General features: G+C 44.3%; 410 protein-coding genes, 17 tRNA genes, 1 other RNA gene and 4 pseudogenes (2 of these 432 cut by a window edge). 280 read left to right on the top strand and 152 right to left on the bottom strand.

Features of this window, described 5'->3' with window-relative positions:
• A protein-coding gene (dapD, locus tag QF117_RS17775) for a 2,3,4,5-tetrahydropyridine-2,6-dicarboxylate N-succinyltransferase (protein ID WP_282387295.1) crosses the window boundary here: on the bottom strand, nucleotides 1-28 show its beginning. The gene continues 1,004 nt to the left of window position 1, outside the view; the window shows 28 of its 1,032 coding nt (coding positions 1-28); its start codon is at nucleotides 26-28; its stop codon lies beyond the left edge, outside the window.
• 371 nt (nucleotides 29-399) lie between these two features.
• Nucleotides 400-1,008: a peroxiredoxin C gene (locus tag QF117_RS17770; protein ID WP_282387293.1), complete on the bottom strand. Its 609-nt coding sequence runs from the start codon at nucleotides 1,006-1,008 to the stop codon at nucleotides 400-402.
• Between the two features lie 185 nt (nucleotides 1,009-1,193).
• On the opposite strand from QF117_RS17770, the gene QF117_RS17765 reads away from it, so the two are divergent.
• The gene (locus tag QF117_RS17765; protein ID WP_282387291.1) at nucleotides 1,194-2,099 is read left to right on the top strand and encodes a hydrogen peroxide-inducible genes activator; all 906 of its coding nucleotides are present in this window, start codon (nucleotides 1,194-1,196) and stop codon (nucleotides 2,097-2,099) included.
• A gap of 187 nt (nucleotides 2,100-2,286) precedes the next feature.
• Nucleotides 2,287-2,528: pseudogene (locus QF117_RS17760) on the top strand (hypothetical protein); the annotation flags it as partial.
• A 47-nt stretch (nucleotides 2,529-2,575) separates the two neighbouring features.
• Here the strand turns inward: QF117_RS17760 and QF117_RS17755 are convergent.
• Nucleotides 2,576-3,019 (bottom strand): CBS domain-containing protein, encoded by a 444-nt coding sequence (locus QF117_RS17755; RefSeq protein ID WP_282387289.1) that lies wholly within the window; start codon nucleotides 3,017-3,019, stop codon nucleotides 2,576-2,578.
• 174 nt (nucleotides 3,020-3,193) lie between these two features.
• Nucleotides 3,194-5,134, bottom strand: coding sequence for a methyl-accepting chemotaxis protein (locus tag QF117_RS17750; RefSeq protein ID WP_282387288.1), 1,941 nt, complete (start codon nucleotides 5,132-5,134; stop codon nucleotides 3,194-3,196).
• A 293-nt stretch (nucleotides 5,135-5,427) separates the two neighbouring features.
• On the opposite strand from QF117_RS17750, the gene queA reads away from it, so the two are divergent.
• The 8 genes from queA to QF117_RS17710 all read left to right on the top strand — a co-directional run bounded on the left by queA (nucleotide 5,428) and on the right by QF117_RS17710 (nucleotide 14,874).
• A complete protein-coding gene (queA, locus tag QF117_RS17745; RefSeq protein WP_282389517.1) occupies nucleotides 5,428-6,480 on the top strand; it encodes a tRNA preQ1(34) S-adenosylmethionine ribosyltransferase-isomerase QueA in 1,053 nt (350 codons plus the stop codon).
• Between the two features lie 193 nt (nucleotides 6,481-6,673).
• A complete protein-coding gene (tgt, locus tag QF117_RS17740) occupies nucleotides 6,674-7,846 on the top strand; it encodes a tRNA guanosine(34) transglycosylase Tgt (RefSeq protein ID WP_017038532.1) in 1,173 nt (390 codons plus the stop codon).
• A 124-nt stretch (nucleotides 7,847-7,970) separates the two neighbouring features.
• Nucleotides 7,971-8,300, top strand: a complete 330-nt coding sequence (gene yajC, locus QF117_RS17735) for a preprotein translocase subunit YajC (protein ID WP_017035744.1) — start codon at nucleotides 7,971-7,973, stop codon at nucleotides 8,298-8,300.
• A 20-nt stretch (nucleotides 8,301-8,320) separates the two neighbouring features.
• The gene (gene secD / locus QF117_RS17730; protein WP_282387283.1) at nucleotides 8,321-10,177 is read left to right on the top strand and encodes a protein translocase subunit SecD; all 1,857 of its coding nucleotides are present in this window, start codon (nucleotides 8,321-8,323) and stop codon (nucleotides 10,175-10,177) included.
• 14 nt (nucleotides 10,178-10,191) lie between these two features.
• The gene (gene secF / locus QF117_RS17725) at nucleotides 10,192-11,139 is read left to right on the top strand and encodes a protein translocase subunit SecF (protein ID WP_282387282.1); all 948 of its coding nucleotides are present in this window, start codon (nucleotides 10,192-10,194) and stop codon (nucleotides 11,137-11,139) included.
• 195 nt (nucleotides 11,140-11,334) lie between these two features.
• A complete protein-coding gene (gene mepA, locus QF117_RS17720) occupies nucleotides 11,335-12,240 on the top strand; it encodes a penicillin-insensitive murein endopeptidase (RefSeq protein ID WP_282387280.1) in 906 nt (301 codons plus the stop codon).
• A 307-nt stretch (nucleotides 12,241-12,547) separates the two neighbouring features.
• Entirely contained in the window at nucleotides 12,548-13,885 is a 1,338-nt protein-coding gene (locus tag QF117_RS17715) for a cytochrome ubiquinol oxidase subunit I (protein ID WP_282387278.1), read from the top strand.
• Nucleotides 13,882-14,874 (top strand): cytochrome d ubiquinol oxidase subunit II, encoded by a 993-nt coding sequence (locus QF117_RS17710; RefSeq protein ID WP_282387277.1) that lies wholly within the window; start codon nucleotides 13,882-13,884, stop codon nucleotides 14,872-14,874. The genes QF117_RS17715 and QF117_RS17710 overlap by 4 nt, the downstream gene beginning before the upstream one ends.
• A gap of 105 nt (nucleotides 14,875-14,979) precedes the next feature.
• Here the strand turns inward: QF117_RS17710 and QF117_RS17705 are convergent, their stop codons facing one another.
• The 3 genes from QF117_RS17705 to rdgC all read right to left on the bottom strand — a co-directional run bounded on the left by QF117_RS17705 (nucleotide 14,980) and on the right by rdgC (nucleotide 17,714).
• Nucleotides 14,980-15,234, bottom strand: a complete 255-nt coding sequence (locus QF117_RS17705; RefSeq protein WP_282387276.1) for a YfhL family 4Fe-4S dicluster ferredoxin — start codon at nucleotides 15,232-15,234, stop codon at nucleotides 14,980-14,982.
• 1 nt (nucleotide 15,235) lies between these two features.
• Nucleotides 15,236-16,654 (bottom strand): tRNA 5-hydroxyuridine modification protein YegQ, encoded by a 1,419-nt coding sequence (gene yegQ / locus QF117_RS17700; RefSeq protein WP_282387274.1) that lies wholly within the window; start codon nucleotides 16,652-16,654, stop codon nucleotides 15,236-15,238.
• 145 nt (nucleotides 16,655-16,799) lie between these two features.
• Nucleotides 16,800-17,714 carry a recombination-associated protein RdgC gene (gene rdgC / locus QF117_RS17695; RefSeq protein ID WP_282387273.1) on the bottom strand — a complete coding sequence of 305 codons (915 nt, stop codon included), beginning with the start codon at nucleotides 17,712-17,714 and terminating at the stop codon, nucleotides 16,800-16,802.
• A gap of 323 nt (nucleotides 17,715-18,037) precedes the next feature.
• Here rdgC and phoB point away from each other — a divergent pair, with 323 nt between their 5' ends.
• The 7 genes from phoB (at nucleotide 18,038) to phoU (ending at nucleotide 26,844) form a co-directional block, all read left to right on the top strand.
• Nucleotides 18,038-18,727: a phosphate regulon transcriptional regulator PhoB gene (gene phoB / locus QF117_RS17690; protein ID WP_017034993.1), complete on the top strand. Its 690-nt coding sequence runs from the start codon at nucleotides 18,038-18,040 to the stop codon at nucleotides 18,725-18,727.
• A gap of 84 nt (nucleotides 18,728-18,811) precedes the next feature.
• The gene (gene phoR, locus QF117_RS17685; RefSeq protein ID WP_282387270.1) at nucleotides 18,812-20,113 is read left to right on the top strand and encodes a phosphate regulon sensor histidine kinase PhoR; all 1,302 of its coding nucleotides are present in this window, start codon (nucleotides 18,812-18,814) and stop codon (nucleotides 20,111-20,113) included.
• Nucleotides 20,114-20,228: 115 nt separating this feature from the next.
• Complete coding sequence (locus QF117_RS17680; RefSeq protein ID WP_282389516.1) at nucleotides 20,229-21,152, top strand: phosphate ABC transporter substrate-binding protein; 924 nt, start codon at nucleotides 20,229-20,231, stop codon at nucleotides 21,150-21,152.
• Nucleotides 21,153-21,318: 166 nt separating this feature from the next.
• Nucleotides 21,319-23,508: an ABC transporter permease subunit gene (locus tag QF117_RS17675; RefSeq protein WP_282387268.1), complete on the top strand. Its 2,190-nt coding sequence runs from the start codon at nucleotides 21,319-21,321 to the stop codon at nucleotides 23,506-23,508.
• A gap of 105 nt (nucleotides 23,509-23,613) precedes the next feature.
• Nucleotides 23,614-25,260, top strand: coding sequence for a phosphate ABC transporter permease PstA (gene pstA, locus QF117_RS17670; protein WP_282387267.1), 1,647 nt, complete (start codon nucleotides 23,614-23,616; stop codon nucleotides 25,258-25,260).
• A gap of 2 nt (nucleotides 25,261-25,262) precedes the next feature.
• Entirely contained in the window at nucleotides 25,263-26,081 is an 819-nt protein-coding gene (gene pstB, locus QF117_RS17665; RefSeq protein WP_282387266.1) for a phosphate ABC transporter ATP-binding protein PstB, read from the top strand.
• A gap of 64 nt (nucleotides 26,082-26,145) precedes the next feature.
• Nucleotides 26,146-26,844 carry a phosphate signaling complex protein PhoU gene (phoU, locus tag QF117_RS17660; RefSeq protein ID WP_282387265.1) on the top strand — a complete coding sequence of 233 codons (699 nt, stop codon included), beginning with the start codon at nucleotides 26,146-26,148 and terminating at the stop codon, nucleotides 26,842-26,844.
• Between the two features lie 80 nt (nucleotides 26,845-26,924).
• Here the strand turns inward: phoU and QF117_RS17655 are convergent, their stop codons facing one another.
• The 7 genes from QF117_RS17655 to QF117_RS17625 form a co-directional block, all read right to left on the bottom strand.
• The gene (locus QF117_RS17655) at nucleotides 26,925-27,437 is read right to left on the bottom strand and encodes a hypothetical protein (protein WP_282387263.1); all 513 of its coding nucleotides are present in this window, start codon (nucleotides 27,435-27,437) and stop codon (nucleotides 26,925-26,927) included.
• Between the two features lie 171 nt (nucleotides 27,438-27,608).
• Nucleotides 27,609-28,172 carry a porin family protein gene (locus tag QF117_RS17650; protein WP_282387261.1) on the bottom strand — a complete coding sequence of 188 codons (564 nt, stop codon included), beginning with the start codon at nucleotides 28,170-28,172 and terminating at the stop codon, nucleotides 27,609-27,611.
• Nucleotides 28,173-28,290: 118 nt separating this feature from the next.
• The gene (locus tag QF117_RS17645; protein ID WP_282387259.1) at nucleotides 28,291-29,223 is read right to left on the bottom strand and encodes a LysR family transcriptional regulator; all 933 of its coding nucleotides are present in this window, start codon (nucleotides 29,221-29,223) and stop codon (nucleotides 28,291-28,293) included.
• Nucleotides 29,224-29,274: 51 nt separating this feature from the next.
• The gene (locus tag QF117_RS17640) at nucleotides 29,275-30,012 is read right to left on the bottom strand and encodes a copper homeostasis protein CutC (RefSeq protein WP_282387258.1); all 738 of its coding nucleotides are present in this window, start codon (nucleotides 30,010-30,012) and stop codon (nucleotides 29,275-29,277) included.
• A 178-nt stretch (nucleotides 30,013-30,190) separates the two neighbouring features.
• Nucleotides 30,191-30,490, bottom strand: a complete 300-nt coding sequence (locus tag QF117_RS17635; protein WP_282387256.1) for a YebG family protein — start codon at nucleotides 30,488-30,490, stop codon at nucleotides 30,191-30,193.
• A 63-nt stretch (nucleotides 30,491-30,553) separates the two neighbouring features.
• On the bottom strand, nucleotides 30,554-31,480 hold the full coding sequence (locus QF117_RS17630; RefSeq protein WP_282387255.1) for a LysR family transcriptional regulator: 927 nt from the start codon (nucleotides 31,478-31,480) through the stop codon (nucleotides 30,554-30,556).
• 149 nt (nucleotides 31,481-31,629) lie between these two features.
• The gene (locus tag QF117_RS17625) at nucleotides 31,630-33,654 is read right to left on the bottom strand and encodes a sigma-54-dependent Fis family transcriptional regulator (RefSeq protein ID WP_282387254.1); all 2,025 of its coding nucleotides are present in this window, start codon (nucleotides 33,652-33,654) and stop codon (nucleotides 31,630-31,632) included.
• Nucleotides 33,655-33,991: 337 nt separating this feature from the next.
• Here QF117_RS17625 and QF117_RS17620 point away from each other — a divergent pair, with 337 nt between their 5' ends.
• The 9 genes from QF117_RS17620 to recD all read left to right on the top strand — a co-directional run bounded on the left by QF117_RS17620 (nucleotide 33,992) and on the right by recD (nucleotide 50,144).
• Nucleotides 33,992-35,080 carry an ABC transporter ATP-binding protein gene (locus tag QF117_RS17620; RefSeq protein ID WP_282387252.1) on the top strand — a complete coding sequence of 363 codons (1,089 nt, stop codon included), beginning with the start codon at nucleotides 33,992-33,994 and terminating at the stop codon, nucleotides 35,078-35,080.
• A gap of 5 nt (nucleotides 35,081-35,085) precedes the next feature.
• A complete protein-coding gene (locus QF117_RS17615) occupies nucleotides 35,086-36,189 on the top strand; it encodes an ABC transporter ATP-binding protein (protein ID WP_282387250.1) in 1,104 nt (367 codons plus the stop codon).
• A complete protein-coding gene (locus tag QF117_RS17610) occupies nucleotides 36,186-37,049 on the top strand; it encodes a sugar ABC transporter permease (protein ID WP_017035010.1) in 864 nt (287 codons plus the stop codon). Before QF117_RS17615 ends, QF117_RS17610 begins: the two co-directional genes overlap by 4 nt.
• A gap of 16 nt (nucleotides 37,050-37,065) precedes the next feature.
• Nucleotides 37,066-37,884, top strand: a complete 819-nt coding sequence (locus QF117_RS17605) for a carbohydrate ABC transporter permease (RefSeq protein WP_282389515.1) — start codon at nucleotides 37,066-37,068, stop codon at nucleotides 37,882-37,884.
• A 12-nt stretch (nucleotides 37,885-37,896) separates the two neighbouring features.
• On the top strand, nucleotides 37,897-38,169 hold the full coding sequence (locus tag QF117_RS17600; RefSeq protein ID WP_017035012.1) for a DUF2160 domain-containing protein: 273 nt from the start codon (nucleotides 37,897-37,899) through the stop codon (nucleotides 38,167-38,169).
• A gap of 142 nt (nucleotides 38,170-38,311) precedes the next feature.
• Entirely contained in the window at nucleotides 38,312-40,033 is a 1,722-nt protein-coding gene (locus QF117_RS17595) for an ABC transporter substrate-binding protein (protein WP_282387247.1), read from the top strand.
• A gap of 308 nt (nucleotides 40,034-40,341) precedes the next feature.
• Nucleotides 40,342-43,809: an exodeoxyribonuclease V subunit gamma gene (recC, locus tag QF117_RS17590; RefSeq protein WP_282387246.1), complete on the top strand. Its 3,468-nt coding sequence runs from the start codon at nucleotides 40,342-40,344 to the stop codon at nucleotides 43,807-43,809.
• Between the two features lie 516 nt (nucleotides 43,810-44,325).
• A complete protein-coding gene (gene recB, locus QF117_RS17585; RefSeq protein WP_282387245.1) occupies nucleotides 44,326-47,958 on the top strand; it encodes an exodeoxyribonuclease V subunit beta in 3,633 nt (1,210 codons plus the stop codon).
• Nucleotides 47,958-50,144, top strand: a complete 2,187-nt coding sequence (recD, locus tag QF117_RS17580) for an exodeoxyribonuclease V subunit alpha (RefSeq protein ID WP_282387243.1) — start codon at nucleotides 47,958-47,960, stop codon at nucleotides 50,142-50,144. The genes recB and recD overlap by 1 nt, the downstream gene beginning before the upstream one ends.
• Before the next feature lie 141 nt (nucleotides 50,145-50,285).
• Here the strand turns inward: recD and QF117_RS17575 are convergent, their stop codons facing one another.
• Both QF117_RS17575 and argA read right to left on the bottom strand, forming a co-directional pair.
• Nucleotides 50,286-50,468 carry a hypothetical protein gene (locus QF117_RS17575; RefSeq protein ID WP_017035017.1) on the bottom strand — a complete coding sequence of 61 codons (183 nt, stop codon included), beginning with the start codon at nucleotides 50,466-50,468 and terminating at the stop codon, nucleotides 50,286-50,288.
• Between the two features lie 220 nt (nucleotides 50,469-50,688).
• Nucleotides 50,689-52,074, bottom strand: a complete 1,386-nt coding sequence (gene argA / locus QF117_RS17570; protein ID WP_282387241.1) for an amino-acid N-acetyltransferase — start codon at nucleotides 52,072-52,074, stop codon at nucleotides 50,689-50,691.
• A gap of 213 nt (nucleotides 52,075-52,287) precedes the next feature.
• Between argA and QF117_RS17565 the strand changes: the two genes are divergently transcribed.
• From QF117_RS17565 to csdE, 4 genes are all read left to right on the top strand, one after another.
• A complete protein-coding gene (locus tag QF117_RS17565; RefSeq protein WP_017038015.1) occupies nucleotides 52,288-52,698 on the top strand; it encodes a DUF2850 domain-containing protein in 411 nt (136 codons plus the stop codon).
• Nucleotides 52,699-52,849: 151 nt separating this feature from the next.
• On the top strand, nucleotides 52,850-53,962 hold the full coding sequence (mltA, locus tag QF117_RS17560; protein WP_282389514.1) for a murein transglycosylase A: 1,113 nt from the start codon (nucleotides 52,850-52,852) through the stop codon (nucleotides 53,960-53,962).
• A 92-nt stretch (nucleotides 53,963-54,054) separates the two neighbouring features.
• Nucleotides 54,055-54,864, top strand: coding sequence for a tRNA cyclic N6-threonylcarbamoyladenosine(37) synthase TcdA (gene tcdA / locus QF117_RS17555; protein WP_282387238.1), 810 nt, complete (start codon nucleotides 54,055-54,057; stop codon nucleotides 54,862-54,864).
• A gap of 49 nt (nucleotides 54,865-54,913) precedes the next feature.
• Entirely contained in the window at nucleotides 54,914-55,339 is a 426-nt protein-coding gene (csdE, locus tag QF117_RS17550; protein WP_282387236.1) for a cysteine desulfurase sulfur acceptor subunit CsdE, read from the top strand.
• Between the two features lie 146 nt (nucleotides 55,340-55,485).
• Here the strand turns inward: csdE and csdA are convergent, their stop codons facing one another.
• From csdA to QF117_RS17510, 8 genes are all read right to left on the bottom strand, one after another.
• The gene (gene csdA, locus QF117_RS17545; protein ID WP_282387234.1) at nucleotides 55,486-56,697 is read right to left on the bottom strand and encodes a cysteine desulfurase CsdA; all 1,212 of its coding nucleotides are present in this window, start codon (nucleotides 56,695-56,697) and stop codon (nucleotides 55,486-55,488) included.
• Complete coding sequence (locus QF117_RS17540; RefSeq protein WP_282387233.1) at nucleotides 56,690-57,295, bottom strand: DJ-1 family glyoxalase III; 606 nt, start codon at nucleotides 57,293-57,295, stop codon at nucleotides 56,690-56,692. Before QF117_RS17540 ends, csdA begins: the two co-directional genes overlap by 8 nt.
• Nucleotides 57,288-58,181, bottom strand: a complete 894-nt coding sequence (panE, locus tag QF117_RS17535) for a 2-dehydropantoate 2-reductase (RefSeq protein WP_282387232.1) — start codon at nucleotides 58,179-58,181, stop codon at nucleotides 57,288-57,290. The genes QF117_RS17540 and panE overlap by 8 nt, the downstream gene beginning before the upstream one ends.
• A 125-nt stretch (nucleotides 58,182-58,306) precedes the next feature.
• Entirely contained in the window at nucleotides 58,307-59,116 is an 810-nt protein-coding gene (locus tag QF117_RS17530; RefSeq protein ID WP_282387230.1) for an outer membrane protein OmpK, read from the bottom strand.
• Nucleotides 59,117-59,521: 405 nt separating this feature from the next.
• On the bottom strand, nucleotides 59,522-60,877 hold the full coding sequence (locus tag QF117_RS17525) for an MFS transporter (RefSeq protein ID WP_282387228.1): 1,356 nt from the start codon (nucleotides 60,875-60,877) through the stop codon (nucleotides 59,522-59,524).
• 47 nt (nucleotides 60,878-60,924) lie between these two features.
• Nucleotides 60,925-61,470, bottom strand: a complete 546-nt coding sequence (locus QF117_RS17520) for a peptidylprolyl isomerase (RefSeq protein WP_282387227.1) — start codon at nucleotides 61,468-61,470, stop codon at nucleotides 60,925-60,927.
• A complete protein-coding gene (locus QF117_RS17515; protein WP_282387225.1) occupies nucleotides 61,470-62,039 on the bottom strand; it encodes a YajG family lipoprotein in 570 nt (189 codons plus the stop codon). Before QF117_RS17515 ends, QF117_RS17520 begins: the two co-directional genes overlap by 1 nt.
• Before the next feature lie 60 nt (nucleotides 62,040-62,099).
• Nucleotides 62,100-63,230, bottom strand: a complete 1,131-nt coding sequence (locus tag QF117_RS17510) for a methyltransferase (protein ID WP_282387224.1) — start codon at nucleotides 63,228-63,230, stop codon at nucleotides 62,100-62,102.
• Between the two features lie 176 nt (nucleotides 63,231-63,406).
• On the opposite strand from QF117_RS17510, the gene QF117_RS17505 reads away from it, so the two are divergent.
• From QF117_RS17505 to nqrM, 9 genes are all read left to right on the top strand, one after another.
• The gene (locus QF117_RS17505) at nucleotides 63,407-63,718 is read left to right on the top strand and encodes a BolA/IbaG family iron-sulfur metabolism protein (RefSeq protein WP_017035031.1); all 312 of its coding nucleotides are present in this window, start codon (nucleotides 63,407-63,409) and stop codon (nucleotides 63,716-63,718) included.
• Between the two features lie 442 nt (nucleotides 63,719-64,160).
• Entirely contained in the window at nucleotides 64,161-65,501 is a 1,341-nt protein-coding gene (locus QF117_RS17500) for a Na(+)-translocating NADH-quinone reductase subunit A (protein ID WP_282387223.1), read from the top strand.
• A gap of 4 nt (nucleotides 65,502-65,505) precedes the next feature.
• On the top strand, nucleotides 65,506-66,747 hold the full coding sequence (locus tag QF117_RS17495; RefSeq protein WP_017035033.1) for an NADH:ubiquinone reductase (Na(+)-transporting) subunit B: 1,242 nt from the start codon (nucleotides 65,506-65,508) through the stop codon (nucleotides 66,745-66,747).
• Entirely contained in the window at nucleotides 66,737-67,504 is a 768-nt protein-coding gene (locus QF117_RS17490) for a Na(+)-translocating NADH-quinone reductase subunit C (RefSeq protein WP_282387222.1), read from the top strand. Before QF117_RS17495 ends, QF117_RS17490 begins: the two co-directional genes overlap by 11 nt.
• Complete coding sequence (locus QF117_RS17485; RefSeq protein ID WP_017035035.1) at nucleotides 67,504-68,136, top strand: NADH:ubiquinone reductase (Na(+)-transporting) subunit D; 633 nt, start codon at nucleotides 67,504-67,506, stop codon at nucleotides 68,134-68,136. Before QF117_RS17490 ends, QF117_RS17485 begins: the two co-directional genes overlap by 1 nt.
• Before the next feature lie 7 nt (nucleotides 68,137-68,143).
• Complete coding sequence (gene nqrE / locus QF117_RS17480; protein ID WP_017035036.1) at nucleotides 68,144-68,740, top strand: NADH:ubiquinone reductase (Na(+)-transporting) subunit E; 597 nt, start codon at nucleotides 68,144-68,146, stop codon at nucleotides 68,738-68,740.
• Between the two features lie 34 nt (nucleotides 68,741-68,774).
• A complete protein-coding gene (gene nqrF / locus QF117_RS17475) occupies nucleotides 68,775-70,001 on the top strand; it encodes an NADH:ubiquinone reductase (Na(+)-transporting) subunit F (protein WP_282387219.1) in 1,227 nt (408 codons plus the stop codon).
• Between the two features lie 168 nt (nucleotides 70,002-70,169).
• Nucleotides 70,170-71,177, top strand: a complete 1,008-nt coding sequence (locus QF117_RS17470; protein WP_282387218.1) for an FAD:protein FMN transferase — start codon at nucleotides 70,170-70,172, stop codon at nucleotides 71,175-71,177.
• Nucleotides 71,178-71,223: 46 nt separating this feature from the next.
• Nucleotides 71,224-71,457, top strand: a complete 234-nt coding sequence (gene nqrM / locus QF117_RS17465; RefSeq protein WP_282387217.1) for a (Na+)-NQR maturation NqrM — start codon at nucleotides 71,224-71,226, stop codon at nucleotides 71,455-71,457.
• A 123-nt stretch (nucleotides 71,458-71,580) separates the two neighbouring features.
• On the opposite strand, the gene QF117_RS17460 is transcribed toward nqrM, so the two are convergent.
• Nucleotides 71,581-72,798, bottom strand: a complete 1,218-nt coding sequence (locus QF117_RS17460) for a diguanylate cyclase (RefSeq protein WP_282387216.1) — start codon at nucleotides 72,796-72,798, stop codon at nucleotides 71,581-71,583.
• 245 nt (nucleotides 72,799-73,043) lie between these two features.
• Here QF117_RS17460 and dinB point away from each other — a divergent pair, with 245 nt between their 5' ends.
• On the top strand, nucleotides 73,044-74,108 hold the full coding sequence (dinB, locus tag QF117_RS17455; protein ID WP_282387214.1) for a DNA polymerase IV: 1,065 nt from the start codon (nucleotides 73,044-73,046) through the stop codon (nucleotides 74,106-74,108).
• Here the strand turns inward: dinB and QF117_RS17450 are convergent.
• A complete protein-coding gene (locus tag QF117_RS17450) occupies nucleotides 74,095-76,011 on the bottom strand; it encodes a RecQ family ATP-dependent DNA helicase (protein WP_282387212.1) in 1,917 nt (638 codons plus the stop codon). The genes dinB and QF117_RS17450 overlap by 14 nt on opposite strands.
• An 84-nt stretch (nucleotides 76,012-76,095) precedes the next feature.
• Here QF117_RS17450 and QF117_RS17445 point away from each other — a divergent pair, with 84 nt between their 5' ends.
• From QF117_RS17445 to QF117_RS17435, 3 genes are all read left to right on the top strand, one after another.
• The gene (locus QF117_RS17445; RefSeq protein WP_282387210.1) at nucleotides 76,096-76,575 is read left to right on the top strand and encodes a GreA/GreB family elongation factor; all 480 of its coding nucleotides are present in this window, start codon (nucleotides 76,096-76,098) and stop codon (nucleotides 76,573-76,575) included.
• Nucleotides 76,576-76,662: 87 nt separating this feature from the next.
• Entirely contained in the window at nucleotides 76,663-77,433 is a 771-nt protein-coding gene (locus QF117_RS17440; RefSeq protein ID WP_282387209.1) for a YggN family protein, read from the top strand.
• Nucleotides 77,434-77,916: 483 nt separating this feature from the next.
• Nucleotides 77,917-79,278: a sodium-dependent transporter gene (locus QF117_RS17435; RefSeq protein WP_282387208.1), complete on the top strand. Its 1,362-nt coding sequence runs from the start codon at nucleotides 77,917-77,919 to the stop codon at nucleotides 79,276-79,278.
• 111 nt (nucleotides 79,279-79,389) lie between these two features.
• Here the strand turns inward: QF117_RS17435 and QF117_RS17430 are convergent, their stop codons facing one another.
• Nucleotides 79,390-80,862, bottom strand: a complete 1,473-nt coding sequence (locus tag QF117_RS17430) for an aminoacyl-histidine dipeptidase (protein WP_282387207.1) — start codon at nucleotides 80,860-80,862, stop codon at nucleotides 79,390-79,392.
• Nucleotides 80,863-81,884: 1,022 nt separating this feature from the next.
• Here QF117_RS17430 and QF117_RS17425 point away from each other — a divergent pair.
• From QF117_RS17425 to pgpA, 14 genes are all read left to right on the top strand, one after another.
• Nucleotides 81,885-83,174 carry an NCS2 family permease gene (locus QF117_RS17425; RefSeq protein WP_282387206.1) on the top strand — a complete coding sequence of 430 codons (1,290 nt, stop codon included), beginning with the start codon at nucleotides 81,885-81,887 and terminating at the stop codon, nucleotides 83,172-83,174.
• Nucleotides 83,175-83,209: 35 nt separating this feature from the next.
• Nucleotides 83,210-83,674, top strand: coding sequence for an oxytetracycline resistance phosphoribosyltransferase domain-containing protein Tet(34) (tet(34), locus tag QF117_RS17420; RefSeq protein WP_017035048.1), 465 nt, complete (start codon nucleotides 83,210-83,212; stop codon nucleotides 83,672-83,674).
• Between the two features lie 88 nt (nucleotides 83,675-83,762).
• Nucleotides 83,763-85,004 (top strand): esterase FrsA, encoded by a 1,242-nt coding sequence (gene frsA, locus QF117_RS17415; protein ID WP_282387204.1) that lies wholly within the window; start codon nucleotides 83,763-83,765, stop codon nucleotides 85,002-85,004.
• 97 nt (nucleotides 85,005-85,101) lie between these two features.
• Complete coding sequence (gene crl, locus QF117_RS17410) at nucleotides 85,102-85,491, top strand: sigma factor-binding protein Crl (RefSeq protein ID WP_282387203.1); 390 nt, start codon at nucleotides 85,102-85,104, stop codon at nucleotides 85,489-85,491.
• A gap of 119 nt (nucleotides 85,492-85,610) precedes the next feature.
• Nucleotides 85,611-86,750 (top strand): glutamate 5-kinase, encoded by a 1,140-nt coding sequence (gene proB / locus QF117_RS17405; RefSeq protein WP_282387201.1) that lies wholly within the window; start codon nucleotides 85,611-85,613, stop codon nucleotides 86,748-86,750.
• Between the two features lie 15 nt (nucleotides 86,751-86,765).
• Nucleotides 86,766-88,016, top strand: a complete 1,251-nt coding sequence (locus tag QF117_RS17400; RefSeq protein ID WP_282387200.1) for a glutamate-5-semialdehyde dehydrogenase — start codon at nucleotides 86,766-86,768, stop codon at nucleotides 88,014-88,016.
• Between the two features lie 183 nt (nucleotides 88,017-88,199).
• Nucleotides 88,200-88,649, top strand: coding sequence for a transcriptional regulator NrdR (gene nrdR, locus QF117_RS17395; protein WP_017035053.1), 450 nt, complete (start codon nucleotides 88,200-88,202; stop codon nucleotides 88,647-88,649).
• An 11-nt stretch (nucleotides 88,650-88,660) separates the two neighbouring features.
• Nucleotides 88,661-89,767: a bifunctional diaminohydroxyphosphoribosylaminopyrimidine deaminase/5-amino-6-(5-phosphoribosylamino)uracil reductase RibD gene (gene ribD, locus QF117_RS17390; protein ID WP_282387199.1), complete on the top strand. Its 1,107-nt coding sequence runs from the start codon at nucleotides 88,661-88,663 to the stop codon at nucleotides 89,765-89,767.
• A 1-nt stretch (nucleotide 89,768) separates the two neighbouring features.
• Complete coding sequence (locus QF117_RS17385; protein ID WP_282387198.1) at nucleotides 89,769-90,425, top strand: riboflavin synthase; 657 nt, start codon at nucleotides 89,769-89,771, stop codon at nucleotides 90,423-90,425.
• 88 nt (nucleotides 90,426-90,513) lie between these two features.
• On the top strand, nucleotides 90,514-91,665 hold the full coding sequence (gene ribBA, locus QF117_RS17380; protein ID WP_282387197.1) for a bifunctional 3,4-dihydroxy-2-butanone-4-phosphate synthase/GTP cyclohydrolase II: 1,152 nt from the start codon (nucleotides 90,514-90,516) through the stop codon (nucleotides 91,663-91,665).
• A 229-nt stretch (nucleotides 91,666-91,894) separates the two neighbouring features.
• Nucleotides 91,895-92,365 (top strand): 6,7-dimethyl-8-ribityllumazine synthase, encoded by a 471-nt coding sequence (gene ribE, locus QF117_RS17375; RefSeq protein ID WP_248007687.1) that lies wholly within the window; start codon nucleotides 91,895-91,897, stop codon nucleotides 92,363-92,365.
• Nucleotides 92,365-92,835, top strand: a complete 471-nt coding sequence (gene nusB, locus QF117_RS17370) for a transcription antitermination factor NusB (RefSeq protein WP_017035058.1) — start codon at nucleotides 92,365-92,367, stop codon at nucleotides 92,833-92,835. Before ribE ends, nusB begins: the two co-directional genes overlap by 1 nt.
• A 127-nt stretch (nucleotides 92,836-92,962) precedes the next feature.
• The gene (gene thiL / locus QF117_RS17365; protein WP_282387193.1) at nucleotides 92,963-93,937 is read left to right on the top strand and encodes a thiamine-phosphate kinase; all 975 of its coding nucleotides are present in this window, start codon (nucleotides 92,963-92,965) and stop codon (nucleotides 93,935-93,937) included.
• Entirely contained in the window at nucleotides 93,934-94,434 is a 501-nt protein-coding gene (gene pgpA, locus QF117_RS17360) for a phosphatidylglycerophosphatase A (protein WP_282387192.1), read from the top strand. The genes thiL and pgpA overlap by 4 nt, the downstream gene beginning before the upstream one ends.
• Nucleotides 94,435-94,524: 90 nt before the next feature.
• On the opposite strand, the gene QF117_RS17355 is transcribed toward pgpA, so the two are convergent.
• From QF117_RS17355 to map, 3 genes are all read right to left on the bottom strand, one after another.
• Nucleotides 94,525-94,908, bottom strand: a complete 384-nt coding sequence (locus QF117_RS17355; protein WP_282387191.1) for a DUF3461 family protein — start codon at nucleotides 94,906-94,908, stop codon at nucleotides 94,525-94,527.
• 117 nt (nucleotides 94,909-95,025) lie between these two features.
• Nucleotides 95,026-97,650, bottom strand: a complete 2,625-nt coding sequence (gene glnD, locus QF117_RS17350; RefSeq protein WP_282387190.1) for a bifunctional uridylyltransferase/uridylyl-removing protein GlnD — start codon at nucleotides 97,648-97,650, stop codon at nucleotides 95,026-95,028.
• A 100-nt stretch (nucleotides 97,651-97,750) separates the two neighbouring features.
• Nucleotides 97,751-98,626: a type I methionyl aminopeptidase gene (gene map, locus QF117_RS17345; RefSeq protein ID WP_282387189.1), complete on the bottom strand. Its 876-nt coding sequence runs from the start codon at nucleotides 98,624-98,626 to the stop codon at nucleotides 97,751-97,753.
• A gap of 395 nt (nucleotides 98,627-99,021) precedes the next feature.
• Between map and rpsB the strand changes: the two genes are divergently transcribed.
• The 21 genes from rpsB (at nucleotide 99,022) to QF117_RS17240 (ending at nucleotide 121,870) form a co-directional block, all read left to right on the top strand.
• Entirely contained in the window at nucleotides 99,022-99,753 is a 732-nt protein-coding gene (gene rpsB, locus QF117_RS17340; RefSeq protein WP_026026736.1) for a 30S ribosomal protein S2, read from the top strand.
• 129 nt (nucleotides 99,754-99,882) lie between these two features.
• Nucleotides 99,883-100,728: a translation elongation factor Ts gene (gene tsf, locus QF117_RS17335; protein WP_282387181.1), complete on the top strand. Its 846-nt coding sequence runs from the start codon at nucleotides 99,883-99,885 to the stop codon at nucleotides 100,726-100,728.
• Between the two features lie 162 nt (nucleotides 100,729-100,890).
• The gene (gene pyrH / locus QF117_RS17330; protein WP_282387180.1) at nucleotides 100,891-101,622 is read left to right on the top strand and encodes a UMP kinase; all 732 of its coding nucleotides are present in this window, start codon (nucleotides 100,891-100,893) and stop codon (nucleotides 101,620-101,622) included.
• Nucleotides 101,623-101,719: 97 nt separating this feature from the next.
• The gene (frr, locus tag QF117_RS17325) at nucleotides 101,720-102,277 is read left to right on the top strand and encodes a ribosome recycling factor (protein ID WP_282387179.1); all 558 of its coding nucleotides are present in this window, start codon (nucleotides 101,720-101,722) and stop codon (nucleotides 102,275-102,277) included.
• A gap of 89 nt (nucleotides 102,278-102,366) precedes the next feature.
• Nucleotides 102,367-103,119 carry an isoprenyl transferase gene (locus tag QF117_RS17320; RefSeq protein ID WP_282387178.1) on the top strand — a complete coding sequence of 251 codons (753 nt, stop codon included), beginning with the start codon at nucleotides 102,367-102,369 and terminating at the stop codon, nucleotides 103,117-103,119.
• A gap of 16 nt (nucleotides 103,120-103,135) precedes the next feature.
• Nucleotides 103,136-103,978: a phosphatidate cytidylyltransferase gene (locus QF117_RS17315; RefSeq protein ID WP_282387177.1), complete on the top strand. Its 843-nt coding sequence runs from the start codon at nucleotides 103,136-103,138 to the stop codon at nucleotides 103,976-103,978.
• Between the two features lie 46 nt (nucleotides 103,979-104,024).
• Complete coding sequence (gene ispC, locus QF117_RS17310; protein WP_282387176.1) at nucleotides 104,025-105,233, top strand: 1-deoxy-D-xylulose-5-phosphate reductoisomerase; 1,209 nt, start codon at nucleotides 104,025-104,027, stop codon at nucleotides 105,231-105,233.
• A complete protein-coding gene (gene rseP / locus QF117_RS17305) occupies nucleotides 105,230-106,588 on the top strand; it encodes a sigma E protease regulator RseP (RefSeq protein WP_282387174.1) in 1,359 nt (452 codons plus the stop codon). Before ispC ends, rseP begins: the two co-directional genes overlap by 4 nt.
• A gap of 45 nt (nucleotides 106,589-106,633) precedes the next feature.
• On the top strand, nucleotides 106,634-109,048 hold the full coding sequence (gene bamA / locus QF117_RS17300; protein ID WP_282387173.1) for an outer membrane protein assembly factor BamA: 2,415 nt from the start codon (nucleotides 106,634-106,636) through the stop codon (nucleotides 109,046-109,048).
• Nucleotides 109,049-109,062: 14 nt separating this feature from the next.
• Nucleotides 109,063-109,572, top strand: coding sequence for an OmpH family outer membrane protein (locus QF117_RS17295; RefSeq protein WP_282387171.1), 510 nt, complete (start codon nucleotides 109,063-109,065; stop codon nucleotides 109,570-109,572).
• Nucleotide 109,573: 1 nt separating this feature from the next.
• On the top strand, nucleotides 109,574-110,605 hold the full coding sequence (gene lpxD / locus QF117_RS17290; protein WP_282387169.1) for a UDP-3-O-(3-hydroxymyristoyl)glucosamine N-acyltransferase: 1,032 nt from the start codon (nucleotides 109,574-109,576) through the stop codon (nucleotides 110,603-110,605).
• A gap of 97 nt (nucleotides 110,606-110,702) precedes the next feature.
• Nucleotides 110,703-111,155: a 3-hydroxyacyl-ACP dehydratase FabZ gene (fabZ, locus tag QF117_RS17285; RefSeq protein WP_026026737.1), complete on the top strand. Its 453-nt coding sequence runs from the start codon at nucleotides 110,703-110,705 to the stop codon at nucleotides 111,153-111,155.
• 1 nt (nucleotide 111,156) lies between these two features.
• A complete protein-coding gene (gene lpxA, locus QF117_RS17280; protein ID WP_017035076.1) occupies nucleotides 111,157-111,945 on the top strand; it encodes an acyl-ACP--UDP-N-acetylglucosamine O-acyltransferase in 789 nt (262 codons plus the stop codon).
• A gap of 147 nt (nucleotides 111,946-112,092) precedes the next feature.
• Nucleotides 112,093-113,247 (top strand): lipid-A-disaccharide synthase, encoded by a 1,155-nt coding sequence (gene lpxB, locus QF117_RS17275; protein WP_282387165.1) that lies wholly within the window; start codon nucleotides 112,093-112,095, stop codon nucleotides 113,245-113,247.
• A 129-nt stretch (nucleotides 113,248-113,376) separates the two neighbouring features.
• Complete coding sequence (rnhB, locus tag QF117_RS17270) at nucleotides 113,377-114,009, top strand: ribonuclease HII (RefSeq protein ID WP_282387163.1); 633 nt, start codon at nucleotides 113,377-113,379, stop codon at nucleotides 114,007-114,009.
• A 105-nt stretch (nucleotides 114,010-114,114) separates the two neighbouring features.
• A complete protein-coding gene (gene dnaE / locus QF117_RS17265; RefSeq protein ID WP_282387161.1) occupies nucleotides 114,115-117,594 on the top strand; it encodes a DNA polymerase III subunit alpha in 3,480 nt (1,159 codons plus the stop codon).
• A gap of 44 nt (nucleotides 117,595-117,638) precedes the next feature.
• On the top strand, nucleotides 117,639-118,598 hold the full coding sequence (gene accA, locus QF117_RS17260) for an acetyl-CoA carboxylase carboxyl transferase subunit alpha (RefSeq protein WP_282387160.1): 960 nt from the start codon (nucleotides 117,639-117,641) through the stop codon (nucleotides 118,596-118,598).
• A gap of 118 nt (nucleotides 118,599-118,716) precedes the next feature.
• A complete protein-coding gene (gene tilS / locus QF117_RS17255) occupies nucleotides 118,717-120,087 on the top strand; it encodes a tRNA lysidine(34) synthetase TilS (RefSeq protein ID WP_282387159.1) in 1,371 nt (456 codons plus the stop codon).
• Between the two features lie 41 nt (nucleotides 120,088-120,128).
• Nucleotides 120,129-120,440, top strand: a complete 312-nt coding sequence (locus QF117_RS17250; RefSeq protein WP_282387158.1) for a cytochrome c — start codon at nucleotides 120,129-120,131, stop codon at nucleotides 120,438-120,440.
• A gap of 140 nt (nucleotides 120,441-120,580) precedes the next feature.
• Nucleotides 120,581-120,919 (top strand): nitrogen regulatory protein P-II, encoded by a 339-nt coding sequence (gene glnB, locus QF117_RS17245; protein WP_017035083.1) that lies wholly within the window; start codon nucleotides 120,581-120,583, stop codon nucleotides 120,917-120,919.
• 111 nt (nucleotides 120,920-121,030) lie between these two features.
• A complete protein-coding gene (locus QF117_RS17240; RefSeq protein WP_282387154.1) occupies nucleotides 121,031-121,870 on the top strand; it encodes an endonuclease/exonuclease/phosphatase family protein in 840 nt (279 codons plus the stop codon).
• 23 nt (nucleotides 121,871-121,893) lie between these two features.
• Here the strand turns inward: QF117_RS17240 and QF117_RS17235 are convergent, their stop codons facing one another.
• The 3 genes from QF117_RS17235 to gloB all read right to left on the bottom strand — a co-directional run bounded on the left by QF117_RS17235 (nucleotide 121,894) and on the right by gloB (nucleotide 124,998).
• A complete protein-coding gene (locus QF117_RS17235) occupies nucleotides 121,894-122,580 on the bottom strand; it encodes a YIP1 family protein (RefSeq protein WP_282387152.1) in 687 nt (228 codons plus the stop codon).
• A complete protein-coding gene (locus tag QF117_RS17230; protein WP_282387151.1) occupies nucleotides 122,577-124,169 on the bottom strand; it encodes a LysM peptidoglycan-binding domain-containing protein in 1,593 nt (530 codons plus the stop codon). The genes QF117_RS17235 and QF117_RS17230 overlap by 4 nt, the downstream gene beginning before the upstream one ends.
• 70 nt (nucleotides 124,170-124,239) lie before the next feature.
• Nucleotides 124,240-124,998, bottom strand: coding sequence for a hydroxyacylglutathione hydrolase (gene gloB, locus QF117_RS17225; protein ID WP_282387150.1), 759 nt, complete (start codon nucleotides 124,996-124,998; stop codon nucleotides 124,240-124,242).
• A 39-nt stretch (nucleotides 124,999-125,037) separates the two neighbouring features.
• Between gloB and QF117_RS17220 the strand changes: the two genes are divergently transcribed.
• Entirely contained in the window at nucleotides 125,038-125,793 is a 756-nt protein-coding gene (locus QF117_RS17220) for a class I SAM-dependent methyltransferase (RefSeq protein WP_282387148.1), read from the top strand.
• 83 nt (nucleotides 125,794-125,876) lie between these two features.
• Here QF117_RS17220 and rnhA read toward each other — a convergent pair whose 3' ends face one another.
• Nucleotides 125,877-126,341: a ribonuclease HI gene (gene rnhA / locus QF117_RS17215; RefSeq protein WP_282387146.1), complete on the bottom strand. Its 465-nt coding sequence runs from the start codon at nucleotides 126,339-126,341 to the stop codon at nucleotides 125,877-125,879.
• Nucleotides 126,342-126,397: 56 nt separating this feature from the next.
• On the opposite strand from rnhA, the gene dnaQ reads away from it, so the two are divergent.
• Together dnaQ and QF117_RS17205 are read left to right on the top strand one after the other, a co-directional pair.
• A complete protein-coding gene (gene dnaQ, locus QF117_RS17210) occupies nucleotides 126,398-127,150 on the top strand; it encodes a DNA polymerase III subunit epsilon (protein WP_282387145.1) in 753 nt (250 codons plus the stop codon).
• A gap of 49 nt (nucleotides 127,151-127,199) precedes the next feature.
• Nucleotides 127,200-128,429 carry a TIGR03503 family protein gene (locus QF117_RS17205; RefSeq protein ID WP_282389513.1) on the top strand — a complete coding sequence of 410 codons (1,230 nt, stop codon included), beginning with the start codon at nucleotides 127,200-127,202 and terminating at the stop codon, nucleotides 128,427-128,429.
• A 191-nt stretch (nucleotides 128,430-128,620) separates the two neighbouring features.
• Here the strand turns inward: QF117_RS17205 and fadE are convergent, their stop codons facing one another.
• Nucleotides 128,621-131,065: an acyl-CoA dehydrogenase FadE gene (gene fadE / locus QF117_RS17200; protein ID WP_282387143.1), complete on the bottom strand. Its 2,445-nt coding sequence runs from the start codon at nucleotides 131,063-131,065 to the stop codon at nucleotides 128,621-128,623.
• 291 nt (nucleotides 131,066-131,356) lie between these two features.
• Here fadE and lpcA point away from each other — a divergent pair, with 291 nt between their 5' ends.
• Together lpcA and QF117_RS17190 are read left to right on the top strand one after the other, a co-directional pair.
• A complete protein-coding gene (gene lpcA, locus QF117_RS17195) occupies nucleotides 131,357-131,932 on the top strand; it encodes a D-sedoheptulose 7-phosphate isomerase (RefSeq protein WP_282389512.1) in 576 nt (191 codons plus the stop codon).
• Between the two features lie 36 nt (nucleotides 131,933-131,968).
• On the top strand, nucleotides 131,969-132,814 hold the full coding sequence (locus QF117_RS17190; protein ID WP_282389511.1) for a class II glutamine amidotransferase: 846 nt from the start codon (nucleotides 131,969-131,971) through the stop codon (nucleotides 132,812-132,814).
• A 93-nt stretch (nucleotides 132,815-132,907) separates the two neighbouring features.
• On the opposite strand, the gene purN is transcribed toward QF117_RS17190, so the two are convergent.
• Nucleotides 132,908-133,546 carry a phosphoribosylglycinamide formyltransferase gene (purN, locus tag QF117_RS17185; RefSeq protein WP_017035095.1) on the bottom strand — a complete coding sequence of 213 codons (639 nt, stop codon included), beginning with the start codon at nucleotides 133,544-133,546 and terminating at the stop codon, nucleotides 132,908-132,910.
• A 2-nt stretch (nucleotides 133,547-133,548) separates the two neighbouring features.
• Nucleotides 133,549-134,589: a phosphoribosylformylglycinamidine cyclo-ligase gene (gene purM / locus QF117_RS17180; protein WP_017035096.1), complete on the bottom strand. Its 1,041-nt coding sequence runs from the start codon at nucleotides 134,587-134,589 to the stop codon at nucleotides 133,549-133,551.
• A 177-nt stretch (nucleotides 134,590-134,766) separates the two neighbouring features.
• Here purM and upp point away from each other — a divergent pair, with 177 nt between their 5' ends.
• Complete coding sequence (gene upp / locus QF117_RS17175) at nucleotides 134,767-135,393, top strand: uracil phosphoribosyltransferase (RefSeq protein WP_017035097.1); 627 nt, start codon at nucleotides 134,767-134,769, stop codon at nucleotides 135,391-135,393.
• Between the two features lie 62 nt (nucleotides 135,394-135,455).
• On the opposite strand, the gene rluF is transcribed toward upp, so the two are convergent.
• The 3 genes from rluF to QF117_RS17160 all read right to left on the bottom strand — a co-directional run bounded on the left by rluF (nucleotide 135,456) and on the right by QF117_RS17160 (nucleotide 137,538).
• Nucleotides 135,456-136,502 (bottom strand): 23S rRNA pseudouridine(2604) synthase RluF, encoded by a 1,047-nt coding sequence (gene rluF / locus QF117_RS17170; protein ID WP_282389510.1) that lies wholly within the window; start codon nucleotides 136,500-136,502, stop codon nucleotides 135,456-135,458.
• Nucleotides 136,503-136,637: 135 nt separating this feature from the next.
• Nucleotides 136,638-137,219: a DNA endonuclease SmrA gene (gene smrA, locus QF117_RS17165; RefSeq protein WP_282387141.1), complete on the bottom strand. Its 582-nt coding sequence runs from the start codon at nucleotides 137,217-137,219 to the stop codon at nucleotides 136,638-136,640.
• 178 nt (nucleotides 137,220-137,397) lie between these two features.
• Entirely contained in the window at nucleotides 137,398-137,538 is a 141-nt protein-coding gene (locus QF117_RS17160) for a DUF3149 domain-containing protein (protein WP_017035100.1), read from the bottom strand.
• 254 nt (nucleotides 137,539-137,792) lie between these two features.
• Here QF117_RS17160 and QF117_RS17155 point away from each other — a divergent pair.
• Nucleotides 137,793-137,869: transfer RNA gene (locus QF117_RS17155), tRNA-Pro, on the top strand.
• A gap of 369 nt (nucleotides 137,870-138,238) precedes the next feature.
• Here QF117_RS17155 and QF117_RS17150 read toward each other — a convergent pair.
• A complete protein-coding gene (locus tag QF117_RS17150) occupies nucleotides 138,239-139,120 on the bottom strand; it encodes a TraB/GumN family protein (RefSeq protein ID WP_282387139.1) in 882 nt (293 codons plus the stop codon).
• Nucleotides 139,121-139,664: 544 nt separating this feature from the next.
• On the opposite strand from QF117_RS17150, the gene QF117_RS17145 reads away from it, so the two are divergent.
• Nucleotides 139,665-140,360, top strand: coding sequence for an oligogalacturonate-specific porin KdgM family protein (locus tag QF117_RS17145; RefSeq protein ID WP_017040449.1), 696 nt, complete (start codon nucleotides 139,665-139,667; stop codon nucleotides 140,358-140,360).
• Between the two features lie 112 nt (nucleotides 140,361-140,472).
• Here the strand turns inward: QF117_RS17145 and QF117_RS17140 are convergent, their stop codons facing one another.
• Together QF117_RS17140 and QF117_RS17135 are read right to left on the bottom strand one after the other, a co-directional pair.
• Nucleotides 140,473-140,913: a DUF411 domain-containing protein gene (locus QF117_RS17140; protein ID WP_282387135.1), complete on the bottom strand. Its 441-nt coding sequence runs from the start codon at nucleotides 140,911-140,913 to the stop codon at nucleotides 140,473-140,475.
• Nucleotides 140,914-140,921: 8 nt separating this feature from the next.
• Nucleotides 140,922-143,651 (bottom strand): heavy metal translocating P-type ATPase, encoded by a 2,730-nt coding sequence (locus QF117_RS17135; RefSeq protein WP_282387134.1) that lies wholly within the window; start codon nucleotides 143,649-143,651, stop codon nucleotides 140,922-140,924.
• A 534-nt stretch (nucleotides 143,652-144,185) separates the two neighbouring features.
• On the opposite strand from QF117_RS17135, the gene QF117_RS17130 reads away from it, so the two are divergent.
• From QF117_RS17130 to gltX, 3 genes are all read left to right on the top strand, one after another.
• Complete coding sequence (locus tag QF117_RS17130) at nucleotides 144,186-145,295, top strand: porin (protein WP_282387132.1); 1,110 nt, start codon at nucleotides 144,186-144,188, stop codon at nucleotides 145,293-145,295.
• 70 nt (nucleotides 145,296-145,365) lie between these two features.
• A complete protein-coding gene (locus QF117_RS17125; RefSeq protein ID WP_282387128.1) occupies nucleotides 145,366-146,016 on the top strand; it encodes a DUF2057 domain-containing protein in 651 nt (216 codons plus the stop codon).
• A 137-nt stretch (nucleotides 146,017-146,153) separates the two neighbouring features.
• On the top strand, nucleotides 146,154-147,581 hold the full coding sequence (gene gltX / locus QF117_RS17120; RefSeq protein WP_282387127.1) for a glutamate--tRNA ligase: 1,428 nt from the start codon (nucleotides 146,154-146,156) through the stop codon (nucleotides 147,579-147,581).
• 135 nt (nucleotides 147,582-147,716) lie between these two features.
• Here gltX and QF117_RS17115 read toward each other — a convergent pair whose 3' ends face one another.
• The 18 genes from QF117_RS17115 to QF117_RS17030 all read right to left on the bottom strand — a co-directional run bounded on the left by QF117_RS17115 (nucleotide 147,717) and on the right by QF117_RS17030 (nucleotide 163,879).
• Nucleotides 147,717-148,181, bottom strand: coding sequence for an Sbal_3080 family lipoprotein (locus tag QF117_RS17115; protein ID WP_282387126.1), 465 nt, complete (start codon nucleotides 148,179-148,181; stop codon nucleotides 147,717-147,719).
• 8 nt (nucleotides 148,182-148,189) lie between these two features.
• On the bottom strand, nucleotides 148,190-149,413 hold the full coding sequence (locus tag QF117_RS17110; protein WP_282387124.1) for a beta-ketoacyl-ACP synthase: 1,224 nt from the start codon (nucleotides 149,411-149,413) through the stop codon (nucleotides 148,190-148,192).
• The gene (locus QF117_RS17105; protein WP_282387123.1) at nucleotides 149,410-150,135 is read right to left on the bottom strand and encodes a 3-ketoacyl-ACP reductase FabG2; all 726 of its coding nucleotides are present in this window, start codon (nucleotides 150,133-150,135) and stop codon (nucleotides 149,410-149,412) included. The genes QF117_RS17110 and QF117_RS17105 overlap by 4 nt, the downstream gene beginning before the upstream one ends.
• Nucleotides 150,132-150,596 carry a hotdog family protein gene (locus QF117_RS17100; RefSeq protein WP_282387122.1) on the bottom strand — a complete coding sequence of 155 codons (465 nt, stop codon included), beginning with the start codon at nucleotides 150,594-150,596 and terminating at the stop codon, nucleotides 150,132-150,134. The genes QF117_RS17105 and QF117_RS17100 overlap by 4 nt, the downstream gene beginning before the upstream one ends.
• Complete coding sequence (locus tag QF117_RS17095) at nucleotides 150,589-151,773, bottom strand: beta-ketoacyl-[acyl-carrier-protein] synthase family protein (RefSeq protein WP_282387120.1); 1,185 nt, start codon at nucleotides 151,771-151,773, stop codon at nucleotides 150,589-150,591. The genes QF117_RS17100 and QF117_RS17095 overlap by 8 nt, the downstream gene beginning before the upstream one ends.
• Nucleotides 151,774-151,778: 5 nt before the next feature.
• Nucleotides 151,779-152,402, bottom strand: a complete 624-nt coding sequence (locus QF117_RS17090; RefSeq protein ID WP_282387118.1) for a DUF3261 domain-containing protein — start codon at nucleotides 152,400-152,402, stop codon at nucleotides 151,779-151,781.
• Nucleotides 152,399-154,771, bottom strand: coding sequence for an MMPL family transporter (locus QF117_RS17085; protein WP_282387117.1), 2,373 nt, complete (start codon nucleotides 154,769-154,771; stop codon nucleotides 152,399-152,401). Before QF117_RS17085 ends, QF117_RS17090 begins: the two co-directional genes overlap by 4 nt.
• Complete coding sequence (locus QF117_RS17080) at nucleotides 154,743-155,429, bottom strand: outer membrane lipoprotein carrier protein LolA (RefSeq protein ID WP_282387116.1); 687 nt, start codon at nucleotides 155,427-155,429, stop codon at nucleotides 154,743-154,745. Before QF117_RS17080 ends, QF117_RS17085 begins: the two co-directional genes overlap by 29 nt.
• Nucleotides 155,416-155,946: an acyl-CoA thioesterase gene (locus tag QF117_RS17075; protein WP_282387115.1), complete on the bottom strand. Its 531-nt coding sequence runs from the start codon at nucleotides 155,944-155,946 to the stop codon at nucleotides 155,416-155,418. The genes QF117_RS17080 and QF117_RS17075 overlap by 14 nt, the downstream gene beginning before the upstream one ends.
• Nucleotides 155,947-156,002: 56 nt before the next feature.
• Complete coding sequence (locus QF117_RS17070; RefSeq protein ID WP_282387114.1) at nucleotides 156,003-157,547, bottom strand: aromatic amino acid ammonia-lyase; 1,545 nt, start codon at nucleotides 157,545-157,547, stop codon at nucleotides 156,003-156,005.
• The gene (locus tag QF117_RS17065; RefSeq protein ID WP_282387113.1) at nucleotides 157,525-159,351 is read right to left on the bottom strand and encodes a glycosyltransferase family 2 protein; all 1,827 of its coding nucleotides are present in this window, start codon (nucleotides 159,349-159,351) and stop codon (nucleotides 157,525-157,527) included. Before QF117_RS17065 ends, QF117_RS17070 begins: the two co-directional genes overlap by 23 nt.
• On the bottom strand, nucleotides 159,344-159,706 hold the full coding sequence (locus tag QF117_RS17060; RefSeq protein WP_282387112.1) for a 3-hydroxyacyl-ACP dehydratase: 363 nt from the start codon (nucleotides 159,704-159,706) through the stop codon (nucleotides 159,344-159,346). Before QF117_RS17060 ends, QF117_RS17065 begins: the two co-directional genes overlap by 8 nt.
• An 89-nt stretch (nucleotides 159,707-159,795) precedes the next feature.
• Entirely contained in the window at nucleotides 159,796-161,184 is a 1,389-nt protein-coding gene (locus QF117_RS17055; RefSeq protein WP_282387111.1) for an AMP-binding protein, read from the bottom strand.
• Between the two features lie 6 nt (nucleotides 161,185-161,190).
• Complete coding sequence (locus tag QF117_RS17050; RefSeq protein ID WP_282387110.1) at nucleotides 161,191-161,748, bottom strand: septation protein IspZ; 558 nt, start codon at nucleotides 161,746-161,748, stop codon at nucleotides 161,191-161,193.
• Nucleotides 161,748-162,005, bottom strand: coding sequence for an acyl carrier protein (locus tag QF117_RS17045; protein ID WP_102445121.1), 258 nt, complete (start codon nucleotides 162,003-162,005; stop codon nucleotides 161,748-161,750). Before QF117_RS17045 ends, QF117_RS17050 begins: the two co-directional genes overlap by 1 nt.
• 10 nt (nucleotides 162,006-162,015) lie before the next feature.
• Complete coding sequence (locus QF117_RS17040; protein ID WP_004736154.1) at nucleotides 162,016-162,276, bottom strand: phosphopantetheine-binding protein; 261 nt, start codon at nucleotides 162,274-162,276, stop codon at nucleotides 162,016-162,018.
• 116 nt (nucleotides 162,277-162,392) lie between these two features.
• Nucleotides 162,393-163,154 carry a lysophospholipid acyltransferase family protein gene (locus QF117_RS17035; RefSeq protein ID WP_282387004.1) on the bottom strand — a complete coding sequence of 254 codons (762 nt, stop codon included), beginning with the start codon at nucleotides 163,152-163,154 and terminating at the stop codon, nucleotides 162,393-162,395.
• Nucleotides 163,151-163,879: a beta-ketoacyl synthase chain length factor gene (locus QF117_RS17030; protein WP_282389509.1), complete on the bottom strand. Its 729-nt coding sequence runs from the start codon at nucleotides 163,877-163,879 to the stop codon at nucleotides 163,151-163,153. Before QF117_RS17030 ends, QF117_RS17035 begins: the two co-directional genes overlap by 4 nt.
• A 93-nt stretch (nucleotides 163,880-163,972) precedes the next feature.
• Between QF117_RS17030 and QF117_RS17025 the strand changes: the two genes are divergently transcribed.
• From QF117_RS17025 to QF117_RS17015, 3 genes are read left to right on the top strand one after another with little or no spacing between them, the layout of a single operon-like run.
• Nucleotides 163,973-164,362, top strand: coding sequence for a hypothetical protein (locus QF117_RS17025; RefSeq protein WP_282387002.1), 390 nt, complete (start codon nucleotides 163,973-163,975; stop codon nucleotides 164,360-164,362).
• Nucleotides 164,363-164,390: 28 nt separating this feature from the next.
• Entirely contained in the window at nucleotides 164,391-165,464 is a 1,074-nt protein-coding gene (locus QF117_RS17020; RefSeq protein WP_282387000.1) for a methyltransferase, read from the top strand.
• A gap of 24 nt (nucleotides 165,465-165,488) precedes the next feature.
• Entirely contained in the window at nucleotides 165,489-166,730 is a 1,242-nt protein-coding gene (locus tag QF117_RS17015) for an NAD(P)/FAD-dependent oxidoreductase (protein WP_282386998.1), read from the top strand.
• Nucleotides 166,731-166,891: 161 nt separating this feature from the next.
• Here QF117_RS17015 and QF117_RS17010 read toward each other — a convergent pair whose 3' ends face one another.
• The 3 genes from QF117_RS17010 to QF117_RS17000 all read right to left on the bottom strand — a co-directional run bounded on the left by QF117_RS17010 (nucleotide 166,892) and on the right by QF117_RS17000 (nucleotide 168,804).
• Complete coding sequence (locus QF117_RS17010) at nucleotides 166,892-167,398, bottom strand: hypothetical protein (protein WP_017035109.1); 507 nt, start codon at nucleotides 167,396-167,398, stop codon at nucleotides 166,892-166,894.
• Between the two features lie 165 nt (nucleotides 167,399-167,563).
• Nucleotides 167,564-167,640: transfer RNA gene (locus QF117_RS17005), tRNA-Arg, on the bottom strand.
• Between the two features lie 30 nt (nucleotides 167,641-167,670).
• Nucleotides 167,671-168,804: a flagellar assembly protein FlgT gene (locus QF117_RS17000; RefSeq protein ID WP_282386997.1), complete on the bottom strand. Its 1,134-nt coding sequence runs from the start codon at nucleotides 168,802-168,804 to the stop codon at nucleotides 167,671-167,673.
• A gap of 183 nt (nucleotides 168,805-168,987) precedes the next feature.
• On the opposite strand from QF117_RS17000, the gene QF117_RS16995 reads away from it, so the two are divergent.
• Nucleotides 168,988-169,623, top strand: coding sequence for a FlgO family outer membrane protein (locus QF117_RS16995; protein ID WP_282386996.1), 636 nt, complete (start codon nucleotides 168,988-168,990; stop codon nucleotides 169,621-169,623).
• Nucleotides 169,624-169,632: 9 nt separating this feature from the next.
• Nucleotides 169,633-170,064 carry a flagellar assembly lipoprotein FlgP gene (gene flgP, locus QF117_RS16990; protein WP_282389508.1) on the top strand — a complete coding sequence of 144 codons (432 nt, stop codon included), beginning with the start codon at nucleotides 169,633-169,635 and terminating at the stop codon, nucleotides 170,062-170,064.
• 223 nt (nucleotides 170,065-170,287) lie between these two features.
• Here the strand turns inward: flgP and flgN are convergent, their stop codons facing one another.
• From flgN to flgA, 3 genes are all read right to left on the bottom strand, one after another.
• On the bottom strand, nucleotides 170,288-170,716 hold the full coding sequence (gene flgN, locus QF117_RS16985) for a flagellar export chaperone FlgN (protein ID WP_282386995.1): 429 nt from the start codon (nucleotides 170,714-170,716) through the stop codon (nucleotides 170,288-170,290).
• Between the two features lie 54 nt (nucleotides 170,717-170,770).
• Complete coding sequence (gene flgM, locus QF117_RS16980) at nucleotides 170,771-171,088, bottom strand: flagellar biosynthesis anti-sigma factor FlgM (RefSeq protein ID WP_282386994.1); 318 nt, start codon at nucleotides 171,086-171,088, stop codon at nucleotides 170,771-170,773.
• A gap of 105 nt (nucleotides 171,089-171,193) precedes the next feature.
• Entirely contained in the window at nucleotides 171,194-171,940 is a 747-nt protein-coding gene (gene flgA, locus QF117_RS16975) for a flagellar basal body P-ring formation chaperone FlgA (protein WP_282386993.1), read from the bottom strand.
• A 76-nt stretch (nucleotides 171,941-172,016) separates the two neighbouring features.
• Here flgA and QF117_RS16970 point away from each other — a divergent pair, with 76 nt between their 5' ends.
• From QF117_RS16970 to QF117_RS16900, 15 genes are all read left to right on the top strand, one after another.
• Complete coding sequence (locus QF117_RS16970) at nucleotides 172,017-172,943, top strand: chemotaxis protein CheV (RefSeq protein ID WP_017038049.1); 927 nt, start codon at nucleotides 172,017-172,019, stop codon at nucleotides 172,941-172,943.
• An 11-nt stretch (nucleotides 172,944-172,954) separates the two neighbouring features.
• The gene (locus QF117_RS16965) at nucleotides 172,955-173,782 is read left to right on the top strand and encodes a protein-glutamate O-methyltransferase (protein ID WP_282386991.1); all 828 of its coding nucleotides are present in this window, start codon (nucleotides 172,955-172,957) and stop codon (nucleotides 173,780-173,782) included.
• Nucleotides 173,783-174,176: 394 nt separating this feature from the next.
• Nucleotides 174,177-174,575 carry a flagellar basal body rod protein FlgB gene (flgB, locus tag QF117_RS16960; protein WP_017035118.1) on the top strand — a complete coding sequence of 133 codons (399 nt, stop codon included), beginning with the start codon at nucleotides 174,177-174,179 and terminating at the stop codon, nucleotides 174,573-174,575.
• The gene (flgC, locus tag QF117_RS16955) at nucleotides 174,576-174,992 is read left to right on the top strand and encodes a flagellar basal body rod protein FlgC (protein WP_282386988.1); all 417 of its coding nucleotides are present in this window, start codon (nucleotides 174,576-174,578) and stop codon (nucleotides 174,990-174,992) included.
• 17 nt (nucleotides 174,993-175,009) lie between these two features.
• Nucleotides 175,010-175,717, top strand: a complete 708-nt coding sequence (gene flgD / locus QF117_RS16950; protein ID WP_017035120.1) for a flagellar hook assembly protein FlgD — start codon at nucleotides 175,010-175,012, stop codon at nucleotides 175,715-175,717.
• Between the two features lie 43 nt (nucleotides 175,718-175,760).
• The gene (flgE, locus tag QF117_RS16945) at nucleotides 175,761-177,059 is read left to right on the top strand and encodes a flagellar hook protein FlgE (protein WP_017035121.1); all 1,299 of its coding nucleotides are present in this window, start codon (nucleotides 175,761-175,763) and stop codon (nucleotides 177,057-177,059) included.
• Nucleotides 177,060-177,268: 209 nt separating this feature from the next.
• Nucleotides 177,269-178,018, top strand: a complete 750-nt coding sequence (locus QF117_RS16940; RefSeq protein WP_017035122.1) for a flagellar basal body rod protein FlgF — start codon at nucleotides 177,269-177,271, stop codon at nucleotides 178,016-178,018.
• Between the two features lie 21 nt (nucleotides 178,019-178,039).
• The gene (flgG, locus tag QF117_RS16935) at nucleotides 178,040-178,828 is read left to right on the top strand and encodes a flagellar basal-body rod protein FlgG (protein WP_017035123.1); all 789 of its coding nucleotides are present in this window, start codon (nucleotides 178,040-178,042) and stop codon (nucleotides 178,826-178,828) included.
• A gap of 63 nt (nucleotides 178,829-178,891) precedes the next feature.
• Nucleotides 178,892-179,671, top strand: a complete 780-nt coding sequence (gene flgH / locus QF117_RS16930; protein WP_282386983.1) for a flagellar basal body L-ring protein FlgH — start codon at nucleotides 178,892-178,894, stop codon at nucleotides 179,669-179,671.
• 76 nt (nucleotides 179,672-179,747) lie between these two features.
• Complete coding sequence (locus QF117_RS16925; protein WP_017035125.1) at nucleotides 179,748-180,839, top strand: flagellar basal body P-ring protein FlgI; 1,092 nt, start codon at nucleotides 179,748-179,750, stop codon at nucleotides 180,837-180,839.
• Between the two features lie 9 nt (nucleotides 180,840-180,848).
• Entirely contained in the window at nucleotides 180,849-181,763 is a 915-nt protein-coding gene (flgJ, locus tag QF117_RS16920; protein WP_282386982.1) for a flagellar assembly peptidoglycan hydrolase FlgJ, read from the top strand.
• A gap of 154 nt (nucleotides 181,764-181,917) precedes the next feature.
• Nucleotides 181,918-183,792 carry a flagellar hook-associated protein FlgK gene (flgK, locus tag QF117_RS16915; protein WP_282386981.1) on the top strand — a complete coding sequence of 625 codons (1,875 nt, stop codon included), beginning with the start codon at nucleotides 181,918-181,920 and terminating at the stop codon, nucleotides 183,790-183,792.
• 11 nt (nucleotides 183,793-183,803) lie between these two features.
• On the top strand, nucleotides 183,804-184,997 hold the full coding sequence (gene flgL, locus QF117_RS16910; protein WP_282386980.1) for a flagellar hook-associated protein FlgL: 1,194 nt from the start codon (nucleotides 183,804-183,806) through the stop codon (nucleotides 184,995-184,997).
• A 365-nt stretch (nucleotides 184,998-185,362) separates the two neighbouring features.
• On the top strand, nucleotides 185,363-186,502 hold the full coding sequence (locus tag QF117_RS16905; RefSeq protein WP_282386979.1) for a flagellin: 1,140 nt from the start codon (nucleotides 185,363-185,365) through the stop codon (nucleotides 186,500-186,502).
• Nucleotides 186,503-187,030: 528 nt separating this feature from the next.
• Nucleotides 187,031-188,164, top strand: a complete 1,134-nt coding sequence (locus tag QF117_RS16900; protein WP_282386977.1) for a flagellin — start codon at nucleotides 187,031-187,033, stop codon at nucleotides 188,162-188,164.
• A gap of 502 nt (nucleotides 188,165-188,666) precedes the next feature.
• Here QF117_RS16900 and QF117_RS16895 read toward each other — a convergent pair.
• The 20 genes from QF117_RS16895 to lolB all read right to left on the bottom strand — a co-directional run bounded on the left by QF117_RS16895 (nucleotide 188,667) and on the right by lolB (nucleotide 195,511).
• Nucleotides 188,667-188,751: transfer RNA gene (locus QF117_RS16895), tRNA-Leu, on the bottom strand.
• 97 nt (nucleotides 188,752-188,848) lie between these two features.
• Nucleotides 188,849-188,923, bottom strand: a tRNA-Gln gene (locus QF117_RS16890).
• A gap of 65 nt (nucleotides 188,924-188,988) precedes the next feature.
• A tRNA-Leu gene (locus QF117_RS16885) sits at nucleotides 188,989-189,073 on the bottom strand.
• Nucleotides 189,074-189,170: 97 nt separating this feature from the next.
• Nucleotides 189,171-189,245: transfer RNA gene (locus tag QF117_RS16880), tRNA-Gln, on the bottom strand.
• 65 nt (nucleotides 189,246-189,310) lie between these two features.
• Nucleotides 189,311-189,395: transfer RNA gene (locus QF117_RS16875), tRNA-Leu, on the bottom strand.
• Between the two features lie 97 nt (nucleotides 189,396-189,492).
• A tRNA-Gln gene (locus tag QF117_RS16870) sits at nucleotides 189,493-189,567 on the bottom strand.
• Between the two features lie 65 nt (nucleotides 189,568-189,632).
• Nucleotides 189,633-189,717: transfer RNA gene (locus QF117_RS16865), tRNA-Leu, on the bottom strand.
• Between the two features lie 97 nt (nucleotides 189,718-189,814).
• Nucleotides 189,815-189,889: transfer RNA gene (locus tag QF117_RS16860), tRNA-Gln, on the bottom strand.
• Between the two features lie 65 nt (nucleotides 189,890-189,954).
• Nucleotides 189,955-190,039, bottom strand: a tRNA-Leu gene (locus QF117_RS16855).
• A 94-nt stretch (nucleotides 190,040-190,133) separates the two neighbouring features.
• Nucleotides 190,134-190,210: transfer RNA gene (locus QF117_RS16850), tRNA-Met, on the bottom strand.
• A 26-nt stretch (nucleotides 190,211-190,236) separates the two neighbouring features.
• A tRNA-Leu gene (locus QF117_RS16845) sits at nucleotides 190,237-190,321 on the bottom strand.
• A gap of 80 nt (nucleotides 190,322-190,401) precedes the next feature.
• Nucleotides 190,402-190,478: transfer RNA gene (locus QF117_RS16840), tRNA-Met, on the bottom strand.
• Nucleotides 190,479-190,558: 80 nt separating this feature from the next.
• Nucleotides 190,559-190,633: transfer RNA gene (locus QF117_RS16835), tRNA-Gln, on the bottom strand.
• Nucleotides 190,634-190,694: 61 nt separating this feature from the next.
• A tRNA-Leu gene (locus QF117_RS16830) sits at nucleotides 190,695-190,779 on the bottom strand.
• A gap of 54 nt (nucleotides 190,780-190,833) precedes the next feature.
• A tRNA-Met gene (locus QF117_RS16825) sits at nucleotides 190,834-190,910 on the bottom strand.
• A 289-nt stretch (nucleotides 190,911-191,199) separates the two neighbouring features.
• Complete coding sequence (gene ychF, locus QF117_RS16820) at nucleotides 191,200-192,291, bottom strand: redox-regulated ATPase YchF (RefSeq protein ID WP_282386976.1); 1,092 nt, start codon at nucleotides 192,289-192,291, stop codon at nucleotides 191,200-191,202.
• A gap of 10 nt (nucleotides 192,292-192,301) precedes the next feature.
• Nucleotides 192,302-192,892 carry an aminoacyl-tRNA hydrolase gene (gene pth, locus QF117_RS16815; RefSeq protein WP_282386975.1) on the bottom strand — a complete coding sequence of 197 codons (591 nt, stop codon included), beginning with the start codon at nucleotides 192,890-192,892 and terminating at the stop codon, nucleotides 192,302-192,304.
• A gap of 162 nt (nucleotides 192,893-193,054) precedes the next feature.
• Entirely contained in the window at nucleotides 193,055-193,999 is a 945-nt protein-coding gene (locus QF117_RS16810; RefSeq protein ID WP_017040933.1) for a ribose-phosphate pyrophosphokinase, read from the bottom strand.
• 29 nt (nucleotides 194,000-194,028) lie between these two features.
• Nucleotides 194,029-194,901: a 4-(cytidine 5'-diphospho)-2-C-methyl-D-erythritol kinase gene (gene ispE, locus QF117_RS16805; protein WP_282386972.1), complete on the bottom strand. Its 873-nt coding sequence runs from the start codon at nucleotides 194,899-194,901 to the stop codon at nucleotides 194,029-194,031.
• Nucleotide 194,902: 1 nt separating this feature from the next.
• Nucleotides 194,903-195,511 carry a lipoprotein insertase outer membrane protein LolB gene (lolB, locus tag QF117_RS16800; protein WP_282386969.1) on the bottom strand — a complete coding sequence of 203 codons (609 nt, stop codon included), beginning with the start codon at nucleotides 195,509-195,511 and terminating at the stop codon, nucleotides 194,903-194,905.
• Nucleotides 195,512-195,675: 164 nt separating this feature from the next.
• Here lolB and hemA point away from each other — a divergent pair, with 164 nt between their 5' ends.
• The 8 genes from hemA (at nucleotide 195,676) to ybaK (ending at nucleotide 204,019) form a co-directional block, all read left to right on the top strand.
• Nucleotides 195,676-196,935: a glutamyl-tRNA reductase gene (gene hemA, locus QF117_RS16795; protein ID WP_282386967.1), complete on the top strand. Its 1,260-nt coding sequence runs from the start codon at nucleotides 195,676-195,678 to the stop codon at nucleotides 196,933-196,935.
• A gap of 77 nt (nucleotides 196,936-197,012) precedes the next feature.
• A complete protein-coding gene (gene prfA, locus QF117_RS16790) occupies nucleotides 197,013-198,101 on the top strand; it encodes a peptide chain release factor 1 (RefSeq protein ID WP_282386966.1) in 1,089 nt (362 codons plus the stop codon).
• Nucleotides 198,102-198,112: 11 nt separating this feature from the next.
• Nucleotides 198,113-198,964, top strand: coding sequence for a peptide chain release factor N(5)-glutamine methyltransferase (gene prmC, locus QF117_RS16785; protein WP_282386965.1), 852 nt, complete (start codon nucleotides 198,113-198,115; stop codon nucleotides 198,962-198,964).
• Nucleotides 198,965-198,975: 11 nt separating this feature from the next.
• Nucleotides 198,976-199,356, top strand: a complete 381-nt coding sequence (locus QF117_RS16780) for a SirB2 family protein (protein ID WP_017034460.1) — start codon at nucleotides 198,976-198,978, stop codon at nucleotides 199,354-199,356.
• A gap of 127 nt (nucleotides 199,357-199,483) precedes the next feature.
• Nucleotides 199,484-200,293, top strand: a complete 810-nt coding sequence (locus QF117_RS16775; RefSeq protein ID WP_282386962.1) for a SirB1 family protein — start codon at nucleotides 199,484-199,486, stop codon at nucleotides 200,291-200,293.
• 168 nt (nucleotides 200,294-200,461) lie between these two features.
• Nucleotides 200,462-201,313, top strand: coding sequence for a 3-deoxy-8-phosphooctulonate synthase (kdsA, locus tag QF117_RS16770; RefSeq protein ID WP_282386961.1), 852 nt, complete (start codon nucleotides 200,462-200,464; stop codon nucleotides 201,311-201,313).
• A gap of 418 nt (nucleotides 201,314-201,731) precedes the next feature.
• Nucleotides 201,732-203,393, top strand: coding sequence for a bifunctional UDP-sugar hydrolase/5'-nucleotidase UshA (gene ushA, locus QF117_RS16765; RefSeq protein ID WP_282386960.1), 1,662 nt, complete (start codon nucleotides 201,732-201,734; stop codon nucleotides 203,391-203,393).
• Between the two features lie 152 nt (nucleotides 203,394-203,545).
• Complete coding sequence (gene ybaK / locus QF117_RS16760; protein WP_282386959.1) at nucleotides 203,546-204,019, top strand: Cys-tRNA(Pro) deacylase; 474 nt, start codon at nucleotides 203,546-203,548, stop codon at nucleotides 204,017-204,019.
• A gap of 228 nt (nucleotides 204,020-204,247) precedes the next feature.
• On the opposite strand, the gene QF117_RS16755 is transcribed toward ybaK, so the two are convergent.
• Nucleotides 204,248-205,498 carry a uracil-xanthine permease family protein gene (locus QF117_RS16755; protein ID WP_282386957.1) on the bottom strand — a complete coding sequence of 417 codons (1,251 nt, stop codon included), beginning with the start codon at nucleotides 205,496-205,498 and terminating at the stop codon, nucleotides 204,248-204,250.
• Between the two features lie 251 nt (nucleotides 205,499-205,749).
• Between QF117_RS16755 and QF117_RS16750 the strand changes: the two genes are divergently transcribed.
• Nucleotides 205,750-206,997, top strand: coding sequence for a DUF2066 domain-containing protein (locus QF117_RS16750; protein ID WP_282386955.1), 1,248 nt, complete (start codon nucleotides 205,750-205,752; stop codon nucleotides 206,995-206,997).
• Between the two features lie 112 nt (nucleotides 206,998-207,109).
• On the opposite strand, the gene QF117_RS16745 is transcribed toward QF117_RS16750, so the two are convergent.
• From QF117_RS16745 to QF117_RS16735, 3 genes are all read right to left on the bottom strand, one after another.
• Nucleotides 207,110-207,538 carry a DUF2069 domain-containing protein gene (locus QF117_RS16745; RefSeq protein WP_282386954.1) on the bottom strand — a complete coding sequence of 143 codons (429 nt, stop codon included), beginning with the start codon at nucleotides 207,536-207,538 and terminating at the stop codon, nucleotides 207,110-207,112.
• Nucleotides 207,539-207,609: 71 nt separating this feature from the next.
• Nucleotides 207,610-207,954 (bottom strand): arsenate reductase (glutaredoxin), encoded by a 345-nt coding sequence (gene arsC / locus QF117_RS16740; RefSeq protein WP_282386952.1) that lies wholly within the window; start codon nucleotides 207,952-207,954, stop codon nucleotides 207,610-207,612.
• A gap of 22 nt (nucleotides 207,955-207,976) precedes the next feature.
• Complete coding sequence (locus tag QF117_RS16735) at nucleotides 207,977-209,431, bottom strand: M48 family metallopeptidase (RefSeq protein ID WP_282389507.1); 1,455 nt, start codon at nucleotides 209,429-209,431, stop codon at nucleotides 207,977-207,979.
• A 243-nt stretch (nucleotides 209,432-209,674) separates the two neighbouring features.
• Here QF117_RS16735 and QF117_RS16730 point away from each other — a divergent pair, with 243 nt between their 5' ends.
• The 3 genes from QF117_RS16730 to QF117_RS16720 all read left to right on the top strand — a co-directional run bounded on the left by QF117_RS16730 (nucleotide 209,675) and on the right by QF117_RS16720 (nucleotide 213,075).
• Nucleotides 209,675-209,896, top strand: coding sequence for a sulfurtransferase TusA family protein (locus tag QF117_RS16730; protein WP_282386949.1), 222 nt, complete (start codon nucleotides 209,675-209,677; stop codon nucleotides 209,894-209,896).
• A gap of 15 nt (nucleotides 209,897-209,911) precedes the next feature.
• Nucleotides 209,912-210,985, top strand: a complete 1,074-nt coding sequence (locus QF117_RS16725) for an AI-2E family transporter (RefSeq protein ID WP_282386947.1) — start codon at nucleotides 209,912-209,914, stop codon at nucleotides 210,983-210,985.
• A gap of 218 nt (nucleotides 210,986-211,203) precedes the next feature.
• Nucleotides 211,204-213,075, top strand: coding sequence for a methyl-accepting chemotaxis protein (locus tag QF117_RS16720; protein WP_282386946.1), 1,872 nt, complete (start codon nucleotides 211,204-211,206; stop codon nucleotides 213,073-213,075).
• A gap of 191 nt (nucleotides 213,076-213,266) precedes the next feature.
• Here QF117_RS16720 and bcp read toward each other — a convergent pair whose 3' ends face one another.
• Nucleotides 213,267-213,737 carry a thioredoxin-dependent thiol peroxidase gene (gene bcp / locus QF117_RS16715; protein WP_282386945.1) on the bottom strand — a complete coding sequence of 157 codons (471 nt, stop codon included), beginning with the start codon at nucleotides 213,735-213,737 and terminating at the stop codon, nucleotides 213,267-213,269.
• Nucleotides 213,738-213,749: 12 nt separating this feature from the next.
• A complete protein-coding gene (locus QF117_RS16710; RefSeq protein WP_282386944.1) occupies nucleotides 213,750-214,292 on the bottom strand; it encodes a glycine cleavage system protein R in 543 nt (180 codons plus the stop codon).
• A gap of 300 nt (nucleotides 214,293-214,592) precedes the next feature.
• On the opposite strand from QF117_RS16710, the gene dapA reads away from it, so the two are divergent.
• Nucleotides 214,593-215,471, top strand: coding sequence for a 4-hydroxy-tetrahydrodipicolinate synthase (gene dapA, locus QF117_RS16705; protein WP_017033284.1), 879 nt, complete (start codon nucleotides 214,593-214,595; stop codon nucleotides 215,469-215,471).
• A 52-nt stretch (nucleotides 215,472-215,523) separates the two neighbouring features.
• Nucleotides 215,524-216,543: an outer membrane protein assembly factor BamC gene (gene bamC, locus QF117_RS16700; protein ID WP_282386942.1), complete on the top strand. Its 1,020-nt coding sequence runs from the start codon at nucleotides 215,524-215,526 to the stop codon at nucleotides 216,541-216,543.
• A gap of 66 nt (nucleotides 216,544-216,609) precedes the next feature.
• On the opposite strand, the gene QF117_RS16695 is transcribed toward bamC, so the two are convergent.
• From QF117_RS16695 to QF117_RS16680, 4 genes are read right to left on the bottom strand one after another with little or no spacing between them, the layout of a single operon-like run.
• Nucleotides 216,610-216,885: a DUF2897 family protein gene (locus QF117_RS16695; RefSeq protein ID WP_282386941.1), complete on the bottom strand. Its 276-nt coding sequence runs from the start codon at nucleotides 216,883-216,885 to the stop codon at nucleotides 216,610-216,612.
• On the bottom strand, nucleotides 216,885-217,568 hold the full coding sequence (locus QF117_RS16690) for a M15 family metallopeptidase (RefSeq protein WP_282386940.1): 684 nt from the start codon (nucleotides 217,566-217,568) through the stop codon (nucleotides 216,885-216,887). The genes QF117_RS16695 and QF117_RS16690 overlap by 1 nt, the downstream gene beginning before the upstream one ends.
• Nucleotides 217,569-217,570: 2 nt before the next feature.
• Nucleotides 217,571-218,704 (bottom strand): succinyl-diaminopimelate desuccinylase, encoded by a 1,134-nt coding sequence (gene dapE / locus QF117_RS16685; RefSeq protein WP_282386939.1) that lies wholly within the window; start codon nucleotides 218,702-218,704, stop codon nucleotides 217,571-217,573.
• A 21-nt stretch (nucleotides 218,705-218,725) separates the two neighbouring features.
• Complete coding sequence (locus QF117_RS16680; RefSeq protein WP_282386938.1) at nucleotides 218,726-219,073, bottom strand: ArsC family reductase; 348 nt, start codon at nucleotides 219,071-219,073, stop codon at nucleotides 218,726-218,728.
• Between the two features lie 201 nt (nucleotides 219,074-219,274).
• On the opposite strand from QF117_RS16680, the gene QF117_RS16675 reads away from it, so the two are divergent.
• A complete protein-coding gene (locus QF117_RS16675; protein ID WP_017033278.1) occupies nucleotides 219,275-219,562 on the top strand; it encodes a helix-turn-helix domain-containing protein in 288 nt (95 codons plus the stop codon).
• Nucleotides 219,563-219,638: 76 nt separating this feature from the next.
• Here the strand turns inward: QF117_RS16675 and QF117_RS16670 are convergent, their stop codons facing one another.
• The gene (locus QF117_RS16670; protein WP_282389506.1) at nucleotides 219,639-219,983 is read right to left on the bottom strand and encodes a DUF4156 domain-containing protein; all 345 of its coding nucleotides are present in this window, start codon (nucleotides 219,981-219,983) and stop codon (nucleotides 219,639-219,641) included.
• A gap of 58 nt (nucleotides 219,984-220,041) precedes the next feature.
• Nucleotides 220,042-220,386 (bottom strand): DUF2956 domain-containing protein, encoded by a 345-nt coding sequence (locus tag QF117_RS16665; RefSeq protein ID WP_282386936.1) that lies wholly within the window; start codon nucleotides 220,384-220,386, stop codon nucleotides 220,042-220,044.
• A gap of 274 nt (nucleotides 220,387-220,660) precedes the next feature.
• Between QF117_RS16665 and QF117_RS16660 the strand changes: the two genes are divergently transcribed.
• The 28 genes from QF117_RS16660 (at nucleotide 220,661) to flhB (ending at nucleotide 248,827) form a co-directional block, all read left to right on the top strand.
• Nucleotides 220,661-221,431, top strand: a complete 771-nt coding sequence (locus tag QF117_RS16660) for a hypothetical protein (protein ID WP_282386935.1) — start codon at nucleotides 220,661-220,663, stop codon at nucleotides 221,429-221,431.
• An 88-nt stretch (nucleotides 221,432-221,519) separates the two neighbouring features.
• Nucleotides 221,520-222,044: a DUF2919 domain-containing protein gene (locus QF117_RS16655; RefSeq protein ID WP_282386934.1), complete on the top strand. Its 525-nt coding sequence runs from the start codon at nucleotides 221,520-221,522 to the stop codon at nucleotides 222,042-222,044.
• 128 nt (nucleotides 222,045-222,172) lie between these two features.
• Nucleotides 222,173-223,075: a Dyp-type peroxidase gene (locus tag QF117_RS16650; protein ID WP_282386933.1), complete on the top strand. Its 903-nt coding sequence runs from the start codon at nucleotides 222,173-222,175 to the stop codon at nucleotides 223,073-223,075.
• 180 nt (nucleotides 223,076-223,255) lie between these two features.
• The gene (locus QF117_RS16645; protein WP_282386932.1) at nucleotides 223,256-224,389 is read left to right on the top strand and encodes a flagellin; all 1,134 of its coding nucleotides are present in this window, start codon (nucleotides 223,256-223,258) and stop codon (nucleotides 224,387-224,389) included.
• A 421-nt stretch (nucleotides 224,390-224,810) separates the two neighbouring features.
• Nucleotides 224,811-225,944, top strand: coding sequence for a flagellin (locus QF117_RS16640; protein ID WP_017033271.1), 1,134 nt, complete (start codon nucleotides 224,811-224,813; stop codon nucleotides 225,942-225,944).
• 391 nt (nucleotides 225,945-226,335) lie between these two features.
• Nucleotides 226,336-227,466, top strand: coding sequence for a flagellin (locus QF117_RS16635; protein ID WP_282386931.1), 1,131 nt, complete (start codon nucleotides 226,336-226,338; stop codon nucleotides 227,464-227,466).
• Nucleotides 227,467-227,544: 78 nt separating this feature from the next.
• Complete coding sequence (flaG, locus tag QF117_RS16630; RefSeq protein WP_282386929.1) at nucleotides 227,545-227,973, top strand: flagellar protein FlaG; 429 nt, start codon at nucleotides 227,545-227,547, stop codon at nucleotides 227,971-227,973.
• A 22-nt stretch (nucleotides 227,974-227,995) separates the two neighbouring features.
• Nucleotides 227,996-229,987, top strand: a complete 1,992-nt coding sequence (gene fliD, locus QF117_RS16625; RefSeq protein WP_282386928.1) for a flagellar filament capping protein FliD — start codon at nucleotides 227,996-227,998, stop codon at nucleotides 229,985-229,987.
• 4 nt (nucleotides 229,988-229,991) lie between these two features.
• Entirely contained in the window at nucleotides 229,992-230,312 is a 321-nt protein-coding gene (locus QF117_RS16620) for a flagellar protein FliT (RefSeq protein ID WP_282386926.1), read from the top strand.
• A 12-nt stretch (nucleotides 230,313-230,324) separates the two neighbouring features.
• A complete protein-coding gene (fliS, locus tag QF117_RS16615) occupies nucleotides 230,325-230,735 on the top strand; it encodes a flagellar export chaperone FliS (protein WP_017033266.1) in 411 nt (136 codons plus the stop codon).
• A gap of 227 nt (nucleotides 230,736-230,962) precedes the next feature.
• Nucleotides 230,963-232,432: a sigma-54 dependent transcriptional regulator gene (locus QF117_RS16610; RefSeq protein ID WP_282386925.1), complete on the top strand. Its 1,470-nt coding sequence runs from the start codon at nucleotides 230,963-230,965 to the stop codon at nucleotides 232,430-232,432.
• 136 nt (nucleotides 232,433-232,568) lie between these two features.
• Nucleotides 232,569-233,669, top strand: coding sequence for an ATP-binding protein (locus tag QF117_RS16605; RefSeq protein WP_282386924.1), 1,101 nt, complete (start codon nucleotides 232,569-232,571; stop codon nucleotides 233,667-233,669).
• A 2-nt stretch (nucleotides 233,670-233,671) separates the two neighbouring features.
• Entirely contained in the window at nucleotides 233,672-235,078 is a 1,407-nt protein-coding gene (locus QF117_RS16600; protein WP_282386923.1) for a sigma-54 dependent transcriptional regulator, read from the top strand.
• 97 nt (nucleotides 235,079-235,175) lie between these two features.
• Nucleotides 235,176-235,487: a flagellar hook-basal body complex protein FliE gene (gene fliE, locus QF117_RS16595; protein ID WP_017033262.1), complete on the top strand. Its 312-nt coding sequence runs from the start codon at nucleotides 235,176-235,178 to the stop codon at nucleotides 235,485-235,487.
• A 14-nt stretch (nucleotides 235,488-235,501) separates the two neighbouring features.
• Entirely contained in the window at nucleotides 235,502-237,247 is a 1,746-nt protein-coding gene (gene fliF / locus QF117_RS16590) for a flagellar basal-body MS-ring/collar protein FliF (protein WP_282386922.1), read from the top strand.
• The gene (gene fliG / locus QF117_RS16585; protein WP_282386920.1) at nucleotides 237,240-238,295 is read left to right on the top strand and encodes a flagellar motor switch protein FliG; all 1,056 of its coding nucleotides are present in this window, start codon (nucleotides 237,240-237,242) and stop codon (nucleotides 238,293-238,295) included. The genes fliF and fliG overlap by 8 nt, the downstream gene beginning before the upstream one ends.
• A 116-nt stretch (nucleotides 238,296-238,411) precedes the next feature.
• Nucleotides 238,412-239,209: a flagellar assembly protein FliH gene (gene fliH, locus QF117_RS16580; protein WP_017033259.1), complete on the top strand. Its 798-nt coding sequence runs from the start codon at nucleotides 238,412-238,414 to the stop codon at nucleotides 239,207-239,209.
• Nucleotides 239,209-240,534, top strand: coding sequence for a flagellar protein export ATPase FliI (gene fliI, locus QF117_RS16575; RefSeq protein ID WP_017039323.1), 1,326 nt, complete (start codon nucleotides 239,209-239,211; stop codon nucleotides 240,532-240,534). Before fliH ends, fliI begins: the two co-directional genes overlap by 1 nt.
• A 4-nt stretch (nucleotides 240,535-240,538) precedes the next feature.
• Nucleotides 240,539-240,991: a flagellar export protein FliJ gene (fliJ, locus tag QF117_RS16570; RefSeq protein ID WP_282386915.1), complete on the top strand. Its 453-nt coding sequence runs from the start codon at nucleotides 240,539-240,541 to the stop codon at nucleotides 240,989-240,991.
• 123 nt (nucleotides 240,992-241,114) lie between these two features.
• The gene (locus QF117_RS16565) at nucleotides 241,115-243,184 is read left to right on the top strand and encodes a flagellar hook-length control protein FliK (protein ID WP_282386914.1); all 2,070 of its coding nucleotides are present in this window, start codon (nucleotides 241,115-241,117) and stop codon (nucleotides 243,182-243,184) included.
• Nucleotides 243,185-243,229: 45 nt separating this feature from the next.
• Nucleotides 243,230-243,727, top strand: a complete 498-nt coding sequence (gene fliL, locus QF117_RS16560) for a flagellar basal body-associated protein FliL (protein WP_282386913.1) — start codon at nucleotides 243,230-243,232, stop codon at nucleotides 243,725-243,727.
• Nucleotides 243,728-243,734: 7 nt separating this feature from the next.
• The gene (gene fliM / locus QF117_RS16555) at nucleotides 243,735-244,790 is read left to right on the top strand and encodes a flagellar motor switch protein FliM (protein ID WP_017033254.1); all 1,056 of its coding nucleotides are present in this window, start codon (nucleotides 243,735-243,737) and stop codon (nucleotides 244,788-244,790) included.
• Nucleotides 244,791-244,806: 16 nt separating this feature from the next.
• The gene (gene fliN, locus QF117_RS16550; RefSeq protein WP_282386912.1) at nucleotides 244,807-245,220 is read left to right on the top strand and encodes a flagellar motor switch protein FliN; all 414 of its coding nucleotides are present in this window, start codon (nucleotides 244,807-244,809) and stop codon (nucleotides 245,218-245,220) included.
• Nucleotides 245,221-245,308: 88 nt separating this feature from the next.
• The gene (gene fliO / locus QF117_RS16545; RefSeq protein WP_282386910.1) at nucleotides 245,309-245,692 is read left to right on the top strand and encodes a flagellar biosynthetic protein FliO; all 384 of its coding nucleotides are present in this window, start codon (nucleotides 245,309-245,311) and stop codon (nucleotides 245,690-245,692) included.
• Nucleotides 245,679-246,566, top strand: coding sequence for a flagellar type III secretion system pore protein FliP (gene fliP, locus QF117_RS16540; RefSeq protein ID WP_282386908.1), 888 nt, complete (start codon nucleotides 245,679-245,681; stop codon nucleotides 246,564-246,566). Before fliO ends, fliP begins: the two co-directional genes overlap by 14 nt.
• Before the next feature lie 12 nt (nucleotides 246,567-246,578).
• Nucleotides 246,579-246,848: a flagellar biosynthesis protein FliQ gene (gene fliQ, locus QF117_RS16535; protein ID WP_282386906.1), complete on the top strand. Its 270-nt coding sequence runs from the start codon at nucleotides 246,579-246,581 to the stop codon at nucleotides 246,846-246,848.
• A 9-nt stretch (nucleotides 246,849-246,857) separates the two neighbouring features.
• Complete coding sequence (fliR, locus tag QF117_RS16530; RefSeq protein WP_282386904.1) at nucleotides 246,858-247,640, top strand: flagellar biosynthetic protein FliR; 783 nt, start codon at nucleotides 246,858-246,860, stop codon at nucleotides 247,638-247,640.
• 56 nt (nucleotides 247,641-247,696) lie between these two features.
• Nucleotides 247,697-248,827 (top strand): flagellar biosynthesis protein FlhB, encoded by a 1,131-nt coding sequence (flhB, locus tag QF117_RS16525; RefSeq protein WP_282386903.1) that lies wholly within the window; start codon nucleotides 247,697-247,699, stop codon nucleotides 248,825-248,827.
• Between the two features lie 74 nt (nucleotides 248,828-248,901).
• On the opposite strand, the gene smrB is transcribed toward flhB, so the two are convergent.
• Complete coding sequence (gene smrB / locus QF117_RS16520; protein WP_282386902.1) at nucleotides 248,902-249,432, bottom strand: endonuclease SmrB; 531 nt, start codon at nucleotides 249,430-249,432, stop codon at nucleotides 248,902-248,904.
• 86 nt (nucleotides 249,433-249,518) lie between these two features.
• Between smrB and prmB the strand changes: the two genes are divergently transcribed.
• Both prmB and aroC read left to right on the top strand, forming a co-directional pair.
• On the top strand, nucleotides 249,519-250,451 hold the full coding sequence (prmB, locus tag QF117_RS16515) for a 50S ribosomal protein L3 N(5)-glutamine methyltransferase (RefSeq protein WP_282386901.1): 933 nt from the start codon (nucleotides 249,519-249,521) through the stop codon (nucleotides 250,449-250,451).
• A gap of 358 nt (nucleotides 250,452-250,809) precedes the next feature.
• Nucleotides 250,810-251,895, top strand: a complete 1,086-nt coding sequence (gene aroC / locus QF117_RS16510) for a chorismate synthase (protein WP_282386900.1) — start codon at nucleotides 250,810-250,812, stop codon at nucleotides 251,893-251,895.
• Nucleotides 251,896-251,984: 89 nt separating this feature from the next.
• Here aroC and QF117_RS16505 read toward each other — a convergent pair whose 3' ends face one another.
• Nucleotides 251,985-252,608: a trimeric intracellular cation channel family protein gene (locus tag QF117_RS16505; protein ID WP_282386899.1), complete on the bottom strand. Its 624-nt coding sequence runs from the start codon at nucleotides 252,606-252,608 to the stop codon at nucleotides 251,985-251,987.
• 226 nt (nucleotides 252,609-252,834) lie between these two features.
• Here QF117_RS16505 and QF117_RS16500 point away from each other — a divergent pair, with 226 nt between their 5' ends.
• From QF117_RS16500 to QF117_RS16490, 3 genes are all read left to right on the top strand, one after another.
• Entirely contained in the window at nucleotides 252,835-253,374 is a 540-nt protein-coding gene (locus tag QF117_RS16500) for an elongation factor P hydroxylase (protein WP_282386898.1), read from the top strand.
• A 9-nt stretch (nucleotides 253,375-253,383) separates the two neighbouring features.
• A complete protein-coding gene (locus tag QF117_RS16495) occupies nucleotides 253,384-253,647 on the top strand; it encodes a YfcL family protein (RefSeq protein WP_282386896.1) in 264 nt (87 codons plus the stop codon).
• A gap of 169 nt (nucleotides 253,648-253,816) precedes the next feature.
• Nucleotides 253,817-254,341 (top strand): NADPH-dependent FMN reductase, encoded by a 525-nt coding sequence (locus QF117_RS16490; protein ID WP_282386894.1) that lies wholly within the window; start codon nucleotides 253,817-253,819, stop codon nucleotides 254,339-254,341.
• Nucleotides 254,342-254,419: 78 nt separating this feature from the next.
• Here QF117_RS16490 and mnmC read toward each other — a convergent pair whose 3' ends face one another.
• Nucleotides 254,420-256,486: a bifunctional tRNA (5-methylaminomethyl-2-thiouridine)(34)-methyltransferase MnmD/FAD-dependent 5-carboxymethylaminomethyl-2-thiouridine(34) oxidoreductase MnmC gene (mnmC, locus tag QF117_RS16485; RefSeq protein ID WP_282386893.1), complete on the bottom strand. Its 2,067-nt coding sequence runs from the start codon at nucleotides 256,484-256,486 to the stop codon at nucleotides 254,420-254,422.
• Nucleotides 256,487-256,613: 127 nt separating this feature from the next.
• Between mnmC and fabB the strand changes: the two genes are divergently transcribed.
• From fabB to purF, 10 genes are all read left to right on the top strand, one after another.
• Nucleotides 256,614-257,825, top strand: coding sequence for a beta-ketoacyl-ACP synthase I (fabB, locus tag QF117_RS16480; protein WP_017036027.1), 1,212 nt, complete (start codon nucleotides 256,614-256,616; stop codon nucleotides 257,823-257,825).
• 257 nt (nucleotides 257,826-258,082) lie between these two features.
• Nucleotides 258,083-259,228, top strand: a complete 1,146-nt coding sequence (locus tag QF117_RS16475) for a 4-phosphoerythronate dehydrogenase (protein WP_282386887.1) — start codon at nucleotides 258,083-258,085, stop codon at nucleotides 259,226-259,228.
• On the top strand, nucleotides 259,212-260,225 hold the full coding sequence (locus tag QF117_RS16470) for an aspartate-semialdehyde dehydrogenase (RefSeq protein ID WP_282386885.1): 1,014 nt from the start codon (nucleotides 259,212-259,214) through the stop codon (nucleotides 260,223-260,225). Before QF117_RS16475 ends, QF117_RS16470 begins: the two co-directional genes overlap by 17 nt.
• A 448-nt stretch (nucleotides 260,226-260,673) precedes the next feature.
• Complete coding sequence (locus tag QF117_RS16465) at nucleotides 260,674-265,293, top strand: FimV/HubP family polar landmark protein (protein ID WP_348984839.1); 4,620 nt, start codon at nucleotides 260,674-260,676, stop codon at nucleotides 265,291-265,293.
• Between the two features lie 107 nt (nucleotides 265,294-265,400).
• Nucleotides 265,401-266,195 (top strand): tRNA pseudouridine(38-40) synthase TruA, encoded by a 795-nt coding sequence (gene truA / locus QF117_RS16460; protein WP_282386882.1) that lies wholly within the window; start codon nucleotides 265,401-265,403, stop codon nucleotides 266,193-266,195.
• Nucleotides 266,196-266,368: 173 nt separating this feature from the next.
• Nucleotides 266,369-267,295: an acetyl-CoA carboxylase, carboxyltransferase subunit beta gene (gene accD / locus QF117_RS16455; protein WP_282386880.1), complete on the top strand. Its 927-nt coding sequence runs from the start codon at nucleotides 266,369-266,371 to the stop codon at nucleotides 267,293-267,295.
• Nucleotides 267,296-267,338: 43 nt separating this feature from the next.
• A complete protein-coding gene (gene folC / locus QF117_RS16450) occupies nucleotides 267,339-268,604 on the top strand; it encodes a bifunctional tetrahydrofolate synthase/dihydrofolate synthase (protein WP_282386879.1) in 1,266 nt (421 codons plus the stop codon).
• Complete coding sequence (locus tag QF117_RS16445) at nucleotides 268,605-269,156, top strand: SPOR domain-containing protein (protein ID WP_282386877.1); 552 nt, start codon at nucleotides 268,605-268,607, stop codon at nucleotides 269,154-269,156. It begins immediately after the preceding gene.
• A gap of 61 nt (nucleotides 269,157-269,217) precedes the next feature.
• Nucleotides 269,218-269,709 carry a CvpA family protein gene (locus QF117_RS16440; RefSeq protein ID WP_017038057.1) on the top strand — a complete coding sequence of 164 codons (492 nt, stop codon included), beginning with the start codon at nucleotides 269,218-269,220 and terminating at the stop codon, nucleotides 269,707-269,709.
• Nucleotides 269,710-269,742: 33 nt separating this feature from the next.
• Nucleotides 269,743-271,251, top strand: coding sequence for an amidophosphoribosyltransferase (gene purF / locus QF117_RS16435; RefSeq protein ID WP_282386873.1), 1,509 nt, complete (start codon nucleotides 269,743-269,745; stop codon nucleotides 271,249-271,251).
• A gap of 128 nt (nucleotides 271,252-271,379) precedes the next feature.
• Here purF and znuB read toward each other — a convergent pair whose 3' ends face one another.
• Together znuB and znuC are read right to left on the bottom strand one after the other, a co-directional pair.
• Nucleotides 271,380-272,168 carry a zinc ABC transporter permease subunit ZnuB gene (gene znuB / locus QF117_RS16430; RefSeq protein WP_282386871.1) on the bottom strand — a complete coding sequence of 263 codons (789 nt, stop codon included), beginning with the start codon at nucleotides 272,166-272,168 and terminating at the stop codon, nucleotides 271,380-271,382.
• Nucleotides 272,161-272,946 carry a zinc ABC transporter ATP-binding protein ZnuC gene (gene znuC, locus QF117_RS16425; protein ID WP_282386869.1) on the bottom strand — a complete coding sequence of 262 codons (786 nt, stop codon included), beginning with the start codon at nucleotides 272,944-272,946 and terminating at the stop codon, nucleotides 272,161-272,163. The genes znuB and znuC overlap by 8 nt, the downstream gene beginning before the upstream one ends.
• A gap of 69 nt (nucleotides 272,947-273,015) precedes the next feature.
• Between znuC and znuA the strand changes: the two genes are divergently transcribed.
• From znuA to QF117_RS16400, 5 genes are all read left to right on the top strand, one after another.
• Entirely contained in the window at nucleotides 273,016-273,912 is an 897-nt protein-coding gene (gene znuA / locus QF117_RS16420; RefSeq protein ID WP_282386868.1) for a zinc ABC transporter substrate-binding protein ZnuA, read from the top strand.
• Nucleotides 273,913-274,200: 288 nt separating this feature from the next.
• Nucleotides 274,201-277,509, top strand: coding sequence for an AraC family transcriptional regulator (locus tag QF117_RS16415; protein ID WP_282386867.1), 3,309 nt, complete (start codon nucleotides 274,201-274,203; stop codon nucleotides 277,507-277,509).
• A gap of 793 nt (nucleotides 277,510-278,302) precedes the next feature.
• On the top strand, nucleotides 278,303-278,533 hold the full coding sequence (locus tag QF117_RS16410) for a FeoA family protein (RefSeq protein WP_017035354.1): 231 nt from the start codon (nucleotides 278,303-278,305) through the stop codon (nucleotides 278,531-278,533).
• Nucleotides 278,530-280,803: a Fe(2+) transporter permease subunit FeoB gene (feoB, locus tag QF117_RS16405; protein WP_282386863.1), complete on the top strand. Its 2,274-nt coding sequence runs from the start codon at nucleotides 278,530-278,532 to the stop codon at nucleotides 280,801-280,803. The genes QF117_RS16410 and feoB overlap by 4 nt, the downstream gene beginning before the upstream one ends.
• Nucleotides 280,800-281,030, top strand: a complete 231-nt coding sequence (locus QF117_RS16400) for a FeoC-like transcriptional regulator (RefSeq protein ID WP_282386861.1) — start codon at nucleotides 280,800-280,802, stop codon at nucleotides 281,028-281,030. Before feoB ends, QF117_RS16400 begins: the two co-directional genes overlap by 4 nt.
• A gap of 139 nt (nucleotides 281,031-281,169) precedes the next feature.
• On the opposite strand, the gene QF117_RS16395 is transcribed toward QF117_RS16400, so the two are convergent.
• Together QF117_RS16395 and argS are read right to left on the bottom strand one after the other, a co-directional pair.
• Complete coding sequence (locus QF117_RS16395) at nucleotides 281,170-281,598, bottom strand: HIT domain-containing protein (RefSeq protein WP_282386860.1); 429 nt, start codon at nucleotides 281,596-281,598, stop codon at nucleotides 281,170-281,172.
• A 106-nt stretch (nucleotides 281,599-281,704) separates the two neighbouring features.
• Entirely contained in the window at nucleotides 281,705-283,438 is a 1,734-nt protein-coding gene (gene argS, locus QF117_RS16390; RefSeq protein WP_282386858.1) for an arginine--tRNA ligase, read from the bottom strand.
• 234 nt (nucleotides 283,439-283,672) lie between these two features.
• On the opposite strand from argS, the gene QF117_RS16385 reads away from it, so the two are divergent.
• Nucleotides 283,673-284,269 (top strand): VOC family protein, encoded by a 597-nt coding sequence (locus QF117_RS16385; RefSeq protein WP_282386857.1) that lies wholly within the window; start codon nucleotides 283,673-283,675, stop codon nucleotides 284,267-284,269.
• Here QF117_RS16385 and QF117_RS16380 read toward each other — a convergent pair.
• Complete coding sequence (locus QF117_RS16380) at nucleotides 284,266-287,043, bottom strand: insulinase family protein (RefSeq protein ID WP_282386855.1); 2,778 nt, start codon at nucleotides 287,041-287,043, stop codon at nucleotides 284,266-284,268. The genes QF117_RS16385 and QF117_RS16380 overlap by 4 nt on opposite strands.
• 279 nt (nucleotides 287,044-287,322) lie before the next feature.
• On the opposite strand from QF117_RS16380, the gene sixA reads away from it, so the two are divergent.
• The 23 genes from sixA to QF117_RS16265 all read left to right on the top strand — a co-directional run bounded on the left by sixA (nucleotide 287,323) and on the right by QF117_RS16265 (nucleotide 308,845).
• Entirely contained in the window at nucleotides 287,323-287,787 is a 465-nt protein-coding gene (gene sixA / locus QF117_RS16375) for a phosphohistidine phosphatase SixA (protein WP_282386854.1), read from the top strand.
• 177 nt (nucleotides 287,788-287,964) lie between these two features.
• Complete coding sequence (flhA, locus tag QF117_RS16370; RefSeq protein ID WP_282386851.1) at nucleotides 287,965-290,058, top strand: flagellar biosynthesis protein FlhA; 2,094 nt, start codon at nucleotides 287,965-287,967, stop codon at nucleotides 290,056-290,058.
• Nucleotides 290,059-290,096: 38 nt separating this feature from the next.
• On the top strand, nucleotides 290,097-291,623 hold the full coding sequence (flhF, locus tag QF117_RS16365) for a flagellar biosynthesis protein FlhF (protein ID WP_282386848.1): 1,527 nt from the start codon (nucleotides 290,097-290,099) through the stop codon (nucleotides 291,621-291,623).
• 13 nt (nucleotides 291,624-291,636) lie between these two features.
• Nucleotides 291,637-292,524, top strand: coding sequence for a MinD/ParA family protein (locus tag QF117_RS16360; RefSeq protein ID WP_017038067.1), 888 nt, complete (start codon nucleotides 291,637-291,639; stop codon nucleotides 292,522-292,524).
• Nucleotides 292,517-293,248, top strand: a complete 732-nt coding sequence (locus tag QF117_RS16355; protein ID WP_017036164.1) for an RNA polymerase sigma factor FliA — start codon at nucleotides 292,517-292,519, stop codon at nucleotides 293,246-293,248. Before QF117_RS16360 ends, QF117_RS16355 begins: the two co-directional genes overlap by 8 nt.
• A gap of 45 nt (nucleotides 293,249-293,293) precedes the next feature.
• The gene (gene cheY, locus QF117_RS16350; RefSeq protein ID WP_017036163.1) at nucleotides 293,294-293,662 is read left to right on the top strand and encodes a chemotaxis response regulator CheY; all 369 of its coding nucleotides are present in this window, start codon (nucleotides 293,294-293,296) and stop codon (nucleotides 293,660-293,662) included.
• Between the two features lie 46 nt (nucleotides 293,663-293,708).
• The gene (locus QF117_RS16345) at nucleotides 293,709-294,434 is read left to right on the top strand and encodes a protein phosphatase CheZ (RefSeq protein ID WP_017036162.1); all 726 of its coding nucleotides are present in this window, start codon (nucleotides 293,709-293,711) and stop codon (nucleotides 294,432-294,434) included.
• Between the two features lie 9 nt (nucleotides 294,435-294,443).
• Complete coding sequence (locus QF117_RS16340) at nucleotides 294,444-296,657, top strand: chemotaxis protein CheA (protein WP_282386842.1); 2,214 nt, start codon at nucleotides 294,444-294,446, stop codon at nucleotides 296,655-296,657.
• A gap of 27 nt (nucleotides 296,658-296,684) precedes the next feature.
• Nucleotides 296,685-297,797 carry a chemotaxis response regulator protein-glutamate methylesterase gene (locus QF117_RS16335; RefSeq protein ID WP_282386840.1) on the top strand — a complete coding sequence of 371 codons (1,113 nt, stop codon included), beginning with the start codon at nucleotides 296,685-296,687 and terminating at the stop codon, nucleotides 297,795-297,797.
• Nucleotides 297,798-297,806: 9 nt separating this feature from the next.
• A complete protein-coding gene (locus QF117_RS16330; protein ID WP_017035202.1) occupies nucleotides 297,807-298,583 on the top strand; it encodes a ParA family protein in 777 nt (258 codons plus the stop codon).
• Nucleotides 298,576-299,619 (top strand): chemotaxis protein CheW, encoded by a 1,044-nt coding sequence (locus tag QF117_RS16325; RefSeq protein ID WP_282386838.1) that lies wholly within the window; start codon nucleotides 298,576-298,578, stop codon nucleotides 299,617-299,619. Before QF117_RS16330 ends, QF117_RS16325 begins: the two co-directional genes overlap by 8 nt.
• Before the next feature lie 37 nt (nucleotides 299,620-299,656).
• Nucleotides 299,657-300,151, top strand: a complete 495-nt coding sequence (locus tag QF117_RS16320) for a chemotaxis protein CheW (RefSeq protein ID WP_017035204.1) — start codon at nucleotides 299,657-299,659, stop codon at nucleotides 300,149-300,151.
• Nucleotides 300,151-300,648 carry a DUF2802 domain-containing protein gene (locus tag QF117_RS16315; RefSeq protein ID WP_282386837.1) on the top strand — a complete coding sequence of 166 codons (498 nt, stop codon included), beginning with the start codon at nucleotides 300,151-300,153 and terminating at the stop codon, nucleotides 300,646-300,648. Before QF117_RS16320 ends, QF117_RS16315 begins: the two co-directional genes overlap by 1 nt.
• A 181-nt stretch (nucleotides 300,649-300,829) precedes the next feature.
• Nucleotides 300,830-301,450 carry a cytochrome c biogenesis heme-transporting ATPase CcmA gene (gene ccmA, locus QF117_RS16310; protein WP_282386836.1) on the top strand — a complete coding sequence of 207 codons (621 nt, stop codon included), beginning with the start codon at nucleotides 300,830-300,832 and terminating at the stop codon, nucleotides 301,448-301,450.
• A gap of 2 nt (nucleotides 301,451-301,452) precedes the next feature.
• Nucleotides 301,453-302,121 carry a heme exporter protein CcmB gene (gene ccmB / locus QF117_RS16305; RefSeq protein ID WP_282386835.1) on the top strand — a complete coding sequence of 223 codons (669 nt, stop codon included), beginning with the start codon at nucleotides 301,453-301,455 and terminating at the stop codon, nucleotides 302,119-302,121.
• Nucleotides 302,122-302,190: 69 nt separating this feature from the next.
• The gene (locus tag QF117_RS16300) at nucleotides 302,191-302,943 is read left to right on the top strand and encodes a heme ABC transporter permease (RefSeq protein WP_282389505.1); all 753 of its coding nucleotides are present in this window, start codon (nucleotides 302,191-302,193) and stop codon (nucleotides 302,941-302,943) included.
• Nucleotides 302,944-302,945: 2 nt separating this feature from the next.
• Entirely contained in the window at nucleotides 302,946-303,152 is a 207-nt protein-coding gene (gene ccmD, locus QF117_RS16295) for a heme exporter protein CcmD (protein ID WP_282386834.1), read from the top strand.
• The gene (gene ccmE, locus QF117_RS16290) at nucleotides 303,149-303,634 is read left to right on the top strand and encodes a cytochrome c maturation protein CcmE (RefSeq protein ID WP_282386833.1); all 486 of its coding nucleotides are present in this window, start codon (nucleotides 303,149-303,151) and stop codon (nucleotides 303,632-303,634) included. Before ccmD ends, ccmE begins: the two co-directional genes overlap by 4 nt.
• Nucleotides 303,631-305,610, top strand: coding sequence for a heme lyase CcmF/NrfE family subunit (locus QF117_RS16285; RefSeq protein WP_282386831.1), 1,980 nt, complete (start codon nucleotides 303,631-303,633; stop codon nucleotides 305,608-305,610). Before ccmE ends, QF117_RS16285 begins: the two co-directional genes overlap by 4 nt.
• Complete coding sequence (locus QF117_RS16280) at nucleotides 305,611-306,165, top strand: DsbE family thiol:disulfide interchange protein (protein WP_282386829.1); 555 nt, start codon at nucleotides 305,611-305,613, stop codon at nucleotides 306,163-306,165.
• Nucleotides 306,162-306,644: a cytochrome c-type biogenesis protein gene (locus QF117_RS16275; protein WP_282386828.1), complete on the top strand. Its 483-nt coding sequence runs from the start codon at nucleotides 306,162-306,164 to the stop codon at nucleotides 306,642-306,644. The genes QF117_RS16280 and QF117_RS16275 overlap by 4 nt, the downstream gene beginning before the upstream one ends.
• A complete protein-coding gene (ccmI, locus tag QF117_RS16270) occupies nucleotides 306,644-307,864 on the top strand; it encodes a c-type cytochrome biogenesis protein CcmI (protein ID WP_282386827.1) in 1,221 nt (406 codons plus the stop codon). The genes QF117_RS16275 and ccmI overlap by 1 nt, the downstream gene beginning before the upstream one ends.
• Nucleotides 307,865-307,978: 114 nt before the next feature.
• Complete coding sequence (locus QF117_RS16265) at nucleotides 307,979-308,845, top strand: MlaA family lipoprotein (RefSeq protein WP_282386826.1); 867 nt, start codon at nucleotides 307,979-307,981, stop codon at nucleotides 308,843-308,845.
• A 137-nt stretch (nucleotides 308,846-308,982) separates the two neighbouring features.
• Here the strand turns inward: QF117_RS16265 and QF117_RS16260 are convergent, their stop codons facing one another.
• The 4 genes from QF117_RS16260 to QF117_RS16245 form a co-directional block, all read right to left on the bottom strand.
• The gene (locus QF117_RS16260) at nucleotides 308,983-310,269 is read right to left on the bottom strand and encodes an outer membrane protein transport protein (RefSeq protein WP_282386825.1); all 1,287 of its coding nucleotides are present in this window, start codon (nucleotides 310,267-310,269) and stop codon (nucleotides 308,983-308,985) included.
• 305 nt (nucleotides 310,270-310,574) lie between these two features.
• A complete protein-coding gene (locus QF117_RS16255; RefSeq protein WP_282386824.1) occupies nucleotides 310,575-311,882 on the bottom strand; it encodes an outer membrane protein transport protein in 1,308 nt (435 codons plus the stop codon).
• Nucleotides 311,883-312,142: 260 nt separating this feature from the next.
• Complete coding sequence (locus QF117_RS16250) at nucleotides 312,143-312,856, bottom strand: DUF3379 family protein (RefSeq protein ID WP_282386823.1); 714 nt, start codon at nucleotides 312,854-312,856, stop codon at nucleotides 312,143-312,145.
• A complete protein-coding gene (locus tag QF117_RS16245; RefSeq protein WP_282386822.1) occupies nucleotides 312,849-313,424 on the bottom strand; it encodes a sigma-70 family RNA polymerase sigma factor in 576 nt (191 codons plus the stop codon). The genes QF117_RS16250 and QF117_RS16245 overlap by 8 nt, the downstream gene beginning before the upstream one ends.
• A gap of 644 nt (nucleotides 313,425-314,068) precedes the next feature.
• Here QF117_RS16245 and fadI point away from each other — a divergent pair.
• The 3 genes from fadI (at nucleotide 314,069) to QF117_RS16230 (ending at nucleotide 318,264) form a co-directional block, all read left to right on the top strand.
• Entirely contained in the window at nucleotides 314,069-315,376 is a 1,308-nt protein-coding gene (gene fadI, locus QF117_RS16240) for an acetyl-CoA C-acyltransferase FadI (RefSeq protein ID WP_026026633.1), read from the top strand.
• On the top strand, nucleotides 315,376-317,544 hold the full coding sequence (gene fadJ / locus QF117_RS16235) for a fatty acid oxidation complex subunit alpha FadJ (RefSeq protein ID WP_282386820.1): 2,169 nt from the start codon (nucleotides 315,376-315,378) through the stop codon (nucleotides 317,542-317,544). The genes fadI and fadJ overlap by 1 nt, the downstream gene beginning before the upstream one ends.
• A 171-nt stretch (nucleotides 317,545-317,715) precedes the next feature.
• Entirely contained in the window at nucleotides 317,716-318,264 is a 549-nt protein-coding gene (locus QF117_RS16230) for an NAD(P)H nitroreductase (protein ID WP_282386819.1), read from the top strand.
• Nucleotides 318,265-318,444: 180 nt separating this feature from the next.
• On the opposite strand, the gene QF117_RS16225 is transcribed toward QF117_RS16230, so the two are convergent.
• Nucleotides 318,445-319,323, bottom strand: a complete 879-nt coding sequence (locus QF117_RS16225; RefSeq protein ID WP_282386818.1) for a LysR family transcriptional regulator — start codon at nucleotides 319,321-319,323, stop codon at nucleotides 318,445-318,447.
• A 246-nt stretch (nucleotides 319,324-319,569) separates the two neighbouring features.
• Between QF117_RS16225 and QF117_RS16220 the strand changes: the two genes are divergently transcribed.
• The 6 genes from QF117_RS16220 to recR all read left to right on the top strand — a co-directional run bounded on the left by QF117_RS16220 (nucleotide 319,570) and on the right by recR (nucleotide 325,676).
• Nucleotides 319,570-320,673, top strand: a complete 1,104-nt coding sequence (locus QF117_RS16220) for a response regulator (protein WP_282386817.1) — start codon at nucleotides 319,570-319,572, stop codon at nucleotides 320,671-320,673.
• A 459-nt stretch (nucleotides 320,674-321,132) separates the two neighbouring features.
• The gene (locus QF117_RS16215) at nucleotides 321,133-321,540 is read left to right on the top strand and encodes a YbaN family protein (protein ID WP_282386815.1); all 408 of its coding nucleotides are present in this window, start codon (nucleotides 321,133-321,135) and stop codon (nucleotides 321,538-321,540) included.
• A 141-nt stretch (nucleotides 321,541-321,681) separates the two neighbouring features.
• Nucleotides 321,682-322,227 (top strand): adenine phosphoribosyltransferase, encoded by a 546-nt coding sequence (apt, locus tag QF117_RS16210; protein ID WP_017035227.1) that lies wholly within the window; start codon nucleotides 321,682-321,684, stop codon nucleotides 322,225-322,227.
• A 21-nt stretch (nucleotides 322,228-322,248) separates the two neighbouring features.
• The gene (gene dnaX, locus QF117_RS16205; RefSeq protein ID WP_282386813.1) at nucleotides 322,249-324,573 is read left to right on the top strand and encodes a DNA polymerase III subunit gamma/tau; all 2,325 of its coding nucleotides are present in this window, start codon (nucleotides 322,249-322,251) and stop codon (nucleotides 324,571-324,573) included.
• Nucleotides 324,574-324,696: 123 nt separating this feature from the next.
• Nucleotides 324,697-325,026, top strand: a complete 330-nt coding sequence (locus tag QF117_RS16200; RefSeq protein ID WP_017035229.1) for a YbaB/EbfC family nucleoid-associated protein — start codon at nucleotides 324,697-324,699, stop codon at nucleotides 325,024-325,026.
• Between the two features lie 50 nt (nucleotides 325,027-325,076).
• Nucleotides 325,077-325,676 (top strand): recombination mediator RecR, encoded by a 600-nt coding sequence (recR, locus tag QF117_RS16195; RefSeq protein WP_038131343.1) that lies wholly within the window; start codon nucleotides 325,077-325,079, stop codon nucleotides 325,674-325,676.
• 156 nt (nucleotides 325,677-325,832) lie between these two features.
• Here the strand turns inward: recR and QF117_RS16190 are convergent, their stop codons facing one another.
• Nucleotides 325,833-326,900 (bottom strand): PLP-dependent cysteine synthase family protein, encoded by a 1,068-nt coding sequence (locus QF117_RS16190; protein WP_282386810.1) that lies wholly within the window; start codon nucleotides 326,898-326,900, stop codon nucleotides 325,833-325,835.
• Between the two features lie 124 nt (nucleotides 326,901-327,024).
• Between QF117_RS16190 and QF117_RS16185 the strand changes: the two genes are divergently transcribed.
• Nucleotides 327,025-327,483, top strand: a complete 459-nt coding sequence (locus QF117_RS16185) for an Lrp/AsnC family transcriptional regulator (protein WP_017035232.1) — start codon at nucleotides 327,025-327,027, stop codon at nucleotides 327,481-327,483.
• A gap of 146 nt (nucleotides 327,484-327,629) precedes the next feature.
• On the opposite strand, the gene tesB is transcribed toward QF117_RS16185, so the two are convergent.
• Nucleotides 327,630-328,490, bottom strand: a complete 861-nt coding sequence (tesB, locus tag QF117_RS16180) for an acyl-CoA thioesterase II (RefSeq protein ID WP_282386808.1) — start codon at nucleotides 328,488-328,490, stop codon at nucleotides 327,630-327,632.
• A gap of 159 nt (nucleotides 328,491-328,649) precedes the next feature.
• Here tesB and QF117_RS16175 point away from each other — a divergent pair, with 159 nt between their 5' ends.
• Entirely contained in the window at nucleotides 328,650-329,081 is a 432-nt protein-coding gene (locus tag QF117_RS16175) for a YbaY family lipoprotein (RefSeq protein WP_282386807.1), read from the top strand.
• Between the two features lie 165 nt (nucleotides 329,082-329,246).
• Here QF117_RS16175 and QF117_RS16170 read toward each other — a convergent pair whose 3' ends face one another.
• Complete coding sequence (locus QF117_RS16170; protein ID WP_282386806.1) at nucleotides 329,247-329,549, bottom strand: MGMT family protein; 303 nt, start codon at nucleotides 329,547-329,549, stop codon at nucleotides 329,247-329,249.
• Nucleotides 329,550-329,600: 51 nt separating this feature from the next.
• Here QF117_RS16170 and QF117_RS16165 point away from each other — a divergent pair, with 51 nt between their 5' ends.
• The 3 genes from QF117_RS16165 to ffs all read left to right on the top strand — a co-directional run bounded on the left by QF117_RS16165 (nucleotide 329,601) and on the right by ffs (nucleotide 332,723).
• Complete coding sequence (locus QF117_RS16165; protein WP_282386805.1) at nucleotides 329,601-330,341, top strand: hypothetical protein; 741 nt, start codon at nucleotides 329,601-329,603, stop codon at nucleotides 330,339-330,341.
• A gap of 88 nt (nucleotides 330,342-330,429) precedes the next feature.
• Nucleotides 330,430-332,493 (top strand): GGDEF domain-containing protein, encoded by a 2,064-nt coding sequence (locus QF117_RS16160; protein WP_282386804.1) that lies wholly within the window; start codon nucleotides 330,430-330,432, stop codon nucleotides 332,491-332,493.
• A gap of 133 nt (nucleotides 332,494-332,626) precedes the next feature.
• Nucleotides 332,627-332,723, top strand: an RNA gene (gene ffs / locus QF117_RS16155) — signal recognition particle sRNA small type.
• 307 nt (nucleotides 332,724-333,030) lie between these two features.
• Here the strand turns inward: ffs and QF117_RS16150 are convergent.
• Together QF117_RS16150 and QF117_RS16145 are read right to left on the bottom strand one after the other, a co-directional pair.
• Nucleotides 333,031-333,271 (bottom strand): annotated as a pseudogene (locus QF117_RS16150) (ABC transporter ATP-binding protein); the annotation flags it as partial.
• Nucleotides 333,267-333,511: pseudogene (locus tag QF117_RS16145) on the bottom strand (siderophore ferric iron reductase); the annotation flags it as partial. The pseudogenes QF117_RS16145 and QF117_RS16150, both read right to left, overlap by 5 nt.
• A gap of 220 nt (nucleotides 333,512-333,731) precedes the next feature.
• Between QF117_RS16145 and QF117_RS16140 the strand changes: the two are divergent.
• From QF117_RS16140 to QF117_RS16120, 5 genes are all read left to right on the top strand, one after another.
• A complete protein-coding gene (locus tag QF117_RS16140) occupies nucleotides 333,732-334,640 on the top strand; it encodes an AraC family transcriptional regulator (RefSeq protein WP_282386802.1) in 909 nt (302 codons plus the stop codon).
• Between the two features lie 206 nt (nucleotides 334,641-334,846).
• Nucleotides 334,847-336,970: a TonB-dependent siderophore receptor gene (locus QF117_RS16135; RefSeq protein WP_282386800.1), complete on the top strand. Its 2,124-nt coding sequence runs from the start codon at nucleotides 334,847-334,849 to the stop codon at nucleotides 336,968-336,970.
• A gap of 924 nt (nucleotides 336,971-337,894) precedes the next feature.
• On the top strand, nucleotides 337,895-338,608 hold the full coding sequence (locus QF117_RS16130) for an AraC family transcriptional regulator (protein ID WP_103194986.1): 714 nt from the start codon (nucleotides 337,895-337,897) through the stop codon (nucleotides 338,606-338,608).
• 102 nt (nucleotides 338,609-338,710) lie between these two features.
• Nucleotides 338,711-339,607, top strand: a complete 897-nt coding sequence (locus tag QF117_RS16125) for an EamA family transporter (RefSeq protein ID WP_006071386.1) — start codon at nucleotides 338,711-338,713, stop codon at nucleotides 339,605-339,607.
• 705 nt (nucleotides 339,608-340,312) lie between these two features.
• Complete coding sequence (locus tag QF117_RS16120; protein WP_282386798.1) at nucleotides 340,313-341,047, top strand: transporter substrate-binding domain-containing protein; 735 nt, start codon at nucleotides 340,313-340,315, stop codon at nucleotides 341,045-341,047.
• A 192-nt stretch (nucleotides 341,048-341,239) separates the two neighbouring features.
• Here QF117_RS16120 and QF117_RS16115 read toward each other — a convergent pair whose 3' ends face one another.
• Nucleotides 341,240-342,028, bottom strand: a complete 789-nt coding sequence (locus QF117_RS16115) for a phytanoyl-CoA dioxygenase family protein (protein ID WP_282386796.1) — start codon at nucleotides 342,026-342,028, stop codon at nucleotides 341,240-341,242.
• Between the two features lie 305 nt (nucleotides 342,029-342,333).
• On the opposite strand from QF117_RS16115, the gene QF117_RS16110 reads away from it, so the two are divergent.
• Complete coding sequence (locus tag QF117_RS16110) at nucleotides 342,334-342,828, top strand: YcxB family protein (protein WP_282386794.1); 495 nt, start codon at nucleotides 342,334-342,336, stop codon at nucleotides 342,826-342,828.
• Nucleotides 342,829-343,208: 380 nt separating this feature from the next.
• Here the strand turns inward: QF117_RS16110 and QF117_RS16105 are convergent, their stop codons facing one another.
• Entirely contained in the window at nucleotides 343,209-343,817 is a 609-nt protein-coding gene (locus tag QF117_RS16105; RefSeq protein ID WP_282386793.1) for a DUF3299 domain-containing protein, read from the bottom strand.
• Nucleotides 343,818-343,911: 94 nt separating this feature from the next.
• Nucleotides 343,912-345,432, bottom strand: coding sequence for a M20 family peptidase (locus QF117_RS16100; RefSeq protein WP_282386792.1), 1,521 nt, complete (start codon nucleotides 345,430-345,432; stop codon nucleotides 343,912-343,914).
• A 436-nt stretch (nucleotides 345,433-345,868) separates the two neighbouring features.
• Here QF117_RS16100 and QF117_RS16095 point away from each other — a divergent pair, with 436 nt between their 5' ends.
• From QF117_RS16095 to QF117_RS16085, 3 genes are all read left to right on the top strand, one after another.
• Nucleotides 345,869-346,573, top strand: coding sequence for a response regulator (locus tag QF117_RS16095; RefSeq protein WP_282386791.1), 705 nt, complete (start codon nucleotides 345,869-345,871; stop codon nucleotides 346,571-346,573).
• 35 nt (nucleotides 346,574-346,608) lie between these two features.
• Entirely contained in the window at nucleotides 346,609-347,928 is a 1,320-nt protein-coding gene (locus QF117_RS16090; protein ID WP_282386790.1) for an ATP-binding protein, read from the top strand.
• Between the two features lie 89 nt (nucleotides 347,929-348,017).
• Entirely contained in the window at nucleotides 348,018-348,293 is a 276-nt protein-coding gene (locus tag QF117_RS16085; protein WP_017035253.1) for a hypothetical protein, read from the top strand.
• Nucleotides 348,294-348,430: 137 nt separating this feature from the next.
• Here QF117_RS16085 and QF117_RS16080 read toward each other — a convergent pair.
• A pseudogene (locus QF117_RS16080) lies at nucleotides 348,431-348,618 on the bottom strand (transporter substrate-binding domain-containing protein); the annotation flags it as partial.
• A gap of 455 nt (nucleotides 348,619-349,073) precedes the next feature.
• Here QF117_RS16080 and QF117_RS16075 point away from each other — a divergent pair.
• The 7 genes from QF117_RS16075 (at nucleotide 349,074) to phnE (QF117_RS16045) (ending at nucleotide 357,894) form a co-directional block, all read left to right on the top strand.
• Nucleotides 349,074-351,017 (top strand): ATP-binding protein, encoded by a 1,944-nt coding sequence (locus tag QF117_RS16075; RefSeq protein WP_282389504.1) that lies wholly within the window; start codon nucleotides 349,074-349,076, stop codon nucleotides 351,015-351,017.
• Nucleotides 351,014-352,369, top strand: coding sequence for a sigma-54 dependent transcriptional regulator (locus QF117_RS16070; protein WP_282386787.1), 1,356 nt, complete (start codon nucleotides 351,014-351,016; stop codon nucleotides 352,367-352,369). Before QF117_RS16075 ends, QF117_RS16070 begins: the two co-directional genes overlap by 4 nt.
• Nucleotides 352,370-352,782: 413 nt before the next feature.
• On the top strand, nucleotides 352,783-354,003 hold the full coding sequence (locus QF117_RS16065; RefSeq protein WP_017035257.1) for a glycerophosphodiester phosphodiesterase family protein: 1,221 nt from the start codon (nucleotides 352,783-352,785) through the stop codon (nucleotides 354,001-354,003).
• A gap of 370 nt (nucleotides 354,004-354,373) precedes the next feature.
• Nucleotides 354,374-355,414 carry a phosphate/phosphite/phosphonate ABC transporter substrate-binding protein gene (gene phnD / locus QF117_RS16060; protein WP_282386785.1) on the top strand — a complete coding sequence of 347 codons (1,041 nt, stop codon included), beginning with the start codon at nucleotides 354,374-354,376 and terminating at the stop codon, nucleotides 355,412-355,414.
• Nucleotides 355,415-355,505: 91 nt separating this feature from the next.
• Nucleotides 355,506-356,276, top strand: coding sequence for a phosphonate ABC transporter ATP-binding protein (gene phnC, locus QF117_RS16055; RefSeq protein ID WP_282386783.1), 771 nt, complete (start codon nucleotides 355,506-355,508; stop codon nucleotides 356,274-356,276).
• Nucleotides 356,264-357,091: a phosphonate ABC transporter, permease protein PhnE gene (gene phnE / locus QF117_RS16050; RefSeq protein ID WP_282386782.1), complete on the top strand. Its 828-nt coding sequence runs from the start codon at nucleotides 356,264-356,266 to the stop codon at nucleotides 357,089-357,091. The genes phnC and phnE (QF117_RS16050) overlap by 13 nt, the downstream gene beginning before the upstream one ends.
• Nucleotides 357,091-357,894 (top strand): phosphonate ABC transporter, permease protein PhnE, encoded by an 804-nt coding sequence (gene phnE / locus QF117_RS16045; RefSeq protein WP_282386781.1) that lies wholly within the window; start codon nucleotides 357,091-357,093, stop codon nucleotides 357,892-357,894. The genes phnE (QF117_RS16050) and phnE (QF117_RS16045) overlap by 1 nt, the downstream gene beginning before the upstream one ends.
• 190 nt (nucleotides 357,895-358,084) lie before the next feature.
• On the opposite strand, the gene QF117_RS16040 is transcribed toward phnE (QF117_RS16045), so the two are convergent.
• Both QF117_RS16040 and QF117_RS16035 read right to left on the bottom strand, forming a co-directional pair.
• Nucleotides 358,085-358,705: a DsbA family protein gene (locus QF117_RS16040; RefSeq protein WP_282386780.1), complete on the bottom strand. Its 621-nt coding sequence runs from the start codon at nucleotides 358,703-358,705 to the stop codon at nucleotides 358,085-358,087.
• Nucleotides 358,699-359,562, bottom strand: a complete 864-nt coding sequence (locus QF117_RS16035; protein ID WP_282386779.1) for an MBL fold metallo-hydrolase — start codon at nucleotides 359,560-359,562, stop codon at nucleotides 358,699-358,701. Before QF117_RS16035 ends, QF117_RS16040 begins: the two co-directional genes overlap by 7 nt.
• A gap of 147 nt (nucleotides 359,563-359,709) precedes the next feature.
• On the opposite strand from QF117_RS16035, the gene QF117_RS16030 reads away from it, so the two are divergent.
• Nucleotides 359,710-360,597 (top strand): LysR family transcriptional regulator, encoded by an 888-nt coding sequence (locus QF117_RS16030; RefSeq protein ID WP_282386778.1) that lies wholly within the window; start codon nucleotides 359,710-359,712, stop codon nucleotides 360,595-360,597.
• A gap of 7 nt (nucleotides 360,598-360,604) precedes the next feature.
• On the opposite strand, the gene QF117_RS16025 is transcribed toward QF117_RS16030, so the two are convergent.
• The 3 genes from QF117_RS16025 to QF117_RS16015 form a co-directional block, all read right to left on the bottom strand.
• Nucleotides 360,605-361,441, bottom strand: coding sequence for an ion transporter (locus tag QF117_RS16025; protein WP_282386777.1), 837 nt, complete (start codon nucleotides 361,439-361,441; stop codon nucleotides 360,605-360,607).
• 235 nt (nucleotides 361,442-361,676) lie between these two features.
• Nucleotides 361,677-362,801, bottom strand: coding sequence for a M14-type cytosolic carboxypeptidase (locus tag QF117_RS16020; RefSeq protein WP_282386774.1), 1,125 nt, complete (start codon nucleotides 362,799-362,801; stop codon nucleotides 361,677-361,679).
• Between the two features lie 63 nt (nucleotides 362,802-362,864).
• The gene (locus tag QF117_RS16015; protein WP_282386773.1) at nucleotides 362,865-363,719 is read right to left on the bottom strand and encodes a hypothetical protein; all 855 of its coding nucleotides are present in this window, start codon (nucleotides 363,717-363,719) and stop codon (nucleotides 362,865-362,867) included.
• A gap of 269 nt (nucleotides 363,720-363,988) precedes the next feature.
• Between QF117_RS16015 and ectA the strand changes: the two genes are divergently transcribed.
• The 7 genes from ectA to QF117_RS15980 all read left to right on the top strand — a co-directional run bounded on the left by ectA (nucleotide 363,989) and on the right by QF117_RS15980 (nucleotide 373,067).
• Nucleotides 363,989-364,531 carry a diaminobutyrate acetyltransferase gene (ectA, locus tag QF117_RS16010; RefSeq protein WP_282386772.1) on the top strand — a complete coding sequence of 181 codons (543 nt, stop codon included), beginning with the start codon at nucleotides 363,989-363,991 and terminating at the stop codon, nucleotides 364,529-364,531.
• A gap of 26 nt (nucleotides 364,532-364,557) precedes the next feature.
• Nucleotides 364,558-365,823: a diaminobutyrate--2-oxoglutarate transaminase gene (ectB, locus tag QF117_RS16005; protein ID WP_282389503.1), complete on the top strand. Its 1,266-nt coding sequence runs from the start codon at nucleotides 364,558-364,560 to the stop codon at nucleotides 365,821-365,823.
• Nucleotides 365,824-365,837: 14 nt separating this feature from the next.
• Entirely contained in the window at nucleotides 365,838-366,224 is a 387-nt protein-coding gene (locus QF117_RS16000; protein ID WP_282386771.1) for an ectoine synthase, read from the top strand.
• Nucleotides 366,225-366,326: 102 nt separating this feature from the next.
• The gene (locus tag QF117_RS15995; protein ID WP_282386769.1) at nucleotides 366,327-367,760 is read left to right on the top strand and encodes an aspartate kinase; all 1,434 of its coding nucleotides are present in this window, start codon (nucleotides 366,327-366,329) and stop codon (nucleotides 367,758-367,760) included.
• 179 nt (nucleotides 367,761-367,939) lie between these two features.
• Nucleotides 367,940-368,902, top strand: coding sequence for a diguanylate cyclase (locus QF117_RS15990; protein WP_282386768.1), 963 nt, complete (start codon nucleotides 367,940-367,942; stop codon nucleotides 368,900-368,902).
• Nucleotides 368,903-369,120: 218 nt separating this feature from the next.
• Nucleotides 369,121-369,885: a class II glutamine amidotransferase gene (locus tag QF117_RS15985; protein WP_282386766.1), complete on the top strand. Its 765-nt coding sequence runs from the start codon at nucleotides 369,121-369,123 to the stop codon at nucleotides 369,883-369,885.
• 374 nt (nucleotides 369,886-370,259) lie between these two features.
• The gene (locus QF117_RS15980) at nucleotides 370,260-373,067 is read left to right on the top strand and encodes a methyl-accepting chemotaxis protein (RefSeq protein WP_282386765.1); all 2,808 of its coding nucleotides are present in this window, start codon (nucleotides 370,260-370,262) and stop codon (nucleotides 373,065-373,067) included.
• Nucleotides 373,068-373,583: 516 nt separating this feature from the next.
• Here QF117_RS15980 and QF117_RS15975 read toward each other — a convergent pair.
• The gene (locus QF117_RS15975) at nucleotides 373,584-374,492 is read right to left on the bottom strand and encodes a LysR substrate-binding domain-containing protein (RefSeq protein WP_282386764.1); all 909 of its coding nucleotides are present in this window, start codon (nucleotides 374,490-374,492) and stop codon (nucleotides 373,584-373,586) included.
• A gap of 370 nt (nucleotides 374,493-374,862) precedes the next feature.
• On the opposite strand from QF117_RS15975, the gene QF117_RS15970 reads away from it, so the two are divergent.
• The 6 genes from QF117_RS15970 to QF117_RS15945 all read left to right on the top strand — a co-directional run bounded on the left by QF117_RS15970 (nucleotide 374,863) and on the right by QF117_RS15945 (nucleotide 381,854).
• Complete coding sequence (locus QF117_RS15970; protein WP_282386762.1) at nucleotides 374,863-375,402, top strand: CBS domain-containing protein; 540 nt, start codon at nucleotides 374,863-374,865, stop codon at nucleotides 375,400-375,402.
• A 140-nt stretch (nucleotides 375,403-375,542) separates the two neighbouring features.
• A complete protein-coding gene (locus tag QF117_RS15965; protein ID WP_282386761.1) occupies nucleotides 375,543-377,075 on the top strand; it encodes a hypothetical protein in 1,533 nt (510 codons plus the stop codon).
• A gap of 230 nt (nucleotides 377,076-377,305) precedes the next feature.
• A complete protein-coding gene (locus QF117_RS15960; protein ID WP_282386759.1) occupies nucleotides 377,306-378,025 on the top strand; it encodes a winged helix-turn-helix domain-containing protein in 720 nt (239 codons plus the stop codon).
• Nucleotides 378,022-379,659 carry an ATP-binding protein gene (locus tag QF117_RS15955; RefSeq protein ID WP_282386758.1) on the top strand — a complete coding sequence of 546 codons (1,638 nt, stop codon included), beginning with the start codon at nucleotides 378,022-378,024 and terminating at the stop codon, nucleotides 379,657-379,659. The genes QF117_RS15960 and QF117_RS15955 overlap by 4 nt, the downstream gene beginning before the upstream one ends.
• Nucleotides 379,660-379,734: 75 nt before the next feature.
• Nucleotides 379,735-380,736, top strand: coding sequence for a DUF2860 family protein (locus QF117_RS15950; RefSeq protein WP_282386756.1), 1,002 nt, complete (start codon nucleotides 379,735-379,737; stop codon nucleotides 380,734-380,736).
• A 17-nt stretch (nucleotides 380,737-380,753) separates the two neighbouring features.
• Nucleotides 380,754-381,854 carry a hypothetical protein gene (locus QF117_RS15945; RefSeq protein ID WP_282386754.1) on the top strand — a complete coding sequence of 367 codons (1,101 nt, stop codon included), beginning with the start codon at nucleotides 380,754-380,756 and terminating at the stop codon, nucleotides 381,852-381,854.
• A gap of 93 nt (nucleotides 381,855-381,947) precedes the next feature.
• Here the strand turns inward: QF117_RS15945 and QF117_RS15940 are convergent, their stop codons facing one another.
• Entirely contained in the window at nucleotides 381,948-383,114 is a 1,167-nt protein-coding gene (locus tag QF117_RS15940) for a twin-arginine translocation pathway signal protein (protein WP_282386752.1), read from the bottom strand.
• Between the two features lie 152 nt (nucleotides 383,115-383,266).
• Between QF117_RS15940 and QF117_RS15935 the strand changes: the two genes are divergently transcribed.
• Nucleotides 383,267-383,725 (top strand): MarR family winged helix-turn-helix transcriptional regulator, encoded by a 459-nt coding sequence (locus QF117_RS15935; RefSeq protein WP_282386750.1) that lies wholly within the window; start codon nucleotides 383,267-383,269, stop codon nucleotides 383,723-383,725.
• Nucleotides 383,726-383,965: 240 nt separating this feature from the next.
• Here QF117_RS15935 and QF117_RS15930 read toward each other — a convergent pair whose 3' ends face one another.
• Nucleotides 383,966-385,516 (bottom strand): alanine/glycine:cation symporter family protein, encoded by a 1,551-nt coding sequence (locus QF117_RS15930; RefSeq protein ID WP_017033898.1) that lies wholly within the window; start codon nucleotides 385,514-385,516, stop codon nucleotides 383,966-383,968.
• 492 nt (nucleotides 385,517-386,008) lie between these two features.
• Here QF117_RS15930 and QF117_RS15925 point away from each other — a divergent pair, with 492 nt between their 5' ends.
• The 6 genes from QF117_RS15925 (at nucleotide 386,009) to QF117_RS15900 (ending at nucleotide 391,194) form a co-directional block, all read left to right on the top strand.
• Nucleotides 386,009-387,223 (top strand): iron-containing alcohol dehydrogenase, encoded by a 1,215-nt coding sequence (locus tag QF117_RS15925; RefSeq protein WP_282386748.1) that lies wholly within the window; start codon nucleotides 386,009-386,011, stop codon nucleotides 387,221-387,223.
• Between the two features lie 335 nt (nucleotides 387,224-387,558).
• Nucleotides 387,559-387,867, top strand: a complete 309-nt coding sequence (locus QF117_RS15920; protein WP_017033896.1) for a PTS sugar transporter subunit IIB — start codon at nucleotides 387,559-387,561, stop codon at nucleotides 387,865-387,867.
• A 14-nt stretch (nucleotides 387,868-387,881) separates the two neighbouring features.
• Entirely contained in the window at nucleotides 387,882-389,216 is a 1,335-nt protein-coding gene (locus QF117_RS15915) for a PTS transporter subunit EIIC (protein WP_282386746.1), read from the top strand.
• Between the two features lie 8 nt (nucleotides 389,217-389,224).
• Nucleotides 389,225-389,569, top strand: coding sequence for a PTS lactose/cellobiose transporter subunit IIA (locus tag QF117_RS15910; RefSeq protein ID WP_282386745.1), 345 nt, complete (start codon nucleotides 389,225-389,227; stop codon nucleotides 389,567-389,569).
• Nucleotides 389,566-390,456 carry a dihydrodipicolinate synthase gene (locus QF117_RS15905; RefSeq protein ID WP_282386744.1) on the top strand — a complete coding sequence of 297 codons (891 nt, stop codon included), beginning with the start codon at nucleotides 389,566-389,568 and terminating at the stop codon, nucleotides 390,454-390,456. Before QF117_RS15910 ends, QF117_RS15905 begins: the two co-directional genes overlap by 4 nt.
• Before the next feature lie 231 nt (nucleotides 390,457-390,687).
• Nucleotides 390,688-391,194: a DUF3087 domain-containing protein gene (locus tag QF117_RS15900; RefSeq protein WP_282386743.1), complete on the top strand. Its 507-nt coding sequence runs from the start codon at nucleotides 390,688-390,690 to the stop codon at nucleotides 391,192-391,194.
• A gap of 101 nt (nucleotides 391,195-391,295) precedes the next feature.
• Here the strand turns inward: QF117_RS15900 and QF117_RS15895 are convergent, their stop codons facing one another.
• From QF117_RS15895 to QF117_RS15865, 7 genes are all read right to left on the bottom strand, one after another.
• Entirely contained in the window at nucleotides 391,296-392,432 is a 1,137-nt protein-coding gene (locus QF117_RS15895) for an ABC transporter permease (protein WP_282386742.1), read from the bottom strand.
• Nucleotides 392,429-393,586: an ABC transporter permease gene (locus QF117_RS15890; RefSeq protein ID WP_282386741.1), complete on the bottom strand. Its 1,158-nt coding sequence runs from the start codon at nucleotides 393,584-393,586 to the stop codon at nucleotides 392,429-392,431. Before QF117_RS15890 ends, QF117_RS15895 begins: the two co-directional genes overlap by 4 nt.
• Before the next feature lie 22 nt (nucleotides 393,587-393,608).
• A complete protein-coding gene (locus QF117_RS15885; RefSeq protein ID WP_282386740.1) occupies nucleotides 393,609-394,583 on the bottom strand; it encodes a biotin/lipoyl-binding protein in 975 nt (324 codons plus the stop codon).
• A complete protein-coding gene (locus QF117_RS15880; protein ID WP_282386739.1) occupies nucleotides 394,580-395,998 on the bottom strand; it encodes a TolC family protein in 1,419 nt (472 codons plus the stop codon). Before QF117_RS15880 ends, QF117_RS15885 begins: the two co-directional genes overlap by 4 nt.
• 219 nt (nucleotides 395,999-396,217) lie before the next feature.
• Nucleotides 396,218-396,688 (bottom strand): DUF3429 domain-containing protein, encoded by a 471-nt coding sequence (locus QF117_RS15875; protein ID WP_282386738.1) that lies wholly within the window; start codon nucleotides 396,686-396,688, stop codon nucleotides 396,218-396,220.
• 10 nt (nucleotides 396,689-396,698) lie between these two features.
• Entirely contained in the window at nucleotides 396,699-397,238 is a 540-nt protein-coding gene (locus tag QF117_RS15870; RefSeq protein ID WP_282386736.1) for a glutathione peroxidase, read from the bottom strand.
• Between the two features lie 187 nt (nucleotides 397,239-397,425).
• On the bottom strand, nucleotides 397,426-398,991 hold the full coding sequence (locus QF117_RS15865) for an arylsulfatase (protein ID WP_282386734.1): 1,566 nt from the start codon (nucleotides 398,989-398,991) through the stop codon (nucleotides 397,426-397,428).
• Nucleotides 398,992-399,275: 284 nt separating this feature from the next.
• Between QF117_RS15865 and QF117_RS15860 the strand changes: the two genes are divergently transcribed.
• The 7 genes from QF117_RS15860 to QF117_RS15830 all read left to right on the top strand — a co-directional run bounded on the left by QF117_RS15860 (nucleotide 399,276) and on the right by QF117_RS15830 (nucleotide 406,983).
• The gene (locus QF117_RS15860) at nucleotides 399,276-400,259 is read left to right on the top strand and encodes a MoxR family ATPase (protein WP_282386732.1); all 984 of its coding nucleotides are present in this window, start codon (nucleotides 399,276-399,278) and stop codon (nucleotides 400,257-400,259) included.
• Between the two features lie 12 nt (nucleotides 400,260-400,271).
• A complete protein-coding gene (locus tag QF117_RS15855) occupies nucleotides 400,272-401,234 on the top strand; it encodes a DUF58 domain-containing protein (protein ID WP_282386730.1) in 963 nt (320 codons plus the stop codon).
• The gene (locus QF117_RS15850; protein WP_282386728.1) at nucleotides 401,235-401,765 is read left to right on the top strand and encodes a DUF4381 domain-containing protein; all 531 of its coding nucleotides are present in this window, start codon (nucleotides 401,235-401,237) and stop codon (nucleotides 401,763-401,765) included.
• Nucleotides 401,758-402,843 (top strand): VWA domain-containing protein, encoded by a 1,086-nt coding sequence (locus QF117_RS15845; protein ID WP_282386726.1) that lies wholly within the window; start codon nucleotides 401,758-401,760, stop codon nucleotides 402,841-402,843. The genes QF117_RS15850 and QF117_RS15845 overlap by 8 nt, the downstream gene beginning before the upstream one ends.
• Complete coding sequence (locus QF117_RS15840; protein ID WP_282386725.1) at nucleotides 402,836-404,542, top strand: VWA domain-containing protein; 1,707 nt, start codon at nucleotides 402,836-402,838, stop codon at nucleotides 404,540-404,542. The genes QF117_RS15845 and QF117_RS15840 overlap by 8 nt, the downstream gene beginning before the upstream one ends.
• Nucleotides 404,543-404,577: 35 nt before the next feature.
• Nucleotides 404,578-405,945, top strand: coding sequence for a hypothetical protein (locus QF117_RS15835; protein ID WP_282389502.1), 1,368 nt, complete (start codon nucleotides 404,578-404,580; stop codon nucleotides 405,943-405,945).
• 132 nt (nucleotides 405,946-406,077) lie between these two features.
• Nucleotides 406,078-406,983, top strand: coding sequence for a LysR family transcriptional regulator (locus QF117_RS15830; protein WP_282386724.1), 906 nt, complete (start codon nucleotides 406,078-406,080; stop codon nucleotides 406,981-406,983).
• 152 nt (nucleotides 406,984-407,135) lie between these two features.
• Here the strand turns inward: QF117_RS15830 and QF117_RS15825 are convergent, their stop codons facing one another.
• Nucleotides 407,136-408,863, bottom strand: coding sequence for an alkaline phosphatase family protein (locus QF117_RS15825; RefSeq protein WP_282386723.1), 1,728 nt, complete (start codon nucleotides 408,861-408,863; stop codon nucleotides 407,136-407,138).
• Nucleotides 408,864-408,872: 9 nt separating this feature from the next.
• The gene (locus QF117_RS15820; RefSeq protein WP_282386722.1) at nucleotides 408,873-409,661 is read right to left on the bottom strand and encodes an SUMF1/EgtB/PvdO family nonheme iron enzyme; all 789 of its coding nucleotides are present in this window, start codon (nucleotides 409,659-409,661) and stop codon (nucleotides 408,873-408,875) included.
• Between the two features lie 138 nt (nucleotides 409,662-409,799).
• On the opposite strand from QF117_RS15820, the gene QF117_RS15815 reads away from it, so the two are divergent.
• The 7 genes from QF117_RS15815 to oppF all read left to right on the top strand — a co-directional run bounded on the left by QF117_RS15815 (nucleotide 409,800) and on the right by oppF (nucleotide 418,472).
• Nucleotides 409,800-411,122, top strand: a complete 1,323-nt coding sequence (locus tag QF117_RS15815) for an anaerobic sulfatase maturase (RefSeq protein ID WP_282386721.1) — start codon at nucleotides 409,800-409,802, stop codon at nucleotides 411,120-411,122.
• A gap of 11 nt (nucleotides 411,123-411,133) precedes the next feature.
• The gene (locus tag QF117_RS15810; RefSeq protein WP_282386720.1) at nucleotides 411,134-412,195 is read left to right on the top strand and encodes a hypothetical protein; all 1,062 of its coding nucleotides are present in this window, start codon (nucleotides 411,134-411,136) and stop codon (nucleotides 412,193-412,195) included.
• 658 nt (nucleotides 412,196-412,853) lie between these two features.
• Nucleotides 412,854-414,524, top strand: coding sequence for an ABC transporter substrate-binding protein (locus QF117_RS15805; RefSeq protein WP_282386719.1), 1,671 nt, complete (start codon nucleotides 412,854-412,856; stop codon nucleotides 414,522-414,524).
• A gap of 127 nt (nucleotides 414,525-414,651) precedes the next feature.
• The gene (gene oppB / locus QF117_RS15800; RefSeq protein ID WP_282386718.1) at nucleotides 414,652-415,572 is read left to right on the top strand and encodes an oligopeptide ABC transporter permease OppB; all 921 of its coding nucleotides are present in this window, start codon (nucleotides 414,652-414,654) and stop codon (nucleotides 415,570-415,572) included.
• A 14-nt stretch (nucleotides 415,573-415,586) separates the two neighbouring features.
• Nucleotides 415,587-416,489 (top strand): oligopeptide ABC transporter permease OppC, encoded by a 903-nt coding sequence (gene oppC / locus QF117_RS15795; RefSeq protein ID WP_282386717.1) that lies wholly within the window; start codon nucleotides 415,587-415,589, stop codon nucleotides 416,487-416,489.
• A 22-nt stretch (nucleotides 416,490-416,511) separates the two neighbouring features.
• Nucleotides 416,512-417,483, top strand: coding sequence for an ABC transporter ATP-binding protein (locus QF117_RS15790; protein ID WP_017033870.1), 972 nt, complete (start codon nucleotides 416,512-416,514; stop codon nucleotides 417,481-417,483).
• Nucleotides 417,480-418,472, top strand: coding sequence for a murein tripeptide/oligopeptide ABC transporter ATP binding protein OppF (gene oppF / locus QF117_RS15785; RefSeq protein WP_017037855.1), 993 nt, complete (start codon nucleotides 417,480-417,482; stop codon nucleotides 418,470-418,472). Before QF117_RS15790 ends, oppF begins: the two co-directional genes overlap by 4 nt.
• A gap of 204 nt (nucleotides 418,473-418,676) precedes the next feature.
• Here oppF and QF117_RS15780 read toward each other — a convergent pair whose 3' ends face one another.
• From QF117_RS15780 to QF117_RS15770, 3 genes are all read right to left on the bottom strand, one after another.
• Nucleotides 418,677-421,457 (bottom strand): M16 family metallopeptidase, encoded by a 2,781-nt coding sequence (locus QF117_RS15780; protein ID WP_282386716.1) that lies wholly within the window; start codon nucleotides 421,455-421,457, stop codon nucleotides 418,677-418,679.
• 271 nt (nucleotides 421,458-421,728) lie between these two features.
• Nucleotides 421,729-423,867 carry a phosphate acetyltransferase gene (gene pta, locus QF117_RS15775; protein ID WP_282386715.1) on the bottom strand — a complete coding sequence of 713 codons (2,139 nt, stop codon included), beginning with the start codon at nucleotides 423,865-423,867 and terminating at the stop codon, nucleotides 421,729-421,731.
• Between the two features lie 160 nt (nucleotides 423,868-424,027).
• Nucleotides 424,028-425,224 (bottom strand): acetate kinase, encoded by a 1,197-nt coding sequence (locus QF117_RS15770; protein WP_282386713.1) that lies wholly within the window; start codon nucleotides 425,222-425,224, stop codon nucleotides 424,028-424,030.
• Nucleotides 425,225-425,583: 359 nt separating this feature from the next.
• Between QF117_RS15770 and yfbV the strand changes: the two genes are divergently transcribed.
• On the top strand, nucleotides 425,584-426,036 hold the full coding sequence (yfbV, locus tag QF117_RS15765; protein WP_282386712.1) for a terminus macrodomain insulation protein YfbV: 453 nt from the start codon (nucleotides 425,584-425,586) through the stop codon (nucleotides 426,034-426,036).
• A 289-nt stretch (nucleotides 426,037-426,325) separates the two neighbouring features.
• On the opposite strand, the gene ald is transcribed toward yfbV, so the two are convergent.
• On the bottom strand, nucleotides 426,326-427,450 hold the full coding sequence (ald, locus tag QF117_RS15760; RefSeq protein WP_282386711.1) for an alanine dehydrogenase: 1,125 nt from the start codon (nucleotides 427,448-427,450) through the stop codon (nucleotides 426,326-426,328).
• A gap of 156 nt (nucleotides 427,451-427,606) precedes the next feature.
• On the opposite strand from ald, the gene lrp reads away from it, so the two are divergent.
• Nucleotides 427,607-428,101, top strand: a complete 495-nt coding sequence (gene lrp, locus QF117_RS15755) for a leucine-responsive transcriptional regulator Lrp (RefSeq protein ID WP_017033863.1) — start codon at nucleotides 427,607-427,609, stop codon at nucleotides 428,099-428,101.
• Nucleotides 428,102-428,286: 185 nt separating this feature from the next.
• Nucleotides 428,287-431,280 carry a DNA translocase FtsK 4TM domain-containing protein gene (locus tag QF117_RS15750; RefSeq protein ID WP_282386710.1) on the top strand — a complete coding sequence of 998 codons (2,994 nt, stop codon included), beginning with the start codon at nucleotides 428,287-428,289 and terminating at the stop codon, nucleotides 431,278-431,280.
• Between the two features lie 130 nt (nucleotides 431,281-431,410).
• On the opposite strand, the gene dsbB is transcribed toward QF117_RS15750, so the two are convergent.
• Both dsbB and nhaB read right to left on the bottom strand, forming a co-directional pair.
• Entirely contained in the window at nucleotides 431,411-431,932 is a 522-nt protein-coding gene (dsbB, locus tag QF117_RS15745; RefSeq protein WP_282386709.1) for a disulfide bond formation protein DsbB, read from the bottom strand.
• Between the two features lie 81 nt (nucleotides 431,933-432,013).
• A complete protein-coding gene (nhaB, locus tag QF117_RS15740; protein ID WP_282386708.1) occupies nucleotides 432,014-433,606 on the bottom strand; it encodes a Na(+)/H(+) antiporter NhaB in 1,593 nt (530 codons plus the stop codon).
• 624 nt (nucleotides 433,607-434,230) lie between these two features.
• Here nhaB and fadR point away from each other — a divergent pair.
• On the top strand, nucleotides 434,231-435,070 hold the full coding sequence (gene fadR, locus QF117_RS15735) for a fatty acid metabolism transcriptional regulator FadR (RefSeq protein ID WP_282386707.1): 840 nt from the start codon (nucleotides 434,231-434,233) through the stop codon (nucleotides 435,068-435,070).
• 163 nt (nucleotides 435,071-435,233) lie between these two features.
• Here the strand turns inward: fadR and QF117_RS15730 are convergent, their stop codons facing one another.
• Together QF117_RS15730 and QF117_RS15725 are read right to left on the bottom strand one after the other, a co-directional pair.
• Nucleotides 435,234-436,394, bottom strand: a complete 1,161-nt coding sequence (locus QF117_RS15730; protein ID WP_282386706.1) for a DUF1887 family protein — start codon at nucleotides 436,392-436,394, stop codon at nucleotides 435,234-435,236.
• Nucleotides 436,395-436,555: 161 nt separating this feature from the next.
• A complete protein-coding gene (locus QF117_RS15725; RefSeq protein WP_282386704.1) occupies nucleotides 436,556-438,547 on the bottom strand; it encodes a methyl-accepting chemotaxis protein in 1,992 nt (663 codons plus the stop codon).
• A 265-nt stretch (nucleotides 438,548-438,812) separates the two neighbouring features.
• Here QF117_RS15725 and QF117_RS15720 point away from each other — a divergent pair, with 265 nt between their 5' ends.
• From QF117_RS15720 to QF117_RS15690, 7 genes are all read left to right on the top strand, one after another.
• Nucleotides 438,813-439,163 (top strand): HIT domain-containing protein, encoded by a 351-nt coding sequence (locus tag QF117_RS15720; RefSeq protein WP_017033856.1) that lies wholly within the window; start codon nucleotides 438,813-438,815, stop codon nucleotides 439,161-439,163.
• A 160-nt stretch (nucleotides 439,164-439,323) separates the two neighbouring features.
• Nucleotides 439,324-440,754, top strand: a complete 1,431-nt coding sequence (locus QF117_RS15715; RefSeq protein WP_282386702.1) for a hypothetical protein — start codon at nucleotides 439,324-439,326, stop codon at nucleotides 440,752-440,754.
• 14 nt (nucleotides 440,755-440,768) lie between these two features.
• Nucleotides 440,769-441,158 (top strand): YcfL family protein, encoded by a 390-nt coding sequence (locus QF117_RS15710; protein ID WP_282389501.1) that lies wholly within the window; start codon nucleotides 440,769-440,771, stop codon nucleotides 441,156-441,158.
• A gap of 108 nt (nucleotides 441,159-441,266) precedes the next feature.
• Complete coding sequence (gene lpoB / locus QF117_RS15705; protein ID WP_282386701.1) at nucleotides 441,267-441,857, top strand: penicillin-binding protein activator LpoB; 591 nt, start codon at nucleotides 441,267-441,269, stop codon at nucleotides 441,855-441,857.
• A 24-nt stretch (nucleotides 441,858-441,881) separates the two neighbouring features.
• Complete coding sequence (locus QF117_RS15700; protein ID WP_282386700.1) at nucleotides 441,882-442,772, top strand: phosphotransferase; 891 nt, start codon at nucleotides 441,882-441,884, stop codon at nucleotides 442,770-442,772.
• Between the two features lie 169 nt (nucleotides 442,773-442,941).
• Entirely contained in the window at nucleotides 442,942-443,481 is a 540-nt protein-coding gene (gene ycfP / locus QF117_RS15695; RefSeq protein ID WP_282386699.1) for an alpha/beta hydrolase YcfP, read from the top strand.
• Nucleotides 443,482-443,807: 326 nt separating this feature from the next.
• A complete protein-coding gene (locus QF117_RS15690; RefSeq protein ID WP_282386698.1) occupies nucleotides 443,808-445,097 on the top strand; it encodes an NAD(P)/FAD-dependent oxidoreductase in 1,290 nt (429 codons plus the stop codon).
• A gap of 166 nt (nucleotides 445,098-445,263) precedes the next feature.
• Here QF117_RS15690 and QF117_RS15685 read toward each other — a convergent pair whose 3' ends face one another.
• The 4 genes from QF117_RS15685 to QF117_RS15670 all read right to left on the bottom strand — a co-directional run bounded on the left by QF117_RS15685 (nucleotide 445,264) and on the right by QF117_RS15670 (nucleotide 450,801).
• Nucleotides 445,264-445,815: a GNAT family protein gene (locus tag QF117_RS15685; RefSeq protein WP_282386697.1), complete on the bottom strand. Its 552-nt coding sequence runs from the start codon at nucleotides 445,813-445,815 to the stop codon at nucleotides 445,264-445,266.
• Nucleotides 445,816-445,891: 76 nt separating this feature from the next.
• Nucleotides 445,892-446,710, bottom strand: coding sequence for a peptidoglycan binding protein CsiV (locus tag QF117_RS15680; RefSeq protein ID WP_282386696.1), 819 nt, complete (start codon nucleotides 446,708-446,710; stop codon nucleotides 445,892-445,894).
• A 52-nt stretch (nucleotides 446,711-446,762) separates the two neighbouring features.
• Nucleotides 446,763-450,224: a transcription-repair coupling factor gene (mfd, locus tag QF117_RS15675; protein WP_282386695.1), complete on the bottom strand. Its 3,462-nt coding sequence runs from the start codon at nucleotides 450,222-450,224 to the stop codon at nucleotides 446,763-446,765.
• Nucleotides 450,225-450,234: 10 nt separating this feature from the next.
• Nucleotides 450,235-450,801, bottom strand: a complete 567-nt coding sequence (locus tag QF117_RS15670; RefSeq protein ID WP_282386694.1) for a PilZ domain-containing protein — start codon at nucleotides 450,799-450,801, stop codon at nucleotides 450,235-450,237.
• A gap of 214 nt (nucleotides 450,802-451,015) precedes the next feature.
• On the opposite strand from QF117_RS15670, the gene lolC reads away from it, so the two are divergent.
• The 3 genes from lolC to lolE are packed head-to-tail and all read left to right on the top strand — an operon-like array spanning nucleotide 451,016 to nucleotide 454,165.
• On the top strand, nucleotides 451,016-452,224 hold the full coding sequence (gene lolC, locus QF117_RS15665) for a lipoprotein-releasing ABC transporter permease subunit LolC (RefSeq protein ID WP_282386693.1): 1,209 nt from the start codon (nucleotides 451,016-451,018) through the stop codon (nucleotides 452,222-452,224).
• The gene (gene lolD / locus QF117_RS15660; RefSeq protein WP_282386692.1) at nucleotides 452,217-452,921 is read left to right on the top strand and encodes a lipoprotein-releasing ABC transporter ATP-binding protein LolD; all 705 of its coding nucleotides are present in this window, start codon (nucleotides 452,217-452,219) and stop codon (nucleotides 452,919-452,921) included. Before lolC ends, lolD begins: the two co-directional genes overlap by 8 nt.
• Nucleotides 452,921-454,165 carry a lipoprotein-releasing ABC transporter permease subunit LolE gene (gene lolE, locus QF117_RS15655; RefSeq protein WP_282386691.1) on the top strand — a complete coding sequence of 415 codons (1,245 nt, stop codon included), beginning with the start codon at nucleotides 452,921-452,923 and terminating at the stop codon, nucleotides 454,163-454,165. Before lolD ends, lolE begins: the two co-directional genes overlap by 1 nt.
• Nucleotides 454,166-454,372: 207 nt before the next feature.
• Here the strand turns inward: lolE and QF117_RS15650 are convergent, their stop codons facing one another.
• Nucleotides 454,373-454,882 (bottom strand): DUF2062 domain-containing protein, encoded by a 510-nt coding sequence (locus tag QF117_RS15650; protein WP_282386690.1) that lies wholly within the window; start codon nucleotides 454,880-454,882, stop codon nucleotides 454,373-454,375.
• An 8-nt stretch (nucleotides 454,883-454,890) separates the two neighbouring features.
• On the opposite strand from QF117_RS15650, the gene QF117_RS15645 reads away from it, so the two are divergent.
• Genes QF117_RS15645 through kdsB form a run of 5 tightly spaced genes read left to right on the top strand, consistent with a single transcriptional unit; the run spans nucleotide 454,891 to nucleotide 460,844 of the window.
• The gene (locus QF117_RS15645) at nucleotides 454,891-457,146 is read left to right on the top strand and encodes a DNA internalization-related competence protein ComEC/Rec2 (protein WP_282386688.1); all 2,256 of its coding nucleotides are present in this window, start codon (nucleotides 454,891-454,893) and stop codon (nucleotides 457,144-457,146) included.
• A 32-nt stretch (nucleotides 457,147-457,178) separates the two neighbouring features.
• Nucleotides 457,179-458,927: a lipid A ABC transporter ATP-binding protein/permease MsbA gene (gene msbA, locus QF117_RS15640; protein WP_282386686.1), complete on the top strand. Its 1,749-nt coding sequence runs from the start codon at nucleotides 457,179-457,181 to the stop codon at nucleotides 458,925-458,927.
• Between the two features lie 3 nt (nucleotides 458,928-458,930).
• Nucleotides 458,931-459,938, top strand: a complete 1,008-nt coding sequence (gene lpxK / locus QF117_RS15635; RefSeq protein ID WP_282386685.1) for a tetraacyldisaccharide 4'-kinase — start codon at nucleotides 458,931-458,933, stop codon at nucleotides 459,936-459,938.
• Nucleotides 459,919-460,098, top strand: coding sequence for a Trm112 family protein (locus QF117_RS15630; protein WP_017033838.1), 180 nt, complete (start codon nucleotides 459,919-459,921; stop codon nucleotides 460,096-460,098). The genes lpxK and QF117_RS15630 overlap by 20 nt, the downstream gene beginning before the upstream one ends.
• The gene (kdsB, locus tag QF117_RS15625; RefSeq protein WP_282386683.1) at nucleotides 460,098-460,844 is read left to right on the top strand and encodes a 3-deoxy-manno-octulosonate cytidylyltransferase; all 747 of its coding nucleotides are present in this window, start codon (nucleotides 460,098-460,100) and stop codon (nucleotides 460,842-460,844) included. Before QF117_RS15630 ends, kdsB begins: the two co-directional genes overlap by 1 nt.
• 246 nt (nucleotides 460,845-461,090) lie before the next feature.
• On the opposite strand, the gene QF117_RS15620 is transcribed toward kdsB, so the two are convergent.
• A protein-coding gene (locus QF117_RS15620) for a SpoVR family protein (RefSeq protein ID WP_282386682.1) crosses the window boundary here: on the bottom strand, nucleotides 461,091-461,373 show its end. Its footprint extends 1,274 nt past the window's final position; the window shows 283 of its 1,557 coding nt (coding positions 1,275-1,557); the start codon falls outside the window, past its right edge; it ends in the stop codon at nucleotides 461,091-461,093.

The raw sequence follows: 461,373 nt of genomic DNA, 5'->3' as shown, positions 1-461,373 counted from the left end.
TACCAAAGGCAAGTGCAAAGTTAGCCATAGTTATCTCCATGCGTATATTCGGTTATGCGGTGAGAAGTTTCACTGCTTTATATTTGATGCTGTCCATCATAGTGAGAGGCTTACAGACTTTAAAGCCCTAAAGAAGAGAAAGTCTGTAAACCGATATGTCTTGTCTTATTAGAGATATGTTTGCCCATTAAGAAAATAATGTTTATCAGACAGTGCGCGGCAGACAAAAGAAAACCCGAAGCAATGCTTCGGGTTTTGATTAAGACTTTACTTATTACTGATTGGCGTGCGCTTTGCGCTATAGCTTTTCGCTTTATATGTTCTCTTTAAAGAGAGTCCAACCATATCACCCGTTTGAGCTCGGGTGTTGCCTCTACTTAAGTAGAGAGACCGAATCAATTACTTGCTAAGGTCGCCAGCGTGCTCAGATAAGAACGCTGCAACACCTGTAGGTGATGCGTCCATACCTGCTTTGCCTTCTTCCCATTGTGCAGGACAAACTTCACCGTTCTTCTCGTGGAAGTTTAGTGCGTCTACCATGCGTAGCATTTCGTCGATGTTACGACCTAGTGGAAGATCGTTCACTACTTGGTGACGAACAAGACCGTCAGCATCGATTAGGAAAGAACCGCGGAAAGCAACACCAGCTTCTGGGTGCTCAACGTCGTATGCTTTACAGATTTCGTGTTTAACATCAGCAACTAGAGGGTATTTAACTTGACCGATACCGCCATCTTCGATAGCAGTGTTACGCCATGCGTTGTGAGAGAATTGAGAATCGATTGAAACACCGATTACTTCAACGCCTTTCGCTTGGAAATCAGCAAGACGGTTATCAAAAGCAATCAGCTCAGAAGGACAAACGAATGTGAAGTCTAGTGGGTAAAAGAAAACAACGGCTTTTTTACCTTTAGTAAACTCAGCAAAGTTGAAGTTATCTACGATTTCACCGTTACCTAGAACTGCTGCTGCTGTAAAGTCAGGGGCTTGACGTCCTACTAGTACCATTTTGAATCTCCTAAAAAGTGGTTGTCCAAACATCTTTGTTTGGGCTTTCGTTTCTACGCGACAAACTATAGTACAAAAGTTACTATAGAAAAAAGCGAATTAAATAGATTAAGTTAATCGATAAAAGCGATGAGTCTTTATCGATTGTTGCTATTACAGAAACTTCTAAAACTATTGATTATATTATGAATAAATGGCCTAGCCTTAAGCAACTGCATTATTTGATCACCTTGCATGAAACTCGTCACTTTAGTGATGCTGCCAATAAGTGTTTTGTCAGCCAATCCACCTTGAGTAAAGGTATCCAAAATTTAGAGGAGTTAATTGGCTGCCCTTTGTATGAGAAAAAAGACAAAAAAAGTCCTCTTGTTTTTACTCAAGCAGGCGAGATGGTCGTGACTCAAGGGAGAGAGCTGTTAGCAAAAGGACAAGACTTAGTTGAACTGGGGCAGCTATGCCAAGGGGATACCCTGCAAGGGCAGTTGAAAGTTGGTTGTATTCCGACTATTGCTCCGTTTCTTTTATGTGATTTGGTCCAGGAAGCAAATAGACGTTTTCCTCATCTCAATTTGCTATTACGAGAAGATACCACCACCAATCTGTTGGCTGCCCTGCGTCATGGTGAACTTGATGTTCTTATCTTAGCGTTACCTGTCGATATCGATGGTATGCACAGTAAAATTGTGGGGAAAGATCCATTTAGGATGGTGATCAGTCGTCATCAGGCGGAAGCCATTCGAGTGCCAATTAAATATGACGACTTACCCGATGAGTCTGTTTTTTTATTAGAGAAAGAACACTGCTTAACGGAACACGCTGTGTCGGCATGCAAATTAACCGATAAAGAAAAAATCAATCCGTTCAGTGCAACCAGCTTACATACGTTAGTGCAAATGGTGGCGAATGGGTTGGGAACAACGTTTATCCCTCAAATGGCCATTGATCATGGCTTACTTGAAAACCAAAATTTGGTTGTTGTTGACCCGCCTGGTCAGCAAGCTTATCGAAACATCGGCCTTGTTTGGAGGCCGAGTACTTCTCGAACATCAACATTTAACCAATTAGCTGATGTTGTCTCTGAGCTATTATAGAGTTTGGTCGTAGCCCCTATTTTCTTGTTAACTCGCTAGAAATTATGCTGTATTTGATCTGATATCTAGCGATTTACTCTGCTGTCATTACGCCAGCCGATGAAGGGGGGCTTGATTCCTTCCTACCCATCGTTGCCGATGCAGAAGCGGTTTTCGGTGGTCTACTTAATGCTTATGAACTGATGAAAACATGTTTGAATTAGCTCATGCTTACGCTCAAGGTGAGGTATGCGTCATTATGTTGAGAAAGTTCAACGTCCTGAATTTGAAGCGGCAGAAAAAGGTTACACTTTCGTAGCGCATCAGCAAGAAGTAGGGGCAGGTTACTTCGATAGAATGACTAATACTATTCAAGGTGGAAATTCTTCAGTAACACCGTTTGAGCAGCCTAGGCTGCTCTTTTTTTCACGACTCAAACCCATATTTTAATCGTAGCTGCGACACGCTCTTTACGTAACAGCTATTAATATTCTAGGCTAGACTTCTGCTTCTTCAGGGTCGCTGTCTTCTTGCAACTCAAGTAAGGTGATTGCGATCGAAACGAAGTCACTGTCGGTAATAATCCCCACCAGCTCGTCACCATCCACAATGGGTAAGCACCCCACCTTATGTTTTTGCATGTACTTGGCACTTTCCTTTAAACCAGCATGCGGTGATACCGTCATAATCTTAGTGTGCATGACATCATTGAGCGGTGTGGATAGGGTATAAGATTGATCACTGGGCAATTTCTGTAAGCTTGATTCTTGCGCGGCTAACACACCGCGCTGGGTGATTATGCCCAGTACTTTTCTTTCTGCATCAACAACTGGAATATGGCGAATATCAAGCGCCTCCATCATGTTCTTTGCATCAGACAGGGTATGAGAGCGCAACAGTGTATGGGGATTGCGTGTCATCATGTCTTCGACTTTAATCATATTCGCCTCCTGCTATTGTCTTTAACCTTACTATAAAAACAAACCATCAGAATATCTGAGATCTTCCCCCGCTTTCCCATGTTATTCGTCATGTCCTTGATCTGTTTCAAATAACAAAGTACCCACAGAGAAGTGGGCACTAAAAAAGCGTGATTCAAATGAAACTGTGCTGAATTACAGTTTGAAAAAACGCAGTAGAGATTTTTGTTCTTCAACGAGAGCAGAAAGCGCCTCACTGGCTTGCTTGCTGATTCCAACCTGTTCAACATTCTGGTTCACGATATCAAAGGTTATGGAGACATTTTGTGAAATATCCTGAGTCACACCAGATTGTTCTTCTGATGCCGTGGCGACTTGTGTGTTCATATCTGAAATCAAGGTCACTGAGTTGGCAATTTCAACAAATGACGACCGCAGCTGTTCACTGATAGACCGAGAGTCATTGACCAAAGACATATTCGATTCCATGTATTGATTCGCTTCCTCAGCCTGTTTTTGTAATCGTGAAATGATTTCCTGGATATCCACCGTTGACTGCTGAGTTTTAGCCGCCAACGATCGTACTTCATCGGCAACGACAGCAAATCCGCGTCCTTGCTCCCCTGCTCGTGCCGCTTCGATAGCAGCATTCAAGGCAAGTAGATTGGTTTGCTCAGATATGGTATTGATCACCTCGACAACCGTACCGATTTCAATAGAGTATTCTCGGAGCTGATTGACGATCTTGGTCGTTTCCTCAATGGAATGTTCAATATTTCGTGACACATTATCAGAAGAGTCCAGAGCTTCTTGGCCTGATGCAACGTTGGAAGTGGCACCGCTGGCGGCGCTTTCAGCACCAGAGGCGTTCTGGCTTACTTCACTGGCGGTGCTTGATAGCTCGGTAATGGCCGTCGCAATTTGTTCGACCTGGCTTAACTCTTTCAGCGCGTTATCTTGGGTTTGTGACATCACATCGCCCAGTTGCAGAGAGCTTGAAGAGATGTTGTCTGAAATAGAGTGGAAGCTTTCGATAATGCGGCGTAATTCTTTGCGCATTTGAACAATATTGTAATAAATACCGGTTTCACTGCCGTCGGTGTTCAGTTCTTTAGATAGATCCCCTTCAGACACCTCTCGAACCAGTTTCTCAATGTCACTAGGCTCCCCACCGACGACCCTTAAAATACCTCGGTATATAAAGAAAGCGATACCCAACGCAATCAATGTCGCAGCGGTCGACAGCATCAGTAAAATGCTTTGAGCACTGTTGAATTGCTCAACCATGCTAGGACCCACTTTATCTTGCTGTTCCTTGGTTTTTAATTTGATCGTTTCAATCGTTGCTGCCGCAGACCCACCGATGACGTCTAATTTATCTCTAATAATGGCATTACGTTGTTGGATGGTTTTAACAATCGACGAAAATGCCTCTTGGTAGGTAGAAAAGGCGGATTGATAATTTTCTAGTAACTTGCGCTCAGAGGGGGTAGTGATGGCTTGTTTTAATGTATCAGCACGTATTACCATTTGTTTGAATTCAGCGCTCACACGGTCAGCGTCAACTTGCTCATTGCTGACCAGGTATTTCACTGCATAGAGACGCCCGAGTAAGATACTTTCTTGCAACTGCCCGGAATATAACCCAACAGCAACGGATTCTGTGTCATAGGCTTCTTGCATTATTGCTGAAAGTGATTGTCGCATGGCTAAACCTGCAGGGTCTAACTGTGAAGAGACTAAGATATTGCGTTGGTCGATCAATTGCACCACTTGATTGAAGCTGTTTTCATATTCCTTCATTTGTGCGCTGATGTTATCAAATTCTGCCGCGTGATCTGAGTCGAGCTTTAGTTTTTTGGCATCAGCCAGCAATGATATGCTGGTATCTAGCCGAGATTTGACCTGTTCTCGAGTTGCATTATTTTGATGTTTCAAATATTTATTAGCGGCTAAACGAGCTTCCAAAATATTAGCTTGAATGCGGCCTGTAAAAACACTGCCTAATGCCAAGCCTCGATATTGGTTGAACCCTGTGTTTGTCGCACTAAAACGAAAATATGAGATGGCCGAAGTGATGAGAAGTAAACAAATAATCAGCCCAAACCCGTAAGTGAGTTGTTTCTTTAAACGCATTCTGTATCACCCAAATATAATGTTAATAGGCCCAGCGACGTTGTTTTTATTATGCTTTTCGTTTCAGTTTAGAAGAGATAATTAGATTAGACGAATTGATTGTGGATTTAATTTTTAAGTGATTGTTTTGTCATTTAAAAAAGTAACAATTTATTTTGAACGCAGGAACAGCTCTTGCTATTGAGTTGCAGCGGCATATACTAGTCGGCTGCGTAAAAACCATCGCTGATGGTTCTCTTACGGCTAACGGCTCTATGGACTAGGGCAAGTTTCCACTAGACAAGACGATGACCATGCAAGTTTCTGATTTTCACTTTGAACTCCCTGATGAGCTGATTGCTCGCTACCCAACAGCAGAGCGTACAGCAAGCCGCCTTCTGCATTTAGATGGCATGAATGGTGATCTGAATGATCGTGCGTTTACCGATGTTCTTGATTTGGTTGAGCCCGGCGATTTGATGGTTTTCAATAACACGCGAGTTATCCCAGCGCGTCTTTTTGGTCGCAAGGAATCCGGTGGAAAACTGGAAGTACTTGTCGAACGAATGCTCGATGAAAAAAGCATTCTGGCTCATGTCCGTTGCTCTAAGTCGCCAAAGCCTGGCACACGTTTGTTTTTAGGTGAACAAGACGAATATAAAGCCACTATGGTAGAGAGGCACGATGCCTTGTTCGAGATTCATTTTGATTCAGATCAGTCAGTGCTTGAGATATTAAACCGTGTTGGTCACATGCCACTGCCGCCTTACATTGACAGGCCCGATGAAGATGCTGATAAAGAGCGTTACCAAACTGTTTATAACGCAAAGCCGGGTGCGGTCGCCGCTCCGACAGCGGGTTTGCACTTTGATGAAGAGATTCTAGCTAAAATCCAAGAAAAGGGTGTCGAATTTGCTTATGTTACCTTGCATGTCGGTGCAGGAACGTTTCAACCCGTAAAAGTCGACAATATTAACGACCATCATATGCACGCCGAATATGTCGAAGTCCCGCAAGAGGTTGTGGACGCGATTGCAGCGACGAAAGCTCGTGGCGGTCGTATTATCGCTGTCGGTACGACGTCTGTTCGCTCATTAGAAAGTGCCGCTCAAGATGCGGTTAAAAATGGCACTGAGCTGGTTCCATTTTTTGGCGATACTGAAATCTTTATCTTCCCTGGGTATGAATACCAACTGATTGATTGCTTGGTGACCAATTTCCACCTGCCTGAGTCAACGCTGATCATGCTTGTCAGTGCGTTTGCAGGTTATGACAATACCATGACGGCGTATAAACACGCGGTCGAAGGTGAGTATCGCTTCTTTAGTTATGGCGATGCGATGTTTATCAACAAAAAAAACAAGTAACGCGACGATAGACTGGCCGTCTCTGCAGTGCTCATTTATACTTTTTCAGCTATGAATAGAGCACTTTTTTATTGTCATGTGCTGAGTTTTTGTAAAACAGGTAATAACGAGTGCTAGCAGTAGGCTAGAGAAAGAGCTTATCTCTTACTTCGCATGGAATCCGCGACCGCTCTCGTAGGGTGAAAGCCCATTAATGAAAGTCAGATTGTTTCTCTGGCAAAGTGGAGTTCTCGTGAAATTAAAATACGAACTGAAAAAAACAAACGGTAACGCACGTCGTGGCCAACTGCAATTTGAACGTGGCACGGTAGAAACGCCAGCGTTCATGCCAGTGGGTACTTACGGTACGGTTAAAGGCATGACACCGGAAGAAGTAAAAGGCACAGGGGCTGAAATTCTTCTCGGCAACACCTTCCACTTATGGTTACGTCCGGGTCAAGAGATCATGAAGCTGCACGGCGACTTGCACGACTTTATGAACTGGAAAGGCCCTATTTTAACCGATTCAGGTGGCTTCCAGGTATTTAGTTTGGGTAAAACACGTAAGATCACCGAAGAGGGGGTTCACTTTCGTAGCCCTGTAAACGGTGACAAAATCTTTATGGATGCCGAAAAGTCAATGCAGATTCAGTACGATCTGGGTTCTGATGTTGTGATGATTTTTGACGAGTGTACGCCATACCCTGCAACACACGATGAAGCTCGTATTTCAATGGAACGTTCAATTCGTTGGGCTGACCGTAGCCGTAACGAATTTGATCGCCAAGAGAACCAAAATTCATTGTTTGGCATCGTACAAGGCGGTGTTTACGAAGATCTGCGTGATGTTTCTGTAAAAGCACTAACAGACATTGGGTTTGATGGCTATGCAGTTGGTGGTTTGGCGGTTGGCGAACCTAAAGAAGACATGCACCGCGTTCTTGAACACACGTGTCCACAACTTCCAGAAGATAAGCCTCGTTACCTCATGGGTGTCGGCAAACCCGAAGACCTAGTTGAAGGGGTTCGTCGTGGAATTGACATGTTTGATTGCGTGATGCCGACTCGAAATGCACGTAATGGCCACCTATTTGTTACAGGAGGTGTGATCAAGATCCGTAATGCGAAACATAAAATCGATACAACACCACTGGATCCGCACTGTGACTGTTACACTTGCCAGAATTATTCAAAGTCATATTTACATCACCTAGATCGTTGTAATGAGATTTTAGGTGCGCGATTAAATACGATTCATAACCTGCGTTATTACCAACGCTTGATGGAAAGCATCCGCACTGCCATCGATGAAGATCGATTTGAGAGCTTTGTGGAAGAGTTTTACGCTCGTCGTGATCGCTCTGTGCCGCCGCTCGGTAAAGAATAATTGTAAAACCCTTTTGTTTTCACGACCAATTCGCTTGGAGTTATGAGCGGGGTACTTGAAAATGAAAGGGAAATCCCCAACTTAATTGAATTATCAATAAAAAATACTATAGAGGACGTCTTTAATGTTTATTTCTCAAGCTCACGCAGCAGCAGAAGGTGCACCAGCAGGTGGTGGTTTCGAAATGATTATCATGCTTGGTATGTTCGCAGTAATCTTCTACTTCATGATTTACCGCCCTCAAGCTAAGCGTGTAAAAGAGCATAAAAATCTTATGGCAGCGATGGGCAAAGGTGATGAAGTTATCACTAGCGGTGGCCTTGTGGGTAAAATCACTAAAATCGCAGAAGACAACGATTACATTTCAATTGAACTAAACGTAAACAATGAAGTTGTAATCAAGAAAGATTTCGTCACTGCTGTGTTACCAAAGGGTACACTGAAGTCTCTATAAACGGCTAAAGGATTCTTGCTGTGCTAAACCGTTATCCGTTATGGAAGTACCTGTTGGTGATATTTGCTATCGCTACAGCCGCGTTATACGCACTTCCGAACCTATACGGTGAAGATCCAGCTATTCAAGTTACAGGGGCGCGCGGCGCCTCTGTTGATCTGTCAACGCTGGATTCCGTCACCAATGCCCTTGAAAAACAGGGTCTTTCTCATAAATCTATTGCCCTAGAAGATGGACAAATTCTTGTTCGCTTTAACGATACTGATACACAGCTTACCGCTCGTGACATTGTCAATGAAGCCCTTGGCAAAGATAAAATCGTTGCTCTAAACTTAGCGCCTTCTACCCCTACTTGGCTTGAATCTATTGGCGCTGCGCCAATGAAATTGGGTCTTGATTTACGTGGTGGTGTTCACTTCTTAATGGAAGTGGATATGGACGCGGCAATGAAGACACTGGTCGGTCAACAAGAAGAAGCCTTCCGTAGTGAACTGCGCGAAGACCGTATTCGTTACCGTTCTATCCGTCCATCCGGCAGTGATTCGGTTGAAGTTCTATTGCGTGATGCTGAGCAATTAGCAGAAGCGAAAAAACTACTGGCAGAAAAACACCGTGATATGACGTTTGTCGATTCAGACAGTAATGGCCGATTTGCCCTGGTCGCGACGTTTAATGAAGCTCGTTTGACTGAAATCCGTAACTACGCGGTTGAACAGAATATTACGATTTTACGTAACCGTGTTAATGAACTGGGTGTGGCAGAGCCACTCGTTCAACGTCAAGGTGCAAACCGTATCGTTGTTGAACTTCCTGGTGTTCAAGATACTGCTCGTGCGAAGGAGATCCTTGGTGCGACAGCAACGCTAGAGTTTCGTGAAGTTGATGACCAAGCTGATCTTTCTGCCGCGGCAAGTGGCCGAGCACCAGCGGGGAGCGAAATCAAAACGGATCGTGATGGACGCCCTGTCGTGGTGAAAAAACGCGTCATCTTAGGCGGTGCTCATATCACTGATGCCAGTTCAAGTGTTGACGAGTATGGTCGCCCGCAAGTGAACATCTCACTCGATAGTGAAGGTGGTAGCAAGATGTCGACGTTCTCTCGTCAAAATGTCGGTAAGCTTATGGCAACCGTATTTGCAGAGTACAAAGACAGCGGTCGTAAGACACCTGAAGGCAGTGTGATTCTGTCTAAGCATGAAGAAGTGATTAACCAAGCAACGATTCAAACCGCACTTGGCCGTAACTTCCGTATAACGGGTATCGACTCTGTTGCTGAAGCGCACAACCTAGCACTTCTACTTCGTGCTGGTGCCCTGATTGCGCCTATTTCAATCGTTGAAGAACGTACTATCGGTCCATCGATGGGACAACAGAACATTGATATGGGTATCCAAGCGATGATCTGGGGTATGGTCGCGGTTATGCTATTTACGCTGGTTTACTACCGTAAGTTTGGCTTTATCGCAAACATGGCTCTGATGGCGAACTTGGTGCTTATTATTGGCGTTATGTCGATGATTCCGGGCGCGACAATGACGCTGCCTGGTATTGCCGGTATTGTTTTGACCGTTGGTATGGCGGTGGATGCAAACGTACTGATCTTTGAGCGTATCCGTGAAGAGCTTCGTGATGGGAAGAGCCCTCAACAAGCGATTCATCAGGGTTACTCAAATGCATTCAGTACCATTGCCGATGCGAACATCACCACCTTAATCACCGCGATCATTCTGTTTGCAGTGGGTACGGGTGCGATTAAAGGTTTCGCAGTCACGCTATCTATTGGTATTTTGACTTCTATGTTTACCGCTATTGTAGGAACCCGTTGTGTGGTTAACCTGCTATATGGTGGTAAACGTATTGATAAACTGTCGATCTAAGGCTAGGAATTATTATGTTTCAAATTCTAAAAGCAGAGAAAACGATCGACTTTATGCGTTGGTCAAAAGTGGCGTTTGCTTTCTCTTTGGTGATGATCGCGGCTGCTATCTTTACTCTTTCAACCAAGTGGCTGAACTGGGGCTTAGACTTCACGGGCGGTACACTGATTGAAGTGGGTTTTGAGCAACCGGCTAATCTGGAAGATATTCGAGGGGCGCTAGAAGCGGAAGGCTTTGGCGATGCAACGGTACAGAACTTCGGTTCAGCACGTGAAGTGATGGTTCGTCTTCGTCCACGTGACGGTATTGCAAACGAAACGTTAGGTAACCAAATCCTTGATGCTATTAAAGATGGCACAGGGGAAAGCGTTGAAATGCGTCGTATCGAGTTCGTTGGTCCGAATGTGGGTGACGAACTAACAGAAGCGGGGGGGCTTGCTATTCTTGCTTCTTTGATCTGTATTTTGATCTACGTTTCTATCCGTTTTGAATGGCGTTTGGCAGCGGGTGCCGTTATGGCTCTTGCACACGATGTTATCATTACACTTGGTATCTTCTCGTTATTGCAAATTGAAGTGGACTTAACCATCGTCGCAGCATTGCTGACGGTCGTCGGGTACTCACTCAATGATACTATCGTTGTATTTGACCGTATCCGTGAAAACTTCCGTAAGATGCGTAACGGTGAACCGCCTGAGGTTATGAATAACTCTATTACTCAGACCTTGAGTCGTACCTTGATCACTTCAGGTACTACATTATTTGTGGTTATTGCGCTGTTTACTCAAGGCGGAGCGATGATTCATGGTTTTGCGTTAGCGTTGCTATTAGGTATTACTGTAGGTACTTACTCTTCAATCTACGTTGCTTCAGCATTAGCATTGAAACTGGGTATCCAGAAAGAGCATCTAATGCCACCGCAAGTTGAGAAAGAAGGTGAAGACTTGGATGAAATGCCATAAGGCGTTTGAGCTAAGTTTCACAACGAATAAAAGTCAAAGCTGCTAGGAAACTGGCAGCTTTTTTTGTGGTTAAAAGTGATAATCTTAGCCCTAAGGCGTTATGTTTTTGGAGAGTAGTGTATTCTTTTAGTGTCCAGTTTTTAGGCTGACTTTATTCTATGGTTTTTATCGTACGGTGGATTTAAGAGAGGGAACATGGGTGAATGGCAAAGAGTATTTCTTGGGCTGCTACTGGCCACACTGACAGGTTTCGCTTATGCCACCGAAGTAACTAATACCTTCAAAGCAACTAATACATTCAAAACGACCCAATGGGAATTAAAGCGTTTACCATCCTCTCATCCAACGGAATCCATAGGTAGTTACTCTAATGGTTGTCTAGCAGGAGCCAAAGCACTTCCTCTGGAAGGCGAGGGTTATCAAGTTTTACGTCGTGACAGAGCTCGTTATTACGGACACCCTAATGCAATTCACTTTATTCAAACCCTCGCTGAGCAGACAAAGCGAGATCTCAATAGTGGCATTTTAATTGGCGACATATCCTTGCCACAAGGTGGTCGTTTTTCGAGTGGACATTCTAGCCATCAAACGGGGTTGGATATCGATATATGGTTGCGCCTTGCCGATGCCCCTTTGTCAGCGCCGCAGTTAGCCGAACCGACACCGTTAAGTGTGGTGGATATCAAACATTACCAATTGACTCAATCGAATTGGGAGCCTCGTCATTTTGAGCTGATAAAAATGGCAGCCAGTGATGATCAGGTAGCGCGGATCTTTGTGCACCCTGTGATTAAACAGACCTTGTGTGACAGCGAACAGAGTCTCGAACGTGCTTGGCTGCGGAAAGTTCGCCCATGGTGGGGCCACCACTACCATATGCATGTTCGCCTGAAATGTCCGAAAGGGAATCCCGCTTGCCTACCTCAAAAAGAACCGCCACAAGGCGATGGTTGCGGTGCGGAACTGGCGAGTTGGAAGCCGAAACCGCAAGCTTCACAGCAGAAGGTTTCCATGAGCCAACCGAAAGAAAAATTGAAACCGAATAAAAAACGCCTTAAACCGATGCCGGAACAATGCTTAACTCTTCTACAAAATCAGTAATTTTCTATTTTTAAATAGATGGAAATGTTAATTTTGTGTAACTTAATTTCAGTATTGCCGATGCTTCTTTAAGGTTAAACCGAGTTGGTGTTTTATTTGCTATTTTTCTTACAAAATACAGGTATTTAGTAAATTTTAGATACATATCGTTGTGTTTTGAGACGATTATTTTAGTCCTTTTCTTTTCTAAAGTTGATATAAATCAATTTTACAGTGTGCTCGATTGATCTAATTCGCTCCTTTGGACGTAATTAAATTACATCAGCAACGCGCTCATCCGAGCGAGAAGAATGTTTGAGGACAAAAGATGTTAGATACCCTCATGTTGTCGCGGATCCAATTCGCCACCAATATTAGCTTCCATATACTCTTTCCAACCATCACCATTGCATTAGCATGGATGCTGGTTTTCTTTAAGTGGCGTTATAACCGCAGCCAGGCGCCAGTTTGGCTTGATGTGTACTACTTCTGGGTCAAGATTTTTGCACTGACTTTCGCGCTTGGCGTGGTATCAGGCATTACCATGAGCTTCCAATTTGGCACCAATTGGCCAGGATTTATGGAGCGCGTCGGCAATGTTGCGGGTCCTCTGCTTGGCTATGAAGTGATGACCGCCTTTTTTATGGAAGCGACCTTTCTTGGGGTGATGCTGTTTGGTCGTGGTCGAGTGCCGGATTGGTTTCACACCTTAGCGACCGTTTTGGTTGCTATCGGAACCAGTATGTCGGCTTTTTGGATATTGGTGCTCAACAGTTGGATGCACACGCCGAGTGGTTATGAAGTGATCGATGGCATCGTTCATGTCACCAGCTGGAAAGAAGTGATTCTAAACCCCTCACTGCCTTACCGATTAGCGCATACCTTGTTGGCATCGGCACTCACGGCGAGCTTCTTAATCGCGGGCATCTCAGCTTACCAAGCGATCAAACAACCGGGTCATCGGGCTGCGAAGTTAGGTTTAAAGGTCGCGCTATTTTCAGCAGCGGGGTTTATTCCATTGCAAATCTTCATTGGCGATCTACATGGTTTAAACACATTAGAGCATCAACCTGCCAAAATTGCGGCGATGGAAGGCGTTTGGGAAACCGAGCAAGGTGCACCACTTCTGTTGTTCGCATGGCCAGATGAAGAGACTCGCAGCAACGACTTTGAGGTCGGTATTCCTAATCTAGCCAGTCTCATTTTAACCCATGACATGAATGGTGAAATCGTCGGGCTCAACCAGTTTGCTCCTGACCATCCACCGGTCAAACCACTTTTCTTTGGTTTTCGAGTCATGGTCGGAATGGGAGTCTTGATGTTACTGGTGAGTTGGTATGGTGCGCTGCGCCTTTCTCGCGGTAAAACATTACCCAAGCCTTATTTGTATACCGTGGTGGCAATGACTTTCTCTGGGTGGGTGGCGACATTAGCTGGTTGGTACGTTACCGAAATAGGGCGTCAACCTTGGTTAGTGAGTGGCGTGTTGCGGACATCAGAGGCGGTGACGACAGTACCAAGCAGTAGTGTCATGATATCGCTGTTTATGTACTTAACGATCTATGCGGTCCTGCTAGTGGCATACATTCACACGTTATTCTATTTAGCGCGTAAAGACATCGCCGCACACGAGGCGCCATCAAAAGAGCAAGAGGTCGTATCATGATCAACCATTTACCAGAAATTTACTTACTGTTGCTCGGTTTTTCCGTGTTTATGTACGCCGTGCTGGATGGCTATGATTTGGGTGTCGGTATTCTGTTGCCAAGTAATAATGAACAACATCGTGACCGAATGATCGCGTCCATTGGCCCCTTTTGGGACGCGAATGAAACCTGGTTAGTTTTGGCTGTTGGGATTTTGTTAATTGCTTTTCCTAGTGCCCATAGCTTGATATTGACCGAGCTTTACCTTCCAACCGCGGTCATGCTGATCGCATTGATCATGCGTGGAGTTGCGTTCGATTTTCGTGCCAAAGCCCTTTCGGATCATAAAGAACGATGGGATTGGTGTTTTAGAGTCGGTTCACTGGTTGCGTCTCTGACGCAGGGTTATATGGTTGGTCGTTACATTATGGGATTTGAAGATTCGACCGAGGCGATAGGCTTTGCGCTATTGAGTAGCTTATGTGTGACAGCGGCTTACGTTTATATCGGCGGCGCGTGGCTAGTACTGAAAACGGAAGGTGTGTTGCAAATACGAGCGGCACATTGGTCGAGACGGGCTGGTTGGGTAGCCGCATTGGGCATTTTGGTGGTCAGTGTGGTTAATCCTATCGTCAACGAACAAGTTGCGCTGCGTTGGTTTAGTTTCCCTGAAATGCTGTTATTGGCACCGATTCCCATGATCGTATTAGTGACTATATTCTTAGTCGATCGCTATCTTCGTCAGGTACCGATGACCGATGATCTCGGTGTCCGCTGGCCATTCTTCGGTGTTACGGTGATTTTCGCATTAAGCTTTTTGGGGCTGGCGTATAGCTTTTTTCCGGAAGTTGTACCGGGTCTGATGACGGCACAGGAATCCGCTTCTTCCCCTGCGACCCTGCTGATTGTTGGCTATGGCGCTATGTTCGTGATGCCGATGATTTTGCTCTATACCTTTGCGGTTTATCGCATTTTTAAAGGTAAAGCGACCGAACTAAGCTATAAATAGTGTCGGAAATAAATAGTGCCGGAAATAACGAGCGCGAGAAATAAGTAACGACAGAAAGGATGAGTTAAGAAACAAAAACGCCGCTTTAATATAAGCGGCGTTTCGTTAGGCTAAACCTTGAATGAGGACAAACTTCTCTAACAGTTCACCCTCGGTTTCAATATGGTTAGGGTCAGTGATGATGCATTTGGTTATTGGGCAAACCGACTGACATGTCGGCTTGTCGTAGTGACCTTTACACTCTGTACACAACAAAGGATCAATCTCAAAGATAGAGTCGCCCATGGTGATTGCCCCGTTAGGGCACTCCGGGTCACACATATCGCAGTTGATGCATTTGTCGGTGATCAGTAATGCCATTTTATTTACCTGTTGGGTTACGGGTATCCTGACCTGAGTTTAGGTTACGCATTAACAAACCAAAGGATAAATCCAACTCTTTTGGTACAGGAATAAAGACAAAGTGACCATTGCCTTTCGCATCGTCAATCGTTTGTGACTTGCGGTTTTCCATCGCTTCAAGGGTGAAAACAACGTTACCGTTTGGCGTCATAAGCTCAAGGCTATCGCCCACTAGAAATTTGTTTTTCACTTCGACTTCGGCCAAATCACCGCGACGTTGACCTGTGAATTCGCCAACAAACTGTTGAGCATCAGAAACAGAGTAACCGTAGTCATAGTTCTGGTAAGTATCGTGCGTATGACGACGTAGAAAGCCTTCGGTATAGCCACGATGCGCCAGGCTCTCTAGCGTGCCCATTAGGCTCTCATCAAAGGGTTTGCCAGCAACGGCATCGTCAATCGCTTTACGATAAACCTGGGCAGTACGAGCACAGTAGTAGAACGATTTAGTACGACCTTCAATCTTCAATGAGTGAACACCCATTTTAGTGAGGCGTTCTACGTGTTGAATCGCACGAAGATCTTTTGAGTTCATGATGTAGGTACCATGTTCATCTTCGTAGGCGGCCATTTTCTCTTCAGGGCGGTGCGCTTCAGAAAGTAGAACCACCTCATCGGTTGGTTTGCCAAGACCGAGAGTATTGTCTGGGCGTTCTTCTTGAACTTCGATGGCTTGGCCTTCTGTATTTTGAGATTCAACAGCTGGGTCAAACTTCTCAACAATATCACCTGTGTCGTTCTCTTTACCTTCTTCGACTTTGTATTCCCAACGGCAAGCATTAGTGCAAGTCCCTTGGTTAGGATCGCGTTTGTTGATGTAACCAGATAATAGACAACGACCCGAGTAAGCCATGCAAAGTGCACCGTGAACGAAGATTTCCAGTTCAGTCTCTGGGCAGTGCTCACGAATCTCTTCGATTTCCTCTAGAGAAAGCTCACGAGACAAAATAACACGCTCAACACCTTGAGTTGACCAAAACTTAACGGTAGCCCAGTTCACTGCGTTTGCTTGAACTGAAAGGTGAATGGCCATGTCAGGAAACGCTTCACGAACCATCATGATGAGGCCTGGATCTGACATGATCAGAGCGTCAGGGCCCATTTCAACCACAGGTTTCAGGTCGCGAATAAAGGTTTTTAGCTTGGAGTTATGCGGTTGGATATTACACACCACATAAAGCTTTTTACCTTGAGCATGCGCTTCGTCGATGCCAATTTTCAGGTTTTCATGGTTGAATTCGTTGTTACGTACACGAAGGCTGTAGCGAGGTTGGCCTGCGTAAACCGCATCAGCGCCATAAGCGAATGCATAGCGCATGTTTTTAAGGCTGCCTGCTGGTGATAATAACTCGGGTACAAAGGGGGTGTTCGTTGTCATTGCTTCTTTCTCTAGTCTGATCTCAAGTCAGGTTACTCCCACCGAATGGAAGTAAAGGGGCGCGAATTTTACGCTAAAATGAGTCAAATGACTAGAAAAAACCCTTCTCAAGGAAGGGTTTTCAGTTTACTCGTTAGAGGCGCTATTAGGCATCTGAATGAGGTAATCCACCCAAGGATTCGTACAGGTTAGGTAGGAACGCACTTAGCTCACCACACATCAGAGAGAAATCGGCATCGAAACGAGCCGCTTGATCTTCGCGAGGAATGTCTTCGTTCTGATCTTTTAAGTCATCCGAGAACTTCAGGCGTTTGATACTGCCGTCTTCTGCCAACAAAAATTCAATACGTTCTTGCCAATTAAGTGCCAGTTTTGTCACGACTTTATCAGCTTCGATATGATGTTGAATCTCGTCTGCACTGAGCTCTTGTTTCTTACAGCGAATGATTCCACCATCTTCTAAAACGGATTTTAGTTCGGCTTCATCCAATAAAGTGATGCCTTGCGGGGTATTCCCCGTTTTTACCCATTCCGTTAACGTTGTTTCAACGGCTTGTTCTGGAATGGCAGGGATGACAGGTAAGCTGCCCATCGTTTTACGCAGCAATGCCAATACATCTTCGGCTTTTTTGTAGCTGCTCGCATCCACCAGGATAAAGCCTTCTTTTGGCAGAATAAGCACGAACGTGTGGTTGCTGCGGCTAAATGCTCTCGGAAGAAGATCAATGATGATGTCTTCTTTAAGGTTGTCTTTTTCTGATTTTTTCAGAGGGCGACCTTCAGCGGTTTCCATTGTTTCTATTTTTGCATTCAGTGACTCTTTGATCACCGAAGCGGGAAGCATTTTTTCTTCTCTTTTCGCGCAGATCAGAATACGGTTTTCAGACACATGGGTCATCATATCGCCATGTCTCCCCATTGCCGTCACCCAGCCAAATTTTTGCTTATCCTGACTGCCGCACGGCGTAAAACGGAATTCTTCAAGTTGCTTCTCTAGCTGGTCAGCATTGAATTCAATATCGCGATTGAAGCGATAAACCAGACAGTTTTTAAACCACATATTTTTTCTCTAGGCAGGAATTGAGTCGGTCATAATAGGCAATTTTTTATAGGTTGTCTTAGTCTGTGTGCAAAAAACTTTACCTAACAGGTACTAATTTTTTCTTAGCCGGCACCAAACTTCCCTCAAGAGACAGCGAGAGAATGATTACGTGTAAATGGAGGCCAATGTTTGAATGCACTCTACATATATGAACATCGGGCGAAAGTTATATGAAAATTTGTTTTCAAAGGTCACAAAAGTGTCATAATTACTGGTAATAATGCCTACAGTTGCAAAGGGGTAGACCCTCTCGTTAATTTCATACACAAGGTTATTAAATTATGTCTAGAAGGATTCTAGTTGTTGAAGATGAAGCACCGATTCGTGAAATGCTGTGCTTTGTTCTTGAGCAAAAAGGTTACCAAGCGGTAGAAGCGGAAGATTATGATACTGCTGTGGTTAAGCTCGCAGAACCCTTTCCCGATCTTGTTCTTTTAGATTGGATGCTACCCGGTGGTAGCGGTATCAATTTTATTAAACATATGAAGCGCGAAGAACTGACCCGTAATATTCCTGTTGTGATGCTCACGGCTCGTGGTGAGGAAGAGGATAAAGTTCGCGGTCTTGAAGTCGGTGCTGATGATTACATTACTAAACCGTTTTCACCCAAAGAGTTGGTCGCGAGACTCAAGGCTGTGATTCGTCGTGTTACACCAACGGCACTTGAAGACGTTATAGACGTTCAAGGGTTGCGACTTGATCCGGTTTCCCACCGCGTAATGGCGGGTGATTCGCCGCTGGATATGGGGCCTACCGAATTTAAGATGTTGCATTTCTTTATGACTCACCAAGAGCGCGTTTATAGCCGAGAGCAGCTGCTTAACAACGTTTGGGGCACCAATGTTTACGTTGAAGATCGCACGGTAGATGTTCATATTCGTCGATTGCGAAAAGCATTAGAGAATGCTGGACATGATAAATTAATTCAAACGGTTCGAGGAGCAGGCTACCGCTTCTCAACCAAAGCTTAGTATTTATAAGCTTTGTATTTAAATGATTGAGGCTTTAGGCCAACGATGAGCTTGGAGCCAAAGGACGGTTGTCCGAGGATATAAATGGTTGAAAAATTAACCTGGAAAAGGCTAGCTTGGGAGCTGGCTTTTTTTTACACCCCGTGGGTTTTGGTCGGGTGGATATTTGGATATATGCCGTGGTTGCTATTAGCTGCCACGGTTTTGCAGCTTTTGTGGCACCTTCATAATCAGATGAGGCTGTCTGCATGGTTGTGGGATGAAAAACGACTGACGCCACCGTCTGGCAGTGGTAACTGGGAATCGCTGTTTAATGGCATTTATCGCTTGCAACAGCGTCAACGGAAAAAACGCAAAGAACTGACGAATTTGATTCGACGTTTCCGTAATGGTGCAGAGTCACTGCCCGATGCGGTGGTGGTGTTTCGTGGTGAAGGCAATATCGTTTGGTGTAATAAACTTGCTCAACATCTTTTAGGTTTCAAGTGGCCAGATGATTCTGGGCAACCCATCTCTAATCTTATTCGTACTCCTGATTTCATTAAATACCTGAATAAACAAGACTTCTCGGAACCATTAGAGATGTGCTCGCCATTGAATGTGGAGCGCATGCTTGAACTTCGTATTGTGCCTTATACAGAAGGTGAGCATTTGATGGTGGTACGTGATGTCACCCAACTGAAACAGCTTGAAGGAATGCGCCGCAACTTCTTTGCCAATGTTTCCCATGAATTACGCACACCTATGACGGTACTGCGTGGCTACCTCGAGATGACGGAAGACCCTGAAATGCTGGTAGGGCCAATGTGGGGCAAGGCGCATGGTGTCATGACTGAGCAGCTTAATCGTATGAACAGTCTCGTCAGCCAGCTACTGACATTATCGAAGATAGAAGCTGCGCCGATGGATGATTTCGAAGAGGTCGTAGATGTTCCTGCGATGCTGGAAGTGCTCGAAAAAGAAGCCGCCAGTTTAAGTGGCGACGACGCTCATCAACTCGATTTTAAAGTGGATACGAAGCTGCGGATCTATGCTGATGAAGACCAAATTCGAAGTGCTATTTCTAATCTTGTTTACAACGCGGTGAAATACACAGAGCCTGGCGCTCAGATTAAAGTACGCTGGTTTAAAACCGCTCAAGGGGCTTGTCTTGAAGTGGAAGACAGTGGTGATGGCATCGAACCGCAACATCTTCATCGTTTAACCGAGCGTTTTTATCGAGTCGATAAAGCCCGTTCGAGAGATACAGGAGGCAGCGGTTTAGGGCTTGCTATCGTGAAGCATGCGCTCACCCACCATGATGCGCATTTAGAAATTCAAAGCGTCGTTGGTGTAGGCAGTAAGTTCTCGTTCACGCTGCCAAGTCGCTTGATAAAAGTTGATTGATGTTGGCCGTGAGAAGTGAGCAGGAAAACAAAAAGTTGATGGAGTATTCATGAAGCACCTAGCGTCTATCATGCTGATATTGAGCTTGTTTGGTGTCGTTGTAAAAGCGCAGGCAATGGAGTCTAAACCTCTTTTTCTAAAGCCTCTTGAGTTAAAGCCTTACCAAAAAGTCCCCAGTCTCTCTGGCAACATCTTTTCAGTGGGGTCGGATACTTTGGCTGGAATGACGACGTTATGGGTGGAAGAGTTCGAGCGGCACTATCCTAGTATTAACGCGCAAGTTCAGGCGTCAGGATCATCAACAGCGCCACCGGCACTAACTGAAGGCACGGCGCAGTTTGGTCCAATGAGCCGCCCGATGCGCAACCGTGAAATCGAGGCTTTTGAGCGTGAGCATGGGTACAAGCCAACGGAATTGAGAGTGGCCATCGATGCGATCGGTGTTTTTGTTCATCAAGATAACCCGATTACGGGGCTTAATTTTTCTCAGTTAGACAGTATTTTCTCAATCACTCAGCGCTGCGGAGGAAATGAGCCTATCTCGAATTGGGCGCAATTGGGCATTGATTCTGATTGGGGACAACGTCGAATGCAGTTGTTTGGACGAAACTCAGTATCAGGCACGTATGGGTATTTCAAACAAAACGCATTATGTGGCGGGGACTTTAAAAATAACGTCAACGAACAGCCAGGTTCTGCTTCGGTTGTGCAATCGGTCGCTTCCTCGATCAATACGATAGGGTATTCTGGCGTCGGATACCAAATGTCAGGTGTTAAGCTGATTCCAATTTCGAAAGTAGGCCAAGATTATATTTTTCCAAGCCATGATAATATTCTCTCAGGTAAGTACCCACTATCACGCTACTTGTACGTATACATAAATAAACATCCGAATCGCCCTCTGACACCCATCGAGCGAGAATTCATCCGTTTTGTTTTTTCAGCCCAAGGACAAGAACTGGTGAGAAAGGATGGCTATATTTCCATAGGCACTGATATTGCTAAGCAAGAGTTACAAAAAGTTGGAATAGAGTACTAGAGTAGAGTGTGAAAATTTGCTTTTGGCGGTTTAATTATATTTAAAGCCTTAAAATGAGAATTTTGTTTATTCAGCTGTTGTGTTTTCAGCGGCTTATGGGTTTTTGTAATATAATTGTCATTAAAATGAAATATTATAAAAACGTTTAATTTAGATTGAGAATCCAATGCCTAGTGCCGACTTTTCCTTAAAAGAACCAGACCGAAAACGATTTATCAAAGATCGTATTTTCCGTTTGTTGGTTTCTTTTGGTGGTGTTGGTGTGCTAATGGCACTGGTACTGATATTTGTCTATCTTGCGCTGGTGGTCTTACCCCTTTTCTCTGATGCAGATATTGAAACTGGCTATGCTTCTAATCGCATCACCACTGCTTCTCCGATTTCAATTGGCGTTGATGAGTATGGAGAGCATGCATTTGTCCTCTCTCAATCGGGGCAATTGGACTTTTGGTCATTAGACGATTCTCCATCCGCTCATTCTTCTTTTTCTGTTTCTGACGATATTTTGTTGACCGCATCGGATCGAAAACCAGGCGGTTGGCAGGCTGTGATGGATAATGCTGAGCAGCTCGTTATCTTCAAGCCTAGGTTTTCAAATAATCAAAGTAGAAAAGGGGGGACTTTTATCCCTAACCTAGAATTCTTTGAAAATAGCGCAAACCTAACTCTTCATCGTTCTTCACAGCAGTTGACTCAGTTTGATTTTTCACTGGTTGAAAACCAACTGACACTCGTTGGCCTTTATAACGATGATCGTGTCATGGTTCGCTGGAATGATGACAACGGAATCCAAGAGTACATCTTTAATCAACCTCTCCCTAATCTTGACCAACTCATTGTAACGCCTAACGGCAATACGCTTTACATGCGCACGGGTTCGGAGCTCATTGTTGCATTAAAACGCGAGAGTGACTTTGTTGTACGTGAGGTGGTGGATTTAAGTTTGGGGAATCAAAAACACGCAGTCTCTGATGTGAGTTTGCTCTCTGGTGCGTATTCATTGTTGGTGACTCATCAAGATGGCCTTGTGTCCCAATGGTTTGATGTATTAACAGACAAAGAACGAACACTCACTCATATTCGCGAATTCGAGTTAGCCTCAGAACTTGAAATGTTATTGCCTGATTCGTATCGAAAAGGGTTTTACAGCTTTTACACCAATGGCACCTTGCAAAGTCACCATACGACCAGTGAAAAACTGGTGATGTTTACTCGCGCCTTTAGCAAAGCCCCCTCGTTGGTTGCCATGTCGAACAATGAAAAATATCTGTTAACGCTCAGTGATGCTCGCTTAGATGTGGCTCTGGTGAACAACGAGCATCCTGAAATATCTTTTTCATCGTTGTGGAATAAAGTCTGGTACGAAAGTTACCCCGAGCCTGAATTTACCTGGCAAACGACCTCCGCCAATGATGATTTTGAAGCGAAATTCAGCTTAGTTCCCATTGCTTTTGGTACCCTAAAAGCTGCGGCTTTTGCTATGCTTTTTGCTGTGCCGATCGCGGTATTAGGGGCTATTTATACGGCGTACTTTATGTCAGAGAGTATGCGCCGTGTGGTTAAACCATCGATAGAGTTAATGGAAGCCTTCCCGACGGTGATCATAGGTTTCTTGGCTGGACTTTGGTTTGCTCCCATTGTTGAAAGTTACCTATCGGCCGTGGTTGCTTTGTTGATCTTACTGCCGCTTTCTACCCTAGTGGTGGGGGTGGTGTGGCATGTATTACCCAGTCGATTTGTTTCGTTATTTCCTAATGGTTGGCATAGTTTGATTTTAATGCCTGTTTTGGTGTGCCTCGTAGTGGTCATTATGTCCCAAAGTGCCGCATTAGAATTATGGCTGTTTAATGGTGATGTACGCATATATTTGGCCAATCATGGGATAGGGTTTGATCAACGTAACGCATTAGTGGTTGGGTTTGCGATGGGTTTTGCCGTTATTCCAACCATATTTACGATTGCTGAAGATGCAGTTTTCTCAGTACCTAAACATCTTTCTGATGGTTCTTTAGCGCTGGGAGCTACCCCATGGCAAACTTTACTTTATGTCGTATTGTTAACCGCGAGTCCCGGTATTTTTTCGGCCATTATGATGGGTTTAGGTCGAGCGGTAGGTGAGACGATGATCGTATTAATGGCCACGGGTAATACGCCGATATTAGATTGGAATATTTTAGAGGGAATGCGAACCTTGTCGGCCACCATCGCGGTTGAAATGCCAGAATCTGAAGTCGCCAGTACTCATTATCGCTTGCTCTTTCTTGCAGCACTGCTGCTACTTATTTTTACTTTTGCTGTTAACTCTATTGCAGAATGGGTGAGACAACGGCTAAGAGAGCGTTACCGTGCTCTTTAACCAACGAATAGGCCCTTTTATTTTCCTTAATCGACGTTATCTAAGTAAAAGAAGCAATAAAAGTAACCAAAGTAAGACAACCGTCGACCGTAGGGGGCAGGGTTCATGTTGAAATGGATAAAGTCCGGAGCGCCTTGGGTTTGGTTAACGGGAGGGGCGGTCAGCATAAGCTTACTGTCGGTGATGGGGTTGATGCTGCTTATCGGTTGGAAAGGTCTGTCTTATTTCTGGCCTGCACCGCTTTATCAGTGGGAAACTCAAGATGGAGAAACGTTAGTCGGCCAACTGTACGCTCAAGAGTTTATTCCAATCACGCGTTTGCAAGGTATGAACTTGCCTGAGGATGCGATGAAAAACGGTGACGAACTGATTGGCCGGTACAGCATTAAAGTGGCCAATCGGGATCTCTATCCGGCGGATTTTGTTTCTATACTGGATATTAATATTGAGAAGCGATCACTCCCGAGTGGCTGGGCGGTGATTGAGCGAACACGTAACGGGAATTTTTTTGGGTTACCTGTTGGGTATCAAAATGAGTTCGGTGTGGTTTCTAGCGAAGTGTCAGAGGCATTTGCGCTCGGATTTTCTAAGGTAGGTCTGTTAAGAAAACAAATTGCCGCCTTGATAGAAAATGAGTTTAAGGTCACAAGCAGAACCTTAGAGCAGCTTAGGCTAAATAAACGCAAGCGAGAGCTTAACAACACCCTTGATGACGCGTTTCTGATTGAATATCGAGCTCAAAAACAGCTTTTGGATAAAAAGTTAGAGAGAGCCGATCTGAATTTATCCAAACTTCGCGCCCAATTAAATCAAGACCGCTTAATTGTCGAGGATATGACAGGGCAGCAGACCGCCATTCCTTTAAGTGAAATCTTGGATGTGTGGTACCCCAACGAAATGAGCAGCGTTGACAAAGCGGTGCAATGGTTCAAACAAGTTTGGAAGTTCTTATCGCAAAGCCCAAGAGAATCGAACTCTGAAGGTGGTGTTTTTCCTGCGATATTTGGCACTGTGCTGTTGGTGATCATCATGTCCATCGTGGTGATGCCGCTAGGGGTGATTGCTGCTGTTTATCTGCATGAATACGCGGCGAATAATGCACTCACTCGTATTATCAGAGTAGCGGTAATTAACCTTGCTGGGGTTCCTTCGATTGTTTATGGTGTGTTCGGTCTGGGGTTCTTTGTCTATACGTTAGGCGGATCTATTGACGCTTTGTTGTATGCTGAACGCTTACCTGCGCCCACTTTTGGCACACCCGGATTGTTATGGTCAGCGTTGACATTGTCGGTGTTGACGTTGCCGGTAGTGATTGTCTCAACGGAAGAGGGGTTAACCCGAATCCCCAGTTCAGTCAGGCATGGCTCATTAGCGCTTGGTGCGACACAATTCGAAACTTTGTGGCGAATCGTATTGCCTATGGCGAGCCCCGCTATCATTACTGGGTTGATACTTGCGGTCGCAAGGGCGGCAGGAGAAGTGGCTCCATTGATGTTGGTGGGAGTGGTGAAGATCGCCTCTAGTTTGCCCGTTGATGGTGAATTTCCCTTTTTGCATTTAGAAAAAAAATTCATGCACTTAGGGTTCCATATTTACGATGTGGGTTTTCAAACATCGAATATTGAAGCGGCTCGCCCATTGGTTTACGCGACCTCGTTTTTACTGGTGACGGTTATTATTAGTTTGAATTTAACTGCGATCAGTATCCGTAACAATTTGCGCGAAAAATATCGTAATTTAGGACAAGATTAATCATGTTTTCAGTTAATCAAGCATTGGGGTATCAAGCCCCGTTAGATGTACATAATCTGACCGAAGATCAAACCGCCATTACGATTGAAGGGTTGAACCTTTTTTATAAAGAGACCCAAGCGCTCAATGATATTTCAATGAAGATCCCGAAAGGGCAAGTGACCGCGTTCATTGGCCCATCGGGTTGTGGGAAATCAACCTTACTTCGCTGTATTAATCGAATGAATGACTTGGTTGAAGGGTGCCGCGTTCAAGGAAAGGTCAAGCTGCACAATAAGAATGTCTACCATCCTAATGTCGATGTTGCCACATTACGTCGTCGTGTCGGCATGGTATTTCAGCGACCGAATCCATTTCCGAAATCGATCTATGAGAATGTCGTTTATGGCTTGCGTCTTCAAGGAATTAGCAACAGTCGCTCGTTGGATGACGCCGTTGAACATGCACTGCGTTCGGCCGCATTGTGGGACGAAGTGAAGCATCGTTTGCATGAGAATGCGTTTGGTCTTTCAGGAGGTCAGCAACAACGCCTTGTTATTGCTAGAGCAATAGCGATTGAACCGGAAGTTCTTTTGTTGGATGAACCGACGTCGGCTCTTGATCCTATTTCTACGTTAACCATTGAAGAGTTAATCAATGATCTCAAGGATAAGTACACCGTCGTCATTGTGACACATAATATGCAGCAAGCTGCTCGTGTTAGTGATCACACCGCCTTTATTCATATGGGGAAACTGATAGAGTATTCCGATACCGATTCGATTTTTACCTCACCAACGAAAACTCAGACAGAAGATTACATAACGGGTCGATACGGATAAAGATACCTCTCTGTTAATACCGGTAATCAATACAAGCAGTACATACAAGGAGCAGTTAGAAAGAATGAATTTTGGTCGTCATATTTCAGGTCAGTTTAATGTTGAATTAGAATCGATTCGTACTCATGTCTTAACGATGGGGGGCTTGGTTGAGCAGCAACTTGCGTTTGCCATGCAAGCTTTGCACAAAGATGATATTGAACTCGCTAAGAAAGTGGTAAAAGACGATCACAAAGTGAATTCAATGGAAGTGTCTATTGATGAAGCGTGTACTCGAATTATTGCCAAAAGGCAGCCTACGGCAAAAGATTTGCGCTTAATCATGGCGATCATTAAAACCATTACTGACTTAGAGCGCATTGGTGATGTCGCGACAAGCATTGCCAAGGTGGCCATTGAAAGCCCATCGTCAAAACAGCAGCCTTATCATGTGTCCCTCGAGCCTTTAAGCCGCCAAGCGATAGCGATGCTTCATCAGGTGCTCGACGCGTTTGCTCGCATGGATGTGGATTCAGCAGCCGATGTGTACAAATTAGATGATAAGATTGATGCTGAATATAAAGCGGTCATTCATCAGCTAGTCACTTATATGATGGACGATCCCAAGAATATTCCTAGCATTTTACAAGTCATGTGGTCAGCGCGCGCCATTGAGCGTGTTGGCGATCGCTGCCAAAATATTTGTGAATACATCATTTATTTCGTCAAAGGAAAAGATGTTCGCCACCTGGGCGAACAAAGTATTGATGATGCGTTGAAATAAATATCTTATTGAGAGTTCAACCGTCAGTTTTTCTATTCATTCGTTCATCGGAATAGATGTACTTATCTATGTATCTATCATTAAAACTGAATAACGACACCTGTCGAAAACGTTGCAAAAAAGGTGTTGGACCCAACGGTCTTATTCTTGTCAATGAAATTAAAATCACCACCCGCTCTAAAACCTAAGTGATGATTAATGAACATGACCCAAGATGCGGAAAGGCTGACACCTTGTCCTTCTGCATATCGAGGTTCATTCCATAACATCTGTCGACGTCCCTCATAGTCAAATATCCCCGCTTCTAGCTGAAGTGACATCTTTTGCGCTGGTACTAATTGATATTGCCCGCCAATGCGGTAGGTTTTAAGACGTTCTTTATCGGTTTTTAGAAACTCATAAGAACTATGGCTATATGAGAGATAAAGTGCGTCGAACCCAAGAGTATCTGCGAGCCCAAGCTGAAGCCCCCCACCTGAAATACCGGAACCCCAGTAAGGTCCAATTTTTATATCAGGAGAGATATGTAAGGTGTTAGCAAAGGCACTAAAAGTGAATAGGCATGTGGCTAGAAGGCCGATGATTTTTTTCATACTATGCTCGTGAATAGAGAATACAACGCTGTTTTACTGAGCTATTTTATCTTGTAGATATATTGCCCAAACTGAATGATGCTATGGATTCATAGAGACCTAAAAGAAAGAAGGTGGCGCTCTATGGGTAAAGCAACAGAGAGAAAATGCCATCCTTGGCATCTTTACGAGTTAAAATTTGTAGCCGATAGTCCAAGAAAATTGGTTGTAATCGATGTCGATGAGCTCATTATCAAAATAGGTGAAGTCAAAACGAAGATCGCTGTACACATTGTTGCCAAATTCGGCACGTACACCCGTCCCGATAAAGACATTCGTATCGTTCCACTTTGTCGATGCACCGTTATCACCTACCGACAATGTGATTTCTTCAGAGTAACGAATTAAGCCAAGTGAGCCATACGGTTTGATGGTAAAGCCATCAAAAAAGAATTTGTAACCAATGTCAGTATCGAGTTTAAACGTTGAGCCATCAATTTTAGTGTGTAAACCATAACCGCTATCAGACTCATTGTTTTTACCATATGAAACGTTGATACCGACGATACGGTTGAATTCGTAGCCATATTCTAATTTGATGCCATTTCCCCATTCGACAGAAGAGTCGTATTCAGGGCTGCTGATCTCTGTTGAGGTGTAGCCAAGGCCGACGCGGTGTTGGCTTTCAAATGTATTTGCTAATACGCTGGTTGAAAGAAGTGTTGATGCAATGATTGTCGTTAAAGCTGCTTTCATAATATTACTCTTAGTAAGGGTTATAAAACTCTTTCCGTGAGTCAGTAATTCCTGATGGGAGTCATATTATGGTAGTGAATGTATTAGCTCTAATTATTAGATTTTATATCTGTGATAATTAAAGCTTATCACTCTGTTTTTGTTTTATTGATTGGCGGATCAAATCGTGTAACCAGATCACTAAAGCACTTTTTCTATTTCGTTTATGAAAATGGCTTAAGATATCTATGGTAAAAGGTTTTCCATTGATGGTGGGGAGTATTTGTCTTAATCCCGGGTGGTTTTCGATAGAAAATAGGCTCGAGTTGGGCATGATCATATCGGTGTGTTGGGTGATATCGATGACAGCCATAATCAGTTCTGAACGAAATCCTATTTTTGGGGTGACTCCGTGCTCTTTCATTAGATTCGCTGCATACCCGAAATGATCGTTCCAGCCTGGGCTGATAATTGAAGCGTGTTCATATCGACTGAATTCCATAAAGTCAGCTGTTTTCGTTTTTATAGGGTGGGCATTTCTAACTATCACGTTTCCTTGAATCGTCGCAATGTGTTCAGAATAGATATCTTTGGAAGTCTCAATATCATAATGTACACCAAGCAGCGTATGCCCATTTTTAATGTCATCAGGTGTTGTACTCGACCATGCTAATAGTTCGATCTCAGCATTCGGCGCTTGCTTTTTCATGTTTAAAAATAAAGAAGCAGAAATATTGGACAGTATGATAGGGGGGATGGCGATAGTGATTTTCTGGTTGATTTTTTCAGGGTCAAATTCATTTATCTGATTAAGGCTTGTAGAAAGCCCGTCTAAATGGGGGGTGACAGCGTTTGCTAGGTCTTCAGAAAAAGCAGTGGGCTTAAGACCTCCATGGACTTTCACAAACAGTTCATCATCAAAGTGGTTACGAAGCTTTTGTAGTGCTTGGCTAATGGCAGGCTGTGAAACAAATAGGCGTTCAGAGGCCTTTCTCATGTTGAGCTCTTGAGAAAGTACTAAGAAAGTTCGGAGTAAATTAAGGTCCAATTGATAAAAAAGATCTTTAGCCATAGGGTTTGTTTCACGCTGGTATTTTTAGTATTAAGTTGATGAATCATCTCATTAGATTAATTGACTCACCACTTGTGAGATCGCTTGAGCATCCGTTATCGGAATAAGGCGATCATCTTGATTGCCCATCTTAACGTGTTCTGCGGTATAGGTCATTTTGCTTTCGCGGCTGGATTTTCCAGATAGATGCACTTCAGTGACATGGGATGCATCGATAATGTCTAAAACATTAGTGGCATTCAATCCAGCTCCGGCCATAATACTCACTCGACCATCGGCTAATCTCACCATTTCAGCAAGAGTGTTTGATCCCAAAGCCGCGGTTTGAGCCAGTCCAGAGGTGAGAATGCGTTCACAGCCAAGTTCCACGATGTCTTCGATCGCTCGGCGATAATCTCGGCATTGATCGATGGCTCTATGAAACGTGACACCAAGCCCATACTGGTTGGCTTTGTTCATTAACTGGGTAGCCGTTGGCATGTCGATTTCACCGCTCTCATTCAAAACACCAAACACGACCCCTTGTAAGCCTGCTAGGGCCGCCGCCTCTATATCCAGTAACATGGACTCAATATCATCGCTGTCGTAAAAAAAATCTCCCTGCCTAGGGCGGATCATGGCATAAACAGGAATCGTTGAAAGCTGCGCCGCTTTTTTCATAAAACCGAAGCTGGGGGTTAATCCACCTAGGGCAAGAGAAGAACACAATTCAATGCGAGTGGCTCCGCCTGTCATGGCGTTATGAAGAGATTCAATGTTATCAATACAAACTTCAACGTGGTAGGTCATCGTGGTGCTCGTAACTTAAAGGGACATCGGTATTTTAACGGGAATAAAAGAGAACTATCAGGGAAAACTTTACCCGTTTGAATTTCCGCTTTGCGCGATATTTACGCTATAAAAAATTCACGCTATAAAAGAAAAACCCAGAGACAAGGCTCTGGGTTTCGGTATTCATAAGAAAAGGTTAAGCCGCGTCTTCTTCTTTTGGCGCGTCAATTACCGCTTCAATCTTTTTGGCTTTTTTAGGCGCGGGTTTGCGCTTAGCGCCAAGCGCATAAAGAACTTCTTCTTTGTTCTTTGCAAGGTACATAGCAAGCTCTTCTTGCTTACCTTCATCTTCTATCACATCACTCTTGCTGAGTAGTTCAAACAGCTCATCTGCCATATCCAGCATTTTATCATAAGCGTCAGCTTCGGCTTTAGAGGTAAAAGTCATTTTCTCTTCTCCGTTGCGTTCCACCACGTACTTAACGATTACAGCCATGGTCAATCCTCGATTCAAATAAATACATCACTGTCTTTTTATACAGCTTGCGTTCGTTTAAGTCTAGTGAGATGGGTATTTCTGGGAGCTATGTGGTGACTCTTTATCCACTTGATGACAAAAGTCAATAAATCGCTTGAGAAGTGGACTTTGGTATTTCTCTTTATGCACAAGTAGCCAAAACTGACGTGTCATATCGAGAGGAACCTTGAGCATTTTGACTCGTCCATCGTTCAGTGCGGCTTGCGCAGCCAAGCGTGATAAGCAAGCGAGGCCTAACCCCGCTGAAACGCTGTTAATTAATGCCTCAGTGGTGTTCAGTTCAAATGCTTCTTGCCAGTGTTCAATACGTGGAGCAATCGCCTGTAAGAAAAATTCTCGCGATCCAGAGCCCGCTTCTCGTAGCAGCCATTGGCTGTTTTCTAAGGCACTCACCGGGACTGACGGATCATCTGCATTTGGAAAATCGCAAGGGCAAATAATACACATCTCATCTTGACTGAACTGACTGGAAATGAGTTCTGGGTGCTGGGTCTTACCTTCAATTAAAGCAATATCAAGTTCGTAATCGACCAACTTTTGGCAAATTAGACTGGAATTAGAGATGAACAAGCTCTGTGAATTATGCTGGGTTTTATGGCGAAACTCACTGAGTAAAATAGGTGCGACATGGTTACCAATCGTGTCACTAGCACCGATTCTAAGTTGACCGGTAAGGGATTGTCTGTGGCTAAATAATTCATCGATATCACTGACTCGGTGCAAGAGCTCGTCGGCAAGCGGAAGAAGTTTTATCCCTTCTTGATTGATGATTAGACGGTTATTGACTCTATCAAACAGAGCGTGACCAATCTGTTTCTCTAGCTCAGAAAGTGCCATGCTAACCGCGGCTTTAGACAGATAAAGCGCTTCTGAAGCAGAGGTGAGTGTTTTGTGCTGAGTCACGGTAGTAAATACTTTCAGCTGTTTTAGTGAAATATTAGAAGCCATACGCCTATACGTTTAACTGTTCTGAACGAGTATTAAAGATAGTTAGGCATAGTCGAACATATTGCAAGTGAAATACGACAAGCGAGATACGACAAGCGAGATACGACAAGCGAAATAGTGATTTGACTATATTTCAATCATGAGCGAACTTACCGCAGCCCTTGTTCCCTTAAGCGCTTATAGAGTGTGTTGCGGCTGATGTTCAGTTGCTTTGCTGTTGCTGATACATTGCGGCCATGTTGTTCGTAGACATTTAACCATTGCGCGTTATCAATCATCGTCGAAGCGCCTGTTACTAACTCATTTCTTGTTCCTAGTGCATCTATTACTCGATCATCGGTTATTACAGCGTCTGTTACTGAATTTTTAGCGACTGAACTTTTAGCAACTGAATTTTTAGCAACTGAAGTGTTAGCCTCAGTTGGGTGGGTGTTTGATGATCGAATACACTGATAAGTTTCATTTGAATCGACCGCGAGTATTGAAGGAGGCCTTGACTGGTATTCGGCATCCAAAAGAAAATCGTCAGGTAGGTGGTCGGCCGTTACGGTTTCATTGCCAGCCATCGCGAGTGCTATTTGGATGACGCTGACCATTTGACGAATGTTTCCAGGCCACGGGTGAGAAGTAAACATCTCCAGAACTTCTTGATTCAGTTTAGGCTGTTCATCGTCGAGAGAGAACGTGCTCAAAAGGTGCTCGATAAGCACCACTTTATCTGTCCGTTCACGTAGGGGAGGAAGGGTAATATTCAATCCCGTCACTCGATAGTACAAATCTTGGCGGAAAGTGCCTTGTTCTACATTGTTTTTTAAATGACAGTGCGTGGCGGAGACCAACTTGAAATTGACAGGGTAAGAGGTGGTTGAGCCTAGTGGTGTCACTTGTCTTTCTTGTAAAACTCGCAAGAGTCGAGCTTGTACATTCATCGGCATATCACCGAGTTCATCTAAAAACAAAGTCCCTTTATCCGCCTTTCTAATCAATCCAATGTAGCCTTTTTGGTTCGCGCCAGTGAATGCCCCTTTTTCATAACCAAACAACTCAGACTCAACCAAATCAGCTGGAATCGCAGCGCAATTAACAGCGATCATCGGGGCATGTTTACGATCGCTTGCGAGGTGCAGTGCATTCACGAACACTTCTTTTCCTACACCGGTTTCACCATGAATCAGAATCGGGATATCCGTATTTAAAAGCCGGCTCGCTTGGGAAATCGCTTTGGCAAGTCGAGGATCTCCCATGTTGAGTTTCTCCAGTTCGATAGGAACTTTTGGAGGGGTATTCGATGGCTTTTTTGTCGGGATTCGGTAATCAATCTTACGACCTACGGGCATTTTAGGCGGCGTCACAATCGCAAAGAAATTGTGTTTTGAGTGGCTGACTAACGACATTGGATTGTAATGGGGATGAGAGAGGACTTGCGTCAACTTAATATCAAAGAGTTGATCAAGGCGTTGCAGTGCTAACCCTTGGCCCAATGTGATTTCCGCTCGGCGATTGGCGGAAATAATGACGCCATCTTCATTAAACACCAGTAACGATGACCACTGACTGTCAATATTTTCTGGGGAGGTATTGAACCAGAGCAGGTACTGATCATCTTGAAATTGTGAAGCAATAAGTTGATTTTCGATAGCTTGAGACATCAACTTGACCATACCAAGTGTGTGAGAGGTGGGCATGTAAGCGTCGCTTGATATGGATAAGACGCCGGCCATTTTTCTCTCTGAATCAAATAATGGGGCAGCGGATCCCATCATGAATCTGTTCGACGTTAAAAAGTGTTCATCACGAAAGACTTGAACAATTGACCCGGTTTCTAGAGCCGTTCCAATGGCGTTGGTTCCGATCAAACTCTCGCGCCAATGTGCACCATTTTGAAACACATCTGGTTGATGCTTCGAGAAAAACCGTTGCTCTCCCCAATTTTTTAAAACCAATCCGTTAGTGTCCGTTAAGGTAATCAAGCAATTGCTGTTAGCCAGCAAACTGTCATAGAAAGGCAGAACTTTATGATGTGTGGTTTTAATGAGCCCTGAATGTTCATCTAACGCTTGGTTGAATAGATAGCCGGTTTCTAACTCAACGGTGGGCGTGCTGCTGTGTGATAGTCCGGATTGACGGCAGCGCTGCCAAGACTGTTCAATGATTGATTGATGTTTATCGTCCATCTTAAAATTAGCTCAGCTCTGATTCTATGTTTAAAGAAAAATTAAGTATTTATTCTAATTGTTCGTATTGGAACACAAACGTTCATAAAGTGTTCAGTCAACATATCACCAATCATTTCCACCTGAACACATTTTGTTAACAAATGTTACTTAGATCTCACATGCCCAATTAGAATTAAAGCGCTTTCTTATCAATCATTTTTAATGAACTCTATATAAATAAAGGGCTGTGAGCTTGGTGTGTAAATAAATTGTTAATAGAATGATATTTTGGCATGACTCTAGCAATATCGAACAATATCGAAAGTGATTTTGTTCAGAGCTCAAGGAGTGTTAAGTGTCATTAAGATTGGATCAAGTGAACAAACTGGTGGATGGAGAGGCGCATATTTCAGATGTGAGCCTGACCTTCGAACCGGGCTCATTTAATGTATTGCTCGGGCGAACACTGGCAGGGAAGACCTCATTAATGAGGCTTATCGCCGGGTTGGATCGCCCAACATCAGGGAGTATTTGGGTAAACGGTGTTGATGTCACTGGCGTGTCTGTCCGTGAACGAAACATCTCAATGGTGTATCAGCAATTCATTAATTACCCGAACTTGACGGTGTTTGAAAATGTCGCATCCCCGTTACGTCTGGCCAAAATGGCCGAAAGTGATATTAAAGAGCGCGTTCATGCCACCGCAGCCATGTTGCAAATCACAGAGCATCTCCATAAGCATCCCTTAGAGTTATCAGGCGGTCAGCAACAGCGAACGGCAATGGCGAGAGCCTTAGTAAAAGACGCTGAAATCATTCTATTTGATGAGCCATTAGTTAACCTTGACTACAAATTGAGGGAAGAGCTACGACAAGAGATGCGTGAGTTATTTCAAGCAAGACACACCATTGCCATTTACGCGACGACGGAACCCAATGAGGCGCTAGCACTTGGAGGAACGACCACAATATTGCACGAAGGGCGAGTGATTCAATCCGGTTTAACGCCTTCGGTGTACCACAAACCAGACAACGTAGACTCGGCAATTTTGTTCAGCGAACCACCGATCAACCTGATCAATGGTGAGATCACCGACAACGAAGTGACCTTTGATAAAACCTCTCATTTTCCACTTAACCAGTCCTTGAGCAAGTTAGATAAAGGCGAGCACCTTTTTGGGATTCGTCCTAGCCATCTCAGTTTGCTGCCAAAGAACGATGATGATGTTGAATTAACGGTTCAGGTGGAAGTGGCGGAGATCAGCGGCTCAGAAACCTTTTTGCATGTTCGAAACGATCTTCTTGATTTGGTTCTGCACTTACCGGGTGTTCACAGTTATGACGTCGATGAAAGCATCAAAATCTATATACCCATCCATAAATTCTATGTGTTTGGGATGGATGAGCAGCTCATCCACTCCCCAACTCATGATGTAAGAGGATAATCGAGATGGTTCAAATTACACTCAATTCATTGGCTCATACCTACGATAAAAAACCGACAGATTCCTCGATTTACGCCATTAAAGAGATGAATCATGTTTGGAAACAAGGTGGAGCCTACGCTCTGCTTGGCCCGTCAGGTTGCGGAAAATCAACACTGTTAAACATCATTTCTGGGCTCATGAGTCCGTCACAAGGCGAAGTCTTGTTTGATGAGTTGAAAGTGAATGATCTGCGCCCACAGGATCGCAACATCGCTCAGGTTTTCCAGTTCCCAGTTATCTACGACACCATGACGGTGTATGACAATTTGGCTTTTCCACTTCGTAATATGAACATTCATAAGACCAAAGTGCACTCAAAGGTGACGGAAATAGCAGAGATTTTAGAGCTCACCAATGTGCTCGCTAAAAAGGCGCAACACCTCACCGCTGATGAAAAACAAAAAGTCTCTATGGGGCGTGGTTTAGTGCGAGATGACGTATCGGCGATATTGTTTGATGAGCCGTTGACGGTTATCGATCCACAACTGAAATGGAAACTGCGCAGAAAGCTCAAGCAGATACATCAACAGTTCAATATCACCATGATTTATGTCACCCATGATCAGCTTGAAGCATCCACTTTTGCGGATGAAATTGCGGTCATGTACAACGGCCAAATTGTTCAATTTGGTACACCAAGAGAACTGTTTGAACGCCCGAATCATACTTTCGTTGGTTACTTTATTGGCAGCCCCGGCATGAACCTAATGGAGGTCACCCCAACAGAAACAGGCGTTCGTTTTGATGATGTTGAGATCCCGTTATCTGAGGCCTATCGACACGCTATCGCTCAAACGAGCAGTAGCAACATCAAGATAGGCATTCGCCCAGAATTTGTTCACATCTGGGAAAAAGCCAACGACACGGCACTGCGGTGCAAAGTACTGCATGTGGAAGATTTGGGTACCTACAAGATTGTTACGCTGAAATTGGGGCAGCATGAAATTAAAGCGCGCCTACAAGAAGATCAGGTTGTTCCCAAAGACGAAGCCTTTATTAGCATTCCAGAGCAATGGACGATGCTGTATGTCGATGAGTTTCTGGTCAATGTGGGGGATGTGGCATGAACAAAGTCACGAATAATAAAGCGTGGTTTTTAGTTTTACCGGTTTTCGCTCTAGTGGCATTCAGTGCCATTGTGCCGCTGATGACGGTAGTGAATTACTCTCTACAAGATATTTTTGATGCTAATTCGGCCTACTTTGTTGGCACCGAGTGGTATCGAGATACGCTCAACGACGAGCGTCTGCACAGTGCGCTTTTACGACAGTTTGGGTTCACTTTTACGATATTAATGATTGAGGTGCCCCTTGGCATTATCGTCGCCCTGACTATGCCGACAAAAGGAAGGTGGTCGGTGTTCTGCTTGATTATTCTGGCGGTTCCCTTGCTGATTCCTCTGAACGTGGTCGGGACTATCTGGCAGATCTTTGGTCGCGAAGATATTGGGCTATTTGGTTGGGCGCTCAACAGCATAGGGATCGACTATAACTACGCAGGCGATCCTTTGGATGCATGGCTCACCGTGATTCTCATGGATGTGTGGCACTGGACGTCGCTCATTGCGCTGTTGTCTTATTCAGGTCTTCGCGCTATCCCTGATGCGTACTACCAAGCAGCGAATATCGACCGCGCTTCAACCTGGTCCATTATCCGTTACATTCAGTTGCCAAAGCTGAAAAGCGTCCTGCTGATAGGCGTGCTGATTCGCTTTATGGACAGCTTCATGATCTATACCGAACCGTTTGTATTAACCGGTGGTGGGCCGGGTAACTCAACCACATTTTTAAGCCAAACCCTAACTCAGATGGCGATCGGTCAGTTTGATATTGGCCCAGCTGCTGCATTCTCGATCATCTACTTCCTCATTATTTTGTTGGTGAGCTGGGTGTTCTATACCGCAATGACACACGGCGAGAATAAATAAGGAAATTATCATGTCGATGACGAAATCTAAATACACCCGTTACACACAAATAGTCGGTTTGGCGCTCTATATTATTTGCCTGATGTTGCCTATCTACTGGCTATTGAACATGTCATTTAAGGAGAACCAAGAGATCCTGGGAGGGCTGAGTTTTTTCCCTGAAAATTGGACGTTCCAGAACTACGCCACCATTTTTTCAGATTCCAGTTGGTATATGGGTTATGTGAACTCCATTACCTACGTAGTCATGAACATGGTGATCACGCTAACGGTTTCATTGCCTGCTGCGTATGCCTTTTCTCGCTATAAGTTTGTGGGTGATAAGCACTTGTTCTTTTGGTTACTCACCAATCGAATGGCGCCGCCTGCCGTGTTCCTATTGCCTTTCTTTCAGCTCTACTCTTCGGTTGGTCTGTTTGATACCCACATTGCCGTTGCCCTTGCGCACTGTCTTTTCAACGTGCCACTTGCGGTGTGGATTTTGGAGGGCTTTATGTCGGGTGTGCCTCGTGAAATTGACGAGACGGCTTACATCGATGGCTACAGCTTCCCTAAATTTTTCTTGAAGATTTTCTTACCAATGATCCGCTCTGGTATCGGCGTGTCGGCTTTCTTCTGTTTCATGTTCAGCTGGGTCGAACTGCTGCTTGCTCGGACGCTAACTTCCGTGGATGCAAAACCCATATCCGCGGTGATGACCCGAACCGTCAGTGCGTCGGGGATTGATTGGGGCGTATTGGCAGCAGCAGGCGTATTAACGATTCTACCGGGCATATTGGTGGTTTGGTTTGTTAGGAATCATGTCGCGAAAGGTTTCGCATTGGGTCGAGTATAAGGAGTAAGCAAAATGGCTTGGATGGCGTGGACCACACCTTCAGCACTGTTCTTTCTTGGAATTGGTTTGATTTTATTAACGATGACGATTTATGAAATCACAACACCTTGCATAGAACGAAAAGGATTTTTACCGATTACGACCACTCGTGGTGATCGATTATTTATTGGGTTACTGAGCTCTGCATTTGTCCATCTTGGATTTATTGGACTCTCGGAACTCTCTATCTGGGTGCCTTTTACTCTTAGCGTAATTTGGCTTGGTACCGTTTTGAAATGGGGATAAATACAACGAACTGAGGGTGCGTTTTTGCCGGTACTTTTTCACGAAGACCAAACAGTCAGTCGATGTGAAAAAGACCGTCAGTGATGTAACAGCGCAACAAATAACGTGAAACACGAATACTCATAATTGGAGTTATATAATAATGAAAATGGATATCAAAAAGTCTTATCTCTCTCGCTGCATGGCGCTTTCTATCGCTTTTGCTGCACTTGTTCCAAATGCTTACGCTGATATGGCGGCAGCCAGTAAGTGGTTGAACGAAGAGTTTACACCTTCAACGATGACCACCAGTGAACAAGAGAAAGAGATGCAGTGGTTCATTGATGCAGCGAAACCGTTTAAAGGCATGGAAATTAACGTGGCGTCTGAGACCCTCACGACCCACGAATATGAAGCCAAAGTGCTCGCGAAGGCTTTCTATGAAATTACTGGGATCAAAGTCAATCATGACTTGATTCAAGAAGGGGATGTGGTCGAAAAACTGCAAACGCAAATGCAGACTGGGCGTAATATCTATGATGGTTATGTTAACGATTCCGACCTGATTGGTACGCATGTCCGTTACGGAAAAGTTGTGCCTATTTCAGACTTTATCGCCGGTGAAGGAAAAAGCGTCACCAACCCGTACTTAGATTTACCTGATTTTATTGGGTTAGACTTTACGACTGGCCCTGACGGTAAGATCTACCAGCTTCCAGATCAACAGTTTGCCAACTTATACTGGTTCCGTGCGGATTGGTTTGAGCGTGATGATCTCAAGGCACAATTTAAAGAAATGTACGGCTATGAGTTGGGTGTGCCACTAAACTGGTCTGCTTATGAAGACATTGCTGAGTTCTTTACTGACAAAGTGAAAATGATCGATGGTGAGCGTATCTATGGTCACATGGATTACGGTAAGAAAGATCCATCACTGGGCTGGCGTTTTACCGATTCATGGTTCTCAATGGCTGGCGCGGGCGATAAAGGCATTCCAAACGGGCTTCCTGTCGATGAATGGGGCATTCGTATTGAAGGGTGTAGCCCTGTCGGTTCCGATGTGGCTCGTGGCGGTGCAACCAATGGCCCAGCTGCGGTTTACGCAACAACCAAGTATGTCGATTGGCTGAAAAAATACGCGCCACCTGAAGCACAAGGTATGACGTTTGGTGAAGCAGGGCCAGTACCTGCACAAGGTTCTATTGCGCAGCAAATCTTTTGGTATACCGCCTTTACTGCTGATATGACCAAACCTGGATTGCCTGTTGTGAATGAAGACGGTTCGCCAAAATGGCGCATGGCACCTTCTCCACGCGGACCTTACTGGGAAGAGGGCATGAAACTCGGCTATCAAGATGCGGGTGCATGGACATTCCTAAACAGTACGCCTTTGGATAGACGCCAAGCGGCGTGGTTATACGCACAATTTGTGGTCTCAAAATCCGTCAGTCTTAAGAAAACACTGGTTGGTCTAACGCCGATTCGTGAGTCGGATATCAACTCTCAAGCAATGACCGATGCCGCGCTTCAACTGGGTGGTTTGGTTGAATTCTACCGCAGTGATGCACGTAAGCAGTGGACACCAACAGGAACGAACGTCCCTGATTATCCGAAGCTTGCTCAGCTGTGGTGGCAACACGTTTCTGAAGCGGCGAGTGGCGAAAAAACACCACAAGAGGCATTGGATGGATTAGCACAAGCGCAGGACAAAGTGATGCAGCGTCTTGAGCGCAGTGGTGTTCAAGGTGAATGTGGGCCGAAACTGAATCCGAAGAAAGATCCTGATTACTGGTTGTCTCAACCGGGTTCTCCGAAAATGAAGCTGAAAAATGAGAAACCGCAGGGCAAAACGATTGCTTATAAAGATCTAATTGCTAAAAGCTAAAAGCTAAAAGCTAAAAGCTAGCGAGCATTCGCTATGATTTCTAGTTCTTGCGGGTTAGCTGCAGTCTTTGTAGGGAGTTGCAACTGCTCGTGAGATCTAAAAATCTCTTCATTAAAATCGACACCCACCTTGCTGCATCATTCAGTGCGGTGGGTGTTTTTTATTGCTTTTGTCCATTTTCGGGATCTCTTGTGAACAGTTTGAACACCTCGTCATGTTTATTGTAATCATGTGCTTATAACACTCTCGAATTATGTGTCCCTATGCTAATCTCATTCTATCTGCGGCAAGAATAGTATGAGCGTATTTTGTTTACCGTCTATCACTCCAATCAAATCGATATTCTCAAGTCTCTTTTAGTCGAGCTTGTTCGTCAAAACCCATTAGAAAACCCGTTTGAAAAAGAACAGATTCTGGTTCAAAGCCCCGGCATGTCTCAATGGTTGAGAATGGAGCTGGCTAACGAGTTTGGAATTGCCGCAAACCTCGAATTTCCATTACCTGCGAGTTTTATCTGGGAACTGTTTACTCAGATTTTGCCCGATGTTCCCAAACGCAGCGCTTTCAATAAAGAGGGCATGACGTGGAAATTAATGCACTTGCTTCCTTCGATGTTAGAGCATGAGCATTTTGAACCCCTTGCTCGCTATCTGAACGATGATGAAGACAATTCAAAGCTCTATCAGTTGGTGGAGAAAATCGCCGATATTTTTGATGGTTACCTCGTATATCGGCCAGAGTGGATAGCCGCTTGGGAAGCTGGGCAAACGGTCGCTGAACTTGAAGGGGATCACCCATGGCAGCCGATCTTATGGCAAGCGCTTTATGACTATACGATCGAACTTGAACAGTCGCCGTATCATCGAGCCAATCTCTACGCAGAATTTATCGAGACTCTGGCGCATTTCCAGGGCTCATTAAACCACTTACCCAAGCGGCTTTTTGTTTTCGGCATTTCTTCACTGCCGCCACGTTACATGGATGCATTAAAAGCGATTGGTGAGCACATTGATGTCCACCTCATGTTTACCAACCCTTGTCGGTACTACTGGGGAGATGTGCGAGACAAAAAATATCTGTCGAAATTGGCCGCAAAGCATCGCCAGCATCTTGAGTGGCAAAATGATCACTCCGAGATTGGTGGGCAAACGGACCAGTTAAAAGGGTCACTTGAAGATAACCTTGTCGATGAACTCCATACCGAGGTCGCCGGGAATAATTTGTTGGCTTCTTTGGGTAAGCTAGGGCGAGACAATCTGTTTTTGCTCTCTCAGCTAGAGTCGAATGAAATCGAAGCGTTTGTTGATATCCCTAGAGATTCGTTGCTTCATCAGCTTCAGGCCGATATTCTAAACCTTGAAGAGCATCAAAATGATGAACAACTCGATTCCAGTGCCCATAAACAAGTCGTCATGCTGGGTGATGGTTCCGTGTCTTTGCATGCTTGCCACAGCGCCATGCGTGAAGTTGAAGTCTTGCATGATCAATTACTTGGTATGTTTGACCACCATTCTGGCTTAAAGCCGCGCGATATCATTGTTATGGTGCCTGATATCAATGCCTATAGCCCTGCTATTCAAGCCGTGTTCGGTAACGCGCCCGGTGAACGCTACATTCCTTTTTCCATTTCTGACCGCACCGCTACCCAAGAAAGCCCTATTCTAGCGGCCTTTATGCAGCTGGTGGATTTGCCGAATACGCGATGTTTGGCGTCTGAACTTCTTGAGCTGCTTGAGACCCCAGCCATGATGGCCAAGTTTGGCTTAAGTGATGAGGAGTTCACACAGGCAAAACGCTGGATTGAAGAATCGGGCATTCGTTGGGGGCTTGATGCGTCCACGGCAAAAGAGTTTGAATTACCAGAGGCGACCCAAAATACTTGGCAGTTCGGCATTCAGCGGATGATGCTTGGCTACGCCATGACCGAGGATTCAGGGTTGTTCCAAATGGGTGACAACCAAAACGGTGAGTTACTGGCTCCTTATAATGAAGTGCAAGGCATTCAGGCTGAACTCGCAGGAAAACTGGCACACTTCATTGAACTGATTGGCGATTACCGAAAAAGGTTAGCGCAAACTCAATCCATTGAACGTTGGCGAGAAACACTCAACCAGTTATTGGATGATTTCTTTGCGGTTGAATTAGAAGGTGAAGTGGCTCTGGTTGCGATTCGAGATACGCTCTCTACGTTAAAAGAGCAGTTGTTCGATGCGGGATACCATCAAGAGTTAGCCCCGAGTGTCGTTAGCTTATATCTGAACAATAAGCTCTCAGGTACTCGAATCAGCCAGCGTTTCTTAGCAGGGCAGGTCAACTTTTGTACCCTCATGCCTATGCGTTCAATACCGTTCAATGTGGTGTGTTTACTGGGTATGAATGATGGTGTTTACCCACCGAATGATATGACTGAAGGTTTTGACTATTTACAGCGGAGTTTCAGAGCCGGTGATCGTTCAAGACGAGAAGACAGCCGCTACATGTTTTTAGAAGCGATCTTGTCGGCCACTCAAAAGCTTTACATCAGTTATGTTGGCCGCTCTATTCAAGACAATACCGATAAAGTCCCTTCCGTACTGGTGTCGGAGCTTTTGGAGTATTGCCACCAAAATTACTGTCTTTCGGATGATCAGGAGCTTCCCTGTGATGCATCGGGTGATCGCTTGGTCGCATCACTCATTACGCAACACGCGATGGTGCCATTTAGCCCAAATGAGTTCTCTAGTTTGTCTGGCAGCTACGCTAAAGAGTGGATGCCTGCTGTGAATCGGCAAGGTCAAAAAAGCGGTGAGTTTGAACGCCAGTTGAGTGATTTTTTACTTGGAGCCACTTTTCCCATTGAGCTCGATTTAGTGGAGCTGCAACGTTTTTGGCGCTTACCGGTTCAGTACTTCTTTAACCGCCGCTTAAAAGTCTCTTTTGAACCTCCGTTACCCATCATGGAAAACGAAGAACCTTTTGTGCTTAACGGGCTGGAAAGTTATCAGCTACGGGATCAATTGCTTGATAGCTTGTTGGACGAACGCCTAAAAGGTAACCCTGATAGCCAAAGTATTGTTGAGCGATTTGTTTGTGAACAGAGAGCGCAAGGTAAATTGCCCGTCGGCGCTTTTGGTGAGATAGAGTTTGAAACCAATCGAGCACAAGCCGAAGAACTGGTGGAAACACTGACATTTCTATGCGGTCAGCCACAAGATGATGTGGATGTAAGCCTGACGATCGATGTGTTGGGGGAAGGAAAAAACGTCCAGTTACATGGCTGGTTGACCCATTATTATCAATCCGGCCTTGTGCGTTACCGCAGTGGTAAGATTCGCTCTCAAGACTATTTGTCTGCTTGGATTGACCACCTCTTGCTTTCCATTTCTGGCATCTCGAAACCGACTCACATCATTGGTTACGATCGAAAAGAAGGTGTTGTACACGAACTGTATCCCGCCATCGATGATGTCAAATACGCACGAGAGTTACTCAATGAATGTGTTCGCCTCTATTATCAGGGAATGACGAAACCGCTGTGCTACTTCCCTAAAACCGCGCTGGCTAACGTCGATGCAGGCTTTAGTCGAGGTAAGTGGGTGGATGATGAAGAGAAGTCGTTCAAAAAAATGTCCGCGACTTTTAACGATGGATTCAATGTGACTGGAGAAGGTGCGAGTGCGTACATTTCCCGAATTTGGCCCGAATGGAACGATGAACTCGCTGCACAAGTGAGATTATTGTCGTCGCTGATCATTCAAGCGCCACGATTGGCTCTAGTCAATGCGGCCGATGCGTAATGAGTGGATGCTAAGAACGCATTTGAGAGTCTATCACGCAGTAATACCCGTTATTTAGTCATGCCAGTCATGCCAGTCATGTGGTAATAACCGTCATGGGGTAATGGAAAGTGATAAGTAACAAGAAATAAAGTGGCCGCCAGTCAATCATTATAGTGTAGGGCGTTTTCTGTACGGCCACAGGTCAGAGGGACCATTATTAGGTTGGTATTTGGGTCGGTATCGTTGAATGATATAGCAGGCTAACGTATTGATTTGACCTGCAGGTGAACCAGTGAGCGGCATACTATCGGCTCATAAGCGCCTCTGCCGTGAGTAAGATCGCACTCCCTTAGAATGAATACCGACTCAGGACGGATTTGTAATATTTTTCATAACTGGATCACGTTATTTCGCAACAGACGTTATTTCGAAACAGACGTTATTTTGAAATAGAGTAAGCATTTGATTCTAGAATCGTGACCGCCTAACTCTAGGTCATGAAGATGCAATAGGTAATTAATAGGTTTGAGTACAATGACAGCGAAAATTGTGGCAACAACACTAAATACAATGACTTTTCCCCTGCATGGTGCGCGACTCATTGAAGCCTCGGCAGGGACAGGAAAAACCTTTACGATTGCCGGTTTGTATCTTCGCTTGCTGCTCGGGCATGGTGACGGAGAGACACGCCATTCGACACCGCTGACCGTTGATCAAATATTGGTGGTGACGTTCACCGAAGCGGCAACGGCTGAATTGAGGGATCGTATTCGGGCAAGAATTCATGATGCTCGCATTGCTTTTTCCCGAAGCCAGAGTGATGATCCGGTGATTGCACCGCTACTTGATGCGGTAAGCAACCATAAAGAAGCGGCAAAAATACTGTTGCAGGCTGAGCGTCAAATGGATGAAGCGGCGGTGTACACCATTCACGGTTTTTGTCAGCGCATGTTGACTCAAAATGCCTTTGAGTCCGGCAGTCGTTTTGATAACGAATTTGTTACCGATGAAAGCCAGCTTAAAGCGCAAGTGATTGCCGATTATTGGCGTCGAAACTTTTACCCTTTGCCTATCAACTTAGCGGGCGAAGTGAGACGTATCTGGGGATCGCCAGCATCGCTATTGGCTGATATTGGTCGGTACTTAAGTGGATCGCCGCTGACGTTATCAGTTGAAGCGATGAGCGGTGACCTTTCTGCATTACATCAGGACAATCTTGCCAAAATTGATGTCCTAAAGCGTCATTGGATGGATCATCAAGCTGACTTTCTGGCTCTCATCTCTGGCTCAGATATTAACAAACGCAGTTACACTAAAAAATCATTACCGCAATGGCTAGAGAGCATCACCGCATGGGCTTCACTGCCAACGGATAACTATGATTTCCCCGATAAGTTGGAGCGATTCTCCCAAGATGTACTGCGAGAGAAAACCCCAAAAGGCGAAGCCCCCCAGCACGAAGTGTTTGAAGCGATTCAAGCTTTTTTATCGGCCCCTGTAAATCTTAAAGCGCCTCTGATGGCCCATGCGATTAAAGAGTGTCGTGAGAAGCTGGCGAGCGCCAAAAAGCATAAACAGTGGCTCTCTTTTGATGATCTTCTTACTCAACTTTCTGCTGCGATAGACTTGGATGAAGCGGGTCAGTTAACTGAGAGAATTCGCACTTTATATCCGGTCGCGATGATCGATGAATTCCAAGACACGGATCCACTTCAGTACAATATTTTTAGCCGTATCTATCTCAATAACCCACAATGCGGTCTGTTTATGATTGGCGATCCTAAACAGGCGATTTACGGTTTCCGTGGGGCGGATATTTTCACGTACATCAAAGCAAGAAATCAGGTCAGTGCCCATTACACATTGGGAACAAACTGGCGCTCCAGTGCCAACATGGTATTGGCGGTGAATCAGCTGTTTCAATCGTCCAGTAGCCCATTTGTTTATGATGAAGACATTCCCTTCTTGCCGGTGAACTATAGCCCTGTGGCTGAGCAAAAACATTGGTACTTAAAGGGTAAAGAACAGCCAGCGATGACCTATTGGCTGCAAGACGCGGAAGATAAACCGCGCTCGAAAGGGGAATACCTTGATGAAATGGCGCTGGCGACGGCGAGTCAGATCCAAACGATATTAACCGCAGCTCAAAGTGATAATGCCTACTTTTCAAGTGGATCAGCAAGTAGCTTGAAAAGAACAACCGTTGAAGCGGGAGATATGGCTGTTCTGGTGAGAACAGGTAATGAAGGGCGAATGATCAAACAGGCTTTGGCCGATAAAGGGATTGCCAGTGTTTACCTTTCTAACCGAGATAGCGTGTTCACCAGTGGGGTGGCTCAAGATCTACAAAGACTATTGCAAGCCACACTAACTCCGGATAATGATCGAGCACTGCGTTCGTGCCTTGCCTCTGAATTGTTTGCTTTGAACGCAACCCAGCTTGATGCGTTAAATAACGATGAAATCATCTGGGATAACGCGGTTAACGAATTCAAAGAGTATCGAAAACTCTGGTTACAACGAGGTGTGCTTCCGATGCTTCGTTCCGTAATCAGTAAGCGTCATATCGCTGAACGGTTACTGGAAGAAGATAATGGCGAACGCACGCTCACCGATTTGATGCATATTGGAGAACTGCTGCAACAAGCGAGGCAAGAGTTAGACAGCGACCATGGTTTGTTGCGTTGGCTTGCGGAAACCATTAGCCAAGCCGAACAAGGGCTAGGTGGCAGTGATGATCAAATTCAACGTTTAGAGTCTGAGCGAAACTTGGTTCAAATCATCACCATTCATAAATCGAAAGGTCTGGAATATGATTTGGTGTTTCTTCCATTTCTAGTCAGTTATCGTGAAGCAAGCGAAGGGAAGTATTACGACGAATCCAGTGATCAGACGATACTCGATATTACCAACAGTGGTGCCGCATTAGAGCAGGCCGATAAAGAGCGCTTAGCTGAAGATTTAAGACTCGCTTACGTCGCACTCACTCGGGCAGTGTATGGCTGTTTCATTGGGGTGTCACCGATAAGACGAGGACGCTCAACCAAAGAACCGACCGGAGTTGATAAAAGTGCACTGGGTTATTTATTGCAAAATGCACAACAAGGCGGTATTTCCGAACTCAACAATGCGTTAACGGTTCAAGCTAACGCATTGAGCGCTATTGTGGTGACGGATCCCCCGTTGCCTCACGATGAGTCTTATTCTATTTTGCAAGAACATGCTGTCGATCTTCATGCTCATGTACTCCAGAGTGAGATTGACCGATCTTGGCGTGTTACTAGCTATTCTGGGCTGGTTAAACAAGGTGGACATCAATCTCATTATGATGCCAGTGTTGAGATTCAGGGCTTTGATATTGATTCTGTTGAAGAGCAAGATGAAACGGAACTTATTGAGCCAGAGCGGTCAATTTTCACCTTCCCACGGGGCGCTCGTCCGGGTACGTTTTTGCACACGCTATTTGAAGAGGTGGAATTTACCCTTCCTGCTGGTGAAGAAAGCAACCTCGACATTATTCGCCACTTAATGGAGAAAGAGCAGCTAGATGAACATTGGCTGCCCATTTTACAAACGTTGGTGGACACGGTGTTAAGCACCCCTCTTGATGGGCGAGATCTCCGACTGAATCAAAAGTCCGCAGAGCAAAGGTTGGTCGAGATGGAGTTTTTATTGCCCATTGAAGTGCTCACGGCCAATGGGCTAAATCAGACCATCCGTCAACATGATGAACTATCAGCAAAGGCCGGCTCTCTCGGTTTTCAAACCGTGAAAGGCATGCTGAAAGGGTTTATTGATTTAGTTTTTGAACATCAAGGTAAATACTACATTTTGGATTGGAAATCGAATCATCTTGGTGATGACGTTTCGTGCTATCACGGCGAAGCTTTACGTGCGGCGATGGTGGATCATCGCTATGATTTGCAGTACCAAATTTATGCGTTAGCGCTGCATCGTTTCTTGCGCAGCCGATTAGCAAACTACGATTATGACGCCCATTTCGGTGGGGTATATTATCTTTTTCTTCGTGGTATGGATGGCCAATCGGAACATGGCATTTTTTCCGCGAAGCCAAGTTTGGACCTTCTCAATGATATGGATAACCTCATAGCTGGCGGTATTCCTAATGGCCTTCGTACCGCTGATCAAATGGAGCTGGATTTTTAATGACAATGTCTCTTCTTAGTAATTTAAACACATTGGCGAAGAAAGGCGTCATTAGGCAGCTGGACTATCAATTTGCTCGATTCATTGCAGCCCAAGAACAGAATGCTCCAGAACAGATCGGCTTTCTTGCGGGGTTAATCAGCCATGAGTTGAGTAAGGGAAACATCTGTTTGATGCTGCCAACACCTTCGATGGTGGGCGAGACTGCAAATAATTCGGTGAATTCTAATGATCATGCTCATCATCCGTGGGCGTTAAAACTCGGACTGTATGGTGATTCCGCCACGGCGTTAAGCTTGCAATTACAAAGCATTGATTGGGCATCGCTGATTCAACAGTCGACTTTGATTGGTGAAAATAGCGAGGCCGTGCCGATGATGTTTGATGGCGAACGCTTGTATCTGCATCGCTACTGGCAGTACGAAATCGGCTTAGCGGAATGTTTAACTCGCTTTGGGTCACCGATGATCTTAAAGCCTACTGAGGTACAAAACCTCTCTGCGTTACTTGATCGTCTCTTTCAGCGAAGTTATCACTACCTATTTAATGGGCTGAAAAGTCTTTCTTCATCAAAAAATACTCAAGTGGTCCGTCAACAACTGGTTTGTGATCATCTTGATATTGTCGATAACACATCCCTGGATTGGATGGCGATTGATAACTTATTACTGGCTGCTAATAAAAGTGAAGATTTACAAATGCTGGACCAATGGGTGCCGTTATCTGTTTGTGTGAATTGGCAAAAAGTCGCGGCCTCCATTGCATTAACTCGTCGCTTTGCGGTCATTTCTGGAGGGCCAGGCACGGGTAAAACCACCACGGTCACCAAGCTTCTTGCTGCATTAATTACTCAAGCAGAGCAAACAGGAAAAGAGCCTACTATTCGCCTGGTAGCACCAACCGGGAAAGCAGCCGCAAGACTAACCGAATCGATTGGTCAGGCGATCACTGAGCTGCCTGTGTCACCGCAACTCAAAGAGAAAATTCCTACCCAAGCGAGTACGATTCACCGTTTACTTGGGGCATTGCCCAATAGTGCCGAGTTCAGACACAACCGAGCGAACCCGCTGCATTTGGATATTCTTGTGATTGACGAAGCATCGATGGTTGATCTGCCTATGATGTATAAAGTGGTGGAGGCGCTGCCAGACAATGCTCGCTTGATACTGCTCGGAGACAAAGATCAGTTAGCGTCTGTGGAAGCCGGCTCTGTACTTGGTGATATCTGCTCATTCCAGAAATTAGGCTATAGCAGTGCTCAGGAAAAAGTGCTCAAAGAACTGACGCAGTATCAACACATCAATGTTAATGAAGGCTCAGTGAACCCAGACGACACCATCAAACAGGATGGCAACGTCATCAGTGATAGCTTGTGTATGCTGCAAAAGAGCTTTCGATTTGATGCACGCTCTGGCATTGGTCAGCTAGCAAAGGCTATAAAATCAGGTCAACCCAAACGTGTCGAGCAGGTCTTTGAACAAGGATTTGGAGATATTGAATCTCACACGTTAAGTGGTGAAAGCTACAGTCACATGCTGCAAACATTGGTACAGGAATATGCGCTGTATTTACAGCAAATACGGCCGAAAGACACGAGTACCATTGAGCTTGTTGAGGATCAATTGCAACGAGCGAAAATGGCCTTGAAGCAGTTTTCTCAGTGCCGATTATTGTGCGCGATACGAGAAGGAGATTTTGGTGTGTCAGGATTAAACCTGCGCATTGAAAAAGCGTTGTCTCGTCAGCGACTTATTAATCCACAGGATGAACTTTGGTATCACGGCCGCCCTGTCATGGTGACGCAAAATGACCACGGATTAGGGTTGTATAATGGTGATATTGGCATCTGCATGATTGATTTTTCTGATGACAATAAACGCCTCAAGGTCTTTTTTGAACTACCCGATGGCAGTGTGAAATCCGTATTACCAAGCCGAGTTCCAAGCCATGAAACCGCGTTTGCCATGACGGTTCATAAATCTCAAGGTAGCGAGTTTGCTTTAACCTTAATGATCTTACCGCCGGATTTTACCCCCGTACTGACCCGAGAGCTGATCTACACCGGGATAACACGAGCGAAAAGCCGATTGGTTCTATTTTGTAATATGAGTGTGCTTAAGCGCGGGATAAGAGTAAAAACAGAGCGCGCGAGTGGTTTAGTGGAACGGTTAAAGATGACTTGTTAGCGATGTGGACGGATAGTGTCGTGGTATTATTTTTGTCATTAAGGCCTGGAGAGTATTGAAGCGTGGAAAGCAAAGATTGAATCAGAAGTGTGTTATCAATGATAAGTCACCATCCCTGGAAACTTACGGTCATTTCAAGCATTACACTAGAATTGCGCTTGTAAAGGAAATGCTATTGATTTTATAACGTCTCTGGTAATTCAAAATGAACGCTTTCATACCTTCATTGACAGGAAATACGCAGTGTACATCTAAGCCTTCTAAAAATTGGTTGTCAGCCATGTCCCAAAAGCTCTGGACAGAGTTACATATGACGGTTTTCATCGGCAATTTGCTCTTAGTTACTTGTTTTAATTTTTAAGGCAATCCATGCGGGCCCAACTGAGTTAGGCAAAGAGTCCAATGACCCCGAAAGGCAGTTCCTCAATTGAGGAGGTCGAATTTTAACCACTTTATCTCAATAAATAAAGTGGTTTTTATCACTATCTGCTATGAAATTGATTTGTTATTGTCTCGATTTTGAGAATACGTTGTGCTGGTTAGACTAAACACGAAGCGCTAAGATTTTTGAACGCCGCTGATAGTTATAGAGGTTTTGTTTCGCGACAGGCAAAGAGTCGACCCCTACCTCATAGAACCCTTGTTCTCTGAACCAGTGCAAGCTGTGGGTGGTCAGAACAAAAATCCGATGGATACCTTGTGATTTTGATTGCAACCTCATGTGGTCAAGTAACAGCAAGCCTCGATTTCCATCGCGATATTCTGGGTGAATGGCGACACACGCCATTTCTGCCATGTGCTCATCCTTATAGGGATACAAAGCCGCGCAGCCGATGATCAGCCCATCTTTTTCGATGATCGTGAACTGGTGTATTTCCTGTTCAAGTTGCTCTCTTGATCGTCGAACCAAAACGCCTTTCTCTTCGTGAGGGCGAATCAGATCTAGGATGCCACCAATGTCATCAATTTGTGCGGTACGGACTTGCTCTGCACTGGCCATGACTACCTGAGTGCCTATTCCGTCTAGCGAGAACAATTCTTGAATGAGCGCACCATCATCTTTATAGCTGATTAAATGACTTCGTGGTACGCCAGCTCGACAAGCGACAGTGGCAGCCCGCAAGAAACGACTGGTACCGGAAGAATCATCTTGCGTCAGGTCTGTTGGTGTCGTGTTGTTTTCTACGGTGTCATTATCTTTCTGTGAATCATTGATTTGCTCATGAGCGCGTAAAAGCTTATCAACGTCCTGGGGAAATAGTTCGGCAATGGCATTGCCATTTTCATCAATGACACCTTGCTCAGAGCAGAAGCCTATCAGCTTGTCTGCCCCCAATTTTATCGCAACTTGGGTAGCCACTTCTTCTGAGAGCAAGTTAAAGGAATCCCCGGTGACCGAGCTAGCAATAGGGCCGAGCAACACGATTGAGTTTTGCGCCAGCGCTCGGTTTATCCCTTCACTATCAATACGGCGTATTCTTCCACTGTGGCAGTAATCTACCCCATCATCTATACCTAATGGTTGAGAGACAATAAAATTACCACTCACTACGTTGAGTTGAGTCCCCGCCATAGGGGTGTTATTCAGACTCATTGAGAGCCTTGCGGTTATGGCCAGTTGAAGCTGTCCTGCCGCTTGCATGACAAAGCTGAGTGCTTTTTCATCGGTCACTCTAATTCCCTTGTGATAAGGGGTTTCTATATTATTTGAAGTGAGAATTTGGTTGATTTGTGGGCGGGCACCGTGAACTAACACAATTCTAACACCCAGACTATGAAGTAATGATAAATCACTAATAATATTAGTGAAATTTTTGTCAGCGACAGCTTCCCCTCCCAGCATAATCACCATGGTTTTACCACGGTGAGCGTTGACGTAAGGGGCTGATTGTCTAAATCCTTTAACTAAGGCTGTGCTACGAATTTTCAATTCATTAGTCTCTATTGAATTAATATGTGATTATACTGCCTTTTTATTCACTGGTTAACAAGGTTTTTGTAGTTGTATTGTAAACAAACAATAGAGGGTTTGTAGATGGCTTCAGCTGCGAGGGGCTTTATTGCCATAAGGTGAAGTTAGATGTGGTACGAGCAGTATATAATGGTTAAAGTTAAGATAAGTGAATAGGTAAAGTTTAAAAAGATGGCTCCACAAAAAATAACAAAAACAGTCAAAAAAAAGAAAGAGCTCATTGTTTTTTCAGTATTACTTCTTGTGTCTATGGTGGCAGTGCTTACTTATTCCAGTTTATTTAAGCAGGTGCGTCTTTCTTTAGTTGATCAACAATCCATACACGGAGTGTGGGTTGAGCAACATGTCGCGGACTACGCTACAAACAATGTCCACATCGGTCCTGATGGTGTTTCGGTGGCAGGAAGAATTGTGGCGACACGGTATGAGTTTGATGGCTCCACACTCGAATATCTAGTCGGAGAGACTTTGTATCAATATCGGATGCTCGATGAACTTAATACGAAGATGATTCAAATATCTGACAATCACTACAATCCCACTTATTACTTGGTTGAGAAATACAGCGACCGAGTTCGCTGATAGCCCAAGCTGAAAATTGACGTTAATCTCATTCTTAAATGCGCTACTGACGAGAATCATTGCGATCTTAGTCAGTATTTATTTTCTATTACGATTAGGTAATTGAGTTCTTATTAAGAGTTTGTCATTCTCTTGATACTGAAATTAAGGAATTATCCCTGTGTTCAAAAAAATGCTCCCTTTAACAGCCATGACACTACTTTTTGGCTGTGTGCAAAACACCGATCTTGCTCAGCAGTATTCTGGTACCGAATTTTCTTCCACATTAAACCAAGTGGACTTTATTGAATCCAATACGCCACGTGATTTCACAAAATTTGCCAAGCAGGCGCAAGCGGTGATCGATAATTCACCCTCAATGGCACAGACCTATGAACCTCTCTATGAAAAACTCAACGAATGGGCCTTACAAAGTGGCGACCCTACCGAATTAGCCAGTTTTGGTGTTGAGTTGGCTCAACTCGGTGGCGGTGATGATAAAGGCAATGTCTTATTTACAGGGTACTTTTCACCGGTTATGGAGTTAAGGCATGAAGCCGATGACCGGTTCAAGTATCCGGTTTACGCGTTACCAGAGTGTGAGAGTGAGTGCCCAACACGAGCACAAATATATAATGGAGCACTTGAAGGGCTAGGGCTTGAGCTGGGTTATGCATCAAATCGTATCGATCCATTTATTATGGAAGTTCAAGGCAGTGGCTTTGTGCATTTTGAGGATGACGATACGCTGGAGTACTTTGCTTATGCTGGAAAAAACAATCGTGCTTATGTCAGTATTGGTCGGATTTTAATCGAGCAAGGCGAAGTTCCGCGCGAAAAAATGTCGTTAAAAGCGATTAAAGATTGGGTATTTGCCAATGACGACCAACGTGTTCAAGAATTACTGGAGCAAAACCCATCGTTCGTGTTTTTTGAGCCAAGAGACGCAGCCCCTGTAACGGGGTCGGCCGGTATTCCTTTGCAAGCCATGGCCTCTGTCGCGGGGGATCGTTCTATTCTTCCTATGGGAACGCCGATTCTAGCTGAGGTCCCTTTGCTCAATGCCGATGGTACCTGGAGCGGTGCGCACCAGCTAAGACTTCTGTTAGTGCTTGATACTGGTGGAGCGGTAAAAGAAAATCATCTTGATCTGTATCACGGCATGGGCCCTCGCGCAGGGACGGAAGCTGGGCATTACAAGCACTTTGGTCGCGTTTGGAAATTGGGCTTAGAAGGCACGGCAACACAAGCTCCTTGGGCGATGCCACCAGAAAAAATTGAATAGCGACACTGTCGAAAACCGCTAGACATTTTAAAATAGAGTGCGTATAAATCGCACTCTTTCTTTTTGTCACCTCGTTAATGTGGATGTTTGATATGCGTGAACTCAACACACCAGCTTCTGAAAATTACGATCAGCGTTTTGGCGGGACTCGCCGCTTGTACGGTCATAGTGAGGTTGAGATTCTTCGTGCTTCTCATGTGTGTGTCATTGGCATTGGTGGTGTGGGTTCATGGGCCGTGGAAGCGCTTGTTCGTACAGGGATTGGAGAGTTAACCCTCATTGATATGGATGATGTTTGCGTAACCAATATCAATCGTCAAATACATGCGTTAAATGGCACCGTGGGACAAAGCAAGATTGAAGTCATGGCAGAACGAATCAAACTGATTAATCCTGAATGTAAGGTTAATCTTATTGACGATTTTATTGGCCCTGACAACCAGCATGAATACTTAACGAAAGACTACGATTATGTCCTGGATGCCATTGACAGTTTAAAAGCGAAGGCGTCTTTATTGTCGTATTGCCGAAGTAATAAAATTAAAGTGATTACGATAGGTGGTGCGGGTGGTCAAATGGATCCCACTCAAATCAAAGTTGCGGATCTCACGAAAACCATTCAAGATCCGTTGGCGAAGAAATTAAAAGACACCCTGCGACGTTTGCATAACTTTCCTAAGAATCCTCAACGTAAGTTTGGTATTGAGTGTGTCTTTTCCACGGAACAATTGAAGTACCCGCAAGCGGACGGTTCAGTCTGTGCCGCTAAATCGACAGCGGAAGGGCCAAAACGTATGGACTGTGCGACCGGTTTCGGCGCAGCGACCGTGGTAACGGCGACGTTTGGTTTTGTTGCCGTCTCGAAAATTGTTGAGAAGATCATCGCTAAGCACAGTAAGTAACTAAGCACAGTAAGTAACGTTCGCCATTACCTAATGAGATGAGTTGAGTATGACAGACTTTCCGATCACACCATTTGGCCGCGATATCACGACGGACGATATCGTTTCTACCATGCAATCATTTAAAGGTTGGGAAGACAAATACCGCCAAGTGATTCAATGGGGAAAAAAACTCCCCCAAATGGCGGAAGAGTTTAAAACTGAGCAGGTCATGGTTTCTGGCTGTGAAAGCCAAGTTTGGTTAGTGAGTCACTCTGTTGCCGGTGTTTGGTCTTTTCATGCAGATTCAGATGCACGTATTGTTCGTGGTTTGATAGCATTAGTTCTAGCCGCTTTTGATGGTAAAACTTCAGAGCAAATTCAGCAATTTGACGTCGACGGCTATTTTGAATCGTTAGGGTTAATTTCTCACTTGAGTGCTTCGCGTGGCAATGGCCTAAAAGCGATAGTAGAGCAGATAAAATTGCTCAAGTGATTGGCTTCAAAGATTGTGCTTAAAAAGATTGATATAGAAAAGGTTCGCGTTAGCGAACCTTTTTCATTTAGGGTTTCATTCGGTCTGGACTATAGAACTGGGTTTGAAGAATAGAATTGGGTTTGGACTACAAAATTCGCCTTGAACTACAGCATATCGATGGCTTTCTCGATCGCAGAAATTAAGCGTTTTACGTCATTATCGTCATTATAGATACCAAACGAAATTCGGACACTTCCCTTAATTCCAAGAGCATCCATCAAAGGGTGAGCGCAGTGGTGCCCGGCTCGAACGGCGATACCTTGTTGGTCGAGTAACGTGGCGATATCTTGATGGTGAACCCCCGCAATACCAAAACTAATGACGCTTGCCCCATTTTGATAGCCATGAATGTCAATATCTTCAAAAGCAAGCAAAGCCAGATAGGTTTGTTTTTGCAGTTCGTGGATGTGAGCGTCGACTTTCTTTGCATCAAAACCTTGGTACCATTCGATGGCTTTAGCCAAAGCAATGGCGCCAGCGACATTAGGGGTTCCTGCTTCAAACTTCCCTGGTAATCCGGAAAAGGTTGTTTTCTCAAAAGAAACGCTTTCGACCATTTTTCCACCACCATGCCAGGGCGGCATGACATCGAGCAGTTCAAGCTTTCCATACAGAACACCGATACCAGCAGGCGCATAAAGTTTGTGCCCCGAGAAAACATAGAAGTCGGCGTTAAGCGCTGCGACATCGATTCGTTCATGGACAATGCCTTGTGCACCATCAACCACGACAACGGCACCAATCTGGTGTGATTTCTCTATGACTTTTTCAATAGGTTGCCTTGTGCCGGTGACATTGGTGATATGAGCCAGAGCGACAATCTTAGTTCGGCAGGACAATCGTTCCTCAAACGCTTCATAATCCAATCGGCAGTCGGGCGTCATTGGTATTTTGACGATATTAGCGCCTGTTTGTTCGGCGACGATCTGCCAAGGGACGATATTTGCGTGATGTTCCATTTCACCGATGAGGATTTCATCACCCGATTGCAACGTATTACGAGCGTAAGTTTGTGCAATCAAATTGATCGCTTCGGTAGCACCTCGAGTCCAGATGATCTCTTTAGTGCTTTGAGCCCCCATGAACTCAGCCACGATTTCACGTGCGTGTTCAAATTGATTGGTGGCGTTGGCGGTTAAGCTATGACTTCCTCGGTGAACATTCGCATTTTGAGCACAGTAATAGTCACTGATGGCATCGATCACGGTTTGAGGTTTTTGTGTGGTTGCTGCGCTGTCGAGATAGACCAGTGGCTCACCATTGACCTTTTGATTGAGTGCAGGGAATTGCTGTCTAATTGACGCTACATCAAGCATGTTCATTACCCATTTTAAAGTAATGCAGGGTAGGCAGTGTCACCATCGGTTCTGCGACGCTCCAAGCATGGGGCTTACCAGACAAGTGAATGATGATTTCAATCGCAAACTCGAGTGCCGTTCCCGGGCCCTGACTGGTGATCAAGTTATGGGTGACATCGATAGTGACTCGCTTTTGTCGCCAGTACGGCTCTTCAATATAATCTTGAAAGCTAGGGTGGCAGGTCATCAGTGCTGCTGGGTATAGATCGTGATGTTGTAAAACCAGAGCGGGTGCTGCGCAAATAGCCGCGACTAACTTACCATCGTATTTATGTTGCTTAACAATTTCCATTAAGATTGGACTGTCTCGAAAAACCTCTGCGCCAGATACGCCACCTGAAAGAATGACTGCATCAAATTCATCATCGGCAATATCCACCAAGCGACAATCTGCGGTCAAGGTAACCCCTCTTGAAGCCTTCATGGTTAGCTGGCCATCAAAGTCTGCACTCGCAACCGTAACCTCGTAACCTGCGCGTACCATAATATCAATGATAGTGACCGCTTCCATTTCTTCAGTACCTGGTGCGATAGGAACAAGTATTTTTTTAGTCATGATTTGTCCAACTTAATTCTATGTGTTTGATGGCCTTGTAGAGTTTATCATTCTCTGGTGTCGTGATGCGGTGTTGTGCCGCTTTATCGATTAAGTAGCCAGTAATAAAGTCTATCTCGGTTTTTCTTTGGTAGAAAACATCTTGCCTCATCGAAGAATAATTGTCTGCGGTGGCTTGAATGACCGTTGTTACGGTTGAGCTCAATGTCTCGCTGTAAAGGCTAATGCCCTCAGCCTGAATGACCTGCGCGACTTCTTCTATTATGGCGTTGAGTCTTTGTTGGTGGTGTTCGCCAGCTAATTGTCCATTTTTACACTGCTCTATGGCGGTCAGGGGGTTGATGGCACAGTTAATCGCTAATTTCTGCCACAAGGCTGCGGTTATATTGTCATTCCAAGTTACGTTGGGCAGAGAATGGTTGAGCACGTCAGTCATAAATTGGCATTGTTGCCCTCGATGGTTGTAAGGGCCAATTTGTGTTGCCCCTTGACCGGTGTGACTGACTTTCGTGTCACTTAGTTTAAGTGCACCGTGCGTCGTTGTTGCTAGAAGAACGGGGTGGGCGTCCAGTTGAGCTCTAAGAGGATCGACCGCGCCCATGCCATTGTGCATAAATAAAATAATACAATCACGATGAATGGATCCTAGAAGCGGTTCGAGTGCCTCTTGCACTTGCCATGACTTGACTGTGACCAGCAATAAATCCGCATTGTTAAGTGCATGGCTGTGTTGATTGAGATACGTTTGACTGTGGTTGTCATCAAGTTGAATAGACATATTAGGGCACGAGCGTCTGCTCCAGAGCGATACGTTATGCCCAGACTTATTAAGATGAGAAGCCCACAGAGCGCCAATTGCGCCGGGGCCAAGTACCACAATATTCACGTTAAAATCTCTATTACAAAGTGTGAAGCAAGGATAATAGGCTAGAGTAGGAAATCAACAGAAATAAAATAGCAGGCACAAAAAATGGCGCTCAAGAGCGCCATTTTAGTACTAACTATACAAACTTAGAATTTGTAAGTTGCAGCAATGTAGTGGCTAAAGCCTGAAGATTTTAGACCAGCAGAATCTTCGATACCGTAGATATCGTTGTACGCTTTAAGGCCGTAACCTAGAGCGTAACGGTCTGAGTGCCAGTAGATGCCATTGAACATTGCACCGCCGTGGCTTGCTGTTGAACCAAACTTGTTACCAGCGCCATCTTCCATACCGAATTGGTAGTCGATGTAGCCTTGGTAAGAGATGAAAGAACCGTTCTCGAAGAAGTAGAAAGGTTTAAACCAGTTAGTAGAGATCTGGTAACCGTTCCAATCTTTTTCGTTGTTGTCGTAGTAACCGTAAAGGTTTAGGCCAATTTTACCTAACCAAGGAACCATTACGTCTGAACCCAGACCAACTTTAGAGTTGTTTACGCCGAAAGCACTTTCAGCATCACCAGACCACTCAAAAACAGACGCTACATAAAGCTCTTCTACAGGACCGAATGAAAGGTCTTTACCTGTCAATCCATCTAGAGACATACGAGGGGCAAATTTCATGAATGATTTAGCTGCGCCAGCTTTGTCGCTGTTGCTGTCGGTTGTTAGGTTAAAGATATCAACGTAACCGTATAGATCGAAAATTCCAGAGCGACCACCAAATTCCATCTCTAGGTAGTCATGAGAAGACTCACCTGGAAGCTCGTCGAATGCACCCATAAGGTTGAATTGCATCCACTTGTAATCGTTTTTATGTGTATCGCCGTCAGTGTAGTCTGCTGCTAAAACTGGCGCTGAAGTTGCTGCTAACAAGCTAAGAGCTAAAAGTGATTTGCGCATGAAAAGTACTCTCTATTTATTGATATGTCACATGGTGCTTATTTTAGTGTTAAGCACATCCGAATGCAGCGCATAATAACGACTTAATTCAAAAATAAAAGAGAGACAAACGATTGCATTGCAAATTTATTGTGACCTTCATCACGATTATGACGTGTGAAAATGAACTTAATACTTATTTCATTCTGTTGCATTGATGGTGTGATCAGTGTCTTGTTTGGTGGGTTATCAAAAGTCGCAATTGTTTATCGATTAACCAACTTATTTCGTTAACGTTAGTTAGGTAGGGCTCGTAAATACGATGTTGGAACATTTATGTGATTTTGATCTTTGAGGTTACATCTTGGTTGTCATATAAGAGGGGGAGCTTAATCGCTCCCCCTTAGTTATAGGTTTTATCAATGATTAAGATTCGTTTTTGGCTTTATCAAGTAGCCGATTAAAGTAATGTCGAAGCGAATAAAGCATGATCAAGCTTGGAATTACCATGACCGCGGTAACGATAAAGAAGGTGGACCAGTCATTGAGGAAGTCAGCGAGTTCGCCACTAAACGAAGCCAACGTGGTTCGCCCAAAGTTTCCGAGTGAAGCCAGTAGGGCGTATTGTGTTGCTGAAAAAGCTTCACCTGTCAGAATGGTCAAGAAAGAGACAAATGCTACCGTTGAAAAAGCGGTCGTGAAGTTATCCACCAGAATGGTCGCTAGGAACAAATGTTCATTCGGGCCAACTTTGGCAATCCATGCAAACATTAAGTTACTTGCCGCCATCGCAATACCACCAATCATCAAGCCACGCACAATGCCGAATTTCACATTAAACATACTTCCAACTAGGGTAAAGAAAATGGTCGCCCCCCACCCGATCAGTTTTGAGTAATGACCAATTTGCTCGTTACTAAATCCGACTTCTTTATAGAAGGTGATCGACATTCGTCCTAGGAACGCTTCACCAATCTTAAAGAGGAACACAAACAGCAATAAAGTAATCGCTACTTGAACGCCATTCCGCTTGAAGAAATCTAAAAATGGTTCAACGACAGTAACCGTAAACCAAGCCGCCACTTTTGAACCAACCACCTCGTTATGGCGTTGTTCCGCCTGTTTCTGCAGAGCTTCTCGTTGAGTGTTGGGCTCTCCCACGAGCAAGGTAAACAGCATTAATACAGCGACAAATCCCGCCATTCCGTAATAAACCCCATTCCATCCCATGCTATCTGCGTTGATAAAAGCAACATAGCCGGGCAAGGAGTAGCCGGTCCACCAGCCAATAACCGCCATAGCAGACGCCTGAGGCAGCTTATTGGATTCAGATTTTGGAAAGGTATCGATACGAAACGCATCAATGGCAATGTCTTGTGTCGCTGACGCCGTTGCAATCCCTAACGCGAGCATTGAAGTGAACATCAGATCATCGGCTGGGTTGACTCCTGCGATAAAAAGCGTGAGCACTAAAACGATCGACTGACAAAGAAAGATCCAACTGCGCCGCTGCCCCAGTACAGCGTGAAGAACAGGCAGTTTGACGCGATCCACTAAAGGAGCCCAAAGAAAGTTAATGGCGTAGACTGCGAAAACACTGCCGAAGTAACCAATAGCAGCACGAGTTAAACCTGCGTCTTTTAACCAGCCTGACATGTTTGAGCCAATCAAAACCCACGGAAAGCCGCTTGAACAACCGAGCATGAATACCCACATGAGTCGTCTGTCGAAATAACTGCGTAAGGTTTCTTGCCAGGTTAGTGACTGGTTATCAAGTGGCATAAACAAATCCTTGTAGAAAAGGCTCTAATGACTAGAGCCTTCTATGATTATTTTAAAAGGGTAACGTTAGTTATTACGATAGGCTCAACGGGAATATCTTGCATGCGACCCATTGTTTTAGTGGGTTTAGTGGCCATAGTTTCGACCACTTCAAATCCTTGAGTAACTTTGCCAAAAACAGCGTAACCAGCTTGTGTTGCACTCATATTTAGGAAGTGATTATCCGTTAGGTTAATGAAGAACTGTCGAGTGGCAGAGTGCGGATCAGACGTTCGCGCCATGGCAATAGTCGCGGTTTTATTTTCAAGACCGTTTGCGGCTTCGTTGCGAATTTGAGCATAGGTATCAAGGCGACCCATATTTTGATCAAAGCCACCACCTTGTGCCATGAAACCAGGAATCACTCGATGGAAAATCGTACCGACATAACTGCCATCTTCAACATACTTCAAAAAGTTGTCGACTGAGATCGGAGCTTGCTCTTGATTTAATTCAACAGTGAATGGACCAAGGTTGGTTTCTATCAGCACTTTTGGTGCAGCAAATACGCTACAGCTAAAAATGACAAGAGAAGCGAATAGAGCGCGAATCATTAAAATCTCTCCTGCATGTAGGTTTTCAGCTCCGCATCATTAGCGACTTCTTTTAATACTAAGTTCATGATGTCATTAAGAACCACTTCAATTTCTTCATTTGAAGCACTTAACATACCAGAGCGAGAGCCATTACCTTTGTAAGTTTTGACCAGTTTTCCTTTGGGTGTTTCAGCCGTGACTTCAATGGTGACGTTACCGTCTATTTCGTTTTCCATGACAGAATGCTTAATCGTCACAAGTGCTTCTTGAATTTCTACTTCAACACGGTTTTCGCTATTTACGGTGTTCTGAAAACCTTGTGATGCAAACTGCTCAGCAAACACATTTTCTAGAGCGATACGGACATTTTGACGAGCGTGAATCGGTTCAATATTAGAGCGTCCACTGTCCACCAGTGCCACATATTGTGCAGAGCGAATATCTTTACTTGTTAAGGTATACGTTGCCCCCTGTACAAAATCGCTGCTACTTAGTGCGGCTTTAGGCGTAAAGTTAATCTGTTCTTGCTGAGGAGCAGAACATGCTGCGAGTAAAGCCACTGAAGCTGCTAGAACCAGTTTTCTCATGGTGTATTCCTTTATTATTTCTCAATTCGAGTTGAATTAACTTTTAATGATAATAGTGAACTATTTAGTTGCTTGTAAAATAACAAATTTTTTATTTGAAGCGATAACCTTTACTTGGGGCTTACTAAACAATCGAGATAACTTACCATCGTAGCCGAGGTGTCGGTTTCCGATAACTATTAATTGACCACCTTTAGCAAGAACATGCTTTGCATCACAGAACATCTGCCAGGCGATATGATCTGTTATCGCTTGTTGTTGGTGAAACGGTGGGTTACATAAGATCAATGATGCTTCTTCCCCTTGATAGTTATCCAGACAATTGTCCGCAATACACTGAATATTGTCGTCGTTATCAAGGTTGTACTTAAGGTTATGGCGTGCAGATTCAACCGCCATATAACTCTCATCGATACTGGTGATTTTAGCTTGAGGATTCAGTCTTGCCGCTGCCACAGAAAGAACCCCATTCCCACAACCTAAATCGATAATGTGTTGATAATTGGGGTCGCTTGGTATGTGTTGCAACATGAATCGGGCACCGAGATCAAGAGCTTCGCCAGAATACACATTCGGCAGGTTCCCGAGAGTCATGCTGTGCCCCTCAACATCCCAGGTAGTCAAAGGCTCTACGTTCTGAATCGGTAAGCAATTAGCGTGAGAATAAACAAGCCGATGCTTCTTCCATGCCAGGGATGTGCTCGTCGAGCCAAGGTGCTTTTCAAAAATCTTTAATGTCGAAGAGTGGATTTCTTTGGCTTTATTCACCGAGATAACGGGAACATCGCTTGAAATGTGTTCCCTTAGTTTAGTCAGTTGCCATGTTAAATAGCGATTATTACGAGGTATTTGAATCAGCACCAAATCAATGTTGCTAGGAAGTGGTTCGGTACTTTTTAATCGCGTTATTTCGGGGCAATGATTGATCTTAAGGTTGTGAGCAATGCCTTGATGAGCAACCCATGAATCACTCATCACAGTTACGTGATGGTCTTGACTAAACCAACATGACAGCGCACCGAAATGATCATTAAGTATGAGTATGTTTTTGCCTTTCGCTAGTGTCATCTCTTCAATGTGGTTGATGAGGTATTCGTCGCCCGCATCCCAAGCCTGAAGTGTTTCATTACTGTGTATAGGAAAGCGAGAAAGCGTTAAAGAGCGTTCATGCAGCGTCAATTCTGTTTTCATAATCAGCATTTTAGTCGTGATATTTCTGGGGCCTATTGTCGCAAATAGGACGCAAACAGGAAACTAAAACCTTTTCCCTACGAGTCTAGAGCGTTACCATATGGCACCGAGTCATTCGACTTATATTATAGTCTCTATCTTCATAGGGTTAAGTCATACCGATGTAAGGAATACCGATGCTTAAAGAATCATTAGAGAAAAAGCTCGCTGAAACATTCAGCCCAGTATTTGCAGAAGTTGTGAATGAAAGCTACATGCACAATGTGCCTAAAGGATCTGAAAGTCATTTCAAAGTGACTATTGTAAGTGAAGATTTTGAAGGTCAGCGTCTGATTACTCGCCATAGAGCAGTAAACGCCCTGTTTGCCGAAGAGCTAAACACTCAAATTCATGCTCTGGCTATTCATACATACAGCCCAAGTGAGTGGGATAAAGAGCATCAATCAAGCCCTGACAGCCCGATGTGCATGGGTGGAAACAAGAAATAGAGCGAAACTCACAATAACCGAGTGATCGAACATCGTTCTTTTTATGTATAAAAAAGAAGGCGAGGTTTAACACTGTGACAACAAATTAACGGGTTTGAAAGGGAGTAACTAAATGTTAACGAATATGAATGGTAAAGCACCTAAAAGGGGGTAGATAGCGTAATTTTTGCTCTTCTATCGCAAGATTAGGAGACATAGATCCCTTTACCATTCAAAACCCGCGAAATAAAATCACTAATCAAGTTATTGGTCATGGAATCGAGTTTCGAAAAAATGTTACACTAATGTACTTAGTAAAGCTCAGCGCAGTTCTGTGATGAGTGTATTAATAGGATGTTGCGATTCTGGTCTTTGGAATGTAGCCAGAACCGGACACATATGTCGTGTCTAAAAGTTACGCAATTATAAGAATCTTTTTCCCGATAAAGTAGTGCAAGTGCGTATGATTACAATAAAAAAGGGTTTGGACCTGCCGATCGCAGGAGCTCCATCCCAGGTGATTAATGATGGTAAAACCATCAGTAAAGTCGCCTTGCTTGGCGAAGAGTATGTTGGCATGCGTCCTACGATGCATGTTCGCGTAGGCGATGAAGTAAAGAAAGCTCAAATTCTTTTTGAAGATAAAAAGAACCCAGGCGTTAAATTTACTTCACCAGCAAGCGGTAAAGTCATCGAAGTTAACCGTGGTGCAAAACGTGTCCTACAATCCGTTGTGATTGAAGTGGCAGGTGATGAACAGGTTACTTTTGATAAGTTTGAAGCCAATCAACTAGCTGGTTTAGGTCGTGAAGCGATCAAAACTCAGTTGGTAGATTCCGGTCTTTGGACAGCTTTACGTACTCGACCGTTTAGCAAGGTTCCAGCAATCAAGTCTACAACTCAGGCTATTTTTGTAACGGCAATGGACACCAACCCATTGGCGGCAAATCCTGAAATTATTATCAATGAGCAGCCAGAAGCGTTCATTGCAGGGCTTGATATTCTTTCAAATCTGACAGATGGCAGCGTGTATGTTTGTAAGGCAGGAACAAGTCTTCCTCGCTCTTCTCAATCAAACGTCGCTGAGCATGTTTTTGATGGACCTCACCCTTCTGGGTTAGTGGGAACTCACATGCATCATCTATTTCCAGTGAATTCTGAAAATGTTGCGTGGAGTATTAACTACCAAGACGTAATTGCGTTTGGTCAGTTATTCCTAACTGGTGAGCTATACACAGATCGTGTTGTTTCTCTCGCTGGTCCAGTGGTGAATAACCCACGCCTTATTCGCACCACTCTTGGTGCTAACGTTCAAGAATTGGCGGATAATGAGCTAATCCCAGGAGAAGTCAGAGTTATTTCTGGCTCTGTACTTTCTGGTACACATGCGACAGGTCCGCACGGGTATTTAGGACGTTACCACGTTCAAGTATCTGCATTGCGTGAAGGTCGAGAAAAGGATCTGTTTGGTTGGGCTATGCCTGGCAAAAATAAATTCTCTGTGACTCGTGCTTTCTTAGGACACCTATTCAAGGGTCAGTTGTTTAATATGACAACAACGACCAATGGTAGTGACCGTTCAATGGTACCTATCGGTAATTATGAAAAAGTATTACCACTTGATATGGAACCGACATTGCTGCTTCGTGACCTTTGTGCAGGCGACATCGATAGCGCTCAGCGCCTTGGTGCACTTGAGCTTGATGAAGAAGATTTAGCATTGTGTAGCTTTGTATGTCCAGGTAAGTACGAGTACGGTCAACTGCTCCGAGAATGCCTAGACAAGATTGAGAAGGAAGGCTAATCCCATGCTTAAGAAGTTTCTTGAAGACATCGAGCATCATTTTGAGCCTGGTGGTAAACATGAGAAATGGTTTGCCTTGTATGAAGCAGCGGCAACTCTGTTCTACACCCCAGGTTTAGTAACAAAGCGTAGCTCGCATGTTCGTGATAGCGTTGATTTAAAACGTATCATGATTATGGTGTGGTTCGCAGTATTCCCAGCAATGTTCTGGGGTATGTATAACGCTGGTGGTCAAGCGATCGCAGCCCTTAACCATATGTATTCTGGCGCAGAGCTTGCGGCAGTCATCAGTGGTAACTGGCACTACTGGCTGACAGAGATGGTTGGCGGCACTATAAGTGCGGAAGCCGGGTGGGGCAGCAAAATGCTCCTTGGTGCAACCTACTTCTTACCAATCTACGCTACGGTCTTCATCGTAGGTGGGTTTTGGGAAGTTCTCTTCTGTATGGTGCGTAAGCATGAAGTTAACGAAGGTTTCTTTGTTACCTCTATTTTATTCGCACTCATCGTTCCACCAACTCTGCCTCTATGGCAAGCAGCACTAGGTATTACTTTTGGTGTTGTTGTCGCTAAAGAGATCTTTGGTGGTACGGGTCGTAACTTCCTTAACCCTGCTTTGGCTGGTCGTGCATTCTTGTTTTTTGCATACCCTGCTCAAATTTCGGGTGATGTTGTTTGGACTGCTGCTGATGGTTTCTCTGGTGCGACGGCTCTTAGCCAATGGGCTCAAGGTGGCGAAGGCGCACTAGTGAACATGGTGACTGGCGACACAATCACTTGGATGGATGCTTTCATTGGTAACATTCCAGGATCGATTGGTGAAGTGTCTACCCTTGCTCTGATGATTGGTGCAGCCATGATCGTTTACATGGGGATTGCCTCATGGAGAATCATTGGCGGTGTTATGATTGGCATGGTCGCTGTGTCAACGTTGTTCAATGTCATCGGTTCTGATACTAACGTCTTATTTAGCATGCCTTGGCACTGGCACCTTGTTTTAGGTGGCTTCGCCTTCGGTATGTTCTTCATGGCAACCGATCCCGTTTCTGCGTCATTTACCGACAACGGTAAGTGGGCATACGGTATTTTGATTGGTGCAATGTGTGTAATGATTAGGGTTGTGAATCCAGCCTACCCAGAGGGTATGATGCTAGCGATTCTATTCGCAAACCTATTTGCACCGTTGTTCGATCATGTTGTTGTTGAGAAGAACATTAAGCGGAGGTTAGCGCGTTATGGCAAGTAATAACGATAGTATTAAAAAGACGCTGTTTGTTGTTATCGCATTAAGCTTAGTATGTTCAATCATTGTATCTGTTGCAGCGGTTGGTTTACGCGACAAGCAACAAGCTAACGCAGTTCTTGATAAGCAGACTAAAATCGTTGAAGTTGCAGGTATTTCTGGTGATGCATCTATCCCTGAACTGTTTGCACAAAACATCGAACCACGATTGGTCGATTTTGCCACTGGCGAATACGTTGATGGTGACGCAGGAGCGTACGACCAACGTAAAGCGGCTAAAGATCCAGAAGTATCAGTTCGACTGACAGCAGAAGATGACAAAGCGAAAATCATTCGTCGTGCTAATACGGGTGTTGTTTACCTAGTAAAAGATGGCAATGACTTTTCTAAAGTTATCATTCCTGTTCACGGTAATGGCCTGTGGTCGATGATGTACGCGTTTGTTGCAATTGAAACCGATGGCAACACGATAGCGGGTGTGACGTACTACGAGCAAGGTGAAACTCCTGGGCTTGGTGGTGAAGTTGAAAACCCAAACTGGCGTGCTCAGTTTACGGGTAAGAAACTTTTCGATGAAAACGATCAGCCAGCTATTCAAGTTGTTAAAGGTGGCGCACCTGCTGGATCTGAACACGGTGTTGATGGTCTTTCTGGTGCAACGTTAACGAGCGTTGGCGTACAAAACACATTTGACTTTTGGTTAGGTGAGAAGGGCTTTGGCCCATTCCTCGCTAAAGTCCGTGATGGAGGCCTAAACTAATGTCTACAGTAAAAGATGTTAAAAAGAGTGTTTTAGCGCCGGTATTGAATAACAACCCAATTGCTCTTCAAGTGCTTGGTGTGTGTTCCGCTCTGGCTGTAACCACTAAACTAGAAACTGCGTTCGTTATGACAATTGCTGTAATGTTTGTTACTGCATTTTCTAACTTCTTTGTTTCTGTTATCCGTAATCATATTCCGAATAGTGTACGTATCATCGTACAAATGGCGATCATCGCTTCTTTAGTTATTGTTGTAGATCAAGTATTAAAAGCTTACCTCTACGATATTTCTAAGCAGCTTTCGGTATTTGTTGGCTTGATCATTACTAACTGTATCGTAATGGGCCGTGCTGAAGCGTTTGCGATGAAATCAGAGCCAATTCCATCATTCATCGATGGTATTGGTAATGGTCTAGGCTACGGTTTTGTCCTACTGACCGTTGCTTTCTTCCGAGAGCTTCTAGGTTCGGGCAAACTATTTGGTATGGAAGTGCTTCCTCTTGTAAGCAACGGTGGTTGGTATCAGCCAAATGGCATGATGCTATTGGCACCTTCTGCATTCTTCCTGATTGGTTTTATGATTTGGGCTATTCGTATCATTCGACCTGATCAAATAGAAGCGAAGGAGTAAGGTAGCTATGGAACATTATATTAGTCTTCTCGTTAAATCGATTTTTGTCGAGAATATGGCGCTTTCTTTTTTCCTAGGGATGTGTACTTTCTTAGCGGTCTCAAAGAAAGTTAAAACCTCTTTTGGTCTTGGTGTCGCAGTTGTTGTCGTACTGACTATCGCCGTTCCTGTAAACAACCTTGTTTACACGAATATTCTTAAAGAGAATGCGTTAGTTGAAGGTGTCGACCTTAGTTTTCTTAACTACATTGCATTCATCGGCGTTATCGCAGCACTTGTACAAATTCTAGAGATGGTTCTGGACCGTTTCTTCCCGCCTTTGTACAACGCGCTTGGTATTTTCCTTCCATTGATTACGGTTAACTGTGCAATCTTTGGTGGTGTATCTTTCATGGTAACTCGTGATTACAACTTTGCTGAATCTGTCGTCTATGGCTTTGGGTCTGGTGTTGGTTGGATGTTGGCAATTGTCGCATTAGCGGGTATTCGTGAGAAGATGAAGTACTCTGATGTGCCTCCAGGCTTACGTGGTTTAGGTATTACCTTTATCAGTGTAGGTTTGATGGCTCTAGGCTTTATGTCTTTCTCTGGTGTTCAACTGTAGGTCGGGTAAACGACACAATTTTTAAGGAATAGTCATGCAAGTTATTATCCTTGGTGTGGTGATGTTTACCCTGATTGTACTAGCTTTGGTTTTAATTATTTTATTTGCCAAATCGAAGCTTGTACCAACAGGTGACGTTACTATCTCCGTAAATGGTGATCCTGAGAAGAGCTTTATTACTTCTCCTGGTGACAAATTACTAAGTGCAATGGCAGGCAGTGGTATCTTTGTATCTTCTGCTTGTGGTGGTGGTGGCTCTTGTGGCCAGTGTCGCGTTAAAGTGAAATCTGGTGGTGGTGACATTCTGCCAACGGAACTTGATCACATCTCTAAAGGTGAAGCCCGTGAAGGCGAGCGTTTAGCGTGTCAGGTTGCTGTTAAAGCAGACATGGACATCGAGCTACCAGAAGAAATCTTCGGTGTTAAAAAGTGGGAATGTGAAGTTCTTTCTAATGATAACGAAGCAACCTTCATCAAAGAGCTAGTACTGAAAATCCCAGAAGGGGAAGAAGTACCGTTCCGTGCTGGTGGTTATATTCAGATTGAAGCTGAGCCGCACCATATTAAGTACGCAGATTTCGATATTCCAGAAGAGTATCGTGGTGACTGGGATAAGTTTAACCTTTTCCGTTACGAGTCTATCGTTAATGAGCATTCAATCCGTGCATACTCAATGGCTTCATACCCAGAAGAGAAAGGCTTGATTAAGCTAAACGTACGTATTGCGACGCCGCCACCGAATAACCCAGACGTAAAACCAGGTGTGATGTCATCATACATTTGGTCACTTAAAGCGGGTGATAAGTGTACTATTTCAGGTCCATTTGGTGAGTTCTTCGCTAAAGATACCGACAATGAAATGGTCTTTATTGGTGGTGGTGCTGGTATGGCGCCAATGCGTTCACATATCTTCGATCAATTGCTGCGTTTAAACTCTAAACGTAAGATGAGCTACTGGTATGGTGCTCGTTCTAAGCGTGAAATGTTCTACATAGAAGATTTCGATAAGCTGCAAGAAGAGAACGATAACTTCGTATGGCACTGTGCTCTTTCTGATCCACTTCCAGAAGATAATTGGGATGGGTACACGGGCTTTATTCATAACGTAATTTATGAAAATTACCTGAAAGATCACGAAGCTCCAGAAGACTGTGAGTACTACATGTGTGGTCCGCCAATGATGAACGCTGCTGTTATCGGTATGCTTAAAGATCTTGGTGTAGAGGATGAAAACATCCTTCTTGATGACTTTGGTGGTTAATCTACCGTAAGTTATTCAATAATGGCTGACTCTTTGAGTCGGCCATTATTTTTAGACCTAAAGAGTTTTATTTTGAGTTTTTAGAGAAAAGCACATGAAAGCATCGAGAGTAACGTTTGCTTTTTTCTATTCACTTTTCGCACTATTTTTATAAACAGGAGTAAACAGGTGAAATATTGGCTTGTTGCGTTAACTTCTTTACTGGTTCTGTCTGGTTGTGACAAACCGGCTGAACAGATCCACATCAGTGGCCCAACAATGGGGACCACATACAACATAAAATACATCAGCTCAGATGAGATACTGAGCTCCTCTGAAATCCAGGTTGAGGTTGATCGCTTACTCGAAGAGGTTAATGATCAAATGTCGACGTACCGAAAGGATTCAGAATTAAGCCGATTCAATCAGTATCAAGGCAATGCACCTTTTGAAGTCTCGTCTGAAACAGCGACAGTGGTACGAGAAGCTATACGCCTTAATCATTTCACTCAAGGTGCGCTTGACGTCACCGTGGGCCCGTTGGTCAACTTATGGGGCTTTGGTCCAGAGGGGCGTCGTGAAGTTGTACCAACCGATGAAGAACTGACTGCTCGTAAATCAATGACAGGAATTGAACATCTCAGCGCGGCTGAAACGTCATTAACTAAAACACTGCCATCTCTTTATGTTGATCTCTCAACGATAGCAAAAGGTTGGGGGGTAGATGTGGTCGCCAATTACATTGAATCCATTGGTGTTAATAACTATATGGTGGAAGTTGGCGGTGAAATGCGTTTGAAAGGCCACAATAGAGAAGGTGTGCGCTGGCGTATTGCGATTGAAAAACCAAGCGTAGAAGAGCGTGCTGTGCAGCTGGTTGTTGAACCAGGAGACATGGCGATCGCGACTTCCGGTGATTACCGAAACTACTTTGAACGTGATGGGGTTCGATATTCACACATTATTAATCCTAAAACGGGTAAACCAATCGATAATAAAGTGGTGTCCGTGACGGTTATCGATGCTTCCTCAATGACTGCAGATGGCCTTGCAACTGGCTTAATGGTGCTAGGAGAGACCATTGGTATGTCGATCGCTGAGGAGAATGATATTCCGGTTTATATGATTGTTAAAACACCATCGGGTTTTGAAGAGTTTACTTCATCGGCATTTCAGTCATACTTAAAGCACAACTAAGCGTAAGTAAACCCATAATTAAATTAACTACAGTGAGCAAGTGACAATGAGTACATTTCTAGTGACCTTTGCCGTATTTTTAGCTGTTATCACAGCAATGGCTGTTGGGTACATTTTTCAACGCAAAGTCGTCAAGGGAAGCTGTGGCGGCCTTGATGCGATGGGTATCGATAAAGTCTGTAACTGCCCAGAGCCGTGTGATGCGAGAAAGAGACGAGAGGAAAAAGCGGCGATTAGAGCTGAGAAGTTGGCTGCTTGGGAAAAAAACCGCATCGCTTAATTCATCTACGCAGGTTCAAAGACAAAGATAAAAACAAAGCCCACGTAAGTGGGCTTAATTTATTGGGTAGTACCTAGCGTCAATCCAAGCTCTATATCAACTCGCGACCTATATCACTAGCGACTAGCTCTGCGAAACGATCTGGTTTCGACCTGCATTCTTGGCCAGATACAATCTGTCGTCTGCGAGCTTTATCTGCTCATTTAGGCTCCCTTTGATGTTAGAAACGCCAATACTCACTGTGATGGAAATATCATGATCCTCGTGGGAAATGGCCGTCGTTTCGATTCGTTGTCGCATATGTTCTAAACGCGATAAGAATTCATCACTAGGCGCATTGGATTGAATGCAGAATTCTTCACCACCGAACCTCACGACAATATCATTTGAGAAGTAGATCTTTAATATGTGAGCGAGTGTCACTAGCGCAGCATCTCCACCATCGTGACCGTAATTGTCGTTCACCTTTTTAAAAAAATCGATGTCGAGCATTGCAATATTTTGATGGACAACTTTCTTATCCAAATGATGGAACAGATAGCGTCGATTCCAAAGCCCTGTTAGAGAATCTTGATTGGCCATTCTATACAGTTTGCTGTTGGCTTCTTTCATATCAAGAACCTGATGAACCCGGCAGAAAAACTCTTCTTGATTGAAAGGTTTGGTAAGGAAATCATTGGCACCCGCTTTGAGATAGCGAGCGGTCATCGTTCTATCATCGCTGCCAGATATACCTAGAATAGCAAGCTGGTTTTTATCATAGTTAATTCGAATATCACGGATCATGGTAATACCGTCTTTGACAGGCATATCATGATCGGTAATGATCAACGTGATTTCAGGGTCCGTTTCCAACATCTCTATGGCTTGCTGGCCATCTTCCGCTTGAATAACGTGAATGTATTGGTGTTCCAGTAACTGACAAATATGTTTGCGTACGACTTTAGAATCATCAACAACCAATGCCTTATGCATTTTATTGTTGGTCAATCGGTTGACCAGTGGCAGCAAGTAAGAAACTGAGGCCATGCTGTCTTTTAAAATGTAGTCCAGCACCCCTTTAGCGAGAACACTTTCACGAATTTCTTCTTGAAACATGGCGGTCAAAACAATGACTTTGTAGTTCTGCTCTAGGACGATATCAATGATTTCTCCGTCTTCCCCATCAGGGAGACAATAATCGAGCACCGCGCAGAGAAAATCATGCCCTTCAGCCAATAACTTTTGAGCGTCCGCAATAGATTCCGCTGAATAAACGTCGTAGCCAGCTTCACTAAGAAGAGAATGCAGATAGTTACGAAAAGCGCGGCTGTCCTCGACCACTAATATTTTGCTGCCCAATGATAACTCCATTTTTTTAACGTCTATTTAATAATAAACGAACAATTGAGAGTCGTTTGAAAATTTTTATCGTGAATGGCTATTTTTAGCGTTAATGACTGTTTTTGAACCTAGCGACTAACCGGCAAATAAATTATACTGTTTTTATGAACAGTGTTTATGATTGTGCATAGAGCCGACTGTTTTGGCCGATTGTTCGTGAGAATAAGAGGGCGTAGATAAGGTGCTATCGATAAGGAGGCGGTGTGGACAAAGAAAACAGGAAAATCATTCACGTCGACATGGACTGTTTTTACGCTGCTGTCGAGATGCGAGACAATCCTCATTATCGGGGGCGCCCTTTAGCCGTTGGCGGCAAAGAGAAGCAACGCGGCGTACTAAGCACCTGTAATTATGAAGCCAGAGCATTTGGTATCCACAGCGCCATGCCGACGGGAAGAGCATTAAAACTGTGTCCGGAATTACTTGTTGTCCCAGGGCGAATGAAGGTCTATAAAGAAGTGTCCGATCAAATCCGGCATATTTTCTCTCGATATACTGAGTTGATTGAACCGTTATCACTCGACGAAGCCTATTTGGATGTTTCGAGCAGCGTTCATTGTCATGGTTCAGCGACGCTCATTGCAGAAGCGATAAGACGAGATATTTGGAACGAGCTACATCTTACCGCTTCCGCAGGTGTGGCGCCCATTAAGTTTTTAGCAAAAGTCGCCTCTGATATAAATAAGCCTAATGGGCAGTACGTGATCCCTCCGGAAAAAGTGCAAGAAGTGGTGGATGGTTTGCCACTTGGTAAGCTCCCTGGTGTAGGGAAGGTGAGTTTGGAAAAACTGAATAAGGCTGGGTTATTCTACTGTCGAGACATAAGGGAATGTGATTATCGTTCGCTGCTTTCTCAATTTGGTCGTTTAGGAGCATCATTGTGGAAGCGAAGCCAAGGCATTGATAATCGAGAGATCATTGTAGAGCGAGAAAGAAAAAGCGTCGGGGTCGAGAGGACATTCAGTCGTAACATCCACTCTTATGAAGAGTGCTGGGCAGTCATCGAAAACCGATTGTTTCCAGAGCTAGAGTTGCGCCTTGAAAAAGCACTCCCAAGTAAACTGATTATTAAGCAAGGGATCAAATTGAAGTTTGCTGACTTTCAACAGACGACTATTGAGCACACTCAACATCAACTTGATCTTAATGACTTCAAGGGTTTACTCAGAGACATTATGAAACGTCAACGTGGTCGTGAAATTCGTCTTCTCGGCTTAAGTGTTCTCCTTAAGCCACAAATAGAGACGAAACAACTCAGCTTTTTCTAGCCGCTTGAACATGGATTAATACCTGGCTAAATGATGAATCCTCTAACTTGCCAAAGCCGGCCATTTTCTTGGCTTTCAATTTGGTAGACAGTGGCGTAGTAATGCCGCACAGCATTCGAGTTAAGGCTTCATCACTTAACGTTTTTTGACTTGCCTGAGTGAATTCGTTTAGCCACTCTGATAACAAATTAGGATCGATTTCATCCGGTTGTTTGTGTGGCAACGTTGCAATGTTACCTTGGCATACAGAGCAATGCCCACAGGTTTCTGGTGCATTGTGATCTGAAAAATACAGCGCTAAACGTTGGCTCAAGCAGGTGTCAGACTCGAAAAAATCAATCATTTCAGCTAATCGATTCGTTTCCGCATTTTCTTTATTTTTGAATAGGTGATTCAGTTTGTCGACGAGTTGCTCTTGCGGACATGAGGTGTCGTTAACCTGATACACATCGGTAATTTGTTTACTTTCGAGTTCAATCCAACCCTGTTCATGGAAGTAGTCAATTGCGCTGATCACTCTTTGACGATCCGCCTGATAGCCTAACCATAAAGCCTCAAAGTCGACTTGGCACCAAGTTCTTGCCTTTGGTGAACAGGCGAAGATCGCAGTAACAAACTGGTATCGCTCTCCTTGAAAGCGTTGCAAAATATCGGTTTTTGTCGAGATAAACTTAAATCGGTACTCAGAAAAATAACTGTACTTAGGGGCAAGCACTCCCTCTAGTTCCAAATAAACGAGCAGTGTTTTTAAAGGCAATTGTCGTATATTCGAATCACGTGAAAAGCGAGTCAGTTGCGTTTCCCACTGTGGTGAGTTTTGATAGATTTCATCAACGACGTATTCAATCGAAGCTCGATCGGGGGTATCGCCATAAACGAAGTTTTGCAGTGTGTTGAGCCCATCTTTATTGCCAAGCAGCAAACACTCAGACGGATGACCATCTCGGCCTGCACGACCTATTTCCTGCGCATAGTTCTCTATGGATTTGGGAAGGTCAAAGTGAATGACTCGGCGAATGTCTGATTTATCCACCCCCATACCAAAAGCAATGGTTGCGACAATGCAATGGACTTCACCAGACATAAACTGCTGCTGAATATACTCACGTTTTTCACTCTCTAGCCCTGCATGGTAAGCCAAAGCTGAAATACCCGTTTGCTGCAATTGCTGAGCAAGGTACTCGGCACTGTATTGAAGCGTGACATAAACAATGGTCGGAGAAACCGGCGCAGCTTGAATGATCGTATTGAGCTGAGTGAGTTTGTCGTGTTGTTCACAGGGTAGAATATTCAAATTGAGATTATTTCGGTAAAACCCTGTAATGACGGTATTGTCTTGAGAAATCTCAAATTTACGTTGCATGTCTTTCACAACATCCGTGGTGGCGGTTGCGGTTAGCAGCAGGGTTTGTGGGATATTGAGCACTTTCTGGTAATGAGGGATCTTTAGATAGTCAGGTCGAAAATTATGCCCCCATTCGGAAATACAGTGGGCTTCATCAATGACGAGCAAAGAGATAGGAACTTGAGAGATAAACTGACGAAAACGTTCGTTCTTGAGTCGCTCTACAGAAATCATCAGTATCTTCAGTTTCCCGCTACGTGCATCCGTCATCACTTGCTGAGTCTGCTGCTTGTCTTGGCTGGAATCAATGGAAGCCGCTGCAATGCCATGGCGGTGAAGAAAGCTGAGCTGATCTTTCATCAAGGCGAGGAGCGGAGATATCACCAGAGTTAGATGGGGCAGGTGCAGTGCGGGTAGTTGGTAACATAAAGATTTTCCTGCGCCCGTGGGGAAAATAGCGGCACATGATTGTCCTGAAAGCACGGCATCAATCACCAACTTCTGACCGCTTCTTAACGTATCAAACCCAAATGTTTGTTTTAATGACTGCTCAATCATGTCTGACCCTAATTCCTATAAAAGCTTGCGCTCGATTCTACCTGATTCTATTCTGTTGCTCCTTGCTAAATTGATTGTTTCGGTATGAACAAATTAGAGCTAAAACAAATAATCCTCATTTCACTCAATGAAAAGTGGGAAATCGCTAAATCAGCGACTCAGCGTGCGATTGATGCCGCGACGGACGAAGAAACAGTCCCAGAGCATAAATATGACACACTCGCGTTAGAGGCTTCTTATTTGGCTCATGGTCAGGCGCTACGGGTTCAAGAGTGTGAAAAAGAGATACAACAGTTCGAATCCATGATCATTCATGATTCAAAAGATGAGAAGGTCGCTTTAGGTTCGTGTGTCACCTTGTTATGCGATGATGAGAAGACCAAGCATTTATTTATGGGGCCGTGTTCTGGTGGTGTGACGGTAAAATGGCAAGAGCATATCGTGTCGGTCATTACGCCTCTCGCTCCATTAGGCAAAGCGATGTTGGGGAAAGAGCTGGGTGATGAAGTGGAACTCAAGGTCGGCGATTCAGTCTATGATTATGAGATTATTGATATTCACTAGAGATTACTGCTAATTAGAGATTGGCATTAATTAGTGATTGGTATTAAGAGCTTCAACGTTGAAGAAGAGATATAAATGGATAACAGGATGAATAATAAAATGAAAAAAGGTCTACTGTTTCTTTCCTTATTGATGAGTCAAGCAGTGATGAGCCAAGCTGCGTGGGCTGGGCAATGTAAGGTGAATTTGAACAATGAAATCCATTTAAACGATGCTCAGTTTGAAGTTGTGAAAGAGAATGGTGATAGCGCTGTTGTTGATGAAAACAATGATTTATTCATTCTAGGAGATAAGGTCCCTCTTAACCCAGAACAGCAGGCCGCCCTGAAAAAGTACCGTGAAGAGATCAGCAGTTACCTACCTAAAGCAAAACAAGTCGCCAGTGATAGCGTGGCACTAGTGAATGATATTGTTGATGATATTGCCGAAAGCATGGATTCCCCTGAAGCCTTCGAAGAGGTAAAAGCCTCGGTCAGTGCGTTTTTAGCCGACGTTGAAGCTCGTTACTATAAAGATGGAGATTTAGTGCTACCGGCGGATAGCTTTGACTCGATGACGCAGTCGTGGAGTGACGATTTTGAAAAGGCAAAAGAGATCTTCAATCAAGAATTTATCTCAAGCGCGTTTAATGCCATGAGTGAAAAAATGCAAAATGATGGTGGGCTGAACTTAACTGAGCTTGCAGATAGTCTTGCTGAAATTAAAATCAAAGTAGAGCAGCGATTAAAAGAGCACAATCAAGAGGTGCAAAAACAGGCGGAAGAGCTTTGTGAATCGTTAGATGATATGGCAGGGCAAGAACAACAATTGCACCTGAAGATTCCTGAACTAAAAGATTATCAAGTCTTCACTATTTAAATGAGAGACTCTGTTGAGTTGAGTTGAGTTGAGTTGAGTAGTGAGTTTCAATGATTGAATGACTACGGAAAGCGCCTATCGAATAGGCGTTTTTTTATTTAACAAGCAGACCTATTTAAAGGGCAGAGTACTTAAAGAACGGATTACTTAAAGAACGGATTACTTAAAGAACGAATTGCTTAAAGAACGGATTGCTTAACGGACTGAGTGTTTTCTACAAAAGGAAACAGTTCATGTTTAGCCGTACCGGCACTAGTTTCAGCGCCACCACTACTTTCAGTACCAGTATTAGAATCAACATCAGATTATCGGTTGTTTTGGCCTTTTAATGGAACCTCTCACTAATGTACGCCTATTTTTACAGTTTGAACTACTGCAAATGGGCGTACATTTGTATAATTATTGCTCTTCGGCATTGTTTTGTTATTCATTTATCAATATCGTACTAGCACACTAGTTTAATGATGCGTTGGTAGAAGTTTTATGTCTGGGCAAAGTTCGTCACAACGAGAGCATTTTAGTTCTCGAATTGGATTCATTCTCGCGGCCGCAGGTGCCGCTGTTGGGCTTGGTAACATTTGGGGCTTCCCAACTCAAGTGGCGAGTAATGGTGGCGGAGCCTTCTTACTGGTTTATTTATTGATGATTTTGGTTGTTGCTTTTCCAATGCTAGTAGTAGAACTGGCGATTGGTCGAGCGGGACAAGCTAACCCTGTTGACAGTATGCGTTCACTGACGGATAACTCATTGGCCAAGAAGCTTGGCAGCAGTATTGGTTGGTTGGGATTAACCGTTCCCTGTGCGGTACTTGCTTTCTACAGTGTAGTCGGTGGCTGGTTAATCAGTTTTCTTATTGGCGCTATCACTGATCTATTGGGAATGGAAGCAACGACGGCTTGGTTCAAAGGGTTTAGCGTTGAACGAAATCTCTTTGGCACCCTTGTTTTTTATGTGTTAACGATTTTAATTGTTCAAGGCGGTGTAAAGCAGGGGATTGAAAAGTGGTCTCGACGCTTAATGCCTGCATTGCTGGTTCTTTTTGCACTTTTGTTTGTCTATATCATGATGCAATCAGGAGCAATTGAAGGCTTGAAGCACTACCTGGTTCCTGATTTTGAAAAAGTCTTAGATAGAAAACTGATTCTAGCGGCAATGGGGCAGGGCTTCTTTTCTTTAACCATTGGTGGTTGTTCAATGCTGATTTATGGCTCGTATTTAAGTAAGAAAGAGAATTTACCTAAAATGGCCATGAATGTAACTTTGGTTGATACTGGAGTCGCCTTTATTGCTGGGTTAGTGGTGATGCCAGCGATGTTTGTCGCTATGCAGAAAGGAGTGCAGATTTACGCTGAAGATGGTTCATTGCTTAACTCCGACACCCTTGTTTTTACCGTACTCCCACTGATGTTTGATAGCTTAGGTTTATTGGGCCAGTTATTTGCTGTTGTCTTCTTCTTACTACTCACTATTGCCGCGCTCACATCTTCTATCTCTATGCTGGAATGTCCAGTTGCTTTGGTGGGAGAGCGTTTCAAAACATCTCGTGCGCCAACGAGCTGGGTACTTGGTGGACTTATTGCTCTCGTGAGTGTGGTTATTGTCTATAATTTCGCTGAACTGTTTGGGCTGGTGGCAATGGTCGCAACGCAATATCTACAACCATTTGCTGCTTTATTGTTCTGTCTATTTGGTGGTTGGGTATGGAGTAGAAATGGCAAAATCAAAGAGATTGAGCAAGGCTGCCCTGAATTTACACAAGGTTGGTTTGGAAAACTGTGGCCCGCTTATATCAAGTTTGTTTGCCCAGTATTAGTGGCTACCGTTATTTGGGCTTCTTTTGGCTAATGTGTTGAAGGATTCGAGTGCATCGACGATGTAAGGTCACCGAGCCTGAACATAAAAAGCCGAGTCATCATCTGACTCGGCTTTTTATTTCAGGTAAGGCAGTGGAACTGATTACGATTTTTCTGGGATAGCTTCCAATAGCGCGACCATTTGCTGCCAATATAGAGCAACCGTATCGATTTTTACTTTCTCATCGGGAGAGTGAGGGAATTTGATCGTTGGACCAAAAGAGACCATATCCATCTCTGGGTAAGGTTCTTTAAATAACCCACATTCTAAACCGGCGTGAATAACCATAATATTGGGCTTATGGCCGTAGATACCTTCGTACATATCTCTGAAAATGACCATGATTTCTGAGTCAGCGTCTGGCTTCCAGCCCGGGTATGCGCCAGAGAATGCCATGCTTGCACCTGCCAACTCCGCAACAGACGCCAGCATTCCTTCAACTTGAGTTCGACCAGAATCAATCAAAGAACGAACCAAACATAACACCGTGATAGTGCTCTCTTCGGTGGTGACTACGCCAACGTTGAGTGAGGTTTCAACCACTCCGTCAATGTCATCACTCATACGGATCACGCCGTTAGGGCAAGCATTGAGCGCAGCAATGAAACGTTGTTGATCAGCCGTCGCGATAACTTGCTCAGTCGAAGAGTAAGCTTCGTTGATTGAAGTGATGTCCGTTTCAACGTTGCCAAGTTCGTCTTTTAGCATGGAAGTGTAGAAACTGAATAGCTCGTCTAGCTTTGTTTGGTTATCCGCTGGGATCGCGACGGTGATCGTGGCTTCGCGAGGAATAGCATTGCGAAGGCTACCGCCAGTGAAACCAATTAATCGTAGGTCCAGTTCTTGAGCATGCCCGGCAAGAAAACGAGCAATGAGTTTATTGGCATTGCCACGGCCAGTATGAATATCGCAGCCGGAGTGACCACCCTTTAGACCTTTTAACGCCAATTTATGAGTAACATATCCGGTTGGGATCGCTTCGCGCTGAATATTAAACGTCATTGAACCATCAATACCTCCAGCACATCCCATATAGACTTCGCCTTCCTGTTCTGAATCAGTGTTGAGAAGAATGTCACCTTCTAACCAACCCGCTTCTAAACCAAAAGCACCCGTCATTCCTGCTTCTTCATCGACAGTCAGTAAGACCTCTAGTGGGCCGTGTTTAAGCTCGCTTGAAGCTAGAACCGCCAGACACGATGCCATACCAATGCCATTATCGGCACCTAATGTCGTCCCTTTTGCTGTGACCCACTCGCCATCAATGTATGGCTGAATAGGATCCTTGGCGAAGTCGTGCACGGTATCTTCATTTTTTTGTGGCACCATATCAATATGAGCCTGGAGAACAACACCTTTTCTGTTTTCCATTCCTGGTGTGGCTGGTTTTTTGATAAAGACATTCCCCGTCGGATCTCTGCGAACATCAAGACCTTCTGCTTTTGCCCAGCTAATGATGTATTGAGCCAGCTCTTCTTCATGCTTAGAAGGGTGGGGAATAGAACAGATTTTATCGAAAAACTGCCAAATTGAAGCGGGTGATAAACGACTAATTTCAGAATGAAACTCAGGCATGGTTAACTCCTTTATGTTGTTTTGTTGAGATTTATATAGGGTTTAATGCAAGGAAGTAGACTGTTTGACTATCTATTGCCCTGCTTAAAATCTCGTGTACTCAGCATACCATTACCTTAGGTCAGCGAGTAGCCTAAGTGACCAACAGCCTTAATGGATTATGGAATTGGCGGGTGCTATTGGGTTGTTAAGTGAAACAACATCCCTATCTTTCAGCTGTCATTCAGTTTGAATAGTGTTTTTTTTGTAATTTAATTACACAATTTGAGTCTGTTATGGGTTTTTTTGTGATTTGCATCACTTTGTTGTTGTAATTAAATTTCTTGGTGGTATATTAATACTCAACTTCAGAAAGAAGAAAAAATGCTCAAAGGATGAGTCCGTTAATCGCCTCCATGGAACTGAGAATCAAATGGTATTTAATTGATTTTAAGGTGATAGTTATGAAAAGTTTACCAACTACAACGTTCTGGACTAACAGCAATGTTTACACTAGCGACTTTGTATACCCAATCAGTTTTGGTTATTAATCACCAAAACTATGAGTAGCCACTAACGGGATACTCGACACGTTTTACCCCTATATATTGGAATTTTTTTACAGCTTAATGGCTGAGATGATTCAACCGCCACTCAATTTGAGTGGCGTTTTTTTATCTGAGCAATAGTCACGGGCTTAGGTTTAATCGATAACGCTGGGTTTTAATATTTAGAACATTTCTTTAACCTCTATGCCATCATAATCAATCCCTTCCTTTTGTTTTTTCCTCAAAATACTTTGAAAGTTTAGAACATGGTCTAAAAAATCACCATTGCCAATATTTTACTCTATTTACTTAAGTGTTTTATTTTTAAGGTTTTTACTCTTGTTCTATTGGCGTTGGTTGTTGCTCAATGACCATGCCGATACGTAAATATTCATTAGAGTCATAATTCTATCTGGAATTTGTTATTTGATAACTCTATAATTTACGCCAATCGATTACGCAACCGTTTACTTTTTACCCTTATAGGACCCGATCATGCTCGAAAGGCTATTTAAACTCAGTGAACACGGTACGAACGTGAAGACTGAGATCATTGCAGGTGTTACGACATTCCTAACGATGGCTTACATTATTTTTGTTAACCCAGCAATGCTCGCTGATGCAGGGATGGATCATGGCGCCGTATTTGTCGCGACATGTCTTGCCGCAGCTATTGGCTGTTTCATTATGGGCTTTGTAGCGAATTACCCAATTGCCCAAGCGCCTGGCATGGGACTAAATGCCTTCTTTACCTACGCGGTTGTTCTAGGTATGGGCTACACATGGCAAGTCGCTCTTGCTGCGGTTTTTGTGTCAGGTGTTTTATTTATTCTTTTAAGCATCTTCAAGATCCGTGAATGGATTATCAATTCCATTCCTATGTCATTACGAACCGGTATTTCTGCTGGTATCGGTCTGTTTCTAGCGTTAATTGGTTTGAAAAACGCAGGCATCGTCGTTGATAACCCAGCGACACTTGTTTCAATGGGTGATATCACATCTCTATCAGCGGTGTTAGCCGCCATCGGCTTCTTCCTAACGATTTCATTGGTTCACCGCGGTCTTAAAGGCGCGGTAATGATAGCGATTCTAGTGGTTACAGCGCTAGGTTTAGTGTTTGGTGATGTTCAATGGGGAGGCATTATGTCTGCACCACCGAGCATTGCTCCAACCTTTATGCAGCTTGATTTCTCAGCGGTATTTGAAGTGGGTATGATTTCAGTTGTATTTGCGTTCCTATTTGTTGATCTGTTTGATACCGCAGGTACGCTGGTTGGCGTTGCTCAAAAGGCTGACTTAATCGATAAAGAGGGGAAAATCCCTCGTTTGAATCGTGCTCTTCTAGCGGATTCAACAGCAACCTCTGTCGGTGCTTTGCTTGGTACCTCAAATACCACTTCTTATATTGAAAGTGTGGCTGGCGTTTCAGCCGGTGGCCGTACCGGATTAACTGCGGTTGTAGTTGGCATTTTATTCATTCTTGCATTATTCTTCTCGCCACTTGCTGGTATGATCCCGGCGTATGCAACAACTGGTGCGTTATTTTATGTTGCGATATTAATGCTTTCAGGTTTAGTGAGCATTGATTGGCGTGACTTGACAGAAGCGGCACCCGTAGTTGTGACTTGCTTGTTGATGCCACTCACCTTCTCTATTGCTGAAGGAATCGCGCTAGGTTTTATTAGCTATGCAGCGATTAAAGCATTGAGTGGTAAGGGTCGCGACGTTTCTCTAAGTGTTTGGGTAATGTCGGCCATTTTTATCATTAAGTACATCGTAGAATAACAACATTCATATTTTAAAATTATTAGGTTTATACAATGAGCAATAAATTCGTTATCACTTGGGACAACATGCAAACTTACTGCCGTCAATTAGCTGAAAAGCAAATGCCAGCAGAACAATGGAAAGGTATCCTAGGTGTTAGCCGCGGCGGGCTTGTTCCTGCTGCTATCTTAGCTCGTGAACTTGGTATTCGATATGTAGATACTATCTGTATCTCTAGCTACGATCATGACCATCAACATGATATGACCGTAGTAAAAGCACCCGAAGGTGACGGCGAAGGTTTTCTTATAGTAGAAGACTTAGTCGATAGCGGTGACACGGCACGTAAGCTGCGTGAAATGTATCCAAAAGCGAAGCTTATTGCGGTATGTGCTAAGCCTTCAGGTTCAGACCTACTTGATGACTACATCGTTGATATTCCACAAGATACGTGGATTGAACAGCCATGGGATACAGCTATTCAATATGCTGAACCTATTAACCGCAAGCAAAAATAATTGCTTATTAGCGGAAATCATGAAAAATGACCCTGTTGTGGGTCATTTTTTTTTGCCCTTCTTGTAAAGCGGCGTACTAGGGAATTCTATGTCAGACAAAAGTGATAAGAACTTATCTGAAACTCTTTTTGTTAAACACAAACAAGCAAAAGAAACGTCAGCGTTGACTCAATATATGCCAAGTAGTCAGCCTTTCCTTGAGGAAAAAATCAATAATGGCGCATGGTATCGCAATCTACGCCGCATGCAGTGGGCGTGGCAGGGGATTGACCCGATTGAGCAAGAGGCGGTATTCGCTCGCATCGCTTCATCGACGCACTCGCGTACCCATGAGCACTGGCTGGATACTGTTATCGGTTTTCGCAGTGGTAACTGGGCGTATGAGTGGGGAAAGCTTGGCGCTGAGCACCAAAAAAAGGGCAGAGAGCTTGACGGTGAAAAAGGGGCTGATGAGCTATTTACTGCATCATTATGCTATAGCATTGCAGGTTATCCACACCTAAAAAATGACAACTTATCACTTCAAGCCCAAGTGCAAGCAAATGCTGCTTACAGTGAGGCGGCGAAAAAAAGTAAATTTGTCGTCAAGCGCATAGAAGTGCCTTACGGGAAAAGAAAAATAATAGCTAATTTACACGCCACCAACACTCTTCAGCCACAACCGGTGATTATCGTCAGTGCAGGTCTCGACTCACTACAAAGTGATATGTGGCGTTTGTTTCGAGATCATCTCGCTCCGAAAAACATTGCTATGTTGACGGTTGATATGCCTTCTATTGGCCATAGCAGTCATTGGCCTCTAACTGAAGATACGTCTTGCCTTCATCAGGCAGTACTAGACGAACTTCCAAATATTCCTTGGGTTGATCACTACAAAGTGGGTCTAATGGGGTTCCGCTTTGGCGGGAATGCCATGGTACGTTTGTCTTTCTTAGAGCAGAGCAAGATCAAGGCATGCGTGTCGATGGGGGCTCCCATTCACGATCTTTTAGCTTCTCCGAAGAAATTGAAAAAAATGTCTAAAATGTATTTGGATTTGCTGGCTTCGCGTATTGGAAAGCAAGTGGTGGACATTGAAAGCTTATCAGGGTTACTCATGGCGTGGTCACTGAAAGTGCAGGGTGTTGTTTCTAACCGAAAAACTAAAGTGCCTATTTTGGCGATGAGCCTAGACGGCGATCCCATTTCCCCTCATAGCGATAATCAGCTGGTAGCACTATATAGCCAATATGGAAAGGCGACGAAAATAAATAACAAAACAATTTCAGAAGGATATGAGCAATCCCTCGCTTTAGCAATAAAATGGATGGAAGACGAATTATATAGATGACATTTCTCCGCTATTGGTTAAGCATGATATAGATGGTTGATAAATAACCACATAATTATAAAAATTATCATCGCTAATCACTAATGGAGTAATTTATATGGCAGAAGCTACAAAGTTGCCGACTCACTATCGCATATTAAGTACTTTAAAAGCTGTTGGGCCTTACTTAAGAGAGAATCAATGCAGTGAAGGCAATTATCTATTCGATTGCCTATCTGTTTGTGTTAACGATAAAAAGTCCCCCGAAGAACGCGAATTCTGGGGGTGGTGGCTCGAGTTAGAGCAGTTTGAGCAAACCTTTAAAGCCAAATACTTTACTGGGCGCTATAACTTAGCCGGTAACTGGGACGTGGTAGCAATACCGAAAAAGGCCATTGCAGAGGTGAATCGCACTCAAGATGACTTCCATGCCAAGCTAATCAAAACACTTGAAGACAAGTTTGATATGAAGGTCGAATTGCACAAAGAGTCTGTTGAATTCGTCTAAAATTAGCAAAAACCGATCGACTTTAAATAAAAAGGTGCTTCGAGCACCTTTTCTACTTGTTAAATCCAGCATTGATTGTTAAAACATCAGGTCTTATCGTATTTCTTATCAAAAATATCATGACAACAAAGCAGCAAAGCGGAAGCACAATCCAGTCTAAAACAGTGGTTGTGAAATTAGGTACTAGCGTACTCACAGGTGGTACTCGGGCTCTTGATCGAGCTCATATGGTGGAACTTGTGCGTCAATGTGCAGAGTTAAAGAAACTCGGCCACTCTATCGTCATCGTCTCTTCTGGCGCTATCGCAGCAGGACGTGAGCACCTAGGCTACCCCGCACTCCCCAACGCAATGTCCAGTAAGCAGCTACTCGCCGCAGTAGGACAGAGCCAATTGATCCAAGTTTGGGAGTCTTTGTTTGCCATTTACGGCATGAAAATCGGCCAAATGTTGTTAACTCGGGCCGATTTAGATGATCGAGAACGATTTTTAAATGCTCGCGATACCATCAATGCGTTAGTCGATAATGACATCATTCCTGTTGTAAATGAGAACGATGCTGTTGCAACTAGTGAAATAAAAGTCGGCGATAATGATAACCTATCGGCTTTGGTCGGGATATTGTGCGGTGCTGATAAATTACTGTTGCTGACGGATCAAAAAGGTCTGTTTACTGCGGATCCGCGCAAAGACCCAAATGCAGAACTGATCAAAGAAGTGCGTACGATTGACGACACTTTACGCAAAATCGCCGGTGACAGCGGAACCACTCTAGGGACTGGCGGAATGGCCACAAAACTCCAGGCCGCTGATATTGCCAGACGTGCAGGAATTGAAGTGATCATCGCTGCGGGAAGTGCTGAGAACGTTATCTTTGATGCTTTAAGTGATGCGCCTCAAGGAACGAGGTTTCTTCCATTGGCTGAGGCGCTAGAAAACCGAAAGCGTTGGATCTTGGCTGGCCCTTCTGCATCGGGTGACATTGTGATTGATGATGGAGCGATGCGAGCGGTGTTAACGAAAGGAAGCAGTTTGCTTGCCAAAGGGGTGATTAAAGTCCGTGGTGAGTTTGCCCGAGGAGAGGTCTCTCGCCTTGTTGATACCAATGGTGCTTTGATTGCCCGAGGAATCACCAGTTATTCCAGCGACGACTTGGCAAAAATTGCAGGAAAACACAGCAAAGACATTATTACTATTCTTGGCCATGACTATGGTTCTGAAGTTATCCACCGTGATGATCTGGTTATAATTCAAGAATAAAAAGAGGATTTTAAAGTGGACTTACTTAATATGGGTCAGGCGGCAAAAAATGCGGCCTTTGAATTAGCAACAGCTTCAACCAAACAAAAAAATCACGCGCTAGCGATTATTGCTGATGAGCTAGAAGCGAACACCGATACTATTCTAACGGCCAATGAAAAGGATATTCAACTTGGGCGTGAAGCGGGCTTAACCGATGCGTTGTTGGATCGCTTGCTGCTTAATAAAGAACGTTTAGCAGGCATCGCTAATGATGTTCGTAATGTGATCAGTTTGAATGATCCCGTTGGTAGCGAGATCGACAGTAAAATGCTGGAAAATGGCATGTCATTGTCACGCCGTCGTGTCCCTTTGGGCGTGGTAGGGGTGATCTATGAAGCTCGCCCGAATGTCACGATAGATATCGCTGCCCTGTGTTTGAAAACGGGTAATGCCAGTATTCTTCGTGGTGGCAAAGAAACCTTCTTTTCCAATATGGAACTGGTCAAAGTGATTCAATCTGCGTTAGAGAAAGCAAAGCTTCCTGCTGCCTCTGTGCAATACATCGAAAAACCGGATCGTGAGCTTGTTTCACAACTGCTTAAACTTGATGAATATGTTGATATGATCATTCCGAGAGGCGGTGCTGGCTTACATAAAATGTGTAAAGAGAACAGTACGATTCCGGTCATCATCGGCGGTTTTGGTATTAGCCATATCTTTGTCGATGAGAGTGCAGATTTGGAACGTTCTCTGAATGTTGTGGAAAACTCAAAAGTTCAGCGCCCATCAGCTTGTAACTCACTTGATACATTACTTGTCCACCAAAAGGTAGCGGCCGAGTTTTTATCAAAAATCGCACAGCGCATGAGTGACAAAGTCAGCTTTGTGGCAGAGCCTAAGGCAAAATCATTGCTGGGCGATGCAGGCAATGTCCGCGAGGCAGAGCAAGGCGATTTTGATACAGAATGGCTTGCTTACACGCTTGGGGTTAAAGTGGTCGCCGATGTTAAAGAAGCCATCGACCATATGCGAATCCATAACGCCAGTCATTCTGATGCGATCATGACCAACAGCTTACAGAATTCAGAAATATTTATAAACTCAGTGGGTTCCGCGGCCGTTTACGTGAATGCGTCTACCCGTTTTACTGATGGTGCACAGTTTGGTTTGGGTGCTGAAGTGGCGGTTTCCACGCAAAAACTTCATGCTCGTGGCCCGATGGGACTTGAAGAATTAACAAGCTATAAGTGGGTAGGAAAAGCCGATTATTTGACTCGTCCATAATATCAGTCGAAAAAATGATGACGGGCTCATAATCGAGGCTACTTTTTGCGAGAGTGGGAGGTTCAGACTTTCATAGCTTGAAGTATCTCAGGATTCTATGATTTTAAAGGGGCGTGTTGCCCCTTTTGCTTTTCTTAGTAAGAGTAATTCCGTTACACTGGCATTCAATCACTTGGAGGTAATATGCACTGTCCATTCTGTTCTGAGAACGACACAAAAGTAATTGATTCTAGACTCGTTGCTGATGGCCATCAGGTTCGTCGCCGTCGACAATGCCTAGCGTGTAGTGAGCGATTCACCACATTTGAAACGGCTGAACTGGTGATGCCTAAAGTGATCAAAACAAACGGCAATCGTGAACCATTTAATGAAGACAAAATGGTTGGTGGTGTTCAGAGAGCTTTAGAAAAACGCCCAGTCAGTGCCGATTCGATTGAGCTTGCTATCAGCATGATAAAATCTCAGCTTCGAGCAACAGGTGAACGTGAAGTGCCGAGTGACATGATTGGGAACCTGGTTATGGATCAACTCAAAGAACTCGATAAAGTCGCCTATATCCGTTTTGCTTCCGTATATCGTAGTTTTGAAGATATTCGTGAGTTCGGTGAAGAAATAGCAAAACTAGAAGATTAAGCCCACAAATCATGCCCCAGTTTTCAACATTCGATTCTAAAATGATGTCCCATGCTATTACGTTAGCAAAAAAAGGGATGTACACCACGGCACCTAATCCTAATGTTGGGTGCGTTATTGTGTCTGAAGGCCAAGTCGTCGGAGAAGGCTTCCATAAGCGAGCTGGTGAACCTCACGCTGAAGTGCATGCTCTTCGTATGGCGGGTAGTCAATCTGTCGGAGCAACGGCTTACGTTACGTTAGAGCCTTGTTCTCACTATGGCCGAACGCCACCATGTGCAGAAGGCCTCATTAATGCAGGTGTCAGCCGTGTGGTGTGTGCCATGCAAGACCCAAATCCGCAAGTGGCTGGCCGAGGTATCGACATGCTTCGACAGGCAGGCATCTTGGTCGACGTGGGTTTACTTGAATCGGATGCAGAAGCATTGAACCCGGCTTTTATCAAACGCATGAAAACGGGTCGCCCATTCGTTCAGCTCAAAATGGCCGCGAGCTTAGATGGACAAACGGCACTCAGTAATGGGGTCAGCCAATGGATTACGTCTCCTCAGTCTCGTCAAAACGTTCAAGCGTATCGAGCAAAGTCATGCGCAATATTATCAACCAGTAAGACAGTCATCGAAGATAATGCCTCACTAAATGTACGCTGGGACGACTTGCCGGCCAGTATTCAATCTGAATACCTTGCTAATGAGGTTCGTCAACCCGCTCGTGTGATTCTAGATCGTCAACGACAACTTTCGGCGTCACTGAATTTATATCAGTCGCCTGGGGCGGTTATTACGGTGTCTGAAACGGGAGATATCGTTGCCAGGTTAAATCAAAGCGGACAGATTGATTTAGACAAAACATTTCAAGACTTAGTAGAATGCCACAATATCAACAGCATCTGGGTTGAAGCGGGGGCGACACTGGCGAAATCATTGATTAACGCTGACCTTGTTGATGAGCTTATACTGTATTTGGCGCCCAAAATTATGGGCAGTGATGGCCGTGGCCTCTTTGGTGCCCTTGGGCTTGAATCGATGAGCGATACTCATGAATTATCCATCAAAGACCTGCGTCAAGTGGGGCCAGATATTCGAATCGTAGCAACACTAAAACAAAAAGATAAATAGCATGTTTACAGGAATAGTAGAAACAGTGGGCAGTATCGCCTCTATCGTACCGAAAGGTGAAGATATTAGCGTTACGGTCAATGTCGGTAAACTTGATATGTCCGACGTGAAATTGGGTGATAGTATTGCAACCAATGGTGTATGTTTGACCGTTGTCGACTTCAATTCGTCGAGTTATACCGCAGACCTTTCTTTAGAAACATTGAATAAAACAGGTTTTACCGATTATAAAACGGGCGATAAGGTCAACTTAGAAAAAGCGATGTTACCAACCACTCGATTTGGTGGGCATATCGTCTCGGGGCATGTTGATGGAGTCGGTGAAATTATCGAGCGTCATCAAGTTGGCCGAGCGATTGAGTTTTGGGTAGCAATGCCGTCCGAACTATCAAAGTATGTTGCAGAAAAAGGTTCAATTACCGTCGATGGTATTAGCTTAACCGTAAATGACTTACGTAAGAATGCCTTTAAACTCACCATCGTGCCTCACACGGGTGAAGAAACCACGATTAACGATTTCCAAGTGGGCCGCAAGATCAACCTTGAAGTAGATCTGCTTGCGCGTTACATGGAAAGGTTACTTCAAGGTCAGCAAGAGCAATCCGAGCCCCAATCTCGTTTGAGCATGGAGTTTTTACAACAAAACGGCTTTGCCTAAGAGGCCGTCTCTATTGGTAATTGAGTGTTCATGTTTGCTGTCATTGAAGAAGCAAGAGAACTTAGACATTGGAATATAGGAATTAAGCATGTCAATTAGCACGCCAGAAGAAATTATTGAAGATATTCGCCTTGGTAAAATGGTTATTCTTATGGATGACGAAGACCGAGAAAATGAAGGCGATTTGATCATGGCCGCAGAGCACATAACGCCAGAAGCGATTAACTTTATGGCGACTCATGGGCGTGGATTAATCTGCTTAACAATGACAAAAGAGCGTTGTGAACGATTGGGGTTACCTCCGATGGTGCAAGATAACAACGCCCAGTTTACGACCAACTTTACAGTATCGATTGAAGCGGCTGAGGGAGTCACTACCGGCATTTCAGCATCTGATAGAGCGGTGACAGTTCAAGCGGCGGTTGCAAAAGACGCCAAAGCCGCGGATCTTGTTCAACCAGGGCATATTTTCCCTCTGACCGCTCAAGACGGTGGAGTATTGACGCGAGCAGGTCACACTGAAGCGGGCTGCGATTTAGGTCGATTAGCAGGTTTAGAGCCTGCTTCCGTTATTGTTGAAATTCTAAATGATGACGGCACTATGGCGCGTCGTCCAGATTTAGAAGTCTTTTCTAAAAAGCATGATGTCAAGTTAGGCACCATCGCGGATCTGATTGAGTATCGAAACAACACAGAAACAACGATAGAGCGTGTTGGTCAATGCAAATTGCCGACAGAATTTGGCGATTTTGAGTTGGTCACGTTCAGAGACACAATCGATAACCAAATTCATCACGCCATGATTAAAGGAAAAGTGGTTAAAGGAGAAGCAGTTAAGGGCGACCTGGTTCAAGATGAAGCCGCTCAAGCACCGCTAGTCCGTGTGCATCTGCACGATACTTTCACCGACTTATTACACTCCGATCGCGGAACCGAGCGCAGTTGGACATTAGAATCAGCCATGAATCGCATTGGCTCAGAAGGTGGAGTGTTGGTGATTTTAGGCAATGAAGAAACGCCTGATTCCCTCATTCATAAAGTGAAAGTCTTCGAAGCTCAAGATAAAGGCGAAGCGCCGACGATGGCTAAAAAGCAAGGAACGTCACGCCGCGTTGGTGTTGGTTCTCAAATTTTAGCGGATCTCGGTGTGACCGATATGCGTTTATTGTCTTCTAGCTCAAAACGTTACCATGCACTTGGTGGTTTTGGTCTAAATGTGGTTGAATACGTATGTGAATAGTCATTGGGGTGTGCAATGCTGCGTACCCAGTGGTTTTACTTTACTGACAAATATAAAGGAAGCGTTTGCTTCCTTTTTTATCGATAACAGCGATTTCTTATCGCTGTCAGACATTTAAAATAGACAAGCCGAAGGTTCGTATAAACTTTAATATCTATTAGATATTGCTCACAGTTTTATGCTAGAATCCGGCGATTCTCACTTGATGAACATAGTTAAAGGAAGGCTTATGAAAGTGATCGAGGGTGGCTTCCCAGCGCCAAATGCAAAAATTGCTATCGTTATTGCTCGTTTCAACAGTTTTATTAACGAAAGCCTGCTTTCTGGTGCAATCGATACTTTAAAGCGTCATGGGCAAGTAAGTGAAGACAACATTACTGTTGTTCGTTGTCCTGGTGCCGTTGAACTGCCGTTGGTAGCTCAGCGCGTAGCGAAGACTGGTCAATTCGATGCGATTGTATCTTTAGGCACAGTAATTCGTGGCGGTACGCCTCATTTCGACTATGTTTGTAGTGAATGTAATAAAGGTTTGGCACAAGTGTCTATGGAATTTAGTCTTCCAGTAGCATTCGGTGTCCTTACTGTTGATACCATCGATCAAGCTATTGAACGCGCAGGAACCAAGGCTGGTAACAAAGGTGCAGAAGCTGCACTAAGCGCACTTGAGATGATCAACGTTCTTTCTGAAATCGATTCCTAATGGGGGCCAGTGTGAAACCAGCCGCACGTCGTAATGCACGTCAATTTGCTCTACAAGCAATTTATTCTTGGCAAATTAGTAAAGAAAATGTTGCTGTAGTTGAAGAACAGTTTATATCTGGTGGAAAGTATGATGAAGAAGAGCATCATGCCGCAGAGCCTGCTCTGATTGCACCAGAAACCGATGTAGCATACTTTCGCGACCTATTAACTGGTGTTGCTCTAAGTCACATGGAATTAGATAGTAAACTTCGTCCATTCGTTTCTCGTCCTATGCAGGATTTGGATCTGATGGAACTGGCTTTACTTCGTCTTGCTATGTACGAGATGACTCGTCGTGAAGATGTACCTTACAAAGTGGTCATTAATGAAGCGATTGAACTTGCAAAAGTATTCGCAGCTGAAGATAGCCACAAGTTCGTGAATGGTGTCCTTGATAAGGCTGCACCGCACGTTCGTAAGAAGAAATAAAAAGTAATAATCAAAATAGGTCAGCTTATGCTGGCCTTTTTTATGACTAATACTGGGCGATTAAAGGGGTTGTTTACCTTAAGTTGCGTCCTTCTCTTGTTTGTCTTAAAGGGTATGAGCATTTATTATGTCTGGTGAGTTTAATCTAATTGATAAGTATTTTGTTGGTCGTCAATCGCAGCGTAAAGATGTCTTACTTGCCGCGGGTGATGACTGTGCATTAGTGAAAAGCCCCAGTAATGTTGCCATCGCAATTAGCACTGATACGCTTGTCGCGGGGACTCACTTCTTCGCGGATGCTAACCCTAGTTGGGTTGCTCATAAAGCGTTGGCCTCAAATATCAGTGATTTATCTGCAATGGGAGCAACGCCAGCATGGGTCTCTTTCGCATTAACGATGCCAGAACCTAATGAAGAATGGCTCGCTCCGTTTTGTGATTCGTTTTTTCGTTTAGCAGACTACTTCGGCCTGCAATTGATCGGTGGTGACACAACCAAAGGCCCACTTAGTCTCACTTTAACTGTGCAGGGTTTTGTACCAGAAGAAAAAGCGCTACGCCGCAGTGGAGCAAAAGTAGGGGACTGGATATATGTCACTGGTGATCTGGGCGACAGCAAAGCAGGTTTGGATGTCATCTTAGATAACGTGAAGGCGCATAAACAGTACGCAAGGGTTTTGGAAGAACGCCATTATCTCTCTTCACCTCGGGTGCTCGTAGGGCAAGCTCTGCTTAATTTGGCTTCTTCCGCGATTGATATTTCCGATGGGCTTGTTTCCGACCTCGGTCATATTATGACTCGCTCAGGGGTCGGTGCGTCCATTGATGTCGATGCGCTACCACTCTCTAAAGAGTTGATGGGTTTTACCCAAGATCAATCCGTTGCACAGCAATATGCGTTAACCAGTGGGGAAGAGTATGAGCTGTGCTTTACTGTGCCAGAATACAATAAAGGGTCCATCGAAAGCGCCCTAAGTCATACGGGCACAAAAATCACGTGTATTGGTCAAATTCGTCCTATTGGCACGTTTGAGTTAAGAAAGGGTGATAAAGTACTGGACTGGCAACTGAATGGATACGATCATTTTAAGGGAAAACAATGACAAACCCTCTTTCTAGAATTTCTTTGCAAAACCCTTGGCACCTTTTAGCGACGGGATTTGGGAGTGGACTTTCGCCCATTATTCCAGGAACAATGGGTACGTTAGCGTCGATTCCATTTTATCTGTTATTGGTTCAGCTTCCTCTGTGGTTATTCATTGTCGTTATTCTTGCGTCAGCCGTTGTTGGTGTGAAAATCTGTCAAATCACGTCTGATGATATGAAAGTCCATGATCATGGCTCTATCGTTTGGGATGAATTTGTTGGTTTCTGGATAACGATGCTGATTGTACCCATGTTAGGTATCTCCATTTTTGATTGGAAATGGGTAGCGGCTGGTTTTGTACTCTTCCGTTTCTTCGATATGGTAAAACCTTGGCCTATTGGTTGGCTTGATAAACGGGTACATGGCGGTTTAGGGATTATGATTGATGACGTTGTTGCGGGTATTATGGCGGCAATATCGCTCTACTTTGTTGGCGGGTATGCTGGCTGGTAGTGCATACAACGCATTATTTTTCTATTAAATAAAAAGAGACTCCTATAAGGCGCCTCTTTTTATTGGCATACTGTCGATCATTGGTCGTAACTATTTGAGTTTTTCTAAGTCAGATTCAATTTCTGTTATCTTACTCGATACGACTTTTTCAAGGTGACGTAAGTCTTTCAATATTTTAGCTTTTATATCCATTTCTGCCAGTTTTTCAGGCTTAGTGACTTTATTTAACTCATCGATCACCAATGTCAGGTTGCGATTTATTTCCGTCACTTCTTTGTATTGATGACTTCCGCTATCTACCAGTACATTCTTTATTTGACGTGGATATTTAAACTTGACGCTTTTGGCGAATAACTCGCCCTTTTGCTTATGATAATAGATCTTTAACACATCCTTGTGCGCTTCTTGTCGTAACGAATAACGCTCAATTTGCTTAGGGTTTTGAACTCCTAGGCCTGTGAGGTTTGGAAACATAGGCTACCTCTAACTCGTGATGTTAAATGAATAAAACTCTCATTAATGTAGCAGCCTATATTCGTGGTAGATAGCTGACAATCAAAACAACTGCGCAACTTGTGGGCAAGATCGCGATTAATTGGGTGCTAGCTCTGCGATATTCTCGATGAGCTTATTGCGCAGTTGAATTTGTGCTTCCTCATCTAATCTGGCGCCATGGCCATTGGTTAAAATAAACAAATCTTCTGCACGCTCTCCGATGGTTGTGATTTTTGCAGCGTGTAAACTGATGCCTAGATCAGAGAAGGTCGCGCCCACTGTGGCGAGTAATCCCGGCGTATCCAGTGCGACAAATTCCATCAACGTTCGTTTATTGCTCTTCGTCGGTAGGAAGTCAACTTTAGTCTTCACCGTGAAGTGTTGCAGATTTCTTGGGATACGGCGGGTTTTTATTTTCGTTGGTCTACCATCTTCGATCACATGAATCAGATGTTTGATGACCGCTTTGTGGCGAGTTTCGTCAATGGACTCGCCGTTCTGATCGAGCACCATAAAGGTATCGAGCACGAAGCCATCTTTGCTGGTCATAACCTGAGCGTCGTGAACGTTGAGGTTGCGCCTATCCAGCTCCGCAACCACGGTAGCGAATAATGCGTTCTGATCTTTACAATAGACGAACACTTCAGTGCCGCCTCGCGTTGCTTTTTTACTGATCAAAATGACGGGTTTATTCTTATCCTCTTGATTCAGTAAATGAGTGCAATGCCACGCAATTTGGGTGTGGGTGTGGCGTAGGAAGTAATCGGCTTTAAATCGTTGCCAGAGAACCTCTATTTCACGGGCAGAGAAGCCTTCTTTACGCAGTAGCGCAGAGGCAAGCTGTTGATTATGGCGAATTCGATCACGCACATCGACGGGGTTTTCTAACCCTCGTCTCAGTGCTCGTTGAGTGGAATAGAAAAGTTCGGCCAACAAGGTTCGTTTCCAGCTGTTCCAAAGTTCTGGGTTGGTCGCGCAGATATCCGCAACGGTCAAACAGACTAAATATTCAAGATGCTCTTCATCTCGAACTTTCTTTGCAAATTCTGTGATGACTTCGGGATCATAAATATCACGGCGTTGAGCGGTGACAGACATCAACAGGTGGTTTTGAACGAGCCAGGAAACCAGTTTGGCTTCTGGTTTTGATAATCCATGCTCGATACAAAAATCGTAAGATTCAACCGCGCCTATTTCTGAATGATCACCATTTCGACCTTTTCCGATGTCGTGGAATATGGCGGCGAGCAATAACAGCTCTTTTTTATGTATGCGTGGAAACACTTCACAGCAAATCGGATGCTTATCGTGGTTTGCCGGGTCATTGAAACGGTTAATGTGTTTTAGAAGGCGAATACTGTGCTCGTCCACAGTATAAACATGGAAGAGGTCAAATTGCATTTGGCCAACGATTTGGCTCCATTGGGGGAGGTAACTTGCCAGTACCCCAAGCTTATGCATCAGGCTAAATGCTTTGTGTAGGCTGTTAGGGTGGCGAACCAGCGCTATAAACTTCTCTCTGGCGGCCGGGATAACATGAAGAAACTTATTCAAGCGTCGTCTTGCTGTGCGCAGCTGCCGCATCGTTGAAGGGGCGACACCTTCGATAGAAGAATCGTTAGCAATATGAATAAACATATCGAGGATGGTTTCGGGTCTGGCTTGAAAAAGAGCCGGCTTACGTGCTTCAATCAACTTACCTTTACGCTGAAAATCACTGCTCAGCACAACGGCGTCATATTCCACACCATTTTCAAGTATCGCCTGATCAAACAACTTGAGCAGCATTTTGTTTAATTCAGCAACGCGACGCAGAGTCCGATAGAACTCTTTCATCATCATCTCGACACCTCGATTACCGTCACCACTAAAGCCAAGACTTTCTGCGACTTGTGCTTGATGCCCAAAGGTGAGTCGGTTGTCGTAACGTTTTAGCTCAATATGCAGGGCAAAGCGAACTCGCCAAAGAAAGTCCTGACACTCAACCAGCTCTCTGTACTCAGCATCGGTCAAAAAACCGTATTTACTCATTTCCAATAGAGAAGTTGCACCGAAATGTCGTCTCGCAACCCAACTCAAAGTATGGATGTCTCGCAAGCCACCAGGAGTCGATTTGATGTCCGGCTCGAGGTTATAAGTCGTATCGTGATAGCGAGCATGACGCTGCTTTTGTTCCTGAATTTTCGCTTTGTAAAAGTCGTCACTGGGCCAAAAAGAGGGAGAGTTGATATGTGTACTTAATTGGCTGAAAGTATCTTCACAGCCACACAGTAATCGCGCTTCTTGTAAGTTAGTCGCCACGGTTAAATCTGCTTTACCAATGGTGACGCATTCTTCAATAGACCGAACAGCGTGCCCGACTTCTAGTTTCAAATCCCACAGTAAGGTGATAAAAGCACTGACTTTAGCGCCCAAAGACTCAGGGAGGGTTTTCTTGGATACGATGAGAATGTCGATATCAGAAAGAGGGTGAAGCTCACCTCGCCCATAACCGCCCACGGCAACGAGACTGATATTAGGCAGTTTGTCGAAGCCGTACTCGACCCAGATTCGATTGAGCAACTGGTCCATGTAATCCGAGCGGCCTAAGACTAAATCTGAAATAGGGTGGTGAGATAAAAATTCGTTTTTTTGGTAAAGAGAAAAAAGATCCAATTGCTCTTTGAGTAACGAAATTGATAGTTGGTCAGTTGAGAAGGTTTGTGGCGATTGATACGGCATATTCAGCGATCCATGCAATGTGAATATCGATATTAAGACGTTTAATCTATCAGATTGATGCAGATAAAAAAATATCCCTGCGAGGCAGGGATATTAATCATTAGTTTTTCATGATTCTTGGTATGCTTTCTTCGCTACGAAGGGTTAATACCTCACAACCATTAGCGGTAACAAGCAATGTATGCTCCCACTGGGCGGAGTTTTTACCGTCTCCGGTATAAACGGTCCAATCATCTTCGGCATCGACACTACAGCCAAATTTGCCTGCATTGATCATAGGTTCAATAGTAAAGCAGTGGCCTTCTTTTAAGACTCGACGATCGGAGTTTTTGTAGTGAACAATTTGTGGCTCCTCATGAAATTCATTTCCAATGCCGTGACCACAAAAGTCTTTAACGATTGAAAACTTATTACGAGGGTTCTTCTTGTTGTTTTCTTTGATGTACTTTTCAATTGCCGTACCGATATCACCAACAGTCGCACCTGGCTTCACTTTGCGCATTCCGACATACAGGGCTTCCTGAGCAACCATACATAAGCGTTTGTCTGCAGGGGAGACATCACCCACTAAGAACATCTTGGAAGTATCACCGTGATAGCCTTGAGGTCGAGTGCTTAAGTCCGCGCCTTCCTCATCAGGAATGATAACCGTGATATCAACATTAAGAATGTCACCATTTTTCAATACAGCGGGTTTCAGTTGACCATTGCTGCCTTTCTCATCCTGGGAAGCAGGAATGCCATGACAAACGATATGGTTGATCGAAGTACAAATCGACTTAGGAAAACCATGGTAGTTAAGAGGGGCAGAGTAAGCACCTTTATCTGTGGCGAAATCATGACAGATGGCATTTAACTCATCGGTTGTTACCCCTTCTTTTATATAAGGTTCAATCATTTCTAGAATTTCGGATGCCAGTTTGCCAGCGATACGCATTCTTTCGATTTCTTTCTGGGTTTTGATTTTTATAGACATTAGCGCTAATTCTCGGCCAGTTTAAGGTGCTCTCGACAATAATGATTCGTATTCTATCAGGAAGTGCTGAAAAAGTGTATGCGTCTCAGTGGGCGGTTCTCACTGATATTCGGATGAAGTAGGGAAATAGACTCAGCGGTAACTCAATTGGTTAGGTTTTTTTACTAGCCATATAGTGTGAAAATATGGTATAAAGCGCGCCGGAATATCGGTCAATTATCTCTATCACTGGCGATAGTGGCTGCTATATTCCACTCACTTTAATTTAATTCACACACATTCCGACACATGTTCCGGGGTGCCTCAACTATCAAACTATTTGTGCTTAAACAAATAGATGTTAGGGGTCGGAGTCATGGGGAGTGTGGAGGCCTAACCCCATAGAGGATTTTAAAATGGCAACTGTATCAATGCGCGATATGCTTAAAGCTGGTGTTCACTTCGGTCACCAAACTCGTTACTGGAACCCAAAAATGAAGCCATTCATCTTTGGTGCTCGTAACAAAGTTCATATCATCAACCTAGAAAAAACCGTACCAATGTTCAACGAAGCTCTAGCTGAACTAGCTAAAGTTGGCGAGAAAAAAGGTAAAGTTCTTTTTGTTGGTACTAAGCGCGCTGCATCTGAAGCTGTAAAAGAAGCTGCTGTAGCTAGCAACCAGTTTTACGTTAACCACCGTTGGTTAGGTGGTATGCTAACAAACTACAAAACTGTTCGTCAGTCTATCAAACGTCTTAAAGAGCTAGAAGTTCAAATTCAAGACGGTACTTTTGATAAACTTACTAAGAAAGAAGCTCTAATGCGTACTCGTGAAATGGAGAAGCTAGAGAAATCACTTGGTGGTATCAAAGATATGGGCGGCCTACCAGACGCTCTATTCGTAATCGATGCTGATCACGAGCACATTGCAGTTAAAGAAGCTAACAACCTAGGTATCCCAGTTTACGCTATCGTTGATACTAACTCTAACCCAGACGGCGTTGACTACATCATTCCTGGTAATGATGATGCAATCCGTGCAATACAACTTTACCTAAACGCTGTTGCACAAACAGTTGTTGAAGGTCGTAACAAAGATGTAGCTGCTCTTGCTGGTGAAAAAGACGGTTTCGTAGAAGCTGAATAATAGCGGCTCTGAGCCATGCTAAATGGGTACATCTTGTAAAGCATGTATCGATTAAGTATTAGTTAGCATCGGGGGCCCAATATAGGCCCCTGATTTTTACCTTATTTCGAATTAACTGAGGAATAGAGAATGGCAACTGTAACTGCTGCTCTAGTAAAAGAACTTCGTGAACGCACAGCTGCGGGCATGATGGAATGTAAAAAAGCACTTGTTGCTGCTGAAGGCGACATTGAGCTAGCGATTGAAAATATGCGTAAATCTGGCGCAGCGAAAGCAGCTAAGAAAGCTGGTAACGTTGCTGCAGAAGGCACAATCATTATTAAAGAAGCTGACGGTGTTGCTGCGCTTCTTGAAGTAAACTGCCAAACTGACTTCGTAGCAAAAGATGCAGGCTTCCTAGCCTTTGCTAACGAAGTTGCTGAAGTTGCTCTAGCTGAACGTCTAGACATTGAAGCACTTCAAGCTAAGTTTGAAGACGCACGTATTGCTCTAGTAACCAAAATTGGTGAAAATATCGGCATCCGTCGCGTACAGTTCGTTGAAGGTGCAGCTATCGCTTCTTACCGTCACGGTGAGAAAATCGGTGTAGTTGTTGCTGGTGAAGGCGATGCTGAAACACTTAAGCACGTGGCTATGCACGTTGCTGCTTCTAAGCCTGAATTCTTGAACCCATCTGACGTACCTGCTGATGTAGTTGCTAAAGAGAAAGCGGTTCAAGTTGAGATCGCGATGAATGAAGGTAAACCTCAAGAAATCGCTGAGAAAATGGTTATCGGCCGCATGAAGAAATTCACAGGCGAAATCTCTCTAACAGGTCAAGCTTTCATCATGGAACCTAAGAAAACAGTTGGCGACATTCTTAAAGAAAGAAGCGCAACGGTTACTGACTTTGTTCGTCTAGAAGTTGGTGAAGGTATCGAGAAAGCAGCTGAAATGAGCTTTGCTGAAGAAGTAGCAGCGGTTCAAAAAGGTTAATCCTTTTGTATGCTTAATTATTAGACCGTAGCCAAGGCTGCGGTCTTTTTGCGAAAAGCATTTGACGATTTCAGTGATCAATGAATATTGGCAGCGCACACAACACTCAGTATTTATTCATGACCGTTAATCAAAACTATCACTTTTTGGAAGGTAAACTCCATGACTACGAACCCTAAACCTGCGTATCAACGTATCCTGTTAAAACTGAGTGGCGAAGCGCTGCAAGGCGAAGAAGGTTTTGGTATTGATCCTGCAATCCTTGATCGCATGGCTCAAGAAGTAAAAGAATTGGTTGAACTTGGTGTTCAAGTTGGCGTAGTAATCGGTGGTGGTAACCTCTTTAGAGGTGCGGGTCTTGCAGAAGCTGGCATGAACCGTGTCGTGGGTGATCACATGGGAATGTTGGCAACAGTAATGAATGGCTTGGCAATGCGTGATGCGCTTCACCGTGCTTATGTTAATGCACGTGTTATGTCTGCTATCCCACTTAAAGGTGTCTGCGACGACTATAACTGGGCCGATGCAATCAGCCAGTTACGTCATGGTCGTGTTGTAATTTTTTCAGCTGGAACAGGCAACCCGTTTTTCACAACAGATTCTGCTGCATGTTTGCGCGGAATTGAGATTGAAGCTGACGTGGTTCTCAAAGCGACAAAAGTAGACGGTGTATTTACTGCTGACCCAGTAGCTAACCCTGATGCAGAGTTGTATGATACGCTGTCTTACAACACTATTCTTGAAAAAGAACTTAAAGTCATGGATTTGGCGGCGTTTACGCTAGCACGTGACCACAAAATGCCAATTCGAGTGTTCAATATGAACAAACCAGGCGCATTGCGTCGCGTGGTTATGGGCGAAACGGAAGGTACATTAATCAGCGACGTCGATTAATGTACGTATTACTATCACAAGTGTATGGTGGTAGTAGACCTTAGCTTAGAGCCCTAAATGGCTTTCCTATACTAAGAATGAAAATCAAGGTGAAATTGTGATCAACGAGATTAAAACAGACGCGCAAGAGCGCATGGAAAAAAGCGTCGAAGCGCTAAAAAATAACCTGACAAAAATTCGTACCGGTCGTGCACACCCAAGCTTACTTGCTGGCCTTTCAGTCGAGTACTACGGAGCACCAACGCCATTAAATCAGGTAGCGAACGTTGTAGCGGAAGATGCACGTACTTTGTCTATCACTGTATTTGATAGAGAGCTTGCACCTAAAGTTGAGAAAGCGATTCTCGCTTCTGATCTAGGTTTGAACCCAATGTCAGCGGGTACAGTGATTCGTGTTCCATTACCACCGTTAACTGAAGAGCGTCGTAAAGACTTAGTTAAAATTGTTCGTGGTGAAGCTGAAGGCGGTCGTGTTGCTATTCGTAATATCCGTCGCGACGCCAACGGTGATTTAAAAGGTCTTCTAAAAGATAAAGACATCTCTGAAGATGAAGAACGTAAAGCACAAGACGACATTCAAAAGTTGACTGACTCTGCGATTAAAAAAGTAGACGAAACGTTAGCTGTTAAAGAAAAAGAACTAATGGAAGTGTAAGTAAGCACTTTGATTGTCTCTAGAAGCGCTGTGTAAATGGCACAGCGCTTTTTTATTCTATATTCACTTCAACCCATCGAACAGCCTCTATGTTAAATACTCAGTTATCAACCGAAGCGCTACCTAAACACATTGCCGTTATAATGGATGGTAATGGTCGCTGGGCTGAAGCCCAAGGTAAGCCGAGAGTTTTTGGCCATAAGAATGGTGTTACCGCAGTTCGTAAGACCATCAGCACCGCAGCCAGACTAGGTATTGAAGCCGTCACGTTATTCGCCTTTAGCAGTGAAAACTGGCGACGACCGGAGGAAGAAGTCGGTGTATTGATGGAGTTGTTTATCACTGTATTATCAACAGAGATAAAAAAGCTGCATAAAAATAATCTTCGTTTACGTATTATTGGTGACAAAAGTCGCTTCAGTGAACGTTTACAGAAAAAGATCAGCCAAGCCGAAGAAAAAACGGCAGACAATACGGGCATGGTCATTAATATTGCCGCAAATTATGGTGGCCAGTGGGACATTACGCAGGCAATGAAAAAGCTTGCGAAAGAAGTTGAACAGGGGAAGCTCAGTTCAGACCTGATCAATGAAGATCTTATTTCATCTCATTTAACCATGTGCGATATTCCGGATGTTGATTTGCTGATCCGAACGGGTGGAGAGTGTCGAATCAGTAACTTTATGTTATGGCAATTAGCTTATGCAGAGCTTTACTTCACACCCATTTATTGGCCAGAATTTAGTGAAGATAACCTAATTGAAGCAGTGACTTGGTTTGTTAATCGTGAGCGCCGTTTTGGGTGTACAGGAAACCAAATCAAAGCATTGATGGAAAATTAATAAAGGATCCATTAGTTTGAAGCAACGAATTATTACCGCACTTATCTTAGCTCCCCTGGTGATCTTAGGGATTTTTGAGCTTCCGCTGTTTTTATTTGTCATCGCGATCGCGGCAGTTACTGGGATAGGCTTCTGGGAATGGACGCAATTTGTCGAGCACAAATCTCGTCTCCGTGCATTAGTTCCTTCATTACTCATCACCGCATTCAGCTTTGTTGTCATTGCCTTTGATGCAAAAAGCTTGAATGCGTTACTGCCTACGCATTATTTTGTGTTGGCGTTAGGCAGCGCTTGGTGGCTTTATGCCAGTGCGCTCGCGATTACTTACCCACGCTCTCGCCAATCTTGGCAAGCTTCTAACTTTTTAAGACACGCTTTTGGCTTGCTAACACTTCTTCCTTTCTTATGGAGCATTTTGATATTACGAGCTCAAGGTATTGAAACAGATGCCTATTATGGCGCAAAGCTTGTTCTATTTGTGTGCTTGATTGTCTGGGCGGCGGATAGTGGAGCATACTTTGCTGGAAGAGCGTTTGGAAAAAGAAAAATGGCGCCATCCGTCAGCCCAAACAAAACGATAGAGGGGCTCATCGGTGGAATTATTACGGCTATCATCGTTGGCTGGTTTACCGCGCAATGGTTTGGAATCGAATTTACGAGTTCCGCTTCTATGATAGTGATTACACTAATAACCGTGATTATTTCAGTGCTGGGTGACTTGGTCGAAAGTATGTTTAAGCGTGTTTCTGGCATCAAAGACAGCAGCAATATTATCCCAGGTCACGGTGGGGTTTTAGACAGAATAGATAGTTTAACGGCAGCGTTCCCTGTTTTTGCTTTTCTTTACTTCATCTTTTAATGAATAGGTAAGTGTTGACTTACCTCTCTAATTTACGGTTATAGCGATGCGTAAGCTGACGATTTTAGGCGCCACAGGCTCAATTGGTGCAAGCACATTAAAAGTGGTAGAGCAGAACCCCGAGCAATTCTCTGTGGTGGCTTTAGCCGCAAGCAGCAATGTGGATAAAATGCTGGAGTTGTGCCTTAGGTGGCAACCGAAATACGCGGTCATGGCGGATCTAAAAGCCGCCTCTTTATTGAAAGCTAAGCTATCATCTACCGCCCCTGGTATAGAGGTTTTAGCTGGGCCTGAAGCAACGTGTCACGTTGCTGAATTTAATGAAGTTGATACGGTTATGGCCGCTATTGTTGGGGCCGCTGGATTGCTGCCAACGATGGCAGCGATTAAAGCGGGCAAGCGAGTGTTACTGGCGAACAAAGAAGCCTTGGTCATGTCTGGTCAGCTTTTTATTGATGCGGTGAAACAGCATGGCGCAGAACTGCTTCCTGTGGATAGCGAGCACAATGCCATTTTTCAATGCTTGCCAAGTGAGATTCAAACAACCTTAGGCCATTGCGATCTCACACAGCACGGTGTTCAACATATCTTATTAACGGGCTCGGGCGGTCCATTTCGTTATACCGATGTCTCATCGCTGGTTAATGTCACACCTGAGCAGGCGATTGCTCACCCCAACTGGTCGATGGGGCCCAAAATTTCAGTCGATTCAGCAACAATGATGAATAAAGGGCTGGAGTATATCGAGGCGAAGTGGTTGTTTAATGCCAATCAGTCTGAACTGAAAGTGATCATCCATCCCCAATCGGTTATTCATTCTATGGTTCAATTTCGCGATGGGTCCGTGATCGCCCAGATGGGAGAGCCTGATATGGCTACTCCAATAGCATCGGCAATGGCTTACCCACAACGCGTGAGCTCCGGCGTTTCTGCTCTAGATTTTACCCGCCTTAGTGAGCTGACTTTCTTAGAGCCTGATTATTCTCGCTACCCGTGTTTGAAGCTGGCGATAGACGCTTGTTATGAAGGCCAGCACCTGACCACTGCGCTAAATGCAGCCAATGAAGTAACGGTTGAGGCTTTCTTACAACGACAATTAGGGTTTACCGATATCGCTCGAGTTAATGAAGCCGTCATGTCTAAAGTCTGTGCAACTGACTCTTATTCCGCGCCATTGGACTTGGAAAGCTTGCTTGAGGTAGATAAGATGGCTCGGGAAATGACGAATCAAATATTACGAGAGCATACAGCATGACAGGAATACTGTGGAATTTTGCCTCCTTTGTGATTGCGCTAGGCATTCTAGTCGCCGTGCATGAATTTGGTCATTTTTGGGTTGCTCGCCGCTGCGGAGTCAAAGTCGAAAAGTTTTCGATTGGCTTTGGCAAGTCTCTATGGCGTAAGGTCGGGAAGGATGGAACAGAATACAGCCTTTCAATGATCCCTCTTGGCGGCTATGTCAAAATGGTAGACAGCCGTGTTGATGAGATTCCCCCTGAGCAATACCATGTGGCTTTCGATAAAAAGCCGTTATTACAAAGAACAGCCATTGTCGCTGCTGGACCAATATTTAATTTCCTATTCGCTATTTTCGCCTATTGGGCGGTTTTTTTAATGGGTGTTCCCGCGGTTAAACCGGTGATTGGTGAAGTGACACCTTATTCTATTGCAGCGAAAGCAGGCCTAAAGCCGGGTATGGAACTTACCGCTGTCTCTGGCGTCAAAACTCGTGATTGGGAATCGGTGAATATGGGTATCATTGCTCATATTGGCGATGATAACTTAACGTTCACGGTATCGTCAGAAGAAGCTGTGGGCGTATCACAAATTAAGACACTTGATTTGTCTGAGTGGAACTTTGACCCAGAAAAGCAGTCTGCTATGGGGACATTAGGGTTTATGCCCTATCGACCAGAAGTTTCCATGACGTTGGCTAATGTTTCAGAGGGCAGTGCTGGTGCTCGTGCAGGACTGCAAGTGGGGGATACACTGCTTGCAGCAGACCAGGTTGAATTGAACAATTGGCAGCAGCTGGTTGAGGTCATTCAAAGTAACCCAGAACAACCGATTGAATTATTGATTGAACGAGACAATGAAAATCGTACTATCACATTAACTCCCGGTCGTCGCGATGATCACCAGGGCAAGTCGATAGGTTTTGCGGGAATCGCTTCGGAAGTCTCAGAATGGCCTGAAAAATATCGATTTGAACTGCAATATGGTGTATTTGAATCTATCAGTAAGTCGATTGAGAAAACCGGTCAGGTTATTAATTTAACGGCGACCATGTTGAAAAAATTGGTGGTCGGTGATGTCGGTCTCAATAATTTGAGTGGCCCAATTTCTATCGCAAAAGGGGCTGGTACAACCGCTGATTACGGGCTCGTGTACTTTTTAGGCTTTTTAGCGCTCATCAGCATCAATTTAGGCATTATTAATTTAGTACCATTGCCAATGTTAGACGGTGGTCATTTGCTGTTTTTTGCTATTGAAGCAATCATTCGTCGCCCAGTACCAGAAAAGGTACAAGAAATGGGTTTTCGAATCGGTGGTGCTGTTATTTTGTCATTTATGGCAATCGCAATTTTTAATGATTTTTCTCGCCTGTAAGCAAGGCTCAGGTTGTAGTGTAGTAAAGGAATAGCTAAGACAAATATGGCGATTAAAAAGATTCTGTTTGCAACGTTGTTAGCAACAAGCGTATCGGCAAATAGCGCAGAGAACTTTGTTGTTCAAGATATCAAGATCGACGGATTACAACGTGTGGCACTTGGTGCAGCGTTACTGCAGATGCCCGTCCGAATTGGCGATGAGATCGACAGTCAAAATGTTGCTGAGATTATTCAATCTCTCTATGCATCGGGTAATTTCGAAGATGTTCAAGTTTTACGTGATAACGATGTGCTCGTTATTCAAGTGAAAGAGCGCCCTACCATTGCCAGTATCTCTTTTTCAGGTAACAAAGCGATCAAAGAAGAGCAGCTTCAGCAAAACTTAGATGCTTCAGGTATTCGACAAGGTGAAGCACTTGATCGGACAACTCTCGCTAATATCGAGAAAGGTCTCGAAGATTTCTATTACAGCGTGGGTAAATACAACGCGACGGTTCAGGCTGTTGTCACGCCTTTACCGCGAAATCGTTCTGATTTGAAGTTTGTTTTTACCGAAGGTGTTTCCGCTAAAATCAAGCAAATTAACTTTATTGGTAATACAGTCTTTAACGATAAAGAGCTGGTCGGGCGTTTTAACTTGAATGTTGACGTTGCATGGTGGAACTTCCTCGCGGATGACAAATACCAGAAGCAAGTCTTGGCTGCTGATATCGAATCACTTCGCTCGTTCTATTTGGATCGTGGTTACTTGAAGTTTCAAGTAGACTCTACGCAGGTGGCAATCTCTCCTGACAAAAAAGGCGTATACATTACTTTAGGTATTAACGAAGGTGACGCTTATACGATTAAAGATGTTAGCTTCCGTGGTGAACTGATCGGTAAGAGATCTGAATTTGAAGAGATGATTCCGTTCGATTTAGGTTCGGTTTACAACGGTTCATCGGTTACCCAGCTAGAAGAAGAGATCAAGCGTGTTCTAGGTGAAGCCGGTTATGCGTATCCGCAAGTCAGAACCTTGCCCGATTTTAATGATGAAACGAACGAAGTTTCGCTAGTGATTGACGTCGAAGCGGGTAATCGTATCTATGTCCGTGATATTCGATTTGTCGGTAACAACTCAACGCGTGATGAAGTTTTGCGTCGTGAAATGCGTCAGATGGAAGGAAGCTGGTTAAACTCAAAATCAATAGAAACAGGTAAGACTCGATTAAATCGATTAGGTTTCTTTGAAACGGTAAACGTACAAACCGTGCGTGTTCCTGGAAGTGAAGACCAGGTTGATCTTGTTTATGATGTGAAAGAAGCGAACTCAGGCAGCATTAACTTTGGTGTCGGCTACGGTACTGAATCGGGTGTGAGCTTCCAAGTCGGTTTGCAGCAAGATAACTTTATTGGTTCAGGTAATCGTGTGGGCATAAACGCGATGATGAATGATTACCAAAAGAACGTCAGTTTAGATTACCGTGACCCGTATTGGACGCTCGATGGTGTCAGTCTGGGTGGTAAAATCTTCTACAACGAATTTGAAGCTTCTGAAGCGGGTATCGTTGATTATACCAATGAAAGCTACGGGGTCAGCATGACACTGGGTAGCTGGGCGAATGAGGTGAACTTTTTTGAACTGGGTGTAGGCTATACCCATAACAAGATCGGTAACTTATCGCCTTACTTGCAAGTTGAGCAATTCTTAGCGTCGCAAGCCAGTAATATTGATGATTCAGGCTCATTGAATACCAATGACTTCGATATTAATATTTCCTGGACTCGTAACCAATTAAACCGTGGTTACTTCCCGACTGCGGGTAATCACCAACGAGCATTTTATAAAATGACCGTACCTGGCTCTGACGTACAGTACTTCAAAGTTCAGTATGATATTCGCCAGTACTTCCCGTTGACGCAAAAGCATGACTTCGCCTTGTTGATGCGCGGTCGCTTAGGCTACGGCAATGGCTACGGACAAACCGATGGGCAAGACAATTTGTTCCCATTCTATGAGAACTACTACGCGGGTGGCTTTACTTCGCTGCGTGGTTTTGGGTCCAATTCAGCTGGGCCGAAAGCGGTTTATCGTGATTACTCTGGCTCAAATAATGGTACAGATACCGCGACAGATGACTCAGTAGGTGGTAACGCTGTTGCTTTAGCCAGCCTGGAATTGATTTTCCCAACACCGTTTGCGTCAGATGAAGTACGCAGCCAAATTCGCACGAGCTTATTTATTGATGCGGCAAGTGTGTGGGATACCGAGTTTGACTATCGTGATTCAGGTGCCGAATATGGCAGTGACTACTATTACGATTACTCAGATCCAACGAATTATCGTGCGTCTTACGGCGCAGCATTACAGTGGATGTCGCCGATGGGCCCTCTGGTCTTCTCGTTGGCATCACCTATTAAGAGTTTTGAGGGTGATGACGAAGAGGTATTCACTTTCACTATTGGCAGAACCTTCTAATAAAGGAAAATACTTTGAAAAATATCATGAAAGCGGCTGGTGTTAGCCTTGTTGTTTTAAGCACATCCATGTTTGCACACGCAGCAGAAGCAGCACAAAAAATAGGTTATGTTAATTCTGCTCAAATTTTTCAAGCACTTCCGCAACGAGAAGTGGTATTGCAAAAAATGCAAGAAGAGTTCAAAGATCGTGCAGCGGAGCTTCAAACGATTCAAGCTCAAGCTAAGACTAAAATAGAAAAGCTACAGCGTGATGGTGAATTGCTTGGCCAAGAGGAAGTTGAAAAACTTCGTATTGAGATTAGCCAACTAGAAAGCAACTTCCAAATCAAAGGTAAGTCGTTAGAGCAAGCGTCAGCACGCCGTGAAGCCGAAGAGAAACAGAAATTGTTTAAACTGATTCAAGACGCGGTTAATAAAGTGGCTGAAAAAGAAGGTTACGACCTTATTATTGAAGCGCAGGCTTTACAGTACGCGAAGCCTGAATACAATATTTCTGAAAAAGTTATCGACTCACTAAAATAATATGCTGAAACTAACACTTGCCGAATTGGCTACGATAACGGGTGGAGAACTGTATGGAGACGCAAGCGCTACTGTGTCTACCGTCGCTCCGATGGACAAAGCCGTTGAAGGTACCGTCACTTTTTTATCTAATGTTAAGTATGCCAAGCACTTAAATGATTGTCGTGCGACGGTTGTGATGGTGAAAGAAGCGCAGCGCGAACATTTTAAGGGCAATGTTTTGGTCGTTGACGATCCTTATATTGCCTTTGCAAAAGTGGCTCAAGCTCTCGATACCACGCCATCTGCTGCAAAAGGTATTGCACCTTCTGCGGTCATCGCTTCTGATTCCATCATCGGGCAGAACGTTTCTGTCGGTGCTAATGCCACGATTGAATCAGGGGTAACGCTGAGTGATAACGTGGTTATCGGTGCTGGCTGTTTTGTGGGTAAGAATGCATCCATTGGCTCTAACACTCAACTGTGGGCGAATGTTTCTATTTACCATAGTGTCTCTATTGGCAGTGATTGCTTAATTCAATCTAATACTGTTATTGGTGCTGATGGTTTTGGTTATGCCAATGAAAAAGGTGAGTGGGTCAAAATTCCTCAGCTAGGTACGGTCCGAATTGGTCATCGTGTGGAAATTGGCGCATGTACAACCATAGATCGCGGTGCGTTAGATGACACGGTGATTGAAGATAACGTTATTATTGATAATCAGATCCAAATCGCGCACAACGTGCACATCGGATATGGTACAGCAATGGCGGGTGGTACGATTGTCGCGGGCAGTACAACCATAGGTAAATATTGCATCATTGGTGGCGGAACGGTTATCAACGGGCATATTGAGATCGTTGATGGGGTCACTATCACCGGTATGGGCATGGTGATGAGAGGCATTTCTGAAAAAGGCATGTACTCTTCAGGTATTCCATTGCAGCCTAATCGTGAGTGGCGAAAAACGGCCACGCGTGTTCACCGCATTGATGAAATGAACAAACGTTTGAAGGCTGTCGAGAAACAATTGGAACCGAAAGCGGAATCCTAATTCCATCTTTCTAGGAAAAGGCTCGCGAAAAGCGAGTCTTTTTCGTCTATTATATTGAGCAAATAATTTTAAAGTTTTACGAAATAGGAATATGACTTTGACTACTGAAAATAAAACGATGAACATTACTGAAATTCAGGAGTTACTTCCTCATCGCTACCCATTCTTACTCATTGACCGCGTGACGGATTATGAAGAAGCAAAACACTTAACGGCGATTAAAAATGTATCAGTAAACGAGCCACAGTTCACCGGTCATTTTCCACAGCTGCCTGTATTTCCAGGTGTGCTGATTCTAGAAGCCATGGCACAAGCAACGGGCCTATTGGGTTTCAAATCGTTTGGTGCGCCAGCTGACAACGAGCTTTACTATTTTGCGAGTGTTGATAAAGCGAAATTCCGTAAACCCGTTGTTCCTGGTGACCAAATGGTGATTAAAGTTGAATTTATTAAAGAGCGTCGCGGTATTGCTGCCTTTAATGGTGTAGCGACTGTCGATGGTGTCGTGGTCTGTTCTGCTGAGCTAAAATGTGCTCGCCGAGAGTTCTAATATGATTCATGAAACTGCAAAAATTCATCCATCAGCGGTTATTGAGGGTGAAGTAACAATCGAAGCCAATGTGACCGTGGGGCCGTTTACCTATATTTCAGGAAACGTTGTCATCGGTGAGAACACCGAAATCATGTCGCACATCGTGATCAAAGGTAATACGACAATCGGTAAAGATAATCGTATTTTCCCTTACGCCATTATTGGTGAAGAGAATCAAGATAAAAAGTACGGTGGTGAGGCGACAACGGTGGTTGTTGGTGACCGAAATGTGATTCGTGAAAGTGTTCAGATTCATCGTGGTACAACGCAAGATAAAGCGACCACAGTGATTGGTGACGATAACTTACTTTGTGTTAATGCACACATCGCTCATGATGTCATTGTGGGTAACCACACTCACATCGGCAACAACGCCATTTTAGGTGGTCATGTTACCGTTGGTGATCATGCCGGCGTGATGGCTTTATCGGCTATCCATCCTTTTTGTTCTGTCGGTGCGTACTCTTACGTGGGTGGGTGTTCCGCTGTCGTGCAAGATGTGCTTCCGTATGTGCTTGCGCAAGGAAACCACGCAACACCATTTGGCTTAAACCTGGTCGGTTTGAAGCGTAATGGTTTTGAAAGAACAGAGATCAGAGCACTGCAGAAGGCGTATAAGGAAATCTACCGTGCCGGTAAAACGCTAGAAGAAGCGAAACCAGTATTGCTTGAAATGGCGGCAGAGTTCCCATCAATTAAGCCGATGATCGATATGCTTGAGAGTTCGGAACGCGGTATCATTCGATAATTGCGTTAAGAACATTAAGAAAAGATCGCTAAATTCAGCGATCTTTTTTATTTTAAGTATCAACAGAAAGGCCGTTGCTAAATCCAGTAACAATGACACAAGCCAACCCATTCCGAAAAATGTCTCCAAACAAAAGGTGCCACATAAATGACGACACACACTAACAAGCCCTTAAGAATCGGTATCGTTGCTGGCGAACTGTCGGGTGACACCTTAGGCGAAGGGTTTATTCGATCTATCAAAGCCCAATATCCTGACGCAGAATTTGTCGGTATTGGCGGTCCAAAAATGATGGCTCAAGGTTGTGAATCTTTGTTTGAAATGGAAGAGCTTGCCGTCATGGGGTTGGTTGAAGTGCTTGGCCGCCTGCCTCGATTACTGAATGTAAAAAAGGAGCTGGTTCAGTATTTTATCCAAAATCCAGTGGATGTTTTTGTTGGAATAGACGCCCCTGATTTCAATCTGAGATTAGAAAAAACACTGAAAGACGCGGGAATAAAAACGGTTCACTATGTCAGCCCTTCCGTGTGGGCCTGGCGACCTAAGCGTATCTTCAAAATTGATGCGGCAACGGATCTGGTGTTGGCATTTTTGCCTTTTGAAAAAGCGTTTTATGATCAATACAATGTGGCTTGTGAATTCATTGGGCACACACTGGCAGACGCTATCCCGCTTGAGAGTGATAAAGCTCAAGCAAGATCGTTGTTACATTTGGATCAAGACAGAAAGTGGCTTGCGGTTCTGCCAGGAAGCCGTGGCGGAGAAGTAGCCCTAATTGCCAAACCATTTATTGAAACTTGCCAGCGAATCCACAAAAAGCACCCTGATATGGGGTTTGTGGTCGCCGCGGTCAATAAAAAGCGCCGTGAGCAGTTTGAACGTATTTGGCAGGCTACGGCGCCTGAACTCGAATTTGTCATTATTGAAGATACGGCGCGTCATGTTATGACCGCTGCTGATGCGGTATTGCTCGCTTCAGGGACGGTTGCGCTGGAATGCATGTTGGTAAAACGCCCGATGGTGGTGGGTTACCAAGTGAACAAATTAACGGGCTGGATTGCTCAAAAGCTATCGATTACCGAATTTGTCTCGCTGCCTAATGTGTTGGCGGGGAAAGAGTTGGTTAAAGAGTTCATCCAAGAAGAGTGTCACCCTGACTTCCTATTTCCTGCTTTGGAAAGTGTGCTCGACAGTGATAACTCTGCGTTGATTGAAAAATTTACTGAAATGCATCAATGGATCAAAAAAGACGCCGATCAACAGGCTGCTAAAGCGGTACTCGCTTTGATTGGTAGAGTCTAACTAGCCGCTAACTTGCTATTTGTTATCGTTATTGAATACGGCTATTCATGAACCTGTGATAACTGGCGTTGAGCAATCAAAAAAACGTTTTAAAAGCAGCAAATCAAGACAGACGAATTGAGAACAAACATGGTCATTGCAAAGAAGAAAGCCGATAAAAAAGAACTGCCACCCTTTGAATACCCGCTGGGCTATCAATGCATTGCAGGTGTTGATGAAGTGGGACGTGGGCCGCTAGTGGGTGATGTGGTCACTGCCGCTGTGATTCTTGATCCCAACAATCCTATTGAGGGTCTGAACGATTCAAAAAAATTGTCTGAGAAAAAACGCTTAGCACTGTTACCAGAAATTAAAGAAAAAGCGTTAGCGTGGTCGGTCGGTCGCTGTTCACCACAAGAAATCGATGAACTGAATATCTTACAGGCGACCATGGTCGCGATGCAAAGAGCGGTAGCAGGACTCGCCATCAAGCCTGATCTCACCCTGATTGATGGGAATAAAGTGCCTAAACTCGATATGGATGCGCAAGCTGTGGTAAAAGGCGATTTACGCGTGGCCGAAATCAGTGCCGCCTCGATTATTGCCAAGGTTGTACGTGACCAAGAAATGGAAGCCTTAGATAAAATACATCCGCAGTTTGGCTTTGCGAAACACAAAGGATACCCGACAAAAGCGCACTTTTCGGCGATTGAAGAGTTTGGGGTGATTGAAGAACACCGTAAAAGCTTTAAACCTGTAAAAAGAGTTTTGGGATTAAAGTAGTCAGCCCCTTTATTCCTCTCGTCAATGACGTAAAATAGCGAAAGCTTCTACTCAATATGATATTAGCGGCATGAAAACAGAGCGATGCCGCTTAGGAAACCATCCATGTCAGATCCCAAGTTTATTCATCTTCGTGTTCACAGTGATTTTTCCATGGTCGATGGCTTATCCAAAGTCCCGCCGTTGGTAAAAAAAGTCGCTGAAATGGGCATGCCTGCTATGGCACTGACAGATTTTACCAACTTGTGTGGTTTGGTTAAGTTTTATGGAACCGCCCATAGCTGCGGGATTAAACCGATCATTGGCGCAGATTTTTCGGTTCGATCTAAAGAATTTGGTGATGAATTTTCTAAGCTGACCATTCTTGCGTCCAACAACATCGGCTACAAAAACCTCACACTGCTTATTTCAAAAGCTTATCTCCGTGGGCAAGTGCTTCACCAAACCGTTATTGATAAAGAGTGGCTCATAGAGCTGTCTGAAGGGCTAATTGTTCTCTCTGGTGGCAAGCATGGTGACATTGGTAAAGCCTTGTTGAAAGGCAATAACGAACTTGTCGAAGAGTGTGTTGCCTTTTATAAAACGCATTTTTCTGACCGCTTTTATCTAGAGTTGATTCGCACAGGCCGTGTGGATGAAGAAACCTACTTGCATTTTGCAGTAGAGCTAGCGGAACAGCGAGATCTTCCCGTTGTTGCGACCAATGAAGTGGTTTTTTTAACCGAAGACCTGTTTGATGCGCATGAAATACGCGTTGCGATTCACGATGGCTTTACCTTGGAAGATCCAAGGCGTCCGAAACATTACAGTGCTCAACAATATCTGCGTACTGAAGCGGAAATGTGCGAATTATTTGCAGATATTCCAGAAGCGTTGCAAAACAGCGTAGAAATCGCCAAACGCTGTAATGTTACCGTTCGTTTAGGGGAGTATTTTCTACCTAATTTCCCAACCGAAGGATTAAAAATCGAAGACTTCTTGATCAAAAAATCTCAGGAAGGATTAGAAAGACGTTTAGCGTTCTTATTTCCCGATGAGCAAGTCCGCGCTCAACGACGTCCTGAATACGATGAGCGTTTAGCCATAGAGCTTGAAGTGATCAACAACATGGGTTTCCCGGGTTACTTCCTTATCGTGATGGAGTTCATTCAGTGGTCCAAAGATAACGATGTTCCGGTTGGTCCTGGGCGAGGCTCCGGTGCGGGTTCTTTAGTGGCATACGCGCTTGATATCACTGACCTCGATCCACTTGAATACGATTTACTTTTCGAACGTTTTCTTAACCCAGAGCGTGTTTCCATGCCCGATTTCGATATCGATTTCTGTATGGATAAACGTGACCAAGTGATTGATCACGTTGCTGAAATGTATGGCCGTGATGCGGTATCTCAGATCATCACCTTCGGCACCATGGCGGCAAAAGCCGTTATTCGAGATGTTGGGCGAGTATTAGGGCACCCATTTGGTTTTGTTGACCGCCTATCAAAGCTCATTCCACCCGATCCAGGAATGACACTGACAAAGGCTTTTGATGCCGAACCTGCGTTGCCCGAGCTTTACAATAATGATGATGAAGTTAAAGAGCTGATTGATAAATGTCGTATCTTAGAAGGGTGTACCCGAAATGCAGGTAAGCACGCTGGTGGGGTTGTTATTTCACCAACGACGATTACAGACTTTGCTCCTCTTTATTGTGATTCGGAAGGGAACTTCCCGGTTACCCAGTTTGATAAGAATGATGTCGAAACGGCGGGCTTAGTTAAGTTCGATTTCCTGGGGCTACGAACGTTAACGATCATTGACTGGGCGCTAGGGCTCGTGAATCCACGTTTAGCCAAAGAAGGGAAAGATCCGATTCGGATTGACTCTATTCCCCTGGATGATCAAGCCTCATTTAACCTGTTACAAAACTCTGAAACGACGGCGGTATTCCAGCTGGAATCGCGTGGTATGAAAGACTTGATCAAACGACTTCAACCAGACTGTTTTGAAGATATTATCGCATTGGTTGCTTTGTTCCGCCCGGGGCCTTTGCAATCGGGCATGGTGGATAACTTTATCGACCGTAAGCATGGTCGGGAGGCAGTGTCGTACCCAGATGAAACGTGGCAGCACGAATCGCTTAAAGAGACGCTAGAGCCGACTTACGGCATTATCCTGTATCAAGAACAGGTCATGCAGATTGCACAGATCCTCGCTGGCTATACGCTTGGCGGAGCGGATATGCTGCGTCGTGCAATGGGTAAGAAAAAGCCAGAAGAGATGGCGAAGCAGCGTAGCATCTTTAAAGAAGGGGCTATCGCAAACGGTGTCGATGGTGAACTATCGATGAAGATTTTTGACCTAGTAGAAAAATTTGCAGGCTACGGGTTTAACAAATCTCACTCTGCTGCTTATGCTCTGGTCTCTTATCAAACATTGTGGCTTAAAACGCATTATCCAGCCGAGTTCATGGCTGCGGTAATGACGGCAGATATGGACAACACCGAGAAAGTGATCGGCTTGGTTGACGAATGTATCCGAATGAAACTCAGGTTACTGCCACCAGACATTAACGCGGGGCTATACCGTTTTAATGTGGATGAAACCGGCGCGATTGTGTATGGAATCGGCGCAATCAAAGGAGTAGGTGAAGGACCGATTGAAGCGATTTTAGAAGCAAGAAACAACGGTGGCCACTTTAAAGACCTGTTTGATTTCTGTGCGCGTATTGATTTAAAACGCGTTAATAAGCGAGTGATAGAAAAGCTCATTTACGCGGGGGCACTGGATCGATTAGGGCCGCATCGAGCCGCTTTAATGGCGTCACTCAAAGACGCAGTAAAAGGGGCTAGCCAGCATCACCAAGCAGAAGCATTTGGTCAAGGTGATATGTTTGGTGTGTTGACAGAAGAAGCGGATGTCATCGAGCATAAGTACACAAAAGTGGAACCCTGGCCGGAAAAAGTGTGGCTAGAAGGCGAAAGAGACACGCTAGGCTTGTATTTAACCGGACATCCGATCAATGCTTATTTGAAAGAGCTAACAAAATACACCAGCTGCCGATTAAAAGATGCAACACCGACAAGACGAGACCAATCCGTTACCATTGCAGGCCTTGTGATTGCGGCAAGAGTGATGACGACTAAACGAGGTGCTCGCATTGGTTTGATGACAATCGATGACCGATCTGGCCGAATGGAAGTGATGTTGTACTCAGATGCGCTTGATCGGTATGCAGAATTGTTAGAAAAAGATAAAATATTGGTCATTTCTGGACAGGTCAGCTTTGATGATTTCAATGGTGGTCTTAAAATGTCAGCGCGCGAACTGTTGGATCTAGGAACCGCCCGAGAGAAATATGCTCGAGGTCTATCGGTTTCCATTAATGAATCACAAATAAACAATCAATTTTTTGAGCGCTTTAGCCAAATTCTAGAGCCTCATCGAGCAGGGACCATCCCTGTCAATATATATTATCAGCGACTTGATGCCAGAGCTCGACTCACGCTTGGTACTGAATGGCGAGTGACGCCCAGTGATGTATTGTTAGACGAATTGAAACTGCTACTTGGTCGTAACCAGGTAGAACTCGAATTTAACTAAAAATTTAGCCTCATATAGGGCGCTAAGTAGAAAAGGATCAATAGATGAGCCTCAACTTTCTTGAATTTGAAAAGCCAATTGCTGAACTAGAAGCAAAAATTGAAGCTTTACGTGATGTATCTCGTCATGGCGGTGATACAGCCGTTGATTTAGATAAAGAAATTCAGCAGCTTGAAAAGAAAAGTTTAGAACTGAAAAAGAAAATATTCAGTGATCTTGGCGCATGGGAAACGGCTCAATTAGCGCGCCATCCACAACGTCCTTACACACTGAACTACGTGGAAAGTGTCTTTACTGAATTTGAAGAGTTGGCAGGCGATCGTGCTTTTGCTGATGACAAGGCGATTGTCGGGGGGGTTGCCCGCCTAGAAGGTCGTCCTGTTATGATCATCGGTCACCAGAAAGGCCGTGAAACTAAAGAAAAAGTCATACGTAATTTTGGTATGCCTAAGCCAGAAGGTTACCGTAAGGCGTTACGTCTTATGCAAATGGCTGAACGCTTTAAAATGCCAATTATTACCTTTATTGATACCGCCGGTGCTTACCCTGGGGTTGGCGCAGAAGAGCGTGGGCAATCTGAAGCCATTGCGAAAAACTTGAAAGTCATGGCGGGCTTAAAAGTGCCTGTTATTTGTAATGTTGTGGGTGAAGGCGGTTCTGGTGGTGCTCTTGCTATTGGTGTGGGTGACTACGTTAACATGCTCCAGTATTCGACATACTCGGTTATTTCTCCTGAAGGTTGTGCTTCCATCTTATGGCGTGATTCAGATAAAGCGCCACAAGCGGCAGAAGCGATGGGCTTAATCGCACCACGTTTGAAAGAGCTTGAGTTGATCGATGAAATTATCGAAGAGCCTCTGGGTGGTGCGCATCGAAATTATGCAGAAGTGTCAGAAAACATCAAAGCAACATTGATTAAGCAATTAGAAGAACTCGAGCAGTTTGATAATGACTCATTGTTAGAGCGCCGTTACCAGCGCTTAATGAGTTACGGCTACTGCTAATCCTTGCTTAGTAACGAACAAAAGAGCTAACTCGGTTAGCTCTTTTTTGTATCTGACGTTTGGTCACTGTGATGGCTTGACGTAAGATATTTAAGCCAAAGGTCATCAGAGTATTGTAATGAACCCTCTATATACACTTTTCACCCAAGTGATTACCCTGCATAGAAAGCCAGATTCTCGACTCGTACTGGCCTTGAGTGGTGGTGTCGATTCTCGAGTACTACTCGACTTATTGATGCGGTATAAAAGTGATCACCCTGACGTAGTCTGTTTGGCAGTGCATGTTCATCATGGTTTGAGTGAGAATGCCGATGAATGGGTGAGTCAATGTGACCGTTGGTGTCGAGACTCAGAAATTCCACTTGCCGTTGAAAAAGTGGTATTAAAAAAAGACTCTGGTGAAAGCATTGAAAAATTAGCGCGTGATGCTCGCTATGCCGCTCTAGCTAAACACATACACCGTGACGATTTACTGTTGACAGGTCAGCATCGAGATGATCAAGTTGAAACCTTTTTACTGGCTCTCAAGCGTGGCAGTGGCCCTAAAGGGTTATCTTCTATGGCGGAATGTTTACCATTTGAACTAGGTTACCAATTACGTCCATTGTTGACGGCCAGTAGAAAAGAGATTGAACAGTTTGCTCATCAGCAGTCACTAGACTGGGTTGAAGATGAAAGCAATCTAGATACTCGATTCGATAGAAACTTTATCCGTCACAGTATTACGCCCCCTTTGCTAGACCGGTGGCCTTCTTTTTCTCAATCGGTACAAAGAAGTGCGGCCTTATGTGCTGAACAAGAAACCTTGCTTGATGAGCTCTTACAACCAGCGTTGATGAACATGGTTGGCGATGATAATCAGGTTGTCTTATCGACACTGTCCACCTATTCGGTGCTGGCCCAAAAGCGATTATTGAGGATGTGGCTTGAGCGTTGTGGCTCCTTGATGCCAAGTCGTCAGCATTTAGAGGCGATTCTTGAGCAAGTGATTGGCGCTAAGAGCGACGCAAATCCTCAGCTTAACCTATTGAATGGCCAGATAAGACGATTTAACGGTGGGTTGTATTTTATCACTGACCACCAGGACGTCAGTCAATGGACAGCGCCGTTAAGCCTTAATCACTCTCTGTTGCTGCCTGATGGGTTAGGGGAGATTAATCTTAGGCCACGTGACGCTGTGCAAGGGAAGGTCACGTCGGTCGATGCATGCCCGCAGACGGTCTCTATTCGAGGTGACTATACTGGCTCGTTGAGTGTCATTTTTGACCCGCAGGGGTTAGCGGCGCATCCTTCGTCTCGGGGGCATAGCCGGAAATTGAAAAAGCTGTTTCAAGAGTATCAGGTGCCAAGTTGGTTAAGGCGTCGAACTCCCATTATTATGAATGACAGCCATGTCGTCGCGGTGATGGGGCTTTTTGTAACCAAACCCTACCAAGGGCACGATTGTGAAGTTTATTGGGACAAAAAGTTGGAATTTGTGCAAAAATAACTATAAAGAAAGAAGTATTAAAATAAGAAAAGGGAAAAGCAATGAGAAATGTAGCAATTGGATTGATTCTAGGTATGGGCTTGTTAAGTGGTCATGCACTGGCTGGTGACGTAGCCGCCGGAAAAGCTAAAGCTGCTATTTGTGCCGCTTGTCATGGTGCAGATGGTATGGCAATGATTCCTGGTTACCCACACCTAAAAGGCCAAAATGAGCAGTACTTAGTGAGCTCGATGAAAGCGTATAAAGATAAGCAGCGTAATGGTGGTTTAGCAACCGTGATGCAAGCGCAGGCCAGTCTATTGAGCGATGAAGATATCGCCAATCTCGCTGCGTATTATTCAAGCTTAAAGTAATACGGCAGAACATTTGAGCCCAAGCTATTCGCTTGGGCTTTTTATTTGTGACTATTCAGTCAGTTGATTATTGACCGTCAGTTGATTGTTGATTTTAGCTAGTCAATAATAGGCAGATTATTGACTTTTAAGGGATGAAAATGAAAAAGATTGAAGCCATTATTAAGCCGTTTAAATTAGACGATGTACGAGAAGCATTAGCGGAAGTGGGAATTACAGGCATGACGGTTTCTGAAGTGAAAGGCTTCGGACGTCAGAAAGGTCACACTGAACTGTACCGCGGTGCAGAATACATGGTGGATTTCCTACCTAAGGTCAAACTTGAGATTGTCGTGACGGATGACGTTGCAGAGCAATGTGTTGATTCTATTATTGAAACAGCGCAAACAGGCAAGATAGGCGATGGTAAGATCTTTATTACCGATGTTGAACGTGTCGTACGTATTCGTACGGGCGAAGAAGACGAAGAGGCAATCTAAGGAGCCTTTGGGCTCCTTTTCCCTTTTTACTCTCCTAATTCTTATTGCCTAACTCCTAGCACCTACCTCCTAGCACCTAACTAAGGCAATCAATATGCTTGATGGATCGATATGAACAGAACTCACCTCTTTTTCCTAGCTTTAGTATTGAGTGTATTGGGTTTTTCTTCTGTCTATTTCATCTTCAGTGTATCAACAGAGGCCAGTGTCACGGTACTTAATACCAATGCACCGCCTAAGCTTCAGTGCCATCAAGAACTCAACACTCTATCAATTGATAATGAGGGACAATTAGATGTTCTGGTCTGGAATATATACAAGCAAAATCGCCCCAACTGGCATGAAGTACTGACGTCACTGTCCCAATCCCGTCAATTGATTTTATTGCAAGAAGCCAGCATGACCGATTCTTTTAAAGGGTGGTTAATCGAAAAAGGGTGGCAAGGAAATCAAGTGGAAGCGTTTAAGGCGCTTGATGTTTCATCGGGTGTTCTAACTATTGCTACCGAGTCGCCCTCTTTAGCCTGTGCTTACTTAGTTGTTGAACCCTGGCTTAGGTTGCCTAAATCGGCGTTGTTTTCTTTATATTCATTGTCTGATGGTCAGCAGTTAGCGGTCGTGAATATTCATGCGGTTAATTTTACCTATGGGGTCGTTGAATATCAGCAGCAATTGGATGTCCTAGCGAAAGCTTTGTTACAACATGAAGGGCCGATTATTTTTGCCGGAGACTTTAACAGTTGGAGCCATGAGCGAATGGATGAACTGGCTGAATACTTGCAACCATTGGGCTTGGTAGCGGCGTCTTTTAGGCCAGATAACCGTAAGCAGTTTGTGAATGGTCTAGCACTCGATCATATTTTCTATCGAGGTTTGACCCTAAAAAAAGCAGAAGCACCACACAGTGATGCTTCTGACCATAACCCATTATTAGTGAGTTTTTCTCTATAGTACGCTCGTTAACGGCTCTCGCTTTAGCTGACGATGATATAAATAGCCCAAACTAAGAAGTATCCAACCCATGGAAGGGCAGAAATAACGATAGCCTGCCCACGTTCAAATTCTGTCCAAGTCAGCACGGCCGCATAACCAAGAACGATATACCAGGGTAATAGCAAAGGAACCGAACTGGCAAACTGAGACCAGTCATTGGTGAGCGGTAGCTTGATAAGACCATTGAGACTGTTGAGATCGGCAGCGTATGTCATCACCTGCCCATGTTTTAACAGCACACTCACATAGCTGGCGAAGTCACCAATAATAGCAGGGAACATAATCACTGAGCTGGCGGCAAACCAGCGCCAAAAACTTTGAGGTTGCTGGCTGGCTTTTGTTGCTAGGTTAAACCAAAGCGCGAGCATGACTATGGACATTGTCCGGCCAAGAACATCCGAAATGATTTCACCTGCCATTAAGGTATTGGCGTCCAGAAGCTCAAGTTGCGCAGGGTTTGTCTGTGCTAGTTGGGTCGATAGCTCTGCGTATAACCAGTCAAAATTAACGAGGTCAAAGTAAGCGCCCCAAAATAGAAAAGGGCTCAATACGAGAAATAGATAAGGCTGCCAACCCCATACCGCATGCTTGTGCAGTGTGACAAAAGCAGAAGAAGGCGATCGGAAAATATCCACTAACATCATGAGTGGGTTACTAGACGACATCATACACTCACCTTGGTTACATCAACGTACAATTTTAGTTTTTGTCCAGGTTGCAGGTATTTACCTTTATTCAATTCATTCCATTTCACAATATCATTACTCTTTACTTTGAATTTATTGGCGATACCACTGATGGTATCCCCTGAGCGTACTTGGTAGAAAACCGTCCGAATCACCGAACCGTCCGACCCCTTTTTCCAGATAACCAATTCTTGACCGATACGAAGTGTGTCACGTGGGCCCATACCGTTCCATTTTGCTAATGATTGATGAGAGACTTTATTTGCTCTTGCTATCGTCCACAAGCTATCGCCACTTTGCACCTTATGCGTCAATTTATACTGGCCTCTGGAGCGTGATTGGGTTTTTGCTAATCGGTTTGTCGCGCTCAGAGCGTAGGCTTTTTCGTCTTGTGTCGATGTTGGAATCATTAAGTGTTGCCCAACTCGAATATTGTGACCGGGTAGGTTGTTCGCGGTTTGTATGACACGAGTCGTGGTGTTGTATTTGCTCGCTAGAACGCTGAGGGTGTCGCCAGATTGTACTTGGTAGCGGACCAAACGCATACCTTTACCTCTGTTTTCGTCTACTTTTTGCTTGAATTGTGCCACGGATCTAACCGGTAACAACAATTGTTGATGTTTATCCGGTGCGGTTGCCCATTGGTTGTACGCTGGGTTTAAGCTTTGAAGTTCTTTCACGGAAATGTTGGCATAATTGGCCGCAATCGCGAGATCGAGCTGATCGTTAGGATTGACGAGTTCAACCACCGGGGTGTTCGGAATTGCGGGTATTTCGATACCGTACTTTTCTTGATTGGCTATGATATCAGCAAGGGCGAGAAGCTTAGGCACATAACCGCTGGTTTCTTTTGGCAGATCCAATGCGAAGAAATCAGTAGATTTGCCCAAATTTCGATTCTTACGGATAGCACTGTTGAGTCGTCCGCCACCACTATTGTAAGCTGCGATTGCGTGATTCCAGTCGCCATCAAAACGAGTGTTTAATCGTGTTAAGTAGGTTAGCGCTGCATCGGTTGCGGCAACCACATCACGACGGCCATCGTACCAAAAATTCTGTTCTAGACCGAAATACTCCCCAGTGGCCGGAACAAACTGCCAAAGCCCAGCAGCACTGCCATGTGAATAAGCGAAAGCGTCAAAAGAACTTTCTACAATAGGAAGTAAAGCCAGCTCAAGTGGAAGACCTCTTTGCTCAATTTCATCAACAATCAGATATAAAAAAGGTTCAGCACGTTTGGAGACCGTTCTTAAATGCCCAGGGTGCTTGAGATACCATGTGCGGTAATAGTCAATGCTCTTGTGCTCTGGGATCTCCATTTGCAACTGCATTCCAATACGGTGCCAGACATCTTGTTGAGTTTGTGGCGTCACTTCAGCAATAGGTTCTAATTTAGGTGCTGTTGCTTTTAACTCATCTTGATTATCACCAGTGGATGTTGGCAGGTGAGCGACATCTTGTGTTGGTTGTGAGGTTTCAGACTCCCCAGTAGTAGACGATGATTCCGGTGGCTGAGTAAGTTGGCAGCCTGTCAGTAACAGTGCCAAAACCCAGCTGTATTGTACTCGCATGTAACAGCCCTTTTTTAAAACAGCTGCTGATAATACTGGTCCGGCCCCACAAGTGACAAGCTAGAAAATGCTAAAATTCGTTCTTCCACTCACGTAACGCGGAAAAAACGGAAAGTGGGTCAATGTTTTCTGTTCGATTTGTCACCGATTTGATGACCGATTCCTCTTTGCAACGAAGAAATGGGTTGATCAGCTTTTCAAGTTTGATAGAGCTCGGAAGAGTCGAGTGCTTCTGTGGACGAAGTCGATTGACATCATCTCGGTACTGGTGAAGTCGCTCATTCTCTGGCTCAACCGCCAGTGCAAAAGAAACATTACTTGCCGTGTATTCGTGGGCGCAGTAGATTTTTGTCTCTTCAGGCAGTGCGGCTAGTTGCTCCAAAGCCGTATGCATCTGCGCGTAAGTCCCTTCAAAAACTCGACCACAACCCGCCGAGAAAAGCGTATCTCCACAAAATAGATGCCCTGCACCGACATAGCCAATATGCCCGAGTGTATGACCCGCTAAGTCGAGCACATCGAAAGACTCTCCGAATAACTCGATTTTATCCCCACCATTTACGGCGTGTGTGAGTGTGGGAATCGGCTCTTTTTCCGGGCCGACAACATCAATGCCCGGATACTGACGAACGAGCTCAGGAACACCGCCTATATGGTCATGATGATGATGGGTAATTAGGATGGCGTCTAACGTCAGTTGGTGCGCTTCTAAGTAAGACAGGACGGGGTTTGCATCACCAGGATCGACCACAACGCAACGGCCTTCTCTATTTTCTATCACCCAGATGTAATTATCATTAAATGCAGGTATGCTTTTGATACGTATCATGGTTGAGTCTCCCGTCACCTAGGTTGAAGCAGGTTATTAATGAATCCAGCACGCAATGAAAAGAAGCTTGAAAAGCCACACTCATGGTCTCAGCTTAAAAATGGCGAGTGGGTGAACAACGCTATTCAAACACGCCTTGATGAGTGGTGTCCAAAGTTATTTGGGTATCATATGTTGAAGTTGGGCGGTTTAAGCTGTGAGTTGGCAACTCAACACTGCAATATCCAACACCAAGTCAATTTAGATGTTCATAACCCACTGCACAATGTGATCGCTGACGGTTATGATTTGCCTTTTTTGGAGAAAAGCTTTGATACGGTGATTATGGCGCATCAGCTGGATTACTGTAACGACCCTCACAGAATGTTAAGAGAAGTCGATAGAGTGATGATTGATGATGGTTACCTCATTCTCACAGGGTTCAACCCGATCAGCATCACCGGTTGTGCTCGATTCCTCCCGTGGCGTAAAAATAATTTGCCTTGGAGTGGGCGAATGTTCACACCGAATCGAATTAAAGATTGGTTAGGGCTATTGAACTATCAGGTGATTGAAAGTGATACATTTGCGTTGTTCCCGATGCAAAAGTATCAACCGATGTGGACCTGGTGTGAGAACAGTTTAGGTGATTGGGCCAGCCCACTAGGAAGCCTCTATTTCGTGGTGGCGCGCAAGCGGACTTATCCTTTAAAACCGATCAAACCTCACTGGCGATTAAAGCGAAGATTATCGCCAGTCAGTATTAACTATCGAGTGAATCGCATCGTACAGAAGAACTGGGCAGACAAGAGGTGATTTAAATTTGGAGATAAGAAAACAGAGAATCGCTGCTTCTCGTTTTTTGGTTCTCTACTCTAGGTTCTAAGCGAGCTAAAATGTTAACCCGCTTCGTAACCTGTGTCTTCTTCTGTCGGGTTTTCTGCCGCGGTACGTGCCAGTTCATCGCACATCTCGTTTTCTCTGTGCCCCGCGTGTCCCTTAACCCAACGCCAATCGACCGTGTGACGCGCGGTTTCTTTGTCTAGCGCCTGCCATAAATCGGCATTTTTTACAGGTTTCTTCGCTGACGTCTTCCAGCCACGTTTTTTCCAGTTGTGAATCCATTGAGTAATGCCTTGGCGAACATACTGACTATCGGTGGTGAGGACAACCTCACAGGGTTCCTTCAGTGTTTGTAAAGCAACAACGGCGGCAAGCATCTCCATGCGATTGTTGGTGGTCAGGTTATAGCCTTTGGCGAGTGTTTTTTCAGTTTCTTTATAACGTAATACGACACCATAACCACCAGGGCCTGGATTACCTAAACAAGAACCATCTGTGAAAATTTCCACTTGTTTCGTCATGATTTGATACTATTGGGTTAAGCACATTATTCGCATAGTCTGACACATAATTAAATATGAATACCAGTAGCAATTTAGAGCAAAATGTAGAGCAAAAACGAATCATCGTTCTCGATACCGAAACCACCGGTATGAATAGAGAAGGTGGGCCTACCTATCAAGGGCATCGTATTATAGAAATTGGTGCTGTCGAGATCATCGGTCGAAAGCTCACTGGTCGGCATTTTCATGTCTATATCAAACCAGACCGTGAGATTCAGCCTGATGCGATAGAAGTTCACGGTATTACTGATGAATTTTTATCAGACAAACCGTCTTATAGTGAAGTGCATCACGAATTTATTGAGTTTATTAAAGGCGCCGAATTAGTTGCCCACAATGCCCCCTTTGATGTGGGCTTTATGGATCATGAATTCAGAATGTTTGATAGCTCTGCGGGTCAAACCACGGATTATTGTGACGTGACCGATACCCTAGCCATGGCGAAACGCATGCCAAACATGCCGGCTAGGAAGAACCTGGATTCATTGGCGAAACACTACACGATTGACACCTCAGCGCGTATTCTTCACGGCGCTTTGCTCGATGCGGAAATCCTAGCTGACGTCTACTTGGCGATGACGGGGGGGCAAACGTCGCTTCAATTCAGCTCTGAAGCGGGGGGAATTAGTGGTGTAACGATAAAACGTCTCAACGCAGACCGAAAAGCGCTAAAGGTTTTACTGGCAACGGCCGATGAAGTAAAAGCACATCAAGAAAGGCTTGATATCGTACAAGAAAATGGCAGCTGCCTCTGGCTAAAGTCATAAGCCCTTGCCAAAAACAGGAGAAATACCATTGAGGATTTTAATCACGTTCATGAGCTTGATGCTGTGCTTTAGTGCGAGTGTCGCCAGTGAAGAATCTTCTATGTCGCTGCTCGATAATCGTTTTCGAGTGGATCCTACGATAAAGCAAATCACCTTTGTCATTTATCGTGAACAATCTTCTAAACCCGTTGTGTTAGTTAGGCCTGATGGCAAAAAATACTATGCATGGCGAAGCCCTGACAACGTTCAATGGTATCAAGAATCATCGCTGGACATTATTTCTATTGATGATCCCATGCCGGGTCCTTGGCAAGCGGTGGGCAAAGTCACGCCCAAAAATAGAATCTTACTCATCTCTCATTTAGCGTTAGAAAGCGATACATTCCCAACCCGTTTATACCAAGGTGAAGAGATCAAATTCACCGCGAAACTGACCTCAGATGGTGAACCTTTGATTCTGAGAGATTTTCTTGATCGAATCAGCCTTAAAGTGACTTTTACGAAGTTTGTGGAAAATGAGCAGGACTTGATCAGCGAAGCCAGGCCAGTTCCTGAGGTTTTGGGTGTCTTTTCTGATGATGGCACAGGACTTGATGAATTCCCTGGCGACGGAATATTTACCGTGGCTTTACCAATATCCTCGCAGCCAGGTAAGTATCGGGTAAGAATTACATCAGGAAATGGCATCTTTTTAAGGGCTCAAGAGCAAGAGGTGTTGGTTTATCCTACACCGATTCAGCATACCTTTATTCAATCTCGAGATACTGAAACGGCTCACCAAATTATTCTTTCCGGAGAGCAGGGGATGGTCAAACCTGGGTCTTTGGCAGCACAAATTGATCACACCAATAGTGACGGTGAACTCACCTCCGTGTCTGGCAGTGCCATTGAAGAATCAGAAAAACTGGAACTTTGGGTTCCCAATAGTGAAAAAGTGGGTAACTATCAATGGCAAGGAAAGGTGTTTGCAACGGATATGGCCACAGGTAGACCGCTGACGTTTATGGTGACCGATCAAAGTTATAATATTCTAGAGGAAATCGATTTTGAGAAAACACGGTTGATTCAAGAAGAGCAACAGAGAAAACAGCAGCAACTTCTTGAAGAACTGCGAATCAAAGAAGAGAAGGAAGCGGCTCGGACACGCAGCATGATTATCATTGGTGTCGGCAATATTGTGGCCATTTTAGTGGGTCTGGCGGTGTGGTTCATACGACGAAAACTCAATGCGGCTAAAAAGGCGTTACCAGAAATGCAGTTGGATATGCCCAAGAAATAAAGCGTTAAGTAACGTTGTGATTTAAAAAAATAGCCAGTCTCAAAGCAAAATTAAACAGATAAACAGATAAACAGATAAACAGATAAACAGATAAACAGATAAGCAATAACAGTTGAAAATGGGTAGAGAAAAGGCCGATTAACTCAGTGGTTAATCGGCCTTTTTGTACTTGCTAGTTGAGAGAACGATTTTTAGGCTACGTTACCGACCTCAGGATATTGAGGCTTTGCAGCAAGGTCCTCAGGGCTAAAGTCGTCAACATTGATCACGTACAGACGCTCCACTTCTGCTTTTCTCAGTATCGCCGCTTCTGCGTCATCGATAAGGTTGTTTTCTAATCCAATTTCAGCGACCTTATCGAGTGCTAAGAACGCTCTACGCTGCTCTAGCCCCTTGCACACTTTATCGAAGATTGGCTCAGCTTGAAGAATGATCTCCAGTGCTTTCTCTATACGGCCAACTGGATTAAACGGCGTATCTTCAAGGTACTGGTTTCGACCAATTCGAGAACGAGTCTCACTTGGAGTTTGAATGATTTTTGCCACTTTACTGTCCAGCTTATCGCTTGGTGCTCGGCGTACTCGACCAAAAGGAAGAATAAGGATACGAAGTGCTGAAGCGATAACTCGGTTCGGGAAGTTCGCTAAAAATTCATCAATGGCCACTTCCGTTTGTTGCAAACTATCTTGTAGGCCCCAGTCAACCATGGCTTTATCTTCTTGAGGGCGTCCATCTTCATCAAAGCGTTTCAGCGTCGCTGAGCTTAGGTAAAGTTGGCTTAGAATATCACCCAGTCGAGCCGACATTCGCTCTTTGCGCTTTAACGAACCGCCCAGCACAACCATTGAAATATCCGATAGTAATGCCATGTTGGCGCTGTAACGATTCAACTGCTGATAGTAACGCTTGGTGAAATCTTTGGTCGGAGCCTCAGAGCCAAAACCATCAGTGAAACCAAACCAAAGGCTGCGAACCAGATTACTCATGGTAAACGTAACATGGCCGGCTAGCGCTTTATCGAAATCTTCCAGCGCACGTTCGCCTTCTGAATGGGCCGCGTTCATTTCATCCAGAACATATGGATGACAACGAATCGCCCCTTGACCATAGATGATTAATGATCGAGTGAGAATATTGGCACCTTCAACGGTGATAGCGATTGGTGACCCTTGGTAACCGCGTGCTAAAAAGTTCGAAGGCCCCAAACAAATGCCTTTTCCGCCAACAATGTCCATTGCATCAATGATGCTGCGTTGTCCACGGTGAGTACAGTGATACTTAACGATTGCAGAAATAACAGACGGCTTTTGGCCTAAATCGATACCAGCCACTGTTAGGCTACTCGCAGCATCCATGACATAAGCGTTACCAGCAAGGCGTGCTAGGGGTTCTTCTACCCCTTCCATGTGACCAATGGGTTGCTTGAACTGGCGGCGAATACGAGCATAGGCTCCGGTTGCTAACGCGGCTGATTTAAGACCTCCAGTTGAATTTGAAGGCAGTGTGATACCACGCCCTACGGATAAGCACTCAACGAGCATTCTCCAGCCTTGCCCTGCCATTTTTTCGCCGCCGATGATGAAGTCAATCGGAACAAAGATGTCTTTACCCTGGGTTGGGCCATTTTGAAACGGAACATTAAGAGGAAAGTGACGGTTGCCGATCTCAATGCCTTTAAGATCGGTAGGGATCAACGCACAGGTGATACCTAGATCTGGCTTGTCACCCAGTAATCCATCGGGATCTCGCAGTTTAAACGCTAAACCGAGGACCGTTGCTACCGGTGCAAGTGTAATGTAGCGCTTGTTCCAGGTTAGGCGCATGCCCAACACCTGTTTGCCTTGCCACTTACCTTTACAAACAACCCCAAAATCTGGAATTGAACCGGCATCTGAGCCTGCTTCTGGGCTGGTTAAAGCAAAACAAGGTATTTCGATGCCATTCGCTAGACGAGGTAGGTAGTGATTTTTTTGCTCTTCCGTACCGTAATGTTGGAGGAGTTCCCCAGGGCCGAGTGAATTTGGAACGCCGACGGTTGATGATAGAACGCTCGACACACCAGTGAGTTTTTGAAGGACCAAAGATTGCGCATAGGCAGAAAACTCAAGCCCGCCATATTTTTTCTTAATGATCATGGCAAAGAACTTATGGTCCTTTAGATATTGCCATACCTCTGGAGGCAGATCGGCAAGTTCATGAGTGACTTGGTGGTCATTAACCATGGCGCACACTTCATTCACCGGGCCGTTAAGGAAAGCCTTTTCTTCTTTGGATAACTTAGGCGCTGCGATGCTGTGCAGGTTTTTCCAATCCGGTTTGCCTTTAAACAGTTCGGCTTCCCACCAAACGGTACCTGCGTCGAGGGCTTCTTTTTCTGTTTGCGACATCGCGGGCAAGACTTTTTTAAACAGCGTGAGCGCTTTTTGGCTGAAAACACCTTGTCGTACGGACGGCACGGTAAACAGCACAACCGCCGCAAAATAGAGTGCCCAACTCAAAAATCCTGCATTCCCCCATATTGATAGGGCAAACATGGTGGCTGTGAGCGCCACTAATGACATGACCAGCGAGCTTCGATGGTACAAACAAAGGGTAAAAATAGCGGTGAAGCTAAGTATAGAGAGCAAGGTTTCCATGGCGTTTTCCTTTTCTAGCCGTTTATTGCACTGTAATCTAATAAGAGGTCTAACCAGTAGAGTGTAAACAATATATTAATAAAATGTAAAATACCAATGTGGTTAAAAAGTGATCCAAGTAGAGTGAAAGTTCTAATAGTGAGCGGTGAGTGGTGATTTATATTCATTAATGCGTGCCTAAATTCGATTTCTTACTGGCTAACTATCGACACTGGAATTTGTTTTAGTAAACTCAGGGGTAAAGTGGTAACAAAGATTACGCTTAATCCAATTCAACAAGAGATCACAGATATGTATCAGGAATTAATTAAAAGCGAACTGACAGAAGCTGCCGAAGTATTGAATGCGTTTTTAAGTGATGAACAAAATTTGGCACAAATTGAAGCCGCCGCTAAGTTGATTGCCGATTCGTTTAAGCAAGGTGGTAAAGTACTCTCTTGTGGCAATGGCGGTTCTCACTGTGATGCTATGCATTTTGCAGAAGAGCTGACAGGGCGTTATCGAGAAAACCGACCGGGGTACCCAGGCATCGCTATCTCAGATCCGAGCCATATTTCATGCGTAAGTAACGATTTTGGCTATGATTCTGTGTTCTCTCGTTATGTCGAAGCCGTTGGCTCAAAAGGTGATGTGCTGTTTGGGTTATCTACGTCAGGCAATTCAGGGAATATCTTGAAAGCGATAGATGCTGCAAAAGCAAAAGGCATGAAAACAATCGCATTAACCGGAAAAGATGGCGGAAAAATGGCCGGGCTAGCGGATGTTGAAATTCGCGTTCCTCACTTTGGTTATGCCGACCGTATCCAAGAGATCCATATCAAAATTATTCATATTGTTATTCAGCTTATTGAAAAAGAGATGGCGTAACAACGTTCGTATTTGCTTAAAGGATTAGATGAAGCCATGTGTGAATTGCTCGGAATGAGCGCTAATGTACCAACCGATATCTGTTTTAGTTTTACCGGGCTAATTCAGCGTGGTGGCAATACAGGGCCACACCGAGATGGTTGGGGAATTACGTTTTATGAAGGAAAAGGGTTTCGAACGTTTAAAGACCCGAAGCCGAGCTGTGATTCTAAAATAGCGGAATTAGTGCAGCATTACCCAATAAAAAGCCGTGCTGTCGTGAGCCATATCAGACAAGCCAATCGAGGCTCTGTTAATTTGGAGAATACTCACCCGTTCACTCGTGAATTATGGGGACGCTACTGGACTTTTGCTCATAACGGACAGTTGTCCGATTACGATGACTTAAATACCGGTCGGTTTAGGCCCGTTGGAGAAACCGACAGTGAATTGTCTTTTTGTTGGTTATTGAAGCAGTTAGAAGAACGTTACCCAGAGCCGCCTCAAGACATGGTCGGGGCATTTCGATTCATTGCTCAGTGTTGTGATCAATTGAAGGAGAAAGGTGTATTCAATATGCTTTTATCCGATGGCGAATACGTAATGACGTATTGTACTAATCACCTTTATTGGATAACAAGGCGAGCCCCTTTCGGTAAGGCGAGCTTGATTGATGAAGAAGTCACCATTAACTTTTTAGAAGAAACCACGCCTAATGATGTTGTCACCGTTGTTGCCACTCAGCCTTTGACAGACAACGAAATTTGGCATCGCATGAAGCCGAGCGAATTTGGTATTTTTCACTTTGGAGAGTTGATTGATGGCAATGCGCACAAGTTAGAAGATGTTGCGTTTGCAGAAGCCAAACCACGTTGCCAAGCGCCTTCTCAGCCATTAGCTTAAATCGACAATGACGCTATGCAAGAAGGGCGATACAAAAAGGGTTGATGCTTCCACATCAACCCTTTTGTTTATCTGTTTGCTCTATCAATAGAACTACTCTTGAGCGTATCCATGGATGCCCAGTTTTTCACCGTCTAAGAATGCTTTACCGTCTTCCATTTTTAAGCGCCCATCAACAAACCATTGAGCCACTAATGGGTAGATTTTATGCTCTTGTGTTTGAACACGTTCGGTCAGCACTTCAACAGTATCCTCATCAAAAATAGGCACTTTTGCTTGTAGGATAACGGGGCCACCATCGAGTTGCTCGGTAACAAAATGCACGCTTGTACCGTGCTCTTCATCACCGGCGTGGATGGCTCGTTGATAGGTGTTTAAACCTGGATATTTCGGCAGTAGTGAAGGGTGAATATTGATCATTCGGCCTAAGAAGTGACGAACGAACTCGCCACTTAAAATACGCATGTAACCCGCCAAAATGATTAAATCAGGCTGATACCCATCCATCTGACGCATTAATTCCCTGTCAAATGCATCACGAGTATCAAAGGCTTCTGGATCGATAAAGATACCATCTGCGCCCGCTTTTTTTGCTCGCTCAAGAGCAAAAGCCGTTGCCTTGTTCGAAAAAACAGCCGTCACTTTACCGCTATCAATACTGGTTTCACAAGCATCGATAATCGCTTGTAAGTTAGAACCATTCCCTGAAACTAAAACAACTATGCTCTTCATATTTAGTTGATCTCAACCTGTTCTTCGCCCGCTTTTGCTTGAGCGATTTCACCGATAACCCAAGCGTTTTCACCTTCTTGCTGAAGCAGTTTCACCGCTGCGTCTGCTTGGTCTTTAGGTAGGGCAACAACGAGTCCAACACCACAGTTAAAGGTGCGGTACATTTCGTGAGTGGTCACGTTGCCTTTTTCTTGCAGCCAATTGAAGATTGCAGGCCATTCCCAGCTTGAACCATCAACAACCGCTTTGGTACCTTCAGGAAGTACGCGTGGGATATTTTCCCAGAAACCACCACCAGTGATATGAGAGATCGCGTGGATATCGTGCTCTGCAATCATCTTAAGTGCTGATTTAATGTAAATTTTAGTCGGCTCTAGAAGGTGCTCACCGATAGTGCGTCCGTCTAGTTCTTCCGTCTTATCAGCGCCAGACACTTCAAGAATCTTACGAATAAGAGAGTAGCCATTAGAGTGTGGTCCACTTGAACCAACCGCGATAAGCGCATCACCAGCCGCGACTTTGGTGCCATCAATAATGTCTTCTTTTTCAACAACACCTACACAGAAACCAGCAACATCGTAGTCTTCGCCTTCGTACATACCTGGCATTTCAGCGGTTTCACCACCAATAAGTGAACAGCCAGCTTGAATACAACCTTCCGCAATACCGGTGACAACGTCTGCAGCGGTATCGACATCAAGCTTGCCGGTTGCGTAGTAGTCTAGGAAGAATAGTGGCTCGCCACCTTGAACAATCAGGTCGTTTACACACATAGCGACTAAATCGATACCAATTGTGTCGTGCTTGTTCATATCCAAAGCAAGGCGGAGTTTAGTGCCTACGCCATCAGTGCCAGATACTAAAACAGGTTGCTTGTAGTTAGTTGGCAATTCACACAGTGCGCCAAACCCACCAATGCCACCCATCACTTCAGGGCGACGAGTACGTTTTACCGCACCTTTAATTCGGTCAACAAGCGCATTGCCTGCATCAATATCAACACCAGCGTCTTTGTAGCTTAGAGAAGAGTTATTTGCGCTCACAGGGAAGTCCTCGGATTTAAGTTGGATATGAAAACGGCGCTATTCTACCAGTGCTTAAACATAAAGAGCAAACGTTTGCGCGAGTTTTTTTATTGATCTATCCATCCTGAAATAGAGTTTGTTATCGTGTATAATCTGAGGGTTTGTTCAAAAATACTAAAAATGCCGGAGATGAAAATGAAAGTGGTTGAAGTTAAGCACCCTCTTGTAAAACACAAAATTGGTCTAATGAGAGAAGGTGATATCAGCACGAAACGTTTTCGTGAGTTAGCAACCGAAGTCGGAAGTCTACTTACTTATGAAGCAACAGCTGATTTTGAAACAGAAACAGTGACTATTGAAGGCTGGAATGGCCCTGTAGAGGTTGATCAACTGAAAGGCAAAAAGGTAACGGTAGTGCCTATTTTGCGTGCAGGTCTGGGTATGATGGATGGTGTTCTTGAGCATATGCCAAGTGCACGCATTAGCGTTGTGGGTATTTACCGAGATGAAGAGACACTAGAACCGGTCCCTTATTTCAATAAACTGGCTTCTAACATCGATGAGCGTATCGCGCTTGTTGTTGATCCAATGCTAGCGACTGGCGGGTCAATGATCGCGACCATTGATCTTCTAAAAGAGCAGGGTTGTACTCAGTTTAAGGTGTTGGTACTGGTTGCTGCGCCGGAAGGTATTGAAGCATTAGAGAAAGCGCACCCGGACGTTGAGCTGTACACGGCTGCCATTGATCAAAAGTTGAACGACAAAGGTTATATTGTCCCTGGCTTAGGTGATGCTGGCGATAAGATTTTTGGTACGAAGTAATTGTTAAATAGAACATAATGCGAAAAGGGAGTGATGATCGCTCCCTTTTTATTTTTGATGCACTATTTTTTTAAGCTTAATGTGCCTGGCTTTCGTGTTCTTGAAGAAGAACTGTGAGCGTCGCTGTGCTTATTCGAGGCATTCCCCCCAGTGCGGTCAGGACGAACCGGTGCTTTGCCATGAAAGTTCTTTTTGCCCTTGTTTGAGTTTGGTGCGTGACGAAACTCATCCGCATTTTGTCCTCTAAAGGTACGGTTTTTCTGGTTTCGTCTTGCGGTGCTCGATTGATTTTCTTCACGGCTATCAAACAGCTTCGCATCCGTAGCTCGACGAATTCGTACACCTTTCGCATCATTTTTTGAGGCGTCTTCGGTTCCGCTTGAGTCTTCACACATCGCGAGAATCTCATTCACTTCTTCTTCGCTTAGGTAGCGCCATTCTCCATTTGGAATACCATCAATAGAGATATTCATGATGCGAACTCGGCGAAGTTTAAACACTTCATAGCCTAACGCTTCACACATGCGACGAATTTGGCGGTTTAGGCCTTGAGTCAGTACGATGCGAAAAGAGAACTTGGTTTCTTTGGTTACTTTGCACGGTAGCGTCACGGTATCGAGAATATGAACCCCCGCAGCCATGTGTTTTAAAAAGTCATCGGTGATCGGTTTGTCGACACGAACCACATACTCTTTTTCGTGGTTATTTCCTGCTCGCAATATTTTATTGACGATATCGCCATCATTGGTCAGAAAAATCAAACCATCGGACGGTTTATCAAGGCGGCCAATAGGGAAGATACGTTTGTGGTGACCAATAAAATCAACGATATTGCCAGGAATATCTCGTTCCGTTGTACAGGTTATCCCTGTTGGCTTATTAAGAGCGATATAGATAGGTTTTTCTTTAGACCGAACCGGATTATCATCAATGCAGACCTCATCACCTGAAACCACTTTAGTGCCCATTTCAGGAATCTTACCATTAATGGTTACACGTCCCTGTTCGATAAGTCTATCGGCTTCTCGGCGTGAACAAAATCCGGTTTCACTGATGAACTTATTGAGACGTTTAGCGCCTTCTTGAGACTGAGTATTATCTTGTGACATGGTGGTGGAGTGGTTCTGAGATGTCGTCTGTTTTTTCTGTGGCATAGTGACCTCGTTACGTTTCACAACGGATTAATGTTCAGCAAAGCAGTATGTCGCTTATTAATTGGGCGGAGTGTAGCATTTCACTCAAGGTTATCCCATTCGTTTTTGGTGACGCTCTCTATTCTCGGCTTTTTTATCATCACTTTTTCGTAGCATGAGGTAAATCGCGCCAGTTCCTCCATGAAACTGAAGGGCGCTATGGGCGCATTGGACATCCCGAATTTGAGTCACCCAACTGGCTAGGTGACTTTTCATCAACGCTGGGGGATTAGAGTGGGCGCCCTTGCCATGCACAATAAGTACGGTCCGTATATCCCATAGCAAACACTGCTTTAGAAATTTTACGACTTCTTCACGCGCTTCTTTGAGTGTCTTTTTATGCAGGTCTAATTTTGCTTGAATAGGGTATTTCCCAAGGCGGAGTTTTTTGTACACACCGTGCTGAACACCGTCTCGTTTAAATTGAATTAAATCTTCGGGCTTTAACAGAGGGGCGTAATCAATAGAGAGGTATTCTGGGTCGTCTTCCGTTAACCAAATAGCCGCTTGTTGCTTAGCTTGCTGGGCAATAGAAACGCTGTGCTTGTGCTTTAATTCAGCAGTGTCGTGCGTGAGGGGTTTTACATCCCCCATCATCTCTTGAAAAAGAGAAAAATCGTCATCATGAGACATCAGTGACCCCCAATTAATTGTCTTTTATAAGGAGATTAATTGGGATAACGCGAGGAGTCTAGAAAATTTCAACAACAGAAACCAGAAAGCAGAGCAAGCACTCGGGCTACTCTGCTATTACGGTATGACATCGTTAGGCACTCAGTTAAGTGCCTATTTAAGTCGGGCGTTTTAAGCGTTAGTTTGAAGGGTCATCTTTAAAGATTTTGTAGATGAAAAAACCACTAAAAAAGAGCATGAGACTAAGAGTGGTAAAAATGACGATCATTGAAGAGAGACCCACTGCGTTGCCAAATAGGAGTTGAAGCCATAATTCCATAATTTTCTTCCGACGATTAGTGATGGCTTTGATGTTACGTGTTGGTTAAATGGTCGTTACTGATCCAGATCAAGCCTCATAAGGCTGGTGAATGTTTGATGGGCATGGTGTGTTTTCCATCACAATTATGGGCAATTGGATGGTAATTAATCGAACGATGCTGTTTTGGGTAAAAAAGCCTTCAAAGGACTTGCGTTAACGTAATTAATAAGTAATATACCCATCCGTTGACAGCGAATAGCTGATTAGCATCTCGGTGAATAGCGCAGCTTGGTAGCGCATCTGGTTTGGGACCAGAGGGTCGGGGGTTCGAATCCCTCTTCACCGACCACATTAAAAAAACCGCAGCAGACATGTTGCGGTTTTTTGCGTTATGGCTTCCGTTCAAGTTCGCTACGCCCAAATCTAAACAAGCTAGCCTAGCGTCTTTGGTTTAGGACCAGAGGGTCGGGGGTTCCCCGTGGTTTTAGAAACAGCCTCTTCACCGACCACATTAAAAAAACCGCAGCAGACATGTTGCGGTTTTTTGCGTTATGGCTTCCGTTCAAGTTCGCTACGCCCAAATCTAAACAAGCTAGCCTAGTGTCTTTGGTTTAGGACCAGAGGGTCGGGGGTTCCCCGTGGTTTTAGAAACAGCCTCTTCACCGACCACATTAAAAAAACCGCAGCAGACATGTTGCGGTTTTTTTGTTATGTCGATCTATACAAATTTGCATTGCGCTTTTTGTGTTTTCGAGAGCTTTTTAACTTCAAACCCTCTCTCTTTCAGCGACTCGATTAGGTTGTTTTTACCGAGCAAGTGAAGCGTACCAACCACAACCAAATATCGACCGCCTTCTAGAGCGACGTTTTTTTCTCCTGGAATATTTCTAGAATCGAGTTTTTCTGCCCAATCAAGATTTCTGTCGGTCATCATGCGACGCTCTAATTCTTCGGATAGCTGGCGAGCTTCTGCAAATTGCGCCATGTTATTGGCATCACCCAGTGCCCAGCTCTCTATTAAGCAATTTACGTCTTGTTGCGCGGATTGATATTCATCCAAGGCGGCAACGAGTAATTCTTTACCGTCATTGGGCAATGTCGCTAATAGATCGATTTGAAACTGCAGTGACTCTAAACCAATGATGTCTATGTCTTGAAAGATAGCGTCATAAAGTAAGACATGATCAACACCGAGCGCTGTTTTCAAACCCATTTGGTTTAGGCTACCCATTTGAATGGCGAGGGCGGCTGTCCAGGGAGGCATGCTTAAAAGCGTTTCAGACGCCAGATTAAGTTCTTTAGCAATAAGGCTTAATTGCTTTTTTTGAGGTTCTGAGAGAACGGTTTCTGCCGTATGAGTGGCGATGGGATACACAATATTGGCTGTTTTACGAGTATCGGCTTCCAATATCAAACCATCACTCGTGCGTAAAAACTCGGTAATAGAAGAAGGTAGTGGATACATCTTCTCGTTACCGACATGAATGGACCCAAGAATCATCAATTCGTATGGTCCTTTTTTAGCGGACCAGTAAAGCGGCTCACTGGATGTTACCGAGCTGAATAATAGTAATGAAAGGCTGAATAATAGGATACGCATAATCAAGCTCCGAATTGGAATGAACAGAAATGATAGTCGCACACAAAAGCAATTGAAACAGCGTGATGAATCTGTTTACGTTTCATTAGGGCTGATGCGAGTCAGTACGGCCTTTCGATTGATATGACTTATGGGTTAGCCCTTAATGCGGGGTTCTGATAAATATTAAGTCAGTGCCCAGTGGAAATGTGAGATAGGTCAAGTTATGTAGGTTCCCGAACTTTGATTTACTAAAGCTAGATAAAGAGAGCGTGATCAAAGTCATCATTTGCTTTCTATAAAAAATAAAACGGACGATACACATCACATTATGTTTTTTTATATTTTATTTTATTTTTATAACTGAATGATTTATATATTATTTTTATATGTCTCAGTTCGATAGTGTTAACTGGATCACTCTATCTGCCAATTTATTTTTCGGAGTGAATTAAATGGTGCAGTATTCATCTCAAGCCAGGAAGGCAATCCCTTATTGACGACTACTGATGGTGATTGAAATACCAAGTTTACAGTCGTACTAAATTTTTAAAGGCAGTTAATTATGAAAAAAATTATCGCTCTAAGCGCTCTTTCTCTTGCTTTCGCTTCAAGCGCATTCGCTGGTTCTTCTTACGTTACTGGTAACGTGCAATTCCACAGCGAGAACAAAAACCCTAATGCAACTTCTACTTTAGAAGCGGGCCACACTTTCGATAACAGCATTGGTGGTTTAACGCTACTGACTGAGTTTGACGGTATTTCTCTTGGTAGCTACGAAGGCGAATTCAATGAAGGTGTAGGCGCTACTCCTTACATCACTTTAGGTGCTGAGCAAAGCTACGCATTTAATGACAACCTTTGGATTGCTGTTGGTTACCACCACCTACTTAACAATGGCGAAACAGTTCAAAATCGTCCTCTAGTTAAAATTGGTTACAACTTCGACAACGGTATTGCTATTAGCAACCGTACTCGTTACCACAACATTAAAGACAGTGATAACGATCAATTGCGTTTTGATAACCGTATCGGTTACACACTAGAAGATGCGCCAGTAGTATTAGCGTACAACAACGTATTCGTATCGGTTGATAACAGCGACAACACTATGGATCACGAGTTCCGCGCTACTTGGACTCGATCTGGCGTTCAACCATACTTCGAGCTACGTAGCCAAGGTCACGGTGCTAAAAACCTAGATGGTTCTGATAAGAAAGAGAATACAGCATTCGTATTCGGTGCTTCTTACGGCTTCTAATTAAGCTGTAATGGTTTAGTTTGTCCAAACTAAAGTCCCAATGAAAGAGCCTAGCGATTTGCTAGGCTCTTTCTATTTATACGGCAACTTTATTTATGCAGATCAGGACGTTTTATTTCGCTTCGTAATGGCGGTACTCAAACGCTTGGCCTTCATCATTAAAAGCGTAGACGGAATAGGCATCGCGATTCTTTCCATACTCCATTCCAGGCGATCCCATCGGCATACCCGGAACCGCCAGACCTTTAGCATTTTTAGGCGGGTTTTCTAAAAAAGATTGAATGTCTTTGGCGGGAATGTGACCTTCAAAGACATACCCATCAATTTCAGCCGTATGGCAAGAAGCTAGTTTTGGGGTAATGCCAAACTTCTTTTTGATTGGGTTCATGTTCTCGTGCAGTTCTTCTTTGACGGTGAACCCAGCCTCTTCCATATGGGTTGTCCAGTCACCACAGCAGCCGCAATACGGCGATTTGTGGTTAATCACATCTGCAGCAAGGACATTGGCAGAGAAACTACTGATCAGGGCGAGAGTAAGGATTTTGAATTTCATAATAGCCTCTATGAGTTGAATTTAGGTTTAAATAGACGTAAACGGTTAGCGTTACTGACCACAGTAATTGAAGACAGAGCCATTGCGGCTCCTGCAACCACTGGGCTTAATAAAAAACCGAAAGCGGGAAACAAAACGCCTGCAGCGATGGGAATACCCAGCGAGTTATAAACAAATGCGCCGAATAGATTCTGTTTAATGTTGGTGACCGTTGCTCTAGACAAAGCGATGGCATTAACCACCGCCAGTGGTGAGGAATTCAATAGTGTCATTTGCGCACTTTCAATGGCGACATCACTGCCACTCCCCATGGCGATACCCATATCGGATTGGGCTAGGGCGGGAGCATCATTGACACCATCACCGACCATCGCTACTTTTTCGCCTTGTTGTTGCAATTGTAAAATGTGGTGCGATTTTTCGTCAGGAAGCACTTGGGCAATAACACGATCAATCCCCAGTTGTTGTGCGATTGCATTGGCTACCGATGGGTTATCGCCTGTTAACATGACGGTTTTAATGTGTTGTTGTCTTAGGGCATCAATCGCTGTTTTGGAGTCTTCTTTAATCGAATCAGACAAAGCAATGATGCCAATAAGCGTGTTATCAACAGCAATAGCGATGGATGTCCAGGCTTGAACTTCACTTTGCTGAAGGGCCGCTTGTGCGTTTTTCATATCAATATTTAGGGATTGGAAGTAGCTAGGGGAAGCGATAAGCAGTGTTTCTCCGTTCACTTTGGCACTAATTCCTCTGCCTTTAAGGTTTTGAAAATCCTCTATGGCTTGTGGAGCGATCTGATGCTGTTTTGCATACTGGCAAATGGATTTTGCAAGGGGATGCTCTGAGTGTTGTTCTGCACTGTAGGCATATTGCAACACTGTTTGCTCAGAGACGCCAAACGAAACGACTTTTTGAACCGTCGGGCTACCTTGGGTCAGGGTTCCCGTCTTATCGAATACCACGGTGGTAATCTTGCTCGCAGTTTGTAGGACATCGGCATCTTTAATTAAAATGCCCATTTCAGCGGCTTTACCAATTCCAACCGTAACTGACAGGGGAGTCGCGAGTCCAAGTGCGCAGGGACAAGCGATAATAAGCACCGTGGTGGCTGCAATTAACATATAGCTCAGTTTTGGTTCAGGGCCATAAAGGTACCAGACCGCCATCGAAATCATGGCGATAACCATAACCACCGGAACAAACACTGCGGAAATTTGATCCGCAAGTTTTGCAATGGCTGGCTTGCTACTTTGCGCTAAACGGACAAGCTGTATTATTCGTGCAAGCATGGTTTCAGCACCCACCCCTGTGGCTTCGATCGTCAAGCTGCCATCCTGATTTAACGTTCCTGCCGATACACGGTCAGATTGTTGCTTGAGTGTTGGGATGGGTTCGCCAGTGAGCATTGCTTCATCAATATAGGATTCACCACTTTTCACAATGCCATCCACTGGGATTTTCTCACCAGGCCGAATTCTAAGCAGCATCCCTTTTTTTATCTCATCCACCGCAATGGTTTGGGTAACGGTGCCATCGCTATCTGATGTGATTAATGTCGCCGATTGTGGTTGCAAGTTAATCAGTGCTTGCAGGGATTGCGTTGTTTTGGCTTTGGCTTTGGCCTCTATATAGTGGCCTAACGAAATGAGACCAATGATCATGGCGGTTGCTTCAAAATACACATGCCGAGCATTTTCTGGGAACCAAAACGGAAAAGCGACCATGAGCATCGAGTAGAACCATGCCGCCCCAGTACCGAGAGCAATCAATGTATCCATCGTGGCTCGACGATGTTTTACTGCTTTTAAGGCATTGACATAGAAAAGCCGACCTGATGTCATCATCAAGAATAAGCATATGATCCCCACCGCGCCCCAAGCGACCTGATCGGAATTGGTGCGGATCATCATATTTCCACCAAGCATCCCCCATAGCATTAATGGGCCACCTACCAATAATGCGCTGATGGCGTTTTGCTTATGGCGATTTAGCTCGAGCAATCTTTGAGTTTTTTGCTTTTGTTGGGAAACCATCGGATCGTTAAGCACTTCAGCTTGGTAGCCCGCTTTATCAATGTCGATAAGAAGGGCTTGTTCGATATCTAAGCCGATGTTTTCTTGTCTGATTTCAACCATTGCACTTTGTTCTGCTAGGTTAATTTGCACAGCAGTAACACCTTCAACCCCATTTAACGCTTTTTCGACCGATGAGACGCAACTGGCGCATGTCATTCCATCAATGGATAGGTGCAAACGGTGGTGCTCTGCTGGTAAAACTTCATCTGAAGTCATGACTTTCGACTGGCTGATAGCTTGCTGGTCTTCTTCTGATTGAATTGCTGATGAGTTCTCTGCAACAAGCTGAGCGTTATACCCCAGTGAAGTGACTAATGCTTGAACGTAAGTGTGATCGTTAATGGTATAGACGGTCAGTAATGCTTTGGTCGCAGAGAAAAGACCAATAGAGTCATCCTGTTCGATCAACTGGCTAAGTTTTTCTACACAGCGAGAGCAAGTCAGGCCTGAAAGCGTAAACTCAAAATAGTGCCCAGCGTTATAGCCTAAATTTTCGATGATCACTGCAAGTTGATGAAAAGAGGCGTCACTGCGCAGCTCGATTTTGTCTTTTGAAAGAAAATCAATATTCACGGGGTACTGCTCGTTTAACGCTTTGTCTACTTTTTTTGCACAGCCCATGCAATTGAGCCCAATTAAAGGTATGGAATATTGATTCATGGTTATCTTCCTAAGTTCCTTGCATGGTAAAGAGCATAAACCTTACCTTATGGGTAAGGTCAAGGTGCGAATCAATGAACTTCTATTTAGGCATTGATGATTAAAATGCGATTGAACTGTCAGGTGAGTGTCAGATGAGCTGAAAAAAATGTGAGATCTTAATCAAGATTTCAGCCTGATTAATATAAAAAGGAAAATAAATACAAAAAACGCATGTGATTGAGATCTGTATTTTACCGTTACTTACCGTGTTTATGTGACCTTGATGAAGGTTTGGATGCAGTGGGCCTAAAATACATTATTTTATGTTTATTTAAGACTCTGTTTTCATTGGTTTTATTTCTTTTATCTTTATTTTTATTTGAAGTGTGTCGAATAAATATTGGCTTTATTTTTTATTGGAAAAAAAGTTTGCAATATTTGCCTCGTCCATGAAAAGCAGTGCAACGTTAGTCAGCTATTTAGTCCAGTAGTTCCCTGCGTTGCTAATAAAAATATAAATAAATTCCTAACAAATGGGAAAGGGTTAAAACAATGAAAAATGTATTTAAGAAGTCTCTAGTAGGCGCAGCAGTCATGATGGCCGCAGGTACTGCAAACGCATATATGATTGGTGATGCTAACGATGCAAACGTTGAAGTTTACGGTGTAGTTTCAATCTCTGCTGTAGATTACGGCGCTTCTAATGCTGCTGGTCCTGATGATGGTTGGGCATTAGAGAATGAAACTCGTGTAGGTTTTCGCGCTGCTAAAGTGATGACAGACAGTGTGACAGCGTTTGCACAGGTAGAGTCGGGTTGGGTTTTAGATGACGGCGCCAAACTGGGTAATCGTGATACGTTTGTAGGTATGCGTGGTGATGACTGGGGGCAAGTTCGTTTTGGTCGTATGCTGACACCACTATATGAACTGGTTGACTGGCCTTATTCTGCATCAAACTTAGGTCGTACATTCGACCGCTCATGGCGCAGCGGTGAACGTTACCACTTTGATCGTAAGAGCCAAATGGCGCGTTACGACTCTCCAATGTTTGGTGACATGGTTAAATTCAGCTTATCTGGCGGTAATGGTAGCGAAAATCATGAAGATTCAAACTTCTTCAGTGGGTCTATTTCTGTAACACCTGTCGACATGTTAACACTGCACGCGGCGTACGAGACTGCTAAAGGTACGATTTTTGAAGGCGGTGAAGATGCCTACTGGGATACAAATAACCCTGTACCACCGGGCGAAACTCCAGATTGGAAGCCAGGTAAAGCGGCTTCTGTCGGTGATACTGACTCGGCATTTGTAGGTTTTGAACTTCGCCCTATGGATAGCTTTAATATTCTTGGCGCGTACAAAACAGGGTCTTATGATTCAACAAATAGCGGTGGCGGTTACGGATACACGGAGCGTGAAATCGATGCTTACTCTATTCAAGCAAACTACTACCATGGCGCGATGAACTTCCGTGTCGGTTACGCCGATCAAACAGGTAAGACAGATAACCAAAAAGATAAAGATCTAGATGTTACCTCTATCTCTGGTGAGGCGGGGTACTCGTTCAATTCTGTTTACACATTTGTTCGTCTAACTCAGCAAGATGATACTGTTTATGATAAAGATCTAATGATCCGAATCGGTACAGAGTGGGTATTCTAATCCATTCCTAAACGGTATATTCTGGCGGGCTTAATGTCCGCCTTTGTTGTTTCTGCAAGTTGGTAATCTTATGAAAAAATTAGCTATATTATCTCTCGCGCTCTGTAGTGCTTTCTCCTACGCTAAAACCACGATCCAAACGGATTCTCGTGTGGAAATATTAGCGGTTAATCAAGAAATTAATCAAATAGCCAATTCAGGTAAGGGTGACCTACAGATTGAAAACGGTCAAAATCAACTGTTGGTTCGTGTTACTGCCATGATTGATACCAACGGTGGTAAAGAGAAGTTTAACTCGTCGCCTATGGTGGTTACGTTTGATGTCAGTGATGAGACCTTATTGTTAGAAACCCCATTTGTTATCCGTGATCAGAGAGCCGTTAATAAATATAACCGTGACCCAAGAGTAAAAGTAACCAGCTCTGGCGAAGCGGTGTCTATTACCACCGATGTTATAAGCAATGAAACGTTTGCACTCATTAAAGATTACGAGGCCATGCTCAGTAGCTATAACCAAGCGGGTGGTCAAGCTGCGATCGTTTCGAGTAGCGTAGCGGCGGCATCTATCGCGAAGCCTGTCACTCTGCCTGAAATCGAATCCTCTAAGAAGCAAACGAAACCTGCAAGCAAGCCTAGTTCTCTGCAAGCTGATTTTCTTGAAATGACACCTGAACAGCGCCAAGAGTTTGTATCTTGGGCGGTGAAAAACCTAAATAACTAGTGTTTGAGGTTAGAGGCGGACTAATTAGCGATCATTCCGATTGTAGTATTACTGATCGGTGCTAAAATAATGCGCAAATTTTAGCATCGTTTTTGTATCCAAAATCAGGTGCGTTCTAAAATCATTAAGGTAATTTCATGACGGTTAAAACTCGCTTTGCTCCAAGCCCTACAGGCTATCTTCACGTTGGTGGTGCACGTACAGCCCTCTATTCTTGGCTTTTCGCTAAAAACCAAGGCGGTGAGTTTGTTCTACGTATTGAAGACACGGACCTTGAGCGTAACTCTCAAGAAGCGGTTGATGCAATCTTAGAAGGCATGCAATGGATGGGTATGGAATGGGATGAAGGCCCTTACTACCAATCTAAGCGTTTTGACCGTTACAACGAAATGGTTGATAAGCTACTTGCTGAAGACAAAGCATTCAAATGCTACGCGTCTAAAGAACTGCTTGATGAGATTCGTGCAGAGCAAGAAGAAAACAAGGAAATGGCTCGTTACGATGCGAACCACCCTAAAATTGTTGCAGCAAACGAAGCAGCAAAAGAAGGTGATGCATGCGTTATCCGTTTCCGTAACCCGAAAGAAGGCAGTGTAGTATTTGATGACCAAATCCGTGGTCGCATTGAAATCGCGAACAGCCAACTTGATGACCTCATCATTCGTCGTACAGACGGTGCACCCACATACAACTTCGTAGTTGTAGTGGATGACTGGGACATGGGTATTACACACGTTGTTCGTGGTGAAGACCACATCAACAACACACCTCGTCAAATCAACATCTATGAAGCACTAGGCGCGCCAGTTCCAACTTTCGCTCACTGTGCAATGATTCTTGGTGATGACGGTGCGAAACTTTCTAAGCGTCACGGTGCTGTTTCTGTCATGCAATATCGCGACGAAGGTTACCTACCCAATGCACTAAACAACTACCTAGTTCGTTTAGGTTGGTCTCACGGTGACCAAGAGATCTTCTCTCAAGAAGAGATGATTGAATTCTTCAGCTTGAACGCAATCAGCAAGTCTGCATCTGCATTCAACACTGAAAAACTACTTTGGTTGAACAACCACTACATCAAGACTTCTGAACCTGAATACGTTGCAAAATACCTGCAATGGCACCTAGACGCGCAGAAGATCGATACAACCAACGGCCCAGCTATCACTGAAGTGATCACGCTAGTTGGCGAGCGTTGCAACACGCTTATCGAACTTGCTGAGCAGTCTCGTTACTTCTACGAAGATTTCTCGGAGTTTGAAGCTGGCGCAGCTAAGAAGCACCTACGTGGTGTTGCTAAAGGCCCACTAGAGCTTGCTCTTGCTAAGGTTGAAGCACTTGAAGAATTCACAACAGCAAACATCAAAGATGGTGTGATTGCAGCCGTGTGTGAAGAGCTAGAGATCGGCATGGGTAAAATCGGCATGCCACTTCGCGTAGCAGTAACCGGTGGCGGTCAGTCTCCTTCTGTTGATGCAGTGATGGAGCTTGTTGGTAAAGAGCGCGTAATTACTCGCATCAAGATGGCTCTTGAGTTCATTGCTGAGCGTGAAGCTAACGCTTAATTGAGCTTTTGCTAGATTCAAAAAAGGGTCAGTAACTTGGTTACTGACCCTTTTTATTTGTCTAAACTTCGTTGCTTAGAACTTTAGCGATTGGAGTTTTGTCGATCAGAATTCTGCTGATCAGGACTGGATTCGTTATAGCTTGTCGTCGGCAATCATTTGAGTCGCTTGCGCGGCTGTTTTCTTATCGAACAAGATATCCATCATCGCTTTGATGCGTTCCATATCGTCACCAAACTTAGAAAAGTTTCCGCTGTTTGGCGCTTTAAACTCAACGTTGCCTACGCGTTGTTGATCTTGATAGGCCGAGATCTTAGCGTCTGCCACAAAGGTTCTGAAATCCCAACTCCAACGAGAGACATAATCAAGCGTGATGCCCTCTGGATTATGTTCTGAACCGTCTGCAACGACTTTACATTTGACTTGATTATTCAGACACCAATCAAGCATGGAATCGAGGAAAATGCTGCGTGTTTTTACATCTTCCACGATCGTGATATTTTCGACGTTGTTTGCTTCAGGAAGTGCATTGCCCGAATACTTCGGAGCACTACAACCTGCGAGTAAAAAGAGCACAACAAGAGCTAGCCAGTTTTTCATTATCTATCCTAAGTTTTTTTGAAGATGATGGAAGTGTTGATGCCGCCAAAGGCAAAGTTATTGCTCATTAGGTATTCAACATTTAATTTACGGCCAGAGCCGGTGATGTAATCAAGCTTGCCGCAGCGCTCGTCGATGTTCTCAAGGTTCAATGTTGGGCTGAACCAACCTGAATGCATCATCTCGAGGCTTAACCAAGCCTCAATCGCACCACATGCGCCAAGCGTATGGCCAAAGTAGCTTTTTAGTGAACTGATTGGCACTTCGCCGAAAATATTCGCGGTCGCATTACTTTCTGCAATATCGCCTTTTTCTGTCGCGGTACCGTGCGCTGAAACATAACCAATTTTCTCAGCAGGAAGCTGTGCGTCTTTCAGTGCTTTCTCCATACAAATCTGCATGGTTTCCATTTGAGGTTGAGTCACATGAGCGGCGTCACAATTGCTGGCAAAGCCGACAATCTCAGCGTAGATTTTTGCGCCGCGAGCAACGGCATGCTCGTATTCTTCAAGAACCAGCGTACCCGCGCCTTCACCGATAACTAAGCCATCGCGTTCGCTGTCGTAAGGGCTAGGCGATTTTTTAGGTGAGTCGTTTTTTAAACTGGTAGCAAAAAGGGTATCGAAAACGGCAGACTCAGTTGGGCATAGCTCTTCACCGCCACCGGCAACCATCACGGTTTGGTAGCCGTGTTTGATCACTTCATAGGCGTAACCAATCGCTTGGCTTCCTGAAGTACAGGCACTGCTGGTGGGAATCACGCGGCCGCGTAGGCCAAAGAACAGACCTACGTTGACCGCAGCGGTGTGTGGCATCATCTGCACATAAGTGGTTGCGGTAATCGCACGTGTCGACTTCTCATTGAGCATTACACCGAATGCGCCAACCGCATCGGTACTGCCCGTTGAAGAACCGTAGGCAATGCCTGTTTCGCCATTGGTTAATACATCGTGACCAATTAAGCCCGCTTGATCTAAAGCATTTTCTGTCGCAACGGTTGCTAGGCGAGACACACGTCCCATGCCTCGAACCTGTTTGCGTTTGTAGTGTTTTGGCAACTGGAAGTCATCAATAGGCGCAGCTAGCTTAGTGTTGAGACCATCATATTGCTCAAAGCTTGGCATGTATTGGGTCGCGTTTTCGCAGGCTTTTAGTTTTGGCTCGATGTGCTGCCAGTCATTACCAAAGGCAGTAACACCAGACATGCCAGTTACAACAACGCGGCGGGTCATACTAAGCCTCCATTAACAGAAATTACTTGACGAGTTACGTAGCCTGCAATATCAGACATTAGGTAACTGACTAGGCCTGCCACTTCTTCTGGTTCGCCCATGCGGCGCAGTGGCACTTGGGGAAGTGCATGGTCTTTTACGTGCTCATCAACCATGCCTGTATCGATTAAGCCTGGAGCCACACAGTTCACAGTGATCTTGCGCTTTGCGAGCTCAAGAGCAAGAGACTTGGTTGCGCCAATCACACCGGCTTTGGCTGCCGCATAGTTAGTTTGACCGCGGTTGCCCATGATGCCCGATACGGAAGCCAGAGTAACAATTCTACCGCCTTTGCGTTTTTGAACCATAGGCATCACGCACGGGTGAAGAACGTTGTAGAAGCTGTCGAGGTTGGTATGGATAACGCCGTCCCACTCTTCTTCCGTCATGGCAGGGAAGGCCGTATCACGAGTAATTCCCGCGTTGTTTACCACACCATAGTAGGCGCCATGTTCAGCAATATCAGACTCAAGCTTTTCACGGCACTCACTGCGGTTACTTATATCAAATTGGATCAGACGTCCTGCGCCACCCAATTCAGTGATCGACGTTAGGGTCTCTTCGGCACCTTGCTTGTCACCCATGTAATGAACGGCGATTTCAAATCCGTCTTTCGCGAGTTGAATAGCGATCGCTTTACCAATGCCTTTGCTGGCACCAGTGACTAAAACCTGACGGGTCATGATGGGCTCCTAGTTTTCATTTCTTGTAATTTTTGTTCGGTCGGTACGTAGACATTGAGTTGGCATTGAGCCACTAGCTCGCCTTGGTCCTCGACTCTTGCGGTAAACACGGCCATGCCACTGTCTTCCATCAGTTGCTCTGCGTATATATCAAGGGTCTGACCTTGAGTAAATTCATCACAGAGTGATTTATAACGACGAGAACCCAGTAAGAAACCGATGGGGGGAGTGGTGCCGTTTTTTAGTGCGTGGTATCCAGACCATGCCGCCACAGACTGCGCCATAAACTCGATGCCGACATAAGCTGGGACAGTTTGAGATTCGGCACCAAAAAACAGATTATGGGCACCAATATCGACCTGACAGTGGATCGACAACGCCTCTACGTTGATAGCACGATCGATTAATATCATCGGAGCATCGTGTGGTAGGAGTTGGTCTATGGAAGGAATATCAGTCATTTACTACACCAAAAATCAGGCTAATGTTGTTGCCACCAAAAGCAAATGAATTGCTTAAGATGTTCTTTACTTTAAGTTTCTGTGCACAGTTTACCAAATCAATCTCAATATCCTCAGCTTTATCCTGACATTTTTGTAAGGGAAGCGGTAAGTCATATTTTAAAATATGCCATGCAATTGCAGCCTCTATCGCACTTGCGGCTCCAAGAGTATGCCCGGTGAGCGGCTTGGTTGAGCTAACGGGAACCTTGTTTGCAAAAATACGGTGTATGGCTTTGCTTTCCATTGAATCATTGAGTGGTGTTGCGGTGCCATGGGCATTGATATAACCGATGTCTTCTGCTTGTAAGTTGGCAGAATTTAGCGCTTTTCTCATCGCTTGCTCTGCGCCATTGCCTTCAGGGTGAGGGGCTGATATATGGTGCGCGTCAGAACTATCACCACACCCTAACAGTGCAATATTGGGTAGGTTGTTCGATGGTTTTATTTTGCTAAGCAGCATAAATGCGGCGGCTTCTCCAATATTAATACCATCTCGAGAAGCACTAAAAGGCTGACAATGTGTCGTTGAAAGCGCTTCCAGACCATGAAAACCATTGAGCGTCAGTTTACATAAAGTGTCTACACCTCCAACCAACACAGCATCAGCCATTCCAGAATCCAACAAGCGTTGAGCGGTCAAAAATACACGGCCACTGGACGAGCAAGCGGTCGAGATTGCGTAGCTTGGCCCTGTCAATGAGCAATATTGACTAACAAACTCAGAGGTATTGCCTAGTTCTTGTTTTGAATAATGGTAATGCTCAGGAAACTCACCGTGTGCCAGTTTATGTTTGAATGCCGCTTCGCCGTCTGAGATGCCCGAAGTGCTAGTGCCGATAACCACAGCAATTCTGTCTGCGCCAAATTGTGATTTTGCTTGTTCAATAGAGTCTTTGATTTGATTAAGAGCTGATAGCGCCAGTTGATTGTTTCGAGTGGCGTAATGCGCTTGCTCTGGCGGGATCTCTGGCAGTTCGCCAGTCACCTTACCGATGACAGTCGACTTGCCATCATTCAGCATATCGTAGACTTCAACCATGTTGGATTCGCGCATATCTTTGAGGCAGCCGTGAATGTCAGCAACGCTTGAGCCTAGCGCCGAGTGGAAACCACAATCTTGGATGTAAATAGGCATAATGTTCAGCTCTTACTTGGGTTATCAGTAATCGTTGAGTTCAACGTTTGTATGGTGATGGTGTAGCCTTGAATCAAATGCTTGAAAACAATGTCTCCAGAGAGCTTCGGTTCATTAGCTTTTGCTTGATACTCGATACGAATAATGGCTTGTTGGTTGTCGTCAAACACGGTTCTTGTATTGTCAGTATCGACTAGATGCCAACCTATGGTTTGCAAAGGCTGAGTCCAGGCTTCAGTCGGCCATAAGGTCAGCATTAAATTAAATAACACCTGCTCAGGTTGCGGCAGGGTTGCGCCAAGACCGGATAGAACTTGAGTCTCAATGGCTTGGTTCTGGTATTGCAGCGATAAGATGCGCGTTCCCCAAGAGGAAAAGCCCGCCAACACGACTTTATCTGGTGTGACTTCGACTTGAACAGGCAGTTGTTGCGTATCGTCTTGCCATGTTGCGCTGATCAGCTGGCTCGCCGTAAATGAGTACCCCAGTTCAGCAGGCAGCGGCAAGGCTAGCTCGGTGTCTTTGTTGATTGCGACACTTGCGCCTGTAGGCTGTTGAGACACCATCGAACAAGCGCTGAGTAGTAAGCCCAATCCAACGGCGAGCGCTATCTTGATTGTTTTGTTCATCTAAAAGCCTCTCGAGAGTTTGATTTTTCCGCTGCTTGTTCGTTGTTGATTGCAAGTGGCGAAAGCAACCACGCGACGAAAATACCAGTCAGGACGGTAACACCGAAGCTATGAATGGCATGAGTTTGACTCAATGATAATAAGCCAAACGAGAGTAGCGTCGTGAGGCCTGACAAAGTAATTGCTAATAAGGTGCTAAGCGATTTCTTCTGCTCAGCAAAGAACAGGGTGTAGTCGATGCCAATTCCTAGAATCAGAATCAGACCCAGTAAGTTAAACAGGTTTAAGGTCGAACCTAAAACGCCAGTGACCGCTAGCCCTGCGATTCCCGCAATCAATGACGGCAGTAACATCAACAGGCTCTGTTTTACGCCATAGCGCCAACCTAAAACCATTCCAATGGCTGCCAATGCTATCAATAGTAGTTCGGTGATCTTGACTCTGTACTCAGCAAAAAGCGACGAGATTTCATCGGCCTTATTGAGGAACTTAATATCTTGTTGCTGAGCAAAACTTGAATCAAGCCATTGAGAGAACAGCTCTGAGTCAGTGACATTTTTGATCAAAATAATAGACGCCGCTTGTCCATCAATTGGCTTTAACCAAAGAGGACGAATGGGTTCTGATATTGGTGATGCTAAAAACCCATCAACGGTTATAGGTTCATAGTTAGGAAGCTCAGGGAAACTCGACCAACCGAGTGTGGTTTGTAAGGTCGCACTTTGGTTAGCGTAGAGCTGTTTAACCAACTGATAGCTGTCGTGTTGCTCTTGCTCACTTGGCAGATGCTGATTGACGCTGCGATAGCCAGAGACGCCTTGCTGATTGACCAACGAATCTAATTCCGAGCTGATCAACGCTAATTTATTCAGTAACGCCTGATTGCTGTTCGCCGTCACCAATAGCATATCCTGAGCACTACCTAGGCCAGAGATTTCTGAGATGGCTTGCTCTTGCTGTTTGAGTTGCTCTGGCATCGCCTGAAGTTGGCGAATATCGTCGTCGTAACGAACTTGGCTGATTGACGCCACGCTAATAACAGTGACAACGATCGGCAAGCCGATTCTGAACTTAGGTTTTCTCCATAAGTTTAGCCATGCATGCCATAGGTTCGCTAACGGAAGTTCGCGCTCTTGGCTTGGTTTCGCCGCTAAAACGGGGTACCAACACACTACACTGGCGTAAGCTGCAATGAGTCCAATTGACGAGAACAAAGCAAGCTGTTGTAAGCCAGGAAAAGGCGCGACCAACAGACCTAGATAGCCAATCAAGCTGGTGATCAGACCCAATGTGATCGCAACAAGAATATGTTTCAAGCCTTTGTCGCTTTGCCATTTACTTCCTGCTGCTAAGCGGTCAGTGAGGTAATGAAAGGAGTAATCGATGGATACGCCAATCAAACTGGCGCCAAACACTAAGCTGAACAAGTGAATTTTTCCGAAGATAGCGACGGTGCTAGCGAGTGCAACCAGTAATCCAGTGCTTATCGAAAGCAGAGACAAGGCAAGTGGCAGGGCGCTACGAAACGTCAGCCACACCAATAAAATAACACCTGCCAGTGAGCCCAAACCAATGGTACTGATTTCTGATTTCGCGCTTTCGGTTCCGTAACTGGCGTAGAACACCACACCGGTATGTTGCACTTTGACGCCAAACTGCTTTTCGACCTCGCGCTCAATTGAATCAAGATAATGAAGCTGCTCTTGAATTGCCAAACTATAAGGCGAACCCGCCAGAGTAGCTGTCACCAAAACATGAGTTTGCTCATTAGATTGAGTGGTGAGGTATCCCTCTTTCAATACAAAGTTACTTGATTGAACGCCAACTGCACTGATGTAGTCGCGAAATAACAGGAAAGGGTCGAGAGATAGCTCTGCTGCAGTGACGCCTGAAAATGGGTTGTACAACGACTGAATGACATGTTGAGCGCGAGATTCGGGCGAGTGTGTCAGTGTTTCTTTTTGTTGACTGGTTAACAGTTGAGCGCGGTGACGAAAATAGAAATCACTCCACTGGCTTTGAGTGCTGGCGTTGATTTTTCCTTGAACTTGCTTAAACAGAGTTGGCTGACTTGAAAAAGCTCTTTGGTTGAGAGCTTTTTCAAAAGCGTCGGTCGCAATCATGGCTTGGTCTATGTCGGGGGCGCTGATGATAAACACCACTTGCTCGCTCATCGAGCTGGATATCTGCTGAAAGGCTTGTTCGACCATGGGGTCTTGCTGGTTTTCTGGTAGTAACTTTAGAATGTTGCTTTCAATCGGTACCGACGAAGAAAAAGCGAACTGTTTTATTAACAATCCGCTAAATAGCACTACGATAACAAGCCAAACAAGGGCCAGGCTAGAGTTGGAATTGTTGCTCTTCAGCATCTGATAATACTTCCGGTAGATGGCTCAATTGGCTAAATTCGATCACCGTGCTGTCTCCACGGATCTCTCTCAGTTCGATGCGTTCAATATCATTTTGACCTTGCAGAGTAATGGCTTCAAATACCGCGTTCATCGGCGCACTTTTAGGCTTTAGAGTGAGCGTCCATGACTTATTCTTTGCATTTTCACCAGAGCTTGTAGCAGTTGCTGGCTCAAAATCGAGTGCGAACTGTTCCTGAAGTTTTTGCGTATCGCCGTGGAATACCGACAAGAAGATATGGCTGAAATAAAACGCCATTGGATTTTCTTTGTCGGTGATGATTTTTGCGGGTTGATCAGCAAACCTTTGGCTCAGTTTGTTATCGGTGAGCACCAGGCTCACAGGAAACGGGGTTGCTTGCGTCCAAAGTAAACCACTCGACTTATCTAATAAAAACGTGCCTTGTGACGTCAAAGGTTGGGTGAACATTTCCATGTTGCGCGTTTGGGTGAACTCACCACGCACTATGTTGTTTGCGCTTAATACGGTTTGCAAATCTAAAATAGAGCCGACGGTTGCTGAATTTTCGTTAGCAATAACAAAGCTATTCGCCATCACACAGGAAAGCCCTAGTAGTGCGATGCTGATTTGCTTACGTCCGCGCTTAAATAGACTCATGTTTCACCTGCTGCCGTGTGTTAGATACTTGAGATTGTTCTGATTGTTGGCCGCACGGTTGCTGATCAGTTGATTGAGGTAAGCAGCCAAACTGGTGCCAGTGCTCGACTTTATCGGTAAATATTTTCGGTGAAGCGAAGCACATTTCTTGTTCTTCGATAGTCACCGCAACCTGCATTGTGTGGGCGCGTGTCATACGAGCACCGGTGTTGGCATCATGAATTTCATAATCGACGCGCAGGCGGTTTTCCCACTCGGTGAGCTTCGCCGTTACCTTAATCTTGTGATTAAACGGTATCGCCTTTATGTATTTCACGCGGGTATCGATGATAGGCCACATGTAGCCTGAATCCTTCATCTCATGATAGTTGTACTCAATCTTATCCATCATGATGCGTCTTACTTCTTCAAAAAATCGGAAGTAGTTGCCGTGATAGATCACGCCCATTGGGTCGGCATCTTGGAATGAGGTGACAAGTGTCACCTCAGATTGTAATGGATGAAGGATTTCAGACATAAATCGCTCTCAACAATATTGCGTAAAGGGTTGGCTACTCTATGAGTAAGGTTCTTTTAGTAAAGTGACCAATACTGATTTTGAATACGAGAAATAAAGTGGCGTAGATCGCCTTCAAGCGGGCGGTCCTCGACTATAAACTCAAACTCTTTCAGGACTTCGTCGCGAATATGCTTGAGGTTCTCACTCATGTGGTGCTCATCAAGTTCATTGTGGCGCTTACGAAGTTCAAGTGCTTGTGTACCAGCAAGTAGTGACGCAGCCGCAACTTGTTCTGTCAGTTCAAGAACACGTAAGCAGTCGCGAGCCGCAATGGTACCCATGCTGACCTTGTCTTGGTTGTGACACTCTGTTGAACGAGAGAACACGCTTGCTGGCATCGTGTGTTTCAATGCTTCTGCTGTCCAAGCTGACACGCCAATCTGTACTGCTTTAAAGCCGTGGTTGATAGGCTTACGTTCGCCTTCAGCACCCGTTAGGTTGAATGGCAAGCCGTTGTTGAACTTGTAATCCATCAGCTGGGCCATTTGGCGATCAAGTAGGTCTGCAAGATTCGCTACTGCTGTTTTTAGCGTATCCATTGCCATTGCGATATGACCACCGTAGAAGTGTCCACCGTGCAAAACGCGTTCGTTGTCGCCATCGATAATTGGGTTATCGTTAGCGCTGTTGAGCTCGTTCTCGATCATTTGGCGTAGCCAAGGTAGAGAGTCTTGAACGACACCAATCACATGCGGAGCACAGCGTAGCGAGTAACGATCTTGTAGGCGATCACTGTTACGTGGCGGGCGATCCGCTTGTAAGTCATCACGTAGCCATGCAGCGACTTGCTGCTGGCCAGGGTGCGGTTTCACTGCGAACAAGGCTTCATCGAAGTGGAAGTCGTTGCCGTGCATACCCACAGACACCATTGCTGTAATTTTTGTTGATAGCTGAGCTAGGTATTCCGCACGTTTGTATGCAATACAAGCCAAAGCCGTCATTACTGACGTGCCATTCATCAATGCCAAGCCTTCTTTTGGCTTAAGCTTGATTGGTCTAATGCCTAACTCTTTGTAGACGTCGCTAGTAGGGCGAACTTCGCCTTTATAGATAACATCGCGCTCACCAATCAGTGCTGCTGCTAAGTAAGAGAGAGGCGTTAAATCGCCACTGGCACCCACCGATCCTTCTTGAGGAATTCGCGGTGAGATTTCTTGATTAATTAGGGTAACGATCTGGTTGAGCAAATCATGAGTCACACCAGAGACACCTTGTGACAACGAACAAAGGCGCGTTGCTAATACTGCGCGAGCTTGTTCGTGAGACAGTATTTCACCTAAGCCACAGCCGTGAAAACGCGTTAGATGCAGTGGTAATTCATCAACAAGGTTTGGTGGGATCGCAACGGTACACGAGTCACCGTAGCCGGTTGTCACGCCATAAATCACGCCTTCTTCTTTCAATAGGCGCTCTAAGAAAGCAACACCGCGGTCGATTTTTGAGGTGAACTCGTGACTTGAGTTCATCGAGGCTTTTGCGCCTTGGGAGATAGCGACAACGTCTTCAATCGTGAGGCGTTCGGCACCAAAAGTGATGCTATTTGGATTCTTTTTCGTCATGGTGCTGGTTGCTCAATGTCCAAAAATTAAAAAAGTTATACCACTGAAGCGGTGCTTTCAGTGTGTAGTGCTGAAGTCGGTCTGCGTATTGTTGAACGACTTGCTGTAAAGATTGTTCGCGTGTTTTTCTAGGTAGCTCGATTCTGTCGCTAAAATGCTCGAAATAGACATTAAAATGCGGTTTTGCTTGTGAATCGTCGCGTAACCCAAACAGCAAAAATACAGGTGCTTTGAGTACAGAGGCTAACATGAATGGTCCTTGGGGGAACGGCGCTTCCTTACCCAAGAACTCAGCCCATACTGAACGGCTCTCTTTGCTGGTGGAGGTTCTATCGCCAACAATCACAATCCACTCGCCTTGTTCCAGCTTCTGCTGCAACAAGATAGCAGTATCAGGCCCCATTGAAGTCACCTGAATCAGATTTAAATCAGACTGCGGGTTGACCGCTTTCATGACAGAATTAAAACGCTCAGCGTGCTCGGTGAAAACCAGCGCATTGATTTTGATGTTCGAGTGTCTGCGACCCAAAGCTCGGCACAGTTCGATGTTGCCAAGATGAGAACCCAGAATCAGCACACCTTGTTGGTTTGCCACCATGCTCTCAAATTGTTCTTGACCATGAATGCTCAGGTTATCGACCGAAAAATCCCCTTTCCATGCAGCCAACTTGTCTAGCATGGTATGGCCAAACGAGAGCAGATGGTTATAACTGGTTAATTCCGCTGGTAACTCAATATTCTGTTGTTCAGCGTATGCCTTAAGCTGAAATAGGTACTGTTCTGAGGCGTTTCGTGCACGTTTGCCCGTTAGATGGTAGTAACGCATCACACCGCGCAAAATCAGATTAAATACACCGCGACCTAGTAGAGTATACACCGTTAGTAACAGTTTGATTCCCAGCACAGTGCCGCGCTCTTGAGTGCGCGACCAGTGTGGTTGTTCTGGACCTATTTGTTCGGAATTTGCCTGTCTTGAATCTGCCGAGTAACCTTGGCTATTTTCAGCCGATAAATTCTGCACTGAGTCCGATTTGAAATGGCGAGCGATCAATTTTGGTACTCTTGGTAGCATGCCGAAGAACAATCGCGTGTGCATCCAGCTGATTTTTATGTTGTCCCACAGCGCATCGAAATGAGAGGTGCCGTTTTCAGGATAGATGACTCGTGTTTCAACGAAGTCGATGTCGCAGCCTTCCCAATACAGTCGAACCAGAATCTCGATATCGAAGTCCATTCGAGACCCTACATCGTATTTGCTGAGCACAGCTTGTGTTTGGTTGATCGGATACGCTCGAAAGCCACACATGCTGTCTTTAATTGATAGAGATAGGGTTTCTATCCATACCCAGATATGCGTCGCGTAGCGTCCGTAGAGCCTTGCCTTGGGTACGCTCTCGTCATAAACAGGCTGACCTGATATCAAGCGCTGAGGTTTGTCTTGCGAAGTTTGGATTAATGCGGGTAGTGCTTCAAGGTCGTGTTGCCCATCAGCATCAATCTGAATGGCATGGCTAAAGCCGAGATCTTGCGCTCGCTTGATACCCGCTTTTACTGCGCCGCCTTTACCTCGGTTCTGTTCAAGCGTCACCAAGGTTACGTTTGAATTCTCTTCTAGGGGAGTCAAAAACTGTTTGGTTGCGAGTTCACTGCCATCATCAACAATAATGATCGGAAGTTTGAAATTAAGAAGTGATGAGACCACCGAGGGCATCGTTGTGCCGTGGTTAAAGCACGGAATTAGGAAGCAAGCTTTGTAGTTGCTTTCTTCAATTGCGTGTTGAGAAACAGCCTCAGCGCTATTCACTTTTCTCTCCCAGCTTCATTTTGCCTGAAGAGTGAGTCTGTTCGCCATTGTTCGAGGTGTAACTGAAGATCAATTTATCTTTATCTGCTTCCCATTTAAGTGACAGTACAATGGTAGAGTCAGGCAGGATCGGCTCTTGGAACTTGATGACTTCCATGCCTTTAAAGAAACCAGGGACGTTTAGCTCTTGGACTGCGTAGTGAAGTGCCCAATCAATTTGCGTAACACCAGGAAGAATAGGGAAGCTCTTGAAGTGCCCCTTAAAATCGGTGATGTCTCCAGTAATATGAAGTGTCAGAGTTGATTCTTTCTCTACGGTGTTAACTGCAATGACGTTCGGTTTTCTCTTATCCATAGCGCGTGCTTAGAATCCTTGGGCTGAAAATGGGTGTTCTGACAAAAATACAAAAAGATAATCTCAGTATAAAATACGATCAGCGACTTTTATGATTTTACGATCTGCTCTATGTGAGAGGTCAACCGCTTACCTTGGCTGTTGAGGGGAATCTCGTCAACAATACGATATTTTCTTGGGATGGCGATCGGTTCTAACCATTTTCTCAACTCTGAACGCAGCATCAACCAGAATTTACCTTTACTCATGATGGCGAATTTCGCTTGGCCTTGATCTGATAATACCAAAACCGACGCTAAGATTAAGCGCTCAGGTTCTTCAAATGGAATCACCACGCACTCACTGATCCAAGGAAGTTGCTCTAGTCGTTTTTCGACTTCAACCAGTGATACTCGTTTTTCTTCTATCTTGATCACTCGATCGGTTCGGCCTTTCAATATGAATTGATTGCTCGAGACCATCTCGCACTCGTCGGCGGTTTGATACCAGTTGTTTTTATCGATGTACGGCGACAATAACTTAATGCAATTCTCACTGTTGAGACTAGCCTCAATGCAGTCAAAAAGCTGCCATGGTGTTTTCTCGCTCTCTTGCTGACGAAATGCGATCCCCCCGGTTTCAGTGCTACCAAAAATTTCGATAGGCAAATGTCCTAACAAGTCCAGAGCTTGGTGAGCCGATTCGGTTGGTAAAGGGCCTCCAGAAGAGAATATTGCAGCAAGCTGTGCGCTCTTGGTTTCGTGCTTTAATCGCTTGAGTAATGCTGGGCTGCTGATCAGCACGCTATTTTTATTGGCGTGAGACAGAATCTGTTCTGGGTACTCAAAGTTGTTTCGAGCAAATGGCACACCAGAGCATAGCGGCCATAAGATTCTAAACAGTAAACCATAGATGTGTTGATGCGAAACGGTGCTTTGGATTCGGTTTCCCTTGAGCAACTCGCCCCAGTTTTTGTGTAACTGAGCCGTTTCAATATCTAGGTGTTCTAACGTTTTATCTATCGCTTTTGGCGTGCCACTTGAGCCTGACGTAAACAGAGTTAATGGGACTGTTGCCAAATCAATGGTCGTAAGATTATCGGTTAGAGGCTTTTGTGCTTCGGTGTTCGATTCCAATAATGTTTGGATATTACGAACGTCATTCAGAGCAACTTCACCAATTGAGTCATCAACTAGCAGGCAATCAAACTGCTCACTTAACTCAGCAAGCGCACATGGCTGGTAGTTGCCCGGTAAGAGGATGTGTCTGTTGCTGACTGAACATGCCAAAAACGCCGCCGCAAATAGGTAGCTGTCTTGGGTGCAAATCGCGACTCGTTGAACAGGGGATGAAGATAAAAGGTCTACAATTTGCAATAAGTCGTCGTTAAATGTTTGCCACGTAATCTCGCTATTGCCGTCAAAGCAGACAATAGATTCAGGGGCTCTGTTCTGGCTAAGAAGCTCAGACAACGAGGTGTAAGATACGGTTTGGGTCATAACAATTTAACTCTGACGAATGCGCTGTCTTACTACCCACTCTCCTGCAAAAAGTAACCCGGCGAATAAATAGCTGAGTAAGCCATTGTATAGGGTCCAGATTTCAAGAGGTTGAAAGCAGGTGTAAAGCGCGATTGAGCCATTGATAACAAAGAACAGGCACCAAACTTTGGTGACTTTTCGTGTGTAATCAACGCCACTTTGCGGAAGTTCAGGCTCTTGGAGACGAGCAAGGCGCTCGACAATGGTTTGAGGTTGCCATAGGCTTGAAGCAAATACAGCCAACATACAAACGTTAACGATAACGGGATAATAGGTTAACCAACCATGTTGCTTGAACGTTAACCCTAATGCCAATAGAACAATTCCGGCACTTCCACTGATCCAAGCTAAGTGTTTTAACTCTTTGATTTTAGCCTGTCCGCCAGAAAAAATACGCACAGCAAAGATAGCGACCAGAACAATGCCAACGGTTTGTAGACCAAACTTGTTGAGCCCAAAGTAAACCGCTATTGGATAAGTGAAAAGTATGATTGCCGACAATAAAGTCAGCAGAGGACGCATTATGCGTCCTTCAATAGTTCAACCACAGATTCTACAACGTCATTAACGGTGCGTACTGCTTTGAACTCTTCAGGTTTGATCTTTTTACCCGTTACGTTTTGTAGATGAACGACTAAATCAACGGCATCGATGCTGTCTAGGTCAAGATCGAGATAAAGGTGTGCTTCAGGCGTGATATCTTCAGCATCAAGCTCAAACAGCTCAATCAGCGCATCTTTAACCTGGTTGTATACTTCTTGTTGGTTAACTTGTGTCATAAAGATCTGTCTAGTTGTTCGTTTGAGATGAGATGTAGTTAGCTAGGTTTTCAACCGAAGCAAAGTGCTGGCGAGTGTTTGAATCGTCGGCATCGATAACAATGTTGTATTTTTTCTTGATAGCAAGACCAAGCTCAAGGGCGTCAATAGAATCCAGTCCAAGTCCATCGCCAAAGAGTGGAGCTTCTGTTTCAATCTCATCAATGCTCATATCTTCAAGGTTAAGTGCGTCGATGATCAGTTGTTTTAATTCGTTGTGTAATGTTTCCAATTTGGCCTACTTAGTGCTTTATCTGAAAATGCTGCTGCAAGGGGGCGATTCTACATTATGCGCTGTATTTTCGAAATACCGATATCACCAGTTGCTTTATTGAAGAGCTAAATTCTTTATTCGGGAGGGAAAATATTTTGTGCAAGGTGATGATTAAGGCGCCTTGCTGCCGAAGTTAAGTTATTTGAATTTTCAATAAAGGGTGCGACGTCTATTTTACCTTTCACTGCGATATGAAAAAAGGGTTTCGTAGCAGGAACTTGATACCATTTTTTCTCTTTCGTTAAGAATGTCGGAGAAACCGTAATATGAATCACGCGTAAATCGGTTTGTGTTCGAGTGGCAATTTGTGCCGCACCACGTTGTAAGGATGGTTCAATTCCTGGGGTTGTACGAGTTCCTTCGGGAAAAACAAGCAGTACATTGCCACGTGAAAAACGTTCTTCACAGCGCTCTAAAAGATCATCAGGGGTTTGGTTCGGTATATAACCTGCCGCTTTAACGATCCTCTTCATAAAAGGGTTTTCCCATATTGCGGCCTTAACGAGGCAGTCACATTGAGGAAGTTGAGAGGCGATCAGCACGTAGTCAATCAAGCTTGGGTGATTGGCGACGATGATGCAGTTACGATCTTCACGGAGCAGTTCGGCGCCATCAATTCTGTAGTCAATTGCACCCGTGAACTTCATGATCTGGCAAAAGGCATTGAATGAGAAACGAATCAATCGCTGTGCTTTAAGCTCTCTTTCAATGGTATTGGGCGTTGTTATCGTAAAATAAGGCAAGATCAAGAAACTTAAGATTAAGCCCCCCAAACCAAAGATGGTAAAGCAAAGCCCTGTCGCGAATACTCGCCAATATTGATCGACCTTACTCATTCTTGAGTTCCAGTTTTCACGTTGTTGACCCACGACCAAGCTTGGTGCTTGCCTGCAATCGTCCAACGCTGTGTATCCAAAAGGATATGTTGTAGCGATTGTAGCCCTTGTGGTAACACGGAAGGTGCTTGGTTGGGTTCTATTGTTCTAGTAATAGAGTACTCATCGCCCGCAGTGAGAATTAAGCCTAACGCGTAATCTGCGTAGTTTTGTGTCTCATATTCCTGGTAGAGTTCTGGCAGAGGTTGGTCGAAATCGATGACTAAAACACGGTGCGATGGATGCTGGTGGAGGTAAAGGTACGCCTCAATCAATGCATTATGGAAGGTGTCTTGTCCGGCCGCTATTGAGGTCAGTGGAATTGGTGCTTTCACGGCAATCGTTGTGAGGCCAGCAGCCGTGTTGTGTACTGACTGCGAGAATGCCATTGGCGAGGCGTCATCACCTTCTAATATAGATTGAATTAAGATGGCGGTTCGGTGCAGTTCACCATGCCGACTGGCAAACACTAGGTAATCAATCGAGGTGTCTTTTAACAGAACCAATGCGGTTTGGACGGCAAGCTTGCTTTGTACACTCATTCGGCGGCGCATCATTGGCGGGATGGCTTTGAATTCAGTTGAGCCATTTTGTGGCCAATCTAAATTCGTGCTCCACGCTTGCCATTCGGCAACGGAATTGAGGCCAGTCGAATTTGCAGACCATTTCTCAATATTAAACGACATTAATTGGGATTGATTTGACATAGAGTATTGATTTGCTTTGGGTCTAACTAAATACTATGCGTGCTTATAAATAAACACAGGTAAGGAATATAAATGAAATTACTAAAAATAGCGGTTTCAATGTTATTCATATTCGTTCTTGCAGGGTGTGGACGTGTCCAACCTGTAATGAATGTTGAGGATACTCCAGTTGCACTGAATCTTCAAAGTAAACAGGTGAAATCCGCTATCTATGAATCGGCTGAAAACAGAGGTTGGTTGATTTCAGAAATAAAGCCTGGTTTGATTCGTGCGGAACTGTATGTTCGTTCACACCATGCTGTGATTGAAATTCCTTATACTGACAAGTTTTACTCTATTCTTTACGTTGAATCAGAGAATTTGAAGTACGACGATGGTGAAATACACCGAAATTACAACCGTTGGGTTAATAACTTAAACGTTGATATTAAACGCAAGCTTGCACAAATGGCAGCTGAGTAATCCTCTATTTATTAAAGTTAGGTTTTTCGTGTCGGAATATAAATTAGATCCATTCAATGCATTAGAAGCGAAAACAGAAGCGCAAAAATTGTCTTTCGCTCCCATTGTTTTTCATACCGCTCGCACACTTCGTGATTTAGGTATCTTGAAAGCGTTAGATGACGCTGGTACCGATGGGTTACCAGCAGAATCAATTTCTGAATTAACCTGTGTCTCTGAGTACGGTGTAAAAGTTCTGCTCGATATGGCGTTAAGTGCCCATATTGTTACTTGGGACAAACCTAACTATAAAATGGCTAACCTCGGTTTCTACCTGCTGCACGACGGCATGACCAACGCAAACATGGATTTCACAGCCGATGTTTGTTACGCCGCGATGATGCATCTAACTGAAGCGATTGAAGAAGGCACACCTGCGGGTTTGAAAGAGCTGGGTGACTGGGAAACCATTTACCAAGGCTTATCTCAATTGCCAGAAAAAGCAAAAGAGAGCTGGTTCAAGTTTGATCACTTCTATTCAGATCGTTCTTTCCCTGTTTTGCTTGAGAAAGTTTTCAGTAAGAAACCTAAATCGCTGGTGGATATCGGTGGCAACACGGGGAAGTGGGCAATGCAGTGCTGTAACCACGACGCAGATGTTGAGGTGACGATTGTCGATTTGCCACAGCAATTAGAAATGGCGATGGCAAATGCTACCCAACATGGCCATCAAAACAGAGTCACTCCGTTTCCAGCTAACATGCTCGACAAACAGCAAGTGCTGCCGACGGGGGCGGATGTGTGGTGGATGAGCCAGTTCCTTGATTGCTTCTCGCCAATGGAAATTCTAAGCATATTAAAGCGAGTTCGCTCTCATATGTCAGAAGAGGCGACGGTCTATATCCTTGAACTGTTTTGGGATGCACAGAAATACGATGCGGCTTCTTATAGCTTAAACGCGACTTCTCTTTATTTTACTTGCTTAGCCAACGGCAACAGCCGTTTTTACCGCAGTGAAGATTTCTTAGAGATCGTTGAAGAAGCTGGCTTTGAAGTGGTGACCCGTACCGATGATATCGGCCTCGGTCACACACTGCTTGAATTGAAAGCTGGCACGCAATAAAAATAACAAACATGGCTTAAATTAATGAAAAAACTGTCAACTCAAGTAGTGATCATCGGAGCTGGGCCATCAGGGTCAATTGCCGCGTCTTTGCTTCATAAAAAAGGCATCGATGTTCGAGTGATTGAAAAGAGCGTATTCCCGCGCTTTTCTATTGGTGAAAGCCTATTACCCGCTTGCATGGAAGTGATTGAACAGGCTGGGATGACTGATGCAGTAATCAACGCCAACTTCCAATACAAAGATGGCGCAGCCTTTCGTAAAAATGGCGTGTACACCGCGTTTAATTTTGAAGATAAGTTCTCGGCTGGGCCGGGAACCACGTTTCAGGTTCAGCGAGGTGCCTTTGATAAGGTGTTAACAGACACGGCTGAAGCGCAAGGTGTCGCTATTGATTACCAACATGAGTTGATGGGCATTAATTTCACCGACAACAGCACCATTTTAGAGGTTCAAGTAGTTGATGGAGAGCGCTATCAATTAGAAGCTCAATACGTGCTGGATGGCAGTGGCTTTGGCCGAGTACTACCGAAAATGCTTGATTTGGAAGAGCCGTCCTCGCTTCCACCTCGTAAAGCTATTTTCACGCACATTAACGATCATATTGCAGAGGCGGATACCGCTCTTGAATATGACCGAAATAAAATTTTGATCTCGGTGCACCCAACCAACCCTGACGTTTGGTATTGGTTGATCCCGTTTAGCAACGGAGTGTCTTCATTTGGTGTGGTAGGGGAGCCGAAGTTCTTTGAATCTTACCCAGAAGACAAGATTGCCGCGATTAAGCAGTTAGCAATGGAAGAGCCGGGTTTGGCTGAGATACTGGAAAATGCAGAGTATCCAAACCCTGCGGGCGAAATCGGTGGTTATTCTGCCAACGTAAAACACCTGGCGACGGATAAGTACGCGTTGCTTGGCAATGCTGGTGAGTTCCTTGATCCTGTATTTTCATCAGGCGTGACGATTGCGATGAAGTCGGCTCAGTTTGCGGTTGAGTGCGTGGAAAAGCAGCTCAATGGTGAGAAGGTTGATTGGGACCGTGATTATGCGGATCCGCTGATGGTTGGCGTAAACACCTTTAGAACGTATGTTGAAGGGTGGTACTCAGGTACCTTGCAGGATGTGATTTTCTATCAAGACCCCAACCCGAAGATTAAGCAAATGGTGTGTTCTATTTTGGCTGGTTACGCATGGGATCAAAGTAACCCCTATGTGAAAGAATCAAAACGCCGACTGACGACACTGTCGGAGATATGCCGAAGCTAGGTGGTCGATTTAGTGTGTGTCAGCATACTAAAGCGCCATGATGTGTAGCTATAAATAAAAACAGCCGCAATACGGCTGTTTTTATATCAAGGGTGTATTGAAAAAGTTGAACTCTAACCTTTCTCGTTATATCGACTTATCTCCCTGCATTGAGGTCAATTCTACTTTAAATCGATACTGTTAAGGCGCCCCATAAACTCGAGAATTTCCAAATTTTCTTTGTTCGCTTCTAGTAAGGCTTTTTTGGTCTTAGTGTAAGCGCCTAATCGACCGTGTTTACTGATCGAACACACAACACTCTTGTAAACGAGTTTTCCTTTTTGATCATACGTTCTCCAAGCCGCAATGTAGCACTCATCTTTTTTGTTTGGTTCATCTCGAGTTGGGCGAGGTTTGAAAATGATCTTTGGCTCAAGAGAGTGGGGGAGCCGAGTCATTAAATAAGGATCTTTGAGTAACCGACGCCAAAATTTCCCCCACATTGCGCTGCCGAGTTCGTTGCGAAGCTTAATGGCTTTTTTTAGGCCTTTTTTATCACCAATACGTATGTATCCAACCGAACGATGAAGCACGCTATCATCGGGCGTGTGTATATGGATCTTATACGCCGTTTTGGCTTTTGAGATAAAGCGGTGGCCAGTATTCGTAATGAGATTGCTTTTTTTCATAATTGTTTTTGCAATGGACTTATTATGCGTTGTTGTGCAGTAAATACTTTACCGAATGAAGCTGAAGTCTACTTCAATCATAGTTGCAAAAATCAGAGTAGTGTGAAGATTTTATAAGGAATAAAAATGCCTTAGCAGCATAACCTACTAAGGCATTGTTTTATATGGCGCTCTCTACAGGATTCGAACCTGTGACCTGCCCCTTAGGAGGGGGCTGCGCTATCCAGCTGTGCCAAGAGAGCATGTTCTATTGTGTGCAGTTCGTTAATTACCTACAGCATTTTATGCATGACGTCGCCAATTTGAATGCTGCCTGCCAAATCCGGTTGATCGATTTTTAACTCAGCTTCGTTTTCATACACGCGTGAAACGGTCAGTGTTATGTCACTTTGAGAGACTTTATTTCTCGGTAAGCCGTTTTGATCGATAAAGGATCCAGTGTGCCATAACTGCAGCTTATCGCCTTCTTGAACACCGTGAATTCGACCTAAATCGATGGTGACTTGATTACCAAAGCGAGCAACGACTTCGGGTAAGCTAATTTTACATGAAACTTCAGACTCAAGGTCTAGCATGATATTTCGACTCACACGAAGCATCATTTCACCGTAAGTAGATGCCCAGAAGCGAGCGCTTTTCGTGTCGATTTGGCTTGTCTTTGCAAATGGCCACTTAGCGACTTCTCGATAGTTGCGACTGTAGACTTCATGGCCTGTTTTACCATCAAATATTTGCATTTCTAAGGCGAATTGTCGATTAATCACATCGTCTCGAATCAGATTTTGTTCAATGGTAGCAGTCAGGTCAGTAATGACCCCACCAAGAATGTATTGAGCCCCCGTATCTTGAGCGATCATTTTTAAACGTTCTGGGTAGCGCTTGCTGATTTCATAGTCGGTGGTGCCTACAGAGACAAAACTCGACGATTCTTGATCGAGCTGGCGGTTGATGACGTGTGCGAAATCATCCCCAAGGCTGTAGATCTTCCCCATGACGGCTTGTTGAGGGGCGGCAAGATCAATGTTTCCGACTAAAAATGTCTTTTTATACTGGCTAACATGGCAACCTGTTGCCGATGGGTAGATATCAATACGTGCTCGAACAGACATTACGCCTTTGCGTACACGTTGTTGCTCTACGAGGACATAGCGCACTTCATGGTTGGTAAATTGATACTCTTTTTTATCACTCTCTAGGAATGGACGCAGGTTGCTGATACTACCTATATCTGCGCCTGAAAAGCTAACCGCCTTAAAAATGGCGTCTTCTAATGCATGGACTCTTGCCACCTCTTCAGAGGAGACAACGGTTGATACACCAGTCACTTCATACCAAGCAGCTTGAAGTGTTGATGCATAAGCTAATGAGTAAAGCATTGAAAATAAGAGTAAAATGTTTTTTTTCATTGTGATTCGCCATTTGGGTACAAATATTGCTTTTCATTTACTAGCTGATTTAGGTGTTGCCTTTCTTTTTCGTAGCAGAGTTAGAAAAGCAAGGAATGTTCCACATTGTGTTAATGATAAAATTCATTGAATAAAAAAGAGCAGTGGCATTCCAAAGCCTTATTATATCTGGAGATTAAGAAAATGAAAAAATGGTTAACGTTAGTGCCTGTGCTGTTTTTAACCGCCTGTGCCTTCGCCCCGATTTATAACGGTAAAGAACCGTATGCCGGGTCTCAGTTTATGCTGATGGAAAGCCCTCGCCATACGATGGATTTTTTCGTTGAAAGCTTGACTGAAGATTTGATTGTCTCAAATACCAGTGTATCAGCACGAACGCCAATCGCGGTGACCTCGTTTGTTGATTTGCAAAACATGGATGCCACTAACTGGCTCGGCAATTCAGTGTCTGAAGGGTTCATCCATCAGTTTCAGCGCAGAGGTTTTAAGGTTGTCGACTTTAAAACGACGGGAACTATTCAGGTGACTCAGCAAGGCGACTTCGCTTTTAGCCGAGATTGGAAAGATTTGGCGCAAGAGCAAGAAATTCAGTACATTTTGACGGGAACGATGTTACGTCAAGAAGGTGGCGTTTTAGTGAATGCTCGAGTAGTCGGCATGCAATCGAGAGTCGTTGTTGCGACTGCCCAAGGGTTTTTACCTGCGGATCGTATTGGTCGTGATTTGGATACGCTAAACTCTATGCGTACGGAAGATGGCGTATTGATTCGCTCTGATCCAACAATGACACAGCCTTATACTGTGATTTTACGTCCATAGGAGCTAATGATGAGTAAATGGATAGTACTATTGACGACGTTGATCATGGTGGGGTGTCAGCCTTTGGCAACAATGCGTGATAATCCATGGTTAACCGCTGTGGGCTACGCGAGTATTAGTGAGCAAAAAGGCATCAATGATGAAGAGAAGCAAGTTAGAGCGATGCGAGCATCAAAGATTGACGCTTATCGAGAACTTGCTGAGCAGGTATATGGGATGCGTGTGAGCGGTCGAGCGGATCTTAAAGATCAACGCTTAGGAACCGAGCGAACATCAGGAGCGGTCGATGGCGTTATTCGCGGTGCTGAAGTCGTAAGAAGCTATAAAGTCGGCGATAGCTATGTGACGGAACTAAGGCTTGATGTCGAAAAAATGGATCGCTTAAGAACGTACGGTGAAGTTCAGCAAGTGCCAGAAAAAAGGCAGCAAACATTGTTTTAGGTAGACTCAGTTTTAGGTAGACTCAGTTTTAGAGATCCTGAGCTTTAGAGAGACCGAGTTTTAGCTCCGCTGAATTGAACAAGCGTAACATCGAATCGATTTCATTTTCTCCAGAAATGAAGGTCACCGCTGAATGCGCTCTAGGTAATTAAGAACGGCAATATCTATTGTCGTTTTTTTGTATTTGATAGGTCGGTTTTTGGTGAGTGTTTCGATGGGAAAATTAGGCTTTTATATTCGTCCCTAAAGTAGACAGGGTATGAGTTTGCCCGCCAGCATTGTAGGTCATGCCGATTTTTCCATGGCTTTGCTGCATCATATTGTTCAGTTTGTTATAGCTAAGCTGGGCACGTTGTAGCGCTTCGCCATTCACCAGGTTTGCTTGTTGGCAGTCGTGTATTACGGAATTAATTTGGCTAACCATTTGTTTTAATGGCCCATCTTCTTCTGTAAGGCTAGAAACATCAGGATGGGTACCAATACGTTGATCGGTTTGTTGAAGTTGATTAATGAGCGTCACTTTTTCTTTGGCGAGGCGTTCGATATCACTAGAGACGCGTTGAGTTATCGCCACTTTCTCTTGCGAAAGTAACGCTGACAGTTCATGTGCATTTTTCAGTTGGAATTCTACCAAGCTTGCCAGTGCTGCCATATTCTACAATCTCTTACTGAATAATGATTATTGATGACTCATAGAGAGTGACGATTAAAAGCCTCCAAGTTCTTTTTCAAACTTGATCATATTATCGGCCAGTTTTTCTGAATCAACGGTATAAGAACCATTAGCGATGGCTTCTTTAATCGCAGAGACTTTTGCTGCGTCAAAACTTGTTTGAGTCGCCATTTGATTGTGCATTTCACCGATTTCTTTGCCTTGCTGGCTTAAAGAAACCGCATCTTGCTTCGATCCACCTGACTTTTCAGCCGATTGCGTCCTGCTTGATGCGTTAGATTCAGTACGATTAGCGCTGCGTGTTGATGAAGTCATCGTCTGCCCGCTTCGTATATTATCTATACCTGCCATATGTTAGCCTTTTTTAAAATTGAGAACCTGTACAGTCACTATCGACTATTGTCAGTATTACTTTAATCTTTTGCACGCTAAAAAGTGAAAAAATTTAACAGATAATCAAAATTGAACCGTGACTTGATTAATCCCAGTTACCCTTCCTTCAATTATACGGTTGGATTTACTATTTTTCACCCTAATCTGTTCACCAGCGACGCCATCGGATAAAGCGATCCCCTTGGTTGTGATCGCCATCCCTTCTTTGACCGCTCGGATTACGACGGTTTCATTTCTACAAACGACACAAATATCTTTGTCTTGAATAACACTGCCGACATTCAGGTTTCGTTTTACTTTTGCCCCTATCACCATATTTAGTGAGGAAAAACCTTGCCGACGAAAACGGTGTAGGTCTACCATACTAATAGTAACATCATTAGCGGAAATGATTTCTCCTCGGTTAAGAGGGGAGGATAGTGTCACTTGAGGGCCCAAAGTAGTGATTCTCACTGGTACATAGAGCCTCCAGTTGTCTTCTGAACACTCAATTAAGACAGTGATATTACTGGATTGATTGCTAAGTGAAGAAGATGACGCTAATAATGGGGCAGGGCAATCGGTGGCAAAAACCCGTGAATCAATATTAGCGGCCCTAGCTTGAAGCTGACCGCCAACAGGGTGCTCAACGTGATTTAATATATAGTTCTCAGCGCTTTGCTGAATGGCTTCAATCTGCTCGTTGGTGGCTGAATAGCTAAAAAAACTAAATAAAATTAATAAAAAGCCGATAGACTTGCAATAAAACTTATAGAAAGCTCTACACTTAGTTATGGTAACGAAATACCAATGTGATTTAGAATATATCATTCTGTTACTCTGGTTTTACATAGCCTACGGTAGACTAACACTTTTTGGATTAAAAGTTTGATATGGAGATGAGCTTATGACCGGTGTTCTTGATTCAGTGAATCAGCGTACTCAACTTGTCGGTCAAAACCGATTGGAACTACTGACGTTCAGATTAATGGGGCGTCAACGTTATGGTATTAACGTATTTAAAGTAAAAGAAGTACTTCAATGTCCTAAACTTACTTCAATGCCAAATCTAAACCCCTTAGTGAAGGGTGTTGCTCATATCCGTGGTCAAACCATTTCTGTCATCGATTTGAGCCTTGCGATTGGTGGTAGGCCAACAACCGATATTGATAAATGCTTTGTCGTTATTTCGGAGTTTAACCGAACGATTCAAGGATTCCTGGTGAGCTCTGTAGAGCGCATTATTAATATGCACTGGGAGTCAATTTTGCCCCCACCAGACGGTGCTGGTAAAGCCAACTACTTGACGGCTGTTACCAATATTGACAATGAACTGGTCGAGATCCTTGATGTAGAAAAAATCCTTGCAGAAATTGCGCCAGTTGACGAAAAAATGGATGAATCTATCGGGGCTGAAATAGCGCAAGCGGAAACCGAGAAAGAAATTGTTCGCCGGATCTTAATTGCTGATGACTCAACGGTTGCGCGTAAGCAGGTAGAAAGAGCAATTGTTTCTATAGGATTCGAAGCCATTGCCGTGAAAGACGGTAAAGAAGCGTACGATAAACTGGTTGAAATGGCAGCAGAGGGCAGTATTTACGATCAAATTTCTCTGGTCATTTCCGATATAGAAATGCCCGAAATGGATGGCTACACGCTCACGGCTGAAATTAGGCGTAATTCTGATTTGAAAGATCTGTACGTGATTTTACACTCGTCGTTAAGTGGTGTCTTTAATCAGGCGATGGTTGAACGAGTGGGTGCGAATGCATTTATCGCCAAATTTAACCCTGATGAACTGGGTAATGCGGTTAAAACTGCACTAACAAAATAAAAGAGATATAAATGACAGCGATAACAATAAGCGATCAAGAGTATCGTGATTTCAGCCGCTTCTTAGAATCCCAGTGTGGCATCGTATTAGGTGATAGCAAGCAGTACCTGGTAAGAAGCCGTCTTAGCCCTTTAGTCACTAAATTTAACGTTGGCTCATTATCCGATTTATTGCGTGATGTCGTCACAGGGCGAAATCGAGACTTACGGGTTGCCGCTGTCGATGCTATGACAACTAATGAAACATTATGGTTTCGAGACACCTACCCATTTGCGGTGCTAGCCGAAAAACTCTTACCAGAAGTCGCTGCCAATAAAAGGCCCATTAAAATTTGGTCTGCAGCCAGCTCATCAGGCCAAGAGCCGTATTCCATGGCGATGACTATTTTAGAAACTCAGCAACGTAAGCCAGGTATGTTGCCGAATGTTTCGATAACAGCAACGGATATTTCGGCAACCATGCTCGATATGTGCCGCGCTGGTGTTTACGATAATTTAGCACTCGGTCGAGGCTTGTCACCAGAACGACGTCGTACATTTTTTGAAGACGCTGGTGATGGACGCATGAAAGTGAAGGATAACGTGAAACGATTGGTTAACTTTCGCCCGCAAAATTTAATGGAAAGCTACGCGCTCATAGGCAAGTTCGATATTATATTTTGTCGTAACGTGCTGATTTATTTCTCTCCTGATATGAAGTCGCAGGTGCTCAACCAGATGGCAAACAGCTTAAACCCAGGAGGGTATCTGTTGCTGGGGGCTTCTGAATCATTAACTGGATTAACCGATCGTTTTGAAATGGTCCGTTGTAATCCTGGTATTATTTACAAGCTGAAGTAGCCAACAAAAAGATTGTTCTATCCTATCTAACTTCAGAAAGCTCAGTCATTGACTGGGCTTTTTCTCTTTCTGGTCAAGCGTTTTAGCTAAGCTTGCGGCACTGTTAGTCGTCGATTATAAGCCTAATGGTTGGGTACAAGCTTTGTGGTGAGTATAAGTCTAGTGGTGAGCATAAGTTTAGTCGCCTGGTGTGATGGTGCGCTATATTGTAACAGTGACAATTGAAATCTTTATTTGGCTAATTGATGCTGATACATATTAAACGGTCTATTAATTGCAATTATTAATTTCAGAAAAAGTACAGGTCTAAGTAAATTTTGTAGGTAGCTTAAAGTTGGTATGCAAATTGCTTTTATCTAGGTAGTAACAGTCAGTTCTTTGAGTTGAGGCAATTATGGCTATTTCTTTTGATAATGCTTTAGGTATTCACCAACACACCGTTGGCGTACGCGAGCGCAATGCTGAGGTGATTTCGACCAACATTGCACAGGCGAACACACCTGGATTTAAAGCAAAAGGAATGGATTTCAATAAAGCATTGCAGGCGGCAACGTCGGGGGCAAGTATTGGTCTTAGCCGTACAGATAGTCGGCATATCTCTGCCTCAACGAAGGTGACAGGGGAAAGCTTATACCGCATTCCAACCCAACCTGATACCGGTGATGGCAACACGGTAGATGTGGATTTAGAGCGTAATCTATTTATGCAAAATCAGATCAGACACCAAGCATCACTTGACTTCTTAGGAAGTAAATTCAAGAACTTAACCAAAGCCATTAAGGGGAGTAACTAGATGAGCTTATTTAATGTATTCAATGTGACTGGTTCTGCTATGAGCGCTGAATCTGTTCGTCTAAATACCACCTCTAGTAACCTAGCGAATGCGGACAGTATCTCTAGCTCAGCAAAAGATACGTATAAAGCACGTCACGCAGTGTTTGGGGCGGAGTTGAGTAAGGCACGTTATAACCGTGATCATAACGTACCCGTGAAAGTATTGGGCATCGTTGAAAGCGATAAACCGCTTAATGCGGAATATAACCCAGACCACCCATTAGCAAATGATGAAGGGTATATCTACAAACCTAACGTCAATGTTATGGAAGAAATGGCAAACATGATTTCTGCTTCTCGTGCGTACCAAACGAATGTTCAAGTTGCAGATTCAAGTAAACAAATGCTGCTGCGTACGCTGCAGATGGGTCAATAAGGATAAGGAGGTAGCGAATGGCTGGAATAAATAACGTTGGTCAAAGCGGCTTGTCCTATGTTGATCAGCTTAAATCTCTTCAAGAGCAGAAGAAGACTGAGGACACAACGGGTAAGCAGGATCTTAAACAAGAAGACTTCTTATCACTCCTCACGAAGCAGCTTGCTCAGCAAGACCCTTTTAAGCCGGTCAGTAACGACCAGATGATCGCGCAAATGGCATCATTTGCAACCGTTGATGGCATTGGGAAAATGAATTCTCAGTTCGAGAACTTAAACACTTCAATGACCTCTAACCAAGCCCTACAGGCATCGACATTAGTCGGTCGAGATGTACTCGTACCAGGAGCTGCAGGGGTGAAACAAGACGGTGCTGCTATGTCAGCAATGGTTAAGCTTCCTCAGTCTTTGGACAATCTATTTGTCCGTATTGAAGATGAAGCCGGACAATTGCTGCGTACGTTCGAAGTGGGTGCGAAACCTGCTGGAGACAGCAAAGTTGTATGGGACGGTAAAGACGAAAACGGTAATCCATTGCCGGCTGGCAAATACAAGGTGAAAGCCTCTGGGTTGTTGGATGGAGAAAGCAAAGAGTTTGAAGTATCGACTTATGCGAACGTGAATAGCGTACTTCTCGGTAAAGGTGATGGTAACGTACTGCTCAATCTAGCTGGCTTTGAATCGCCAGTTCGACTTGCTGAAGTACTAGAAGTTGGCAAAGCATAGCTCTTTATTGAGTAAATAGGCTAGCTAGATAGGAGATTTTAGAATGTCATATGTATCTTTAAGTGGGTTATCCGCTTCTCAATTAGATTTGAACACAACCAGTAATAACATTGCCAACGCAAACACGTTTGGTTTTAAAGAATCTCGTGCAGAGTTCGGTGATGTATATTCAACCTCGATATTTACGAACGCTAAAACCACACCTGGTAAAGGTGTTCAAGCGAATAAGGTTGCTCAGCAGTTCCATGAAGGGTCGAGTATTTATACCAATAACCCACTGGATTTACGTGTTTCTGGAACAGGTTTCTTTGCGGTTTCTAAAGACCGAATGATTCCGCAACAAAACGAGTTAACTCGTAATGGTGCGTTTCATTTAAATAAAGACAACTACATCGTTAATGCCAATGATCAGTACTTACTTGGCTATCAAGTGAATAAAGACACCGGTGATGTGCTTTCTTATGAGCCTGAGCCTCTTAATATTCCAGCTGAATTTGGTAAACCGAAACAAACCAGTGCCATTGAAGTGGGTGCTAACTTACCAGCAAATGGCGACCTTAAAGACCCTGCTTTATTTGATCACACCGATCCAGATACCTACAACCGAGCAACGTCAACAACGATTTATGACTCGATGGGGCAATCTTACAAGTTATCAACCTATTACTTGAAAGATATGACGCAGGCCAACACGTGGAATCAATACTACAGTGTGACGGATTCAGCAGGCGAGAAGATGATCAATGTTGCGGGTGGTGATGCAGCGTCGCCTACGGGGCATGTTGGACACACGATGAAGTTCAATAATGACGGTACACTGGCAAGCATGAACAGCGGAAACCCAATCTTGACAGACAGTTTTGAAACCGCAGGCCTTGACCTTAACGGTGCAGACGGTACTCAGGTGTTAGCTTTTGATTTGGATGCTGCGACACAGTTTGCAGCCCCATTCGAAATTACCAAAAGTAATCAAGATGGTGCGACTACTGGTTTCTTAACCAAAATTGACTTTGACGAATACGGTAGCGTTTTAGGGACTTATTCAAATGGTCAGAACGTGACTTTGGGTCGTGTTGGTATGGTTCGAGTTCCCAATGAACAGGGGCTGGATAAAAAAGGCGGCACTCAGTGGGATTCGACTCAGTTCTCTGGTGACAAAATCTGGGGTGAGTCAGGGAAAGGTTCATTTGGTTCTATCAATAATGGCTCTCTTGAGCAGTCGAATATTGATATGACTCAAGAACTGGTTGACTTGATTTCCGCGCAACGTAATTTCCAAGCTAACTCCCGTGCACTAGAAGTACATAGCCAATTGCAACAAAATATCCTACAGATTCGTTAATGATTGTATTTCTCTAATCATCTGTTATACCAAACCAGCGGCAAAGCTGGTTTGGTTTTGTTGCCAGTGTTAGGCAGCAATGATCCTACATCCCACTCAAAAACTTCCCCCAAAAAACCAATAAAACATAACTTGTTGATAAATAACGACTAAAGAATTGGCACGCCTATTGCTTAATACTAATGGAACATTGGTTATCGGAGCACATTATGGACCGCACTCTTTATCTCGCTATGAGCGGCGCTAAGCAAAATATGCAAGCGTTGCAGTTACGAGCAAACAACTTAGCAAACGTGAGTACGACAGGCTTTCGTGCTGATCTAGCACAAGCTCGTTCGATGCAAGCGTATGGTGAAGGGCTACCGACTCGTGTATTCAGTATGACCGAAAGACCAGGGCAAAACTTTGCCCAAGGCAGTGTTATTACCACTGGCCGTGATTTGGATGTGACCATTCAAGGTAATGGTTGGATCTCGGTGATGGATAGCACGGGTAAAGAAGGCTTAACCCGTAACGGTAATTTGAAAGTTGACCAAAATGGATTGCTAACTAATGCTTCCGGTCACCTTGTTCTTGGAGAAACGGGAGCACCGATAACGCTACCTATTCCTATCAGTAAAGTTGAGATCGGCAACGACGGTACCATCTCTGTGGTTCCTCAAGGGGCTCCGGCGGATGCGATGGAAATTGTGGATCGAATTAAACTCACTCAAACCGATAACCGTTCTCTATTTAAAGATATTAATGGTCTTTTTCGATCGAAAGAGCCTAATGCGGCATACGAAGCGGATGCCAATGTGAAACTGCTCACAGGCGCTGTTGAAGGCAGTAACGTCAATGCTGTCGGTGAAATGACAAGCCTAATTGACTTACAAAGACAGTTTGAAATGCAAGTTAAAATGATGAGCACAGCGGAAGAAATGGACAAAGCGTCCGATTCACTGCTTCGTATGAGCTAATAAGAATTTAAGGAGACGATTATGCATCCGGCATTGTGGGTAAGTAAAACGGGTTTAGATGCCCAGCAGACGAACATTTCGACGATTTCGAACAACCTTGCCAACGCATCGACCGTTGGTTACAAGAAAAGTCGCGCGGTGTTTGAAGACCTGTTCTATCAAAACATCAACCAGCCAGGCGGTCAGTCTTCGCAAAATACCGAGCTACCGAGTGGTTTAATGCTGGGTGCAGGTTCAAAAGTTGTCGCGACACAAAAAGTTCATACACAGGGCAATACGCAAACGACCACCAATAGCTTAGATATGATGGTTGAAGGCGATGGCTTTTTCCAAATATTGATGCCAGACGGCAATATCGGCTATACCCGAAATGGCCAGTTTACCGTGAACGACGAAGGGGCCATTGTTACCTCAGGCGCAGGATATTCACTGGAGCCCGAAATCATTATTCCTGATGACGCTATCAGCATCACGGTCGGTACCGATGGCGAAGTGTCGGTCAATATCCGTGGACAGCAGGACAATCAAGTTCTAGGGCAAATTACCACGGTCGATTTTATTAACCCAGGTGGTCTTGAGCCTATCGGTCAGAACCTTTACCTCCCAACCGGTGCAAGCGGTGATCCTCAAGAGGGTGTCCCTGGTCTAGATGGCTTTGGTTCAGTAAGACAATCCATGCTTGAAACATCAAACGTGAATGTTACTGAGGAGCTTGTGAATATGATCGAAGCCCAACGTGTCTATGAGATGAACTCAAAAGTTATCTCTGCCGTCGACAAAATGATGAGCTTTGTTAACCAACAGCTCTAAGTTGAGATTATAAGTTCATGAACATCGTTTCATGATGACTAGTTTAATAACGAGGTTATTCGTATGAACCGCATTCTATTTGTTCTTACTATTTTGATGATGAGTGGCTGTACAATGCTAGAGTCACCGATTGAAACAACGGACGTTGTTCAAGGGACAACGACCATTGATGCGGTTGAAGGTGACCAGGCAGCTGAAGAAAGCTCGGGGTTGGTGGATACGCTACGTGGCAGAAATGATCCTCTAGCGGGCGATCCTGCTTGGGCGCCTATTCACCCAAAACAACCGCCAGAGCATTATGCGGCAGAAACGGGTTCCCTGTTTAATCTGAATACGGTGAGCAGTTTGTATGACGATTCAAAACCTCGTGGTATTGGTGACATTATTACGGTCAACCTAGACGAAAGCACCAAAGCGGCGAAAAGTGCTGATGCGGATTTAGCTAAGAACAATGACGCCAGCATGGACCCGCTTGAAGTCGGTGGGCAACCGCTCAACATTGGCGACTACGATTTCTCATATAGCCTCAGTAATGACAATAAATTCAGTGGCAGCGCAGCCGCGAATCAAAGTAACAGCATCTCAGGATCCATTACAGTCGAAGTCATTGAAGTACTAGCCAATGGTAACCTCATTATCCGCGGTGAAAAGTGGTTAACACTCAACACGGGTGACGAGTATATTCGACTCAGTGGCACGATACGTCCAGACGATATTGACTTCGATAACACCATAGCTTCCAATCGAATTTCGAATGCCCGTATTCAGTATTCTGGTACTGGAACCAATCAAGATATGCAAGAACCTGGATTCTTGGCACGATTCTTTAATGTCTCTTTGTAGCTTTAACCAAAAAGTCTCATTATTGACGAAGTATTTAATCGTTGATTAAGTATCTATGAAGTTTAAGGGTTACCAAATGAAGAATTTTTTTCTATTACTTATCGGCATGATGTTCGTTGTGACGAGCGTGCAGGCAGCGCGAATCAAAGATGTATCACAAATTGCGGGAGTACGTAGCAACCAATTAGTGGGCTACGGTTTGGTGACAGGTCTTCCTGGTACAGGTGAATCAACGCCTTTTACCGATCAAAGCTTTAATGCGATGTTGCAAAACTTTGGCATTCAATTGCCGCCTGGCACAAAGCCAAAGACTAAAAATGTTGCCGCAGTTATTGTCACAGCTGAGATGCCTGCTTTTACAAAACAAGGGCAAACTGTCGATGTCACGGTCTCTTCCATTGGATCGGCAAAGAGTTTACGTGGTGGCACTTTGATGCAGACTTTTTTGAAAGGTCTTGATGGTCAAGTTTATGCCGTTGCTCAAGGTAATTTAGTGGTGAGTGGTTTTAGTGCAAGCGGCGCTGACGGCTCAAAAATTGTCGGTAACAACCCAACTGCAGGTATGATTTCTAGCGGTGCGATCGTTGAACGTGAAGTCCCGACGCCGTTTAGTCGTGGCGATTTCATTACATTTAACCTTCTAGAATCAGACTTTACTACGGCACAACGTATGGCTGATGCGGTGAATAATTTTCTTGGGCCTCAAATGGCTTCAGCCATCGATGCTACATCTGTTCGAGTGAGAGCGCCAAGAGACGTGAGCCAGCGTGTTGCATTCCTATCTGCTGTCGAAAACATCGAGTTTAACCCGGCAGATGGCTCCGCAAAAATTATCGTTAACTCTCGTACCGGTACTATCGTTGTGGGTAAACATGTCAGGCTAAAACCCGCTGCGGTGACCCATGGCGGTATGACCGTCGCGATCAAAGAGAACCTAAATGTCAGCCAACCGAATGCGTTCGGCGGTGGCGAGACGGTTGTTGTTCCGGATACTGATATTGAGGTGACGGAAGAACAGGGCAAAATGTTCAAGTTTGAACCAGGATTAACATTGGATGATTTGGTTCGAGCGGTGAATGAAGTTGGTGCTGCGCCTTCCGATTTGATGGCTATTTTGCAAGCACTCAAGCAAGCTGGTGCGATTGAAGGTCAATTGATCATTATTTAAGGACTGAGCATGATAAATAATGGAAACGACATTGGATTCATTCATGATATTGCTGGCCTAGATAAGCTACGTCAAAAAGCGGTAGGTGGCGATGAAGCCGATGATAAAGCCGCGCTAGCCGCAGCAGCCAAACAGTTTGAAGCGATTTTTACGTCTATGCTGTTTAAGTCGATGAGAGATGCTAATGCGAACTTTGAATCTGGAATGATGGATAGCCAGAATCAACAATTTTATCGCCAGATGCTGGATGACCAGATGTCGAGCGAGCTGAGTTCATCCGGCTCGCTAGGATTGGCCGATATGATTGTCGCACAGTTGAGTACCGGCTCCATAGAAAACCAAAACGCTGCCGCTCAAAGTGATAACTTTGAAGAAATAATGGATAAAGTGCAGCGAAATCGTGAATGGCAAGAAGCGGTACCACTTGCCGACGTAGCAGCAACTCAAAAAGCTCAACCGACCTCGTTTGATTCACCGGAAAGTTTCATTAAGTCCATGCAGCCTTATGCTAACCAAGCGGCTAAAGCGTTGGGTGTTGATTCTTCTCTATTGCTTGCTCAGGCGGCATTAGAAACCGGTTGGGGGCAAAAAGTCGTACAAAACTCTCGTGGCAGCAGTAATAATTTGTTCAATATTAAAGCAGATAGAAGCTGGCAAGGCGATAAAGTGGCTACCCAAACGTTGGAATACCACGACAATGTTCCAGTGAAAGAGCAAGCCGCTTTCCGTTCTTATGATAGCTACCAAGACAGTTTTAACGACTACGTACGCTTTTTAAATCAAAATCCTCGTTACAGTACGGCACTGCAACAAACGGGCAGTTCGGAAGAATTTATCCACGGCATTCATAAAGCTGGTTATGCCACCGATCCTGAATACGCGAACAAAATCTTGCGAGTAAAACAGCGCATCGATCAGATGTAATCATCGATTGATTACAATTAAAACAAAGGCTTGCATTCAGTAAGCCTTTTTCTTTTCTACTTTATATCTTCTTTTATTTACTGGCATACATATTGCAATAATCTAAGTAACGGATCGGTGATAGCCGGTCTTTCTTAAGATTTTTGGGGGTCGTATGTCGTCGGATCTTCTGAATGTGGGTACACAAAGTGTTCTTACTGCTCAGAGACAACTCAATACCACTGGGCATAATATTTCAAATGCCAATACAGACGGTTATAGCCGACAGTCTATTATCCAGGGAACCAACGCGCCTAGACAATATGGCGGTCAAACTTACGGAATGGGCGTCCATGTGGAAAATGTTCGCCGCTCTTGGGATAAGTTTGCCGTTAATGAGCTGAATATTGCGACAACCAGTCAGGCTTTTAAAGCGGATGCTGAAGAAAACCTAGATATGCTTTCAAGCATGCTTTCTTCCATCGCATCGAAAAAAATACCCGAGAATTTGAACGAATGGTTTGATGCCGTGAAAACGATGGCTGATAGCCCCAATGATACGGGGTCGCGCAAAGTAGTGTTAGAAAAAGCCGGGCTCATCAGCAATAACCTCAACGATTTTCATGAGACGATCCGTTTGCAATCGGATGTGACCAACAAAAAACTCGATCTCGGTATCGAACGCATTAACCAACTGGCATTAGAGATTCGTGATACTCAACGTTTGATGATGCGCACGCCCGCTCCACATAATGATTTGATGGACCAACACGAACGATTGGTTTCAGAGTTATCGGAATACACCAAGGTGACCGTGACAGAACGCAAAGGTGGGGAAGGCTTTAATGTCCATATAGGCAATGGGCATACCCTTGTTTCTGGCACGGAAGCAAGTCAATTAAAAATGATCGATGGCTATCCAGATGTTCATCAGCGTCGACTGGCTATCGTTGAAGGTAAAGGCGTTAAAGCGATTACGACGAAAGACATTGATGGAAAAATTGGTGCGTTGCTGGAAAATAGAGATAAGCATATACCTTATCTGATGGACGAACTTGGCCGTATGTCGGCATCGTTTTCTTTTGAAGTGAATAAACTTCAATCTCAAGGTTTGGATCTACGAGGCAACGTGGGTGGGTTGATCTTTTCCGATGTTAATGAAGAGCGAATCGCAAAATCTAGGGTGGTTCAACCCTCTGACTCCAATGCAGATTTAGCGGTCTTCATTGAAGATACCAGCAAGCTAAAAGGGGGAGAGTACTCTCTCCAGTATAATGGTAGTGATTACACCATGACGTCTACGTCTGGTGATCGGCAGAAAGTCGATCTCGTTGGAAACGCTATTCAAATTGACGGGTTGAGAATCGAAGTCCGCCAAGGTTTAGCGGTAGGAGAGAGAATACTCATTCGGCCAACACGTAATGCGGCAGCAGAGATTCAGATGGCAACCAATGACCCATCGGTTATTGCCGCTCAGAGTTTTAAAGCGTCAACCTCATTCGCTCAAGGCAATGCGCAGTTTAAGATCTTGCAAGCTGGCGATGTTAAAGAATTCGAAGTCGTCATTTCACCGACGGGTGACCAGTTTGCAGTGACTGACCCTAAAGGCAATATCCTTTTAGATCCACAGGATTACCCACCATTAGGTCCAGTCAATGTTTTAGGCACTATGTTCAGCTTAAGCCCAGGCGCGTTTGCGAACGATAAGTTCACGGCAAACCTTAACCCCTCTGAAGGTGCAAACGGCAATCTGCTTAAAATGCAGAATATTCAAACTAACAAAAGCCTGAATGATGGCGAGTCAACAGTGTTGGATATCTATCACAACTTGAATACCGATGTTGGCTTGAAAATGTCTACAGCATCGAGACTTGCTGAAGTTGCGCAGTTAGAAAAGCAAGCAGCACAAGAGCGCATTGCTTCTATTTCAGGGGTGAACCTAGATGAAGAAGCGGCCAACATGATGAAGTTCCAACAAGCTTATATGGCATCTTCACGAATCATGCAAGCTGCGAACGACACATTCAATACCATTTTGGCACTGAGATAGGAGGCGGCTAAATGTTAAATCGAATTTCAAGTTTCCATAACTATCAGTCGGTACAAAATGATCTGCGCCGTCAAGAAACAAAAATTCACCATAACCAAGCCCAGCTAGCCTCGGGAAAGAAGTTATTAAATGCAAGCGATAACCCGCTTGCCACTCACTATATCCAAAACGTGAGTCAACAGTCGGAACAATTAAGGCAGTATGTCGATGCAATTGTTCTTTCTCGTAATCGCCTAGAACATCACGAAGTGATCATTTCCAATACGGAAAGTTTTGCAGATGAAGCTAAACGAACGGTAATGGAAATGATCAATGGATCGCTGTCGGCAGAAGATCGCGTCGCTAAAAAGCGAGAACTTCAGGAAATCGCAAATAACTTCTTGAACCTAGCCAATGTTCAGGATGAATCGGGTAACTACATTTTTGCAGGGACCAAGCCGAAAAATCAGCCGTTCTATCGAGATAATGATGGATCCGTGACGTATGCCGGTGATGACTACCAACGAAAAATGAAAGTGTCTAACACGTTAGAGATGCCGATTAATGATCCTGGCAGCAAATTGTTTATGGAAATAGACAATCCGTTTGGTGACTACGAGCCTGAATATCAACTGAACGATGCCTCTGAGTTGTTGCTTGAAAGAGCGGTCAATACTGACCCTAGCGATACATCGAGCTACAAAGTGACCTTTGTTGACATGAGCAATGGCAAATTTGGGTATCAGCTAGAAAAAGATGGCAGTGTAGTAAAAGCCGATGAGTTTGATCCGCGAACGGGGATCGAATACGAAGGACTGACGGTTCAGGTAAAAGGTCAAATTAGCAAAAGTGATGTTATTACACTTGAGCCAAGAAAAACCTATTCAATATTTGAGACATTCCAAAAAGCGATGGATCTCTCTGATAATTCGGTTTCAGACACCAACAGTACCGCGAAATTGCACCAGGTTACGGAAGAGTTTCACACTGCTTTTATTCATTTAACTAAAGCACGTACAGATGTTGGTGCACGGTTGGGTACGCTCGATATTCAAGAGCAACAACATGAAGACTTTAAACTGACTCTGGCTAAATCCAAGAGCAACTTTGAAGACCTTGATTACGCAGAAGCGGTGATTGAGTTCAATGAGAACTCTCGCGCACTGCAAGCTTCTCAGCAAGCATTTGGGAAAACGAAAGACTTAACTTTATTCAATTACATCTAATTATTGAATGCCTTACGTGCTATGCCGTATGTGCAATTAGGTGGATTGAGCGCTGCTTTAAAGTACCAATTAATAAGCGGCAAAATGAGCGGCAATAATCGCTCAAATTAGCATCGTTATGATTTTTGACCGGGTAGGGAAAGACCGAAATAAATTTGTAACTAATTAATAATGAATGCTTTTTATTTAAAACTTCAACTGATTAAAAAGTTGGCACATTACTTGTATTAATGTAGTGAGAGCGAAAACAATAGATAAATAAACCTGTGTTACATAGGTTTAGCAAGTCAATTACGGTCAGTGCTTCCAAATGAGATTAAGCTGGCCGCTTCGCAAGCACTTGCGAACTCACTAGGAGAGCAAATATGACCATTACAGTAAACACGAACGTAGCAGCGTTAACCGCGCAGCGTTACTTAAATAAGGCCACCGGTGAACTCAATACGTCAATGGAACGTTTGTCTTCTGGTAATCGTATCAACAGTGCAAAAGATGATGCGGCAGGCCTACAAATTTCTAACCGATTGACGGCACAGTCTCGCGGCCTTGATGTGGCAATGCGAAATGCAAATGATGGCATTTCGATTGCTCAGACGGCAGAAGGTGCAATGAATGAGTCAACGAGTATCTTACAGCGTATTCGTGACCTATCACTACAATCGGCAAACGGCACCAACTCATCATCAGAGCGTCAGGCTTTGAATGAAGAAGTGGTGGCACTTCAAAATGAATTGAACCGAATCGCGGAAACCACATCATTTGGTGGTCGACGACTATTGAACGGGTCGTTTGGTGAAGCTTCTTTCCAAATCGGTGCCAGCTCTGGTGAAGCGATCATCATGGGGCTAACCAGTATCCGTGCGGATGATTTTAGAATGGGTGGTCAGTCATACTTTGCTGAGAACGGCAAAGACGCCAACTGGGATGTTGCCGCAGGTTCGAATGATATTAAATTTGAGTTTACCAATAAAAACGGTGAGTTAGTCACGGTCGATATACTAGGTAAAGTTGGTGATGATGTTGAAGAACTCGCAACGTACATCAATGGTCAGACCGATGCACTGCAAGCTTCTGTGGGTGATGAAGGTAAACTGCAAGTCTTTATTGCTCAGCCGGATATCGAAGGCGATCTCGCGATCTCTGGCGGGCTCGCTACTGAACTTGGCTTAAATGGCGGACCAGGCGTATACACCACGGTTAAAGATATTGATGTTACCACGGTAACGGGTTCACAAAATGCCATTGGTATTGTTGATGCGGCCTTAAAATACGTAGATTCACAACGAGCTGACTTGGGTGCGAAACAAAACCGTCTCAGCCACAGTATTAGTAACTTGGCGAACATCCAAGAGAACGTAGAGTCATCAAACAGTCGAATTAAAGATACAGATTTCGCCAAAGAAACCACACAGTTGACGAAAACTCAAATATTGCAACAAGCCGGAACGTCGATTCTTGCTCAAGCAAAACAGTTGCCAAACTCTGCAATAACTTTATTGCAGTAGTATTTGGACTTTTTACCATAGTTACCCAGACGTGAGTAATAGGTGAAAATCCAAGGCAAAGTATGATTATTATTGGATAGTTAAGCTCTCTCAGCTTTACCCTGCTTAGTTATCTTTACGATAAACATACGCCCCGGTCAGTCGGTAATGTGATCATTTCTCTTGATCTCCACATTGGCTCCGGCTTACCAACTAGCCCCGGTTCTCTCAAAGGAAAAGGGGCTTTTTCTTGCCTGAAATTCAATACTTCTTCGTTATAAAGCCAATAAACCAGCGCGTTTTGATCATTTTTGCCTCTCGGCAGGCTGAGCATTTTCTTTAATTAAATTTTCTTCTTCTGTAGGTAACCTCTTGTTATTTAGGTCTTTCGCGAAATAAATAATTTAATCTCTTCTTTTTTCTAAAGGAATTCTTTTTAAGGTCGCTAAGAGTTTACTTTGAGAGAACTAATTGGTTTTTCGAGACGTCGGAAACCGCTCGGATAAGATAAGTTTCCGCTTCGCCGGAAAATCAATAGGAGAGACCACTATGGCGGTTAATGTAAATACAAACGTATCAGCGATGACAGCTCAACGTTATTTGAACAGTGCAAGCAGCGCTCAGCAAACATCAATGGAACGTCTATCATCAGGCTTTAAAATTAACAGCGCTAAGGACGATGCGGCAGGTCTTCAGATCTCTAACCGCTTGAACGTTCAAAGTCGTGGCCTTGATGTCGCGGTTCGCAATGCGAACGATGGTATTTCAATTGCACAAACAGCAGAAGGTGCAATGAATGAAACAACCAATATCTTACAACGTATGCGTGATTTATCACTTCAATCTGCCAATGGCTCAAACTCAAAATCTGAGCGTGTTGCTATTCAAGAAGAAGTGAGTGCTCTTAACAACGAGCTAAACCGTATCGCAGAAACTACATCATTTGGTGGTAATAAACTGCTGAATGGGACGTTTGATACCAAATCATTCCAAATTGGTTCTGATAATGGTGAAGCGGTAATGCTAACGCTGAACAATATGCGTAGTGATAACGTAATGATGGGTGGTAACAGTTATGTTGCGGCAAACGGCCAAGACAAAGACTGGTCAGTTCAAGCTGGCGGGAATGATCTCACTATAGCTCTTACAGACAAGTTCGGTAATGCACAAAACCTAGCTATTGATGCAAAAGTGGGTGACGATATCGAGCAACTTGCCACTTACATTAATGGTCAGCAAGATATGATTAAAGCCTCTGTCGATGAAGACGGAAAGCTTCAAATGTACGCTGACAATAATAAGATTGAAGGTGCAGTAACCTTTGGTGGTAGCCTAGCGGGAGAGTTATCAATTGGTGCAGGCAAAGCGGTGACTGTTGATACTATCGATGTTAGATCTGTTGGTGGCGCTCAAGAGTCTGTTGCTATTGTTGATTCAGCCTTGAAGTTTGTGGATAGCCACCGTGCACAATTGGGTGCTTTCCAAAATCGATTTGACCATGCGATTAGCAACTTAGACAATATTAACGAAAATGTTAATGCGTCTCAGAGCCGAATCAAAGACACTGACTTTGCTAAAGAAACAACGGCATTGACTAAGTCTCAAATCCTTTCTCAAGCATCGAGCTCAGTACTTGCTCAAGCAAAACAAGCGCCAAACGCTGCACTTGGTTTATTGGGATAAGAAACGCTTAAGATAGAAAATCCAGCCTCGGCTGGATTTTTTTTGATCAAAAAATCTAACGCAGCCATCGTGTATTTTAAACACGTTAGGGCGCCCCTTCACGGACTACGATTGGTGTTGTCTCATGCGCGATTGAATGGTCACGATTGAATGGTGGTAGATCCACACCAGTAAGCCTGTATGACCAATGTTTAGGGTTCTAAGCTCTCTTGCCTAACTTACCGAAATCCATTGAGAAAAGCGCTTAGAGGACCGGTGACGACAGCTGAAAATGTGCTTGGAAGAAAAGGCTAAGACGCATTTTTTTGTATACGCTTTTTGTTGTTCAAAACTTTGTGTTCAAAACGTTGTTGTTCAAAAAGGGTTAATCGGAAAAGTAATAACAACAAATGAGAGAATAGGAAACGATGGATAAAATAAAACCCAGCCAAAGCTGGGTTTTATTTGTATTTCTATATTGATTTCTAAGTCATGTCACGAATGATTAATAACTAAGAAATAATGGTGCGGTCGGAGAGACTTGAACTCTCACACCTTACGGCGCCAGAACCTAAATCTGGTGCGTCTACCAATTCCGCCACGACCGCAGCAAGCTGTCTCTTGTAAAAATGGACGATAACGTTCAGTTTTCAGTGAAGAGTGTAGTTATACCGAACATTGGTGAATCAATATAACGTTGTAATGTGGCTGGGCTACCTGGATTCGAACCAGGGAATGCTGGCATCAAAAGCCAGTGCCTTACCGCTTGGCGATAGCCCAACAAATGAATACATTTAAGTATTCTGCTCTATACGAGTACAGAGCTCTTTCAATAGAAAGAATAATGGTGCGGTCGGAGAGACTTGAACTCTCACACCTTACGGCGCCAGAACCTAAATCTGGTGCGTCTACCAATTCCGCCACGACCGCAGCAAGCTGTCTCTTGTAAAAATGGACGATAACGTTCAGTTTTCAGTGAAGAGTGTAGTTATACCGAACATTGGTGAATCAATATAACGTTGTAATGTGGCTGGGCTACCTGGATTCGAACCAGGGAATGCTGGCATCAAAAGCCAGTGCCTTACCGCTTGGCGATAGCCCAACAAATGAATACATTTAAGTATTCTGCTCTATACGAGTACAGAGCTCTTTCAATAGAAAGAATAATGGTGCGGTCGGAGAGACTTGAACTCTCACACCTTACGGCGCCAGAACCTAAATCTGGTGCGTCTACCAATTCCGCCACGACCGCAGCAAGCTGTCTCTTGTAAAAATGGACGATAACGTTCAGTTTTCAGTGAAGAGTGTAGTTATACCGAACATTGGTGAATCAATATAACGTTGTAATGTGGCTGGGCTACCTGGATTCGAACCAGGGAATGCTGGCATCAAAAGCCAGTGCCTTACCGCTTGGCGATAGCCCAACAAATGAATACATTTAAGTATTCTGCTCTATACGAGTACAGAGCTCTTTCAATAGAAAGAATAATGGTGCGGTCGGAGAGACTTGAACTCTCACACCTTACGGCGCCAGAACCTAAATCTGGTGCGTCTACCAATTCCGCCACGACCGCAGCAAGCTGTCTCTTGTAAAAATGGACGATAACGTTCAGTTTTCAGTGAAGAGTGTAGTTATACCGAACATTGGTGAATCAATATAACGTTGTAATGTGGCTGGGCTACCTGGATTCGAACCAGGGAATGCTGGCATCAAAAGCCAGTGCCTTACCGCTTGGCGATAGCCCAACAAATGAATACATTTAAGTATTCTGCTCTATACGAGTACAGAGCTCTTTCAATAGAAAGAATAATGGTGCGGTCGGAGAGACTTGAACTCTCACACCTTACGGCGCCAGAACCTAAATCTGGTGCGTCTACCAATTCCGCCACGACCGCAGCAAGCTGTCTCTTATAAAAACGGACGATAACGTTCAGTTTTCAGTGAAGAGTGTAGTTATATCGAACATTGGTGAATCAATATAACGTTGTATGGTGGCTACTGCGGGATTTGAACCTGCGACCCCATCATTATGAGTGATGTGCTCTAACCAGCTGAGCTAAGTAGCCAAATAGTGTGTAACACCATTTAAATATGGTGCGGTCGGAGAGACTTGAACTCTCACACCTTACGGCGCCAGAACCTAAATCTGGTGCGTCTACCAATTCCGCCACGACCGCGTTGCTGTACAATTCAGTTAAGAACTAGCTTAGCAAATTTATAGTCACTGCTGACAATTGGAAATCAACAAGACGTTGTATGGTGGCTACTGCGGGATTTGAACCTGCGACCCCATCATTATGAGTGATGTGCTCTAACCAACTGAGCTAAGTAGCCATCTTTTCGAGCGAGACAATATAATCAATCTCACTGCGAGTGTCATCCTCTTTTTCAGATAAATGCCACTTTAAATAGGTTGGCTGGGCTACCTGGATTCGAACCAGGGAATGCTGGCATCAAAAGCCAGTGCCTTACCGCTTGGCGATAGCCCAACAATGATATCAATTCTTATCAATGTAAGAACGACATCCTTCTTTGTTGCCAAAGAAATCATGGTGCGGACGGAGAGACTTGAACTCTCACACCTTACGGCGCCAGAACCTAAATCTGGTGCGTCTACCAATTCCGCCACGTCCGCATTTTATTTCCTAAAAGCTCTCAATGCAACCAGCACAAATAAGCGTTTAGGAAATGGTGGCTACTGCGGGATTTGAACCTGCGACCCCATCATTATGAGTGATGTGCTCTAACCAACTGAGCTAAGTAGCCATTCCAAATTGTTGCTCACCAAAAAGCACATGTCTTGTTGGGAACGGGGCGCATTATGCGGAGTTGAGCCAAAACCGTCAATACTTTTTTGTAATAAATCCAGATAAAGCTATCGTTCGGTTTCTTTTTGAACAAAGCGCCGTATTTGTGATCGAAATACACCACCAATCACTTATAAAATCTAGGTTAATAACTCATGTATAAAGCGTTAATCACAGTGAATAAAAAAGAGCCAGTGCGATAACTGACTCTTAATCTTAAAGGAACTAGGGGAGTCTAACGTATTGAATTATACATTGAATCTGAAGTGTACAACATCGCCGTCTTTCACGATGTAGTCTTTGCCTTCTAGACGCCATTTTCCTGCTTCTTTTGCCCCACTTTCACCTGAATATTGAATGAAATCGTCATAACCAACAACTTCAGCTCGGATAAAGCCTTTTTCAAAATCAGTGTGGATTTTCCCCGCTGATTGAGGTGCCGTTGCTCCTACTGGAATTGTCCAAGCACGAACCTCTTTTACACCGGCGGTAAAGTAAGTTTGTAACGTTAACAGATCGTAGCCAGAGCGGATTACGCGGTTAAGGCCTGGCTCTTCAATGCCCATATCAGATAAGAATTCTTCGCGGTCTTCGTCATCAAGTTCAGACAGTTCAGACTCAATGGCTGCACATACAGCCACTACCACGTTGTTTTCTTGCTCTGCGTACTCACGAACGGCATCTAAATAAGGATTATTCTCGAATCCATCTTCGCTGACATTAGCAATGTACATCGTAGGTTTTAGGGTTAGGAAGTTAAGATAGCCAATGGCATTCAGCTCTTCTTTGCTTAATTCAACCGTACGAGCCATGCCACCTTCGGTGAAAACAGGAAGCAGTTTCTCTAGGACCGTTATTTCAAACTTAGCGTCTTTGTCACCGCCTTTGGCTTTCTTCGCGTTACGTTGAAGAGCACGCTCACAAGAATCCAAGTCAGCAAGAGCAAGCTCTAGGTTGATCACCTCGATATCGTCAATCGGTGAAACTTTACCAGAAACGTGAATAATGTTGTCATTCTCAAAACAACGAACGACGTGACCGATAGCGTCAGTTTCGCGGATGTTAGCAAGGAACTTGTTGCCAAGGCCTTCCCCTTTTGATGCGCCCGCAACAAGGCCTGCGATATCAACAAACTCCATGGTTGTTGGCAGTATTTTCTGAGGGTTTACAATCTTTGCAAGTGCGTCAAGACGAAGATCGGGCACAGGTACGATGCCTGTATTGGGCTCGATCGTACAGAAAGGGAAGTTTGCTGCTTCGATGCCTGCTTTAGTTAGTGCATTAAATAGTGTTGATTTGCCGACGTTTGGCAATCCAACTATGCCACATTTAAAACCCATGATAGTAACCTTATTCTGCTTTGAACGTATGTAAGCGGTTTTGTGCCTTGGTCAGACCATCTTTTAATAAGATGTCTAAGCATCGAACAGATTCGTCGACTGCTGCGTCTAAACATTCCTGCTCTTTTGCAGGAGCTTTACCAAGCACATAACCTGAAACTTTGTCTTTATGTCCAGGGTGGCCGATACCAATCCTTAAACGATAAAATTCTTTATTATTAGCCAATTTGCTAATGGTATCTCGTAGTCCGTTATGTCCACCGTGACCGCCCCCTTTTTTGAACTTCGCGACTCCGGGCGGGAGGTCAAGTTCATCATGGGCAATCATGATTTCTTCCGGCTTGATTTGATAAAACTTTGCCAACGCACCAACGGCTTTACCTGATAGGTTCATAAAGGTCGTTGGGATCAGCAAGCGGAGATCGTCACCGTTAACAAGAATGCGTCCGGTTAATCCATAAAATTTACTTTCACTTTTTAAGGTAACGTTATGGACTCTGGCTAGCTCTTCCACAACCCAAGCTCCGGCGTTGTGTCGTGTTCGGGTGTATTCAGGCCCCGGGTTGGCTAGACCAACAAGCAGTTTAATTTGCTGACTCAAAGTTTAGATCTCTCTGGAATATCAAAAAGCGCGGTATCATAGCACAGAAAAGAGGCTTGGCTCTAGCTTGACGCTAGATATAAAAAAGCACTTCAATAGATGAAGTGCTTTCCGTGTGATGACTGGTTTAAGAGTCCAGGCTCTTAACGAGTTTAACGTAAATTAGTTAAACATCGCAGAGATAGATTCTTCATTGCTGATGCGGCGAATCGCTTCAGCGAGCATGCGAGATAAGCTGAGTTCTGTTACTTTGCCCGTTGCTTTCATCTCTGGAGACAGAGAAATCGAGTCAGTCACGATCACTTGGTCAAGTACTGAATTTTTGATGTTTTGTGCTGCAGTACCAGAGAAAACAGCGTGAGTCGCGTAAGCGAATACTCGCTTAGCACCACGTTCTTTCAGCGCTTCTGCTGCTTTACATAGGGTGCCACCTGTATCGATCATATCATCAACGATGACACAATCACGGCCTTCAACATCACCAATTAGGTTCATGACTTCTGAAACGTTAGCGCGTGGACGACGCTTATCAACGATAGCGATATCAACATCGCCCAGGGCTTTTGCTGTTGCGCGAGCACGAACAACACCGCCAAGGTCAGGGGAAACAACAACTGGGTTGTCTAGGCCACGGTTTGCCATATCTTCAAGCAAGACTGGTGTACCAAAGATGTTATCTACAGGTACGTCGAAGAAACCTTGAATTTGCTCAGCGTGCAGGTCGATAGTCAAAACGCGATCAACACCAACGTTTGATAGGAAGTCTGCAACAACTTTAGCCGTAATTGGCACACGAGCTGAACGGACACGACGGTCTTGACGTGCGTAACCAAAGTATGGGATTACAGCAGTAATACGGCCAGCTGAAGCACGGCGCATTGCGTCAATCATTACCACCAATTCCATTAGATTGTCATTGGTTGGTGCACAAGTAGATTGAATCAGGAATACATCACTACCACGAACATTTTCATTAATTTGTACTGCAACTTCACCGTCAGAAAAACGGTCAACAGTAGCATCTCCAAGAGAGATGTATAAACGATCAGCAATACGTTGGGCTAGTTCAGGTGTTGCATTACCAGCAAAGAGCTTCATATCAGGCACGGTGGAAACCTCAGGGTTGCGTCCAGTTTTTAAGTAAATTCGGTGTGGGCTTTTTTATAAAAAGCCAATGTCTCTTTTAACGGGGAAATATTTCGTCCTTTCGTCACAAAAGCAGAGACGGTGTCAGAGAGTAGTTCTAAAACTTGATTCGCGCTATCTTTGCTGTCAAATTCTGCAAAAATGCAAGAACCCGTTCCAGTCAGTCTCGACGGCGCGTATTGTAGCAGCCATGAAAGTTGCTGATCAACCTCTGGGTACAGCATTCGTACAATTTTTTCGCAATCGTTTTCGTAATTCCCATTTAGCAGCATATTTAGCGGCTTTTTTGGTGTGTCACGAGTTAAGTCAGGGTGAGTAAAAATGTCAGCCGTTGAGATACTGACCTGAGGTTTGACCACCAAATACCATTTTTCGTCGGGCTTGGCTTCGGTGAGCTTTTCACCAACGCCTTCAGCAAACGCAGAGAACCCTCGAACAAAGACAGGCACATCGGCTCCCAGTGTGAGTCCAATGCTGGCCAGTTCATCATCGCTCAGGTTAAGTTGCCATAAATGATTTAAGGCCACGAGTACCGTTGCTGCGTTTGATGAACCGCCGCCGATACCGCCCCCCATCGGTAGGACTTTATGGATGCCTATTTCAGCGCCAAACGCACATTGGCTATACCGTTTCAGTGCATCCGCTGCTTTCCATATCAGGTTATCGGTGGTTTCCACCCCATCGACTGGATTGAGTAGCGTGACATGGCCTGATTCATTGGACGTGATAGTCAGTTCGTCCCCATGTTCGAGAAACTGAAACAAAGTTTGGAGTTCATGGTAACCGTTATCTTGGCGGCCTGTTATGTACAGAAAAAGGTTGAGTTTGGCAGGGGATGGCCAGCGAGTGATGCTCGGAATCATGCTATAAAATCCAGTTGGCAATGACTAAATTGATACGTGTGTCTTGATGAATAAGCTTAATTTTTCTAGGTAACGGTAGAGCAGAACCTTGATATTCCACATCTTGATAGGATAGGAATTGAAGTTGCCACTGTTGCTGCCCGACGGTTTTTTGCAAAATGCTCAATGTGTTGTTGTCGTTTAACTGGTAAGTATCAGCAAGAGTCGGGTTTCCTAACAACCAATCTTCAAGTTGTTCAATGGGAATCGTTAAACCAGTGAGCTGTTCAATCAATACATCGGCACTTGGGTGAGAAAGGGTTTGGTTATCGTAGGTGTTCACCACGGAACCGGATTCTGTTATCGATAAATTTAAAACAGTTTGGCCGATGAATGTTGTCAAGCGAAGCTGCTCTAGTTCCGGCGTGTGCTTCCATTGAAAGTTTAATGATTGGCGCTGTTCTGGAGAGATATATCCCAGCTTTCCGGTTGTTTGATACTGTGTAATAGAACGCAGTTTGTCCAGATGGGCTTGCCATTCGACACTGGTTTGGCTTTCTGGAAGAGTAGAACAGCCCGCCAGCAGTAAAATGGGCAATACAATAGAGATAAGGCGACGAAAGATAATCATAACTGGTTGCACTTTGTACAATTCCCGGTGGCTCATGGCCATGACTATAACATTGATATCACGAAGTCAGAAAAACAAATCGCGTTCACTCTTTTAATAACGAGGGGCATCAAGTAAAATTCCCTGCCTACATGTCTTTCCCTTAATCTGAGAACTTTCTATACATGTCCTTGCTTGTTATTGGCATCAATCACAATACAGCGTCTGTTGATTTGCGAGAAAAAGTCGCGTTTGGCCCAGATAAATTGTCTGAAGCCTTAAAGCAACTGGAAGCAAATTCAAACGTGCATGGCAGCGTCATTTTATCGACCTGCAATCGCACCGAGATTTATTGTGATACTAAGTCGGCCACAAAGAGCAAAGTCATCGAGTGGTTAACTCAGTTTCATCAGGTGAGTCCAGAAGAACTAAAACCGAGTATTTACACCTATGAAGAACAAGCGGCCATTCGCCATTTAATGCGAGTGTCGTGCGGATTAGATTCTTTGGTTTTGGGTGAGCCTCAGATTTTAGGACAGGTCAAACAAGCGTATGCTGATGCTCGTGATGCAAAGTCTGTCAATTCATCGGTCGAGAAGTTATTTCAAAAAGCATTTTCTGTCGCGAAACGGGTACGCACCGAAACGGAAATTGGTGGAAGTGCTGTTTCGGTTGCTTATGCGGCTTGTACGCTTGCTAAACACATCTTTGAGTCCCTTGCCGAGTCAACGGTGTTATTGGTGGGTGCCGGTGAAACGATTGAACTGGTCGCAAAACATTTGGCCAGTAACGGGTGTTCAAACATTATAGTGGCTAACCGAACTCGCGAGCGGGCGTTAGGGCTTGCGGATCAATTTGGCGCGCATGTTATCAGCCTGGAAGAAATTCCTAGCCACTTGGCTAAAGCCGATATTGTGATCAGTTCAACGGCAAGTCCGTTACCGATCATTGGTAAAGGAATGATTGAAACAGCACTCAAAGCGCGCAAACATCAACCTATGCTGTTGGTTGATATTGCCGTACCGCGAGATATTGAGTCTCAAGTAGGCGATCTTAACGACGCTTATCTATATACTGTCGACGATTTGCAATCCATTGTTGAAAGCAACATGGAACAGAGGAAAGTCGAAGCAATACAAGCTGAAGCGATCGTGAGTGAAGAAAGTGCCACATTTATGACTTGGCTGAGATCATTGCAAGCGGTCGACAGCATAAGAGAATTTCGCAACACCTCGAATGAAATCCGGGAGGAGTTGCTGGCAAAAAGCCTTCAGTCACTCCTTTCGGGCAGTGAGCCTGAAAAGGTATTGCTTGAGTTAAGCAACAAACTCACCAATCGATTGATACACGCTCCCACTCGTGCGCTTCAAAGTGCAGCAGAGCAAGGGGAGCCCGCTAAGCTTGCTGTTATTAGGCAAAGTTTGGGGCTCGATGAACTGAAGTAGTTGTCATCGCGAATAAATCATTTTATATGGAAGGTCACTTTTGAGTGACCTTTGTAACCTAAGTTAAGAAAAGAATTATGAAAGCATCGATTTTAGTAAAGCTTGAAACTCTTGTTGAACGCTATGAAGAAGTTCAACATCTACTCGGCGATCCAGATGTCATTGGTAACCAAGATAAATTCCGTGCTCTTTCAAGAGAGTACTCACAGCTAGAAGAAGTAACGACGTGTTTCCAAGCTTATCAGCAAGCTCAAGAAGATTTAGAAGCCGCTGAAGAAATGGCAAAAGAAGACGATGCTGAAATGCGTGAGATGGCGCAAGAAGAGATCAAAGAAGCAAAAGAATCGATTGAACGTTTAACCGACGATCTACAAATTCTATTAATTCCAAAAGATCCAAACGATGAGCGTAACTGTTTCTTAGAAATTCGTGCAGGGGCTGGTGGTGACGAAGCGGGCATCTTTGCCGGAAACTTGTTCCGTATGTATTCTAAATTTGCTGAGAAAAAAGGCTGGCGCGTCGAAGTGATGAGCTGCAATGCATCTGAGCAGGGCGGTTATAAAGAAATGATCGCGAAGATCAGCGGAGAAGCGGTTTACGGCACTATGAAGTTTGAATCGGGTGGTCACCGCGTACAACGCGTACCTGAGACCGAATCTCAAGGCCGAGTTCATACCTCAGCGTGTACCGTTGCTGTGATGGCTGAAGTACCGGAAGCGGATTTGCCAGAAATTAAAGCGGCTGATTTGAAAATTGATACGTTCCGTGCCTCTGGTGCGGGTGGACAACACGTCAACACCACAGACTCTGCTATTCGTATTACTCACTTACCGACCGGTACGGTCGTTGAGTGTCAAGATGAGCGTTCGCAACATAAGAACAAAGCAAAAGCCATGACAGTACTGGCTGCGCGTATTGTTCAAGCGGAAGAAGCGCGTCGAGCAGCGGAAGTGTCAGATACACGTCGTAATCTATTAGGTTCTGGTGATCGTAGTGACCGTATTCGTACGTATAACTACCCTCAAGGTCGAGTGTCGGATCACCGTATTAACTTGACTTTATATCGCCTAACCGAAGTGCTTGAAGGTGATATGCAAAGTCTGGTTGACCCTGTGATACTCGAGCACCAAGCGGATCAACTTGCTGCGTTAGCCGATAATAACTAAGTTAGTCGATTGTGTTAACGGTAGAACAAACATTAAATAGTGCCATTGCTGCACTTCAAGAGAGCGGCAGTGAATCGCCTTCTCTTGATGCCGCGGTATTGCTTTGTCATAGCTTAAATAAACCTCGTTCATTTTTATTAACGTGGCCAGAAAAAGAGCTGACTCGGCAACAAGGTGATGATTTTAAGAACCTTCTTGAGCGGCGTATCGCCGGAGAGCCCATCGCATATATTGTGGGGGAGCGAGAGTTTTGGTCATTGCCGCTGAAGGTTTCTCCAACGACGTTAATTCCTCGCCCGGATACGGAAAGGTTAGTAGAACTGGCCCTTGATAAATCGGTGGGTCAATCGGGATCGATCTTGGATTTGGGTACGGGGACGGGTGCAATAGCGTTAGCTTTGGCTTCTGAAATGCCAGAGAGAACCGTTATTGGTATCGATCTCAAGCAAGACGCTCAACACCTCGCGACTGAAAATGGAAAGCGTTTGGGCATCACAAATGCACGATTTTTATCAGGAAGTTGGTTTTCCCCCCTCGATAGTGGAACAAAGTTTGCTTTAATTGTTTCCAATCCGCCTTATATTGATGAAAACGATCCACACCTTTCACTGGGAGATGTTCGCTTTGAGCCTATGAGTGCGTTAGTGGCGCAAGAAAATGGTTTAGCCGATATTCGAACGATATCGGAGCAGGCTATCGGTTTTCTTGAAGAAGGCGGATGGCTGATGTTTGAACATGGGTTTGAACAAGGTGCTCAGGTAAGAGATATTTTGATAGCGTTGGGTTACCAGTATGTTGTCACAGAAAAAGATTATGGAAATAACGATCGAGTTACTCTCGGTCAATGGAAGACAAACCAATAAGAGAGCTGTAAATGTACGAAGGAATTAAACATTTTCACATGCTGACTATCGCGCTAAGCGCAACGTTACTGTCAGTACGTTTTGCCCTAATGATGGCAGATTCAAAACTCGTTAATAACCCGGTTTTAAAAATATTCCCTCATGTTAATGACACGCTATTGCTCCTTTCTGGCTTTGGTTTGATGTTTGTTACTGGCTTTGTTCCTTTTACACCAGAAGGTGCTTGGTTAACGGAAAAAATTACCTGTGTTCTTGCCTATATTGCGCTGGGATTTTTTGCTTTAAAACTAGGCAAAAACAAATGGCTAAAAACCTTTTCATTCTTTGGTGCTTTAGGTTGGTTAGTCATGGCAGCAAAAGTCGCGATCACTAAAACCTCGATGTTTATGTAAGCATCATGGTTATGCTTGACATCCTAGGGAGTGGTAAAGCAATAGATTGAAAGCGATCATACAGAGTTAAACGGATGGGAACACTGCCCATTCATACCCCAATAAAAACAGGTACAGGCAATCGTTAATGCGAGAACTTTTTGACGAAGATTTTGACTCATTAGAGTTGGCTGAGGGGGCGTTAGTGCTCAACAAAGCTGTCAACCCAGCAACGCAAAAACAATGGGCTGAGAATGAACTTGAGCGTCTTTTATCTGAAGCTGAACTTGCACTTTGTCACGAGAGCAATGAACAACAGAAGTTTGAATCATTCTTACGTTTATTCTATCAAGAGTGGGGATTTCAGGGGGATAAGGATGCGTACTTTAATTCCAATAATGCGTTTATTGATAAAGTATTAGAGCGTCGTAAAGGTATTCCAGTGAGTTTAGGTGCACTGATTTTGTACCTAGGCCGCAAACTTGGTTTTCCCATTGAGGGGGTGACTTTTCCGACGCAATTTATTATTAAACTGACGTGGTATGGCGAGAAGCCTCTTTACCTAAACCCGTTTAATGGTGAATATGTGTCAATGCATACCCTGCAAGCTTGGCTCATTGGTCAAGAAGGGCCTCTTGCACAAATAAAATCAAAACACCTGGACGTTGCGGATAATCCAACGATTATAGGTCGTTGGTTAGCATTATTAAAAAGTTCGTTACTTCGAGAGGAGCGCTATACTCTAGCGTTACAATGTTCAAATTTGGCGCTGACGTTTGTCCCAGACGATCCATACGAAATCCGTGATCGAGGCTTTATTTATCAGCAGCTCGATTGTCATCAAATTGCATCGTCCGACTTTCAGTATTTTGTCGATCAGTGCCCTGATGACCCTGCGAGTGAACTGCTAAAAAATCAAATCAGCGTCATGAGCGAAACCTGTGTGGTTGTTCATTAAAGCAAATACAGTGATTTAAGTGCGTTCATTAGGTAGATAAGTTCATTAAATAGTCAAACCAACTCAGTAATGAAAGCACCAAGCTGCTAAAGCGCACTAGACAATTAAACCGTACGCTAAAAGACCCATTGGATAGCGTGCGAGTCATAACAATATAGAGAGAATAAAATGGAACAAAAAGTAGTTAATATTGGTGATATTCCAGTAGCTAACGATAAGCCATTTACCTTGTTTGCTGGGATGAATGTTTTAGAGTCTCGTGATCTCGCGATGCAGATCTGTGAACACTACGTTAAAGTGACCGAGAAACTAGGCATTCCATACGTATTTAAAGCGTCATTTGATAAAGCGAATCGCAGCTCAGTGCATTCTTACCGTGGCCCAGGCCTTGATGAAGGGATGAAGATTTTTCAAGAAATCAAAGAGACCTTCGGTGTAAAAATCATCACGGATATTCATACAGAGGCGCAGGCTCAAGTTGTAGCTGATGTTGTGGACGTTATCCAGCTACCTGCGTTTTTAGCACGTCAAACTGATCTTGTTGAAGCGATGGCCAAAACCGGGTCTGTGATTAATGTTAAGAAACCACAATTCATGAGCCCAAATCAAGTAGGTAACATTGTCGATAAATTCGCTGAATGTGGTAACGAGAATATCATCCTATGTGAGCGAGGCTCTTGCATGGGGTACGATAACTTGGTCGTCGATATGCTTGGTTTTGGCGTTATGAAAAAAGTGTCGAACGGCAGCCCAATCATCTTTGATGTGACACATTCACTTCAAATGCGTGACCCTTCTGGTGCCGCATCTGGTGGGCGACGTGAGCAAACCGTAGAGTTAGCAAAAGCGGGTTTAGCGACGGGGATTGCAGGCCTGTTTATTGAAGCGCATCCAACGCCAGATCAAGCACTATGTGATGGTCCTTCTGCATTGCCGTTAGATAAGCTAGAGCCGTTTCTAGCTCAAATGAAAGCACTTGATGATTTGATCAAAGGGTTTGCACCTATTGATATTAAATAGTGAGTATATTGAGTAGCAAGTGAGATCCAGTCGCTTGTGTAGTTTTAGGGCAATGGTCTCTGATTTAACTTAATAACACGCACATTCTCTTTCTAAGGCCATCATTTTGATGGCCTTTTGTGTATCTGACACAGTCAAATGCCGCTACTTCAGCGCAATTCATGCCTAACTTCACAGTAAAACGTTTGCTTGTGATCCATTGAAATACGATATGAAAACATTCAATTTCGTTACACTTTATTCACTTATTTATAGTGATCTAGTAGACATAAATATGAAATCTTCGTGTACGGTTTGCTGTGTTAATTTAGACTGGTTCAAGTTTATCGAGCTATAAGCACCAAAAATATGGTGTGGTCTATTCTATATGGGTCGATATTAAATGCAGTGGATCCCCCAACAGTTCAAAGGTATGACAATGAAGCAAGGCCTTATTCTAAAAACGACGCTAAGCGCAGCGATTCTTGCAACTCTAGCAGGTTGTGCAACTCAACCTACTCATGAGTGGGAAGCAGATACAACATATAAACTGACCGTTTTACATACTAATGACCATCATGGTCGTTTTTGGCAAAACAAATACGGTGAGTACGGCATGGCAGCACGTAAAACGTTGATAGACGAATTACGTACAGAGATTCGCGCTGAAGGTGGTAGTGTATTGCTTCTTTCTGGTGGCGATATCAATACTGGTGTACCAGAGTCAGATCTACAAGATGCTGAACCTGACTTTAAAGGCATGAACAAGATTGGTTACGATGCCATGGCATTAGGTAACCACGAGTTTGATAACTCTCTTGAAGTTTTAGCGCAGCAAATCGATTGGGCTAACTTCCCAATGTTATCGGCTAACATTTACGACAAAGCAACGGGTGAGCGTAAATTCCAAGCTTACGAAATGTTCACTAAGCAAGGCATCAAAATTGCTGTTATCGGTTTAACCACTGAAGATACAGCGAAAATTGGTAACCCAGAGTTTATTGGTAGCATTGACTTCCGTGACCCTAAAGAAGAAGCAAAGAAACTGATTGCTGAATTAGAAAAAACAGAAAAACCAGACCTTATTTTCGCTGTGACACACATGGGTCACTATGAAGATGGCAAGCGTGGCATTAATGCGCCTGGTGATGTTGCTTTAGCTCGTTACCTAGATGAAGGCTCACTTGATATGATCGTTGGTGGTCACTCTCAGGAACCTGTTTGTATGGAAGCGCCTAATGTCGTGACCAAGAAATTCAACCCTAGTGATGAATGTAAGCCAGATATGCAAAACGGTACTTACATTGTACAAGCGCACGAATGGGGCAAATATGTTGGCCGAGCTGACTATGAATTCCGTAACGGTGAACTTGAGATGGTCAGCTACGATTTGATTCCTGTTAACTTGAAGAAGAAAATCAAAGTTGATGGTAAATCTCAACGTGTTCTTATTGAAGACGAAATTGCACAAGACCAAGAGCTTCTTGAATTCCTGCGTCCTTTCCAAGAGCAAGGTCAAGCTCAGCTGAATGAGAAAATCAGTGAAATTAATGAGAAGCTTGAAGGTGACCGTAATGTGGTTCGTTTCCAACAAACCAACCTAGGTCGTTTGATCGCAACAGCACACATGGAGCGCGCGAAGGCAGATTTCGCTGTAATGAACTCTGGTGGTGTACGTAACTCAATTGAACCAGGTGATGTGACTTACAAAGATGTACTGATTGTTCAACCATTTGCCAACATCCTTACGTACACTGACATGTCAGGTGCTGAGGTTATCGATTACCTAAATGTGGTTGCAACTAAGCCGGTTGATTCAGGTGCGTACGCACAGTTTGCTGGTATTTCAATGACGGTTGAAAACGGTGCAGTATCGAATGTTATGGTTGGTGGCAAGCCGCTAAACGTTGAGGATACCTATCGCTTTACTGTACCTAGCTATAACGCGGCTGGTGGTGATGGATATCCAAAACTGACCGCTCATCCAGGTTTTGTAAACACAGGGTTTGTTGATGCTGAAGTATTGAAAGAATACTTAGAAGCAAACAGCCCAGTTGATGTAAGCCTTTATGCACCTTCAGGTGAAATGGTCTACAAGTAAGCATTAAAATAACAAACCAGAGCAATAGTCCTGCTCTGATATAAATAAAGAAGCGGTGCACTCAGGTGAGCCGCTTTTTTTTTCATACAATCTATGTTCTATTATGCACTCGGTTTTTCGTGACGGATGACACACGAGTAAAGGACAGCCACATGACGCCTGCTATAGAATGTGCAATTAAGAATAAAGTGCCACATAAGATCCACCAGTACGAACATGACCCGAGAGCAAAAAGTTTTGGGCTAGAAGCCGCAGAGGTGTTAGGGCAAGATCCAAGCACGGTTTTCAAAACCCTATTGTTTTGTTTAAATGGGGAGCCCAAGAACTTAGCGGTTGCCATTATTCCCGTTGAAAACCAGTTAAGCCTTAAGTTAGCGGCAAAGGCGGCGAAGGCAAAAAAAGCAGGCATGGCAGATGCGAATATCGCTCAAAAAGTCACGGGTTATGTGGTCGGTGGAATCAGCCCACTTGGGCAAAAAAAGCGATTGCCCACGTTTATTCACCACAGCGCCACAGAACTCGACACAATATGCGTCAGTGCTGGTAAGCGTGGTCTTGAAATAGAGTTGGCAGCGCGGGATCTGGCCAAGCTCACCAGTGCCCATTTTACCTGTTTGTGTGACTAGCTATAACGTTAGATATCTATTTTTTAAATAGATACAAATTTTAAACGAATACAAGAATGGCCAAATACGAAGCACGTACTTGGCCATTTTTTAACGCTCTAGATTCTTACAGCACTCGCTTTTTATAACACGAACTTCTTACAACACGAGCAATGTCGTCTAAAGCCTTTATAGACTACGCACACATTTGATAGCTCGCGAACGCCTCAGGCTATTTTGCTTATTCTTCTATTTTGCCTCTTCTTCCATTTGAGCGTTATCGACGATGTGATTTTCGCCCAAATCTTGCGGTAAAACTAGGTTAAGAAGAATCGCCACGATACCACACAGGCTAACCCCTTGTAGGCTGAACTCACCAATACCAAATGCCATACCACCGATACCGAAAACCAGTGTCACGGCGACAATCACAAGGTTGCGTGATTTGTGTAAATCGACGTTATTTTTAATCAGGGTATTCAAACCAACCGTAGCAATAGAGCCAAACAGTAAAATCATAATGCCGCCCATAACCGGAACTGGGATGGTTTGAAGCAATGCGCCCAGTTTACCAACAAGCGCGAGAACAATTGCGGTCACTGCTGCCCATGTCATGATGACAGGATTAAAAGCTTTGGTGAGCATAACGGCACCGGTTACTTCACTGTATGTTGTGTTTGGTGGCGCGCCCATCATTGAAGCCGCGATGGTTGCTACTCCATCACCAGCAATCGTGCGGTGTAAACCTGGTTTCTTGAGGTAGTCTTTTTTGGTCACATTTGAAATAGCAAGCATATCACCCACGTGCTCGACAGCCGGTGCAATGGCGACTGGGATCATAAATAGAATGGCATTGATATTGAATTCAGGCGCCGTAAAGTTCGGCAGAGACAGCCATGCTGCTTGAGCCACTGGGGTAAAGTCGACAACACCGAAGTATAGGCTAAGTGCGTAACCCGCCATGATACCGCCGCAAATCGGTAATAATTTAAGAAAACCTTTCGCAAATACACTGATGGCAATCGTCACGATAAGCGCCACACTTGAGATCCAAAGAGAAGCCGTGCCGTCAATCAGTTGAAGGCTGCCATCCCCTGTTTTACCCAGTGCCATATTGACAGCAACGGGTGCTAAGCCTAGGCCAATCACAATGATCACTGGGCCCACAACAACAGGGGGGAGAAGTTTGTGAATGATCTCAACGCCTTTGATTTTGATCACCGCGCCCATCAGCACATAAACAACACCTGCTGCCATTAATCCGCCCATGGTAGCGCCAATACCCCATGTTTGTACCCCAAACATAATCGGTGCAATAAAAGCAAAAGATGAAGCTAGAAAAATGGGTACAGAGCGACGAGTCATTACTTGGAAAATAAGCGTACCCACACCCGCACCAAAAAGGGCGACATTGGGGTCAAGCCCAGTAAGCAATGGCACAAGTACAAGTGCACCAAAGGCGACAAAGAGCATTTGTGCACCCTGAATAGCATTTTTCATGGTAGTTTCCTGTTGGTTGAAGTGGTCGTTGACGTGTTAGCTGGAAAGCCGATGTTAAAAAACGAAGGGATTTTAGCACCTACGAAAACGTTTGCGGTGGAATAGATCAAATTAATGCACATAAATTATGAATTGTGATTGCTATTGCGGCAGTCTGAGTCAAATTCTCACGGTATCTTGAAGTCCATTTCTTGCTCACGGGTAGATAGTTGCTTATCATCTACTTTCGCTAGCCATTATGTAGGAAACATATGCGTCATTTAGTTTTATTGATCGTAAGTTTATTGTCTGTCTCTGCTCACGCTCTGACCAATGTCGATTTATATCGCGCTGAAATTGTCATTGATCAGGAAGAAGACAACGGAGATGCTGCTGCGCGAGTGGCTGGTATGAAAGAAGTCATCATCCGAGCTTCCGGTGATCGCACTGTGATTGAGAATGAGGTGATAAAAAAAGCACTGAATCAGCATTCTCAATATTTATCTAAAATCAGTTATGACCAAGTCAATGAACAATCAACGATACGTATGGGTTTCAATGCGCCTCAGATTCGTGCTCTGCTCAGTCAAGCTCAAGTCCCATTTTGGCCTGAGTCTCGTTCGAACTTGCTGGTGTGGTTAGTCGAAGACTCAAACTTTGAACGTAATATTTCCTGGGAGCACTCATCAACGGCGACCCTTAACGAGATTAAAAGCGAAGCGCAACGTCGTGGATTACCCATTACTTTACCGATTGGGGACTTTGATGATATTACGGGCATTTCCATTGCTGATGTCTGGGGCGGGTTCGTTGATCCAATTAGCGCGGCAAGCCAGCGTTATCCGAGTGATGCCGTCTTAGTCGTTCGTTCCCAAGGGAGCAATCTTCGTTGGACGCTTTATGATCAAAAGCCTTCGAGCATGATGTCACGAACCCAAGCGCCTATTACTGGCACTGAGTCAGGGTCTCAATCTGCTGCTGACATGATCAATACTGTTAGTGATTACTATGCGAACAAAAATGCAGTCATGGTTGCGAGCGAATCTTCGGAATCTGTGACCGCCCAATTTACCTCAATAAACAGTGCGCTTGATTTCTTCCAATTGGAGAATAATTTAAAAGCATTGTCTTCTGTTGCTTCCCTCGATATCGTTAAAATTCAAGGTACAACCGTGACATTTAACGTGCATTTATTGGCGTCTCAAGCAGAGTTCGAACAAGAAGTGCTTCGTATTCAAGGTATTAATAAAGTGGCTGATACATTCCCTTCTGGCGAGTCGAATGCCCACAACAATTTGGACGACTCTGGTTCAGTAAATGGCGCTGTTAATGATAACCAACGCAATGCTCAAGAAAGTAACAGTGCTGCTGATACTGACGTTGTTGGTGAAAAAGTGAGTTTGGAAGAAGCACCGACGCTCTCTGAACTTAATAAGCCAGTAGAAAGTACGATGGAAATTCAACACCATGATTCAACGGAAGTGGATCGAACATTAAGATTTGAGTGGAAGGCTGACTAGTTTTTTCAGGACGCCTTTTATTCAACAGAAAAAATATTCAAGAGAAAAAGCACTCAAAAAAAACCGCAGATATTTCTGCGGTTTTTACTTTTTTGGAGGCTGAGATTACATGTTATGAATTATCGAAGCGCGCTTTTTCTTGCTTCTCTACTTCGGATAAACGTGTGAGCTTAAGGCCCAGTTCCTTACCTCGAGAGCGAGCGTAAAGAATGTTGCCGATAAATGCCATCGTTGTTAAACACAGCTCAACGGAAGCAAGCACCCGTTCTCCATCTCCAATGTATAAAATAACCAAGGCATGAAGAAAGTAGAGCATTAAAACAAAGTTTGCCCATGCATGGGTGTAGGGTTTACCTGCGAGAATCCCTGGGAGTGGTAGCAGTAAAGGCACGCTCCATGCAATTGCGAGAGTGAGGTTATTGATATGGGGATGCGGGGACAAATACCATTGCCACAATACAACCCAAGAGATGAGTGAAAGATTGCCGAAAAGAGCGAGCAATCTAAATAGTTTGGTTCTGGTTGTCATGTCAGGTGCCATTGGCTTGTTTATCCTTGCTTGCCTTACTGTGTTTCTATTACGCTTTTGAAGACGGAACTCAAAGAGCCGATTTATAAAATGTCCAAAACTTGCTCTGGTGGGCGTCCATGACGTGCTTTTCCATTTGAAACCACAATAGGGCGCTCGATTAATTTTGGGTTTTCTGCCATGGCTGAAAACAATTCTTCGTCGTTCGCGTCAGCAAGTTGCAGTGTTTTGTAGGCTTCTTCTTTGACTCTCATCATGTCTCTTACGCTAGATACATCAAGTTGTGCATAGAGTTCTTTCAAAGTGTCGGCCGTTGGTGGCGATTCTAAATATTTCACAATAGTCGGTGAAACATTATTTTCTTCCAATAACGCCAATGTTTGACGGCTCTTTGAACATCTTGGGTTGTGATAGATGATGACAGACATAAAGGCTTCCTTGTTGATGTAATTATTGCAGTGATAAGAATCGGTCACGTTGAATCATGAGTTGGTCAATTCGCGCATCGAAGCGAGCTTGTTTTAGGCTACCTAGGTCGACTAGTTGGCTGGCTTGAGTGTAAAACTGTATGGCTTTGTTCCAGTTCGCTTTCAGGGCTAAAATCTCCGCTCGTGCGGCAAGATCATCGGCACTTTCGCCCAGTGCAATGTTCGCTTCTGAAAGTAGGTGCCAGCCGTTAACGTCGTCACTAAAATTATGAGTGTAGCGTTGTAATACACGAATGGCTTCGAGGTAGTTGTCTTGTTCAAGCAGCGCGTTAGCATAATTGATAGTAAGAACTGGGTTATTGGGCTTAGATTGCAGTGCCTTTGACAGCATCGCGACGGCTTTCTCTGGTTGTTTTTGTGCAATGTACAAATCAGACAGCGCATCTAAGTAAAAATTATTGCTAGGCTCGAGTTTTATCAAATTGTGAAGTAGGGCATCAGCTTGTTCGAGATCTTTATTATCCAAATGAACCAGTGCTTTACCATATTGGAAAGCGGGGGCGATATCTTTACCTACCTTTTTTTCTGAACGTTCTAACCAATCCATTGCTGCTTTGCCATCGATACCGGCGTATCGAGCCACAATTCGCGCCCTTGCTAACTGGTAATCAAGAGACGGCTGAATACGCATCGGTGGGTAATTTTGAGCTCTGGCTCGGGTGTCTGTAATACGATCTTCAGGAAGAGGGTGGGTAAGCAACATCGGTGGCGGCTTACTAGCGTATCGGTACTCATCAGCGAGTCGGCCAAAAAATCGAGGCATGGCTTGAACCTCAAAACCAGCTTTAGCCAGGGTGTTTATACCAAAGCGGTCCGCTTCTTTCTCGTTACCACGCGTATAGTTTATCTGGCTTTGCATATTGCCCGCAGTTGCAGCGGTCACCGCAGCGATTCCAGCTTCTGGAGCCGCAATAGCAATAAGTAAAGAAGCAGCAAGTGCCGCTAATGTCGCGGGTGAACGTCTGGCTTGATCTTCCATTCTTCTTGCCAAGTGACGTTGGGTAACGTGAGCAATTTCATGGGCAACAACAGAAGCCAGTTCGCTTTCAGATTGGGCGTGTAAAAATAATCCGGAGTGCAACGCAACATAACCACCAAAGAATGCAAAGGCGTTGATATTTCGATCTCGAATCATAAAAAAGGTAAAGGGGGTTTTTACATCGTCAGCACTGGCGACTAATCGGTGCCCGAGTGAGTCGATATACTCATTCAATACAGGGTCATTAACGATAGGTTGGTTGTTTCTTAGAATTCTCATGTACGCATCGCCATAGACAATCTCTTGATCTATCGTGAGGGTTCCTCCCGCAGCGGTGCCTATATCCGGTAGCTCAATATTATTGGCGATGGATACTGAAGGGCTGGCAATAGCCGTGGCGACGCAAAGGCAAACTAACGAGCGGGCGCGTTTAAACATAGTAGTCAACAATACTCCATTTTCATTGTTGTTATTGACACGGCAAAGCCTGTTTTGTTTCAACTATTTCTGCTCTTTGTTGGAAGAGTGGCAAAATATAGCGGCATGGCAAGCGGTAGTGGCTACTTTAACGTTGATGCCCCCGTAAATACAAGGGCGCCGTAATGAAACATGAACTTGAATTTTGTTTGCTGCATAAAACCCTATACAATAGCGGCTTACTGAAGTGTATCGAGTCAAAAAGTGGAACGACTTCTAGATTTACGTGCTGAACGCTGCCCTATGGCGCTACTATTGGCAAAACGTTATGTCACAACGCTAACCATCGGAGAGGAGGCTGAAGTTATCCTGTCTGATGAAAGCTCATTCCAAGACGTAGAGCGTTATTTCCGTTTGAAGAACCACTTAGTGACTAGTGAGAAAATAGACGACGGCTTTAGACTTAAAGTCGTTATTCAAAATTAAAGGGAACACTGCTTAATGTTAGATATGGTCAGTCGTTGGTATAAGCGACGTTTTTCAGATCCACACGCTGTAAGCTTGGTCGCTATTCTATTTTTTGGTTTCATTACCATCTACTTTTTTGGTCACCTCATTGCGCCTTTGCTTGTCGCCATTGTATTGGCTTATTTGCTCGAATGGCCAGTGACCCAACTTGGTCGTTTTCGTATCCCCAGAACGTTCGCCGTTATCATTGTTATTTTGTCGTTTACTGGCTTGATGTTATTGGCCGTGTTTGGGTTAATTCCGACTATCTGGCAACAGGTAGGCAATCTTATTAATGACATCCCCAATATGTATATTGGCCTGCAAAACTTTATTGCTATTTTGCCAGAACGCTACCCTGAACTCGCCAATCTTCAGATAGTGGAATCATTGATTATCAATATGAAAAATCAAGCGATTGGTATGGGGGAAAGTGTTGTTAAGGGATCCCTTGCATCACTGGTGAGTTTAGCCACGCTTGCTGTCTATCTAATTCTTGTTCCGCTATTGGTGTTCTTCTTGTTAAAAGATAAGAAAGAAATGGTGGCGATGGCGAGTGGTGTTTTGCCAAGAAACCGACGTTTGGCCGATAAAGTTTGGGTTGAAATGAACCAGCAAATTTCGAATTACATTCGAGGTAAGGTGCTTGAGATCTTAATTGTTGGTGGTGCAAGCTACATTACGTTCGCTATATTGGATCTTCGATATGCAGTGTTACTTGCTGTGGCGGTGGGTTTTTCTGTCTTGATCCCTTATATCGGGGCGGCAGCTGTGACGGTACCGGTTGCCATCGTCGGGCTATTTCAATGGGGTCTAACACCACCGTTTTATTGGTTACTGTTTGCTTATGGCATTATTCAGATGCTCGATGGCAATGTATTAGTGCCTGTTCTGTTTTCTGAAGCGGTTAACCTCCACCCTGTTGCTATTATTGTTGGGGTCCTGGTCTTTGGTGGGTTATGGGGCTTTTGGGGGGTCTTTTTTGCCATTCCGTTGGCGACATTAGTCAAAGCCGTGGTGAATGCACTGCCTAGCCATGAAGACGAAGAGCTGAAAATCACCCCCTAATCACTCGTCTTTATAACGTAACTCATTGAAATAAAAGTAAAGCTCTATCGATTTTAATCAGGTAGAGCTTTTTTTTTTTGCTTTTGCATCTATACTTCTACCTATGAGTCACAAATAGCCATCAATTTATTTACAAAAAAGTAATTAAGTTTTTGTAATATTTGACGATATAGCATATGGAATAATTAAAATCTGGTGTCACCTAGTCGAGGGAAGTTATGAAATTTAGTCAGAAAATTGTGGCAGCGTCTTCAGCATTGTTGTTTGTTACGGTTTCTTTACTGTCTGTTCAGCAGTTATCTACGGTGAAATCGGAAGTAGAGAACCTAGTAAGCAGTAGCTTGAATGAAATGGTTGTCGGGGTAAATAATACGGTTTCATCGGAAATGGAGAGTAAAAAGTCCCTAGCTCAGTCCACCACTGAAGTGATTGAGATTAATCCTCAAGATCAAGCTTATGTAAAGACAATCCTGGAGACTCCAAATTTGAAGTCTAGCTTTCTAGCGGTCGGTTTTGGTTACGACTCGAATGGCTTTGTTATTGAAAATGATGACGGCTGGGAAGCCGGCCCGGATTATGATCCTCGAGTTCGTCCTTGGTTTATCGATGCAAAATCGAAAGGTCGATTGATCGTGACTGCCCCTTATGTTGATGTATCAACAAGTAACGTTATTATTTCAATTGGTACGCCAGTCAAAGAAAATGGCAAATTCACAGCGGGTATGTTCTATGACATGGAACTGACCGGACTTGCGGATTTGGTCAACAGCATTAACCTGCTGGATGCGGGTTACTTATTTATAGTGACCGGTGATGGAACGACGATCGCACACCCAGAAACAAAGAATAACGGACAAAAATTATCCACCTACATGCCGGAAGTTCAAATCAAAGAAGGCGTTCAGAACATAGAGATGAATGGTTCAAAATTTCTTGTCCAGTTCATGAAAGTGCCTTCAGAAAACTGGTATGTCGGCGCGATTGTTGATGAGTCTATTGCTTTTGCAGCGATAGCCAAATTACGTAATAGCTCGGTTATTTATACGTTGATTGGCGTTATTTTAAGCGTGATCGTTCTGACACTATTGATTCGCGTATTGATGCGCCCATTAGGGACGTTAAACGCGGCCATTCAAGATGTCGCTTCTGGTCAAGGGGACTTAACAAAACGTCTTGATACTAACACAGACGCTGAATTTGCAGAGCTGGCTAAAGGTTTTAACAAGTTCACTGAAACGTTACAAAATCAAATCATTCAATCGAAAAGCATTGGTCATGAAATCATGAACGGAACCGAGATGATTGTGCATGGCGCCCATGAATCTGCCGATGCGATGCGTAGTCAGCTTCAAGAGTTGGAGCAATTAGCGACAGCAATGAACGAAATGGCGGTAACGGCAACTGAAGTGGCCAATAATGCTCAAGGCGCAGCGGCGGCGGCTCGAGAGGCAGATGATGCCACAGAAGCGGGTTCAAAAGTTGTGAGTGAAACTACAACGTCTATCGATAACTTGTCGGCAAGAATAGACCAGGCGGTAGAAGAGGTAAAAGGACTAGAAACGGCAACGGCGAACATTGAAACCATCTTGAAGGTTATCAATGACATTGCCGATCAAACCAACCTTCTAGCATTAAATGCGGCGATTGAGGCTGCTCGAGCGGGTGAATCAGGTCGTGGTTTTGCCGTGGTAGCTGATGAAGTCCGTACATTGGCACAACGAACGCAAGAGTCGACGACAGAAATTCGCAGCATGATTGAACAGCTGCAAGCCGGGGCAAGTTCCGTATCGGCAGCAATGAACGAAAGTAAAACAACCGCTATCGATGCCGTTGATAAAGCGCAAGCCGCGAACTCTTCGCTAGAAAGTATCAGTAATGCCATTCAGCAAATCTCTGATATGAATTTGCAAATCGCATCTGCTGCGGAAGAACAAAGCTTAGTTGCGGAAGAAATCAACAACAACACCGTGAAGATAAAAGACCTATCGACACAAGTGGCAGATTCAGCTGAAAACACCAATATAGCGATGCAAACACAGAAAGATAATATCCATCAGCAAGATGCGCTACTGAATAAGTTTGTGGTTTAACACAAGCGGTTCTATAAACTAAAATGCCAGCTCGACATCGACGAGCTGGCATTTATATTTCTATAAACGGTTATCTAGGAACGGTCATCTAGGAGTAGGCGTTGTTGCCTAAAACCTATGGTCTAAAAACTATGGTCTAAAAGCTATGGCCTAAAACCTATTCTTTGAGAACGACTCACTGAAACGGTCGGCTACTTGTTTTCGTTTAGGTAATCTAAAACGACTTCGTGGTGAGTCTTGGTTTTAAATTTATTAAACACATGCTCGATGACACCTTGTTCATTGATCAAAAAGCTAATACGGTGCAAACCATCATAGATCTTGCCCATAAATTTCTTTTCTCCCCAAACCCCAAATTGATCAGCGGCAGCATGGTCTTCATCAGATAAAAGAGTGAAATTAAGGCTGTCACGCTCGATAAACTTTCCCAGACGCTTTACAGGGTCAATGCTCACGCCTAGAACAACGACGTTATGATCGTCTAATTCTGCTTTAATGTCGCGAAGCCCTTGTGCTTGTGTTGTACAGCCTGGTGTCATGGCTTTCGGGTAAAAGTAGAAAAGCACTTTTTTACCTTCAAAATCACCAAGTGATACGGTTTTGCCATCTTGATCTAAAAGAGAGAAGTTCGGAGCTGGCGTGCCAGCAGTCAAAGTATTCATCGATAATCCTTTCTATTGACTGTTTTTTATAAAATTAAGAGACCCGTGAACAGCCAGTGATTGGCAGAAAAGAGTGAACTCTTCTTGTAGCTGCATGAGGTTACACTGTGAACCCACGGTGGCCGTTAGGGCGATATGAAATTGGTCGTTATTCAGTCCGACCTGAGTTTTATTGATAGTCTGAGCACTGAGTGATGCCAAACCAATCTGTCTGTCCGCGAAGAATTGAGTGAACTCTTCAGTCAAGCCCATTCTGTCATCGGATTCGATAAAGACTTCCAGCGTGTAAGCGTGGTCGATAACTTCGTGGGTGGAAGTGCGTTTCATCATGGTAATAAGGTCGTGCTCTTGACCTAAAAGAGGAAGCGTCGTCTCGACTCTCGTTATGCTGTTGTTGTTTCCAGAAACCAACATCAAAAGAGTAAATTCGTTACCGAAAATAGCTATACGACTGTCGATGATATTGCACCCCGATTGAGTCACTAGGTGAACGATTTGATTCGACACACCTGGGCGGTCTGTGCCGACGGCGGTAATTACTAGATGTTGAGTCATAATGTCACGTTAAATGAGGGCTATTAATAGGTATGTTAGCACAGAAGCATCAATATGCTTCCTTGAAGCGCTGGGTTTTGTTACTGAATTGTGTGAAAAAACATGGCATTTCGAGTCTCGGTTTTGTTTGTTTACTGTTCTATGATCATTATTTCCCAATTATGTAGGTGAATAACTATGCCAAAGGTCAAACATGTGATAAATATTCAACATAACAGGTGCTATATATCCCTTTAACGCCTTGTCATACGCAAGAGCCATACAGTACCATGCAGAAAGTATCAAATAATGGAGAAAAACATGTTTTCAGGAAGTATTGTTGCATTAATTACACCGTTTAATTCCAATGGTGAGGTCGATTACATAAGCCTGAAAAAATTGGTGGATTTCCATGTGGATGCAGGCACAGATGGTATTGTCGCTGTAGGAACAACCGGTGAGTCAGCAACGCTCACCGTTGAAGAGCATGTTAAAGTGGTACACAAAACGGTTGAATTTGCGGCTGGCCGTATCCCTGTTATTGCTGGTACTGGTGCTAATGCGACTCACGAGTCTGTGACTTTCAGCCGTTTGCTGAATAACTCAGGCATTGCTGGGTGCCTTAGTGTAACCCCTTATTACAACAAGCCAACTCAAGAAGGCTTATATCAGCATTATAAAGCGATTGCTGAAGTGAGTGATGTTCCTCAAATCCTTTATAATGTTCCTGGCCGTACTGCGGTAGATTTGTTGCCAGAAACCGTTGCTCGACTATCAAAAATTGAAAATATCGTTGCATTGAAAGACGCTACGGGTGAATTAGAAAGAGTTGCAATTCACCGTGAACTTTGTGGCGAAGATTTTATCTTACTTAGTGGTGATGACAGTTCGGGGCTTGATTTTGTTGCCGCTGGTGGTAACGGAGTTGTTTCAGTCACGAACAATATTGCTGCGGCAGACATGGCGAAAATGTTTAAGCTTGCTGCTCAAGGTGAAATGGAAGAAGCGAGAGCTATCAACGAGCGTTTAATGCCTTTGCATCGAGATCTGTTTGTTGAATCAAGCCCTATTCCAGTGAAATGGGCGGCTCATAAGCTTGGTTTGATTGAGCATGGCTGTTTAAGATTGCCACTGACCGTTCTTTCAGAATCGGCACAACCTGTTGTTAGCAAAGCATTGACTGATTCAGGTATTTACTAATTAATTACAAAGAATGGCCAAGATCTTTTTCTTGGCTTTTTTAGGAGTTCCAATGAAGTTTTCTCATCAGCTAGTCATGACGTCACTAGCTGTTCTTGTTTTAAGTGCATGCTCAAGCGATCCCTCCCATCGACGCCAAGCAAAAGACGATTTTGAATACTTAAATACCCCTGAGTTTAAAGAGTGGCAGGCCCCAGCGGATGCAAAGCCTTATCTTTACGATGATTTTGTCATTCCTGCAGGGGAGTTTAATGGTGAACTTGGGCGTGACGTTGATATTCGTCCTCCACAGCAGATTTTAGAGTTGGTGCCAGGTGCTCGAACTGAAACCAATATCAACGGTGAAGTGACGCTTTGGTTATTGCGAAAAGAAGAAGCCGCTAAGGTTTGGGAAACCGCTTTGGAGATGCTCCAAGAAAGAAATGTCGACATTGTGAAGCAATCCGACAATCTTGTTGAAACCGGTTGGTTCTCGTGGGTCTCTGCCGATGAAGATGTGGAACTTGGCAGTCGTTACAATATTGAACAGCTTGAAGCCAATAACCGTTTTGGATTTAAGATTTCACTGATTGATTGGCGCGAAGCCAACCAAGAAACCCCTGTTTCTGCGACGAATAAAGAACGCTATAACATTTTGATGACGAACTTAGTGATGGCTCGTTATGATCTCGATTTGCGCGAAGAAGCAACACGAAAAGCGCAACAGTTAGTGAAACAAATCCCTATCAGCATGGGCACCGACCGCAGTGGTTTACCGGTTATTATTGCGCGTACGCCTTATAATGTATTGTGGCAGCGTCTGCCAGAGTTACTGCCTTCAATGGGTTTCACTCTTGAAGCGAGAAACCAGTCTCAGGGCACGGTGAAAGCGAAATATGCCTCTCCAGATGACAGTTTCTGGGAAGAGATTGGTGTTAAACCTGTCGATTTGAAAGGCGGTACTTATACCTTCTTGTTTGGTGATCTTGGTAACCGTACATCGATTAACATCACTGATTCGGCAGGCAAACCTGTTGAAGAGCAGCTGCTCAGTGATATGGCGCCAGTGCTTGCTGCGATGGTCGAGAAGTAGTTACTGGGTATGAGGTTTGATTGAATCTCAATGAAAAAGGAGCGTTCACACGCTCCTTTTTTTTGTTTATTTTTTATCAGTATCAGTATCAGTATCAGTATCAGTATCAGTATCAAATTCTGTACTATTTTCTTCTTTGTCTTTGTCTTTGTCTTTGTCTTTGTCTTTGTCTTTGTCTTCTTCTTTTTCTGAACGTTCCTGTTCGGATTTTTCTTCAGTAGACTTGTTTTTCTTATACTGGCCAAGTTTCAGTTTAGAGACGTATTTCAATGCCATGATATTGCTGACCATAAAGCCCATCGCCAACAAGGAGATAACCCAAGGGTTTGTCAGAAGATCCATTATGCCTCCACAGGAGTTACATTGGTTATGTATTGAGTGTAGAGATCATTGAGTAAGTTAGATAGACAATTCGCCCCATTGATTGATTGACCTTCCAGTTGCTCTCTTAGAATGTTAACAGAAAGCGCAGACAGACAATTCTGGCTTTGCTCGACATGGCTGATATGCCAAGGCTCAGGTGCTACGCCTCCCTGGTCTTGGTGATATGGGAAGTAGAAACCAAATAAGTTCAGATTAGAAGATAACCATTGATAAAACCGAGCCTGATGACCTGCTAAGTATTCCCAAGGCTCAAGTTTGAGTTGTGTACCTTGAGGCAGTGACAAGGCATCATACACATCAAAATCCGTTCCCCAATGATGACGACTCGCACCAGGAAGGGCTGACCATCTCAAAATAGCACGAATTTTCTGTTCTTCGTTTAATTCTGAAGGGTCAATGGCTTGGCTATTAGCGTCGAGAATTGGTTTTTCTCCGGCCATTTTACTATTCCAGATAGCCGCTTGACGTTCAAAGTTTCGAAAACCACTGGCGATGCACAAATCAAAACCGGCTTCTACCGCGGCAGATTTGAGGTTAAGAAGATCCCGAACAACATCATGGTGCACTTGGAACGGTTTGTTACCAATAAGGACCTCGGTAAGGTGAGTCTCCGTTTGTCCTGTCAATTGTTCGGGAGTCATCGTTAGCCTAATAAGTTGTCGAGCGTTTTCTCAAACATGTCAGTGAGTTTTTCTAAATCAGAAATAGACACACATTCGTTCACTTTATGAATGGTCGCGTTCACCGGCCCTAGTTCGACAACTTGTGTCCCCATGCGTGCAATAAAGCGACCATCAGAGGTGCCTCCTGTCGTCAGAAGTTCGGGTTTTTTATGGTTTACGGCTTCAACACCTTTTACGACGGCTTCAAGAAGTTCGCCTTTACCGGTTAAGAAAGGGTGCCCGCTAAGAGTCCATTCAAGATCGTAGTCTAGCCCATGTGCATCTAACACCGAATGAACACGCTGTTTAATATCGACATCGGTAAGCTCAGTGCTAAAGCGGAAATTAAACTGAACATTAAATTCACCAGGGATAACGTTTGAAGCGCCGGTGCCTGAATGAAGGTTTGGGATTTGAAAGCTTGTTGGCGGGAAGAACTCATTTCCGTCATCCCATTTTGTTGCAGCCAATTCAGCCAGTGCAGGTAAAGACTGGTGGACAGGGTTGTTCGCCAAGTGCGGGTAAGCAACGTGACCTTGAGTGCCTTTTACTTTTAGATCACCAGTAATCGAGCCTCGACGACCATTTTTGACAACATCGCCTATGGTGTGGGTACTGGAAGGTTCGCCCACGATGCACATATCAATCAACTCATCGCGTGCCATTAGGGTGTCAACAACACGAGTTGTACCGTTAATAAATGGCCCTTCTTCATCTGAAGTGATTAAGAATGCAATAGACCCTTTATGATTGGGATGATTAGCAATGAACTGCTCTACGGCCACGACCATACAAGCTAAAGAGCCCTTCATGTCGGCAGCGCCACGTCCGTGTAAATAGCCATCAATCACAGTCGGCTCGAAAGGGGGAGTATGCCAATGTTCTAGGGTGCCTGCAGGAACCACATCGGTATGGCCAGCAAAAGCAAACAGAGGTGACTCTGTTCCTCGACGAGCCCAAAAGTTGGTGGTGTCGTCATAAACCATGACTTCAATTTCAAAACCTAATGCTTTTAGGCGTTGGATCATAACCTCTTGGCATCCTGCATCTTCTGGTGTCACGGATTCGCGACTAATAAGGTCTTTTGCAAGAGCCAGAGTTGGGCTATCTGTCATCCTTGGTGTCCTATAAATGATTTAATTAAAAATAGATTGGTATTGGTCAGCTTTAAAGCCTATGTGCAATGAGCCATTGGCATTCAGTATTGGTCGCTTGATCATCGCTGGGTGTTCAACCAGCAGTGCAATGGCCGTGTCGGCGTTAATGGCTTCTTTTTGCTCTGGTGAGAGTTGACGATAGGTTGTACCGCGTTTATTCAGCACCAGTTCCCAGCCTAATCCATCGCAAAAATGAGTAACAAGCTCAGTATCGATGCCTTGTTTTCGGTAATCATGAAAAGTGTATTCAATGCCATTGGCTTCGAGCCATTTTTTGGCTTTTTTTATGGTATCGCAATTTGGGATGCCATACATGGTGACGGTCATATTGGTTTCATCATAAGAAAATAACTCGGTGTAGAAATCCTAACAGGAAGTGAGCTAGGACACAAAAGCACAAAATTAATATTTTGAAGGGTGAAAAAAATCGCAATCACGCCGTTTTGATTAAATTACTTTGATCAAACGCAACAAATTGTAGACTGAAAAGGGCTGATAATGGAGCAGAACTACAAGGAGATGTTATCAATGGAATTGAGTCCTGTTTTTGCAAGGCGTTTGTATTTGGCTCTATTAGTTGAAAGTATAGAAAGGCCAAATGTCCCAAAACTTATCGAAAAAACCGGTTGGCCACGTCGTACTATTCAAGATGTATTAAAAGCATTGCCTGGTATTGGTATTGAGCTAATGTTTGTGCAAGATGGTCGTCGTCATAATGATGGTTATTATCAGCTGTCAGATTGGGGGCCATTTGATAGCCAGTGGGTGTTAGAACGGCAGCAAGACATCGCTATTAGCCTCGGTTTTCAAGCGTAAGCCAGCACTGCTGGCTTTTTTATGTCTATTTCTTATTGATGCGTACATATTATTGGGTGAATGCACCCAAAGTGTTCTAGGGCTTTGTACAGCGATATGCAATGCCGAAAACGGTAAATGACGTTGAGAAGTCTTGTGGGCTGACGAGAAAAATGGTGTCAGCATTCAATTCGAGGCTTTGATTTTTCACATCATTAATCGCACCTTGGATGAGCACATCATTCGGATAAAACAGATAGCTATACCAATGGCCTTCACTTCCGGTTACTTCCCCTAAAGCTTCACACCCCTTAGCATCAAAACCAGAGTCGATTCTAATCTCGATATGCTGACTACCTTCAATGGCAGTAATGGCGGGTGACGAGCAGCCCACAAGCAAGAGTGCAGAAAAGAATAGGCCCGCAATGCGCTTCAAAATCATGGTTCGCTTTACGACATTATCTAAGATAAGTTTAATTGTAGTACCCATGAAGTCAGCCCTACTGCTGCGTTAAATAAGTGATAAAACCTGCCCAACTCACGACTAAAAGCATCCAAGGAAGCATGGATGTTGTCGACTTTTGCTCGGAAGTCTCTGGTTGGCGAGCATCCGCTTTAGTTTCAGCCTTTTGTTGCTCACTCTTTTCTTTCTGTGTTTTTTTTCTTGCTTTATCTGCCTGACGGTTTCGTTCTTTTTGCTGTTTTTTATATTGGGCGATGCCTTTCTCTATGCCTTGAGCAATTAATTTTGTTTGTTCTTTGGTCTGGTGCTGTTTCTGAGTCGCTTTGGCAATATTCATTGCTTGCTGTTGAGTCTCTTCTGAAGGCGTTGATTTCTTTTTCATCGGGCATCGTGCGGTTGTTGAAGGTGATGAACAGAGTATCACGAACTATTCGATAATGAATATATCAAATAGAAGGGAGAGGTCCTGGGCTATAAGGAATAGACAATCTAATCGGTATTTTCCGCATGCCACTTTTTTAAGTATGTTTTTTAAAATATGGTATAGATTCGCGTAACCTCTTCATTTCTAAGCTACGATATTAAATCAGTGGCGAGGTGAAGCATGCTCTTATGGCATTGTACGGCACTTTTTACCGGATTCTAGCGAGAGATTTATGATTAAGTTGCGACATCTTATTATTCTTACATCCATATTGATGTCACCATTGGGTTATTGTGATTATCCAAATATTGAACGGGCGGTCATTGACTCCAAAGGGACACAACTCAATGAAACGGATAATGTTGTTAAGCTCGCTTTAGAAAAAGAGCGCTTCATTTCACTTCGCTATGATGAAGCATTCAAGCGCAATCGTTCTGATCTTTTTAAAGAGGTCGAACAGCTAAGCGAATTTGAACTCAATGCTTATGTCAACGCTTCTTTGGTTCGTGGCATTCAATATATTGTAGGGGATTTTGCCTGTGCGACTTATCGTCACTATTTAGAAAAACCGCAAGCAAATTCTTGCAATGAAAGTGTAACCAGTAGGCAAAATAAAGAAGGCAAGCCGTTTCAAAATGGACAGTACGTGAAAAATCGTATTGCGACGACCATCAATAACATTTCTCATCCTCCCCGCAGCTATGACTTGTTTCTACCTAGTGCCGAGGAAAAACCCCTTAGTACACTTTGGGGCGCTGTGCATGAAATCGAATCATTGTCTGTTGATGGCACAGGCACTCGTTCGATTGTGCTCACCGTTTACATTGACGCGTATAAAGTAAATCGAGACGGTGATCGTGAAGGGGCCGTGATAGAAGGGGCGCAAGTGGTGCTGGTCGTTGTGCCTGATCCTTATCAAATCGGTCGTGAGAGTAGTGAGCAATCTGCACGCTCATACGCGATTGACAATGCAAAAGTGTTGGTCCCTTTTTACGCAGAGTAGTGCTTGTTTTACGCAGAGCAGTACTTGCTGCCATTTTGGGGTGATCGTTTCTTCATCCTTTCCCCCTTTTTTGTTAGATTTTGGCAAAATGTCATCACACCTTACGGCATTTGCGGTAAAGTGTTGTTCATTAGATTTAGCGAAAAGTATTTTTGTGCGTTATTCCGTCGAACAACATGATAAACATGGTTTTTTAAAAGCGCCAGTGTGGCTTTGGCTTGGTTGGATGCTGTTAGCCAAGGCATGGATTGTCTTTATTGTGGCAGGGGCGAGCAGAGAAAGCGGGGCTAAAATTCTGGGTATCGTGTATCCCGATCAAGCAACACTTTATCTTGGGTTAGCGGTCGGGTTGCCAAGTATTATTTTTATGTGGTTAATCGGTTTACGTAATACCGAACGAAAGTGGATCAATGCCATCGTAAGTTGGGGGCGTTTTATCACACTGATGACGGTTTTCCTTCAAATCGCCCAGACTGTATTCCATATCCATTTAGAGCATGGAGCCTTCAATTGGGCAAACGGAATCACACTGATGCTATTGCTATGGCTAGCGATATATCTCATGAAAAGTCGCCGAGTGAGAGATTGCCTTACCACCCCAGTACTAAAATAAATATGCTGTCGTTCTCTGTTGCACGCTCGCATATACGACGTGGATAGACGAACACGTGAGCAGAAATACCGGTTCACCGAACGTGAACATGAAAGGTATCCAGATTTAATAATTAAGAGGACGAGTTGATGTCACAACCACAAAGTGCAATTTTGCCTGAAGCAGGTCCATTTGCCCAATACACACTATTGAAAATCAAGCAGAATACGAGCCGTGTACTTGAACACCTTAAAACGTTACCTGCGTTAGTGGCTAAACTGAACGAGGCTCAGCCAGAATCAAATCTAACGATATCCATCGCGTTTACTCGTTCATGCTGGTCAACATTAGACCAACCTATGCCAGAAGAGCTGATTGATTTCCCTGTTCTTGGTAAAGGCGATACCGTTGCTCCAAGTAGCGATGTTGATGTGTTAATTCACTGCCATTCAAACCGTCACGATCTTCACTTTTATGTATTAAGAAAGTTAATGGCTGAGATTGAACAAGATATTGAGGTCGTTGACGAAACCTATGGATATCGCTACCTCGATTCTCGTGATATGACGGATTTTATTGACGGCACCGAGAATCCTAAAGAGAAAGTACGTGAAGACGTTGCCATTATTCCTGAAGGTGAGTTTGTCGGTGGCAGTTACGTCATGGTTCAACGCTTTATTCACGATTTACCTTCATGGCACCGATTAAACGTTTCTGCTCAAGAAAAAGTGATTGGCCGAACTAAACCTGACTCTATTGAACTCGACGATGTTCCAGCGGCTTCTCATGTTGGGCGTGTTGATATCAAAGAAGAAGGCAAAGCCGTTAAGATCGTACGCCATAGCCTGCCGTATGGAAGCGTCAGTGGCGAACATGGCCTGTTGTTTATTGCCTATTGTAATCGTGTGCATAACTTCAAGGTTATGTTAGAAAGCATGTACGGAGAGACTGATGGAAAAACGGATCAGTTACTGCGCTTTACTAAGGCGGTGACAGGGGCTTATTTCTTTGCGCCATCAGAAGCGTTGCTTCAAGCACTTAGCGTAAAATAATACGCAAGCATTAAGAATAAAAAGACTATAAAAAAAACGAGCTATATGCTCGTTTTTTATTAAAGGTTCTTCTCGAATCACCGATACATAATTAAGCCTCTGTTTTGTGTGAGCTAATGTTTATCATTGGCAGTATATAAAACAAACAGAGTAAATCATCTTTAATGACCTGAGGGTTTTATGGCCGTAACCGTGAATACGAATGTTTCAGCAATGACAGCGCAGCGCCACCTTGGCAATGCGACGACGATGCTGAACCAGTCCTTAGAGCGCTTAGCTTCTGGGAATCGTATAAACAGCGCTAAAGATGATGCTGCAGGTCTGCAGATTTCCAATCGCCTGGAATCTCAAATGCGCGGCTTGGACGTCGCAGTCCGAAATGCCAATGATGGTATCTCTATCATGCAAACGGCTGAAGGCGCGATGCAAGAATCCACGAATTTGCTTCAAAGAATGCGAGATCTTTCTTTGCAGTCAGCAAATGGGTCAAATAGCCAGTCTGAGAGAATCGCGCTTCAAGAAGAAATGAGCGCTTTGAACTCAGAATTGAATAGAATCGCTGAAACGACCTCTTTTGGTGGTCGAAAACTACTCAACGGTTCCTTCGCGTCCTCCTCTTTTCAGATCGGTGCCAGTTCGGGAGAGGCCGTGCAAGTCTCGCTGAAATCCATGCGTTCCGATAACCTAGCAATGGGTGGTTTTAGCTATGTTGCGGATGCCAAAACAGACTCAAACTGGCGGGTTGGCTCAGGTAATCCAATGCTCAATATGCAGTTTACTGATGAGCTGGGTGAGCAACAGAACATCAAGATTACCGCTAAGGCCGGTGATGATATTGAGCAACTGGCGACTTATATTAATGGTCAAACTGATCAAGTATCGGCGTCTGTAAACGATCAAGGTCAACTGCAGATTTATATGTCAGGCAAAGAGACATCAGGCGCCATCGCGTTTTCCGGTAATTTAGCCTCTCAGTTACAACTTTCTCTGCAAGGTTATGAAGCGGTTGATAATGTCGATATCACTGACGTGGGCGGAGCGCAACGAGCGGTTGCAGTGATTGATACTGCTCTAGAGTATGTTGATAGCCATAGAGCGGAACTCGGTGCATTACAAAATCGATTTGGTCATGCGATTAACAACCTAGATAATGTACATGAGAACCTTGCCGCCTCGAACAGCCGCATTAAAGATACCGATTATGCGAAAGAAACAACCCAAATGATCAAGCAACAAATCCTACAACAAGTAAGCACTTCTATTTTGGCGCAAGCTAAGCAACAGCCAAATTTAGCATTAACCCTATTAGGTTGATGCCAAGTCATAGTTACATCTGTATATCGAGTCTATTCATTTAGAGATTATTCACTATAGAGCTTATTCATTAGCGGTAAAACGTCGTCGTCACTTGGCTCCTTTACTATTGCCGCGGTGTGGAGCTCTATTGCTGTGGTGCAAAGCTTGATTGTCCTCATGGAGTGTTTTATGGGCTTCAGTAGAAAGCGCGAAAGTATCGACCAAGTGAAACAAACCTTTAACAATAAATACGCAATTGTTGTGTTTTTGACCGACCTATCACGATTTACGCTTCAAAAGCACTTAATTTAAAAAAAACATAAAAAAAGTCTCAAGGTTTGGAAAATTGCGCCGTTAATAAAAGTAACTTTAAAAGAACAGTTTGGTTTTTCGAGAATTCGAAAACCGGAACCATCGGAAGATCAATTGGAGATATACCATGGCAGTGAACGTAAATACTAACGTATCAGCAATGACAGCACAGCGTTACCTTAACAGTGCAAACAACGCACAGCAGACGTCAATGGAACGTTTATCATCTGGCTTTAAAATCAATAGTGCTAAAGATGACGCTGCTGGCCTTCAAATTTCGAACCGCTTGAATGTTCAAAGCCGCGGTCTTGATGTAGCAGTACGCAATGCCAACGATGGTATTTCGATTGCACAAACGGCTGAAGGTGCAATGAATGAAACGACAAACATCCTGCAACGTATGCGTGATTTGTCTCTTCAATCCGCTAACGGCTCTAATTCAAAATCTGAGCGTGTAGCGATTCAAGAAGAAGTCAGTGCATTAAACAATGAGCTAAACCGTATTGCAGAAACGACGTCATTTGGTGGCAACAAACTACTGAACGGTACGTTCGAAACTAAGTCTTTCCAAATTGGTGCAGACAACGGTGAAGCGGTTATGCTGTCTTTGAAAGACATGCGTAGTGATAACGCAGAAATGGGTGGTACAAGCTACAAAACTACTAACGGCCAAGATAAAGACTGGTCAGTACAAGCTGGCGGTGCTGATTTAACAATGGCGTTCAAAGACAAGTTTGGCCAAGACCAAGCACTGACTATCAACGCGAAAGAAGGCGATGATATTGAGCAGCTAGCGACGTACATCAATGGTCAACAAGACTTCATTAAAGCGTCTGTTAATGAAGATGGACAACTACAAATGTTAGCAGGTAGCAACAAAGTAGAAGGTGATGTGGCGTTTGGTGGTGCTCTTGCTGGTGAACTTGGTTTCGAACCAGGTCAGGCTGTAACGGTTGACACTATTGACGTAAGAACCGTTGGTGGCGCTCAAGAGTCCGTTGCCATTGTTGATGCGGCATTGAATTTTGTCGATAGCCACCGTGCTGAACTGGGTGCTTTCCAAAACCGTTTTGACCACGCTATCAGCAACTTAGATAACATCAACGAAAACGTGAATGCGTCTAAGAGCCGAATCAAAGACACAGACTTTGCTAAAGAAACAACGGCACTGACTAAGTCTCAAATTCTTTCGCAAGCATCAAGCTCTATTCTTGCTCAAGCGAAACAAGCGCCAAACTCAGCACTAAGCCTACTCGGTTAACCGCTGACAGGTTAAAGCAGAGAGAATCAATTCTCAAAGTAGCTCTTCTATTGAGTGAAATAAAAATCCGGCTTAGGCTGGATTTTTTCTGTTTGTCGCTAAAGTAAGTTTGAGTAATAGAAAATTAGATGGCATTCGCTCCGCTGATATTTAGATTCAACCTGCGCTTATAGTTGAAATTTTCCATGACGCCAGTTATTGACGATTTTCCGGTGTAATTATTTGTTCTTGATCACAAATTCAATCGGTACAAAATAAAATTAAAAAATAATTAAATATTTCCTAAAGCTTATTTCGCCTCGGCCGTTACAGGACTGAGAGAAATGAGATGCGTCAATGTGAGGTGAGAGACACGACGGCGCATCAACCTAAATGCCGAAGGAGATCAAATATGGCAATTAACGTAAACACAAATGTGTCGGCGATGACCGCGCAGCGCTATCTAAATGGTGCTGCCGACGGAACTCAAAAGTCGATGGAACGCCTATCGTCGGGGTACAAGATAAACAGTGCTCGAGATGATGCGGCAGGTCTTCAAATTGCTAACCGTTTAACTTCGCAAAGCCGTGGTTTAGATATGGCGGTAAAAAACGCCAATGATGGTATCTCTATTGCTCAGACAGCTGAAGGAGCAATGAACGAAACCACCAATATCTTACAACGAATGCGCGACCTTTCCCTTCAATCCTCTAATGGTTCGAATTCTCGTTCTGAGCGTGTTGCTATCCAGGAAGAAGTTTCGGCACTGAATAACGAACTGAATCGTATTGCTGAAACCACGTCATTTGGTGGTAACAAACTGCTTAATGGTTCATTTGGTACTCAGTCATTTCAGATCGGAGCAGGCTCAGGTGAAGCAGTAATGCTTAACATGGGCAACATGCGATCAGATACCATGGCGATGGGTGGAAGAAGTTATGTTGCTACAAATGGTCAATCACCAGACTGGAAAGTCGATGCAGCGACGGATCTTACTCTGAACTATAATGATCAAAATGGGGTGGCTAAGTCACTGTCAATTGAAGCGAAACAAGGCGACGATTTAGAGCAGTTGGCGACTTATATCAATGGTCAAAGCGAAGATGTGAAAGCATCCGTGGGTGAAGAAGGTAAGCTTCAACTGTTTGCCTCATCACAGAAAGTCTCTGGTGATGTGACTATTGGTGGTGGTTTAGGCGGTGAAATTGGATTTGGTGCAGGTAAAAATGTGACTGTTGCTGATGTTGATGTCACCACTGTTGCCGGATCGCAAGAAGGCGTATCGATCATTGATAGTGCACTGACGGCGGTAGATAGTCAGCGGGCATCATTAGGTGCGTTCCAAAATCGATTTGGACATGCGATCAGTAACTTGGACAACATCAACGAGAACGTAAACCAATCTCGTAGTCGTATTCAAGATACTGATTATGCAAAGGAAACAACGCAAATGACGAAATCGCAAATACTGCAACAAGCGAGTACGTCAGTGCTAGCTCAAGCAAAGCAGTCACCATCTGCAGCTCTTAGCTTGTTAGGTTGATCGGTAGGTTTCGTCAGGAGCTTATTGGGAAAGGTAGCTCTTAGAGTTACTGACCTATAAGGTGGAAGGGAGACTGTTATGGACATATCATCCAATGCATCGATCATCCAGCCTTACGGCTCAAATGGTGGCATTAAACTTGCTTCAGAAAACAATGGTGCACCCAATGTTTCCTACCGAAAGGAGAGTAATAAAGCATCACAAGTAAACCAAAATCACGTAAAGTCTGTTGAGGCGACAATTGAGCTGGTTAAACAGCGCGAACAGCTGAACAAACAAGAGCGAGAGGCTATGGTAGAGCAGATGAATGATTTCATTTCTTCTATCAATACCGGTTTATCCTTCCGTGTCGATGAGCAGTCAGGAAGGGATGTTGTTACCATCTATGAGGCCAGTACTGGAGATATTATTCGCCAGATACCGGAAGAGGAGATGTTAGAGGTGTTAGGACGTCTTAGAGATCAGGCAGCCCGTTATTCATCTGGGCTGGTTATTGATAAGGTATAATCGTGTTTTTTGAGGTGATTTAATGAGTTTAGGCCCTATGGGGATGAATACTGGCATGGATATCAATTCTATGGTCAGCAAAATTGTCAATGCAGAGCGTATGCCTAAACAGCAACGCATTGACAATGAGCGGACTAATATTGATGCGAGTATTAGCGCCTATGGTCGACTCAAAGAGTCGCTGGATACGATGAAAAATCTCATGGCCAGCTTTCGGCAAGAGAAAGCGTTTGCAGCCAGAACTGTCGGCACCTCAAATGAGGGTGTCGTCGCTGCAACCGCGAATACGGAAGCGATGGCAGGCAGATATTCTGTCGATGTGTTGCAGCTTGCACAGAGTCATAAAGTCGCATCAGATGTATTGTCTGATGATGATAAATTTGGCCCTGGTAAGCTGCAGATTCAATTAGGAAGAAATGATTTCACCATTGATGTGAAAGACAACGCCAGCCTAGTTGATGTCGTCAGAGAAATAAACGGCAATAAAAGCAACCCGGGTGTTCGTGCCTCGGTGATTAATGATGTCGATGGCCCAAGGCTTATCGTTGCATCAAACCTTTCTGGGCAAGAAAACGCCATCAAAATTTCGGCCCAAACAGACGACAGTTTAAATCCGCTAAATAAACTGGAATACAAAACACTTGAAGAACGTGTTAAAGATTTAGAAAAAGCCCGTTCCGCTGCGCAAGAACTGATCAGTCCATTATCCCCAATCGAGCAAAAATTGGCGCAAAAAGTCGCCGACACCATTAGTGACGCAGCAAAAGATGTGGATCAAGAGTTGGCTGATGAAGCATCTCAGGCCGTGATTAACGCCGATCCTAATGCTGAAAAAGCGGGCTTGGCAGGTAATGAACTTTCTAAAGATGCGATAGCAGCCGCAACGGATGCGAACAAGTATGTGAAGCCTCAAGATCGGATTCCTGGTTGGACGGAGACGGCATCCGGAACGTTACTCGACTCTTACTATGAACCGGATCCAGAGCTCGATGCGAAAGCGTTAGAGAAATCATCGGACGTTCCCGGTTGGAGCAACAGTGCGTCAGGCACCCTGACGGATTCTTACGTTACGCCAAAAGAGGCGAAACAAGAATTAGAGCGTAAATTGGCAGAAGAAAAAGCCGCCATTGCACGTGCCGTTGAAAGTGGGGAAATCAGCCCTGAACGCGCAAAGCAGATGGAAAGGGCAAAATTAACGCCGGAAGAACGTGCCTATTTGGAGCGAGTTGACCAAGCGGACGCGGATTTAAAATCGGCACAAAGTGCTTTCGATTCCTATATGGGGATGACACAGGTTCAAGCCGCGCAAGATTCAAAAGTCATGCTTGATGGTGTCGCACAGCTTTCAAGCAATAATAATGTGATTGAGAATGCCATCGAAGGTGTTGACCTTTCTATCAAAGGCAAAACCGATCCAAACAAACCGCCTGCGGAAATTGATATCGAATACGACAGGCAAGGGGTCCGAGAGGATATCGAACAGTTTGTCGCGGCCTACAACCAGTTTTATCAGACTAGCAAAGAGTTAGGTGGCGTAGACCCTCGTACAGGACAAGCTGGCCCACTGGCAGGCGATAGTATTGTACGAAGTGCAGACTCACGATTGAAGTCGGTGTTTTCTTCGAGTATTGAGCCTGCACCAGACGAACTAAAGTCATTGACTGAATTTGGTATCACCACGACTCGTCAAGGTACGCTTGAAATCAACTATAATATGCTTGATCGCCAACTGAATAATAATTTCACTAAGTTGGGTGACTTCTTCGGTGGCAACCAGGGTTTTGCTAAAAAAGTGGAAGATGCCATCCACAGTATGACTAATGCAACGGGATCGATAAGGACTCGAGAGCAGAGCTTAGTGGAGAGAAATTACCGCCTAGCAGACGACCAAGCGGCACTCGATCGCCGGATGGAAGGTCTTGAGAAGCGGACTCATTCAAAATTTGCCAGCATGCAGGACTCAACCAGTAAAATGCAATACCAACTGGCCGGCATGATGAATGCATTAGGTTAATGGTATGGTTACCGAAAGCAACGTAGCGGCAACGAATGAAATTCGTGATATTGATCACCAAATTAAAGGTATTTTACAAACAAATGACTTTAATGCTGAAGATATTATGGAGCTGGTCGATAAAAGGGAACGGATATTGCAAAATATCTTAAACTATATAAAAGAAAATCCGAGTTTTGCTGAGTCAGATGATTGGCTCTCTTTAGTTGAACAGACAAAACAAATCGTAACGCTGATGCAATCAGAAACAATGAAAATTGGCAGTACACTCAAAAAGTACCGTTACGGCAACAAGTCTGTTCAGCAATACAAGAAGTTTTTATAAAAGAGGAACGTTATGCGTGGTTCATTACAGGCATACAAAAAGGTATCAGTAGACAGTCAGTTGAGTGCGGCGTCACCGCATAAAATTGTGCAAATGCTTATGGCGGGTGCTATTGAGCGACTGATCCAAGGAAAAGCCGCGATGCAACAGGGTAATATTCCAGTGAAAGGTGAACGCCTAGGTAAAGCTCTGGACATCATAATTAGCCTGAGAAGCTGTTTATCGATGAGTGATGGCGGAGATGTTGCCAAAAACCTGGATCAACTCTATGAGTTCATGATCACTCAAATTTCTGCGGCAAACCATAAAAATGACCCTCAGCCGATAGACGATGTTATCGATATTATTCGTGAAATTAAGTCAGCTTGGGATCAAATTCCGACGGAATATCATAACTTGACCGCCTCCGACGTTGGTATCTAATTCCTAAGCAAAAGATGACATTAACCTCACAACGAGTAATTGCTTAGTTGCCTTATTTTTTTAATCAAATAAAATAGAAGCCACTTACAGTATTGTAGTGGCTTTTTTGTTGCTGATTTATATAAATTGTCTATCGTTATAGTAGCTCTTATCAAAGTAAGCGCCTTGTTTCCGGACTATTAGATTTAGCCACCAACTTATCAAAATGAAGGCAATCATTCTCACCTATGCATGGTTTATCAAAAATACTTGTGATTGAAGATGACGCACAAGTGCGAATTAATCTCAGTAATATTTTAGAATTCGTTGGAGAGCAGTGCGAAGTAGTGACATCGGATCATATCGAGGATATCGATTGGTCAAAGTTTTCAGCAGGATGCATTCTTGGTTCTATACAAGGGGAAGTACTGCCTTCTAGCTTGAGTCAACAGCTTTCATCTGTTCATCACATCCCACTCTTGGTCGCGGGCAAACAAGCGTACCCTGTCGACGACTATCCACAATACGTTGGAGAGTTGGAGTTTCCCCTAAATTACCCGCAACTTAGTGAGGCGCTGAGACACTGCAAAGACTTTCTTGGTCGTAAAGGTGTTCAAACTTCTCTCTCTAGGAAAAACACCTTATTTCGCAGTTTAGTCGGTCAAAGCCTGGGTATTCAAGAAGTCAGACATTTGATTGAACAAGTCTCCGATACGGAAGCGAATGTCTTAATTCTAGGCGAATCGGGTACGGGTAAAGAAGTGGTAGCGCGTAACATTCATTACCATTCCACCCGTCGTAAGGGGCCTTTTGTACCGATCAACTGTGGGGCTATTCCTCCTGATTTACTGGAAAGTGAATTGTTTGGTCACGAAAAAGGTGCATTTACTGGGGCGATCACCTCAAGAAAAGGACGATTTGAGCTTGCAGAAGGTGGAACGCTTTTCCTAGATGAAATTGGCGACATGCCAATGCCTATGCAAGTCAAGCTGCTGCGTGTTCTTCAGGAACGCTGTTTTGAGCGTGTCGGTGGAAATACCACGATCCGAGTTAATGTGCGGGTTGTTGCAGCCACGCATCGAAACTTAGAAGAAATGATTACTGCGGAGTCTTTTCGCGAAGACCTTTATTATCGCTTGAACGTTTTTCCGATTGAAATGCCGGCATTAAAACATCGTAAAGATGATATTCCGCTATTGCTTCAAGAATTAATGACTCGCATGGAAGCCGAAGGCGGTCAGCCTATTTGTTTCACTCCGAGGTCGATTAACTCATTAATGGAGCATGACTGGCCGGGTAATGTTCGTGAGTTAGCGAATCTGATTGAACGGATGATCATTTTGTACCCGAACAGCTTAGTGGATGTGAATCATCTTCCCACTAAGTATCGCTACAGTGATATTCCAGAATTTCAGCCTGAAAACACCAGCTTTGCTTCAATTGAAGAGCAAGAGCGCGATGTTTTAGCCGACATCTTTTCAGAAGATTTCAGTTTAGAAAACGTTGACCCGTTTCATGAGCAGATGATCGCAAATGCTCCACAATCTCTTCCACCAGAAGGTCTTAATCTAAAAGAGCTCTTGGCTGATCTCGAAGTAAACATGATCAATCAAGCGCTTGATGCTCAAGGTGGTGTTGTTGCTCGAGCCGCTGATATGCTGGGGATGAGACGGACAACGCTTGTTGAAAAAATGCGTAAATATGATATTCAGCGATAGCATGTCAATTAGTTGACAGCTCAATGATTTAGGTGTAACCCGTTGATTTTTAAATAACAATAGCCTGGCTTGTTAATTGCATGCCAGGCTATTGTCCTTTTATTGGCAGAAAATCGACTATTGGCAGAAAATCGACATGCAAACATCAGAACCCACAGAACATCAGTCGCACCTAGACACGCTTGAAGATCAAGTCGAGCGCTACAAACAAGTACTCGACGTTATGCCCGCCGGTGTCATTTTGCTCGATACCCAAGGTGTTGTGCGTGAAGCCAATCCAGAAGCTCAAAAGCTGTTAGAAGTCTCTTTGATTGGAGAAAAGTGGTTTACCGTTATTCAATCTGCCTTTGCTCCGCGAGAAGATGATGGACACGAAATCTCCTTACGCAATGGTCGCAAAGTCCGATTAGCGATTTCTGCATCGCACACCGGCCAACTGATTTTAATTACCGATCTCACTGAGACTCGATTACTTCAATCAAGAATTGGCGATCTTCAGCGTTTGTCATCGCTGGGGAAAATGGTGGCTTCGTTAGCGCACCAAGTACGAACGCCACTCTCTAGTGCGATGTTATATGCATCCAATCTAGCAGCACCGAACCTGCCACCGGCCACGAAAGACCGTTTTCAATCTAAACTTATGGATAGACTGCATGATTTAGAAAAGCAAGTGAATGACATGCTGTTGTTTGCTAAAGGTGGTGATAATAAAGTCGTGAAGTCATTCACGATTGGAGAATTAGTTGCAGAGTTTAATCCAATGGTGGAAACGGCGCTGAAACATAACCACATAGATTACTGCTTAGAAGTCGAACAAGAGCAAACGACCTTATTAGGCAACGCCAATGCCATCGCTTCTGCATTGAGTAACTTGGTGTTGAATGCCATTCAGATCAGTGGAAAAAATGCACAGATTGATGTGTTCTTCCGACCTGTTAATGACAGGCTCAAAATCTCGGTGCAAGACAGTGGGCCGGGAGTGCCTAAAGAGCTACAAAGCAAAATTATGGAGCCGTTCTTTACCACGCGATCTCAAGGAACGGGCTTAGGTCTAGCCGTGGTACAAATGGTTTGTCGGGCCCACGATGGTCAATTAGAGCTTATTTCAGAGCAAGGCGATGGCGCATGTTTCACCATGTGCCTACCCTTAAAGCATCACGCTTCAGATACGCAAGAGACGATTCCCACAGCTCAAATGTCGGATTCGGAATCAGCAGTCACCACTAACGGAGAATAACCATGGCGCAAAGTAAAGTCTTGATAGTAGAAGATGATGAGGGACTACGTGAAGCTTTAGTCGATACATTGGCATTAGCCGGTTATGAATGGTTAGAAGCGGACAGTGCAGAAGACGCGTTGGTTAAGCTGAAATCTAACTCTGTTGATATTGTGGTTTCTGATGTACAAATGGCTGGGATGGGGGGACTGGCACTGTTGCGAAACATCAAACAACATTGGCCAAATTTACCTGTGCTACTCATGACAGCTTACGCCAATATTGAAGATGCTGTCTCTGCGATGAAAGATGGGGCAATAGACTATATGGCGAAACCTTTTGCGCCTGAAGTCTTGCTCAATATGGTCAGTCGTTACGCGCCAGTCAAATCCGATGACAATGGTGATGCCATCGTTGCCGATGAAAAAAGTCTAAAATTATTGGCGCTGGCTGATAAAGTCGCCAAAACCGATGCCAATGTCATGGTACTTGGCCCGAGTGGTTCTGGTAAAGAGGTGATGTCTCGCTATATTCATAACGCGTCGAACAGAAAAGATGGGCCATTTGTTGCGATCAACTGCGCAGCAATTCCAGACAATATGTTAGAAGCCACACTGTTTGGTTACGAAAAAGGCGCGTTTACCGGAGCGGTACAAGCTTGTCCGGGGAAATTTGAGCAAGCACAAGGCGGAACGATCTTACTTGATGAAATCAGTGAGATGGATTTAAATCTTCAAGCCAAATTGCTACGTGTTATCCAAGAGCGTGAAGTCGAGCGTTTAGGCAGTCGAAAAAGTGTTCAACTGGACGTGCGTGTTCTAGCCACCAGTAACCGAGACTTAAAGCAGTATGTGCAAGAGGGCAATTTCCGAGAAGACCTCTACTATCGACTGAACGTCTTCCCAATTACCTGGCCTGCGCTAAGCGAAAGACCTGGAGATATCCAACCGCTCGCTCAGCATTTGGTTGAGAGACACTGTAAAAAGCTCGGTATCCCCGTGCCACAGCTTAACGCTCAAGCCTTGAGTAAGTTGCTTCAATACAGCTGGCCTGGAAATGTTCGTGAACTGGACAATGTGGTTCAGCGTGCGTTGATATTAAGCGACAATCAAAACATTACCGGTGAGCATATCTTACTCGAAGGGATCGATTGGCAAGACGCTAGTGGGCTGCAGCAAGTGGTTGAAACTGGGATAGCGGCACCGTCGATTAAACCCGTTGCTGAGGTTGATTCATCCAGTGCGGTAACTTCTGCTTCATCTGGGTTGGGTGGAGAGTTACGAGATCAAGAGTACAGCATCATTTTAGATACATTGGTTGAGTGCAATGGTCGCCGTAAAGAGATGGCCGAAAAACTGGGTATTAGCCCTCGAACATTACGCTACAAACTGGCTAAAATGAGAGATGCGGGCATCGATGTACCGGGCTAAAAAGTAATAAAGGATGCGACACAAAATAATGGCATATTAATTGCTGTTTACTTAATAAGAATGAACATAAGTCAAAGAATTGGCATTTGAGGTTGTAATGATAGTTAACGGTCTACAAGGCGAAATGCAAGCGCTCATGTTTGAAGCCACGAATACAAAACCGACTGCCACGGGCCAAAGTGTGGGTGCCGATTTTGGCAATATGCTGAACAAAGCGATCAATAACGTTAATGGGCTTTCAAAATCGTCAAGCGACTTTCAAATGCGCTTTGATCGAGGTGATGAAGACGTGTCATTGTCGGATGTAATGATCGCTCGTAATAAATCGAGTGTTGCTTTTGAAGCAACGATTCAGGTGCGCAACAAATTGGTTGAAGCGTACAAAGAACTTATGAACATGCCAGTATAATTTAGGTAGTAAACGTGACTGACGATAATCAAAATACAGACTTAGCATTAACGGATTCTGCAGACAGTCACTCGATGGTCACAAGCTCCGATCTTGATACACAAACGCAAAACCCCGATCTCGACGAAAAAAGCTCATCAAAATTTGATATGGCGATCGGTGATTTAGACCTACTTCGTCAAGTCGTTCTAGTCCTTTCTATCTCTATCTGTGTCGCACTCATTGTGATGCTTTTTTTCTGGGTGAAAGAGCCTGAAATGCGCCCACTCGGGGCTTATGAGACAGAAGAGCTTATCCCCGTTCTTGATTACCTTGATCAGCAAAAACTCGATTACACACTAGAAGGTAATACCATTCTAGTTCCGGTGAATAACTACAATAATTTAAAACTCAACCTAGCGCGTGCTGGTCTTAACCAACAGGGCAGTGCTGGTGACGATATCCTGCTTCAAGACATGGGCTTTGGTGTTTCTCAGCGATTAGAATTGGAACGTTTAAAACTAAGCCGAGAACGTCAACTGTCTAAAACAATGGAAGAAATGAAACAAGTACGTAAGGCTCGTGTGTTACTGGCACTTCCCAAGCAAAGCGTGTTTGTTCGTCATAACCAAGAAGCATCGGCCTCCGTATTTTTGACACTCAGAACAGGAGCGTCGCTCAAACAAGGTGAAGTCGACTCTATTGTTGATATGGTAGGCAGTGCGGTACCCGGCATGAAACCGACGAGAGTCACGGTGACGGATCAACACGGCCGCTTACTTAGCTCAGGCTCTCAAGACCCAGCATCAGCTGCGCGCCGAAAAGAGCACGAATTAGAAAGAAAACAAGAACAAGCGGTACGCGAAAAAATAGATTCAGTCCTCATCCCTATCCTTGGCTTTGGGAACTACACCGCTCAAGTCGATATCGAACTGGATTTCAGCGCTGTCGAACAAACCAGTAAGCGTTTCGATCCAAACACGCCCGCAACTCGTAGTGAGTACACCTTGGAAGATTACAATAACGGTAATGTCGTTGCTGGTATTCCTGGGGCGCTCAGTAATCAACCTCCAGCGGATGCATCGATTCCTCAAGACGTTGCACAAATGAAAGATGGCTCACTAACAGGCCAAGGCTCAGTGCACCGAGAAGCGACACGAAACTTCGAGTTAGATACCACTATCAGCCACGAAAGACGTCAAACGGGCATTGTGAATCGACAAACCGTCGCGGTCGCCATAAAAAATCGTTCTTCCGTGAATCCGGAAACAGGAGAAACGACGTACACTTCACTTAGCGAAGGTGATTTAAATTCAATTCGTCAGGTGCTGGTTGGTGCTGTAGGTTTTAATGAAGGCCGAGGCGATTTACTCAATGTACTGAGTATGAACTTTGCTCAGCCTGAAATTGAAAACATTGCAGATGTGCCTATCTGGGAACACCCTAACTTTAACGATTGGATTCGTTGGTTTGCTAGCGCACTCGTCATTGTCGTTGTGATCTTAGTCCTTGTACGTCCAGCGATGAAAAAACTGCTTAACCCAACCGCTGACGATGATGAACAGATGTACGGTCCAGATGGATTACCGATTGGCGCCGATGGCGAAACCAGCTTGATTGGCGGTGAAATTGAAGGTGGTGAGTTGTTCGAGTTCGGTTCTAGCATTGATTTACCGAACCTGCATAAAGATGAAGATGTGCTAAAAGCAGTTCGCGCATTAGTGGCTAATGAACCTGAGCTTGCCGCTCAAGTTGTGAAAAATTGGATGGAAGATGCCTAACGATATTGTACCCCAAGATAATGGGGAAGGCGGCAATGAAGTCACCGTCGACATAGCAACCATTACCGGTGATGAAAAAGCGGCGATCTTGCTGCTGAGTCTGAATGAAGAAGATGCCGCGGGAATTATTCGTCATCTAGAGCCGAAGCAGGTTCAAAGGGTGGGTAGTGCCATGGCCAAAGCATCGGATCTTAGCCAAGAAAAAGTGGGCGCTGTTCACCGTGCATTTTTAGAAGACATCCAGAAATACACCAATATCGGTATGGGCAGCGAAGACTTTATGCGAAATGCATTAGTGGCTGCCTTGGGTGAAGATAAGGCCAATAATCTTGTTGACCAAATACTGTTAGGGACCGGCTCAAAAGGTTTGGATTCATTGAAATGGATGGATCCACGTCAAGTTGCCAGCATCATCATTAATGAGCACCCTCAGATTCAAACCATCGTATTGTCTTATCTAGAAGCGGATCAATCGGCGGAGATATTGTCTCAGTTTGCAGAACGTGATCGCTTAGACTTAATGATGCGAATTGCCAACCTTGAAGAAGTTCAACCATCGGCACTGGCTGAATTGAACGAAATCATGGAGAAACAGTTTGCGGGTCAAGCTGGTGCGCAAGCGGCCAAAATTGGTGGCCTGAAAGCCGCGGCTGAAATCATGAACTACATGGACAATAATGTTGAAGGCACCTTGATGGATCAAATCCGAGATCAAGATGAAGATATGGCAACGCAAATTCAAGATCTCATGTTTGTCTTTGAAAACCTTATTGAAGTGGATGACCAAGGTATTCAAAAACTGCTGCGTGATGTACCGCAAGATGTGTTGCAAAAATCCCTCAAAGGCGCAGACGATGCATTACGAGACAAGATCTTCAAGAACATGTCGAAACGTGCTGCTGAGATGATGAGTGATGACTTAGAAGCGATGCCTCCGGTTAAAGTTTCTGATGTAGAGGCGGCGCAAAAAGAGATTCTTGCTATTGCACGTCGAATGGCAGATAACGGAGAGATCATGCTTTCTGGTGGTGCAGACGAATTCTTGTAATTCAGGTTGTTGAGAATGCAATGCTGTTATCACGTTAAGCAATGACACGTTAAGCAATGACACTGAGTCTAATTATCAAACAATTTATCAAATAATCACGCTAATAAAGGATTCCCATGTCAGGTGAAAGAAAACGTGGCTTTTTACGCCTTGATGATGAATCAGTCGCTCAACCTAAAAAGTGGGGGCTGCCTGATTATGGGGCAGAGGTGAATAAAAACGCCAAAGAAACAGCGATGAATTATGACCCTAGCTGGGTTCCTAGTTTTGAAGATCCGGTTGAAGAAGCCCCTTTACAGCTGACTAACGATGAAATTGAACAGATCAAACAAGGTGCGTATCAGGAAGGTTTACTGCAAGGGCAAGAAGCTGGCTTTAAACAAGGATACGACAAAGGCAAAGAGCAGGGCATAGAAGAAGGCCGCACGGAAGGCCTTGAACTGGGTAAGTCCGAAGGGCTTGTCGCAGGGCAATCGTTCATTGACGAGCAAGTGGCGACTTTTGTTTCTTTAGCTAACCAGTTTGCTCAGCCATTAGAGCTAATGAACGCGCAAGTTGAAAAACAGTTAGTCGATATGGTGCTACTTTTGGTCAAAGAAGTCGTCCACGTTGAAGTGCAAACCAATCCCCAAGTTATTCTCGATACGGTTAAACAATCCGTGGAAGCCTTACCCGTTTCTGGTCACGCGATTACCCTCAAGTTACATCCAGAAGACGTCGATATTATCCGACAATCATACGGTGACAAAGAACTCGATTTTCGTAATTGGACACTGCACAGTGAACCGGCGCTTAATCGTGGTGATGTTCAAATTGAAGCCGGTGAGTCGAGTGTAAACTATCGATTAGAAGAACGAATTCGTAGCGTTATTGCCAGTTTCTGTGGCAGTAATCGCCATCAAGGTGCTGATTAATGCTGCCTTTAGCCGAACGCCTCAACCAATACAAAACCCAGGGCGTGAGCTGTAAACCGGTTGCCTCTGGTAAATTGGTCAGAGTCGTTGGTTTAACATTGGAAGCGACGGGTTGCCGTGCGCCTATCGGTAGCCTCTGTACCGTTGAAACCATGACCGGTGAGATGGAAGCGGAAGTGGTCGGTTTTTCTGGCGATAATCTTTATTTAATGCCCAGCGAGCAAATCACCGGAGTGCTCCCCGGTGCTAAAGTGACCCCACTCACCAGCGAAGTGGGGTTGTCGGTGGGAATGGAATTGTTAGGTCGAGTCATTGATGGTGTGGGTAACCCGCTGGATGGTTTGGGCCCAATTTACACTGAACATCGCGCCGCCTTTAATTCTTCCCCTATTAACCCTTTGTCACGTAAACCCATTACCGAACCCTTAGATGTCGGGCTAAAAGCGATCAATGGGTTGCTTACTGTAGGCAAAGGTCAGCGTATTGGGTTGTTTGCGGGCTCTGGTGTCGGTAAATCGGTCACGCTGGGTATGATGACCCGAGGAACAACGGCGCAAGTTGTGGTCGTTGGCCTTATTGGTGAGCGTGGACGAGAAGTAAAAGAATTTATTGAAGAGATTCTTGGTGTCGATGGCCGTCAACGTTCTGTTGTGGTGGCGGCTCCGGCCGATTCTTCACCACTTATGCGTTTGAAAGGCTGTCAAACAGCGTTGACGGTGGCGGAATATTTCCGTGATCAAGGCTTAGATGTGCTATTGCTTATGGATTCCTTGACTCGTTTTGCCCAGGCTCAACGTGAAATTGCGTTGTCCGTAGGCGAACCTCCAGCAACGAAAGGTTACCCACCCTCGGTGTTTGCAAAGTTGCCTGCTTTGGTCGAAAGAGCAGGAAATGGCGGTGAACATCAAGGTTCGATTACCGCATTTTTCACCGTATTAACGGAAGGGGATGATTTACAAGACCCTATCGCCGATGCCTCACGTGCGATTCTTGATGGTCACATTGTTTTATCTCGTGAAATGGCCGATGCAGGCCATTATCCAGCGATTGACGTAGAAAAATCAGTCAGTCGCGTGATGCCACAGATTACCACCGATGAGCATATGCTGATGTCCAAAGCGGTGAGGCAAGTTCTTTCTATTTGTCGAAAAAACCAAGATCTTGTTTCTATTGGTGCCTATAAACCAGGTACGGACCCAGGCATTGACAGTGCGTTCACGCTTAAGCCGAGATTGGATGAATACCTCCAGCAAAGTATGAAAGAAAGTGTGCCTTACGCAATGTGTGTTGGCATGTTGAAAAACGTTTTGCAGATAGAGTCATAGCAAAATGGAAAACGCACTAGGCTTTTTACTGGAGCAATCGAAAGACCGAGAAGACCAGGCGGTTCTGGCTCTTAACCAAGCGAACGCAGAGCTGAATAATTACTATGAGCAACTCTCCCAGATTGAAAAATACCGTTTAGATTACTGTCAGCAACTGATTGATCGTGGGAAAGAAGGATTGACGGCCAGTCAGTATGGTCATTTGAATCGATTTCTCACTCAACTTGACGAAACACTGGCTAAGCAGAAACAAGCGGAATCGCACTTTAAAAGCCAAGTCGATAATTGTCAGGAGCATTGGTTAGAAGTGCGTAAACAGCGCCGCTCTTATGAGTGGTTGTTGGAAAAGAAACAGACAGAAAAACAAAAGCTTCAAGAGATGCGTGAACAGAAACAACTCGATGAGTTTTCAACACTGCAGTTTAGCCGTAACAAATCGAATAAGGATCTCTTTTAGCGGCAAATATTGGCGTACTTCTTGCAAAAACTAGATGCTATCTCAATTTTTAGCATCGTCTTACCGCCCGTAATCCTGATTGAGTATGGCTTAACCCGTTTTCTTGCTGAGAGTGTGACCTGTATGAATATTAATCTAAAGCCAGTTTCCGATAGCCCTAATACAAAATCTGTCCAGTCAGGCTCTGATTCAGCATCGACCTTATCAGAAGGGGCCCCGTCAGAATCTGGAGGATTTTTTGCCAAGCTGTCTGCCATGGTAGGTGGATTGATGGACGGTGGTGAGACAAAAGGCAACGAGGGAGCGTCCACTGAAACCTCGGTTAAGGCTGGCGAAAAGTCTGAAAATTCAGAAGGTAACGCAAAAGCCATTAAGGGCGGCTCTGCTGATGAAAGTGCCGACGAGATGCTTAAGCAAGTGAGTGAGTCGGATGCATCAACAGAATCAACAAAAAGTGCAAAGAGCAGTGGTGACGATGCGGATATGGCTGCGGTAAAAGGTGATGTTGATAAACAGAAGCAGAGTGCGGAAAGCAATCGTCGTGATGAAGCGGCGAAGACCGTCAGTGAAAGTGATGAATTGTTGGGTAGGCTCAACGAATCAAATAATGCACTGAAAGACAAAGACGGCAAGCCATTGCCTCAGCAAAGTGAAATCAGCGACAGTCAACACTCAGAAGTAACAAACATGGTGGCACAAGGGGCATCTTCAGAGGGCAATAAAGTTCGTGGTGATGTCGATAACCAAACCGATCAAGAAGTGGCACTCAACGCTCAGAAATCTCAATCCGTTGATAAAAATCACTCAGTGCAACAAGAACAAACAGACGCTATTCCTGACTCTATTAAGCCATTTATTGAAAACGAACAGGCCGCTGCTTCCGGCGAGCCTCTTTCAGATGAGTCATTGACAGAAATGTCACAACAAACGGTGGGTAAAGGAAACAATCAAACTTCTGTATCTGAAGAATACATTGTGGCTGCTGTGATGGCAAAACATGGCGTTAATGGCCCTCAGTCTGGTGAAGGGAATACGCAGATATCCGCGAAATCGGGCATAGAAGGTGAACAGGTATTATCTGGTGATTCGGCTATCGATGTTGAAGCCACGGATGCCACTCAAGCGGCCAACTCAGCACAACAACTTGGATCTCAGCAGTTCGTCTCCGAACGCACAGCCTCTCAACCATTATCTGACGGCACAACGAACGCTCAGAATAAAACAGGCTTGTCAGAGCAAGAAGCCGCAGCGGCTGCAAGTTTAGGCGCGGGAGCCATTGCGTGGAATAACCCAGCAGCAGTAGAACAAGCGAACTTGGAGCAAGCGGCTCTGCAAACTGGTCGATCACAGGGGCAACTTCCTCAAACACAAGCTGCGGTTGCTGCGTCCGTTCAGCAGGCTTTGAATCAGTCGCCGCAATCTATGTCTTCACAAACCATGTCTTCACAATCTATGTCTCCACAAATGGTTGATAAGTTAGCGGTTGAAAATATGGCTTCAGCCATGCCTGCGGATTTAACTCAAAATCAACTCCAACAAATGATTGCTGTCAATGGCGCCATTCCACCGGGGGTGCATGGACAAGCCAACAATCAAGCTGCGTTGAAAGCCGCTCTGGGCTTGAAAGCGGCCAATGGCATTAATCAAGGCCAGTCTGTTGATCCTAAAGAGGCAGCATTGGCACAGCAAATTGCTCAGGCAACGGGACAGCAACTTCCGCCCGCCGCAAGAGCGGAAGCCGCACAAGCTCAGGTTCCTCTACCGTTAAGTCGAGATTTGGCGGGTGAGCAAGTGGCAGAACGAGTTCAAATGATGATGTCAAAGAACTTAAAGAACATTGATATCCGCCTGGATCCACCAGAACTCGGTCGAATGCAAATTCGAATGAATATGAATGGTGATAACACGGCGGTTCATTTCACGGTGACCAATCAACAAGCGAGAGATGTGATTGAACAATCCATGCCTCGGCTAAGAGAAATGTTAGCCCAGCAAGGGGTACAGTTAGGCGATACATCGGTGCAGCAACAGAACTCAGGTCAACAACAAGGGCAGTATGCGACCAATGAAAATCAAGGATCAGGTCGAGGATTAGCCAATAATATGGGCGATAGTGACGAAAATATTGATTCAGACACAAAAGTTGATTTGAATGTCACAACAAAGCGTGATGGAATCAGTTATTACGCTTAAACTATACAAAACAAAACGATATAAAAAGAATAAATAGAGATTGTTATGGCTGATGAAGAATTAGAACAAGAACAACCGAAAGGGAAAAGCAAACTCCTGATCATTATCATTGCAGTGGTGGTATTACTGGTTGGTGGCGGTGCCGCTGCATTTTTCCTTATGGGATCCAGTGACTCTGCCGAATCTGGGGCATCCGCTGAGGCGAAAGCGGCGTTGCCGGCTGATCCTGTGGCGTACGTCAACATACCTCAGCCGTTTCTCTTTAATGTGACCGGTGATAAACGCGACCGGTTGGTTCAGATAAAAGTCCAACTGATGGTACGCGGAAGCGAAAATGAAAATCTCGCCCGTTATCATTCACCTTTAATTGAAAGTGCGCTATTGGGTACGTTTGCCTCGGCAACGGTCGATCAGCTGCGCAGTGTGGATGGTCGAGTAGAGTTAAGAACGAAGGCCAGCGAAGATATTAAAGCCAGCCTGACACGAGCTGTCGGTCATCCCGTGATTGAACGTGTATTATTTACCGATTTTGTAATTCAGTAGGTGTGAAGTGACTGATCTATTAAGCCAAGACGAAATTGATGCTCTCCTTCATGGTGTAGACGATGTTGATGAGGCCGAAGATGAAGTAGAAGTGGATAATGCCTCCGCGGTTAATTTTGACTTCTCTTCTCAAGACCGAATTGTTCGTGGTCGAATGCCAACGCTTGAGCTTATCAATGAGCGTTTTGCCAGACACCTTCGGATCAGCTTGTTTAACATGCTTAGAAAAACCGCCGAAGTGTCGATTAATGGCGTACAAATGATGAAGTTTGGTGAGTACCAAAACACATTGTATGTACCGACCAGTCTTAACATGGTGCGTTTCAGACCATTGAAAGGTACGGCGCTTGTCACGATGGAAGCAAGATTAGTGTTCATCTTGGTAGAAAACTTCTTCGGTGGTGATGGCCGCTTCCATGCACGAATTGAAGGCCGAGAGTTTACCCCAACAGAAAGACGAATTGTTCAGCTGTTACTCAAAATAGTATTCGAAGATTACAAAGAAGCCTGGTCACCGGTGATGGGGGTTGAGTTTGAGTATTTGGATTCAGAAGTGAACCCAAGTATGGCGAACATTGTTAGCCCGACAGAAGTGATTGTGGTGAGTTCATTTCATATCGAAGTGGATGGTGGCGGTGGTGACTTCCACGTTGTGATGCCTTACTCCATGGTTGAGCCTATTCGTGAATTGCTCGATGCGGGTGTTCAGTCGGATAAGATGGAAACCGATATTCGTTGGAGTTCAGCATTACGTGAAGAGATCATGGACGTTCCCGTTAATTTCCGGGTGAATTTACTGGAGCAAGATATTTCGTTACGTGACCTGATGGAGCTTCAAGCGGGTGATATTATCCCGATGGTCATGCCTGAACATGCCACCATGTTTGTCGAAGAACTGCCGACATACCGAGTAAAAATGGGACGCTCGGGAGAAAACTTAGCGGTTCAAGTTTCAGAGAAAATTAAACGTCCCGATGTAGTTAAAACGGATCTCGCTTTCCTTGGCAAAGACATAATGTCTGAATTCGAGGATGATAACGGCGACGATGAAGATGAGTATTAAGAGTAGGTAATAAAGAATGAGTGAACCAAGTGACGACCAGAAACTAGCAGACGAATGGGCAGCCGCGTTGGGAGAAGATCCATCCGCTCCTGAAGTGGATGTTGATGACATTCTGGCAGCACCGCTTGATGAGTTACAAGATACCTCTTCGCCAATATCAGAAGACGAGCGACGCAAGCTCGACACGATTTTAGACATTCCGGTGACCATTTCTATGGAAGTCGGGCGCTCACAGATCAGCATTCGTAACCTGTTGCAACTCAACCAGGGCTCAGTGGTTGAACTGGAACGCGTGGCGGGTGAGTCATTGGATGTTCTGGTCAACGGTACGTTGATTGCCCATGGTGAAGTGGTTGTCGTCAATGATAAGTTTGGTATTCGTTTAACGGATGTTATTAGTCAAACGGAACGCATTAAAAAGCTTCGATAATCTGGATTCTTAAATCAATGAGTTTCTTAGATAACGGCTAGTTTTAGAACAATGAGATGCTTTTATCAATGACAGAGAAAGCGAGCGAATGAAATACGTAGCACTAGCGCTTGTATTTTTGCCATATAGCGCCATGGCAGCCACAGGCAGTGAATTGGATTTAGCGACTACAGTAGGGTCGCTTTTATTCGTTGTTGCTTTGATTTTTTTGTTAGCTTGGGCGCTAAAGAGAATGCGTGTCCCCACGATGATGAACCAAAAAGGGTTATCGATTGTTCGTCAAATTCCGGTGGGTACTAAAGAGCGTGTTATGATCATTGAAGCGGGGAAAGAGCAGTTTTTGGTCGGTGTGACGAGCCAGTCGATTCAGCTGATTTCAAAACTAGAAACCCCGATCACTCAGGAGGAGTTAGCTTCAGGGTCATTTGCAAATCAGATGAGCCAGCTATTGAAGAAAAATGACCAATCATAATCGTTTTATCCCATTGATTATCGCGAGTGCGTTACTCCTTTTCGCCTCGTTCGCTTTTTCTCCGGTCGCCTTTGCGCAAGAAGAGCTAGATACTATCATTCCTCCCACCGCAGCGGGTGCATCCAATATTACGGTGACTGCGATGGACAGAGACCAAGGAGCATCGAGAACGACGGCATCGGGTAGCGTGAGTGGTGGCGGTGGGATTCCCGCTTTCACTATGACGACGAACCCGAATGGTGGTGAAGATTACTCCTTAAACCTGCAAATACTCGCGTTGATGACCATGCTGGGCTTTTTGCCTGCGATGGTTATTTTAATGACCTCTTTCACACGTATTGTGGTGGTTATGTCGATTCTTCGCCAAGCAATGGGTTTGCAACAAACGCCATCGAATCAAGTGATCATCGGCATCGCCATCTTTTTGACCTTCTTCATCATGTCGCCGGTGATCAATGAGATTAACGAAAAAGCGGTTCAGCCATATTTAAGTGAGCAAATTCTTGCCAAAGACGCATTTAGCATCGCTCAAGAGCCTTTAAAGGCCTTCATGTTAAAGCAAACACGGATTAAGGATTTGGAGACTTTTGTTAATATTTCAGGCTCTGAGGTTCAAAACCCTGAAGAAGTGTCCATGGCGGTACTGATACCCGCCTTTATTACATCCGAGTTGAAAACCGCGTTTCAAATCGGCTTCATGCTGTTTTTGCCATTTTTAATCATTGACTTGGTGGTCGCGTCTATATTGATGGCAATGGGTATGATGATGCTCTCTCCTATGATTGTGTCGCTGCCATTTAAGCTCATGCTTTTTGTCCTGGTTGATGGGTGGAATTTAATACTGTCCACGTTAGCCGGTAGTTTTGTCGTGTGACGGGAGATAACGATGACTCCTGAGCTGTTTGTAGAAATATTTAGAGATGCCCTATGGATGGTATTGATGTTGGTGTGCGCCATCATCATTCCAAGCTTATTGGTCGGCCTGGTTGTGGCGGTGTTTCAAGCGGCAACATCGATCAATGAGCAAACATTGAGCTTTCTGCCTCGTCTTATTATTACGCTACTTGCCCTGATGTTGTTCGGGCATTGGATGATGCAATCGATGATGGAATACTTTTTTAGCATCATTGAACGACTGCCTCAGATCCTCTATTAAGTTCCCGTTATGGAGTATCCAACCAGTACGGTCTTAGAATTTATTGCCAACTACTTTTGGCCCTACACCCGAATTGCAGCCATGCTGATGGTGATGTCGGTGACTGGGGCTCGGTTTGTCCCTACTCGCGTTCGTTTATATCTAGGTTTGGCGATCACCTTCGCTGTATCTCCAGCCATACCGGAAGTTCCTACTGAGATTGAACTGTTCTCGCTTCAAGGTTTTCTTGTTGTACTTGAGCAAGTAATTATCGGTGTGGCGATGGGCACCATTACTCAGTTTATGATCCAAACCTTTATTATTCTCGGGCAGATATTGGGTATGCAATCCAGTTTGGGTTTTGCTTCAATGGTTGATCCTGCAAACGGACAAAGCACCCCATTACTGGGTCAGCTATTCATGTTTTTAGCGACGATGTTTTTCCTCTCAACCGATGGTCATTTAAAAATGATCCAGCTGGTGGTGTTTAGCTTTAAAAGCTTGCCGATTGGTTCGGGTTCGCTCACTACCGTCGATCATCGAGAAATTGCGCTATGGTTAAGTATCATGTTTAAAGTGTCGTTGAGCATGGCACTTTCAGGCATTATCGCCTTGCTGACCATCAATCTATCGTTTGGTGTGATGACGCGTGCAGCGCCCCAGTTGAATATTTTCTCCTTGGGTTTTGCGTTTGCTTTATTGGTCGGCCTTCTCATTTGCTGGTATATCGTCAGTGGACTCTTTGCCCATTACGAGATGTTTTGGGTTCAGGGTGAGCAACAAATCTGCCGATTGATAAGATTGGACTGTTAAGAAGTCATTAAGCTCATTGGCGAATACGCTCATCGACGACAAAATAGGAGGATCTGATGGCAGAAGATTCAGGTCAAGAACGCACAGAAGACGCAACGCCCAGACGCTTGGATCAGGCCCGTGAAAAAGGGCAGGTTGCAAGGTCTAAAGAGCTAGCGTCGGTTTCCGTTTTGATTATGGGCGCAATTTCCCTGATGTGGTTTGGTGAGGCACTGGGGAAAGAGTTATTTGAAGGAATGAGCCGACTCTTTTCTTTGAGTCGAGAAGAAGTGTTTGATATGAGCAAGCTCGGCGATATCGCTAATGGCGTGCTCGGCAGCTTACTTGGCCCCCTTGTTTTGATTCTGCTTGTCTTGTTTGTCGCCGCCCTTATTGGCGCAGCAGGGGTTGGTGGGGTGAACTTTTCGGTGAAAGCGGCGATGCCCAAAGCCTCAAAAATGAACCCTTTGAGTGGTTTAAAACGAATGGTGGGCATGCAAAGTGCTGTCGAACTGCTTAAGTCGATACTTAAGGTTTCTTTAGTGTCTGGGGTTGCTTTTTATCTGATTGACGCTTCCAAAGAAGATCTTTTTCAGCTGAGTATGGATGTTTACCCGCAGAATATTTTCCACGCTCTCGACATTTTATTAGATTTTATTTTGCTCATTAGCTGCTCACTGCTCATTGTGGTTGCCATCGATATACCTTTCCAGATTTGGCAGCATGCGGATCAGCTTAAAATGACCAAGCAAGAAGTGAAAGATGAGCACAAAGACACAGATGGTAAGCCTGAAGTTAAAGGGCGAATCCGAATGTTGCAACGTGAAATGGCTCAGAGACGAATGATGGCCGATGTGCCAGAAGCGGATGTGATCATCACCAACCCAGATCACTTCTCAGTGGCGTTACGGTACAAGCAAAATGTAGATAAAGCCCCCGTAGTGGTTGCGAAGGGCGTTGATCATATGGCTTTAAAAATTCGTGAAATAGCCAGAGAGCATGACATTTATGTTATTCCTGCACCGCCACTGGCTCGTGCGCTTTATCATACCACCGAGTTAGAACAAGAGATTCCTGATGGGCTGTTTACCGCAGTGGCTCAAGTGCTTGCTTATGTTTTCCAGCTCAAACAGTTTAGAAAGCGTGGTGGTCAACGTCCTAAGTTGGATGAAGACACCATGACGATTCCAACGGATCTTCGCCATTGATGTCATCTTGCTTAAACCTTAAACCTTAAACCTCAACAAAAGATGTCCAAAGGGGATGACAGGTTAAAGTGAGATTACTTTTCAGGAATCGATAACAAAATGAGCAAGGCGCCTGCGCCACCAAACTCAAGAGGAGCTTGGTGAAAAGCCATCACATCAGGATGCTGAGCAAGCCACAGTGGCGATTTTTGTTTGAGGATATGTTTACCAATACCGTGTTGTACACAAGCACAATGCACATCGTTTTTGATGCAATACGCAATCATCGCCCCCAGTTCTCGCTTCGCTTCTTTTTGTGTCATCCCGTGCATATCTAAGAAAACATCAGGCACATACACGCCACGTCGAAGGCGCTTCACCTCATAAGTAGACACATCATCACGAGCATATCGTGTTGGCCCGTCTTGACTGAGAAGCGGAACAAACTCATCGGAGAAATAAAATTCAGTGTCGCTGGCTTCACGAGCGGTGCGTTTGACTTCTTTTTGTATAGGGTTTCTTTTTGGAGGCTGGACTATGGTATCCTGTTGCAACTTTTTTACGCCCTTTACTGCGTCGGTGAATAACGCGAAATCGTCATCAAAATCGGTGTCTTTTTTGCTCATGTTTGGCTCATTGTCTTGCTCGAAGCTTGAATAGCTTAACGTATTAAACATTATTAGCAGTATTGTAGCGCTTTTCGGAGGCAATTTTGGATAAGATTTTTGTAGAAGAAGCGGTATCGGAACTTCATACCCTTCAAGATATGATTCGTTGGACAGTCAGTCGTTTTAATGCCGCTAACTTATTTTATGGTCACGGTACTGATAACGCATGGGATGAAGCCGTACAGCTTATCCTTCCAACGTTATATTTACCTATTGATCTTCCTCCGCATGTGTTGAATTCTCGCCTCACAAGCAGTGAGCGTTTGCGTATCGTTGAGCGTGTTGTGAAGCGTATAAACGAACGTACTCCGACCGCGTACCTCACCAATAAAGCGTGGTTCTGTGGTCTTGAGTTCTTCGTTGATGAACGTGTACTTGTGCCTCGCTCTCCGATTGCTGAGTTGATTGAAGCGCAATTCCAGCCTTGGCTAACCGAAGAGCCAACCCGCGTCATGGACTTGTGTACCGGTAGCGGATGTATTGCTATTGCTTGTGCGCATGCTTTCCCAGATACAGAAGTCGATGCGATTGATATTTCAGTTGATGCTCTTCAAGTGGCGGAGCAAAATGTTCAAGACCACGGAATGGAGCAGCAAGTCTTCCCAATGCGTTCTGATCTGTTCCGTGATTTACCACAGGAAAAATACAGTCTGATCGTATCGAATCCACCGTATGTGGATGAAGAAGATATGAACAGCCTACCAGATGAGTTTACTCACGAGCCAGAGCTGGGTTTGGCAGCCGGTACCGATGGTCTAAAATTGGTACGCCGAATTTTAGCCAATGCGCCTAATTATCTAACCGAAGACGGTATTTTAGTGTGTGAAGTGGGTAACTCAATGGTGCATATGATGGAGCAATACCCAGATATCCCATTTACTTGGATAGAGTTTGCTAACGGTGGCCATGGCGTATTTATGCTTACCCGACAGCAGCTTGTGGATTGTGCCGATGAGTTTGCACTGTACATCGATTAAACGCTAATCGAGAAGAGAAAACGTCAACCTTGTGTTGGCGTTTTTTTATGCGTGGTCATTATTATACCAATCGTAGTAAATCACTGTTCACCCTAGCTGGTTAAAATACTCGATAACTGCGTTAGAATTTTTGATTGTAGAATAACTACTTATCAAAAATAAACCTCCATGTCCTTAAGTCTTTTTCCTGCGCAATTTCTGATCACTTACTTACTTTGATTGGTATTATTGTTGGTACAAAATAGTCAATTAGCTCAATTTTAGGGGTTTACATCAAACCGTAATAAAGCCACTATGAAATAACTAAGAATTAAAGTGTAAAGCCCACTATACAGGGCAGTATGAGGTTGAGGACGCAATGGCAGGAAACAGTATCGGACAACATTTCCGAGTGACGACATTCGGAGAAAGTCACGGTATCGCACTAGGATGTATTATAGATGGATGCCCACCAGGACTAGAAATTACTGAAGAAGATCTACAAAAGGATTTAGACCGTCGTCGTCCGGGCACTTCTCGTTATACCACTGCACGTCGTGAAGCCGATGAAGTGAAAATTTTATCGGGCGTATTTGAGGGCCAAACGACTGGTACGTCTATTGGTCTACTCATTGAAAACACAGACCAGCGCTCAAAAGACTATTCAGAAATAAAAGACAAGTTTCGCCCTGGTCACGCTGATTACACGTACCATCAAAAATATGGAGTACGTGATTACCGTGGTGGAGGCCGCTCTTCGGCTCGTGAAACCGCCATGCGCGTGGCAGCAGGCGCGGTGGCTAAGAAGTACTTGAAACAAGAGTTTGGTGTTGAAATTCAAGCGTATCTGTCTCAAATGGGTGATATCTCAATTGATAAAGTCGACTGGAATGAAATCGAAAACAACGCGTTTTTTTGCCCAGATGCTGACAAGGTGCCAGAGTTTGATCAACTGATCCGCGATCTTCTTAAAGAAGGGAACTCAATCGGGGCGAAGATCCAAGTCGTCGCGACTAAAGTGCCGGTGGGTCTTGGTGAGCCAATTTTTGATCGATTAGACGCAGACATTGCTCACGCACTCATGAGCATTAACGCCGTGAAAGGGGTCGAAATTGGTGATGGTTTTGATGTCGTTAGCCAGAAAGGCAGCGAACACCGTGATCCATTAACTCCGGAAGGTTTCAGCAGCAATCACGCGGGCGGTATTTTGGGGGGGATTTCTACTGGTCAAGACATTGTGGCAAGTATTGCACTTAAGCCAACGTCCAGTATTACCGTTCCTGGCGACACCATAACCAAAGACGGCCAAGCAACTCAGCTCATCACCAAAGGTCGACACGACCCTTGTGTTGGTATTCGCGCCGTGCCGATTGCTGAAGCGATGTTAGCGATTGTATTGCTCGATCACCTTCTTCGTCATCGTGGTCAAAACTTTGGTGTTACGACTGAAACGCCTAAGATCTAACACAGATTACATGAAGTAAATAAAGGGTTGGCATAGGCTAACCCTTTTTTGTGCTTTTAGAATACTGCCGATTAAAGTCAGCAGAGGTATTAATGTAAAGAGCCTTCACCTTCCAAATGAAACGAAGGCAAACGCCACTTGAAGTGCACCGCTGCCATTCTTACGCTATACCCGATGACGATAGTCATGATGGTGGTGGTAATATCACTCACCCCGAACTCTAGCAATGTGAGATAAACGCCCGAAGCCAACAGCGCCACCGAGGCGTAAAGTTCTTCATGCAGCACTAGCGGTGTTTGCCTGCAAATTAAATCACGCAGCAAGCCCCCAAATACGCCAGTCACCAATGCAGACACCATACAAATTCCGGGATGAAGCCCCATGCTCATGGCGACTTTAGTGCCGATGATACTGAACACGATTAACCCCAGGGCATCCAAGCGTATAAATAGCCCTTTCAGTTTTATGACCCATTTTGCTAACCCCGTAGTAATCACCCCAGCAATGCATGTAATGGCTAGAAATTCAGGGTTCTCGACCCAACCGAGCGGGTAGTGACCGAGTAAAACATCTCTGACTGTACCGCCACCAATGGCCGTGGCGCTGGCAACTAACATAACCCCAAACCAGTCCATTTTTTGTTTTCCGGCGCTGAGTGCACCCGTCATGGCTTCAGCCGTGATGCCAATGATGTACAAAACACTGAGTAGCATTGCATTATCTCTCGTTAAATAGAACACCCTGAATGCGGGGGTTGTCAGATAAAAATGAAGCGAGAGTTTAGAGCCAAATGTGGTTGGTGACGAATGAAAAATTGTACCTCAAAGGTGGGCTTCAGATTAGCTATAGTAATGCTTTTTTACATTCGACGTAGCGCTTTACCTTACGCATAAAACAAAGCAAAATACGTGCGTTAACCGCTATCTTTATTAAAGTGCCATGACCCATCCAAAACATACGTATCAAGACTTAATCACCCTCTTCAATGATACTTTTTTTGACGCCTACAACACCAAGCTAGAACTTGGTGGCGATGAGCCGATCTATCTGCCAGCAGACGAGCAAACACCACACCACCGTATTGTGTTTGCTCGTGGTTTTTACGCCTCAGCGCTGCATGAAATAGCGCACTGGTGCGTAGCAGGACCAAAGCGTCGATTATTGGAAGATTTTGGCTACTGGTACGAACCGGATGGCCGGACAAAACAGGTACAGGCGGAATTTGAAAAAGTCGAAGTGCGCCCGCAGGCTTACGAGTGGATCATTGCGACAAGTGCAGGCTTTCCTTTTACCGTCAGCTGTGACAATCTACACGGCGATTTTGAACCCGATCGCTTAGCCTTTATGAATACGGTTCATAAAGAAGTGATGGGGATTTTGAAGCAAGGGCTACCCGAGCGAGTCATGATGCTCTCTGAAGCCCTTCGTCAGTATTATCAAGTTGAGCCGTTATGTGCTGACCAATTTATCGTGAAATAAGAGATAACAATGATTATAGAATTTGAAGAAAAGCTAATAGAGTTGATTGATGCACGCATTGAATCTGCTTCTGACGATGAACTGTTTGCTGGTGGGTATTTACGAGGCCACATTTCATTGTCAGCCGCTTCATGTGAAGAAGATAACATTGACGATATAGCGGAGCTGAAAACTCGAATAGTTCAAAGCCTTGATGAAGCAAAAACAGAGCTCACCCCCGCAGATCGAGTGATTGTGAATGATCTATGGGTGGAGCTAACGGATCAGTTATAGAGCTCAGCCGTGGTAGAGAGCAACAGTTGTAGAGAGTATGCAGTTGTAGAGAATATGCAACGAGCCTTTGTTCAATTTTACTGAATAACTTGTTATGACTCTTGCTGTTGAATGAAAGAACAATTCGGTTATTCTCTGTTGCAGATGTTTACGATTAAGGAACAACGTCATGAAAATTATCGCCTTTGGTGCCAGCACAAGCTCTACGTCCATTAATAAAGCGTTGGCGACTTATACCGCTAATTTGGTAGAAAAAGCGCAAGTAGAAGTTCTTGATCTCAATGACTATTCCGTTCCTATGTTCAGTGAAGATGTAGAAAAAGAGATAGGTAAAGCGGAAGGCGCTCTGCGCTTTATTCACGATTTATCTCGAGCGAATGCCTTTGTTATCTCATTTGCGGAGCACAATGGTCATTACCCTGCGGCATACAAAAACTTGTTTGATTGGGCGACTCGTATCAAGCGTGATGTCTTCGCAGATAAACCCGCTGTATATCTTGCTACTTCACCGGGGCCTGGTGGTGCCAAAAGTGTATTAGCTGCGGCTACCGGCTCTGCACCGTACTTTGGTGGCAATGTCGTGGCGTCGGTTTCTATACCGAGCTTTTACGAAAATTTTGACGTTGAGACAGGCGCGATAATCAACGATGATATCGTCGCTCAGCTTAAAGATGCGGTCAGTAAGCTTAGCTAACTGACTTGATCTTTCCAAATACAGATTCAAGCAAAAAGCCCGAACGTACTAAGCGATTCGGGCTTTTTGCTTTTGGGGTTAAGCTTTTTTATCCGATACCCAGCCAGCCGTCAGTGCTTTTCCTTTCCTCAACCGTCTTACCCACATTCGGCTCGGGTGAATCGCTTCTAGAACATCAACAGGCAGTGGTAAAGGATCGCCACAGATTTGTGATGCCAGTACTTCCGCTAATAATGGAGCAGAGCTTAACCCGCGAGAGCCTAAGCCGACAAAACAATAGAGGTTTGGGTAGCTTTTGACAGGTTCAACAGTATCAAGAGAGTCTCGCTTAGGGTTGAAATTATGGAGGTTTTGATACTGTTGTGTAATGGCATCAAAGTGACCAACATTCCCCACAAACGGGAGGTGATCGCGGCTAACACTGCGTATTCCTTGTCGAGATTGATTACCACTGGTGTCAATGTCGTTGGCCCATTCTTGTGTTGGTAGGCATGCGGCCAACCGTTGACCATTGTGCGCTTGTACTTCACGATCAAACTCTTGATTGATATTACTCTTATCGTAGTTAGCCCCTATGCAGTGGTGTCCGTTCTTTGGGTTCTGTGGTGTCAAATACCCATCGAAGCATAAGACTGTTTTTAATTTCCTCAAATTCTCTGTTGTTGGCACATGACTGACCTGACCTTTGACTGGGGTCAAGGGAATGGCCTTAGTGGGTTCTAATTGACTGAACTTATGCCCGTTGGCGACGACCACTTGGTGGTGATGAGTGGTCACCACCCCCCTAGGCGTTGTTATGGTCAGTGCCCACTTTTGCTCTGATTCCACCCAAGAGATTGAATCCACATGGTGTTCATAATGCACTGTTAATGCGCGTTCTTTTTCAAGTTGGTTTAGCAAACCTTGGGTTAATTGCAATGGGCTTACCCAGCCCCCAAGTGGAAAGTGAACGCTTTCCATATCGGTGTCTAGGCCTACGGTTTGGTTAGTTTGCTGAGCGTCTTGTCTGGTGATTAAGTCGGTATGAAAGTGACCAGCGAGCATGCGTTCGAGTTTCTTACGTGAGGTATCGTTCCACATTAGGATATTGACACCACACCAGTCATGGTCAAAGGCGATGTTTTTGCTTGACTGATTAATAAATTGACGAGCAAACAACAAGCCTGGCCCAAAGACACGAGATACATTGGATTTTTCTTCGCTCAGAAGTGGATAAATCGCCCCCTGATTGTTGCCTGATGCATTACCTGCGGCCGCTTTATGTTCATTGTAAAGGGTCAGCGTTTTATTTCGTCTCGCGAGTGTTTTCGCTAAGGCAGCACTGGCAATGCCTCCCCCAATTATAGCGATATCCTCGTTGTGGCTAGGCTCTGACAAAGCAAACCATGGCTTAATGTTGCTGGCTGGAGCCTTAATCGGCAAATGACCCGCAATCATTTCTCGCTTGGTGCCAAAGCCTTTCACTTTTTTCATCTCGAACCCTGCTTCAATCAGCCCTCTACGAACGAAGCCTGCTGCTGTGAATGTGGCGCAGGTGCAATCTTGTTTAGCCAGTGCCGCCATGCCATTGAACAGATCTTGATTCCACATTTCTGGGTTTTTGCTTGGGGCGAACCCATCCAGAAACCATGAATCTACAAGTCCTAGTTTCGGAGTGGGTACGAGTGGCATACACTCTTTGATATCGCCAAACCACAGATCGAGTGTGACGGCACCATCGTCTAAAACAATACGATGACATTCTGGGATGGCAATAGGGTAGTATTGCTGTAACTTCTCTGCATATTGAGCCAACTCAGGCCATGCTTGGTGAGCTTTGATGAGATCAGTGATCGTGATCGGGTACTTTTCAAAACTCACAAAATGCAACTCTTTTACTGCGGACTCGGGGTGCTGTTGTCGAAAGGCATCAAATCGGTGCCAAGCCGCTAGAAAGTTCAAGCCAGTGCCGAATCCGGTTTCTGCAATAACAAAGCGTCGCTGATTAAGGTTTTCCCAGCGAGCGTCAAGGTTGTTTTGATCAAGAAAGACATACCGAGACTCTTCAAGGCCATTTGCGTTGGAAAAATAAACATCATCAAACTGGTCAGAAACGGGTGTTCCCGTCTCATTCCATGCGATCTGAGCGTGAGTTATTGAAGTCATAAAGATTGAAATTCGCAGTGTTGGGCCATATATAGAAAGAGATTGTACGAATTTATAGGAAAGCTGACCACTTTTGTTCGCCTTCTTAGTTATTATCTAGCAGAATTTTGAATTATAGGAATGTCACATGAAACGAGTCGTAATCACCGGTATGGGTATTGTTTCAAGTATCGGTAACAACGTCGAAGAAGTTTTAGCGTCTTTAAAAGCAGGTAAATCAGGTATCACAGCTTCAGAACAGTTCAAAGAAAATGGCTTACGTTCTCAAGTTTGGGGTAACCTTAAAATGACGCCTGCAGACCATATCGATCGCAAGAAAATGCGATTTATGGGTGATGCGGCAGCGTTTGCATACCTTTCTATGGAACAAGCCGTTGCGGATTCTGGTTTGACTGAAGACCAGGTTTCAAACGAGCGTACTGGTATTGTTGCAGGCTCAGGTGGCGCATCGTCACTGAACCAGGTGAACGCGGTTGATATTCTTCGTAACAAGGGCGTTAAACGTGTTGGACCTTACATGGTTCCACGTACCATGGCTTCGACGGTTTCTGCGTGTTTAGCCACGCCGTTTAAAATCCGCGGTGTTAACTACTCAATGAGTTCCGCTTGTGCAACATCAGCGCACTGTATCGGCCACGCTATGGAGCTTATTCAACTGGGCAAGCAAGATGTCGTTTTTGCGGGTGGCGGTGAAGAGCTAGATTGGTCTTTGACCATGATGTTTGATGCAATGGGTGCACTTTCTTCTAAGTACAATGACACACCAGAGCAAGCGTCTCGCACCTATGATGCAGACCGTGACGGTTTTGTTATTTCTGGCGGTGGCGGTATGCTCGTGGTCGAAGAGTTAGAGCATGCTCTCGCTCGTGGCGCGAAAATTTACGGTGAAATCGTCGGTTACGGCGCGACGTCTGACGGCTACGACATGGTCGCTCCTTCAGGTGAAGGCGCAGTACGTTGTATGAAGATGGCCATGCAAGATGTCGATGGTGTTGATTATGTGAACACTCACGGTACTTCGACGCCCGTTGGTGACGTGAAAGAGCTTGGCGCTATTCAAGAAGTCTTTGGCGGAAACAGCCCTGCAATATCAGCAACGAAAGCGATGACAGGTCACGCACTTGGTGCTGCTGGTGTCCATGAAGCGATTTACTCAACGCTAATGTTAGAGCACGGATTCATCGCTCCTAGCATTAATGTTTCAAACCTAGACGAAGCCGCTGAAGGCCTTGATATCGTGACTGAAACACGTGAACAGGCGCTCACTACAGTGATGTCTAACAGCTTTGGTTTTGGTGGTACGAACGCGACACTAGTCATCAAAAAGTACCAAGGCTAATAACTGAATGACGCTCAAGTGAGCGCACCAGTTTCCAGAGCTGACCGCCTTAGTTGATAGGGCGGTTGAACAGACGCAAATTTTGTCCCACGGAGAGCGGGACAAATTCCTTTTGTTCTGGATGTTTCGCCCGATTCCTTTTGGAGTCGGGCCTTTTTATTTCTGCTCGACAGAAGCATTGGTTTACACAAGCTTTAGTTTTAAGCACAATCACTTGAATCATTTTCTTTGTTTTTTAGTTCATTACGGTTACCACTATGAAAATTCTCATTGATGAAAATATGCCTTACGCACAACAGCTGTTTAGCCAGTTGGGTGAGGTGATACTCAAGCCCGGCAGAACGTTAACCGCAGAGGATCTGGTTGATATTGATGCGTTAATGATTCGCTCGGTAACAAAGGTCAATGAAAGCCTGATTGCCAAGGCCAATAAGCTTAAGTTTGTGGGCACCGCAACCGCTGGGATGGACCACGTTGATCAATCGTTATTGGAATCGAAAGGCATTCAATTTACCGCCGCCCCTGGTTGTAACAAGGTAGGCGTTGCGGAATACGTTGTCAGTGTGATGATGGTATTGGCTCAGCAACATGGCTTTTCAATCTTTGATAAAACGGTTGGGATTATTGGCGCTGGGCAAGTTGGCAGTTATTTAGCGCAGTGTTTGGAAGGCATCGGTATCCAAGTGCTGATCAATGACCCTCCTAAACAAGATCAAGGCGACTCTCGAGCATTCACCCCATTAAACGATTTGCTCGAAGCTGCGGATATCATCTCTCTTCACACACCAATCACGGCAGATGGCGAACATCCTACGCACCACTTGATCAACGACGCTATACTTCAACGTCTTAGAGCGGATCAAATTCTGATTAATGCAGCACGAGGGCCGATTGTTGATAATCAAGCGTTAAAACAGCGTTTACACCGCCAAGATGGCTTTATTGCCGCGCTTGACGTATTCGAATTTGAACCGAAAGTTGATATGGATCTGCTTCCTCTGTTAGCATTCGCCACCCCGCATGTGGCTGGTTACGGTTTAGAAGGAAAAGCCCGCGGCACGACAATGATATTTAATTCGTACTGTCAGTTTTTAGGCAACACATTAGAAGCCGATGCTCCCGATTTATTACCCGATGCGCCAATTTCTCAATTAAAGTTAGAACGCGAATGGGATGAAGCAACACTGAATAATATTACCCAGTTGATATATGATGTACGCAGAGATGACGCAGTTTTTCGTCGTGAAATTGCGAAACCGGGTTCGTTTGATTTAATGCGAAAGCAGTATTGGGACCGCCGTGAATACAGTGCGGTCACGTTAGTTGGTGGTGAAGATTGCAATCTACAACCACTGGCTGATCTAGGTTTTAACGTTGAGGTAAGTAATGAGCCAACAATTTAATGTTGCGATATTAGGCGCAACAGGTGCAGTCGGTGAAACGATCATCGAAGTATTGAAAGAGCGTGAGTTTCCGATTGGAGAGCTGTACTTGCTTGCCAGTGAGCGCAGCGAAGGTAAAACATATCGCTTTAATGGTAAAACAGTAAGAGTACAAAACGTCGAAGATTTCGATTGGTCTCAAGTGCATATTGCTCTTTTCTCGGCAGGTGGTGACTTGTCTGAGAAGTGGGCGCCAATTGCGGCAGACGAAGGTGTGATTGTTATCGACAATACCTCTAAGTTTCGATACGAATATGACATCCCTCTTGTTGTTCCAGAAGTCAACCCAGAGGCGATTGCTGAATTTCGTAACCGTAACATCATAGCCAACCCAAACTGTTCAACCATTCAAATGGTGGTGGCGTTAAAACCTATTCACGATGAAGTGGGTCTTGAACGCATTAACGTTTCAACGTATCAATCAGTCTCTGGCGCAGGCAAAGCTGGTATTGATGAACTGGCGGGGCAAACGGCAAAACTACTCAATGGTCAGCCAGCAGATACGTCGGCATTCTCTAAGCAAATCGCATTTAACTGTATTCCTCAAATTGATGAGTTTACAGAAAATGGCTACACTCGCGAAGAGATGAAAATGGTATGGGAAACGCAGAAAATCTTTAATGATTCCTCTATCACCATCAATCCAACTTGTGTTCGAGTTCCGGTTTTTTATGGCCACGCAGAATCTTTGCACATAGAAACTCGCTCACCGATAGGTGCTGAGCAAGCCATTCAATTGCTAGAAGATACCGATGGTATCGAAGTATTTCAAGGCAATGAGTTCCCAACTCAGGTTGTCGATGCGAACGGTAAAGATCACGTCATGGTAGGGCGTATCCGTAACGATATTAGCCACCATAGCGGAATAAACATGTGGGTAGTTGCAGATAATGTGCGTAAAGGCGCAGCAACAAATGCGGTTCAAATCGCTGAACTCTTAATCAGAGACTACCTTTAGTCCCACATTGCCGTGAATATTAGAGCCTCACCACTGTGTGAGGCTTTTTCTCTGATTGGGTCTAATTCGAGCAGAAATCTGTGAGATTCCTGCTAATATTCCATCCGCCACACATTTTTTGCCTCTCATCCTATAGTTTTACTCGGTTTATCCGATATATTTAACAGATCATAACTTTTTTCTCATAAGCACAAAACTGAGCCTTTATATGCGTCAAATTTTAAAACGACTATTATTGCCGTTAGCAATAGTTGCCGTGACTCAGACTTCTATCGTTAGTGCAGAAAGCATTCGCCTGAAAGGTCCAAATGGTGAGGTACAACCCTCTCCCCAGTTTTCGGAACAAATCACACGTTCACGCAGCAGTGAACCCGCTCAATTTTATGGGCCTACCACTGGCACAGACACGCTATGGAGAATAGCATCTCAAGTTAAGCCTTCCCCGAACTTGTCAGTCCAACAAACTTTGTTGGCTATTTATCAATTAAACCCCCGTGCATTTGAAGATCAAAATATTCACAGTTTGATTCCGGGGAGCAATTTACGCATTCCATCATTAGCCCAAGTGCAAAACGTTTCTACGCAAGAAGCGGTGAATGTGATGGCCGCACACCAGGCCAAGCTCACCGGTAAGGCTACACCAACACCTGTAGAGGTAGCGGCTGCCACCCCAGATCCAGTCAAAGAAACAATAGCCCCAAGTGATGTTAAGACTAACAGCACAGACAATCAGACAAAGGTCGTCGCCCCAACTCCGACCGTTTCACCAGCACCAGCGATAAAAGACACGCAAGTTGAAATGCTGAAAAATGAGTTGGACCTTTCTGAAAGCGAATTGATGGCGTTAGAAGAAAAAAATCACAAATTACGCTTAATGCTGTCTGAAGTTCAATTAGAAGTGGATGGCTTAAAAGATGAACTCGGAGATGAAAATAGAATTCGCTCAGAAGTAGAAAAACTACTTCAAGAAGAGCGTGATAGGCTGGCAGAGCAGCAAAAGCTAAAACCATCGCTTCTGGATCAACTACTAGCGAATAACCTGTTTGTTGCAGCGATGGCGATCATACCTGGGCTTATTATTGGGTTGATTGTTATTTTGTTGATTGGTCGTCGTTCGAAGAAAAATGAACAGGAAGAATCTATTGTCACTAAAGAGGCATCAGCATCTCAAGCGCCTGTTGTCCCACCTTCAAACTTGGATGAGAGCATCGACGATGATCTCCTGCTTGATGACGACTTGTTTAGTGATAATGATGAGATAGAGCCAGAGTTTTCTGATGACATTGATTTAGACGATTCGAACGCTGAAGACGATATATTCGCGGGCTTAGATGACGATGATTTAGATTTCAGCCTAGAAGATGAAGATGGATCCGATCCGTTTGCAGACATCGCTGATAATGGCGATCTCGATGCTGATATTGAGGATATAGATACAAGCTCAAACGGCATTAGTGTCAACGCTGATGATAAAGCACTTGGGCTCGAGGAGATGGAGCGAGCGCTGGATGAAGCCTCGACCGATGAATCCAATGATGACGATGCTTTTGACCTGTCTGATGACGGCGAAATGTCTCAGGATGATATCGAGGCTCTATTATCTGGCGATCAAGAGACCGAAGACCTCGCTGACGATGAATTAGATCAATCGTTACTCGATGAACTACTCAGTGAAGCAGCCGATGACGCTGACAGTGATGATACATTTGATATCGATTCGCTATTGGAAGAATCCGCGGATGATTTCAATCTTGATGTGGAAGAGCCATCTAATGATGATATCGACGATATATTGGCGTCAGTAGAGACAGAGGATGAATTTGATTTAAGCGATGCACCGCTTGCCAGTGATAGTGAAATCGATGATCTGTTTGCGCAGATTGAGTCTCAAGCTGATCTCGAATCGTTAGAGCAGCAGTCTATTGATGAAACCGCTTTGCTCGATGAACTTTTAGAAGAAGATCAAGAGATTGACGTTAGTTCTGACAGTACCGACTTATTGGATGACCTGTTGTCTGAGTCGGATGCTGCAAGTACAGCAGAAGATTCGGAGGATATTGATATCAGTTCTGATAGCACGGATCTGCTTGATGAGCTGTTGTCTGAATCCGATGATGAGAGCGAGCTTGATATACGTGACGAGTCGACACAAACCCTTGATGAAGTTATTAATGGAAGTGATGAACTCGATAGCGACCCGATAGAAATCGAAGACGACAGCATCGATCTATTGGACGAGTTGATTGACTCGGCAGACTCGACCCCGACTCTAGATGAAACAGAAACATTAGATGAATTGCTGGCGTCGAGCGATGATCTTGAATCCGATGGTACAGAACTGTTTGATGAACTGTTGGAGATTGAACAGCAAGGGTTAGAAAGCGATAGTGAACATGATGCTCAAGTCGACGCGATGGAAGATTCGTCGAGAGAAGAACAGCCGACTGAAGAACAGTCAATAGAAGAGCAAACGATAGAGGCTGAGCAAGACAATCTTATTGGCGATGATTTACCGACACCAGACGTTGTGGAAACGGATATTGCTGAGCACAATGCTAAAGAACCAGAACCAGAACCAGAACCAGAACCAGAACCAGAACCAGAACCAGAACCAGAACCAGAACCAGAGTCAGAGTCAGAGTCAGTAGAGTTTGATAGTGAAGACTTTATTGATGACATGCTGAGTTCTGCCCCGCAGTCTGATCCATTACTGGACGCTTCCGATCCTTTAGATTCTGATTTCAATGATGAATCGAGCATCTCTGAAGAGTTAGAACCGGCTTTCAGTGTTGAAGACGCAGCACCAGAACTCGGTGATGCCCTGCAAGTTGATGATGAAGCAGACCTAGGTCTAGATGAAGAATCTGTGGCAGATAATTTGTCATTAGATGTTGACACCGATTTAACCGAACTAAACCATGCAGAGCCAGAGCCAGAGCCAGAGCCAGAGCCAGAGCCAGAGCCAGAGCCAGAGCCAGAGCCAGAGCCAGAGCCAGAGCCAGAGCCAGAGCCAGAGCCAGAGCCAGAGCCAGAGCCAGAGCCGACAGCAATACCGAACGAATTTGGCACGCCGCAGGATGACGACTGGTTAATAGACGATGAACTGGATTCTCCGAAAATCGAAGCGGAAAGTGTTTTAGCTAATGAGGTATTAGCTGAAGAATTACCTGATCCAGTCGATGACTTCGAACTGCCTGATGTCGAATTTGGCGGAGAGTTATCGGATCAGGTGCTAAATGAAACGGAAGCGCCAGAAGAAGACGATTCTCTAGATGGAACTCAAGCACTGGAAGCTGAATCGGTAGAAAAAGCGTCAGAGACTGTGTCTGAAGCCATTTCAGATGAACTCCCAGAGACGTTTGATGAACTGGATCTTCCAGAGTACACAGAAGAAGATGCGTTGGCTGAACTGCCAGTGCACGAAGACGACATAAATCCTTTCGGTGATGCTGAGTCTTTAAATGAGACTGACGCACTCGAAGACATCGAGATGCTAGATGAAGTAGAGGCGGTTGAAGACGCTGGTGATGAAGAAGAAGCTGAAGAAGAAATAGGTGCTCAAGAAGAGGTCGAGACTCAAGAACAAGTAGAGGCTCAAGAAGAAGTCGATACTCTAGAGGCGATTGAGACTCAAGAAACTCAGGGACAAGAAGCACCTGACATTCAAGATACAGTCGAAGCACTAGACGCTGAATCTGCGGAAGAAATGCCAGAGCCCGCTTCTGATGAATTGCCTGAAACGTTTGATGAGTTAGAGCTTCCAGAATATACAGAAGAAGATGCGTTGGCAGAGCTGCCAGTGGATGAAGGCGATGTAAATCTTCTCGGTGATGCTGAGTCTTTAAACGAGGCCGAGGCGGTTGAAGACATTGAGACGCTTGACGAACGAGAGGCGGTTGAAGACGCTGGTACCGAAGAAGAAATAGGTGCTCTAGAAGAGGTCGAGACTCAAGAAGAAGTAGAGAGTCAACAAGCAGCGGATACTCTAGAGGCGATTGAGGAACAAGACACTCAGGGATCAGAAGCAACCGAGACTCAACAGACAGGTGAAGCTCCGGAAACTGATTCGGTAGAAGAAATGTCAGAATCCGCTTCTGAAGTCATTTCTGATGAACTGCCCGAAACCTTTGATGAGCGAGATTTACCCGAATACAGCGAACAAGAAGCCTTGGCAGATATGCCCATTTCATCGGACACCTCAGGCGATGTAATAGAACAAGGCAGTGATGAACCCGAGGTTTTCGATGAAGTCGACCTTCCAGAATACAGCGAAGAAGATGCCTTGGCAGATATGCCTATCGAGCCAGAAACTTCAGAGCCTTCTGGTGTAACGGAATCACCGGATATGTCGCCAGATTTGGAGCCTGATGAAGCCGGTGAAATATCAGAGCAGGATGCATTGTTTGATGTATTCCAAGCTCAAAATCTGGATTCATTGTCTAAAGATGGCTTTGATGAAAGCGCGTTGTCGGAGCTGCTTTCCGAAGATGAAGACGAACTTACGTCAAGTTCATTCTCATTTGATTCCGCCCTTGATGCAAAAACGACCGATAGTGCGGGCATGGACATCGATGCGATGTTGGAAGTCGGTGGCGAGGATTGGAATGGTTTTAATCTATCGGCTGAACAGCAAGCGAATATTTCGACTGACATCCCTGAAGATGAGCAAGCCATCTGGAGTGAAGAAAATAAACCGGAGCAGGCGGTTGTTTCTGACGAAAATTGGGAGCATCAAGAAGATTTTGATTCAAAGGTGGATCAGTATCGGACTATTGATGAATTAATGGCAGAAGTTGAAAGCGAAGAAGCGAATGAATCGAACCCTGATGATGAAGAGTTAAACCTCAACGTTGGGCTTGATGAGTTTCCTGACGTTATTGGTGACATTGGATTTGAAGATGTGGACAGTAACGCCGAAGCCGTAGGTAAAATGGACCTAGCTAAAATCTACATGGAAATGAATGATACTGATGGGGCCATTAAACTACTAGAAGAAGCGATTGTAGATGGCTCAGATACGATACGACGAGAAGCTAAAAGCTTAATTGATGCAATACGACGTGGCTAATAGCCACACAACGAAAGGCAGCGTCTGCTGCCTTTTTTGTTTGTCACATTAGATATTTATTGGTATTGATATTATAATCGCCGGCCGGATTTTAAGAGTAAATGAACATGAGAGTAGCACTGGGCATCGAATACGATGGCACTAATTATTATGGTTGGCAACGCCAGCGGGATGTCACGAGTGTTCAGGAAGAGCTAGAGAAATCCTTAAGTATCATCGCTAATCATCCTGTTGAAGTTCAGTGTGCAGGGCGTACCGATTCAGGAGTGCACGGCACAGGTCAAGTCGTTCACTTTGATACCGAATGTATGCGCAAGCCCGCTGCTTGGACGATGGGGGTAAACGCTAATCTCCCTAAAGATATTGCGGTTCGTTGGGCACATGTGGTTGATGAAGAGTTTCATGCTCGATTTACCGCGACGGCTCGCCGTTATCGTTATGTCATTTATAACCACGCCTTAAGACCTGGGATTCTTGCTTCTGGATTAAGCCATTATCACGGGGAGCTTGATGCCAATAAAATGCACCTTGCAGGTCAATACCTTATCGGTGAGAATGACTTCACGTCCTTTAGAGCGATCCATTGTCAATCTCGCAGCCCTTGGCGTAATATTATGCACTTGAATGTGACTCGTCATGGGCATTATGTTGTGATTGATATTAAGGCCAACGCGTTTGTCCATCATATGGTGAGAAACATTGCTGGCAGTCTGATTACCGTTGGTAAGGGGGAACAAGCCCCTCAATGGATAGATCAATTGCTCAAAGCCAAAGACAGAAAACTGGCCTCTGCTACGGCAAAAGCCGCAGGTTTATATTTGATAGATGTTGATTATCCCACGCACTATCAATTGCCTAGAGAGCCTTTAGGGCCGCTATTTTTGCCTAATGACCTGTCATAATGTTTAATTTTGGTCATTTTTTAACATTTTGCTCGTGAGATATCGATACAGGAAATAGGTACAACCAGTTTTTTGTCTACAGCTGGCATTTATTATGCTTTAATCCTTCACGCGTAAATCCCGAATTTGTATCTTGCGTAATTAGGCGTAAGACTAGATAGAAAAGGTCTTCCATGAGTTGGCTTGAAAAGATATTAGAAAAAAGCAACATAGGCAGTTCTCGTAAAGCGTCTATCCCTGAAGGGGTATGGACTAAGTGCTCTTCTTGTGAACAAGTACTTTATCATGCAGAACTAGAACGTAACCTTGAGGTGTGTCCTAAGTGTGGCCATCACATGAGAATGAAGGCGCGTCGTCGTCTTGAAACGTTTTTGGATGCTGATAACCGAGTTGAATTGGCGAATGAGCTCGAACCACAAGACAAGCTGAAATTCAAAGATTCAAAACGGTATAAAGATCGTATCTCTGCTGCCCAGAAAAACAGTGGTGAGAAAGATGCGTTGATCGTTATGCAAGGTGAGCTGTTAGGCATGCCATTGGTTGCTTGTGCCTTTGAATTCTCATTTATGGGCGGCTCGATGGGCTCTGTAGTGGGGGCTCGTTTTGTACGTGCTGTTGATGCGGCTATTGAAAATAACTGTGGTTTGGTTTGTTTTTCAGCCAGTGGCGGTGCTCGTATGCAAGAGGCATTGATGTCTCTAATGCAAATGGCAAAAACCAGTGCGGCGCTTGAGCGTTTATCTTCAAAAGGTTTACCGTTTATTTCAGTCATGACGGACCCAACAATGGGTGGTGTTTCTGCAAGCTTAGCTATGTTAGGTGACATCAATATTGGCGAACCTAAAGCCTTAATCGGTTTTGCTGGACGCCGGGTTATCGAACAAACAGTGCGTGAAGACCTACCTGAAGGCTTTCAACGCAGTGAGTTTTTGTTAGAGCACGGTGCTATTGATATGATTGTTGATCGCCGAGAAATGCGTCAACGTGTGGGTAGCCTAGTGGCTAAACTGACGAACCGTACGTCTCCATTGGTGGTTTCTGTTAACGATTCTCCAAACGAAGCAGCATATCAAGTACCAGAATCCGCTGAAAAAGGGTAAAGTAGCTACTAACAATAAACCACCGTTATTTGGTTATAGTTAGATGACTCAAAATCCAATTCCTCAAGCCACATCTCCCTTAACGGTGTGGCTTGATTATTTGTCCAACATTCATAGCTCTGCGATAGATTTAGGCCTTGACCGTGTTCAAGCGGTGGCTAAAACAGCAGAACTGACAAAACCTGCTCCAACAGTAATTACCGTGGCTGGAACCAATGGCAAAGGGTCAACCTGTGCATTGATGGAATCCATTCTTCTGGATGCCGGTTACAGCGTTGGTGTTTACAGCTCCCCTCATTTAATTCGCTACAATGAACGCGTACGCATTAACGGCGTTGATCTCAGTGATGAAAAGCACTGCTCGGCTTTCGATTTTATCGAGAAAGCGCGTGGTGAGACTAGCCTGAGTTTCTTTGAATATGGGACCTTGGCTGCGTTGCGTGCCTTTCAAACCGAACACGTGGATATCGTGTTGCTTGAAGTGGGGCTAGGTGGACGACTTGATGCGACTAATGTCGTGGATCACGATGTCTCTGTGATTACTAGCTTAGCTGTCGATCATGTCGATTGGCTTGGTGATGATATCAATGTCATTGGCTTTGAAAAAGCTGGGATTTACAGAACTAACCGTCCTGCTATTTGTGGTCAGCCTAAAGCGCCCGCGACCGTCGCCGCTCATGCCGACGATATTGGTGCTGATTTTTATCAAGTTGGCATTCAGTACACCTATCATAAAGAAACCGATAAGACCTGGGGCTGGAAAAGTGGCACATTTGAGTTAGATTCATTGCCCATTCCTCAACTGCCTTTACCCAATGCAGCAACGGCTTTGATGGCACTTGCCGCGGCGAACCTTGAACTGACAGATATCAACATTGTTAATGGATTGAAGTCGGCACAGCTTCCTGGGCGTATGCAGGTTATCTCCACCGATCCAACGATCGTGCTCGATGTCGCGCACAATCCACATTCGGCTAAATACTTAGTGGCATCACTTCAAGAGCAGTATCCAAATAAGAGCATACACGCTGTCGTGGCAATGCTTCATGACAAAGACATTGAATCGACGCTAGACGAGTTAACCTCAGTTGTGACTTATTGGTATCCAGCTTCTCTTCACGGCCCTAGAGCGGCTTCTGTCGAAGAATTAAGTATTCATTTGCCGAGTTACCAAGGGAAGTACTCTAACCCCGTAGAGGCATTTAATGGCGCATTGACACAGGCGAACCAGCAAGATGTCATTATCGTCGTTGGATCATTTCATACGGTTGGTGAAGTCTTAGAGCATTGGCGAGATAAAGGAGAATAAATGGCCAGTAAATTCCATAGCCGCTTAGTCGGTACGGTTATCTTAGTTGCAGTGGGAATTATCGTACTGCCAGACCTACTCGATGGTAAAAAGGAGCACTATAAAGATGAAATCGCGAGTATTCCTATAAAGCCAGAGCTTGAAAGTGAGATGGAAGTGTTTGAGCTTCTCGATCCAGTTGAAGATCAGATTGTGTTACCTGAGTCGCCTGTAGAACTCACCGTCGGCGATACAACAAATGATGGCGAAGTCGCAGACACAAGCCAACCGTTACCCACGAAGGTAAACTCTGTAGATGAAAAAAATGACTATGTAGACAGTGCGTGGATTATTCAGTTAATGGCATTGAAAAATGCAGATAACGCAGAAACTTTAGTCAAAGATTTACAGAAAAGAGGCTATCAGGCGCATACAAAGAACGAGAATGGTTTCACCCGTGTCATTATTGGCCCTGATGTGTCAAAAAGTAAACTTGAGCAACAGCTGGTTGAACTAAAGAAAATTACCGGTTCAAATGGTCGATTGCTTAAATTTAAACCACTAAATCCATAAGAAAACGTTTGCGTCAGCATTTTTTCTGTTAAAATGCGCGCCAACTTAAGATGCAGAAAACATGAATTGGTTAGATATTGTCATTTTAGGGGTGATCGGGCTATCCGCTTTGATCAGTTTAGTTCGAGGTTTTGCTAAAGAAGCTTTGTCGTTGGTTATTTGGTGTGGCGCATTCTTTATTGCCAGCCAGTATTACGCAAAATTGGCGGTTTATTTCACCAATATTGAAGATGACATGTTTCGCAATGGAACCGCGATTGCAGTGCTGTTTATCGCTACGCTCATTGTTGGAGCATTAGTGAATTACGTTATCGCTCAGCTTGTCGAAAAGACAGGGCTATCGGGGACCGATCGAATCTTAGGGATTGTTTTCGGAGCGTTAAGAGGGGTACTGATCGTCTCGGCAGCACTGTTTTTTATGGATGCTTTCACAGCACTTCCAAGTTCTGAGTGGTGGAAAAGTTCGCAATTGGTACCTGAGTTTAGCCGTATCATCGCGCCATTTTTCGAGCACTTACAAGCAACATCAACTTTTTTATCTGGCGCACTGTAGCGCCAGCAATTGTCGATAATCGAGGGTTAGGCCATGTGTGGTATTGTTGGAATCGTGGGCGCAACGCCTGTAAACCAGTCTATTTATGATGCATTGACTGTGTTGCAGCATCGTGGCCAAGATGCTGCGGGTATTTGTACCATAGAAAGCAATCGTTTCCGTCTGCGTAAGGCAAACGGTTTAGTGAAAGACGTCTTTGAAGCAAAACACATGCAACGCCTACAAGGTGATGTGGGTATCGGTCATGTACGTTATCCTACAGCAGGCAGTTCTAGTGCGTCTGAAGCGCAGCCATTTTATGTTAACTCTCCATTTGGTATCACTTTAGCTCATAACGGTAACTTAACTAACGCTCACAAAATTCGTGAAAAATTAGCAGAGAAAGATCGCCGTCATATCAACACCACGTCAGATTCGGAAGTGCTGCTAAATGTGTTAGCACATGAAATTGATATGGTTAAAGGGAATGTCACATCTGAAGATGTCTTTCGTGCTGTGACTAACGTGCATCGCACTATTCGTGGCGCATACGCTGTTGTCGCCATGATTATTGGCCACGGTATGATTGCATTTAGAGATCCAAACGGGATTCGCCCATTATGTTTAGGTAAGCGTGAAATCAATGGTCGCACCGAATATATGGTCGCATCAGAATCTGTCGCTTTAGATGCGGTTGGCTTTGATTTTGTACGTGATGTGGCACCAGGCGAAGCGCTTTACGCAACGTTTGATGGGCAGTTGTTTACACAGCAATGTGCAGACAACCCGGTTTTAAACCCTTGCTTATTTGAGTATGTCTACTTTTCTCGACCAGATTCATTTATCGACAAAATTTCCGTTTACAGTGCTCGTGTTGAAATGGGTAGAAAACTGGGTGAACGTATTAAAGATGAATATGGCCATCTTGATATTGATGTGGTTATCCCAATCCCAGAGACATCGTGTGACATCGCATTGCAAATTGCCCAAGCGATTGACATTCCATACCGTCAAGGCTTCGTTAAGAACCGCTACGTAGGTCGAACGTTTATCATGCCGGGTCAGCAGCAGCGTAAAAAATCAGTTCGCCGTAAGCTCAACGCAATTCGCTCTGAATTCAAGGATAAGAACGTACTGCTAGTAGACGATTCGATAGTTCGTGGGACAACCTCAGAACAGATCATTGAAATGGCGAGAGATTCAGGCGCGAAGAAGGTGTTCATGGTTTCCGCGGCACCAGAAATTCGTTTCCCTAACGTGTATGGGATTGATATGCCAAGTGCGAACGAGCTGATTGCGCATGGCCGTGACAACGATGCGATCTGTAAACAGATTGGCGCGGATGAACTGATATTCCAAACGATTGACGACCTTGTTGAAGCCGTTGGCCTTGGCAATACAGACATTGCACGTTTTGAGGCGTCGGTATTCAGTGGTGAATACGTCACGGGTGATATTAATCAAGAATATCTAGAGTACGTAGAATCGTTACGTGGCGATGATGCTAAAGCTGAATCTGAGGCCGAGCTAGTTAATCTTGATTTACACAATGAAGGGGCGTAACGAAAAGAGATTATTCTTTATCGTTGTCTAAAATTGAGACTAAAAAGGCTTCCAGTTGGAAGCCTTTTTGTTAAGCGTCTATAGTCGATAAATTGACGGCAACAAACGCTTGTTGAATACAGCTTGAATTAGCTCCTAGGCGCTTTTACAAACTGGCTTAGCATAAACATACAAGTCGCACTGATGACAACCGATGGCCCTGCAGGGGTGTCAAAGTGCCAGGACAAATACAACCCGCCACAGACAGAAAGAGCACCAATAATCGAAGCGAAAATGGCCATCTGTTCAGGGGTTTGAGCCAGTTTTCGAGCGGTCGCTGCCGGGATAATTAACAGTGACGTCATGATCAGTGCACCGACAAATTTCATTCCTACGGCGATAACCAGCCCAACCATGAGCATGAGGATCAGTCGCATTAAGTCGATGTTGATCCCGTCGACAGCCGCTAAATCTTCATTGATTGTCGCAGAAAGCAATGGTCGCCAGAAAATGAACAGTGTTATGGCTACGACCGCCACACCTGCGTAGATTATAACTAAATCAGCAGGAGCGACAGCCAGTAAATCTCCGAACAAATAGCTCATTAAATCGATACGAACAGAATCTAAAAAACTGACGGCGATTAAGCCTAGAGAGAGGGAACTGTGCGCTAGAATGCCGAGTAACGTGTCAGTTGCAACCAATTTTTGCTTTTGCAGAGTCACAAGAATCAATGCTAAACCTAGACAACAAACAAGCAACGCTAAGTAGAGATTAATGTTCAATAGAAAGCCAAGTGCTAAGCCCATTAAAGAAGCATGGGCTAAAGTATCGCCAAAATAGGCCATCTTTCTCCAAACAACAAAAGATCCCAGCGGTCCAGCGATCAGTGCAATACCGAGTCCCGCCAAAAGTGAAGGAAGGAGAAAATCAATCATGAGTGTGTCCGTGGTTATGGTTGGCGCATTCTGTGGCATTACCGGTTACAGGGTTACCGGATAAATCATGGTGGTGATGATCATGCTGATGATGGTAGATAGCGAGCGATTCACGACCACTGTGGCCAAATAGCGCGATGTAGCTTGGGTGTTGCGTGATGTCTTGTGGCGATCCTGAGCAGCATATGTGGTGGTGTAAGCAGATCACGTCATCGGTCTTTGCCATCACTAGGTGAAGATCGTGAGACACCATAAAAACAGCGCAGCTAAACCGATGGCGAATATCATCAATAAGATTGTAAAGGTCAATCTGTCCCTGTATATCAACGCCTTGTGCTGGCTCATCAAGGACCAATACGTCTGGTCTTTGTAGTAAAGCTCTTGCTATTAATACACGTTGATTTTCGCCACCTGATAATTGATGCATGTTGTTACTAATAAGGTGCTCAGCTTTGACCAATTTTAATGCGTCGAGAATTTCTTGCGCACTGTAGCGCCCAGCCAATTGCAAAAAGCGTTTTACATTCAGGGGGAGCGCATCGTTCAGTCTTAGCTTTTGAGGAACATAGCCTATTTTGCATGAAGCCCCACGTTTCACGATTCCAGAGTCAACCTTTTGGAGGCCTAGTAAAACCTTAACTAAGGTCGACTTTCCGGCTCCGTTAGGCCCGATGAGCGTGGTTATTTTTTTTCGTTCAAGTGTTAAGTTAACATTGTCTAAGACGCGCTTATTGTTAAACGTTACGCAGATATTGTTTAACTCAATCAAGGGGGGCATAAATAGAACTCATTTGCAATTAGCTATTGTTATAATGTAACATCCATTCCCTTCATATTCTACAGAACGATGACTGGCACGCAAATGAGATTTCGTTTATTAATTGCTTCAATCCTATTTTTTAATATTAACTCTGCTTGGGCAATGAACCTACTGACGAGCATTAAGCCGATTCAAATGATCGCCACTGAAATAACGCTCAACGCCGGTGATGCCGATGTATTGCTAGCAAACAACACGTCCCCTCATGATTATGCATTGCGTCCTTCTGACATACGACGTATCCGTAGCGCCGATCTTGTGGTTTGGTATGGGAACGATTTAGAACCCTTCTTAACCGGTGTTTTGTCGAATCAAAACAACGTACTTACATTAAGTGACATTCCTCATCTTGCCTTGCGAGAGTACCAAGGAGATCACGACCATGGTCAACATGATGGTCATGATCATGGTGACCATGATCCTCATTTTTGGTTAGGTTACGAGCCTACATTACAGGTCGCAAAGGCCCTAGCTGATCGCTTATCTTTACTAGAGCCGAGCAACCGTGAGCAGTACCAACAAAACTATCAGATGTTTGAATTGCGGTTAAAAAAAGAAAAAGCGCTGATTGAAGATAAGCTAAAACCAGTTAAGAAAAATGGCTACTATGTCTTCCATGACGCTTATGGATATTTTGAATCCGATTATCAATTGAACCACTTGGGTTACTTTACCGTTAGCCCGGATAGGAAGCCAGGTGCAAAAAGCCTAATAGCGATTAAGAAAACTTTACAGGAAAATCAAGCCAAGTGCGTATTTTCAGAGCCACAATTTACCCCAGCAATTGTAGAGTCTGTAACCCGAGGTAGTAATGTAGGGCTAGGAGAGCTTGATCCTATTGGTTCAGAGATTACTGTTCAGGCCGATAGCTACTTTGTGTTTATTCATTCTCTGGCCGACAGCTTTGTCGAGTGCCTTAAATAAACCCACGATCGACCAGCGATACATTTAAAACTACAAACAAAACGTTTTTTTGCGGTATTGTCAGCTGAATATCTGCAGGGGTTCATATACACTGCAAAATTAGCGCCGCAAAAAAACACTCACCTAAAAGCACAAGCAACGTTCGCTTAACTTTAATGTGTGACTATTATTCTTTCATGGCGTAGCAATACACGGACTTTGATGCTGAAAGGGTATAGTTTGCTATTTCGTTTTTGTTTATTCATTCTCTTCTCTTCGTTACCAAGATTAGCGGTAGCGATAGACAGTATGCCTTCAATTTTTTACCCTTTGTCGACCCAGGCAGAAGGGCGTGTTATTGCTGCAAAAGAACTCTTCCTCAGCGAGCAAGGTGGCATCTGGATCCATGATGTTCATGGGCGTGTTGTTTTTTACGATGGTGACAATACCCTACCAAGTAGCGGTTCCGCATTAGACTTCATCTCGGAGCAATTGGTTTATTTAGACCAGTCTTTTTGGTCATTTGCCGATAATGAAATTTATCGTTCAAAACCTAATCACCAAAGAGAGCTAGTACTTAGCTTAACCCCCGGTACAAACATACGATCTATCGGTTCATCTAAACGTTATATCTGGGTGGCCGATGATAGTAATTTCTATACATATCATATTGATACTGGCGACTTCAATACCTACTCTTTGATGCAACTTTACCAATCAAGCGATGCCAGTCGGGTTGATATCAATGATGCTCAATTCATTTTTTCTAAATGGGTGTTAGCGACAAATTCTGGCGTGTTTTTATCCGATGAGTCTGAGCTTGTTCATGTTGCCTCTTCTGGCAAGCACTACATAGAAACATTGTACTTCTCAGCATCAAGGCGAGAATTAGTAGTTGGATCAATAAGAGGGGCGCTTGTTATCGACATTACTCAGCCACAAGCGCCGCCAAAATTTATAAGTGAACATCATGTTCTTTCTATCGCCGAAACAAAGAATGAATATTGGATTGGAACAGAAGTAGGATTATTTGTTTATTCTTTCGCTACCGGTGAAACCAAACAGCTAGAAGGTGGGGTGAGCGCTAAATACGATCTTACTGGAAATAAAATTTATTCTCTTATCAATGACACGCGTCAGGGGATTTGGATCGCGACTGAACAAGGTATTCGTTACTTTTCACTCTACAGTGAAAAGTTTCGCCGAATTCCGACGCACATGTTGACCTATAACAGTGGTGGGGAATCACTCAAGAAAATTGTCAAAAATGAAAATCGAGAAGGCCATTGGTTGGTCTCAGATAAAGCATTATACCTTGTGGCGTTGCAAGACAAACCTTCCACAACATTAATCTATGATCAAAGTGAAGTGTTCGATTTAGCTCAATACGGCGATATGTTGTTGGTAGCAACACGATCAGGCATTGTTTGTATTGACATCAATACAGGCAATGTCATCGCGGATGATGGATTACCCAATAGTATAAAATCCAAAACGATAGAGCAGATAGAGTTAGATTCAAAAGGCAACTTATGGGGAGTCAAAGGATCGAACCTATGGTCTTATAACTTGAATACCAGTCATTTTAAAGATCACGGTGATCTATGGATGGTAAGTCGATTTAAACCAGCCAGCGTGACGCTGCTGAGAGCAACAGAATTGTCCGGATTATTTATCGGTACGGATCATGGCCTCTACCAATTAAAAAATGGTGAGGTTCGCTTTTATAAAGACAGTAGTCAATACGGTCATGTTGTTGCCATCAAGGAAGTAGATACGGCTATCTGGGTTGCTTCTACTTACGGTGTATTTAGAGTTGAGGACAAAAAAGAACACATCTTCCCCATTTCTATGGTGGAACAAAATATCAGCCCTAAATGCCTTATTCAGAACCAGGGTGGAATCTGGTTAACCTCCACCGCTGGTTTGTCATTCTATGACAGTGATGGAGAGCTGAGCAAACATATAGGTGCGCCATTTGGCGTGTTAAACAATGAATTTGTTTCTAGTCTATGTGACCCCAGTAACAACGGTGTTAATGATCTATTGCTGGGCACAACAACAGGTCTAATTCTAGTCAGTGAAACAGCACTGCTTAACGATCCTTTGCCGACTGGCCAGCTCCTGTTTAGTCAGATAAGCGTGAATCAAGAACCGATAAGTTTAGGCGTTAAGCTGTCGGAGCGTTTTACCATTAATTACGGTGATTCTGTCGGATTTTTAATGGGTGTTGTCCCACGAAGTAATATCGATAGTCTTTATTATCGTATGGATGACGAGAAGGAGTGGTTCAAACTAGAAGGACGCCAACTTTCCTTTGATCATTTAATGCCTGGTTCACATACATTGCATCTCAAAGTTGCGTCCTCTATTCGCGGTGACAGTGAGTTTACGTCGCAAGAGTTTGTTGTCTTAGAGCCCTGGTATCTTAGTGCTTGGGCCATTGTCGCTGGCGTTTTGATGACAATGATTTTTGTTGGTCTAGTGTCGCTTTGGCGATCTCGTCTGATGTCAGCATCAAATAAAATGCTAAAAGCAAAAGTCTCTCTAAAAACCAACCAATTACGCCATCAAAGTCGCATTTTGCTCACGAATAACAAGCAACTGAGGAAGCAGTTGGAAGTTAGGCATCTAATTTACAATCAAGTGATCACTTCAGTACAGGACAACTTGAATAGTCTAGCGCGTAACAATCGAAGAGAGAGAGGACTATCCTCTCAAGAAATCATCAGATTGGTTTCTAAGGAGTTGGAAATTCTTCGTGATGCAAAAAGTAATGGCAGCGGTACTAAGCAGATATTCGATTTATTTCTAGTGACCTCTACGGTTTTATCCGGCTGGCAGTCAGAATTGACAAAGTCAGGCATCTGTATCGAGTTTAACAGTGCAGAGGAAAGCGTTTGGGTTGAGCTTAGCAACTTCAATTTAGATGTCGTGATCAATACATTGCTTGATAGTGTTTTAGAGCGGTGTTTTAAAAATCAAAACATCCAGATTGAGGTGAGTAGTGCTGATGGTATCGCTGCCTTGAAAATGATCGACAGCGGTCGGGCGTTTCCCGACCTAGAAGGGTATGAACAAGTCACTTCTATGGATCTAAGTGTACACAACCTACCTACGCTTGTTGCCGAAAGTGGAGGCAAGCTTGCGTATTTTATTTCTGAAGAGCGTAATTTGATAGAAATTTTTTGGCCCGTCGCTGAAACCAATGCAGTACCTGACCATAATGACGCTGAAGAAAGCGAATCAAATGAACGTGAAGGGGTGAGCAATGCCGATCAAAATTGGATGTATAAAATAGAGAGCTTGGTAGGCAAACACTATGAAAATGCCGATTTTGGTACAGCCGCCGCCGCCGCACTGCTTTTCATCTCAGAACGCAGCCTCCAAAGACGCTTTAAAGCAAACTATGGCAAAACCTTTAAAGAGTACCTTAATGAATACCGCCTAGAAAAAGCGGCCAAAAGACTATTAGCCGGCGATAAAGTGTCTGACGTCGCTTTTGATTGTGGCTATAACGATGCTTCATACTTTAGCCAACGATTTAAGCATCACTTCGGTGTTTCACCAACACAGTTCATCGAGGGCAACGAGCTGCCTCAGAATAATAAATCATAGTCAAAGATAGCGACGTATCAATGGTAACAAATCCCAACTCTGGACGAGAAAAGTATAATCAGGTACTTTTCTCCGCTAGGTGGGTATGTCATAAACACTCTTCATAAGCCACGCCTAAAACTTCAGTCACTCTATTCATTCTTATTTTCAAGTCCATATCTATCTATTCATATCTATCGCCAATAAATGGCAACAATGAAGGCGAATAGACTCGAACAAAGAACAAAGAACAAAGAACAAAGACGGTCAGTAGCCGTTATCTTATTGGTTTTATTTTAATCGGTTTGGTGTGTATCGAGGTGATGAGGTTAAGCTAGAAGTAGAGACTTGACGTGTACAAAGAAAAAAAATGTCGTGGCATAGCCGGGGGACTATACCACGGGTGTCAATGACACCTTCGCTTGCTGCCGGAGTGGTATGGTAGGAACCACACCACCTCTGGAATTTGTTTAGAGGAAAACCCTCTCGACGTGAATAACTATAAATTAGACCACTTATTTCACGTATAAAATTAACGACAATGTAATGTAAGAAAACCGACATGCTAGTGGGATTTTATAAGCAACTGTTTTTGTTAACTTAATTTAATCATGAGAGCTCATGTAAAAAAACAGATGACATTGATTGAGAGGTGAAGTTAACAAATTGACGTTTTTGACGTAGCGATAACTTACGAAATTGACATCACCATTACTGGAAAGTTTGATTTCACACAATATCTTCAAGGTCAGTTACCTCTACAATCGCCACTGTTAATAATAATCCTTCTCATTACCATTGATATGGCGTGAATATGAAGTTATCTGAATTAAAACAAGGTGAGAGCGCAGTCATAAAATCCTTTGACTCAATGCCTCTAGACACTCGAAAAAAACTCATGGTGATGGGGGTGCTTCCCAAAACGCCAGTAACACTGATCCGAAGGGCCCCGCTAGGTGATCCGCTACAGGTGGATGTAAGAGGTGTTTCTTTAGCACTCAGACATAACATTGCTGCTCAAATTACAGTGGAGATCAGCGAATGAGTTACCAGATATTGACGGTGGGAAACCCAAACAGTGGTAAAACCACGTTATTTAATGCACTCACCGGTGCCAAGCAACAAGTGGGCAATTGGGTTGGCGTCACGGTAGAAAAAAAGACAGGCTCGTTTTCTCATGCAGGTGAAGATTTCGATTTGACTGATTTACCGGGAATCTATGCATTAGACAGTGGTAACGATGCGAACAGCATTGATGAATCCATTGCGTCAAGAGCGGTGTTGACTCACCCTGCTGACCTTATTGTCAATGTCGTTGATGCGACATGCCTAGAACGTTCTCTTTATATGACGCTTCAATTAAGAGAATTAGGACGACCAATGATTGTTGTTCTTAATAAAATAGATGCGCTAAAAAGAGAAAGACAGCACATTGATGCCCAAAAATTAGAGAAAGTGATTGGGTGTCCAGTTATCGAGCTATCGGCCACCGATAGATCAAAAGTCAGTGCCTTTAAAAAGAGCCTACATAAGCGGATTGTTCAAGGTATCCCACCTCGTGAGTTAGACCTTAGCTATAGCAGTGATTTTGAGCATTGCATTAAACAAATCGAACCGATCTTCGCGGATACAACGGTGACCCGCCGGGCATTGGCCATTCGAGCATTAGAAAATGATCGCTTGGTACTCAATACACTGAGTAGTGAGGAGCGAAACACGGTCACTCAACTACAAACAAGCTGCAATATAGATATCGACTTGTTGGTCGCCGATACAAAGTACACTTACTTGCATGAACTATGTAAAAAGGTTCGCAAAACAGAAGGTAAACTGAGTCGCAGCTTTACCGAGAAAGCAGACCAATTCATTTTGAATAAATGGATCGGTATCCCTTTCTTCTTTGTCATCATGTATTTCATGTTTATGTTCTCCATCAACATCGGTAGTGCGTTCATCGACTTTTTTGATATTAGTGTTGGTGCAATACTGGTTGATGGTGGGCATTACTTATTAGATGAGCACTTACCTGTTTGGTTAGTCACCATACTCGCTGATGGTATCGGTGGCGGTATTCAAACCGTTGCGACCTTTATACCCGTTATCGCTGCGCTTTACCTATTCTTAGCGATACTAGAGAGCTCGGGTTACATGGCTCGTGCGGCATTTGTACTTGATAAAGTGATGCAAAAGATTGGCTTGCCAGGCAAAGCGTTTGTGCCACTGGTACTTGGTTTCGGTTGTAACGTACCTTCTATTATGGCAACTCGCACTCTTGACCAAGAGCGTGAACGTAAACTGGCTGCATCAATGGCGCCATTTATGTCTTGTGGTGCACGTTTACCGGTATATGCGCTGTTCGCTGCAGCGTTCTTCCCTGGCGCAGGTCAAAATGTTGTGTTCGCTCTGTACATCATGGGTATCGTTGCTTCTGTGTTTACGGGTCTGTTCCTTAAGAACACTCTCTATCCAGGTAGCAGCGATAGCTTAGTAATGGAAATGCCAGATTACGAATTGCCGACAGTGCAAAACGTAATGCTAAAAACTTGGCAGAAGCTGAAGCGTTTCGTACTGGGTGCAGGTAAAACGATAGTGATGGTTGTGGCTATTCTTAGCTTTCTAAACTCATTGGGTATGGATGGCACTTTCGGTAACGAGGACAGCGAGAACTCCGTGCTATCTAAAGCGGCTCAAGTTGTCACTCCTGTGTTCCAACCGATCGGTATTACGGAAGAAAACTGGCCTGCAACTGTGGGTATTATTACGGGTATATTCGCTAAAGAAGCCGTCGTAGGTACATTAAACAGTCTATACACCACGCCATCTGATGAAGACGCGGCTGAATTTGACTTAGCAGCAACCCTGCAAGAAGCGGTAATGACTATCCCTGAAAACTTATCTGGTTTGAGCTACTCAGATCCATTAGGTATTGAAGTGGGTGATTTGTCTGACGCAAGCTCTGTGGCGGCGGATCAAGAGGTTGACACCTCTATCTTTGGTAACTTGAAAGACAAATTTGTATCAGGTCATGCTGCGTTTGCTTACCTAATCCTAATCTTGCTGTACACACCGTGTGTCGCTGCAATGGGTGCATACGTTCGTGAGTTTGGTCAGATGTTTGCTCGCTTTATCGCAGTTTGGACGATGGCCCTTGGGTACTTTGGTGCGACCTTCTACTACCAAGCGGCAAACTTTGCTGCTCACCCGGTTAGCAGCTCCGTTTGGATGGTGGCTATCGCTGGTGGTTTTGTCGTGACGTATCGCGTATTTAAGAACGTTGGAACTAAGCAGAAAGTGCTAGAGGTGCAGGTCGTATGATTTTAACTGAACTTCATCAATACATTGATAGCCAGGGCGTTGCTGCGCGTAAAGAGCTGGCTTCAAAATTTGGTATGAGTGAAGATGGCGTCGATGCAATGCTCAATGTGTGGGTCAAAAAAGGGAAAGTATCTCGTTTGGTCGACACCAACAAACATGGCCATACAACCCGTGTTCGCTACACCATCAGCAAACAAGATGGCTTATCGCTTAACGTGATGATGTAGTTCGATCTTTTATGCGATAGTTATCATCTGCATAAGTACGGTAACTAAAAAAGCCGCTTTCCAACCTTAGGTGAGCGGCTTTTTGTCATCTGTATTCTATGATCTGCGTCTTTTTCAAACGAAAATCGACCCGTTCGTTTTACGCTTTCTTAAAGATAGAGCTGAGTGATAACACGTTTTGAATACGAGTATGAATAGCAGCTTGTTGTTCTTCAGTACGCTGTTCACCTTTGGTGTTTCCCCATACAGGACCAGGCCAAGCGATATCATCCTTGAAACGTGCAATATGATGGATGTGCAGTTGTGGCACCATATTGCCCAGCGCACCTAGGTTCAATTTGTCTGGTTGGAACGTTGCCTCTAGTGCTTGGCTGACCGCTTGAGACTCAAGTAAGAATTGCTGTTGTTCTTTCATTGGTAAATGATGCAGCTCTTTTAGGTTGGCGCGTTTCGGCACGAGGATAACCCAAGGCACAGCATTGTCTTTGCTCAGAAGTGCAAGGCTCAGTGGAAACTCACCAATCACTGTGGTGTCTTTTGCAAGCTGCGGGTGGAGTTCAAAGCTCATTATCGTCTTCACATTGATTTTGTTTGAATCAGTATACGTTAGATAAAACAAAAGGTTGATGTCCTCACATCAACCTTTGTACTTAATCATTGTAATTCAATGGTAATTACATGCGTTCTAGAGTGTCGATACCTAGAAGCGATAGACCTTGCTTGATTGTCTTAGCAGTTAGAGCAGCAAGCTTCAGGCGGCTTTGCTTAACGGTTTCATCTTCAGCCACAAGGATAGGGCATGCTTCATAGAAGCTAGAGAATTGACCCGCTAGTTCGAACAGGTAGCTACACATGATGTGCGGCTGACCTTCGCGAGCAACAGACTGTACCGCTTCTTCAAATTGTAGAAGTTTCGCGATAAGTGCTTTCTCTTTCTCTTCAGTGATTTTGATTTCACCTTCAAGAGAGTCCATAGAAACGCCAGCTTTAGCAAACACCGAAGCAACACGAGTGTAAGCGTATTGCATGTACGGTGCAGTGTTACCTTCAAACGCAAGCATGTTGTCCCAATCGAACACGTAGTCTGTAGTGCGGTGCTTAGAAAGGTCTGCGTACTTAACCGCAGCCATTGCTACTGTGTTTGCGATCGCTTTCTTCTCGTCTTCTGCCAGCGTTGGATTCTTAGATTCAATGAGTTTCGCGGCACGAACTTCGGCTTCATCAAGAAGATCAGCAAGACGAACAGTACCGCCTGCACGAGTCTTGAATGGCTTACCATCTTTACCTAGCATCATGCCGAACGCGTGGTGCTCAAGAGACACAGATTCTGGAATGTAACCTGCTTTACGAACGATAGTCCAGGCTTGCATTAGGTGTTGGTGTTGACGCGAGTCGATGAAGTAAAGTACACGATCAGCACCTAATGTTTCATAACGGTATTTCGCACACGCAATATCGGTGGTTGTGTAAAGGAAACCGCCATCACGCTTCTGGATGATAACGCCCATTGGATCGCCATCTTTGTTCTTGTATTCGTCTAGGAAGACCACTTGTGCGCCATCGTCTTCTTTAGCAAGGCCTTGCTCTTTCAGATCAGCAACGATAGTTGGAAGCATGCTGTTGTACATGCTCTCACCCATGACGTCATCGCGAGTAAGAGATACGTTTAGACGGTCGTAGTTACGTTGGTTTTGAATCATAGTAACGTCAACCAGCTTCTTCCACATCTGTGCGCAGAACTCGTCGCCGCTTTGCAGTTTCACTACGTAGCCACGTGCTTTAACGGCGAACTCTTCGTCTTCGTCGTAAAGCTTTTTCGATTCACGGTAGAAGCCTTCAAGGTCAGCCAGTTCCATGGAAACTTCACCAGACTCAGCCTGAACGCGCTCAAGGTTTGCGATAAGCATACCAAATTGAGTACCCCAGTCACCGATGTGGTTAGCACGGATAACGTTGTGGCCTAGAAATTCGAGAGTACGAACAACCGCATCACCGATGATGGTTGAACGTAGGTGACCCACGTGCATTTCTTTCGCAACGTTTGGCGCAGAGTAATCCGCAACAATGGTTTGCGTTTCTGCGACGGCTACACCCAGGCGAGAGTCCGCCAATGCTGCGTCTGCTTGTTTTGCTAGGAAAGCTTCATCCAGGAAAATGTTAAGGAAACCTGGGCCTGCGATTTCAACTTTAGAAGCGATACCGTCTAGGTTTAGAACGTCCAATACTTTTTGAGCAAATTCTCGTGGGTTAGTGCCTAGTCGCTTAGCAACGCCCATCACGCCGTTTGCTTGATAGTCACCAAATTGTGGTTTTGCAGATTGGCGAACAGCAGCAGGAGAGCCTGCAGGTGCGCCAGCGGCTTCTAGAGCCTGAGATACTTTGTCATTAATAAGTGCTTGGATATTCACACGGGTTTCCTTCAATTCATTGGAATTGCAAAATTAGGCATCTAAGTTCTGGCCATCGGTTCGGACAGTCAGTTCGGTCATTGAGCTTAAACGCGTAACTTCTATTGTTCTGTAATTGGCGCTCATAATAGCAACTTTATAGGCAATCATATAGAGAGTTATCGGGGAATTTGTCCACTTTTAATCGGCTTATTGATAGTATTATGGCGAAATCAATGTTTTGGAACTCCTACAATGACCTCATGCCTTACCGAAGCGAACTTAGCGCCTATTCAAATGAAAGCGAAACTTGCAGAGTTTATGCAGAAAATCACCCAATTGGGTTCTATTTTGCGACTGGATCTGGCTCAATATCAAGCGGATCACATTGCCATGCGAATCAATGACCCAGAGCTAGCAAGATCAGCGCATGCTGAATGGCAAAAAGAAGGCAAGGTGCTATCGCAAGCCTCGATCAATGGTAGGCCGATCATTGTTATCGAGTTTCATGTGCCGTTGAGAGCATTAGATTGGCCCATTGAATGTTTGGAGTTACCTTATCCTGCCGAGGGTAAAGTATATCCAGAGCAAACGTGGGAGCATGTCGAATTCGTTGTGGCGAGTGATGCTCTCAGTGCCGACGCCTATCTAGCGGATCTAAAACACCAATTCCCTGAATTTGGGGCAATTTATCATCAACTTGAAGACAGTGGAATCAGCATCAAACTATCAAGCCCTAAAGGTGAAGGGGAAAGGCTGAATAACCCGACGGTTGCGTTTAAATGGAAAGGGGTGTGTATCAAACTCCACCCCCACTCTTTGAAAAAGATTGTTGAGTCCGAACAGGCTTAACCCAAATTACAATCTCTTGGTCTTAGTTGAAACTCACTGATAGACCCAATTTCTTGTCCAAGATCCAGAGCGTCCTCTTCATGGTGCGCATTCCCTTGGGTGTGCATAATGAGGCGGTTAGCCGTTCGGGGCTTTAGTTCATTAACAACGAAACGGATCATATCACTTCGTGTTAACTCCTTAAGTTCTTGCAGCACGGTTTCTCTTTGGTTGAAGTTGCTGTCTTTGTTGCCGATGGATACCCAGAGCCGTTGTGCTCGTCCGCGCAGGGTTGAGTCGGGTGTTGATATTTGATTCCAAAGGCCTCGTTTACTGCTGTGCCATTGGTATTCATTGAGTTCAAGCAGCACCATGTAAAAAGCATTGAGGAATTCGTCAATTGAACTGATCAAATCGATGGGAGCGGCATTGGGTGATTGCACATACAGAACAATACCCGGATGGCGATTAAGCGGCATGTTTCCAGTGCCTACCATGTAGCCAAGTTGTTGCTTTGTACGGATCTCATGAAAGAATGTGGCAGACATCAGGTGGTTAGCCAGTGAATACAGAGCAATACTCTTGGCATGGGTGTTTTCACATTGGTAATAAACAACGACAGCAGAATCATCTTGATTGCACGTGACCTCTTTTTGAAAGGTGCCATTTTTCCCAAGCATGATGAGTGGCCTCAATGACTCTTCATAAGATTGATTACTGACACGTAATGCATTTTTCAATGTCTCCGCTAATTCGAGAGCCGCAGGCCTGGTCCAATCGCCATAGACAAACATTTCGACATGCAATTCGCTCAAAATATCGTTAACAAATTTTGCCAGTTCATCGACCTCGATGGTTTCAATGGCTTTAATGAGCGCGGAATAAGGCGGGTTGTTAGGTTGTAAAATGCCCGTAATAGCGTTGAAAAGTTGGGAAATTGGCCTATCTTGTGATGCATTACGCCAATTTCGCAACAGCTGTTGTTTGATTGATTCAAAGCGATCTGGCTTAAATTGTCTGTCGGCAAACTGGGAAAGAATCATGCCCAGTAAGTCCGCCTGCTTTTGGCTAAAGCCAGAGATGGACAAGGTGACACCGCCTTGATGAGAGTAAAGGTTGTAACTCAAACCGGCTATCTCAGCCTGATAGGTCTCTTTCATCAAGGTATCTAAAAACATTTCTACGCAGAGACGCGTTTTCACTATGTTTCGTGTTGATGACACCGAGTGAGGGCTATCGATAGCAACATAAATGACCCCTTTAGGGACTCTAAATTGGCTGTCTTGCAGATGCCATAACGTAAAGCCTTCTTGCTGCTCAATGACCTCTGGAATATCACTTTCTACTTCGACGGGGTGCGGGTCCAAATCGTAGCAAATAAAGGTATTTTTGGGAGGTAATGTCAAAGTGCAATGCTGCAAGGGAGAACGATAAAGTGTGTACTGCTCTTGGCTGATAGAACTGACCGAGTAGGGGGTGTGGTACCACTTTGCAATTTTGTCGTATTCTCCCCCTTTGGCTACAACGGTGATACGCGCATTCTCGGCAGTGAACTTCGCCAGAAACGAACGGATCAAAGGCTCATCGTAGTGACTCATCATGTAGTCACCGTAGATGACATCTTGCTCGATGTAATGCTGCATGTTGATAACCAGGTGACTGGCTAGATCGAGTGGTGTCGTCGGCTCTTGAAAACGAAACGCTGACTCTAAAACCGCTTGTTTCTCTTTATATCGCCACTCTGCAAAGCCATCCTTTTCAATCATACGAATTAAATGGAAAATAGATTGCACAATAAGATCGGTACTGTTTAGCCCATCTGGTGTTAATGTACAGCTGATCGTGAATTCTCGATAATTATTACCGCTCACTCCTCCGCCTGCCGACAGTGAGGTGATTAAGCCTTGTTCTTTGAGTGACAACATCAAGCTGCCTTCGCCTTCATACCCGAGCAAGTGGGCTAAGTAAGATAATGGCTTAGATTGATAATACTGATCAATACTGTCGAGAGGGAAGGCGATGGTCAGTTTTCTAAGCTCTTTTACCGGCTCAACTTGCACCCAGATGCCCGTGCTGTTGTCACCGACATAAGGTATAGATATGTGTTTTCCTTGCAGGTGATTGTTGGTGACCGCAGAAAACTTATCACGGGCCAGTGATTCGAGGTCTTCGAGAGATTGGCTTCCCACCATCGTTAGCGTCATAAGGTCTGCGGAATAATGGTCCTGATAAAAGGCAATAATTTCATCCCGAATCGAGCCACTTTCTTGATCACTAAGCGTGTCAATATTACCGACTGAAAACTTAGAAAATGGGTGTAGGGGATTCACCGTTTCTTTGTGCACCTGGTAAAGCCGTCGAGCGTCATCTTGCAGCTTTAGTTTATATTCAGAATCAACCGCTTCGCGCTCTTTGTCGAGGGCATCTTGATTAAAAAGAGGGTGAGTAAAGAATTGACTGAACCTATCCAGTGATTGTTCGAACGCTTTTGTCGCGACATCGAAAAAAAAGCAGGTATGCTCAGTCCCCGTCCATGCGTTGTTGCTTCCACCGTGTTGATTGATATAGCTTTGAAACTCACCAATCTTAGGATATTTCGCTGTGCCCAAAAAGAGCATGTGCTCGAGAAAATGCGCCAAGCCTTCGCGATTGTCAGGGTCATCAAAGTGCCCAACCTGAACCGCTAACGCAGCCGCTGACTTCTGAGCATTGCGATCGTGGACAAGCAGAGTTCTTAACCCATTAGACAATGTAATGTAGCGATAAGTGTTGGTATCATTTGGGCTTAAATGCACGATGAAACTCCGTTTCGAGGAACGTAAAGATTAAAATGGTAATAAATTGCATTAAGTATGAGCCTTGAAATCGCCTGCTGCAAACTTAGAGCAGTGAGAAGTCGCGATAAACGTTACTTAAGTCTCGGATTTCAATAGATTGTTAAAAAAGGCAGAGTGTTTGGCAATGCACTTGATATAATTATCCATATTTCACGGGCAATAATAGAGCAGCAACAGACTGCCATTGAAGTGTCAACGGTTAGCCCAAATAGCCCCAAAAATTGTAGGAAGCTTAAAATGAAAGTTTTTATTATGCGCCACGGAGAAGCGGAGCACTTTGCTGCATCGGATGCTGAAAGAGCACTCACCGCTGGTGGGCGCTCTGCATCAATCAATGTTGCGAAAGCGTGCAGTCAGAAGGGCTTTTCTCAATTCGACAAGGTGTTAGTTAGCCCATACTTAAGAGCACAGGAAACATGGCAGGCCATAAGCTCAGAGTTTTCGAGTCCAAATGTTGAAACCTGTGATGATATAACCCCTTATGGTCAGTCTGATCAGGTCTTTGACTATGTCAATGCGCTTATCGGGGTTGAGAATGTTGAGTCGATTTTATTGGTTTCTCACTTACCACTGGTGAGCTACTTGACCGCTGAATTTGCAACCGACTTAGCACCTCCTATGTTCCCGACCTCTGGGCTTGCTTGCATTGAGTTTGATGAATCGAAACAAAACGGAAAATTGCTCTGGAATATCCATCGTTAAACGTATCTAGGGTGATGAGCAAATGGCCTGCAACGCTCGTTTTTGCGTGTTCTGGGCCTCTCATGACAATAAAAAAGTTAAGTCATAATTTTGACGTGTTCAATGGACTAAATCTTGCATCACTACTGAACTTATTAAAATCAAGCCAGTTTTTCAATTTGGGCTACTAGCGATTCTATGAAATTTACTCTTCCGTTTGCGGATAAACTCCCAGCAATCCCTCAGCGTAGCCTACCAGCGATAGGCGCACCAATAATGGTGTTAGCAACGTTGGGCATGATCGTATTGCCGATTCCGGCGTTTATTCTCGATTTATCATTTACGTTTAATATCGCCTTATCGATGGTGGTTTTACTCGTTACCGTTTACACCCGTAGACCATTAGATTTTGCTGCCTTTCCTACCGTCCTCCTTATCGCGACATTGCTGCGCCTAGCACTCAATGTCGCGTCAACCCGTGTCGTTTTATTGTATGGTCATGAAGGGCCTGGCTCGGCGGGTAAAGTGATCGAAGCGTTTGGTAACGTTGTGATTGGTGGAAACTACGCAGTTGGTTTGGTTGTTTTCTTAATCTTGATGATCATCAACTTTATGGTTGTCACAAAAGGTGCAGGGCGTATATCGGAAGTAAGCGCCCGCTTTACACTTGATGCATTGCCAGGTAAACAAATGGCAATTGATGCTGACTTAAATGCAGGGTTGATTGACCAAGACCAAGCTCGATTACGCCGTTTTGAAGTGACTAAAGAAGCCGATTTCTATGGCTCAATGGATGGTGCTTCAAAGTTTGTGAAAGGGGACGCCATCGCCGGTATCTTGATCCTTTTCATCAATATCATCGGTGGATTGTCGATAGGTATGGTGCAGTATGATCTGAGTTTCTCCCAAGCAATAGAAATATACACGCTATTGACTATTGGTGATGGCCTGGTAGCACAGATACCGTCGTTGTTGCTGTCTATTGGTGCGGCTATGATGGTAACACGTCAAAACACAGACGAAGACATGGGCCAACAGCTCGTCTTCCAAATGTTTGATAACCCCAAGGCGCTGACCATAACCGCGTGCATTTTAGCTGTCATGGGTGTAGTACCAGGAATGCCGCATTTTGCATTTTTATTACTGGCTGCCATTGCAGGGGGAAGTGCTTACTTCATCACACGTAAACAGAACAAAACCAAAGAAGACGCTAAACTGCCAGCAACGACAGAAAAAGAAACCTCGGCGCCCAAAGAGCTGTCATGGGATGATGTTCAACCTGTTGATATTATTGGCTTAGAAGTTGGGTATCGATTGATTCCATTAGTAGACCGTGATCAAGGGGGCGAGCTTCTTGAACGTGTCAAGGGGGTACGTAAAAAGCTATCTCAAGATTTTGGTTTTCTGATACCAGCGGTCCATATACGCGATAACCTGGAGTTAACCCCAAACAGTTACCGAATTACCCTTATGGGTGTGGCGGTCGGAGAAGCCGAAATAAGGCCAGATCAAGAGCTTGCGATTAACCCTGGGCAAGTTTACGGGATGATTGAAGGAGAACACACCATTGACCCCGCTTTTGGTTTAGAAGCCGTGTGGATTCGCGAAGAGCAGCGTGAACATGCTCAGGCGCTAGGTTATACGGTTGTGGATTCATCCACAGTACTGGCTACGCATTTGAGTCAGCTGTTAACCAATAATGCTTCACAACTGATTGGCCATGAAGAAGTTCAGAATCTCATGGAAATGTTGTCAAGAAGTGCTCCGAAACTGGTTGAAAACTTCGTCCCCGATCAATTGCAGCTAGGTACCGTTGTAAAGGTTTTACAAAACTTACTCAATGAAGCTATTCCTATTCGCGACATTAGGACCATCGTTCAAACTTTGTCCGAGTATTCAAGTAAGAGTCAAGAACCTGACATTTTGACTGCAGCGGTCAGAATTTCGTTAAAACGATTAATTGTGCAAGAAATCAATGGTATAGAGCCTGAGTTGCCGGTGATAACTTTAATTCCCGAGCTGGAACAAATATTGCATCAGACAATGCAAGCCTCAGGGGGAGAGTCAGCAGGGATAGAGCCTGGATTAGCAGAAAGACTACAAAGCTCTTTAAGCCAAGCGACTCAAGAACAAGAATTGAAAGGTGAACCCGCGGTATTATTGACGTCTGGTGTTCTACGCTCAACCCTAGCGAAGTTTGTTAAGAACACCATCCCTTCATTGAGGGTGCTGTCTTATCAAGAAATTCCAGATGAGAAACAAATACGAATTGTGCAAGCGGTCGGAAATTAACGTCATGCGCAACCCCAATTCAGATATGGACATAGACTTTGAAGATTAAACGATTTTTTGCCAAAGATATGCGTTCTGCACTGCTTCAAGTTAAAGAAGAACTTGGTGCGGAAGCGGTGATCATGTCCAACAAAAAAGTCGCCGGTGGTGTGGAAATTGTGGCCGCGGTAGATGGTGACCAAGCCAGTAATAACTCGACCAAAAACTACAATTCTCGCCCTCGCAATGATTACACACAAGCTGCGACCGCGAAGCCTCAGCCTACCCCTCGTGAGCTTGAACAAGATAAGGTGAGCTTACAAGCAGGCGCAGATTCTGGAAAGTCAATGACAAAACGCTTTGCCAATATGTTAAAGCAATACAGTAATGGCGAACCAGAGCCAGAGCACCGGTCTGAAAATGAAGATTCGTTAACTGCATTGTTAAAGCGCCAAAGAAGCGCACAAGCTGCCGATCGTCGTTCTAACAATGCAAGTAATACAAACACATCAAAGAATGATAACCATCCCAACGGGATGCTGTCTAACCCCGAATCGCCACTCGCAAAATTGATCGCGCAAGACAGACGTTCGGAACGAAACACACCTAAGCTTGATCCCACTCGTTATGACAGACCTCGCCGAGATGACCAAAAAGTCGATAACGAAGAATTGGAAGGGATGCGCGAAGAAATGACGTCCATCCGACGCCTTTTAGAGCACCAAGTTTCTGGGTTGATGTGGCAAGAAGTGGAGCGACGTGAGCCCCTGCGTGCTATGTTGATTAAACGACTCGAGAGAATGGGCGTGTCACTAGAGCTTGCGGATCAATTGGCTTGTTACATTCCCGAAGATACCGTTCCACCGAAGGCTTGGAAAGCATTGCTCGGTTTGGTTGCGGATCAGATTCCCGTTGCAAAAACCGATATCCTAAAACGTGGGGGCATTGTTGCGCTTCTCGGTCCAACTGGCGTTGGCAAAACAACAACGATTGCCAAATTGGCCGCCCGTGCTGCAATGGAATACGGTTCAGATAATGTCGCGCTAGTGACAACAGATACCTACCGAATTGGTGCTCATGAGCAATTATCGATCTACGGTCGAATTATGGGATGCCCAGTAAGAGTTGCTAAAGATTCCAATGAGTTAGCCGATGTTATATATCAGCTAAGAAATCGCCGTCTGATTTTGGTCGATACTGCTGGTATGGGGCAGCGAGATGTCAGGCTTTCTGAGCAGCTAGATACCCTTATGCAAGAAAGTGGCGAAGTAATACACAGCTATCTTGTATTACCAGCTACCGCTCAGCGAAAAGTATTACAAGAAACCATTGAGCACTTTAGAAGAATACCGCTCTCTGGTTGCATCATGACTAAGCTGGATGAATCACTCAGCTTAGGTGAATTTTTAAGTGTTATCGTTCAAAACGCGTTACCAGTTGCTTACATCGCAAATGGTCAGCGAGTACCGGAAGATATCGTACTGGCTCAGCCAAAATACATGGTAGCGAAAGCGAACGAATTACTTGAAAAGTCGACAGACAATGAACCTCACTACTGGAATAGTGACTCCGGAGAGGGGCTCTAGGCGGCGCAACTATATGACAGATAAAATGATTCACGATCAAGCAAGTGGCCTACGCAGACTCACGCAACCGTCATTGACGAAAGTCATTACTGTGACGGGCGGTAAGGGTGGCGTTGGCAAATCAAACGTAACGTTGGGGCTAGCCATCTGCATGGCGCGTCAAGGTAAAAAAGTGACCGTGCTCGATGCGGACTTAGGTTTAGCAAACGTCGACATTATGCTCGGAATACGGCCTAAAAAGAATTTAGGTCATGTATTAGCGGGCGAGTGTGAGCTAAGAGATACGATTGTTGAAGGTCCTCATGGTATTAAAATAATCCCTGCGACCTCTGGCACACAAAGCATGACGGAGCTATCTCACGCACAACATGTCGGATTAATTCGTGCATTTGGTAGCTTAGAAGAAGAAATGGACATATTGTTAATAGATACCGCTGCGGGTATTTCAGATATGGTTGTCAGTTTTTCTCGTGCTGCTCAAGATGTGGTTGTCGTGGTTTGTGATGAACCAACCTCAATCACCGATGCATACGCGCTGATTAAGCTTTTAAGTACAGAGCATCAAGTTCAACGCTTCAAGATTGTTGCAAATATGGTCAGGAGCTACCGAGAAGGCCGAGAATTATTCGCAAAGTTGACCTTGGTCACAGAGAGGTTCTTGAATGTCAGCATTGAACTCGTAGCATGTATCCCATTAGATGATAAAGTACGTCAAGCGGTTAAAAGACAAAAGATAGTTGTAGATGCGTACCCACGCTCTCCAGCCGCGTTGGCCATCAGTTCATTAGCGAATAAAGCGTTGACATGGCCAATCCCCAAAACCCCTAGTGGGCATTTGGAGTTTTTCGTAGAACGTTTACTAAATCGGACCGATATATTAGGGGAATCATTGAGTGAATAAAGCGCTGACTTACGATCAATACGCGAATCAAAATAGCCAAAAATTATTTTTGGAGAAGTATTCTGTATTGGTCAAACGCATAGCGCACCACCTCATAGGACGTCTTCCTCCTAGCGTCCAAGTTGATGATTTGATTCAAGCTGGGATGATCGGTCTACTCGAAGCTCAAAAAAATTATGACGGTACAAAAGGCGCAAGCTTTGAGACCTATGCAGGCATTCGAATTCGAGGTTCAATGCTCGATGATATCCGACGGGGTGACTGGGTTCCGCGTTCGGTTCACAAGCACAACCGAGAAATTGGATTAGCCATCTCAGCGCTAGAAAGTGAACTAAATAGAGACCCAACCGACACAGAAGTTGCAAATCACCTAGATATGTCGTTAAAACAGTACCACACTGCATTAACAGACATAAATTGTTCTCGTCTGGTTGGTATTGAAGATTTGGGTATTTCAGACGATGCCATTTCTCCAGTAGAAGAAGATAAAAATACGCCATTTAGCGGTGTTGCCGATGAGTTTTTTAGAAAAGCACTCATTGAATCAATAAAATCGTTACCAGAGCGTGAAGCCTTAGTACTTTCGCTCTATTATGATGAAGAGTTAAACTTAAAAGAAATTGGTGAAGTCATTGGTGTAAGCGAATCTCGTGTTAGCCAAATACTAAGCCAATCAATGCAGCGTCTACGTACAAAGTTAAGTGCTTGGACGGAACATGAATAACAATCACTGATATCAAACTCAGTGGAGGCAATTTTGAATAAAAATATGAAGATCCTTATTGTTGATGACTTTTCAACAATGCGTCGTATCGTTAAAAACCTATTACGTGACTTGGGGTTTAATAACACCCAAGAAGCTGATGATGGTCTTACAGCGTTGCCAATGTTAAAAAAGGGCGAATTTGAGTTTGTGGTAACAGACTGGAATATGCCTGGCATGCAAGGAATCGACTTACTCAAGAATATCCGAGCTGATGATGAACTTAAGCATTTGCCTGTGTTAATGATCACTGCGGAAGCAAAGCGAGAGCAGATTATTGAAGCCGCTCAAGCTGGTGTGAATGGATATATTGTTAAACCATTTACTGCAGCTACGCTTAAAGAAAAGCTAGACAAGATTTTTGAGCGTTTATAAGCCAAAAGTTGTAGACATTGATTAAGCGCAATAAGGCAAAATCAGGATGATTTCACTAGAACAGGCAAAACAACTTGTCGAGTTACTTGAAGGTGAGCAACAGCAAGAAGCTAATTTGCTGGTAAAAACTATCTATGAAGGTGGTGAGAATGCCATGCTCCAAGAGATAGGCACACTGACTCGAGATCTCCACGATTCACTCCAGCACTTCAATTTAGATGAGCGGATGAGTGAAATCGCGAAAGACGAGATTCCGGATGCTCGCGATAGACTCAAATACGTTATAGAGAAGACGGAAGTTGCGGCCAATAAAACAATGGATGCGGTCGATCGCTGTATGCCAATTGCTGATAATCTCCATGAAGGTCTAGTGCAAGTCAGACCGCAGTGGAATGAGTTAATGAGTGGCCGGATAGAGTTAGCTCATTTTAAAACGCTGTGTCACCGTATTGATGGATTACTCACTGAAGTTGAAGGTGACAGCACCGAGCTGAAAGGTCAGCTAACTGAAATATTGATGGCTCAAGATTTTCAAGATCTTACTGGGCAAATCATTAGCCGAGTCATCACTTTAGTTAACGAAGTCGAAGACCGCTTAGTTGAGATTCTTACGGTATTTGGTACCAATCAAAAACAAACACAAGAATCGGATGATAACAACAATAAAGCATCGATCAGTCCAGAAGGGCCAATATTGAATCCTCATGAACGAACGGATGCAGTTTCATCTCAAGATGAAGTCGACGACTTGCTCTCAAGTCTTGGGTTTTAGGGGTAACGTATGAGCTATGATTTAGACGAAGATATTCTACAGGACTTTTTAGTTGAGGCGGGTGAAATACTCGAATTGCTCTCAGAGCAACTTGTCGAGCTAGAAAATAACCCTAGCGATAAAGAATTACTCAACGCCATTTTCCGAGGCTTTCACACCGTTAAAGGTGGTGCAGGCTTCCTCGCCTTAACTGAGCTTGTTGATACATGTCATGGCGCAGAAAATGTCTTTGATATTTTGCGTAATGGACAGCGTTCAGTGACTTCTAGCCTTATGGACACCATGCTACGAGCTCTAGACACAGTCAATGAGCAGTTTAGAGCGGTTCAAGACTCGACACCTCTTCCAGCGGCAGAGCAAGGGTTGCTGGATGAGCTTCACAGATTGTGTAAACCAGAGTCTGAAGATGAACTTGTTGAGGAAGTGGTTCATGTCGAAGAAGCGCCACAGCCGGTCGTGGAAACGGTACCAGAGCCCGTCGCCTCAGCGCCAGAAGCTGTGACGTCATCAAACTCTGTCGATGACATCACTCAGGATGAATTTGAAAAGCTGCTTGATGAGTTACACGGTAAAGGCACAGCCCCTAACTCTGTTGAATCATCGGCCCCTACTGCTCCTACGGCACCGACTCCAAGTTCAGAAGCCAGCGGTGATATTACCGACGATGAGTTCGAGAAATTGTTAGACGAGCTCCATGGCTCAGGTAAAAGTCCTCAAGCTTCATCGTCAGTGTCTGCACCTGAACCACCCGCTTCTAGCGCACCAGCACCTCAGTCATCAGCACCTCAGTCACCGGCGGCTCAAGGTGGTGATGATTTGATGTCTGATGAAGAGTTTGAGAAACTTCTTGATGATTTGCATGGCGCAGGTAATGGTCCGGCTCCAGACGAGTTAGCGGCTGCCGTTAAGCCAGTAGAGCCAGTAGACTCGGCTCCAAAACCAACCCCTGCACCAGCTGCTGTAGCACCTAAGGCTCCGCCTCCTCCTCCACCGGCGCCTAAACAGGAAGCAAAACCGCCAGCGGCTCAGGCTAAAAAGCCTCAAGCGGAAGCCACTGTCCGAGTCGACACATCTACGCTTGATACCATTATGAATATGGTTGGTGAGTTAGTCTTGGTAAGAAATCGTCTTTTAAGCCTAGGGCTGAATAGTGATGATGAAGAAATGGAAAAAGCGGTCTCTAACCTAGATGTCGTTACCGCTGATCTGCAAGGCGCGGTGATGAAGACTCGAATGCAGCCAATCAAGAAAGTATTTGGCCGCTTCCCTCGAGTCGTCCGTGACCTCGCTCGTAGCTTGAATAAAGACATCACGCTTGAAATGCGTGGTGAAGAAACCGATTTAGATAAAAACCTTGTTGAAGCGTTAGCTGATCCACTGATTCACTTGGTGAGAAACTCGGTCGATCACGGTATTGAAATGCCCGATGATCGTGCAGCAGCCGGCAAACCTCGAAACGGTAAAGTGATACTTTCAGCTTCTCAAGAAGGCGACCATATAGAATTGGCCATCGTTGATGATGGCGGTGGTATGGACCCTGATAAATTACGTTCTATTGCTGTCAATCGTGGCATGATGGATGAAGATGCCGCCTCTCGCCTGTCGGATAAAGAGTGTTTCAACTTAATCTTTATGCCAGGCTTTTCAAGCAAAGAAAAAATATCGGATATATCAGGACGTGGCGTGGGAATGGACGTGGTGAAAACCGCGATCAATACCCTTAATGGTTCGATAGATATTGATTCAGAGCTGACCAAAGGCACCAAAATAACCATCAAGGTACCGCTAACTCTGGCTATCTTGCCGACATTAATGGTGGGCGTTGCTGGTCATCCTTTTGCACTGCCTCTGGCCAGTGTTAATGAAATTTTCCATCTTGATTTAAGCCGAACCAATATTGTCGATGGACAGCTGACGATCATTGTTCGTGATAAGTCTATCCCGCTGTTTTACTTGCAGAACTGGTTATCGCCTCAAGACGGAATGGTTGAATTGAGAAAAGGCCATGGTCATGTCGTGATTGTTCAAATTGGCAGTCAACGAGTTGGCTTTGTGGTTGATGCTTTGATTGGTCAAGAAGAAGTGGTCATTAAACCCCTTGATAAACTATTACAAGGTACACCGGGTATGGCAGGTGCGACAATTACCAGTGATGGTCACATCGCACTCATTTTAGACGTACCAGACTTGTTGAAGCAGTACGCTGCCGCTTCAAGAATCTAGTCGCAGTCAGTAGATAAAAGGGAACCTATGGCGATTAAAGTACTCGTGGTTGATGACTCTAGCTTTTTTAGACGCAGAGTGAGCGAGATAATTAATGCGGAATCGCGATTAGAAGTGATGGATGTTGCCGTGAATGGCAAAGAGGCGGTAGAAAAAGCGAAAACTCTCAAGCCTGATGTCATCACCATGGACATTGAAATGCCGGTTATGGATGGCATTACTGCTGTTAAGCAAATAATGGCGGCCTGTCCAACACCGATTTTGATGTTTTCGTCATTGACTCACGATGGAGCAAAAGCCACGCTTGACGCTCTTGACGCGGGCGCTCTTGATTTTCTACCTAAGAAATTTGAAGACATTGCACGTAACCGCGATGATGCTGTGTCTTTGTTGCAACAGCGTGTTATTCAGATTGCCTCTAAGCGTGCGATGATGAGACGAGCGGCTCCTGCTGTTCGTCCATCAGCGAGCACATCCTCGTTGGCAACGAAGCCAGCAGTGGGTACGCGCCTCACACGCCCTGCGGCTCCAACGGTTGCAACTCGATTTAAAGCCAGTGGTAAAAAGTACCAGTTAACGGCGATTGGAACCTCAACAGGTGGCCCCGTTGCTTTGCAGAAGATCTTAACGAAACTCCCGCAAAATTATCCACATCCTATTTTGCTTATTCAGCATATGCCGGCCACGTTTACGTCTGCGTTTGCGAGTCGACTGAACTCACTGTGTAAGATTGAAGTCAAAGAAGCGCAAGATGGTGATGTATTGCGTCCGGGCGTCGCGTATTTGGCTCCGGGAGGCAAACAGATGATGGTTGACGGCCGACCGGGCTCGGCAAGGTTACGAGTAATCGATGGCGGAGAACGCATGAATTACAAACCTTGTGTTGATGTTACCTTCGGGTCTGCGGCTAAAATCTATACAGACAAAGTACTTTCAATGGTATTGACGGGTATGGGAGCGGATGGACGAGAAGGCGCTCGAATGCTGAAGACAGCAGGAGCCACTATTTGGGCACAAGATGAAGAAAGTTGCGTTGTTTATGGGATGCCACAGGCCGTAGCAAAAGCGGGACTTTCTACCGAAGATTTACCACTAGATCGCATTGCAGAGCGTATGCTCGTCGAAGTCGGTCTAGGGTAGGGGAACTGAATGATAGTTTGGAGCGTAGCAAACCAAAAAGGAGGCGTAGGGAAAACCACCACTACCGTCACCTTAGCGGGCTTACTAAGTAAGCAAGGACATAGAGTGCTATTGGTTGATACTGACCCGCATGGTTCTTTAACAACCTACCTTGGTTATGATTCCGACGATGTGCCGGCAAGCTTATTTGATCTGTTTCAACTGAAAGAATACACCACTCAAACGGTTACCCCTTTGATTTTGAAGTCAGATGTCGAGGGGATCGATATCATACCCGCTCATATGTCACTTGCGACGTTGGATCGAGTTATGGGTAACCGAAGTGGTATGGGCTTGATTTTGAAACGTGCACTTCTTGCATTGCGTGAACATTATGATTATGTCTTGATTGATTGCCCTCCTATTTTGGGTGTCATGATGGTTAATGCACTGGCAGCAAGTGATCGTATCCTTATTCCGGTTCAAACCGAGTTTTTGGCAATGAAAGGTTTAGAACGAATGGTCAGAACCTTGGACATTATGCAGAAATCACGGAATAAAGCGTTTAAAGTCACCATCGTTCCGACAATGTATGACAAACGAACTAATGCTTCATTACATACGCTCAACCAGTTGAAAAAAGACTACCCAGATCAGGTTTGGAATTCAGCGGTTCCGATTGATACTAAATTTCGTGATGCTAGCTTGCGGCATTTACCCGTTTCGCACTTCGCAGCGGGAAGCAGAGGCGTATTCGCATACAAGCAATTATTATTATTTCTCGAGAGGTTAAGCATTAATGAGTAATTCATCGATGATTTCTAGTGAGCAAGCTCTCGATGACTACTTTACTGCGATGTTGGACGGAGAGGACACGGAAACTCTTGAGCCAGCAATGTCGGAGGCGAAAACGGCGCTTCTTGAGTCTGAATTAGAACCAGAACTAGAGCCAGAGCCGCAACCTGAAGCTCAAACTGAAAAAAGATTCTATAAACTTCATGACGATGATATCGCTGTTCCGAATCTGGAAGACGTAGAGCGACTCTTACAGCAGTTAGAATCAAGTAATCCTGTGGCTGAGCTCGATTTAGACGAAATCCTTGAGCAAAATACGCGACAGATAGCCGCGGAAAAAGAAGCCAAAGCTGAGCGAGAGGTGCAAGACTGGACCGTGGTAGAAGAGCCCGTAGTCGACGATGTTTTAATCGATGAAACGGTGACCCTACAGGTAGAAGAAACGGCGCTTGTTGAGCCTGTCATCGAAGAGCCCATTATCGAAGAACCGGTTCATGAAATACAAGAAATTGTAGAACAACACGTTGATATTGAAACTGATATATCGGTTGAGCAAGCTAACGAAAGCCCGGTCAAGGTTTGGCAAAGCACGAAAAGAACTGAAGATTTTCAAGTCCTGTATTTTGATGTTAACGGTGTGATGTTTGCCGTACCACTTGATGAATTGGGTGGAATCCATAGATTGGGTACACTGAGTCACCTTATCGGACGCCCAGGGTGGTATCTAGGTTTGCAAACAAGCAAAGAAAATCAGCTCGATGTCGTTGATACGGCCGAGTGGGTGATGTCTGAAAAATTATCAGATGACAGCCATAAAGAGCATTATCAGTATATTGTGATGTTGGGTGAAAGTATGTGGGGACTTGCTAGTACCGAATTAAAAGGGACAGAGTCGCTCAATACAGACAAAGTCCGCTGGCGTGAAATGGCAGGAAAACGCCCTTGGCTTGCGGGAATGGTAAAAGAAAAAATGTGCGCTTTAATTCACGTTGAAGAATTGATAGCTATGCTTAATGCAGGGCTTGATGTAAAAGCACTCGATAAATAACGTATTTGTGTCGGAAACGACTTAGAGAGGAAAAGGTATGTCTCAATCTAATGAAGTCGAAGTAAGAAAAGATCAGTCTAACGACGAAGTGCTTCAGTGGGTGACGTTCCAGCTTGAAGAAGAAACTTATGGCATCAATGTTATGCAGGTGCGAGAAGTTTTACGCTATACGGAAATAGCGCCAGTCCCCGGTGCTCCAGATTACGTATTAGGCATCATTAATCTTCGTGGCAATGTAGTTACCGTTATTGATACCCGTTCACGTTTTGGGTTGATGGAAGGTGAAATCACCGACAACACTCGAATTATCGTTATCGAATCTGAGAGACAAGTGATTGGTATCTTGGTAGATAGTGTTGCGGAAGTGGTTTACTTACGTTCTTCTGAAATTGATACCACACCAAGTGTTGGTACCGATGAAAGTGCTAAATTCATCCAAGGTGTCAGCAACCGAGACGGTAAGCTTCTTATTTTGGTTGATCTTAACAAGCTTCTTTCAGATGAAGAATGGGATGACATGGCTCATCTATAATGGCACCTGATTTCTTGTTTGAGGCTCCCATTATAGCGGGAGCACTTAGCCTGGTTGTTTTAGTGATGGGCTTATTGGTCTATCGCTCTAAGTCGAATGCAAAAAAACAGCATGAGATTTATCATCGACAAATCCGAGGCTTGGATAAAGAACTGCAAAAATCCAGTAAACAGTTACTTGAAGTTCGTTCTGTAGTCGTTGGCCTAGGTCAAAAGCTCAGTGAACAGCAAGATATCATCAAGCACTTAGATGAAAGGGTTTCTGAACTTGAACATGCAGATAGTGATGGACGTCTTTACACCAGGGCGAGCAAAATGGTCCAACTTGGTGCTGGGTTGCATGAGCTCATTGAAGAGTGTGAGCTGCCAAAAGCGGAAGCTGAACTTATGATGTCGTTGCAAAATAAGTTAACGGGAAAAGAAAAAGTCCCCCCATTGGAAAGCACACCAGACAAGCAGCCTCAGCAGAGACCAAGAGCGGGTCATCATCGAAGATAACAAAAAAGGAAGCATTGCTTCCTTTTTTAGTACTTGTAACTAAAAAGTGGTAAATGAGACAAAAAGTGATTAAATATTAACAGTTCCTTACGTTGTTTCGTGACTCACGATGTGGATAGACTATTTCGTATAACGATGGCTGTGTTAATATAAGTTTCATGAATTTTCTTGATGACAACACATGCTAGAAGTAAAAAAGCTCACTGCCATTCGAGACGAAAGAGCCCTGTTTGAATCTTTGTCTTTTACCGTAAATGAAGGGGAATTGGTTCAAGTGGAAGGCCGTAATGGAACAGGTAAAACCACACTGTTACGCATTATTACTGGGCTTGGCGATAGAGACGAAGGCGAGATTTATTGGAATCAAGAAAATATTGAATCGAACCGTGAATCTTTCCATCAAGATTTGCTGTTTCTTGGTCATCAGACCGGGGTTAAGAGAGAGCTGACGGCTTATGAAAACCTTCATTTCTACCAATCCATTCACTCACCTGAATCTGACGATAAAAACTCTATTTTCAGCGCACTGACTAAAGTCGGCCTCGCGGGTAGAGAAGATGTACCCGTTGCACAATTGTCTGCTGGTCAACAACGTCGTGTCGCACTAGCCCGTCTTTGGCTGAGTAAGCAAAAATTATGGATTCTTGACGAGCCGTTGACTGCCATCGATAAACAAGGCGTTAAGGTTCTTGAAGCTCTTTTTCTACAACACGCAGAAAACGGTGGCATCGTTATGTTAACGACGCATCAAGACATGTTTACAGATAACCCCAAGTTAAGAAAAATCAAATTAGGTAGCTAACGATGATCGCCACTATGAATACCATTGTTCGTCGAGAGCTATTGATCGCTTTCCGACGACAGGCTGATATTTTCAATCCGCTGTGGTTTTTTATCATCGTCATTACTTTGTTTCCATTGAGTATTGGACCAGAGCCAAACCTACTGGCTCGAATAGCCGCAGGAATTGTATGGGTTGCGGCCTTGTTGTCTGCGTTGCTTTCGTTAGAGCGCCTTTTTCGTGATGACTTTCAAGACGGTGCTCTAGAGCAAATGATGCTTATGCCAATCCCACTGCCTGTCGTGGTGATTTCCAAGGTATTTGCTCACTGGGTGTTAACAGGGTTACCGCTGATTATTATTAGCCCTCTGTTATTGATTCTACTCTCTTTAGACTACGAGACGTGGAAAGCGGTGGTATTGACGCTCATCATAGGAACACCCGCTCTGAGTTTCATTGGCGCTATCGGCGTTGCACTTACGGTCGGTTTACAAAAAGGCGGTGTATTGCTCAGTTTGCTGATTTTACCCCTGTATATTCCGATTTTGATTTTTGCGACGTCGGCTATTGATGCGGCTTCATTAGGCGCCGCCTATAATGGTCAGTTGGCTATTTTGGGGGCCATGTTAGCGGGATCGATGACAATGACTCCATTTGCCATTAGTGTGGCACTTCGCGTTAGCGTTCATTAAAAAATTTACGAGTAAAAACTATAGAACGGACATTAAGTTCGTCTTAACGAAGTTAGAGTGAGAAAGACAATGTGGAAATGGCTTCATCCTTATGCAAGGCCTGAAACCTCTTATCAGTTGTGTGGTAAGTTGATGCCCTGGTTTGCGGTACTGGCGCTATTGTGTCTGTCTGTAGGTACCATTTGGGGTTTGGTGTTCGCACCGTCTGATTATCAACAAGGCAACAGTTTCAGAATTATCTATATCCACGTACCGTCGGCGATTTGGTCGATGGGTGCTTATATGTCGATGGCCACAGCGGCCTTTATTGGCCTTGTTTGGCAAGTGCGTTTGTCCAGTATGGCTGTTTCAGCGATGGCTCCTATTGGTGCAGTATTCACTTTTATCGCTCTGTTGACTGGCGCAGTGTGGGGCAAACCAATGTGGGGAACATGGTGGGTTTGGGATGCTCGGCTAACCTCTGAGTTGATTCTGCTATTTCTCTATCTCGGTGTTATTGCTCTTTATAATGCCTTTGACGATCAAAAAACAGCGGCGAAAGCGGCGGGTATTCTAGCCATAGTCGGCGTGGTGAATATTCCCATTATTCACTTTTCAGTCGAATGGTGGAATACGCTTCATCAGGGGGCAACTATTACGAAGTTTGATAGCCCTTCGATTTCAAATGACATGTTGTGGCCGCTGCTGCTCAATATCTTTGGTTTTGCTTTTTTCTTCGGCTGGGTCACTATGATTCGTTTTCGTAATGAAATCATCAGTCAAGAAAGCCATAGACCTTGGGTCATCAGCCTTGCTACGAAAAAATCTCAGGGGAGTGTTTAATTATGTATTTTGATTCACTGAGCGAGCTATTGGAAATGGGCGGCTACGCTGTTTATGTGTGGAGCGCCTTTGGCATTACATTTTTATCAATGTTAATTATTTTAGTCACAAGTATTCGACGTGGTAAGGACTTACTGAAAGAAGTCCAAGCAAAAATAGAGCGTCAAGCTCGAATCGATGCAGCGAAGGATTTGGAGAACACCTTATGAACCCAAGACGTAAAAAGAGGCTCGGTATTGTCCTTGCGATATTTATTGGTATCGCAACAACGGTTGGTTTAATGCTTTACGCACTGAATCAAAATATGGATCTTTTTTACACCCCGACCGAAATCGTCAATGGCAAGCCCAATGGCGGCAAGCCAGAAGTTGGGCAAAGACTGAGAATTGGTGGAATGGTGGTGCCTGGTTCGGTATCTCGTGATCCTAAGTCATTACGTGTTAGCTTCGACCTACGTGATGTGGGCCCGACAGTGACGGTATTCTATGAAGGCATTCTCCCAGACTTGTTCCGTGAAGGACAAGGCATTGTTGCTCAGGGTGTATTAACTGATGCTACCACAATAGAAGCCTTTGAAGTACTGGCCAAGCACGATGAAGAATATGTGCCATCAGAAATTGCCGAAGCGATGAAAAAAACGCATGAACCGCTTCAGTACACTGAAGAGCAAAAACAAGGAAGCTATGAATGATTGTTGAAATAGGCCACTTTGCCCTCATCGTTTCTTTGGGGCTGGCGGTACTTCTGAGTATTTTGCCGCTTGTTGGTGCATCAAGAAACGATACGATGTTAATGAATACTGCAAGGCCACTGTCTTGGGGTATGTTCTTACTTATCATGGTGTCATTCATCGTTCTATTATGGGCGTTTTACGTTAATGATTTTACGGTTCAATATGTAGCGAATAACTCAAATAGCCAGCTACCGTGGTTTTATAGATTAACCGCGGTTTGGGGGGCGCATGAAGGTTCGTTACTATTATGGGCACTCATTCAAGCTGGTTGGACTGTCGCGGTTGCGTCATTTAGTCGTGGTATGCCACAAGAATCGGTTGCAAGGGTTCTTGCCGTCATGGGCATGATCACCGTCGGCTTCTTGCTGTTCATCATCATGACTTCCAACCCATTTGACCGAACACTGCCATTTTTCCCGGTTGACGGTCGTGACTTAAACCCGTTACTGCAAGATCCTGGGCTGATTGTTCACCCGCCTATGCTGTATATGGGGTACGTAGGGTTTTCTGTCGCCTTTTCATTTGCTATTGCGTCACTCATGTCTGGCCGATTAGATACGGCGTGGGCACGTTGGTCTCGTCCTTGGACAACGGCGGCGTGGATCTTCTTAACGCTCGGCATCTCTCTGGGTTCATGGTGGGCATACTACGAACTCGGCTGGGGCGGCTGGTGGTTCTGGGATCCCGTTGAAAACGCGTCATTTATGCCTTGGCTTGCAGGTACGGCGTTGATGCACTCATTAGCAGTAACTGAAAAGCGCGGTACATTTAAAGCGTGGACAGTGTTGCTGGCAATCTCAGCGTTTTCATTGAGTTTACTTGGTACATTCTTAGTACGTTCTGGCATTTTAGTGTCAGTACATGCATTCGCCTCCGATCCTGCACGTGGAATGTTTATTCTAGGCTTCTTGATCTTTGTTATTGGCGGCTCTTTACTGTTGTTTGCCATTAAAGGGGCCAAAGTACGTGTACGTGGTAACTTTGATCTGGTTTCCAGAGAAAACGCATTACTCGGTAACAATATACTCTTGATCGCTGCGCTGACGGTGGTTTTGGTCGGTACATTATTGCCTCTGGTTCATAAGCAGCTTGGCTTGGGTTCTGTCTCGATTGGTGCGCCATTCTTTGACATGCTATTCGCTTGGCTCATGATTCCATTCTCATTTTTACTGGGTATTGGGCCACTTATCCGTTGGAAGCGCGATCACTTATCTAAGCTGATCAAACCTATGGTGATTTCAGGTGTGTTATCACTGGGTCTTGCTGCGCTTTCTGTTTATCTTTTTGCTGAACATTACAATGGTATGGCGTTCATGGGCTGGGTTATGGCTTACTGGATCATTATCATGCATGGCTTTGAGCTTTACGAACGAGCAACGCACAGACATAGCTTTGCCGTCGGTATTACCAAACTGCCTCGCAGTCACTGGGCGATGATTCTTGCTCACGTCGGTATGGCTGTGACCGTTATTGGTATCGCAATGGTTCAGAACTACAGCATTGAGCGAGACGTTCGCTTAGCACCGGGTGAGCATTATCAAATCCAAGGGTATGATTTTTACTTTAAAGGAATTCGTGATGAAGATGGTCCGAATTACGATGGTTTCATTGCCGATTTTGAAATCACCAAAGACGGTGAATACGTCAATACTCTGCATGCAGAGAAGCGCTTCTATCGTACATCGAAATCAATGATGACCGAAGCCGCTATTGATGCAGCCGTTACGCGTGACCTTTATATCGCAATGGGTGAACGCCTGGATGATAACGTTTCATGGGCAGTACGTGTTTATTACAAACCCTTTATTCGCTGGATTTGGGGCGGTACGTTATTAATGGCTTTAGGTGGCATTTTGGCAATCAGTGACAAACGTTACCGATTCAGAAAAAGCGATGAAAAGTCAGCTGCAGATCGCGGTCTAAAGGAGGCATAAATGAATAAGAAAATACTGTTTCTGCCTTTTATCGCCTTTCTCGCATTGGCCGCTGTGTTTGCTACGCAGCTGGCTCGAAACGCACAGGGAGACGACCCAACTAAGCTAGAGTCGGTGCTGATTGGTAAGCCTGTTCCTGAGTTTCGTTTAGAAGATCTTGCTCAACCTGGGAAGCTTTACAGTCAGGATATTTTTGTAGGCGAGCCGTTGCTGCTTAACGTATGGGCGACATGGTGCCCAACGTGTTATGCAGAGCACCAATACTTAAACGAATTGTCTGCAAAGGGCGTGAAAATCATTGGATTGAACTACAAAGATCAACGTGACAAAGCCGTCGGCTGGTTAACCGATCTGGGTAATCCCTATCTTATTAGCCTATTTGATGGCGATGGCATGTTAGGGCTAGATCTCGGTGTGTACGGAGCACCAGAAACCTTTTTGATTGATGCTAAGGGTGTGGTTCGCTACCGCCATGTTGGTGATGTAAATTCACGTAACTGGGCGGAAAAGCTGGGCCCGATGTACGCTGAACTTCTCGCGGAGGCTAAGCAATGAAAAAGTTAATCCTAGCATTTTTTGCTGTTTTTGCGATTTCGATGGGGGCGAGCGCGGCGATTGATATCTACGAATTCGATACGCTCGAACAGGAATTGCAGTTTAAAGACCTCAGCCATACGCTTCGCTGCCCTAAATGTCAAAATAATACCATCAGTGACTCAAATGCCGAGCTTGCTCAAGATTTGCGTCAAAAAGTGTATGAGATGACAAAAGAAGGGAAGTCAAAATCAGAAATCGTTGATTACATGATTGCACGTTACGGCAATTTTGTGACTTACAATCCGCCTTTGACACTTGCGACGTCAATTTTATGGGGTGGTCCGTTCATCATCATTGTAATCGGGTTTGGCTTGATTATTGTGCGCAGCAAAAAATTGAAAGCTGCGAAAGCCACAGCCGATGATGCCTGGGATGCCGATAAAGAAGCACGTTTGAATGCGTTGCTTGATGAAAAAAATGATGGAGACAAGCAGTAATGACATTATTTTGGGTCGCTTCTGTACTATTAATTCTCTTTGGTTGTTTAATGATTGCGCTGCCTGCGATAAAGCAAAAGGCCAACAATGACCAGATCCTGAGAGATGAGCTAAATAAAGCGTTATATAAAGACCGATTGTCTGAGCTTGCTGTCGAGACCGAAGAGGGTTTGGTTGATAACGAGCAAGAGCTGGTTTCGGATCTTAAACAATCACTGCTCGATGACGTTCCAACCGATAGCGACATTAATCGCGTATCGGCGATCTCACCGATGACGTTTGTCGTGCCATCTATATTGCTCGTGATCGTACTTTCCTACGGGGTGTATGCGAAATTTGGTTCAATGGATAAAGTCATCGAATGGAATGAAGTCACCAACACGTTGCCAGAATTGTCGAAAAAGCTAATGAACCCTGATGGGGTCATGCTCACTGATGATGAAATGGACGATTTGACGTTGGGATTGCGTTCTCGATTGCACGTTGAACCTAATGATGCAACAGGCTGGCTATTGCTAGGAAGAATCGCATTAGCTAACCGCGATGTTGAAACGGCCATTGGGGCAATGAAGCGAGCGTATCGACTTGATACCACTGACACTGACTCCCAGCTTGGTTTTGCTCAAGCATTGATGATGTCTGACGATGAAGGGGAGCAAAATCGTGCTCGCACGATTCTGAACAACTTAGTGCAGCAAGATTATGTTGATCTTCGAGTTTTCTCTCTGCTGGCCTTTGATGCATTCGAACGCCAAGATTACCCAGCTGCGATTAAGTTCTGGGGAGTGATGCAAAAAATGATTGGCCCAGAAGACAGCCGTTACGAAATGTTGTCTCGAAGCATTGAAAGCGCTCAAAACAAAATGGGTGAAACCATGACCGCAGCTGGTGGCCGTGTTGCAGTCACTATCGCGATCAGTAACGACGTTAACGCAGCAGAGAATGATGCGTTAATCGTATCGGTACACAGTGCGGACGGTTCTCCAATGCCCGTTGCTGCGGCTCGCTACCCATTAGGCAGTTTTCCTCGAACTGTCGTTTTAGACGATAGCAACAGTATGATGCCAGGGCGTAACTTGTCGGATTTAGAAAGCTACATAGTGCGCGTTCGAATTGATACAGATGGTAATGTTTCAACCAGAGAAGGTGACTGGTACGGAGAAAGCCAAGTCGCACAATTTGGTGAATCGGTTGACGTTGTCATTGATAAACGTTATTGATAACGAATCAGCTGTTATACTCATAACGATGCACGATTAGTCATTGTTAATAAAGGCCGATGCATTCATCGGCCTTTTTTGTTTTTTACACGCTTTACTTCATGGAACAAGTAAATGGATTTAAACCGAGTGCGTTTTATTAAGCTCACACTGCTGTCTGTTTTATTGACGGGCTGTGCTTCTTCACCTGATGATTCCGCATCAGATGATGCAGCGCGTGGTTATTCAGCCCCAAATCATTCCACGGCGGGTGATAGCGCCTTGTCGAATAACCCTGAAAACGGTAACCCACCGCACAGTTCTGGAGCCAACCCATCAGGAAACGAAGGTGATCCGTTTGAAAGTTTCAACCGCACTATGTGGGCGCTCAACTTCGATTATCTAGATCCTTACTTGGTTCGTCCAACCTCATTGGCCTATGTCAATTATGTCCCTTCGCCGATTCGAAAGGGCATTGCGAACTTTCTTTCGAATTTGGATGAACCGTCGAGCGTGGTCAATAACCTCATTATGGGGAACGGTGAAAAAGCCTTAGATCATTTTAATCGCTTTTGGTTGAACTCAACATTGGGTTTGCTTGGCGTGATTGATATTGCTTCTGAAGCGGGGATTACCAGACACGGCGAAAAAGTATTCAGTGATGCTGTTGGTCACTATGACGTAGGTAACGGGCCTTATGTGATGGTACCGGCTTATGGTCCTTGGACTGTGCGTGAAGCAACAGATGTCGTCGACAGCTTGTACGCGCCACTCTCTTACCTCAATATTTGGGCTGGGCTAAGCAAGTGGGCGTTAGAAGGGATGGAGTCGCGTGCTCGTTTAGTGTCGCAAGAATCCATGCTCTACGATTCACCTGACCCATATGCACTGAGCAAAGAAGTCTATTTACAGAATCAAGATTTTAGAGCCGAGATTGAACGAGATAATTACGATGAAGATGAAGAAGATTTTCTCGATGACTATCTTGATGAAGAATTTTAGTCCTAATCAGCTTACATGAGCAGTGATTACATAAGCAGTGATTAGATAAGATGAGATTACATAAGACGTGAATAGAAAAAGAGGTGACAGTATTTGTGTCACCTCTTTTGGTTTTATCGTTGCTGTTCTATCACAGCCTAGAACGTGTAGTTCGCTTGAACGCCAAGTAACCAAACACTTCCTGATGTTGTTCCTGTGAATGCGCCGCCAACAGCCTGAGCTGCATCATCGGATGCGTAACCACGAGATTCACTGATATTGGCGTCTTTAGCCAGAATGTAAGTAAAGCCCGCATCTAGAGTCAGCTGTTCACTTATGTCATGGCTTGCACCGATACTAAGCCAAGTACGGTCCGTTTCTGGAATGGTGATTGTGCGATTCTTGTCATTTACCGCAGACGTGTCGTAGGCAACGCCTGTTCGAAGTGCGGTCTTTTGGTTGAGCTGATAAGTCGCGCCTATTGCGAAACGGTAGTTGTCTTCCCAGTTTTCGACCTTGACCATATGAGTCCCGTACGTCTCTAAATGAGCTTCTAGCTTTTCAAAGCTGCTCCAGTCCGTCCAGTTTACGCTTGCATGAATGGCCAATTGCTCGTTAAGCTGATGAAAACTCGCGATCTCTGCGGTTGCGGGTAGAGCGAGGTTCATGTAGCCGTTATCACGAGTGGCTGAAGGAATGCCAAAGCCGATCCCTTCCGCGTAACCTTCTAGTTTTAGTTCTACTTCTGATTTATACGCGAAACCAACTCGGTGATCGTCGTTAATTTGCCATGCCGTACCGACTTGCCAACCCCATGCTGTGTCATCACCTTCCATGTACTTGAGTGTTGTACCCTGAGGTAGAGTGGGTTCTGATTGAGCTGGAGAAGTTGCACCGAAATGCCCTTCACCCATGACATAACGAATACCGCCGCCAACGCTAAGCGCTTCATTCAGCTGGTACCCTACGTTGAGGTTTGCTTCCATGCTTTTAACCATGGCTTCGTTACCAAAGTGATTGGCAGCGAAGTCTTTATTCATCTCGGTTTCCATGCCGTAATTCGTGCCAAATGCGACACCAAGTACCAGTTGCTCATTGAGCTGGTGAGAAACATAGAAATTAGGAATAACGGCGCTGTTTGCGAAATCGTCTGATTGTGTATTGAGCGCGCCGTTGATCTGTCCATTCACATCAATGTTTGGGTCAACGTAGATAGCACCGACAGATATTTGAGTACCAGAAAGATACGTCATCATTGCGGGGTTACGCCATTGTGCGCTGGCATTATCAGCCATGGCGGCTTCGCCTGCATAAGCTCGGCCAAGGCCTGTGGCTGAGTATTCTGCTAGCTGAAAGCCTGCGGCAAATACGGCAGAAGAAGTAGAAAGCAGACCAAAGGCAACTGCGCTAGCTAGTAGTGTTTTTTTTGAATTATTGAAGTCCATGTAATCGTACCGTTCGCTGAGTTGAATCAATATCGTGGCTGAATGGTACGTTTAGAGTTATTACTTTAAAAATAAAAAAGAGTAAAACTAGAGTATTTAGTCTAATTATCTTTAAAAGTGGATTTATGTAGTTAAAAAACCTAGATGTTATGAGGTTGTTTCATTTTTTGAGCGAACAGCTGTGATGCGAAATGAGAGGTTTTTGAAGAAGACTTGAATTTTTCAGGAAGGAAAAATATCAAAAGGGCTGGAAAACCAGCCCTTTAACGATCTTAAAAACAGCGACTACTTTAGTAGTGAAAAGCTTAGAAGCTACGGCTGTATTGAAGACCGACTAGGATAGCATTTGCGTGAGTTGTGCCAGAAATACTAGATATGTTTTCCGCTGTACCTGTTGGGTGCGCAGTACCAAAGAATGGGTTTGCGTTAGATTCAGAAACTTTTACATCGTCACCAAGTAGGTATGTGAAACCAAAGTCTATGTTTGATGCTGTGTCGATATGGTATGTGAAACCTGCAGAGAACCATTGGCGATCTGAATCTGGTACTGAAATCGAAGTAAGCTCATCTTGTGCACTCGTGTCGTACATGTAACCTGCACGTAGTGTCCAATCTTGATTCAAGAAATAAGTACCACCCAGTGAGTAGTGCATACCATCTTGCCATTTATACTGATTTAGCTCACCAGCTTTTTCGCTTTTAAGTACATCAAATGCGCTCCAGCCGATCCACTGAACACTATAGTGAACTGCAAATTTAGTGTCCGTTATTTTATGGAAACCAGAGAACTCTAGCATATCAGGTAGTGGCATTAACAAAGTATCGTCTGAATATTTAACACCTTTAAATGTCACGTCTCCATCTGCTTCTAACTCAGGGCTGTAGTGATAAGCTAAACCAAAACGATTGTTTTCGTCCAACTCATAAACAGTACCTAGGTTAAATCCAACAGCCCAACCGTCAGCATCTACATCTAGTGCTTTGTCCGTACCTAATGCGCCTGCAATTGCAGGGCTAAAGCTTCTTTGTAGCTTACCTTGACCATAGATTAGATCGAGGCCGGCACCAAAGCTCCATTGCTCGTTCAAACGGTAAGAACCAGCAAGACCAAGGTTCATGCTCTTAACATCGGTCAAACCGCCATATTCATAGCCAGCGTATGTGCTATCAAATTCTGTTTTTGTACCAAAGTTAGTATAAGCATTAACACCCCATGCAAACTTATCGTTTACAGGCACTATCAAATGGATGTTTGGCACAAGTGACGTATCGCCTGCATCACTGTAATTGGCGTTTTCTGAGCCCATAGCTCCGCCAGTAACTTGGCAAGTTGGTCCACAGTAAGTTGCGTCTTTCACTTCAATTTGAGAAGTAATAGATGTGAAACCCAGCGACAATTCAACAGAGTCAAACAATGCCATTGCTGCTGGGTTACGTGCCATGACTGATGCGTTATCGGCGATAACGGCGTCACCAGCGAATGCGCGGCCAAGGCCAGTTGCAGATTGAGCGTTAAGTTGGAAACCTGCTGCTGCTACTTGCGCAGAGGCAAGAGAAGCTGAGGCGATGGTGACTGCGAGAAGCGATTTTTTAAACAGACGCGAGTTGTTCATAGTTGCTTTTTCCTTTTTGTAATATTCGCCTCTAGTTGGGCGATATATTTGAGCAAATGCTCAGTTGGTGGCTGATCCTAGACTCAAGTATATAGCAAACAAATCCGACCACCGTTAAATTGGCAGTGAAAATTAACGAAATGATGCCTATCTGGCAGGAAAAAGGGAATAAAACGCTGTTTTTAGAGTTAAGACTCTATAAAATAGGCTCAAAAAAGGCCCTGATATGCAATCAGAGCCTAGTATGAAATAAGCACGGTTTATAGGCTAGATATCACCGACGAGGCAATTTTAGCGACGTTTTCGCCTTCCTCACCCACCACGATTAAGCTTGCGTTTGCTAATGGTTCAACAACGCCCGTCATGCCTTTTTGGTCAAAGACCTTACGATCTTCTTGAGAGATGTTGGTGATGAATAGGGTCACTCTTCCATGTTCACCGGCAAAGACCATGTGCAGTGCGTTAGAATCACCAAAACCGCAGTGATTCAAATAGTAAACATGGTAAGGAAAATCATCTTCAAATTTCATTTTAAACGGCAGCATCTTGGCATTGATCTGAAATAGACCAACCCGCTCATCAAGCGGCGAAATAAAGTCGCGTTCATCAATGACATGTTTTATTGCCGTGTCAGCCAGACTCGCCTGAGCAGGAGAAACAAGCAGATTCCCCCAGTTGAGTTGCCCCGCTAACAGACCAAAGGCAAAAGCAACAGAGGCCGCGAATGCCATTGAACGCTTAACAAAGTTAGGCCGAACAACATTGGGTTCTTCATCTGGCTGGCTGAATAGAATTTTATCAGCGAGATCTTCAGGCACATCAACATTCATGGCCTTTAGAATTCTATTGTCGAGATCAAGAACATCGTCTAAAAACTTCGCGTTGGCTTCGTTGCTGTTTATCGCGTCTATAATGTCTTGATCACGTTGCTTAGGATCAGACATGACATGGCGGCGAAATTCTAAATCATCCATTTTGCTGCCCTCTTGTAGATTGTGATGACTCCATCATCTCTTTTAATTGGTTTCGTGCTCTGAACAGTCGTGTCATGACAGTGTTTTTATTGAGTTCGAGAATCGAACCTATCTCTTCACCACTAAATCCGCCGACAACCTGTAAAAAGAGTGGTTCGCGATATTCGACATCCAATTTCATGATCAATGTTTGTACCCATTCAGATTGGTGATGAGCATCATCGCTGACGATGGCATCATTACTGTAATCATCGATGTCGACTAAATCGAACTGCTTTCGTTCAAAGCGGCGAGCATTCTCACGTCTCAATATCGTAATGAGCCACGATTTTGCTGCTTTCTCATCTTGTAAGCTATCAAGTGATTTCCATGCTCTTAAGCAGGTCTCTTGCACCAGATCTTCAGCAATGCTTTTATCTTTGCATAGCCAAAAGCCATATCGAAACAGGTCGCGATGATAAGCACGTACGAGCGCTTCATATTTTCTTTGTTTGTCCATATCAGAGTTGACCGTACGTTTTGGATTTTTCTTTCCAAAGAATTCGATTATTGACACATAAGTCTCCATCCAGGGGTCATGAGCACAAAATATGAGATAAAATTGATCTACTTCAAAATCTTATACTTAATTGTGGCTATAGTACAACCTGTCATCTAGCTAACTCTATGAGTTAGTGTGTTGAGCAAGATGACACTTCCTTTTGAAGGCTGACTTTACTTTCTCCTAATCAGGAAACTGATTTTTCAATTGGCGTTAAGTTAATTGCTTTATACATTCCAACCACACAACTTTGTGTGGTTTTTTTTTGCTTTTAATTCATTTGCTTATATTTTTAAGTGCCTGTTTCATACTTAATGTTCTTATTTTTCTTCGCCATTGTTTTACGCAATAGGTCACTCGATTAACTTGTTTCACTCATTACGCAGTAGTCCTCTATATCGGGCTAATCTCACCCTGAACGTTAAAAAACTAATCAGACTGTTCCGACTTTTAACGTGTAAAACGGATAAATTTGAATACCAGCTCTACTTCTTATCTATGATGCTCCCTCATTTGTGGCTCACTCAATCTCGCTTAGTTCACGTTTATTCAAACGTCCGTTTGATTGTGTTAACAATTTCGTTACAATGCATCAGGTCTGACCTCTATTTTTGAGTGCAAAATGTTTTGAATGGCGAATGTAAGGAGAACTAATGGGCAAGCCAAATAATATCAATAAGCAGATACTGCAAACACGTTCCGGTGAACGTATTGCTATCGTTGCGGGGCTTCGAACCCCTTTCGCTCGTCAAAGTACTGAATTTAGCCATGTACCTGCCGTTGATCTCGGGAAAATGGTGGTCAACGAGCTACTCGCACGCAGCGAAGTTCCTGCGGAATTGATCGATCAAGTGGTGTTTGGCCAGGTAGTTCAAATGCCTGAAGCCCCAAATATTGCTCGCGAGATAGTGCTGGGTACTGGAATGAACATTCATACTGATGCTTACAGCGTGACCCGTGCATGTGCAACGAGTTTTCAATCGGCAGCGAATGTAGCCGAGAGTATTGTTTCTGGCACTATCGATATTGGTATTGCTGGGGGCGCGGATTCTTCATCGGTTCTTCCGATAGGTGTGTCAAAAAAACTGGCCGCTAACTTACTGGCGTTGAGCAAAACCAAAACCGTTGGGCAAAAGCTGAAAATCCTTAAAAACCTATCTCTTAAAGATCTGGTTCCTGTACCGCCTGCCGTTGCGGAGTATTCAACGGGCATCTCCATGGGGCAAACCGCGGAACAGATGGCGAAAACGCATGGTATTTCGAGAGAAGATCAGGATGCGTTAGCGCACCGTTCCCACACGCTTGCAGCAAAAGCTTGGGATGAAGGAAAGATTTCAGGTGAGGTCATGACCGCCTTCCCTGACCCGTATAAAAAGTGGATAGATAAAGACAACAACATTCGTTTAGATTCCAGCCTAGAAGGGTACGCCAAGTTGCGTCCTGCGTTTGATCGTCAATACGGCTCCGTCACTGCAGCAAACAGTACACCTCTGACCGATGGTGCTGCCGCTGTTATGTTAATGAGAGAAGGACGCGCAAAAGAGCTGGGCCTTGAAGTCATGGGTTACATTCGTTCCTACGCTTTTTCTGCCATTGGCGTTGAGAAAGATATGCTCATGGGGCCATCGTTCGCCACTCCTATCGCACTCGCTAGGGCAGGCATTGAGCTTTCCGATCTTACGTTGATCGATATGCACGAAGCGTTTGCAGCGCAGGCGCTTTCTAATGTGAAGATGTTCGCCAGTGACAGTTTTGCTCAGCAGCATTTAGGCCGAGGCAAAGCGATTGGTGAGATTGATATGGATAAATTTAACGTACTTGGCGGTTCGCTAGCGTACGGGCACCCATTTGCAGCAACGGGGGCAAGAATGATCACTCAAACACTGCGTGAATTAAAACGTCGTGGTGGTGGATTGGCGCTCAATACCGCGTGTGCAGCGGGTGGCTTAGGTGCAGCAATGATTTTGGAGGTTGAATAATGTCTCAGTCTAAAGCGTTCCACTTGAAAGTGGATGAGAATAAGGTGGCTTGGCTTTCAATTGATGTGCCGGGCGAGAAGATGAACACGCTTCAGTCTGCCTTTGTTTCCGAAATTAAAGATATTTTGGTTGAACTTGAATCTTATCAAGATGAGCTCAAGGGCGTGATTATCCATTCCGATAAGCCCGACAACTTTATTGCGGGGGCCGATATTCGCATGTTGGCTGAATGCAAAACAGCCCAAGAAGCGCAAGCGCTCGCAGTGCAAGGGCAGGAGATGTTTCAGGCGTTGTCTGATTTGCCTTACCCTGTCGTTGCCGCTATTCATGGGCCTTGTTTAGGCGGTGGGTTAGAGCTGGCACTGGCGTGCGATTACCGTGTGTGTACCGATTCAGATAAAACCCGACTTGGTTTACCTGAAGTGCAACTAGGCTTGCTGCCAGGTTCTGGCGGTACGCAGCGGTTACCAAGATTGATTGGTCTACTGCCTTCGCTTGATATGATTCTAACGGGCAAACAGCTTCGTGCTAAAAAAGCGAAAAAGCTGGGTGTTGTGGATGCTTGTGTCCCGCAAAGTATTTTATTTGATGTGGCTTTGTCCATGCTTGATAAAGCATCCAAAAATAAACATAAAAAGAAAAAATCGTCGACCAAAGAAAAGTTGATGTCTAATACTGGGCTTGGTCGTAAAGTGATTTTTGAACAAGCGGCAAAGAAAACTGCGCAGAAAACACGGGGCAATTACCCAGCAGTCGACAGCATTTTGGAAGTCATCCGTTATGGTTTAGAAAAGGGCATCAAAAAAGGGTTAGAGCAAGAAGCGAAACGCTTTGGTGAGTTGGTCATGACCGAGGAGTCTAAAGCGCTTCGTTCGATTTTCTTTGCGACAACCGAAATGAAAAAAGAGCACGGCAGCAGTGCTGAGCCAGCGAATATCGATCAAGTAGCGGTATTGGGCGGCGGTCTTATGGGGGCAGGGATCAGTCACGTTACCGTCACCAAAGCCAAATTACCTGTGCGTATCAAAGATGTGTCCAATGATGGCGTGTTAAACGCGCTGAGATACAACAATAAGCTGTTTGATAAGCAACGAAAGCGCCGAATCATTTCTAAAGCTCAACAGCAATCTAAAATGATGCAGATTTCAGGCGGTATCGATTTCGCACGCTTTAATACGATGGATGTTGTGATTGAAGCGGTTTTTGAAGATCTTGATTTGAAACAGCAAATGGTGGCGGATGTAGAAAGCAACGTGAAAGAGAGCACTATTTTTGCGACCAACACGTCTTCTTTACCGATCGCTAAAATTGCAGAGAAAGCGCTTCGCCCACAAAATGTGATTGGCTTACACTACTTTAGCCCGGTTGAAAAAATGCCGTTGGTGGAAGTGATTCCACATCAATCGACCAGCGACGAAACGATCTCTACGGTCGTCGCGTTAGCGAAAAAACAGGGCAAAACACCGATTGTCGTTAAAGACTGTGCGGGTTTTTATGTGAATCGAATTCTTGCTCCGTACATGAATGAAGCCGCCGAGGTGCTGCTATCAGGAGAGCCGATTGAGCATTTAGATCAAGCGCTGCTTAATTTCGGTTTCCCAGTGGGTCCGATTACCTTGTTGGATGAAGTGGGTATTGATATTGGCGCGAAAATTATGCCCATTTTAGTCTCAGAGCTTGGTGAACGTTTCCAGGGCCCGGATGTCTTTGACACGCTACTGAATGATGGCCGAAAAGGAAGAAAGAGTAATAAAGGCTTTTATTCCTATAAAGGTAAGAAGAAGGAGGTCGATAAGTCGGTTTACAAACTGCTTAAATTGAATCCTGACATTCGTTCGAGCGAGAAAGATATTGCTATCCGGTGTACCTTACTGATGCTCAATGAAGCGGTTCGCTGTTTAGATGAAGGTATCATTCGTAGCGCACGCGATGGCGATATTGGGGCGATTTTCGGCATCGGCTTCCCACCATTCCTTGGCGGCCCGTTCCGCTACATTGATAAACTGGGCGTGAAGACGGTTGTGGAAATGCTTAACCAACATGCGGAAAGATACGGGAATCGTTTTGCGCCATGTGATGGGTTATTGACCCGAGCAGGAATTGGTGAATCTTTCTACTCGGACGCCAAAAAATCACAAGACGAACCACAAGGCGATAACGCCGAGTAGCCTCAAACGGGTTGGCGACGTTAGGCCGTGATTCCCTATATCCCTCGATATATCAGGGTTTTGCTATCATCAAGGCGAACATTTAGTGTTCGCCTTTTTCATTATTGAGAGCTATTATCAATAACGTATTAGCGTAACTTATCTAAAATGATGAAAATAGAAGGACGTAAAATGGATGCTCTTGATTTATTGCTCAATCGTCGCTCGATAGCAAAGTTGTCAGCGCCGGCTCCTGAGGGGGTAGCATTAGAGAATATTATTAAGGCTGGATTACGAGCGCCAGATCATGCCGCGTTGACTCCTTGGCATTTTGTGATTGCACAAGGTACGGGGTTAAACAAACTTGCTGCGATATTAGAACAATCGGCAATTAATGCGGGTAGAGAAGAGGCGGTGATAGAGAAAGCCAAAAAGGCGCCTTTTCGAGCACCGATGGTGATCACCGTGATTGCGAAAATTACGCCTCATGAAAAAGTCCCTGCGGTAGAGCAAGTAATCTCGGCAGGATGTGCGGCTCACGCAATGCAAATGGCAGCAGTAGCGCAAGGCTTTCAAGGTTTTTGGCGTTCTGGGAAGTGGATGTTCGATTCTGAGGTGAGAAAAGCATTAGGTGCTAGCGAACAAGATGAGATTGTTGGCTTTTTGTATCTTGGAACACCCGGTTGCACACCAATGAAAGTGCCAGAAAGAGAGTTGTCGAAATTTGTATCGTTCTTGTAATTCGGCCAAGCCATGTATGAAGAAGCGAGAGTCATGAACTCTCGCTTTTTTATTACCTGTTTATTACCTTTTTTATTACCTGTTTATTACCTGTTTATTACCTTTTTTATTGCCTGTTTATTACCTGTTTATTACCTTTTTTATTGCCTTATTTCTGGTGAGGATCTAAAGCGAGTCGCGTTATTTCGGTTGCGAGTACTCGATAACAAAATCAATAAATAGGCGTACTTTTTCAGGCTGATGCGCTTTGTGGTTATAAAGCATATAGATATCTCTCGGGTTGGCACTCCAGTCGCTGAGAACCCTAATTAACTCACCATTCTCAATATACTCTTTTAGCATCACATCGGGCATAAGCGTGATGCCTAAACCGTCAGAGCAGGCTGTTCTGACAATATTGAGAGTACTGGCACTAAAACGGCCTTTGTCATTATTGACTACCGTTTCACCAGAAGCGTTAGATAACTGCCAACGAATCAGCGGATGACCCTTTAATAATGCATGATCACTGAGCTCTTCTGCATGTTTTAGCTCTGGTACCGATGCCAAGTATTCAGGGCTAGCCACCAATATATCTTTTACTCCGCTAATTTTCCGTGCAATGAGGCTAGAGTCTCGTTGTGGCCCGACTCGAAAGATAACGTCCCACTCAGTTGGGTCTAGCTCATCGGCGTGGTTGCTCATCGCCAACTCGATATTGATGTCAGGGTATCGTTTCATGAATGCGTTTAACATCGGCATCATCAAACGCTTTGTCAGGTTAGAAGGCGCAGAGAGCTTGATCTTGCCTGCGGCTCCTCGGCACTCATCGGACAGTTCTTCAGTCATCGAGGTGAGTCGCTGTAATAACGGCCCGCACTCATTGAAGAAACGTTCACCTGCTTCCGTTAGGGAAAGTTTACGCGCATGGCGGTTCAGCAATCGAAGATTTAGGGATTCTTCCAAGGCTTGAATACGTCTAGTAATGGTTGCCACAGGAACTAGGGTTTTTCGAGAAGTTGCGGTGTAGCTCCCATTCTCGACAACAAGTCTAAAGAGATTTAGGTCGTCTAATTTCATTATTACCGGTACGAATTTTACATGTCGTTACAATCTATACGTTTATCAGTTGCTAAAATATGAGGCGCGTCAATAAGTCGTGATAAATGTGACTATGTGTATATATAGTATGCAACTGAGCTAAAAAACGGAATATTTGTATAAATTCACTTTCGCGGCTATTTTTTAAGAGTAAGTTTTATAGCTAACAAAAATAATAATAGTAATAGAAACGTTAGTGGGTTTGGACAGATGAGGCAAAATCTTATGTACAAAAGTCACAACACGGCTGCGGTGCATTCGGCATACCCGGCACCCGATAACAAGTTAATTTTGCTCGTCGATGACGACCCTGTGTTTCGTCGCATCGCGGGTGGGTATTTAGAGAGTCAAGGTTATGGTGTTGTCGAAGCTGAAAATGGCTTAGAAGCACTGAAAAAACTCAGATTGGATGAACCTGATCTGATTATTAGCGATTTATCCATGCCGGTCTTAAATGGCATTGAGTTCGCAGAAGAAGTGAGCTTGGAGTATCCATCGTTACCTCTGATTGTGGTTTCCGCAACGGACGACATGGCGGATGTTGCTAAGGCTTTGAAATTTGGCATCAAAGATTTTTTGCCAAAACCTATGACCAACTTTGAGCACTTGGGCAGCGCCATTGAAAGCACGATAGAAGACAGCAGTGATCACCTGTCTGATATGCGCGACTTTGCGACCCAGTGGTTTCAGGTGGATGATGGCGGCGAAGTGCCAGAAGATCAGGAACTGCACTGGCATTTAGAATACTTGCAAGAAAACCCAAGTGCAGCGAGAGATCTTCTTCATGCGCTATTGCCAGAAAAAGACACATCACAAGGCGTTTGGAAGTGTAACTATCGGTTGCTCCAATCGACAGAAAGCATGCCATTAGTATTTGACTATGCGTGGTTGATGGATGGTCAGTTTGTTTTCTATCTCGTTGATGCGTCGTCGAGTGAAACCCATGGTGCGGCAACAACGTTACTGGTAAGAGCGCTATTCCATGATTATTTGAGAAACCTTAAGAGTGCTAATGTTGACTTGAAAGATCTTGGGACGATTATTGAAAGAGGAATCAGTTGCTCAACCTGCGCTAACCCTGTGAATGCGATATTTGGTATTGCCGACCTAGCAGAAGGTTCGGTCACGATACTGCCCGCAGGTTTAGATGCTCGGTGGTCCAATGGGTACGCTTCTCAGCACATCGCTGGTGGTGTGATGTTAGGCGATAACTGTAATAAGAACTTTATGACCGCTGATCTTGCTATCAATAGCGCGTGCCAACTTTCTTTGAGTAAATTAGGTGTGAGTAGTTTTGCCCTAGATATTTATCAAGGAGCCAATGCATAAGGTCCGTAGAATACTCAAGTAGAAAGGCGTGAAGTCTTGAGCAAGAAAGACAATTTTAAGTGATTAAAATACCAACAAAAACCCTAGTTTTTGTTGGTATTTATCTCTTTTGTGATGAGTTATAGTTCGCGAACAACAAAAAACGCTCATTTACTTAGCAATATTTCAACGTTGTTATGACCTAGAGCGATAAAGATAACTTTCACACTAGAGTAGTAAAATCATGGCAGACAACGACTTTCAAGAACCTTATAATATCTTCTACTTCCTCGGATTTATCGCAGTCTTATCCATTCCTTTGCTTCCAATGATCTTGACTTGGATTCGCGTGGTTAATGGTTACGCGGTGTTTTAGGATTTCTGCAGCGCAGTTTTTCTATAGCGCAGTTATTTTCCATAGCATACTTAGTTACTTAGTTACTTAGTTACTTAGTTACTTAGTTACTAGCTATTTAGCTATTGTCGGAGCTCACCATCAATATTCGTCGTATCTTCCTCAATATTGTTGGTGGCTTGAGTTTATTTTTAGGCCTATTAGGCATTTTACTTCCTCTTCTCCCGACCACTCCATTTGTATTGCTTGCTAGCGCCTGCTTTATGCGCAGCAGCCCCCGTTTTCATCAATGGTTACACGGCCATCCTACTCTCGGCCCAATACTGACCCATTGGCACCAACATCGTGGTGTCACATTGAAAGTCAAACAACGAGGAGCGGTAATGATAGTGCTCAGCTTTTCGTTCTCTATTTGGGTCATTCCGCACGTTTGGTTAAATGCCGCGCTGTTGATATTCATGTTTGTCCTGTTAGCGTGGTTTATCCGTTTACCTGTGATAGAGTCGGTTGCTGATAATAAAGAAACCCACTAAAATTACATTGGCCTACTCATGAAGTGGGCATTTTGTTTTTTATCGCAACAGGCTGTGCTATTTGTTGCACTGTAATCAATGCCGATACGCCCAAATGAACGCACTTTTGGGTGAATTTGCCAATCGAAAGAAAGTTGAATTATGACGACCGAAACAATTTCACTGATCAAATCTAGTATCAAAAGTATTCCTGACTACCCAAAGAAAGGCATCTTATTTCGTGACGTAACCAGCCTAATGGAAGATGCACAAGCTTATCGTGCAACGATTCAGCTGTTGGTCGAAAAATACAAAGATATGGGATTCACCAAAATTGTAGGTACGGAAGCTCGTGGCTTTTTATTCGGTGCTCCTCTTGCTCTAGAGTTGGGTGTTGCGTTTGTTCCTGTGCGTAAACCAGGCAAGCTTCCTCGCGCAACCATCAGTCAATCATACGAGCTAGAGTACGGTACTGATACACTGGAAATTCACACTGACGCGATTTCCGATGGCGACAAAGTTCTGATGGTGGATGACCTACTGGCGACTGGCGGTACCATTGAAGCGACAACGATATTGATTCGTCGTTTAGGCGGCATTGTTGAACACGCTGCGTTTGTTATCAATCTACCGGAAATTGGTGGTGAGAAACGTTTAGCGGCATTGAATCTCGATGTTTATAGCATTTGCGAATTTGAAGGCCATTAATCTGGTTATTTGGAAGAATTGATGAGTTATCTTGCTTTAGCACGAAAGTGGCGACCGACTAAATTTAATGAAGTTGTGGGCCAGGCACACGTTTTAACGGCGTTAGAAAATGCGTTAACACAAAACCGTTTGCACCATGCGTATTTGCTGAGTGGAACTCGTGGCGTCGGTAAAACATCCATAGGGCGTTTGTTCGCTAAAGGACTCAATTGCGAGACGGGCATTACAGCCACACCATGTGGTGAGTGCGATACGTGTAAAGAGATTGATGAAGGTCGATTCGTTGATTTACTAGAAATTGATGCCGCCTCGCGTACTAAAGTGGAAGATACTCGTGATCTTCTTGATAACGTTCAATATAAACCCGCACGTGGGCGCTTTAAGATTTATCTTATCGATGAAGTTCATATGCTTTCTCGCCACAGCTTTAATGCCTTACTCAAAACTCTTGAAGAGCCGCCTGAGTATGTGAAGTTTATATTGGCGACGACCGATCCTCAAAAGCTTCCAGTCACCATTTTGTCACGCTGTTTACAGTTTCATCTGAAACCGATCAGTGTTGATACTATCCATCAGCAATTGGACTATATTCTAGCCCAAGAGAGTGTTTCATCCGAGCCAAGAGCGCTCGGCATGATTTCCCATGCGGCTGATGGCAGCATGCGTGATGCGTTGAGTTTAACGGATCAAGCCATCGCGTTAGGTAACGGGAATGTAGAATCAACACTTGTCGCGCACATGCTTGGTACATTAGACACTGACCAAGCGATGCATCTGCTGGAAGCGATCAGCCACAAGCAACCCAAGATGGCGATGGACTGCATTGAAAAGTTGGCTGAAAATGGCGTCGAGTGGGATGGCTTGTTGCAACAACTCGCGGCGCAGCTTCATCGGATGGCGATGTATCAAGCGTTACCAGTCACGCTTGATAAAGAGCAGCCAGACGCTGAAAAAGTCGAGCTGCTTTCGCAAGCTTTGAGCCCACAAGACATTCAACTGTATTACCAAATTGTTTTAAAAGGCCGCAGCGATCTTGCTCACGCGCCGAGTGCTCGTATGGGCTTAGAAATGATTGTATTACGCATGTTAGCGTTTCGTCCTGCGACAGTGACGGGTACAAATCGTATTTCTACCCAGTTGAGCGATGCCCCTGTTGCCGCCCAGAATCAGCCTCAGCATTCGGCTGCAATAGACAGCTCTAGAGCGCCGATGGCGAGTACGTCAATGGATAGCGATCCAATGGCTACAACAGCAATGGCCACCGCACAAAAAACGGCAACACCTATGACGAATCAACCGACTCAGCAACCCGCTGCTGAAAATGGTGTGGTCAATCGTGGCGGTATGAACAGCGGTGTGGCTGGTAGTGAATTAACCCCGTCATCGTATGATCAATATGACCGAGCCTCTCATGGCTATATGCCCGAGGAAGAAGCGCCTTATGTGCCCCAAGAACACAGGGTTCATTCAAGAACACAGCAAATGGATTCAGAGCTACCTCAAGCGGCTCAATCCGAGGTGATACCGCCTCAGACGCCAGTGAACCCTGAGCCTACAAAAACAGCGTCGTCACCATTGAGTGGCTTGCGTCACCAATTACGTTCGCAACGCCAAGGGTTGAAATCTGCGCCAAATGCTTCAAAAGATCAGCCTACGGGATCGCCAAGAACCACTCTACAAGTTCAGGATTCACGACCAAAAAAGCCTAGAGCGGCATCCGCTAAATCAGAAACTGTCCTTGATCGTGTGGCTAAAAAGCACTCAGGAACAGCGCCGGTGTCGCTAAGTTCTCATTCCTCACTGATCGAAGGGACGGACAACGCTCAAGCCAGTGGGGACGAACCCTACCAGTGGAAAGCGTCAAAGCCTATTGCGCCAAAGCAAGATAATGGACTCACACCCACTCAAATCAAAGCGGCTCTAGAGCACATCAAAACACCAGAAATGGTGGATCGGTTAATGAGCGAATCTATCGAGCAAAGTGAATGGGCTGCACTCATCCAAAAGCTAGAAACCGCAAAACTTGTTGAACAATTAGCTCTCAATTCATCGTATCGCCAAGAAGGGAATACGGTGAACTTAACGTTACGAAGTGCACAAGCTCATTTGAACACCGAACGAGCCTGTCAGGAATTACAGCAGGCGCTTAGCCGAGTGAAGGGGAACGAGTGTCAGTTGGTGGTTGAAGTGGGCGAAAGTGGTGAAACACCCTTAGAGTTGAGAGAAAAACTTTACCAAGGAAAGTTACAACAAGCTTTTGACAGTTTAGCAGCGGACAACAATGTCCAGTTTATTGAAAAACGGTTTGCAGCTACCTTAGACAGAGACAGTGTCCGGCCTATTTAATGGAACACGAATTGACGATAAGCCAACGGAATTGACACTCAGATAATATAGAATCCGTGGGGTTGAATTTAAACAACGTCAACCCCATAAATAACGAAACACCCAATAACCAGAGAGACGCGAATGTTTGGTAAAGGCGGTATGGGCAACATGATGAAGCAAGCCCAGCAAATGCAAGAGCGCATGCAAAAGCTTCAAGAAGAAATCGCAAGCATGGAAGTGACCGGTGAAGCTGGTGCTGGCCTTGTTAAAGTAACGATCACAGGCAGCCACAGCACTCGTCGTGTAGAAATTGACGAGAGCTTAATGGAAGACGATAAAGAGATGCTTGAAGATCTTATCGCAGCGGCATTTAACGATGCAGCACGCCGTGTAGAAGAGACTCAAAAAGAAAAAATGGCGAGTGTAACTGGCGGTATGCAATTACCACCAGGTATGAAGATGCCGTTTTAAAGCTCAAGCTTATTGTCATTAGCTTTTTGAACTAAATAAGCGAATTATAGATGCGTACCAGTCATATGCTGGAGCATTTGATGGAGGCCTTACGTTGTCTGCCTGGGGTTGGCCCCAAGTCGGCACAGCGTATGGCCTTTCATTTGTTACAGCGCGATAGAAAAGGCGGCTTACAGCTTGCCGATGCACTCAGCCAAGCCATGACCGAGATTGGTCACTGCACCGAATGTCGAACCTTTACGGAAGAAGAGGTTTGCCATATTTGCAGTAATCCTAAACGTCAAGCTAATGGCTTGCTCTGTGTGGTAGAAAGCCCTGCCGATATTGCAGCAGTGGAAGCAACAGGGCAATTCTCTGGGCGATATTTTGTGTTAATGGGGCATTTGTCGCCATTAGACGGGATTGGCCCCAGTGACATTGGCCTCGATATGCTTGATTTTCGCCTTCGTCAGAAGGACATTACTGAAGTGATTTTGGCAACGAACCCAACGGTTGAAGGGGAAGCCACAGCGCAATACATTGCTGAGCTTTGCCGAGAACATCAGGTTTCAGCGAGTCGTATTGCACACGGTGTGCCTGTCGGTGGTGAACTTGAACTCGTGGATGGCACGACCTTGTCTCATTCACTGTTAGGCAGACACAAGCTGTAGCATTCAGTCGCTCTCAACAAAGTCGAAATCAAAAGATAAAGAAGCCGCTATCAATGAATGTTATTTCATAAGATAGCGGCTTCTATTTTTTCTCTTTTAAAGCGTCTTTTTTTATAGCGTCATTTATTCTTCTTAGCGATGTTCTTAACTTTTAAGCTAGTCAAGGTGGCCTGTTTCAGAAAAGGTATCGAGCTTGTCTAAATACGGCCTTAAATCGCCAATATTATCCGCGACCCATTTCTCATCGTAATACGTATCTAAATAGCGCTCTCCACTGTCACATAGAAGAGTGACGATCGATCCAGTCTCTCCACGTTTTTTCATCTCACTCGCTAACTGAAGAACACCATAGAGATTGGTACCTGTTGAAGCGCCCGCTTTACGGCCTAGGATGTTTTCTAGCCAGTGAGCCGTGGCAACACTCGCTGCATCGGGAATGGTACGCATTTCATCCACCACACCAGGGATGAAACTGGGTTCGACACGAGGGCGACCAATGCCTTCTATTTTACTTCCGCAGTCACCTTTTATGGTTGCATCACCCGTCTTAAAATAGTCGTGGAATACCGAGTTTTCAGGGTCTACTACGCACAGTTTGGTATTGTGTTGTTGGTAACGAATAAAGCGACCAATGGTTGCTGACGTTCCCCCTGTTCCTGGGCTCATCACAACCCAGTCAGGAATGGGGTGATCTTCACGTTCCATTTGGCTAAAGATCGAATTAGCAATATTGTTATTACCGCGCCAATCGGTAGCGCGTTCTGCGTAAGTGAATTGATCCATATAGTGACCATCTAGCTCTTTTGCTAAGCGGTATGATTCGGCATAAATTTCGTCAGAACGGTCAACCAGATGTGCTTTCCCACCGTAAAATTCAATTTGTTCGATCTTTTTAACCGCGGTACTTTTGGGCATAACCGCAATAAATGGCAAGCCAAGAAGACGAGCAAAATAGGCTTCAGAAACCGCGGTGCTGCCTGAAGATGATTCGATGATCGTGGTTTTTGGGCCTACCCAACCATTACAGATTGCGTACAAAAATAGAGAACGTGCTAAACGGTGCTTTAAAGATCCCGTTGGGTGTGTACTTTCGTCTTTAAGATAAACATCGATGCCTTCGATACTGGGTAATTCAAGCTTAATGAGGTGAGTATCTGCAGAGCGTTGAAAGTCGGCTTCAATTTTACGGATCGCATTGTTAATCCAGTTATGATCAGTACACATAAGGTGATTCCTTCGATTTGGTATGTCCATAATCTAACGATAATTCAAGAGAAAAACTTTGCTTATTTACCTGTATAAACCAATAATGGGAGAATTATTTTCTCCATTACTGGCTTGTATCGAAATGAAACTTGATGAAATAGATAAGCGACTGCTAAGGCTGTTACAAGCCGATGGAACGATATCGCTGAATGACTTAGCGGAATCGGTCAATTTAACTTCAACGCCATGCTGGAAGAGGCTTAAAAAACTGGAAGAAGCAGGAGTGATTGAAAAGCGAGTTGCCTTGCTAAACCCTGAACGACTCGGGCTGTCATTTACCGCCTTTGTTATGATCAAAACCAGCGATCACTCTCATGAATGGTATCGCCATTTTGTTGAGACCGCAGTTGAGTTTCCTGAAGTGATGGAGTTCTACCGGATGGCGGGTGAGTATGATTACATGCTCAAAGTTCTGGTTAAGGATATGAAGTGCTTCGACGAGTTTTATAAGCGTCTGGTGAACAGTGTCGATGGCCTTTCGGATGTGACGTCGACCTTTGCGATGGAGCCTCTTAAATACACCACAGCTTTACCAATATAAAGCAAAGCCATAGATGATTGGCATAAAGCCCGAGCTGATTGAAGCTAAGAAGCTAAGAAGCTAAGAAGCTAATAAGCTAATAAGTTAAGAAGCTAGAAGCTAGAAGCTAGAAGCTAAGGCTTTATGCGAAGTAGTGCGCGTCATGATTACTGAGTAAATCGCATGACGCCTTCTTGGACGGCACTGGCGACTAAGTGACCTTGGCGATTGTAGATTTCCCCACGAACTAACCCTCGAGTGTTACAGGCGGTTGGGCTATCAATAGCAAACAGCAGCCATTCATCCATTTTGAATGGGCGGTGGAACCAAATAGAGTGATCAATCGTTGCCACTTGGAACTTGGGTGTCATTAATGACACTTCATGAGGGTGAAGTGCGGTGACTAAAAATCCCCAGTCTGACGCGTAAGCCAACAAATATTGGTGGATGAGTTGACTGTCGGGCATATCGCCATTTGCTTTCATCCAAAGGTATTGCTTTGGCTCTTCTTTTTTCGGGTTTAGTGGGTTTACGATAGTCACAGGGCGCACTTCAATGGCTTTATCACCACAGAAAATCTTTTTAAGCTTTTCAGGCAAAAGGTGCTCTACTTGTGCCGCCAGTTCGGTTTCAGACACATAGTTTTCAGGGCCAAGAACCTCTGGCATGGTGTTTTGATGTTCAAAACCCGGTTCATCGCCATGGTAGGAAGCGGTCAGGTAAAAGATAGGGCGACCATTTTGGATGGCTTTCACTCGTCTTGTGCTAAAGCTTTTGCCATCACGCAGGTTTTCAACATCGTAAATAATCGGTTTTTCGGGATCGCCTGGGTAAAGAAAATAGCTATGAAATGAGTGCACGGTTCTGTCTGAAGGAACCGTATATCGTGAAGCTGAGAGTGCTTGTCCAATCACTTGCCCCCCATATACTTGAGGCAAACCAAGGTTTTCACTTTGACCTCTAAAAAGCCCTTCCTCTAGTTTTTCTAACTGAAGAAGACTTAACAGTTCTTTCAAGGCGTTACTCATTAATTTTTGACCTTATCTATTTTGTTTACTAAACATTAATCATAAGATGGTCGAAATTCTAACACAGTCAAAAAGTTGTCAGCATCTTATGTATCACCGTGACAGGTTATCAAACCGAGCATACAATTGCTTCGATTTTACTATTTTAAGAGAGATTTTATGAAAAAGGCACTACTGGTTATTATGTCGATAATATTCGGCGCTGCATTAGTGGGTTGTCAGTCTTCAGAGAAACAAGTGGATTCAAGCCATGTTGAATCTATCACGGGTACGGTCTCTTACCGTGAGCGTATTGCTCTTCCCGAGAACGCGCTGGTCACTGTTACGTTGCAAGATGTCTCATTAGCCGATGCGCCAGCGGTCGTTATTGCTAAGCACCGTTTTGAAACCAATGGTTCACAAGTGCCGTTCAATTTTGATTTGGCTTATGACAGCAATAAAATACAGCAGAGGCACACTTACAGTGTTAGTGCTCGTATCGAAGTGGATGGAAAATTACGCTTTATTACCGATACACGATATTCAGTGATTACGGACATGAACAGAACACAAAATGTTGATCTTCGACTCATTAGTGTTCGTGCAAATTAGGCGTAGGTGCAAATTAGGTATAGGTGCCAATTAATTGTACATTTAACGAAGTTTATCAATGGCATTGGCTGAAAGGCGCTGTTTTATTTGATGAAATAGCTGTCGCTTTAGTTGTTGCGATGACGGTATCAACAGTTGTCGCTATGATTGTAGCTATGATTGTCACTATGGTTGCCATTGATAAACGCTCATTTTAATCTTTCCGCCCTCACTGACCTCAATCCCTTCTCTTAATAACGTCTCTTTTTGTCTTTGTAACGCATCACCGGTTAATGAGATCTTCCCTTGGCTATTGACGACACGAAACCAGGGTAAGCGCGTATCTTTTGGTAAGTTTGAGAGGACTTTGCCTACTTGCCTTGCGTAACCAGGATAGCCAGCTAATTTCGCGACAACACCATAGCTTGTTACTTTCCCATGTGGAATTTGGTGAATTACTGCAAAGATTTGAACTGAAAACTGATCCATACTGGGTGGGTCCTAGAGTTGAAGTACCACGGATAGGTACAAGGAGAGCTCATGATATTCTCAACATTTCAGTTCTTAATTACAACACTCTTAGCGGCGATATGTGCACGCGCTTTGAGCTTAAGTGGTGGCGAAGTTCCTATTATTGCTTTTGTCATTCCCGCTTTATGGATACTCCCACAAGGAGGCGTCGCTGGGCTGGCTCTATTAGCTGCGATGACCAGTTACGCTCTCACTCTAGCAAGTCAGCCATTTTCTCTTTCAGTCAGTGTATGGATGCTGTTTCCGTTGCTCATGGTGATCTTTTCAAAGCGAAGCAGTTTGGCTGTTATTTTAACAACGTCTCTGATTGTGATTGCCCTTCAGGTTGGCATCATGCTTACCCAATCTTCAGGTAAGTTAGGCGGGAGTGCATTGTTAACCTTCGTTCAGTTGCTTTCTATTATTGTTATCTGGTGGTCTGCTACTCATTGGAAACGATCCGATAAGCACAGTTGGTGGGCGCTATTGTTTATTTTGCCGTTATGGCTTGCGGGGTTGTCTTACGCGATTCTGATTTCATTGAGTATTACTGGGATCATTGCCTCGTTTGAAAGCCTTGACCGATTCAAAGAGTTTAAGTGGAACAAACTGCTTTGCTGGTCACTGCCCGCAGTAGGCTTTGCTGCTTTGGTGGTGACGCCGAACGTTGATGTGCCTAAGCCCGTGTTTGTAGTTTGGATTTGTCTGTTAGGGACCGCCTGGATTACCGATTATATGCTGCGTAGCATAGAAGAGACGCAACAGCTGTAACCGTGTCTTAGATCAGATTATCAGGCAAAAGTGTTACCTCCTGGGTTGACGTTGTTGCATATATGTAATAAATAACTATGTTTTTTACATGCATAAAAATTATGGCGGAAAAATGAATAGGCAATATCGAAGTAGCGTCATGGTTTTTATACTGATTCATCTTATCTCTTTTGCCGTTCATGCAAGCCCTTCTGTGGGCGTAAAAAAATCTGACCGATTAACCGTTTCTACAGAGGCGGATGATATTGTCACACGAGTGTTGTTTGACAACATTGGCGATAAATTTGGATTAACAATTGACTACATCGATCAGCCCAATTTTGATGCAATTCTTAACTCTGTTGAAAGTGGCGAAAGTGATTTTGCAGCGAATGTGACTTACACCGAGTCGCGTTCGCAACGTTTCGATTTTTCTCAACCCACCAACATTGAATATACCTACCTATATAGCTACGAGCATCTAGAACTGTCTGAAATATCAACACTCGGTGTACCTGAAGGGACAATTTACTCCGATCTGATTTCCATTAATTACCCCTCAATCGAGCTGATTTTATATAACGGGCACGATCAAGCTTTTCAATTGCTTCATTCGGGTGACGTTGACGGTGTTATTGATGCGATTAATCAACTCAAACCTCTTTTACTTAAGGGGTTAAATGCACAATTACTCAATGACCACTTGTCGATTCAACCTGTCTCTATTATCACCCCTAAAGGTCGGCACAACGAATTGTTACCTAAGATTGTCGACTTTGTTCATTCAGCTCCTATTCAAAAGCAGCTAAGAGAATCGATAGAACGCTATCAGTTAGATATACGCACGCAAGCACTTCGACAATCGGTTATCGATAGTAATGTTAACCTTTCTCGCACACTGAAAGTGAAGCTTGAGAACCTAAACCCTTACGCTTTTTATACAAGTGATGGGAGTGTTCACGGCGTGAGTGCCGATTTAATGCGAAGCAGTTGTGAGTTGCTGATGGTGAAATGTGAAATCGTCAGTACGGAAAATGAAACCTGGGAAAGTATGTACAACGATCTCAGAGATAAGAAGATCGATTTACTCGCCCCAGTAGCCATCTCTGAGCAAAGAAAACCACTCATGTATTTCACCGATACGCACTATCAGTCAAAAGCTATTTTGATTAAGCGGGAAGGGTACAAAGACAATGTATATCGAAATGTAGCCGAACTGGTTATCGAAAGAATTGGGGTAATTAAGGATGGCTTTGTCCATGAACTATTTAGCCAATTATTACCGAATAAAGAGTTTGTCTTTTATGAGAGTACGGAAGATAAAATACAAGGGCTGCTCAACGGTGAGGTTGACTATATTACTATCAGTGTCAGCAACTTTAACCGGGAGTTAAAGAAAAGCGAGCACTTACTGCCACTAGTGAAAGATGCATTGATCGGCGACTTTTACACCGTCGATATTGGCTTTGCTTTTCCGAAAAATGAATTTGGTGCTCAGCTAGCACCGCTCTTTGATCAGGCGCTTAAAATTATAGATGTAAAACAAATACTGGCGAGATACGATTTGCAGCCCGATTGGCGTTCGACATTAGTGGCGGAAAAGCGCTTCGCACGGAGAACACAATGGCTGTTCACTCTAGTGATTGCCTTTATGTTGATTGTGAGTATGTATCTACATGTTCAGTCTAATACCGACAATCTCACTCGTTTAAAGAATCGACGCGCATTACACAGGAAATATCGAGCAGGTATTGGTGCTAACTTAACGCTGATTTACCTCGACATAAACAAATTTAAAGAGATCAATGACACCTATGGACACGAAATCGGGGATGACGTGTTAATGCAGGTGTCACATAAAATTCGTAAAGTGTGGCGAGGTGGTTGTTATCGAATCGGTGGAGATGAATTTATTTTGGTGGGCTCCATCAAACCTAGGCACCTTCCCGTTATAGTAAGCATGCTGAGTAAGGTCGACTACCACCATCTTAAGCAAGGCATTCGATTGGATATAGATATAGCGATTGGTGTGTCTTCTCCTCGAACTCGTTTTATGTCGTTAGAAAGCGTCATGGATCAAGCCGATAAAGCCATGTACAAAGACAAACATAGTGAACAGCGTCATAAAGAAGCGGCAAATCAAGATTATTCGTCGAATGTGCAGCGCATTTAGGCAAATTGGTCAAACTCTAAACACTTGGTTGCTGTGTGAGTAAAATTAGGGACATACGACTTGCAATAGAACGGTTGATGGCTGATAATCCTCAGCGCTCTTAGTTAATACTAAGATACAGAATCTATGGAGGCCCTGGTCCTCCCGCAACACTAACTTGTGAACTCGGTCAGATCCGGAAGGAAGCAGCCGCAGCAGGCGACGTGTGTGCCGGGATGTGGCTGGGGCTTCCACCCTTTAGAAAAACCGCTCTTCAGGAGCGGTTTTTTGCTATCTAACTAAATCTCGTCAAATCAAATAATTATTCCTTACGTATAGTCAAGAAAACTCATTGGTACTAAACATACGTTATCTAACCCAACGTTCTTCTTTTAGAAGATAAACCTGTAACTTGTTTTAACTCAAAATTTCAGATTATACAGCTTTAGAGTTTAAGCAATGAGTGCAGGAAATTCTGGTGGGGGGAAACGAAAGTCAAGAGGTCGCATCAGCGATGACTCATAAGTAATTAATACGACAAGACTCATCAAGCGGATTTTTCTCAAGTAGTTTCTCTGCGTTACCCCCGAATGCAATTTGTCCCTTTTTTAAAGCGATAATATGTGTAGCGTACCTAAGTGCTAAATTCAAATCATGCAAAATAACGATCACACCACCCCCTTTTTTTGTTGAGTTTAGAAAGTACGGACATAAGCTGGAATTGATGATGAACATCCAGTGCAGAGTTCGGTTTATCAAGGTTCAATATCGGAGACAGGTGAGCAAGCAACATCGAGATCCCATGTTCGGGTTAACCAATAGGCTTTGCCTGCTTTAGAGTGATTGTTGGCAAGACCATCGTAAACGCGTTTGATTTCTTTATGGCTCTTATCATTCGTCACTGCAATGCTGTTACTGCTCAGAGAACCATAACTTCCGCTTAAATAGGGGGAGGGGATTGTTTTGAGTAAGCGAAAATTTTCTGGTGTAGGGAAGGGGCGCTTCGACGAGTGACAATGTTGTTCAGCGGGGAAAGCATTTTAAACCATTAAACAAGAATAAGTTGCGTTATCATAGCGAGCCTTATCGAGGATAACCATACAATATGGAGCATCTACGTTGAGCTTTTTCCCGTTTGCCTCATTTATTAAATGCCCATGGCTTAGCCTTTTTTAAGTGATAAAAACCTTGTTAAATGATAAAAGTATTGGTGAATCTAATACATCCCCGCCAATTATAGAGAATATGAACGCTTGAATATGAACACTCCAGCATTTGATCGTATCAGCCGCGTTCTGGCGTATATTCATGCGAATCTGAGCTCTCCGCTATCGTTAGAAGATATTGCGAAACATAGTTGTTGGTCTCGTTGGCAACTGCAAAGAGTGTTTCAAGCAGAAACTGGGCTGACCGTAGCAAACTACGTGAGAGAGCTAAAATTAAGTCAAGCTGCAGAAGAGTTGCTTGATGGAAAAGAGCGGGTGATAGATGTCTCGCTCAGTCTCGGGTTCAACTCAGAAATTAGTTTCAGTCGTTCGTTTAAGCAGATGTTTGGGGTTAGCCCGAGCCAATATAGAAAAGCGGGCAAAAGAGTTGGGCTTAGAAAACCGATTCAGGTGTCTGAAATCAAGAGCGCTGCTGATAATGGTGCTCTCAGTTTTGTGAAAGTTCGTATTGATGAGAGAGAGTCATTCCTTGTTAAGGGCATGACATCAGAAATCAGCGGTTTGTTTTCACTGACACAAGACTTCGCACAAAAAGTTCCACAACTTTGGTCTCGTTTGGAACATGAAGTCACGATTCCAAACGATAACGTGCTTCAGCTTGTTGGTGTCGTGGACCTGACTCAGTCTTGCTTTGATGGCACGAATATTCATTATTGGGCTGGCGTTGAGTTACACGATGGAATTTCAATCCCTCAATTACCGAGCATTATCTCTGATAAATTAGAGGTGTTGACTATCCCTAAGCAAACCTACGCCGTGGTCAAACATAGTGGGCCTATTGAGAACCTGCGACATACCTTAAGCTGGTTTGTGCTTAATTGGCTTCCAAGCTCTGGTTACCGTGGGGTCGATGGCTACGAACTCGAAGTCTACCCATTTGGATACCAAGCGCATGCCTCTGATGCTGAAATGGAATATTGGGTTCCTATCATTAAATCATAGTCATATCTCCATCAATTTTCTTCCTATAAAGCCTCTCATTCAGTAAGGCCAATTGCGGCTTTAATCATCAATTGGCTCATTTTCATTCAAAATAGCCCCAGTTCTTTTGTAATTTGCACCAAATTGTTAATTATCCCGCTCATAGATACATACAATGCAAATGAGATTTATTATTATTTATATTCAGCATTGGTACCGAGGGAATCATGACCACTCACACTCGTTTTAAGTATTCATCATTGGCAGTTGCGTTGTTGACGGCGTTCTCAGCGCAAGCGTTGGCGGAAGAAACCGTTACAGCAGCAGATTCGAATGTAGAAACTGTTACTATTATGGGCAAAGCCTATCGTAATACAGCGACTAAATCGGCCCTCGAGCCAGAAGAGACGCCTCAAGGTATTACAGTAATTGATGGAGAACAGTTAGATCAACGAGGTGTTCAATCTTTGAACCAAGCCCTTCGTTATGCACCGGGTGTTGTAACTGAAAACCGAGGTGGCTCTGTAGCCATGTTTGATTCTTACTCTATACGCGGTTTCAAAACCAATAACGTTAACTATTACGATGGTTTATCACTTCAACAATTGAACGGGTGGAATTTACAGCCGCAGATTGATCCTATCGCCATGCAACAAGTTGAGATCTTCAAAGGACCGACTTCTGTACTTTATGGAGCGATGCCACCGGGCGGCATGGTCAACATGATCGCTAAGGCTCCGCAAACTGAACAATCAACGAAGGTTGGTGTCGCGACAGGTTCGCGAAACTTACAAGAAGCTTCGATTGATACCACTGGTCAGTTTGGTGACAGTGATTTCTCTTACCGTTTGATCGCACTTGCTCGTAAACAAGATAGCCAAGTTGATAACGCTGAAGAAGAACGTTACTTAATTGCCCCTTCTGTAGACTGGCGAGCAACAGACAGCACATTAATCAACTTCAACCTGTATTACCAAAACGATCCTTCAATGGGCATCAACTCTTCAATGCCATTAGATGTCCTGAAAGCAAGCGACCCATCTGTTTCTATGGGTGATAAGAACTGGAGCAAATTTGAACGTGAAGTGTTGATGGTTGGTTATAAGATTAACCACGACTTCAATAACAATTGGACATTCTTGCAAAATGCTCGTTATACCGATGCATCTCTTTACCAAGAGAACACTTACCATGTGAGCTACGATTCAAATACGCCGAATCAACTTAGTCGATACTTGTATTCAACAGATGAAAGCTTTAAAGGCTTTGTTATTGATAACCAATTGAGTGGTCTTATTCAAGCCGGTTCAATAGAACACAATGTGTTAGTTGGTATTGATTATCAAAATATGGATGGAGACGTAAATTACTCGTCTTATAGCGCTAACGTAAGTGGTTTCAATAGCTTCGACCCATTGAACCCTAACAATGATCTCCTCGATCGTAGTGACGTGACTAAAACGGGTGAATATCTTGATGACACCACATCAAGCCAGCTTGGTTTATACCTTCAGGACCAAGTTCGTTTAGATGCTCTTGTCCTAATTGCAGGTGCTCGTTTTGATCACTACAAGTCAGAAAGCGATTACTACGCACATGAGTCTGACCATAAGCAATTTACTTATCGTGTAGGTGGTTTATACGAACTTGATAATGGTCTATCTCCATTTGCGAGTTACGCGACCAGTTTCGAGCCAGCTCCTGGGGTTGATAAGAGTGGCAACGAATTTGATCCTGAAATGGCACAGCAAGCTGAGATTGGTGTGAAATACCTGTCTGGTGATATGTCGACAGAAGCAACGGTTTCGCTCTTCCATATTACTAAGCAAGACATGTTAATGACGGATCCTAGCAATGTTTATGGGCCAAGAATCCAAGTGGGTGAAGTGGTATCGCAAGGTGCTGAACTATCAGGCCGTTGGTTTGCTACTGAGAACTTTGATATTGCCGCAGCTTACACTTACGTCGATATGGAAATAACTGAAGACACGAGTAATGGCCTAGAGGGTACTACGCCAATCTATGTACCTGAACATACTGCGAACTTGTGGGCTAACTACAACGTATTTAACGGCATGCTAGCGGGTTCTCGATTCAGTGCTGGTGCTCGTTATGTTGGCGAAATGCAAATGGATGCGAGTAATACTCAAGGTAAAGTACCTGCGTACACAGTGGTTGACCTGTCTGTAGGTTATGACTTAGGTGCAGCGAGTGAGACTTTATCAGGCGCTACAGCTAACTTAGCCGTAAATAATATCTTCAATGAAGAATATTACGCCTGTTACGACCAATCGAACTGCTGGTTCGGTGCTGAGCAGTCTGTAGAACTCAGCGTGAACTATGAATTCTAACTAGGTTAGGGTTATCAATTTTAAAGCAGCCTTCACTGGGCTGCTTTTGTCGTTTGATGAAATGTAGAATTTAGACTAAGTAGGCAAATATATGAGCTTAAAATCTATAGCTTCCCATTTTTCTAAAGCGGAGAATTTGAATGCAAAGTAATGAGTGACCCCGTGTGTGCTCACTGTGCTGACTCATTTTTCTGTACAGTGAAGTTGCTTGGTGATAACAGAGTCAGAGTGTTCTGTTCTGGCTCGTCTTTGCCCCATTACGTGTTTCAGTCATTCAATAAGTCACTTTTTTGAAAGCAATTTGACTTAGTTTACCTCATCCGAATAGCCTATTAATTGAAGCTGTAAAAGTGAAGAGAAATTGATATATGGCATCTACCCTGTAAGAGGATAAATCCATGGTAATGTGCTTTAAAGTGGGCTACTTAAGGAATAGAGAATGCAGTTACGAGTACTGAGTTTTTGGGATGACTGGGTGGTTTGTAGATGGTTTCTAAGCTGTACACTTATCGGCTTCTTATCTCTTGCCCTAGTTTTGAGAGGGTTAGCTGAAAACGAAGTTAGCATGCTGATAATTGGCTCACTTGGATTCTTTATATCTTACGCTCCAAGCTACATTAGATTAACCCTGAAAAGGATAAACGCCTTAAAGTGGTATTACATCGTATCCTACTTATCTATCATAGCTTCTTCACTCTTTATTGATGGCTACTTTTACTTTTTCATCTCTATAGTTTGTTCATTCTTGACGGTCTACAAATTAGTTGTTTTAAATAATAGGAACCAATAAATACTTGTAGCCGAGCTTCTGCACGATTTCTGCCCCATTGTGAGCTAAGTGAACCATCTGCTTGACCTAATTTTTGTAATGAGTGAAAGTTGCTGGAAATACCTGTTATTGTCTTTTGCTAACTTGTTGTTGATATGAAAACTAGTTTAAGTATTCGCACTTACACAAAGCGCTTTAGTCGCCATGTTCACGATAGCTATCATCAACTGGTACTGCCTATTCAAGGTAATATTCATATTGATATGGATGGTTTCTTGGGTAAGGTGAGTGTCGGTGAATGCGTGGTGATCCCAAAAGGTGTAGCACATGGATTTAATGCTGATGAAGCAGCACGATTCATTGTAGCTGATCTTGATGAACTGCCTTCTCATTTGATCAGTGAGGAACTAGCTGTTTTTTCGATCTCTCCCCCTCTGTTGAGCTTTATTCACTTTGTTGAAAAGCAACTTGAATATCAGGTGGATAGTGCAATTGAAGCATCTATGGTAAGTATCTTCACCTTATTGCTGGGACAGCAAGAGCTGTCTCGAACTAACGATCCACGGATTCGAGCAGTGCAGGTGATGATCAGTGAACGGTTAGCCGAGCCTCTTACCATTCAGTCGCTTGCTAAGATTGCGTATCTTAGTCCAACTCAGTTCAAGAAGCTCTTCAAAGAAAACATAGGGGTGAGTGTACTCAAATACATCACTGAGCAACGTATGGAGAAGGCTAAGGCACTGCTAACCCATACTGACTTACCTGTGCAGTGGGTAGCAGAGCGAGTAGGATACAGCGACCTTTCAGCTTTTAGCCGACGCTTTTCCGTCCACTATGGAATGTCTCCAAGGGAGTTCGCGCGCTCTTGAGTTCGTCTATTTAAACAACTATTGCGTCCTTTTAGCAAAAACATGGTGTAATTAATCGCCTAAAATCTCTGCCTTGTTATGAGTTTTTCGGTAGATATAATTATGTTGTACAGTCGCTATACTTCCTATCAGCTTGGCATTTTCTCGATACTGTTTGCCTCAGTCTTATGGGGTACTACAGGTACGGTCGCTAGTTTAGCTCCAGATATTAGCTCTCTAGCAATAGGCGCTTTTTCAATGGGTGTTGGTGGGCTTTTTCAAGCCGCACTATCTCGCAAACAATTGCTAAATGATTTCAAAAAGATTCTGATTCACAAGAGAAAATTAGCGATTAGCGCAATCGCTTTGGCTGCCTATCCATTAGCATTTTATTCCTCGATGAGGCTGGCTGGTGTCGCAATTGGTACCGTGATTTCTATTGCCACAGCACCGTTTTTTGCGGCCATACTTGAGTGTCTATTTAGCAAAGGTAAAAGAATTACGAAAAAATGGTTGCTAAGCTTCTCTGTCGGAATTGCAGGCATCATGTTGTTGGTTTTCTCTGAGTCACCTGCAACCCATACAGTTAATAACTTGAGACTGATTGGCATCTTGTTGGGTTTTATTGCGGGTTTGTGTTATGCCGTCTATTCGTGGATTGCTAAGACACTGATTGAACAGGGTGTCCAATCCCAATCGGCTTTAGGCAGTATTTTTGGTTTTGGTTCGTTAATTTTGCTCCCAACACTTTTGGTTACTGGAGATAATCTTTTTGCATCAACAACCAATATTCTGGTAGTTGGCTATATGGCGTTGATTCCAATGGGGTTGGGTTATATTGCTTATGGATTTGGCCTAAGGTTTGTAACCGCCAGTAGTGCAAGTTTGATTACACTTTTTGAACCTGTTGTAGCAGCAGCTTTGGCAGTGGTGGTGGTTGGCGAGTCGATACCAATGCTTGGATGGAGTGGCATCGGTTTAATCCTAATTTGTTTGTTGATTCAAGTGAAAGGTAGATAGCCACCTACGAACCAACAGGTATAGATACTATCGTGTCTAGTTGTTTCCTATGTTAAGCAACTAGGCTGACTGCTAACAAAGCTGCTCGATTATGATATATAAAGTCACACTAGGAAATGGCCCCCTCCAAGCGATTTTCCAATACCTATAGTTATTCGTATATTACTAAATTAGCAACCTTGGTAACTCATTTATGTCCAATAATGAGTTACAAGGCTAGTTTTGGGGTTGTGATCACCAAGTGATTCTGTCGTATCGTAACTACCAGGAGCTGCTCGCAGCAAGTTATGGTCATTTCTAATGTTATGCAACTTTCTTACATCTAACTCTCGTCTTTTTGTTGAAGCATATAAAAAGGACATCTTATGGTATTATGTTTGGACGTGATATGCTTTTAGTGTGCTTGTAAGATATTGAAAATTAAATGGTTACTTGGGCGCTTTATGGTTTCATCGACATAAGAAAAACCGATCCTCATGAGCATTTTTTTGCTATCTAAATTGAGCAAAACAATACCTTACTCATATCAATGGCGTGACTTTAGCTTGGTACTCACCGATGGCACTAAATAACGGCGCTAAACATGCGCGATCTTACCCAAAAGCCTGTCATACATATTTTTAATAATTTTTCTCCTTAACTGGTATGCACTCAACCAAAACTGACTACTATTAATAGTATTGTGAACCAAAGTAGTGTTGAAGTATGTATCGATCATTTCTTCTTTTAGCGTGGTCTGCGGCTTTCTTTTCTGGCGCTGTGCAATCCCAGTATCGCATCATTACTGAAGATTTCCGGCCCTTTGCCTATCCAACTGAAAATGGAAAGGTAGATGGTATGGCTTTTGAAATTGTTGATTGGCTTTTAGATGATTTAAACATTGATTCTGACATTGAGGTATTACCTTGGAGTCGAGGCATCAGTTTAACCCGAACAAAAGAAAACCATGTCCTATTTTCGGTCGCACGTACGAAAGAAAGAGAGAAATGGTTTAAGTGGGTTGGGCCTTTTTACTCAGACAAAGTCTCTCTCTATCAACTTAACGAACAGCAGCTTAGTGATAAAGAAAATATTAAAGAAAACGGGCTTGTGGTGGTTTCTAAAGGTTATCCAGAAGAGCAAATTTTGCGAGATGAAGGGTACCAGAACATTGTTTTGTCAGATAACAGCGGGTTTGCACTTCAAATGCTCATAAAGCGCAGAGGTGACTATTTCCCTATTGGCCACGCTGCCTTGCCTTGTCTATTAGCCAAAAATAATTTAGAAGCAACAACGCTGCGCGCGACCGATGTCGTTTTACTGACTTCACATTTATATCTTGCTATGTCACCCAACACGAGCAATGAAGAAGTGGCGCGATGGCAGCGTGCTCTCGACAACATTAAACGCACTGAACGTTACCAAGAGATTATCGAGAATCACGCTCGACACTGCCAATAGTTATTGATATTTAAGCATGGTAAGAAGGTGGTTGGATTGAAATCGATTCGACAGATATCGAGCGGATCTTTCTTCTTGCTGTAGTGAATGGGCTTAGGGTAAATCTGATGGCATCTATTCCCCAGACATTGCTGTGGCTCTTGGCCGTTTTTTTAGAACGCACCGTCAACTTAAGAGCACACCATCAACTTATTAAGAACGCACTATCGACTTTAGGCGCAGCGTGTTCATGAATAGCCTTGGGTCAGCCATATTATTCAGCATTGATGGCGTAGGTAAGCAATCGTCATCGACGTAGTCGACATAATCAGCGGCCGAATCAAAAATCAAAATGTCTAAGGCCAAGCGGTCCAATCCATACCGTCCTCTGTGGATCATATCCGCTGAAAACACCAGCAAATCTCCCGCTGCTAATTTGATCTGTTTGGCGCCGGATATGCTATCACTGCTGACCTTGCCGTTCACTTCTTGGCGAACATTGTATTCTTCTTCGTTGTCCCATCGCTTGTGTGTTCCGGGGATGATTTCCATACCGGGTTCATCAAATAGGGGGACGCGAAGGTGTAGAACCTGTGTTTCTAGTATGACTTTCATTTGGTCTTCAATGTCATAGTCATATTGACAATCGCGATGCCAGAAGTCTTTTAGTGTCGGATTGACAGGGTTGAAGAACAGCTGAGTATTCATAAACGCTGGATTGTCTGGTATCACCGCATCGACCACATCCATGACTTTTTTTGAGCTGATGAAATCAAAGAGTGCCGCCCTATCGTCGACGGGTAAATATTCGCTTCCCGTAATCAAAGACGAATTAAACGCTTCTTCTAGATAGAATTCTTGGTTGTCTGCTTTCCATAATTCATGGAATTTTAATATCACTTGTCGAAGCGATGAAATTTGAGCGTCATTGAAATAATTTCTTATCACAAAGTAACCCTGTTCGTCGTAACGGTTACTCAATTGTTGGCTATGTTCTACCACTGATTACCTTCATACTCTCTGTAATGTTTACTGTTCACGGATTTCCTAGGCGCATGATGCCAGACGGGTGTTATTCAGCCAAGTAACGAATGAGGGAACGCCATGAGCACCATGACTGAGCGGAACATCAGTAGGGTTTGATGTCACCTGAGTATTCAAGGAGTTGGTCGTCTTATACTGGTATCATTGACTTACAAATGAGGCTTATAATAGTTAAAGGTAAACACCGAGAAGCGATACAATACGAGCGTTGCGAGTTCGCAGCATGGAATACTCATTCACACAAGACGTTAAAGTAGCCACCTATGTCCAAAGATTTCGAATTCACCACACAATACACCCTCGATAAGCCCTTTTTTGCAGAGTGTTATGATCAAACTAGCCTTCCGGTTCCATTTCCCAAAGCCTACCTAAAAGGAATGCTTTTTTTTCTTTTTGGTGCGGTTTTAGTCTTACTTGAACTATTACCCAATGATTACGTTGGCTGGTTCTTTATTGTTTTGAGTGTGATTGAGGCGCTCAGTATTTATTACAAAAGAGCCTGGTGGCTATGGCGACAAAAACTCAGTAGGAGCTCAGGCAGCAAAGTGGTATTTAAGCTTGGGTCTTGCGGCGTGAGTTATAAAAATGGCAAGAATACACGCAGTATCGCTTGGAGTGAGATTGATCAACTTCAACAAACCGATTTAGGATTTATCCTTCATATGGGTAAACAACGCCAATATGTTAGTAAATCTTGTTTAAGTGAAGAAGCGATCCTGTTCTTTATCGATCAGCACGTTGCATCAAAAGCGACCTAACGTCAATGTACGAAAAATTTAGGGGGATAAAACGAATACGTTTAGGTGCGTACGCAAAGAAATGATTGGTAAGTTTAACTTTAAATAATATTGATAAATCAGTGTATTAATCATCAAGGAATAAGCTTACCCATAGAACAACCCATAGCAGAGGAATTAGAGCGGGAACAACGGGTCAACATTTTGCCCGATAACCCTCGACGATAATCCAATGCAACCCGGCCCTGGCTGGCGACTGTACCCAAAAAGAAAAACGCTTTCGCCACAAGCCAAAGCATTCATCAATCATTTGGTTGAGAGTTTGAGAGTTTGAGAAGGTGGCCGGATACAATGAACTCGGTCGTCTACTGTAACTCACTAACCCCATTGGATCTCTCAGGTTAGTGATAAAGCTCAATATCCGACGCGTCAATGACGTACCCAGTTTGAATATCTTGGTTGCCATCAGAAAGTGCCACTGACGCATCAACCGCCCCTGTTTTAATGTCTCCTGTTACCCATACTGGTGTGTACAAACTTTGCAATTCATGGCCTTCGGGGAATTCGACTAGAATCGTTTGGTTTGCGGGTGGAGGAGGTGTATGAATGCAAGCCCCGGCGGTTGGCACCAAAATGAACTGCGTTCCTACTAAACCTTCCATTTCGAGCGGCACTAAAAACCCGGCCAGCTTCATGTCGTTAATACTAAGATTGGGTACAATATCGTTCGCTTGTTGTGTTCTTTGTTTAAGCAGTTCACTAACGTTTAAACCAAACTTTTCAGCCAATGCTACGCGTTGAATGTAGCCATTGTTTTCCAGTGGACTTAACTGACGAGTTTCTTGAACGGCTTCGTAAGCGTAAATCTCAGAAAGTAGGGCCTTATTCCCAGGAGAAAGAGTCTGATATTGATTTTGCAAAGGTCTTAATGACTCCCAAGATATCGTTTCAGCCGCTTGTGTGAACAAACTAAAACAGCAAGCCATAACCATTAATATTGTATTTTTCATTTTAATATTTTCTTAAAAGAATAAGGGCTAATGAACAAGTGGCTAAGAAAACCTTAGCCACCATCTTGTTTAATATCAGTCGGTAATATTCGAATTACAGATTTTCGAGGTTATCCATAAGTTGGTAGAAGAACCCAATAGAGCGGCCGTATTCTTCAACCAAGATACGTTCGTTTACACCGTGGAAGCCTTCGAACTCTTTGACGCTTTCTAATTGAATGGCCGTCATTGTGTATACATCAGGGGCAAAATCTCGCGCTTGGAAGTGCTTAGAGTCTGAACCACCAATAACAAAGAACGGTGAAACAATCAGATCATTACCCCAAGTTTGGCGAATCGTTTTCTCCAACATGGCATAACCTGGGCCGCTTGGATCCGCAACATTGGTGGCAGGGGTTGACGCTGAGATATCACGAATGGTCATTCTTTCATCACCGATCGCTTTCTTGACATGCTCAATGATCACCTCAGGCGTGTCACCTGGCATTGGTCTAAAGTTAACCACTGCGGTAGCGGCTGGTGGTAATACGTTGTCTTTAATACCCGCATTAAACATCGTCACCGCCGTTGTGGTATGCAGCATGGCACGTGTAACCTGATTTTTAGACATGACATCAATAAATTTTTTCTCTAAGTCTGTCACCGTGTCGTTTTCACCATAGGCGACGGCTTTGTACAGGGGTTGCTGCGCTTCAGGAAGCTCTGGGCCCATGTAACGGTATTGGTATCTCACCGCATCGTGAATTTTGTAAGGGAATTGCGCGGCTTCCACTTTCTCAACCGCTTTTGCTAACGCGACAATATTTGACTCTTCTCCCGGTTGTGAAGAGTGACCGCCAATACCATTGATGGCAATCTCTAGACTAACGAATCCTTTTTGAGCAATACCGATTAATGCCGTGTTTTCGCGGATGCCAGGGAATATACCAGGCACAAGTGGAGCGGATTCATCCATAACAAACGCAATTTTCTCATAGCGTTGTTCAATGATATCAGCGGCATGTTTGGCGCCTTCTGGACCGCCGACTTCTTCATCGTGGCCAAATACAAACAAAATGGTACGCTCAGGCTGGAAACCTTCTTTTAGTTTCATTTCGGTGGCTTCTAACAGTGCCTGAAGCTGGTTTTTATCATCTAAAGAGCCGCGGCCCCAGATATAACCGTCTTTAATCACACCGGAAAATGGTTCTTCTTTCCACTCATCACGAGACTCTTCTGCAATTGGTACCACATCTTGGTGTGCCATAAAGATGGCGGGAGCGAGTGATGGGTCTTTACCTTCCCAAGTGTAAATCAAGCTGAAAGGGCGTGGGTCACCAACTTCTTCTCGCTTGAGTGTTTTGTGCACTAATGGGTACGATTCTTCAAGAAATTGGTGGTAGTCACGAAAAGCCTGCTCATCAAAATCACTGCGGTCTTGATTAGAGATAGTTTGAAACTGAACCGCTTGCGATAAGCGTTGTGCAGCACCTTCTACATCAACTTGAATGTCGACTTTTTCGACACCTTGCATTTGCATCGAACTAAAGTCCTGTTCATCAGCCCATGCCGAAATACTAGCGGTCAATGCCAAAGCAGAAGCGATACTGGTAAAGAGTTTTGATGGTTTTGTCATGGTTTGAAGCCTTAATTAGATTGAAAATAAATCTGTGTTTTGGTTGATGTGGCAATTATTAAGCAATAAGACAGACTGAACCAATCTCTAGCGATGGACTTAATCCATCAGTATGCGTCGATAATACGATGTAGTGGATGAGTAAAATTAGGCATGGCTTTGTAGGGGGTAAAGGCTTTTACAGTAACTGAAATGATCCAAGCTCACTCATCAAACTTTACTACTGGTAGCAAAACACAAGGCGTGACGCCATCGGCTCCAGCCCCTATTAATCCAGGTATTGGATACGAGCAATAGAATGAGTCATCGTCATTTTAGAAAACGATCTTTGAATCTATAAGCGTTGATTGTAATCTAAAGAAAAACGAGTGCTTTTGGGCCTCATACCCGCATAAACCCATACACGAGTTCAACACGTTATAAGGCTGGTAATGGAATGACGAAAGCTAAAATGATCATCATTGAAGACGATTTGAAACTGCAGCAAATGCTGAAAGACTATTTTGTCACGCAAGATTTCGATGTCACCACGTTAGATAATGGCAATGACGCTGCACACACCATCCTCTCTCAACAACCTGATATCGTGCTATTGGATTTAATGCTTCCTGTAACCGATGGGCTGACAATCTGCCGACAGACGCGGGCTCTCTATAAAGGTAAGATCTTAATGCTAACCGCCAGCGATGATGATTTTGACCACGTTGCGGGGTTAGAAACTGGCGCTGATGACTATGTCACTAAGCCAATCAAACCTAGAGTTCTACTGGCAAGAGTACGCTCGCTATTGCGCCGTAAGGAGTCCAACAGCATGCTTGTCGACGACTCAGAATACCTGGAGTTTGATCAACTTGTACTGAAAAACACCTACAAAAAATGCGAGCTTGCAGGCAACATTTTAGCACTGACAGATAGTGAATTTGACCTCCTTTGGTTGTTAGCGAACCACCCCGATGCACCACTATCTCGGGATTACCTAACGCAAACACTGCGCGGTATTGAATACGATGGTATCGACCGAACCATCGATAACAAGATCGTGCGATTAAGAAAATTGCTCGGCGACGATAAAACCCCAGCCGAAAAAATCCAGACCATTCGCGGCAAAGGTTACCTGTTTGTTTCAACCGCGTGGCGCTAACACGTTCAAAATGAGCGTAATGACAGAGAGTAACGATGCGACGTATTTATTTGGAATCCTTGTTGGGCTTACTGGTTTGCTTCATGACAAGTATTGTCGCTTATGAGGTCTTCGTTTTTCAGCTCACGACAGATTATGATTATGTACTAGAAGACTATGAAGCCGTCGCTCATCAGCAGCTAATTGAAAATATTGCTAAACATCAAGGTATTGATGCTGCGCATCAGGCGATGAGACAGTTTGTTGATACGTCTAAGATGACATTGACTATTTTAGGACATAACGATGAAATCCCCACGGTGGTCACAGACTATTTCACCGCTCGTCCTGACAGTGCCATATTTCACGACGAGGAGCGTGAACTGTGGTTTCGTTTGGCAGAAAGCGACAATGTTTACCACTACGTGATCAATTACGACGCGCCAGTTAGACAAAAAGTGGAGCTAGAAGAAAATCTCATCTGGTTGTTCTTCCTAGTCAGTTTCCTCGTCTATGGGCTAGGGCATCTCCTTATCATTTTCCGAAGAGTCAAAAAACTTGAAGCCGCCACACTGCGCTTTGCAGAAGGGGATCTCTCTTCACGAGCAGAAACCTCGAGCAACCGTGCTATTGGTTCGCTCAACCGATCCTTTAACCTCATGGCCCACAGAATCAATCGTCTTATTGAAAGTAACCGATCACTCACTAATGCCGTCGCGCATGAATTGCGTACGCCGATCTTTCGCATTCAATGGCAAGCTGAAATGTTAAAAGACACACCGCTCACTAAAGATCAACAAATGACCGTTGATAGTATCGTTGAAGATACAGAAGAGATGGAAAAAATGGTCGATGAGCTTTTATATTATGCCAAGCTCGATAGTAGTCAGTTAGACGCGCTTCAAGAACCCGTGGAGATAAGAAGCTTCCTCGATATAGCCCTTATCCGATGGAACAAAGAAACCGATCTCAACATTCATTTATTGTTGCCCGATCAACCTAAATCAATACAGGCCGATGCCAAGTTACTTAACCGAGCACTTGATAACCTAGTACGTAACGCGTTTAAATATGCGCGGACTCAAGTGCTATTAGAGGCGACGGCGCATCACCATGAGCTGCGTATCAAGATTCACGATGATGGTGATGGTATTGCTGTAGAGCATCACTCTCACCTATTCGACCCTTTTTACGTGGGTGACAAAGCTCGTAACAAAGCCAAAAGTGGCCATGGGTTAGGGCTATCTATCGTCAAGAAAATCTGCGAACAACATGATGCCACTATTGAGGTTGGGCAAAGCAAAACACTCAAGGGTGCTCTGTTTACAATGACCTTCCCTCTTTGTCAGGATTCGGCTGACAAAGCCATACAGTAAAGACGAAACGACTCTGGAATACTACTCATCAACGGTCGAAAGATATGGCAAGGCGCGGTATCTAAACCTTATTGATTGAAAGGTATTTTATGAAAAAGTTATTGTGTATTTTAGGTGTTATGTCACTAGCAGGTTGTTCAGGGATTACTCATAATGATGAAGTTTATACCGCGCATGCTGAAAGCTTTAATATCGTAGGGTTGCAGATTCCAGGCAACACTCAAGACCGCGCAATGGACTTAGTTCCTGAAGGTGCGACTGTTGAAACCATTCGAGCGACTGATTCTGATACTGATTCTGCGTTGGGTATCATCAATCGCATCATCGGTATTGATTATGTTCAAGTTGGCGGTAAAAAGCAGTAAGTCATCAAAGTGTTTCTACGCCCGTAGACATTAATACAGAACCGCTTAAAACATTGTCGAAATCATTTCACTGCCTGTGAAAAATTCAACAACCGATGTTAGCAATTTAACATCGGTTTTTTTGTCTTCGAGATGAGGCACTTTACACCTAATTCTGTACACAGGGCGTTGGCAAAATCGACCTCAAACCCTTCCAATTTACCGTCTTGTGTTGTCCAACTAAACGGTGGGTAAGCCCCTTCAACAGTAAAGCGAATTTGTTTCCAATCTTTCGCGTAAGTAAACATAGAAAAACACTGACGAATGCCACGAATATCCACTTCATTTTTATTTCCTGATAGTAATGATGGACACATGAAATCAACTAGCTGTTAACATTTATCAATGTAAATACGTGTCATTTGAAGCTCATTCATCAATGTGAGACAGAAAAAGGTGAGATTGAAGTTATTGACGTTTGCCCCGATTCTCGTTGGATATACCAACAAATCGACTAGAAAGAGGGTGGTAATCATGACGATTGACTCTGCAAGACTGAAAATCTCTGTTAGGGAAACTTGAATGGAAAAGTAAAGTTTGAACCTGAGGGGATAATTGTAAGTAATTTGTATCTCAGATGTGATGAGTGCGATCAATGTAACAAAAGTGTATGTATTGAAATAAGAAAATGGATGAAACTACGCCATTGCTGTTCTTAAACTCGTTCGCTTAATACACAATAATAAAAGCATTGAGAGGATATTCTCTGTGATTAATGATGCTTATCAAGCCATAGACAAAATCAAGCCACGCATTACACGCATTCACGGCGCATTTGCACGCCCAGTATCGGCTAAGAAATGGTTTCGCTGGAAAGGGATAGAGTTGCGCCTCGTATTAGCGCTCGCGATACTGTCGATGACCACGATTTTTCTTTCTGTTTTTTCATCATCGACGTTTAATGAATTGAATCAGCAGCTTATAACACTCAAAAAAAGTGAGATTCCAGCCCTAGATCATGCGTCTCGCCTTAATGATATGGTGAGGGTGATCATCACCACCTCCTCTCAACTCAGCGAGGCGGATTCGAGTTTAGAACGTAAACATGCGATGCAAGAAATACAAGATGCTATTCTCGTGATGGATAGTATTATGCTGAACTTCCCAGATTATCACGCCTATTTTAAAGATCTTATCGCCCAAGTTAACAACAGTCTTAGCCTGCTCTATCAAAGTGAACTCGAATCAAACGCGCTGAACAGAGAGCTATGGGGTTTGCTCGAGGGCTTTTATCCTTTATTGCAGCAAGCAAGTGATTCGCTTGACCGTTTGCCAGCCAAAAGTAAACAGAAGATCCAGTACATTCAGCTGAGATCACTGCTTTATTACCAACTTGGCTTAGTTGAGAAATTGTATAACGACGCCAGTTTCAATGAATTGGATTACACTAGCAATCGTCTTGAGCAAATTGGTGAACAGTGGTGGACACTGTGGGTGAGTGGTGATTTAAGAAGTGAATTTCCAGAACTCGATCGCCAGTTAGCGATTATTTACAACCTGGCTTCGAGCACTAGCCGTTTGTATGCGCTTAAAAACAAAGCGTTAGATCATCGTTATCAAGAGCAATATTTCCTTCAAAATAGTCGTGAACATCTTAACCAGTTGACCGTCCAGATTGAACGCAATACGAACAAGGTCAATGGCAATATTGACCAGTCTATCCAACAGGCACAGCAGTCACTTCAATCAAATCAACGGCTCTCACTATTTCTTTCTTTATTTAGTGTGCTCGCGGCGGCGGCTATTTCATGGTTTTATGTTCGTAAGAGTATTTTAGAACGTTTATTGCAGCTGCAAGATAACATGTTCGCGATCTCGACAGGTCATCTGGATACTGAAGTGTCGATACGCGGAAAAGATGAAGTTACTCAGATGGCGAAGTACCTAAAGGTTTTCCAAACAACCGCCAAAGCAGTTAAACAAACCAATCGTAAGTTAGAAGCCGAAGTAGAAGAGCGAACCATCGCTGAAGCTAAATTGCGAGTGACACAAGACGAATTGATCCAAGCGGGTAAGCTGGCGGCGTTAGGTCAACTCAGTGTCGGTATTACTCATGAGATTAATCAGCCGCTGACAGCCGTCAATAGCCACGTTCGCAGTGCTCAGTTATGGTTAGAGAGAGAACGGTCAGATAAGGCCGTAGCCAATTTGCATAAAATTGAACGGTTGCTCGAAAAAATTGCGGCGATTACCAGCCATTTAAAAGCGTTCGCGCGCAAAAGCGATGGAAAAATAGAAAATGTGGCGTTGTCGAGTGTCATTGAGGATGCAATAGAGCTGTTTGAAACTCGACAAAATACCTTGTCGATTGATTACCAGAAACAAACAGAACTTAACGTTCGAGCGAATCGCATTCGACTAGAGCAAGTATTAGTGAACCTCATCAGTAATGCGTTAGATGCCGTGGAGCACTGTGATCACCCTCGCCTTGAAATATCAGTTAAAGCGTTCTCAACGACGGTTGAAATTTCAGTGAGTGATAATGGGCTAGGTATCCCCACAGACGAACTGCCTTTTTTGTTTGACCCCTTTTATACCCGCAAAACCACAAACAAAGGGCTTGGGCTAGGTTTGTCTATTGCATACAACATAATCAAAGATTTTGGCGGTTCGATTCGTGTTGAATCGATTGAGTACCAAGGTTCAGAATTTATCGTCACCCTTCCAAAAGGCACGCACTTATGACTCCCCAAAAACACATAGTCCTCATTGATGATGAAATAGACGTAATCGAAGCCATGAGTGAAATGCTGGAGCTTGAAGGCTTTAGCGTGACACCGTTCACGGACCCAAATGTCGGCCTCAAATCACTGAATGCGAATTGCCAATCGGTGGTGTTGTGTGACGTACGAATGCCAAAAGTGGATGGATTAACGTTATTGAGTTCCATTCAAAACCGCGCACCGAATGTTCCAGTGCTGCTAATGAGTGGGCATGGCGATATTCCGATGGCGATAGAAGCGATGAAATCAGGGGCATTTGATTTTTTAGAAAAACCATTGAACCCAGGGGAGCTTGTCGAAAAGCTCGATCTGGCATTGATTCAAAGCCAGCAAAATCGACCGAAAACGCGCGATGATGGTGAAGTGGTCGAATGGCCAATTGAATCGGTTGTGATTGGTCAATCAAAAGAAATAGATAACATTCGCAAGCAAGTGTTGGCCTTGTCTCGTACCGGAGTTGATACCATTATAAATGGTGAAACAGGAACAGGGAAAGAAGTCATTGCGCGGGCTTTACACCAGTTCAGTCGCCGTAAATCTAAGCCATTTGTGGCGATTAACTGTGGGGGTATGACGGAAAGCATTATTGAAAGCGAGCTGTTCGGTCATGAAGCGGGTTCGTTTACCAGCGCGAACAAGAAACGAATCGGAAAAATTGAACAAGCCAATGGTGGGACACTGTTTCTTGATGAAATAGAAAGCATGCCAATGGCGGTACAAATCAAATTACTGCGTGTGATACAAGAGCGCATGATTGAGCGTGTGGGTGGGAATGAACTGATTTCCGTCGATATCGTCGTTGTCGCTGCGAGCAAAACGGATTTAGCGAGCTTAAGTGAATCCGGTGGTTTTCGTTCAGATCTCTTCTATCGCCTTAATATTGCGAGCTTAAACTTACCAGCACTTCGCCATAGAAAAGAAGATATTCAGGTACTCTTTCGACACTTTGTGATTCAAGCCAGTCAAAAGTACAAAACACGTCCGTCGACGATTTATCCCGAACAAATTCAGCAGTTATGTCGGCACGAATGGCCGGGGAATGTTCGCGAATTAAGGAACGTGGCTGAGCGATTTGTTTTAGGCATTGTGGGGGATGGTTTTGATTTGCAGTCACCCATTTGCGAAGCGTCGGGGGAAGATTTTGCGTTTGAAAAGCAGATGGAACATTACGAAAGAAACGTCTTGATGGAAGCGTTAATTGAAACCTCAGGCAATATTAACGAAGTGTCTAGCAAGTTGAATCTGCCCCGTAAAACCCTTTACCGGAAAATGAAAAAGCATCAACTTGATAAAGACAGTTTTAAAACGTCATAGCCTATTTTTTCTAAGATTGTTTTCCAATGATTGTTTTCCAATATTGTTTTCTAAGATTCCTTAATGACGGGTCATCTCAATGAGGGCAATGGAACGACTTACAATGGAACGACTGGTAACGGAATGATGGTTAACGAAGTGACTTGTATGGCGAAATGGGTTGAGCATTCAATCAGCGATTAACAGGGACAAGAATGACTCATTTAAATACCACATGAACAATGAACATATTCAACTTATTGTAATAAAAGACTTTTAGTATTTGGCACAATGCGTGCAATCCCTACGCAGTGGCTTGAGTCCACATGAGGTCATTTCGGGGTATAGCCAAAGTGTATGCGACGGTTATCCAGCACCGAGTGGCTGAATAAGGAAATGAGAATAATAATTGCTTGTTGCAAGGAGATACAAACATGAAGCAAATACTGAAAGGTTCTATTGCACTGATACTCGGCGTGAGTTCAATAACGGCATGGGCTGCGCAAGAGTCAGCAGACTTAGGTCCTCGTCCACTCTTTTTAGTCAACAATATGGACGAGAGCCCTTTGAAAACGAAGTTGCTGAGTTGCAGTGAAGGGCCTTTTCATCGTAGCGACTTTTCTATTGGGCATCGCGGAGCGGCCATGCAGTTTCCAGAGCACACGAAAGAATCGTACTTAGCGGCGATTCAAATGGGTGCGGGCGTCGTGGAGTGTGATGTAACATTCACAAAAGACAAAGCCTTGGTCTGTCGTCACTCGCAAAGTGATTTGCACACAACGACGGATGTCTTAGCTCATCCAGACCTTGCGAAGAAGTGTTCGACGCCATTTACACCGGCTAACCCAGTGACTGGCGAAGATGCCAAAGCGGAATGTCGCACCTCTGATTTCACTCTCGCTGAGTTTAAGACGCTGAAAGGGAAGATGGATGGTGCAAATCCTAAAGCAACAACGGTTGAAGAGTACATGAATGGAACTCCCGGCTGGAGAACTGACCTTTACAGTCAAAGCGGTACATTAATGACTCATGCAGAAAGTGCGGCGTTATTTAAAGAGTATGGTGTGAAAGTGACGCCTGAGCTTAAATCGGCGGATGTTGAAATGCCTTTCAACGGGTTTACTCAAGAGATGTATGCACAAAAGCTGGTGGATGAACTGAAAGACGCAGGTTTTGAGCCTTCTGATACTTACTTGCAATCATTCAACCTTGACGATGTGAAGTACTGGATCAACGAAAACCCTAAATTCGGTAAACAAGCCGTTTATCTGGATGATCGTGTTTATGAGCAAGCTGACTTTGTTGCCTCTGTAGAGAATATGAAAGAGCTGCACGATGCGGGTGTGAAAATCATCGCACCACCTCTATTTGCTTTGGTCGATCTCGATGAGAACAATGAATTGGTGGCATCTAACTACGCGAAGCTAGCGAAGGGTGCTGATCTGGATATCATTGCATGGACTCTAGAGCGTTCAGGCTCGCTTGCACAAGGTGGTGGTTGGTATTACCAAAGTGTTAAGCAAGGGATTAACAATGATGGCGACATGATGAAAATGCTCGATGTATTGGCACAAGATGTTGGTGTGTTAGGGGTGTTCAGTGATTGGCCAGCAACCGTAACTTACTACGCTAACTGCATGGACAGTGAGGCTTAGGGGATGTATTAGGCCCGTCGCTATTTAGAGGCATTTCAGTTCGTGGCCGAGTAAACAAATTTTTTAGAAAAAGAAAAAGCAGTGAACCAAAGAGCCTTCGGGCTCTTTTTTTGCCTTTGAACTTAAGGAGCTTGAATCTATGTAGCTTGTATTTTTAAGGACTTATTTTTAAGGACTTGTTTTTAAGGACTGGCTTTTAAGGACAATAATGACCCAAATGAAGGTCATTTAATTGGACAGCAATGACACAAAGTTTCTTTGATATTCTTTGTCATTAGTTAAATTGTTGAAAATAAAGGAATAAAAATATGGCACAAACTCTGCAATAACGATGGTGACTTTCAACAATAAGTAAAAATAAGGTTTAAATATGAAAATCAGTGTTAAAGGACTGTTAATCGCTAGCTCATTACTACTTCCTTCATTGGCTATGGCAAGCGACTGCTCTAGCCGTGGTGTGTTAGACGATCGATACTGTGACGAAAACCAAGATCTTGTGGCTGATTCACCTAAGAATCCAGATGAGTGGAACGATCCAAGTACGCTGGTGTTTACTTACACGCCAGTTGAAGACCCTGCATTGTACAAAGACGCGTTTGCAGATTTCCAAGCTCACCTAAGTAAGATTACTGGCAAGCGAGTGATTTATTACACTGTTCACTCTAATTCTGCACAAGTAGAAGCAATGCGTTCTGGTCGTCTTCACGTTGCGGGTTTCTCGACAGGTCCAACGGGTTATGCTGTGAACCTAGCGGGTTACGTACCTATTGCAGTGAAAGGTGACGAGTCGGGTTTCCAAGGCTATAACCTCATCACTATTGTACGCAAAGACAGTGGCATCGATACGATGGCTGATCTCAAAGGTAAAAAGGTTGCACACACATCTGCCTCTTCCAACTCTGGCAACCTTGCACCACGCGCGCTCTTTCCTGCTGAAGGGCTAGTACCCGATGAAGACTACAAAGTGCTTTACTCTGGTAAACACGACCAATCAATTTTGGGTGTCTTCAATGGAGACTATGATGCAGCACCAGTGGCATCTGATGTGTACGATCGTATGGTAACCGCAGGTCGTGTCGACGACTCTGAACTGAAGATCATCTACCGCAGCCCACGATTCCCTACCTCGGCATTTGGTTACGCTCATAACCTAAAACCAGAATTGGTAGACAAAATTAACGAAGCTTTCTTTAGCTACCGTTTCACACCTGAAATGAGAGCATCATTCAAAGGTGCGGATCGCTTCTCACCGATTTCTTACCAAGAAGAATGGGGTGTGATTCGCGATATCGCTCATGCAACGGGTACGGCTTATACCAAAGCAGGATTGAAAAAGCTGGCTGAAAAAGATGCGGCTAAACGTGCCAAGAAAAAAGCGGCAGAGTTAGCAAAACAAGCAAATAGCCAGTAGTTCTCGTCTCGACCTAATCCAACACTCTAAAAATCTATGCCCTAACCGGTAGGGCATAGTTCATCTTAATATTTGTACAAGGAAATGCAGTATGGCCGAAGTAAGCTGTGACGGAATAAAGATCAACAATCTTTATCATGAATATGTGGCAGGAAAGCCAATCCTTAAAGGCATCAACATTGATGTTAAAGAACCAGGAATTATTGCGATTATTGGGCCTTCAGGAACGGGGAAAAGTACGCTTTTACGTTGTATCAATCGCCTTAATGATCCTAGCCAAGGTGAAATCATATTTGATGGTACGGATCTCACGCAACTTAAAGGACAAGCGCTTCGCAAGGAGCGTCGTCATATCGGAATGGTGTTCCAGGAGTACAACTTAGTAGAGCGCCTAACGGTACTTGAAAACGTGTTAAGCGGGCGCTTAGGCTACATGACGGCATGGAATGCATGGCGTCGTAATTACTCGGGAAAAGACCTCGAAAAAGCCTTTGAATTGCTTGAATTTGTTGGCTTACAAGACTTTGCTAACCAACGTGCCGACAGCTTGTCGGGCGGTCAGAGACAACGTGTTGGTATCGCGCGTGCCGTCATGCAAGACCCTTATATTCTGTTGGCCGATGAACCGACATCGTCACTTGATCCTAAAACTGCGGTTGAGATTATGGAGCTAATGGAGACGTTCGCAGAGAAGAAAAACATTCCAGTGTTGGTGAACATCCATGATGTGAATTTGGCAAAACGTTACGCAAAGCGCATCATCGGTATGTGTAATGGCAAGGTTCATTACGATGGTAGCCCTGAGGGTATTTCAGAAGACGATCTGAAGATCATTTACGGGGGCGAGTCATGGCTGAATTAACCCCAAGTCCTTTGACAAGCGGGCCTTCCTCAAACGGCACTTCTATTGATCGTAAAAATCCGTTCAAGGTGTCTTGGCTTAATCGTGCCATTATCGCGGCGGTTGTAGGCTACCTATTTTATAGCGTATCGATGCTTGGTTTAACCGTTGACCGTTTGATCATAGGTTTTGGTGAAAGTGAACGACTTTTATCGCGTATGTTTCCACCTGATTTCTCTCGTTCGAGTTTATTACTGAGCGGTCTCGCTGAAAGTCTGCAAATCGCTATTATTTCGAGCTTCTTTGGGATCCTCATTTCACTGTTTTTGGGGTTACTCGCGGCTCGAAATATGATGCCTTCTCTCGTTTCAACGCCTGTGCGTGGCTTTATTGCTTTATGCCGTTCTTTCCATCCGGTGATCATCGCAATCTTGTTTGTTAAAGCGGTGGGTTTTGGTGCTTTAGCGGGCATTCTTACCTTAGTGTTTGCGTCGATTGGCTTTATTGCCAAGCTGTTTGCGGAGTCCATTGAAGAGATTTCGTTTAAGCCAGTAGAGGCGATTAGAGCGACGGGTGCGAGCTTCGCCAGTGTCATTTTGTATGCGGTTATGCCTCAAGTATTTTCACGCTTTATTGGCTTTGCAAGTTACCAGTTAGATTCCAATTTACGTAACTCAACGATGGTCGGTATTGTCGGAGCCGGAGGGTTGGGAGGGACGCTGTTCTCTGCTTTCCAACGTTTTGACTACGATTTTGTGGCCGCTATTTTGATCACTATCATCGCATTGATTTTAGTCGGTGAGTTTCTTTCTAATATTGTTAGGAGAGTGTTTTAATGACAACCGCCTCTATCGATAAAGAGTGGCAACGCTTCACGCCAAATGAGCGTATTGCCCGATTTGCTATTTACTTAAGCTTAGTCTGTGCGATTGTGTGGTCGTGGCAGACCGTGGAAGTGATTCCTGAGTTCTTGTATGACGCGCCTGCGCAGTTTGCTGACATGTTTCAGAGAATGGTTCCATTGGACTATGCTTTTTATCCTGAATCGATTCACGCTGCGATGATTGAGACGCTCAATATTGCCACATTGGGGACGCTGTTTACCCTGATATTTGCGATTCCTTTGGCATTACTTAATGCGCCAAACATTACACAAAATAAAGTGCTAAATTGGGTCGCTCAGTTTTTCCTTGTGGCTTCCCGTTCGGTCAATTCACTGGTTTGGGCTTTGTTGTTTATCGCATTGTTTGGCCCTGGTGTTCTTGCTGGTGTGATGGCGATTGCCATTCGTAGTATAGGGTTTGTAGGGAAGCTGTTAGGGGAAGCACTTGCCGAAGTCAATATGGGCCCAATTGAAGCGCTCCGTGCTACTGGCGCCTCGTGGATGAGTGTCATATTGAAAGGGTATTGGCCTCAAGTTATGCCTGCTTTTTACTCTATTGTGTTGTTCCGTTGGGACATCAATGTCCGAGAGTCTGCCGTATTAGGGTTGGTTGGCGCTGGTGGTATTGGTGTGGTGCTTAATGACGCACAAAACTTGTTTGAATGGCAGAAAGTATCGATGGTGCTGGTGAGTATTTTTGTGGTGGTCATTATTGCAGAAGCCGTGGTCATACACATTCGAAACAAATTGATCTAGTTTTTGTTTCCTAAACACCACCCCCAGAAAAAACGGCTAGAGGTCAGTGACCTGATTAGCCGTTTTTGCTTTTTCAGATAAGTATTTGGTTTAGAAGCATTATGCCTAGGATAACTAGGCGTCATACTTTTCGTCGCGTCTAAAACGATTTTATCGCGAATAAAATTTATCCGCGAAAGATCAACACGCCCTAGGCTAAGTCTTCCAAGAACGCTTGCCATTTCTGACCTTGACCGTAATATTTTGAATGCGGCAACCGAGTAAACTGGTCATTTTCTTCGAGAAACAGTGTCGGGTAACCTTGTACCTGTAAGCGAGCCATCAGCTGGTGAGTGTTTTCGACTGCGTTTACTTCCCAATTTCCCCCTGCGAGCATTCTTTCAGACCATAATTTTCGGTCTAGCCCTAATTGGGTGGCTATCTCCTCTAATGTCGCTCGCTTATTGACCTGTTTTCCATCGACATAATGCGCTTTTTGTATCGCTTTTAGCATTAGAAACGGGTCCATTCCCAAAGATTCAGCGACAAGAATCGCTCGAATGGAAAGGTAAGAATCCAAAACAAACTCATTAGGGCTGGTTACGCGTTCCCGATAAGGTTGCCCAAATTTTGCGCCTGTTTGCTCACTGATTGATAGGTCACTTTTCAAAATATGCTTACGGAAATTAGGTTCAATTGCGCGGTTGGGCACCATTCCACCTGGGTGTAATTTCAACATGAACTTCTGACTTTTGGTGATTGTTTCAATGAGAGTGGTTGCGCCATAACACCAACCGCACATTGGGTCATAAAAGTAATGAATGGTTACCATGTCATCTCTCCCATGTGAACTTTAGCGCCAATCATTAAATTCATAGATTCAGCATCACCATATTGTTGAGATAACGCTTCTATTAACTGTTCACTGTTTTCACTGGTCGCTTTTGCTTGGCTGAAGTCTTTAAGGTACTGCTGAGAATAACGGATTGTTTCTGCGTTTAAAGCTGTACCCGATTTCATATGTCCAGGGATAACTAACTCAGGCTGAAGTTCTTGCATCTCTTTAAGCTGCTCACTCCATGCTCGCTGGCTTTGTTCCGTTTGCGAATCTGCGGTCCAAAGGTGCAGATTGCCATATACCGCTACGTTGCCCAGTAGCGCTTTACTCGAAGGTACCCACAAATAGGGGCGATGAGCTAGCACTCCGTTTGTCCCCATGATTTCTATTTTGTGTCCTTCTAAAGTAAGGAAATTCTCGGTTATAGCATGAGGGACATAAGGCTCTACAGGTGCATTACTCCCCATACGTGGTGACCATACTTTCAGCTTTGTAGGCAATTTTTTCTCAATCACTGTTTTTACGGCAGGGGTCGTAATAATTTGTGCGTCTGGAAATAGCGAGTGAAGAGTTTCAGCGCCAAAGTAGTAATCTGGGTCGGCTTGGCTAATAAAAATTGTTTTTAGCTCTTTGCCTGTGTCCAACACTTTAGCGGCAATACGAAGCGCATCTGCCTTAGTAAATCCCGTGTCGATCAGCATGACTTCGTTTTCTCCTTCAATCAGTGTTGAATTGACGTGGAAGCTGTTTCCATCAGCGTTATAAACATCAAATGTGAGGGGTGTTTGTTCGGTAGCAAAAGCACCGCCAGTAAGTAGGATAGAAGCGGCTAAGAAAGTGATCTTTTTCATTATGATTTCCATTGATTGGTGTGTTGGAATAAAAGCGTTTTTGGAACAAATGGTTTATTGGTTTCAACGGACGTCATCATAAAACATTGACTTGATCTGAAAAACACACCAAATTGAACAGTATTGTTTCTTAATTCGATCAAATAAATGGACAGACTCACTGCAGCAAAAGTGTTTGTAGATGTCGCTCAATCGGGCAGTTTTACCGCGACGGCCGAAAGGCTTGATATGTCTCGTCCAATGGTCACTCGCTATATTGAAGCGATGGAAAAGTGGTTGAATAGCCGCTTATTGCATCGGACTACCCGTAAAGTAACACTGACAAGTGCCGGAGAGCGTTGCCTCAATGAGGTTGAGGCCTGGCTGGAGCAGGCGGAGAGTTTGAGTGTATTGAGTGATACTACTGAAGAGTTATCTGGCATGGTTCGGATCGCCACAAGTACGTCATTTGGGTTTTCTCAGCTTGTGCCTGCGCTTCAGCATTTTATGTCTATGCACCCTAAAGTGCATATCGATATAGATTTACAAGACTCGGTCGCGGATCTCGCTGAAAGGCAAATCGATCTCGCTATTCGGATGGCTTCTAATCCTGATCCTTCTTTAATTGGGAAACCTATTGCCGTTTGTGAGTCGGTGTTGGTTGCGTCGCCGACTTATTTAGCAAGTAGAGAGGAAATATTAAAGCCGAAAGACCTCATGGGGCATCAGTGTCTGGGGCATAGAAACTTTCAACGGCACATATGGCATTTAAGCAACGGTGAGCAGCAAGAGTCAGTGGATGTGGCGTGCAAGCTGACCGCCAATGAAGCGAATACTTTACTTCATGCTTGCTTGATAGGAGGTGGGATTGCTGTCCAGCCTACCTATCTCGCGAACAAATATATTCAAGATGGCACATTACTTCCGGTTCTTTCTGAATGGAAACCAGCCGATCTCACTATTTATGCGCTCTACTCTTCGAGAAAACATCTGTCTCCCACCGTTAGAGCGCTTATTGATTATTTTCAGGCTCACTTTAGAGATAACCCCTGGTAGAGTGTCGTCAATGCCTTTGTTTTAGCAATGCCTTGATCTCAGAAAGCTCTTTTTGCAATGATTCGACTTGCTGGTGTGTCGCGAATATTTGTCTTGGTTCATGGTCCGGAGTCAGCAAGGGCATATCCGAGTCTTTGTCTTGCTCGGCTATAGCATGCTCAGCGGTCATGGTTTCGATCACCACACCGATCATCATATTGAGAAAGACAAAGGCAGTCAGAAAAATAAAAGTGAGATAGTAAAACCAGCTCATCGAGTAGACAGCCATGGTTTCATACATGACGTCTGTCCAGTCTTCAAACGTGGCGACACGGAATAACGTCAACATTGAAATTGAAACGTCTCCCCATAACACCTCGTTGATGTCAGAAAAAACTAAGCTGCCAATCACCGCGTAGATGTAGAAGATGATGAACATCAACACGGCGATATAGCCCATCTTTGGAATCGCTTTAAATAGGGCATTTATTAGAATCTTGAGCTGAGGTATCGCTGACACCAGTCGAAGCACGCGAAATACACGCAATAGTCGCGCAATGAGAATACCTTGCCCAGCGGTCGGTATCAGGCTACCAATAACAATAATGGCGTCGAACCAGTTCCACCCACTTTTAAAAAAATCCCATTTATTTTTGTAAGAGAAGAAGTTGATGACAAGCTCAACGAGAAAAAATAGCAAGATGAACTTATCCAGCCAGTAAATCGCCACGTTGAAACTTTCAGGAAGCTCAAACGTATTGGCACCGATGGTGAGCGCAGCAAGGATGATGACCAGAACAGTAATGGCTTGGAAGTATTTGTTGTTATTAATGGCGGTCAAACGCACGTGCAATGAAGAAAACATTGAGACAAACCCTTTTACTAAGACGAAACCGAGAGTGATAAATCTGTTCGAGAAAAACATTCTAACGTTGGAATATTACATGGCTAGCGGGCCCTGTAAATAGGCAGTGAACCACATAAAAGTAAGCAAATAAAAACGCCCAGAGTCAGGGACACTAGGCGTCTTGGTTAGAGTGAACCTCGATGAACGTGAAGGAAACACTCTGTAATTTTTAGTTAATGCTGAATGAAAAAGTTTACAGCTCGCCAACGGTAGCCGATACAGCCGCGAGCATGTCTTGGCCAAATTTAATACTACGTTCAGGAGACCAACCGTAAAGCTCATCAGCATGACTGATGTGATCTTTGAACGGCATTTCTACGGTGTAAGACAAGCAGTTAAACTGCTCTCCAACCCAGTTAGAGCCGACGGTTAAGTTTGCTTTGCCCGGTTCATCTTTGTCGTACCCAATGTCATCTTGGAACTCAGGTGTAATGGTTAACAGAGCTTGCTTGAAGTGGTTCTCTAAATGGGCAATACGTGAATCGTAAGAAGGGATACCTTCACTGCCTGCAACAAAGTTGTATGGGATGGCCTCATCACCATGGATATCTAAGAACATATCCACCCCTGTTTCAAGCATGCGTTCTCGAACCAGGTACACTTCAGGGCTGCGCTCCATTGATGGTGTTTGCCATTCACGGTTGAGATTCACGCCAATGCCATTGGTGCGAAGGTGTCCGCGAATGCTGCCGTCTGGATTCATGTTTGGAACCACACGAATCACTACTTTGTCGAGCAGTGAACGACCAACGGTGTCTGTTTCATCGAGTAAACGAAGCAATAAGCCTTCGATAAGCCATTCGGCCATGGTTTCGCCCGGGTGTTGACGACCAATAACCCAAATATTTTTCTTTTCAGGGCTGGGGTCGCCGATCGTTAGTAGGCTGATGTCATTATTGTCTAGTGTGTGTCCAAGTGTTTCTAGCTTACATGCAGGGTGCGTTTGGGTGCTGTGTAACAGGTCTTGGTGGCGGTCGTACGAGTAGGGTGCAAAATACGCAAAGTACATGGACTCATGTTCAGGAATGATATTGAACGCCAATGCATTACCGTCAAAGGTGGCCGGAATACGGAACCATTCTTCGCGATCATAAGAAGCGACCACATCGTAATCAACCCAACCCTCTGGGTACGCCGATGTTGCCAGCCCGCTGATGGTAAAGTGGTGCGCCTGCTGTGCATCACTTTCTAAACGGAAGTGAAACCATTGTGAAATATCTGTCTGGTTATCGGCAGGAATTGTGAGTTGAATGTTTTGTGGAGATTCTGCTGAAACGACGTGAATGTTGCCGCTTTCGAAGTTACTGAAAATTTTCATTGTAGTTGTTATCTCGTGGTTGAGTTGCCGTAAGATTATCACACTTTTTTTCGAGCATACGAATTACCCTTCGTGCGTTCCAGCGGTGATTAGAGCTTCAAACCTAGGGTTCCCGTGCAACCCTTCCAAATCGGGTTCGGTATTGATGAGATCTCTGATGGACGGGCTAGCTTCAATAGCCAGTTCTAAGTCTTCGATGGCTTGATCTTCAATACCTAATCTCGAGTAAGCGCACGCTCTTTGGTATAAGGCTGGGCCGTTGGTGATGTCTAAATCCAGAACTCGGTTACACAAACTTAATGCCCAGTGGTATTCCTTTATCTCCATTGCTGCATCGGCTTTGTAGGTGAGCGCTTCTAAATCGCCGGGGCGCAGTGTAAGAATTTCATCATAAACGTCTATTCGCTGTTCTGGTGTTGGCATACTTTGCGCTCTTAGCCACAGGTTGTGTATTTCGCTAATTCTTTCAATTTCTTTGTTATTTTCACTGATGATCCGTGTTTTCCGCTTTAAATCACGTTCAAGAGCGCTGAATTTCTTTTCATATTCACTGGCTATTGAGTCCAGTCGCTGATCAGCCATTTCTTTTGTGCTGCTCTTAAACTCGCGCAGTGATTGCCACCCGACTAATGCAATAAGAGACGCGACACCCGCAATGATATAGAAAAAATAAGTTACCGTTATGTTTGCGTAATTCAGTGATTTATCGGCGACGGCAAGTTCACGATCGGTGATTTGGACGATCATTCTCTTTTCCAAACTCTGTTGGTCTTGGCGTAGCGTTTTAAGCTCGTCGAGGATGTAACGCTCCATCAAGGGTCTGTCCAGTAACTCGGAATCAGAATAGGCCTTTTGTTGAGCGAAGCTGGTGAAGGGGAATAAGCAGGCGACCATAAAAACGATGATCAAGATTTTCATATTTGTACTCCAAATTATTCTTATTATTTTTTGGGTCTAAAACTATTTGATCTAAAGCTAACTGTAGATGCGAAGCGGGAAGAGTTTTAGTTTTCTCGATCGTAACATTTCAAAATTGGTTAGACATCTAATTAATATGGCAGGGGAATTAAGTGTGATCTGTGTCACGCTTATCTAGATCTCTTTTGATTTTAAAGGGGTGGGGTGTCAGATAATAAAAAGGAAATTAATTAGAGTTCAAAGTAAATTTAGAGGTTGAAATGAGATCTATGAACATGTTCGAGACGTTTTTTATGATCGAAAATGAAAATGACGCTCAATCGAGAAACTGGTCTTTTCGAGCCCCTGTCGCTAAGGATGGCCTTGCTGTAAATAAGTTAATCGAGTCTGCAGAACCCCTCGATGACAACTCGGCTTACTGTAACTTTCTTCAAGCAACGCACTTCAGAGAGACATCGTTGGCCGTTTGCTATCGTGGCGAATTGGCTGGGTTTATATCGGCTTATTTAAAACCTAACGATGCAAACACTCTGTTTATTTGGCAGGTCGTTGTCGATAAGGGTTTTAGGGGGCAAGGAATAGCAAAAAAAATGCTCAACAAGCTGCTGGAACGTCAAAACTTGAGAAGGTTAAAGGCGATAGAAACAACCATTACCAAAAATAACAAAGCGTCTTGGGCATTGTTTAACGGAGTAGAAAAAGAGCATGGAGAAAAAAGCGTGGTGTCTGTGTTTCTTGATCAAGATATGCACTTTGATGGTCAGCATGATACCGAGTATTTATACCGAATTTCTCTTAAGAAAAATCAATAAAAAAGGAAATAAAAAGACAAATTATGATGGATATTTTTAAAAAACAAGAATCAAACGTTCGATCATATTCAAACCATTTTCCTGTTGTTTTCAACAAAGCAAAAGGATGTTGGTTAGAAACAGAATCTGGCGATAAATACTTAGATTTTCTCGCTGGCGCAGGTTCTTTAAATTATGGACACAACAACCCAGTGTTTAAGCTTGAACTGCTTGAGTACATTGAAAAGGATGGCATAACACACGGTTTAGATATGCACTCTAACGCGAAAGCTGACTTTTTAGATGCATTGCAAACTCACATCCTCGAGCCTCGTAATCTCACGTACAAAGTCCAGTTTACGGGCCCGACGGGGACTAACGCGGTTGAAGCGGCCTTAAAGTTGGCGCGTAACGTAACAGGGCGAAGCAATGTAGTGGCATTCACTAACGGCTTTCACGGTTGTACGAGTGGTGCATTGGCGGCAACCGGTAATCAGCATCACCGTAATGGATCTGGTGCTCCATTGTCTGATGTAACACGACTTCCATTTGAAGGGTATGCGGGAGTTGATGGGCTTAAGTTATTTGAAGTGATGTTAGAAGATAACTCTTCTGGTTTGGATAAACCTGCGGCGGTTTTAGTGGAGACCGTTCAAGGTGAGGGAGGATTAAATGCTGCTTCAGATCAGTGGCTACGTCAACTTGCACAGATATGTAAAGACAACCAAGTCTTGCTCATTGTTGACGATATTCAAGCAGGATGTGGTCGGACGGGTTCATTTTTTAGCTTTGAATCGGCTGGAATCAAGCCTGACATCGTGACTTTATCGAAATCAATCTCCGGTTATGGATTGCCTATGGCCATTGTACTGCTCAAGCCGGAGTTAGATATCTGGAAGCCAGGCGAACATAACGGCACCTTCAGAGGTAACAACCATGCTTTTGTCACGGCAACGAAAGCGATAGAAACATATTGGATAGATGAACAGTTTTCTACTCACATTAAACAATGCGCGATCTTGGTTTCAAACACGATTGAGAAAGTGCTGGCTCGTTACCCGAATCAATTTGTCCGTAAAAAAGGCAAAGGCATGATGCAGGGTATCGAAACCAAATCTGGCGAATTGGCTTCGGAAATCGGTCAGTCCTGTTTTGATAAAGGACTGGTTATTGAGACCGCTGGCCCTCGGGATGAAGTGATTAAGTTCTTTAGTCCACTAACGATCACCCAAGAAGAGCTGGAATATGGCTTGAATCTATTTGAATCCGCTGTCGATGCGGTGATTTCTGATCAGTACCAACGCGCATCATAAATAAGGAGAAAGACATGATAGTTAGAACACTCGACCAATGCCGAGACAGCGAGCGTCGCGTTAGCAGTGATACCTGGGAAAGCGTCCGAATGTTACTCAAAGACGACAATATGGGTTTTTCTTTTCATATTACGACCATTTATGAAGGGACTGAAACTCATATCCACTACAAAAATCATCTTGAATCGGTGTATTGCTTAAGCGGTGAAGGTGAAATCGAGGTGGTTGGTGGGCAAACCTACCCCATTAAACCAGGAACCTTGTACATATTAGATCAACACGATGAACATTATTTAAGAGCCTACGATAAGAAAGAGATGGTAATGGCATGTGTATTTAATCCACCCATTACAGGGCAGGAAACACATGACAAGGACGGGGTTTACCCATTGATTGACTGATCGCTACCACGATACGTGAACTCAAGTGGTTCAGCCCACAATCTCACTCAACCCATTATCTCATTCAACCCATAATCTAATTCAAAAAAAAATAGGCTTACTATGACTTATACCGTAGAAAAAATAGGCGGTACATCGATGTCCGATTTCGACACCGTATTGGACAACATTCTTCTTCGCCCCACTTACAATCGCCACATGTATGACAGAGCATTTGTAGTGTCTGCATACGGTGGTTTTACCGATGCATTACTGGAATGCAAGAGAACTCAGCATCCAGGCGTGTATCAACTGATCGCCAACTCGGATGACCGATGGAGAGAGGAGTTGGAGACGGTTGAGCGTCGAATGCTTCTGACCAACGAACATATGTTTGCAGACCCGATGGAAAGAATCCCTGCTGATAATTTCATTCGCTCAAGAATTGCGGAGGCAAAGTCTTGCATTAGCAATCTTCTCGACGTTTGTCAGTATGGGCAGTTCGACCTCGCTCAATACTTACCTCAAATTCGTGAGTTCTTAGCTTCGATTGGTGAAGTTCACAGTGCGTACAATACGGCTACGAAGCTCAAAGGCATGGGAATTAATGCAAAATTTGTTGATTTGTCGATGTGGGATGCTCAAGAGATGCCCGAAACGCTCGATGACTGTATCCAGACAGCATTTGAATCGATAGATGTCAGTCATGAACTTCCGATTGTCACCGGGTATGCCGCATCACAAGAAGGCGTTATGTCGAACTACGATCGCGGTTACAGTGAAATGACATTCAGTCGATTGGCTTGTGTCACCAAAGCTGATTTAGCGATCATTCACAAAGAGTATCACCTGAGTACCGCTGATCCTCGATTGGTCGGCGCACATAAGGTTCAACCCATTGGGGAGACAAACTTTGATGTCGCAGATCAGTTATCGAGCCTTGGCATGGAAGCCATTCACCCTAATGCGGCCGAGGGGTTGCGTAAAAGTGGTATACGGCTGCAAATTAAGAACACGTTTGAGCCTGAACATAAAGGAACAATGATTTCTGAAGCGTTCCAATCAGAAGACGATAGCGTTGAGATCGTCGCAGGCAAAGATAAGGTGCACGCGGTGCATTTGTTCGACCAAGACAAGGCGTGTCAGTTGGATTCGGTAAGCCTAGAGGTGATGAAGATCATCGCGGACACAGAGGTGGGGTTAATCAGTAAAGAGATGGACGCAAACTCGTTAACTTATTACTTAAACGGAAATACAGACAGCATTAATCAAGTACAAAAAAGAGTGAAATTATCGTACCCTGAAGCCCAAATCAAAGGCCAAACCGTCGCTGTGGTATCCGCGATAGGATCGAGTTTAAATACTCACGAGACATTAGCGATAGGGACACAAGCGCTGATCAACGAAGGTATCGCTCCTATAGCCTTGCATGCCCCTATACGTAATGTCAGTGTCCAGTATATTGTCGAAGAAGCCCAGTATAAACAAGCGTTGAGTATAGTTCACGATGCACTATGTAACATCAACCGAACCAGTAAGGCTTTGAGTGCAGCATAATTGATAAGCGGTGATTTAGGCATCAGAGCTGCGGTTAAAACCAGTATTTGGCGAGAATCAGGTAAACCATCAATTAAAGTATCACTATCTAAGGCTCATCATAGAAATAGTGTCACCATTTTTGTATATTCACTCTAAAGCCTGGTTTGGTTTGTGGATACATTTGGTTTGTGGATAAAATGGAAGAGCATTTAAATAAAGTGGTACGCCTTGAAAAGGAGAACGAAGCGCTCAAGCGTGATAATGCTCGTCTTCAAGAAAAGTTGAATGCTGCTCTCGATAGCAATGGGCTTTGTTTGTGGGAGCAGCATATTCCCTCGGGCACTTTAACCATTTTCAACATGCAATGGGGCAAAATGCTCGGCTATCAACCTCACGAACTGACCGCAACGGTAGACACATGGAAAAGTAATCTACACCCTGATGATTATGACCTTGCCGTTGGTGCGTTTGATGATCATATAAAGGGAAAAACTGACCTTTATGAAGTGGTTCACCGTATGATTCATAAAGACGGAAGTGATAGCTGGGTCTACGATAGGGGCCGTATTGTCGAGTATGACTCTAATGGCGACCCACTTCGCATGATGGGGACACACATCGATCTGACGAAAGAGAAGCGTTATGAACAGGAGTTGGCTAAATTGGCCTCCACCGATCCGCTGACGGGGCTTTTGAATCGAAGTGCTATCGTTGAGCACTTTTATCGTCGGGAGACCCCCGATCTTGCTCTAGAATCAGCCATGTTATTTTTTGATATTGATAACTTTAAAGCGGTTAACGATGCTTTCGGCCATCATGCTGGTGATACGTTACTCACTAATATCGCAAAAGAATTAAATGAACTGGCCCCTAACGACGCTCAAGTCGGACGAATAGGGGGTGATGAGTTCGTTATATTGTGCTCTTACGCCTCCCGCAACAAGTTGACAGCACTGTGTGACCAACTGTTGTCATCTTTTATCCCTACGCTCAATCAGACCCTAGCTAACGTAAACATTGGAATGAGTATTGGCATTTGTTTCTTTCAGAAAGGGAAGCATCGCTTTGATGGTGTTTACCAAGCCGCCGATCAAGCCATGTACCAAATAAAGAAAAATGGCAAGAATGCGGTAATGACCGTCGATCTTGATAGTGAATGACGCAAGCAGATAAGTGCGTTGGATTTTCTCTTCTCAATACCTGTTTCATTCTTAGCGTATTCACTCGTTATATACACACTCGCTACCCTATGCACTATCACGTTACTCCATAGTCGATGAGAAAGTGACGATGGATGCGCCATGTCGACACGTTTTTATTGTGGTTCTTAGCCGTTTCAATTAGTTTTATAACGTCTGCTTTTAATTAGGATCACAGAATGTGCCGATGGTTAGCCTATCAAGGCGTTCCCAGATATATCGATGAGTTGGTTTATGAACCTGTTCATTCGCTGATCAATCAATCTATGGACGCTCAAAAAGCCGTTACTCGAGTCAATGCCGATGGGTTTGGTATTGGGTGGTATAACGAAAGGCGTTCTCCCGGTCAGTTTCATGAAGTCTTGCCAGCTTGGAGTGATGAAAATTTACGTTCACTTGCTCATCATATTCGTTCTCATCGTTTTATGGCGCATATCCGTTCTTCGACGGGAGCACAAGTCTCGCGGGCCAATTGCCATCCCTTCATTATTGATAATTGGATGTTTATGCACAACGGTCAGATCGGAGACTTTAACAGTGTGAAATTTGAATTAGAGCGCCAGCTAGATAAAGAGTGGTATCTCAAGAAAAAAGGGTCGACTGACAGTGAGTTGATATTTCTTCTTGCATTGGCCAATGGCCTTGAAACTGACCCAATTTCGGCACTTCAGAAAACAATGCAACTGATTTCTAACACGCTTAAAGAGCACCGCATCTCTGAGCCTTTCAAAGCGTCTATTTGCGTGTCCGACGGTCACGCCTTTTGGGTCATTCGTTACAGTTCCGACAATAAGCCGCCGACTGTGTTTATTTCTCAATCAACAGACGCCATCATTTTAGCGTCAGAACCGCTCGATAAGGAGCGTTTGTGGAAAAGCATCCCACCACAAACCATTACCTTCATTGACAAACAGTCAGTAGAAACCTACCCAATTGTCACCTAGAACTAGGTCATTCATTGCTTAATGGATATTAGAGGGGGAAGCTCTACGACTGCATAAAGTTCTTCCGCTGCATCAAGTAAGCTTATAACCCATGAATGTGAATAATTATCCATCATGGGTTCTGTTACTGTCTCATCGTAAATTAATCTTTACAATCTCTTTCATTTCAATGTGTTACAAATGCTTTCTGGTGCTTGATAAGCGGTAGGTATTATAGTCCTCTGACCACTTGTTTTTAGGTGGTATCCCTTCTAGAACTGATATTTTCATTTGCAGGCTGATTCAATACCAAACGGTGAGCGCAATGCCAAGCATATAAGTCAGCGGCGGTCGGTACCACTTTCCTTAATACTAAAAAATGAATAAGGACAGTTATGAGTCAGTGGTTAGGTCGTATTAAGCTCTCGCGCTTAATAATAGGGGCCCTAGTGTTTATCGGTGTTGTACCTGCGTTGTTGTTAGGATTGAACGCGGTCTTGTTGAGCCAAGCAGCATTATCCGAACGTTCATACAACCAACTCGATACGGTGAGAAGCATCAAGTCTGCACAAATCAGTGCATTTTTTGCCGAGAGAGAAGGGGACATGGATGTACTTGTGGATGTTGCCACAACGCTCAAGCTCGAAGGCTTTCGTAAACTAGAAGCGCTCAATCAAGGTCAAGCCCAACAAGTCGAGGAATACATTACTCAGCTGAAATTAGGGTTACGTCTCTTCGCAGATTCGTACACAACGAAAATGGTGATGTCGGAATTTGACCGAGCTTTTCAAACGCAAGGTGGAAAAGTGAGTGGTCGCCAATGGTCAGGTATCGCAGATAACTATGGTGAAGAAATCGACCGATTTCAGCAGAAATTTGGTTGGTATGACGCCTTTTTAATTAATACCGATGGAAACATTGTCTATACATCCACGCGTGAAAATGACCTAGGAAAAAACATACAGTCGGAGAATATCGTTGGCTCCGGTTTAGAGAAAGCATTCCGTCGCGCGCAGCAATCAAATCAGCACGATCAAGTGCATTTCGGCGATTTTACTCTCTATCATTATTCCAATAATTCGCCTGCGGGTTTTTTTGTCACCCCAATTACTGATCAACAGCACACCGTGATTGGCTATGCTGCTCTTCAGTTTCCGATTGATAAAGTGAATGCGATTACCGGACAGATTCAGGGGATGGGACAAACGGGTGAAACGTATCTCATTGGCCCCGATGCATTGATGCGCTCAGATTCGCGCCTTGATCCTGAACGATATTCTGTTGCTGCCTCGTTTAAGAACAATACCAAAGTAAAAACAGAAGCAGCCCAGGGAGTCTTCAATAATGAGGCCGGCTCCCGCATTATCACTGATTACAATGGAAATTTGGTTTTATCGGTTTGGCAATCCATTACTCTTGATGAGTCACATCAGTGGGGAATTATTTCAGAGCAAGACGTGACAGAAGCTTTTGTGCCAAAAGACAATAACGGGGTAGAGTTCTACAGCAAATACATTGAAAGCTATGGTTACTATGATCTGTTTTTGATCGATCCGAATGGTGAAGCATTTTATACCGTAACTAAAGAAGCGGATTATCAAACCAACCTTGTTCATGGTGTCTACGCGTCAAGCAACTTAGGTCAATTGGTTCGAGATGTGATTGAAAGTAAGCAATATGGGCTGGTTGATTTTGCCCCTTATGCCCCATCAGATGGAGAACCTGCGTCATTTATCGCCAAGCCTATTTTAAATGAACGCCAAGAAGTCGTGATGGTGGTGGCGTTACAATTGTCGCTGGACGCGATTAACTCCGTGATGCAACTGCGTGAGGGAATGGGTAACAGCGGTGAGTCTTACTTAGTGGGTTCCGATTATTTGATGCGTTCCGATTCGTATTTGAACCCAACGGAGCGTTCAGTCACGGCCTCTTTTTCTGGTAATGTCGAGACAAACGGAGTCAAGACTGAAGCGACTATCGAGGCGTTAAAAGGAAACAGTGGTGCCAATCTCATCACCGATTACAATGGAAACCAAGTCCTATCTTCTTACGCGCCTCTTGATATTGGTGGTATTCGCTGGGCGTTGGTGGCAGAGCTGGATCAAAGCGAAGCATTTGCGTCAGTCTATCAAATTCGTAGCAGTATTATTTACTTGATGATCGCGACGTTACTGATCACCATAGCACTCGCTGTTTATCTTGCTAAAATCATCAAGAAACCGCTCGGCGGGGAACCGCGAGATATGATGCTACTTGCTCAAAAAGTAGCGAATGGGGATTTAACCCACCAATTTGACCATTCAGCACCCGCAGACAGTTTATATGGGTCACTAAGAGAAATGTCTGGCAATTTAAAGCAATTGATTGCTCACCTTCTAGAGGCAAGTCAAGGTTTGGCGTCAACGGCTGAAGAAACCTCGGTCGCCAGTGCCCAAACTACCCATGCGGTTACTACTCAGCATCGTGAAACCGAATCGGTGGCATCGGCTATTGAGCAAATGACGGTGTCTATTCAGGAAGTTGCTCGAAGCACTCATGATGTCGCAGAAACATCAAAATACGCACACGATAAAAGTACGACGGGTCAACAAACGTTAGATCAAGGCAATATGGCATTAAACAGCTTAGTGAAAGACGTATCTGCCACTAATGAAGACATGAAAACATTGCAACTTAAATGCAATGAAATCGGTCATGTGCTGGTGGTGATACAAGAAATTGCTGGTCAAACGAATCTTCTGGCATTGAATGCCGCTATAGAAGCAGCTCGAGCGGGAGCGGCGGGAAGAGGCTTTGCGGTTGTTGCTGACGAGGTAAGAACCTTGGCGCAAAGAACCCAAGCATCGGCTTCTGAAATACAGACGATGATATCGTCGGTTCAAGAAGCCGCGGATTCCGCAAGTATCAATATGAGTCGGTGTGAAAACCAAGTAATGGTGACCGCTGATCTCTCTGAACAAACTAAACAGAACTTTGTCGATATTCTCTCATCGATTAATCAGATCAATGAACAAATGGAACAGGTGTCTACGGCGGCAGAAGAGCAAGCAAAAGTCACAGATACGGTGAGTGACAGTATTACAACCATTAGTGAAATGTCTCTTCAGACTTCGGCGAGTGCTGAGCAGTTAGCTGGGGCGAGTCATGAAGTAGCGCAATCGGCTGAGGAACTGAATGCACAAACTTTGCAATTTAAGGTGTAAACGACCAAAATTTGCAAATTACCAACTTAAACTTGCCAGATTGAGAGTGACTTTAATAAAGAAAAGATCGATGTAAATCGCTCTTTTCTTGTGTTGATGTTGGAACATAGTACCGGGCTAAATCAGGTTGATGATTCATTTATCGATGAGACGAAATCTTGTGGGCATTAGAGCTGGGGTTTTACAGCGATGAGTGTGTAATTGGCTGACTGACTGACTGACTGACTGACTGACTGACTGACTGGTTGATTGATAGAGCGTATCAATTTTATTTATGCACTCTAATGAATACCTCTGGTGCAGCCGAAGTGGAGGGACCCATCAAATATCATGATGGTTATCATTAGAGGCAGTGTTCAAGGGAGCCGCAGGTCTGAGTTGATATCAAATCCAACGTTAGCCAATTAGTTAACGTTGGATTTGATCTCTGTGTGCAAATATCTTTCCCACATTTCAGTATCTTGTTCAGATTTAAGTATCTTGCACATTAAGGTAACGGCTAAACGGTGAGGCGAGTTATCGCTCTACCGTTTTGCTGTTTTTGATCATTCTATGCCCTTCTCGTTTAAGGCATTCGAGAAGAGGGTGGTCGCCCACATCGGCACGCCAAATAAATGAAATAGCACGATCCATTTTGAGCTCGGGTACGTTGAGAGCGGCTAATTCACCGCGTTCAATGCTTGGCGCAACGTCTAAGTAGGGTAAGCACGAAAGATACTGACCATTGGCAACCATGGTTCGGATAACGGGAACATAAGAGTGTTCACGCCACACATCTAAATCGGGTATTAAAGGGACCATCGCGCTTTCGAATATTTCACGTGTGCCGGCCCCGCCTTCTCTTAGAACCCACTTAGCTTGTTCAAGTTGTGAAAGGCTGACACGTTTGTTTTTAGCATAAGGATGGTGGGCAGAGCTCACTACCACTAAGTGATCTCGGCACCATTCTTCTTGGTGGGTGCGATTATCATCGCAACGGCCTTCGATAATACCAATATCGTATTGGTAGTTCAGTACCCCTTGAATCACGCGGTGCGTACTTCTGACTTCTAATCCAACACGAATCTCGGGAAAGTCATTATCAATTTTACTGATAAGCTCTGGTACCAGGTGTTCGGCAGGGGTTTGGCTTGCGCCAATGTTAATACTGCCACTAAAAAGATGCTGGTCAAAAAAGCCTAATTCAATTTGCTCGGCATCTTGCAAGAGTCGTTTCGCTTTGGGGCGAAGCCAGTTTCCCCAATGGCTCAGGCGCATATCTTTACCTTGACGCACAAACAAATCTCGCCCTAACAACTTTTCGAGTTGGCTTAAAGACATGCTGGCCGCTGACTGAGTAATAGAAAGCCTTTCTGCTGCTTGGCTTACACTGCCTAGCTCTGCCACTGCATCAAACACTGCTAATTGTTTTAACGAATACCGCACTCTCGCTCCTTCAACCTGCCCAACAGCAGGAAAACATCACTCAGGGAGTGATAAAAATCAACTAATCAAATTTTTGAATCCAAGTTAGCTATTGTATCAATTTTTCTTAGATCCGTATCGTCCTATTCTACGAATTTCGTAATCTTATATTTCAAGTACTTAATAGAGCGAATCAAATTATTTGAAGGACTTTCTTTTTCTTCTTTCAAATCGCTACAAGTGCTTTGGTATCAATAAAATTGATTATAATCATAATATAAATGAATTTTACTTATTATCGTTCACTGAGTAATATCCTTCTCATCAGCTCACTTGAGCAAATAATGTCAACGGCTAACTAACAACGTCTTGGTTTAATTAGGAGAATATTATGAATGCTTTACTTACTGTAAGAGACATTTTCAATGCACAAGCGCCTAGCTTGAGTGCAGACACCTCACTATCTTCGGCTATCGATCTACTGTCTAAAAATAGGATTAATGGGGCACCCGTCTGTGACCCAAACGGTGGGCTACTTGGATTCTTGTCTGCGCACGATGTCATGGTCGAAATGTGGTGCCAAGATTACATTCCTGAAAATGACGTTAAAGTTGCGGATTTAATGAAAACCGATCTTGTCACGATTGATATTGATGAACGCCTAACACATGTTTTGGAGTACTTGGCCCTAGATAAAGAACAGCTATATCCATCAAGCGCTATGGGGTATGCCACTCAATTGACTACGTTGTCAGTCGAAGAACGCGCTAAGTCGATCAAAGTCAACAAGCCTCAGATTCTGCCCGTGCTTGAAAATGGAAAATACGTTGGTGTGGTTTCTCGTCAGGAAGTTCTTAAAGCACTGCGTTCTCTTTTCAACGATGCAGTCAGCCCAGTTTCTGATGATGTTGTTACTGCCATCGTCGCGTAATACGTCATCGATTATAGATCACCGTTTACAAACCAAAGTTTACTCACTTTGTGCCACTGACAATTGAAGGGATGAGTGGCAAGGGTTCGCACATTTGGCACAAGTGAGTCGTTTTACTTTTATTCTATATTGGAGTTCTAATGGAACATATTTCCGTTCTATCTGCTGTTAACCACTATTTCCTTGCACTGGTTGCATTGACAATAATGGTGCTTGTTTCTCGCACCATTGTTGCTGGTACAAAGTATTCATCTCTATTGGTTATTGTTGTATTTGGTTTGGGCCTGGGCGCATTGCTTGTTAAAAGTGGTATGGCTGCCCCTGGTCTAGGCGAGTTTCCTGTTGTCGTTCTTATGAGCCAAACCACAGTTATCGCACTGATTGCTTCATTTTTTGTCGGTGGCCAAGAGATCAAACGTCTGCTTTCAAAGCAAGATTTTAACGTTGACGATAGCTACTTTGTTGCGTCTACAAAGGAAGTGATTGTTGGAACGACCAGTACTCAATTAACCTTTATTGTGCGCGCGTTTTTATTACTGATTGGCATTCAAACGGCCGATGTACTTATTTCTGGCCGTGCAGAGAATTTCCCTCTGGGTGAATCGTTTTTGATCCTGTCGTACATCAGTTTGGCTGTGGCATTTATCTTTATTGATAACAGAGCGAAAACCGCGAACAGACAGCAATATCTTCGTAAAGGTTTGGTTGAAATGGTGGCACTCATTGTGGTGCTTAATGCTTCACTGTGGCTTTCAACGATGGCCGCTCAATTTATTGGCCTTCCTCAGATTTTCTTTGCGATGATCGTTTCTTCTGGTTTAGGCATGATGATGCCGAATTGGAAATTGGGTCCAACAATGAATGCTCTGCTGTTTGCGGGTATTCCTCTGGTGCTTGCGGGGAGTTTCCTTGTCGGTGGTTCGCATATGATTGAAGCGTTTGCGATTCCAGGCCTAAGCAATGTGATTATTTATGGTTTTTCAGGTCAGATTTTCTGGATGTTTGGTGGCCTTGCTCTGCTTATCTTCTTAGGAAAAGCGAACCATTTACGTAACCTAGCGCCGGGTATGGCGGGTGGGTTATCTCACTCTGGCCTAACCGGTGCATGTACTGCGGGTGATTTTGGTCGTACAGCGTCATCTCGTGCGCCAATCATGATTAACATTCCATTTGCGGGTCACATCTTTGTCTTTACCATTTTGGCGGCAAGTGCAGAGCGTAATGCGCTGATGGTTGAATGGACGATTCCACTGATTATTGCGGGTGCGGCATTTGTTGCTCTTTCTCTGAAGAACTTACGCAACTCAAATGGCTGTGAAGCTACCGAAGTGAAAGGCTTAATGCAGTTCTCTTTGGGTTGGCAGATCGTAGCGGTATTTGGCAGCTTCACTGTGCTCAGTCTTGCGGGTATGTCACTTGAACACGCATCGATGTCAGCAGCGTCAGGTTTGTCTCACTTCGGTTTATTTGCGGCGGTTCAGGAGGGCATGTTTGGCGCAACAGCAGCGAGCTTGATTACCTTTACTTTCGCAATGACCTTCCTAGTACACCCATTAGTCTTCGGTATGTTTGGTAAAGCCGCTGAAAACGGCGGTGTTATGGCGAATAAAGCGGTATTAGTATTGGCCAGTTTGGGCTTCATCGGTGTGGCATATTCAGCGCTAACCATTTAGTTTCAAGTGAACGTAAACAAATAATACAACGTCGCTGCGAGGGTGTTCGTTTTGAGCAATACACGCTCACGGTTACAAAAGGCTTAGAAGTGAAAGAGCGGATGAAGATAATTCATCCGCTCTTTTTGTATAGAAGGCTCACATTTTTCTTTCTTAGTCACAAATGGTCACACAGCCAGTCATAGGCTTGAGTTATAGTTCCCTCATGAATCATCATTCCGTTTGTGCCCATGAATTTATCTGCCTCTTTTAACATTATCCTTGTTGAAGACGACATAGAACTTGCTGAGTTAATACGAGATTTCCTTCAGAATTACGAGTTTACTATCGAGATAGTTTCCGATGGGATTACTGCGGTTGATGCGATCTTAACAAAACATCCTGATCTTGTTATTTTGGATGTGATGCTTCCAGGGCAGAGTGGTATGGAGGTGTGCCGAGCAATTCGTTCTCAATACCTTGGCATGATTTTGATGCAAACCGCGTTGGACGATGATATTGATCAGATGATGGGGTTAGAGCTTGGTGCGGATGATTACATTGTCAAAAAAGTAAAGCCACGTCTTTTGCTTTCAAGGATAAGGGCATTGCTAAGACGTCAAGAGCGAAACGCGCTAGAAAACAGTCAAGATCTTCTCCAACTAGGATCGCTTTTCATCAACCTTCAACATCGAACTGTCACCCTTAATCAACAACCCATTAAGCTGACAACATCTGAGTTTGAGCTTCTTTATCTACTAGCTAGACATGTTGGCAGTGTCGTATCACGGGACGATATCGCGCAGCATATCCGAGGGTTTGAATACGATGGGCTTGACCGTTCTATCGACCGAAGAATATCGCGTTTACGTCGTTCGCTTCATGATGATCCGAATGAACCCGAACTGATAAAAACCGTGCGAGGCGTGGGTTACCAGCTTTGTTTGGCTTCGGGGGAAGAAGTTGCATGATTAAAGCGTTTTCGATTTTGTGGCTTGCTGTCTTTGTGCCCATTGTTCTTCTTATGATTCCCACATCTATTAACCCTATTCAGCGTATAAGCGAGTCCTTTTCAGAAGACTTTTATAAACAGACCTATAGTGCTAATTTTGAAATATTGAGTGAAGAATTGCTGGCACTTCCGAAAAACCAGTGGCAATCGACGATCGCCAATTATTCGGCTCACTTTGGTTACCCACTGAAACTTCAACCTATCGAAGAGTATAAGTCTGAATCTAGTCTTTACGATGCTCTTCAGCGAAGGGAAATCAAATTTTTGTATGGTGATCCAATGGCCCTATTGCAGCGTGTAGGCGATAGCGATCAAGTGATCTATTTGGCACTGAATGAATCCACAGAACTTGCGGTACTCAATCAAGCAAAAGGGGTGCTGTATTTGGCCGTAAAGGACTTACGCCGTTATCCAGAGAGTGAGTGGGCGCAAATAATAGCCACTCAAAATTCAAATATTCCTTTTCAAATTAGCTTAAAAACAGACAGTGAATTGTCACCAGAGGCAACAAAAGCGCTCATTGGCAAATCCCAAGAAACTATCTCGTATACTAATCACCTAGGAGAGATAAATTTACTGGCTCCTGTCGCCCCTAATGTTTGGCTTCATGTACAAGACAACATCTCAACTGCGACTGAAATGAAACTGATTTCTGCAATTGTAATCTTCTTCTTTCTGTTCATATCAATTGCCATGGTGATGTGGGTCTACCCATTGTGGCGAGATTTAAAGCGGCTAGTTAGGACGTCGAATGAGTTCGGACAAGGTGTGCTTTCTAAACGTGCAACGGCATCGAAAATGTCCGTTATCTCGCAGCTAAGTGATTCATTTAATAAAATGGCGGACAATATTCAGAAACTCATTGCAGGGCAAAGAGAGCTAACCAATGCGATTGCCCATGATTTGAGAACGCCTCTGTATCGCCTTCGTTTTGCTTTAGAAATGGCAGAAGAGACAGACACACCTGAAGAGTTAAAAGAGAAGTACAGGCAAACCATCCATTCGAGTATCGACGATCTTGATCACCTTATTAATCAGAGCCTGCTCCTGTCTCGTTACAACCGAGTTGCGGATATGAACCAGTTCTCTAACTGCTGTTTTTCCGATTCATTAATCACCGAAGTGGAGTATTTCAAGCTAGAGAATCCAGTTCTGGATATACGTTTCTATTGCTCCCCCGATCTTAAAGAGCAGCAGTTGTTTATTGATAATAAAGGGTTAATGAGAGCGGTTAAAAACTTACTGACTAACGCGAGCCGCTTTGCTAAAGAAACGATTACTATCTCGTTTGAAGTAGAGGGTGGTCAATATCGAATCTTAGTGGAAGACGATGGGGTAGGTATACCTATTGAACAGGCTGAACGAATATTTGAACCTTTTGCTCAACTCGAGAATCAAGAGAGAAGAAGCGATAAAGGGCATGGGTTGGGCTTGGCTATTGTTAAACAAATCATGATTTGGCACAAAGGTACCGTCAGTATCGGAACCTCTTCTCCTCAAGGCGCGGTGTTTGAACTCTCATGGCCAATACATCCTCTACTCAGTGAGACGAAATTAGACAATGTGACCAACTTGGACACAAATCGTCCATAAAACGACAAAGACTCATTCATGATGTGAATGTTAATTTTGATGTGTCCAATGATTGGTCACTCACAAGGAATTAACATGAATTTCTCACCGCCTATGAAAGGCATTTTACTCGGTGCTATCTGTACCTTTATCTCACCTGCGAGTTTTGCAGAAGCGGATCCGTTCACCCCAGGTTTCAGTGGTGGTATTAGCCTCAATGTCGGTGTAGGCGAAAGCCAATCGCAGAGTAACACTCATGATGACAATGCCATTACCGGCGACTTAAACAACAGTGGTAAAACAGTCGAAAGCGTCTCACCTTTTATTCTCGGTCGATTGCAATACAGTTTTGGGAATACGCTAATTTTCCTTGGTAATAGTGAAGACCAAATTGCAGAAGCGCAGTTCCAAGCTGAAGTTGGGGTCGCTCATAGACTGAATAAACAGTTAACCTTAACCGCTGCGATATTTGGTAACTTGCCAGGGATGGACGAGGTATGGAGAGACCCATACTTGATCAATCAAAAGAGAGAAACTACAGAACAATCGGTAGCTGGAATCCGTTTTGCACTCGACATAAACTCAGCGTTGCCCATTACGCTAAAATATGCAGCGGCGTCCAGTGAGGTAGAAAAAGAGGACATAGGAGCATCGCAATCCTTATCTTCAGAGGCGATCTCTCTACTCGATAGGGAAAGTAACTACCAACGTTTTGGTACTGAAATGGCTATCCCGCTTAGCCACTCCTTTGTTCTTGCTCCTGCCCTTTATTACACCACGAGAGATGCGAAAGGTGATGCCAATAGTTTTGACGAAATAAGCGCTCAGCTCTCTATTGTCTTTGACCGCTCTAAGCACAATCTTGTGACCACGTTAAGAAGCAGTAAAGCTGAATATGATTCAGAAAATCCTGTCTTTAATCTAAAGCGAGACTATGACGCATTTGGCTTGTTTTCCATTTACAGCTACAGCGAGCCTTTAAATTGGCGTAACGCTCAGTTGCTTGTTATGGCGGGCTACCAAAGCCAAGACTCAAGTATCAATTTCTATGACAGTCACAATACGTTTGTATCCACTGGCTTTAGCTACCGATTTTGATGAGAGGAAGACAGAAAATGAAGAATCCTAAAAGTGCATTCCTGATTGTATTACTGCTTATCGTATCCGGCTGTGATAGTGATGATATTAACGGTACTAACGATCTAACGAAACCAACGGTTGATGCCGGGGTCGATCAGGTGCACACATTGCCGAAAACAACCCTTACTTTGAAAGGCACAGCGAAGTCATACCCTAAGAATTTTTACAGTATAAAGGAGACAAAATGGACTCAATTGTCCGGGCCACAACAACTCACCATACTAAATAATACGGATCTAACGGCGACGTTAATGAACCCGACAACGGCGGGTACGTATGTTTTTGAGTTATACGTAAAAGACAGTGGTGGCAGAACCAATACGGACAAAATGAAGATCATTCTTCAAAATACATCTGTTATGTCCATGGCTCGGACAACGACGGGGTATGCGGATGATTATGAAGCGGTGTGGCGTTCGGTTGCAGAAGATTACGTTGATTATGTCGATATAGAGCAAAAATGGCAGTCGATGTATCAACCGTATTTCGTTGAGGCTGAAAATATACAGTTGGAACAAGAGTGGCAAAGCCTGCTCAAGAAAATGGCTGATGAGGTGGGAGACAAAAACTTAGTCGCGCAAACCATAAATCGGACGCAAAGTGTTTCAACTTATTCCGAGCAAGAGACTGATTCAGCGCCAGCTCCAAGTCCCGTCATTCAATGGGAGAACAGTAATAATATAGGAGTCATCACGTTTAATGATTTGAGTTCTCTAAGCTTAACGCAGTTAAACCGTGAGATTCAGGAAGCCGTGTATGCTTTACAAGATACACACGAGTTGTGGCTTAAATTTCCTGAAGACATCGCCATTAGCGAACAAAAGACCTTACAACTACTGTCTTGGTTTACTTTCCAGTCGACAAGCTTGCGTTTAGAGACGAGTCAGGGGGAAGAAGAGACGATTGCAATTATGCGCAACCCATTACTCACTCAGTCGACGGTGCAGGTTAAAGGCAATCACACCAATCACTCTGTCGTGACGTTGCAGAGTTACCTCTTAGGGCAAGCTCAGGGTGAGGAGAGTTTTAGCTTTAAGCGAAAATTTGTTTTGCTATCAACCCCATTGGGAAATTAGTTTTTCGACAAAACAAAACAAAACAAAACAAAACAAAGCGATGTTCATTGTGAACATCGCTTTCGTGACGCTAGTACATAGCCAGTACTCTGCTTAACTTCTCATTAACTGGGAAACCACGCGTCTTGCACTGGGTGGTGTACGATTGGCTTTTCCTAATCGAAACAACATTTGTACAGTGTCGTCTTTGCTTATTTGAAATGTCTCTTTAAACGATGCTTGAAGTGGCAACATATCAGAATACTCTTGCAATACTTGGCTCATTGGGTGTTGAACAAGCCCCATTGCGGTCGTTTGAAGGTTAAGACGGGCATAGTCTTGTCCAACTTTTACCTGGTCAAGGCGGGTATTACCAGCACTACTGATCCAACCGAAGGTTTCTGTTGAGGTGACCGTGTCTTTAACCATAACGACGCCCTGGCGGTCAAACTCAGTAGGGTCGAGTTCGACCTCTTTTCTTGAAGGAAAGAAGTTTTCAGCAATCATCTTTTTAATTCCGGTCACGCCTGACTGAGCGACGCCAAATCCATCTCGGTACTTCTTCACTTCATCGTCATTGAACCGAAACATTGCAAGGGTTTCATGGCTGCGATCTTTATCGTTGACCTCAATTTGCATGGCCTCAGTTAAGATTCTTTCCAGATGGTTTTTGTCAGTCGCTGACTGGGTGATGGTTAACGGATATTGACCACGTTTGTTGGTAAAGGCTTTCAGAGTATCCACTTCTGCTTGGGTCAGCTGATAATTGTTGTACCCACGTTTATTGGACTGTCGTGTTAATAAGTGAGCAAAGAGCGGGTCGGGGGTGAATGTTGACTGCTTGTTGAGTACAACAGAAGCGACAGGTTTGTCGAGTAATTCCGTATTGCTGTACATACCTTGAGGAAAATAATCGAAGCTGGCTTCATAGCCTAACCCCGTCGCTGCAATGGCAAGGGTTTCTAAAAATGTGCCTTGGCCGATATGGATTTGGCGGTAAATCGGGTCGGTCTCTGGCAGCAGCCGGTTAGGATCCACATAAAGGTCAAAACTGAGTGGCCCTGTCAGCTTAATTATCCAAGGTTGTATATTGTGTGGATTTGGACTCAGAATCGCATAAGAGAGCACCTGCATACGAATATCTTGCTGCTCAGGCGAAGGTCCATTCCACCCATAGTTATCATCAGGCGCTTCACTGCTGTTCACGCTTATGATTGCGCTACTCAGTGTCGCCGCTCCGATACCGACTCCCACGACTTTAATAAAGTTTCTACGGTTCATATCTCGATCCCTCTGGTAAAAAATAATATTGATTCCTTGGAATGTATAGTATATTCCAAAGAATGAATTAGCAAGTTAGTATTTTAAATGAGCACATTGTTCGTGTTTTAAACAATGTTTTGTCTTCATGTAACATTGCTGGAGGAACAAATGTGAACGCGAGAAAACAGAGTGAAGCCCAATTAATGGTGCACCTTGGTATTGTGCGTCAGTTAATCGCAACCCGCGAAGCAAAGCTCTTCGCTGATATGCCGTTAAACCCTTCTCAATTTGGTGTGTTGAACCATTTTACTCATAATCCAAAACGAAGTTGGACGGTTACCGAGTTAGTGAATGTGATGGAAATGAATCAACCGGGCATTACTAAAATTGTGACGGTTTTAGTCGATAAAGAGCTACTGGAATCGATTTCTGATGATCAGGATAAACGCCGTCGCCATCTTAAAATTACGGATAAAGGCTTAACCTTGTGTCAGGAAATAATGAACGCGTTACTTCCTAATATTTCGCATGTTTTTGAAAGTTGGGAGGATGATGAACTAGGGGAAATGAAAGAGCATATTCACAAACTAATGCGATGGTTAGACGATAACAGAGATAGTTTTGCCTAACGATTTGGCCACGATTTTGATAGTCAACTTGATAGTATCGCTACATACTCGATGAGGTTCTTGGTTGATACGGAATACTTACCTTGGAATGGCAGCCATAAAAAAACAGCAGATAAATTATCTGCTGTTTTTGGTTTTTAACGTTGCTCGTCAAGTGAACTGTTTAGCTACTTTTCTCAAAGCTATAGCTTCATTGCATGGTACATATCATCATTGTGCGATACACAGTACCTAGATGAATTAAGCGTCTTTGGTTACGTTTGAGGCAGCTACATTAGAGACGTTGTACACCTTTCCTGCCTTGTGGCGCTCTAAGTAGTCAGCTAAATCACGCTTGATTTCAGGCACTAAAATATAAAGTCCAACAATGTTGACCAGTGCCATTGAGAAAATCATCGCATCTGAGAAATCGATAACAGGGCCTAAGTTCATCGCTGAACCGATAACCACGAAGACACAGAACTTCACTTTGAAGATGATTTCAGCCGTTTTGCTCTCGCCAAATAGGTATGTCCATGCTTTTAGACCATAGTAAGACCAAGAAATCATGGTAGAGAAAGCAAACAGAACCACGGCAATAGCAAGGATGTATGGGAACCAACTGATTGAGCTACCAAAGGCCGCTGATGTGAGTTCTACGCCAGCCAGACCAGAATCGTTATCAAGGTAACCTGTGATAATGATAACCAGTGCGGTCATGGTACAAATGACGACGGTGTCGATGAAAGGTTCTAGTAAAGACACAAACCCTTCTGACATAGGTTCTTTTGTTTTTACGGCTGCGTGAGCAATAGCCGCAGAACCAACACCCGCTTCGTTCGAGAACGCTGCACGTTTGAAACCTTGGATAAGAACGCCAATCACACCACCTGCAATACCTTCACCAGTAAACGCACCATTGATGATAGCCGCGAAAGCATCGTCTATGCGGTCAAAGTTCATACCGATGATGATAAGTGCGGCACCAACGTAAATAGCCGCCATGAAAGGAACGACTTTCTCGGTCACTTTTGCGATAGATTTGATACCACCAATAATAACGATACCTACGATAACCGCTAGAATGATACCAAACAACCAGCCTTTATCAGCAAGGAATGACGCGTCTCCGCCAGTTACGCCAACCACCTGTTTAAAAGCTTGGTTAGCTTGGAACATGTTACCACCGCCAAGTGCTCCACCAATAGCAAACACTGAGAATAGAACCGCCAGTGTTCGACCTAAAGCTGCGTTTCCACGTTTCGCTAGGCCTTTACTCAGGTAATACATCGGGCCGCCTGAAACGGTTCCGTCTGCATTGGTATTTCGGTATTTCACACCGAGAGCACACTCTACAAATTTGCTCGACATACCTAAAAGACCAGCAAGGATCATCCAGAACGTTGCACCAGCGCCACCAAGAGAAACCGCGACAGCAACCCCGGCAATGTTACCTAGGCCAACTGTGCCTGAAAGGGCAGTGGTGAGCGCTTGAAAGTGAGAGACTTCGCCATCTTCTTTCGCTTTAGGATTACTGAATTTACCAGAAACCAACTCTAGTGCGTGTTTGAATCCACGAACGTTAATAAAGCCGAGGTAAAAAGTAAAAAAGGTGGCAGCGACAACCAACCATAAAACAATCCAAGGCACCTGCACGTCTGTAAAAGGGAAAGGAATGGTCGAGAAGATCATTCCTACAAATGGGTTGACGATAGGTGCGACGACTTCGTTAATTTTTTCATCTAAGCCAGCGGCTGCAACATTGCCTGCCGCTGCGCTGCCAAGGGTGGCGAGCATTATTTTTTTGTACATCATTTTTCCTGTCTGAATAAATTAGTTATAAAAGATTAATAGTTATAATTTTTGGTATTGATATTTATGTTGTGTGTTACATATCTGCAACATCCTTATTATTCCGTTACAAATCTTTGGTGCAACATTTTTGTCTGTTAATTTGAGCCAGAGTTTGTTTCGTGCACTTAGACTAAAAATGAATTGATTTGTGCTGACATTTCTATTAGTAAGAGGGTTTTATTAGGCTAAAGGCGGGAAGCGCAGTGCATTGGGTGACTACTTATGTGGTTTCTGATGGTTTTTTATTCAGCGGTTATATCCTGATTATGAGGATTCACTAGCATGTTGTGGTGAAAAGTCGCTTGATGCGTTATTGGCGTTAGCTCACGATTAAGCGCTAAAGGTTTAAGATTAATAACATTTAGTTTGAAAAAGGTGACGTTTAAACTAGAGATAACGCCTTGTATTGCCTAGGCTAGGTATATCGGGGCATCAAAACAGAGACTTATAATGGAACAAAAGCTCTATTACTTACTGCACAAAATGTACATGAGGGTATTAAAGGTTGCCGCTAAGTTTCTTCCTATCTCAAAGCCCACTTTGTTTTTAGGCAAAGATTCACTGTCGCAGCTTTGTCACAGTGTTTCCATTATGGGCGTTAACCGAGTGCTGGTGGTTTCAGATGAAGGTATTGAAAAGCTAGGGTTTATCAAAAGGCTGGTCTTTGAGTTTGAAAGAGTAGGGGTTCATTGTGAGGTGTTTAATGGCGTGATCCCTGACCCAACTTATGATCAAGTTGAAGCCGGACTTGCGTTATACCACAAGCACAAATGCCATGGTGTTGTCGCGATTGGTGGTGGGTCTTCTATTGATTGTGCAAAGGTTATCGCGGCCTGTGTTACCAATAAAAAACCGATTAAAAAACTGGTCGGGATTCTTCGAGTATGGAAAGCGCCAGCGCCACTCTTTGTATTGCCGACTACCGCAGGTACAGGTTCGGAGGTGACGGTTGCCGCTGTCGTATCTGATCCAAAAACGCATTTGAAAACACCTTTAATGGACCCTAAATTGGTGCCTATTGCCGCCGCATTAGATCCCAGTCTTATGCTGGCGTTGCCCGCGCACATTACCGCACAAACAGGCATGGATGCGCTGACACACGCTGTTGAGGCTTATATTTCTGGTAATGCAACCGCTGAAACCGACCGATATGCGATTGCTGCGGTTAAACTTATTGATGAGAATTTAGTCAAAGCGGTGAAGTTTGGTCAGAATTCAACGGCACGTCAAAGAATGGCGCTGGCATCCTATTACGGGGGGCTAGCATTTACCAAAGCCAGTTTAGGTTATACCCATGCCATCGCACACTCTATTGGTGCTAAATACGGTACACCGCATGGGTTAGCCAATGCCATCATACTGCCTTATGTTTTAGAGCACTCAAAGTTTGAAGCGAAAGGTCGATTGGCAAACCTAGCCGATACTCTTGATATTGTTGATCGCCGTGCAAGTGATACGGTTAAAGCCCAAGCATTCATCGACTACATTAAAGTATTGTGTCTAAAGCTGGATCTACCCGGCCATTTTGACGTCATTATTGATGAACACGTTTCAGAGCTTGCACAGCAATCATTACGTGAAGCTCACTGGAACTATCCTGTTCCTAGGTACATGCAGCAAGAAGAGTGTGAACAACTTATAGCCAGTATGGCGCATATAAAATGACGGTTAAGTAGACACTCAAGCCTAACCGTTTTATACCTAATACCTTTCTAACCACTTTGCCTTGTTACTTTGTCAGGGCTGGGCCTTTCTTATTTTTTTATCATCAAATACAAGCCTGTTTTTTAATTTATTAGAAATACTTCAAAATATTGAATATTTATATATTTTCGGTCAATGATTTTTATTCCTTATATATCAAAATCTTATGCTACTTTTTTTGATCTTCTTTAATACTCGTATTTGTTCATATATCCATCTCTGTGACTTGTGATTTATTTATTCATTATTTTGAAGATTATACTTGGCTCTTAATTTCTTCTACTAGGAAAGCCACGATGAAAATATTTTTATGTTGCTCCGCAGGAATGTCCACCAGCATGCTTGTGACCAAAATGAAAAACTCAGCCCATGAAAAGGGGGTTTCTTGTGAGATCAATGCGTATTCAATCTCAGAGTTTGAAGAACGGCTACTAGAAAATGATGTGTGCCTGGTTGCGCCCCAAGTAAAGTTTAGATTTGAGCACTTTAAGCAACGTGCCAATGAGGAAGGAAAAGCGTGCGACCTTATAGATATGCTGAATTACGGAATGATGAAAGGGGATGTCATCCTTGATCAGGCCATCGGTCTCTACAAATCACTTTGATAAAGGAAGTTGTTATGAGTGTTATGAACCAGATTACCCATACCATAGAACGTGTGATCACCCCTGTTGCCTATAAAGTTTCAACTCAGCCTCATGTTAATGCCGTGAAGGATGGTTTTGTTGCGACTATGCCTTTTTTAATCGTCGGCTCATTATTGCTTGTTCTCGCGTTCCCTCCGGGAAACAGCAACGCGTTTTTGGCTGGTTGGCAATCCGTTGTTGATGCGATTGGGCAAGGGAATATTCTGTCCGCTTTTCAAGTCAGTATGGGTATTTTTGCCCTGTATGCGGCGTTTTCGATAGGGTTTAATTTAGCTGAGCATTACAAACTAAGAGCGCTGAACTCGGGTTTGCTGTCGATGTTTACGTTTCTATTGGCTGTTGCCCCTGTCCAATTCATTGCCGACCATGGTGGTATTATGCCCATTGCCCATTTAGGGGGAGCCGGTGCATTTACCGCCATAATCTGTGGTCTTTTTGTTCCAGAGTTTCAACGCTTTCTTTTAAAATACAATATTCGTTTGAAACTGCCAGAAGCGGTACCGCCAAAGATTTCTGCATCCTTTGATCTACTGATTCCCATCGTATTACTGACGGTGATTGTTGTGTCGCTTAATGTCACGCTGGGTTACAACGAATTGAACATTCCAACCGCTGTAATGGAGTTGTTTAAGCCAATTGTCGCAGCGTCTGATTCTTTCTTTGCTTGTTTGCTTGCGGTCATATTAATCCAACTTTTATGGTTTGCTGGGATACACGGTTCGCAAGTCGTTGTGGTCGGAATTCTTTATCCAATACTGATCGTCAACCTTGGCTTGAATCAAGAAGCATTAGCGGCGGGCCAGGAATTGCCTAAGATTTTCGTCAACCCAGTACTGGATTTCTTCATTTTTGTTGGAGGCGCAGGTGGTACATGGGGGCTTGTTGTGCTCATGATGCGTTCTAAAGCGACCCACCTTAAAACCATAGGTCGTATGTCTATTATTCCAGGGACATTTAACATTAACGAACCGGTTATCTTTGGTACTCCGATCGTTATGAATGTGAACTATTTTATTCCTTGGATGTTATCGCCAATCGTGAACACCTGCATTGTGTGGATGGCGTTCAAAACGGAATTGATTTCAAAAGTGGTGGCTCTGCCACCTTGGACTATGCCCGCCCCAATTGGTGCAGTGATGGCGACCAATTCATCCCTCGCAGCAGTTGTCGTCGCGGTTTGTGTTGTTGTCAGTATGGCTATTTTCTATCCATTCTTCAAAGCGCATGAAAAACAACTTCTAGAAGAAGAAAACAAAAACGCTCAGGAAGAAACGCAATCTCAGCCAACACCACAACCCAGTGTTTAGGATAAACGATGAATCAATTAATTAGTCAAGAAAGTGATATTAGTGAAGAGTTTCTTATGACATTACTTTGCGAAGTAGGTCAGGCAAAGTCTTCTTTCATGCAAGCGATGTTTGAGGCTAGACAGAGCAATTTCTCTGAGTCAATGACGTTATTAGATCATGGAGATGAAGCGCTCGCGAACGTTCATAAAAGCCAAACCTCTCTTATAGGATTTGATGAAGGTGAAGGAAAGGTTCGGATGACGCTCATTTTAACTCATATACAAGACCACATCATGACCACAATGTTGTGCCGTGATCTCGCTGTAGAAATTATTGAACTGCGAAAAGAAATGAAAGGAGTGACATCATGAAGAAACGAATTTTTGACTTAACGAAAGCCGACATCAATCAGTTGACTCGAAAAGAACTGGTTGAGTGTATTCGTATTTCTGAGGGGCGAGCGATGATGGTGGAAAACGTTGTCTCCGCAGATCCACCTTTTGACCTGGTATCGGGCGCGGAGATAGCGGCCAGCTTGGGGGCTGATTTTATTACTTTGAATTGTCTTGACCTTTTTGACCCTAAAGCAAATGTAAATGGCGCGGCCAATCATCAAGTGAACGATCACTTTACGATTACAGAGCTAAAAGAACTAAGTGGACGCTTGATTGGGTGCAATTTGGAGCCCGTTCCTGCAGGTTTTACCGACATCCAAATCGGCCGTTCAGTGACAAAAGAAACCGTGGAAGAAGCGGTTCGTCTTGGGCTCAATTACATCATGTTAACGGGAAACCCTGGCATGCTCGTTTCCCAAGAGACGATTTTAGAAGCAATAAAACTGGTTCGCCAAGTGTCAGATGACATTCTGATCATTGCCGGAAAAATGCATGGTGGCGGCATCGGTAATGATTACAACTTAGACATTGTAAACCAGTTTTCCGAGGCAGGGGCAGATGTAATGATGTTCCCTGCGCCTTATACAACACCCGGTGCCACACCTGAAATGGCGTACAAAATGATGACCGCCGTTCATGAAAGCAATATGCTCGGTTTGTTAGCCATTGGCACTTCTCAAGAAGGGGCGAGTGAACAGTTTATTGAGCAAGTAACCATGGCCTCAAAGGCATCGGGAGCAGACATTGTTCATATTGGTGATGGAGGTTATGGTGGATTAGCGGTACCGGAAAACATCATAAGAATGGGCATCACCCTCCGAGGTCGTCGACATCAGTTCAAACGCATGGCCAACCGCCGGTAATTGAATGGAATAAAGAATTAACTCAAGCAGCTGCTCCCCCTATCTTTAGTCACCGGTGGTTGTTTGAGTTGCTTTATGCCTACCCTTATAAATTATCTCGTATTATCTTTAACGCACGGTATAATTCTCAGCCCAAGTCGGCGAGTGAGTTGTTGATGCTGGTTGGCGGCTTTGGGGCTGACTGCTATTGAGGTTAACGGCTGTGGGATTAACGGTGAATTTGGAGTACGGATGCAATTAGTCAATATAGATAAGAAAACATATCGATCGCGCCTTAATGTGGTCATTGTAGGGTGTATCGTCAGTTTGGCTATGGCCAGTTTAGCTATTTCACAAACCCTTATCTTGATCTTCCCTTCAGATACTGGCTCACATTTTCACTGGAACTTGTTAGGTGTGGTTGTTAGCGCCATCATTTTAGGGTTCTCTCTCGTTAAACTGAAAGTGCACCCGTTTATGTTTGAAGTTGCGTATGTGTGGGATTTAAAACAGTCGCTAAATTTAATCTACCGTAAAAATAGAAAGTTACTCGCAGCCGCTAAACAAGGAAATGAAGATGCGTTATTGGCTCTCAAGTTTAACTATTCAGCGTCTCGTCAGTTGTGGGAATTAGATGATAATACAATCACCTTAGAGTCTCTAACAAAGTCGGAAAGTCAGCTCGAACTTTGGCTGCAAGAGTTTGATTTTCAACCCGATATTGCGAACTATCACAAAGGGCTACTGCAGGCTTTTTGATTGCTCGCACGTTGATTGCTCGCACGTTGATTGTTCGCACGTGATACATCACATGCTGACATCCCCCGTACTGATACGCCACGTTCTGATTTAGCGCCTTACTATTGGCATGTTTTTATTTGTTTATAGATGATCCCGCCAAGCGAACACAGCCAAAATAGAACCAACAGCCAAAGGTGAGTGAATTGGCTGGCGACCTGTTGCCAGCTTGCGCCCATTTGGTTGAGTGATAGAAATCCTGGTATCGCAGACGTGCTTGGGATGAATTGTGCTAACCCAAGTAGTGGCGCTGGGATCATCTCAACCGGCCAAATGAATCCTGCTAAAAATATCAATGGCATGGAGCTAATAAGAACAATCACTGTCACTAACTCTCGTCTGGGCACCCAATAACCAATAACATAACCAACCAAACAGCAAGCCACTAAAAATGGGATCAACAGTGCCACAATGTCATGCGGTTTCGCTAAGGTATTGATACCATAATAGCTAAAGCTGGCACCAAAATAGTACCCGCTGAGCACAAGATAGATACCTACGAGCAAAACCGTTCGGACAAGAAGTGCCATGATATGCTCACGGCCAGTCCATGAATGAGTGGCGGCTTTTTGAGTGGCGACCAGTAAGCCAGCGGCCATGACCAATGTCTGTTGAAGAATCAGCACAAAGACAGCTGGAACCACATAATCGACATAGCCCATGCGTGAGTTAAAGGTGGGCTTTAGGTTTGCCTTAATACTTGAATACTGGTTGGTGGCAGAGCCGATAGGTTCCCCACCTGCGATAAGCTGCGCGACTTTTACCTCTGCGCCCAGTGTTGCCCCCGTTTGTGCGAGCCCTTCAACGACCGTGCCGTAAACGAGAAAATACGAAGCGTCCCCGGCATAGGCCAATGTTGGGCTTGCCCCTATCATCAAGTCTTTATAAAAGTGTTCAGGGATAACCAGAATCCCACTTATTTTACCATCGATGAAATCACTTTTAGCCGCTTCTATGCTGTAGCTTCGTTGTACGACTTGAACTTGAGGGGTCGCGTTGACCATGCGCTCTAGCTTAAAGCTCACTGCACTGTTATCTAAGTTTACAATGGCGATCTTTTGCTCTAACGGCGATTGTTGTGAGTAAGGCAATGGGTATAGGAATGAGTAGAATATCACGCCACCAAAAACAGTCAGAATGACGGCTTTGTTATTAAAGAAGTCGCGGATTTCGCTTTTTAGCAGCGTGACAAAACTCATTGCGCTTGTTCCTTTCGGTAATGCTGTTTGATGAGCCACAAGCACAGTAATGCGGCAAAGAAATAACCAAGCATTGGAGTGAGGTGTGCCATTGAGTCTAATGCTGAGACACCGTAACTGGCTTGGGATACCTGAACCTCAATATAGTGACTGACAGGAAGAAGTGCACGCCACCACTGAGCCAGCATATTCATGTCAGTAACGGGAAATGTAATCCCCATGAAAGCAAAGCTTGGTGCTGTAAATGCCCCGGCGAAACTCATGGCTCTGGTCGCATCTAGAGTGAGGAAAAAGAATAAACAGCCCATGATCATGCACGCTAAAATCATCATGAATTGCGCCACAATAATGGGTAGAAATACGCCCTGCATCGGCCATCCAAGCCCTTGATAAAACCATGCTAAAAACAGAACACCTTGCAAAGCAAACACCCCTACATACCCTTTGAGCGTATGGTAAAGAGTGTGTATTGGTGATGAGCCCAACCATGGATGTAAGCCGTCAAATCGACGATAATTAGCGGCGAGAACCATGATCGTACTCACGACGATCACCACTTGCCATAAAGCAGGCACGATAGCCGAAACCAAAAACTGCGCATAGTTGGTGTTTTGATTAAACAAAGCGGTAATTTGTGTGGATACTGGAACCGCTTTGCCGAGTGCCGAAAGGGGGGGGGTATCACCAAATGACAGGTTCTGAACCGTTTCAATGGATGCATTGAAGTATCCGATCGACTGCATAACGGCGGAATTTATCAGGCGACCTACGAGTATGTATTGGCTGTTGTAAAATACGGAGACTTGAGGCAAAGACTGAAGGTAGATGCCTTTATCAAAACCGTCTGGGATGACCACATAGGCATAAATTCGGCTTTCTATCAGCGCGTCTTTTGCCTGACCGACATCTGAAAATTGCGTTTCAATCTTCAGAGTCGAAGACGCATCAAGCTGGTGACTCAAGCGTTTAGACATGGGGCTATGAGCCAGATCCACAACACCAATAGGTAAATCACGAGCGATGCCGGCAGAAAAGATTCCCCAGATGCACAGCGCTAAAGCAATCGGAATCCAAGATACGCAGGCAAACAGCCACTTGTCCTGTTTTAATATCTGATACTGTTGGCGAAGATACTTTTGGCGAATTAGAGCCATGCTAAATCCCTGTCAATATTGCTTAAAGTTCAACAACAAGGCTCATGCCCATACGAAGTGATTCAGTGGAATCGGTAGGACGCGCTTCAACTTCAAAGGTTCGCAAATCAAACCCTTGTGATGCATCCGTTGATCGCCAAGTAGCAAAATCGCCCATCACAGCTACATGCATGACGGTGAAAGAGATGGTTTTATCCAGCGCCGGTAGAAAGGCATCAAACTGCGTGCCTTTGGTGAAATGCTTGAGGTAATCTTCACGCACATTCAATACCGCCCAAGCATCCTGAGTATCAATAACGGTGACGACAGGAAAGCCTTGTGGTGCGAGTTCACCACTTTGCAATAAGACCTGAGAGACTTCGCCATCAAACCAACTTTCTATCTGGGTGTCTTCGGCAAAGGCTTCGACTTCAGCAACCGCCCCAGCCGCCATTAAGACTTTCTCTGCGGCCGCAATCTTGGTTTCATCTCGAGCGCCTTCTTTGGTCAGTTGATACATTTGAAATGCGGCACTTTCTGTGTACTTGGCTGCTTGCCATTGGGTTTTTACTTCATCGCGTTTCTGCTCGGCAACCACGCCGTCGTTAAATAAGTTGTTGATTCTTTGGTACGTCTTCTCAAGTAAATCTGCCGCCGACTTTGCTTTTAACCATTGGTCTTTGGACGCTTGTATTTGTTGTGTCCGAGCGCCATTTTCAGCCTCAGATGCGAGTGCGCCAGCGGCTTTTTCCCCAGCTTTTGCCTGGGCAAGTTTGGCTTCAATTTCAGGGCTGTGAAGAGTGAAAATTAAATCACCTTGTTTCACCTTGTCACCTTTACGGACCAAGACTTGATTAATTCTTCCCGGAACCTTTGACGAAATGCTGTACTGCTGGGCTTCTATCATGCCTTGCAAGCGAATAGGTTTTGGCTGATAAGCTTGATAAAAGCTGAACCCAACCCAGGCAACAACACCAACGACCAAAGAAGACGCTAAAAGAGGTTTGAGAGATTTCATAATGATTCCTTGCTGGTCATAACATAAGCGTTAGATTGATATTGGTGGTAAGTGTTCATTTCGCTGGTCAGTGCGAGTAACTTATTGAGTGAAACAAGGTAATGGAAACGTGCCGCCGATTGCTGAGTTTGAATGCTGGCTAAGTACAATTGCGCATCGACGACTTCAAGCGAGGTGGATAATCCTTGCACAAAGGCCCGTTCGCGAAGCTTCAAATTTTCAGTGGCTAACGCAATACTCGATTCTAGCCCCAGAACTTCATCGATGGATTGTTGCGCTTCAAGGTAGGTCTTTTGCACCAGTACAGACAGATCTTCTCTCGCTTGCGCTTTGAGTGAGCGGACTTGCTGAACCATGCTATTGGCGGCTTTGACTGTGTGGCTTCGGCCTGACGATTCAATCAAAGGAATACTCACACCAACCCCCACCATCCAGTCGGGTTTCATTTGGCTGGCTAAGGTGTCATCTTCATGCAGGCTATAGTCGCCATACAGATACACCTCTGGGTAGTACTTTCCTTTTTCCGCTTTAATTAGGCTACTCGCTTGCAGCTCTTTTGCATCAAGAAGTTCAAGGCCAGGGTAGGTAGCGAGCGTTTGATCGATGAATATTTGCATGGGAGGCAGTTGTTGATTGATGAACAGTGCTTCCGAAGGCGTGACGATACTACTTTGAGCCAAAATCTTACTCAATGCGGATTGCGCAATGTCTAAATTACTTTGTGCTTTGCGTGTGTCGACTTTTGCTTTGTCAAAAGAGGCTTCAGCTTGCAACCGTTCTACCCGAGCGACCTGACCTTGCTCTTCAAGCTTAATGGCAAAATCAAGGTGTTGTGAAAGTCCGCGTTCAACATCGGATCGTGTTTTAAGCACTTCTTTCGCCAGAACAACGGAAAAGTAATACTTACTCAGATCTTCATAGCGAGCTTGCGTTTCCATTTTGTATTGGCTTTTTGCTTCCTCTGTTTGGCCTCTTGCGGCTTGTTGTGCAGCAGTAATACGGCCGCCAGTAAAGACGGGCCACACGGCGCGAATTGACGAGGTGAAAATATCTTGCTCAGTGATCGTGGTTTCAACCCCACCGAGAATAGGAAGCAAACTGGATAGCATGGCACCAGAGCTGCCGCCAATGGATGGAAATGTTGTCGCTTCGGCCAGTTGTGACCCAGTAACGGTAACGTCACTGTCGAGACGCGTATAATTTGCCCCCAGGGTGACAGAAGGTAGATTGAGGTTGCCTTTCGCATCTTGCAAATGCTGATGACTTTCTACATTCGAGCGTTGTGCAGCAAGCGAATGATTATTGTCTTGTAGCAGTTGCCACGCTTGATCGAACGTAATGGCCGCACTGTTAGCTGTGGCAGAAAACACGCCGGCAGACAACAGAATGATTGAATGTAAAAAGGTCGTTTTCATCTACAATGCCAAATTTAGAGTAATAACTCTAATATACAGGATTCCGCGAAGAGTGCGATGCTTTTTTCATCTGTTTTGGTTCCAATAGATTGGCTTAATAGGCATTAATGAACCGATACATTGGAAGCGTGTTTAATTATTTATCGAGCTAGATGACGCCACTTTCACTGCAAGGGCTGCGTACTGCGTTGGGCCATGTAAATATCAAGGGATAACGTTTTATATTAGAAAAAGTATCAGGTGCATCGTCAAGACGACACTTGTTAGTATAACCCTCATCTGAGAATACGGGGCTAAATGGGGTAATGACGCCCCCTTATTTGGTGATGAGGCACGTCTAAAATCGCTTAAGATCGCAGGGTATTCAGTGGCTAACACACAAAAGTAGCCGACCATAAGAAGCAAAAGAGCGGCACCGATCGAATTTTCAACTTGAAGTAGGCTAACCCAAGCTAAAATAGCAAAGACATTACTCAAAATCAGGGTCAATGAACGGTTAGGTTTCTCTATACTTCTTCCCCACAGCGCACCAGATAAAAAACTGAGAATAATAGCGCTGTACGTTATAAACAGAACATGATCTTCTATGTTGACTAACTCTTTGTCAATAATGACGAGTCCTAACCCAAGACAAAAGGGAGCAAGCCCTAAATACCCAAGCACCGTGATGACTCTGTTCATTGTTAGCATAACCTTGATCCTAAAGTTGTTGTTCAATGGCTTTGGTGAGAGTGATGTTTAGCGGTGAAGTCGTGCTCGGAAATGTTGCGATGACTTTTCCTTCCTTATTGATTAAAAACTTATAAAAATTCCATTTAGGTGTCACCCCTGCTTGCTTACGGATCTCAGTAAACACGGGATTTGCCTCTGCCCCTTTCAAAGAGCCTCTCGCCATCATCGGAAATGTCACACCATAATCGAGATAACAGATATTGGCCGTTTGCTCTTCGCTTCCTCTGTCTTGGAAAAAGTCATTACTTGGGAAGCCGATTACCGAGAATCCTCTGTCTTTGTAGGTTAAATGAAGCTGTTCTAATTCTTTATATTGCGGTGTAAATCCACACTGGCTAGCGGTGTTGACAACCAACAGTGCCTTACCTTTGAAAGCCTCGCACAAGTCAACTTCTTCGTTAGAGTTCAGCAGACGCTGTTTGCCGATGAGGATGTCAGGGCAGGATTCAGCATGAGAAAAAGGGCTAGCGGCTCCAAGCAGCAAAAACGTGATTAAGAGACATTTCATCGCATCGATTCTTTTTTATATTCAGTGTTGATATGTACTAAAAACGGGTAAAGATCGATCACTTTTAAAGTGTATTAGGTTAGATGTCTTTCGATTGGCAGCAAAGGCGGTAAAGAAAAAGCCCGAGAGCATATTTACTCTCGGGCTTTTCAAATTAATCAAATGTAAATTCAATTAACTCAGTGATTTATTGCATCACTTTCTTGTGTACAGCGTCAAGTTGCTGAAGCTTACTTTGCAGCATGAGTACGTTCTGGTTAAAGTTACCAGGGTTCAGTACTTGGCTTTGCTGCATTGGGTAGCCAGGAATCGTTGACAAGAAAGATTGTACTTCATTACCTACTGGTACGAATAACCACATGTTGTCAGCCATCCAACGCATGTATAGACCAGACTCGTGCGGCGCTTTTTCAAATGGGTCTGCACGCAGGTGAACGATTGACGGCCAGTTCGTTTGGAAACGAATACCATCAGCAATGTTACCTTCCATGTGTGCGAACTGAACTTTAAAGTCGCCAGTACGAACCGCATCTAGCTCAGCATTTGCAGAGAAGTACATCAGAGAATCACGAGGACCTTGCTCTTCTTTACCTTGGAAGAAAGGTAGGAAGTTGTGGCCATCTAAGTGAACACGCCAATCTTTACCGTTGTAACGTGCGCCTTTGTCTGACTTTAATTTCTCAACAACTTTGTCATCACCAGCGGCAGCAAGAAGTGTTGGGATCCAGTCTTTGTGGCTCATCATGTCGTTGATTTTAGTACCTGGGTCGATAGTACCAGGCCAACGTACAAGTTGTGGTACACGGAAACCGCCTTCCCAAGTTGTGCCTTTTTCGCCGTGGAAGAAGGTTGCACCGCCATCAGGCCAAGTCCCCGTTTCTGCACCATTATCGGTAGAGTAGATTACGATTGTGTTGTCAGCGATTTTTAGTTCGTCAAGTTTATCTAGAAGAACACCCACGTGATCATCGTGTTCCATCATACCGTCTGCATAGATACTCACTCCAGAAATGCCTTGGTATTTCTCTTGTAGACGAGTCCAAACGTGCATGCGAGTGGTGTTGTGCCAGATGAAGAAAGGCTTGTCAGCTTTCACTGCGCGTTCCATGAAGTCTAGGGAAGCTTCTAGGAATTCTTCATCTGCATTTTCCATACGCTTACGCGTCATTGGGCCTGTATCTTCAATCTTGCCATCAGCCGTTGACTTGATAACACCGCGAGGTGCGTATTTAGCGCGGAACTCAGGGTCTTTAGGGTAGTAGTATGTTTCTGGCTCTTCTTCAGCATTTAGGTGGTAAAGGTTACCAAAGAATTCGTCAAAACCGTGCGCTGTTGGAAGGTGCTTATCTTGGTCACCCATGTGGTTTTTACCAAACTGAGCCGTCATGTAACCTTGCTCTTTTAGTAAGTCAGCAATAGTAGGAGCCCAATCAGGAATACCATGATCAGAACCAGGCATGCCGATAGTCAAAAGACCAGTACGGAAAGGTTCTTGACCCGTTAAGAATGCAGCACGGCCGGCAGTACAAGATTGCTGGCCATAGTGGTCAGTAAATAGTGCACCTTCGTTAGCAATTCGGTCGATATTTGGGGTCTCGTAGCCCATCATACCGTGGTTGTATGCGCCAATGTTGAAAATACCAACATCATCACCCCAAATGGCAAGAATGTTTGGCTTCTCTGCTGCTACAACTGCGGTAGATGCGGCTAGTAAGCTAGCACCCATAGCAAGTTGCTTAAAATTAGTACCCATAAGGACTCCGTTTTTTACATTGAGATTAATGCGTTAAGTTAACGCATCGATGGCAAAACATTAATCTCAAAAAGCGTGGCTGTCCTTTTATAGTGGTTATAACCAAAAGTTATACTTACTGTGACGTATTGAATGATTTTAACGACTGATGATGGAAACACTCTTCGTTCAAACAACGCTAGGAAATAGAACGTTCCCTTTGAGTGGGATATAGATTGTATAACCAATAGTTATAGAACTTGTCAGTAGAATGTGGGTAGCGAGATTGAATGAAGGGAAGACCTATGAACCATGCACAACAAGCAATAAATCAACTTATCGAACACGCAGAGAAAAGTGTGATCGGCCAGAGCCATGTCGTTCGAGCTTTGGTTATTGGGCTTCTGACCAATGGTCATGTGTTACTCGAAGGGCTTCCTGGAACGGCAAAAACACGTTCAGTGAAGTCGTTAGCCAACTTACTGAATGCCAGCTTTGGTCGAATTCAATTTACTCCGGATTTATTGCCGTCAGATGTCACTGGCACCGAAGTCTATCAAGATTTAGATGGTAAGCCTCAATTGCATTTTCAGGCTGGTCCTATTTTCAACAGTATTGTCCTGGCCGATGAAGTCAACCGAGCGCCAGCGAAAGTACAAGCGGCACTGCTAGAAGCGATGGCGGAAGGGACGATCACTGTGGGTGGACAGACTCATATTCTCCCAGATTTATTTATGGTGTTAGCGACGCAAAACCCGGTCGAACAAGAAGGAACCTACCCGTTACCTGAAGCTCAAATGGACCGCTTTATCATGAAAGTAACGGTAGACTACCCCGAAGATGAAGCCGAGCGTGACATTATTCGACTTGTACGCAGTGAGGAGCTTGGGATCACCAAGCAAACTAATGATGCTGTTCCTCTTCACATCGAGCCTGAACTCGTATTAGAGGCACGTCGTCAACTTCCTGACATTGCCGTCTCAGAATTAGTTGAGCGCTATATTGTTGCGTTGGTGATGGCGACGAGAAAGCCAGAACGTTACCCTGATTCGAATCTTTCCCAATGGATTGACGTTGGTGCCAGCCCTCGCGCATCGATTGCGCTCGATAAGTGTGCGAGAGCGTATGCTTGGTTACAAGGGCGAGATCACGTTACTTTAGATGATGTCAGAGCCATGCTTCCATCGGTATTAGGCCATCGATTCTCACTCTCTTACGATGCACTGGCTGATGGAGTCAACCAGCAAAGAGTTGTTGAAGAGCTGCTTGACCGCGTTGAAATCGGATAATTAGGGGGCGTTATGGCGAAGCCGACACACGCTCCTGCTTCACAAGGGGTTGATCCTCGAATATATTGCGATTATGCAAGACTGGTTCGACTTCAAGCTCAAGCAGAGTCGTTTTCTCTGCTTCCTCATTTAAAAGCGGGCAGTGCGCTTTCTGGGCGGCATAACTCGTTATTTCGAGGGCGTGGTTTAAACTTCGAGGAGTTGCGACATTATCAACTTGGTGACGACATCCGAAACCTTGATTGGAAAGTCACGATGCGAACAGGCAAGCCGCATGTTCGGAGTTACACGGAAGAAAAGGACCGCAATGTCATCATATGTGTTGATCAACGCAGCGCTATGTTTTTTGCTTCTCAACATTCAATGAAATCTGTTGTAGCGGCTGAAGTGGCTGCTATATGCGGGTGGCGAGTGCTTAAAGATGGTGATCGTGTCGGGCTTATAACCGCGTCCCACCAACGAATTTTTCATTCCCAGGCACAGCGCTCTCAATCAGATTTTCTCTTTCAATTGAAACGTTTAGTTAAGATAAATCAGAGTTTGAATGTCAGTACCTACGACAATAAAGAGGCCAGTTTTGAGCGTTGGGTCGAACAGATTACACGCATGAGACTCAAACAGTCGACACTCATTTTTATTAGTGACTGGCGTGATTGCCAAGAGCAGCACCTCGATAGATTAAAACAGCTTCAGCAACATAATGACATTCTCGCCATCATGATCAGCGATCCATTGGAGCAGTCATTACCTCAACATATTGCTAAGGCCAATTGGATTGTGGGTGATGGCAGTTTTCAAATGAACTTAGACAGCGCCTCGAAAGTCAGCATAGCAAGTGAGAGTTTGTCTCAACTGTCTGAACGTAAAAAGCAATCTCTTGCCCAGTTAATGGCAATGAAGCAGCTACCTTATATCGAATTGGACACATCGGGTGATCACATATCGCAGTTACAAAAACGGATAGGAGGGAGATAGATGTCTATCGAACACACTCCGCCGAGTACCTATATCTTGCGAAATCTTCAAGATATCACGATACCAGAAAGCGTACGTTGGTTTCCTCAAACCATAGGTTGGAAAATCGTGGTTTTCGCTTTATTGCTGGTCGCTCTGTATTTTGCTTATGGCATGGTAAGGCATTGGTGGACGAACCGGTACCGCCAAGAAGCTGTATTCGCCTTGAAGTCGATTGATCCACAAGAAAAAAATGCAGCAGAGCGTGCGTTTAAGGTGCTCAAAGTGGTACTTCGCCATTTAGACAGTCGCAATGCTAGCTTATTCGGGCCGTCGTGTTTGAACCAGTTAAACGCCTACCAACCAAGCAATAAAAAGGCACCACCACTGTTTACTGATGAACTTTCTCTGCGGTGGATGCAGAGTCTTATTGATCCCAAGGTGCACCTCACTCAAGATCAACGTGTTGAGGTGATTCAGAAATCGCTTGAGTGGATAAAATTGCATAGAGCCTCTGTGGTGCCAAGCTCAATGGAGAAAGGCAATGCTTGATATTGTTTCGGCCAGTTTTGAATTTACCTATCCCTTGTGGTTTATCGTTTTGCCTTTACCTTTGTTGGTCTATTTTGGCGTGCCGGCCTATCGCACCAAGCAGATGGCGATCAAAGTCCCTTTCTTCAAAGAGTTAGTTGATGCCATTGGCGAAGCGCCTTCAGAAGGTGCGAGTCAGTTAACCGCGAGCTGGTGGCAACGCATGACATTAGTCATGAGTTGGGTGCTGGTGGTGTCTGCATTAGCGAAACCGACGATGTTGGGTGAGCCTCAAATCAGAGAGCAGTTCGGGCGTGACGTGATGGTTGTAGTCGATTTGTCCGGATCGATGGCTGAACGAGATTTCAGTTCGATAAAAGGCGAAAGAATCACTCGCTTAGAAGCAGCAAAAGACGTTCTTGCTGAGTTTGTCACGACGAGAAAAGGTGACCGCCTTGGGTTGATTTTGTTTGGCGACGCAGCTTTTGTGCAAACACCGTTTACAGCGGATCAAGAGGTCTGGCTGGCGTTATTAAACCAAACTGATGTGGCCATGGCGGGTCCAAGTACACATTTAGGTGATGCGATCGGTCTGGCGATTAAGGTTTTTGAGCAAAGCACTCAGCCAAATCAGAGCCCTCAGGGCTCGTTTGATGATGCAAGTGCGGATGAGCGTGAGAAAGTGGTCATTGTGCTCACGGATGGGAATGACACGGGAAGTTTTGTTGGGCCTGTTGATGCGGCTAAAGTCGCGAAAGCGAAGGGGGTTCGCATTCATGTGATTGCAATGGGTGATCCACAAACCGTTGGTGAAGCAGCGCTTGATCTCGATACGATCAATCGAATTGCCCAAGAGTCGGGAGGCAAAGCGTTTGAAGCACTGAATCGTGAAGAGTTGAGTCAAGCCTATATCGACATTGGGGAATTAGAGCCTCAGCTGTATGAAAGTAGCACTTACCGACCGAAGCAGGGGCTGCATCATTATCTGATGGGCATTGTCGTGGTGATGTATCTAACGGCCTTCAGTGTGGCGACATTGCGCCGTCGAGCACGTGCGCAATCATCAAATCATAGTGTGGAAGGAGCGAGCGATGTTTGATTCTCTCACAATACAACAGCTATTCACGCAGTTTCATTTTATACGCCCTTTGTGGTTATTGGCCTTCGTTCCGATGTTCTTTTTGCTTTGGATGCGTTGGCAAGAAGAAACCAAAGCAGGCTGGAAAGAGTTTCTACCTACCCATTTACGCAATGCGTTGGTGATAGGCGAAATAGGATGGCGAAAGAAACTGCCACTTAAGCTACTTATTGTTATCGTGACTCTTGCTATTACGATTTGTGCTGGCCCAACTTGGCAGCGCGAAGCATCGCCATTCGGTGAAGATAAAGCTTCTATGCTGGTCGTGTTGGATAACAGTGAATCTATGCTGCAAAAAGATTTACCTCCTAGCCGATTAGAGCGTTCGAAACAAAAGATTAGAGATCTATTGGCTGCTCGGCAGGGCGGAAGCACTGGGTTAGTTGTTTATGCGGGAAGCGCCCATGTTGCGATGCCCGTTACGCAAGACAGCAAAGTATTTGAACCGTTTTTAGCGGCAATAACACCAGAAATCATGCCTGTATCAGGAAAAATGGCAGAAAAATCATTGCCATTGATTCAACAACAACTGTCTGGGGAACTCGGGGCGACAGTGCTGCTTGTTACCGACGGTGTCAATCCTACCACCATTCGAGCTTTTGAGGATTTTTTCAGTGAAAGGCCTTATCAGTTATTAATACTGGCGGCAGGAAACAGTAACATCGTCAGTAAAAATCCGGTGGATCTAGACTCATTGAATCTCCTGGCTCGTAAAACGGGTGGTCGCTTGGTTGAAGTCACGATTGATGATGGTGATATAAAGCAGCTAAATAGAGCAGTGGAAAGAAACCTGCAGCTTAACGGTGAGTCTTCAATGCCTTGGAAAGACATGGGCTATAGCTTGTTGTTCCCCCTTGCCCTTATCATGCTGTTTTGGTTTAGAAAAGGTTGGTTGGTGCAATGGTGTTTGCTTGGTTTGGTCGTCACGGGCTCATTTTATTCCTCTGATACCTTCGCTCAAATGGTTCAATCAAAGACGGAACAAACCGCCGCTAACGAGAGCGTTATGGAGTCAGTTTCTACGTGGGACAAGAGTGCCCAATGGTGGTGGGATTTATGGCTCACCCCCGATCAACAGGGGCAGCGTTTGCTGAATCAGAAAAAGTATCTTGAAGCGGCAAAGCACTTTAATGATCCGTTACGCAAAGGGGTCGCGTACTATTATGCGCGCGAATTTAAATTGGCACACAGTGCATTCCTACAGGTAAAAACCGATCTGGGTACGTATTATGTTGGGAGTGCATTAGCTCGTCAGCGTGAGTACCTGGCCGCTCGTGATGTGTTGAAAAGTTTGGCTGATAATCCGGAACTTTCTGCTCAACTTAGGCCTGCTGTGGAAAATAACTTGGCGGTGGTCAGTAGTATTATTGAAGACATCAACCGCACCAGCGAAAGCCAAATGGGAACGACTGATGGAGCCGAGGAGTCTTTTGAACTCGATGCTGATGAGCCACGAACAGGCGATGGCGCAGATGAAAAAACGGTGGCTGAATTGATGATAAAGGAAACGCTCAATTCAAATGAAATTTTGGGAAGCGAAGAGCTGGCCGATAAATGGCTACGACGCGTCGAAGCCGATCCTAAGCTTTTTTTAAGGGCTAAGTTTTATATCCAGCTCAAAACGCCTGTTTCTTTGCCAAATGAGGAGAACAAGCCATGACGTTTATTCCTTTCACCTACCATACACAGCGACGAATGGCGCTTCTTACCTGGTGTCAACTGACTAAAGCCCTAAGAATGCGAGTCTTGCGAACTTACCAGCCATTGTTACTGACGTTAGTCCTTACTTTTATTGCTATTACGGGGAGTTTGTTCGCGACCTCTGCGGTTGCAGCCGATATCTATGACCTGCAAAAAAGTGGTGATGTTGCTATTCGTGCATGGGTTGGCAAGGATCCAGATGAGAGCACAGGAGCAGTAAAGCCGGGTTTCAGCATCCATGAGCAAGTGATCTTGACCATTGAAGTGTCGACACCTCGCTGGCTTACTGGGGGAACGAGAATTGGCATGGTGGATATTCCTCATGCTCTCTCAATGCAGCGCAATCAATTGGCCACTAACTATACTGAGCGAGTGAAGGGCGTGACTTGGTCTCGCCAACGTTGGGAAGTGACGATATATCCACAAGTATCGGGTGAGTTTGTCATCCCAGCGATTCCAGTTAGGGTGCAGGTATCCGCTCCAGATGGTTCGAATGTGGCTGGCACTTTGTATACGCAGCCGATGAAATTTGACGCTTCGCTACCCTCAGGGCAACTTAGCCAAGAAACCCCCTGGTTTACTGCAACAGAGGTTGGTTTTGAGCAAGCATGGCAAATCTCAAGTGACGATTTAAAGGTTGGTGATGCGATTACAAGGCGCATGACCGTGAACGCGAAAGACAGCTTATCGATATTGCTGCCTGCTCTTTTTACTAATCAGTCGACTCAGCAATATCAGGCTTACCCACAGCCGAATTTGCTTGATGATACGCAAGAACGAGGCAGTTATCGCTCAAGTCGTACAGAAGAATCTGTTTACGTGATTCAACAAGGTGGTGAACTGACGTTACCTGATTATTCGTTTCAGTGGTGGGACAGTAAAAATCAACGTCTTGAAACCGTAGTCGTAAAAGGTGAGGTGTTTAAAGCGAAGCATACTCTGAAATCTTTTATCAAAACTTATTTTTTATCGTTCGCTATTGTTATCGGTGTGGTCATCGTTTTGGTGACTTTGTTGATGGTGGTAAAACGTTATTACCGAAATAAACCAGCGCCAAGTTGGTGGGTATTACATCGTTTGCTGAAAGACGGACAATGGTCAGAGATTAGAACTTATATTTACCAGCAATTGCGACTACAGACCTCTCAACTTGAGCTGAGCAAAGCAATGCAACAGGCACAGTGGCAAGCAGACAGTGAGCGTTTTCAACAAGGCGATGAAAACAAACAGGTATTAATGAGGTTATGGAAGGGGCTGCGTTTCGTATCGACTAATCCGTCTAGTTATCGATTATTCTCATTAATCCTGCAACGTTTGAAGCTGCCTAAAGCGTTACCGGACCTAGAAGATAAGCTGAAGTAAACAGGTTTCAATCAATGAGTCCGCTAAGCTATTGGTTTAGCGTGGAGCTATGCACAACTTTGTGCAAATTCTATCGAATTAAAGAAGCAGTTTCTCTATGATAGAGATCCTGCTTCTTTACTATGGAACTGTATGAAAAGTACCGAGCTCAATTTGATTCCAATATTTGTCGCGATTTACGAAGAGCAGAACTTATCGAGAGCGGCAAATCGAATGGATATAAGTCAGCCAGCCGTCAGTAAAGCTCTCGCACGATTAAGAGACATCTATAACGAACCTTTGTTCCATAGAACAACCTCTGGGGTTGAACCAACCACATTTGCAACGGATATTTACCCTGCGATGGCCGCTGCGCTTAAGAACTTTACATCTACGTTATCTGCTTCAAGAGATTTCGATCCAAAAACATCGAATCGCGTATTTTCTATCGCGTGTGTTTCAGCGGCAAGTTACGAGTTAATGCCTAAGGTGATGAACCTTATTAGTCAGGTTGCACCAGATATAGCCTTGGAAGTTCATCCACTGTTTACAGAAGATTATGAATCGGATTTAAGATTGCAAAGGCACGATGTCATTTTGGATATGAAGCCACGTGGAAGAACGACGCTGAAATATGAAGCAATTTCTACCGAAGATTTAGTTGTTGTTTGTCGTTTAGACCATCCAACAATTGGTGATAGCATTAATATGGACGAGTTCTTGTCTAATAAACACGTCGTCGTCGCCCGTTGGCATGCTCGTAAAAGTCTTTTGAGTTCTGAGGACTTTGGTGATTTAGAGAAACGCAAAATTGTCTACCGAGCGCCAGGGGTGGTTGAGATGCTTCCAGTCATTGAAGGCTCTGATTATATCGGTGTGATACCGCTCTCTTCTGTTCAGTGTTTTTCAAAGAAATACAAAGTAAAAACGTTGCCGTTGCCGTTTCAGTTGGATAACTTCGACATGTGTATGATTTGGCACCCAAGCCGAACCAATGAATCCAGTCATCAATGGTTAAGGTCAAAAATTAAAGCCGCAGCTAAGGTTTTATCCCGTTAATTCTAGGTCAATGTTTATTCGCCAGTGGCGATTTAAAGTAACCGTCACACATAATAAAAAGAGCCGCTTATCGTTATTTGATAAGCGGCTCTTTATTTTGTTTCTATCGTGTTCTTTACGGGTTGATTTTATCCGAATAAAGATATTGAGTACTATTTAGTGACCTCAGCGAGTACTACGCCAGTTGAACCACTAGGCTGCGTGATCCCCAGTTTGTTCGACAGGGTAGGAGCAATGTCATAAGGGGTGATTTCACGAGAGATTCTTTGTGGTTCAATATCAAACCCAGCAAAAATAACCGGTACGTGCGTATCATAACGCCACGGAGAACCGTGCGTTGAAGCGATCTGTAAACCATCCATATCATTAATGTAGCTGCGTGGTGCAAACACAACATAAATATCACCTGAACGAGCCGGATGATAATTGTTTTTGATCAACTGGTTCAATCGAGTGTCTGGAACTTGATTACGGGCAATATCGCTGCTTGAAACGGCATAAGCTACGCCACTGATTTTAGCTATTTCTTCTGCAATCGCATTTTGAACGTTTGCCAAATCAACTTTTTTCTTCGCGATGACATCATGATTTAAATAGATATAAGGTTGAGCGAATAGCCTGATGGCGTCTTTATCTAGCCCAAACTCACTCTTCAAGCGTTGTTCAACGCCTTGCGATAACAGCGTATCTTTGTTGAAGTATTGTGCTTGATTAAACCCTAAAGCATTCACCGCTGGTGACGATTCTGGTACACCATGATCGGCAGATAAAACAATCAACGTGTTATTCAAGCCAACCTGGCTATCTATTGTGCTCAGCATTTTTGCAATGGTTCGGTCTAATCGAATCAGATTATCTTCTGTTTCTAGACTTTCTGGACCATATAGGTGAATCACATAATCGTTTGATGAGAAGCTAACCGCTAGGTAGTCGGTCGCATCACCTTGGCCCAACTTTTCTTGCTTGAGCAGTGTGCTCGCGAAGTTTTCAGTAATTTCATCACCCGCAGGGCTTATCGTGAGCATGGTACTATAATACTGAAAACTTGACGGGCCGTAAGGGTGGGGAAAAGTGCGTTTAAACCCAGCTAAATCAAATTTATGTTCTGACGTGTTTTCTACCAAGGTGTACTGCTCTTTTGGTAATGAAAGATCCCACGCTTGCTTAGAATATTGATCAGTAAATCGCTTTTCATTCCAGCGAGCCACCCACTCAGGGTACTGGTCATAATAGTAATTACTGGTCGCAAATTCGGATTGCGCTTTTGAAAACCAGAAAGCTTTACCGCTTTGACCAGCTAAAGAAATCGCACCACGGTCTTTAATCGAGACACTGAATGCTTTGGATTTTCCGTTATTCGAAATGCTTAATTCATCACTAAAAGTGGTGGAAAGAATGGGTATCGGAGAACGTCCATCACCTTGTGCAGTTCTTTGAGTTGGGTCAATTTCTGTAGACTTATCAACCCCTGCTCCAGAGGTAAGCATGTTGTAGTCTGCATCCTCAACGTTGTAAACCAAACGATCTTCGTCACGGTCAAACCAAACATTACCAACCATACCATGTACGCTTGGTGGAGCGCCTGTTGCTAAAGAGACATGACCCACGATAGTTTCTGTATTTCCGTGTTGGTAGTGTGCATTGGTGTAATGCACTCCTTCATCCATTAGGTAGCGAAAACCGCCTTCCCCGAAATTATGTTTGTAGCGATCCAATAAATCACCACGCAAACCATCTACGGTAATCTGAACAATCAAGTTAGGCTTACTATTTGTAGCAGAAGCTATTTCCGCTGAAGAAGCGATTGCCTCTGAAAAAGCAAAGGTAGAGAACACACAAAGAAGTGAGAGTGTTAACCCAGACAAGCGGATATTAGGCATGATATTTCCTTATTTAGCGTCTTTAGCTAAGCGTAAGCCCATATCAGACATGATGATGGATTGACTAGCAAAGTCTCTTCGATAGTTTTCAGATTGATCAGCATCATATGCAAAACTTCCACCTCTCACCGATTTATGCGCTAAGTGTAGGGAAGTATGTTCAGCATTGTGCGGGTTATCAGTTGGGCCGAAACGATAAAAGGTATCATCGAAGGCATCAGAGACAAATTCTCCAACATTGCCTGTCATGTCATATATGCCAAGTTCATTAGGCATTTTTTGTCCGACTGGGTGCGCTCGGTTGTTCGAGTTTTCTGAATACCATGCAACATCGTCAACATTATTCGAGCCACTGTAGATGTATCCCTGGCTCTTTATACCGCCCTGAGCGGCAAATTCCCATTCAGCTTCGGTTGGAAGACGGTAGTTTTCACCTGTTAACTCGTTAAGTTGGTCAATAAAATAATTGGCTTGTTGCCAGCTTAAATTATTGACTGGAACTTGTGGATCTTGGAAGAAACTGTGAGATGATCCCATAACCGATTCAAACAGTGCCTGTGTGACTTCGAACTTTGCTATGTAGAAGCTGTCCACGGTAACATCCCGAGCGGGTTGTTCTGCTTTTGTTGCTTTAGGAAGGTTTGAGCCCATTGTAAATGTTCCGCCTTCGACCAAAACCAACGCCTGATTAATCTCTAAAGCGATAGGGTGCGGAGGTTGAGTTGCACAACCACTTATTGACAGGGTGAATGTGATCGCAAGTAGTGCTGATAAGTGCCTGTAATTAAAGATTTTCATTGGGTGTCTCAAAGGTTCGGTATGAGACGCTATTATAGCGTTTTTTTGCCATTACAAATGGTTATAAAGGGTATAACAAGCGACAACTATCGATCACGGTTATGCTTATGGCAAGACATTAAGATAGGTAAATAAACAATGCATATTACTCAAGGTCCTCAATATAACGGTAAAGCGTCAAAACGATTACATATCATGGCTAAACCTATCGGTGCTGTCTGTAATATTGACTGCACATACTGTTATTACCTAAGTAAGCAAGACCTATTGGAGTATAAAAAAGGGTGCTCTCCTCAAATGGATGAAGCCATGCTTGAGAGCTATATCCAGAATTATATTGACGCGCAAAATACACCGGAGATCATCTTTTCATGGCAGGGTGGTGAACCGACCATGCTTGGTCTGGAATACTTTGAAAAGATCGTCGAGTTTCAGAAGAAATACCAGCCTGATGGCGTTAAAATATCGAACGACTTACAGACTAACGGTATCTTGCTGAACGATAAATGGTGTGAATTTTTAGCAAAGCATCATTTTCTTGTAGGTCTGAGTATTGACGGCCCAGAGATGCTTCACAATACCTATAGAACCAATAAAGCGGGTAAGGGAACGTTCAAGCAAGTGATGGCGGCGGTTGAATTGCTGCACAAGCATAAAGTGAGCTTTGCGACGTTAACATGCGTCAATAACTTAACCAGTCAAAACGCACTTGAGGTGTATCGCTTCTTGAGAGATGAAGTGAAGTCCCCTCAGATGCAATTCATCCCCATTGTTGAACAAAAGACGTTCCGTGATACTGCTCCGCAAACCTGGCAGCCTAATGATCAACCTAAGCAAGGGGATAAAAGACTTATTCCAGGGAGCAAAGACTCCGTTGTTGAGTCTTGGTGTGTCTCTGATCTGGCTTGGGGTAATTTCTTAATTACCATCTTTGATGAGTGGGCTCGTAAAGACATAGGTAATGTTTTTATTCAGTACTTTGAGGCGAGTATTGAAACGTGGATGGGGCGCAGAAACCCGCTTTGTACGTTAAGTGACTTATGCGGTAAAGGGCTTGCAATGGAGCCAAATGGTGATGTCTATACCTGTGATCACTACGTGTACCCTGAATACAAAATCGGCAACATACATCATCAGAAATTGGATGATATGGCTTATGGCCCAGAGCAGCAGAAATTTGGCTTCGCGAAAACACGCTCATTAACGACGCAGTGTCAGGCGTGTGATTATCAGTTTGCTTGTCACGGAGAGTGCCCGAAAAATCGTTTTATCCGCACTAAATCTGGCGAACCCGGGCTCAACTATTTATGCGCGGGTTGGTATAAATTTTTCTCGCATGTTGATAAATCAATAGCCTACATACTTCGAGCAACGAAACACCCTGTTAAACACGGGAAATACAGTGATGCCGTATTGCGCGAACAAATGAAAAAACGTGTTGGCTTCGAAACCAAATTTTAAGGATCAACATCATGAAAACATCAATGATATTAGCCATGTCAATGCTGATGCTCAATACAGCCAGCGCAAGCAGCCTGGAAACGAATACGTTAGCAACGAGCAGCGCAAATGGTCAGGGGGCTTTGTTAAGTCCTCAAGCTGAGCCGATGCAAGCACAGCGAAGCCTACCGAATGATCCGATGTCTCAGTGGTCTTATCAAGCTCAAGACATTACAGAAACAGAAGAGGTTAGAGTCGCGGCGTTGAGATCTCTTGGAGCATCGCCAAGTCAAAACGGATTAGTCGCCGTTGCTCGTGGATTAAAAGATGACAGTCCTGCGATCCGGGAAGCAGCGATCGTCGGAGCGGAACCTTATCCTTTAGAGTATCGTTGGAGTTTAGTGTCACCACTTTTAACCGATGACACTCAGCAAGTGCGTATAACCGCTGCGGCCAGCCTACTCAAAGATAGGAGTACTCTCGATGCAGCCAGTCAACAACAACTCTCTGAGCCGGCTAACGAGTTAATCGGACACTTAAAAGACCAGGCTGATGACGCGTCTCAGTTATTGCTGGCGGATGTGTACCGCTGGACCGAACAATATGAATTGGCGGAAGTGCAGTATTTACAATCAAAACAAGCTGCACCGAACAACCCACAAGTACGGTTAAGCCTGGCGGATAACTATCGTGCACAAGGGATGGATGAAAAAGCGATTGACACTCTAGATCAAGCGATAGAAGCACTACCAAGTAATGCCCATTTTCATTTCGCCAAGTCACTCACTTTGGTTCGGCTAGAGGATAAAGCGGCAGCGGTAAAAGAGAGTCAAATTGCAGCAACGATGGCTAAGTCTAATAGTTACTACTGGTATGTATACGGTGTATTACAAGAAGCATTTAACATCGATGAAGCGACAACAGCGTTTGAGACGGCTTACTTGATTTCAGGGGCCCCAGAGCATCTTTATGCGGTGTGTGATATCTATGTCCGCTATGGAAATGAAAAGACTGATGAGTGCATGGTTGAACTCGCAAAAATTGCGCCCCCATCGGTCATTGACCAGCTAAATAACAAAAAAGCGAAGATATAAAGAAGAGTGTAAGAGTAGAAGAGTTTAATAACTAAAAAGCGCGGTGGTTATAAAAGCTTTCAATGCCGCTAAGCGCTGGATGATTCAAATATCCCAAATGTTGATTCATTTGGGATTTTTTTGTTTTTTGACACCAGAGAAAAGCAACGACCAAACATATCAATTCGCTTACTTTGCATCACTATGCAATTTTGTGCAAAGCTTGATTTATCAAGTAGAAATCGAGCGTGACGACTTAGGGTGATAGTCTTCACAAATTGACACGGGGTATTGGTGAATTGTGACTTAGTGTTAGATCAACTGGCGCTCAAATGTTAAATTATTTTTAGTTTTCTAGCATAAGATGCTGTCAAAATGTGTCAGGTTAGAATTTTCGGTACCATAGTCTATTAGCTAAGTCATTTCTATATAAAATCACTGTCAGTCTCTAAAATGATAGTTTTTTTAACTACCATCTATCGCTATTGGAAGAATTATACGTTTTTCTGACGTCAATTTATGGTAAATCGCTTCGATGATTGTTACTGTGTGCCACAATCTTTGTAAGGTTTTAGATTTTTATGCTCATTTTTTGTGCAAAATAAATCTAAATCACTACCTAAACAGGGGTTCTTACAAGGAAGTCATGGATGCAACATAAAAACTTGGAGTTTAATGCATGTACAAGAATAAAATCACTCGTGCGCTTTTCATCAGTGCGGGCCTTTCTCTAGCGCTTACTGGTTGTGGCGATAAGCCAGAAGAAAAACAAGCAGCCACGCCAGCTACGCCAGCAACACTTCCTGAAGTTACCGAATCAACACTTGCTGATGTGCAAGAGATCGTTCGTGGTAACGGTGCAGAAGTTGCGACAATTGACCCACACAAATCACAGGGTGTTTCTGAATCTCACGTTATTCGTGATCTTCTTGAAGGTCTGGTAAACCAAGATGCTGACGGTAATACCATTCCTGGTATTGCTGAAACTTGGGAAACGACAGACAACAAGACATTCACATTTAACCTGCGCAAAGATGCCGTATGGTCAAATGGCGATCCGGTCACCGCGCAAGACTTCGTATTCAGCTGGCAGCGTGCCGTTGATCCAAATACCGCGTCTCCATACGCTTGGTACATGGAATACACCAAGATGGCGAACGCTAAAGACATCGTTGCAGGCAAAAAAGACAAGAGCACACTCGGTGTTAAAGCTGTCGATGATCATACGCTCGTGGTTGAACTTGAGTCTGCTGTCCCATACTTCGTGATGATGGTTGGCCACACAACGACGAAACCGGTACACCAAGCGACAGTAGAAAAGTTTGGTGACCAATGGACTAAGCCTGAAAACTTTGTTGGTAACGGCGCATACGTTGTTGATCAATGGGTCGTGAATGAGCGCTTAGTTCTAAAACGTAACGAAAAGTACTGGGATAACGAGAATACGACGTTAAACAAAGTGACTTTCCTACCGATTGAAAACCAAGTAGCAGAAATGAACCGTTTCCTAGCTGGTGAAGTGGATGTGACTTACGAGATTCCAAACGAGCACTTCCGTCGTCTGGAAAAAGAGCACGCAGAATCACTGTCTATTACTGGTAACCTGTGTACTTACTACTACATCTTTAACACAAAGAAAGCACCGTTTGATGATGTTCGAGTTCGTAAAGCGATTTCATACGCTATCGACCGTAACATCGTAACCGATGCGATTCTTGGTCAAGGCCAGAAACCTGCATACTTCCTGACACCTGAAATCACAGCTGGATTTAACCCAGAAGTTCCTGCTTACGGTAAAATGACGCAACAAGAGCGTGATGCAGAAGCGGCAAAACTTCTTTCTGAAGCTGGTTTCGGCACTGACAATCCACTGAAATTCTCTCTTCTTTACAACACGTCTGAAAACCATAAGAAAATCGCTGTTGCGCTTGGTTCAATGTGGAAGAAGACACTGGGTCTTGATGTTACGCTAGAAAACCAAGAGTGGAAAACGTACCTATCAACAAAAGACGCGGGTAACTTTGAAGTTGCACGTGCTGGCTGGTGTGGCGACTACAATGAAGCATCTTCATTCCTAACGCTGATGAAGAGCACCAACACGACTGGCGGTATTCACTACGACAGTAAAGAATACGATGCGGTTATGGAAAAAGCACTGACGTCAACGTCTGAAGAAGAGCGCACGGCACTGTACCTAGAAGCTGAGCAGTTACTGACTCGAGACATGCCAATCGCACCGATCTACCAGTACGTGAAAGCACGTTTACTGAATCCACAAGTCGGTGGCTTCCCAGTGAATAACCCGGAAGAAAAAATCTACTCAAAAGATCTTTACATCAAAGCTAAGTAGTCAACAAAGCTGATATAAAAATAATAACGATCGATGCTACACGTACTCATTATTGCAATGAGTACGTGTAGCGTATTTTCTATTTTTTACATTGAAATTTTTTGTCACAGACTGAAAGAGTGAGCTTATGCTTAAATTCATCGCGAAAAGGATATTCGAAGCCATACCAACTATGTTGGTGTTGATTACGGTATCTTTCTTTCTTATGCGTTACGCACCGGGAAATCCATTCTCAAGTGAGCGTCCGCTTCCGCCAGAAGTTATGGCTAATATCGAAGCTAAATATGGCCTCGACAAACCTGTTTTTGAACAGTACACCACGTATTTGACTAACGTCATTCAAGGTGATTTTGGGCCATCATTTAAATATCTAGATTACTCAGTAAATGAACTTATCTCTGTTGCCTTACCCGTTTCGGCAAAAGTGGGATTATTCGCGTTTATTTTTACTCTCGTCATGGGGGTCACCGTTGGGACATTTGCAGCATTAAAACAAAATACCTGGGCTGACTATACGGTCATGTCTACCGCCATGCTGGGCGTGGTGTTGCCTTCTTTTGTTCTTGCTCCTACATTGATTTATATCTTTTCCATCAACCTAGGTTGGTTCCCCGCTGGTGGTTGGTTAGACGGCTCGTTTAAATACATGGCATTGCCGGTTGTAGGCATGTCTTTACTGTATGTGGCGACGTTTGCTCGTATCACTCGTGGTTCGATGATCGAAACATTGAACAGTAACTTTATTCGTACAGCTCGCGCTAAAGGTTTGAGTTATCCATACATCATCGTTAAACATGCACTTAAGCCTGCAATGTTGCCGGTTGTTTCGTACATGGGGCCAGCTTTTGTCGGCATTATTACGGGTTCCGTGGTAATCGAAACCATTTTTGGTCTGCCTGGCATCGGTAAATTGTTTGTTAACGCCGCATTTAACCGTGATTATTCGCTAGTAATGGGAGTCACAATTCTCATTGGTTTCCTATTCATCTTATTCAATGCCATTGTTGATATTTTATTAGCAATGATTGATCCGAAGATTCGCTACTAGCAGGAAGGTTGATTATGTTAACAAAGAAAAAGAACCTAGAAGCGATCGAGAAGTTCTCGGAAAACCTTGAAATTGAAGGTCGCAGTTTATGGCAAGACGCCCGTATCCGTTTTATGCGAAATAAAGCGGCCATGGTGAGCTTGTTTGTGCTGATGATCATGACGCTGGCTGTTATTGTTCTGCCGATGATCGCTCAGTATGCGTATGACGACACGGACTGGTATGCCATGCACGCCGCTCCAAGTGCCTCTCACTGGTTTGGTACGGATAGCTTAGGGCGAGACCTGTATGTTCGTACTCTGATTGGTGGACGTATCTCCCTCATGGTTGGTGTATTAGGTGCGTTTGTCGCGGTCCTCATTGGAACACTTTACGGTGCCACATCGGGCTTCATTGGTGGTCGTACTGACCGCATTATGATGCGTATCTTAGAAATTCTTTACGCGGTTCCTTTCATGTTCCTTGTGATTGTTCTAGTCACCTTTTTTGGTCGTAATATCGTACTGATATTTGTTGCCATTGGTGCGATCGCCTGGCTCGATATGGCACGTATTGTTCGAGGCCAAACACTGAGCCTTCGCAGTAAAGAGTTTATCGAAGCAGCACATGTTTGTGGCGTAAGTAACTGGAAGATCATTACTCGTCATATCGTTCCCAACGTATTGGGTATTGTTGCGGTCTATTCAACACTGCTTATTCCAAGCATGATTTTGACAGAATCATTCCTTTCATTCCTTGGTCTTGGTGTGCAAGAGCCGATGACAAGTTGGGGTGCGCTTCTACAAGAAGGTTCGCAGACAATGGAAGTGGCTATTTGGCAACTGATATTCCCTGCGGTATTCATGGTAGTGACGCTATTTTGCTTCAACTACGTTGGTGATGGTCTACGCGATGCGTTAGATCCAAAAGACAGATAACAATAAGATTAAGGAAGCAATGATGAGCTTATTAGATGTCAAAGATCTGCGCGTAGAATTCACTACCCAAGATGGTATTGTCACCGCAGTGAACGACCTGAATTTCTCACTAGAACAAGGTGAAACCCTCGGCATTGTAGGGGAATCTGGTTCAGGTAAATCTCAAACCGTATTCGCAATTATGGGCCTATTGGCCAAGAACGGCATCATCTCTGGTAGTGCGAAGTTCGAAGGCAATGAAATTCTCAACCTGCCAGAAAAAGCATTGAACAAAGTTCGTGCAGAGCAGATTGCGATGATTTTCCAAGACCCGATGACGTCGCTTAACCCTTACATGAAAGTCAGCGATCAGCTGATGGAAGTGCTCATGCTTCATAAAGGCATGGGAAAAGCAGAGGCGTTCGAAGAATCCGTACGCATGCTTGAAGCCGTAAAGATACCTGAAGCGCGTAAACGTATTACTATGTACCCTCATGAGTTCTCTGGTGGTATGCGTCAGCGTGTGATGATCGCAATGGCACTATTGTGTCGCCCGAAACTACTGATCGCTGATGAGCCAACCACGGCTCTTGATGTGACTGTTCAAGCTCAAATCATGGATTTGCTGAATGAACTGAAAGATGAGTTTAATACCGCAATCATCATGATTACTCATGACTTGGGCGTTGTAGCTGGCTCTTGTGACAAAGTGCTGGTGATGTATGCGGGCCGTACCATGGAGTACGGTAGTGTTGATGAAATCTTCTATGAACCAAGCCACCCATACGCAGAGGGGCTACTAAAAGCCATTCCTCGCCTCGATACCGAAGGTGAAATTCTACCAACGATTCCAGGTAATCCACCTAACTTACTTCGTCTGCCACCGGGCTGCCCTTATCAGGACCGTTGTCACCGTGTGATGGACAGATGTATGAGTGAAGCGCCGATCCTTCAGCCATTTGGTGATGGACGCCAGCGTGCGTGTTTTTCTGACTGGGAGACTTGGACAAAATGAGCGAACAAAAATCATTACTGCTAGATGTTAAGAACTTAAAAGTACACTTTAGCATTGCGTCTAAATCTGCTTGGCCATGGTCAAAGCCATCAAACCTTAAAGCGGTAGATGGCATTGACGCTCGTCTATACGAAGGGGAAACCCTAGGTGTGGTTGGTGAATCTGGTTGCGGTAAGTCTACCTTTGCACGCGCCATTATCGGGCTAGTAGAAGCAACCGATGGTGAAGTGGTGTGGCTGGGTCAAGACCTAACCAAAATGCATTCTGTGCAGCGACGTGAAACTCGTAAAGATATTCAAATGATCTTCCAGGACCCATTAGCGTCTCTGAACCCTCGAATGACGATTGGCGATATCATTGCCGAACCCCTTGAGACTTTCTACCCTGAACTGAGTAAGGATGAAGTGAAATCAAGAGTCAAAGAGATGATGACGAAAGTCGGTCTATTACCTAATGTCATCAACCGTTATCCTCACGAGTTCTCGGGTGGTCAGTGTCAGCGTATCGGTATTGCACGTGCACTTATCTTGAATCCAAAGATGATCATTTGTGATGAACCGGTATCGGCTCTTGATGTATCGATTCAGGCGCAGGTTGTAAACCTCCTTAAAGAGCTACAAAAAGAGCTTGGTTTGAGCCTGGTGTTTATCGCCCATGATTTGTCTGTGATTAAGCATATCTCCGACAGAGTGTTGGTGATGTACTTGGGGAACGCTGTTGAGCTTGGTGAAGCGCATGCTGTGTTTGCCGAGCCAAAACATCCTTATACGAAAGCATTGATGTCAGCGGTACCGATTCCCGATCCTCGTCTTGAAAGAGCAAAGAAAATCGAGATGTTGGAAGGGGATTTACCGTCTCCAATTAATCCGCCGTCTGGTTGTGTATTCCGTACCCGTTGCCCGAAAGCAACACAGGAATGTGCAGAGACGAAACCTACGATCCAAGGTAATGATGTGCACGCTGTATCCTGTTTACACGTGAGCATCTAAACTTCGTTAGTTCAGCCTGTGACAGGCTTAAGCGCGATTTCTTAAATGAATCGCGCTTTTTTTGTTTGTGGGTTTTCCCAAAAACTGCGGGTGTTAAAACACTACTACAAAATCTTACAGTCAAAGATATCTATAGTGGAAAAGAACCTATAAATATAAGCCCTATCGAGAGGATAAGGCTTTGTAGTGAAGTATTTATGAAGATTACGATTTTGGTCTAAGGATGCCTTTAACGACCATGGAGTCATCACCAAAGATAAGTGCAGCCCTTTGCTGAACATCGCTTAACGAGATCTTATCAACTTGTGCTTGCGGATCAAAAAGAGGGTCTAAACCATAGCCATGAATGAGATATCTGGCGTAAAACCAAGCTCTTTGCGGCGCATCGTTGTCAATTGGCACGAGATCATTGACTAACTGGCTTCCTACTGCGGCGAGTTCTTCCTCACTAATGGTGAGTAATAAGTCTCGAACAACGTTATCAATGGCCAATTCTACTTTTTCTACATCTTTCGGATCCGTGTCAGCGGTTAACATCCAATCACTGGCTAATTCGCTGTCTTGAGTGACTGAAAATGCATACGGGGCGTAATCTAAACTTAACTCTTCTCGCACATGTGTCGTTAAGCGTTGGGTAAGCATACGCTGAAGCATGTCATCAATAAATATCGCCTTTGCACCACGCTGTTCAGTCTTAGGATTGGTTATTCGCAGCAGGTAGTGGCTGGTGTTCTCTGTGTTTGTCGAAACATCGACGCGTTCATTTTGATAATCCTGATAAGCCACAGTAATGGGTTCATCATTGGTGCCGGTCAGTGGAATTGATGCGATGTACTTTCGGAGCAGTGGTGTAAGCTCTGAAACGTCGAGATTGCCGATGATAACCAGCTTAAAGTTTCTGTTCTTGGTGAAAAGGTCACGATGGACATGCTCTATTTGTAGTGAGCTAACAGCATCAATATCAGAGAGCTCTTGAAAATAGTGCGGGCTAGAGGAAAAATAGCTGATATGGTTGAGCTTTTTGGTGAAAGGTCCGACTGGTGATGAAAGGAAAGAAGCAACCGATTGGTGATATTCTTGTTTAACCGCTTCAAGCTGAGCTTCATCGATATTGATATCAGTAAAGACGGTGTGCAATGCAGCAAAACTGTCGGTCAGGTTCTTCTGGTTACTTTGAAGTTCAATGCCATGTTGAGTAAAGTGGATAAATGGAATGAGCGACAAGTCGTGGCGTCTAAGGTGAGAATCCAATGACGAGCCATCAAAATCACCAATACCACTTCGAGAAACCGTATTAATCGCGATATCGCTCGCCATAAATAACGCTGGGTCTAATGCTGTTTTTCCGCCCCGACTTGCCAAAACCATATGTATTTTGTTTCCAACGCTTTGGTCTTTCTGGTACCAAACCTCTACACCATTGGAAAGTGACCAGGTGTGAATGTTATGCCTTGAATCTAATGCTTGCTGATTGACGATAGAACCTGACATTTTGGGTTCGTTAAAAGCTGTATTAGCGGCGGCTAGCATGAGTGGTTTCTTGGCACGAGCATCGGTATTCTCTCGCCATTTCGTTGCTAAAGCAGTGACCTTTGAAATGTCTTCCTGTTGATCGACGCCAATGACCAGTTGGTAATCAGCAGAGAGTAAGGTGCGTAAATGGCGATTAATACCGCTAACGCTTAGATTTTCAGTCAGCGCCATTAAGTTTTGACGATGTTGTTCTCGGTCTTGTGCAGGCTGACCCAAAATGAGAGAGGTTGCTTTGCCATCAGCGTGTGTCTCTGCGTTGGTATTGTTCCAATCCGTATCTAGGTTATTCAACCGTGTTTGCCATTCGCTGCTTACGAGTTCGAGTTCTTCTTGGCTGATCCCGTGATCACGTAGCTCTGCAATGGTGGTTTGAAACAGTAATTGATTAGCCTCTCTTTTGTCTGAAGGAAAGGTAATTTCAGTCAAAAAAAGACGCTGATAAGGGAGCAAGTAATCTATCGAATATAGCCCCGAAACAGGGAGTGCAGCATCCATAAAGCGAGTTGATAATCGATGCCTAATAACGGTGTGAGCTATCTCATCAAGCCACGCTTCTTGTTGCGCCCCAGTTGTAGTGGTAGCGCGATCACCACGATCGAAAACCATGCCGTAACTTGGGGTTTCATTTTCTTCAATCGTGCTGATTAGATCGGTGAAGTTGTATCTTTGGCCGGTTTTATTAGGTTCAAATTGAGTCTCTAAGGATGTCTCTTCCCAGTTCTCAAATTGCTGTTTGATTAATGATGCAATGTTACTTTGGTCAAAGTTACCATAAATAACGAGTTCAGTTCGAGAGGGCTGATACCATTGGTCATAATAGGCCTTTAGCTCTTCGAGAGAAAGGTTATTGATACTCTCTTTGGTGCCGATCGGGTCGCGATTATGATACTGAGTGCCTTCAAGTAAGTGATCATAATACTTGTACGCGAGCGGTTGGTTTTCTGGTCGACTACGACGAATTTCACCCAGTACAACCCCTTTTTCTTTTTCTACTTCGTCACCTTCTAATCGAATGCGTTGGCTAATGTCACCAAACCAGAGCAGCCCTTTTTCAAGCGAGCTATCATCAGAAAGATCGAGCTTATAGATCGTCTCGTGGAAACTGGTGTAAGCATTCAGGTCGGCCCCAAAGCTCGCACCTGCCTGTTCAAAAAGCGCCACTATGTCGTTGCCCTTAAAATGCTTGGTTCCGTTGAACGCCATATGCTCGAGGAAATGGGCATAACCGAGTTGCTGTTCTGTTTCTTGCAAAGAGCCTGAATGGACAATCAATCGCATTGATACGGGGGCTTTTTCAGAGTGCCTTAAATGGTAAGTAAAACCATTCTCCAGCGTATGACTAGACCAGAGTGGATTGCTTTTCAGTGCAACCGGAGGAGGGGAAGAAGCGCAGCCGAGTAGAATGTAGCTAAATAGAGAAATCACGACCAGACGTATACAATATTTCATCATAAAAACCTCAGTGAACTTTACTTAAATGACACTATAAAATAAATAATTTCAGTGAGTTAGGAACTTCCTTGTAGTGCATGGTGGTTGCGAGTAACCTTAAAAGATATTGATAGAACCATGTTGATTTGACTTACAATTGCGACAAAATCGAAGAGGAAATGAAGGATAATAAAAACCCTCGACATCACTAGGAGTATCGAGGGTTTTATTTATCTGCTGTCTATAAATGTTCTACCGATAAAGCAGCGTGTTAAACGACAGTCGGGTTCTATTAACCTTGAGTCGCTTGAATAGCGGTTAGTGCAATTGTGTAAACAATATCGTCGACTAGCGCACCGCGAGACAAATCATTTACTGGCTTGCGCATACCTTGAAGCATTGGACCGATAGAGACTAGGTCTGCTGAACGCTGTACCGCTTTGTACGTTGTGTTACCCGTGTTTAAGTCTGGGAATACAAATACCGTGGCTTTACCTGCTACAGGAGAGTTAGGCGCTTTAGAAGCCGCTACGTTCTCCATGATCGCTGCATCGTACTGTAAAGGACCGTCAATGATAAGATCAGGACGTTTCTGTTGAGCAATCTTAGTCGCTTCACGTACTTTATCGACGTCTGCGCCTTTACCAGATTCACCTGTTGAGTATGAGATCATAGCAACACGAGGGTCGATGCCGAACGCCGCTGCTGAATCAGCCGATTGAATCGCGATTTCAGCCAATTGCTCAGCGTTTGGATCTGGGTTGATAGCACAGTCACCGTATACCAATACTTGATCAGGCAGAAGCATGAAGAAGATTGAAGATACGATAGACGCATCAGGGGCTGTTTTGATGATTTGGAACGGTGGTACGATCGTGTTGGCTGTTGTGTGAACCGCACCCGATACAAGACCGTCTACTTCGTTATTCTCAAGCATCATTGTGCCTAGGAATACAGAGTCTTCCAGTTTTTCACGAGCAACAACTTCCGTCATGCCTTTCTTGCCACGCAGTTCAACAAGGCGAGCGACGTAGTTTTCGCGAACAGCTTCTGGGTCGATGATCTCAACACCAGCGCCTAGCTCCACACCTTGCGCTGCTGCAACACGGCGAATTTCGTCAGGGTTACCAATCAACACGCAGCTAGCAATACCGCGCTCCGCACAGATAGACGCTGCTTTAACAGTTCGTGGCTCATCACCTTCAGGAAGAACAATGCGTTTGCCTGCTTTACGAGCAAACTCTGTTAGCTGGTAACGGAATGCTGGAGGGCTTAGGCGGCGAATGCCTTGAACACCTTCGGATAGAGAATCAATCCAAGGGCCGTCAATATGGCTAGCAACGTGATCGTTAACGAATTCGATACGCTCTTTATCATCTGCAGGCACTTCTAGGTTAAAGCTCTGTAGGTTCAGGGATGTCTGCCAAGTGTTACCTTGCGCTTTGAAGATAGGAAGACCCGTTTCAAATGCAGGCTTACAAAGCTCGATGATCTGCTCTGGCATGTCATAACCGCCAGTGAGCAAGATAGCGCCGATTTCAACACCGTTTTTCGCGGCAAGAGCCGCTGCAACGATTACGTCAGGGCGGTCAGCGGAAGTCACCAGTAAAGAGCCTGGCTTAAAGTGCTCAACCATGTGAGGAAGAGAACGCGCACAGAAAGTAATGCTCTTAATGCGGCGCTTTTCAATTTCACCGACATTAATGATTTCAGCGTTTAAGTGCTTTGCCATATCAATAGCACGAGTTGCGATTAGGTCAATGCTCCAAGGCACACAACCGAGAACGCGAATTGGGCTCGTGTTGAAGATTTGCATGACTTCAAGGTTAGCTTGTTGCGCACTGTCTGCATCGTCGAAGATTTCAGATAGGTCAGGGCGCGTACGACCCGCTTCATCAACAGGTGCGTTGAATTTGTTGATGATAACGCCCTTGATGCTTTTGTTCTTAGTGCCGCCAAAGTTAGAACATGCGACTTCAATACGCTCTTTAAGCTGAACAGGGTTGTCTGTGCCTGGTGTCGCCACTAAGACAATTTCAGCGCCTAATGTCTTCGCTATCTCCGCATTGACTTGGTTAGCAAATGGGTGCTTACGAGTAGGCACTAAGCCTTCAATTAAAGTCACTTCTGAATCGTTGCTGACTTTGTTGTATTGTTCAACAACAGACTCTAGCAGCACGTCCATTTTCTCGTTACCGATCAGATTTTCAGCAACAGAGATAGGCGTTGGCTGGCCAACCAGAATTGAGCTGTTCGCCGCAATGATCGTTGAGGTTAAATCTGGCTGATCTTTACCTGAACGTGGCTGTGCGATTGGCTTATAGAAAGAAACATTAACGCCCTTGCGCTCCATGGCGCGAAGAACACCCATGCTAACACTAGTCAGACCAACACCAGCACTAGTTGGGATAAGCATAATAGTACGAGACATATGCAAAACACCTTTATTTGAAAAAAAAGCCCAACGACTGATCCCTTAGTTCTCGATTAATCGAGCAATACGATCAATAACAAAGTCCCTTTGGAATAGCGGTTGAGCCCTTATGTATGTACAGAAAATAAGGCCAGTGGCATTCACTGGCCAAAAATAATTATAGTGCGGCTAGACGAGCGGTATCTTCAGCGATTACTAGCTCTTCATTCGTAGAGATAACCATAGCCGGGATACGGCTGTTAGCGGTCGTGATCGTCCCTTCGCTGCCGAAGCGAGCTTTTAGGTTAGCTTCGCCATCGACTTCAATACCGAAGATACCTAGGCGGTTTAGAACCATTTCACGGATAGGACCAGAGTTCTCGCCGATACCGCCAGTGAAAGTGATTGCATCAACGCGGCCATCCAAAGTCGCTGTGTAACCTGCAACATACTTAGCTAGGCGGTGACAGAAAACATCCATTGCACGAGTTGCTTCTTCTTTTTCGCCGTAGTTGTCTTCAACGAAACGACAGTCAGAAGTAACTTCAGTTAGACCAGCAAGGCCAGACTCTTTCGTTAGCATCGTGTTGATTTCTTCAACAGAGTAGCCAAGCGCGTCATGCAGGTGGAAGATGATTGCAGGGTCTAGATCGCCCGAACGAGTACCCATCACAAGACCTTCAAGAGGAGTCAGACCCATTGAAGTATCAACGGATTGACCGTTCTTGATTGCACATACCGATGCGCCGTTACCTAGGTGACAGTTGATGATGTTAACTTCTTCAACGGGTTTATCAAGAAGAGACGCCACTTCACGAGTGATGAATAGGTGAGAAGTACCGTGCATGCCGTAACGACGGATGCCGTGCTCTTTGTACAGCTTGTATGGTAGAGCGTATAGGAAAGACTCTTCAGGCATTGTCTGGTGGAAAGCCGTGTCAAACACAGCAACGTTCTGAAGCTCAGGGAAATTGTGCTTAGCCGCTTCGATACCGATAAGATGCGCAGGGTTGTGAAGAGGTGCGAAAGTCGCCGCGTCTTGAATCCCTTTTAGCACTTCGTCAGTAATCAGAGCAGATTGAGTGAACTGCTCGCCACCGTGTACGATACGGTGACCGATAGCGCCTAGATTAGCTTTAAGCTCTGGCTTAGAAGCAAGAATAGTTTCTACCATGAACGCTAGCGCTTCTTCGTGAGCTGCGCCGTTACCTAGCTGAGCTTCGTGCTTACCATCAAGTTTCCACTTGATGCGGGCTTCAGGAAGGTGCAGACATTCTGCAAGACCAGTTAGGTGCTCGTCGCCAGATACTGCATCGACAACCGCAAATTTAAGAGAAGAACTACCGCAGTTTAAAACTAAAACCAGCTTAGACATGAGTGTGACTACCTGTTATTCGTCTGAAAAAATCAGAAAAGATGAAAATCAATCTCAAGAATAGCTGACCGAGTAAGGGTTACACACTATTCTTGGTAAAAAGTTCGCTTAATTTCCTTTTAATAAGACACCACTTTACTCTGAAAGTCGTGCTCGCAATCCTTGCTGATATCATTGTCATGGTTGCCTAAATGGAAAATAACAGCAACAATGAGTAATAGAGGGTGCAAAGAATAGCGATATTCGACAAATATAACAAAAAAAATTGAAAGAATATTATTTTGAGTCAATTTTTTACTGTAAAAATTGAAAATTTAAAATAATTTAGCAATGGGTCGATTCAATAGTGAGAGATTTCTATGAATGATAAAGTCGGGTTGGTTCACAGCCTCAGAGACGGTCAGAAGTACATGGATACGTGGCCTATGCGTAAAGAGCTCGCTATTTTATTTCCTGAGCAGCGAGTCATCAAAGCAACGCGATTTGCGATTCGTGTTATGCCTGCTATCGCCGCGATCAGTGTCATCACTCAGGTAGCATTTCAAAATCAGCAAGCGCTTCCACAAGCCGTTGTTGTTGCATTATTTGCGATTAGCTTGCCGTTGCAAGGGATGTGGTGGCTAGGAAACCGAGCCAACAAGCAGTTACCCCCTTCGTTAGCCAACTGGTATCGAGAAATGCATCAGAAAATCGTGGAAACGGGAATGGCACTTGAGCCGATGAAACCCAAACCGCGTTATAAAGAGTTAGCTCAAATTCTTAACCGTGCATTTAGGCAGTTAGATAAAAGTGCACTGGAGCGCTGGTTTTAAGGTGAGCATAGGTTTTAAAGTGAACATAGGTTTTTAGATGAAGCCTGGTTGTTAAGATACACACTTGTTTAATGTAAACTTCATTCTGATCAGTGGTTAGATAGGTCGCTCAATAAATGGTTAGGTAAGCAGTAATACTAATCAAACAAGCTCTCATCAAATGAGGGCTTTTTTGTTTCTAAAGGTCGATATGTAGTCGAAAATTGGTGGGATGATCTTGATAAGTATCAGAATTTTTAGACAAAAAAGGTCTAGTTTATAACTAGACCTTTTATCATCAACTTTCAGCTTAGTTGAACATTTCTATCGCTGTAACGGGTTCAACGTATTCTAGGCCAAAGCTTTCTGCGACTTCTTTACAGGTTACTTTACCGTGAATGACGTTCAATCCTTCGAGGAATCCTTTGTCCGATAGTAGGGCTTCTTTGTAGCCTTTGTTTGCTAATTTAACAATGTAAGGCAGTGTTGCGTTGTTCAAAGCAAAGGTAGAAGTACGTGCGACAGCCCCTGGCATGTTTGCTACGCAATAATGGACCACATCATCAACGATGTAAGTCGGATCCGCATGCGTGGTTGCATGGGAAGTTTCAAAACAACCACCTTGATCGATAGCAACGTCAACAACGGCGGCACCTGGTTTCATTTTCGCGATATGTTCTTTCGTGACCAGTTTGGGAGCCGCAGCACCTGGAATCAATACCGCACCGATAACCAAGTCAGCTTCTAGGACATGCTTCTCAATAGCGTCTTCTGTAGAATAAACGACTTTCGCGCGTCCTTGGAATTCTTCATCAAGACGACGAAGCGTATCTAGGTTTCTATCTAAAATCGTGACGTCGGCACGTAGACCAACAGCCATTCTTGCTGCGTTAGCACCAACAACGCCACCACCAACGACCACGACTTTTGCAGGCTCAACACCCGGTACGCCGCCAATGAGAAGACCACGTCCACCGTGAGATTTCTCCAAAGTTTGTGCGCCAGCTTGGATAGACATGCGACCTGCGACCTCAGACATAGGTGCAAGTAGTGGCAAGCGACCCATATAATCTGTTACAGTCTCATAGGCTATGCAGACAGCTTTGCTCTTTATTAGCTCATCAGTTTGTGGAAAATCTGGTGCGAGGTGTAAATAGGTAAATAATATTTGTCCCTCTTTGAGCATAGCTCGCTCGACAGTTTGAGGTTCTTTGACCTTTACAATCATCTCTGCTTTCGCGAATACGTCAGCAGCAGTAGGAAGAATGGATGCGCCTACAGCGATGTAATCATCGTCTGAAAAACCGATGCCTGAACCGGCGTTGGTTTCTACAAAAACTTGGTGACCGTGAGAGATTAGTTCTCTTACACTAGCTGGTATCATGCCCACTCGGTATTCGTGGTTCTTGATTTCCTTTGGTACGCCAATGATCATCCTGACTCCTTTTGTTATTTTGGTTGTATTATCTATGTGTAGGGTAATTCTGTCGAATTAATATCTAGTATAGAAACTAATTTACAAAATTTGATACTGAATATTAAGAAGTTGTAGTATATTTTTTTGCAAGGAAGTAATAAGGTGGAATAAAAAATGGCAGACAATTACAAAAAGCCGTCTAAGGATCTAGACCGTATCGATCGCAATATTCTTAATGAGTTGCAAAAAGATGGTCGTATTTCTAATGTTGAACTCTCAAAACGCGTTGGGCTTTCTCCAACACCATGTCTAGAGCGTGTTCGTCGATTAGAACGTCAAGGTTATATCACTGGGTATACAGCGTTGCTGAATCCTCAGTATCTTGATGCATCACTGCTTGTCTTTGTTGAAATCACGTTGAACCGCGGAGCGCCAGACGTGTTTGAACAATTCAATACAGCAGTACAAAAACTCGATGATATCCAAGAATGTCATCTAGTTTCTGGGGATTTTGACTATTTATTAAAAACTCGCGTATCGGATATGAGTGCTTACCGAAAGCTGCTTGGTGATACCTTGCTGCGTTTGCCGGGTGTTAATGACACTCGCACCTACGTTGTCATGGAAGAAGTTAAACAGACGAATCAGTTGGTGATCAAAACTCGCTAGGTTGTTTGGGTCAGATTTGTTGGAACTCTTTTCCATATTCTGACGTTAGGCAATTGGGTTTTTTCCATCATTATGGTTAAATCAATATGAGCGGCATTGCGCCGCTCATATTGTTTTAATTTCACTAACTATTATTTTAGTAACCTCAAGTTCTGGTTAGTCATCATCAAGATTAAAGTAGGTCTATGTTCAACGAGAACAACAAGAAAGTCGCGACAATTATTAAGACGGGCGATGCGTCGAGCTCCTCTCGTTTAAACGGTACGCAGCGGTTGAAAGAATGTGTGCTTATTATCGCTGTACTGGTTTCAATTTTCTTTATGGTGGCACTCTTCACCTTTAATCCTGCTGATCCATCCTGGTCACAAACCGCTTGGGGTATGGATATACAAAATTCAGGTGGCATTGTTGGCGCATGGATAGCCGATACCCTTTTTTTCATCTTCGGTTCTCTCGCTTATCCTATTCCGTTTATTGTGACGGCACTCGCGTGGGTTTTCCTGCGTAATCGCGATCACGACGATCCCATAGATTTTATGATTTGGGGAACCCGACTTCTAGGGTTGACCGTACTTATCCTAACTAGCTGCGGTTTGGCTGATATCAACTTTGATGATATTTGGTATTTTTCATCGGGTGGTGTCATTGGTGATGTATTAACGAGTTTAGCGTTACCTATATTGAACGTGCTTGGCACTACACTGGTATTATTATTCTTATGGGGAGCAGGTTTCACTTTGCTCACCGGTATCTCTTGGCTTTCTATGGTCGAGTGGATAGGAGATCTGTTTATTCGTTTGGCTACGTATTTGGTTAACCGCATTCGTGGTGATCAAGAACAGACTATTTCAGCTATCGTTGCCCAACCAGATGCCGCGGATGTTCATTCTGAAGAGCATGAAAATGAGCAAGTCGACTCTGTGATTGTTCCTAGAGAGGAAGAGGAGCAACCTCATCACTTTAATATTCATATGCCAGAAGGGGCGCTCCATTCTGGCATAGCACCTGAAAGTACAGTCTCGGCAGATCAAACAGCGACAGATAGTATTTTTAAAACCCCGCTTTCTTCTCAAAATGTTGGCAACGAATCAAAAAATGACCGAGCTTTAGCGTTAAATGCAACAATTGAGCAATTAGAGCGAGCGGCTCTAGAAGAGGGGGATTTACCTAATCAGGACTCACGTTCAATCGTTCAAGTTGCAATGACAACCGAATCATCGGCTACTGATGACTCAGCTGATCGCGCGAATGATATGCCTTGGATATTCGAGTCGACGTCAGAAGAAAGTGGAACAGAGACGCAAGTTGAGCATGGCAAGGCTATTGGCGATCTTGAATCTGCACAACAAGACTCTGCTGATTTCACCACTGAACCGGTTTTATCAGCAAGTACGCTGGATCATATCATTGAAGAAGTTGAACCGAATTTAGAACAAAAAGAGCCGACAATTTCTAGCTTTGATGTGGCTTACGACGAGCCTCTCGAGGAAAAAGCGGACGATAACTTAGAAGCTAACAATATTTTTGAAGCTAACAATATCTTAGAAACTAAGAATAATTTAGAAAATAATGACGACGACGTTGACGCTTTCCAAAGCTTAGTCGCCGACGCACAAGCCAATGCCGCGGGAAAACAAAATCCGTTTCTTGTTCAGGCGGAGCCTAATTTACCTCGACCTACCGAGCCCATGCCAACCTTAGAGTTGTTGTATCATCCAGAAAAACGCGAAAACTTTATTGATAGAGATGCCTTAGAAAATATTGCTAGGCTTGTTGAAGCCAAACTCGCCGATTATAAAATCAAAGCGCGAGTGGTCGATATATTCCCTGGGCCAGTGATCACTCGGTTTGAGCTGGATTTGGCTCCCGGTGTCAAAGTCAGCCGAATATCGAGCCTTTCTATGGATTTAGCGCGGTCGCTATCGGCCATTGCAGTGCGTGTCGTTGAAGTTATCCCAGGCAAGCCGTATGTAGGTTTAGAGCTTCCAAATGTCAGTCGTCAAACGGTGTTCTTTTCTGATGTGATTGGTAGCCCTACCTTTGCCGAGGCTAAATCTCCAACCACTATCGTGTTAGGGCAAGATATCGCAGGGGACGCCGTGATAGCTGATCTCGCTAAGATGCCTCATGTCCTTGTTGCGGGTACGACAGGTTCAGGTAAGTCGGTTGGTGTTAACGTAATGATTCTGAGTATGCTCTACAAAGCAACGCCGGAAGAAGTTCGTTTCATTATGATTGACCCTAAAATGCTAGAGTTATCGATTTATGAGGGTATTCCTCATCTGTTGTCTGAGGTTGTCACTGACATGAAGGATGCCTCAAACGCTTTACGCTGGTGCGTGGGTGAAATGGAGCGCCGTTATAAATTGATGTCGGCACTCGGCGTACGTAACGTAAAAGGTTTCAACGAGAAGTTAGAGATGGCCGCTAAGGCTGGTCACCCAATTCATGACCCGTTATGGCGTGATGGTGACAGCATGGACCCTGAGCCGCCTCTGCTCGAAAAGCTGCCTTATATAGTGGTCGTTATTGATGAGTTTGCAGATTTGATGATGGTCGTGGGTAAGAAAGTTGAAGAGCTGATTGCTCGCCTTGCCCAAAAAGCGCGAGCGGCAGGGATTCACTTAATTCTCGCGACTCAACGTCCATCTGTCGATGTCATCACGGGTCTGATCAAAGCGAACATACCAACGCGTGTCGCCTTCACTGTTTCAACAAAAACCGACTCGAGAACGATACTGGATCAAGGCGGTGCTGAATCGCTGCTTGGTATGGGTGACATGCTTTATTTACCTTCAGGCTCCAGCCATACCATTCGAGTTCACGGAGCGTTTGCATCGGATGATGATGTGCATGCCGTGGTGAATAACTGGAAGGCGCGTGGTCGACCAAATTACATTGATGAAATCACCAATGGTGAGCCATCGCCGGATACCTTATTGCCGGGTGAAAAAATGGAAGGGGATGAAGATACCGACCCTCTCTTTGATCAAGTGGTTGAGCATGTTGTGGAGTCACGTCGAGGATCTGTCTCAGGGGTTCAGCGTAAGTTTAAAATAGGCTATAACCGTGCTGCACGTATTATTGAGCAGTTAGAAGCTCAAGGAATAGTGAGTGCACCTGGTCATAATGGTAACCGAGAAGTGTTAGCACCAGCTCCAACACGTGATATGAATTAGTTCTAACAGGTTCACCATTCCAACTGTCTAGAATTGAAAAGCCCTATATACCTGAAGAGGAAATAGGGCTTTTTTGGTTGTCTGTCTAGGCAGTTCAAGAACGACTATCTAATGGTCTGCTCCTTGGGCACTAATCAACCTTTTTAGCAAACTGAGCAATGAAAATAACCGCAAGAGCGACCAGATTCCCTGCAAAAATAACCACTAGCCATTGCGGCATAGAAAGCGTTAAAAACTGCCAAACAATTTTACTGCACTCACCGTATGCCTCAAACATCCACGGCGCCCATTGGTTTAATGGTGCCCAAGCTGGAAAAGTCACAAATAGATCGCAAGTGGCGAATGGTGATGGATTAAATTGGTAATCAACATGCTGCAAGGACAGTGCGAGCCCTTTATAGCTACTCGCTCCCCATGCTGCCAAACCGAGCCAACGGATAATAGGGTGCGTTGGATTGATAAGGCCAATTAACGCGGCGGCTCCCACACCAAGCATGGCAACACGTTCGTAGATACACATAACACAAGGTGACAGCATCATGACGTGTTGAAAGAAAAGTGCACATGCTTCAAAAAATATAACGAATATAAGCAATAGCAACCATGAGATACGATTCTGAGAAAAAGTCTTGATAATACTAAGAAGCTTCACAACAGGTTCCTTGTAGAAATAAAAAAGCTCTGATAGTCAGAGCTTTTTATCTTGGATTAGTTTCACAATCAACTGATTTTTTTAATGTCCGTTTGATATTACCGCTTCGGCAGCGCCCGCCGCTTTGTGAGCGATCCAACCCATATCATAGAAATAGGCGGTCATTGGCTCAACAAAGAAGATAATACCTAACAAACCGACGACCGCTAAAACAATCGTATATGGCAGAGCCATGACAACCATTTGACCGTAAGAGAGTCGAATTAGTGGTGCAAGCGCGGAAGTCAGCAAGAATAAGAAAGCGGCTTGTCCATTCGGTGTGGCTACTGATGGGAGGTTAGTCCCCGTATTTATCGCCACCGCGAGCAAATCGAATTGGTCGCGGGTAATCAGTCCACTAAGCAGTGCATCTTTCACTTCGTTGATGTAAACGGTACCGACAAAGACATTATCAGAAACCATCGATAACAACCCATTGGCAACATAGAAAAGTGCTAATTGCGTGTTTTTGTCCTCGACGTGCAGCACGGCATCGATGACAGGTTTAAACAGTTCTTGGTCGATGATGACGGCGACGATTGAGAAAAACACAGTCAGAAGGGCAGTAAAAGGTAAGGCTTCTTCAAATGCTTTGCCTAAAGAATGCTCTTCGATGACACCCGTAAATGCTGTCGCAAGAATAATAACGGATAGACCAATGAGGCCGACAGCCGCAAGGTGGAGTGCCAATCCAACGATTAACCAAACCGCGATAGCCGCTTGAATCCAAAGCTTGGCGACATCTTGTTGAGTACGATTCTTTCTTTCTGCGGTATCGAAGTCGACTAAGATTTGTCGAACATTGTCGGGAAGTTCAGCACCATAACCGAACACTTTCAGTTTTTCTACTAATACACACGTCAATAGACCACAAACAAAGACAGGGAAAGTAACCGGAGCCATACGAATAATAAACTCACCAAACAACCATCCGGCTTGGTCAGCAATAATCAGGTTTTGAGGCTCCCCAACCATGGTCATAACCCCACCAAGTGCGGTACCCACGCCTGAGTGCATAAGCAAAGAGCGTAAAAATGCGCGGTAGTTTTCTAGATCGTCTCTTGTTAATTCTGAAAGCTGGTCATCTCGAGTGTGATCGTGTGTGTTAGTCGAGCCTTGACCCGATGCCACTTTATGGTAGATAGAGTAGAACCCGACAGCGACGCTAATAATGACAGCAATAACGGTGAGTGCGTCTAAAAAAGCAGACAGAAAGGCGGCGGCAAAACAGAATGACACAGAGAGCATCGCTTTAGAGCGAATGCCAAGGAGTATCTTAGTAAACATGAAGAGAAGCAGATTCTTCATGAAATAGATACCCGCTACCATAAAGACCAACAACAGGAGAACTTCTATGTTGGTCACCAATTCATGTTTTACTTGCTCAGCACTGGTCATTCCAATCGCAATTGCCTGAATAGCAAGTAGGCCACCTGGCTGAAGTGGATAACACTTAAGTGCCATAGCGAGTGTAAATATGAATTCGACGACTAAAAGCCAGCCTGCAACGAATGGATTTACTAAGAAAAAAACAATAGGGTTGATGATTAGAAATGAAATGATGGCAACTTTGTACCAATCTGGCGCTTTACCAAGAAAGTTCTTGATGAACGCATTTCCGAGTGACATCGGCATGGAGAATACTCTTTAATGTTGTTTAGGAATAGATGCGGTAGTCTGCTCGAATTCACATTAACCAAAATAATTGAAAATTATTTGATCCAACAGTGACTTAGTAAAACAACAATATCGTAACAAATTTGTGGCCTTGCCAAGTCACTCCCTGAGAATAACAAGCACTATTAACTACGAGCGCAACTCTACCCTTAGGATATTTTTAGTCAATAAAAAACACCTTTTCAGTGTAACATTTAGATACATTTCGAGTGAAAACGCGATCTAAGTTGGGTGTTTATGGTTGAGTTGTTATCGTTATGTTAACTGCGGGTGCCGTCGTTTTCTAGGCGGTTAAATTAGCACTTATAGTCATTGGTATTGGATATTAGAGCGATCCATTCATATCGTTTATTTATGTTGATAAGCCGGGCCACCGTGAGTTGCCGCTAGCAAACGTAGTAAAATAGCTCTTTATTGGAGAGTCTGTAACATAAACGCTAAGGAAGTTAATGGGTTATTTTTAGACTAAAAACTCTATTTATTGGCGTGTATCAGTTTTGTATCTCTTTGTTTCCGAACACCTTAAACTAGTGGTATGATGAGTAACATTAGACACTACAAAATTATACGAGAAAGTACTTAATGGTCATCAAGGCGAAGAGCCCTGCAGGGTTTGCAGAAAAATACATTATTGAAAGTATATGGAATGGTCGCTTCCCTCCCGGTTCCATTTTGCCCGCTGAACGTGAACTGTCAGAGCTTATTGGTGTTACTCGTACGACACTGCGAGAAGTATTACAAAGATTGGCTCGAGATGGTTGGTTGACCATTCAGCATGGTAAACCGACAAAAGTTAACCAGTTTATGGAAACGTCTGGGTTACACATTCTCGACACGTTAATGACGTTAGATGCTGATAATGCAACATCGATTGTTGAAGATTTGCTGGCAGCTCGTACCAATATCAGCCCTATTTTTATGCGCTATGCGTTTAAGGCCAATAAAGAGAGTTCAGAAAAAACCATCACGTCTGTCATTGAATCTTGTGAAGCTCTGATTAACGCCAGTGACTGGGATGAGTTTATGTCTTCCTCGCCTTATGCGGATAAAATTCGTCAGCACGTAAAAGACGATGGTGAAAAAGACGAAGAAAGACGACAAGAGATTTTGCTTGCTCGCACGTTTAATTTTTACGATTACATGTTGTTCCAAAGATTGGCGTTTCATTCCGGAAACAAAATTTATGGGCTCATTTTTAATGGTGTGAAAAAGCTGTATGACCGCGTCGGAAGTTACTATTTCTCTAATCCAGAATCACGTGTCTTAGCCATGGATTTCTATGCCCAGCTGCTTAAAGTTTGCCAAGAAGGCGATCGCGAGAAGTTGCCGTTAATCATTCGTAATTACGGTATGGAAAGTGCGCAAATTTGGAATCAAATGAAGATGACACTGCCAACAAACTTCACCGAAGATGACAGCTAAGCATCGGCTTAATATAGCTAGTATTGGTGTATGTAGCTAAACAGTTACACTGCGAATTAAGTTAGCATCTTGCATTGTTAAATAGCCCTATATCTGTATAGGGCTATTTTTATATGGGTCGGTCAATTTTTATATGGGATGACTACGACCTGGTAAAAGTGGGCTACAGTTCCTCGCTACCACCCGCCTCTTGAAACCATTCGCGTAGGTGATGTTTTAGATTCTTTAGCTCTTCTGGCCCAATCAGAGCGAGGCCGAGATCTTCAGCGCGAGTAATGTCATTATGTCTTAAAGGGCGAAAACTCACGAGCATAGCTCGAGCCTGTAAGCCCCCGAGTAAGTCTCTGAGAGATTCGAGTTTATATAGGGTGTCATCCCCATCATCACGCATGCCCTTGGTCTTACACTCTATAATATGCAGTTTATTATTTACAACCGAGGCGACATCAAGCTCATTTCGGACTTCTCGCTCACCCAGTTTACGATAGACTTGAACATTGAGTGATCTGTCTTGAATGGTCGGCAAATCATCTTGAAGTTGCTTAACGGTACTGTGCACCAGAGTTTCTAACCATTCACCATTTGAAAACCTTCTCGCGTCTTCGCTAACAAAGGTGAGTTTACCATTATCATAACTCGCGATTTGAGCGTCGACTAAATCGGTGAGAAGCATATTCAATTCTCTATAGCCTTGCTGCTTTTCTGAAAGTTCAACATCCAGTCGCTGCTCTTTTCGGCAGGTAGTGGCTAAATAATTCAGCGTCGCTAAACCAGGCCCTAACTCTAATGCATTGCTTGCCCATCGCTCGCCTAATTGGTACAAGGTTTTGTCGAGAGTCGGTGTGATTTCCAGTTCGCTGAATTCACCGCGTGCGCCAAAGATAGTTAAGTAATCTTCAATGGTGATATGATCTTGAACTTGCGTATCTTCTTTTGTTTCTGGGTATAGCCAGCACAATTTATCGCTATTTGGTTCAACCACAAAGATGGGCCATTGATAGCTTCGAAAGACTTCATAAACAGAAAGGAGTCGGTGTCTTAATCCACAGCTGGCATTCAGTTTAATTTCTTCTCCACGTTTTCTGAGATCATCAGCAAGTACTTTTATCGACTGCTTGATTAAAGCGGTATTCGTGACTGATGGAATGATAAATAACTCTGAAGTGATGGCGCGTTTTTCGAGCACTTTGGATAAGCGTAGGTACGCGGCCTCTTGGGTGGTGTCACCAATGAATACGATGTGCGAGCTAATAGTACGATGATCCAGCAGTGGGGTAACAAGGCGGATAGGATCTTGATCAATAATCCCAACATGAACTGCCATAACTTTTCCTCAAGTTCAGCTTGCAACAAAGAGTGAGTAAGGAGAGCACTGCAAGCGGTGTAAGTTAGATATGATGATGATCCCATAGAAAAACAAGGGCGACTTAAAATTAAAGTCGCCCAACGGATAAATCTAGGTTTTGGTTTTGTATTTTCTAACGATTACAACTTAAAGCGATGCACCAACTCTCCTTGCTGGCTGGCTAAGCGGGTGAGGTTTGCACTGGTGTCTGCTATCTCAGACATCGCCTGATAGCTTGAATCAGCAATTAGGTTTATCTCTTCAATGTTTTTGGCGATCTCAGAGGTGGTCTCATTTTGCTCACTCGCTGCTTGAGAAATATGTGAACTCATATGGCTGATTTCTAAGATAAGCGCTTGAATCTCTTCCATTGCACTGTTGGCATTGGAAGCCTGTTCAACCGAGAGTTCCATATCATTTTTACAGCTTTCGATCACTTTACTGGCAGACGATGAACTGCTTTGTAAATTGGCGATCATGCTTTCGATTTCACTGGTTGACTCTGTAGTTCGCTGCGCAAGGACACGTACTTCATCTGCAACGACCGCAAATCCTCGGCCTTGCTCTCCCGCTCGAGCGGCTTCGATTGCTGCGTTCAGTGCAAGAAGATTGGTTTGCTCAGCGATATTGCGAATAACATCCAAAATAGAACCGATTTGACTGCTCATTTTCTGTAATTCACCCACGGCATCGACGGATTCATTAAGACGAGATTCTAACTGGTTGATGGTTGATATATTGGTGCTCATGATTTGTCTGCCAGAGTCTGACGCGGTTTCCACTTGCTGAACCATTTTCTGAGAGCTTTGCGCACTTTGTGCGACTTCTTGTACCGAGTGCGCCATCTCTGTCATTGCTGTTGCAACGTTAGAGGTTTGTTCGCGCTGAGAGCTTAGTTGCCCCTGAGCGTGACTAGAGGTTGCCTGGTTTGTATTGGCGGTGCTGGTTAGATTGTCAGACGCATCATTCAATTCAACAAGGACATTGTGAAGGTTATCCGCCAATGAGTTGATATGACCACTCACTCGGCTGAATTCATTGTTGTATCGAATATCGATACGCTGCGTCATGTCACCTTCTGTCAGGCTTTCTAACGTTTTCAAAATACGAGTCAGTGGCTCTCGAACACTTTGGGCAATGTGGTACCCGATAGCGGTTGCAAAAATAACCACGATAGCGCAAATGATCACCGCTTTGATGACACCCTGGTCATAAACATCGCCCGCTTCTGTTAATGATGCGTTTAGCTTGTCAGAGGCAACACCATTGAATGAATCCAAAATAGCCATGGCATTATCGACTTCAATCGCGAGGTTACCAATATTGTCATAAAGAGCAGCCTTGGCGAGCAAATAGCTATTATGCTGATCCAATACCCCGCCTTTTTTACCGACATCACGGCTGAAGTTATCCACCGACTCTTGGAAGGCTTTTTTAAGTTCCGGCAACTGTGTGGCTAGCCCGCGAAATGCGTAGTTTAAGTGAGTGACCGCTTTCTTATTTTTATTTACGGCTTTATTCACAAACTCGACATCTGAGCTTGCAAGCGCATCAGAGGTGATGACTTCAGCGTCTTTTAATTTGATGAAGTAGCTTTTTGCCATAACTTTGACAGAAATACTGCTTTGGTCATCAACGTATTCTTTCATTCCTGCGCTCAGTTCAGAATGCAGACGTTGAAATTGACGGGTTGATTGCTGTACTTGAGCTTGTGCTGCAAACATGGCTTCATAGTTGTCCATGGCTTCTGCTGCTTCAGAGAAATAGCGTTCTTCCATTGCTTTTAGCTGTTCAATGCTATCGGCGAGCGTGCTTTGGTTTACGCTGGCTTGTTGCAGTTGCATGAGAGTTGCAGAAAAACGTTCTTTCGCCAGCGCAAATTCTTCGCGCATTGCTGCCATACGATCGGCATTTTGGGTGGTTAGAAAGTCTTTAAACGACTTATCAGCAGAGAGCAGTTGCACCGCTGTTTGGTTGGATGTCGATACTAAAGGTAAAGACACTTTAGATACCGATTCAAAATTTGTGTGGATTTGGCTCATGCCATTCAGCATTAATACTGTAATAACAGCAAACATAATAATGATGAGGGTGAATCCACCATACATACGCCTAATGACCGATCCTTTCATGCTTCTCTCCAAAATAATAAAAATGACCAAAGGCCAAAAAAGACTAACAAAATAATCATTATTGTAAGGAGGATAAGGCGTACATTTATTGATAGACAAGACAAAAATAGACTTAGAGTCAAATTCTTTGTCATATTTGTTAAGTCAATTTCATTTTTGGGAACTGGAGTTTTTATTGAGCTTTCAACGTGCTTGGCTCATACTGAAAGGCTATTTTTATACTTTATATTAGTAATCAATAACATACTAGCAATTGGAGTACCTAATGGCTGAAGAAACCATTTTTAGAAAGATCATTGATAAAGAAATCCCCGCAGACATCGTTTATCAGGACGAATTGGTGACAGCATTTAGAGACATTAACCCTAGAGCGCCAATCCATGTTTTGATCGTTCCGAACAAGCTCATCCCGACAGTGAATGATATTGAGGCAGAAGATGAACTCGTGATGGGCCGTTTGTTTACTGTTGCAAAAAAGCTGGCTAAAGAAGAAGGGATAGATCAAGACGGTTACCGTCTTATAATGAACTGTAACTCATATGGAGGCCAAGAGGTTTACCATATCCATATGCATTTAGTCGGTGGGCGAGCGCTAGGGCCGATTCTGGTTAATTAGCCCGAATGGCCCATCTTTAGTCACCGTGCATACCGGTTATCAGGGCTATGTTCACGGCGATGCATTAGAGTCATATGCCGATCTTTATATGCATGTTTTTGTATGCATGTTTTTGTATGTATAGTGCGTTCAGTATAAACTCGAGCAGTATCGCGCTTTAATGCGGGACAAAACGCACTACATGATTTGGGAGTCTTTTGTGAAACGAGTGTTCAAGCTTATTCTTGTCTTTACCTTTACCATGGTTTTGACAGCTTGTGCGAATATGTCGGCTGGTAATTTGTTTAGTCACTACAGTGCGCAACACAATGGGACTTATCAGGCTGTAAAGAGCGGTCAATATGATAAAGCAGAGCAAAGTCTGGCTGAATTTGTGGCCGGGGATGTGCTGGATAATTTTGAAAAAGGCCGAATCTATTTCTTAGCTGAAAATTACCCGCAGAGCCATGCCAGCCTTACCGCAGGCGACCAGGCAGTACGCATCCAACAAGATAAAGCGACAATATCAGTCACCGAAACGGCCAACAGTGTGGCTTCAATCGCCGTCAATGATAACCTAAAAAGTTATTATCCTGCTGACTATGAGCTTGGTTTTTTGCATTTGTATCTAGGTTTAAACTACCTTAAAGAGAATGATCTTGAAGGGGCAGTGATTGAGATGCGCCGTGCAAATCAGGTGCAAGAAAAAGCTCGACAAGATCGCCAATCAGAGCTCGAATCTGCGCAAAGTTCGATTAAAGCTCAGGGGTTGTCTCCTAATCTAGGTAGTGTGTTGTCAAATTATCCTGATGCGGGTGAGACATTACAAGCGGTGCAAAATGGCTATTTGCTCTATTTGTCTGGATTACTGTATGAAACTTCTCGAGAATATAACAGTGCGTATGTAGACTATAGAAGGGCTTTAGCCGTGATGCCAGACAACCCTCAAGTCGTTGATGCCACGATTCGGTTAGCAAAGCGGCTGGGTATGAAAAGTGACCTGGCACAGTTAGAAGAAACCTACGGGGTGCAAGCCACACTCAATGAGGATCAAGCACGGGTCATCGTACTGCAAGAACAAGGTGTCGTTAAAGCACTGCAAAGTTGGAAGCAAACTTTACCTATTTATGACAGTCGTGGTAACGGAGCTTTGTACTCTTTAGCGCTGCCATATTATGGGAATGATGTTTCACAACGTTTTAGTTCGATTGCACTAAATGGGAAAGACGTTTCAGAGCATCAATTAGCCGATGTTAATTTAATGGCTCAAAGAGATCTCTCTGAAAAAATGCCATCGATGATTATTCGCCAAGCGCTTCGAGTGTATGCGAAAGACCAGCTGCGAAAAGAAGCCGCACAAGAAGATGATGTCGTTAACCTACTCTTTAATGTTTGGAATACATTGACGGAGCAACCGGATACACGAAGCTGGCAAACGTTACCTGGTGAAATAGTATCAAGCAGTGAAATCGTCAGCGCTGGCGATCAAGTAATTGAAGTCAGTGGAATTGAGTATAAGTTTAACCTGGAGGCTGGTCGAACAGCTTTGGTTTGGGCGTCACGTCAAGGTGAGGCTGCCACGGTATGGCATAAACAATTAGGGAGATTGTAATGAAACAGATGGTCATGAAACATTGGTTTTTGGTTTTATGTGCGACATTGTTCATCAGCGGCTGTGCAGACAATACCGCAGGGCTTAGGGTTGATGGAGCAACTCAAAACGTCATTTTTGGTGATAATGTCCTTGGTACGCGTTTAGTCATTGATGATATCGCGACAACAGACGTGGACGGCCGTGCACGAGGTGTTGTAAGGGTCACCAGCAATTATACCGGAGACCAACACGTTCAGTATCGATTCTACTGGTATGACGATGAAGGTTTAGAAGTGAATACCAAGCTTTCACCATGGCGCAAAGCCATCGTGAGAGGGTTTGAGTCAATTGCCTTATCAGAAGTGTCAATTAATCCTAATGGGACACAGTTTCGAGTACAAATTCGTGAGTTAGACAATTAACTGTACGGCATTAGATACAGTTCAAAATGAATGAGAGCAATGTAGCGTTAAGTGCGGATTGTTTTTGTAAGTTATAAACCTTCTCATTATTGAGGAAAAGGAATCAACATGAAAAAAAGTGTCATAGCGCTGCTAGGCTTAGCGGTTATTTTGGGTGGCTGTTCAAACAAAGTGAGTTACGGCGATTCACAAGCGGTCGAAACCACGACGGTTGATTTTGGATCGACTGATCTGCAAACCATCGCAGGTGAAATGATTGATAGCATGATGATGTCGGGCTCTGTGGCTGTCATTACTCAAGATTCGCGCCCAATCGTTTTTGTGGAACGAATCAAAAACAAAACAACAGAACATATTGATACTGAATCGATTACGGATTCAATCAGCACCAAAATGCTGAATTCTGGTAAGTTCCGCTTTGTCGATATGGACCGAGTTGAGTCGGTTCGAGATCAATTAAACTTTCAAAACAACGATGAGCTAGTGAATCAAAGCACGGCGATTCAATTTGGTAAAATGGTCGGCGCTCAATATATGCTTTACGGGAACCTTTCAAGCATCGTAAAAAATGCGGGCAGTGACAAAGATGTTTACTACAAAATGACCATGCGACTAATGGATTTAGAAACTGGCCTGATTGAGTGGGCTGATGAAACTGAGATTCGCAAACAGGAATCCAAGAGCTTTCTAGGTATGTGATCGAACAAATTAAAGAGGTGAACTATGGCTAGAATGTCGTGGCAAGAAGCTTGTCTGTTAGACGGGTCACTACAATCGTTAGATCACTTCTTTAATGGCTCCCCTACGTATGCGCAAACATTAACCGGGGGGTTAACTAATCGTTGTTGGAAAGTGGTGTTACCCAACAACGATTGCTATGTTTGGAGACCCATTACTCCTATTACTACCGCCTTTGCTATCTCTCGTATTCAAGAATATCAGCTCCTTTCATCGATTGAATCTTCTCGTCTTGGCCCTAAAGCTATTTTGGTTAATGAACATGGCTTACTGGTCGAGTGGATTGAGGGTGAATCACTCGCCTCTGGCTTGAGTTTTGACTCATTACTGAAAACCATGGTGGCGATTCATTCACTTGATACGTCGCGTGTTCCTGTTGCGCCATTCAGTTTCACCGCCAGAGTCGATCATTATTGGTTGCAGATTGCAGAAAACTATAAGAATGACGACCTCAAATCCCTGTATCAACGTTATAGAAGTGCGCCAAGTTTGCCCGATGTGGGTACCGTATTATGCCATTTCGATTTGGCTGGTTACAATATGGTCAAAACAGAGTCGAGCCATCGGGTTATTGACTGGGAGTACGCATCGATCGCGGACCCTAGACTAGACCTTACATTGAGTATTCATGTGGCCCAGCAGCAACCTTTAGAATCAGTATATCGATACTGTCAGTTACGAGAAATTGAAGGCGTGGATGACTGGGTCGAAGGTGTTCTTGCTTGGTTGCCACGCATTCAAATGATGTCGATGCTATGGTATCAATTGGCTTATCAGCTTTGGGGAGATGATCAATTCTTAATAGAATCGCAATCTCTTATAAAAGCATTCAATGATGGCAGCATCACTCACGCTGATACTAAAATTATAACGTAATAGCCGCTTAACATTCGAGCATGCCGATTTGCATCGTGAATTTTTGATGAATTATTATGCAGACTTGCGTTAAGATCACTGTTTTATCGTTTGAATAGAGTAATTCTAAGTGGAAGCCTTTAAAACCATACTTTTCGTGGTAGATTGAGAAAAAACGGGGAACGTTATTATGATTATATATTTACATGGATTTGATTCTACAAGCCCTGGGAATCACGAGAAAATATTGCAGCTTCAGTTTATTGACGAGGATGTCCGATTCATTAACTACAGCACGCTCCATCCGAAGCATGACATGCAGCATCTACTAAAAGAAGTGCATAAAGTCATCGAGCAAGCTAAAGACGAAAAAACGTTTATTTGTGGTGTCGGCTTAGGGGGATTTTGGGCAGAACGCATTGGCTTCTTGTGTGGTATTAAACAGGTGATTTTTAATCCTAATTTACACCCAGAACGCAACATGGCGGGTAGAATTGATCGGCCCGAAGAATATGAAGACATCGCGACGAAGTGTGTTGAGAAATACCGATTGAAAAATAAAGGTCGCTGTTTAGTGATTCTATCGACCAGTGATGAGATACATGACAACAAGCAAACCGCTCAAGAACTTGAAGAGTTTTACGATATTATTTGGGACGAGAATCAAAGCCACAAATTTGCTAAGATATCTCAGCATCTTCAGGCAATGAAGGCGTTCAAAGACAGTTAATGAGTACTTTGAAAGACAGCTAAATTGGCACTATACCGCTGCTGTTCATCCTACAATAACGCTGTGCATTCGCATGGCGTTTTTCTACCATCAACATTGCTCTATTTCTCAGTTGCCATCCTGATTTTCATCTATATAATAGAAATCATAAAAATTATTTGATAAACATCAATAAAAGTTTAACGAAGCCTCTGCTTCCTTTCACGCTCTGCGTGACCAAGTCCAATAAGCGTTGTTTGTAACGATTCAGCCCCTACACGAACGAATTTTTTACTTTGAAGATTTCAGGGTAATCGAAGTATTTTTCATAATTAAGGAATGGTGTTATGGCACATATTATTGTCGTCGGTGGCGGTGCGGGTGGTCTTGAATTGGCCACTAAGCTCGGTAGGACGTTAGGGAAGAAAAGGACAGCCAAAATTACGCTCGTCGATCGTAAAGCCAGTCACCTCTGGAAGCCTCTATTACACGAGGTAGCAACAGGCTCGCTCGATGCTGGTGTTGATGCACTGAGCTATCGCGCTCACGCTAAAAATCACGGTTTTGAGTTTCAAATGGGCAGCTTAGAGAGCATCGATCGTGAGTCGAAAAGCATTACTTTAAGTGAATTAAAGGATGAACAGGGCGAGCTTTTGATGCCAAGTCGTCAGCTTCAATACGACATCCTTGTTTTAGCCATCGGTTCAACGTCAAATGATTTCAATACACCGGGAGTACGTGACCACTGTATTTTCCTAGACAGCCCTGAACAGGCGCATCGCTTTCGCACTGAAATGAATAACGAATTTTTGAAGCTTCATGCCAATAATGGTAATGGTAGCGTTGATATTGCGATTGTTGGTGCGGGTGCGACGGGGGTTGAACTGTCTGCTGAGCTACACAATGCGGTTAAAGAACTTCGTACTTACGGATTTGGTGATCTAGATTCTAGCAAGCTTAACGTGAACTTGGTCGAAGCTGGGGAGTGTATACTTCCGGCTTTGCCTCCTCGTATCTCAAGTGCTGCTCACCTAGAGCTTACCAAGCTTGGCGTAAATGTACGCACAACGACTATGGTAACGAAAGCCGAATCTGATGGTCTAGTGACGAAAGATGGCGACAAAATTAAAGCCAAGATAATGGTTTGGGCGGCAGGGATTAAAGCGCCTGACTTTATGAAAGACATCGCTGGCCTTGAAACTAACCGCATCAATCAATTGGTGGTGACTGATACGCTTCAAACGACGCGTGACGAGACGGTTTTTGCGATTGGTGATTTGGCCCAGTGTACTCAAGAAGATGGTTCATTTGTTCCACCTAGAGCGCAAGCTGCACATCAAATGTCTAGCCATGTGTACAAGAACATTGTTGCTCTGCTCGCCAATAAACCGCTTAAACCTTATGTTTACAAAGATCATGGTTCATTGGTTTCGCTAAGCCGCTTCTCGACCGTGGGTAGCTTGATGGGGAACTTAACCAAAGGCTCCATGATGGTCGAGGGACGGATTGCTCGAGTGGTGTATATTTCGCTGTATCGTATGCACCAAATGGCGTTACATGGCGCGATCAAAACAGGGCTAATGATGTTAGTGGGTAGAATTAACCGTGTGTTAAGACCAAACTTAAAACTTCACTAATTTCTTGAGTGACTGAACGCAATAAAAAGAAGAGCATTATCGCTCTTCTTTTTTTGTCTTTATATCTTGGCTATTTATATCTGCGTCTATTGGTATCTATGTTTATGGATATCTATGTTTATGGATATCTACGTTTATTTGTACTTAAATCCATTTGCAAAAATCGCTACTTATCGATGTCTTTTGGTATGATTGAAAACACCAAGCCGTCTCTGGGCTCACCATCAAAGATAAAACGATTTCGCGCCAGAGTTTCCTGCTTTGCGCCGCAGCTTTGTGCCACAGAATGACTCGGCTTGTTGCTGGGATCACAAACGATTTCGACACGAGAAATCTTTAATATGTCGAAGCAAAAATCAAGCACGGTTTGTATCCCTTCTTTGGCGTAACCTTTACCTTGATGGACGTCGGCAACCCAATAGCCAATGCTGGCCATATTGTAAGTATGATAAAGCTCATTCACCGCAACCATGCCAATCAGTACCCCGTCGGTATGACGAAATAGCCCAAAACCATAGGCATCACCTCTTACCCAATTCAGACGAGTAGCGAGTAGAAAGCGTTCACTTTCCTGCAATGAAAATTGGGGATGGCACCAGTCAACCCACTGATGAAGCGAGTTTGAACGATCAACGCAAAGCATAAACTGCTCCGCTTCAGTGGGTTGAATCAATCGCAATGTCAGGCGTTGAGAAGAGAGGGAGAATTGAGGGGGCATGAGGTCACTGCTGCTTGCTTAAGTTGGAATTGCTTGCTCAAGTTAGAATAACGCCCTCGTTAGAGGGCGTGACTATTTAACCTTTCTCCACACGACGGACTTGAATGACGATCCCCAGCAATGGGTGGTCTAAGTAGTGTGTTTCAGTGCTGCGCATACGACGCTTTTGGTCCATTCGGTAACTCTTTAAATACTGTTCGGTGGTGATGGTTGGGGAGACATTCTCCATATTTCCAGCCAAAACCGTCGCTTTTTCAGTGTCGGAGAGCACTAGCCCTGACTCGGATTGGTTCTGCTCGAGTTGCTGTACATCAAAGTCGTCGTCAAGTTGTGTCTCTTCAAACGCCACTTTTCTAATACTTGGGCTTTTGAGATCCAGTTGTGTTTCCGCATAGAGATAATGCTGAACATAAATTTGAAGCTTGCCTTCCAGTTCGTACAAAGGGCGATCAAAGCTTTCTTCAATAACCCCTTCTACGGGTGATACTTCACTAAACGCAACCTTTTCAGAGCCATCTGGGTTAAAGCTGGCGGCATAGTCACTGCCAGCTTGAATATGAAACACAGGAGCTGATCCTCGACCTTGATCTCCTTGTCGCCATGCTTTATGCAAAAGAACGTCGAACCCGGCATGCTTTTTTAATGACTGAACTTGATCCGTCAGGTGATATTCACCATAAGGAAGCATGGATACCTTTTTGATATCACGAAACTCTGAATCAGAAAACTTACCTGCTCTGCTGAGGTCAAGTTCAGGTAACGATACAGGCCAAGACTCGCTGGTTTTTTCGGCATCGACAGCACGTTTAAAAATGATCACTTCTATATCAAATTGTCTCTCAGCTAATGTCGGCATCGAAACTAAAAAGAGCAGCAGTGGGATCAGTTTTTTCATTTTAACTCCATCAATTAGTCACAATAACTAATTTTAAATAATCAAAGGCTACTTATACTTTGGGAAGAACGTTCTGCTGAAATTCAGACAGCATGTCCACAACAAAGCTAACCCGTTTACGCCTATCTACCAATGGTACCGTAAACTTAAGCTTAGTGGGCCCTTCCATCGCAAATTTTTGTGGCTGAGCTTGTAATAGTTTAACCAAAAACATCGGATTAATGTCAGCATCGGGATAGAACTCAATGTAACCACCTTTCTCGTGCGCTTCGATTTTCTTCACTTTTATCGCGGCTGCATCCAACTTAATTTCAGCAATTGAGAGCAGGTTTTTCGTTGCGTCTGGCAGCGTACCAAAGCGGTCGATAAGTTCTACTTTGAGCTCGGCAAGTTCATCCACATGACTGACGCTGGCAATTTGCTTATACATTGATAGGCGAGTGTTCACGTCAGGAATATAATCATCGGGAAGCAGGGCCGGTAAACGCATTTCGACTTCCGTTTGGTCCCGTAGTAGCTCTTCTAGAGAGGGCTCTTTCCCTTCTTTTAGGGCTTCAACGGCTTGCTCCAGCATTTCCATATAAAGATTGAATCCAACCGACTGGATTTGACCGCTCTGTTCATCACCCAACAATTCACCCGCTCCTCGAATTTCAAGGTCGTGAGTGGCTAGGGTGAAGCCAGCTCCTAAATCTTCCAGTGATGCGATGGCATCAAGACGTTTGATGGCGTCTTTACTCATTGCTTTTGGATGAGGCGTAAGGAGGTAGGCGTAAGCTTGGTGATGCGAACGCCCAACGCGCCCACGCAATTGGTGAAGCTGTGCGAGCCCGAGGTTGTCGGCACGATCCATGATGATGGTGTTGGCGGTCGGGACATCAATACCGGTTTCAATAATGGTAGTACACACCAATAAATTGAAACGCTGGTGGTAGAAGTCGTTCATGACTTTTTCCAATTCACGCTCTCGCATTTGACCGTGAGCGGTGGTAATTCGAGCCTCTGGAACCAGCTTGGCTAAATTCTCTGCGACTTTATCGATGGTGTCGACTTGGTTGTGTAGGAAGTATACTTGCCCGCCACGCATGATTTCTCGAAGAATTGCTTCACGTATCACGCCATCATCATTTTCTCGAACAAAGGTTTTTATGGCCAACCTTCTAGCGGGGGGAGTAGCAATAATGGACAAATCACGCATGCCACTCATTGCCATATTGAGTGTTCTAGGAATCGGGGTCGCCGTGAGGGTTAAAATGTCTACATCCGCCCTCATAGCTTTGACTTTCTCTTTTTGCCTAACACCAAAACGGTGTTCTTCATCGACGATGAGAAGACCAAGGTCATTGAACTGAAGATCACTCGATAGCAATTTGTGAGTACCGACGAGAATGTCAACTTTTCCGTCGGCCACATCTTGCATGATCGCTTTTTGTTCTTTCGCCGATTTGAATCGAGACAGAACTTCAACACGAATCGGCAGATTAGCAAATCGGTCACGAAAGTTCTCAAAGTGTTGTTGAGCAAGCAGCGTTGTTGGTACCAGTACCGCAACTTGCTTGCCATTATCTGTACTGACAAAAGCCGCTCGCATCGCTACTTCTGTCTTACCAAAGCCTACATCACCACAGACGAGTCGATCCATTGCTTTGGCTTGACACATGTCGGACATGACAGCGTTAATGGCTGTGGCTTGGTCATCGGTTTCTTCAAATGGGAATCCAGATTTGAACGTGGCGTATTGACCGCGGTCGAGGACAAACTTGTAGCCAGGTTTGAGTTCACGTTTAGCGTAGACATCGAGCAGTTCTGCGGCCACGTCACGTACTTTTTCTGCCGCGCGTTTACGAGCTTTTTGCCATGCTTCGCCCCCCAGTTTGTGCAAAGGTGCACTTTCTTCTGCCCCACCTGAGTACCGACCAATGAGGTTTAATGAAGCCACTGGAACGTAAAGTTTGGCGTCATTTTGATACTCAAGTGTCACGTATTCGGTGATCATGCCGCCCGCTTCAAGTGTTTGCAGGCCAATATAGCGACCGATACCATGATCAATATGCACCACAGGTTGGCCGGTTTTTAGCTCTGCAAGGTTACGAATGACCGAGTCACTGTTGGTGGTCTTTCGATCTTTTCTGCGTCGTTGAATCACGCGGTCACCCAACAAGTCACTCTCACAAATGAAAGCGATGTTCGATGCAGTATCGATGAACCCATATTCAGATGCGCCTAGAACAAGGGTGAATTTCTTGCTGCTTTTGATTGCGTTGCTGAAGCTATCTTCTTCAATCGGACGTAATTTGATCCCTTGCAGCAATTCAAGCAGTGCCTCTCTTCGTCCTTCAGATTCTACAGAGAAGATGATCTTCCCTTGGAATGTTTCTGAAAATTGGCGAAGTGCGGCTAAAGGTTCTTTATTCTTGTGTTGTACGGATAAGTCCGGTAGCGATTCCACAGCGAGATTGCTTCGCCCTGATTTTTCCGGGATGTTTTCAATAGACAGTAATGTTTGAGGCAACTGCTTAAAAAAGCGAAACAACTCGTCTTTCTTTAACCACAAGTCAGCCGGTGGAAGCAAAGGGCGAAGTGGGTCGATTTTTCGCTGCTCATAGCGATGCTCAACATCCGTGAGGAAGACATCTATCGCAGGCTCTATATCGCCGACAACAATTAATTGACTGCCAGGGGTTATATAGTCAAACAAGCTCTCAGTGTGATCAAAGAATAGGGGTTGCCAATATTCGATACCAGAGGGCCATGTGCCTTTTGACACCTGCATATAAATCGATTCAGGCTCTCTTCGAGCATCAAAACGTTGGCGCCAGCGAATTCGGAAATCTTCAATTGCCGATTCTGATGTCGGAAATTCATGGGCTGGAAGCAATCGGATTTCCTGAATGTCCTCGATGGATCGCTGATTCTCAGGATCAAAGGTACGAATAGTATCAATTTCGTCATCAAAGAAATCGATCCGATAAGGGTCTTTGCTGCCCATAGGGAAAAGATCGAGAATAGAACCTCGGCTTGCATATTCACCCGGCCCAAACACTTGGTCGACATGGCGATAGCCGGATTGCTCTAATTGAATGCGCAGTTTTTCAAGAGAAAACAGATCGCCGGTTTTTACCATTAAGGTGTGTTGCAGCAAAAACTCTCGAGGAGACTGTTTTTGTAGCAAGGTGCTTATTGGAACAATGGTGATGCCCGAGGTAAGAGACGGCAATTGATACAGCCGTGCTATACGATCGGAAATAATCTCTTGATGAGGTGAAAAGTTATCATAAGGAAGCGTTTCCCAATCAGGGAATATGGCCACTTCTTGATCGGTGAATTGTTCGATCTCTTGCTGCAGTTTTAACGCGGTTTGTGGATCGGCAACAGCGAGCAAGGTATGGTTTTTATGGGTGTCGGCAAGTTCGGCGATAGCCAGAGCGAGGCTAGAACCTTTGAGGTTACCGATGAATTTTTTATCTCCCGCACCGCTGGGTGTCGATAGAGAAAGAAGTTTTGATATTGTCATGAAAGGGTACTTATTTGTCTCTATTAAGGGAGCGCTGACGCAGGAGTTTTTGTTGTTGGTAGAGCGCGGCTCGAATGAGTATGTCTTCGTCTGCGTCTCTTAATAATGTGTACTGGATAGTCGTATCCCAGCCTAAGTCATGTTGCTCTACAGAACTGACTTCGCCGTAACAATAAATGGCAGCAGGCGGGTGATCTAAGAATAATTTGACACGCGTTTTTGTCCCCACCGCCAGTTTAGCTTTGCTGTAATAAGAAAAGACGCTCGCGCCAAATGAATGGGTTGTATTACGAAACTGTTCATCGTCTTGTTGAGAAAGCATGAACGTCAGCAGCAAGTTAAGCTTAGAATTTTGTGTGTCTAACAGTTGCACAACATGTTTGAAATCACTGTTCGTCAGCTCGATTCGTGCAGACTCGTTAAGCTTATCAAGTTGGCTAAATTCACTCGATACAATAAAAGGAGTTGGGATCTCGGACTCGAAGACGTCATTAGAAGGGAAGACAAATTCTGCCGGTAATGGCTCGATGTTCGCCGTCATCTTATGTTGAACGGAAAAAAACGCCTGATCTGACATAGTAGAGCTCCTTTTATTGCCGATCGTCCCCCTTTTATTATTGCCAATAGAAGGAATTTTGTAATGCTTGAGTTGTGATTATCGCCATCGCTACAAACATATCAAGGTATGTCTCTGTAATTGGGTACAATTAACTTATTTTTAGCAAATTAGGGCTATAACCTTAGTACGTAAATCGTTAAAGTATGGGGTTCAATTTATCTTGGTTTTAACTATGACTCTTCCCATTTCGTTCTATATCGGTCTGCGTTACCTCAGGGGACGATCCGGTGATAGATTCAGTCGATTTGTCTCTTACATGTCGACAGCTGGAATTACTATTGGTGTTATGTCTTTGATTACGGTTCTTTCGGTCATGAACGGGTTTGAGGCGCAATTGAAAAGCCGCATTCTGGGCGTACTGCCCCAAGCGGTCATTTCTCAAAATAATGATAAAACTGAACATACTGCTGATATTCCAGGTTTTATTTCTCAAATGTCCGATCAAAAAGCCCCTGAACCGATTGTTCGCAGTGAAGCGGTTATCCAAAGCGCCTCTCAATTGACCGCTGGAATGATGCTGGGCATCTTGCCCGAAGAGAATGACCCGATAGAACAACACTTAATTGCAGGGCGGTTGTCCGATCTAAAACAAGGCGATTACCACGTGTTTCTTGGCCATAGCCTTGCCCGCTCGCTCAACGTTTCAACCGGTGACAAAGTCCGACTTATGGTGACGAGCGCAAGCCAATACACCCCTTTTGGCCGCATACCTAGCCAACGTAATTTTACTGTCGCGGGGCTTTTTAACACCGGGTCCGATGTTGATGCACAGTTGATGGTCACGCATTTGTCGGATGCCGCTAGGTTACTACGATATTCACCCGACACGATTTCAGGATGGCGTCTCTTTTTTGATGACCCGTTCGTTGTGGCCGATTTATCCAAACAAGCGCTTCCTCAAAACTGGCATTGGAGCGACTGGCGTGAGCAACGAGGAGAATTGTTTCAAGCGGTTCAAATGGAAAAGAACATGATGGGATTAATGCTAGGGCTGATTGTCGGTGTGGCGGCGTTCAATATCATTTCAGCCCTTATTATGGTGGTGATGGAAAAGCAATCGGAAGTGGCCATCTTAAAAACACAGGGCATGAGCGATCACCAAGTCCTCGCTATATTTATGGTTCAAGGTGCGAGCAGCGGAGTCATTGGGGCGCTGGCTGGTGGGGCGTTAGGCGTGCTGCTTGCGGTTAACCTTAATACGATTCTTGAAACGATGGGCGTTGCGCTATTTTCTGTGGGAGGGCAGCTGCCCATATTGATCAACCCATCGCAAATATTCATCGTTGTTGTCTTAGCCGTTGTGCTGAGTTTATTAGCCACCTTGTTTCCTTCGTACCGCGCATCATCCGTCAAACCCGCCGAGGCTTTAAGATATGAGTAATCTTCTACAATGTCATAATGTATGTAAAACCTACCATGACGGCTCTTTGGATACGCAGGTTCTCAAAGGCGTCAGTTTTGATCTAAAAAAAGGCGAGTTAGTCTCCATCATTGGAACATCAGGATCGGGAAAGAGCACTCTATTGCACATCCTTGGCGCGTTGGATGATTGCACTGAAGGAAACGTGACGTTCCTCGAGCATAATTTGGCTGCACTGAGCTCCAATAAACAGGCAAAGATTCGCAATCGCCATCTTGGGTTTGTTTACCAGTTCCACCATCTTCTTGCGGATTTTTCTGCTTTAGAAAACGTCGCGATGCCTTTACTTATCGGCGGAATGAAGCGTAGTGAAGCGAATGCAGCAGCAAAGGCATTACTTGATAAAGTTGGGTTAACACATCGCATTGGGCATCGTCCATCAGAGCTGTCCGGTGGAGAACGTCAACGAGTCGCGATCGCGCGTGCGTTAGTGAATAAACCGGACCTTGTTTTGGCTGATGAGCCCACAGGGAACCTAGATCATGCGACTGCATTGTCGATTTATGATCTGATGCGCCAGCTGAATCAAGAATCGGGGACCGCCTTTTTGGTCGTGACACATGACAGTGAACTGGCGGCGAAGATGGACAGGCAGCTTAAAATGCAAGATGGGTTGTTGGTGCAAGACGGGTCTTTCATTGATGACGAGGCCGAGTAATGTTTTCTTCACTTTCGCTGTTTATTGGTGGCCGATTTAGTCGCGCGAAGCAACGTAATAAAATGGTGTCGTTCATTTCTCTGTCATCAACGATTGGCATTGCTGTCGGTGTCGCAGTGATTATTATCGGCCTGTCAGCGATGAACGGGTTTGAACGAGAGCTTCGAGATAGAGTGCTGTCGGTTGTTTCTCATGGCGAGTTTGAAGGGGTACAAAAGCCCATTCAGGACTGGCCAAAAATGGTGGAACAAGCTAAAGAGAATAACAATGTCTTGGCTGCTGCCCCTTTTATTAAATTGACGGCACTGGCTGAAAAAGGATCGCAGTTAAAAGCGGTGGAAGTACGAGGTATTAAGCCTACATTAGAAGCTGAAGTGTCAAGTCTAATGGAATTTGTTGACGCGAAAGTGTGGGAAACCTTCCATCCAGGGGGGGGGCAGATCATTCTAGGTCAAGGCGTCGCTCAAGCGATTGGCGTTGAGGTTGGTGACTCATTGACTCTAATGCTACCTGTCATTAATGGGACCACAAAGGTACAAGCGCCACAGCGCGTTAGGGTTAAGGTAGCGGGTCTCTTGACACTTAATGGACAAATAGACCATAACCTGGCGATTATCCCGCTTGAAGATGCCCAGCAATACGCGCAACTTGGTGATAAAGTCACTGGCGTATCGATTAAGGTCGACGATGTCCTCAACGCGACTTTCATTGTTCGTAGTGTAGGAAACCAGTTAGAAGAGTATGTGTATCTTCGCAGTTGGCAGCAAAAGTTTGGATTCTTATATCGCGATATTCAACTGGTTAGAACCATCATGTATCTCGTGATGGTACTCGTTATTGGCGTAGCAAGTTTTAATATTGTGTCGACACTCATGATGGCGGTAAAAGATCGAGCAGGTGAAATAGCGATTCTACGCACCATGGGTGCAACTGATGGCCTAATTAAGCGAATATTTGTTTGGCAAGGCGTTTTTTCAGGAGTGCTTGGCAGTGTTACAGGTAGTGTTATTGGGGTCTTTATTGCGTTTAATCTGACGTCAATAATTGGCGCATTAGAGACGTTGTTAGATCATCAGTTTTTGTCTGGTGATATCTATTTTGTCGACTTTTTGCCTTCGCAAGTTATGTTGAATGACGTGGTGTTGGTATCCATGACTGCCATTATGCTAAGTTTGTTAGCAACGTGGTATCCCGCCTCGCGTGCGAGTAAGCTGAATCCAGCGAGTGTGCTGAGTGCGAAATAGCTCTCCTTTTGGCCTTGTCGACTCGTTTTATCAGCTTGAGTTAACGGGTTGAAAATAAGTCAAACAGCCGAAAACAGGTTGTGCTTAGCAATACGAAAAAAGGACCCATGTGGTCCTTTTTCATTGTTTGTCTACTTCGTCATACACTGATGGCTAAACATGAATGCCAGTTTACGGAATACGATTGTACCTTTGTGTTTGAAATCGCTAGCGTAATCTACGTTGTCGCCAACTTCTTACTACTGAATAACGCCATAAGCCTCGAATACCAAAGTAACCAATCATAGCTGCAATGACACCGCAGATGAGGCACCCAAGAAGAAAAGGAGGTCCCATGGTGTTCATTTGGTGCATTAAAAATTCCCAGCTAAGTTCGAAATGAAAAGCTTCAGGTGGGACGTTCATGACCAGCGCACCGACTTTGTAAGCGCAATAAAACAATACGGGCATGGTGATGGGATTGCTTATCCAGACTAAGGCAACAGAGAGAGGAAGGTTCACACCACAAGATATTGCGAGGCCAGCGGCCAAAAGCATTTGGCTAGGTAAAGGAACAAACGCCATGAATAAGCCAACGGCAAAGGCTCCCGCAGCTGAACGGCGGTTTAAACACCAGAGGTTAGGGTTATACAGAACATTGCCAAAAATTTTTAGTGCCTTCTGACGCTTAATCACGCTGTGGTCAGGCATAAAACGTTTGATGAATTTTCTTGGCATAGGAAAATATGACTCTCTTAATAAATTACTGGACGTTATCTTCGTTCTCTATAACGGTTTTAAGTTCTCCGTTTTGGCCATCTTTGCCTGACTGGAAATGGTCTATTGTCTCCATTATGTGTGTAATCGCCTCTATTAAGCATAGAAGGTTACGGCCATTCTTTGGTATTTCCCTTGCAGTATTCACTGTGTTAATAGAAGGACATCAACTACAACAACATCAGAATATCATTTTCAAACACGGTGTGGATATTACCATAAATGCTCGAATTGACAGCTTTTTTAAGCAAATACGTCACGGTTATGAGGGGACGGTTTTAGTTAGTACAATCAATGGTCAAAGATTGTCATTTTTTGAGCAGCCTGCAATACGCCTTGTCAGCCCAGCGCCTTTAAAATTGGGCGACACTCTTCAGGCTCATGTTGTCGTGAAGCCCATTTATGGACGAAAAAACGAGCACGGTTTTGATATGGAATCCCACTATTTGGTCAAGGGGTGGGTCGCTAGGGGAACCATCAAATCTGATCGTTCTTATGTCGTGACCAGCCAACAATCCTACCGCCAAACTCTTTACCAACGAACACTCGATTATGTCGACCAAAGTGCGGTTAAAGGTCCAATCATGGCCTTGGTCTTTGGTGAGAGGTTGTTTCTCACCAAAACTCAGTGGAAAAATTATCGAGACAGTGGCCTGAGCCACCTTATCGCCATATCAGGTTTACATATCGGAGTGATGTTTGTTGTCGGTTTTTATATTGGAAAGGTGTTAAGCCGAATTTCCCCCACACTTCTTTGGCTCCCTTGGCTGGTCGGTAGCATACTGGCGATTGGGTATGCATGGCTTGCCGGCTTTAGTATTCCAACCCAACGGGCATTAGCCATGTGCCTGACAGGAGCATTGCTGCTTGTGTCGACCAATAAACAGCCGTTACTCAAAAAGCTGCTGCTTACCATGTCTGCCGTCTTGATTTTTTCTCCCTTTTCAGTGTTATCGAGCAGTTTCTGGTTATCGTTTTATGCGGTTGCGATGGTCATCTATGCCTTGAGTAAACCTAAAGTGAATAGAAGTCAGTTTTTATCAGCATTGAAAGTTCAGATTTTGATCGTGATCTGGATGGTGCCAATGACTGCCGTGCTATTTAGTGGGTTTAGTGCCAGTAGCGTGCTTTATAACATCCTATTTATTCCTTGGTTTAGTGTTGTCGTGATTCCGTTTACTTTTCTTGCCCTGTTTTTCACCATGATGGATATTGGCTTAGCGGCGTGGAGTTGGCAGGTCGTGGAATTTGTATTGATGCCTGTGCATTGGAGTTCTGGTTATGCGTCATTCAGTTGGTTGTCGCTCTCGCGCTTTCAAGTGGGTATGTTTGTGGGAGTGTTTACCTTCGCGTTTATTGGCACCTATTTGAACCAACAGGCACGAGTGCTGGTGGGCGGTATTTTGATTTGTGCTGTATTTTATGAATGGGACCAACCGAATCATTCCAATCAATGGCGTGTCGATGTGTTGGATGTTGGACACGGGCTTGCGGTATTGATTGAAAAAGAGGGCCGGGCGGTGGTGTATGACACAGGTAACCGATGGGAGGATGGCTCTATTGCTGAATCCTTGATCATTCCGACTCTAAAAAGACGAGGAATAAACCAACTAGACGGATTGATACTCAGCCATCTTGATGCCGATCACGCTGGTGGACGAGGAGAGCTGGAGAGACACATGTTGCCTTTGTTCAAATGGTCGCCTCAGACTTTAGGCGGTTATCAACCGTGCGTGAAGGGTATGGACTGGTTTTGGCAAGGTCTGAAGTTTGAGGTTTTATGGCCTATTTCTCAAGTAAAGAGAGCGTACAATCCTCACTCTTGTGTGATTCGTGTAACCGATGAGAATGCCGCTTTTAGTCTGTTGCTGACGGGAGATATTGACGCAATGGTTGAGTGGTTGCTTATCCGAGAGCCTAAAACATTACCCAGCGATGTGCTCATTGTTCCTCATCATGGTAGCCGTACTTCATCAACCTCCAAGTTTATAGAGAATGTGCAAGCAAAAGTGGCGATTGCATCTCTGGCAAAAGGTGGTCGCTGGAATCTGCCGAATGAGTCGGTTGTCAATCGTTATCAAGAACATAACAGTGACTGGTTAGATACTGGTCAGCATGGGCAAATAACGGTCAAGGTGATTGACAATATGTGGCAAGTTTCGACGATTCGTGAAAGAGAAGGCACACGCTGGTATAGGCAGATGCTGCGTAACGGAGTAGAATAGAAGCAATATTGCATTCAAAATTAAGCACTTTTATGTCGACAACTACAGATGAAACCACGCTGCAAACCTTTAAGCGATTATGGACTTATATTCGACTCTACAAAGCAGGTCTCGCTGTTGCCGTTGTCGCTCTAATTATTAATGCTGTCGCAGACACGTACATGCTTTCTTTGCTAAAACCCTTATTGGATGAAGGTTTTGGCAGTACAGAATCAGACTTTTTACGCATTTTACCCATCATCATTTTTGGCATGATGGTGATTCGAGGTTTAAGCGGTTTTATTTCTACTTATTGTTTGAGTTGGGTATCTGGCAACGTCGTTATGCTAATGCGCCGTAAGATATTCCATCAGTTTATGCACATGCCCGTTTCATTTTTCGATAAAGAGTCGACAGGGGCTTTGTTGTCTCGAATTACCTACGATTCTGAACAAGTGGCGGGTGCGACAAGCCGTGCACTGGTGAGCATTGTACGAGAAGGGGCAAGCATTATCGGCCTGCTGACTTTGATGTTTTGGAACAGTTGGAAGCTTTCATTAGTGCTGTTTATTGTTGCTCCTTTCGTGGCTTGGGGCATCAGTATTATTTCTAAACGCTTTAGAAAAATATCGAAGAATATGCAAACCAGCATGGGAAGTGTGAGTTCCTCTGCGGAACAAATGCTTAAAGGGCACAAGGTTGTTCTGAGCTATGGTGGACAAGAAGTGGAGCGCGAACGCTTTGATAGTGTCAGTAATCAAATGCGTCAGCAGACCATGAAGCTCGTGGCTGCTCAAGCCGTCGCCAACCCAGTAATACAACTTATCGCCTCGGTTGCTTTAGTGGCCGTTTTATTTCTGGCCAGCGTTGATTCAATTCGCGCGGAGCTGACACCGGGAACCTTTACCGTTATTTTCTCCGCTATGTTCGGATTAATGCGTCCGCTAAAATCTCTAACCAATGTCACTTCTGAATTCCAAAGAGGTATGGCGGCTTGCCAAACGTTGTTCTCGTTAATGGATTTAGAAACTGAACGTGACAAGGGGCAGTTAGACGTTAAGAAAGTGAAGGGTTTAGTCGAGGTCGATGACGTGACCTTCACCTATCAAGGCAAAGAAAAACCCGCGTTAACCAACGTCAGTTTTACGATTCCACCCGGAAAAACGGTCGCCTTAGTTGGGCGTTCGGGGTCAGGTAAAAGTACCATCGCGAATCTGTTTACTCGATTCTATGATGTGGATTCCGGCTCGATAAAACTGGATGGGCATGACGTTCGCGATTACAAGCTGACCAACCTAAGGACGCATTTTGCATTGGTGTCCCAGAATGTGCATTTGTTTAACGACACGATTGCCAACAACATCTCATATGCTGCTGAAGAAAAGTACACTCGAGCTCAGATAGAACAGGCCGCGACACTGGCTCATGCCACGGAGTTCATCAATAATTTAGATGATGGTTTAGACACGATCATTGGTGAAAATGGCACGAGTCTTTCTGGTGGTCAGCGCCAACGCATCGCCATAGCGCGTGCATTGCTTAGAGATGCTCCAGTGCTCATATTGGATGAAGCCACATCAGCGCTTGATACAGAATCAGAGCGGGCTATTCAAGCGGCTCTAGAGGAGTTGCAAAAAAACAAAACTGTGCTCGTCATTGCCCACCGTTTATCGACGATTGAAGAAGCGGATGAGATTTTGGTTGTGGATGAGGGAGAAATTATTGAGCGTGGCCCTCATAAAGAGTTATTGGCTCAAGATGGTGCTTATGCACAGCTGCATCGAATTCAGTTTGGTGAGTAACCTGTGATTGAAAAGATCTGGTTCCATAATCATCCGTTAAAATATTTGCTTTGGCCATTATTATGGCCGTTAAGTCAGTTATTTCTATACATAAGCACTAAGCGTCGATGTGCGTTTGACGATGGTCGTAAAGAACGCTATCGCGCGCCAGTTCCTGTGGTGGTGGTAGGGAATATTACCGCGGGTGGGAATGGGAAAACTCCCGTGGTCATTTGGCTGGTTGAAAAGCTAAAACAGCAAGGATTTAAACCGGGTGTGGTGTCCAGAGGGTACGGAGCGAAAGCCCCCAACTATCCGTTGATCGTTGAAAGCTCAACGCCGACCGCGCATTGTGGTGATGAGCCCAAGTTAATCAAACAAAGAACCCAAGCGCCTGTTGCTGTGTCGCCAGTACGTGCGGAAGCAGTAAAAGCTTTGCTTCCCGAAGGGGTAGATATCATCATTACAGACGATGGACTTCAACACTACGCGCTTGAGCGAGATATTGAGTTTGTCATTGTTGATGGTATTAGGCGTTTTGGCAATGAACAGTTGATCCCATTAGGGCCATTAAGGGAAAAACCCTCTCGCCTTGAGGAAGTCGACTTTGTTATTACTAATGGTGGTCAACCTCAAAAGAGTGAAATTGGCATGACGTTGATGCCATCAGAGGCCATTAACTTGGTCACCGGAGAGCGTGCCTGTGTGAGTACATTAGAAAAGCTCGTAGCATTTGCTGGGATAGGCCATCCACCTAGGTTTTTTAGTACATTAAAACAACTTGATGCGAAGCTAATAAAAACCCAAGGGTTTGCTGATCATCAAGCGTATCAACAACAAGAGTTAAATACGCTAAGTCAATATGGCTCAAACCTGATCATGACAGAGAAAGATGCCGTCAAGTGTCGAGATTTTGCTACTGAAACATGGTGGTATTTACCTGTTTCTGCTGAGTTTGAAATGGGTAACGAACAGCGTATTATGGAAAAAATAAAAGAGGTAATGGAACAATATGGATCATCGTCTATTTGAGATTGTCGCTTGCCCTGTGTGTAAGGGAAAGCTCACGTTTGATAAAGAAAACCAAGAACTTATTTGTAAGCTAGACCGATTAGCTTACCCAGTTAAAGAAGGTATTCCTGTTTTAATCGAACCTGAAGCTCGTACTATTTCAGCAGAAGAGGGACGTTAATGTCATTTACGGTTGTCATTCCAGCACGATTTCAGTCTAGCCGTCTTCCTGGTAAACCTTTGGCCGATATTGCTGGGAAGCCTATGATTCAATGGGTCTATGAGCAAGCCATTCAAGCTGGTGCTGAGCAGGTTATCATAGCGACGGATGACAGTCGTGTAGAGGCGGCGGTGTTATCTTTTGGTGGGCAGGTCTGCATGACATCGCCTGATCATGAGTCTGGCACCGAACGTCTAGCTGAAGTCGTTAAGGTCATGAACATCCCTGATGACCATATTGTGGTGAATGTTCAAGGTGACGAGCCTTTGATCCCTCCTTCAATTATTAAGCAGGTAGCCAATAACCTCGCGAACAGTGTTGCTCCGATGGCGACGTTGGCGGTGGAAATTTCAGATGAAAGTGAAGTCTTTAATCCGAATGCGGTCAAAGTTGTTACGGACAAAGAGGGTTATGCACTCTACTTTAGCCGTGCATCGATTCCGTGGGACCGAGATGCTTTCTCTAAGGCTAACCCAGCCATTGTTCAACCCTTACTGCGCCATATTGGCATTTATGCTTATCGTGCTGGATTTATTAACACGTATATTCATTGGCAGCCTACGGCTTTAGAAAGAATCGAATGTTTAGAGCAGTTACGAGTGTTGTGGCATGGCGAAAAGATTCATGTCGACATCGCAAAAGAGGCGCCAGCTGCGGGGGTTGATACGCCAGAAGATCTTGAGATAGTCCGCGGGATTTTAGGTTAGAATCGAACAGACGCTTCTAAGAGCGCAGTTAAAAAGGAGCAAAGATTGCTCCTTTTTGTTTTTTATCGCTTTGTTCTACCGCTTTACGCTCCATGACTCATTCTATTGATGAGTTGTGTTTGGTATTACTGTGATTCTATTCCATTCTCATTGTGTTGAACGTGAGTATTCTTGGGTGATACGAGACAGCTATATCTTAACGTTGTAGCCATATCTTAACGTTGTAGCCATATCTTAGCGTCATAGTCATATCTTAGCGTCATAGTCATGACGCTGTGGACACGCCGCCAAAATCTCTCTTCGACCGGTTTCTTTTACTTCCTCTAAAATAACGTCAAACCCCCATATTCGATAAAGATGTTTCAGCACCTCTTCATAGTTGTCAGCAAGTGGCACTCTATCTTGTGGCACGTATTGGAGAGTCAGAGATCGGTCACCACGCACATCGACATTAAATACTTGGATATTTGGTTCTAGGTTACTCAAATTATATTGCGCGGCGAGTTTTTCTCTAATTTGACGATAACCA

Origin of the sequence: Vibrio sp. YMD68, assembly GCF_029958905.1 — a bacterium.
Lineage (GTDB): Bacteria > Pseudomonadota > Gammaproteobacteria > Enterobacterales > Vibrionaceae > Vibrio.
Note: the sequence above shows the minus strand (reverse complement) of the source record. Positions and strands in the feature narration are given on the sequence as shown.

Excerpts from the sequence above, each read along its gene's own strand:
- QF117_RS15870 (WP_282386736.1), bottom strand. The coding sequence starts at position 397,238 with ATGAAATGTCTCTTAATCACGTTTTTGCTGCTTGGAGCCGCTAGCCCT.
- QF117_RS16385 (WP_282386857.1), top strand. The coding sequence starts at position 283,673 with ATGACCTCATGCCTTACCGAAGCGAACTTAGCGCCTATTCAAATGAAA.
- purN (WP_017035095.1), bottom strand. The coding sequence starts at position 133,546 with ATGAAGAGCATAGTTGTTTTAGTTTCAGGGAATGGTTCTAACTTACAA.
- QF117_RS16680 (WP_282386938.1), bottom strand. The coding sequence starts at position 219,073 with ATGACCGTCACCATGTATGGCATCCCAAATTGCGATACCATAAAAAAA.
- phnE (WP_282386782.1), top strand. The coding sequence starts at position 356,264 with ATGGCTGAATTAACCCCAAGTCCTTTGACAAGCGGGCCTTCCTCAAAC.
- QF117_RS15910 (WP_282386745.1), top strand. The coding sequence starts at position 389,225 with ATGAATCAATTAATTAGTCAAGAAAGTGATATTAGTGAAGAGTTTCTT.
- dnaE (WP_282387161.1), top strand. The coding sequence starts at position 114,115 with ATGTCAGATCCCAAGTTTATTCATCTTCGTGTTCACAGTGATTTTTCC.
- QF117_RS15875 (WP_282386738.1), bottom strand. The coding sequence starts at position 396,688 with ATGCTAACAATGAACAGAGTCATCACGGTGCTTGGGTATTTAGGGCTT.
- QF117_RS17045 (WP_102445121.1), bottom strand. The coding sequence starts at position 162,005 with ATGACACAAGTTAACCAACAAGAAGTATACAACCAGGTTAAAGATGCG.
- QF117_RS16735 (WP_282389507.1), bottom strand. The coding sequence starts at position 209,431 with ATGTTTAAACGCGCCCGCTCGTTAGTTTGCCTTTGCGTCGCCACGGCT.
- QF117_RS16670 (WP_282389506.1), bottom strand. The coding sequence starts at position 219,983 with ATGATTTTGAAGCGCATTGCGGGCCTATTCTTTTCTGCACTCTTGCTT.
- QF117_RS17135 (WP_282387134.1), bottom strand. The coding sequence starts at position 143,651 with ATGAATCAATATTCCATACCTTTAATTGGGCTCAATTGCATGGGCTGT.
- QF117_RS16395 (WP_282386860.1), bottom strand. The coding sequence starts at position 281,598 with ATGAGCTTTGAACTCCACCCGCAGCTTGCAAAAGACACCACAGTGATT.
- phnC (WP_282386783.1), top strand. The coding sequence starts at position 355,506 with ATGGCCGAAGTAAGCTGTGACGGAATAAAGATCAACAATCTTTATCAT.
- flhB (WP_282386903.1), top strand. The coding sequence starts at position 247,697 with ATGGCAGAAGATTCAGGTCAAGAACGCACAGAAGACGCAACGCCCAGA.
- QF117_RS17750 (WP_282387288.1), bottom strand. The coding sequence starts at position 5,134 with ATGCGTTTAAAGAAACAACTCACTTACGGGTTTGGGCTGATTATTTGT.
- aroC (WP_282386900.1), top strand. The coding sequence starts at position 250,810 with ATGGCAGGAAACAGTATCGGACAACATTTCCGAGTGACGACATTCGGA.
- ushA (WP_282386960.1), top strand. The coding sequence starts at position 201,732 with ATGAAGCAAGGCCTTATTCTAAAAACGACGCTAAGCGCAGCGATTCTT.
- glnB (WP_017035083.1), top strand. The coding sequence starts at position 120,581 with ATGAAAAAGATTGAAGCCATTATTAAGCCGTTTAAATTAGACGATGTA.
- QF117_RS17495 (WP_017035033.1), top strand. The coding sequence starts at position 65,506 with ATGCTTAAGAAGTTTCTTGAAGACATCGAGCATCATTTTGAGCCTGGT.
- QF117_RS16475 (WP_282386887.1), top strand. The coding sequence starts at position 258,083 with ATGAAAATTCTCATTGATGAAAATATGCCTTACGCACAACAGCTGTTT.
- oppB (WP_282386718.1), top strand. The coding sequence starts at position 414,652 with ATGCTTAAATTCATCGCGAAAAGGATATTCGAAGCCATACCAACTATG.
- crl (WP_282387203.1), top strand. The coding sequence starts at position 85,102 with ATGGCAGAAGCTACAAAGTTGCCGACTCACTATCGCATATTAAGTACT.
- sixA (WP_282386854.1), top strand. The coding sequence starts at position 287,323 with ATGAAAGTTTTTATTATGCGCCACGGAGAAGCGGAGCACTTTGCTGCA.
- QF117_RS15905 (WP_282386744.1), top strand. The coding sequence starts at position 389,566 with ATGAAGAAACGAATTTTTGACTTAACGAAAGCCGACATCAATCAGTTG.
- pstB (WP_282387266.1), top strand. The coding sequence starts at position 25,263 with ATGTTTTCAGTTAATCAAGCATTGGGGTATCAAGCCCCGTTAGATGTA.
- QF117_RS15845 (WP_282386726.1), top strand. The coding sequence starts at position 401,758 with ATGCTTGATATTGTTTCGGCCAGTTTTGAATTTACCTATCCCTTGTGG.
- QF117_RS16780 (WP_017034460.1), top strand. The coding sequence starts at position 198,976 with ATGTACGAAGGAATTAAACATTTTCACATGCTGACTATCGCGCTAAGC.
- QF117_RS16440 (WP_017038057.1), top strand. The coding sequence starts at position 269,218 with ATGAATTGGTTAGATATTGTCATTTTAGGGGTGATCGGGCTATCCGCT.
- QF117_RS17080 (WP_282387116.1), bottom strand. The coding sequence starts at position 155,429 with ATGAGTCTATTTAAGCGCGGACGTAAGCAAATCAGCATCGCACTACTA.
- lrp (WP_017033863.1), top strand. The coding sequence starts at position 427,607 with ATGGCAGACAATTACAAAAAGCCGTCTAAGGATCTAGACCGTATCGAT.
- ectA (WP_282386772.1), top strand. The coding sequence starts at position 363,989 with ATGAACATGTTCGAGACGTTTTTTATGATCGAAAATGAAAATGACGCT.
- QF117_RS17010 (WP_017035109.1), bottom strand. The coding sequence starts at position 167,398 with ATGAAAAAAAGCAATCTCATTACGAATACTGGCCACCGCTTTATCTCA.
- QF117_RS16340 (WP_282386842.1), top strand. The coding sequence starts at position 294,444 with ATGAGCTATGATTTAGACGAAGATATTCTACAGGACTTTTTAGTTGAG.
- tgt (WP_017038532.1), top strand. The coding sequence starts at position 6,674 with ATGAAAGTCAGATTGTTTCTCTGGCAAAGTGGAGTTCTCGTGAAATTA.
- QF117_RS16750 (WP_282386955.1), top strand. The coding sequence starts at position 205,750 with ATGCGTCATTTAGTTTTATTGATCGTAAGTTTATTGTCTGTCTCTGCT.
- phoU (WP_282387265.1), top strand. The coding sequence starts at position 26,146 with ATGAATTTTGGTCGTCATATTTCAGGTCAGTTTAATGTTGAATTAGAA.
- QF117_RS16135 (WP_282386800.1), top strand. The coding sequence starts at position 334,847 with ATGACCACTCACACTCGTTTTAAGTATTCATCATTGGCAGTTGCGTTG.
- flgM (WP_282386994.1), bottom strand. The coding sequence starts at position 171,088 with ATGGCAGGTATAGATAATATACGAAGCGGGCAGACGATGACTTCATCA.
- oppC (WP_282386717.1), top strand. The coding sequence starts at position 415,587 with ATGTTAACAAAGAAAAAGAACCTAGAAGCGATCGAGAAGTTCTCGGAA.
- QF117_RS16725 (WP_282386947.1), top strand. The coding sequence starts at position 209,912 with ATGTTAGATATGGTCAGTCGTTGGTATAAGCGACGTTTTTCAGATCCA.
- QF117_RS17680 (WP_282389516.1), top strand. The coding sequence starts at position 20,229 with ATGGAGTCTAAACCTCTTTTTCTAAAGCCTCTTGAGTTAAAGCCTTAC.
- QF117_RS17645 (WP_282387259.1), bottom strand. The coding sequence starts at position 29,223 with ATGGCTAAAGATCTTTTTTATCAATTGGACCTTAATTTACTCCGAACT.
- QF117_RS16200 (WP_017035229.1), top strand. The coding sequence starts at position 324,697 with ATGTTTGGTAAAGGCGGTATGGGCAACATGATGAAGCAAGCCCAGCAA.
- kdsB (WP_282386683.1), top strand. The coding sequence starts at position 460,098 with ATGTCATTTACGGTTGTCATTCCAGCACGATTTCAGTCTAGCCGTCTT.
- QF117_RS17490 (WP_282387222.1), top strand. The coding sequence starts at position 66,737 with ATGGCAAGTAATAACGATAGTATTAAAAAGACGCTGTTTGTTGTTATC.
- QF117_RS17220 (WP_282387148.1), top strand. The coding sequence starts at position 125,038 with ATGAATCCAGCACGCAATGAAAAGAAGCTTGAAAAGCCACACTCATGG.
- QF117_RS17320 (WP_282387178.1), top strand. The coding sequence starts at position 102,367 with ATGTTAAATACTCAGTTATCAACCGAAGCGCTACCTAAACACATTGCC.
- QF117_RS16635 (WP_282386931.1), top strand. The coding sequence starts at position 226,336 with ATGGCAATTAACGTAAACACAAATGTGTCGGCGATGACCGCGCAGCGC.
- tcdA (WP_282387238.1), top strand. The coding sequence starts at position 54,055 with ATGCGTGAACTCAACACACCAGCTTCTGAAAATTACGATCAGCGTTTT.
- flaG (WP_282386929.1), top strand. The coding sequence starts at position 227,545 with ATGGACATATCATCCAATGCATCGATCATCCAGCCTTACGGCTCAAAT.
- QF117_RS15995 (WP_282386769.1), top strand. The coding sequence starts at position 366,327 with ATGACTTATACCGTAGAAAAAATAGGCGGTACATCGATGTCCGATTTC.
- ald (WP_282386711.1), bottom strand. The coding sequence starts at position 427,450 with ATGATCATTGGCGTACCAAAGGAAATCAAGAACCACGAATACCGAGTG.
- QF117_RS16745 (WP_282386954.1), bottom strand. The coding sequence starts at position 207,538 with ATGGCACCTGACATGACAACCAGAACCAAACTATTTAGATTGCTCGCT.
- QF117_RS16610 (WP_282386925.1), top strand. The coding sequence starts at position 230,963 with ATGCATGGTTTATCAAAAATACTTGTGATTGAAGATGACGCACAAGTG.
- QF117_RS15725 (WP_282386704.1), bottom strand. The coding sequence starts at position 438,547 with ATGAAAGGATCGGTCATTAGGCGTATGTATGGTGGATTCACCCTCATC.
- QF117_RS17145 (WP_017040449.1), top strand. The coding sequence starts at position 139,665 with ATGAAAAAAATTATCGCTCTAAGCGCTCTTTCTCTTGCTTTCGCTTCA.
- QF117_RS15840 (WP_282386725.1), top strand. The coding sequence starts at position 402,836 with ATGTTTGATTCTCTCACAATACAACAGCTATTCACGCAGTTTCATTTT.
- QF117_RS17075 (WP_282387115.1), bottom strand. The coding sequence starts at position 155,946 with ATGTCTGAAATCCTTCATCCATTACAATCTGAGGTGACACTTGTCACC.
- flgP (WP_282389508.1), top strand. The coding sequence starts at position 169,633 with ATGAGTAAATGGATAGTACTATTGACGACGTTGATCATGGTGGGGTGT.
- QF117_RS16470 (WP_282386885.1), top strand. The coding sequence starts at position 259,212 with ATGAGCCAACAATTTAATGTTGCGATATTAGGCGCAACAGGTGCAGTC.
- QF117_RS15965 (WP_282386761.1), top strand. The coding sequence starts at position 375,543 with ATGGAACATATTTCCGTTCTATCTGCTGTTAACCACTATTTCCTTGCA.
- cheY (WP_017036163.1), top strand. The coding sequence starts at position 293,294 with ATGAAGATCCTTATTGTTGATGACTTTTCAACAATGCGTCGTATCGTT.
- QF117_RS16015 (WP_282386773.1), bottom strand. The coding sequence starts at position 363,719 with ATGAAAATCTTGATCATCGTTTTTATGGTCGCCTGCTTATTCCCCTTC.
- QF117_RS17140 (WP_282387135.1), bottom strand. The coding sequence starts at position 140,913 with ATGAAATTCAAAATCCTTACTCTCGCCCTGATCAGTAGTTTCTCTGCC.
- folC (WP_282386879.1), top strand. The coding sequence starts at position 267,339 with ATGACTCAAAATCCAATTCCTCAAGCCACATCTCCCTTAACGGTGTGG.
- fliJ (WP_282386915.1), top strand. The coding sequence starts at position 240,539 with ATGGAAAACGCACTAGGCTTTTTACTGGAGCAATCGAAAGACCGAGAA.
- QF117_RS16140 (WP_282386802.1), top strand. The coding sequence starts at position 333,732 with ATGAACACTCCAGCATTTGATCGTATCAGCCGCGTTCTGGCGTATATT.
- fliL (WP_282386913.1), top strand. The coding sequence starts at position 243,230 with ATGGCTGATGAAGAATTAGAACAAGAACAACCGAAAGGGAAAAGCAAA.
- QF117_RS15700 (WP_282386700.1), top strand. The coding sequence starts at position 441,882 with ATGGCTAGAATGTCGTGGCAAGAAGCTTGTCTGTTAGACGGGTCACTA.
- QF117_RS16660 (WP_282386935.1), top strand. The coding sequence starts at position 220,661 with ATGATTAAGTTGCGACATCTTATTATTCTTACATCCATATTGATGTCA.
- QF117_RS15920 (WP_017033896.1), top strand. The coding sequence starts at position 387,559 with ATGAAAATATTTTTATGTTGCTCCGCAGGAATGTCCACCAGCATGCTT.
- QF117_RS17000 (WP_282386997.1), bottom strand. The coding sequence starts at position 168,804 with ATGAAAAAAAACATTTTACTCTTATTTTCAATGCTTTACTCATTAGCT.
- ccmD (WP_282386834.1), top strand. The coding sequence starts at position 302,946 with ATGTATTTTGATTCACTGAGCGAGCTATTGGAAATGGGCGGCTACGCT.
- QF117_RS16000 (WP_282386771.1), top strand. The coding sequence starts at position 365,838 with ATGATAGTTAGAACACTCGACCAATGCCGAGACAGCGAGCGTCGCGTT.
- QF117_RS16315 (WP_282386837.1), top strand. The coding sequence starts at position 300,151 with ATGGCACCTGATTTCTTGTTTGAGGCTCCCATTATAGCGGGAGCACTT.
- QF117_RS16970 (WP_017038049.1), top strand. The coding sequence starts at position 172,017 with ATGACCGGTGTTCTTGATTCAGTGAATCAGCGTACTCAACTTGTCGGT.
- QF117_RS17655 (WP_282387263.1), bottom strand. The coding sequence starts at position 27,437 with ATGAAAAAAATCATCGGCCTTCTAGCCACATGCCTATTCACTTTTAGT.
- fliI (WP_017039323.1), top strand. The coding sequence starts at position 239,209 with ATGCTGCCTTTAGCCGAACGCCTCAACCAATACAAAACCCAGGGCGTG.
- QF117_RS16125 (WP_006071386.1), top strand. The coding sequence starts at position 338,711 with ATGTTGTACAGTCGCTATACTTCCTATCAGCTTGGCATTTTCTCGATA.
- QF117_RS16035 (WP_282386779.1), bottom strand. The coding sequence starts at position 359,562 with ATGAAAAAGATCACTTTCTTAGCCGCTTCTATCCTACTTACTGGCGGT.
- QF117_RS15690 (WP_282386698.1), top strand. The coding sequence starts at position 443,808 with ATGGCACATATTATTGTCGTCGGTGGCGGTGCGGGTGGTCTTGAATTG.
- QF117_RS15990 (WP_282386768.1), top strand. The coding sequence starts at position 367,940 with ATGGAAGAGCATTTAAATAAAGTGGTACGCCTTGAAAAGGAGAACGAA.
- QF117_RS15715 (WP_282386702.1), top strand. The coding sequence starts at position 439,324 with ATGCGGGACAAAACGCACTACATGATTTGGGAGTCTTTTGTGAAACGA.
- QF117_RS17575 (WP_017035017.1), bottom strand. The coding sequence starts at position 50,468 with ATGAAAACCGTCATATGTAACTCTGTCCAGAGCTTTTGGGACATGGCT.
- QF117_RS16965 (WP_282386991.1), top strand. The coding sequence starts at position 172,955 with ATGACAGCGATAACAATAAGCGATCAAGAGTATCGTGATTTCAGCCGC.
- rnhB (WP_282387163.1), top strand. The coding sequence starts at position 113,377 with ATGGTCATTGCAAAGAAGAAAGCCGATAAAAAAGAACTGCCACCCTTT.
- QF117_RS15950 (WP_282386756.1), top strand. The coding sequence starts at position 379,735 with ATGAATTTCTCACCGCCTATGAAAGGCATTTTACTCGGTGCTATCTGT.
- ribBA (WP_282387197.1), top strand. The coding sequence starts at position 90,514 with ATGTCAATTAGCACGCCAGAAGAAATTATTGAAGATATTCGCCTTGGT.
- ectB (WP_282389503.1), top strand. The coding sequence starts at position 364,558 with ATGGATATTTTTAAAAAACAAGAATCAAACGTTCGATCATATTCAAAC.
- QF117_RS15855 (WP_282386730.1), top strand. The coding sequence starts at position 400,272 with ATGGCGAAGCCGACACACGCTCCTGCTTCACAAGGGGTTGATCCTCGA.
- QF117_RS16170 (WP_282386806.1), bottom strand. The coding sequence starts at position 329,549 with ATGGATCAGTTTTCAGTTCAAATCTTTGCAGTAATTCACCAAATTCCA.
- QF117_RS16905 (WP_282386979.1), top strand. The coding sequence starts at position 185,363 with ATGACCATTACAGTAAACACGAACGTAGCAGCGTTAACCGCGCAGCGT.
- fliG (WP_282386920.1), top strand. The coding sequence starts at position 237,240 with ATGCCTAACGATATTGTACCCCAAGATAATGGGGAAGGCGGCAATGAA.
- QF117_RS16400 (WP_282386861.1), top strand. The coding sequence starts at position 280,800 with ATGATTTTAACTGAACTTCATCAATACATTGATAGCCAGGGCGTTGCT.
- QF117_RS16695 (WP_282386941.1), bottom strand. The coding sequence starts at position 216,885 with ATGGATCTTCTGACAAACCCTTGGGTTATCTCCTTGTTGGCGATGGGC.
- yfbV (WP_282386712.1), top strand. The coding sequence starts at position 425,584 with ATGAATGATAAAGTCGGGTTGGTTCACAGCCTCAGAGACGGTCAGAAG.
- csdA (WP_282387234.1), bottom strand. The coding sequence starts at position 56,697 with ATGCTTGATGTAGCGTCAATTAGACAGCAATTCCCTGCACTCAATCAA.
- lpxB (WP_282387165.1), top strand. The coding sequence starts at position 112,093 with ATGACGACACACACTAACAAGCCCTTAAGAATCGGTATCGTTGCTGGC.
- QF117_RS16690 (WP_282386940.1), bottom strand. The coding sequence starts at position 217,568 with ATGACTCCCGAACAATTGACAGGACAAACGGAGACTCACCTTACCGAG.
- QF117_RS16335 (WP_282386840.1), top strand. The coding sequence starts at position 296,685 with ATGGCGATTAAAGTACTCGTGGTTGATGACTCTAGCTTTTTTAGACGC.
- QF117_RS17640 (WP_282387258.1), bottom strand. The coding sequence starts at position 30,012 with ATGACCTACCACGTTGAAGTTTGTATTGATAACATTGAATCTCTTCAT.
- QF117_RS16245 (WP_282386822.1), bottom strand. The coding sequence starts at position 313,424 with ATGGAGACTTATGTGTCAATAATCGAATTCTTTGGAAAGAAAAATCCA.
- QF117_RS17430 (WP_282387207.1), bottom strand. The coding sequence starts at position 80,862 with ATGCCTGAGTTTCATTCTGAAATTAGTCGTTTATCACCCGCTTCAATT.
- QF117_RS17090 (WP_282387118.1), bottom strand. The coding sequence starts at position 152,402 with ATGAACAAAACAATCAAGATAGCGCTCGCCGTTGGATTGGGCTTACTA.
- QF117_RS17190 (WP_282389511.1), top strand. The coding sequence starts at position 131,969 with ATGTGTGAATTGCTCGGAATGAGCGCTAATGTACCAACCGATATCTGT.
- QF117_RS15790 (WP_017033870.1), top strand. The coding sequence starts at position 416,512 with ATGAGCTTATTAGATGTCAAAGATCTGCGCGTAGAATTCACTACCCAA.
- purF (WP_282386873.1), top strand. The coding sequence starts at position 269,743 with ATGTGTGGTATTGTTGGAATCGTGGGCGCAACGCCTGTAAACCAGTCT.
- QF117_RS16325 (WP_282386838.1), top strand. The coding sequence starts at position 298,576 with ATGAGTAATTCATCGATGATTTCTAGTGAGCAAGCTCTCGATGACTAC.
- fliO (WP_282386910.1), top strand. The coding sequence starts at position 245,309 with ATGAAATACGTAGCACTAGCGCTTGTATTTTTGCCATATAGCGCCATG.
- QF117_RS15670 (WP_282386694.1), bottom strand. The coding sequence starts at position 450,801 with ATGTCAGATCAGGCGTTTTTTTCCGTTCAACATAAGATGACGGCGAAC.
- QF117_RS16095 (WP_282386791.1), top strand. The coding sequence starts at position 345,869 with ATGACGAAAGCTAAAATGATCATCATTGAAGACGATTTGAAACTGCAG.
- QF117_RS15630 (WP_017033838.1), top strand. The coding sequence starts at position 459,919 with ATGGATCATCGTCTATTTGAGATTGTCGCTTGCCCTGTGTGTAAGGGA.
- QF117_RS15915 (WP_282386746.1), top strand. The coding sequence starts at position 387,882 with ATGAGTGTTATGAACCAGATTACCCATACCATAGAACGTGTGATCACC.
- QF117_RS16175 (WP_282386807.1), top strand. The coding sequence starts at position 328,650 with ATGAAAAAGGCACTACTGGTTATTATGTCGATAATATTCGGCGCTGCA.
- QF117_RS17205 (WP_282389513.1), top strand. The coding sequence starts at position 127,200 with ATGAGCTTGATGCTGTGCTTTAGTGCGAGTGTCGCCAGTGAAGAATCT.
- QF117_RS17520 (WP_282387227.1), bottom strand. The coding sequence starts at position 61,470 with ATGATTCGCGCTCTATTCGCTTCTCTTGTCATTTTTAGCTGTAGCGTA.
- QF117_RS16360 (WP_017038067.1), top strand. The coding sequence starts at position 291,637 with ATGACAGATAAAATGATTCACGATCAAGCAAGTGGCCTACGCAGACTC.
- QF117_RS16185 (WP_017035232.1), top strand. The coding sequence starts at position 327,025 with ATGAAACTTGATGAAATAGATAAGCGACTGCTAAGGCTGTTACAAGCC.
- QF117_RS15980 (WP_282386765.1), top strand. The coding sequence starts at position 370,260 with ATGAGTCAGTGGTTAGGTCGTATTAAGCTCTCGCGCTTAATAATAGGG.
- QF117_RS17625 (WP_282387254.1), bottom strand. The coding sequence starts at position 33,654 with ATGGACGATAAACATCAATCAATCATTGAACAGTCTTGGCAGCGCTGC.
- QF117_RS15895 (WP_282386742.1), bottom strand. The coding sequence starts at position 392,432 with ATGAGTTTTGTCACGCTGCTAAAAAGCGAAATCCGCGACTTCTTTAAT.
- QF117_RS15850 (WP_282386728.1), top strand. The coding sequence starts at position 401,235 with ATGTCTATCGAACACACTCCGCCGAGTACCTATATCTTGCGAAATCTT.
- secF (WP_282387282.1), top strand. The coding sequence starts at position 10,192 with ATGTTTCAAATTCTAAAAGCAGAGAAAACGATCGACTTTATGCGTTGG.
- QF117_RS17505 (WP_017035031.1), top strand. The coding sequence starts at position 63,407 with ATGCTTAAAGAATCATTAGAGAAAAAGCTCGCTGAAACATTCAGCCCA.
- recR (WP_038131343.1), top strand. The coding sequence starts at position 325,077 with ATGCGTACCAGTCATATGCTGGAGCATTTGATGGAGGCCTTACGTTGT.
- ccmI (WP_282386827.1), top strand. The coding sequence starts at position 306,644 with ATGACATTATTTTGGGTCGCTTCTGTACTATTAATTCTCTTTGGTTGT.
- ispE (WP_282386972.1), bottom strand. The coding sequence starts at position 194,901 with ATGATTCCGAGCATCACTCGCTGGCCATCCCCTGCCAAACTCAACCTT.
- lolE (WP_282386691.1), top strand. The coding sequence starts at position 452,921 with ATGTTTTCTTCACTTTCGCTGTTTATTGGTGGCCGATTTAGTCGCGCG.
- lolB (WP_282386969.1), bottom strand. The coding sequence starts at position 195,511 with ATGATTATCTTTCGTCGCCTTATCTCTATTGTATTGCCCATTTTACTG.
- dapA (WP_017033284.1), top strand. The coding sequence starts at position 214,593 with ATGTTTTCAGGAAGTATTGTTGCATTAATTACACCGTTTAATTCCAAT.
- QF117_RS15890 (WP_282386741.1), bottom strand. The coding sequence starts at position 393,586 with ATGGCTCTAATTCGCCAAAAGTATCTTCGCCAACAGTATCAGATATTA.
- QF117_RS17540 (WP_282387233.1), bottom strand. The coding sequence starts at position 57,295 with ATGACTAAAAAAATACTTGTTCCTATCGCACCAGGTACTGAAGAAATG.
- phoB (WP_017034993.1), top strand. The coding sequence starts at position 18,038 with ATGTCTAGAAGGATTCTAGTTGTTGAAGATGAAGCACCGATTCGTGAA.
- lpxA (WP_017035076.1), top strand. The coding sequence starts at position 111,157 with ATGATTCATGAAACTGCAAAAATTCATCCATCAGCGGTTATTGAGGGT.
- ribE (WP_248007687.1), top strand. The coding sequence starts at position 91,895 with ATGAAAGTGATCGAGGGTGGCTTCCCAGCGCCAAATGCAAAAATTGCT.
- flgC (WP_282386988.1), top strand. The coding sequence starts at position 174,576 with ATGAGCTTATTTAATGTATTCAATGTGACTGGTTCTGCTATGAGCGCT.
- QF117_RS15645 (WP_282386688.1), top strand. The coding sequence starts at position 454,891 with ATGACTCTCTTAATAAATTACTGGACGTTATCTTCGTTCTCTATAACG.
- QF117_RS15900 (WP_282386743.1), top strand. The coding sequence starts at position 390,688 with ATGCAATTAGTCAATATAGATAAGAAAACATATCGATCGCGCCTTAAT.
- QF117_RS17605 (WP_282389515.1), top strand. The coding sequence starts at position 37,066 with ATGACGAAATCTAAATACACCCGTTACACACAAATAGTCGGTTTGGCG.
- fliP (WP_282386908.1), top strand. The coding sequence starts at position 245,679 with ATGACCAATCATAATCGTTTTATCCCATTGATTATCGCGAGTGCGTTA.
- QF117_RS16775 (WP_282386962.1), top strand. The coding sequence starts at position 199,484 with ATGCGAGAACTTTTTGACGAAGATTTTGACTCATTAGAGTTGGCTGAG.
- QF117_RS17450 (WP_282387212.1), bottom strand. The coding sequence starts at position 76,011 with ATGATTGAGCAGTCATTAAAACAAACATTTGGGTTTGATACGTTAAGA.
- QF117_RS16995 (WP_282386996.1), top strand. The coding sequence starts at position 168,988 with ATGAAAAAATGGTTAACGTTAGTGCCTGTGCTGTTTTTAACCGCCTGT.
- QF117_RS16280 (WP_282386829.1), top strand. The coding sequence starts at position 305,611 with ATGAATAAGAAAATACTGTTTCTGCCTTTTATCGCCTTTCTCGCATTG.
- QF117_RS15650 (WP_282386690.1), bottom strand. The coding sequence starts at position 454,882 with ATGCCAAGAAAATTCATCAAACGTTTTATGCCTGACCACAGCGTGATT.
- feoB (WP_282386863.1), top strand. The coding sequence starts at position 278,530 with ATGAGTTACCAGATATTGACGGTGGGAAACCCAAACAGTGGTAAAACC.
- tesB (WP_282386808.1), bottom strand. The coding sequence starts at position 328,490 with ATGAGTAACGCCTTGAAAGAACTGTTAAGTCTTCTTCAGTTAGAAAAA.
- QF117_RS16620 (WP_282386926.1), top strand. The coding sequence starts at position 229,992 with ATGGTTACCGAAAGCAACGTAGCGGCAACGAATGAAATTCGTGATATT.
- tilS (WP_282387159.1), top strand. The coding sequence starts at position 118,717 with ATGAACCCTCTATATACACTTTTCACCCAAGTGATTACCCTGCATAGA.
- QF117_RS17235 (WP_282387152.1), bottom strand. The coding sequence starts at position 122,580 with ATGATGTCGTCTAGTAACCCACTCATGATGTTAGTGGATATTTTCCGA.
- lolD (WP_282386692.1), top strand. The coding sequence starts at position 452,217 with ATGAGTAATCTTCTACAATGTCATAATGTATGTAAAACCTACCATGAC.
- QF117_RS17565 (WP_017038015.1), top strand. The coding sequence starts at position 52,288 with ATGGCTCCACAAAAAATAACAAAAACAGTCAAAAAAAAGAAAGAGCTC.
- ccmB (WP_282386835.1), top strand. The coding sequence starts at position 301,453 with ATGATCGCCACTATGAATACCATTGTTCGTCGAGAGCTATTGATCGCT.
- fadE (WP_282387143.1), bottom strand. The coding sequence starts at position 131,065 with ATGGAAACCTTGCTCTCTATACTTAGCTTCACCGCTATTTTTACCCTT.
- QF117_RS16090 (WP_282386790.1), top strand. The coding sequence starts at position 346,609 with ATGCGACGTATTTATTTGGAATCCTTGTTGGGCTTACTGGTTTGCTTC.
- nqrF (WP_282387219.1), top strand. The coding sequence starts at position 68,775 with ATGCAAGTTATTATCCTTGGTGTGGTGATGTTTACCCTGATTGTACTA.
- rdgC (WP_282387273.1), bottom strand. The coding sequence starts at position 17,714 with ATGTGGTTTAAAAACTGTCTGGTTTATCGCTTCAATCGCGATATTGAA.
- recD (WP_282387243.1), top strand. The coding sequence starts at position 47,958 with ATGACAATGTCTCTTCTTAGTAATTTAAACACATTGGCGAAGAAAGGC.
- QF117_RS16565 (WP_282386914.1), top strand. The coding sequence starts at position 241,115 with ATGAATATTAATCTAAAGCCAGTTTCCGATAGCCCTAATACAAAATCT.
- nqrM (WP_282387217.1), top strand. The coding sequence starts at position 71,224 with ATGAGTACATTTCTAGTGACCTTTGCCGTATTTTTAGCTGTTATCACA.
- QF117_RS17355 (WP_282387191.1), bottom strand. The coding sequence starts at position 94,908 with ATGTTTCCAAACCTCACAGGCCTAGGAGTTCAAAACCCTAAGCAAATT.
- QF117_RS16040 (WP_282386780.1), bottom strand. The coding sequence starts at position 358,705 with ATGGTAACCATTCATTACTTTTATGACCCAATGTGCGGTTGGTGTTAT.
- QF117_RS16190 (WP_282386810.1), bottom strand. The coding sequence starts at position 326,900 with ATGTGTACTGATCATAACTGGATTAACAATGCGATCCGTAAAATTGAA.
- QF117_RS16500 (WP_282386898.1), top strand. The coding sequence starts at position 252,835 with ATGACCCATCCAAAACATACGTATCAAGACTTAATCACCCTCTTCAAT.
- QF117_RS15820 (WP_282386722.1), bottom strand. The coding sequence starts at position 409,661 with ATGAAAATCTTTAATTACAGGCACTTATCAGCACTACTTGCGATCACA.
- QF117_RS16260 (WP_282386825.1), bottom strand. The coding sequence starts at position 310,269 with ATGGACTTCAATAATTCAAAAAAAACACTACTAGCTAGCGCAGTTGCC.
- QF117_RS17100 (WP_282387122.1), bottom strand. The coding sequence starts at position 150,596 with ATGACTGATATTCCTTCCATAGACCAACTCCTACCACACGATGCTCCG.
- nqrE (WP_017035036.1), top strand. The coding sequence starts at position 68,144 with ATGGAACATTATATTAGTCTTCTCGTTAAATCGATTTTTGTCGAGAAT.
- ccmE (WP_282386833.1), top strand. The coding sequence starts at position 303,149 with ATGAACCCAAGACGTAAAAAGAGGCTCGGTATTGTCCTTGCGATATTT.
- QF117_RS16925 (WP_017035125.1), top strand. The coding sequence starts at position 179,748 with ATGAAGAATTTTTTTCTATTACTTATCGGCATGATGTTCGTTGTGACG.
- tsf (WP_282387181.1), top strand. The coding sequence starts at position 99,883 with ATGGCAACTGTAACTGCTGCTCTAGTAAAAGAACTTCGTGAACGCACA.
- flgK (WP_282386981.1), top strand. The coding sequence starts at position 181,918 with ATGTCGTCGGATCTTCTGAATGTGGGTACACAAAGTGTTCTTACTGCT.
- QF117_RS16250 (WP_282386823.1), bottom strand. The coding sequence starts at position 312,856 with ATGGATGATTTAGAATTTCGCCGCCATGTCATGTCTGATCCTAAGCAA.
- fabB (WP_017036027.1), top strand. The coding sequence starts at position 256,614 with ATGAAACGAGTCGTAATCACCGGTATGGGTATTGTTTCAAGTATCGGT.
- QF117_RS16025 (WP_282386777.1), bottom strand. The coding sequence starts at position 361,441 with ATGTTTTCTTCATTGCACGTGCGTTTGACCGCCATTAATAACAACAAA.
- QF117_RS16495 (WP_282386896.1), top strand. The coding sequence starts at position 253,384 with ATGATTATAGAATTTGAAGAAAAGCTAATAGAGTTGATTGATGCACGC.
- QF117_RS15945 (WP_282386754.1), top strand. The coding sequence starts at position 380,754 with ATGAAGAATCCTAAAAGTGCATTCCTGATTGTATTACTGCTTATCGTA.
- QF117_RS15865 (WP_282386734.1), bottom strand. The coding sequence starts at position 398,991 with ATGGGTACTAATTTTAAGCAACTTGCTATGGGTGCTAGCTTACTAGCC.
- QF117_RS16490 (WP_282386894.1), top strand. The coding sequence starts at position 253,817 with ATGAAAATTATCGCCTTTGGTGCCAGCACAAGCTCTACGTCCATTAAT.
- fliR (WP_282386904.1), top strand. The coding sequence starts at position 246,858 with ATGGAGTATCCAACCAGTACGGTCTTAGAATTTATTGCCAACTACTTT.
- QF117_RS17715 (WP_282387278.1), top strand. The coding sequence starts at position 12,548 with ATGTTAGATACCCTCATGTTGTCGCGGATCCAATTCGCCACCAATATT.
- fliS (WP_017033266.1), top strand. The coding sequence starts at position 230,325 with ATGCGTGGTTCATTACAGGCATACAAAAAGGTATCAGTAGACAGTCAG.
- rluF (WP_282389510.1), bottom strand. The coding sequence starts at position 136,502 with ATGTCACAAGATAATACTCAGTCTCAAGAAGGCGCTAAACGTCTCAAT.
- QF117_RS17610 (WP_017035010.1), top strand. The coding sequence starts at position 36,186 with ATGAACAAAGTCACGAATAATAAAGCGTGGTTTTTAGTTTTACCGGTT.
- QF117_RS16900 (WP_282386977.1), top strand. The coding sequence starts at position 187,031 with ATGGCGGTTAATGTAAATACAAACGTATCAGCGATGACAGCTCAACGT.
- csdE (WP_282387236.1), top strand. The coding sequence starts at position 54,914 with ATGACAGACTTTCCGATCACACCATTTGGCCGCGATATCACGACGGAC.
- QF117_RS16650 (WP_282386933.1), top strand. The coding sequence starts at position 222,173 with ATGTCACAACCACAAAGTGCAATTTTGCCTGAAGCAGGTCCATTTGCC.
- mepA (WP_282387280.1), top strand. The coding sequence starts at position 11,335 with ATGGGTGAATGGCAAAGAGTATTTCTTGGGCTGCTACTGGCCACACTG.
- QF117_RS15750 (WP_282386710.1), top strand. The coding sequence starts at position 428,287 with ATGTTCAACGAGAACAACAAGAAAGTCGCGACAATTATTAAGACGGGC.
- fadJ (WP_282386820.1), top strand. The coding sequence starts at position 315,376 with ATGTCTCAGTCTAAAGCGTTCCACTTGAAAGTGGATGAGAATAAGGTG.
- nhaB (WP_282386708.1), bottom strand. The coding sequence starts at position 433,606 with ATGCCGATGTCACTCGGAAATGCGTTCATCAAGAACTTTCTTGGTAAA.
- QF117_RS15680 (WP_282386696.1), bottom strand. The coding sequence starts at position 446,710 with ATGAAAAAACTGATCCCACTGCTGCTCTTTTTAGTTTCGATGCCGACA.
- bamA (WP_282387173.1), top strand. The coding sequence starts at position 106,634 with ATGGCGATTAAAAAGATTCTGTTTGCAACGTTGTTAGCAACAAGCGTA.
- QF117_RS15940 (WP_282386752.1), bottom strand. The coding sequence starts at position 383,114 with ATGAACCGTAGAAACTTTATTAAAGTCGTGGGAGTCGGTATCGGAGCG.
- QF117_RS16320 (WP_017035204.1), top strand. The coding sequence starts at position 299,657 with ATGTCTCAATCTAATGAAGTCGAAGTAAGAAAAGATCAGTCTAACGAC.
- QF117_RS15985 (WP_282386766.1), top strand. The coding sequence starts at position 369,121 with ATGTGCCGATGGTTAGCCTATCAAGGCGTTCCCAGATATATCGATGAG.
- lpcA (WP_282389512.1), top strand. The coding sequence starts at position 131,357 with ATGTATCAGGAATTAATTAAAAGCGAACTGACAGAAGCTGCCGAAGTA.
- pyrH (WP_282387180.1), top strand. The coding sequence starts at position 100,891 with ATGACTACGAACCCTAAACCTGCGTATCAACGTATCCTGTTAAAACTG.
- oppF (WP_017037855.1), top strand. The coding sequence starts at position 417,480 with ATGAGCGAACAAAAATCATTACTGCTAGATGTTAAGAACTTAAAAGTA.
- lpoB (WP_282386701.1), top strand. The coding sequence starts at position 441,267 with ATGAAAAAAAGTGTCATAGCGCTGCTAGGCTTAGCGGTTATTTTGGGT.
- QF117_RS15830 (WP_282386724.1), top strand. The coding sequence starts at position 406,078 with ATGAAAAGTACCGAGCTCAATTTGATTCCAATATTTGTCGCGATTTAC.
- bamC (WP_282386942.1), top strand. The coding sequence starts at position 215,524 with ATGAAGTTTTCTCATCAGCTAGTCATGACGTCACTAGCTGTTCTTGTT.
- QF117_RS16285 (WP_282386831.1), top strand. The coding sequence starts at position 303,631 with ATGATTGTTGAAATAGGCCACTTTGCCCTCATCGTTTCTTTGGGGCTG.
- QF117_RS15730 (WP_282386706.1), bottom strand. The coding sequence starts at position 436,394 with ATGGCAGTTCATGTTGGGATTATTGATCAAGATCCTATCCGCCTTGTT.
- pta (WP_282386715.1), bottom strand. The coding sequence starts at position 423,867 with ATGTCTCGTACTATTATGCTTATCCCAACTAGTGCTGGTGTTGGTCTG.
- flgN (WP_282386995.1), bottom strand. The coding sequence starts at position 170,716 with ATGGCAGCACTGGCAAGCTTGGTAGAATTCCAACTGAAAAATGCACAT.
- rpsB (WP_026026736.1), top strand. The coding sequence starts at position 99,022 with ATGGCAACTGTATCAATGCGCGATATGCTTAAAGCTGGTGTTCACTTC.
- QF117_RS17440 (WP_282387209.1), top strand. The coding sequence starts at position 76,663 with ATGAATAATAAAATGAAAAAAGGTCTACTGTTTCTTTCCTTATTGATG.
- ybaK (WP_282386959.1), top strand. The coding sequence starts at position 203,546 with ATGACGCCTGCTATAGAATGTGCAATTAAGAATAAAGTGCCACATAAG.
- arsC (WP_282386952.1), bottom strand. The coding sequence starts at position 207,954 with ATGTCTGTCATCATCTATCACAACCCAAGATGTTCAAAGAGCCGTCAA.
- QF117_RS17150 (WP_282387139.1), bottom strand. The coding sequence starts at position 139,120 with ATGCGTATCCTATTATTCAGCCTTTCATTACTATTATTCAGCTCGGTA.
- gltX (WP_282387127.1), top strand. The coding sequence starts at position 146,154 with ATGACGGTTAAAACTCGCTTTGCTCCAAGCCCTACAGGCTATCTTCAC.
- QF117_RS17600 (WP_017035012.1), top strand. The coding sequence starts at position 37,897 with ATGGCTTGGATGGCGTGGACCACACCTTCAGCACTGTTCTTTCTTGGA.
- smrA (WP_282387141.1), bottom strand. The coding sequence starts at position 137,219 with ATGTCTCATGATGACGATTTTTCTCTTTTTCAAGAGATGATGGGGGAT.
- QF117_RS17085 (WP_282387117.1), bottom strand. The coding sequence starts at position 154,771 with ATGCTGAAGAGCAACAATTCCAACTCTAGCCTGGCCCTTGTTTGGCTT.
- QF117_RS15770 (WP_282386713.1), bottom strand. The coding sequence starts at position 425,224 with ATGTCTAAGCTGGTTTTAGTTTTAAACTGCGGTAGTTCTTCTCTTAAA.
- znuC (WP_282386869.1), bottom strand. The coding sequence starts at position 272,946 with ATGCCCCCCTTGATTGAGTTAAACAATATCTGCGTAACGTTTAACAAT.
- yajC (WP_017035744.1), top strand. The coding sequence starts at position 7,971 with ATGTTTATTTCTCAAGCTCACGCAGCAGCAGAAGGTGCACCAGCAGGT.
- QF117_RS17435 (WP_282387208.1), top strand. The coding sequence starts at position 77,917 with ATGTCTGGGCAAAGTTCGTCACAACGAGAGCATTTTAGTTCTCGAATT.
- flhA (WP_282386851.1), top strand. The coding sequence starts at position 287,965 with ATGAAATTTACTCTTCCGTTTGCGGATAAACTCCCAGCAATCCCTCAG.
- QF117_RS15835 (WP_282389502.1), top strand. The coding sequence starts at position 404,578 with ATGGCGCTTCTTACCTGGTGTCAACTGACTAAAGCCCTAAGAATGCGA.
- QF117_RS16655 (WP_282386934.1), top strand. The coding sequence starts at position 221,520 with ATGTCATCACACCTTACGGCATTTGCGGTAAAGTGTTGTTCATTAGAT.
- QF117_RS15860 (WP_282386732.1), top strand. The coding sequence starts at position 399,276 with ATGAACCATGCACAACAAGCAATAAATCAACTTATCGAACACGCAGAG.
- QF117_RS15970 (WP_282386762.1), top strand. The coding sequence starts at position 374,863 with ATGAATGCTTTACTTACTGTAAGAGACATTTTCAATGCACAAGCGCCT.
- QF117_RS17635 (WP_282387256.1), bottom strand. The coding sequence starts at position 30,490 with ATGGCTGTAATCGTTAAGTACGTGGTGGAACGCAACGGAGAAGAGAAA.
- QF117_RS17050 (WP_282387110.1), bottom strand. The coding sequence starts at position 161,748 with ATGCGTCCTCTGCTGACTTTATTGTCGGCAATCATACTTTTCACTTAT.
- QF117_RS16120 (WP_282386798.1), top strand. The coding sequence starts at position 340,313 with ATGTATCGATCATTTCTTCTTTTAGCGTGGTCTGCGGCTTTCTTTTCT.
- flgL (WP_282386980.1), top strand. The coding sequence starts at position 183,804 with ATGTTAAATCGAATTTCAAGTTTCCATAACTATCAGTCGGTACAAAAT.
- QF117_RS16605 (WP_282386924.1), top strand. The coding sequence starts at position 232,569 with ATGCAAACATCAGAACCCACAGAACATCAGTCGCACCTAGACACGCTT.
- QF117_RS17755 (WP_282387289.1), bottom strand. The coding sequence starts at position 3,019 with ATGATTAAAGTCGAAGACATGATGACACGCAATCCCCATACACTGTTG.
- flgB (WP_017035118.1), top strand. The coding sequence starts at position 174,177 with ATGGCTATTTCTTTTGATAATGCTTTAGGTATTCACCAACACACCGTT.
- QF117_RS16020 (WP_282386774.1), bottom strand. The coding sequence starts at position 362,801 with ATGAAAATTTTCAGTAACTTCGAAAGCGGCAACATTCACGTCGTTTCA.
- QF117_RS17525 (WP_282387228.1), bottom strand. The coding sequence starts at position 60,877 with ATGCCACTTGATAACCAGTCACTAACCTGGCAAGAAACCTTACGCAGT.
- QF117_RS17025 (WP_282387002.1), top strand. The coding sequence starts at position 163,973 with ATGAAATTACTAAAAATAGCGGTTTCAATGTTATTCATATTCGTTCTT.
- QF117_RS16220 (WP_282386817.1), top strand. The coding sequence starts at position 319,570 with ATGTACAAAAGTCACAACACGGCTGCGGTGCATTCGGCATACCCGGCA.
- lpxD (WP_282387169.1), top strand. The coding sequence starts at position 109,574 with ATGCTGAAACTAACACTTGCCGAATTGGCTACGATAACGGGTGGAGAA.
- QF117_RS16165 (WP_282386805.1), top strand. The coding sequence starts at position 329,601 with ATGATATTCTCAACATTTCAGTTCTTAATTACAACACTCTTAGCGGCG.
- QF117_RS17125 (WP_282387128.1), top strand. The coding sequence starts at position 145,366 with ATGAAAAAATTAGCTATATTATCTCTCGCGCTCTGTAGTGCTTTCTCC.
- QF117_RS17030 (WP_282389509.1), bottom strand. The coding sequence starts at position 163,879 with ATGTCGTTTAATATTGAGAAATGGTCTGCAAATTCGACTGGCCTCAAT.
- frsA (WP_282387204.1), top strand. The coding sequence starts at position 83,763 with ATGTCAGACAAAAGTGATAAGAACTTATCTGAAACTCTTTTTGTTAAA.
- QF117_RS17055 (WP_282387111.1), bottom strand. The coding sequence starts at position 161,184 with ATGACCCAAACCGTATCTTACACCTCGTTGTCTGAGCTTCTTAGCCAG.
- QF117_RS17615 (WP_282387250.1), top strand. The coding sequence starts at position 35,086 with ATGGTTCAAATTACACTCAATTCATTGGCTCATACCTACGATAAAAAA.
- fliN (WP_282386912.1), top strand. The coding sequence starts at position 244,807 with ATGAGTGAACCAAGTGACGACCAGAAACTAGCAGACGAATGGGCAGCC.
- fliH (WP_017033259.1), top strand. The coding sequence starts at position 238,412 with ATGTCAGGTGAAAGAAAACGTGGCTTTTTACGCCTTGATGATGAATCA.
- ycfP (WP_282386699.1), top strand. The coding sequence starts at position 442,942 with ATGATTATATATTTACATGGATTTGATTCTACAAGCCCTGGGAATCAC.
- ychF (WP_282386976.1), bottom strand. The coding sequence starts at position 192,291 with ATGGGTTTTAAATGTGGCATAGTTGGATTGCCAAACGTCGGCAAATCA.
- QF117_RS15825 (WP_282386723.1), bottom strand. The coding sequence starts at position 408,863 with ATGCCTAATATCCGCTTGTCTGGGTTAACACTCTCACTTCTTTGTGTG.
- pgpA (WP_282387192.1), top strand. The coding sequence starts at position 93,934 with ATGACAAACCCTCTTTCTAGAATTTCTTTGCAAAACCCTTGGCACCTT.
- QF117_RS16265 (WP_282386826.1), top strand. The coding sequence starts at position 307,979 with ATGGATTTAAACCGAGTGCGTTTTATTAAGCTCACACTGCTGTCTGTT.
- QF117_RS17705 (WP_282387276.1), bottom strand. The coding sequence starts at position 15,234 with ATGGCATTACTGATCACCGACAAATGCATCAACTGCGATATGTGTGAC.
- QF117_RS16720 (WP_282386946.1), top strand. The coding sequence starts at position 211,204 with ATGAAATTTAGTCAGAAAATTGTGGCAGCGTCTTCAGCATTGTTGTTT.
- QF117_RS17595 (WP_282387247.1), top strand. The coding sequence starts at position 38,312 with ATGAAAATGGATATCAAAAAGTCTTATCTCTCTCGCTGCATGGCGCTT.
- flgJ (WP_282386982.1), top strand. The coding sequence starts at position 180,849 with ATGATAAATAATGGAAACGACATTGGATTCATTCATGATATTGCTGGC.
- dapE (WP_282386939.1), bottom strand. The coding sequence starts at position 218,704 with ATGACAGATAGCCCAACTCTGGCTCTTGCAAAAGACCTTATTAGTCGC.
- QF117_RS16230 (WP_282386819.1), top strand. The coding sequence starts at position 317,716 with ATGGATGCTCTTGATTTATTGCTCAATCGTCGCTCGATAGCAAAGTTG.
- hemA (WP_282386967.1), top strand. The coding sequence starts at position 195,676 with ATGTCCTTGCTTGTTATTGGCATCAATCACAATACAGCGTCTGTTGAT.
- fadR (WP_282386707.1), top strand. The coding sequence starts at position 434,231 with ATGGTCATCAAGGCGAAGAGCCCTGCAGGGTTTGCAGAAAAATACATT.
- dnaQ (WP_282387145.1), top strand. The coding sequence starts at position 126,398 with ATGAATACCAGTAGCAATTTAGAGCAAAATGTAGAGCAAAAACGAATC.
- bcp (WP_282386945.1), bottom strand. The coding sequence starts at position 213,737 with ATGAATACTTTGACTGCTGGCACGCCAGCTCCGAACTTCTCTCTTTTA.
- truA (WP_282386882.1), top strand. The coding sequence starts at position 265,401 with ATGAGAGTAGCACTGGGCATCGAATACGATGGCACTAATTATTATGGT.
- QF117_RS17675 (WP_282387268.1), top strand. The coding sequence starts at position 21,319 with ATGCCTAGTGCCGACTTTTCCTTAAAAGAACCAGACCGAAAACGATTT.
- QF117_RS16940 (WP_017035122.1), top strand. The coding sequence starts at position 177,269 with ATGGACCGCACTCTTTATCTCGCTATGAGCGGCGCTAAGCAAAATATG.
- QF117_RS16255 (WP_282386824.1), bottom strand. The coding sequence starts at position 311,882 with ATGAACAACTCGCGTCTGTTTAAAAAATCGCTTCTCGCAGTCACCATC.
- pstA (WP_282387267.1), top strand. The coding sequence starts at position 23,614 with ATGTTGAAATGGATAAAGTCCGGAGCGCCTTGGGTTTGGTTAACGGGA.
- QF117_RS15880 (WP_282386739.1), bottom strand. The coding sequence starts at position 395,998 with ATGAAAACGACCTTTTTACATTCAATCATTCTGTTGTCTGCCGGCGTG.
- QF117_RS16300 (WP_282389505.1), top strand. The coding sequence starts at position 302,191 with ATGTGGAAATGGCTTCATCCTTATGCAAGGCCTGAAACCTCTTATCAG.
- QF117_RS17230 (WP_282387151.1), bottom strand. The coding sequence starts at position 124,169 with ATGCGAGTACAATACAGCTGGGTTTTGGCACTGTTACTGACAGGCTGC.
- QF117_RS16665 (WP_282386936.1), bottom strand. The coding sequence starts at position 220,386 with ATGAAAAAGAAATCAACGCCTTCAGAAGAGACTCAACAGCAAGCAATG.
- yegQ (WP_282387274.1), bottom strand. The coding sequence starts at position 16,654 with ATGACAACGAACACCCCCTTTGTACCCGAGTTATTATCACCAGCAGGC.
- QF117_RS16130 (WP_103194986.1), top strand. The coding sequence starts at position 337,895 with ATGAAAACTAGTTTAAGTATTCGCACTTACACAAAGCGCTTTAGTCGC.
- QF117_RS16160 (WP_282386804.1), top strand. The coding sequence starts at position 330,430 with ATGCATAAAAATTATGGCGGAAAAATGAATAGGCAATATCGAAGTAGC.
- QF117_RS16275 (WP_282386828.1), top strand. The coding sequence starts at position 306,162 with ATGAAAAAGTTAATCCTAGCATTTTTTGCTGTTTTTGCGATTTCGATG.
- QF117_RS16410 (WP_017035354.1), top strand. The coding sequence starts at position 278,303 with ATGAAGTTATCTGAATTAAAACAAGGTGAGAGCGCAGTCATAAAATCC.
- QF117_RS15960 (WP_282386759.1), top strand. The coding sequence starts at position 377,306 with ATGAATTTATCTGCCTCTTTTAACATTATCCTTGTTGAAGACGACATA.
- fliD (WP_282386928.1), top strand. The coding sequence starts at position 227,996 with ATGAGTTTAGGCCCTATGGGGATGAATACTGGCATGGATATCAATTCT.
- kdsA (WP_282386961.1), top strand. The coding sequence starts at position 200,462 with ATGGAACAAAAAGTAGTTAATATTGGTGATATTCCAGTAGCTAACGAT.
- QF117_RS16675 (WP_017033278.1), top strand. The coding sequence starts at position 219,275 with ATGGAATTGAGTCCTGTTTTTGCAAGGCGTTTGTATTTGGCTCTATTA.
- QF117_RS16225 (WP_282386818.1), bottom strand. The coding sequence starts at position 319,323 with ATGAAATTAGACGACCTAAATCTCTTTAGACTTGTTGTCGAGAATGGG.
- smrB (WP_282386902.1), bottom strand. The coding sequence starts at position 249,432 with ATGAGCAAAAAAGACACCGATTTTGATGACGATTTCGCGTTATTCACC.
- ccmA (WP_282386836.1), top strand. The coding sequence starts at position 300,830 with ATGCTAGAAGTAAAAAAGCTCACTGCCATTCGAGACGAAAGAGCCCTG.
- QF117_RS16755 (WP_282386957.1), bottom strand. The coding sequence starts at position 205,498 with ATGAAAAATGCTATTCAGGGTGCACAAATGCTCTTTGTCGCCTTTGGT.
- QF117_RS17035 (WP_282387004.1), bottom strand. The coding sequence starts at position 163,154 with ATGAGTAAGGTCGATCAATATTGGCGAGTATTCGCGACAGGGCTTTGC.
- QF117_RS15930 (WP_017033898.1), bottom strand. The coding sequence starts at position 385,516 with ATGTACAAAAAAATAATGCTCGCCACCCTTGGCAGCGCAGCGGCAGGC.
- znuA (WP_282386868.1), top strand. The coding sequence starts at position 273,016 with ATGACTGGCACGCAAATGAGATTTCGTTTATTAATTGCTTCAATCCTA.
- QF117_RS17530 (WP_282387230.1), bottom strand. The coding sequence starts at position 59,116 with ATGCGCAAATCACTTTTAGCTCTTAGCTTGTTAGCAGCAACTTCAGCG.
- accA (WP_282387160.1), top strand. The coding sequence starts at position 117,639 with ATGAGCCTCAACTTTCTTGAATTTGAAAAGCCAATTGCTGAACTAGAA.
- QF117_RS15805 (WP_282386719.1), top strand. The coding sequence starts at position 412,854 with ATGTACAAGAATAAAATCACTCGTGCGCTTTTCATCAGTGCGGGCCTT.
- QF117_RS16100 (WP_282386792.1), bottom strand. The coding sequence starts at position 345,432 with ATGACAAAACCATCAAAACTCTTTACCAGTATCGCTTCTGCTTTGGCA.
- QF117_RS17425 (WP_282387206.1), top strand. The coding sequence starts at position 81,885 with ATGCTCGAAAGGCTATTTAAACTCAGTGAACACGGTACGAACGTGAAG.
- QF117_RS17485 (WP_017035035.1), top strand. The coding sequence starts at position 67,504 with ATGTCTACAGTAAAAGATGTTAAAAAGAGTGTTTTAGCGCCGGTATTG.
- QF117_RS15710 (WP_282389501.1), top strand. The coding sequence starts at position 440,769 with ATGAAACATTGGTTTTTGGTTTTATGTGCGACATTGTTCATCAGCGGC.
- QF117_RS17630 (WP_282387255.1), bottom strand. The coding sequence starts at position 31,480 with ATGGCTTCTAATATTTCACTAAAACAGCTGAAAGTATTTACTACCGTG.
- QF117_RS17770 (WP_282387293.1), bottom strand. The coding sequence starts at position 1,008 with ATGGTACTAGTAGGACGTCAAGCCCCTGACTTTACAGCAGCAGCAGTT.
- QF117_RS15815 (WP_282386721.1), top strand. The coding sequence starts at position 409,800 with ATGCATATTACTCAAGGTCCTCAATATAACGGTAAAGCGTCAAAACGA.
- QF117_RS16085 (WP_017035253.1), top strand. The coding sequence starts at position 348,018 with ATGAAAAAGTTATTGTGTATTTTAGGTGTTATGTCACTAGCAGGTTGT.
- QF117_RS17130 (WP_282387132.1), top strand. The coding sequence starts at position 144,186 with ATGAAAAATGTATTTAAGAAGTCTCTAGTAGGCGCAGCAGTCATGATG.
- QF117_RS16030 (WP_282386778.1), top strand. The coding sequence starts at position 359,710 with ATGGACAGACTCACTGCAGCAAAAGTGTTTGTAGATGTCGCTCAATCG.
- QF117_RS15885 (WP_282386740.1), bottom strand. The coding sequence starts at position 394,583 with ATGAAATCTCTCAAACCTCTTTTAGCGTCTTCTTTGGTCGTTGGTGTT.
- QF117_RS15720 (WP_017033856.1), top strand. The coding sequence starts at position 438,813 with ATGGCTGAAGAAACCATTTTTAGAAAGATCATTGATAAAGAAATCCCC.
- QF117_RS16105 (WP_282386793.1), bottom strand. The coding sequence starts at position 343,817 with ATGAAAAATACAATATTAATGGTTATGGCTTGCTGTTTTAGTTTGTTC.
- QF117_RS17095 (WP_282387120.1), bottom strand. The coding sequence starts at position 151,773 with ATGCCTATTTACATCCAAGATTGTGGTTTCCACTCGGCGCTAGGCTCA.
- fliE (WP_017033262.1), top strand. The coding sequence starts at position 235,176 with ATGATAGTTAACGGTCTACAAGGCGAAATGCAAGCGCTCATGTTTGAA.
- upp (WP_017035097.1), top strand. The coding sequence starts at position 134,767 with ATGAAAGTGGTTGAAGTTAAGCACCCTCTTGTAAAACACAAAATTGGT.
- QF117_RS17105 (WP_282387123.1), bottom strand. The coding sequence starts at position 150,135 with ATGACCCGTCAGGTTTTAGTCACTGGTGCCAGCAAAGGCATTGGTAAA.
- QF117_RS16640 (WP_017033271.1), top strand. The coding sequence starts at position 224,811 with ATGGCAGTGAACGTAAATACTAACGTATCAGCAATGACAGCACAGCGT.
- phnD (WP_282386785.1), top strand. The coding sequence starts at position 354,374 with ATGAAAATCAGTGTTAAAGGACTGTTAATCGCTAGCTCATTACTACTT.
- mnmC (WP_282386893.1), bottom strand. The coding sequence starts at position 256,486 with ATGACTTCAATAACTCACGCTCAGATCGCATGGAATGAGACGGGAACA.
- QF117_RS17115 (WP_282387126.1), bottom strand. The coding sequence starts at position 148,181 with ATGAAAAACTGGCTAGCTCTTGTTGTGCTCTTTTTACTCGCAGGTTGT.
- ribD (WP_282387199.1), top strand. The coding sequence starts at position 88,661 with ATGCCCCAGTTTTCAACATTCGATTCTAAAATGATGTCCCATGCTATT.
- QF117_RS17515 (WP_282387225.1), bottom strand. The coding sequence starts at position 62,039 with ATGAGAAAACTGGTTCTAGCAGCTTCAGTGGCTTTACTCGCAGCATGT.
- QF117_RS17250 (WP_282387158.1), top strand. The coding sequence starts at position 120,129 with ATGAGAAATGTAGCAATTGGATTGATTCTAGGTATGGGCTTGTTAAGT.
- QF117_RS17160 (WP_017035100.1), bottom strand. The coding sequence starts at position 137,538 with ATGGAATTATGGCTTCAACTCCTATTTGGCAACGCAGTGGGTCTCTCT.
- QF117_RS17510 (WP_282387224.1), bottom strand. The coding sequence starts at position 63,230 with ATGAAAACAGAATTGACGCTGCATGAACGCTCTTTAACGCTTTCTCGC.
- flgH (WP_282386983.1), top strand. The coding sequence starts at position 178,892 with ATGAACCGCATTCTATTTGTTCTTACTATTTTGATGATGAGTGGCTGT.
- flgE (WP_017035121.1), top strand. The coding sequence starts at position 175,761 with ATGTCATATGTATCTTTAAGTGGGTTATCCGCTTCTCAATTAGATTTG.
- QF117_RS16600 (WP_282386923.1), top strand. The coding sequence starts at position 233,672 with ATGGCGCAAAGTAAAGTCTTGATAGTAGAAGATGATGAGGGACTACGT.
- lolC (WP_282386693.1), top strand. The coding sequence starts at position 451,016 with ATGACTCTTCCCATTTCGTTCTATATCGGTCTGCGTTACCTCAGGGGA.
- QF117_RS17710 (WP_282387277.1), top strand. The coding sequence starts at position 13,882 with ATGATCAACCATTTACCAGAAATTTACTTACTGTTGCTCGGTTTTTCC.
- ispC (WP_282387176.1), top strand. The coding sequence starts at position 104,025 with ATGCGTAAGCTGACGATTTTAGGCGCCACAGGCTCAATTGGTGCAAGC.
- nrdR (WP_017035053.1), top strand. The coding sequence starts at position 88,200 with ATGCACTGTCCATTCTGTTCTGAGAACGACACAAAAGTAATTGATTCT.
- QF117_RS17445 (WP_282387210.1), top strand. The coding sequence starts at position 76,096 with ATGAACAAATTAGAGCTAAAACAAATAATCCTCATTTCACTCAATGAA.
- flgD (WP_017035120.1), top strand. The coding sequence starts at position 175,010 with ATGGCTGGAATAAATAACGTTGGTCAAAGCGGCTTGTCCTATGTTGAT.
- dnaX (WP_282386813.1), top strand. The coding sequence starts at position 322,249 with ATGAGTTATCTTGCTTTAGCACGAAAGTGGCGACCGACTAAATTTAAT.
- nusB (WP_017035058.1), top strand. The coding sequence starts at position 92,365 with ATGGGGGCCAGTGTGAAACCAGCCGCACGTCGTAATGCACGTCAATTT.
- QF117_RS16445 (WP_282386877.1), top strand. The coding sequence starts at position 268,605 with ATGGCCAGTAAATTCCATAGCCGCTTAGTCGGTACGGTTATCTTAGTT.
- QF117_RS17240 (WP_282387154.1), top strand. The coding sequence starts at position 121,031 with ATGAACAGAACTCACCTCTTTTTCCTAGCTTTAGTATTGAGTGTATTG.
- map (WP_282387189.1), bottom strand. The coding sequence starts at position 98,626 with ATGTCTATAAAAATCAAAACCCAGAAAGAAATCGAAAGAATGCGTATC.
- phnE (WP_282386781.1), top strand. The coding sequence starts at position 357,091 with ATGACAACCGCCTCTATCGATAAAGAGTGGCAACGCTTCACGCCAAAT.
- apt (WP_017035227.1), top strand. The coding sequence starts at position 321,682 with ATGACGACCGAAACAATTTCACTGATCAAATCTAGTATCAAAAGTATT.
- QF117_RS15955 (WP_282386758.1), top strand. The coding sequence starts at position 378,022 with ATGATTAAAGCGTTTTCGATTTTGTGGCTTGCTGTCTTTGTGCCCATT.
- QF117_RS16505 (WP_282386899.1), bottom strand. The coding sequence starts at position 252,608 with ATGCTACTCAGTGTTTTGTACATCATTGGCATCACGGCTGAAGCCATG.
- queA (WP_282389517.1), top strand. The coding sequence starts at position 5,428 with ATGCAAGTTTCTGATTTTCACTTTGAACTCCCTGATGAGCTGATTGCT.
- flgG (WP_017035123.1), top strand. The coding sequence starts at position 178,040 with ATGCATCCGGCATTGTGGGTAAGTAAAACGGGTTTAGATGCCCAGCAG.
- gloB (WP_282387150.1), bottom strand. The coding sequence starts at position 124,998 with ATGATACGTATCAAAAGCATACCTGCATTTAATGATAATTACATCTGG.
- QF117_RS15810 (WP_282386720.1), top strand. The coding sequence starts at position 411,134 with ATGAAAACATCAATGATATTAGCCATGTCAATGCTGATGCTCAATACA.
- QF117_RS17110 (WP_282387124.1), bottom strand. The coding sequence starts at position 149,413 with ATGACCCGCCGCGTTGTTGTAACTGGCATGTCTGGTGTTACTGCCTTT.
- prfA (WP_282386966.1), top strand. The coding sequence starts at position 197,013 with ATGAAAGCATCGATTTTAGTAAAGCTTGAAACTCTTGTTGAACGCTAT.
- mfd (WP_282386695.1), bottom strand. The coding sequence starts at position 450,224 with ATGACAATATCAAAACTTCTTTCTCTATCGACACCCAGCGGTGCGGGA.
- msbA (WP_282386686.1), top strand. The coding sequence starts at position 457,179 with ATGTCGACAACTACAGATGAAACCACGCTGCAAACCTTTAAGCGATTA.
- QF117_RS17070 (WP_282387114.1), bottom strand. The coding sequence starts at position 157,547 with ATGACGAAAAAGAATCCAAATAGCATCACTTTTGGTGCCGAACGCCTC.
- QF117_RS15925 (WP_282386748.1), top strand. The coding sequence starts at position 386,009 with ATGGAACAAAAGCTCTATTACTTACTGCACAAAATGTACATGAGGGTA.
- rnhA (WP_282387146.1), bottom strand. The coding sequence starts at position 126,341 with ATGACGAAACAAGTGGAAATTTTCACAGATGGTTCTTGTTTAGGTAAT.
- QF117_RS17015 (WP_282386998.1), top strand. The coding sequence starts at position 165,489 with ATGAAAAAACTGTCAACTCAAGTAGTGATCATCGGAGCTGGGCCATCA.
- QF117_RS16065 (WP_017035257.1), top strand. The coding sequence starts at position 352,783 with ATGAAGCAAATACTGAAAGGTTCTATTGCACTGATACTCGGCGTGAGT.
- QF117_RS16415 (WP_282386867.1), top strand. The coding sequence starts at position 274,201 with ATGCCTTCAATTTTTTACCCTTTGTCGACCCAGGCAGAAGGGCGTGTT.
- recB (WP_282387245.1), top strand. The coding sequence starts at position 44,326 with ATGACAGCGAAAATTGTGGCAACAACACTAAATACAATGACTTTTCCC.
- QF117_RS16330 (WP_017035202.1), top strand. The coding sequence starts at position 297,807 with ATGATAGTTTGGAGCGTAGCAAACCAAAAAGGAGGCGTAGGGAAAACC.
- QF117_RS16110 (WP_282386794.1), top strand. The coding sequence starts at position 342,334 with ATGTCCAAAGATTTCGAATTCACCACACAATACACCCTCGATAAGCCC.
- QF117_RS16070 (WP_282386787.1), top strand. The coding sequence starts at position 351,014 with ATGACTCCCCAAAAACACATAGTCCTCATTGATGATGAAATAGACGTA.
- QF117_RS17650 (WP_282387261.1), bottom strand. The coding sequence starts at position 28,172 with ATGAAAGCAGCTTTAACGACAATCATTGCATCAACACTTCTTTCAACC.
- phoR (WP_282387270.1), top strand. The coding sequence starts at position 18,812 with ATGGTTGAAAAATTAACCTGGAAAAGGCTAGCTTGGGAGCTGGCTTTT.
- proB (WP_282387201.1), top strand. The coding sequence starts at position 85,611 with ATGACAACAAAGCAGCAAAGCGGAAGCACAATCCAGTCTAAAACAGTG.
- QF117_RS17765 (WP_282387291.1), top strand. The coding sequence starts at position 1,194 with ATGAATAAATGGCCTAGCCTTAAGCAACTGCATTATTTGATCACCTTG.
- QF117_RS16710 (WP_282386944.1), bottom strand. The coding sequence starts at position 214,292 with ATGACTCAACATCTAGTAATTACCGCCGTCGGCACAGACCGCCCAGGT.
- glnD (WP_282387190.1), bottom strand. The coding sequence starts at position 97,650 with ATGCCGTATCAATCGCCACAAACCTTCTCAACTGACCAACTATCAATT.
- QF117_RS17385 (WP_282387198.1), top strand. The coding sequence starts at position 89,769 with ATGTTTACAGGAATAGTAGAAACAGTGGGCAGTATCGCCTCTATCGTA.
- rseP (WP_282387174.1), top strand. The coding sequence starts at position 105,230 with ATGACAGGAATACTGTGGAATTTTGCCTCCTTTGTGATTGCGCTAGGC.
- QF117_RS15685 (WP_282386697.1), bottom strand. The coding sequence starts at position 445,815 with ATGCCCCCTCAATTCTCCCTCTCTTCTCAACGCCTGACATTGCGATTG.
- QF117_RS16645 (WP_282386932.1), top strand. The coding sequence starts at position 223,256 with ATGGCCGTAACCGTGAATACGAATGTTTCAGCAATGACAGCGCAGCGC.
- QF117_RS17060 (WP_282387112.1), bottom strand. The coding sequence starts at position 159,706 with ATGGATAAGAGAAAACCGAACGTCATTGCAGTTAACACCGTAGAGAAA.
- thiL (WP_282387193.1), top strand. The coding sequence starts at position 92,963 with ATGTCTGGTGAGTTTAATCTAATTGATAAGTATTTTGTTGGTCGTCAA.
- fliQ (WP_282386906.1), top strand. The coding sequence starts at position 246,579 with ATGACTCCTGAGCTGTTTGTAGAAATATTTAGAGATGCCCTATGGATG.
- QF117_RS17500 (WP_282387223.1), top strand. The coding sequence starts at position 64,161 with ATGATTACAATAAAAAAGGGTTTGGACCTGCCGATCGCAGGAGCTCCA.
- QF117_RS16345 (WP_017036162.1), top strand. The coding sequence starts at position 293,709 with ATGATTTCACTAGAACAGGCAAAACAACTTGTCGAGTTACTTGAAGGT.
- QF117_RS15780 (WP_282386716.1), bottom strand. The coding sequence starts at position 421,457 with ATGATGAAATATTGTATACGTCTGGTCGTGATTTCTCTATTTAGCTAC.
- znuB (WP_282386871.1), bottom strand. The coding sequence starts at position 272,168 with ATGATTGATTTTCTCCTTCCTTCACTTTTGGCGGGACTCGGTATTGCA.
- accD (WP_282386880.1), top strand. The coding sequence starts at position 266,369 with ATGAGTTGGCTTGAAAAGATATTAGAAAAAAGCAACATAGGCAGTTCT.
- flgA (WP_282386993.1), bottom strand. The coding sequence starts at position 171,940 with ATGATATATTCTAAATCACATTGGTATTTCGTTACCATAACTAAGTGT.